Annotated in this window: 344 protein-coding genes, 19 pseudogenes and 2 riboswitches (2 of these 365 cut by a window edge); of the genes and pseudogenes, 174 read left to right on the top strand and 189 right to left on the bottom strand. The window is 71.8% G+C overall.

The window, feature by feature from the left end; genetic code table 11:
• The 10 genes and pseudogenes from ACWZEH_RS04150 to ACWZEH_RS04105 all read right to left on the bottom strand — a co-directional run.
• A protein-coding gene (locus ACWZEH_RS04150) for a HelD family protein (protein WP_450679568.1) crosses the window boundary here: on the bottom strand, window positions 1-2,060 show its 5' portion. 34 nt of this gene lie to the left of the window's left edge; 2,060 of the gene's 2,094 nt are visible here — the first part of the coding sequence; the start codon lies at window positions 2,058-2,060; its stop codon lies off the left edge, out of view.
• A 560-nt stretch (window positions 2,061-2,620) separates the two neighbouring features.
• Window positions 2,621-4,135, bottom strand: coding sequence for a hypothetical protein (locus ACWZEH_RS04145; protein ID WP_456195710.1), 1,515 nt, complete (start codon window positions 4,133-4,135; stop codon window positions 2,621-2,623).
• Window positions 4,132-4,956 carry a glycoside hydrolase family 16 protein gene (locus tag ACWZEH_RS04140; protein WP_456195708.1) on the bottom strand — a complete coding sequence of 275 codons (825 nt, stop codon included), beginning with the start codon at window positions 4,954-4,956 and terminating at the stop codon, window positions 4,132-4,134. Before ACWZEH_RS04140 ends, ACWZEH_RS04145 begins: the two co-directional genes overlap by 4 nt.
• Window positions 4,957-4,972: 16 nt before the next feature.
• A complete protein-coding gene (locus ACWZEH_RS04135; RefSeq protein ID WP_456195706.1) occupies window positions 4,973-8,062 on the bottom strand; it encodes a non-ribosomal peptide synthetase in 3,090 nt (1,029 codons plus the stop codon).
• 94 nt (window positions 8,063-8,156) lie between these two features.
• Entirely contained in the window at window positions 8,157-8,984 is an 828-nt protein-coding gene (locus tag ACWZEH_RS04130; RefSeq protein ID WP_456195705.1) for a hypothetical protein, read from the bottom strand.
• Between the two features lie 174 nt (window positions 8,985-9,158).
• Window positions 9,159-9,920 carry a thioesterase II family protein gene (locus ACWZEH_RS04125; protein ID WP_456195703.1) on the bottom strand — a complete coding sequence of 254 codons (762 nt, stop codon included), beginning with the start codon at window positions 9,918-9,920 and terminating at the stop codon, window positions 9,159-9,161.
• Between the two features lie 38 nt (window positions 9,921-9,958).
• Window positions 9,959-18,286: pseudogene (locus ACWZEH_RS04120) on the bottom strand (type I polyketide synthase); the annotation flags it as partial.
• Window positions 18,287-18,329: 43 nt separating this feature from the next.
• Window positions 18,330-28,448, bottom strand: a complete 10,119-nt coding sequence (locus ACWZEH_RS04115; RefSeq protein WP_456195701.1) for a type I polyketide synthase — start codon at window positions 28,446-28,448, stop codon at window positions 18,330-18,332.
• A gap of 105 nt (window positions 28,449-28,553) precedes the next feature.
• Window positions 28,554-46,124, bottom strand: a complete 17,571-nt coding sequence (locus ACWZEH_RS04110) for a type I polyketide synthase (RefSeq protein WP_456195700.1) — start codon at window positions 46,122-46,124, stop codon at window positions 28,554-28,556.
• A gap of 205 nt (window positions 46,125-46,329) precedes the next feature.
• A complete protein-coding gene (locus ACWZEH_RS04105) occupies window positions 46,330-47,832 on the bottom strand; it encodes an FAD-binding oxidoreductase (protein ID WP_360396666.1) in 1,503 nt (500 codons plus the stop codon).
• Window positions 47,833-47,947: 115 nt separating this feature from the next.
• Between ACWZEH_RS04105 and ACWZEH_RS04100 the strand changes: the two genes are divergently transcribed.
• Window positions 47,948-48,091, top strand: coding sequence for a hypothetical protein (locus ACWZEH_RS04100; protein WP_456195698.1), 144 nt, complete (start codon window positions 47,948-47,950; stop codon window positions 48,089-48,091).
• 92 nt (window positions 48,092-48,183) lie between these two features.
• Window positions 48,184-48,980, top strand: a protein-coding gene (locus ACWZEH_RS04095; RefSeq protein WP_456199417.1) for an IS5 family transposase whose coding sequence is annotated in 2 segments (ribosomal slippage) — window positions 48,184-48,519 and window positions 48,522-48,980 — 795 coding nt in all. Because the reading frame shifts where the segments join, the coding sequence is not laid out codon by codon here.
• A gap of 9 nt (window positions 48,981-48,989) precedes the next feature.
• Here ACWZEH_RS04095 and ACWZEH_RS04090 read toward each other — a convergent pair.
• The 4 genes and pseudogenes from ACWZEH_RS04090 to ACWZEH_RS04075 form a co-directional block, all read right to left on the bottom strand.
• Window positions 48,990-49,181, bottom strand: a pseudogene (locus ACWZEH_RS04090) (ISL3 family transposase); the annotation flags it as partial.
• Between the two features lie 30 nt (window positions 49,182-49,211).
• A protein-coding gene (locus ACWZEH_RS04085; protein ID WP_456199428.1) for an IS3 family transposase occupies window positions 49,212-50,419 on the bottom strand; the annotation gives its coding sequence in 2 pieces (ribosomal slippage) (window positions 49,212-50,128 and window positions 50,128-50,419; 1,209 coding nt in all).
• Between the two features lie 288 nt (window positions 50,420-50,707).
• The gene (locus ACWZEH_RS04080) at window positions 50,708-51,583 is read right to left on the bottom strand and encodes an undecaprenyl-diphosphate phosphatase (RefSeq protein ID WP_456195696.1); all 876 of its coding nucleotides are present in this window, start codon (window positions 51,581-51,583) and stop codon (window positions 50,708-50,710) included.
• A 168-nt stretch (window positions 51,584-51,751) separates the two neighbouring features.
• Complete coding sequence (locus ACWZEH_RS04075) at window positions 51,752-52,528, bottom strand: TVP38/TMEM64 family protein (protein WP_456195694.1); 777 nt, start codon at window positions 52,526-52,528, stop codon at window positions 51,752-51,754.
• 449 nt (window positions 52,529-52,977) lie between these two features.
• Here ACWZEH_RS04075 and tuf point away from each other — a divergent pair, with 449 nt between their 5' ends.
• A complete protein-coding gene (gene tuf / locus ACWZEH_RS04070; RefSeq protein ID WP_456195692.1) occupies window positions 52,978-54,147 on the top strand; it encodes an elongation factor Tu in 1,170 nt (389 codons plus the stop codon).
• A gap of 98 nt (window positions 54,148-54,245) precedes the next feature.
• Complete coding sequence (locus tag ACWZEH_RS04065; protein ID WP_456195690.1) at window positions 54,246-55,091, top strand: spermidine synthase; 846 nt, start codon at window positions 54,246-54,248, stop codon at window positions 55,089-55,091.
• Here the strand turns inward: ACWZEH_RS04065 and ACWZEH_RS04060 are convergent.
• Together ACWZEH_RS04060 and ACWZEH_RS04055 are read right to left on the bottom strand one after the other, a co-directional pair.
• Window positions 55,053-56,354 (bottom strand): MFS transporter, encoded by a 1,302-nt coding sequence (locus ACWZEH_RS04060; RefSeq protein ID WP_456195688.1) that lies wholly within the window; start codon window positions 56,352-56,354, stop codon window positions 55,053-55,055. The two genes, ACWZEH_RS04065 and ACWZEH_RS04060, sit on opposite strands and share 39 nt — an antisense overlap.
• A 129-nt stretch (window positions 56,355-56,483) precedes the next feature.
• Window positions 56,484-57,518 carry a DUF8017 domain-containing protein gene (locus tag ACWZEH_RS04055; RefSeq protein WP_456195686.1) on the bottom strand — a complete coding sequence of 345 codons (1,035 nt, stop codon included), beginning with the start codon at window positions 57,516-57,518 and terminating at the stop codon, window positions 56,484-56,486.
• Between the two features lie 187 nt (window positions 57,519-57,705).
• Here ACWZEH_RS04055 and ACWZEH_RS04050 point away from each other — a divergent pair, with 187 nt between their 5' ends.
• Window positions 57,706-58,158 carry a DUF4442 domain-containing protein gene (locus ACWZEH_RS04050; protein ID WP_456195685.1) on the top strand — a complete coding sequence of 151 codons (453 nt, stop codon included), beginning with the start codon at window positions 57,706-57,708 and terminating at the stop codon, window positions 58,156-58,158.
• A 50-nt stretch (window positions 58,159-58,208) separates the two neighbouring features.
• Here ACWZEH_RS04050 and ACWZEH_RS04045 read toward each other — a convergent pair whose 3' ends face one another.
• Window positions 58,209-58,673, bottom strand: coding sequence for a cyclic nucleotide-binding domain-containing protein (locus ACWZEH_RS04045; RefSeq protein WP_456195683.1), 465 nt, complete (start codon window positions 58,671-58,673; stop codon window positions 58,209-58,211).
• Between the two features lie 323 nt (window positions 58,674-58,996).
• On the opposite strand from ACWZEH_RS04045, the gene ACWZEH_RS04040 reads away from it, so the two are divergent.
• Both ACWZEH_RS04040 and ACWZEH_RS04035 read left to right on the top strand, forming a co-directional pair.
• Window positions 58,997-59,941, top strand: a complete 945-nt coding sequence (locus tag ACWZEH_RS04040) for a universal stress protein (RefSeq protein WP_456195681.1) — start codon at window positions 58,997-58,999, stop codon at window positions 59,939-59,941.
• Between the two features lie 204 nt (window positions 59,942-60,145).
• On the top strand, window positions 60,146-62,524 hold the full coding sequence (locus ACWZEH_RS04035) for a phosphoketolase family protein (RefSeq protein WP_456195679.1): 2,379 nt from the start codon (window positions 60,146-60,148) through the stop codon (window positions 62,522-62,524).
• 32 nt (window positions 62,525-62,556) lie between these two features.
• Here ACWZEH_RS04035 and ACWZEH_RS04030 read toward each other — a convergent pair whose 3' ends face one another.
• Window positions 62,557-63,090 (bottom strand): gamma carbonic anhydrase family protein, encoded by a 534-nt coding sequence (locus tag ACWZEH_RS04030; protein WP_456195677.1) that lies wholly within the window; start codon window positions 63,088-63,090, stop codon window positions 62,557-62,559.
• A gap of 113 nt (window positions 63,091-63,203) precedes the next feature.
• Here ACWZEH_RS04030 and ACWZEH_RS04025 point away from each other — a divergent pair, with 113 nt between their 5' ends.
• Entirely contained in the window at window positions 63,204-63,968 is a 765-nt protein-coding gene (locus ACWZEH_RS04025) for an acyltransferase (RefSeq protein ID WP_456199426.1), read from the top strand.
• 239 nt (window positions 63,969-64,207) lie between these two features.
• Entirely contained in the window at window positions 64,208-64,765 is a 558-nt protein-coding gene (locus ACWZEH_RS04020; RefSeq protein WP_456195675.1) for a YbaK/EbsC family protein, read from the top strand.
• A gap of 75 nt (window positions 64,766-64,840) precedes the next feature.
• On the opposite strand, the gene ACWZEH_RS04015 is transcribed toward ACWZEH_RS04020, so the two are convergent.
• The gene (locus ACWZEH_RS04015; RefSeq protein WP_456195673.1) at window positions 64,841-65,983 is read right to left on the bottom strand and encodes a cation diffusion facilitator family transporter; all 1,143 of its coding nucleotides are present in this window, start codon (window positions 65,981-65,983) and stop codon (window positions 64,841-64,843) included.
• A gap of 61 nt (window positions 65,984-66,044) precedes the next feature.
• Here ACWZEH_RS04015 and ACWZEH_RS04010 point away from each other — a divergent pair, with 61 nt between their 5' ends.
• Window positions 66,045-66,404, top strand: a complete 360-nt coding sequence (locus tag ACWZEH_RS04010; RefSeq protein ID WP_456195671.1) for an ArsR/SmtB family transcription factor — start codon at window positions 66,045-66,047, stop codon at window positions 66,402-66,404.
• A 32-nt stretch (window positions 66,405-66,436) separates the two neighbouring features.
• On the opposite strand, the gene ACWZEH_RS04005 is transcribed toward ACWZEH_RS04010, so the two are convergent.
• Both ACWZEH_RS04005 and ACWZEH_RS04000 read right to left on the bottom strand, forming a co-directional pair.
• Window positions 66,437-67,669: a 4-hydroxybenzoate 3-monooxygenase gene (locus ACWZEH_RS04005; protein WP_456195669.1), complete on the bottom strand. Its 1,233-nt coding sequence runs from the start codon at window positions 67,667-67,669 to the stop codon at window positions 66,437-66,439.
• Window positions 67,670-67,747: 78 nt separating this feature from the next.
• Entirely contained in the window at window positions 67,748-68,161 is a 414-nt protein-coding gene (locus ACWZEH_RS04000; protein ID WP_456195667.1) for a CoA-binding protein, read from the bottom strand.
• A 143-nt stretch (window positions 68,162-68,304) separates the two neighbouring features.
• Here ACWZEH_RS04000 and ACWZEH_RS03995 point away from each other — a divergent pair, with 143 nt between their 5' ends.
• The 4 genes and pseudogenes from ACWZEH_RS03995 to ACWZEH_RS03980 all read left to right on the top strand — a co-directional run.
• Complete coding sequence (locus tag ACWZEH_RS03995; protein WP_456195665.1) at window positions 68,305-69,135, top strand: hypothetical protein; 831 nt, start codon at window positions 68,305-68,307, stop codon at window positions 69,133-69,135.
• Window positions 69,132-69,692, top strand: coding sequence for a SixA phosphatase family protein (locus ACWZEH_RS03990; protein ID WP_456195663.1), 561 nt, complete (start codon window positions 69,132-69,134; stop codon window positions 69,690-69,692). Before ACWZEH_RS03995 ends, ACWZEH_RS03990 begins: the two co-directional genes overlap by 4 nt.
• 113 nt (window positions 69,693-69,805) lie before the next feature.
• The gene (locus tag ACWZEH_RS03985) at window positions 69,806-70,432 is read left to right on the top strand and encodes a YigZ family protein (RefSeq protein WP_456195662.1); all 627 of its coding nucleotides are present in this window, start codon (window positions 69,806-69,808) and stop codon (window positions 70,430-70,432) included.
• Between the two features lie 234 nt (window positions 70,433-70,666).
• A pseudogene (locus tag ACWZEH_RS03980) lies at window positions 70,667-70,756 on the top strand (IS21-like element helper ATPase IstB); the annotation flags it as partial.
• Between the two features lie 303 nt (window positions 70,757-71,059).
• Here the strand turns inward: ACWZEH_RS03980 and ACWZEH_RS03975 are convergent.
• Window positions 71,060-71,434: a winged helix-turn-helix transcriptional regulator gene (locus ACWZEH_RS03975; RefSeq protein ID WP_456195660.1), complete on the bottom strand. Its 375-nt coding sequence runs from the start codon at window positions 71,432-71,434 to the stop codon at window positions 71,060-71,062.
• Between the two features lie 77 nt (window positions 71,435-71,511).
• On the opposite strand from ACWZEH_RS03975, the gene ACWZEH_RS03970 reads away from it, so the two are divergent.
• On the top strand, window positions 71,512-71,922 hold the full coding sequence (locus tag ACWZEH_RS03970) for a RidA family protein (protein WP_456195658.1): 411 nt from the start codon (window positions 71,512-71,514) through the stop codon (window positions 71,920-71,922).
• Window positions 71,923-72,439: 517 nt separating this feature from the next.
• Window positions 72,440-73,456, top strand: coding sequence for an aldo/keto reductase family protein (locus ACWZEH_RS03965; RefSeq protein WP_456195656.1), 1,017 nt, complete (start codon window positions 72,440-72,442; stop codon window positions 73,454-73,456).
• A gap of 81 nt (window positions 73,457-73,537) precedes the next feature.
• Here the strand turns inward: ACWZEH_RS03965 and ACWZEH_RS03960 are convergent, their stop codons facing one another.
• The 3 genes from ACWZEH_RS03960 to ACWZEH_RS03950 form a co-directional block, all read right to left on the bottom strand.
• On the bottom strand, window positions 73,538-74,734 hold the full coding sequence (locus ACWZEH_RS03960; RefSeq protein ID WP_456195654.1) for a cytochrome P450: 1,197 nt from the start codon (window positions 74,732-74,734) through the stop codon (window positions 73,538-73,540).
• Window positions 74,731-74,961, bottom strand: coding sequence for an MbtH family protein (locus tag ACWZEH_RS03955; RefSeq protein WP_456195652.1), 231 nt, complete (start codon window positions 74,959-74,961; stop codon window positions 74,731-74,733). Before ACWZEH_RS03955 ends, ACWZEH_RS03960 begins: the two co-directional genes overlap by 4 nt.
• Window positions 74,962-75,040: 79 nt before the next feature.
• Complete coding sequence (locus ACWZEH_RS03950) at window positions 75,041-82,450, bottom strand: amino acid adenylation domain-containing protein (RefSeq protein ID WP_456199424.1); 7,410 nt, start codon at window positions 82,448-82,450, stop codon at window positions 75,041-75,043.
• 625 nt (window positions 82,451-83,075) lie between these two features.
• On the opposite strand from ACWZEH_RS03950, the gene ACWZEH_RS03945 reads away from it, so the two are divergent.
• The 3 genes from ACWZEH_RS03945 (at window position 83,076) to ACWZEH_RS03935 (ending at window position 85,713) form a co-directional block, all read left to right on the top strand.
• Window positions 83,076-83,597: an SAM-dependent methyltransferase gene (locus ACWZEH_RS03945; protein WP_456195650.1), complete on the top strand. Its 522-nt coding sequence runs from the start codon at window positions 83,076-83,078 to the stop codon at window positions 83,595-83,597.
• 48 nt (window positions 83,598-83,645) lie between these two features.
• The gene (locus ACWZEH_RS03940; RefSeq protein WP_456195648.1) at window positions 83,646-84,068 is read left to right on the top strand and encodes a hypothetical protein; all 423 of its coding nucleotides are present in this window, start codon (window positions 83,646-83,648) and stop codon (window positions 84,066-84,068) included.
• Between the two features lie 508 nt (window positions 84,069-84,576).
• Window positions 84,577-85,713, top strand: a complete 1,137-nt coding sequence (locus tag ACWZEH_RS03935) for a tryptophan dimethylallyltransferase family protein (RefSeq protein WP_456195646.1) — start codon at window positions 84,577-84,579, stop codon at window positions 85,711-85,713.
• Between the two features lie 83 nt (window positions 85,714-85,796).
• Here the strand turns inward: ACWZEH_RS03935 and ACWZEH_RS03930 are convergent, their stop codons facing one another.
• Window positions 85,797-86,132: an IS30 family transposase gene (locus tag ACWZEH_RS03930; RefSeq protein WP_456195645.1), complete on the bottom strand. Its 336-nt coding sequence runs from the start codon at window positions 86,130-86,132 to the stop codon at window positions 85,797-85,799.
• Between ACWZEH_RS03930 and ACWZEH_RS03925 the strand changes: the two are divergent.
• A pseudogene (locus ACWZEH_RS03925) lies at window positions 86,124-86,281 on the top strand (IS701 family transposase); the annotation flags it as partial. The gene ACWZEH_RS03930 and the pseudogene ACWZEH_RS03925 overlap by 9 nt on opposite strands.
• Window positions 86,282-86,397: 116 nt before the next feature.
• On the opposite strand, the gene ACWZEH_RS03920 reads toward ACWZEH_RS03925, so the two are convergent.
• Window positions 86,398-87,081 carry a TetR/AcrR family transcriptional regulator gene (locus tag ACWZEH_RS03920; RefSeq protein ID WP_456195643.1) on the bottom strand — a complete coding sequence of 228 codons (684 nt, stop codon included), beginning with the start codon at window positions 87,079-87,081 and terminating at the stop codon, window positions 86,398-86,400.
• A 94-nt stretch (window positions 87,082-87,175) separates the two neighbouring features.
• On the opposite strand from ACWZEH_RS03920, the gene ACWZEH_RS03915 reads away from it, so the two are divergent.
• The 5 genes and pseudogenes from ACWZEH_RS03915 (at window position 87,176) to ACWZEH_RS03895 (ending at window position 93,730) form a co-directional block, all read left to right on the top strand.
• Entirely contained in the window at window positions 87,176-87,892 is a 717-nt protein-coding gene (locus tag ACWZEH_RS03915; protein ID WP_456195642.1) for an NAD(P)-dependent oxidoreductase, read from the top strand.
• 269 nt (window positions 87,893-88,161) lie between these two features.
• Window positions 88,162-88,374: pseudogene (locus ACWZEH_RS03910) on the top strand (permease); the annotation flags it as partial.
• Between the two features lie 223 nt (window positions 88,375-88,597).
• Window positions 88,598-89,761 (top strand): exonuclease SbcCD subunit D, encoded by a 1,164-nt coding sequence (locus ACWZEH_RS03905; protein ID WP_456195640.1) that lies wholly within the window; start codon window positions 88,598-88,600, stop codon window positions 89,759-89,761.
• Window positions 89,758-92,751: an AAA family ATPase gene (locus ACWZEH_RS03900; protein ID WP_456195638.1), complete on the top strand. Its 2,994-nt coding sequence runs from the start codon at window positions 89,758-89,760 to the stop codon at window positions 92,749-92,751. Before ACWZEH_RS03905 ends, ACWZEH_RS03900 begins: the two co-directional genes overlap by 4 nt.
• Window positions 92,752-92,888: 137 nt before the next feature.
• Window positions 92,889-93,730 (top strand): annotated as a pseudogene (locus ACWZEH_RS03895) (SDR family oxidoreductase).
• A gap of 48 nt (window positions 93,731-93,778) precedes the next feature.
• On the opposite strand, the gene ACWZEH_RS03890 reads toward ACWZEH_RS03895, so the two are convergent.
• Together ACWZEH_RS03890 and ACWZEH_RS03885 are read right to left on the bottom strand one after the other, a co-directional pair.
• Window positions 93,779-95,467: a DUF885 domain-containing protein gene (locus ACWZEH_RS03890; protein WP_456195636.1), complete on the bottom strand. Its 1,689-nt coding sequence runs from the start codon at window positions 95,465-95,467 to the stop codon at window positions 93,779-93,781.
• A 32-nt stretch (window positions 95,468-95,499) separates the two neighbouring features.
• Window positions 95,500-95,991 (bottom strand): Lrp/AsnC family transcriptional regulator, encoded by a 492-nt coding sequence (locus tag ACWZEH_RS03885; RefSeq protein ID WP_456195635.1) that lies wholly within the window; start codon window positions 95,989-95,991, stop codon window positions 95,500-95,502.
• 60 nt (window positions 95,992-96,051) lie between these two features.
• Here ACWZEH_RS03885 and ACWZEH_RS03880 point away from each other — a divergent pair, with 60 nt between their 5' ends.
• The gene (locus ACWZEH_RS03880) at window positions 96,052-97,215 is read left to right on the top strand and encodes a trans-sulfuration enzyme family protein (protein WP_456195633.1); all 1,164 of its coding nucleotides are present in this window, start codon (window positions 96,052-96,054) and stop codon (window positions 97,213-97,215) included.
• A gap of 175 nt (window positions 97,216-97,390) precedes the next feature.
• On the opposite strand, the gene ACWZEH_RS03875 is transcribed toward ACWZEH_RS03880, so the two are convergent.
• From ACWZEH_RS03875 to ACWZEH_RS03865, 3 genes are all read right to left on the bottom strand, one after another.
• Complete coding sequence (locus ACWZEH_RS03875) at window positions 97,391-98,746, bottom strand: GNAT family N-acetyltransferase (RefSeq protein ID WP_456195631.1); 1,356 nt, start codon at window positions 98,744-98,746, stop codon at window positions 97,391-97,393.
• Between the two features lie 124 nt (window positions 98,747-98,870).
• The gene (locus tag ACWZEH_RS03870) at window positions 98,871-100,457 is read right to left on the bottom strand and encodes an alkaline phosphatase D family protein (protein WP_456195629.1); all 1,587 of its coding nucleotides are present in this window, start codon (window positions 100,455-100,457) and stop codon (window positions 98,871-98,873) included.
• A gap of 145 nt (window positions 100,458-100,602) precedes the next feature.
• On the bottom strand, window positions 100,603-101,433 hold the full coding sequence (locus tag ACWZEH_RS03865; protein WP_456195627.1) for an alpha/beta fold hydrolase: 831 nt from the start codon (window positions 101,431-101,433) through the stop codon (window positions 100,603-100,605).
• A 174-nt stretch (window positions 101,434-101,607) separates the two neighbouring features.
• On the opposite strand from ACWZEH_RS03865, the gene ACWZEH_RS03860 reads away from it, so the two are divergent.
• Together ACWZEH_RS03860 and ACWZEH_RS03855 are read left to right on the top strand one after the other, a co-directional pair.
• Window positions 101,608-102,504, top strand: coding sequence for an RNA polymerase sigma-70 factor (locus ACWZEH_RS03860; RefSeq protein WP_456195626.1), 897 nt, complete (start codon window positions 101,608-101,610; stop codon window positions 102,502-102,504).
• 171 nt (window positions 102,505-102,675) lie between these two features.
• Window positions 102,676-103,437, top strand: a complete 762-nt coding sequence (locus tag ACWZEH_RS03855; RefSeq protein ID WP_456195624.1) for a GntR family transcriptional regulator — start codon at window positions 102,676-102,678, stop codon at window positions 103,435-103,437.
• Window positions 103,438-103,608: 171 nt separating this feature from the next.
• Here the strand turns inward: ACWZEH_RS03855 and ACWZEH_RS03850 are convergent, their stop codons facing one another.
• The 3 genes from ACWZEH_RS03850 to ACWZEH_RS03840 form a co-directional block, all read right to left on the bottom strand.
• Window positions 103,609-104,766: an ROK family transcriptional regulator gene (locus ACWZEH_RS03850; protein ID WP_456195622.1), complete on the bottom strand. Its 1,158-nt coding sequence runs from the start codon at window positions 104,764-104,766 to the stop codon at window positions 103,609-103,611.
• A 166-nt stretch (window positions 104,767-104,932) separates the two neighbouring features.
• On the bottom strand, window positions 104,933-105,595 hold the full coding sequence (locus ACWZEH_RS03845) for a response regulator transcription factor (RefSeq protein ID WP_384007282.1): 663 nt from the start codon (window positions 105,593-105,595) through the stop codon (window positions 104,933-104,935).
• A 36-nt stretch (window positions 105,596-105,631) separates the two neighbouring features.
• Window positions 105,632-106,840, bottom strand: a complete 1,209-nt coding sequence (locus ACWZEH_RS03840) for a sensor histidine kinase (RefSeq protein WP_456195620.1) — start codon at window positions 106,838-106,840, stop codon at window positions 105,632-105,634.
• A 108-nt stretch (window positions 106,841-106,948) separates the two neighbouring features.
• Here ACWZEH_RS03840 and ACWZEH_RS03835 point away from each other — a divergent pair, with 108 nt between their 5' ends.
• Both ACWZEH_RS03835 and ACWZEH_RS03830 read left to right on the top strand, forming a co-directional pair.
• Window positions 106,949-107,869: an ABC transporter ATP-binding protein gene (locus ACWZEH_RS03835; protein WP_456195618.1), complete on the top strand. Its 921-nt coding sequence runs from the start codon at window positions 106,949-106,951 to the stop codon at window positions 107,867-107,869.
• A 2-nt stretch (window positions 107,870-107,871) separates the two neighbouring features.
• A complete protein-coding gene (locus ACWZEH_RS03830; protein ID WP_456195616.1) occupies window positions 107,872-108,597 on the top strand; it encodes an ABC transporter permease in 726 nt (241 codons plus the stop codon).
• A gap of 41 nt (window positions 108,598-108,638) precedes the next feature.
• Here ACWZEH_RS03830 and mug read toward each other — a convergent pair whose 3' ends face one another.
• The 8 genes from mug to ACWZEH_RS03790 all read right to left on the bottom strand — a co-directional run bounded on the left by mug (window position 108,639) and on the right by ACWZEH_RS03790 (window position 118,178).
• The gene (mug, locus tag ACWZEH_RS03825; protein WP_456199422.1) at window positions 108,639-109,136 is read right to left on the bottom strand and encodes a G/U mismatch-specific DNA glycosylase; all 498 of its coding nucleotides are present in this window, start codon (window positions 109,134-109,136) and stop codon (window positions 108,639-108,641) included.
• A gap of 44 nt (window positions 109,137-109,180) precedes the next feature.
• On the bottom strand, window positions 109,181-110,623 hold the full coding sequence (gene purB / locus ACWZEH_RS03820) for an adenylosuccinate lyase (RefSeq protein ID WP_456195614.1): 1,443 nt from the start codon (window positions 110,621-110,623) through the stop codon (window positions 109,181-109,183).
• An 85-nt stretch (window positions 110,624-110,708) separates the two neighbouring features.
• On the bottom strand, window positions 110,709-111,485 hold the full coding sequence (locus ACWZEH_RS03815; protein WP_456195613.1) for an SGNH/GDSL hydrolase family protein: 777 nt from the start codon (window positions 111,483-111,485) through the stop codon (window positions 110,709-110,711).
• 80 nt (window positions 111,486-111,565) lie between these two features.
• Window positions 111,566-112,579, bottom strand: coding sequence for a hemolysin family protein (locus ACWZEH_RS03810; RefSeq protein WP_456195611.1), 1,014 nt, complete (start codon window positions 112,577-112,579; stop codon window positions 111,566-111,568).
• Window positions 112,576-113,997 (bottom strand): hemolysin family protein, encoded by a 1,422-nt coding sequence (locus ACWZEH_RS03805; protein WP_456195610.1) that lies wholly within the window; start codon window positions 113,995-113,997, stop codon window positions 112,576-112,578. The genes ACWZEH_RS03810 and ACWZEH_RS03805 overlap by 4 nt, the downstream gene beginning before the upstream one ends.
• Window positions 113,998-114,205: 208 nt before the next feature.
• Window positions 114,206-114,652, bottom strand: a complete 447-nt coding sequence (locus tag ACWZEH_RS03800) for a GNAT family N-acetyltransferase (protein ID WP_456195608.1) — start codon at window positions 114,650-114,652, stop codon at window positions 114,206-114,208.
• 114 nt (window positions 114,653-114,766) lie between these two features.
• Window positions 114,767-117,334: an ABC transporter permease gene (locus ACWZEH_RS03795; protein WP_456195606.1), complete on the bottom strand. Its 2,568-nt coding sequence runs from the start codon at window positions 117,332-117,334 to the stop codon at window positions 114,767-114,769.
• Window positions 117,335-117,338: 4 nt separating this feature from the next.
• Window positions 117,339-118,178 carry an ABC transporter ATP-binding protein gene (locus ACWZEH_RS03790; protein WP_456195604.1) on the bottom strand — a complete coding sequence of 280 codons (840 nt, stop codon included), beginning with the start codon at window positions 118,176-118,178 and terminating at the stop codon, window positions 117,339-117,341.
• Window positions 118,179-118,363: 185 nt separating this feature from the next.
• Here ACWZEH_RS03790 and ACWZEH_RS03785 point away from each other — a divergent pair, with 185 nt between their 5' ends.
• Window positions 118,364-118,639 (top strand): toxin-antitoxin system HicB family antitoxin, encoded by a 276-nt coding sequence (locus ACWZEH_RS03785; protein ID WP_456195603.1) that lies wholly within the window; start codon window positions 118,364-118,366, stop codon window positions 118,637-118,639.
• 4 nt (window positions 118,640-118,643) lie between these two features.
• Window positions 118,644-119,018, top strand: coding sequence for a fic family toxin-antitoxin system, toxin component (locus ACWZEH_RS03780; protein ID WP_384007261.1), 375 nt, complete (start codon window positions 118,644-118,646; stop codon window positions 119,016-119,018).
• A 42-nt stretch (window positions 119,019-119,060) separates the two neighbouring features.
• On the opposite strand, the gene ACWZEH_RS03775 is transcribed toward ACWZEH_RS03780, so the two are convergent.
• From ACWZEH_RS03775 to bioB, 4 genes are all read right to left on the bottom strand, one after another.
• The gene (locus ACWZEH_RS03775; RefSeq protein WP_456195601.1) at window positions 119,061-119,753 is read right to left on the bottom strand and encodes a class I SAM-dependent methyltransferase; all 693 of its coding nucleotides are present in this window, start codon (window positions 119,751-119,753) and stop codon (window positions 119,061-119,063) included.
• Between the two features lie 166 nt (window positions 119,754-119,919).
• A complete protein-coding gene (bioD, locus tag ACWZEH_RS03770; protein ID WP_456195599.1) occupies window positions 119,920-120,636 on the bottom strand; it encodes a dethiobiotin synthase in 717 nt (238 codons plus the stop codon).
• A 1-nt stretch (window position 120,637) separates the two neighbouring features.
• Window positions 120,638-121,918, bottom strand: a complete 1,281-nt coding sequence (locus ACWZEH_RS03765; RefSeq protein ID WP_456195597.1) for an adenosylmethionine--8-amino-7-oxononanoate transaminase — start codon at window positions 121,916-121,918, stop codon at window positions 120,638-120,640.
• Window positions 121,911-123,149, bottom strand: a complete 1,239-nt coding sequence (gene bioB / locus ACWZEH_RS03760) for a biotin synthase BioB (protein ID WP_456195595.1) — start codon at window positions 123,147-123,149, stop codon at window positions 121,911-121,913. Before bioB ends, ACWZEH_RS03765 begins: the two co-directional genes overlap by 8 nt.
• A gap of 146 nt (window positions 123,150-123,295) precedes the next feature.
• Between bioB and ACWZEH_RS03755 the strand changes: the two genes are divergently transcribed.
• Window positions 123,296-124,423, top strand: coding sequence for an 8-amino-7-oxononanoate synthase (locus ACWZEH_RS03755; RefSeq protein WP_456195593.1), 1,128 nt, complete (start codon window positions 123,296-123,298; stop codon window positions 124,421-124,423).
• Between the two features lie 87 nt (window positions 124,424-124,510).
• On the opposite strand, the gene ACWZEH_RS03750 is transcribed toward ACWZEH_RS03755, so the two are convergent.
• Both ACWZEH_RS03750 and ACWZEH_RS03745 read right to left on the bottom strand, forming a co-directional pair.
• Window positions 124,511-124,735 (bottom strand): DUF397 domain-containing protein, encoded by a 225-nt coding sequence (locus ACWZEH_RS03750; RefSeq protein ID WP_456195592.1) that lies wholly within the window; start codon window positions 124,733-124,735, stop codon window positions 124,511-124,513.
• A gap of 9 nt (window positions 124,736-124,744) precedes the next feature.
• Window positions 124,745-125,605, bottom strand: a complete 861-nt coding sequence (locus tag ACWZEH_RS03745) for a helix-turn-helix domain-containing protein (protein ID WP_456195590.1) — start codon at window positions 125,603-125,605, stop codon at window positions 124,745-124,747.
• 211 nt (window positions 125,606-125,816) lie between these two features.
• Between ACWZEH_RS03745 and ACWZEH_RS03740 the strand changes: the two genes are divergently transcribed.
• Complete coding sequence (locus ACWZEH_RS03740; RefSeq protein ID WP_456195588.1) at window positions 125,817-126,284, top strand: ATP-binding protein; 468 nt, start codon at window positions 125,817-125,819, stop codon at window positions 126,282-126,284.
• Window positions 126,285-126,373: 89 nt separating this feature from the next.
• Here ACWZEH_RS03740 and ACWZEH_RS03735 read toward each other — a convergent pair whose 3' ends face one another.
• The 3 genes from ACWZEH_RS03735 to ACWZEH_RS03725 form a co-directional block, all read right to left on the bottom strand.
• Window positions 126,374-126,847, bottom strand: a complete 474-nt coding sequence (locus ACWZEH_RS03735) for a C40 family peptidase (RefSeq protein ID WP_456195587.1) — start codon at window positions 126,845-126,847, stop codon at window positions 126,374-126,376.
• 3 nt (window positions 126,848-126,850) lie between these two features.
• Window positions 126,851-126,986, bottom strand: a riboswitch (cyclic di-AMP (ydaO/yuaA leader).
• Window positions 126,987-127,397: 411 nt separating this feature from the next.
• Window positions 127,398-127,706, bottom strand: coding sequence for a hypothetical protein (locus tag ACWZEH_RS03730; RefSeq protein ID WP_456195585.1), 309 nt, complete (start codon window positions 127,704-127,706; stop codon window positions 127,398-127,400).
• Between the two features lie 7 nt (window positions 127,707-127,713).
• Window positions 127,714-128,349, bottom strand: coding sequence for an ATP-dependent Clp protease proteolytic subunit (locus ACWZEH_RS03725; protein WP_456195583.1), 636 nt, complete (start codon window positions 128,347-128,349; stop codon window positions 127,714-127,716).
• Window positions 128,350-128,415: 66 nt separating this feature from the next.
• Here ACWZEH_RS03725 and ACWZEH_RS03720 point away from each other — a divergent pair, with 66 nt between their 5' ends.
• Window positions 128,416-128,715: a type II toxin-antitoxin system Phd/YefM family antitoxin gene (locus tag ACWZEH_RS03720; protein WP_456195582.1), complete on the top strand. Its 300-nt coding sequence runs from the start codon at window positions 128,416-128,418 to the stop codon at window positions 128,713-128,715.
• Window positions 128,716-128,804: 89 nt separating this feature from the next.
• Here the strand turns inward: ACWZEH_RS03720 and ACWZEH_RS03715 are convergent, their stop codons facing one another.
• Entirely contained in the window at window positions 128,805-129,530 is a 726-nt protein-coding gene (locus ACWZEH_RS03715) for a lysophospholipid acyltransferase family protein (RefSeq protein WP_456195580.1), read from the bottom strand.
• 273 nt (window positions 129,531-129,803) lie between these two features.
• Between ACWZEH_RS03715 and ACWZEH_RS03710 the strand changes: the two genes are divergently transcribed.
• Window positions 129,804-130,262 carry an RpiB/LacA/LacB family sugar-phosphate isomerase gene (locus ACWZEH_RS03710; RefSeq protein WP_456195578.1) on the top strand — a complete coding sequence of 153 codons (459 nt, stop codon included), beginning with the start codon at window positions 129,804-129,806 and terminating at the stop codon, window positions 130,260-130,262.
• Window positions 130,263-130,266: 4 nt separating this feature from the next.
• On the opposite strand, the pseudogene ACWZEH_RS03705 reads toward ACWZEH_RS03710, so the two are convergent.
• Window positions 130,267-130,404: pseudogene (locus ACWZEH_RS03705) on the bottom strand (protein phosphatase); the annotation flags it as partial.
• 18 nt (window positions 130,405-130,422) lie between these two features.
• Between ACWZEH_RS03705 and ACWZEH_RS03700 the strand changes: the two are divergent.
• Window positions 130,423-130,714: pseudogene (locus ACWZEH_RS03700) on the top strand (transposase); the annotation flags it as partial.
• Window positions 130,715-130,762: 48 nt separating this feature from the next.
• Here ACWZEH_RS03700 and ACWZEH_RS03695 read toward each other — a convergent pair.
• The 5 genes from ACWZEH_RS03695 to ACWZEH_RS03675 form a co-directional block, all read right to left on the bottom strand.
• Window positions 130,763-132,043 carry an MFS transporter gene (locus tag ACWZEH_RS03695; protein WP_456195576.1) on the bottom strand — a complete coding sequence of 427 codons (1,281 nt, stop codon included), beginning with the start codon at window positions 132,041-132,043 and terminating at the stop codon, window positions 130,763-130,765.
• A 919-nt stretch (window positions 132,044-132,962) separates the two neighbouring features.
• Window positions 132,963-135,446, bottom strand: coding sequence for a SpoIIE family protein phosphatase (locus tag ACWZEH_RS03690; protein ID WP_456195574.1), 2,484 nt, complete (start codon window positions 135,444-135,446; stop codon window positions 132,963-132,965).
• A gap of 130 nt (window positions 135,447-135,576) precedes the next feature.
• A complete protein-coding gene (rocD, locus tag ACWZEH_RS03685; protein WP_456195572.1) occupies window positions 135,577-136,803 on the bottom strand; it encodes an ornithine--oxo-acid transaminase in 1,227 nt (408 codons plus the stop codon).
• Window positions 136,800-137,612 carry a dimethylargininase gene (gene ddaH / locus ACWZEH_RS03680; protein ID WP_456195570.1) on the bottom strand — a complete coding sequence of 271 codons (813 nt, stop codon included), beginning with the start codon at window positions 137,610-137,612 and terminating at the stop codon, window positions 136,800-136,802. The genes rocD and ddaH overlap by 4 nt, the downstream gene beginning before the upstream one ends.
• A gap of 164 nt (window positions 137,613-137,776) precedes the next feature.
• Window positions 137,777-138,259 carry an Lrp/AsnC family transcriptional regulator gene (locus tag ACWZEH_RS03675; RefSeq protein WP_055592719.1) on the bottom strand — a complete coding sequence of 161 codons (483 nt, stop codon included), beginning with the start codon at window positions 138,257-138,259 and terminating at the stop codon, window positions 137,777-137,779.
• 101 nt (window positions 138,260-138,360) lie between these two features.
• Here ACWZEH_RS03675 and ACWZEH_RS03670 point away from each other — a divergent pair, with 101 nt between their 5' ends.
• The 4 genes from ACWZEH_RS03670 to ACWZEH_RS03655 are packed head-to-tail and all read left to right on the top strand — an operon-like array spanning window position 138,361 to window position 142,431.
• Window positions 138,361-139,131, top strand: coding sequence for a LytR/AlgR family response regulator transcription factor (locus ACWZEH_RS03670; protein WP_456195568.1), 771 nt, complete (start codon window positions 138,361-138,363; stop codon window positions 139,129-139,131).
• A gap of 11 nt (window positions 139,132-139,142) precedes the next feature.
• Window positions 139,143-139,502, top strand: a complete 360-nt coding sequence (locus tag ACWZEH_RS03665) for a hypothetical protein (protein WP_456195566.1) — start codon at window positions 139,143-139,145, stop codon at window positions 139,500-139,502.
• A gap of 14 nt (window positions 139,503-139,516) precedes the next feature.
• A complete protein-coding gene (locus ACWZEH_RS03660; protein WP_456195564.1) occupies window positions 139,517-141,229 on the top strand; it encodes a sodium/solute symporter in 1,713 nt (570 codons plus the stop codon).
• Window positions 141,226-142,431, top strand: a complete 1,206-nt coding sequence (locus ACWZEH_RS03655; RefSeq protein ID WP_456195562.1) for a sensor histidine kinase — start codon at window positions 141,226-141,228, stop codon at window positions 142,429-142,431. Before ACWZEH_RS03660 ends, ACWZEH_RS03655 begins: the two co-directional genes overlap by 4 nt.
• Before the next feature lie 118 nt (window positions 142,432-142,549).
• Here the strand turns inward: ACWZEH_RS03655 and ACWZEH_RS03650 are convergent, their stop codons facing one another.
• The 6 genes from ACWZEH_RS03650 to ACWZEH_RS03625 all read right to left on the bottom strand — a co-directional run bounded on the left by ACWZEH_RS03650 (window position 142,550) and on the right by ACWZEH_RS03625 (window position 149,064).
• A complete protein-coding gene (locus ACWZEH_RS03650; protein WP_456195560.1) occupies window positions 142,550-142,726 on the bottom strand; it encodes a hypothetical protein in 177 nt (58 codons plus the stop codon).
• 13 nt (window positions 142,727-142,739) lie between these two features.
• Window positions 142,740-144,626, bottom strand: coding sequence for a serine/threonine-protein kinase (locus tag ACWZEH_RS03645; protein WP_456195558.1), 1,887 nt, complete (start codon window positions 144,624-144,626; stop codon window positions 142,740-142,742).
• 126 nt (window positions 144,627-144,752) lie between these two features.
• Entirely contained in the window at window positions 144,753-145,703 is a 951-nt protein-coding gene (locus ACWZEH_RS03640; protein ID WP_456195556.1) for a cytochrome c oxidase assembly protein, read from the bottom strand.
• Between the two features lie 127 nt (window positions 145,704-145,830).
• Complete coding sequence (locus ACWZEH_RS03635) at window positions 145,831-146,856, bottom strand: 6-phosphofructokinase (protein ID WP_456195554.1); 1,026 nt, start codon at window positions 146,854-146,856, stop codon at window positions 145,831-145,833.
• A 197-nt stretch (window positions 146,857-147,053) separates the two neighbouring features.
• Complete coding sequence (locus tag ACWZEH_RS03630; protein ID WP_456195552.1) at window positions 147,054-147,782, bottom strand: type 1 glutamine amidotransferase; 729 nt, start codon at window positions 147,780-147,782, stop codon at window positions 147,054-147,056.
• A gap of 43 nt (window positions 147,783-147,825) precedes the next feature.
• Window positions 147,826-149,064, bottom strand: a complete 1,239-nt coding sequence (locus ACWZEH_RS03625) for a Mur ligase family protein (RefSeq protein ID WP_383809457.1) — start codon at window positions 149,062-149,064, stop codon at window positions 147,826-147,828.
• Between the two features lie 148 nt (window positions 149,065-149,212).
• Between ACWZEH_RS03625 and def the strand changes: the two genes are divergently transcribed.
• The gene (gene def, locus ACWZEH_RS03620) at window positions 149,213-149,794 is read left to right on the top strand and encodes a peptide deformylase (RefSeq protein WP_456195550.1); all 582 of its coding nucleotides are present in this window, start codon (window positions 149,213-149,215) and stop codon (window positions 149,792-149,794) included.
• 39 nt (window positions 149,795-149,833) lie between these two features.
• On the opposite strand, the gene ACWZEH_RS03615 is transcribed toward def, so the two are convergent.
• On the bottom strand, window positions 149,834-150,475 hold the full coding sequence (locus ACWZEH_RS03615) for a TetR/AcrR family transcriptional regulator (protein ID WP_456195549.1): 642 nt from the start codon (window positions 150,473-150,475) through the stop codon (window positions 149,834-149,836).
• 172 nt (window positions 150,476-150,647) lie between these two features.
• Here ACWZEH_RS03615 and ACWZEH_RS03610 point away from each other — a divergent pair, with 172 nt between their 5' ends.
• Window positions 150,648-151,874 carry an acyl-CoA dehydrogenase family protein gene (locus tag ACWZEH_RS03610; protein ID WP_456195547.1) on the top strand — a complete coding sequence of 409 codons (1,227 nt, stop codon included), beginning with the start codon at window positions 150,648-150,650 and terminating at the stop codon, window positions 151,872-151,874.
• A 202-nt stretch (window positions 151,875-152,076) separates the two neighbouring features.
• Window positions 152,077-152,739, top strand: a complete 663-nt coding sequence (locus ACWZEH_RS03605) for a transcriptional regulator (RefSeq protein WP_456195545.1) — start codon at window positions 152,077-152,079, stop codon at window positions 152,737-152,739.
• A 227-nt stretch (window positions 152,740-152,966) separates the two neighbouring features.
• Here ACWZEH_RS03605 and ACWZEH_RS03600 read toward each other — a convergent pair whose 3' ends face one another.
• From ACWZEH_RS03600 to ACWZEH_RS03580, 5 genes are all read right to left on the bottom strand, one after another.
• Window positions 152,967-153,203: a DUF6213 family protein gene (locus tag ACWZEH_RS03600; RefSeq protein ID WP_384007204.1), complete on the bottom strand. Its 237-nt coding sequence runs from the start codon at window positions 153,201-153,203 to the stop codon at window positions 152,967-152,969.
• Window positions 153,204-153,228: 25 nt separating this feature from the next.
• Window positions 153,229-154,614, bottom strand: coding sequence for an NADP-dependent succinic semialdehyde dehydrogenase (locus ACWZEH_RS03595; RefSeq protein ID WP_456195543.1), 1,386 nt, complete (start codon window positions 154,612-154,614; stop codon window positions 153,229-153,231).
• Window positions 154,615-154,691: 77 nt separating this feature from the next.
• A complete protein-coding gene (locus ACWZEH_RS03590) occupies window positions 154,692-155,156 on the bottom strand; it encodes an NUDIX hydrolase (protein WP_456195541.1) in 465 nt (154 codons plus the stop codon).
• The gene (locus ACWZEH_RS03585) at window positions 155,153-156,706 is read right to left on the bottom strand and encodes an ATP-dependent DNA ligase (RefSeq protein WP_456195539.1); all 1,554 of its coding nucleotides are present in this window, start codon (window positions 156,704-156,706) and stop codon (window positions 155,153-155,155) included. Before ACWZEH_RS03585 ends, ACWZEH_RS03590 begins: the two co-directional genes overlap by 4 nt.
• 59 nt (window positions 156,707-156,765) lie before the next feature.
• Window positions 156,766-157,827: an NAD(P)/FAD-dependent oxidoreductase gene (locus tag ACWZEH_RS03580; RefSeq protein ID WP_456195537.1), complete on the bottom strand. Its 1,062-nt coding sequence runs from the start codon at window positions 157,825-157,827 to the stop codon at window positions 156,766-156,768.
• A 77-nt stretch (window positions 157,828-157,904) separates the two neighbouring features.
• Here ACWZEH_RS03580 and ACWZEH_RS03575 point away from each other — a divergent pair, with 77 nt between their 5' ends.
• The 6 genes from ACWZEH_RS03575 (at window position 157,905) to ACWZEH_RS03550 (ending at window position 163,382) form a co-directional block, all read left to right on the top strand.
• Complete coding sequence (locus ACWZEH_RS03575; RefSeq protein WP_456195536.1) at window positions 157,905-158,477, top strand: helix-turn-helix domain-containing protein; 573 nt, start codon at window positions 157,905-157,907, stop codon at window positions 158,475-158,477.
• A 136-nt stretch (window positions 158,478-158,613) separates the two neighbouring features.
• Window positions 158,614-159,591 (top strand): NADPH:quinone oxidoreductase family protein, encoded by a 978-nt coding sequence (locus ACWZEH_RS03570; RefSeq protein ID WP_456195534.1) that lies wholly within the window; start codon window positions 158,614-158,616, stop codon window positions 159,589-159,591.
• Window positions 159,588-160,772 carry an acyl-CoA dehydrogenase family protein gene (locus ACWZEH_RS03565; RefSeq protein WP_456195532.1) on the top strand — a complete coding sequence of 395 codons (1,185 nt, stop codon included), beginning with the start codon at window positions 159,588-159,590 and terminating at the stop codon, window positions 160,770-160,772. Before ACWZEH_RS03570 ends, ACWZEH_RS03565 begins: the two co-directional genes overlap by 4 nt.
• Entirely contained in the window at window positions 160,769-161,932 is a 1,164-nt protein-coding gene (locus tag ACWZEH_RS03560) for an acyl-CoA dehydrogenase family protein (RefSeq protein WP_456195530.1), read from the top strand. Before ACWZEH_RS03565 ends, ACWZEH_RS03560 begins: the two co-directional genes overlap by 4 nt.
• Window positions 161,933-162,171: 239 nt before the next feature.
• Window positions 162,172-163,035: a phosphatidylinositol-specific phospholipase C/glycerophosphodiester phosphodiesterase family protein gene (locus ACWZEH_RS03555; protein ID WP_456195528.1), complete on the top strand. Its 864-nt coding sequence runs from the start codon at window positions 162,172-162,174 to the stop codon at window positions 163,033-163,035.
• A gap of 152 nt (window positions 163,036-163,187) precedes the next feature.
• Complete coding sequence (locus tag ACWZEH_RS03550) at window positions 163,188-163,382, top strand: hypothetical protein (protein ID WP_456195526.1); 195 nt, start codon at window positions 163,188-163,190, stop codon at window positions 163,380-163,382.
• A 61-nt stretch (window positions 163,383-163,443) separates the two neighbouring features.
• Here the strand turns inward: ACWZEH_RS03550 and ACWZEH_RS03545 are convergent, their stop codons facing one another.
• On the bottom strand, window positions 163,444-163,842 hold the full coding sequence (locus ACWZEH_RS03545) for a luciferase domain-containing protein (RefSeq protein ID WP_456195524.1): 399 nt from the start codon (window positions 163,840-163,842) through the stop codon (window positions 163,444-163,446).
• Window positions 163,843-163,939: 97 nt separating this feature from the next.
• On the opposite strand from ACWZEH_RS03545, the gene ACWZEH_RS03540 reads away from it, so the two are divergent.
• The 3 genes from ACWZEH_RS03540 (at window position 163,940) to ACWZEH_RS03530 (ending at window position 166,162) form a co-directional block, all read left to right on the top strand.
• Window positions 163,940-164,305 (top strand): DUF4180 domain-containing protein, encoded by a 366-nt coding sequence (locus ACWZEH_RS03540; protein WP_456195522.1) that lies wholly within the window; start codon window positions 163,940-163,942, stop codon window positions 164,303-164,305.
• A gap of 136 nt (window positions 164,306-164,441) precedes the next feature.
• On the top strand, window positions 164,442-165,026 hold the full coding sequence (locus tag ACWZEH_RS03535; protein ID WP_456195520.1) for a TerD family protein: 585 nt from the start codon (window positions 164,442-164,444) through the stop codon (window positions 165,024-165,026).
• A gap of 80 nt (window positions 165,027-165,106) precedes the next feature.
• Window positions 165,107-166,162, top strand: coding sequence for a hypothetical protein (locus ACWZEH_RS03530; RefSeq protein WP_456195518.1), 1,056 nt, complete (start codon window positions 165,107-165,109; stop codon window positions 166,160-166,162).
• A 66-nt stretch (window positions 166,163-166,228) separates the two neighbouring features.
• On the opposite strand, the gene ACWZEH_RS03525 is transcribed toward ACWZEH_RS03530, so the two are convergent.
• Window positions 166,229-167,464 carry an ROK family protein gene (locus ACWZEH_RS03525; protein ID WP_456195516.1) on the bottom strand — a complete coding sequence of 412 codons (1,236 nt, stop codon included), beginning with the start codon at window positions 167,462-167,464 and terminating at the stop codon, window positions 166,229-166,231.
• Between the two features lie 94 nt (window positions 167,465-167,558).
• Window positions 167,559-169,004 (bottom strand): xylulokinase, encoded by a 1,446-nt coding sequence (xylB, locus tag ACWZEH_RS03520; protein WP_456195515.1) that lies wholly within the window; start codon window positions 169,002-169,004, stop codon window positions 167,559-167,561.
• 114 nt (window positions 169,005-169,118) lie between these two features.
• Between xylB and xylA the strand changes: the two genes are divergently transcribed.
• Complete coding sequence (gene xylA / locus ACWZEH_RS03515) at window positions 169,119-170,285, top strand: xylose isomerase (RefSeq protein WP_456195513.1); 1,167 nt, start codon at window positions 169,119-169,121, stop codon at window positions 170,283-170,285.
• A gap of 391 nt (window positions 170,286-170,676) precedes the next feature.
• On the top strand, window positions 170,677-171,036 hold the full coding sequence (locus ACWZEH_RS03510) for a hypothetical protein (protein WP_456195511.1): 360 nt from the start codon (window positions 170,677-170,679) through the stop codon (window positions 171,034-171,036).
• A 54-nt stretch (window positions 171,037-171,090) separates the two neighbouring features.
• Here ACWZEH_RS03510 and ACWZEH_RS03505 read toward each other — a convergent pair whose 3' ends face one another.
• Together ACWZEH_RS03505 and ACWZEH_RS03500 are read right to left on the bottom strand one after the other, a co-directional pair.
• Window positions 171,091-172,509, bottom strand: a complete 1,419-nt coding sequence (locus ACWZEH_RS03505) for an SWF or SNF family helicase (protein ID WP_456195509.1) — start codon at window positions 172,507-172,509, stop codon at window positions 171,091-171,093.
• Window positions 172,506-175,400, bottom strand: coding sequence for a DEAD/DEAH box helicase (locus tag ACWZEH_RS03500; protein WP_456199420.1), 2,895 nt, complete (start codon window positions 175,398-175,400; stop codon window positions 172,506-172,508). Before ACWZEH_RS03500 ends, ACWZEH_RS03505 begins: the two co-directional genes overlap by 4 nt.
• Window positions 175,401-175,797: 397 nt before the next feature.
• Here ACWZEH_RS03500 and ACWZEH_RS03495 point away from each other — a divergent pair, with 397 nt between their 5' ends.
• Complete coding sequence (locus ACWZEH_RS03495; RefSeq protein ID WP_109380710.1) at window positions 175,798-175,980, top strand: hypothetical protein; 183 nt, start codon at window positions 175,798-175,800, stop codon at window positions 175,978-175,980.
• A 160-nt stretch (window positions 175,981-176,140) separates the two neighbouring features.
• Here the strand turns inward: ACWZEH_RS03495 and ACWZEH_RS03490 are convergent.
• The 3 genes and pseudogenes from ACWZEH_RS03490 to ACWZEH_RS03480 form a co-directional block, all read right to left on the bottom strand.
• A pseudogene (locus ACWZEH_RS03490) lies at window positions 176,141-177,121 on the bottom strand (hypothetical protein).
• Window positions 177,122-177,333: 212 nt separating this feature from the next.
• Entirely contained in the window at window positions 177,334-177,933 is a 600-nt protein-coding gene (locus ACWZEH_RS03485) for a class I SAM-dependent methyltransferase (RefSeq protein WP_456195507.1), read from the bottom strand.
• 134 nt (window positions 177,934-178,067) lie between these two features.
• A complete protein-coding gene (locus ACWZEH_RS03480; RefSeq protein ID WP_456195505.1) occupies window positions 178,068-178,496 on the bottom strand; it encodes a PPOX class F420-dependent oxidoreductase in 429 nt (142 codons plus the stop codon).
• 88 nt (window positions 178,497-178,584) lie between these two features.
• Between ACWZEH_RS03480 and ACWZEH_RS03475 the strand changes: the two genes are divergently transcribed.
• Window positions 178,585-178,998 carry a roadblock/LC7 domain-containing protein gene (locus ACWZEH_RS03475; protein WP_456195503.1) on the top strand — a complete coding sequence of 138 codons (414 nt, stop codon included), beginning with the start codon at window positions 178,585-178,587 and terminating at the stop codon, window positions 178,996-178,998.
• 126 nt (window positions 178,999-179,124) lie between these two features.
• Window positions 179,125-180,084 carry a DUF6397 family protein gene (locus tag ACWZEH_RS03470; protein ID WP_456195501.1) on the top strand — a complete coding sequence of 320 codons (960 nt, stop codon included), beginning with the start codon at window positions 179,125-179,127 and terminating at the stop codon, window positions 180,082-180,084.
• A 1-nt stretch (window position 180,085) separates the two neighbouring features.
• On the opposite strand, the gene ACWZEH_RS03465 is transcribed toward ACWZEH_RS03470, so the two are convergent.
• Window positions 180,086-180,952 carry an acyl-CoA thioesterase gene (locus tag ACWZEH_RS03465; protein ID WP_456195499.1) on the bottom strand — a complete coding sequence of 289 codons (867 nt, stop codon included), beginning with the start codon at window positions 180,950-180,952 and terminating at the stop codon, window positions 180,086-180,088.
• A gap of 19 nt (window positions 180,953-180,971) precedes the next feature.
• Complete coding sequence (locus ACWZEH_RS03460) at window positions 180,972-183,485, bottom strand: DEAD/DEAH box helicase (RefSeq protein WP_456195498.1); 2,514 nt, start codon at window positions 183,483-183,485, stop codon at window positions 180,972-180,974.
• 145 nt (window positions 183,486-183,630) lie between these two features.
• On the opposite strand from ACWZEH_RS03460, the gene ACWZEH_RS03455 reads away from it, so the two are divergent.
• Window positions 183,631-184,425 carry a metal-dependent hydrolase gene (locus tag ACWZEH_RS03455; RefSeq protein WP_456195496.1) on the top strand — a complete coding sequence of 265 codons (795 nt, stop codon included), beginning with the start codon at window positions 183,631-183,633 and terminating at the stop codon, window positions 184,423-184,425.
• 67 nt (window positions 184,426-184,492) lie between these two features.
• On the opposite strand, the gene ACWZEH_RS03450 is transcribed toward ACWZEH_RS03455, so the two are convergent.
• Together ACWZEH_RS03450 and ACWZEH_RS03445 are read right to left on the bottom strand one after the other, a co-directional pair.
• Window positions 184,493-184,747: a type B 50S ribosomal protein L31 gene (locus ACWZEH_RS03450; RefSeq protein ID WP_456195494.1), complete on the bottom strand. Its 255-nt coding sequence runs from the start codon at window positions 184,745-184,747 to the stop codon at window positions 184,493-184,495.
• Window positions 184,748-184,927: 180 nt separating this feature from the next.
• Window positions 184,928-185,398, bottom strand: a complete 471-nt coding sequence (locus ACWZEH_RS03445) for a DUF5709 domain-containing protein (RefSeq protein ID WP_456195492.1) — start codon at window positions 185,396-185,398, stop codon at window positions 184,928-184,930.
• Between the two features lie 298 nt (window positions 185,399-185,696).
• Between ACWZEH_RS03445 and ACWZEH_RS03440 the strand changes: the two genes are divergently transcribed.
• Complete coding sequence (locus ACWZEH_RS03440) at window positions 185,697-185,936, top strand: ArsR/SmtB family transcription factor (RefSeq protein ID WP_456195491.1); 240 nt, start codon at window positions 185,697-185,699, stop codon at window positions 185,934-185,936.
• Window positions 185,937-186,009: 73 nt separating this feature from the next.
• Here the strand turns inward: ACWZEH_RS03440 and ACWZEH_RS03435 are convergent, their stop codons facing one another.
• The gene (locus ACWZEH_RS03435) at window positions 186,010-186,423 is read right to left on the bottom strand and encodes an arsenate reductase ArsC (RefSeq protein WP_456195490.1); all 414 of its coding nucleotides are present in this window, start codon (window positions 186,421-186,423) and stop codon (window positions 186,010-186,012) included.
• Window positions 186,424-186,514: 91 nt separating this feature from the next.
• Here ACWZEH_RS03435 and ACWZEH_RS03430 point away from each other — a divergent pair, with 91 nt between their 5' ends.
• The 3 genes from ACWZEH_RS03430 (at window position 186,515) to ACWZEH_RS03420 (ending at window position 189,181) form a co-directional block, all read left to right on the top strand.
• Window positions 186,515-186,823, top strand: a complete 309-nt coding sequence (locus ACWZEH_RS03430; protein WP_456195488.1) for an ArsR/SmtB family transcription factor — start codon at window positions 186,515-186,517, stop codon at window positions 186,821-186,823.
• The gene (arsB, locus tag ACWZEH_RS03425; protein WP_456195486.1) at window positions 186,820-187,929 is read left to right on the top strand and encodes an ACR3 family arsenite efflux transporter; all 1,110 of its coding nucleotides are present in this window, start codon (window positions 186,820-186,822) and stop codon (window positions 187,927-187,929) included. The genes ACWZEH_RS03430 and arsB overlap by 4 nt, the downstream gene beginning before the upstream one ends.
• Before the next feature lie 190 nt (window positions 187,930-188,119).
• Entirely contained in the window at window positions 188,120-189,181 is a 1,062-nt protein-coding gene (locus ACWZEH_RS03420; protein ID WP_456195484.1) for an ArsO family NAD(P)H-dependent flavin-containing monooxygenase, read from the top strand.
• 172 nt (window positions 189,182-189,353) lie between these two features.
• Here the strand turns inward: ACWZEH_RS03420 and ACWZEH_RS03415 are convergent, their stop codons facing one another.
• The 3 genes from ACWZEH_RS03415 to ACWZEH_RS03405 form a co-directional block, all read right to left on the bottom strand.
• A complete protein-coding gene (locus ACWZEH_RS03415) occupies window positions 189,354-191,135 on the bottom strand; it encodes an ABC transporter ATP-binding protein (protein ID WP_456195482.1) in 1,782 nt (593 codons plus the stop codon).
• A complete protein-coding gene (locus ACWZEH_RS03410) occupies window positions 191,132-192,979 on the bottom strand; it encodes an ABC transporter transmembrane domain-containing protein (RefSeq protein ID WP_456195480.1) in 1,848 nt (615 codons plus the stop codon). Before ACWZEH_RS03410 ends, ACWZEH_RS03415 begins: the two co-directional genes overlap by 4 nt.
• Before the next feature lie 255 nt (window positions 192,980-193,234).
• Window positions 193,235-193,702, bottom strand: a complete 468-nt coding sequence (locus tag ACWZEH_RS03405; RefSeq protein WP_456195478.1) for a MarR family winged helix-turn-helix transcriptional regulator — start codon at window positions 193,700-193,702, stop codon at window positions 193,235-193,237.
• 187 nt (window positions 193,703-193,889) lie between these two features.
• On the opposite strand from ACWZEH_RS03405, the gene ACWZEH_RS03400 reads away from it, so the two are divergent.
• Window positions 193,890-195,692 carry an ABC transporter ATP-binding protein gene (locus ACWZEH_RS03400; protein WP_456195476.1) on the top strand — a complete coding sequence of 601 codons (1,803 nt, stop codon included), beginning with the start codon at window positions 193,890-193,892 and terminating at the stop codon, window positions 195,690-195,692.
• Between the two features lie 43 nt (window positions 195,693-195,735).
• Window positions 195,736-196,596: an endolytic transglycosylase MltG gene (gene mltG / locus ACWZEH_RS03395; protein ID WP_456195474.1), complete on the top strand. Its 861-nt coding sequence runs from the start codon at window positions 195,736-195,738 to the stop codon at window positions 196,594-196,596.
• A gap of 56 nt (window positions 196,597-196,652) precedes the next feature.
• Here the strand turns inward: mltG and ACWZEH_RS03390 are convergent, their stop codons facing one another.
• Window positions 196,653-197,765, bottom strand: coding sequence for an NAD(P)-binding domain-containing protein (locus tag ACWZEH_RS03390; RefSeq protein WP_456195472.1), 1,113 nt, complete (start codon window positions 197,763-197,765; stop codon window positions 196,653-196,655).
• 114 nt (window positions 197,766-197,879) lie between these two features.
• On the opposite strand from ACWZEH_RS03390, the gene ACWZEH_RS03385 reads away from it, so the two are divergent.
• Entirely contained in the window at window positions 197,880-198,302 is a 423-nt protein-coding gene (locus ACWZEH_RS03385; RefSeq protein ID WP_456195471.1) for a YjbQ family protein, read from the top strand.
• A 67-nt stretch (window positions 198,303-198,369) separates the two neighbouring features.
• Window positions 198,370-198,945, top strand: a complete 576-nt coding sequence (locus ACWZEH_RS03380) for a recombinase family protein (RefSeq protein ID WP_456195470.1) — start codon at window positions 198,370-198,372, stop codon at window positions 198,943-198,945.
• Between the two features lie 134 nt (window positions 198,946-199,079).
• Here ACWZEH_RS03380 and ACWZEH_RS03375 read toward each other — a convergent pair whose 3' ends face one another.
• Window positions 199,080-199,973, bottom strand: a complete 894-nt coding sequence (locus tag ACWZEH_RS03375) for a hypothetical protein (RefSeq protein WP_456195469.1) — start codon at window positions 199,971-199,973, stop codon at window positions 199,080-199,082.
• A 417-nt stretch (window positions 199,974-200,390) separates the two neighbouring features.
• Here ACWZEH_RS03375 and ACWZEH_RS03370 point away from each other — a divergent pair, with 417 nt between their 5' ends.
• Window positions 200,391-200,573, top strand: coding sequence for a hypothetical protein (locus ACWZEH_RS03370; protein WP_456195468.1), 183 nt, complete (start codon window positions 200,391-200,393; stop codon window positions 200,571-200,573).
• Window positions 200,574-200,689: 116 nt separating this feature from the next.
• Here ACWZEH_RS03370 and ACWZEH_RS03365 read toward each other — a convergent pair.
• Both ACWZEH_RS03365 and ACWZEH_RS03360 read right to left on the bottom strand, forming a co-directional pair.
• Window positions 200,690-201,430 (bottom strand): annotated as a pseudogene (locus ACWZEH_RS03365) (SCO6880 family protein); the annotation flags it as partial.
• Window positions 201,431-201,496: 66 nt separating this feature from the next.
• Window positions 201,497-201,685 (bottom strand): division/cell wall cluster transcriptional repressor MraZ, encoded by a 189-nt coding sequence (locus ACWZEH_RS03360; RefSeq protein ID WP_456195467.1) that lies wholly within the window; start codon window positions 201,683-201,685, stop codon window positions 201,497-201,499.
• A gap of 230 nt (window positions 201,686-201,915) precedes the next feature.
• Between ACWZEH_RS03360 and ACWZEH_RS03355 the strand changes: the two genes are divergently transcribed.
• Complete coding sequence (locus tag ACWZEH_RS03355; RefSeq protein ID WP_456199419.1) at window positions 201,916-202,362, top strand: very short patch repair endonuclease; 447 nt, start codon at window positions 201,916-201,918, stop codon at window positions 202,360-202,362.
• Here ACWZEH_RS03355 and ACWZEH_RS03350 read toward each other — a convergent pair.
• From ACWZEH_RS03350 to ACWZEH_RS03325, 6 genes are all read right to left on the bottom strand, one after another.
• On the bottom strand, window positions 202,313-203,071 hold the full coding sequence (locus ACWZEH_RS03350) for a transposase family protein (protein WP_456195466.1): 759 nt from the start codon (window positions 203,069-203,071) through the stop codon (window positions 202,313-202,315). The two genes, ACWZEH_RS03355 and ACWZEH_RS03350, sit on opposite strands and share 50 nt — an antisense overlap.
• Window positions 203,072-203,241: 170 nt before the next feature.
• A protein-coding gene (locus ACWZEH_RS03345; protein ID WP_456199417.1) for an IS5 family transposase occupies window positions 203,242-204,038 on the bottom strand; the annotation gives its coding sequence in 2 pieces (ribosomal slippage) (window positions 203,242-203,700 and window positions 203,703-204,038; 795 coding nt in all).
• Between the two features lie 190 nt (window positions 204,039-204,228).
• Window positions 204,229-206,088 (bottom strand): DrmB family protein, encoded by a 1,860-nt coding sequence (gene drmB / locus ACWZEH_RS03340; protein WP_456195465.1) that lies wholly within the window; start codon window positions 206,086-206,088, stop codon window positions 204,229-204,231.
• 1 nt (window position 206,089) lies between these two features.
• Window positions 206,090-209,335, bottom strand: coding sequence for a helicase-related protein (locus ACWZEH_RS03335; RefSeq protein ID WP_456195464.1), 3,246 nt, complete (start codon window positions 209,333-209,335; stop codon window positions 206,090-206,092).
• Complete coding sequence (locus ACWZEH_RS03330) at window positions 209,332-211,260, bottom strand: UvrD-helicase domain-containing protein (RefSeq protein WP_456195463.1); 1,929 nt, start codon at window positions 211,258-211,260, stop codon at window positions 209,332-209,334. Before ACWZEH_RS03330 ends, ACWZEH_RS03335 begins: the two co-directional genes overlap by 4 nt.
• A complete protein-coding gene (locus ACWZEH_RS03325) occupies window positions 211,239-215,945 on the bottom strand; it encodes a DEAD/DEAH box helicase (RefSeq protein WP_456195462.1) in 4,707 nt (1,568 codons plus the stop codon). The genes ACWZEH_RS03330 and ACWZEH_RS03325 overlap by 22 nt, the downstream gene beginning before the upstream one ends.
• Before the next feature lie 1,161 nt (window positions 215,946-217,106).
• Here ACWZEH_RS03325 and ACWZEH_RS03320 point away from each other — a divergent pair.
• Window positions 217,107-217,915 (top strand): IS5 family transposase gene (locus ACWZEH_RS03320; RefSeq protein ID WP_456195461.1). Its coding sequence is split into 2 segments (ribosomal slippage): window positions 217,107-217,451 and window positions 217,454-217,915, totalling 807 coding nucleotides; the frame shifts between segments, so codons are not numbered across the junction.
• 67 nt (window positions 217,916-217,982) lie between these two features.
• Here the strand turns inward: ACWZEH_RS03320 and ACWZEH_RS03315 are convergent.
• Window positions 217,983-218,899, bottom strand: a pseudogene (locus ACWZEH_RS03315) (transposase).
• Window positions 218,900-219,533: 634 nt separating this feature from the next.
• Between ACWZEH_RS03315 and ACWZEH_RS03310 the strand changes: the two are divergent.
• Together ACWZEH_RS03310 and ACWZEH_RS03305 are read left to right on the top strand one after the other, a co-directional pair.
• Window positions 219,534-220,348 (top strand): IS5 family transposase gene (locus tag ACWZEH_RS03310; RefSeq protein ID WP_456195460.1). Its coding sequence is split into 2 segments (ribosomal slippage): window positions 219,534-219,891 and window positions 219,891-220,348, totalling 816 coding nucleotides; the frame shifts between segments, so codons are not numbered across the junction.
• Between the two features lie 402 nt (window positions 220,349-220,750).
• Window positions 220,751-220,948: pseudogene (locus ACWZEH_RS03305) on the top strand (IS256 family transposase); the annotation flags it as partial.
• Window positions 220,949-221,216: 268 nt separating this feature from the next.
• Here ACWZEH_RS03305 and ACWZEH_RS03300 read toward each other — a convergent pair.
• On the bottom strand, window positions 221,217-222,173 hold the full coding sequence (locus ACWZEH_RS03300) for a LacI family DNA-binding transcriptional regulator (RefSeq protein ID WP_456195459.1): 957 nt from the start codon (window positions 222,171-222,173) through the stop codon (window positions 221,217-221,219).
• Between the two features lie 153 nt (window positions 222,174-222,326).
• Here ACWZEH_RS03300 and ACWZEH_RS03295 point away from each other — a divergent pair, with 153 nt between their 5' ends.
• From ACWZEH_RS03295 to ACWZEH_RS03270, 6 genes are all read left to right on the top strand, one after another.
• Complete coding sequence (locus ACWZEH_RS03295) at window positions 222,327-224,801, top strand: glycoside hydrolase family 2 TIM barrel-domain containing protein (protein WP_456195458.1); 2,475 nt, start codon at window positions 222,327-222,329, stop codon at window positions 224,799-224,801.
• Between the two features lie 48 nt (window positions 224,802-224,849).
• Window positions 224,850-226,196, top strand: a complete 1,347-nt coding sequence (locus ACWZEH_RS03290; RefSeq protein WP_456195457.1) for an MFS transporter — start codon at window positions 224,850-224,852, stop codon at window positions 226,194-226,196.
• Between the two features lie 32 nt (window positions 226,197-226,228).
• Complete coding sequence (locus tag ACWZEH_RS03285) at window positions 226,229-228,499, top strand: beta-glucosidase (RefSeq protein ID WP_456195456.1); 2,271 nt, start codon at window positions 226,229-226,231, stop codon at window positions 228,497-228,499.
• Entirely contained in the window at window positions 228,496-230,259 is a 1,764-nt protein-coding gene (locus ACWZEH_RS03280) for a family 43 glycosylhydrolase (RefSeq protein WP_456195455.1), read from the top strand. Before ACWZEH_RS03285 ends, ACWZEH_RS03280 begins: the two co-directional genes overlap by 4 nt.
• 52 nt (window positions 230,260-230,311) lie before the next feature.
• Complete coding sequence (locus ACWZEH_RS03275) at window positions 230,312-231,079, top strand: SDR family NAD(P)-dependent oxidoreductase (protein ID WP_456195454.1); 768 nt, start codon at window positions 230,312-230,314, stop codon at window positions 231,077-231,079.
• A gap of 88 nt (window positions 231,080-231,167) precedes the next feature.
• Window positions 231,168-231,947: an SDR family NAD(P)-dependent oxidoreductase gene (locus ACWZEH_RS03270; RefSeq protein WP_456195453.1), complete on the top strand. Its 780-nt coding sequence runs from the start codon at window positions 231,168-231,170 to the stop codon at window positions 231,945-231,947.
• A gap of 410 nt (window positions 231,948-232,357) precedes the next feature.
• On the opposite strand, the gene ACWZEH_RS03265 is transcribed toward ACWZEH_RS03270, so the two are convergent.
• From ACWZEH_RS03265 to ACWZEH_RS03255, 3 genes are all read right to left on the bottom strand, one after another.
• Window positions 232,358-232,834, bottom strand: a complete 477-nt coding sequence (locus ACWZEH_RS03265; protein ID WP_456195452.1) for an SRPBCC domain-containing protein — start codon at window positions 232,832-232,834, stop codon at window positions 232,358-232,360.
• 39 nt (window positions 232,835-232,873) lie between these two features.
• Window positions 232,874-233,710 carry a universal stress protein gene (locus ACWZEH_RS03260; RefSeq protein WP_456195451.1) on the bottom strand — a complete coding sequence of 279 codons (837 nt, stop codon included), beginning with the start codon at window positions 233,708-233,710 and terminating at the stop codon, window positions 232,874-232,876.
• A gap of 149 nt (window positions 233,711-233,859) precedes the next feature.
• The gene (locus tag ACWZEH_RS03255) at window positions 233,860-234,756 is read right to left on the bottom strand and encodes a universal stress protein (RefSeq protein ID WP_456195450.1); all 897 of its coding nucleotides are present in this window, start codon (window positions 234,754-234,756) and stop codon (window positions 233,860-233,862) included.
• A 354-nt stretch (window positions 234,757-235,110) separates the two neighbouring features.
• Here ACWZEH_RS03255 and ACWZEH_RS03250 point away from each other — a divergent pair, with 354 nt between their 5' ends.
• Window positions 235,111-235,581: a cation:proton antiporter regulatory subunit gene (locus tag ACWZEH_RS03250; protein ID WP_456195449.1), complete on the top strand. Its 471-nt coding sequence runs from the start codon at window positions 235,111-235,113 to the stop codon at window positions 235,579-235,581.
• Window positions 235,582-235,585: 4 nt separating this feature from the next.
• Window positions 235,586-236,836 (top strand): cation:proton antiporter, encoded by a 1,251-nt coding sequence (locus tag ACWZEH_RS03245; protein ID WP_456195448.1) that lies wholly within the window; start codon window positions 235,586-235,588, stop codon window positions 236,834-236,836.
• Between the two features lie 102 nt (window positions 236,837-236,938).
• On the opposite strand, the gene ACWZEH_RS03240 is transcribed toward ACWZEH_RS03245, so the two are convergent.
• The 4 genes from ACWZEH_RS03240 to ACWZEH_RS03225 all read right to left on the bottom strand — a co-directional run bounded on the left by ACWZEH_RS03240 (window position 236,939) and on the right by ACWZEH_RS03225 (window position 240,108).
• Complete coding sequence (locus ACWZEH_RS03240; RefSeq protein WP_456195447.1) at window positions 236,939-238,045, bottom strand: DNA polymerase III subunit beta family protein; 1,107 nt, start codon at window positions 238,043-238,045, stop codon at window positions 236,939-236,941.
• A gap of 209 nt (window positions 238,046-238,254) precedes the next feature.
• A complete protein-coding gene (locus tag ACWZEH_RS03235) occupies window positions 238,255-238,461 on the bottom strand; it encodes a DUF397 domain-containing protein (protein WP_456195446.1) in 207 nt (68 codons plus the stop codon).
• A 495-nt stretch (window positions 238,462-238,956) separates the two neighbouring features.
• Window positions 238,957-239,445 (bottom strand): hypothetical protein, encoded by a 489-nt coding sequence (locus tag ACWZEH_RS03230; RefSeq protein ID WP_456195445.1) that lies wholly within the window; start codon window positions 239,443-239,445, stop codon window positions 238,957-238,959.
• 270 nt (window positions 239,446-239,715) lie between these two features.
• Window positions 239,716-240,108: a DUF5997 family protein gene (locus tag ACWZEH_RS03225; RefSeq protein ID WP_456195444.1), complete on the bottom strand. Its 393-nt coding sequence runs from the start codon at window positions 240,106-240,108 to the stop codon at window positions 239,716-239,718.
• 115 nt (window positions 240,109-240,223) lie between these two features.
• On the opposite strand from ACWZEH_RS03225, the gene ACWZEH_RS03220 reads away from it, so the two are divergent.
• Window positions 240,224-241,018, top strand: coding sequence for a LysR family transcriptional regulator substrate-binding protein (locus ACWZEH_RS03220; RefSeq protein WP_456195443.1), 795 nt, complete (start codon window positions 240,224-240,226; stop codon window positions 241,016-241,018).
• A gap of 28 nt (window positions 241,019-241,046) precedes the next feature.
• Here ACWZEH_RS03220 and ACWZEH_RS03215 read toward each other — a convergent pair whose 3' ends face one another.
• From ACWZEH_RS03215 to ACWZEH_RS03200, 4 genes are all read right to left on the bottom strand, one after another.
• A complete protein-coding gene (locus ACWZEH_RS03215; RefSeq protein ID WP_042169496.1) occupies window positions 241,047-241,796 on the bottom strand; it encodes a DUF4142 domain-containing protein in 750 nt (249 codons plus the stop codon).
• Between the two features lie 118 nt (window positions 241,797-241,914).
• On the bottom strand, window positions 241,915-244,770 hold the full coding sequence (locus tag ACWZEH_RS03210; protein WP_456195442.1) for a beta-L-arabinofuranosidase domain-containing protein: 2,856 nt from the start codon (window positions 244,768-244,770) through the stop codon (window positions 241,915-241,917).
• 256 nt (window positions 244,771-245,026) lie between these two features.
• Window positions 245,027-245,722 carry an HAD family hydrolase gene (locus tag ACWZEH_RS03205; RefSeq protein ID WP_456195441.1) on the bottom strand — a complete coding sequence of 232 codons (696 nt, stop codon included), beginning with the start codon at window positions 245,720-245,722 and terminating at the stop codon, window positions 245,027-245,029.
• A 51-nt stretch (window positions 245,723-245,773) separates the two neighbouring features.
• On the bottom strand, window positions 245,774-246,250 hold the full coding sequence (locus tag ACWZEH_RS03200) for an Lrp/AsnC family transcriptional regulator (RefSeq protein ID WP_456195440.1): 477 nt from the start codon (window positions 246,248-246,250) through the stop codon (window positions 245,774-245,776).
• Window positions 246,251-246,568: 318 nt separating this feature from the next.
• On the opposite strand from ACWZEH_RS03200, the gene ACWZEH_RS03195 reads away from it, so the two are divergent.
• Both ACWZEH_RS03195 and ACWZEH_RS03190 read left to right on the top strand, forming a co-directional pair.
• The gene (locus ACWZEH_RS03195) at window positions 246,569-248,059 is read left to right on the top strand and encodes an FUSC family protein (RefSeq protein ID WP_456195439.1); all 1,491 of its coding nucleotides are present in this window, start codon (window positions 246,569-246,571) and stop codon (window positions 248,057-248,059) included.
• A 126-nt stretch (window positions 248,060-248,185) separates the two neighbouring features.
• Window positions 248,186-249,295, top strand: a complete 1,110-nt coding sequence (locus tag ACWZEH_RS03190; RefSeq protein WP_456199416.1) for a lactonase family protein — start codon at window positions 248,186-248,188, stop codon at window positions 249,293-249,295.
• A 121-nt stretch (window positions 249,296-249,416) separates the two neighbouring features.
• Here ACWZEH_RS03190 and ACWZEH_RS03185 read toward each other — a convergent pair whose 3' ends face one another.
• Together ACWZEH_RS03185 and ACWZEH_RS03180 are read right to left on the bottom strand one after the other, a co-directional pair.
• The gene (locus ACWZEH_RS03185; protein ID WP_456195438.1) at window positions 249,417-250,340 is read right to left on the bottom strand and encodes a sirohydrochlorin chelatase; all 924 of its coding nucleotides are present in this window, start codon (window positions 250,338-250,340) and stop codon (window positions 249,417-249,419) included.
• 84 nt (window positions 250,341-250,424) lie between these two features.
• Window positions 250,425-251,429, bottom strand: a complete 1,005-nt coding sequence (locus ACWZEH_RS03180) for an N-acetylglucosamine kinase (protein WP_456199415.1) — start codon at window positions 251,427-251,429, stop codon at window positions 250,425-250,427.
• A gap of 245 nt (window positions 251,430-251,674) precedes the next feature.
• Between ACWZEH_RS03180 and ACWZEH_RS03175 the strand changes: the two genes are divergently transcribed.
• Window positions 251,675-252,382 (top strand): uracil-DNA glycosylase, encoded by a 708-nt coding sequence (locus ACWZEH_RS03175; RefSeq protein WP_456195437.1) that lies wholly within the window; start codon window positions 251,675-251,677, stop codon window positions 252,380-252,382.
• 473 nt (window positions 252,383-252,855) lie between these two features.
• Here the strand turns inward: ACWZEH_RS03175 and ACWZEH_RS03170 are convergent, their stop codons facing one another.
• From ACWZEH_RS03170 to ACWZEH_RS03160, 3 genes are all read right to left on the bottom strand, one after another.
• Entirely contained in the window at window positions 252,856-254,010 is a 1,155-nt protein-coding gene (locus ACWZEH_RS03170) for a WD40/YVTN/BNR-like repeat-containing protein (protein ID WP_456195436.1), read from the bottom strand.
• A gap of 176 nt (window positions 254,011-254,186) precedes the next feature.
• A complete protein-coding gene (locus tag ACWZEH_RS03165) occupies window positions 254,187-254,990 on the bottom strand; it encodes a pectate lyase (RefSeq protein ID WP_456195435.1) in 804 nt (267 codons plus the stop codon).
• Between the two features lie 548 nt (window positions 254,991-255,538).
• Window positions 255,539-256,402 carry a LysR family transcriptional regulator gene (locus tag ACWZEH_RS03160; protein ID WP_456195434.1) on the bottom strand — a complete coding sequence of 288 codons (864 nt, stop codon included), beginning with the start codon at window positions 256,400-256,402 and terminating at the stop codon, window positions 255,539-255,541.
• 214 nt (window positions 256,403-256,616) lie between these two features.
• Here ACWZEH_RS03160 and ACWZEH_RS03155 point away from each other — a divergent pair, with 214 nt between their 5' ends.
• A complete protein-coding gene (locus ACWZEH_RS03155; RefSeq protein ID WP_456195433.1) occupies window positions 256,617-257,489 on the top strand; it encodes an aldo/keto reductase family oxidoreductase in 873 nt (290 codons plus the stop codon).
• Between the two features lie 531 nt (window positions 257,490-258,020).
• Here ACWZEH_RS03155 and ACWZEH_RS03150 read toward each other — a convergent pair.
• The 3 genes from ACWZEH_RS03150 to ACWZEH_RS03140 form a co-directional block, all read right to left on the bottom strand.
• A complete protein-coding gene (locus ACWZEH_RS03150) occupies window positions 258,021-258,605 on the bottom strand; it encodes a hypothetical protein (RefSeq protein ID WP_456195432.1) in 585 nt (194 codons plus the stop codon).
• A 134-nt stretch (window positions 258,606-258,739) separates the two neighbouring features.
• Entirely contained in the window at window positions 258,740-259,036 is a 297-nt protein-coding gene (locus ACWZEH_RS03145) for a hypothetical protein (protein ID WP_456195431.1), read from the bottom strand.
• A 42-nt stretch (window positions 259,037-259,078) separates the two neighbouring features.
• The gene (locus ACWZEH_RS03140) at window positions 259,079-259,975 is read right to left on the bottom strand and encodes an aminoglycoside phosphotransferase family protein (protein ID WP_456195430.1); all 897 of its coding nucleotides are present in this window, start codon (window positions 259,973-259,975) and stop codon (window positions 259,079-259,081) included.
• Window positions 259,976-260,136: 161 nt separating this feature from the next.
• On the opposite strand from ACWZEH_RS03140, the gene ACWZEH_RS03135 reads away from it, so the two are divergent.
• Both ACWZEH_RS03135 and ACWZEH_RS03130 read left to right on the top strand, forming a co-directional pair.
• Complete coding sequence (locus ACWZEH_RS03135; protein WP_456195429.1) at window positions 260,137-260,355, top strand: recombinase; 219 nt, start codon at window positions 260,137-260,139, stop codon at window positions 260,353-260,355.
• A gap of 344 nt (window positions 260,356-260,699) precedes the next feature.
• A pseudogene (locus tag ACWZEH_RS03130) lies at window positions 260,700-261,572 on the top strand (IS5 family transposase).
• A 21-nt stretch (window positions 261,573-261,593) separates the two neighbouring features.
• Here ACWZEH_RS03130 and ACWZEH_RS03125 read toward each other — a convergent pair.
• The gene (locus ACWZEH_RS03125; protein WP_456195428.1) at window positions 261,594-262,559 is read right to left on the bottom strand and encodes an NAD(P)-dependent alcohol dehydrogenase; all 966 of its coding nucleotides are present in this window, start codon (window positions 262,557-262,559) and stop codon (window positions 261,594-261,596) included.
• Window positions 262,560-262,667: 108 nt separating this feature from the next.
• Between ACWZEH_RS03125 and ACWZEH_RS03120 the strand changes: the two genes are divergently transcribed.
• On the top strand, window positions 262,668-263,348 hold the full coding sequence (locus tag ACWZEH_RS03120) for a TetR/AcrR family transcriptional regulator (RefSeq protein WP_456195427.1): 681 nt from the start codon (window positions 262,668-262,670) through the stop codon (window positions 263,346-263,348).
• 203 nt (window positions 263,349-263,551) lie between these two features.
• Here ACWZEH_RS03120 and ACWZEH_RS03115 read toward each other — a convergent pair whose 3' ends face one another.
• The gene (locus tag ACWZEH_RS03115; RefSeq protein ID WP_456195426.1) at window positions 263,552-264,673 is read right to left on the bottom strand and encodes a helix-turn-helix transcriptional regulator; all 1,122 of its coding nucleotides are present in this window, start codon (window positions 264,671-264,673) and stop codon (window positions 263,552-263,554) included.
• Between ACWZEH_RS03115 and ACWZEH_RS03110 the strand changes: the two genes are divergently transcribed.
• The 10 genes and pseudogenes from ACWZEH_RS03110 (at window position 264,672) to ACWZEH_RS03065 (ending at window position 273,498) form a co-directional block, all read left to right on the top strand.
• Window positions 264,672-265,688: a zinc-dependent alcohol dehydrogenase family protein gene (locus ACWZEH_RS03110; RefSeq protein WP_456195425.1), complete on the top strand. Its 1,017-nt coding sequence runs from the start codon at window positions 264,672-264,674 to the stop codon at window positions 265,686-265,688. The genes ACWZEH_RS03115 and ACWZEH_RS03110 overlap by 2 nt on opposite strands.
• A 30-nt stretch (window positions 265,689-265,718) precedes the next feature.
• Window positions 265,719-266,129 (top strand): (R)-mandelonitrile lyase, encoded by a 411-nt coding sequence (locus ACWZEH_RS03105; RefSeq protein ID WP_456195424.1) that lies wholly within the window; start codon window positions 265,719-265,721, stop codon window positions 266,127-266,129.
• Window positions 266,130-266,276: 147 nt separating this feature from the next.
• Window positions 266,277-266,952, top strand: a pseudogene (locus ACWZEH_RS03100) (SDR family oxidoreductase).
• Entirely contained in the window at window positions 266,949-267,497 is a 549-nt protein-coding gene (locus ACWZEH_RS03095) for a cyclophilin-like fold protein (protein ID WP_456195423.1), read from the top strand. Before ACWZEH_RS03100 ends, ACWZEH_RS03095 begins: the two are co-directional and overlap by 4 nt.
• A 34-nt stretch (window positions 267,498-267,531) precedes the next feature.
• Window positions 267,532-268,791 (top strand): MFS transporter, encoded by a 1,260-nt coding sequence (locus tag ACWZEH_RS03090; protein WP_456195422.1) that lies wholly within the window; start codon window positions 267,532-267,534, stop codon window positions 268,789-268,791.
• 37 nt (window positions 268,792-268,828) lie between these two features.
• Complete coding sequence (locus ACWZEH_RS03085; protein ID WP_456195421.1) at window positions 268,829-269,596, top strand: SDR family NAD(P)-dependent oxidoreductase; 768 nt, start codon at window positions 268,829-268,831, stop codon at window positions 269,594-269,596.
• 491 nt (window positions 269,597-270,087) lie between these two features.
• Window positions 270,088-270,828 carry an SDR family NAD(P)-dependent oxidoreductase gene (locus ACWZEH_RS03080; protein WP_456195420.1) on the top strand — a complete coding sequence of 247 codons (741 nt, stop codon included), beginning with the start codon at window positions 270,088-270,090 and terminating at the stop codon, window positions 270,826-270,828.
• A gap of 157 nt (window positions 270,829-270,985) precedes the next feature.
• Window positions 270,986-271,246, top strand: a complete 261-nt coding sequence (locus ACWZEH_RS03075; RefSeq protein WP_456195419.1) for a pyridoxamine 5'-phosphate oxidase family protein — start codon at window positions 270,986-270,988, stop codon at window positions 271,244-271,246.
• Window positions 271,247-271,266: 20 nt separating this feature from the next.
• Window positions 271,267-272,217, top strand: coding sequence for an aldo/keto reductase (locus tag ACWZEH_RS03070; protein ID WP_456195418.1), 951 nt, complete (start codon window positions 271,267-271,269; stop codon window positions 272,215-272,217).
• A 510-nt stretch (window positions 272,218-272,727) separates the two neighbouring features.
• Window positions 272,728-273,498 carry a glucose 1-dehydrogenase gene (locus ACWZEH_RS03065; RefSeq protein ID WP_456195417.1) on the top strand — a complete coding sequence of 257 codons (771 nt, stop codon included), beginning with the start codon at window positions 272,728-272,730 and terminating at the stop codon, window positions 273,496-273,498.
• Between the two features lie 106 nt (window positions 273,499-273,604).
• Here the strand turns inward: ACWZEH_RS03065 and ACWZEH_RS03060 are convergent, their stop codons facing one another.
• A complete protein-coding gene (locus ACWZEH_RS03060; RefSeq protein ID WP_456195416.1) occupies window positions 273,605-274,489 on the bottom strand; it encodes a tyrosine-type recombinase/integrase in 885 nt (294 codons plus the stop codon).
• A 389-nt stretch (window positions 274,490-274,878) separates the two neighbouring features.
• Here ACWZEH_RS03060 and ACWZEH_RS03055 point away from each other — a divergent pair, with 389 nt between their 5' ends.
• Window positions 274,879-275,478: a DUF6214 family protein gene (locus ACWZEH_RS03055; protein WP_456195415.1), complete on the top strand. Its 600-nt coding sequence runs from the start codon at window positions 274,879-274,881 to the stop codon at window positions 275,476-275,478.
• On the opposite strand, the gene ACWZEH_RS03050 is transcribed toward ACWZEH_RS03055, so the two are convergent.
• Window positions 275,470-276,138 (bottom strand): DUF305 domain-containing protein, encoded by a 669-nt coding sequence (locus ACWZEH_RS03050; protein WP_456195414.1) that lies wholly within the window; start codon window positions 276,136-276,138, stop codon window positions 275,470-275,472. The genes ACWZEH_RS03055 and ACWZEH_RS03050 overlap by 9 nt on opposite strands.
• A 190-nt stretch (window positions 276,139-276,328) precedes the next feature.
• On the opposite strand from ACWZEH_RS03050, the gene ACWZEH_RS03045 reads away from it, so the two are divergent.
• Window positions 276,329-277,831 carry an LVIVD repeat-containing protein gene (locus tag ACWZEH_RS03045; protein ID WP_456195413.1) on the top strand — a complete coding sequence of 501 codons (1,503 nt, stop codon included), beginning with the start codon at window positions 276,329-276,331 and terminating at the stop codon, window positions 277,829-277,831.
• Here ACWZEH_RS03045 and ACWZEH_RS03040 read toward each other — a convergent pair.
• The 4 genes from ACWZEH_RS03040 to ACWZEH_RS03025 all read right to left on the bottom strand — a co-directional run bounded on the left by ACWZEH_RS03040 (window position 277,819) and on the right by ACWZEH_RS03025 (window position 281,297).
• On the bottom strand, window positions 277,819-278,634 hold the full coding sequence (locus ACWZEH_RS03040; RefSeq protein ID WP_456195412.1) for a TetR/AcrR family transcriptional regulator: 816 nt from the start codon (window positions 278,632-278,634) through the stop codon (window positions 277,819-277,821). The two genes, ACWZEH_RS03045 and ACWZEH_RS03040, sit on opposite strands and share 13 nt — an antisense overlap.
• 212 nt (window positions 278,635-278,846) lie before the next feature.
• A complete protein-coding gene (locus ACWZEH_RS03035) occupies window positions 278,847-279,533 on the bottom strand; it encodes a phosphatase PAP2 family protein (protein WP_456195411.1) in 687 nt (228 codons plus the stop codon).
• A gap of 158 nt (window positions 279,534-279,691) precedes the next feature.
• A complete protein-coding gene (locus ACWZEH_RS03030) occupies window positions 279,692-280,627 on the bottom strand; it encodes a M56 family metallopeptidase (RefSeq protein WP_456195410.1) in 936 nt (311 codons plus the stop codon).
• A 100-nt stretch (window positions 280,628-280,727) separates the two neighbouring features.
• The gene (locus tag ACWZEH_RS03025; RefSeq protein WP_456195409.1) at window positions 280,728-281,297 is read right to left on the bottom strand and encodes a DUF5134 domain-containing protein; all 570 of its coding nucleotides are present in this window, start codon (window positions 281,295-281,297) and stop codon (window positions 280,728-280,730) included.
• A 178-nt stretch (window positions 281,298-281,475) separates the two neighbouring features.
• Between ACWZEH_RS03025 and ACWZEH_RS03020 the strand changes: the two genes are divergently transcribed.
• Together ACWZEH_RS03020 and ACWZEH_RS03015 are read left to right on the top strand one after the other, a co-directional pair.
• Window positions 281,476-283,245 carry an FUSC family protein gene (locus ACWZEH_RS03020; protein ID WP_456195408.1) on the top strand — a complete coding sequence of 590 codons (1,770 nt, stop codon included), beginning with the start codon at window positions 281,476-281,478 and terminating at the stop codon, window positions 283,243-283,245.
• Window positions 283,242-283,883, top strand: coding sequence for a MarR family winged helix-turn-helix transcriptional regulator (locus ACWZEH_RS03015; RefSeq protein WP_456195407.1), 642 nt, complete (start codon window positions 283,242-283,244; stop codon window positions 283,881-283,883). Before ACWZEH_RS03020 ends, ACWZEH_RS03015 begins: the two co-directional genes overlap by 4 nt.
• 38 nt (window positions 283,884-283,921) lie before the next feature.
• On the opposite strand, the gene ACWZEH_RS03010 is transcribed toward ACWZEH_RS03015, so the two are convergent.
• A complete protein-coding gene (locus ACWZEH_RS03010; protein ID WP_456195406.1) occupies window positions 283,922-284,323 on the bottom strand; it encodes a VOC family protein in 402 nt (133 codons plus the stop codon).
• A gap of 71 nt (window positions 284,324-284,394) precedes the next feature.
• On the opposite strand from ACWZEH_RS03010, the gene ACWZEH_RS03005 reads away from it, so the two are divergent.
• Window positions 284,395-284,937, top strand: coding sequence for a GNAT family N-acetyltransferase (locus tag ACWZEH_RS03005; RefSeq protein WP_456195405.1), 543 nt, complete (start codon window positions 284,395-284,397; stop codon window positions 284,935-284,937).
• A gap of 24 nt (window positions 284,938-284,961) precedes the next feature.
• On the opposite strand, the gene ACWZEH_RS03000 is transcribed toward ACWZEH_RS03005, so the two are convergent.
• A complete protein-coding gene (locus ACWZEH_RS03000; RefSeq protein WP_456195404.1) occupies window positions 284,962-285,645 on the bottom strand; it encodes a glycerophosphodiester phosphodiesterase in 684 nt (227 codons plus the stop codon).
• A 252-nt stretch (window positions 285,646-285,897) separates the two neighbouring features.
• On the opposite strand from ACWZEH_RS03000, the gene ACWZEH_RS02995 reads away from it, so the two are divergent.
• From ACWZEH_RS02995 to ACWZEH_RS02980, 4 genes are all read left to right on the top strand, one after another.
• On the top strand, window positions 285,898-287,295 hold the full coding sequence (locus ACWZEH_RS02995; protein ID WP_456195403.1) for a DUF6421 family protein: 1,398 nt from the start codon (window positions 285,898-285,900) through the stop codon (window positions 287,293-287,295).
• Between the two features lie 38 nt (window positions 287,296-287,333).
• Window positions 287,334-288,080 (top strand): SDR family NAD(P)-dependent oxidoreductase, encoded by a 747-nt coding sequence (locus ACWZEH_RS02990; RefSeq protein WP_456199413.1) that lies wholly within the window; start codon window positions 287,334-287,336, stop codon window positions 288,078-288,080.
• The gene (locus ACWZEH_RS02985) at window positions 288,077-289,147 is read left to right on the top strand and encodes a threonine aldolase family protein (RefSeq protein ID WP_456195402.1); all 1,071 of its coding nucleotides are present in this window, start codon (window positions 288,077-288,079) and stop codon (window positions 289,145-289,147) included. The genes ACWZEH_RS02990 and ACWZEH_RS02985 overlap by 4 nt, the downstream gene beginning before the upstream one ends.
• 83 nt (window positions 289,148-289,230) lie before the next feature.
• Window positions 289,231-289,821, top strand: coding sequence for a transglutaminase-like domain-containing protein (locus ACWZEH_RS02980; protein WP_456195401.1), 591 nt, complete (start codon window positions 289,231-289,233; stop codon window positions 289,819-289,821).
• A gap of 20 nt (window positions 289,822-289,841) precedes the next feature.
• Here the strand turns inward: ACWZEH_RS02980 and ACWZEH_RS02975 are convergent, their stop codons facing one another.
• Window positions 289,842-290,570, bottom strand: coding sequence for a lysophospholipid acyltransferase family protein (locus ACWZEH_RS02975; protein WP_456195400.1), 729 nt, complete (start codon window positions 290,568-290,570; stop codon window positions 289,842-289,844).
• Between the two features lie 419 nt (window positions 290,571-290,989).
• Here ACWZEH_RS02975 and ACWZEH_RS02970 point away from each other — a divergent pair, with 419 nt between their 5' ends.
• The 3 genes from ACWZEH_RS02970 to ACWZEH_RS02960 all read left to right on the top strand — a co-directional run bounded on the left by ACWZEH_RS02970 (window position 290,990) and on the right by ACWZEH_RS02960 (window position 293,458).
• Entirely contained in the window at window positions 290,990-291,376 is a 387-nt protein-coding gene (locus ACWZEH_RS02970) for a thioredoxin family protein (RefSeq protein ID WP_456199411.1), read from the top strand.
• A gap of 270 nt (window positions 291,377-291,646) precedes the next feature.
• Window positions 291,647-292,435 carry an electron transfer flavoprotein subunit beta/FixA family protein gene (locus ACWZEH_RS02965; RefSeq protein ID WP_456195399.1) on the top strand — a complete coding sequence of 263 codons (789 nt, stop codon included), beginning with the start codon at window positions 291,647-291,649 and terminating at the stop codon, window positions 292,433-292,435.
• A gap of 60 nt (window positions 292,436-292,495) precedes the next feature.
• Complete coding sequence (locus tag ACWZEH_RS02960) at window positions 292,496-293,458, top strand: electron transfer flavoprotein subunit alpha/FixB family protein (RefSeq protein ID WP_456195398.1); 963 nt, start codon at window positions 292,496-292,498, stop codon at window positions 293,456-293,458.
• Between the two features lie 90 nt (window positions 293,459-293,548).
• Here ACWZEH_RS02960 and ACWZEH_RS02955 read toward each other — a convergent pair whose 3' ends face one another.
• Entirely contained in the window at window positions 293,549-294,463 is a 915-nt protein-coding gene (locus ACWZEH_RS02955; protein WP_456195397.1) for an endonuclease/exonuclease/phosphatase family protein, read from the bottom strand.
• A gap of 281 nt (window positions 294,464-294,744) precedes the next feature.
• Here ACWZEH_RS02955 and ACWZEH_RS02950 point away from each other — a divergent pair, with 281 nt between their 5' ends.
• The gene (locus ACWZEH_RS02950) at window positions 294,745-296,049 is read left to right on the top strand and encodes a DUF6986 family protein (RefSeq protein ID WP_456195396.1); all 1,305 of its coding nucleotides are present in this window, start codon (window positions 294,745-294,747) and stop codon (window positions 296,047-296,049) included.
• A gap of 139 nt (window positions 296,050-296,188) precedes the next feature.
• Here the strand turns inward: ACWZEH_RS02950 and ACWZEH_RS02945 are convergent, their stop codons facing one another.
• Window positions 296,189-297,238 (bottom strand): LacI family DNA-binding transcriptional regulator, encoded by a 1,050-nt coding sequence (locus ACWZEH_RS02945; protein ID WP_456195395.1) that lies wholly within the window; start codon window positions 297,236-297,238, stop codon window positions 296,189-296,191.
• Window positions 297,239-297,477: 239 nt separating this feature from the next.
• On the opposite strand from ACWZEH_RS02945, the gene ACWZEH_RS02940 reads away from it, so the two are divergent.
• From ACWZEH_RS02940 to ACWZEH_RS02930, 3 genes are all read left to right on the top strand, one after another.
• The gene (locus tag ACWZEH_RS02940) at window positions 297,478-298,431 is read left to right on the top strand and encodes an ROK family protein (protein ID WP_456195394.1); all 954 of its coding nucleotides are present in this window, start codon (window positions 297,478-297,480) and stop codon (window positions 298,429-298,431) included.
• A 130-nt stretch (window positions 298,432-298,561) separates the two neighbouring features.
• Window positions 298,562-298,756 (top strand): hypothetical protein, encoded by a 195-nt coding sequence (locus ACWZEH_RS02935; protein ID WP_456195393.1) that lies wholly within the window; start codon window positions 298,562-298,564, stop codon window positions 298,754-298,756.
• Between the two features lie 153 nt (window positions 298,757-298,909).
• Window positions 298,910-299,950 (top strand): NUDIX hydrolase, encoded by a 1,041-nt coding sequence (locus ACWZEH_RS02930; RefSeq protein WP_456195392.1) that lies wholly within the window; start codon window positions 298,910-298,912, stop codon window positions 299,948-299,950.
• Between the two features lie 58 nt (window positions 299,951-300,008).
• Here the strand turns inward: ACWZEH_RS02930 and ACWZEH_RS02925 are convergent, their stop codons facing one another.
• Complete coding sequence (locus ACWZEH_RS02925) at window positions 300,009-301,379, bottom strand: dipeptidase (RefSeq protein WP_456195391.1); 1,371 nt, start codon at window positions 301,377-301,379, stop codon at window positions 300,009-300,011.
• A gap of 232 nt (window positions 301,380-301,611) precedes the next feature.
• On the opposite strand from ACWZEH_RS02925, the gene ACWZEH_RS02920 reads away from it, so the two are divergent.
• Window positions 301,612-302,955, top strand: a complete 1,344-nt coding sequence (locus ACWZEH_RS02920) for a geranylgeranyl reductase family protein (RefSeq protein WP_456195390.1) — start codon at window positions 301,612-301,614, stop codon at window positions 302,953-302,955.
• A 425-nt stretch (window positions 302,956-303,380) separates the two neighbouring features.
• Here ACWZEH_RS02920 and ACWZEH_RS02915 read toward each other — a convergent pair whose 3' ends face one another.
• Window positions 303,381-303,650 carry a DUF6332 family protein gene (locus ACWZEH_RS02915; protein WP_456195389.1) on the bottom strand — a complete coding sequence of 90 codons (270 nt, stop codon included), beginning with the start codon at window positions 303,648-303,650 and terminating at the stop codon, window positions 303,381-303,383.
• A 122-nt stretch (window positions 303,651-303,772) separates the two neighbouring features.
• Between ACWZEH_RS02915 and ACWZEH_RS02910 the strand changes: the two genes are divergently transcribed.
• The gene (locus ACWZEH_RS02910; RefSeq protein WP_456195388.1) at window positions 303,773-304,159 is read left to right on the top strand and encodes a MarR family winged helix-turn-helix transcriptional regulator; all 387 of its coding nucleotides are present in this window, start codon (window positions 303,773-303,775) and stop codon (window positions 304,157-304,159) included.
• Here ACWZEH_RS02910 and ACWZEH_RS02905 read toward each other — a convergent pair.
• From ACWZEH_RS02905 to ACWZEH_RS02895, 3 genes are all read right to left on the bottom strand, one after another.
• Window positions 304,146-304,919, bottom strand: coding sequence for a maleylpyruvate isomerase family mycothiol-dependent enzyme (locus tag ACWZEH_RS02905; protein ID WP_456195387.1), 774 nt, complete (start codon window positions 304,917-304,919; stop codon window positions 304,146-304,148). The two genes, ACWZEH_RS02910 and ACWZEH_RS02905, sit on opposite strands and share 14 nt — an antisense overlap.
• A 70-nt stretch (window positions 304,920-304,989) precedes the next feature.
• Window positions 304,990-306,213: an MFS transporter gene (locus ACWZEH_RS02900; protein WP_456195386.1), complete on the bottom strand. Its 1,224-nt coding sequence runs from the start codon at window positions 306,211-306,213 to the stop codon at window positions 304,990-304,992.
• Between the two features lie 170 nt (window positions 306,214-306,383).
• Window positions 306,384-306,893 carry a hypothetical protein gene (locus tag ACWZEH_RS02895; protein ID WP_456195385.1) on the bottom strand — a complete coding sequence of 170 codons (510 nt, stop codon included), beginning with the start codon at window positions 306,891-306,893 and terminating at the stop codon, window positions 306,384-306,386.
• 309 nt (window positions 306,894-307,202) lie between these two features.
• Between ACWZEH_RS02895 and ACWZEH_RS02890 the strand changes: the two genes are divergently transcribed.
• Both ACWZEH_RS02890 and ACWZEH_RS02885 read left to right on the top strand, forming a co-directional pair.
• On the top strand, window positions 307,203-308,036 hold the full coding sequence (locus ACWZEH_RS02890; RefSeq protein ID WP_456195384.1) for a hypothetical protein: 834 nt from the start codon (window positions 307,203-307,205) through the stop codon (window positions 308,034-308,036).
• 117 nt (window positions 308,037-308,153) lie between these two features.
• Complete coding sequence (locus tag ACWZEH_RS02885) at window positions 308,154-308,891, top strand: class F sortase (protein WP_456195383.1); 738 nt, start codon at window positions 308,154-308,156, stop codon at window positions 308,889-308,891.
• A gap of 80 nt (window positions 308,892-308,971) precedes the next feature.
• Here the strand turns inward: ACWZEH_RS02885 and ACWZEH_RS02880 are convergent, their stop codons facing one another.
• From ACWZEH_RS02880 to ACWZEH_RS02870, 3 genes and pseudogenes are all read right to left on the bottom strand, one after another.
• Window positions 308,972-310,654, bottom strand: coding sequence for a cellulase family glycosylhydrolase (locus ACWZEH_RS02880; RefSeq protein WP_456195382.1), 1,683 nt, complete (start codon window positions 310,652-310,654; stop codon window positions 308,972-308,974).
• A 151-nt stretch (window positions 310,655-310,805) separates the two neighbouring features.
• Window positions 310,806-311,891 carry a GDSL-type esterase/lipase family protein gene (locus tag ACWZEH_RS02875; RefSeq protein ID WP_456195381.1) on the bottom strand — a complete coding sequence of 362 codons (1,086 nt, stop codon included), beginning with the start codon at window positions 311,889-311,891 and terminating at the stop codon, window positions 310,806-310,808.
• 178 nt (window positions 311,892-312,069) lie between these two features.
• Window positions 312,070-312,495, bottom strand: a pseudogene (locus tag ACWZEH_RS02870) (tripartite tricarboxylate transporter permease); the annotation flags it as partial.
• On the opposite strand from ACWZEH_RS02870, the pseudogene ACWZEH_RS02865 reads away from it, so the two are divergent.
• The 5 genes and pseudogenes from ACWZEH_RS02865 to ACWZEH_RS02845 all read left to right on the top strand — a co-directional run.
• A pseudogene (locus ACWZEH_RS02865) lies at window positions 312,492-313,022 on the top strand (RNA-guided endonuclease InsQ/TnpB family protein); the annotation flags it as partial. The pseudogenes ACWZEH_RS02870 and ACWZEH_RS02865 sit on opposite strands and share 4 nt — an antisense overlap.
• 14 nt (window positions 313,023-313,036) lie before the next feature.
• Window positions 313,037-313,132, top strand: a pseudogene (locus ACWZEH_RS02860) (two-component system response regulator); the annotation flags it as partial.
• 308 nt (window positions 313,133-313,440) lie between these two features.
• Window positions 313,441-314,556 carry a Gfo/Idh/MocA family protein gene (locus tag ACWZEH_RS02855; RefSeq protein ID WP_456195380.1) on the top strand — a complete coding sequence of 372 codons (1,116 nt, stop codon included), beginning with the start codon at window positions 313,441-313,443 and terminating at the stop codon, window positions 314,554-314,556.
• The gene (locus ACWZEH_RS02850) at window positions 314,553-315,548 is read left to right on the top strand and encodes a DUF6807 domain-containing protein (RefSeq protein ID WP_456195379.1); all 996 of its coding nucleotides are present in this window, start codon (window positions 314,553-314,555) and stop codon (window positions 315,546-315,548) included. The genes ACWZEH_RS02855 and ACWZEH_RS02850 overlap by 4 nt, the downstream gene beginning before the upstream one ends.
• Complete coding sequence (locus ACWZEH_RS02845; protein WP_456195378.1) at window positions 315,542-316,375, top strand: cupin domain-containing protein; 834 nt, start codon at window positions 315,542-315,544, stop codon at window positions 316,373-316,375. Before ACWZEH_RS02850 ends, ACWZEH_RS02845 begins: the two co-directional genes overlap by 7 nt.
• A gap of 60 nt (window positions 316,376-316,435) precedes the next feature.
• Here the strand turns inward: ACWZEH_RS02845 and ACWZEH_RS02840 are convergent, their stop codons facing one another.
• Window positions 316,436-317,107: a phosphatase PAP2 family protein gene (locus tag ACWZEH_RS02840; RefSeq protein ID WP_456195377.1), complete on the bottom strand. Its 672-nt coding sequence runs from the start codon at window positions 317,105-317,107 to the stop codon at window positions 316,436-316,438.
• A 226-nt stretch (window positions 317,108-317,333) separates the two neighbouring features.
• Window positions 317,334-319,640 carry a heavy metal translocating P-type ATPase gene (locus tag ACWZEH_RS02835; protein WP_456195376.1) on the bottom strand — a complete coding sequence of 769 codons (2,307 nt, stop codon included), beginning with the start codon at window positions 319,638-319,640 and terminating at the stop codon, window positions 317,334-317,336.
• A 217-nt stretch (window positions 319,641-319,857) separates the two neighbouring features.
• On the opposite strand from ACWZEH_RS02835, the gene ACWZEH_RS02830 reads away from it, so the two are divergent.
• Entirely contained in the window at window positions 319,858-320,838 is a 981-nt protein-coding gene (locus ACWZEH_RS02830; RefSeq protein WP_456195375.1) for a hypothetical protein, read from the top strand.
• Window positions 320,839-320,893: 55 nt separating this feature from the next.
• On the opposite strand, the gene ACWZEH_RS02825 is transcribed toward ACWZEH_RS02830, so the two are convergent.
• Complete coding sequence (locus tag ACWZEH_RS02825) at window positions 320,894-321,673, bottom strand: DeoR/GlpR family DNA-binding transcription regulator (protein ID WP_456195374.1); 780 nt, start codon at window positions 321,671-321,673, stop codon at window positions 320,894-320,896.
• Window positions 321,674-321,828: 155 nt separating this feature from the next.
• Here ACWZEH_RS02825 and ACWZEH_RS02820 point away from each other — a divergent pair, with 155 nt between their 5' ends.
• Both ACWZEH_RS02820 and ACWZEH_RS02815 read left to right on the top strand, forming a co-directional pair.
• Window positions 321,829-322,710 (top strand): SIS domain-containing protein, encoded by an 882-nt coding sequence (locus ACWZEH_RS02820; RefSeq protein ID WP_456195373.1) that lies wholly within the window; start codon window positions 321,829-321,831, stop codon window positions 322,708-322,710.
• 24 nt (window positions 322,711-322,734) lie between these two features.
• Window positions 322,735-323,589, top strand: a complete 855-nt coding sequence (locus ACWZEH_RS02815; RefSeq protein WP_456195372.1) for a class II fructose-bisphosphate aldolase — start codon at window positions 322,735-322,737, stop codon at window positions 323,587-323,589.
• 36 nt (window positions 323,590-323,625) lie between these two features.
• Here ACWZEH_RS02815 and ACWZEH_RS02810 read toward each other — a convergent pair whose 3' ends face one another.
• Window positions 323,626-324,765, bottom strand: coding sequence for a methyltransferase (locus ACWZEH_RS02810; protein ID WP_456195371.1), 1,140 nt, complete (start codon window positions 324,763-324,765; stop codon window positions 323,626-323,628).
• A 107-nt stretch (window positions 324,766-324,872) separates the two neighbouring features.
• On the opposite strand from ACWZEH_RS02810, the gene ACWZEH_RS02805 reads away from it, so the two are divergent.
• The 4 genes from ACWZEH_RS02805 (at window position 324,873) to ACWZEH_RS02790 (ending at window position 328,422) form a co-directional block, all read left to right on the top strand.
• Window positions 324,873-325,523 carry an alpha-ketoglutarate-dependent dioxygenase AlkB family protein gene (locus ACWZEH_RS02805; protein ID WP_456195370.1) on the top strand — a complete coding sequence of 217 codons (651 nt, stop codon included), beginning with the start codon at window positions 324,873-324,875 and terminating at the stop codon, window positions 325,521-325,523.
• A 35-nt stretch (window positions 325,524-325,558) separates the two neighbouring features.
• A complete protein-coding gene (locus ACWZEH_RS02800; RefSeq protein ID WP_456195369.1) occupies window positions 325,559-326,797 on the top strand; it encodes an ROK family protein in 1,239 nt (412 codons plus the stop codon).
• Between the two features lie 176 nt (window positions 326,798-326,973).
• The gene (locus ACWZEH_RS02795; RefSeq protein WP_456195368.1) at window positions 326,974-327,861 is read left to right on the top strand and encodes an NAD(P)-dependent oxidoreductase; all 888 of its coding nucleotides are present in this window, start codon (window positions 326,974-326,976) and stop codon (window positions 327,859-327,861) included.
• A 138-nt stretch (window positions 327,862-327,999) separates the two neighbouring features.
• Window positions 328,000-328,422, top strand: coding sequence for a PPOX class F420-dependent oxidoreductase (locus ACWZEH_RS02790; protein WP_456195367.1), 423 nt, complete (start codon window positions 328,000-328,002; stop codon window positions 328,420-328,422).
• 519 nt (window positions 328,423-328,941) lie between these two features.
• On the opposite strand, the gene ACWZEH_RS02785 is transcribed toward ACWZEH_RS02790, so the two are convergent.
• Together ACWZEH_RS02785 and ACWZEH_RS02780 are read right to left on the bottom strand one after the other, a co-directional pair.
• Window positions 328,942-329,496: an ATP-binding protein gene (locus ACWZEH_RS02785; protein WP_456195366.1), complete on the bottom strand. Its 555-nt coding sequence runs from the start codon at window positions 329,494-329,496 to the stop codon at window positions 328,942-328,944.
• Between the two features lie 195 nt (window positions 329,497-329,691).
• On the bottom strand, window positions 329,692-330,015 hold the full coding sequence (locus tag ACWZEH_RS02780) for a hypothetical protein (RefSeq protein ID WP_456195365.1): 324 nt from the start codon (window positions 330,013-330,015) through the stop codon (window positions 329,692-329,694).
• Window positions 330,016-330,365: 350 nt separating this feature from the next.
• On the opposite strand from ACWZEH_RS02780, the gene ACWZEH_RS02775 reads away from it, so the two are divergent.
• Window positions 330,366-331,517: a PLP-dependent cysteine synthase family protein gene (locus ACWZEH_RS02775; RefSeq protein WP_456195364.1), complete on the top strand. Its 1,152-nt coding sequence runs from the start codon at window positions 330,366-330,368 to the stop codon at window positions 331,515-331,517.
• 81 nt (window positions 331,518-331,598) lie between these two features.
• Here the strand turns inward: ACWZEH_RS02775 and ACWZEH_RS02770 are convergent, their stop codons facing one another.
• Complete coding sequence (locus ACWZEH_RS02770; RefSeq protein WP_456195363.1) at window positions 331,599-332,438, bottom strand: DeoR/GlpR family DNA-binding transcription regulator; 840 nt, start codon at window positions 332,436-332,438, stop codon at window positions 331,599-331,601.
• 422 nt (window positions 332,439-332,860) lie between these two features.
• Between ACWZEH_RS02770 and ACWZEH_RS02765 the strand changes: the two genes are divergently transcribed.
• The gene (locus tag ACWZEH_RS02765; RefSeq protein ID WP_456199410.1) at window positions 332,861-335,107 is read left to right on the top strand and encodes a hypothetical protein; all 2,247 of its coding nucleotides are present in this window, start codon (window positions 332,861-332,863) and stop codon (window positions 335,105-335,107) included.
• A gap of 83 nt (window positions 335,108-335,190) precedes the next feature.
• Here the strand turns inward: ACWZEH_RS02765 and ACWZEH_RS02760 are convergent, their stop codons facing one another.
• The 3 genes from ACWZEH_RS02760 to ACWZEH_RS02750 form a co-directional block, all read right to left on the bottom strand.
• Window positions 335,191-337,626, bottom strand: a complete 2,436-nt coding sequence (locus ACWZEH_RS02760) for a right-handed parallel beta-helix repeat-containing protein (protein WP_456195362.1) — start codon at window positions 337,624-337,626, stop codon at window positions 335,191-335,193.
• 928 nt (window positions 337,627-338,554) lie between these two features.
• Window positions 338,555-339,385, bottom strand: coding sequence for an MOSC domain-containing protein (locus tag ACWZEH_RS02755; RefSeq protein WP_456195361.1), 831 nt, complete (start codon window positions 339,383-339,385; stop codon window positions 338,555-338,557).
• 120 nt (window positions 339,386-339,505) lie between these two features.
• Window positions 339,506-339,937 (bottom strand): DUF6643 family protein, encoded by a 432-nt coding sequence (locus ACWZEH_RS02750; protein WP_456195360.1) that lies wholly within the window; start codon window positions 339,935-339,937, stop codon window positions 339,506-339,508.
• A gap of 291 nt (window positions 339,938-340,228) precedes the next feature.
• Between ACWZEH_RS02750 and ACWZEH_RS02745 the strand changes: the two genes are divergently transcribed.
• Window positions 340,229-341,512 (top strand): TerD family protein, encoded by a 1,284-nt coding sequence (locus ACWZEH_RS02745; RefSeq protein WP_456199408.1) that lies wholly within the window; start codon window positions 340,229-340,231, stop codon window positions 341,510-341,512.
• Window positions 341,513-341,601: 89 nt separating this feature from the next.
• Here ACWZEH_RS02745 and ACWZEH_RS02740 read toward each other — a convergent pair whose 3' ends face one another.
• Window positions 341,602-342,783 carry a glycosyltransferase gene (locus ACWZEH_RS02740; protein ID WP_456195359.1) on the bottom strand — a complete coding sequence of 394 codons (1,182 nt, stop codon included), beginning with the start codon at window positions 342,781-342,783 and terminating at the stop codon, window positions 341,602-341,604.
• A 57-nt stretch (window positions 342,784-342,840) separates the two neighbouring features.
• Here ACWZEH_RS02740 and ACWZEH_RS02735 point away from each other — a divergent pair, with 57 nt between their 5' ends.
• From ACWZEH_RS02735 to ACWZEH_RS02720, 4 genes are all read left to right on the top strand, one after another.
• Window positions 342,841-343,626 (top strand): glutamate racemase, encoded by a 786-nt coding sequence (locus ACWZEH_RS02735; protein ID WP_456195358.1) that lies wholly within the window; start codon window positions 342,841-342,843, stop codon window positions 343,624-343,626.
• A 100-nt stretch (window positions 343,627-343,726) separates the two neighbouring features.
• Complete coding sequence (locus tag ACWZEH_RS02730) at window positions 343,727-344,272, top strand: hypothetical protein (RefSeq protein ID WP_456195357.1); 546 nt, start codon at window positions 343,727-343,729, stop codon at window positions 344,270-344,272.
• 575 nt (window positions 344,273-344,847) lie between these two features.
• On the top strand, window positions 344,848-346,452 hold the full coding sequence (gene lnt, locus ACWZEH_RS02725) for an apolipoprotein N-acyltransferase (protein ID WP_456195356.1): 1,605 nt from the start codon (window positions 344,848-344,850) through the stop codon (window positions 346,450-346,452).
• A gap of 75 nt (window positions 346,453-346,527) precedes the next feature.
• Window positions 346,528-347,007, top strand: a complete 480-nt coding sequence (locus tag ACWZEH_RS02720; protein WP_456195355.1) for an NUDIX hydrolase — start codon at window positions 346,528-346,530, stop codon at window positions 347,005-347,007.
• Between the two features lie 651 nt (window positions 347,008-347,658).
• Here ACWZEH_RS02720 and ACWZEH_RS02715 read toward each other — a convergent pair.
• Complete coding sequence (locus tag ACWZEH_RS02715) at window positions 347,659-348,918, bottom strand: hypothetical protein (protein WP_456195354.1); 1,260 nt, start codon at window positions 348,916-348,918, stop codon at window positions 347,659-347,661.
• Between the two features lies 1 nt (window position 348,919).
• Window positions 348,920-349,762, bottom strand: coding sequence for an alpha/beta fold hydrolase (locus ACWZEH_RS02710; protein ID WP_456195353.1), 843 nt, complete (start codon window positions 349,760-349,762; stop codon window positions 348,920-348,922).
• A gap of 257 nt (window positions 349,763-350,019) precedes the next feature.
• Here ACWZEH_RS02710 and ACWZEH_RS02705 point away from each other — a divergent pair, with 257 nt between their 5' ends.
• On the top strand, window positions 350,020-351,813 hold the full coding sequence (locus tag ACWZEH_RS02705) for an AMP-binding protein (protein ID WP_456195352.1): 1,794 nt from the start codon (window positions 350,020-350,022) through the stop codon (window positions 351,811-351,813).
• An 891-nt stretch (window positions 351,814-352,704) separates the two neighbouring features.
• Here the strand turns inward: ACWZEH_RS02705 and ACWZEH_RS02700 are convergent.
• Window positions 352,705-354,342, bottom strand: a complete 1,638-nt coding sequence (locus ACWZEH_RS02700) for an MFS transporter (RefSeq protein WP_456195351.1) — start codon at window positions 354,340-354,342, stop codon at window positions 352,705-352,707.
• A 543-nt stretch (window positions 354,343-354,885) separates the two neighbouring features.
• Between ACWZEH_RS02700 and ACWZEH_RS02695 the strand changes: the two genes are divergently transcribed.
• From ACWZEH_RS02695 to ACWZEH_RS02665, 7 genes are all read left to right on the top strand, one after another.
• Window positions 354,886-383,931, top strand: a complete 29,046-nt coding sequence (locus ACWZEH_RS02695) for a non-ribosomal peptide synthase/polyketide synthase (protein WP_456195350.1) — start codon at window positions 354,886-354,888, stop codon at window positions 383,929-383,931.
• 44 nt (window positions 383,932-383,975) lie between these two features.
• The gene (locus ACWZEH_RS02690) at window positions 383,976-384,188 is read left to right on the top strand and encodes an MbtH family protein (RefSeq protein WP_384010758.1); all 213 of its coding nucleotides are present in this window, start codon (window positions 383,976-383,978) and stop codon (window positions 384,186-384,188) included.
• 61 nt (window positions 384,189-384,249) lie between these two features.
• Window positions 384,250-385,371, top strand: coding sequence for a 4-hydroxyphenylpyruvate dioxygenase (gene hppD, locus ACWZEH_RS02685; protein WP_456195349.1), 1,122 nt, complete (start codon window positions 384,250-384,252; stop codon window positions 385,369-385,371).
• Window positions 385,368-386,480 (top strand): alpha-hydroxy acid oxidase, encoded by a 1,113-nt coding sequence (locus ACWZEH_RS02680; protein WP_456195348.1) that lies wholly within the window; start codon window positions 385,368-385,370, stop codon window positions 386,478-386,480. Before hppD ends, ACWZEH_RS02680 begins: the two co-directional genes overlap by 4 nt.
• A complete protein-coding gene (locus ACWZEH_RS02675) occupies window positions 386,477-387,796 on the top strand; it encodes an aminotransferase-like domain-containing protein (RefSeq protein ID WP_456195347.1) in 1,320 nt (439 codons plus the stop codon). The genes ACWZEH_RS02680 and ACWZEH_RS02675 overlap by 4 nt, the downstream gene beginning before the upstream one ends.
• A 918-nt stretch (window positions 387,797-388,714) precedes the next feature.
• Window positions 388,715-389,227: an SRPBCC family protein gene (locus tag ACWZEH_RS02670; protein ID WP_456195346.1), complete on the top strand. Its 513-nt coding sequence runs from the start codon at window positions 388,715-388,717 to the stop codon at window positions 389,225-389,227.
• Window positions 389,228-389,340: 113 nt separating this feature from the next.
• Window positions 389,341-391,674: an FdhF/YdeP family oxidoreductase gene (locus tag ACWZEH_RS02665; RefSeq protein WP_456195345.1), complete on the top strand. Its 2,334-nt coding sequence runs from the start codon at window positions 389,341-389,343 to the stop codon at window positions 391,672-391,674.
• A 474-nt stretch (window positions 391,675-392,148) separates the two neighbouring features.
• Here the strand turns inward: ACWZEH_RS02665 and ACWZEH_RS02660 are convergent, their stop codons facing one another.
• The 3 genes from ACWZEH_RS02660 to ACWZEH_RS02650 all read right to left on the bottom strand — a co-directional run bounded on the left by ACWZEH_RS02660 (window position 392,149) and on the right by ACWZEH_RS02650 (window position 394,464).
• A complete protein-coding gene (locus ACWZEH_RS02660) occupies window positions 392,149-393,153 on the bottom strand; it encodes a HEAT repeat domain-containing protein (RefSeq protein WP_456195344.1) in 1,005 nt (334 codons plus the stop codon).
• 6 nt (window positions 393,154-393,159) lie between these two features.
• On the bottom strand, window positions 393,160-393,828 hold the full coding sequence (locus tag ACWZEH_RS02655; protein WP_456195343.1) for a HEAT repeat domain-containing protein: 669 nt from the start codon (window positions 393,826-393,828) through the stop codon (window positions 393,160-393,162).
• A gap of 441 nt (window positions 393,829-394,269) precedes the next feature.
• Window positions 394,270-394,464: a hypothetical protein gene (locus tag ACWZEH_RS02650; protein ID WP_456200039.1), complete on the bottom strand. Its 195-nt coding sequence runs from the start codon at window positions 394,462-394,464 to the stop codon at window positions 394,270-394,272.
• Here ACWZEH_RS02650 and ACWZEH_RS02645 point away from each other — a divergent pair.
• Window positions 394,403-395,486: pseudogene (locus ACWZEH_RS02645) on the top strand (MFS transporter). The gene ACWZEH_RS02650 and the pseudogene ACWZEH_RS02645 overlap by 62 nt on opposite strands.
• A gap of 81 nt (window positions 395,487-395,567) precedes the next feature.
• Here the strand turns inward: ACWZEH_RS02645 and ACWZEH_RS02640 are convergent.
• The gene (locus ACWZEH_RS02640; protein ID WP_456195342.1) at window positions 395,568-396,803 is read right to left on the bottom strand and encodes an epoxide hydrolase family protein; all 1,236 of its coding nucleotides are present in this window, start codon (window positions 396,801-396,803) and stop codon (window positions 395,568-395,570) included.
• 62 nt (window positions 396,804-396,865) lie between these two features.
• Between ACWZEH_RS02640 and ACWZEH_RS02635 the strand changes: the two genes are divergently transcribed.
• The 3 genes from ACWZEH_RS02635 to ACWZEH_RS02625 all read left to right on the top strand — a co-directional run bounded on the left by ACWZEH_RS02635 (window position 396,866) and on the right by ACWZEH_RS02625 (window position 400,876).
• Complete coding sequence (locus tag ACWZEH_RS02635; RefSeq protein ID WP_456195341.1) at window positions 396,866-397,828, top strand: helix-turn-helix transcriptional regulator; 963 nt, start codon at window positions 396,866-396,868, stop codon at window positions 397,826-397,828.
• Window positions 397,829-398,149: 321 nt separating this feature from the next.
• Entirely contained in the window at window positions 398,150-399,352 is a 1,203-nt protein-coding gene (locus tag ACWZEH_RS02630) for a baeRF2 domain-containing protein (RefSeq protein ID WP_456195340.1), read from the top strand.
• Between the two features lie 315 nt (window positions 399,353-399,667).
• Window positions 399,668-400,876 (top strand): MFS transporter, encoded by a 1,209-nt coding sequence (locus ACWZEH_RS02625; protein ID WP_456195339.1) that lies wholly within the window; start codon window positions 399,668-399,670, stop codon window positions 400,874-400,876.
• A gap of 239 nt (window positions 400,877-401,115) precedes the next feature.
• Here ACWZEH_RS02625 and ACWZEH_RS02620 read toward each other — a convergent pair whose 3' ends face one another.
• Window positions 401,116-401,994, bottom strand: a complete 879-nt coding sequence (locus ACWZEH_RS02620) for an alpha/beta fold hydrolase (protein WP_456195338.1) — start codon at window positions 401,992-401,994, stop codon at window positions 401,116-401,118.
• A gap of 169 nt (window positions 401,995-402,163) precedes the next feature.
• Between ACWZEH_RS02620 and ACWZEH_RS02615 the strand changes: the two genes are divergently transcribed.
• From ACWZEH_RS02615 to ACWZEH_RS02580, 8 genes are all read left to right on the top strand, one after another.
• Window positions 402,164-404,188: an AfsR/SARP family transcriptional regulator gene (locus tag ACWZEH_RS02615; RefSeq protein WP_456199406.1), complete on the top strand. Its 2,025-nt coding sequence runs from the start codon at window positions 402,164-402,166 to the stop codon at window positions 404,186-404,188.
• A gap of 126 nt (window positions 404,189-404,314) precedes the next feature.
• Complete coding sequence (locus ACWZEH_RS02610; RefSeq protein ID WP_456195337.1) at window positions 404,315-404,554, top strand: hypothetical protein; 240 nt, start codon at window positions 404,315-404,317, stop codon at window positions 404,552-404,554.
• 424 nt (window positions 404,555-404,978) lie between these two features.
• A riboswitch (cobalamin riboswitch) is annotated at window positions 404,979-405,190 on the top strand.
• A 61-nt stretch (window positions 405,191-405,251) separates the two neighbouring features.
• Window positions 405,252-406,313, top strand: coding sequence for an ABC transporter substrate-binding protein (locus ACWZEH_RS02605; protein ID WP_456195336.1), 1,062 nt, complete (start codon window positions 405,252-405,254; stop codon window positions 406,311-406,313).
• Window positions 406,310-407,323: a FecCD family ABC transporter permease gene (locus ACWZEH_RS02600; RefSeq protein ID WP_456195335.1), complete on the top strand. Its 1,014-nt coding sequence runs from the start codon at window positions 406,310-406,312 to the stop codon at window positions 407,321-407,323. Before ACWZEH_RS02605 ends, ACWZEH_RS02600 begins: the two co-directional genes overlap by 4 nt.
• Complete coding sequence (locus tag ACWZEH_RS02595) at window positions 407,320-408,198, top strand: ABC transporter ATP-binding protein (protein ID WP_456195334.1); 879 nt, start codon at window positions 407,320-407,322, stop codon at window positions 408,196-408,198. Before ACWZEH_RS02600 ends, ACWZEH_RS02595 begins: the two co-directional genes overlap by 4 nt.
• 277 nt (window positions 408,199-408,475) lie before the next feature.
• Entirely contained in the window at window positions 408,476-408,682 is a 207-nt protein-coding gene (locus ACWZEH_RS02590; RefSeq protein ID WP_456195333.1) for a hypothetical protein, read from the top strand.
• Window positions 408,683-408,724: 42 nt separating this feature from the next.
• The gene (locus tag ACWZEH_RS02585; RefSeq protein WP_456195332.1) at window positions 408,725-409,786 is read left to right on the top strand and encodes a right-handed parallel beta-helix repeat-containing protein; all 1,062 of its coding nucleotides are present in this window, start codon (window positions 408,725-408,727) and stop codon (window positions 409,784-409,786) included.
• Between the two features lie 122 nt (window positions 409,787-409,908).
• Window positions 409,909-410,937, top strand: a complete 1,029-nt coding sequence (locus tag ACWZEH_RS02580) for a methyltransferase (RefSeq protein ID WP_456195331.1) — start codon at window positions 409,909-409,911, stop codon at window positions 410,935-410,937.
• 92 nt (window positions 410,938-411,029) lie between these two features.
• Here the strand turns inward: ACWZEH_RS02580 and ACWZEH_RS02575 are convergent, their stop codons facing one another.
• The 7 genes from ACWZEH_RS02575 to ACWZEH_RS02545 all read right to left on the bottom strand — a co-directional run bounded on the left by ACWZEH_RS02575 (window position 411,030) and on the right by ACWZEH_RS02545 (window position 416,367).
• On the bottom strand, window positions 411,030-411,365 hold the full coding sequence (locus ACWZEH_RS02575; RefSeq protein ID WP_456195330.1) for a TcmI family type II polyketide cyclase: 336 nt from the start codon (window positions 411,363-411,365) through the stop codon (window positions 411,030-411,032).
• A 28-nt stretch (window positions 411,366-411,393) separates the two neighbouring features.
• Entirely contained in the window at window positions 411,394-411,876 is a 483-nt protein-coding gene (locus ACWZEH_RS02570) for an SRPBCC family protein (RefSeq protein WP_456195329.1), read from the bottom strand.
• A gap of 2 nt (window positions 411,877-411,878) precedes the next feature.
• Window positions 411,879-412,139 carry an acyl carrier protein gene (locus ACWZEH_RS02565; protein WP_456195328.1) on the bottom strand — a complete coding sequence of 87 codons (261 nt, stop codon included), beginning with the start codon at window positions 412,137-412,139 and terminating at the stop codon, window positions 411,879-411,881.
• Window positions 412,140-412,166: 27 nt separating this feature from the next.
• A complete protein-coding gene (locus ACWZEH_RS02560; protein ID WP_456195327.1) occupies window positions 412,167-413,414 on the bottom strand; it encodes a ketosynthase chain-length factor in 1,248 nt (415 codons plus the stop codon).
• Complete coding sequence (locus ACWZEH_RS02555) at window positions 413,411-414,679, bottom strand: beta-ketoacyl-[acyl-carrier-protein] synthase family protein (protein ID WP_456195326.1); 1,269 nt, start codon at window positions 414,677-414,679, stop codon at window positions 413,411-413,413. The genes ACWZEH_RS02560 and ACWZEH_RS02555 overlap by 4 nt, the downstream gene beginning before the upstream one ends.
• Window positions 414,676-415,158 carry a cupin domain-containing protein gene (locus tag ACWZEH_RS02550; RefSeq protein ID WP_456195325.1) on the bottom strand — a complete coding sequence of 161 codons (483 nt, stop codon included), beginning with the start codon at window positions 415,156-415,158 and terminating at the stop codon, window positions 414,676-414,678. Before ACWZEH_RS02550 ends, ACWZEH_RS02555 begins: the two co-directional genes overlap by 4 nt.
• Window positions 415,159-415,227: 69 nt before the next feature.
• Window positions 415,228-416,367, bottom strand: coding sequence for a SchA/CurD-like domain-containing protein (locus ACWZEH_RS02545; RefSeq protein WP_456195324.1), 1,140 nt, complete (start codon window positions 416,365-416,367; stop codon window positions 415,228-415,230).
• Window positions 416,368-416,612: 245 nt separating this feature from the next.
• On the opposite strand from ACWZEH_RS02545, the gene ACWZEH_RS02540 reads away from it, so the two are divergent.
• Entirely contained in the window at window positions 416,613-418,274 is a 1,662-nt protein-coding gene (locus ACWZEH_RS02540; protein ID WP_456195323.1) for an FAD-dependent oxidoreductase, read from the top strand.
• 22 nt (window positions 418,275-418,296) lie between these two features.
• On the opposite strand, the gene ACWZEH_RS02535 is transcribed toward ACWZEH_RS02540, so the two are convergent.
• Window positions 418,297-419,271, bottom strand: coding sequence for a hypothetical protein (locus ACWZEH_RS02535; RefSeq protein WP_456195322.1), 975 nt, complete (start codon window positions 419,269-419,271; stop codon window positions 418,297-418,299).
• 263 nt (window positions 419,272-419,534) lie between these two features.
• Complete coding sequence (locus ACWZEH_RS02530; RefSeq protein ID WP_456195321.1) at window positions 419,535-420,986, bottom strand: glyceraldehyde-3-phosphate dehydrogenase; 1,452 nt, start codon at window positions 420,984-420,986, stop codon at window positions 419,535-419,537.
• A gap of 232 nt (window positions 420,987-421,218) precedes the next feature.
• On the opposite strand from ACWZEH_RS02530, the gene ACWZEH_RS02525 reads away from it, so the two are divergent.
• On the top strand, window positions 421,219-421,620 hold the full coding sequence (locus tag ACWZEH_RS02525; protein ID WP_456195320.1) for an SseB family protein: 402 nt from the start codon (window positions 421,219-421,221) through the stop codon (window positions 421,618-421,620).
• Here ACWZEH_RS02525 and ACWZEH_RS02520 read toward each other — a convergent pair.
• The 5 genes from ACWZEH_RS02520 to ACWZEH_RS02500 all read right to left on the bottom strand — a co-directional run bounded on the left by ACWZEH_RS02520 (window position 421,574) and on the right by ACWZEH_RS02500 (window position 426,365).
• Entirely contained in the window at window positions 421,574-422,050 is a 477-nt protein-coding gene (locus ACWZEH_RS02520; RefSeq protein WP_456195319.1) for a MarR family winged helix-turn-helix transcriptional regulator, read from the bottom strand. The two genes, ACWZEH_RS02525 and ACWZEH_RS02520, sit on opposite strands and share 47 nt — an antisense overlap.
• A gap of 76 nt (window positions 422,051-422,126) precedes the next feature.
• Entirely contained in the window at window positions 422,127-423,158 is a 1,032-nt protein-coding gene (locus tag ACWZEH_RS02515; RefSeq protein ID WP_456195318.1) for a LacI family DNA-binding transcriptional regulator, read from the bottom strand.
• On the bottom strand, window positions 423,155-424,060 hold the full coding sequence (locus tag ACWZEH_RS02510; protein ID WP_456195317.1) for a carbohydrate ABC transporter permease: 906 nt from the start codon (window positions 424,058-424,060) through the stop codon (window positions 423,155-423,157). The genes ACWZEH_RS02515 and ACWZEH_RS02510 overlap by 4 nt, the downstream gene beginning before the upstream one ends.
• Window positions 424,057-425,046 carry a carbohydrate ABC transporter permease gene (locus ACWZEH_RS02505; protein WP_456195316.1) on the bottom strand — a complete coding sequence of 330 codons (990 nt, stop codon included), beginning with the start codon at window positions 425,044-425,046 and terminating at the stop codon, window positions 424,057-424,059. Before ACWZEH_RS02505 ends, ACWZEH_RS02510 begins: the two co-directional genes overlap by 4 nt.
• The gene (locus ACWZEH_RS02500; protein ID WP_456195315.1) at window positions 425,043-426,365 is read right to left on the bottom strand and encodes an ABC transporter substrate-binding protein; all 1,323 of its coding nucleotides are present in this window, start codon (window positions 426,363-426,365) and stop codon (window positions 425,043-425,045) included. Before ACWZEH_RS02500 ends, ACWZEH_RS02505 begins: the two co-directional genes overlap by 4 nt.
• A 217-nt stretch (window positions 426,366-426,582) precedes the next feature.
• Here ACWZEH_RS02500 and ACWZEH_RS02495 point away from each other — a divergent pair, with 217 nt between their 5' ends.
• From ACWZEH_RS02495 to crcB, 6 genes are all read left to right on the top strand, one after another.
• The gene (locus ACWZEH_RS02495) at window positions 426,583-428,604 is read left to right on the top strand and encodes a beta-galactosidase (protein ID WP_456195314.1); all 2,022 of its coding nucleotides are present in this window, start codon (window positions 426,583-426,585) and stop codon (window positions 428,602-428,604) included.
• Window positions 428,605-428,718: 114 nt separating this feature from the next.
• The gene (locus tag ACWZEH_RS02490) at window positions 428,719-430,302 is read left to right on the top strand and encodes a glycoside hydrolase family 53 protein (protein ID WP_456195313.1); all 1,584 of its coding nucleotides are present in this window, start codon (window positions 428,719-428,721) and stop codon (window positions 430,300-430,302) included.
• Between the two features lie 224 nt (window positions 430,303-430,526).
• Window positions 430,527-430,784 (top strand): ArsR family transcriptional regulator, encoded by a 258-nt coding sequence (locus tag ACWZEH_RS02485; RefSeq protein ID WP_456195312.1) that lies wholly within the window; start codon window positions 430,527-430,529, stop codon window positions 430,782-430,784.
• A gap of 401 nt (window positions 430,785-431,185) precedes the next feature.
• Window positions 431,186-431,626, top strand: coding sequence for a fluoride efflux transporter FluC (locus tag ACWZEH_RS02480; RefSeq protein WP_456195311.1), 441 nt, complete (start codon window positions 431,186-431,188; stop codon window positions 431,624-431,626).
• Window positions 431,623-432,000 (top strand): DUF190 domain-containing protein, encoded by a 378-nt coding sequence (locus ACWZEH_RS02475; protein WP_456195310.1) that lies wholly within the window; start codon window positions 431,623-431,625, stop codon window positions 431,998-432,000. The genes ACWZEH_RS02480 and ACWZEH_RS02475 overlap by 4 nt, the downstream gene beginning before the upstream one ends.
• Entirely contained in the window at window positions 431,997-432,371 is a 375-nt protein-coding gene (gene crcB / locus ACWZEH_RS02470) for a fluoride efflux transporter CrcB (RefSeq protein ID WP_456195309.1), read from the top strand. Before ACWZEH_RS02475 ends, crcB begins: the two co-directional genes overlap by 4 nt.
• 50 nt (window positions 432,372-432,421) lie before the next feature.
• Here crcB and ACWZEH_RS02465 read toward each other — a convergent pair whose 3' ends face one another.
• Window positions 432,422-433,495 (bottom strand): fatty acid desaturase family protein, encoded by a 1,074-nt coding sequence (locus tag ACWZEH_RS02465; RefSeq protein WP_456195308.1) that lies wholly within the window; start codon window positions 433,493-433,495, stop codon window positions 432,422-432,424.
• A gap of 134 nt (window positions 433,496-433,629) precedes the next feature.
• On the opposite strand from ACWZEH_RS02465, the gene ACWZEH_RS02460 reads away from it, so the two are divergent.
• Entirely contained in the window at window positions 433,630-434,406 is a 777-nt protein-coding gene (locus ACWZEH_RS02460) for a FadR/GntR family transcriptional regulator (protein ID WP_456195307.1), read from the top strand.
• Window positions 434,403-435,422: an asparaginase gene (locus tag ACWZEH_RS02455; protein ID WP_456195306.1), complete on the top strand. Its 1,020-nt coding sequence runs from the start codon at window positions 434,403-434,405 to the stop codon at window positions 435,420-435,422. The genes ACWZEH_RS02460 and ACWZEH_RS02455 overlap by 4 nt, the downstream gene beginning before the upstream one ends.
• 79 nt (window positions 435,423-435,501) lie before the next feature.
• On the opposite strand, the gene ACWZEH_RS02450 is transcribed toward ACWZEH_RS02455, so the two are convergent.
• The 3 genes from ACWZEH_RS02450 to ACWZEH_RS02440 form a co-directional block, all read right to left on the bottom strand.
• Entirely contained in the window at window positions 435,502-436,722 is a 1,221-nt protein-coding gene (locus tag ACWZEH_RS02450) for a D-alanyl-D-alanine carboxypeptidase family protein (RefSeq protein ID WP_456195305.1), read from the bottom strand.
• 166 nt (window positions 436,723-436,888) lie between these two features.
• The gene (gene rho, locus ACWZEH_RS02445) at window positions 436,889-438,028 is read right to left on the bottom strand and encodes a transcription termination factor Rho (protein WP_456195304.1); all 1,140 of its coding nucleotides are present in this window, start codon (window positions 438,026-438,028) and stop codon (window positions 436,889-436,891) included.
• Between the two features lie 392 nt (window positions 438,029-438,420).
• Window positions 438,421-438,819 (bottom strand): nuclear transport factor 2 family protein, encoded by a 399-nt coding sequence (locus tag ACWZEH_RS02440; protein ID WP_456195303.1) that lies wholly within the window; start codon window positions 438,817-438,819, stop codon window positions 438,421-438,423.
• A gap of 86 nt (window positions 438,820-438,905) precedes the next feature.
• On the opposite strand from ACWZEH_RS02440, the gene ACWZEH_RS02435 reads away from it, so the two are divergent.
• Window positions 438,906-439,649, top strand: a complete 744-nt coding sequence (locus ACWZEH_RS02435; protein ID WP_456195302.1) for a class I SAM-dependent methyltransferase — start codon at window positions 438,906-438,908, stop codon at window positions 439,647-439,649.
• A gap of 220 nt (window positions 439,650-439,869) precedes the next feature.
• Here ACWZEH_RS02435 and ACWZEH_RS02430 read toward each other — a convergent pair whose 3' ends face one another.
• The 4 genes from ACWZEH_RS02430 to ACWZEH_RS02415 form a co-directional block, all read right to left on the bottom strand.
• Window positions 439,870-440,661, bottom strand: coding sequence for a GntR family transcriptional regulator (locus ACWZEH_RS02430; protein WP_456195301.1), 792 nt, complete (start codon window positions 440,659-440,661; stop codon window positions 439,870-439,872).
• A gap of 252 nt (window positions 440,662-440,913) precedes the next feature.
• Complete coding sequence (locus ACWZEH_RS02425; protein WP_456195300.1) at window positions 440,914-441,882, bottom strand: acetylxylan esterase; 969 nt, start codon at window positions 441,880-441,882, stop codon at window positions 440,914-440,916.
• 208 nt (window positions 441,883-442,090) lie between these two features.
• Window positions 442,091-442,810, bottom strand: coding sequence for a ferredoxin reductase (locus ACWZEH_RS02420; protein ID WP_456195299.1), 720 nt, complete (start codon window positions 442,808-442,810; stop codon window positions 442,091-442,093).
• A gap of 145 nt (window positions 442,811-442,955) precedes the next feature.
• The gene (locus ACWZEH_RS02415) at window positions 442,956-443,561 is read right to left on the bottom strand and encodes a sulfite oxidase-like oxidoreductase (protein WP_456195298.1); all 606 of its coding nucleotides are present in this window, start codon (window positions 443,559-443,561) and stop codon (window positions 442,956-442,958) included.
• Window positions 443,562-443,997: 436 nt separating this feature from the next.
• Between ACWZEH_RS02415 and ACWZEH_RS02410 the strand changes: the two genes are divergently transcribed.
• Window positions 443,998-444,747, top strand: coding sequence for a putative protein N(5)-glutamine methyltransferase (locus ACWZEH_RS02410; RefSeq protein WP_456195297.1), 750 nt, complete (start codon window positions 443,998-444,000; stop codon window positions 444,745-444,747).
• Here the strand turns inward: ACWZEH_RS02410 and ACWZEH_RS02405 are convergent.
• Entirely contained in the window at window positions 444,737-446,878 is a 2,142-nt protein-coding gene (locus tag ACWZEH_RS02405) for a SpoIIE family protein phosphatase (RefSeq protein ID WP_456195296.1), read from the bottom strand. The two genes, ACWZEH_RS02410 and ACWZEH_RS02405, sit on opposite strands and share 11 nt — an antisense overlap.
• Before the next feature lie 285 nt (window positions 446,879-447,163).
• On the opposite strand from ACWZEH_RS02405, the gene ACWZEH_RS02400 reads away from it, so the two are divergent.
• The 3 genes and pseudogenes from ACWZEH_RS02400 to ACWZEH_RS02390 all read left to right on the top strand — a co-directional run.
• Window positions 447,164-447,544, top strand: a complete 381-nt coding sequence (locus tag ACWZEH_RS02400; RefSeq protein WP_456195295.1) for a hypothetical protein — start codon at window positions 447,164-447,166, stop codon at window positions 447,542-447,544.
• Between the two features lie 104 nt (window positions 447,545-447,648).
• Entirely contained in the window at window positions 447,649-449,664 is a 2,016-nt protein-coding gene (locus ACWZEH_RS02395) for an oxidoreductase (protein ID WP_456195294.1), read from the top strand.
• A gap of 31 nt (window positions 449,665-449,695) precedes the next feature.
• Window positions 449,696-450,229 (top strand): annotated as a pseudogene (locus ACWZEH_RS02390) (PadR family transcriptional regulator); the annotation flags it as partial.
• 237 nt (window positions 450,230-450,466) lie between these two features.
• On the opposite strand, the gene ACWZEH_RS02385 reads toward ACWZEH_RS02390, so the two are convergent.
• Together ACWZEH_RS02385 and ACWZEH_RS02380 are read right to left on the bottom strand one after the other, a co-directional pair.
• A complete protein-coding gene (locus tag ACWZEH_RS02385) occupies window positions 450,467-451,012 on the bottom strand; it encodes a hypothetical protein (RefSeq protein WP_456195293.1) in 546 nt (181 codons plus the stop codon).
• Window positions 451,013-451,196: 184 nt separating this feature from the next.
• Entirely contained in the window at window positions 451,197-452,201 is a 1,005-nt protein-coding gene (locus ACWZEH_RS02380) for a fibronectin type III domain-containing protein (protein ID WP_456200029.1), read from the bottom strand.
• A gap of 326 nt (window positions 452,202-452,527) precedes the next feature.
• Between ACWZEH_RS02380 and ACWZEH_RS02375 the strand changes: the two genes are divergently transcribed.
• Window positions 452,528-453,250, top strand: a complete 723-nt coding sequence (locus ACWZEH_RS02375; RefSeq protein ID WP_456200028.1) for a glycoside hydrolase family 75 protein — start codon at window positions 452,528-452,530, stop codon at window positions 453,248-453,250.
• 46 nt (window positions 453,251-453,296) lie between these two features.
• Here ACWZEH_RS02375 and dhaM read toward each other — a convergent pair whose 3' ends face one another.
• The 5 genes from dhaM to ACWZEH_RS02350 form a co-directional block, all read right to left on the bottom strand.
• Window positions 453,297-453,710 carry a dihydroxyacetone kinase phosphoryl donor subunit DhaM gene (dhaM, locus tag ACWZEH_RS02370; protein ID WP_456195292.1) on the bottom strand — a complete coding sequence of 138 codons (414 nt, stop codon included), beginning with the start codon at window positions 453,708-453,710 and terminating at the stop codon, window positions 453,297-453,299.
• Window positions 453,703-454,320, bottom strand: a complete 618-nt coding sequence (gene dhaL, locus ACWZEH_RS02365) for a dihydroxyacetone kinase subunit DhaL (RefSeq protein WP_456195291.1) — start codon at window positions 454,318-454,320, stop codon at window positions 453,703-453,705. The genes dhaM and dhaL overlap by 8 nt, the downstream gene beginning before the upstream one ends.
• A 48-nt stretch (window positions 454,321-454,368) precedes the next feature.
• The gene (gene dhaK / locus ACWZEH_RS02360; protein WP_456195290.1) at window positions 454,369-455,361 is read right to left on the bottom strand and encodes a dihydroxyacetone kinase subunit DhaK; all 993 of its coding nucleotides are present in this window, start codon (window positions 455,359-455,361) and stop codon (window positions 454,369-454,371) included.
• A 294-nt stretch (window positions 455,362-455,655) separates the two neighbouring features.
• On the bottom strand, window positions 455,656-455,907 hold the full coding sequence (locus ACWZEH_RS02355) for a hypothetical protein (RefSeq protein ID WP_456195289.1): 252 nt from the start codon (window positions 455,905-455,907) through the stop codon (window positions 455,656-455,658).
• A gap of 243 nt (window positions 455,908-456,150) precedes the next feature.
• Window positions 456,151-457,836 carry a ribonuclease J gene (locus tag ACWZEH_RS02350; RefSeq protein ID WP_456194016.1) on the bottom strand — a complete coding sequence of 562 codons (1,686 nt, stop codon included), beginning with the start codon at window positions 457,834-457,836 and terminating at the stop codon, window positions 456,151-456,153.
• Window positions 457,837-458,517: 681 nt separating this feature from the next.
• Here ACWZEH_RS02350 and ACWZEH_RS02345 point away from each other — a divergent pair.
• On the top strand, window positions 458,518-460,119 hold the full coding sequence (locus ACWZEH_RS02345; RefSeq protein WP_456195288.1) for a peptide chain release factor 3: 1,602 nt from the start codon (window positions 458,518-458,520) through the stop codon (window positions 460,117-460,119).
• A 212-nt stretch (window positions 460,120-460,331) separates the two neighbouring features.
• Here ACWZEH_RS02345 and ACWZEH_RS02340 read toward each other — a convergent pair whose 3' ends face one another.
• A protein-coding gene (locus ACWZEH_RS02340; RefSeq protein ID WP_456195287.1) for an ABC transporter ATP-binding protein crosses the window boundary here: on the bottom strand, window positions 460,332-461,373 show its 3' portion. Its footprint extends 767 nt past the window's final position; 1,042 of the gene's 1,809 nt are visible here — the last part of the coding sequence; its start codon lies off the right edge, out of view — the gene reads right to left on this strand; its stop codon occupies window positions 460,332-460,334.

The following is a 461,373-nucleotide window of genomic DNA, read 5'->3' as shown; positions in this document are numbered from 1 at the left end:
TGCAGGACGTCCAGCCGGGACACCGCACGCGTCACCACGACGTAGAGCCGGTGCAGTCCGCGCGCCTCGGACTCGACGATCGCGGCCGGCTCCACCACCACGACATGGTCGTACTCCAGGCCCTTGACGACCGTCGCGGGCAGCACGGTCACCCGGGCGGCCGTGCCGACCTCATCGGCGGTCGCCGTCTCGATGCCCGCCTTGCGCAGCGCCGCCGAGGTCGCGGCCACCGCGTCGTCGGCTGCGATCACGGCGACCGACCCCTCGCGGTCGAGCGCCGCACGCACCGCGGACACCGTGGCGGCCGCCATGTCGTCGACCTCGCTGACCGTCAACTCGCCGTCATGGCGCAGCGAACGGGCCGGCGGCAGATCCACACCGAGGGCCCCCACCAGCCGGTTGGCCAGCTCCATCACCGCCGCCGGAACACGGAAGCCGGTGGTCAGCGGGACGACCGTGGCCTGCGCCTTACCCAGATACGTCAACTGCTCCTGCCAGGACCGCGCCGACCAGGGCGCCGTCGCCTGGGCCAGGTCGCCCAGCACCGTGATGGACCCGAACGCGCTGCGGCGGGCGATCGCCCGGCACTGCATGGGCGACAGGTCCTGGGCCTCGTCCACGACCACATGGCCGAAGCCCTCGGGGCGCTCGATGAGCCCCGCGACCTCGTCGAGCAACAGCATGTCCTCGACCGACCAGGTCGCGCTCTTCTCCGACCGCGGCGGCTTGGCCCACAGCAGCGCCCGCTGCTCGGCCGCGTCGAACACGCCGTCCGCCGCCTCCTCCATCACCGCCGGGTCGCTCAGCAGCGCGGCCACGACCTCCTCCGGCCGCGTCACCGGCCACGCGGCCTCCAGCAGCGCGGCGACCGGCTTCGAACGGCCGATCTTCCGCGCCCAGGTGACACTCTTCGGCCCGGCCCGCCGCTCGGCCTGCTGCTGGATCAGCGTCACCACCCGCGAACGCACATGCTCGCGCCCGACGCCGTACGGCACCCCCATGCCCCGCACCTCGTCGATGACGCGGGCCAGGTCGTACGAGTCGACCCGCCAGCGGTACGACCCGTCGGTGACGGCGATCGACTCCTCCGGGTGCCTCACCCGGGCGTACAGGGCCCGCTCCAGGACGGTCGCCATCCGGTCGCTGTGTTTCAGCACGCCCACGTCCTCCCCGTCCACCCGCTTGACCGGGTGCCGGGCCACCACGTCCTCCACCGTGAGCTGGGCGATGTCGATCTCGCCCAGCGACGGCAGCACCTCGGAGATGTAGCGCAGGAAGGTGCGGTTCGGGCCGATGATCAGCAGACCGCTGCGCTGCAGCCGCTCCGGGAACGTGTAGAGGAGAAACGCCGCGCGGTGCAGACCCACGGCGGTCTTGCCGCTACCCGGCGCGCCCTGCACGCACACCGACTCGTTCAGTTCGCTGCGGACCAGGTTGTCCTGTTCCGGCTGGATGGTGGCGACGATGTCACGCATCGGGCCGAGCCTGGGCCGCTCGATCTCGGCCGCGACGATCGCGCTCGCCGCGTCACCGTCGCCCTCGCCACGGGCGTGGTCGAGGTGCTCGTCCTCCAGTCCGGTGAGGTCCTCCGGAGCGCCATGGCTCCAGGGCGCCCAGCCGAAGCGCCGCCGCACCGCGACTCCGCGCGGCTCCAGGGCGCTCGCCTGGTAGTAGGTGCGCGAGACCGGCGCACGCCAGTCGATCACCAGCGGCGGTGCGGCCGGGTGCTCCGAGACCCGCCTGCGGCCGATGTAGTACCGCTGCCGCCGGTGGTCCCCCGCGTCCTCCGTGTCCTCGAAGTCGAGCCGGCCGAAGAACAGCGGGCTGTCGGGCTCCTCCGCCATCTGCCGTGCCCGGGTGCGCAGATAGCGGCCCAGCGCCTCGGCGCTCGCGCCGTCGCCCGACACGTCCTCGCCCGCGACGACCTGGCACTGGGCATCGTCCACCTGGCGGGTCATCGCCTCGCGGCACATCGCGACGTACGCACGCTCCAGGGCCAGCTCGTCGTCGAGTCCGACGGCCTCCTGGGTGCCGTACGTGTCCTGGACGTGTGACGTCATCGATCGACCTTTCCGAAGTGACGGTCTTGCGCGCCGCCCGGCAGGACCGGTCGGCGAATTCCGGGTCACAGCATAACTGAACCGGGTTAATAGACTGGCTGAGTTGTGTTATTGGCGGGGTGGGGGAGGGCTGGGTGCTGATCGGTTCCCCGCCGGGCCCGGACCTGGGTCAGCGCCGGCCGGGCCTGAGGCAACGCCGAGCTGCGGCCTGGGTCGTCGCCGGGCGGCGAGGTGGGGCACCGAGGGGTCGTGACCTGGGGCAGCCCTGGTGGCGCATGATCCCGTTGGGTCGTGCCCCTGGGTCAGCGCCGGGACGGCGCCTGTGGCACCGAGGGGCGAGACCGGGGAACGGCCGGGCGGTCTCCGCCGGGCCGCGGCCTCGGTCCGCGCGGGTGCCGGCCGAGATGGCGGCATCGGTGCCGCGCCGGGCGGCGGCCTGGGTGCCGCGTCGGTGGGGGCGGCCTGGGCGCACCGAGGGGCCGCCACTTGGGTAAGGGGCGGCCGGCGCCTGGTCTCCGCCGGGCCGTGCGGCCCAGGGCCGGGCCCGGCGGAGGCCGCGGTCATCGTCGGGCCGCGAGCAGGGCTCCCAGTACTGCCGCGCGCACCAGGTGGGCGGGTGCGTAGAGTTCCTTGCCGATCCACAGCGGGGGGTGGCGTTCCACGTTCAGGCCGTGTTCCAGGAGGAAGGCGCAGCCCCGTTGCACGGCCTCGGCCGCCTCCTCCGAGGGGGTGTCGGCGGTCAGTTCCAGCAGGGTGCGTACCGCGTAGGCGGTTTCCTCGGCTGTGCCCTCCCAGCGGCCCCAGGAGCCGTCCTCGCGCTGTTGCTCCAGGAGCCAGGCCACGGACCCGCGCAGCGTGTCGGCCGTGTCCGGGCCGACATACCGGTGCAGGGCCAGGGCGCAGCGCATCGTCGCGAAGTAGGGCGAGGCGTGCCATTTGTCGGACCAGCTGCCGTCCGGGTGCCGGTGGTTGCGCAGCCATGTCGCGATCCGGGCCACGGCGTCCCGGTAGCGGTCGGCGTCGACAGGATCGCCGGCCAGATGGCAGCCCAGGGCCTCCAGGATGTGGGCGTTGGTGGTCGTGGAGGGCTCGTGCTCCGGGATCGTGGACATGAAGTGGCTGCCCGCGTCGTACTGCCACAGGTACGCGGGCTCCTGGGGTGCCCCCAGGTGGGCCAGGGCCGCGAGGACGATCGCGCTGGTCTCCGCCTCGTACGCGAATCCCGGCGCGGTGGGGGCACCCGACCGGCCGACGTCGCCCGGCAGTTCCTTCAGCAGCGGGGCGAGCACCTCGCGCGGCACCCCCGCGGTCGCCAGGTTGCCGGCGATCCACGCGCGTTCGTAGAAGACGAGCGAGGTCATCGCGGCGACCCGGCCGCCGCCCTGCTCCTGGGCCCGCCGCAGGAAACGTAGCGAGGGATGCGTGGGATCGGCCGGCTCGCGCGGGCCGAGCCAGGCCGCCGTGGCGGCCGCGGAACAGCCGACGACCCCGTCGACCGGCTCCATCACCGCGGCACCGACGGCCGCCGGGCCGACGATCTCCAGATAGTGACCGGCGAGCGGATTGCGCCAGGCGCCGCCGCGCAACGCGCGCAGGGCGTCGTCGGTCAACCCGTGCGGCAGCGCCAGCGGTTGAGCCGCCGCGTCCCCGAGGACGGCGAGACGGGCGTTGACGCCCTCCACCAGGGCCGGGATCAGCATGAAGAACACGACCGTCGACGGCACCGGCCGGGCCACCAGAGCGGCCGCCGCCGCGAGCCCCCGACGCGCGGCCTCGGCGAGACCGGCACGCGGCAGCGGCGGCGTCTCGCCCTCCCGGCCCAGCACGGCGAGCAGCGCCTCCGTCGCACTCAGCGTCGGCACGAGGGCGTACCCGCCGGGCCCGGCCCAGCTGCCGTCGGGCCGCTGCTCGTCCAGGAGATGACGGACCCGGGCGGTGTCGCCGTCCAGCCAGGGGGCCAGCGGCACCAGCCGGGCCGTCTCGTACACCGAGGGACCCAGCGCGCCGGTCGGATCGTCCAGCACCCGGTCGACCAGCTCCGCGACGAGCGCGTCGAGATCGGGGCCCGCGGTCACGCCGGGATCTCCTCGGAGACGGTGATGCTGTCGACGAGCAGCGACGACGGCAGCGTGGAAGGGTCGGGGTCGCCCGGCAGGACCGGGCCGCCCGGGCTGCCGATGATGATCGCCAGACAGAAGTACACCGGCTGGTCGAACAGCCAGCCCTTCGGGGTGGTGTCCTGCGGGGTCAGCCGCAGATACTCGCGGCCGTCCAGGTACCAGGTGATCGAGTCGGGGCCGCGCCGCCAGACCGCCGAGTAGGTGTGGAAGTCCTCGCTGAGCGCACTGCCGTCCTCGGTGGTGGTGCGCGCGCCCATGCCGAGGGACGGGATCTGGTGGCACTCGGGGGAGTGCACGGCACCCCACACCGAGTCGGGCTCCGAGCCCAGCGCCTCCAGGACGTCGATCTCCCCGGCCCGGTACCAGGCCTGCACCGGGTCCTCGTCACCCCGGTGGCGCAGCTGAGTGCCCCACGCCCACAGAGCACAGTCCAGGCCGGGGCCCGCCGCGGTCTTCACCCGGGCGTCCAGGCGCAGCGCACCGCCGGGACGCGGCACGAAGTCCTCGCGCAGGGTCTCCAGCCACGCCGCCCGGTACTCCCCTTCCTCATGCGTGGCGGTGATCCTCAGATGCCCGGCCCCGTCGAGGCCGACGTTCGCGGGGTCGTCCGTGTGGAACTCGATGCCGGCGCCGAACGGCTGCCCGGTGACGACCTGCCACAGGGCGGGGTCGGGCGGCGAACCGGCCGGCCCGTCGAAGGTGTCCTGCCACAGGACCCGCCACGACGACGGCGGTACGGTCCCGGCGGACGGGGCGGTGGCGTGCTTCTGGTTCACGGTCTCCATTGCGTTCTCAGGCTCCGGCTTCGAGACGCTCGGCCATGGCGAGCGGGGTGGGATGGGCGAACAGGTCGGTCAGCCGCACCGGCACGCCCAGCGTCTTCTCGATGCGCTGCACGAGCTGCGCGCCGAGCAGCGAATGCCCGCCGCTGTCGAAGAAGTTGGCGTCCGGGCCGATGTCGGTCCGGCCGAGCGTGGTCTGCCACAGCGCGAACAACTGCCCGGCCGTACCCGACTGCGCTTCGGGCACGGCCTCGGCCGCCGGACTGCGCTCGGCACGGCGCTGCTCAGCGAGACGGGTCAGCGCGAGATGGTCCCGCTTCTCGTTGGCGGTGGTCGGCAGCGACTCGAGCACCACGATCTCCTGGGGTACGGCGGCGGAGGGCAGCAGGGACCGGGCATGAGCCGTGAGCCCGGCGGCGTCCAGGCCGTCGGGGGACTCCACGAAAGCGACCAGGGCCGCGTCCGCCCCGCCCCGGCCGACCACGACCACGGCGACATCCCGCACGCCCGGATGGCCGAGCAGTACCGCCTCCACCTCGCCCAGCTCGATGCGATGGCCGCGCAGCTTGATCTGACGGTCGGTCCGGCCCAGCAGCTCGACAGTGCCGTCGGGCCGCAGCCGGGCCAGATCGCCGGTGCGGTAGTGGCGCCCGTACACGGGATGGTCCGCGAAGCGCTCCGCCGTCAGCTCAGGGCGATTGTGGTAGCCGAGCGCGACACCTGCCCCGGCGATGCACAGATCGCCCTGCACCCCGACCGGCAGCTCCCGGCCGTCCGGGTCGACGATGAACACCTGGGTGTTGGCGATCGGGCGGCCCACGTCCACGCGGTCCACGTCGGCCGGCACCGGGCCCGAGGTGGACCAGATGGTCGTCTCGGACGGGCCGTACACATTGAGCAGCGAGCCGCCCGAGGCGGCGAGGGTGCGGGCCAGCGCGGGCGGCAGCGGTTCCCCGCCGCAGACCAGGCGCCTGCCCGCGAGCCGGCCGTCGGCCGCGTCGGCGACGACACGCCAGGTCGTCGGGGTGGCCTGCACGATGCCGACGGCGTGCGCGACGACCTCGCCGAGCAGGGCACGGCCGTCGGTGCGGGCCTCGTCGGAGGCCACGACCAGCCGCCCGCCGCAGACCAGCGGCAGGAACAGCTCCAGCGCGGAGATGTCGAAGGCGAACGTGGTCAGCCACAGCACGGAGTCCTCCGCGGTGACCTTCAGCTTCTCGGCGAAGTGCTGCACCACATTGCCGAGGCTGCGGTGGCTGATCAGGGTGCCCTTCGGCTTCCCCGTCGAACCGGAGGTATAGATCAGATACGCGCAGGAGTCCGGATCGGGCCCGCTCGCCGAGGTGTCCGGGAGCGGCCCGTCCTGCCCGACCCGCTCCAGCGGCAGCACACGCGCCCGGACCCCCTCGGGCAGCTCCACGCCCGGCGCCGTGAGCACGGCCCGCGCCCCGGAGTCCTCCAGGACGTACGCCAGCCGCTGCACGGGGTGCTCCGGGTCGACGGGCAGATACACCGCGCCGGTCAGCCACACCCCCAGGGCCGCGGCCGCGAGTTCGGGCCCGCGGGGCGCCGCGAGCGCGACGATGTCACCGGCCCCGACACCGGCGTCCGCGAGGACGGCCCGGGTGTGTTCGGCGGCCCCCCACAACTCGGCGTACGTCGTGCTGCGGCCGCCGCTCACAACGGCAGACGCGGATGGCGCCAGCGCCACCCGCTCCCGCACCGCCGTGAGCACATCGGCCGGCTCCACCGGGCGCGCGGTGTCGTTGGAGGCGACGAGGACCGCCCGGTCGGAGGGACCGGCCAGCGGGAGTTCGCCCATCGGCAGGTCCGGCCCGGCCGCGGCCGCGAGCAGCAGCGACTCGAAGCGTTCGAGCAGGCCCTGTACGTCCGCCCGGTCCAGGACCTGTGTGTAGTACGCGGCCCGGATGGTCACCCGGTCCGCGGAGGACAGGAAGAAGAACTCGAGGTCGAACTTACTGAACCCGTTCTCCACCGGCAGCCTGCGGGCCGTGGTGTCCGCGAGCGGGAAGGTCGTACGGCCCTCGTCGGGAACGTAGTTGAACAGATGCCGGAAGACGGTGTTGCGCCAGGAGGCGCCTCCGTCCCTGCGCAGTTCCGGCGTCAGGACGTCGACCGGGACATCGGCGTGGGCGACCGCCCCGAGGAACGCGTCGCGGGCCGTGCGCACCAGGCCCCGGAAGCCGCCGCCGAGGTCGACGGGGATGCGCAGCGGCAGGGTGTTGACGTGGTAGCCCACCGCCCTGGACGCCTCCCGCGCACGGACGTTGACCGGAGTGCCCACCACCAGGTCGGGCCCCGCGCCGTGCCGGGCCAGCAGCAGCCCGTACGCGGCCAGCAGCACCACGGCCTCCGGCGCGCGCAGCTCCTTCTGCAGCCGGCGCAACACCTCGGTCGCCCGCGGGGACAGATCTGCGGTGACCTGGTCGCCGGTGAGGGTCGGCTCGGGCAGGTCCTCGCTGCCGCACCACAGGGCGAGCCCGGCGGCATCGGCCCCGGCCAACTGCCCGCGCCAGTACTCCACGGCGGCGGGCCGGGGAGCGGGCTCCCGGTACGGCGGCTGAGCGGCCAGCAGTTCGGCGGGCGGTTCGCCGTCGGCGGCCAGCGCCGTGTACCCGGCGGTGAACTCGTCCAGCAGGACCGCGCCGGAGACCGTGTCGAAGACGAGGTGATGGACGGCGAGACAGAACGCGTCACCGTCCGCGCACCGCACCAGCGCGGCCCGCACCAGCGGCCGCCCGTCGATGTCGAAGGGCCGCGCGATGAACTCGCCCACGACAGCGGCGACTTCACCCGGCTCCGCCGCCAGCTCCTCGACCTCGATCCGCAGGGCGTCGGCGTCGAGCACCTCCTTGGTGAGGCCCGCCTCCTCCTGCCGGAACACCGTGCGCAGGGCCTCGTGCCGGCGCAGCAGCAGCTCGACCGTGCCCTGGACCGCGGGGCCGAGCAGGACCGCGTCGGCCTGGAGGGCGACGGAGAGGTTGTTGACGCCCTTGACGGGCACCAGCTCGTCCAGGAGCCAGAGGGCGTGCTCCTTGCTGTCGGCCGGGAGGGACCGGGGTTGCGTTGCTTCTGGCATTCCAACCGTTCCGTAGGTTCGCGTCCGTGGATTCGCGTTCGTAGATGCGCGAAATTCGCCTGTGGGGTATGCGAGTGCGGAGGCGCCTGGCCCCTCAGCCGCGCGTCTCGGTGCCGAGCAGCTCGGCCACCGTGCGGGTGACACCTGGGTCGCGCAGCAGATCGACATGCGGGACGTCGACGCGCAGCTCCCGGCCCACGGCGATGTCCTGCCCGGCTCCGCGGGAGCCGTTCAGGCCGCTCGTGGGCGACGAGGAGGTAACGACGACGGCCTCCCGCCACGCCGGCAGGGGGTCGATCTCCGCGGCCGCGATCAGATAGCCCACGAACGACGCGAAGACCGCGGTGAACTCCTCCTGCCGCTTCTCGTCCAGCTCCAGCCGGTCGAAGACGGGCTTGGCGGTACGCCGGTACACATCGAGGAGTTCGGCGCCCAGCGGCGCCATCTCGGTGTGCTGCTCATGGGCCCGCCGCGCCTCGGCCGCCGCCTGCGCGGTCTCCTCGTCGCTCAGCAGGGTGGACATGGAGTCGAGGACCTTGTGGAACTGCGAGTAGAGCGTCAGCGGGCCGGACTGCTCGGGGTCGAACAGCACGAGCGCGGGCGCCCGGCCCTGCCGTTCGGCGATGCGCTGCGCGATCGCGCCCGCGTAGACGCCGCCGACGCAGAAGCCGAACACCGCGCGGACCGGGCGGCCGTCGGCGGCCACCTCCTCCAGCCACCGCTCGACGGGACCGGCACCACCGGCGCCGGTGCCCGCCTCCTGGGGAACGGTCTCCCAGATCGAGAAGGGCAGGCCGGCCAGACCCGCCGCGAGATCGGTGAAACGGCCCTCGGCGCGGCCGGTGGCGTCGAAGTCCACGGCGAGCACCAGCTCGTGCACGTCCGCGTTGCCGAGAACCCGCCACGTCTGCGGTTCGGTCATGGTTCGGGCTCCCCCAGGTGCAGTGGAAAACAGCGCGTTTGTGGTCGTGGACGCCGCTTCGGGCGAGGGTGTTGAATTAGCGGTCACGCTATGTGCGCCTCCCGGCCCGGATAACCCCTAGCCGACCCCTTGCGACCCCAGGCCGGTGCGGGTGGGCGGACAGCGCGGCCGTGCTCACCGGAACCGGTCCAGCTGCCCGGACAGGACCCGGGCGACCACGTCGGTCCGTTCCGAGACGAAGAAGTGACCGCCGTCGAAGACCCGCAGGTCGAAGGGGCCGGTGGTGTGCTCCTGCCAGGCCCCGGCCTCCTCGACGGTGGTCTTCGGGTCGGTGTCGCCGGTCAGCGCGACGACGGGGCAGCTGACCGTCGCGCCCGGCGCGCTGCGGTACCGCTCGATCGCCTTGTAGTCGGCCCGCAGCGACGGCAGGAACATCCGCACGATGTCCTCGTCGTCCAGCGCCGCCTGCGCGGTGCCGTCCAGGGCTCGGATCTCCCGCAGCAGAGCGTCGTCGCCCTTGCGGTGCAGATCCTCGCTGCGATGCCGGGACGGCGCCCGCCGCCCCGACACGAACAGGGAGACGGGCTTCACACCGGCCCGCTGCTCCAGCCGCAAGGCCACCTCGAAGGCGACCGACGCGCCCATGCTGTGTCCGAACAGGGCGAGCGGCCGGTCGGTGCCCACGGCCTCGACGACCGCCTCGTAGGCGGCGTCGGCCAGCTCGTGCAGATCCTCGAAGGCGGGCTCCCGATGCCGGTCCTGACGGCCCGGATACTGCACGGCCACCACGTCCAGCCGCCCGGCCAGCGCCCGGGACAGCGGATGGAAGGACGTGGCCGAGCCGCCGGCGTGCGGGAAGCACGCCAGGGTGACGGCGTCGGCGGGCGCCTGCTGATAGCGGCGGACCCAGGGGCTCTCTGTACGTGTGGGGGTCATGACGCGGTCCTCTTCATCTCCTCGTGCAGGTGCGCGGCGAGTTCCGCCGGCGTGGGGTGGTCGTAGACCAGCGTGGGCGGCAGGTCGATGCCGGTGACCTTGGTGAGCCGTACGCTCAGCTCCACCGCGGTCAGCGAGGCGAAGCCGGCGTCGAGGAAGTCCTGGTCGGCAGGGAGCGCATCCGGATCGGAATGCCCGAGCACCGCGGACGCGGCCGACAGCACCGCGTCCAGCAGCAGAGCGGGCCGCTCCTGCTCGGACGCCCCGGCCAGTGCCCGCGCCAGGTCGTCGCCGTCCTCGGGCAGCGGGGCGTCCTGAGACGTGTCGGCCGCAGCCCTGCCGTGGTCCCACGCCGACAGCAGCGACAGCACGGCGTTGAGGGAGTCGGCCTCCTGGGCGGAGTCGACGTCGAGCAGTGTGGCCAGCCCACCGAGATCCCGGCTTTCGACGGCCTGCCAGAAGCGCCGCTCCAAGTCACCGTCACGGGGCATGGTCGTCGAGGCCTGCGGCGCGGCCGGCCCGGACGGCAGCCAGTACGCGCTGCGCTGGAAGGCGTACGTCGGCAGCTCGACCGTACGGGCGCCGGTGGGGGCGAACACCGCCTTCCAGTCCGGGGACACCCCGTGGACGTGCAGCTCGGCGACGGCCGTGCCCAGCGCGACGGCGTCGGCACGGTCGCGCCGCTGGACGGGCACCACCAGCGCATGGCCGCCGAGGCTCTCGCGGGCCATCGGGGCCAGCACGGCGTCCGGGCCGACCTCGACGTACGCGGTCACGCCCTCCTTCTCCAGATGCGTGAGCTGATCGGCGAAACGCACCGCCTCACGCGCGTGGCGCACCCAGTAGCCGGGGTCCTCCAGCAGCCCGTCCGCAGCCGTCTCCCCGGTGACGTCCGAGACCACGGGGATGCGTGGCGCCCGGTACGACACCTCACGCGCGACCGCCGCGAACTCCTCCAGCATCGGGTCCAGCAGCGGCGAGTGGAACGCGTGACCGACCCGCAGCCGCCGGGTCCTGCGGCCCAGACCCGCGAAGTGCGCGACGATCTCCTCTACGGCACTCACGCGGCCCGAAACGACCACAGCCGAAGGCCCGTTGACCGCGGCGACCCCCAACTCGTGCGTCCAGCCGGCCAGCAGCGGCAGCACCTCGTCCTCCGCCGCCTGCAGCGAGGCCATCGCCCCGTCGTCGGGCAGCGACTGCATCAGCCGGCCGCGTGCCGCCACCAGCCGCGCCGCGTCGGGCAGATCGAAGACCCCGGCGACATGAGCCGCGGCCAGCTCACCGATCGAGTGCCCCGCGAGCAGCTCCGGCCGCAGTCCCCATGCCTCCAACTGCCGGAACAGCGCCACCTCTACGGCGAACAGCGCGGGCTGCGCGTACTCGGTACGGTCCAACAGCTCCGCCTCCGGCGTGCCGGAGTCGGCGAACACCACATCGGACAGGGGTCGTTCGAGCGACGGACCGAACTGCGCGCAGACCTCGTCGAAGGCCGCGGTGAACACCTTCGACGAGGCGTACAGCTCCCGGCACATCCCGGGCCGCTGAGTGCCCTGCCCGGAGAACAGGAAGGCGACCTTGTGTCCGGTCGTGCCCGCACCCCGCACGAGGAACGGCGAGTCCTCGCCACGGGCCAGCGCGTCGAGAGCCGCGAGCCGGTCCGCCGGATCATCGGCCAGCACGACACCCCGGTGCCCGAACGCCGACCGGGTCGTGGCCAGCGACAGCCCGACCTGCGCGGCGGTCAGCTCCGGCCGCTCCCGTACGAAGTCCCGCAGCAGCGCCGCCTGCGCGCGCAGGGCCGCCGCACTCTTGCCGGACAGCACCCACGGCTGCACGACACCACCCGGCTCGCCCTCCGTGGCCGGGCTGTGGTCCGGCTCGGCGTGCTCCAGCACGACATGGGCGTTGGTCCCGCTGATGCCGAAGGAGGAGACGGCCGCGCGGCGGGCCCGGCCCGTGTCCGGCCACTCGGTGGTCTCGCTCAGCAGTGATACGGCGCCGGAGTTCCAGTCGACGTGGGTGGAGGGGGTGTCGACGTGGAGGGTGCGGGGGAGGAGGCCGTGGCGCATGGCCATGACCATCTTGATGACTCCTCCGACACCGGCTGCGGCCTGGGTGTGGCCGATGTTGGACTTGAGCGAGCCGAGCCAGAGGGGCTGTTCGGGGGTGTGGTCCTGGCCGTAGGTGGCCAGCAGGGCCTGTGCCTCGATGGGGTCGCCGAGGCTGGTGCCCGTGCCATGGCCCTCGACCACGTCGACGTCCGCGCCGGTCAGCCCGGCACTGGAGAGGGCCTGGCGGATCACCCGCTGCTGCGCGGGCCCGTTGGGTGCGGTGAGGCCGTTGCTCGCGCCGTCCTGGTTCACCGCGCTGCCGCGCACCACCGCCAGCACCGGGTGGCCGTTGCGTCGGGCGTCCGACAGCCACTCCAGCAGCAGGACGCCCGCGCCCTCGCCCCAGCCGGTGCCGTCCGCGGAGTCCGCGAACGCCTTGCACCGCCCGTCGCGGGCCAGACCCCGCTGCCGGCTGAACCCGATGAAGGTGCCGGGCGTGGTCATGACGGTCACGCCCCCGGCGAGCGCCAGCGAGCACTCGCCGTTGCGCAGCGACTGCACGGCCAGATGCAGGGCGACCAGCGAGGAGGAACAGGCGGTGTCGACGGTGATGGCCGGGCCTTCCAGGCCGAGGTGGTACGCCACCCGCCCGGAGGCGATGCTGCCCGAACTGCCGTTGCCGAGAAAGGCCTCCAGTCCCTCCGGCACATCGGTGACCTGTGTGCCGTAGTCGTGGTACATGACTCCGGCGAAGACGCCCGTACGGCTGCCGCGCAGGGCCCGCGGGTCGATGCCGGCCCTCTCTACGGCCTCCCAGGAGGTCTCCAGGAGCAGTCGCTGCTGCGGGTCCATGGCCAGGGCCTCGCGCGGCGAGATCCCGAAGAAGGCCGGGTCGAACTCGGCCGCGTCGTAAAGGAATCCGCCTTCCACGGCGTACGTCGTGCCGGGGTGGTCCGGGTCCGGGTGGTACAGCGCCTCCGTGTCCCAGCCGCGGTCGTCGGGGAACCCGGAGATCGCGTCGGCGCCGGAGTGCACAAGCCGCCACAGGTCCTCCGGGGTGCGCACCCCGCCCGGATAGCGGCAGGCCATGGCCACGACGGCCACCGCGTCCTCGTCCTGGGCACCTTGCCGTGCCGGGCCGGCCACGGGGCCGGGCTCGTCGCCGACGGCCTCGGTGACGATGTGTCGGGCCAGTTCGACCGGGCTCGGGTGGTCGAACACCAGCGTGGCGGGCAGCCGCAGCCCGGTGGCCGAGGCCAGCCGGTTGCGCAGCTCGATACCCGTCAGCGAGTCGAACCCCAGGTCCTTGAAGCTGAGTTCGGCCTCGACACCGCCCGCGCCCGCATACCCGAGGATCGCGGCGGTGTGCTCCCGCACCAGGCCGAGCACGACCTCCACGCGCTCGGCAGGCTCCAACTCGCCCAGCCGGGCGGCCAGGGACCGGTCCTGTTGCTGCGCCCCCTCCCGCGCGGCGGCACGGCGCGCCGGGCGGCGGACCAGCCCGCGCAGCAACGCCGGTACGGGCTCCCCGTCGAGGGACCGCCCCAGGGCCGCGACATCCAGCCGGATCGGCAGCAGATGCGCCTCACCCGACTCGCACGCCGCGTCGAACAACGCCAGCCCCTCGGCCGCGGACAGCCCGGACACCCCGTGGCGGGTCATGCGGTGGAGGTCGGTGTCGGTGAGGTTGCCGGTCATGCTGCTGCGGTCTTCCCACAGGCCCCAGCCGAGGGAGAGTGCAGGTTGGCCGTTGGTGTGGCGGTGGTGGGCGAGAGTGTCGAGGAAGGTGTTGGCGGCGGCGTAGGCGGCTTGTCCGGGTCCGCCGAAGGCGGCGGCTGCGGAGGAGAAGAAGACGAAGGCGTCGAGGTCGGGGGTGAGTTGGGTGGTGAGCTGGTGGAGGAGGAGGGCGCCGTCGAGCTTCGGGTTCAGGACGGTGTCGAGTTGGTCGGCGGTGAGGTTGTCGATGGTGGCGTCGTCGAGGGTGGCCGCGGTGTGGATGACGGCGGTGACGGGGTGTTCGGTGAGGGCGCGCGTGACGGTGTCGGGGTCGGTGACGTCGCCGGTGACGACGGTGGTGTTCGCGCCGAGGTCGGTGAGGGTTGTGGCGAGGTTGTCGGCGGGTCGGCGGGAGAGGAGGACCAGGTTGTGGACCTGGTGGTGGGTGACGAGGTGGTGGGCGATGTGGGTGGCGAGGGTGCCGGTGGCGCCGGTGATCAGGACCGTACTGTCGGGACGGAAGACGGAGGCTGTGGCCCCTGTGGGGACCGCCCGGGCGAGCCGAGGTGCGAGGAACCGTCCCCCGCGGACGGCCAGTTGCGGCTCTCCGGTGCTCAGAGCGCCGTGAATCGAGGATGTGTCCTGGCCGTCGGTGTCGATGAGCACGAACCGGTCGGGGTGCTCGGCCTGCGCGGAGCGGATCAGGCCCCAGATGGAGGCGTGTTCCAGGTCCGGGGTGTCCTCGAGTGAGGTGACGACGGCGTCATGGGTGAGCAGCACGAGCCGGGAGTCGGCGAACCTCTCGTCCGCCAGCCAACCCCGTACCAGCTCCAACGCCCAGTGCAGAGACGCCCGTTCGCCGGGCGGGCAAGGAGCGACCACGACGTCGGGTGCGCCGGGAAGGTCGGCAAGCCCCTCCCCGACGGACAGCCGGACCGCCTCCGCCACCTCTGCCTCTGCGGTGGAGACCGGCACCCACTCCACGCGGAACAGCGCGTCCCGCACACCGGCCGCGACAGCGGCGCCCGCCGTCCCGCCGGACAGCGGCCGCAGTGCCAGCGAGTCGACCGTCAGGACCGGACTGCCCAGAGCGTCTGCGGCGTCGAGCCGTACCTCGTCCTGACCGGTCACGGCCAGCCGCACCCGCAGCACCGTCGCGCCCGTGGCGTGCAGGCGTACGCCCCGCCACGAGAAGGGCATCAGCGCCGTCGCGCCGTCCTCGGCCAGGCCGCTGAGGCCGACCGTCTGCAGCGCGGCGTCGAACAGGGCGGGGTGCAGCTCGAAGTCGGTTGCGTCCCCGGCCAGTTCCTCCGGCAGAGCGACCTCCGCGAAGACCTCGTCACCGAGCCGCCAGGCCGCCCGCAGCCCCTGGAACTGGGGCCCGTACTCGAAGCCGTTCTCCCGGAACCGCTCGTAGCGGCCGTCGAGGTCGAGCGGCTGCGCCCCGGCCGGCGGCCACACGCCGCTCAGGTCCGGTCCGGGGCCGGAGTCGAGGCGGTCCGGCCTCAGGGTGCCGCCGGCGTGCCGCGTCCAGGGCAGGCCGTCCTGAGCCGCGTCCCCGTCGGGCCGTGCGTGCACGGTCAGGGAGCGCCGGCCGGACTCGTCGGGGGCGCCGACCCGCACCCGGAGCCGTAGCCCGCCGTCCTCGGGCAGCACCAGCGGTGCTTCGAGGGTCAGCTCCTCCAGCAGCGGGCAACCCGCCCGGTCCCCGGCCCGTACGGCGAGTTCCGCCAGCGCGGTGCCGGGCAGCAGGGCGGCACCCTCGACACGGTGGCCGCGGATCCACGGCTGGCCTGCGAGCGAGACCCGGCTGGTGAACAGCAGCTCGTCGCCGTCCGCGCTCTCCAGCACGGCCCCCAGCAGCGGATGGTCCACCGCCTCCAGGCCCAGCGAGCGTACGTCCCCGGCCGCGCCGGACGTGGCCTTCGGCCAGTAGCGCTGCCGCTGGAAGGGGTAGGTCGGCAGATCCACCCGCCGGGCGCCGCTGCCGGCGAACAGCGCCGCCCAGTCGACGCGGGCACCGCGGGCGAACACCCTCGCCACCGCCTCCACCACCGACACCGGCTCAGGGCGGTCCCGGCGCAGCGCGGCGGCGAAGGCCACCGCATCGCCCGGCAGGCAGTCCTCGCCCATCCCGGACAGCACGCCGCCGGGGCCGAGTTCCAGGCAGCTGCCGATGCCCAGCTCGCCCAGCGTCCTCATGCCGTCGGCGAAACGCACCGCCTGCCGGACATGGCGCACCCAGTAGTCCGGGTCGGTCAGCTCCTCGGCGGTCGCCGTACGACCGGTCACATCGGAGACGACCGGGATCAGCGGATCGCTGTACCGCAGCGACCCCGCGACCGCCCGGAACTCCTCCAGCATGGCGTCCATACGGGGCGAGTGGAAGGCATGGCTGACATTGAGCCGCTTGGTACGACGTCCCCGCTCGGCGAGTTCGGCGGCCACGGCGAGCACCGCGTCCTCGTCGCCGGACACGACGACGGACCGCGGTCCGTTGACGGCCGCGACGGACACCCGGTCCGTACGACCGGCCAGCACCTCCGCGACCTCGTCCTCGGTGGCCCGCACCGACACCATCGCCCCGCCGGCCGGCAGCTCCTCCATCAGCCGGCCACGAGCGGCCACCAGCGCGCACGCGTCCGGCAGGGTCAGCACCCCCGACACATGCGCCGCCGCCAGCTCACCGACGGAGTGGCCCAGCAGCGCGGCAGGCCGCAGCCCCCACGCCTCGACCAGCCGGAACAGCGCCACCTCCACGGCGAACAGACCCGCCTGGGTGTACTGCGTCCGGTCGAGCAGCGCCGCCTCGGGTGTGCCCGGCTCGGCGAACACGACCTCGCGCAGCGGGCGTTCGAGGTGCGGGTCCAGGCAGGCGCAGATCTCGTCGAAGGCCTCGGCGAACACCGGGTGGGCGGCGTGGAGTTCACGGCCCATCCCCGGGTACTGGCTGCCCTGTCCCGTGAAGAGGAAGGCTGTGTGAGCGGCTCGGTGACCCGCGCCCGTCACCAGCCCCGGAGCGCCGTCCGAGTCCCCGGCGAGCGCCGCGAGGGCCGCGTCCAGCCCATCGCCGGAGTGCAGCAGCACCGCCCGGTGCTCGAACGCCGAACGCCCCGTGGCGAGCGAGAAGCCCACATCGACCGGGTCGGCGCTTCCTGCGAACTCCCTCAGCTGTGCCGCCTGTTCGCGCAGTGCCTCCGCCGACCTCGCGGACAGCACCCACGGCACGACCGGCATCCCGGCCCCGCGCTCCGGCGCGTCCTCGGAGGACTCCTCCACCGGAGGCTCCTCCAGTACCGCGTGCGTGTTCGTGCCGCTCACACCGAAGGACGACACCGCCGCACGGCGCGGCCGGTCGGCGACCGGCCAGGGCCGCTCCTCGCTCAGCAGTGATACGGCGCCGGAGTTCCAGTCGACGTGGGTGGAGGGGGTGTCGACGTGGAGGGTGCGGGGGAGGAGGCCGTGGCGCATGGCCATGACCATCTTGATGACTCCTCCGACACCGGCTGCGGCCTGGGTGTGGCCGATGTTGGACTTGAGCGAGCCGAGCCAGAGGGGCTGTTCGGGGGTGTGGTCCTGGCCGTAGGTGGCCAGCAGGGCCTGTGCCTCGATGGGGTCGCCGAGGCTGGTGCCCGTGCCATGGCCCTCGACCACGTCGACGTCCGCGCCGGTCAGTCCGGCGGCGGCCAGCGCGTCCCGGATCACTCGCTCCTGGGCGGGCCCGTTGGGTGCGGTGAGGCCGTTGCTCGCCCCGTCCTGGTTGGCCGCCGTGGAACGGACCACCGCCAGTACGGGGTGGCCGTTGCGCCGGGCGTCCGACAGCCGCTCCAGCAACAGCAGGCCTACGCCCTCCGACAGGCTGGTCCCGTCGGCGCTGTCCGCGAACGCCTTGCACCGGCCGTCCGGCGCCAGCCCGTGCCCCTGCCCCCGGCTGAACTCGTCGAACAGCGTCGGCGTCGACATCACCGCCACGCCCCCGGCGAGCGCCAGCGAGCACTCGCCGTTGCGCAGCGACTGCACGGCCAGATGCAGGGCGATCAACGAGGAGGAACAGGCCGTGTCGACCGTCACCGCCGGCCCCTCAAGACCGAGTGTGTAGGACACCCGGCCGGAGGCGACGCTGCCCGCGCTGCCGTTGTAGACATAGCCCTCGACAGCGTCCGGCGACTCACCGACCAGCGTGCCGTAGTCGTGGTACATGACTCCGGCGAAGACGCCCGTACGGCTGCCGCGCAGGGCCCGCGGGTCGATGCCGGCCCTCTCTACGGCCTCCCAGGAGGTCTCCAGGAGCAGTCGCTGCTGCGGGTCCATGGCCAGGGCCTCGCGCGGCGAGATCCCGAAGAAGGCCGGGTCGAAGTCGGCCGCGTCGTACAGGAATCCGCCGTGGTCGTACAGCCCGTCCAGATCCCAGCCGCGGTCCGTCGGGAACTCCGACACCGCGTCCTCGCCCGCGGCCACCAGCCGCCACAGGTCCTCCGGGGTGCGCACCCCGCTCGGGTACCGGCAGCTCATCGCGACGATCGCGATCGGCTCCCGGCCGCGCTCGGTGAGTTCACGGTTGTGCTGCCGCAGCCGCTCGGTCTCCTTGAGGGACGCCCGCAGGGCGGCGACGACCTTGTCGTTGGGGTTGCTCATGGGGTCACTCACGCTCCGCGTCGGTTCCGGCGCTGTCGCCGTCGAAAGCAAGGTTGATGAGGAGGTCGACGTCCATCTCGTCGATCGCGTCCAGGTCGATGGCGTCGATGTCGCGGACGGAGTCCTGCGCGGCCGGGGCGGGAGCCTGGGTGCTCTCCTGCGGGAACAGCTTCCGCTCCACGAACCGGGCGATCGCCTGCGGAGTCGGCTGGTCGAAGACCAGCGTGGCGGGCAGCCGCAGCCCGGTCGCCGTGTTGAGCCGGTTGCGCAGTTCGACCGCGGTCAACGAGTCGAACCCGATGTCCTTGAAGGCACGGTCCGGCTCGATCGCGGCCGTCGACGCGTGCCCCAGCACGGCAGCCACCTGCGCGACCACCAGATCCTCCAGCGCCTGCGCCCGCTGCTCACTCGACACCCGGCCGAGCCGCTCGGCGAGCGACAGTTCCGAGGGCCGCCGAGTGCCGGCGTCCGCGGTGCTGCGACGCACCCGGCGCTGGGCGAGCCCCCGCAGCAGCGCCGGGAGACTGCCGTCGTCGGCCCGCCGCCGCAGCGCCCCGACGTCCAGCCGGATCGGCAGCAGATGCGCCTCGCCCGTCGCACAGGCCGCGTCCAGCAGCCGCAGCCCGTCCTCGGTGCTCATGGCGCCGACTCCGTGGCGGGTCATGCGGTGGAGGTCGGTGTCGGTGAGGTTGCCGGTCATGCTGCTGCGGTCTTCCCACAGGCCCCAGCCGAGGGAGAGTGCAGGTTGGCCGTTGGTGTGGCGGTGGTGGGCGAGAGTGTCGAGGAAGGTGTTGGCGGCGGCGTAGGCGGCTTGTCCGGGTCCGCCGAAGGCGGCGGCTGCGGAGGAGAAGAAGACGAAGGCGTCGAGGTCGGGGGTGAGTTGGGTGGTGAGCTGGTGGAGGAGGAGGGCGCCGTCGAGCTTCGGGTTCAGGACGGTGTCGAGTTGGTCGGCGGTGAGGTTGTCGATGGTGGCGTCGTCGAGGGTGGCCGCGGTGTGGATGACGGCGGTGACGGGGTGTTCGGTGAGGGCGCGCGTGACGGTGTCGGGGTCGGTGACGTCGCCGGTGACGACGGTGGTGTTCGCGCCGAGGTCGGTGAGGGTTGTGGCGAGGTTGTCGGCGGGTCGGCGGGAGAGGAGGACCAGGTTGTGGACCTGGTGGTGGGTGACGAGGTGGTGGGCGATGTGGGTGGCGAGGGTGCCGGTGGCGCCGGTGATCAGGACCGTACTGTCGGGACGGAAGACGGAGGCTGTGGCCGTTGCCGGGGTGGCCCGGGTCAGGCGCGGCGCCAGGAAATCGCCTTCACGGATGGCGATCTGGGACTCACCGGTCGTCAGGGCGCCGGGTATCGCGTGAGTGGACTTGTCGTGGTCGTCGGTGTCGATGAGCACGATCCGGTCGGGGTGTTCGGACTGCGCGGAGCGCATCAGGCCCCAGATGGAGGCGTGTTCCAGGTCCGGGGTGTCCTCGGGTGAGGTGACCACCGCGTCACGGGTGAGCAGCACGAGCCGGGAGTAGGTGAACCGCTCGTCCGCCAGCCACTCCTGAACCAGCTCCAGCACTCCGTACAGCACCTCATGCACCCGCGCAGCGAGCTTGTCGGCGCCAGCCGGCTGAGGCGCGTACGGCACGACCACCACATCCGGAACGGTGTCCAGCATGGCCACGGAGTCCAGGTCGTCGGCCGCGAACACTGTCGCACCGGTCTCCTCCAGCGACTGCCCCACCTTCAGCGGGTCTGGACCGAGGACCGCCCAGCGCCGGGCCTCGACGGAGGAGAACCCCGTCGGGGGTGTCACCCAGTCGACGCGGAACAGGCTGTCGTGCACGCACGAACCGGCCGCCTCCAACTGCGCGGTGACCACCGGCCGTACGACCAGCGACTCGGCCGTGGCGACCGGCGCGCCGGCCGGGTCGGCCACGGTGATGGACACCGTGTCCTCGGCGTCCCCGAGCGGTGCCACGCGCACCCGCAGCGCGGCGGCGCCCGCCGCGTGCAGGGTCACACCGCTCCAGGAGAACGGCAGCCGCGCCCGTCTCTCGCCCGCCGCAGGCAGCACGCCCAGACCCAGCGCGTGCAGCGCCGCGTCCATCAGCGCCGGGTGGATTCCGTAGTCCGCGGCTTCGGCGGACTCCTCCCCCGGCAGGGCGACCTCGGCGAACACCTCGTCACCGCGCCGCCACGCCGCCCGCAGTCCGTGGAAGGCGGGGCCGTAGCCGTAGCCCTGCTCGGCAAGTCGGTCGTAGTAACCCTCGACCTCCACCGGCTCGGCCCCGGCCGGCGGCCACGCGCTCAGACCGGCGTCCGGCCCCAGGGGCTGCTGTGCCGAGGCCAGGGCGCCGGTGGCGTGCCGGGTCCACGGCTCGTCGCTGTCCGCGTCCTGCGCCCGCGAGTGCAGGTTCAGCTCACGACGTCCCGAATCGTCGGGCGCGCCCACGTTCAACTGCACGTCGACCCCGCCCCGCTCAGGAAGGATCAGCGGGGCTTCCAGCGTCAGTTCCTCCACGGTGCCGCAGCCGACGTGGTGACCGGCCTGGAGGGCGAGTTCGAGGAAGCCGGTGCCGGGCAGCAGCACGGTTCCGGCCACGGCGTGGTCCGCCAGCCAGGGGTGGCTCTGGAGGGACAACCGGCCCGTGAACAGGTGCGTGTCCGTGCCCGCCAGCTCCACGGCAGCGCCCAGCAGCGGGTGCCCGGCGGCCGAGAGGCCCGCGCCGGAGAGGTTCGTCCGGCTGTCGCTGGTGGGGTTGATCCAGTAGCGCTGGTGCTGGAAGGGGTAGGTGGGCAGGTCGATGGGCCGGCTGGGGCGGATGGGCCAGTTGATGGCATGCCCGTGGGTGTGGAGGTGTGCTGCGGAGACGAGGAGCCGGGTGAGAGTGCCCTCGTTGCGGCGGAGCGTGCCGGTGATGGCCTCCGCGCCTTCGGTTTCTTCGATGCTGTAGGTGAGGACGGGGTGGGCGCTGGACTCGATGTAGGTGGTGTGGCCGCTCTCGGTGAGCTGTTCGATGGCGGTGTGGAAGTGGACGGTCTGGCGGAGGTTGCGGTACCAGTAACCGGCGTCGAGTGCGGATGTGTTGATGAATCCGGGCTCGACGGTGGAGAAGAAGGGCACTTCAGAGGTCTGGGGCGTGATGCCCGCGAGGGCCGTCGCCAGCTGCTCCTCGATCGTTTCGACGTGCGCGGAGTGTGAGGCGTAGTCGACGGGGACCAGCCGGGCCCGGACGTCCTGGTTCTGAAGGTCCTTGACCAGGGCCTCGACGGCGTCCTTGTCACCGGAGACCACGGTCGTGTTCGGCCCGTTGATCGCGGCGATGCTGACCCCGCTGGGGAGCTGTGCTTCGACGGTACTGGCAGCCTGAGGAACGGAGGCCATGGCACCCCGACCCGCGAGGTGTTCGCCGATGATCTGTGCGCGTACGGCGACGACCTTGGCGGCGTCCTCCAGCGAGAGCGCGCCTGCGACGGCGGCGGCGGCGATCTCGCCCTGGGAGTGGCCCACGACCGCGTCGGGGCGGATGCCCAGGTGCTGCCATGTGGCGGCGAGCGAGACCATGACGGCCCAGGTGACGGGCTGGATGACGTCGACACGGTCCAACTCCGTGCCGGAGCGCAGGACATCGGTCAGCGACCAGTCGACGTAAGGCGCGAGAGCTTCCTCGCAGCGGGCGATCGACTCCGCGAACACGGGGACGGTGTCGAGGAGTTCGGCACCCATACCGGCCCACTGAGTCCCCTGCCCCGGGAACACGAACACGGTCTTCCCGGCGCTCTTGGCCTGCCCCTGGACCAGATGCGTGTGAGGCTGCCCAGCAGCGAGCGCGTCGAGCGCCGCGGTCAGGGCATCAGAGGTCTCGCCCACCACAACGGCCCGGTGCTCGAACAGGGCGCGCCCACGGACGAGCGTGTCGGCGACGTCCGCGACATCCAACTCCGGCCGCTGATCGACGTATTCGCGAAGCTGCCGTGCCTGATCGCGCAGGGCGTCCGCCGTCCGGGCCGAGATCACCCAGGGCACCACCGCACCCGCAGGCTCCGATTCCAGGGCCGGCTCGTCCTCCGGTGCCTGCTCCAGCACGGCATGCGTATTGGTGCCGCTGATGCCGAACGACGAGACACCGGCGCGGCGCGGCTGTCCCGTGTCGGGCCAGGCCGTCTCCTCGGTCAGCAGGGCGACGGCTCCGGCCGACCAGTCCACCTTCGGGGTCGGCTCGCCCACGTGCAGCGTCCTCGGCAGGACGCCGTGCTGGAGGGCCATGACCGTCTTGATGAGGCCCGCGACACCCGAAGCGGCCTGCGTGTGGCCGATGTTGGACTTCACCGAGCCCAGCCACAGGGGCCGGTCGGCCGGGCGGTCCTGGCCGTACGTGGCGATCAGGGCCTGTGCCTCGATCGGGTCGCCCAGCTTGGTGCCGGTGCCGTGCGCCTCGACGGCGTCGACCTGGTCGGGGGCGAGGTCGGCGTTGGCGAGGGCCTGGCGGATGACTCGCTGCTGGGAGGGGCCGTTGGGGGCGGTGAGGCCGTTGCTGGCGCCGTCCTGGTTCATCGCCGTCCCCCGGACCACGGCCAGGACCTGGTGTCCGTTGCGCCGCGCGTCCGACAGCCGCTCCAGCAGCAGCATGCCGACACCCTCGGACATGCCCATGCCGTCGGCGTCCGCCGAGAACGCCCGGCACCGGCCGTCCACGGACAGACCGCGCTGCCGGCTGAACTCGGTGAAGGAGGTGGGCACCGCCATCACGGACACACCGCCGGCCAGCGCCAGCGTGGACTCGCCCTGCCGCAGCGACTGCGCTGCCAGATGGAGAGCCACCAGCGACGAGGAGCAGCCCGTGTCCAGCGTGACCGCGGCGCCTTCGAGGCCGAGGACGTACGAGACACGGCCCGAGGCGATGCTCGCGGTGTTGCCCGTGCCCAGGTAGCCCTCGATCTCCTCCGGGGTCTCACCGAGACGCGAGCCGTAGTCGTGGTAGCTGACGCCCGCGAACACGGACGTACGACTGCCCCGCAGGGACTGGGGGTTGATGCCCGCCCGCTCGAACGCCTCCCAGGACGTCTCAAGCAGCAGCCGCTGCTGCGGGTCCATCGCCAGGGCCTCGCGCGGGGCGATACCGAAGAACGCTGGGTCGAAGTCGGCGGCGTCGTAAAGGAAGCCGCCGTGCCGGGTGTACGACTTGCCGCGCTGCTCCGGGTCCGGGTCGTACAGCGCGTCGAGGTCCCAGCCGCGGTCGGTCGGCAGTCCGGAGATCACGTCACCGCCGCGCAGCAGCAGCTCCCACAGCGCCTCGGGTGAGCGCACGCCGCCCGGGAAGCGGCAGCCCATGCCGATGATGACGATCGGGTCGTCGTCGGCGGCCGGAAGGGCCGACGGCGCGGCGACGGCCCCGGCCGACGCCGTGTCGGGCAGCGCGCCGAAGAACTCGTCCCGCAGATGACCGGCGAGCACACCGGGGGAGGGGTAGTCGAAGACCAGGGTCGCCGGCAGCCGCAGCCCGGTGGCCGTGTTGAGCCGGTTGCGCAGCTCGACCGCGGTGAGTGAGTCGAAGCCCAGATCGCGGAACGCCCGCCCCGGCTCGACCGCCTCACCGGAGGCATGACCGAGGACCGAGGCCGCCTGGGCGCGGACCAGGTCGAGGAGCACCCGGTTCCGCTCGTCGGCGCCGAGGCCCTCCAGCCGGTCGCGCAGCGGCGACGACGCAACCCTCGCCGCGTCCGGCCCGACCGGGGCCGGCGTGGCCGCCGCCTCGATCTCCCGCTGTGCCTCGGGAACACCGGCGAGCAGCGGACGGGGCCCAGCCGAGGTGAAGACCGGGACGAAGCGCTCCCAGTCCACATCGGCCACGGCCATGAAGGTCTCGTCGTGCGTGAGGATCTGACGCATGGCGGAGAAGGCCGTGTCCGGGTCGAGGAACGGCAGCCCCCGCGCCTGGAGTTGCTCGGGCTTGACGCCCTCTGGAAGCCGCTCCGGGTCCCAGACGTTCCACACGCCCCAGGCGATCGAGCTGGCCTTCAGACCGCGGGCCCGGCGCTGCTCGGCGAGCGCGTCCAGATAGGCGTTGGCGGCGGCGTAGGCGCCGTGGTCGCCGCTGCCCCAGACACCGGCGATGGAGGAGAACAGCACGAACCCGTCGAGGTCGTCGGAGCCCAGCAGCTCGTCCAGGTGCGCGGCGCCGCCCACCTTCGCGGCCAGCACGTCCGCGAACTCGTCGAGCCCCGACTCGGCGAGCGACGCCAACTCGATGAACGCCGCGGCGTGTACGACCGTACGCAGGGACTCACCGTCGGCCTTCAGCCGCTCCAGCACACCGGCGAGAGACTCGCGGTCGGCGGCGTCGCACGCGGCCACCGTGAGACGGACCCCCTCGGCGTCCAGCTCCGTCGCCAGCGCGGCCATGCCCGGGGCGAACGGGCCGCGCCTGCTGGTCAGCACCACATGCTCGGCCCCGTTCGAGGCGAGCCACCGCGCGATGTGCGGACCGAGCGCTCCCGTGCCGCCGGTCACCAGCGCCGTACCACTGGTCCGCCAGCCGGACGCCGCCGGCTCGGGCGTCGCCACGTCCAGCGGCGACCGCACCAGACGACGGGCGAAGACGCCCGAGGAGCGGATTGCCACCTGGTCCTCGCCCGCCAGCCCGGCCAGCACCGCACACAGGCGCGCCCGCGCCCGGTCATCCAACTGCCCCGGCAGGTCGACGAGTCCGCCCCACCGCTCGGGCTGCTCCAGCGCCACGACCCGGCCAAGCCCCCAGACCTGCGCCTGCACCGGGCTGCCCAGGGTGTCCGAGGCCCCGACCGCGACCGCGCCGCAGGTCCCGAACCACACCGGGACCTCAAGCCGCGCGTCACCGAGCGCCTGGACGAGAGCGAGCGTCCCGGCGACACCCGCCGGCATCGCGGGATACGCGGGGCAGGGCTGCTCGTCGAGCGCGAGGAACGACAGCACACCGGCCGGCGGAGCCTCCTGCGCGGCCAGTGCCTCACCGATGAGGTCGAGGTACGCCCCACGCGCGACCTCGGAGGTGTTCAGCTCCAGCGGCACGACCTGCGCGCCGTGCGCCGCCAGCCCCTCGGCCGCCGTACGGACGACGTCATCGGTGGCCCGCCCCTCCGGGAACACCACCAGCCACGTCCCGCCGAGCCCGGTCGCAGCGCCCCCGTCGGCCACCGGCTTCCAGCTGATCCCATAGCGCCAGTCGTTCACCGTCGCCTCACGCCTGCGCTCCTGCCGCCAGGACGCGAGCGCCGGAAGCACCGTGCTCAGCGACGCGTCACCGGGGACGTCGAGCGTGTCCGCGAGCGACTCCCAGTCCTCGTTCTCCACGGCCTCCCAGAAACGCGTGTCGACGATGTCCGTCGCCGGGACGAAGGCGTGTGCCGCCGTGGTCTCCGGTACGTCGATCCAGTAGCGCTGGTGCTGGAAGGGGTAGGTGGGGAGGTCGATGGGCCGGGTGTGGGGGATGGGCCAGTTGATGGCATGCCCGTGGGTGTGGAGGTGTGCTGCTGAGGTGAGGAGTCGGGTGAGGGTGCCTTCGTTGCGGCGGAGGGTGCCGGTGATGGTGTCGGTGCCTTCGGTTTCTTCGATGCTGTAGGTGAGGACGGGGTGGGCGCTGGACTCGATGTAGGTGGTGTGGCCGCTCTCGGTGAGCTGTTCGATGGCGGTGTGGAAGTGGACGGTCTGGCGGAGGTTGCGGTACCAGTAACCGGCGTCGAGTGCGGATGTGTTGATGAATCCGGGCTCGACGGTGGAGAAGAAGGGCACTTCAGAGGTCTGGGGCGTGATGCCCGCGAGGGCCGTCGCCAGCTGCTCCTCGATCGTTTCGACGTGCGCGGAGTGTGAGGCGTAGTCGACGGGGACCAGCCGGGCCCGGACGTCCTGGTTCTGGAGCTGAGCGACGAGCGTTTCGACGGCGTCCTTGTCGCCGGAGACCACGGTCGTGTTGGGGCCGTTGACGGCGGCTATGCCGACACCACTGGGCAGCTGCTCCTCGACCCCGTGGGCAGCCTGCGGGATGGAGGCCATGGCACCCAGGCCGGTGAGGTGTTCGCCGATGATCCGGGCGCGTACGGCGACGACCTTGGCGGCGTCCTCCAGCGAGAGCGCGCCCGCGACGGCGGCGGCGGCGATCTCGCCCTGGGAGTGGCCCACGACCGCGTCGGGGCGGATGCCCAGGTGCTGCCATGTGGCGGCGAGCGAGACCATGACGGCCCAGGTGACGGGCTGGATGACGTCGACACGGTCCAACTCCGTGCCGGAGCGCAGGACATCGGTCAGCGACCAGTCGACGTAAGGCGCGAGAGCTTCCTCGCAGCGGGCGATCGACTCGGTGAATACGGGGACGGTGTCGAGGAGTTCGGCGCCCATACCGGCCCACTGAGTCCCCTGCCCGGGGAAGACGAACACGGTCTTGCCGGTCTCGTCGGGCGCGATGCCCTGCACGAGCTGAGGCGAAGGCTCTCCGTGCGCCAAGGCGTCGAGGGCCTTGAGGAGTTCGCTGTGGTTGCCGCCCACCGCGACCGCGCGGTGCTCGAACGCCGACCGGGTCGTGGCCAGCGCATGGGCGACCTCGGCGATGGCCGGCTCGGGCCGCTGATCGACGTACTCGCGGAGCTGTCGTGCCTGTGCACGCAGGGCGTCCGCGGTCCGGGCGGAGATCACCCACGGCACGACATCGCCCGGAGGGGCCGGCTGTTCCTCGTCCGCCTCGAAGGGCGGGGCCTCTTCCAGCACGGCGTGGGCGTTGGTGCCGCTGATACCGAAGGAGGAGATGCCGACGCGTCGCGGCCGGTCGGCCGCGGGCCAGCGCACCTCCTCCGTGAGTAGGGAGACCGCGCCGGCCTCCCAGTCGATACGGGAGGACGGATCGTCCACGTGCAAAGTGCGCGGCAGCAGGCCCTGGTTGAGGGCCATGACCATCTTGATGATCGAGGCGGCACCGGCGGCGGCCTGGGTGTGGCCGATGTTGGACTTCACCGAGCCCAGCCACAGCGGCCGGTCGGCCGGGCGGTCCTGGCCGTAGGTGGCGAGCAGGGCCTGGGCCTCGATGGGGTCGCCCAGCTTGGTGCCGGTGCCGTGCGCCTCGACCACGTCGACCTGGTCGGGGGTGAGCCGGGCGGAGGCCAGCGCCTGGCGGATGACCCGTTCCTGGGAGGGGCCGTTGGGCGCGGTGAGGCCGTTGCTCGCCCCGTCCTGGTTGATCGCGCTGCCACGGATCACGGCGAGGACCTTGTGCCCGTTGCGGCGCGCGTCCGACAGCCGCTCCACCAGCAGCATGCCGATGCCCTCGGACAGCGCCGTACCGTCCGCGCCCGAGGCGAAGGCCTTGACGCGGGCGTCCGTCGCAAGACCCCGCTGCCGGCTGAACTCCACGAACGAGGCAGGCGACGACATGACCGAGATACCGCCGGCCAGGGCCATCGAGCAGTCGCCCTGCCGCAGCGCGTGGCAGGCCAGATGCAGGGCGACCAGCGAGGAGGAGCAGGCCGTGTCGACGGTGACGGCCGGGCCCTCGAGGCCCAGGGTGTACGCCACGCGGCCGGACACCACGCTCGGCGTGTTGCCGATACCGAGATGCCCCTCCAGCTCGGCCGGCACCTCGGGCAACCGGGTCGCGTAGTCCTGGTAGTTGCTGCCGACGAACACACCGGCCTTGCTGCCCCGCAGCGACTGGGGGTCGATGCCGGCCCGCTCGAAGGCCTCCCAGGACGTTTCCAGGAGCAGTCGCTGCTGCGGGTCCATGGCCAGGGCCTCGCGTGGCGAGATACCGAAGAACGCCGGGTCGAAGTCGGCGGCGTCGTAAAGGAATCCGCCCTCCCGCACATAGGACGTGCCGGAGCTGTCCGGGTCCGGGTTGTACAGCTTCTCCAGGTCCCAGCCGCGGTTGTCGGGGAACGCGGAGATCGCGTCACGGCCCTCGGCGACGACCTGCCACAGGTCCTCAGGCGAACGGACGTCGCCCGGGAAACGGCAGCTCATCCCCACGATGGCGATCGGCTCATGGTCCTTCGCCTCCGCCTCGTTGAGCCGGCGGCGGGTCTGGCGCAGGTCGTTGACGACCCGCTTCAGGTAGTCGCGGAGCTTGTCCTCGGTCATGTTCTGGGCGGCGTCGGAGGAACGAGCGGGCTTTGACATCAAGTCACGTCCTAGAAAGGCCAGTGGTCAGTTGGCACGGTGGGGAGCAGGGACGGCAGCGCGAGGCGCGGAAACCGGAAACCGGCAAGCGGTACGGCGACGGGATCAGAGCTGGCCCAGCTCCTTGTCGATGAGGTCGAACATCTCGTCGTCGCTGACGGGGTCGAAGTCCAACTCCCCGTCCTCCGCGAGCCCGTCGGCGTCGCTCGTCTTCGCTGCGCCGCGGGTGTCGTCCAATTTCCACAGCAGGGCCTGCAGCCGTGCCGCGATCTTGTCTCGTGCGTCGTCTTCGAGAGCGGCGGAGTCGAGGAAGGGGGACTCGAGGAAGGCGGCCTCCAGCCGCTCCAGCTCCGCCGTGAGAGGCAGTCCGTTCTCCTGGTCCTGCGGTACGAGTTCGTCCAGCAGCCGCTGAGCGAGCGCGGCCGGGTTGGGGTGGTCGAAGACCAGGGTCGGCGTCAGCCGCAGCCCGGTCGCCGACCGCAGCCGGTTGCGCAGCTCGACGGAGGTCAGCGAGTCGAACCCGAGATCCTTGAAGGCCCGGTTCGCCCGCACCTCCTCGGGCGTGGCATGCCCGAGCACGGCCGTGACCTGCTCCCGTACGAGATCCAGCAGCATCCGCTCCTGATCGGCGCGGGCCAGCCCGGCGAGCCGGCCGGCGATCCCGGAGGCGGCTTCCTCGGTACGGACACCGGCCGCGGACGCCGTACGCCGGACGGCCGAAGTGCGGACGACACTGCGGAACAGCGGCGCCATCACACCGGCCGCCGCCTGCGCGCGCAGCTCCGCCAGATCCAGCCGGGCCGGCACGATCACGGCCTCGTCCAGCGCGGTGGCGGTATCGAACAGGGCCAGGCCCTCGTCCGCCGACATCGGCGCCGCCCCGACCCGGGACATCCGGGCCAGGTCCACATCGCTCAGCCGCCCGGCCATACCGCTGCGCTGCTCCCACAGACCCCAGGCCAGCGACACCGCGGGCAGCCCGCGCTCGTGCCGATGGCGGGCGAGGGCGTCGAGGAAGGCATTGGCCGCCGAGTAGTTGGCTAGCCCCGCGCCGCCGAGGGTGCCCGACAGCGAGGAGAACAGCACGAACGCGGACAGGTCCAGATGCTCGGTCAGCGCATGTAGGTTCAGCGCCCCGTCGACCTTCGGCCGCAGCACCCGGTCGATCCGCTCCGGCGTCAGCGCCTCGACCACACCGTCGTCCAGAACCGCCGCCGTGTGCACCACGGCGCTCAGCGGACGCTCCGCCGGTACGGCGGCCAGCAGCCCGGCCAGCGCCTCCCGGTCGGCCACGTCACAGGCCGCGACCTCGACCGCGGCACCGAGCCCGGTCAGCTCGGCCACCAGCTCCGGCATACCCTCTGCGGTGGCCCCGCTGCGAGACGCGAGCAGCAGATTCCGGACCCCTCGCTCGGCCACCAGATGCCGCGCGAGCAACCGGGCGAGCCCACCCGAGGCACCGGTCAGCAGGACAGTGCCCTCGGCCCCGAATCCGGGGCTCGCCGCGTCGGGCCGGGGGACACGCACCAGACGCGGTGCGCCGAACTCGCCGCCGTCCAGCCGCAGCTGAGGCTCGTCACCGACGGCAGCGGCCGCCAGCAGCTCCCAATCGGGCTCGGCGTCGCCGGACCCACCCGTCTCGATCAGCACGAAACGGCCGGGATTCTCCACCTGCGCCGACCTGACCAGACCCCAGACCGGCCCACCGGTCAGGCCCTGCCCGGCCAGAATCACCAGCCGCGACGCGGCGAACCGCTCGTCGGCCAGCCACGCCTGTACGAGGTCAAGCGCACGGTGCGTGACCCGGCGTACGGCATCCGAAGCGGTGGTACTGTCGGCGGCGTCGGGGAAGGGTGCGAAGACCAGCTCAGGAACGGGGCCGGCCGCGGCGGCCAGGCTGCCGAGATCCTCGTACACGTCGACATTGCCGTGACCGCTGCCGTGACCGCTGCCGTGACCGCTGCCGCTCCCGCTGCCGTGACCGCTGCCGCTGCCGCTGCCGCTGCCGCTGCCGCTGCCGCTGCCGCTGCCGCTCCCGATGAGTGCCCACCGTCCGGCCGGCGCACCCGATCGTGACACGGCGACCGGTACCCATTCCACCCGGAACAGCGAGTCGCTGTGCGCCTCCGCGACCTGCTTCGCACCGACCTGCCGCAGCGTCAGTACGTCGACCGAGGCCACCGGTCGGCCCGCCGGGTCGGCCACCGTGACGGACACGGCGTCCTCACCGGCCAGGGCGATCCGCACCCGGCCCGCGACCGCGCCCTGGGCATGCAGCGTCACACCGCTCCACGCGAACGGACGCCGGGTCATCCCCTCACCGGGCTCGGCCAACAGCACGCCCAGGCCAAGCGGTTGAAGCGCCGCGTCGAGCAGCGCCGGGTGGATGCCGTAGTCCTTGGCCTCAGCGGAGTGCTCCTCAGGCAGGGCGACCTCGGCGAGCACCTCGTCACCGCGCCGCCATGCCGCCCGGAGCCCCTGGAAGGCAGGGCCGTACTCGACCCCCAGCGCGGCCAGGCGGTCGTAGGCATCCGTGACTGTGATCGCCTCCGCACCGGAGGGCGGCCACGCGGCCAGGTCGGAGTCCGGACTCGGGGACTGCTCTATCGGGGCCAGCGTGCCGGTGGCATGCAGGGTCCAGGGCTCGTCGTCCCCGGCGTCCTGCGCCCGCGAGTGCAGGTTCAGCTCCCGCCGACCGGAGTCGTCGGCCTCCCCGAGTCCGAGCTGGATACGGACCCCGCCCTTCTCGGGCAGCACCAGGGGCGCTTCCAGAGTGAGTTCCTCCACGGTGCCGCAGCCGACGTGGTGACCGGCCTGGAGGGCGAGTTCGAGGAAGCCGGTGCCGGGCAGCAGCACGGTTCCGGCCACGGCGTGGTCCGCCAGCCAGGGGTGGCTCTGCAGCGACAGCAGCCCGGTGAACAGGTGCGTGTCCGTGCCCGCCAGCTCCACGGCCGCTCCGAGAAGCGGATGACCTGCGACGCCCAGCCCGATGGACACGGCGTCGACGGGTCGTACGGCGGCCGGTGCGGGCCAGTAGCGCTGGTGCTGGAAGGGGTAGGTGGGGAGGTCGATGGGCCGGGTGTGGGGGATGGGCCAGTTGATGGCATGCCCGTGGGTGTGGAGGTGTGCTGCTGAGGTGAGGAGTCGGGTGAGGGTGCCTTCGTTGCGGCGGAGGGTGCCGGTGATGGTGTCGGTGCCTTCGGTTTCTTCGATGCTGTAGGTGAGGACGGGGTGGGCGCTGGACTCGATGTAGGTGGTGTGGCCGCTCTCGGTGAGCTGTTCGATGGCGGTGTGGAAGTGGACGGTCTGGCGGAGGTTGCGGTACCAGTAACCGGCGTCGAGTGCGGATGTGTTGATGAATCCGGGCTCGACGGTGGAGAAGAAGGGCACTTCAGAGGTCTGGGGCGTGATGCCCGCGAGGGCCGTCGCCAGCTGCTCCTCGATCGTTTCGACGTGCGCGGAGTGTGAGGCGTAGTCGACGGGGACCAGCCGGGCCCGGACGTCCTGGTTCTGAAGGTCCTTGACCAGGGCTTCGACGGCGTCCTTGTCGCCCGAAACGACCGTGGCGTTGGGGCCGTTGATCGCGGCGATGCTGACACCGTTCCGGAGCTGTGCTTCGACGGTGTGGGCGGGCTGCGGGATGGAGGCCATGGCACCCAGGCCGGCGAGGTGTTCGCCGATGATCTGTGCGCGTACGGCGACGACCTTCGCCGCGTCCTCCAGCGACAGCGCACCCGCCACAGCCGCAGCCGCGATCTCGCCCTGGGAGTGGCCGACCACGGCGTCCGGACGGACACCGAGGTGCTGCCATGTCGCGGCGAGCGAGACCATGACAGCCCAGGTCACCGGCTGGATGACGTCCACGCGGTCCAACTCCGCACGCGACCGCAGAACATCGGTCAGCGACCAGTCCACGTAAGGCGCAAGGGCCTCCTCGCAGCGGGCGATCGACTCGGTGAATACGGGGACGGCGTCGAGGAGTTCGGCGCCCATACCGGCCCACTGAGTCCCCTGCCCCGGGAACACAAACACGGTCCTGCCGGTCTCGTCCGACGCGACGCCCTGCACGAGGTGGGGCGAGGGCTCGCCCTGGGCGAGGGCATCGAGGGCCTGGAGGAGTTCGCCGGTGTTGCCACCCACTGCGACAGCGCGGTGTTCGAACAGGGCGCGTCCGTGGGCGAGTGTGTCGGCGACGGCCGAGGTGTCCAGCTCAGGCCGCTGATCGACGTATGCGCGGAGCTGTCGTGCCTGGTCGCGCAGCGCGTCGGCGGTCCGGGCCGAGAGCACCCACGGCACCACGCCTGGCTCGGCGGGCTGATCCTGCGGATCGGTGATGGCCGGGCGCTCCTCGATGATGGCGTGGGCGTTGGTGCCACTGACCCCGAAGGACGAGACACCGGCACGGCGGGGCTGGTCGCTCCCCGGCCAGGCCTGTTCCTCGGTGAGCAGGGTGACGGCGCCGGCGTCCCAGTCGACATGGCTGGTGGGCTCATCGACATGCAGCGTCCTCGGCAAAACCTCATGTCGCATGGCCATGACCATCTTGATGACGCCCGCGACACCGGCGGCGGCCTGCGTGTGGCCGATGTTGGACTTCACCGAGCCCAGCCACAGGGGCCGTTCGGCGGGCCGGTCCCGTCCATAGGTCGCCAACAGCGCCTGAGCCTCGATCGGGTCGCCGAGGGTGGTCCCGGTGCCATGCGCCTCGACGGCGTCGACCTGACCGGGGGTGAGACCGGCGTTGGCGAGGGCCTGCCGGATCACCCGCTGCTGCGAGGGGCCGTTGGGGGCGGTCAGACCATTGCTGGCGCCGTCCTGGTTGACGGCCGTGCCGCGCACGATGCCCAGGACAGGGTGTCCATGTCGCTCGGCGTCGGAGAGCCGCTCCAGCAGCAGCATGCCGATGCCCTCTCCCCACCCGGTGCCGTCGGCGGCCTCGGCGAAGGCCTTGACGCGGGCGTCCGGCGCAAGACCCCGCTGCCTGCTGAACTCCACGAAGACCTCGGGAGTCGACATGACCGTCACACCACCCGCGAGGGCGAGCGTGCACTCGCCGGAGCGCACTGACTGGGCGGCCATGTGCAGGGCGACGAGCGAGGAGGAGCAGGCCGTGTCGACCGTGACGGCCGGGCCCTCCAGGCCGAGGGTGTAGGCCACCCGGCCCGACGCCACACTGCCCGCGATACCGGTGCCGAGGTAGCCCTTGACCGTCTCCGGCACCTGGCGGAGTAAGGTGGCGTAGTCCTGACCGTTGCTGCCGACGAACACGCCCGCCTTGCTGCCGCGCAGCGACTTGGGGTCGATGCCGGCCCGCTCGAAGGCCTCCCAGGACGTCTCCAGGAGCAGCCGCTGCTGCGGGTCCATCGCCAGGGCCTCGCGCGGGTTGATGCCGAAGAAGGCTGCGTCGAACTCGCCCACACCCTGGAGGAAGGCGCCCTCCCGCACGTAGGACGTGCCGGAACGGTCCGGGTCGGCGTCGTAGAGCGCCTCCAGGTCCCAACCGCGGTCGGCCGGGAACGGCGAGACCGCGTCACCACCGGCCGCCAGCAGCGCCCACAGTTCCTCGGGGGTCCGAATCCCGCCCGGGAAGCGGCAGCTCATGGCCACGATCGCGATCGGATCGTCGTCGAGGGCCGCCGCACCCCGGACGGTGGCGGTGTGGCCGGTCTGCTCGCCGTCGCCTCCCAGGCCCGGGAACTCGCCCAGCACATGACGGGCCAGCTCGCACGCCGTCGGGTAGTCGAAGATCACGCTGGTGGTGAGCCGCAGCCCGGTGGCCGCGTTCAGCCGGTTACGCAGCTGGACCGCGCCGAGCGAGTCGAAGCCGAGGTCCTTGAACGCACGGTTCGGCGCCACCGACTGGGGCCCGGCGTGACCGAGGACCAACGCCGCCTGCGTACGCACCAGTTCCAGCAGCAGCTCCTCACGCTTCGGCGCCGACAGCCCGGCAAGCCGCCCGGCCAGCGACTCCTCGTCGAGCTGTGCGTCACCGGACCCGGCCGTGGCCAGGAGATCCCGTACGTCCGCCAGGTCGGAGATCAGCGGGCTGGGACGGGCGGCGGTGTACGCCGGTACGAAGCGGGCCCAGTCGATGTCGGCGACGGTCAGCGCCGCGGTGCCCTGCCCGACGGCCTCCGCCAGCGCGGTGAGCGCCGGCTCCGGGGACATCGCGGGGAACCCACTGCGATGCAACTGCTCGGCCGCGGCCTGCCCCATGGCCATACCCGAATCCGCCCAGGCACCCCACGCCACCGAGGTCGCGGGCAGCCCGAGCGCGTGCCGCCGCTGTGCCAGCGCGTCCAAGTGGGCGTTCGCCGCAGCGTAGTTGGCCTGGCCCTCGTTGCCGAAGGTGGCTGCCGCGGAGGAGAACAGTACGAAGGCGTCGAGGTCGAGGTGACGCGTGTACTGGTCGAGGAGTTCGGCGGCGGTCGCCTTCGGACGCAGTACGTGGTCCAGACGGTCCGCGGTGAGGTGGTCGAGTACGCCGTCGTCGAGGCTGCCGGCCGTGTGGACGACCGCGGTGAGGTCCGGGTGGTCGGCGATGAGCGAACGCACCTGCTCGGGGTCGCTCACATCGCAGGCCGCGAAGGTCACGGTGGCGCCGAGCGCGGTGATTTCACCGCCCAGGTCGGTGGCACCAGGGGCCTCGCCGCCGCGCCGGCTGGCGAGGACCAGGTGCTGGGCCCCGTTCTCGGCGGCCCAGCGCGCGACGCGGGCACCGAGCGCTCCGCTGCCACCGGTGATCAGAGCCGTGCCACGCGGCTGCCAGGCCGTACCGCTGCCGCTGCTCGCCCGGGCCAGTCGGCGCGCGAGGACACCGGCCGCGCGGATGGCCACCTGGTCCTCACTGCCGGACGCCGTGGAGGCGAGTACGGCCCGCAGGTGTGCGGCACCGCGTTCGTCGAGCTGCTCGGGCAGATCGACGAGTCCGCCCCAGCGGTCGGGGTGCTCGAGCGCGGCGACCTGCCCCAGGCCCCAGACCTGCGCCTGGGCGGGCTGGATCAGCGGGTCGGAGCCTCCGGTGGTGACCGCGCCCTGGGTGAGGCACCAGAGCGGGGCCTGGATGCCTGCGTCGCCGAGCGCCTGGAAGAGAGCGAGCGTCGGTGCTGCGGCGTCGTCGTCCGTCAGCGCGAGCAGCGACAGCACGCCCGTCGCCTCGAACTCCCCGAGCACACCACGGAGTTCCTCGGCGAATCGCACCCGATCGGCGTCGACGGGGTCGAGCACGACCTGTCGTACGGCACCGTGCCCGGCCTCCAGGGCCCGCACGACGTCTCGTACGAGAGGCCGGCCCTCGTGACCGGCGGGGACCAGGAGCAGCCAATCACCCTTGAGTTTGGCAGCGTTGGACGGCATGGGCCGCCACACCACCCGGTAACGCCAGCCGTCCACCGGCGAACCAGCGGTCCGCTCCCTGCGCCCCGACGTCGCGTCGAGCCAGTACCGGCGGCGCTGGAACGCGTACGTGGGCAGCTCCACGCGGCGCGGGGCGCTCCCCTCGCTGCTGAAGAAGGCCTGCCAGTCGACGAGCGTTCCGTTGGCGTGGAGTTCGGCTGCGGCGCGGGTGACGGCGTGGGTCTCGTCGAGGTTCTTGTGCAGGGTGGGCAGGAGCAGTGCTTCGGCGCGGGTGATGGTGTCCTGGGCCATCGCGGTGAGGACTCCGCCGGGGCCGATCTCCAGATAGAGGGTGGTGTCGTGCTGCTCGAGCCAGGAGATCTGGTCGGCGAAGCGGACGGCGTCTCGGATGTGCCGGACCCAGTACTCGGGGTCCAGGGCCGCGTCACTGGCGGGCAGCGGCAGCCCAGGCGTGCGGAACTCCACGCCCGCCAGGACCTGCCGGAACTCTTCCAGCATGGGGTCCATGAGCGGCGAGTGGAAGGCGTGGCTGACCTTCAGCCGTCGGGTGCGGTGACCGCGCGTGGCAAGCTGCGCGGCGATGTCCTCGACTACCTCGGCGGTGCCGCTGATGACCGTGGCGCGAGGCCCGTTGACGGCCGCGACGGAAGCGTGTTCCCCGTGCCCGGCCAACAGCGGCAGGACTTCGGATTCCGGTGCCTCGACGGCGACCATGGCCCCACCGGAGGGCAGTTGTTGCATGAGGCGTCCCCGTGCGGCCACGACAGCACACGCGTCGGCCAGAGTCCACAGCCCTGCCGCGTGCGCGGCGGCCAGCTCGCCGATGGAGTGCCCGGTGACGACATCGGGCCGGATGCCCCACGACTCCAGCAGCCGGAACAGGGCGACCTCAAGCGCGAACAGCGCGGGCTGGGTGTAGGCGGTTTGGTCCAAGACCCCCTGCTCATCAGCTTCGGCGAACATCACCTCGCGCAGCGGCTGTTCCAGCAGAGGATCGAAGTGCGAGCAGATCTCATCAAGCGCGGCCGCGAACACAGGGAAGGCGGCGTACAGTTCGCGCCCCATCCCGGCCCGCTGGCTGCCCTGCCCGGAGAACAGAAACGCCAACCGCCCCTGCGCCCGGTCCGCCGAGCCGGCCAGGACCCGGCTGTCCGCCTCGCCCCGCGCGAGCGCGCCCAGTGCGTCGAGGAAGTCCGACCGGTCCTCGGCGACCACCGCGGCCCGGTCATCGAGCGCCGCCCGCGTAGTGGCCAGCGAGAACGCCACGTCGGATACCGGGAGTTCGGGTCGCCCCGCGACGAACGACCGCAGCCGCTCGGCCTGCGCCCGCAGGGTGTCTAGGCCCTGACCGGCGAGGACCCACGGCATCGGTCCGGTGGCCCCAGCCTCAGGTGCGTCGGCGACGGTCGGCTCCTCCTCCGCCTGCTCGATGATCGCGTGGGCGTTGGTGCCGCTCACGCCGAAGGACGACACACCGGCCCGGCGGGGCCGTCCGTTCTCCGGCCACTCCACCGCTTCCCGCAGCAGCGACACCGCACCGGCGGACCAGTCGACGTGCGGGGTCGGCTCGTCCACGTGCAGCGTCCTCGGCAGCACACCGTGACGCATCGCCATCACCATCTTGATGACGCCGCCCACGCCCGCCGCGGCCTGCGTATGTCCGATGTTCGACTTCAAGGAGCCGAGCAGCAGAGGCCGTTCGGCGGGCCGGTCCTGCCCGTACGTGGCCAGCAGTGCCTGCGCCTCGATCGGGTCGCCCAGCCTGGTGCCGGTACCGTGCGCCTCGACGGCGTCGACATCGGCGGCGGTCAGCCGGGCCCGGCCGAGCGCCTGGCGGATGACCCGCTCCTGGGAGGGGCCGTTGGGGGCGGTGAGCCCGTTGCTCGCGCCGTCCTGGTTGACCGCCGTACCGCGTACGACACCCAGGACCGGGTGTCCGTTGCGGCGGGCGTCCGACAGCCGTTCCAGGAGCAGGACGCCCGCGCCCTCGCCCCAGCTGGTGCCGTCGGCCGACGCGGAGAACGACTTGCTGCGGCCGTCGGGAGCGAGCCCCCGCTGCCGGCTGAACTCCACGAACGTCCCCGGCGAGGCCATGACGGTCACACCGCCGGCCAGCGCGAGAGCGCACTCGCCGTCCCGCAGTGCCTGGACGGCCATGTGCAGGGCGACCAGCGAGGACGAGCAGGCCGTGTCGACTGTGACAGCCGGGCCCTCCAGGCCGAGGGTGTACGCCACCCGGCCGGAGATCACACTGGCCGCCGTACCGGTGAGCAGATACCCCTCGAACCCCTCGGGCGCCTCACTCATGCGCGGCCCGTACTCGTCCTGGGACGCCACACCGACGTAGACGCCCGCCTGGCTTCCGGCCACCGACCGCGGGTCGATCCCGGCCCGCTCGAACACCTCCCACGAAGTCTCCAGCAGCAGCCGCTGCTGCGGGTCCATCGCCTGCGCCTCACGCGGTGAGATCCCGAAGAACTCGGCGTCGAACTCCGCGGCGTCGTAGAGGAATCCGCCCTCGCGGACGTACGACGTACCCGCGCGCTCCGGGTCGGGGTGGTAGAGCGCGTCGATGTCCCAGCCCCGGTCCGTCGGGAACACGGACACGGCGTCGCGGCCTTCGGTGACCAACTGCCAGAGGTCCTCGGGCGAACGCACCCCGCCCGGATAGCGGCAGGCCATCGACACGATGACGACCGGGTCGTCATCGGCCGCGGCACCCGCCGGGAGCGGCAGCGCGGAGGCGGACTCCGCCGTGCCGGCCGCCTGCGTGTGCAGGAAGCGGGCCAGCGTCTGGGGCGTCGGATGGTTGAAGACCAGCGTGGGCGGCAGCTTCAGACCGGTGACGGCGACGAGCCGGTTCCGCAGTTCGACCCCGGTCAGCGAGTCGACACCGATGTCCTTGAACGCCTGCGACGCGTGCACCGCGTCCGCGGAAGCGTGCCCGAGCACGGCCGCGGCCTGCGTCCGCACAAGGTCCAGCAGCACCCGCTGGGCCTCGGCATCGGACAGGCCGGACAGGTTCTGTGCCGTCCACGTCGTGTCGTCACCCCCCGGACGGCCGTCGCCGGACATGGACCCGGACCGCAGGTCCCGTACGTCCGTCAGGTCCGAGATCAGCGCGCTGGGCCGCGCGGCGGTGTACGCCGGCACGAAACGGGCCCAGTCGATGTCGGCGACGGTCACCGTCGGCTCGCCGCGTCCGACGGCCTCTCCCAGCGCGGTCAGCGCGAGGTCGGGCTCCAGGGCCGGGAGCCCCCGCCGACGCAACTGGTCGGCCACGTCCCCGGCCGCCATGCCGTCCGCGTCCCACGGGCCCCACGCCACGGAGGTGGCGGGCAGCCCGAGCGCGTGCCGCTGCTCGGCGATCGCGTCCAAGTGGGCGTTCGCCGCACCGAAGTTGGCCTGCCCGGCCCGACCGAGCGTGCCGACCACCGACGAGAAGAGCACGAAGGCGTCGAGATCCAGGTCACGCGTGTACTGGTCGAGGAGTTCAGCGCCCGAGGCCTTCGGACGCAGTACGTGGTCCAGGCGGTCGACGGTGAGCCGGTCGAGCATCGCGTCGTCGAGGACACCGGCTGTGTGGACGACGGAGGTGAGGTGGGGGTGGTCGGCGATGAGTGCTTTTACGGTATCCGGGTCGCTCACATCGCACGCGGCGAAGGTCACGGTGGCGCCGAGCGCGGTGAGTTCACCGTGGAGGTCGGTGGCCCCGGGGGCGCTGTCGCCGCTGCGGCCGGCGAGGACTAGGTGCTGCGCGCCGTTGGTGGCGGCCCAGCGGGCGACGTGCGCGCCGAGCGCGCCGGTGCCGCCGGTGATCAGGACGGTGCCGCGGGGCTCCCACGCGGTTCCGTCGGTGGTGCCGGTGCGGGCTATTCGGCGGGCGAGAAGACCGGAGGCGCGGATGGCCACCTGGTCCTCGCCGCCGGCCGGGGCGGCCAGTACGGCACGCAGACGTGCGGCGCCGCGTTCGTCGAGCTGCTCGGGCAGGTCGACGAGTCCGCCCCAGCGGTCGGGGTGCTCCAGCGCGGCGATCCGGCCCAGGCCCCAGATCTGGGCCTGGGCGGGGTGGGTGAGCGGGTCGGAGCCTCCGGTGGTGACCGCGCCCTGGGTGGCGCACCAGAGCGGGGCCTGGACGCCCGCGTCGCCGAGGGCCTGGATGAGGGCGAGCGTCGGCGCCGCTGTGGTGGCGTCGTTGCCGGTCAGCGCGAGGAGGGACAGTACGCCGGTGATGTCATCGCCCTCGCCGAGCGTGCTGGAGAGCTGCTCGGCGTAGCGCGTGCGCTCCGGCTGGGCCGGGTCCAGCACGACCTGTCGTACGAGGGTCCGATTGCCGCGCAGGGCCTCCGCGACGGCGCCCACCAGGGTGTCGTCCTCCTGACCTTCGGGGACCACGACCAGCCAGGTGCCGTACAGCCCCGCCTGCGGGTCCGCCAACGGCCTCCAAGTCGTCCGGTAGCGCAGGTTGTCCACCGCCGACGCGCGATCCAGGCTCTTCCGCCAGGACGCCAGCGCCGCGAGCACCGTGCCCAGCGGCGCATCGCCCTCGACCGAGAGGGTGTGGCCGAGGGACTCCCAGTCCTCGTTCTCGACCGCCTCCCAGAAGCGGGTGTCCGCGGTGTCCGTGGCAGTGCTCGGGCGGGGGCTGATCCAGTAGCGCTGGTGCTGGAAGGGGTAGGTGGGAAGGTCGGTCGCCTGATTGCCCTGGGGGATGGGCCAGTTGATGGCATGCCCGTGGGTGTGGAGGTGTGCTGCTGAGGTGAGGAGTCGGGTGAGGGTGCCTTCGTTGCGGCGGAGGGTGCCGGTGATGGTGTCGGTGCCTTCGGTTTCTTCGATGCTGTAGGTGAGGACGGGGTGGGCGCTGGACTCGATGTAGGTGGTGTGGCCGCTCTCGGTGAGCTGTTCGATGGCGGTGTGGAAGTGGACGGTCTGGCGGAGGTTGCGGTACCAGTAACCGGCGTCGAGTGCGGATGTGTTGATGAATCCGGGCTCGACGGTGGAGAAGAAGGGCACTTCAGAGGTCTGGGGCGTGATGCCCGCGAGGGCCGTCGCCAGCTGCTCCTCGATCGTTTCGACGTGCGCGGAGTGTGAGGCGTAGTCGACGGGGACCAGCCGGGCCCGGACGTCCTGGTTCTGGAGCTGAGCGACGAGCGTTTCGACGGCGTCCTTGTCGCCGGAGACCACGGTCGTGTTGGGGCCGTTGACGGCGGCTATGCCGACACCACTGGGCAGCTGCTCCTCGACCCCGTGGGCAGCCTGCGGGATGGAGGCCATGGCACCCAGGCCGGTGAGGTGTTCGCCGATGATCCGGGCGCGTACGGCGACGACCTTGGCGGCGTCCTCCAGCGAGAGCGCGCCCGCGACGGCGGCGGCGGCGATCTCGCCCTGGGAGTGGCCCACGACCGCGTCGGGGCGGATGCCCAGGTGCTGCCATGTGGCGGCGAGCGAGACCATGACGGCCCAGGTGACGGGCTGGATGACGTCGACACGGTCCAACTCCGTGCCGGAGCGCAGGACATCGGTCAGCGACCAGTCGACGTAAGGCGCGAGAGCTTCCTCGCAGCGGGCGATCGACTCGGTGAATACGGGGACGGTGTCGAGGAGTTCGGCGCCCATACCGGCCCACTGAGTCCCCTGCCCGGGGAAGACGAACACGGTCTTCCCGGCGCTCTTGGCCTGCCCCTGGACCAGATGCGTGTGAGGCTGCCCAGCAGCGAGCGCGTCGAGCGCCGCGGTCAGGGCATCAGAGGTCTCGCCCACCACAACGGCCCGGTGCTCGAACAGGGCGCGCCCACGGACGAGCGTGTCGGCGACGTCCGCGACATCCAGCTCAGGCCGCTGATCGACGTACTCGCGGAGCTGTCGTGCCTGGTCGCGCAGCGCGTCGGCGGTCCGGGCCGAGATCACCCAGGGCACCACGCCCGCCTCGTCCGGCCGACGCTGCGGATCGGCGATGGCCGGGGGCTCCTCGATGATGGCGTGGGCGTTGGTGCCGCTGACTCCGAAGGACGAGACGCCGGCACGGCGGGGCTGGTCGCTTAAGGGCCAGGCCTGTTCCTCGGTGAGGAGGCTGACCGCGCCGGCCGACCAGTCGACATGGGTGGTGGGCCGGTCCACGTGCAGCGTCCTCGGGAGGACACCGTGATGTATGGCCATGACCATCTTGATGACACCGGCCACACCGGCGGCGGCCTGCGTGTGGCCGATGTTGGACTTCACCGAGCCCAGCCACAGGGGCCGTTCGGCGGGCCGGTCCCGTCCATAGGTCGCCAACAGCGCCTGAGCCTCGATCGGGTCGCCGAGGGTGGTCCCGGTGCCATGCGCCTCGACGGCGTCGACCTGACCGGGGGTGAGACCGGCGTTGGCGAGGGCCTGCCGGATCACCCGCTGCTGCGAGGGGCCGTTGGGGGCGGTCAGACCATTGCTGGCGCCGTCCTGGTTGACGGCCGTACCCCGGACCACGGCCAGCACCGGATGCCCGTTCCGCCGCGCATCCGACAGCCGCTCCAGCAGGAGCATTCCCACGCCCTCGCCCCACCCGGTGCCGTCGGCGGCGTCGGCGAAGGCCTTGACGCGGGCGTCGGGAGCGAGCCCGCGCTGCCTGCTGAACTCCACGAACATGCCGGGGTTGGACATGACGGTCGCCCCGCCCGCGAGGGCGAGCGTGCACTCGCCGGAGCGCAGTGACTGGGCGGCCATGTGCAGGGCGACCAGCGAGGAGGAGCAGGCCGTGTCGACCGTGACGGCCGGGCCCTCCAGGCCGAGGGTGTAGGCCACCCGGCCCGACGCCACACTGGGCGTCGTGCCCGTCAGCACATAGCCCTCGATCTCCTCGGGCGCCTCGTGCAGCCGGGGCCCGTAGTCCTGTGCCGTCGCGCCGACGAACACCCCGGCCTTGGTGCCGCGCAGCGACTTCGAGTTGATGCCGGCGCGTTCGAGAGCCTCCCAGGAGGTCTCCAGCAGCAGCCGCTGCTGCGGGTCCATGGCCAGGGCCTCGCGAGGCGAGATGCCGAAGAACGCGGGGTCGAAGTCGGCTGCGTCGTGAAGGAAGCCGCCCTCACGCGCGTACGACGTGCCGGAGCGGACCGGGTCCGCGTCGTACAGCGCGTCCAGGTCCCAGCCCCGGTCGGCCGGGAACGGCGAGACGGTGTCACCACCGTCCGCCAACAGCGCCCACAGCTGCCCGGGCGTCCGAATCCCACCCGGCAGACGGCAGCTCATGCCGACGATGACGATCGGGTCGTCGGAGTTCGAGGCAGCGGACGCCTCGGGCGCCGCCACCTCTCCTCGCAGGCCCGCGAGTTCGCCGTGCAGGTGCTGTGCCAGCTGCTCCGGCGTGGGGTGGTCGTATAGCGCGGACGACGGCAATCGCACACCGACCGCCCGCCCGAGCGCGGCACAGAACTCCACCGACATGAGCGAGTCGAAACCGAGCTGCTTGAACGGCGCGTCCACCGCGACCTGTTCGGGGCTATCGTGCTCCAGCACGGCGGCGATGTGCCGTCGTACGAGATCCAGCAGCTCCCGGTTCACCTCCTCCTGGGACATCCCGGCGAAGGCAAAGGCCCCGGCGGAACGGGCTGCCTGCGGAGCGGACTCCGCGACTTCCTCGTCCGCCGTAGCGTCGGCCGTCTCGTTGAGGCGACCGGCCGACACCCCGACCGTCTCCTTGAGCCAGTACCGACGGCGCTGGAACGCATACGTCGGCAGCTCGGCCCGATGCGAAGGCGTGACGCCCAGATCGGCGAGTACCTCCAGCCACGCGATCTCCATGCCCGAGACATGGAGTTCGGCTGCGGCGCGGGTGACGGCGTGGGTCTCGTCGAGGTTCTTGTGCAGGGTGGGCAGGAGCAGTGCTTCGGCGCGGGTGATGGTGTCCTGGGCCATCGCGGTGAGGACTCCGCCGGGGCCGATCTCCAGATAGAGGGTGGTGTCGTGCTGCTCGAGCCAGGAGATCTGGTCGGCGAAGCGGACGGCGTCTCGGATGTGCCGGACCCAGTACTCGGGGTCCAGGGCCGCGTCACTGGCGGGCAGCGGCAGCCCAGGCGTGCGGAACTCCACGCCCGCCAGGACCTGCCGGAACTCTTCCAGCATGGGGTCCATGAGCGGCGAGTGGAAGGCGTGGCTGACCTTCAGCCGTCGGGTGCGGTGACCGCGCGTGGCAAGCTGCGCGGCGATGTCCTCGACTACCTCGGCGGTGCCGCTGATGACCGTGGCGCGAGGCCCGTTGACGGCCGCGACGGAAGCGTGTTCCCCGTGCCCGGCCAGCAGCGGCAGGACTTCGGATTCCGGTGCCTCGACGGCGACCATGGCCCCACCGGAGGGCAGTTGTTGCATGAGGCGTCCCCGTGCGGCCACGACAGCACACGCGTCGGCCAGAGTCCACAGCCCTGCCGCGTGCGCGGCGGCCAGCTCGCCGATGGAGTGCCCGGTGACGACATCGGGCCGGATGCCCCACGACTCCAGCAGCCGGAACAGGGCGACCTCAAGCGCGAACAGCGCGGGCTGGGTGTAGGCGGTTTGGTCCAAGACCCCCTGCTCATCAGCTTCGGCGAACATCACCTCGCGCAGCGGCTGTTCCAGCAGAGGATCGAAGTGCGAGCAGATCTCATCAAGCGCGGCCGCGAACACAGGGAAGGCGGCGTACAGTTCGCGCCCCATCCCGGCCCGCTGGCTGCCCTGCCCGGAGAACAGAAACGCCAACCGCCCCGCCGGCACAGCCCCCCGGCTCCGTACGATCCGAGACGCAGGCTCTCCCGAGGCCAGAGCCGTGAGCCCGGTCAGCAGGCTCTCCCGGTCTCCGCCGAGGACGACCGCCCGGTTCTCGTGAGAGTCGCGTGACGTCACCAGCGACAGCGCCACGGCGTCCGCGTCCAGCTCGGGCCGGTCCGCCACGAACGTCCGCAGCCGCTCGGCCTGCGCCCGCAGGGCGTCCTCACCACGGCCGGAGACCATCCACGGCACCACCGCACCGGCACGGTCCTGCGCACCCCTGCCACCGGACGCAGAGCCGGGCTCGGTCACCGGCATCCCCTGAAGGACCATGTGGCAGTTGGTGCCGCCCATCCCGAACGAGCTGACACCCGCAAGGGCCGGCCCGGACTCCGGCCAGTCCGACAGCGACTGCTGGACACGCAGGTTGAGTTCGTCCAGCGGGATGCGCGGGTTCGGCGTCTCGAAGTGGAGACTGGCCGGGATCTTGCGCATATGGAGGGACAGAGCGGTCTTGAGGAGGCCGACCATTCCGGCGGCGCCCTCCAGATGGCCCACGTTCGTCTTGGCCGAGCCGACCGTCAGCGGCATTCGGCGGCCGGTGGCCGTACCCAGGACATCGCCCAGGGCCGACGCCTCGATGGGGTCGCCGAGGGCGGTGCCCGTGCCGTGCAGTTCGACGTACTGGACGTCCGCCGGGTCGATGCCCGCCCGCTCGTACGCCAGCCGCAGCACATCGCTCTGCGCGGCCGCGCTCGGGACCGTGAGGCCGTCGGTCGTGCCGTCGTTGTTGAGCGCGCCGCCGCGGATCACGCAGTAGACGCAGTCGCCGTCGGCCAGGGCCCGCGCGAGAGGCTTGAGGAGTACGACCCCGCCGCCCTCGCCGCGGACATAGCCGTTGGCCCGGGCGTCAAAGGTGTAGCAGCGGCCGTCCGGTGACAGCCCGCCGAACCGGTCGGCGGCGAGGGCGCTCTCGGGCACGATGTTGAGGTTCACGCCTCCTGCGACGGCGAGTTCGCAGCTGCCGGAGCGCAGGCTCTCGCAGGCCTGGTGGACGGCGACCAGACCGGAGGACTGCGCGGTGTCCACGGTGAGACTGGGACCGCGCAGCCCGAGGGTGTACGACACCCGGTTGGCGATGATGGCGCGCTGTGTCCCGGTCAGCGAGTGCTGGGTGACGGCGGACAGCCCCTGCCGGTTCAGCAGCACCGAGTAGTCGTTGGTGACCGCCCCGACGAAGACCCCCGTGCGGCTGCCCCGGACCTGCCGCAGAGGGACGCCGGCGTCCTCGAAGGCCTCCCAGGACAGTTCCAGCATCAGCCGCTGCTGGGGGTCCATCATCGAGGCTTCGCGCGGGGATACGCCGAAGAATGCGGGGTCGAACTCGTCCACCCGGTCGAGAAATGCTCCGTGCCGTGCGGCTGGCGGAAGTTCCTCGGCATTCCAGCGGTCTTCGGGTACTTCGCCGATCGCATGCCGTGCGTCTCTCAGCAGTTCCCAGAACGCGCTCTTGTCGAGGGCCTTCGGGAGCCGGCAGGACAGCCCCACAATAGCGATTGCGTCGTCCGGTATCCCGACCTCGGTGAAGCCGTCGCGGAATTGAGACATGCGACCGTGATCCCCCATTAAGTGAAATGCATGAGACAGCACCCTGCGGCACACGCAAAGGCAGTTGCCGACTGTAATCAAATGATGGTTGGCCCTTACACCCCTATCGATCCCCTAGTGACCGCTGAAAGACGCCGGGAGCAGGGGCGGAAGCACCGAGGGGTACGGGTCTCCGCGCGGGAGACCCGTACCCCTCGACGTCACTTCAGGCGGACGGAGCCTGCACGGAGAGTGAGTGCCGGAACACGTTCCGCGGGTCCCAGCGCGCCTTGACCGCCTGCAGCCGCGGGTAGGCGCCCTTGTAGTACAGCTCGGACCACGGCACCCCGGAGGTGTTCCACTCCGCGTCCGCGAGGTCGGCGTCCGGGTAGTTGACGTACGCCCCGTCGGCCGACCCGCCGGGCACCGGTACGCCGCCGGTGTCCGCGTACACGTCCCGGTACAGCTCGCGGAGCCACCGCTCATGGACCGGGTCCTGCGCGGGGTCCTCCCAGGTCGTCACGTACACGACCTTGAGGACGGAGTCCCGCTGCGCCACCGCCGTCCGGTCCGCGGGGACGGTGTTGACCTTGCCGCCGTAGGCGATCAGCGCGACGACCCCCGCCGGATTGTCGTAGTCGGTGCCGGTCAGGTGGGCGTACAGGGTGCCGATCTGCCGGTCGTCGAAGCTCCGGCGCGCGTACGCCGCCTTGATCTTGGCCCGGCCGGTCATGTCGCCGTCCCCGGCGATCCCGGGCCAGCGCGTCGAGTGCAGCCACGGCAGCCGCCGGGTGTCGCTGAACGACTGCACGCCCACACCCTCGGACACGGCTGCCAGGTACGCCTCCAGCCGCTTCTCCGCGTCCGGGCCGGTCGCGTCGAGCTGTGTGGTCATCGCGAGGGCGCCGGACTGGCTGCGGGTCAGCGCCAGCACGCTGTAGAGGTCGCACCAGGGGGAGTCGGGGCCGCTGTTCTGCTCGAACCACCTGCCGTGATTGCGGACCAGCCGCGCGAAGGCCGCCTCGTCCAGCCCCTCCCAGGGCCACGCCGTGGTGTTGAGGAGCACCTCGGACGGTGGCCGCGGCAGCAGGCGGCCGGGCTCCGGCGGTACGTCCGTGTCGGCGGTGCGCAGCCAGTACCTGACGACCACGCCGAAGTTGCCGCCGCCGCCCCCGGTGTGGGCCCACCACAGATCATGGTGGGGATCGTCTGGCTCGCGCGTCGCGATCACGGTCCGCGCGTCGCCCGACTCGTCGACCACGACGACCTCGACCGCGTGCAGATAGTCGACGATCGAGCCGTGCATCCGCGACAGCGGGCCGTAGCCCCCGCCGAGGATGTGCCCGCCCGCACCCACATCGGGGCACGCCCCGCCCGGCAGCGTCACGCCCCACACCCGGAACAGCGTCTTGTAAACCGCGCCCAGCGTGGCGCCGGCCTCGACGACGAACGCGCCGTGCTCTTCGTCGAATCCGACCGCCGACAGCCGCGACATGTCGATCACCACACGCACATCGGGATGCGCCACGAAGTCCTCGTAGCAGTGCCCTCCACTGCGCACCGCGACTCGCTTCCCCGCCCGTACGGCCCGGGAAAGGACCCGCTCTATTTCAGCGGCCGAACCCACCAGGTGTATCTCGTCCGGCTCGCCGACGAAGCGCAGGTTCTCACCCCGTCGTAAGTCCTCGTACCTGATGTCGCCGGGGGCCACGGGATTGATGTGCTTCACCCTGCTGCTCCTGCCTTCCGAAACGAACGTCAAACCGTCCTGTTGCGGTCGGATACTAATCCACCGGTCCTGCAGGGTAATTGGTGAGATCCGGGGAGAGGGGAAGCAGCGCGATGTGCGCGACGGCGGTGTGGTCAGTGCCGGGCGAAACCGACCCGCGGCCCGGTTCGACGGCGTCCTCGCCACCGCCGACATCCTGGACGACCTGCCCCTGCTCGGCGCCCAACATCGCCGGGAGCGTGATCCAGAGGGACTGTAAAACGTTCGGCTCTGTTCCGTAGTCGGTGGTGACGGTGCGTTCTCCTTAGACGTCGTCTCATTTGGTCTGTTCGATAGTCTGGCGTCGTGGGGATCGTTGAGCGTCTGGTGCCAGATGAGTTGTGGGAACTGTTCGAGCGGGTGGTGCCGCCCGCTCCCTCGCGGCCGCAGGGCGGTGGCCGCCGGCGGTACGGAGACCGTGAAGTTCTGGCGGCGATCATCTTCGTGGCCACGTCGGGCTGTACTTGGCGGCAGTTGCCTCCGTCGTTCGGGCCCTCGGGGCCGACGGCCCACCGGCGGTTCAGCGAGTGGAGCAAGGCCCGGGTCTGGGCCAAACTGCACCGCCTGGTCCTGGACGAACTGGGTGCACGCGGCAAGCTGGACTGGTCTCGCTGTGCGATCGACTCGGTGAACATGCGGGCCCTGAAAGGGGGGAGTTGACGGGTCCGAATCCTGTAGACCGGGGCAAGAAAGGGTCGAAGATCCACTTGATCACCGAGCGGACCGGTCTGCCCCTGTCCATCGGCATCTCAGGCGCGAACCTGCACGACAGTCAAGCCCTCGAACCCCTCGTGCGAGGTATCCCGCCGATCCGCTCCCGTCGCGGACCGCGCCGACGCCGGCCCGCCAAGCTCCACGCCGACAAGGGCTACGACTACAACCACCTGCGACGTTGGCTCCGCACGCGCGGAATCCGCCACCGCATCGCCCGCAAAGGCATCGAGTCTTCCCAACGACTCGGCCGGCACCGCTGGACGATCGAACGCACCATGGCCTGGCTTGCCGGCTGCCGTCGACTGCACCGCCGCTACGAACGCAAAGCCGAGCACTTCCTAGCCTTCACCAGCATCGCCTGCACCCTCATCTGCTACCGCCGACTCACCAAATGAGACGACCTCTTACTGCAGGAGGATGCGGTGACGGAGGAGGTCGAATCCTGCTCGGCCGTGCATCTGCCGCATGATCTTCTTGGTTCGGGTATTGACGCCCTCGGTCCGGCCGTTGTGGTGGGGCAGGGTGAGGCCGGCGTTCACGGCGGCGCGGTCGAGTTCGAGGCCGTTGCAGAAGCTGTGCAGGTGGGGCAGGCCAGCGGGGGTCTTGACCCCGGTTTCTGAACACATCTATGCGGCTGGAGCCAGGGTAGTTGTTGTTGCTTGGAGGTCGTTCTCGTAGGTGATCGAGGACCGTTGACCGAGACGGGAGTGCCGACGTTGGGTGTTGTATCGCGTCAGCCAGCGGAAGGCATCGAGTCGCGCTTCGCGCTCGCTCGACCAGCTTTTGCGGCCTTTGAGCGTCTCCCTCTTGAAGGCGGCGTTGAAGCTCTCCGCTGCGGCATTGTCCGCGCTGGACCCGATCGCGCCCATGCTCTGCCATACCCCTGCTGACCTGCAGATTTCAGCGAATGCTCGACTCGTGTATTGCGATCCGTGGTCGGTGTGCATGATCGCTCCGGCCAGGCTCCCGCGGGTATTCTGGGCTGTCGCAAGGGCATCGATGACGAGCTCGGTCCGCATGTGATCGGCGATCGCCCACCCGGCCAGTCGGCGAGAGGCGAGATCGATGACGGTCGCGAGGTAGAGCGGCTTCGATCCTCTGACCGGCAGATACGTGATGTCGCCGACGTGCTTCGTGTTCACCTCAGTCGCGCTGAAGTCACGACCGAGCAGATCTGGTGCCTTCGCCGTTGCGGGATCCGCGACGGTGGTGCGGTGCCGGCGGCGCAGACGGACTCCCGCAATCCCGAAGGCCCGCATGATCCTGGCGACACGCTTGTGGTTGATCTGCTCGCCCTGGTCGCGGAGTTCGGCAGTGATCCTGGGCGCTCCGTAGGTGCCGTCGGAGTCTTGGTGCACCTTGCGTATCCGGGCCACGAGCCCGTCCTCGACGGTCTGCCGGGCCGCCCTCGCAGCCGCGGTGCGGCGCCAGTAGTAGAAGCTCGACCGGGAGAGGCCGAGGATGCCGCAGAGCCGCTTCACGCCGTGACGACGCTGGTGGTCGGCGACGAACCGGAAGCGGTTCACCAGCGCGTCTCCGTCGCGAAATACCGGGCTGCCTTGCGGAGGATGTCGCGCTCTTCCTCCAGCTCACGGATCCGCTTGCGTGCGGCGGCCAACTCCGCCTGAACGTCGTCGGTACCGGCTCGGGCGGCTGCCGACGGCGCGGAGTGGACGCCGGGGCGGCGCCCGTCGGCGGCCCGGATCCAGTTCCGCAGTGTCTCGGTGTTCACTCCGAGATCACCGGCGACCGACTTGATCGTCGCTCCCGGCCTCGAGCGGTACAACGCGACCGCGTCCGCCTTGAACTCGGCGGGGTAGTGCTTCATCCCCATGGGGACTCCGTTCTCCTGGATCAGCAAGATCCAAGTCTCTCCGGTGTCCAAAAACCAGGGTCAAGGTCCGAACCTCAGATGACCCGTTCCACCCTCTATACGGAAGGGCCCGCACGGAGTGCGGGCCCTTCCGCGTCATCCCCTACGTTGCGGACGCACACGCCCTAAGAGGGCGTATCCCGCCTCCCCGGTGGGAGATGAGTGGGAGACAAGTGGGAGATGATCATGGCGTGGCGCTGCAATCAGGCGCTAGGAAATGCTAGATAGCGCTACCTGCGCGGCCCTGGTTCAGCCGCCGGATTCGCCCGCGTGCGGGCTCAGCGCACCCATGCTGACCAGCACAATCACCACCACACCGAGGGCGATGCGGTAGTACACGAACGGCATGAACGACTTGGTGCTGATGAACTTCATGAACCACGCGATCACCGCGTAGCCGACCGCGAAGGCGACGGCCGTCGCGAAGATCGTCGGGCCCCAGGTGACATGACCGCCCTCGGTGGCGTCCTTCAGTTCGTAGAGACCGGAGGCGAGCACGGCGGGAATCGCGAGCAGGAAGGAGTAGCGGGCCGCTGCTTCGCGCGTGTAGCCCATGAACAGACCGCCGCTGATGGTCGCGCCGGAGCGGGAGACACCCGGGATGAGCGCCATGGCCTGGCAGAACCCGTAGACCAGGCCGTCCTTGACGGTCAGGTTGTCGAGCGACTTGAGCTGCTTTGGTGTGCGGTGCCGGCCGCCCTGCTCGTCCCGCGCCGCAAGCCGGTCGGCGACACCGAGGACGATGCCCATGCCGATCAGCATCGCCGCGGTGAGCCGCAGGTCGCGGAACGGCCCCTCGATCTGGTCCTTCAGCGTCAGGCCGAGGATTCCGATCGGGAGCGAGCCGACGATGACGAGCCAGCCCATCCGCGCGTCGGGGTCCCGGCGCAGCTCCTTGTCGGTGAGCGAGCGGGTCCAGGCCGACAGGATCCGCGCGATGTCCTTGCGGAAGTAGATCAGCACGGCGGCTTCGGTACCGATCTGGGTGATCGCGGTGAACGCCGCGCCCGGGTCCTCCCAGCCGGAGAAGGCCGCGGTCAGCCGCAGATGCGCGCTGGAGGAGACGGGGAGGAACTCGGTCAGCCCTTGGACGAGTCCGAGGATGAGGGATTCAAACCAAGACATGAGGCAGTGGTGTCCAAATGCCGATCGCGGAAGAGGGGGACGGGCACGCCGAAGTGCCGTGTGCAGTGAGCGACGATCACGCGTGCCGAGTGCGAACAGTAGCGCCCCAAGATGACGGCTTTGACTCCAGGGGCCGGGCAGAAGGCCGGGCCGGCGCCCGGCGGCGTCTCACTGCGCCCGCAGTTGGTGCCGTTTGCGCCACGCCACCACCGAGCCCAGCAGACCCGGCACGGCGATGCAGGCCAGCGCGATCAGGAAGGCCGGGGACGTCGGCGTCGAGGCGCGGGCACCGGCGACGACGTAGGCGGCGGTGTTCGGGACCGAGCCGAGCCCCGTCGCCAGCAGGAACGGCAGCAGACCCATCCGCGAGACGGCGGCGCAGTAGTTCGACGCGGCGAACGGCACCCCCGGGAACAGCCGCGCCGCCAGTATCGAGCGGAAGCCGTGCCGGCTCAGCTGGCTGTCCGCCGCCTTCAGCCAGCGCCCTCGCAGCAGTGGACGCAGCGCGTCCTGGCCCAGCGCCCGCCCGAGGCAGAACGCCAGCCCGGCACCGAGCACCGTGCCGCCCAGCGCGGCGCCGAGCCCCAACTGGCTGCCGAACAACGCGCCCGCCGCGAGGTTCAGGACCGGGCGCGGTACGAACGCCACCGTGCACACCCCGTAGGCCACGGCGTACGCCACGACCGCCGCGGCGCCGCCGAGCTGCGGCGGCAGGCCGTCGGTCAGCAGTCTCTGCGGCTCCAGGAGCAGCATGGCCGAGGCCGCGGAGGCGAGCAGCGTGACCAGCAGGGACAGGCGCGCCCAGGGGGACAGCAGGACTCTGGCGCAGCGGGCGCTGAGGCCCGCCGAGGGGACCGCCGCGGGGACGACGGTGGTGAGCTGTGCGGCGGAGGCCCGGGGAGAGGCCGTGGCGGTGCCCCCAGAGCGGTTGGTGGCATCGAGCATCCGGCGACACTAACCGACGAATGTGACCGAACGCCGTAGCGTGCGTCTCATACGTGACACAGCGGCCGGAACACCCGGCGCGCGACGACCGCGTATGACGGCCCGCGCGCATACTGCGGAAAACCATTCGACGCCCGGCGCCGCGGTCGCCAGAATCGACGACATGTTCCGGCACGCCTTCCTCCTCGCAGCATCCGCCACCGCGGATGCCCCGAAGGCTGCCGTCCGTGTTCCCGCGGGAACCGCGGTTCCCGAAGCTCCCGCAGCGCTCACAGTCGCTGGTGCTGTCGCTGTCGACGGCGCCCGAAGCTGACCCTCCCCGGAACGTCCGGCGGACCCCCCAGGGGGAGGGTCGGCAGGTTCCTCGGGGTCCCCGTCCCGGCCGCGTGCCCATCCCGCCGCGCCGGGGCCGATCACGCGTCATCACCGAGAGACTCCGAGGTACCGCCATGTCCAAAACGGCGTACGTCCGCACCAAGCCGCATCTGAACATCGGCACGATGGGCCATGTCGACCACGGCAAGACCACGCTGACCGCCGCCATCACCAAGGTCCTGTCCGGGCGCGGCTCCGCCGGCTTCGTGCCGTTCGACCGCATCGACCGGGCTCCCGAGGAGGCGGCGCGCGGCATCACCATCAACATCGCGCACGTCGAGTACGAGACCGACACCCGGCACTACGCGCACGTCGACATGCCCGGCCACGCCGACTACGTCAAGAACATGGTCACCGGCGCCGCGCAGCTCGACGGGGCGATCCTCGTGGTCTCCGCGCTCGACGGGATCATGCCGCAGACCGCCGAACACGTACTGCTCGCCCGGCAGGTGGGCGTCGACCACATCGTCGTCGCCCTCAACAAGGCCGACGCGGGTGACGAGGAGCTGACCGACCTGGTCGAGCTGGAGATCCGCGAACTGCTCTCCGCGCACGGCTACGGCGGTGACTCCGCGCCCGTCGTGCGGGTCTCGGGACTGAAGGCGCTCGAGGGCGACCCGCGCTGGACGGCGTCGATCGACGCCCTGCTCGACGCGGTGGACACCTATGTGCCCATGCCCGAGCGGTACGTGGACGCGCCGTTCCTGCTGCCGGTGGAGAACGTGCTCACCATCACGGGCCGGGGCACCGTGGTCACCGGCGCGGTGGAGCGCGGCACGGTCCGTCCCGGCGACCGCGTCGAGGTGCCCGGTGCCGGGGTGGAGTCCGTGGTGACCGGCCTGGAGACGTTCGGCAAGCCGATGGAGGAGGCGCAGGCCGGGGACAACGTGGCGCTCCTGCTGCGCGGGGTGCCGCGGGACGCGGTGCGACGCGGACATGTGGTGGCCGCGCCGGGCAGCGTGGTGCCGAGCCGGAGGTTCACGGCACAGGTGTACGTGCTGTCGGCCCGTGAGGGCGGCCGTGCGACTCCGGTGTCGACCGGCTACCGGCCGCAGTTCTACATCCGCACCGCGGACGTCGTCGGCGACGTCGACCTCGGGGAGGCGGCGGTCGCGCGGCCCGGCGACACGGTCACGATGACCGTGGAGCTGGGGCGCGGGACACCCCTGGAGCCCGGGCTCGGTTTCGCCATCCGTGAGGGCGGGCGGACCGTCGGGGCCGGTACGGTGACGGCGGTCGCCTGAACCCCCGGCCCCGAGTCCCGGGCCGGTCCCGGGTGGCACGCCGGGCGCCCGCACCCGTGTGGGGCGGGCACCCGGTCGTGCGACGGCACAATGGGACGATGAACGAGCCGATGCCCGTCACCCGCGCCGTCGGTCACGGCACCGCGAAGCTGATGCCCGACGTCGACCGGGAACGGGCCTGGCTGCTGACGGTCGACGGGGCACCGCAGTCCTACGTCGACCTGGACGAGCCGGCCCATCTGGAGTTCGAGTACACCCGGCGGCTCGGGCACGTGCTGGACATCCTCGCCGAGCCGGGGCGCCCACTGGACACGCTGCACCTCGGCGGTGGCGCGCTCACCCTGCCCCGCTACCTGGCCGCGACCCGCCCCGGCTCCCGGCAGGACGTCGTCGAGTTCGACCGGGAGCTGCTGGACCTGGTCGCCGAGCAGTTGCCGCTGCCCGGGGGCGCGGACATCACGCTGCACGCCGCGGACGCCCGTGCCTGGCTGGAGGCCGCTCCCGACGCCTCCGCGGACGTCCTCGTCGCCGACGTCTTCGGCGGCCCACGTGTCCCGGCGCATCTGACCTCCGTCGCGTACGCCCGTGAGGCCGCCCGCGTCCTGCGGGCCGACGGCGTCTACCTCGGCAACCTCGCCGACGCGGCCCCCTTCGCCTTCCTGCGTTCCCAACTGGCCACGCTGGGAACGGTGTTCGAGGAGCTGGCGCTGATCGCCGAGCCGGGGGTGCTGCGCGGGCGCCGTTTCGGCAACGCCGTCCTCGCCGCAGCGCACCGGCCCCTCGACCTCGCCGCCCTGGCCCGGCGTACCGCGGCCGACGCCTTCCCGGCCCGCGTCGAGCACGGTGCGGCCCTGCGGGACTTCACCGGCGGGGCGCGGCCGGTGCGGGACGAGGACGCCGTACCGTCACCCGAGCCCCCCGACGGGGCGTTCGGCATCGGCTGACCTCTCCCCGGTGACCGGGGCCGCCCCGGCGACAGGCACCGTCCGGCGCCGCAGACGGCGTACGTCCGGCACGCACAGCACCGCCGCCGTGACCACGACGACCAGCGCGGCGCAGCCCCACAGCGCCTCCGTACGGCCGAACGCGGTCTCGGCGGGGCCCGCCAGAGCCATCGTGGCCGGCACCAGGGCGACGGACCCGAACCAGTCGTAGGCCGACACCCGGGACAGTTTCTCCTCCGGGATCTCCTGATGGAGCGCCGTCATCCAGGAAACCCCGAACACCTCGACGGTCACCCCGGTCACGCACATCACCGCGCACAGCACCGCCACCGGTACCGGCACGGCCAGCGCGGCGGACGGCAGGGCCAGCGGGAACACGCACAGGGTGCCGACGAACAGCAGGCGGCGCGGTTTCCAGCGGGTCATCAGCAGCGCGCCCAGCACCGTGCCCGCCCCGAAGAAGGCCAGGGCCAGACCCCATGGGGCCGCGCCGCCCAGATGATCCCGGGCGACGAGCGGACCGTAGACCGCGTCGGCGGCGCCGACCACGGCGTTGGCGACGGAGAACTGGATGACGATGCCCCACAGCCATGGCCGGCCGGAGAACTCCCGCCAGCCGTCCCGGAGGTCGGCGAGCAGACCGCCGCCCGGGGCACGCGGGGGGATGTGTTTCACGTCGAGGAAGGCCCGCAGGGCCGCCGCGGCCGCGAAGGCCGCCGCGTCCGCCGCGAGCACCCAGCCCGGCCCCATCGCCGCGATCATGAGGCCGCCGAGGGCGGCACCGCCGAGTGTCGCGCCCTGCATCGCCATCCGGAACACCGCGAACGCCCGGCCGGCCTGCTCGCCCTCGACCGAGGAGAGCAGCATGCCCTCGGCGGCCGGCCCGAAGAACGCCTGGCCGACTCCGCCGAGTGCGCTGAGCAGCATCATCTGCCACAGGCGGGCCTCGCCTGCCAGGACCAGCGCCGCGAACGCGGCCTGTGAGACACAGTTGAGGACATTGGCCGCGACCATCACGTGGTGGCGCGGCAGCCGGTCCGCGACGGCGCCGCCGATCAACAGGAACAGCACCAGCGGCAGGGTGCGGGCGGCGGCCACCAGGCCCACGTCGCCCCCGTCCCCGCCCGCGCCCAGCACCGCGAACGCGGAGGCGATCAGCGCGCCGTGACTGCCCAGGCTCGTCACCACGGCGGAGGCGGTCAGCAGTGTGTAGTTGCGGCCCGCCCAGGCGGGACGGCGGGGGGAGGAGGCGGTGGTCGGCACCTCGTGACTATCGCCGGGGCGGGGCCGACTTGCCAAATGTGCCGCCACCCGCGCCGAGGGCTCCTCCCGCCGTTCCCCGTCGCCCCGCGGGCGGGAGGCGGCCGGAGGAGTGCTCGGCCACCCTGTCCGCTACGACTCGGTCGGAGCTTCCTCGGTGAGGCGGACCGTGCTGAGGATCTTCTGCACGGTCTTTTCCGGGATCTCGTCGTCGACGTCCTTGGCGCCGTACAGGTTCCAGGTGACGAAGTCCCCGGCACCGTTCTTGAACCCGAAGGTGATCGCCTTGCCCTCGCTGTCGCACTTGCCGTTCTGGGGCGTGTCCTTTGAGTACGCCGTGGTGACACTGCCCTTGAGGCCCGAGGCGGTCGTGTACGCCTTCGGCTTCTCGGACTTCACGCTCTTCTTGTCGGGCTGCGTGTAGCCGCCGTAGATCCACCAGGGCACACGGGTCTCCGCGGCCTGGTCCGAGGTCTTGGCGCCGTTCTCGCCGCGGGTGCCGGCGGTGACGAGGGCGGTGTCGTCCTCGCGGCCGTCCTTGTCGTCGTCGCTCGTGCACCACTTGGACTTCAGGTAGGCCGGGGCGGTGACGGTGGTGCGGTCCAGCTCACCGTCCTTCTCCTCCCATTCGAAGCCCACGCTGGTGCCGGGGTCCTCGATCTCCCAGTCGGCGGGGACGTCGAACTTGGTGCCGAAGCGCGTGTTCGTGACCACCTGCCAGCCCGGAACCGTCGCCTTCTCGTCGTCACCGCCCCGTGGGTTGTCGTCCGAGGAGCCGGAGGCGGAGTCGCCCGGCTCCGTGGAGGGCTCCTCGGAGGCACTCACGGACGGCTTCGCGTCCTTCTTGCCGGCGGTGTCGTCCTTGTCGCCGCCCAGCACCAGGAAGCCGGTGACACCGGCGGCCACGACCACGGCCGCCGCGGCCACGGCGGCCACGATCTTCGTCTGTTTCCCGCCGCCCCCGCCCTGCGGCGGCGTGGGCATGCCCACGGTGTCCGGCGTCCCCCACTGCTGCGGCTGCTGCGCGTAAGGGCTCGGCTGCTGGGCGCCGGGCTGCTGGTACGGATTCGACTGTTGGTACCCCGGCTGCTGGTACCCCGGCTGCTGGTACGGATTGCTCGACTGCGGGTTCTGCTCGCCCCCGGGCGGCTGGTTTCCTGGCCACATGGTGAGCCACCCTAGCCCGGCCAGTGACACGATTCGGTCACTGCCCGTTGACAGGGACGTAGCAACCAAGAGCCGGAAGCGATCCGGAGGCGACCCGGAGCGAGCGCACGTCGTCGGGGCCGGTGCGGTCGCGCATCTCCGGTCCAGGGCCTGGCCAGCCGCTCCTACTCGTGAGTAACATGTGGTCATGAGTGACGACCGGATGACCATCGGCGAGATGCTCGCCGCCACGGTGCCCATGGCCCGCACCCTCAACCTCGAGTTCCTGGAGACCACTTCGGAACGGGCCGTGGTGTCCCTGCCGGACCAGGACGACTACCACAACCACGTGGGCGGCCCGCACGCCGGCGCCATGTTCACCCTGGGGGAGTCGGCGAGCGGTGCCATCGTGCTCGCCGCGTTCGGGGAGCAGCTGGCACGGGCGGTGCCGCTCGCGGTCCGCGCGGAAATCGCCTACCGGAAGCTGGCGACGGGCACCGTCACCGCCACCGCGACCCTGGGCCGGCCGGCCGCCGAGGTGGTGGCCGAACTGGACGAGGGCCGGCGCCCCGAGTTCCCGGTGTCGATCGAGATCCGGCGCGAGGACGGTGCGGTGACCGGTGAGATGACGGTCGTCTGGACCCTGCGTCCGGGCGGCTGACACCTGCCGGCGGTGGCCTGCCGCCCCGGGCCGCGGGCCCGGTGTCCGGTTCAGACGCCGCTGCCCGCCCCGTAGGGGCCGTACAGGTCCAGTAGCCGGACCCGGGCGGAGTGCAGCCGGTGGGCGACCACATGACCCACCCACAGGGCGAGCTCCCGCCCGAGGGCCGGCTCGTCCTCGACCAACGCGCGGACGGCCGCGGCGTCGAACTCGTAGGCCCGCACCGGGGTGGCCGCCTCTGCGCCCAGATGCCAGACGTGCGGGCTGTACAGCCAGGACCAGCCGACGAGTTCGTTGTGCCCGAGACGTTCGATGACGGCGGCCCGGCGGCCGGGCACATGCATGTCGAGCTCGACGGTACCGGTACGGATGACCCAGAACCGGTCCGCGCGGCCACCCTCCTCGAACAGCCGGGTCCCTTGCGGGAAGGACACCTCGCGAGCGGTCTCCAGGAGCTTCGCCCGGTGCTCGGCGGGCAGGGCGCGCGGCATGCCGGGGGACGGGGAAACGAACATCGCGGCCTCCCTTACGGGATACGGGATACGAGGTGGGACGGGCTGCCGGTGCGGTGTGCGGGGTGGTTCCGGTGCGGTTCCAGCCTCCTGCGGAACCGCCGCCGGGGCCATGGGCCGTACGGCCCTGATCGAAGGCATCCGGCCTCACCGCACCGGCGCCCCCGCACCGGGGCGGGACCTTCGGCCCTCGCGGGGACCTGTGGCCCCTGCCGGCCGCCATCCGGCCCACCGATACTGAAGGTGGTCCCAGCGACAGCGGCACCGGTTTGACCAGCAGCCCGACCCGTTCCGACCGGCGGTTTTGACAGCAGGAGGTACACGCCATGCCCCGCACCATCACCATCGGCTTCGACAATTCCACGGAGAGCAGGGCCGCCGCCGAGTGGGCGGCCCGCGAGGCGAAGCTGCGCGGTCTGCAGCTCCGGCTGGTCGAGGTCCGAGAGCCCCTTCCGGAGCCCGTCGCCCAGGCGCCGTTCCCCGGCGCGGAGACCGGCCGGCCGGGGAAGTGGGGAGGCGAGGCGGAGGCGCTCCCGCCCGACGGCTGGGGGACCACGCCGGGTGAGGCCGCGGCCGGGCTGCGACTGCGCCACCCCGGGGTCGAGGTCACCACGGAACGGGTCACCGGCCGGCCCCACGAGGTGCTGGCCAAGGCCGCGGAGGACGCCGAACTGCTCGTGCTGGGCTCCCGCGGGATGAGCGGCTTCGCCGGATTCCTGGTCGGCTCCGTCGGTCTCGCCGTCGTGGCCCGTACCGAGCGGCCCGTCGTCCTGGTCCGTGCCGGGGAACAGGCAGCCGACGAGCACGAGCCGGATCCCACGGGCATCCCGTCCGCCGCGACCCGCTACCGGCCGGTCCTGCTCGGCATGGACGCCGACCGGGCCGACGACGCGGTGGTCCGCTTCGCGTTCGCCGAGGCAGCCCGGCGGGGCACCGGACTGCGCGTCCTGCACGGCTGGAACCTGCCGCCGTACTACGTCCACGGACTGCCGGCCGATCCGGACGTGTACCAGGTGATCGCCGAGGAACGGACCGCGGCGCTCGCGAAGGTGCTCCGCCCCTGGAGAGCGGAGTTCGAGGACGTCGACGTCGTGGAGGAGTCCTTCGGCGGCAGCCCGTCCATCCGGCTCATCGACGCATCACGGGAGGCCTCGCTCGTCGTGGTCGGGCGGCGCGTGAGCCACAACCCGTTCGGCATCCGCATCGGGCCGATCACCCACGCCGTGCTGCACCACTCCGCGGCACCGGTCGCGGTCGTCGCGCACGACTGAACCGGTCGTCCGGAGGAGGAGCACGGGACGGAGCGGGGAGCAGGGAGCCGGGGGCGGGGAAGGAGCGGAACACCCCCTGCTCGGATTGAGCCACATGCCCGCGTCCGGCCACCCGGGGAATGAGACGGGCGGAAACTGGTACCCCCCACCCCGAGCCCCACCCTGATTCCGCGATCACCCCGTCGATCACCCACGGAGCCAGCCATGCCCGAGGACCAGGACATCCGGACCGCACCGACCGACGAGGAGCTGCGCACGCTGGACGCCCACTGGCGCGCCGCCAACTACCTGGCGGCGGGACAGATCTACCTGCTGGCGAACCCGCTGCTCACCGAGCCCCTCAGGGCCGAGCACATCAAACCGAGGCTGCTCGGGCACTGGGGCACCTCGCCCGGGCTGAACCTGGTGTACACCCACCTGAACCGGGTGATCGGCGCACGCGGGCTGGACGCGCTGTGCGTCTGGGGGCCGGGCCACGGCGGCCCCTCGGTGCTGGCCAACTCCTGGCTGGAGGGCAGTTACAGCGAGAAGTACCCGGACGTCGGCCGCGACGCCCCGGGCATGGCACGGCTCTTCCGGCAGTTCTCCTTCCCCGGCGGCGTCCCCAGCCACGTCGCCCCGGAGGTCCCCGGCTCGATCCACGAGGGCGGCGAACTCGGCTACTCCCTCGCCCACGCCTACGGCGCCGCATTCGACAACCCGGACCTGCTGGTCGCCTGCGTGATCGGCGACGGAGAGGCGGAGACCGGGCCGCTGGCCGCGTCCTGGCACTCCAACAAGTTCCTCGACCCGGTCCACGACGGCGCCGTCCTGCCGATCCTGCACCTCAACGGCTACAAGATCGCCAATCCGACGGTGCTGTCCCGCCTCCCCGAGACCGAACTCGACGCGTTGCTGCGCGGCTACGGGCACGAGCCGATCCACGTGACCGGCGACGACCCCGCCCTCGTCCACCGGGCGATGGCCCAGGCCCTGGACACCGCCCTGGACCGCATCGCGGCGGCGCAGCGCGCCGCCCGCGAGGACGGCGCGACCGAGCGGATGTCCTGGCCGGTGATCGTGCTGCGCACTCCCAAGGGCTGGACCGGCCCGGCCGAGGTGGACGGCGTACCCGTGGAGAACACCTGGCGCTCCCACCAGGTGCCGCTGCCGGCGGTCCGCGAGAATCCGGAGCATCTGCACCAGTTGGAGGCCTGGCTGCGGTCGTACCGGCCCGAGGAGCTGTTCGACGCCGAGGGCCGGCCCGTCGCGGACGTCCTCGCCTGCGTCCCCGAGGGGGCCCGAAGGCTCGGAGCCACCCCGCACGCCAACGGCGGGCTGCTCGTCCGCGACCTGCCGATGCCGGACCTCGACGACTTCGCAGTCCCCGTCGACAAGCCCGGCACCACCCTCCACGAACCCACCCGCGTCCTCGGCGACCTCCTGAGGCAGGTCATGAAGGACACCGCCGGCCGGCGGGACTTCCGTCTCGTCGGCCCCGACGAGACGGCGTCCAACCGACTGCAGGCCGTCTACGACGTCAGCGGCAAGGCCTGGCAGGCCGGCACCCTCGACGTCGACGAGCACCTCGACCCGCACGGCCGCGTGATGGAGATCCTCTCCGAACACCTCTGCCAGGGCTGGCTCGAGGGCTATCTGCTCACCGGACGGCACGGCCTCTTCTCCAGCTACGAGGCGTTCGTGCACATCGTCGACTCGATGGTCAACCAGCACATCAAGTGGCTGAGGACCTCCCGCGAACTGCCCTGGCGCGCCCCCATCGCCTCCCTCAACTACCTGCTCACCTCGCACGTGTGGCGCCAGGACCACAACGGTTTCTCCCACCAGGACCCCGGCTTCGTCGACCACGTGCTCAACAAGAGCCCCGAGGTCGTCCGGGTCTACCTGCCGCCGGACGCCAACACCCTGCTGTCGGTCGCGGACCACGCGCTGCGCAGTCGTGACTACGTCAACGTCGTCGTGGCCGGCAAGCAGCCGTGCTTCGACTGGCTGTCCATGGACGCGGCCCGCGTCCACTGCGCACGCGGCGCCGGAGTCTGGGAATGGGCCGGTACCGAGAACGGCGGCACACCCGACGTGGTGCTGGGCTGTGCCGGGGACGTCCCCACCCAGGAGGTTCTGGCCGCGGCACAACTGCTGCGCCGCCACCTGCCGGACCTGGCGGTCCGCGTCGTCAACGTCGTCGACCTCACCCGGCTGCTGCCCCACGGGGAACACCCGCACGGCATGACCGACTTCGAGTACGACGGCCTGTTCACCACCGACAAGCCGGTGATCTTCGCCTACCACGGCTACCCGTGGCTGATCCATCGCCTCGCCTACCGGCGCACCGGGCACGAGCACCTGCACGTCCGCGGCTACAAGGAGTCCGGGACGACCACCACGCCGTTCGACATGGTGGTCCGCAACGACCTCGACCGCTACCGGCTGGTCATGGACGTCATCGACCGCGTCCCGGGCCTCGCGGTCCGCGCCGCCGCCGTACGCCAGCGGATGGCCGACGCCCGCACCCGGCACCACGACTGGATCCGCGCACACGGCACCGACCTGCCCGAGGTCGCCGAGTGGAGCTGGAACGCCTGAGCGCCGTCACCCACGGCCGGTCCGGACAGGCCCTACTGCGCACCGTGCACGTCGCGGTGCGCCTTCGCCAGTTCCGCGTACATCGTCCCGTTGAGCGTCAGCCCCGCGCGCTCCTCCTCCGTCAGCTCCCGCCGGACCTTCGCCGGGACCCCCGCGACCAGCGAGCCCGGCGGCACCTCCATGCCCTGCGGCACCAGCGCCTGCGCGGCCACCAGGGAACCGGCGCCGATCACCGCGCCGTTGAGCACCGTGGCCCCCATGCCGATCAGGCAGTCGTCCCCGACCGTCGCCCCGTGCACCACGGCGTTGTGCCCGACGGAGACGCGTTCGCCGACCGTGACGGGGAAGTCGGGGTCGGCGTGCAGCGTGCAGTTGTCCTGGACGTTGCTGCTCGCGCCGACCGCGATCGCCTCCACGTCGCCGCGCAGGACCGCGCCGTACCAGACGCTCGCGCCCGCCCCCAGCGTCACGCCCCCGATCACCGTGGCCGTGGGTGCCACGAAGGCGGTCGGGTCCACCTGGGGTTCTCTGCCGCCGATGCCGGTGATCAGCGCCTTGTGCGTCATCGTCGCCTCGCCTCCTGGTCGGGTGATGACAGGCACCGTACGCCAGAGGCGTGGGGTGAAGATCACAGGGCGCACGGCGCATGGGCGTCACGCCCGGCGACTACGGTGAGCGGGTGCCGAAAAGCAGGAACACGTTCTCGTCCTGGTCGCGCCGCCTCGCGCAGCGCGCGGTCCACGCGGGCTGGGCCTGGGCGCAGCGCACGGGCTCGGTGACCGCCGAACACCCCGGCCGTCTCCGCTTCGGCGCGATGGGAACAGGCACCAGGCTCGCCTTCCCGCTCGGCACCGTCTTCGGCGAACCCTGGATCCAGCTCGGCGCGCACTGCGTCATCGGCGAACAGGTCACACTGACCGCCGGACTGATGCCCGGCCTGGAGCTGGGCCCCGACCCGATCCTGCGTCTGGGCGACGGGGTCGTCCTCGGCCGCGGCAGCCATGTCATCGCCGACACCACCGTCACCATCGGCAGCGACTGCTACTTCGGGCCGTACGTCTACATCACGTCCACCAACCACTCCTACGACGATCCGTACGAGCCCATCGGCAAGCAGTGGCCGCGGATGGACCCGGTGGAGATCGGCCCCGGCTGCTGGGTCGGCACCGGGGCGGTGATCCTCCCCGGCGCGCGGATCGGGCAGAACGTGGTGGTGGCCGCGGGCGCGGTGGTGCGGGGCACGGTTCCCGACCACGCCGTGGTCGCGGGCGCCCCGGCCCGGGTCGTACGCCGCTGGACTCCCGAGGAGGGCTGGCAGCCGCCGCTGCGCACGCCGGCGCCGGTGCCGATCCCAAAGGGCGTCACGCCCGAGCAGTTGAGGGCGTTGTCGGAGCTGGACGAGGAGGGTGTGGCCCGGCTCGCCGAGCTGGAGCCCGGGAGCTGAGGTCCGGAGCGAGGCGGGCCGCACGCTACCGTGCGGTGGGCGAACGGGTGCGTCACGCCGTGGTGGAGACGAGCCGTACTGCCCACCGGCTGCTCGTGGGCACCGAGGCCCCGGGACCGCTGGGGACAGGACCGGCGGCTCCTGCCGGGCGAGAGCGGCGGCCTCGCCCGCATCAGCGCCTCCCGGCGGCCGCCGGGACACCCCGCCGACGGCCGCCGCACGGCTGTTACGGTGCCGCCATGCGCGCACCCATCGGCACCTTCGACCACGCCACCCCCGCCCCCGACTGCCTCGACCGGCTCACCGCGCCGGTCGCCGCGGCCGTCCGCGCCTGGAGCGGCAGCGTCCCCGCCGAGCAGATCCTCTACGTCGACACGGACCCGCGCTGGGCCGACACCGCCGTCTTCGTCGAGCACTACGGCCAGGACCTGCTCGAGCGCTCGGCGAACTGCGTGGTCGTGGCGGGCAAGCGGGGCGGCGGGAGCACCCTCGCCGCCTGCGTGGTCCCGTCCACCACCCGGGCCGACGTCAACGGCATCGTGCGCCGCCGGCTCGGCGCCCGCAAGGCCTCGTTCGCCCCGATGGACACGGCGACGGGGGAGAGCGGCATGGAGTACGGCGGCATCACCCCGATCGGACTGCCCGCCGACTGGCCGGTACTCGTGGACGCGGCCGTCGTCGACCTGCCGTACGTGCTCGTCGGCAGCGGGCGCCGGCAGGGCAAACTCCTGGTGCCGGGCAAGGCCTTCGCCGAGCTGCCGGGCGCGGTCGTGCTGGAGGGGCTGGGCGTGGCCTGAACCTCGGCCGCTCACGGGGACCGGCGCCGGGCCGGCCCGGCGCCCGCACCGGTCGGGTCACGCCGGTCGTACCGCTCATGCCGCCGCGTGGTGGGCCAGGGGCAGGTGCGGGTCCTGCTCACCCGGGACAGGCTCCGGGTCGGCGTGAACCAGGGCCGCGGTCAGCCGGGGCACCGCGTGCAGCAGGGCGTGCTCGGCGTCGACCGCGACACGGTGGGCCTCCCGCACGGTCGCCCCGCCGTCCACCACGACCGCCACCTCGGCCCGCAGCCGGTGCCCGATCCAGCGCAGCCGCAGCTCACCCACCCCGCGCACACCGGGGACCTCGCTCAGCGCCTGCTCGGCCCGGTCCACGAGCGCCGGGTCGACGGCGTCCATCATCCGCCCGAACACCTCCCGCGCCGCGTCCCACAGCACCAGGACGATCGCCGCCGTGATCGCCAGCCCCACGACCGGGTCCGCGAGCTGCCACCCCAGGGCCGCCCCGCCGGCGCCCAGCAGGACGGCGAGTGAGGTGAACCCGTCCGTCCGGGCGTGCAGCCCGTCGGCGACCAGCGCGGCCGAGCCGATGGCCCGGCCGACCCGGATGCGGTAGCGGGCCACCCACTCGTTGCCCGCGAACCCGACGAGTGCGGCGACGGCGACCGCCGGGACGTGGTTCATCGGCCGCGGGTCGAGGAGCCGGTCCACCGCTGTCCAGCCCGCGAAGGCCGCGGAGGCGGCGATCGTCAGCACGATCACGATGCCGGCCAGGTCCTCGGCCCGGCCGTATCCGTAGGTGAAGCGGCGGGTGGCGGCCCGTCGGCCCAGCACGAAGGCGATCCCGAGCGGTACGGCGGTCAGCGCGTCCGCGGTGTTGTGCACCGTGTCGCCGAGCAGCGCGACCGAGCCCGAGAGGGCCACCACGACCGCCTGCGCCAGTGCTGTCGCACCGAGCACCGCCAGTGAGACCCACAGCGCCCGCAGACCGCGGGCCGAGGACTCGAGGACGGAGTCGATCTTGTCCGCGGTCTCGTGGGAGTGCGGGGTGAGCAGATGGCGGAGGCGGTGGCTGAGCCGGAGGCGGCCGTGGTGGCGCGAAAACGCGCCGGGGCGCCCGGGGCCGTGACGGTCGCGCTCGTGGGGGTGCCCGCGCGGTCGCCCGTGGCTGTGGCTGGGGCTGGGGCCGTGCCGGTGTCCGGGCTCGTGATCTCGGCCGCGCTCGTGCCGGTCGTTCACGTGGATCCCCTTCCGGTGTGCGAGGTGGACGGGCTGTCGCCCACGGGGTCATTATGTGCGTATGAGCGCACGCATGCACCTCTCATCTGCGCACGATGCGCACCACCGCACGCCCGGCGACGAGCAGTTCGCGCTCGCCGCGGAACTCCTGGACATGCTCGGAGACCGCACCCGGCTGACCCTGCTGCACGCGCTGACCGGCGGCGAGGCCGACGTCGGCACGCTCACGGAGGTGTGCGGGGCGGCGCGGCCCGCGGTCAGTCAGCATCTGGCGCGGCTGCGCCTCGCGGGGCTCGTGGACACGCGCAAGGAGGGCCGCAGGGTGATCTACTCACTGCGCGACGGGCATCTGCGGCGGCTGGTGGACGAGGCGCTGAACGTCGCCGACCACCGGCTGGGCGACCGGCCCCCGCACGACTGAGGCAGTCGGAGAGGCGCTCGGCGCTCCCCCGGTCAGTACGTGGCGGCCGCGCCCAGATACTGCTCGGCGAAGGCGGCGGCCGCGGCGCGGGACGTGAACAGACGCCGCAGCCGTGCCAGAGTGGTGCCCGCGCGGAACGGTTCGCCCGCCGCGGTGCCGTGGTAGAGCTCGGAGAGCCACTGCGAGAACTCCTGGCAGTCCCACACGCGCCGCAGGCACGCCTGCGAGTAGCCGGCCAGTCCGCTGTCGGCGCCGGTCGTGAGGTGAGCGGCCAGCGCGTCACCGAGCAGGAAGGCGTCGTGCAGGGCGAGGTTCATGCCCTTGGCGGCGATCGGCGCGACCAGATGCGCCGCGTCCCCGGCGAGGAAGAGGCGCCCGAACGCCATCGGCTCGGTGACGTAGTCGTGCATGTCCAGCACACGCTTCTCGATCAGCCTCCCCTCGACCGGAGGAGGCGCGCCGGCCGCACCGAGCCGTCGCCGGAGCTCCGTCCAGACCCGCTCGTGCGGCCAGTCGGCGGGGTCGGCGCCCGGCGGGCACTGGAGGTAGTAGCGGGTCACCTCGGAACTGCGCGGCATCTGGCCGGCGAACCCGTCCGGGTGGCAGCCGAAGACCACGCTGTCACCGGCCGGCGGCGCCTCGGCGAGCAGTGCCAGCCAGCCGATGCCGTAGTCGTGCCGCGCCACACGCGCCCGCTCCGGCGGCAGCGCGGCCCGCGTCGCCCCGCGGGCCCCGTCACAGCCCGCCACGAAGGAGCACTCCACGACCTGCCGCCCGCCGGTCTCCGGGCAGGTGTACGACACCGACGGCCGGTCGCCGTCCACGTCGTGCAGCCGCACGTCCCGCACGCCGAACCGGATCTGCCCGCCCCGCACGTCCGCGTACGCGTGCACCAGGTCCGTGACCAGCAACGGCTGCGGATAGATCCAGTGATGGCCGCCGGTCAGCTCCTGGTAGGGGAAGCGGTACCGCTCCCCGCCGAAGCGGAACTCGCACGCGGAGTGCAACTCGGCCCGCTCCAGCAGGTTCTGTGCGAGACCCCGCCGCTCCAGCCCGCGCACCGCCCCTTCCTCGATCACCCCGGCCCGGGGCCGCCGCTCGATGGACTCCCGCGACTCGGCCTCCAGGACCAGGCACTCCACACCGGCCGCCCGCAGGATGTTGCCGACTGTGAGCCCGGCCGGGCCGGCACCCACGACGACAACCGAAAACCGTTGGGAGATAAGGGAGTTGGGGTGAGGGTGAGAGGGCAAGGGCTGCGTCATCCGGTCATTATGACGGTGCGCCGGTCGGCTGCGGCCGAGTCGTCGCGCCCTTCCTCACGGCCTGGGGCGGCGAGGGCTTCAGGCCTGGCTCAGCCGCGGTATCTCGATCGCGGGGCAGCGGTCCATCACCATCTCCAGGCCCGCCGCGCGGACCCGCTCGTAGGCAGCCTCGTCGATGACGTCCAACTGGAACCAGATCGCCTTGGCGCCCTCGGCAACCGCCTCGTCCGCGACCGCCCCGGCCAGTTCGCTGTTCACGAACACGTCCACGACGTCCACCTCGAAGGGGATCTCCGCCAGCGAGGCGTACCCCTGCTCGCCGTGCACCGTCTCGGCCTTCGGATGCACCGGCACCACACGTTTGCCGAAGCGCTGCAGCACCTGGGCGACGCCGTACGCCGCGCGCTGCCGGTTCGACGACAGGCCCACCACGGCCCAGGTGTCGCCGAGCCCGGTGAGAATCCTGCGGACCGTTGCCTCGTCGCCGTACACCGTGGGCCTCCTGAGGGGTGGTAGCCGTAGTGGTCGTCAGGGAGCTGTGAGCTGCCCTACGGGCAACGAACCGGAGTCCGGAGTGATTCCCGGGGACACGGGGAACGTCCCGGAGCCACGGCGTCCCCCGAAAAGCGTGCGAGATGACTGCGCGGACCCGCTTGTGCGCCTACGCTCGCCTCGTGCTGCGCATCACCGACGCCCGGACCGGCGAACTCGTGGACGCCACCCCCGCCCGGCGGGGCCTCACCCGCGTCGAGGCCCACACGCGCGGGTTCGATCCGACGAACCTGCGCGTGCTGCTCGTCGCCGACCTGCTCGTGCGCGCCCTGGAACTCGGCGGCACCCCGGTGTGGGCGCTGCTCGACGGCGAACGGGACCTGCCCGAACTGCGTGCCGCAGGCGCCGCCCTCGGCGTACGGCCCTTCGAGGACGGCCGGGACGCCGGTACGGGACTGGGGGAGGCCCAGGTCCTGCACGTGGTGAGCGAGGGCGGCGCGGCACCCGACGGAGTGCGTGTCGCCGTCGCCCCCGTCCACCAGGAAGGGCTGGGTGACGCGCCGGACGGAGCCGATCGCGCCGATTCCACCGATGTACCCGGCCCCGCCCGCCTCACCGCCCCGGACAACCCCACCGAGCCGGCCGTCCTGCGGCTCGCCCTGCTCACACCTCCCCGGAGCAGTCCGCTGCGGCTCGACCCCGCCGCCCTGGACGAGGCCGCGGGCACCCTCGGGCGCTGGCGCGGCGCGGTCGCCGCCTGGGCGCACCGGCCCTCGAGGCCCATCCCCGACACGGTGCGCGTGGCCCTGCGCACCGCCTGGGAGGACGACCTGGACGCGGTCGGTGTGCTCCGCGTGCTCCGCGCGGTGGAGCAGGACGCGGAGGTGCCGGACGGCGCCCGCTTCGAGACGTACGCCTACGCCGACCGGCTGCTCGGCCTCGACCTCACCCGGGACCTGGGGTCCCCGGCATGACCGGGGCCCCCGGCGGGACCGGGACGCCCGGGACGGGGCCGTCGCGTCGGCTGGTCGTGCTGCGGCACGCCAAGTCCGCCTGGCCCGAGGGCGTGCCCGACCACGACCGTCCGCTCGCCGCACGTGGCGAGCGTGACGCGCCCGCCGCCGGGCGCGCGATCGCCGGGGCCGTCGGCACGCCCGGCCTCACCCTGTGCTCCACCGCCGTACGCGCGCGCCGGACCTGGGAGCCGGTGGCGGCCCAGTGGGACACACCCCCGCCGGTCCGGCACGAGGCGCGGCTCTACGCCGCCGGTGTTCCCGACCTGCTGGCCGTGGTGCGCGAGGTGCCCGCCGAGGTCGGCACCCTGCTGCTGGTCGGCCACAACCCGGGCCTGGCCGACCTCGTCCTGACGCTGGCCGGCGACGGTGTGGGCGACACGCTCGACCGGGTCCGCGCCAAGTTCCCGACCTCCGCGGTCGCGGTGCTGTCCTGGCGCGGCGCCGCCTGGACGGACCTCGCCCCCGGCACCGCCCTGCTGACCGCGATGACCGTACCCCGGGGCGCCGCGCGGTAGGCCGTTTCAGCCCCCGCCCGCCCGGCCGTCAGCCCTGCCTGTACCGGTCCGGCCCGCCCTCCCGTCCGCCGCCCGCGACGTCCCGCCCGGAGGGCTGCGCATAGGGTGGCCGGATGCAGGACGAGTACCGCACCGTCACCCGCGCGGGTGTGCACGAGACCGAGATCAACCGCTCCCGTTTCCTGTGCGCGCTCGCCCCGGCGGCCACCGAACGTGAGGCGCAGGAGTTCGTCGCCGCCGTCCGCAAGGAGCACGCCGACGCCACCCACAACTGCTGGGCCTACGTCATCGGCGCGGACGCCTCCGTCCAGAAAGCGAGCGACGACGGCGAACCCGGCGGCACCGCGGGCGTCCCCATGCTCCAGATGCTGCTGCGCCGCGACATGCGGTACGTCGTCGCCGTCGTCACCCGCTACTACGGCGGGGTCAAACTCGGCGCGGGCGGACTCATCCGCGCGTACGGCGGGGCCGTCGGCGAGGCGCTGGACAGTGTCGGAACGCTCACCCGGCGCCGGTTCCGGCTGGCCGCGGTGACCGTCGACCACCAGCGGGCCGGCAAGGTCCAGAACGACCTGCGCTCCACGGGGCGCGAGGTGCGGGACGTGCACTACGGCGAGGAGGTCACGATCGGGATCGCCCTCCCGGATGCCGACGTGGACGCCTTCCGGTCCTGGCTCGCGGACGCGACCGCCGGGACCGCCCGCTTCGAACCGGGGGGTGAGACGTACGGCGACGTGTGACGACCGCAACCGTGCGCCCCGTCGGCTTGGCAAAGGTGCAGTTCAGGCGGGTGTCGCTTCCTCAATGAAGGGCTCGTCGGTGGTGCCGGTGCTGGTTCGGCGCTGACCTGTGGGCACCCCTCGTCGTCCCTGGTGACCTGTTCCGTGCTGGTTCCGTGCTGGGGGAAGGCACTGAGTCGCAGGCGGCGGGGCGAGGTCTGGCAGGCGCCGGCGAACCGGTCGGCGGCCTTCTGGTGGACGAAGACGTTCACCGATCCCAGGCTCTGCGCGGCCATCGTCGAGACCGGCACCGACTCCTGCCGCCTCGCCCAGACCAAAGCAAAGCCCGGGCCGAACGATCCATCGGATGACCACGGCCGCTCGAGCCGTGCAATATCCCCTGGGTTCGTCGGGATGGCTGTCCCTCGAATTGCCTCCGTTTCCCCAGGTCGGCATGGCGTCACGGCGCAGATGGCCCACATGGATCATGGCGGTTCTTCGGGAATCCCGAAGAACCGCCATGATCCATGTGATGTGGCGCGCACCGGTGGCAGCGAGGAACCCGGTCGGATCCCCCATGCGGTAGTCGCTGCCTGACGGGAACCCACGGGATACTGCACAAACGCGTGCCCGGCCGAAGGGGGGAGATCAGTTGCCTGTTTCCTCTCTCTGTGTGTCATAGGTGTCGCGTGCTCGTGCGATGGCGGGCATGTTCTCCGAGGCCCACGCCAGCAGTACGTCGATGGGAGGCCGAAGCGTCTTGCCGAGTGGTGTGATCCGATACCTGACCGCCACCGGGCGGGTGGAAACGACCTCGCGCTCGACCACGCCGTTTCGTTCGAGTCGTCGAAGTGTCGCGGTCAGTGACTTCTGTGTGACCTGGGGGACGGCTCGGCGTAGTTCGTTGAAGCGGCACGGGCGTTCGCAGAGCTCGCTGAGGACGCTGAGCGACCACTTGTCGAGGATCTGGTCGAGCAGTTCGCGGTGCGGGGGATCGATGCGAAGTTCGTGATCGGTATCCATGGCGAAACCTGGTCTCGTTGAAGTGTCCTTCTTCCACTAGGTAGCTTACGAATACCTAGTTCAAAGGAGAAACACCCATGACTGTTCAGCACTTCACGCCCGAAGGCATGCTGCAGCCGGTCCCCTACCACCACGTCGCCGTGGGCACCGGAACGAAGCACGTCCACGTCAGCGGCCAGATCGCGCGCCAGGCCGACGGCACTCCGGTCGCGCCCGACGACCTGGCCGGACAGGTCGCCCAGGCGCTGCGCAACACCTCCACCGGGCTGGCGAGCGCGGGCGCGTCGTTCGCGGACGTGCTGCGCCTGACGTTCTACGTGACCCGGTGGAGCCCGGAGAAGATCGGCGACTTCATGGCCGGCGTGGAAGCCGTCGCCGAAGAGATCGGGCTCCCGCTTCCCATGCCGCCGGCCTCCCTCATCGGTGTCGACTACCTCTTCGAGCCGGATGTGCTCGTCGAGGTCGAAGCAACCGCGCTGCTCGGCTGAATTCCTGAGACGGATGCCTTCCAGCCTCGTTTTGACGCGGTCACCTTCAAGGACGGCGGAGGTCGGCCCACCGTCGCCCACGGACCGGACCGGGCCAGCCGCCGTCGACGGCTCGGTCCGGTATCGCAGTCGCAGTACGAACGGACCAGAGAACCGGTGTCACTGTCAGAAAATTCGACTGACCAATCCGGACCGTGTCGCGTTGGGGTGCCATCGGTCAGATCTCATAAACGCTCGACGGTGGGAATCACGCGCCGTGGTCGGGAACATGTCGCCCGTTGTGTCCGGGCTCGGACGAGCCGAAGCCTGAGTACGACACGGTCACGACCACTCTGACCGAGCGCCGGCTCGTCAAGGTGGCTGAGGCGCCGACCGTTCGGCGTCGGCCCCGCGAGGGCAGAATCGGACGCCGTTCTGTGCTGCTACAGACGGCTCCTCAGACCGACCATGCAGGAGACGGGCGTAGCCAGTTGCGCGTTCGCCGGAGGGATACCAAATCCGTTGATAATTTGGTGCCATGGACTTTCGCCATCTGGGACGCAGCGGTTTAATCGTCAGTCGGATTGCGTACGGCAACTGGCTGACCCGGAGTTCATCGAGAAGCGAAGGGACGGAACTGGCCTGCGTGCGCGCGGCACTTGACGCCGGAATCACCACCTTCGACACCGCGGACGTCTATGCGGATGCCCACGCCGAGGAATCCCTCGGCCGGGCGCTGAAGGGGGAGCGCCGGGAGGGCCTGGAGATTCTCACCAAAGTCTTCGCCCCGGTCGGGCCGGGCCGCAACGACATGGGGCTCTCGCGCAAGCACATCCAGGAGTCGATCGGCAATTCCCTGCGCCGCCTCGGTACAGACCACGTGGATGTCTACCAGGCTCACCGGTTCGACCTCTCCACTCCGCTGGAGGAGACCATGGAGGCCCTCGCCGACGTGGTGCACTCCGGCAAGGCGCACTACATCGGCGTATCCGAGTGGACCGCGGACCAGATCAGGCACGGGTACGCCCTCGCCCGTGAGCTCAAGATCCCCCTGATCTCCAACCAGCCGCAGTATTCAGCCCTGTGGAGGGTGCCCGAGGCCGAGGTCATTCCGGTCTGCGAGGAGCTCGGCCTCGGGCAAATCGTCTGGTCGCCCCTGGCCCAAGGCGTGTTGACCGGCAAGTATCCGCCGGGCGGCAAGTGGCCGGAGGGCTCCCGGGCCACGGACTCGAACGACGGCTCAACGGTCCTGGCCGCCTGGCTGACGGACGACGTCCTCGGCCGGGTGCAGCAGCTGCGGCCGATCGCCGCCGACGGCGGCCTGACGGTCGCGCAACTCTCGCTCGCGTGGGTACTCCAGAACCCCAGTGTCTCCGCGGCCGTGCTTGGTGCATCCCGGCCCGAGCAGATCACCGAAAACGTCAAGGCGGCCGGCACCAGACTGGACGACGACGTCATGGCCCGGATCGAAACCGTCCTCGGCCCGGTGGCCAACCGTGACCCGGCGGCCACGGTCGAGAGCAGCCCGTCGTCCCCCGACTGGCGGCTCGCCTGACGGTGCGAGCGTGGGCCTCCTCGCGGACGTATGACACGTCCGCGGGTCCCCTCAGTCAAGTGCCGCGACTTCACCGGTGGTTCACCAGGCGATGGGCAACCGCAGCAAGCTCCGTACCTGCATGCCGTCCTTCCATTCCAGTGAATTCATGGGAACGGCACACCGCATGCCGGGCAGCCGCGCGAACAACGCCTCGAATGCCACCTGCATTTCGAGGCGGGCGAGCGGCGCACCCAGGCAACGGTGGATTCCGTACCCGAATCCCAGATGGGGATTGTGCTCCCGGGTCAGGTCGAAAAGGTCCGCGTTCTCGAACACCGATTCATCACGGTTGGCCGAGGGAATGGCAGGAAGTACGGATTCGCCCGCACGGACAAGCGTTCCGCTCAGCTCGACGTCCTCGGTGGCGTAGCGCGCGAAGGTGACATGGGAGATGAGGGGTACATAGCGCAGCAGTTCCTCGATCGCCCTCGGCGTCGACTCGCGCTCGCCCTGAAGCAGTTCCAGCTGCTCGGGGTGGGTGAACAGGACGTACAGAGAGTCGATGAGCTGCGACGAGACCGTCTCGTGCCCCGCGATCAGCAGGACACTCGCCAGCTCCACCAGCTCCTTCTCGGAGAGCTTCTCCTCCTCGTCGCTGGCCTTGACCATGGCGCTGATCAGGTCGTCCTGCGGCTGCTGACGGCGGGCGGCCATCAGCCGCGCGATGTATCCGTGCAACCGCTCGGTGTCCGCCTCGATCTCCTCCTCCGTCATCACGGTCGTGGCGGAAAAGGCGTCGAGCCAGCCGCGGAACTGCTCGCGGTCCTCGAACGGGACACCGAGCAGATCGCAGACGACCGTACCGGCGAAGGGAACCGCGAACCCCTCCATGAGATCGCCTGGTGGCCCCTGAGTGACGAGGCCGTCGATCAGCCGGTGCGCCTCGCCTTCGACCCGGGGACGCAGCAGCTCGACGCGGCGCGTGGTGAAGACCTTTGCCAGGAGCCTGCGCAGCCGGGTGTGGTCGGGCGGGTCCATGCCCAGGATGCTGGTGTGGATGGGCAGCGGGGTCAGACGGGACTCGTCGTGCTCCGCTGCCATCGCACGGCTGAACCGGGGATCCCCCAGGATCCTCTTCATGTCCGCGTGCCTGGTGACCAGCCAGGCGTCCTCGCCGAAAGGGCAGCGAACCCGGAGGACGGGTTCCTCCTGGCGCAGCTCTCTGTACAGCGGATCGAGGTCCAGAGCGATCGCTTCGCTGAAGGGGTAGCTGCGGGGTGACTGCTGGTCGCTCATGCGGACTGCACCTTTGAGAACCGGTCGTAGTGCTCGACGAGGCTCTTGGGCCGCATGTCGGTCCAGTTCTCCTCGACGTACGCGAGGCATTCCTGGTGGGAGGCAGGGCCGTGGACCGTGGTCCACCCCGCGGGCACGGCGGTGAAGGACGGCCACAAGGAGTGCTGTCCCTCGTCGTTGACCAGCACCGAGAAAGTGCCCTCGGTGTCATCCCAGGGGTTGCTCATGATGCGTGACCTTTCCGTGGACGAATGGATGAGGTGATGGCGTGGCTCTCCCGGGCCGGCCACGGTGATGGTGTGGTGCTCAGCGGACGGGCGGTGGGAAGAAGCCTGATGCTACGAAGTGATCGGCGTAGGTCCGGATGAGCGCGCCGTCCAGGGCCGGGAACGCCGGTCCCGAGTCTGCAAGGCCGGTCAGGGTGTTGGTCCGGTCGAGACGGATCTGCCCCAGGCGGGACAGTGCGGGCAGGGTGTCGGCGAGCAGCACGGCCGCGTCAAGGAGCCCCGCGCCTTTCTCCCGCTCCGCCTCGGCGTCCGCCTGCCGGCGCAGGGCTCGTATCCAGTCGTCGAGGCTCATGGTGGCCAAGTGATAGCCGTACGACCGCAGGTGGTCGAGGAACGTGTCGAAGGGGACGGGTTCGGGGCACGTGAGATGGTGCGCCAGACCGATGCCGCCGGGGCGGCGGGAGAGGTGGACGAGGGCGGCCGCGGCGTGGTCCACGGGGATCAGGTCGACCACGGGGGGCGGGGCGTCCCGACCGGCAGGGTGCGGGGCGGCCCCGATGACGAGCATCGCCCGCACGAGCTGCCAGAGCACGTCCTTGCTGGAACCGGCCCCGCTGACGGTGTGCCCGCTCACCCGGCCGAACCGGTACACACTCACCGGGAGCCCACGCTCGGCCGCCTCCCACACGAGCTGCTCCGCCGCCCACTTGCTGGCCGTGTAGCCGCCTGGCATGAGGGAGTCAGGGCGTACCCGGTGGGACTCGGGCACGGGGCCGAGGTTCCCGTGGTCCTCGTCGGTGTTCACGGAGACCGCAGCCGTCGAGACGTAGTGGACCAGCACCGGGACCGAGCGGGCCGCCAGGCGAAGCACCTCCTGGGTGCCGGACACGTTGGACGCCCTCAGCCGGGCGTACGGTTCGACCGCGTTGACCCGCGCGCCATTGTGATAAACGACGTCAGTCAGGGCCGCCAGGGCGTCGAACCGCTCCGGGGAGAGGCCGAGCAGGGGCTTTTCCAGATCACCGGGCACGGGCACGATCCGGCTGCGGATGGACTCGTTCCACAGCCCGTACTCCGCCAGGCTCTGCCGGACGCGCCTGGACGCCTGCTCGGTGTCGTCCGCGCGAACCAGACAGTGGATGTCGGCACTCGTACGGTCGAGGAGTTCGCGCAGGAGGAAGGCGCCGAGGAAGCCCGTCGCGCCCGTCAACAGGATGTTCTCGTGATCCGTCGCGTCGCCGGAGGGCCCCTCTCGCTGGGGCCCGACGGTGATCCGCGGGTCGAGCACGGCCTCTGCCACGAGGTCGGCCGGGGCCGGACCGGATGCGGAAGCGTCCGCCGGCGGGTTCACCTTGTCGACTGCCTCAAGGAGCGCGGCAACCGACTGCCGTTCGAAGAGGGTACGGACGGGCAGGTCCACCCCGAGGCGGCGGCGGATCCCGCTGATCACCCGGGTTACGAGCAGAGAGTGCCCGCCCAGGGCGAAGAAACAGTCGTCGATGGTCACCTGCGGGACGTCCAGAACCTCGGCGTACAGTTCGCACAGGATGCGTTCGCGCGGATTGCGCGGCGCCCGGCCTGCCGACAGCGTCGCGAGGTCCGGCGCCGGGAGCGCGGCGCGGTCCACCTTGCCCGTTGCCGCGACCGGCAGCGCGTCGAGGACCGTCACCGAGGCCGGGACCATGTAGTCGGGCAGCAGACCGGCCAGATGAGAGCGCAGCTCAAGGCCGTTCAGGCCCGCCGAGTGGCCGGCGGGCACGACGTATCCGGCGAGGCAGGTGGCGCCGCGGCTGTCCTTGCGGGGGACGACCACGGCTTGCGCGACGTCCGGATGGGCGCTCAGGGCGGCCTCGACCTCGCCCGACTCGATCCGGAACCCCCGAATCTTGACCTGCCCGTCGGCACGGCCTATGTACTCCAGTTCCCCGTCACTGTTCCAGCGAACGATGTCGCCGGTGCGATACATCCGGGAGCCGGGGGCGCCGAACGGGTCGGCCACGAACCGGTCGGCCGTGAGTCCCGGCCGGCGCAGGTAGCCGCGGGCAAGTCCGGCCCCGGAGACGTGCAGCTCTCCGGGCATCCCGGGCGGCACGAGACACAGGTCGCGGTCGAGGACGTAGGTGCTCGCGCCCACGGTGGGTGTGCCGATCGGAGGCGTACCGCTGCCGGAGAGCGGGGAGCTGAGCGTGGCGCACACGGTGGTCTCGGTCGGGCCGTAGCCGTTAATGAAGCGGCGTCCGGCCGACCAGCGCCGAACCGTCTTCCCCGACAACGCCTCACCCGAGACGATCAGCGAGGACACGGAAGCCAGCTGAGCGGGCTCCAGCACGGTCAGCGCGGTCGGCGGCAGCGTCGCGTGGGTGACGCCGAGCCGCTCGACCAGGGCGGCCAAGCCGGGCCCGGGTGCGGTGAGTTCTGCCGGTGCCATCACCAGCGTGGCCCCGGTCAGCAGCCCTCCGCACAGTTCCCACACAGCCCCGTCGAAGCTGTGCGACGCGAACTGAAGGATCCGGCTCGACGCCGTCACCCCGAACCGCCGCAGCTGCACCTCGACGACACCGGAGAAGCCGGAGTGGGTCACCACCACGCCCTTGGGGCGGCCGGTGGACCCGGAGGTGTAGATGGCGTATGCCGGACTCGTGTCCGCCAGCGGGCGCACCCGCTCACCGTCGGCGACGTCCGTCTCCTGACACAGGCCGACGGCGTGCCGGGTCTCGGCCTGGTCCAGGACGACCCGGCGCATACCAGGGGCGCCGGGAACGTCCGGAAGGGAAAACGACGTGTCGAAGTCGGTGAGGAGCAGCGCCGGACGGACGTCCTCAAGCATGAACCGGAGCCGGACGGCAGGGTAGTTGGCGTCCAGCGGCAGATACGCGCCTCCCGCCTTCAGCACGGCGAGGGCGGCGATGACCGAGTCGACCGTGCGGGGCAGTGCGATGGCCACGTACTGCTCGGGACCGATGCCGCAGCCGACGAGGTACCTGGCGAGCTGGTTCGCCCGTGCGTTGAGCTGACGGTAAGTCATTTTCCGTGCTGGCCCCACACCGTTGTCGAAGAGCAGCGCTGTCGCCTCGGGCGTCCGCTTGACCTGCGTCTCGAACAGATCGGGCAGGGGAAGTCGCGGTACACCCCGCAGCGTGTTGCGGCTCTGCTTCAGCAGCGTTTCCCGCTCGCCGGGGAGGACCGCATCCAGCGTGCCGATCCGCTGCCCGGGGTCGGTGGTGACCGCGTTGAGGAAGCGAAGGAACCGGTGGATGAGACGCTCGACGCTGCCCCGGTCGAACAGGTCGGTGCTGTACTCCGCCACGCCGTCCATCCCCTGCGGGCGCTGGTCGGCGCCCTGGCGCTCCCGCAGGCTCAGTGAAAGGTCGAACCTGCAGGCACCAGTGCTCACCGCACGCTCCCTGACGATCAGGCCCGGCAGCTCCGGCGCGCTCTGCGGAGCGTTCTGCAGGGCCAGCATCACCTGGAACAGGGGGTGGTGGGGCGTCCCGCGCGCCGGGGCGAGGGCGTCCACAAGCCGCTCGAACGGCAGGTCCTGATGGGCGTACGCGGCCAGATCGGTCTCCCGCACCCGGGCGAGCAGATCCCGGAAGGCGGGGTTCCCCGAGGTGTCGGTACGCAGCACCAGGGTGTTGACGAAGAACCCCACCAGATCATCCAGGGCTTGGTCCGTGCGGCCCGCCACCGGGGTGCCGATCGCGATGTCGTGGCCCGCGCCCAGCTTGCTCAGCAAGGTGGCGAGCGTGGCGTGCACCACCATGAACGGGCTCGCCCCGCACTGCCCCGCCAGGTCCACGATCCGCCGGTGCAGCTCGGCGTCCACCGCGAAGTGCAGAGTATCGCCGTGGTGGGACGCGGACTGCGGCCGGGGCCGGTCGAGGGGGAGTTCGGCGCACTCGGGCAGCCCCTTCAGAGCGCCGGTCCAGTACGCGAGCTGGCGGGCGGCCGGACTGTCGGGGTCGTCCTCCTCGCCCAGGAGCCGCCGCTGCCACAGGGTGTAGTCCGTGTACTGGACCGGCAGCGGTTCCGCGCCGGGAACCTCACCGCGGCGGCGCGCCGCGTAGGCTGTGGCGAGGTCCCGCCACAGCGGTGCGAGGGACCATCCGTCGCAGGCGATGTGATGGACGGTCAGTGCCAGGACGTGGCGGTCCGGGGCGGTGCTGAACAGGTGCGCCCTGACCGGAATGTGGCCCGCCAGGTTGAACGGGTGGCGTACCGTCGCGGCCACCGCCGTGTCGAGTTCCGCGGGCGCCACCGTACTGACATCGAGCGGCGGCCGTGCGGCCGCGCCGTCAAAGACCAACTGCCTGGGCACACCTGCCGTTTCAGGAAAGACCGTCCGCAGGCTCTCGTGGCGCTCGACGACATCGGCGAGCGCGGCTTCGAGCGCCGTCCGGTCCAACTCCCCTTCCAGCTCAAGGACGAGCGGGACGTTGTACGTCGCGGCCGGACCCTGGAGCCGGTCGAGGAACCACAGGCGGCGCTGCGCGAAGGACAGCGGTACCTCATCGGGGCGCTCCATGGGCTGGAGCGGGGGACGGCCCCCGGCCGACGCCTGCCGCACGGCTTCGGCCAGACCGGCGACGGTCGGTGCTTCGAAGACGCTGCGCACCGGCAGCTCCAGGCCGAGCACTGACCGCAGCCGGGAGCTGAGGCGGGTGGCGGAAAGGGAGTGGCCGCCGAGGGCGAAGAAGCTGTCGTCGATGGTGACTCTCGACACGCCCAGGATATCGGCGAACAGCCCGCACAGCAGCTCTTCGAGAGGGGTGCGCGGTGACCGTCCGTCCTCGGCGGAGCCGATGTCGGGCTCCGGCAGCCGTCGGCGGTCCACCTTGCCGTGTGGCGTCAGTGGCATGGTCTCGAGCACCACCGTGGCGGCCGGGACCAGGTACTCGGGTAGCCGCCTCTTCAGGAAGTCGCGGACCGAGGAGACCAGGGCGCCGGTGTCCCGCGCAGTGGAGGGGGCGTTGACGAGCGAGGCCAGCGCCGTACCGGCCGGTGCCGGGGCTCCACCGCCGGGTGTGCCGGGCGGGCGGCGGGTCAGCACGATGTCCAAGGCGTCATCAGCGGTGGCGGACCAGGTGACGGAGGCCCGAAGACCAAACCGCGCGGCAAGCTCGTGCACTTGCTCGATCAAGAGGGTCTCGGCGTCGTCCTGCACGCCCAACGAGTGGATCCGGCCCGTGTCTCCCTTACCGTCCAGCGCCCGCAGTGCCGCGGCGACGGGTGCGATCCGGCTGTCGGGCATCCCAGTCACCCGGATGTCGACGGGCCGTCCGGCACCGAGGCGGCCGGCCAGCGATTCCAGGTCCGAGACGTCCTGGCCCCACCGCAGGTCTTCCACGGGGAGAACGAGCCCGGCTCCGCGTACGGCCTTGCGCAGCACGGCGTCGTAGCGGTAGCGGGTCAGCTCATTGACGTACCGCCCCCGCTTCACCCGCACCTCGCTGCCGCCGATGCCCGGGACGGTGTCCGTCAGTTCGGTGAAGAACGCCGGGTCCACCAGCAGCTCCTTCTCCCGGACCATGCCGTGCTCGACGGCCGCGCGCAGGGCGGCGGGGCTCGACGGCAACTCGGGGCGGCGCAGCTGGACATCGGTGTGGAAGGTGCGAAGGAGGCACAGGTTGCGTACGTCCCCGACGAAGACCGACCCGCCGGGGACGAGCAGCTCGACTGCCTTGGCCAGGACGTCCGTGAGGTAGTGCGCGTCCGGGAAGTACTGGGTGACGGAGTTGATGACGACGGTGTCGAAGAAGTCGACGGGCAGGCCGCTGACGTCGTCGGCCGCGCGGGCGCCCAGTTCGACCCGGTCCGCGAGCAAGGCATCCTGACGCACCAGTCCGGTCAGTGCCTCGATGGCCCGGCCTGACAGGTCCGTTCCCCAGTAGGCGTCGCACCGCGGAGCCAGCCGTGACATCAGCAGCCCGGTGCCCACGCCTATCTCCAGGACGCGACGTGGGTTCAGTTCACGGATTCGTTCCACGGTTGCGTCGCGCCACTCCCGCATCTGCTCCGGCAGGATGGGCCGGCCGTCGTAGCTGCTGTGCCAGCCGGAGAAGTCCTCGCCGAAGGGCACTTGAGCGATCTCGCTGTAGAGCGAGTTATAGATCCCCTGCCACTCGCTCACCGCGTCCGCGCTGCCCTGCTCGGTCCCGGCCCCGTCGGTGGGGACGACATAGCCGATGAGCCGTTTGTGTCCGGGCCGGTCCTCCCTGGTCACGACCACGGCCTGGGCGACACCCGGGTGCTCCGAGAGGACGGCCTCCACCTCGCCGGGCTCGACGCGGAAACCACGGATCTTCACCTGGTCATCGCCGCGGCCCACGAACTCCAGGAGACCGTCCAACCTGCCGCGCACCAGGTCACCGGTTCGGAAGAGCCGGGCGCCGGGCTCTCCCAGAGGGTCGGCGACAAACCGTTCGGCGGTCAGGGCCGGGCGATTCCAGTAACCACGGGCCAGGCCCGAGCCGCCGACGTACAGTTCCCCGACCGCACCTGGTGGGACCGGGCGCAACCGCCGGTCGAGGACCTCGATGCGCATGCCCGACATGGCGGCGCCGATGGGAACCACGGTGCCCGGGCCACCGGTGTCGGCGACCCGGTGGTAGGTGGCGAACGTCGTCGTCTCCGTCGGCCCGTAGCCGTTGACGACCGCCGTGCCGGGACAGGCCCGCAGGACCCGCCGGACGGCCGCGGGCGAGACTGCGTCCCCGCCGGTCCACACTTCGCGCGCGCCGCGGAAGCACCGCGGATCCTCCTCCGCGAGGACGGAGAACAGCCCGGCGGTCACCCACAATCCGGTGATCCCCGCGTCCGAGACCGCCGAGGCGATGCCTCGGGCGTCCAGTTCGCCCGGGGGCGCGACCACGACCGTCCCGCCGCACAGCAGCGGCACCCACAATTCGTAGGTGGACGCGTCGAAAGCGTGCGGCGAGTGCAGCAGGACCCGCTCGTGGGCACCGCTGCGCCAGGTGTGGTCCCGGGCAAGACCCACGACGTTCTCGTGAGTCACCGCTACGCCCTTGGGCGTACCGGTGGAGCCGGAGGTGAACATCACGTAGGCGAGCTGCCGCGGTTCGGCAGGGATATTGGGGGAGGCCGGGCCCTCGTGCCCGTCCGAGGCGCCGGAGTGCACCGACAGGACCCGTGGCCCGGCGCCGAACTCATCCTGGGGACGTGGCCCGTCCGTCAGGATCAACCGGGATCGGGTCTGCTCGACCATCCACTGCAGTCGCGATGCGGGTTGCCGTGCGTCCAACGGCACATAACAGGCACCGGACTTGACGATGGCGAGCAGGGACACCACGAGATCGGTCGAGCGTTCCATCAGGACCGCCACGGTGGAACCCGGGCCCGCCCCCTCCGCGGCAAGACGCCGGGCCAGGTGGTCGGAACGAGCGTCGACCTCCCGGTACGTCATGGCCGTGTCTTCCTCGGCGCCACAGATCAGTGCGGTCGCATCGGGAGTCAGCCGAGCCTGTCGCACGAAGGCTTCCGGGAGCGTCGCGGCGGCGGCGTCGGACGGGCCGGAACGTCCGAGGGGGACTGCGGAGCGCGGAGCATCGGCCGGGAGCCGGGGTGGGAGGGAGTGGTGCTGTGCGGACACGCGTCAACTCCTCTGCGCGGGCTCCTCGGAGCACGGTGCTGCCGGCCTGCCGGTCGGCCGACTGGGGAAGGCGCACTCAGTCGTCTGGTGAATGCGCAAGCGGACGATGCGTAGCGATCATGTCGCAGTGCGTTGCGATGCGGAAACGGGGCAGTGGCCGATTCGGCCGTTCTTGTAACCGATCGGTCGTGTGGGGTTCTGCGGCCAACCCGCAGGCGCGGTCACTCCCGGAGGTGGTTCCGCTGGGGCGCGAGCCCCGGCTGCACCACCGGGCGGCAGGGCGCAGTCGTGAGGTCATCCGTCAGGTACGCGGCCCGGAGATTGGCCGGAATGAAGTGCCGAAGGGCGGTTCGTGGTAAATGTCGGGCAAAGCTCCGGTGCGCTCCGCGCTGCGCTGGGAAGATCGCGCTTGCTTTAGCGATACGGCACAGGAGGAGCCACCTCCTGTGCCCGTGATGACCATGGAGATGCGTACCGGTGATCCACTGAAGGGGAGACTCGGGCCATGACTGCCGACAGGCGCGCAGTCGCAGCCGAAGTGGTCGAAGAACTCTACGACCGGGGAACCGAGTTGCTGAGCGCCCTTATGGGCGGCAGCATGCACTACGGATACTGGGCCAGCCCTGCCGACGCCGGTTCCATGGCCGAGACGTCCCGGCGAATGACCGAGCTCATGATCGACAGGCTCACGGTGCGCAAGGGGGGACGGGCCCTTGACGCCGGCTGCGGTACCGGCCGCCCGGCCCTCGGACTCGCCCGGTCCACGGGTGCGGAAGTCGTCGGCGTCACCATCAGCCGTGAACAGGTCCGGCTGGCGAACCTGGCGGCCGAGGCAGAAGGTCTTGACGGGCAGGTGAGGTTCCAGCACGGCGACGCGGCCGACCTCTGCTCCGCACCCGAGTCCCTCGACGCGGTGTGGCTGTCCGAGTCGCTGTTGCACATGCCCGATCCGCGGCGCGTAGTGAGGCAACTCGCTGCAGTCCTGCGACCCGGTGGCCGCCTCGTCATCGCCAACCTGGTGCAGTGAGCCCCGCTCGCCGAGGCCGAGGAGGCCGGCCTCGCGGCGTACCTCGAGATGACCGGCATCGCCTCGATCACCCCGCTGGACGTCTATCCCGGCCTGATCACCCACAGCGGGCTCGTACTGGACCAGCTCCTCGACGTCTCCGGCCACAGCGTCCGCAAGACCCTCGAGTGCGTCCTCGCCGGGCTCTCCGGGACAGTGGTCCCCGAGGTCGCGGAGACCGACGCGGCGAGCGAGGCGCTCAGGCAGGCAAAGGCCAGCGTGGAGCAGTTCGCCGGGACACCGGGCATCGGGTACACGCCGGCCGTTGTTGGCCCGACAGTTCTCTTTGCGGACCTCCGGCCGCGGTTGCCCGCTCGAGCTCACCCGGCCTGTCGCCGCCTGCCAATGGCCGTCCGGCTTCCCGGCCTCTCACTCCGCTCGTCCGCCGGCTTCGCCGTGTACCGGCCGCTGTGCACCGGGTGGCGCAGGTGAGGCACGAGAGCGAGAGCCGCACCAAGGGCGTCGACGGTAAGTCGGCTGTGGCGAGCGTTCATGTCCCGGGTTCACCAGAGCGGGTGCTGCGGCGCGGTCACGCTTCAACAGTCCCCCGTAGGCGTTCCTGCTCGCTGGGGGAGATGCGCGGACATGCACGGCTCCGGCCGACGTGTTGCGGTCGTGTAGCAGAACACCGCCACGCAAATTTCTCAGGTGGGATCTTCAGGCCGTTCTCGGCCCGACCTCGCAGAGACCGGTACGACCATGGGTAAGCGCAGGCACGACCCTGTGTGCACAGCTAGCGACGTAGTGCGTTCGCTCGCCATCCACGTCGCTCGTACTGCACAGGAGCGTGTCGGGTTAAACCTAAACTTGGCTGAAATATATGTACTTTATATCTCATAGCGCAATGAATCTCGCCGGGCATCAGATGCAGGCGGTCACCGGGTGAGACGATCCGATCGTTTGCGCCCGCTACTTGTGCCCAGTTATGCAGGGAGAGTCAATGGAAGATGCTGCTCTCACACCGGACACGGGAGTCGCCGCCGAGATGGTGGGACGGCCCGTGCGCTTCGAGTCTCAGAGGTACAAACCGACCGACAGCTACGCCGACATCGCCTGCGACAAGATCCGGCGCGGGAGCGAGGTGCTCGGTGCGAGCGAAAGCGAACGGCGGTCGCGGCTCGCCCTGGTCCGCGAGCTGTTCGGGGCCTGGGGTGAACTCCCCGCAGGGAAGCCGCCCGAGCGCGTGTGTTGGGTCGCCATCGACGGCATGCCTTTCGAAGTGTCGTTCGCCTGGGCCGACGGCCAGAGCGAGCTGCGCCTTTCGCTCGAAACCCCGAGTCACCCGGGGACGTCTCTTGCCCGTCAGGAAGACGGCAGGGCTTTCACCCGCAGCCTGGCCGACCGTCCGGGAGTCTCGATCGAGCGCTACCTCGCCGTCGAGGCCCTCTTCACGGACGGGGACCCGCGCGGATACTTCTCGCTCTCCCACGGGGTTGCCTGGCGGCGGGGCGGACACCCGCTCTACAAGATCTATCTCAACCCCGCCGTCGCTGGCCGCGAGCACGCTGTCGCTCGCACGGAGGAGGCCATGATCCGGCTGGGCATGGAACGCCCCTGGCGCGCCCTCGCCGATCACCTGGGCGGCGTCCACGGCATCGCGCACGAACCTGTCGGACTGGCCCTGGACCTGTCCGACACCCGAGAAGCCCGCTGCAAGGTCTACCTCGCGCACACAGGTGTGACCGTCGACGACATAGATGCCCAGTCGGCCGTCGCCCGCGATTACGTACCCGGCTCCTTCGCCCGTGCTCTCGAACGTGTCACCGGATGCCGCGAGTCCGGATGGCAGAAGCCCCCCGTCACCTGCTGGAGCTTCAGCTCTGCTCAGGACGCGCCGGGCGCCACGCTCTATGTGCCGCTCATCCCCGGTCACAGCGACGACGCGACCGCGCACGACCGCGTGGCGGCCTTCATGCGCGAGGAGAACGTGCACCCGGCGCCCTACACGGCCGCTCTCCACGCTCTGTCGGACGGTCCGCTGACGGAGTCGGCGACCCAGAACTTCCTCTCCTACCGCGGTGGGCCGGCCCCGCGCTTCGCCGTTTACCTCGCCCCGGGCACCTACCGCCCGGCCTGACGGCAGTGACCGGCAGGGCACCACCCCGGTCGGCCCCCGGGTGTGAGCGTCGCGGTGACGGTGTGGAGCGACAGCCCTTGGATTCAACCGGTCAAGGCAACACTCTCGGCTGGTGTTCGGAATCCCAGGCACTCGCGCGGACGGCTGTTGAGCTTCGTCGCGATGGCGTCAAGGTCGCCCTGGCTGAACGTCGACAGGTTCGTTCCTTTGGGCAGGTACTGCCGGAGCGGCTTGTTGGTGTTCTCGATGGTGCCACGTTGCCAGGGGCTACGCGGTGCTGCGAAGAACACGTCGACACCGGTGCCAGCGCTGAGACGCTTGTGGGCTGCCAGTTCCGTGCCTCGATCCCCGGTCGGCGTGCTGCTGCGTAGTCGGGGGTTCATGCGCTCGTGGGTCTCGGCCAGAGCGGGAACGAGCACCGCGAGATGAAACAGACCCTGGTCTGGCCCACTTCGAAGGCCGAACCTGGCCAGGCCGGCATCATCACGTCACCCCGGTCTCGGTCGCCCACGCCTTCTGCACCCTGCAGCGACCGAGTCGAACCCCAAAAGAGACGGCGTCGGCCTGAGTCTCTACCGAGCCGTACGCGAGCTGCAGCTGCTTCCTCGTGATCTGGACCGGCGCCTGCCCCACCTGTCACCGCGACATGCCAGACCCCGCACCAACATGACCAAGCACTACCAGCTAGGCGTTCGCGGTCTCGTCCGGGTGGAGGGCATCCAGGATGAGAGTGAGGCCGAAGGTGAACTCGTCGGCGTAGTCGTAGCCGGGCTTGAGGACATGCTCGGTGGCCAGCTCGGTGAGGTGGGGGTAGGCGTCGGCGGGCATTTCGCGCAGGATGGCGCCCGCGACCTCGTCCAACTCCGCCGCGCCTGTGAACGGCAGGCTCAGCTCCTGGAGCACGAAGCCGTACAGGTAGCTATCGATCAGTGAGATGGCGTGCGCGGTCATGGGGACGGAGAATCCTCCGGCGCGCAACGCCCCGATGACGGCGTCGTGGTGGCGCAGGGTCGCGGGGCCGGGCTGGGAGCGGGAGTCCATGAGGCCGATGGCCCACGGGTGGCGCCGGAGGACGGCACGGGTGGAGGCCGCGCGATGACGCATGGCACTTTTCCAGTCCGTGTCGCGCGGCGGCAGGTCGATCTCGCCGAACACCGCGTCCACCATGCCGTCGAGGATGTCCTCCCGGCCCGCCACGTGGTGGTAGAGCGACATCGCCTCGACTCCCAGCGGTTCGGCGATGGCCCGCATGGTGAGCGCGGCCGCCCCCTTCTCGTCCGCCACCGCCACCGCCGTACGGATCACGCGCTCGCGACTGAGCGGGGTGCGCGCTGACGCCCCGCGCCGGCGCGTGCCTTTCTCACGCATCCGCCCCTCCTGTTCTTCGCCCTTGACTGCCTTACAGTGTAAGACTAGTGTGCCTTACAGCATAAGGTAAGCGTTCCGGTGAAAGGGCTGTGCCATGGGTACGGATCGCGTGAAGAAGGTCTGCATCGTCGGGGCTTCGGGGAAGCTCGGGCAGTACATGGTCGGGCACGCACTGGAACGCGGTTACGAGGTGGTCGGCGTGTGCCGGGAGCGCAGCGTGCCGAAACTGGCCGGGTTCGAAGACCGGATGACCGTCGTCCCCGGACCCACGAACGACCCGGAGGTGATCCGGCGGGCGGTCGCCGGATGCGACGGGGTGCTGACGGTCCTGGTGCCCTGGGGTGTACAGCAGTACGCGTCGGGCACGGCGCAGGCGGTGCTTGACCATGCCCGGCCGGGCGCGCGCCTGGTCTTCTCCTGCGGCTGGCACATCACGCGTGACGGCAAGGACAAGTACTCGCGGATGTTCACCATGGGCGTCCGGATCGCCGCCGTACTGGGCAAGCTCGTCCGCGCCGTCGAGATCGACGACCAGGTGGAGGCGTGCCGACGGGTGTTCGACAGCGGCACCCGGTGGACTGTGGTGCGCGGCAGCAACCTGGAGGAAGGCGAAAGTCAGGGCCTGCCAGTGTGGGGCCGGCACGTGGGCGATCCGGTACTGGCCAGCAACCTGACGCGCCGGGTGGACTTCGCGCTGTTCATGGTGGAAGCGCTCACCAATGACACGCTCGTCCAGGAGGCCCCCGCGATCGTCGGCTGCCGAACTCCCAGCGCCTTCGCCCATACCGACGGCCCCCACAACCACGCCTAGTACTGCAACGGTGCTTGCTGTGACTGCTGGCCAGGTCGGTCATTGGTGTGGTTATGGGTGGGGACCTTGCTGATGTCAGGTTGTGGGCGGGTGCACTGGCACACAGCGCCAGCCCATGGCGGACTGTTCGGCTTTCGTGCCGGTCGCCCATCGCGGAACCGCTATCTTCGTTCCGAACATCAGACATTCGGAGCGGTATGCCCAGGACATAAGAACAGACCGAGGAGCTCCCCGGAGTCGCAACTGCCGCCGCGGCCACCAATGACGCTCCGGTCCCAGGCTGGCTGCGGTGGTGGCCGTTACTACTCCTGGGAGCGGCGGTGCTTCCCGGGACGGCGCTCTTCGCCGTCGGCCGGTGGGGGAATGAGCCAGCCGTGCAGGCATGGCGGACCGTCTTTCTCTCTATCGCGGTGCAGGCATTGCCCTTTCTCATACTCGGTACGGTCCTGTCCGGTGTGATCAACGCATTGAGCCTTTCCCGAGCTCGCGGTCACACCGCCAGCTCGGAAAGGGCTCACCCCACCATCCAGATCACGGCCGACATCTATGGCCGTCTGACCCCGGATGCTGGTGGCAGACTGAGGTCCGTAATGGATCAGGTGCCGACGGGCGCTAGCGTGGTCGGTGCTGACCACGAGGACCATGCTGGTTCGGTGCTGACTACAGGGGCGGAGTAAGGGGAAACATGCAGGTCGGAGTGGCGTCTTGAAAGTTCTGCACACTTCCGACTGGCACCTCGGCCGGTCGTTCCACCGGGTCGGCATGCTCGGTGCCCAGGCCGAGTTCATCGGTCACCTGGTGACGACCGTGCGCGAGCACGCCGTCGACGCGGTGGTCGTGTCGGGAGACGTGTACGACCGGGCCGTGCCGCCGCTCTCCGCGGTGGAGCTGTTCGACGACGCCCTGCACCGTCTCGCGGACCTGGGTGTGCCCACGGTGATGATCTCCGGCAACCACGACTCCGCCCGCCGCCTGGGCGTCGGTGCCGGACTCATCGGGCGCGCGGGCATCCATCTGCGGACCGACCCCTCGGCGAGCGGCACCCCCGTGATGCTGTCCGACGCCCACGGGGAGGTCGCTTTCTACGGAGTGCCCTATCTGGAACCGGCGCTCGTCAAGGACCGGTTCGGGCTGGAGAAGGCGGGCCACGAGACGGTGCTCGCCGCCGCCATGGACCGGGTCCGCGCCGACCTTGCCGCCCGCCCGCCCGGCACCCGTTCGGTCGTCCTCGCGCACGCCTTCGTCACCGGCGGGGCGCCGAGCGACAGCGAGCGGGACATCACCGTGGGCGGGGTCGCCGCCGTACCCGCCGGAGTGTTCGACGGCGTCGACTACGTGGCGCTCGGGCACCTGCACGGCTGCCAGACCCTCACCGAGCGCGTGCGCTACTCAGGCTCCCCGCTCCCGTACTCCTTCTCCGAAGCGGACCACCGCAAGAGCATGTGGCTCGTCGACCTGGCCGCCGACGGCGGCGTCACCGCCGAGCGGGTCGACTGCCCGGTGCCGCGCGCCCTCGCCCGGATCCGCGGCACCCTGGAGGAACTGCTCGCCGACCCCGGGCTCGAACCGCACCGCGAGGCGTGGGTGGAGGCCACCCTCACCGACCCGGTCCGTCCGGCCGACCCGATGGTCCGGCTCGGCGAACGCTTCCCGCACATCCTCAGCCTCGTCTTCGACCCCGACCGCGCGCCCGACGACCCGGCGGTGTCCTACGCCCGCCGCCTCGCAGGCCGTGACGACCAGCAGATCGCGGAGGACTTCGTCGCCCATGTGCGCGGCACCGGCCCCGACGAGCGGGAGCGGGCCGTCCTGCGGGGCGCCGTCGACGCCGTCCGCGCCGACCAGGCCGTACGGGAGGTGGCGCGGTGAGGCTGCACCGGCTCGACATCACCGCCTTCGGGCCCTTCGGCGGCTCGCTCACCGTCGATTTCGACGAACTGTCCGCCGCGGGCCTCTTCCTGCTGCACGGCCCCACCGGCGCCGGTAAGACCTCGATACTCGACGCCGTCTGCTACGCGCTGTACGGCTCCGTCCCCGGAGCCCGGCAGAGCGGACAGGGCATGACCCTGCGCAGCGACCACGCCGCCCCCGCCACCCGCACCGAGGTCACACTCGACCTCACCGTCGTCGGACGCCGGCTCGAAGTCACCCGGCAACCGCCCTGGCAGCGCCCGAAGAAGCGCGGCACCGGCACCACCCTCGACAAGGCACAGACCTGGCTGCGCGAGTACGACCCGGTGGCCCGGTCCTGGAAGGACCTCAGCCGCTCCCACCAGGAGATCGGCGAGGAGGTCGCCCAGCTCCTCGGCATGAGCCGGGAGCAGTTCTGCCAGGTCGTCCTCCTGCCCCAGGGCGACTTCGCGCGGTTCCTGCGAGCCGACGCCGAGGCCCGCGGCAAGCTCCTCGGCCGGCTCTTCGACACCCGTCGCTTCGCCGATGTGGAAAAGCACCTCGCCGAGCGCCGCCGCGCCACCGAGTCCCAGGTACGGGACGGCGACGCGGAACTGCTCGCCGAAGCGCACCGGATGCAGCAGGCAGCGGGCGAGGCCATGCCCCTCGACGACCTCGCGCCGGGCGAACCTGGACTGGCCCAGAGCGTGCTGACCGCGGCCGCCGTCGCGCGCAGCACCGCTCGCGAACAGCTCGCCGTCGCCCGCTGCCGTCTCACCGCGGCCGAATCCGCCCAGGCCGCCGCCGACCGGTCACTGGACGACGTACGCGAGCGGGACCGTCTGCAACGGCGGTTCGCCGAGGCACGGGAGAACGCGGCGCGGCTGGCGGAGGGGGACGGCGCCCGGCGGGAGGCGCAGACCCGCCTGGACCGCTCCCGCAAGGCCGAGGCGGTCGCCCCCGCCCTGGAACTGCGGGAGTCCGCCGACGCCGAACACCGGGACGCGGCCGCCGTCGAGGCGCGCACGCGTGCCCTGCTCCCCGTGGCCCACCAGGAGGCGGGCGCGGGAGGGCTCGCCGCCGCCGCACGCCGGGCCGCCGAAGAACTGGGCGGCCTCGAGTCGGCCCGCCGTGCCGAGCGACGGCTCGCCGAACTCCTCGACGAGCGGGCCGTCCTGGACCGCCAGGAGCGCGCCGACGACGACGTGCTGGACGAGTCGGACGCCTGGCTCACCGGCTGGGACGAGACACGCACCGCGCTCCGCGCCCGCGTCGAGTCCGCGCAGGAGGCCGCGACCAGGGCCGGTGAACTCGCGGTGCAGCGCGACCCCGCGCACAAGCGGCTCAACGCCGCACGGCTGCGGGACCAGTTGGCCGGGGACACCGACCGCGCCGCCGAGCAGGCCCGAAAGGCCCGGGAGCAGGCACTCGCGGCCAAGCAGCACTGGCTCGACCTCAAGGAACAGCGGCTGGCCGGCATCGCCGCCGAACTCGCCGCGGGTCTCACCGACGGCGCGCCCTGCGCGGTCTGCGGGGCCACCGAACATCCCGCCCCCGCCCACAAGGACGCCGGTCATGTCGGCCGCGAGGCGGAGGAGCGCGCCCTCGCCGCCCACCAGGGCGCGGAGGAACGCCGCGCCGACGCCGAACGGCGCCTCGGTGTCGTCCGCGAGGCGCTGGCCGCCGCCGGAGCGGAGGCGGGGGACACGCCGACCGGCCGACTCGTCCGTGAGGTGGAGGAGCTGGAAACGCAGTACGCGCGTGCGCGGGACGCGGCCTCCGTACTGCACTCCGCGCAGGAACAGCTGCGGCAGGCGGAGCACGAGCACGAGCGGCGGGTCACCACACAGCGTGAGGTGGCGGTCCGAACGGCCGCTCGGACGGGCGTCCGTGAGCGTCTGGACCGGGAACAGACAGCGCTGGAAGAGGAGTTGACCACGGCGCGGGGCGCCGCGGACAGCGTGACCGTGCGCGCCGCCCAACTGGAGCGCACCGCGGCGCGGTTCACCGAGGCCGCCGAGGCCGCCCGGCTCGCCGACGGCGCCGCGCAGCGGCTCAAGCACGCCGACGCCAGGCTCGCGGACGCCGCCTTCCGGGCCGGGTTCGACACCCCGCGGGCGGCGGCCGAGGCACTCCTGGACCCCGCCGACCACCGCGCGCTGCAGCACCGCCTGGAGGCCCGGCAGCAGCAGGAGGCCGCCGTCCGCGCGGTGCTCGCCGAACCCGAAACCGCGGCCGCCGCCCAGCAGCCCCCCGCGGACCTCGCCGCCGCGCAGCGCGCCGCCGAGGACGCGGACCGCGGGGTGCGCGAGGCTGCCTCCGCCCGCGACGCCGCCGCCCGTCGCTGCGCCGAACTCGACCGGCTCTCCGCGCGGGCCACCGCCTCGGTGCGGCGGCTGGCACCGCTGCGCGAGGAGTACGACCGGGTGGCCCGCATGGCGGGCCTCACCGCGGGCACCTCCGCCGACAACGAACGCAGGATGCGCCTGGAGTCCTACGTCCTGGCCGCCCGCCTGGAACAGGTCGCCGCAGCGGCGACCGCACGGCTGCACCGCATGTCGTCCGGCCGCTACACCCTGGTGCACTCCGACGACCGCACGGGCCGTGGCCGCAGCGGTCTCGGCCTGCACGTCGTGGACGCGTGGACCGGCCGGGAGCGGGACACCGCGACCCTCTCGGGCGGCGAGACCTTCTTCGCTTCGCTCGCCCTCGCGCTCGGTCTCGCCGACGTCGTCACCGACGAGGCCGGCGGGGTCCGGCTGGACACCCTCTTCATCGACGAGGGCTTCGGCAGCCTCGACGACCAGACCCTCGACGAGGTGCTGGACGTCCTGGACTCCCTGCGGGAACGCGACCGCAGCGTGGGCATCGTCAGCCACGTCGCCGACCTGCGCCGGCGCATCCACGCCCAACTCGCGGTGGTGAAGAGCCGCTCGGGTTCGACGGTACGGACGCACGGCGTGGGCTGAGCCGAGCGCAGCCGGGCCGAGTGGGGGCAGCCGGGGCGGCAGTGGAAACGTGGGCGACGGCCGGGCGCGGGCAGCCGGGGGCGGGGGTCGCGGTACCGGCGTGCGCCGGGAGCTCCGCCCCGCCGTCATGGCTGACCATGCTCCCACTTTTGCACCCCGCACCCGAAGCACGCCGCCGTGACCCCCTGCCCCTGCGCGGCCGGACCGCGCTGGTCACCGGGGCCGGCAGACGCGGCGGCATCGGACACGCGGTCGCCCGGCGTCTGGGCACCCACGGAGCGAGCGTCTACCTGCACCACCACGTGCCGCACGACGCCGCGATGCCCTGGGGCGCCGACCGCACCGAGGAGGTGGCCGCCTCCGTGCGGGAAGCTCTCGGCGATCCCTCGGCCCGGGTGGTGTCAGGACCGGGCGACCTCTCCGCCCCGGCCGTGTCCGCCGGACTCCACGACCGGGCCGCCGCCGCACTCGGCGGACGGCTCGACATCCTCGTCGCCGGCCACGCCCTCAACGGCTGTGACGGCACCCTCGACACGATCGACACCGCGATGCTCGACGCCCACTGGGCCGTCGACACCCGCTCGGTGCTGCTGCTGCTCGTCCAGGCCCATGCCCGGCACCGGGCCGCTCTGCCCCCGCGCACCCCGGGCGGGCGCGTGATGATGACGACCTCCGGGCAGGACATCGCGGGCGGGATGCCGGGCGAGATCGCCTACGCCCTCCAGAAGGGCGCGCTCGCCTCGATCACCCGCTCCCCGGCGACCACGCCGGCCGAGCACGCCGTCACGGTGAACACCGTCAACCCCGGCCCGGTGGACACCGGACACCTCACCGGCGACGCCGTCGCCGCACGCTTCCCCGGCGGGCGGTGGGGGGCGCCCGACGACCCGGTCCGCCTCATCGCGTGGCCTGGCCACGCGATGAGGCGGACCGGGGCATCGGTCAGGTCATCGACTCCGAGGGCGGCTTCCGGCGCTGACGCCGGGGGAGCCGTCCCGGCGCCGGCCGCCCGCCCCGGCGGCCCGGCTCACAGGGCCGACAGTTCGTCCACCAGGTCGTCCAGGCCCAGCGAACCCTGGGACAGTGCCGCCATGTGCCACGCCTTGGGGTCGAAGGCGTCGCCGTGCCGCTTACGTGCGTTCTCCCTGCCCAGCAGCCAGGCCCGCTCGCCGAGCTTGTAGCCGATGGCCTGGCCGGGGATCGTCAGATAGCGGGTCAGCTCGCTCTCCACGAAGTCCGCCGGACGGCTGCTGTGCGCCCCGAAGAACTCCTCGGCCAGTTCCGGCGTCCAGCGCTCGCCCGGGTGGAACGGCGAGTCCGCCGGAATCTCCAGCTCCAGGTGCATGCCGATGTCGACGACGACCCGGGCGGCCCGCATCATCTGCGCGTCCAGGTAACCGAGCCGCTCCTCCGCGTCCGTGAGGAACCCGAGCTCGTCCATCAGCCGCTCCGCGTACAGCGCCCAGCCCTCCGCGTTGGCGCTGACCATCCCGACGGAGGCCTGGTAGCGGGACAGGTCCTCGGCGACGTGCGCCCACTGCGCCAGTTGGAGGTGGTGGCCGGGCACGCCCTCGTGGTACCAGGTCGACACCAGGTCGTAGACGGGGAAGCGGGTCAGCCCCATGGTCGGCAGCCAGGTACGGCCCGGCCGGGAGAAGTCCTCCGACGGGGGCGTGTAGTACGGTGCCGCCGCGCTGCCCGGCGGGGCGATCCGCGACTCCACCTTCCGTACCCGCTCGGCGAGCTCGAAGTGGGTGCCGTCGAGCGAGTCGATCGCCTTGTCCATCAGGCCCTGCAGCCACTCACGGACCTCGTCGACCCCCTCGATGTGCCGGCCGTGCTCGTCGAGGTGCGCCAGCGCCACCCACGGCGTCCCGGCACCCGGCAGGATCTTCTCGGCCTCCTTCTTCATCTCGCCGAGCAGCCGGTGGTACTCGGCCCAGCCGTAGGCGTACGCCTCGTCCAGGTCGAGGTCGGTGCCGTTGTAGTAGCGGGACCAGCGGGCGTAGCGCTCCCGGCCGACGGTGTTCGGCGCGCCCTCGATCGCCGGCGCGTACACGTCGCGCATCCAGTCCCGCAGCTCCACCACGGCCGCGGTGGCCGCCCCGGCCGCCCCGTCCAGCTCCGCGCGCAGGGCGTTCGGACCGTCCGCGGCGAAGTCCTCGAACCAGCCGCGGCCCCCGCCGGTGTCCGCCCACTCGGTGAGCTGCCCGACGAACGCGGCGGTCGGCCGCGGAGCCGCGTACAGTTTGCGTTCCAGTCCGAGCGCGAGGGACTCCCGGTAGCCCGCCAGCGCGGCCGGCACGGCGCGCAGCCGCTCGGCGACCGCGGCCCAGTCCTCCTCGGTCCCCGTCGGCGTCACGGTGAACACCTCACGCACCGAGTGGGCGACCGTGCCCAGGTTGCCGACCGAACGCAGGCCCTCGTCGGCCTCGTGCACGGCGATCTCCGCGGTGAGCCGCTCCCGCAGCAGCCGGGCGCAGCGGCGCTCGATGTCGCTGTCCGCGCCGGGCCTGGTCTCGGCCTCGGCGAGCCGGGTGAGCGTGGCCCGCTGGAGCTCCGCGAGCGCCGCCTGGCCCGCGGGGGAGAGGTCGGGCAGGCGGCTGGAACTCTCCTGCACGCCGAGGTACGTACCGGTGACCGGGTCGAGGGCGATGAGATCGTCGACGTAGGCGTCGGCGACCTCGCGGGGCAGCGGGTTGCTGGTCTCAGACATGACGACCATCCTGGTACGCGGCCCGCCGGACGTCACCCGGATTGAGCCGAGGGCGAAGAGGGCAGCAGGGGACCGCAGTCCCACTGCTGGAAGATCAGCCGCGTCTCCACGCGTGCCACCTCCCGCCGCGACGTGAACCCGTCCAGCACCAGCCGCTGCAGATCCGCCATGTCCGCGACCGCGACATGGATCAGATAGTCGTCCGGTCCGGTCAGGTGAAAGACGGTCAGTGACTCCGGCAGCGCCCGGATTCGCTCCACGAACGGCCCCACCAGCTCCCGCCGGTGCGGCCTGACCTGCACCGACAGCAGCGCCTGGAGTCCTCGCCCCAACTTGGCCGGGTCCAGCTTCAGCCGGTGCCCGAGGATCACGCCCGAGCGCCGCAGCCGGGTCACCCGGTCCAGACAGGTCGACGGCGCGACCCCCACCTGTGCGGCGAGGTCCCGGTACGTCGTCCGGGCGTCGTTCTGCAACAGCCGCAGCAGATGAAGATCCACCGGATCCAGTACGACAGACTCGGTCATCGGCCGAACGTAACACGGAGATCGGTTCCCACGGTCCGGCCGGTGTTCACCCTTCGGGGCATGGACGTACGCATGGGCACGCGCAGCACCACGAGAGCACTCGCCACCGAGGCCGTGCACGCCGGCCGGGACGACCTGGCCCGGCAGGGGCTGCACGCCCCGCCGATCGACCTGTCCACCACCTACCCCGCCCACGACAGCCGTGGTGAGGCCGCCCGGATCGACGCCTTCGCCGCCACCGGCGCGGAACCGGACGGCCCGCCCGTCTACGGGCGGCTCGGCAACCCGACCGTCGCCCGCTTCGAGACCGCCCTCGCCCGTCTGGAGGGCACCGAGGCCGCCGTCGCGTTCGCCAGCGGCATGGCCGCGCTCAGCGCCGTCCTGCTGGTGCGCGGCTCCATGGGCCTGCGCCACGTCGTCGCCGTACGCCCCCTGTACGGATGCAGCGACCACCTGCTGACCGCCGGGCTGCTCGGCTCCGAGGTGACCTGGACCGACCCGGCCGGGGTCGCCGACGCGCTGCGACCCGACACCGGTCTGGTGCTGGTGGAGTCACCGGCCAACCCGACCCTGACCGAGGTCGATCTGCGGGCACTCGCCCGCGACTGCGGCTCCGTGCCGCTGCTCGTCGACAACACCTTCGCCACTCCCGTCCTCCAGCGTCCGGTCGAGCACGGGGCGCGGCTGGTGCTGCACAGCGCCACCAAGTACCTCGGCGGGCACGGAGACGTCCTGGCCGGTGTGGTGGCCTGCGACGAGGAGTTCGCGGGGCGGCTGCGGCAGATACGGTTCGCCACCGGTGGGGTGCTGCATCCACTGGCCGGCTACCTGCTGCTGCGGGGCCTGTCGACGCTGCCGGTACGGGTCCGGGCCGCCTCCGCCAACGCCGCCGAACTCGCCCGCCGGCTCACCGCGGACCCGCGCGTGGTCCGCGTGCACTACCCGCGCATCGGCGGTGCGATGGTCTCCTTCGAGGTGCACGGGGACCCGCACGCGGTGATCGGCGGCGTACGGCTGATCACCCCGGCGGTCAGCCTCGGCAGCGTGGACTCCCTCATCCAGCACCCGGCGTCCATCAGCCACCGCATCGTCGACGCCGACGACCGCAGGGCCGCGGGAGTCGGAGACCGGCTGCTGCGGCTCTCCGTCGGCCTGGAGGACGTCGACGACCTGTGGGCCGACCTGGACGGGGCGCTGGGCCGACCGGACGGGACGCCCGGCTGAGGCAGCGCGCACGCGCGCGGTACGACGACGGAGCGGCCCGGCGGAATCCGCCGGGCCGCTCCGTCCGCGTGTTCGGTGCGCTCGGGGGGCGCCTGCGGACCGTGCGCCAGGCCCGGGCCCCGGGCCCGACTCCCCGGTCCGTGCGTCCGGCCGGCGGGCCCCCCGGCGCGGTGGCCTACGACCGGCGGCCGATCCTGGAGCCGCCGTGCTCCTGCCCGTCGCGCTCCTCCTGCGCGCGGCGGGCAGGCCGCTGCTCCAGGCGGGCGGTGATGACCAGGGTGCCTTCCTCGATCTGGTAGTCGAGGGGGAGCTCCAGGCCGCGCATCGCGGCGACCATGCCGGTGTTGGACGCCTGCGTCACCGCGTAGACACGGGCGCAGCCCGCCTCGCCGGCCATCGCCACCAGCCGGGCGAGCAGCTTGCCGCCGATGCCCCGGCGCTGCCAGGCGTCCTCGACGAGCAGGGCCACCTCGGTCTCGTCGCCGTCCCACAGCAGATGGCCGAGGCCGACGATCCGCCCCGAGGCGGTCCGTACCGCGAGCGTGCGGCCGAAGCGCGGGCTCAGCAGGTGGTTCAGGTAGCGGTCCACGTCGCCGACCGGCCCGTGGTAGCGCAGACGCAGCGTCTCGGGCGAGCACCGCTCGTGCATCGCCCGGGCCGCCTCCAGGTCGCCGGTGTCCGCCCGGCGCACGGTGATGTCGCTGCCCTCGGGCAGGGTGAGGACGTCCTGGCCGCGCGGGACCCGGGGGCCGAGCCGGGCGTCCAGCTCCACCAGGGCCCTGGCCCGCGCGAACTCGGTGGGCGTGAACGGCAGATACGGCCGCTCCACGGTGATCACGCCGCCCTCGGGAGCGCGCAGCCGCATCACGGTGTCCTCCAGGGTCCCCTCGACCGGCACACCCTCCGGCGCCCGCCGGCCGGAACCCGGCGTGGCGGGCAGCGAACGGATCGTGCACCGTCCCAGCAACTGCCGCAGCGCCAGCGGGAGTTCCGCGGCGTCCAGTGCCGTACGCGCGGCGAGACCCAGCATCCGGGTCGGAGCGTCCACCAGGTCGTGGGCGTCGGCCCGCTCGATCCAGGTGTCGGTGCCCCCGGCGCCCGCCACCGCCGCCGTGAGGCCGGCGCCGGACAGGTCGGCGGGGGCCCGCAGCAGGAACTCGTCGACCGTGGCCCGACCCAGCGGGTGCGTCTGCAGGCTCAGGATGTCGACACTCTCCCCGGCCAGCGCCGTGCACAGCGCGGCCAGCGCGCCCGGCTCCTCCCGCACCGTCGTCCGCATCCGCCACAGCGCCTTCTGGGCCGGGGCGCCGCGCACGGCCCCGTCGGCGGACGACAGGGCCGGTTGCCCGCCCCTCCGCCCGGCGGCCGGGGGCCGGGGGCCGGTATCGGATGCGGGGGGCGCGTGACCGTGGCGGCGTGCCCACCAACTGTGGAACGCCGCCGTGAACCGTGAGGCCGGTTCGCCTCTCGTCCGCCCCTGCGTGGGACGGCCGTGCGGGTCTCGCGCCACATCTGACATGTCTCGGCTCATGCGACCACTGTGAAGGAAATGTGTTTCGTGATCACTAACGCGTCATGGCTGGCGAGTAAAGAGTTCTTATGGTATCTATGATCCTTTTGTCGGTTTGCTGGCCGGCTGGTTGCCCGCTGTCCGGCTACTGGCCGACCAGGCCCGGCTGCAACCGCTTCGTGTACAGCACGGTGCCGTCCTGCTCCCGCATCCGTACGGTCAGTTCTCCGCTGCCGCCGTCGATGTCGACCTCGCCGAAGAACTGGTAGCCGCCGGCGGGCGAGACGTTCGCCGCGGTCGGCGCCTTCACGAACACCCGCTCCGGGCCGAAGGTGTTGTCGAGCGCGCTCGCCGGGAAGGCGCCCGCGTTCAACGGCCCGGAGACGAACTCCCAGAACGGTTCGAAATCCCCGAACGCGGCCCGCGCGGGCTGGTAGTGCTGGGCCGAGGTGTGGTGCACGTCGGCCGTCAGCCACACCGTGCCGGTGATCCGCCGGTGCTTGATGAACCGCAGCAGCTCGGCGATCTGCAGCTCGCGCCCCAGCGGTGCTCCCGGGTCGCCCTGGGCCACCGCCTCGACATGCTGGGCACCCTCGCTCGTGTCGGAGACGATCAGGCCGATCGGCATGTCCGCGGCGATCACCTTCCACACCGCCCGCGACCGCGTCAGCTCCCGCTTGAGCCATTCCAGTTGCTCCCGCCCGAGGATCCCCTGCGGGTCCACGGTCTGGTCACCGGGGGAGTTGGCATTGCGGTACGTCCGCATGTCCAGTACGAACACGTCCAGCAGCGGCCCCTGCCGCAGCACCCGGTGGACCCGGCCCTCGTGCGCGCCCGGCCGCAGCGTGGACATCGGGAAGTACTCGCTGAAGGCACGCCGCGCCCGTGCCGCCAGTACGTCGACGCTCTTCTCCGTGTACCGGCCGTCCGTGTCCGTGATCAGCTGGCCCGGGTACCAGTTGTTGCGCACCTCGTGGTCGTCCCACTGCACGATGGACGGCACCTGGGCGTTGAACCGGCGGAAGTGCTCGTCCAGCAGGTTGTAACGGAAGTTGCCGCGGAACTCGGCCAGGGTCTCGGCGACCTTGGACTTCTCCTGTGTGGTGATGTTCCGCCAGACACCGCCGTCCGGCAGTGCGGCGGTCGCCGGGATCGGCCCGTCGGCGTAGATGGTGTCGCCACTGAACAGGAAGAAGTCGGGGTCGGTCCGGGCCATCGCCTCGAAGATCCGGTAGCCGCCGAACTCGGGGTTGATGCCCCAGCCCTGCCCCGCCAGGTCGCCCGACCACACGAACCGCACGCCCTCACGCCGTCGCGCGGACACCGTCCGGAACGTACCGGTGACCGGCTCGCCGCAGCGGCGCGGGTCGTCCGGGTCGGCGAGCCGCACCCGGTAGTGGATCTGCTCACCCGCCGGCAGCCCGTGCAGCCGGGTCGTCCCGGTGAAGTCCGTGCCGGGGCCGAGCAGCGGGCCGTGACGGCGGCGCGGATGGCGGAACGACTCGGTCGCCGACGTCTCGACGATCATCCGGGCCGGGCGGTCGGAGCGCACCCACACCAGCCCGGAGTCGCGCGTCACGTCGCCCGTCTGCACACCCCACTTCGCCTCGGGGCGCCCGGACCGGGCGAAAGCGGGCGCCGACCCGACGGCGGCGGGCAGGGCCAGGGCCGCCGAGGCCGCGAGCGAGCCGCGCAGGACGGCGCGACGACCGGGGAGCGAACGGGGTGACATGAATGCGCCTCCAGAGGACGGGGGATCCGGCCGGTGTGCGCTGCCACAAGTACTCGGGCGGCACGGCCCGCACGCAAACCCCAAGTGAACAAATCGCCGCCGATCCGCAGGACCGACGCGCCGCCGGCGCCGTGTACCGCCCCGTTCAGCGGCTGCCGTCGAGCAGGACGCGGGCGACCAGGGCCGGGTCGTCGTTCATCGGGACATGGCCGCAGCCGGGCAGCCGGATCAGCCGCGCTCCAGGGATCGTCTGCTTGGCGCGGACCCCCTGACGCGGGATGAGCAGCCGGTCGCGGGCGCCCCAGGCGACGGTGACCGGGATGCCGGGCACGTCGTCGGCGAACCGTACGGCGGTGCCCGCCCGGAGCGTCTCGGTGAAGCCGGCGGCCCCGGCGAGCGCGCGGGTCTCGGCGACCACCGCCTCGGGGGAGCGGCGGCCCGGACGGGCGTAGATGGTGCTGGTCAGCGCCGCACGCCCGGCCGCCGAGCGGGCGAGCCGCTCGACCAGGGGCAGCGGCATGCGCTCCGCGATCCGCCGCATTCCGATCAGTACGCCGAAGGCGTACCGTCGCTCCGCCCGGGTCCAGAACCCGGCCGGGGACAGTGCGGTGACCGACCGTACGCGCTTGTCACGGCCGAGCTCCAGGGCCAGCAGACCGCCGAGCGAGTTGCCCGCGACATGGGGCCGGTCGAGTTCCAGCTTCTCGCACAGGGCGACGAGGGCGGCGTTCATGGTGGGCAGGTCGTGGGTGAGGCCGCCCGGCAGTGCCGGGGAGGCGCCGAAACCGGGCAGGTCCACGGCGATCACCTCGCGCTCGGTGGCGAGGATGTCCACGACCGGGTCCCAGGCCTGGCGGTGATGACCGATGCCGTGCAGCAGGAGCAGCGGTTCGCCGCGGCCCACGCGCGCGTAGGAGAGGGTCACGGTCTGTGGGCCGTGCGGAGAGGTGACCTCGAAGGAGACGGTCGCGGACATGAAGGTGCTCCTCGTCTGGGACTCGCGGTGGGACGCCGCCCGATGCCGTGGACAGCTTGTCAGCAATCGCTACTGGCGGGTAGCCCTCCCTCGGGTGCCCGCTTCCGGGCCCCGGCTCCGCGAGGTGCCCGAATCCGCCTGGACACCGCCGCGCGGGTCGGCTGGGATGCGGGGGTGAGCACCGACAGCACCGACACCGTGACCAAAGCCTTCGAAGAGCACCGCCCCGTCCTCCTGGGGGTCGCCTATCGCATGCTCGGCCGGGTGGCCGACGCCGAGGACGTCGTCCAGGAGGCGTGGCTGCGCTGGGCGGGCGGTGACCGGTCCGAGGTGCGCGAGCCGCGCGCCTACCTGGTGCGCGTCGCCACCCGCCTCGCCCTTGACCGGCTGCGTCAGATCAAGGCACGGGGTGAGACGTACGTCGGCCCGTGGCTGCCCGAGCCGTACGTCACCGATTTCGGCGACACCGCTCCCGACACCGCCGAGCAGGCGGTGCTTGCCGACTCTGTCTCCCTCGCCGTCCTCGTCGTCATGGAGTCGCTGTCCCCGCTGGAACGCGCGGTGTTCGTCCTGCGGGAGGCGTTCGGCTACCCCTACTCCGACATCGCCGTCCTGCTCGACCGCGGCGAACCGGCGGTGCGTCAACTCGCCGCGCGGGCCCGCAAACACGTCGAGGAGCGCCGCCCGCGCTACGACGTGGACCCTGCCCGGCGACGCGAGCTGACCGAACGGTTCCTGGCGGCGGCGGCCGGCGGCGACCTGGAGGGGCTCATGAAGCTGCTCGCCCCCGACGTACGGCTGGTCGGCGACAGCGGAGGCAGGACGCGCGCCCCGCTGCGCGTCCTGGAGAGCGCCGACAAGGTGGGCCGTTTCCTCGTCGGTGTCACCCGCAAGGGCTTCCTCGACCCCTCGGTCCGTCTCCTGGAACTCAACGGGGGCCCCGCGGCACTGGTCCTCACCGGGGGCAGGCCCGATTCCGTCTTCCAGTTGGACATCGCCGAGGGGCGGGTCCAGACGGTCTACGTCATCCGCAACCCCGACAAGCTGCGCGCGCTGGCGGCCGCCGAGTAGGGGCCGGCCACCCGCACACGGGGCCCGCGTCGTCCGGCGTGGGCCCCGTCGTCATGTCCGATTGGTATTGACCAAGGATGAGGGTCGCCATATGGTCGCAGAGAAGTGAAACAACCTTTAATAAACAAGGGCGCTAAAACGCCACCGGACCCAACGATCGCGGAGGACAGGGTGGGGACCACGCAGTTGGAAACGGTGCCGGAACCGAAGTACTGGCATCTCAGGACCGTGCTCAGCGAGGCCCTCGACTCGGAGTTCGCGGTGGGCGAGATCCTGCCCAACGAGCGCGATCTGGCCGCCCGCTTCGGCGTCGCCCGTGCCACGCTCCGTCAGGCACTGGAGCAGCTGGAGCTGGAAGGCAGACTGCAGCGCCGCCGGGGCGTGGGCACCACCGTCGCCCCGCCGCGCATGGGAGTGTCCCTCGGCACGGCGCAGCACGCCTGGCCGGGCGGATCCGACGACGCGTGGCAGGCCGCGGACTGCACGCTGGAAGCGCCGCCCGCGGCCGTCGCCGACACCCTGGTGACAGGACGGGACGAGCCCGTGCACACCGTGCGGCGGTCCCGGGTCTCGCAGGGGCAGCCCGTCGCCGCCGAGCTCCTGTACATCCCCGCTTCCTCGGTGCCCGACCTCTCCGCCATCGACGCCCCGTCGGGGGCGGCCCGCGCGCGTGCGGTGCTGCGCGAACTGCAGCACCTGGAACTGGAGCGGCACGAGAACGCGGTGGAGCTCGGCTCCGCCCGCGCGGACGACGCGAAGGAGCTGGACCGCCTGCCGGGCGCGCCCGTCCTCGTCGTCACCACCCGCTTCATCGCACGGGGCCGCGTCGCCGCGCTCTCCGTGGCCACCTACCGCGCGGACACCTGCCGGCTGACCTTCGGCGATTTCGGAGGCGTGGAGATCCACCACGGCCCCGAGCGCCGCGCCTCCTGAGCTTCGGCGTCTTCGGGCGCCGACCGCGGGCGACGGGACGTGCGCTGCCTGCGGGGCGAGGACCGGGGGAGCGGACCGGCGACGGGGCACACCGGCCGCCGTCGGGCCGCTCCGAGCCCGTCGGGGCAAGGCACGCCTGGGACGCGTGGTGCCACGTGGGCGGTCCGCCGCCTACCGGCGGGCCGTCACCGTGCCCTCCACCGCGAAGAGTTGCTCCTCCACATGGTCCAGGGCGAGACGTACCGCACCCGTCGCCACCGCCGCCTCCCCGAGGCGGGACAGGGCGACCTTCGGCGGACGCAGGCAGTAGCGGGCCAGCTCGCGCCGCAACGGCTCCAGTACGCCGTCCAGCCCGGCCGCCCAGCCGCCGATCACGACGAGTTCCGGATCCAGGGCCAGCACCAGTGCGGCCACGTCGTGGACCAGCCGCTGGATGAAGCGGTCCATGGCCGCGAGAGCCCGTTTGTCGCCCTCACGGGCCTGGGCGAAGACCTCGGCCACCGCTTGTTCGTCGAGCGGATGCAGCGGCTCGTCCGTGGTCGACAGCAGCTTCTCGGGGGTCGCCTCACGGCCCAGCAGATGCAGCGCGCCGATCTCACCGGCCGCCCCGCCGTACCCCCGGTGCAGCCGCCCCCCGATCAGTGAACCGGCGCCCGGACTCAGTCCGGCCAGCACGAACACCACGTCGTCGGTCCCGGTGGCGACGCCCTTCCAATGCTCGGCCACGACCGCCGCGTTGGCGTCGTTCTCGACCAGCACCGGACACCTGAAGGACCGGCTCAGCCGCTCGCCCAGATCCAGCCCCGTCCACCCGGGCAGCGCCGTGCCCAGCCGTACGGTGCCGTCCGCCTCGACGATCCCGGGCGTCCCCACACCCACGGCCCGCAGCGAGCCGCGGGGCACGCCGGCCCGGCGCAGCAGCTCGGCGACGGCGGCGCGCAGCCGTTCCAGCCGCTCGTCGGCACCGGCACTCTCCCCGACGTCCTTGGCCTGAGCGCCGATCACCCGGCCGTCCAGGTCGGCCAGCAGGGCCGCCACCCGGTGCGGCCCGATCTCCAGGCCCAGCAGATGCCCGGCCTCCGCCCGGAACCGGAACCTCCGGGCCGGCCGCCCCTGGCGCCGCGCCGCACCCTCCTCCGCCGCCTTCTCCACGACGAGGCCCGCCTCGATCAGCCCCTCGACAACGCCCTCGACGGTGGGCCGCGACAGCCCCGTCACCCTGGTGACCTCGGTCAGCGTCGCGCAGTCCGTGGCCCGCAGCGCGTGCAGCACCACCGCGGAGTTGATCCTCCGCAGCAGCGAGGGATCCCCGCCGGTCAGCCGACTCACCGTCCGTCCTCCCAGCTCGTGCGCGTGTGGGGCGGATCGTACTCGGCGCGGCGGGCCCCGGCGACCATCGGGCACGACCACCTCCGGCCCACGACCGGAGCCCGCCGCGGCCCGCCCGGCCGTTCACACGCCCCGTCCCACCCAGGTCGGCTCCGACGCGCCCGCCTCACCCGGGCGCCACGAACCCCGACTCGTACGCCGTGATCACCGCCTGCGTGCGGTCACGCGCCCCGAGCTTCGCCAGCACGGCGCTCACATGCGACTTCACCGTCTCCACCCCCACCACCAGCCGGCCGGCGATCTCCGCGTTCGACAGGCCCCGCGCCATCAGCCGCAGCACCTCCGCCTCCCGCTCCGTCAACCGCGCCCGCTCCAGCACGGCCCGCGCCGCGTGATTGCCACCGCTCTCACCGTACTGGGCGGCCAACTGCCGGACCGACGCCGGAAACAGCAGCGACTCGCCCTCGGCGACCAGCCGCACCGCGTGTACGATCTCGGCGGGCCGCGCACGCTTCAGCAGGAACCCGTCGGCGCCCGCGCGCAGTGCCTCGTACACGTACTCGTCCTGCTCGAACGTCGTCACCACAATGATCTTCGGCGGGTCCTCGACCGTCCGCAGCACGGCACGCGTGGCCTCGATGCCGTCCATCAGCGGCATGCGGACATCCATGGCGACCACGTCCGGCCGCAGCTGCCGCACCAGCGGAATCACCGCCGCTCCGTCGGCCGCCTCCCCGACGACCTCGATGTCGGGCTGCGCCTCCAACACGGCCCGCAGGCCCGTGCGTACGAGGGGTTCGTCGTCGACGAGGAGAACGGTGACCGGCATCCGGTCAGCCTACGGCCTGGTGCGCCACACCCCGCCTCAGCCCAGCGGCAGTTCGACCCGGACCCGCCAGTCGCCCTCGTCCGGACCGGTCCGCGCCCGGCCACCCAGCAGCGCGGCGCGCTCGCGGATGCCGCGCAGGCCGCTGCCGCGCCCGGGACCCGGTACCTTCCCGGCGAGTGGATTGCGGATGTCCAGCAGCAGTGTGCCGTCGGCGACCTGCACCCCCACCCGCACCGGAACCGGCCCCGCGTGCCGCAGCACGTTGGTCAGCGACTCCTGCAGGATGCGGTACCCCTCGCGCGAGACCGGGCCCGGCACGGTCTCCAGAGGGCCGGCCACCTCGGCGTCGATCTTCACACCGGAGGAACGGGCGGACTCCAGCAGACGGTCGGCGTCCACCAGCGTCGGCCGGCTGCTCACGGGCCTCTCCGGCTCGCGCAGGATGCCGAGGACCCGGTCCAGGTCCTCCAGGGCGGTCCGGCCGGTCTCCTCGATGGCTTCCAGGGCCCGGTCGGTGAAGGCGGGATCGCCCGCAGCCCGCGCGGCACCGGCCTGCACCACGGCGACGGTCAGGGCATGGCCGATGGTGTCGTGCAGTTCGCGCGCGATACGGGTGCGCTCGAGGAGCTGCTCGGTACGGGTCTCCAGCGCGGCCAGACGCTCGGCGGGGGAGGGGCCGAGGAGCCTCAGGGCGAGCACGGTGATGAGCCTGCCCGCCCCGACCACCAGCCCGGCGAGCAGGAGCACCGGCAGGGGGACCAGCAGCGCGTGCCACCAGTGCTGTCCGGGAACCTGGACGAACGTCGCGGGGTCCGGTGCGCCGCCACGGGCCGTTGCCACCAGGTCCGTGGCGAGCATGGGGAGATGAATGGTGAGGAAGGAGACCACGCAGCCGATGGCCAGGCGGCACTGGAGCCATACGACGGTCCGCCCGCGGTCCGCCCACCCGGTGGCCGGAGTCGTGACGATCTCCCTGGGACCCGCCCCCTCCGCCTTCCCCGGATCTCCCGTGTGCCGGGGGTCGTCCGCGCCGTGACGGCGGCCGAGGAGCAGCACGGAGGCCTGGATCCCCTCCGCCGTCCGCATCGCGGGGACCAGTCCGGCGAGTGCGAGGAGCACCACGGCGACGTACATGCGGGAGCTGTCGATGAGGGACCACATGGTGGGCCACACGACGGTGATGAACAGATGCAGCCACCGCGTGTACGTCACCGCCCGGGTGAACGGGCGCAGCATGCGGGCCATGGGGACATCGTGGCACCGCCACCGGCGACGGACCTCCCCCGTACGGGGGAGACGATCTCCCCGCCCGGGGGAGGCGCCGGACCCCGGGCCGCGGCCACGCTGGTGCACATGACCAGCATCGACGTCCACGACCTGACCAAGGAGTACGGCACCCGGCGAGCCGTCGACCACCTCACCTTCCGGGTCCTGCCCGGCCGCGTCACCGGCTTCCTCGGCCCCAACGGCGCCGGAAAGTCCACCACCATGCGGTTGGTGCTCGGCCTCGACCGCCCGACGACCGGCACCGCCACCCTCGGCGGCCGTGCCTATGCCACGCTGCGCGAACCGCTGCGCCACGTCGGCGCCCTGCTGGACGCGCAGGCCGCGCACGACTCCCGCACCGGCCGTGACCACCTGCGGGTCCTGGCCGTGAGCAACCGCATCCCGGACCGCCGGGTCGACGAGGTGCTGGAGGAGACCGGTCTGGCCCCGGCGGCCACGCGCAGGATACGGACGTACTCCCTGGGCATGCGCCAGCGGCTGGGCATCGCCGCCGCCCTGCTCGGCGATCCGGAGGTGGTGATGCTCGACGAGCCCTCCAACGGCCTCGACCCGGAAGGAATCGTGTGGGTGCGGCAGTTGCTGCGCCGGCTCGCGGACGAGGGGCGCACCGTGCTGGTCTCCAGCCATCTGATGAACGAGACCGCGTCCTTCGCCGACCATCTCGTCGTCCTCGGCCGGGGCCGGCTGCTGGCGGACACCCCGATGCGCGCGTTCATCGAGGCGCGCGTGCGACCGGCCGTCCGTATCCGCACCTCGGACCCCGTCGCGCTCAAGAGCGCGCTCGCCCCGCACGGTCACGAGGCGGTCGAGCAGCAGGACGGGCACTGGACCGTGCCGCACGCGCGCGTGGACGACATCGGGCGCCTCGCCTCCGCCGCGGGCGTACCGATCCTCGAACTCACCGCGGACGAGGGCACGCTGGAACAGGCCTATCTGGACCTCACAGCAGCCGAGACCGAGTTCGCCGCACCGTCCCAGGAGGCCTGACCATGCAGTTCGCACCCGTACTCCACGCCGAGTGGCTGAAGATCCGCACGCTCCGCCCGCTGCCGGGCGCGCTGGCGGTGCTGTTCGTGACGGGCACCGCGTTCTCCGCGCTCGGCGGTGCGTCGAGCACGTCGGAACCGGAGTTCGACCCGCTGTTCACGACCCAGTTCGGGGTCTACCTGGGGCAGATCGCCGCGATCTCCTTCGGCGCCATGGCGGTGTCGGCGGAGTTCCGCGGCGGCGCGCTGCGGCTGTCGCTGTCGGCGGTCCCGCAGCGCGGACCCTGGTTCGCGGCCAAGACGACCGCCATCGCCCTGCCGGCGCTCGCCGTCGGTCTGCTGACCGCCCTGGTATCCCTCTTCGCCGCGAGAGCGACGATGGGTTCCGTGGCGGACGGGCTCACCGCGGGCGAGCAGACGCGTGCGGTCGTCGGCTGCGGCATCTACCTCATGCTGATGGCCCTGTTCGCGGCCGGACTGGCCACCCTGCTGCGCAGCGGCGTGGCGACGTTGTCCGTGCTGATCCCGTTCATCCTGATCGTGTCGTTCGTGATCGGGGACGCGGCCGGCACCGCCATCGGCTTCATGCCCGACCGGGCCGGACAGGTGATCCTCCAGCAGACGCACGACGGGCCGCTCGGACCCTGGTCGGGGCTGGGGGTGACCGCGCTGTGGGCCGCAGCAGCGCTGCTGGCGGGCGCCTGGAGCCTGCGTCGCAGGGACGCCTGACCGGAGGCCGGCCGACGCCCCGCCGGTGGGCGGTCCGGTGCCTACCGACGCGCGGCCTCCCGCAGCCGCGCGAACTCCTCGGCCAGGGCCGCCGGCGTCCAGTGCGCGTTCAGCCCGCTCGGGTTGGGCAGGACCCACACACGCGTGTCGCCGATCGTCCGCGCCTGCGGCCCCACCTTCGCCCCGCGGTCGTCGAAGGCGACCCGGTACGCGGTGACCCCCAGGACGGCCAGCCACCGCGGACGGAGCCGGGCCACCTTCAGGGCGAGCAGCCGCCCGCCCTCCCGGTACTCCTCGGCGCTCAGCTCGTCGGCCCGCGCGGTCGCCCGCGCCACGACATTGGTGATGCCGAGCCCGTACGACAGCAGCTCCTCCTGCTCGGACGGCACCAGCAGCCTCGGCGTGAAGCCGGAGCGGTGCAGGGCCGGCCAGAAGCGGTTGCCGGGGCGGGCGAAGTGGTGGCCCGTCGCGGCCGTCATCAGGCCCGGGTTGATGCCGCAGAACAGCACGTGCAGGCCGTCCGCGGCCACGTCCGGCACCAGCCGGTCGCGGGCGGCCCGCAACTCCTCCGGGGTGAAGCGCCTCAGAGGATCGCCCCGGGGGTGTACCCGGCGGCCTCCGGGTGCTGCTTGACGATCTCCTCGATACGGCCCACGACCGCGGAGACCTGGGCGCTCGCGGCACCCGTGAAGGACAGCTTGTCCGCCATCAGCGCGTCCAGCGCGGGCCGGTCGAGCGGGATCCGCTCGTCGGCCGCGAGCTTGTCGAGCAGGTCGTTGCGCTCGGCGCCCTGCTCCCGCATCGCGAGGGCCGTGGCGACGGCGTTCTCCTTGATCGCCTCGTGCGCGACCTCACGGCCGACACCCGCGCGCACCGCGCCCATCAGCACCTTGGTGGTGGCCAGGAACGGCAGGTAGCGGTCCAGTTCCCGGGCGACGACCGCCGGGAACGCACCGAACTCGTCGAGCACCGTCAGGAACGTCTCCAGCAGCCCGTCGAGCGCGAAGAACGCGTCGGGAAGCGCCACCCGGCGCACCACCGAGCAGGACACGTCACCCTCGTTCCACTGGTCGCCCGCCAGTTCCCCGGTCATCGAGGCGTAACCGCGCAGGATCACCATCAGGCCGTTGACGCGTTCGCAGGAACGGGTGTTCATCTTGTGCGGCATCGCCGACGAGCCGACCTGGCCCGGCTTGAAGCCCTCGGTGACCAGCTCGTGCCCGGCCATCAGCCGGACCGTCTTCGCCAGCGACGAGGGTGCCGCCGCCAGCTGCACCAGCGCGGTCACCACCTCGTAGTCCAGCGACCGCGGGTAGACCTGGCCGACCGAGGTGAACGCCTCGGCGAAGCCCAGGTGCCCGGCGACCCGCCGCTCCAGCTCCGCGAGCCTGTCCGCGTCGCCGCCCAGCAGGTCCAGCATGTCCTGCGCCGTACCGACCGGGCCCTTGATGCCCCGCAGCGGATAGCGGCCCAGCAGCTCCTCCAGCCGGCCGTACGCGACGAGCAGTTCGTCGGCGGCGGTGGCGAAGCGCTTGCCGAGAGTGGTGGCCTGGGCCGCCACGTTGTGCGAGCGGCCGGCCATGACCAGCTCGCCGTACTCACCGGCCAGCTTGCCGAGCCGGGCCAGCACCGCCACCGTACGGCCGCGCATCAGCTCCAGCGACAGCCGGACCTGCAACTGCTCCACGTTCTCGGTGAGGTCGCGGGAGGTCATTCCCTTGTGCACGTGCTCGTGCCCGGCGAGGTCGTTGAACTCCTCGATCCGCGCCTTCACATCGTGCCGGGTGACCTTCTCGCGCTCCGCGACAGAGGCCAGGTCGACCTGGTCGAGGACCCGCTCGTAGTCGGCGATCGCCGACTCCGGCACCTCGACGCCGAGGTCCTTCTGCGCCCGCAGCACGGCGAGCCAGAGTTGCCGCTCGAGCCTCACCTTCTGCTCGGGGGACCAGAGCGTGGCGAGCTCGGCGGAGGCGTAACGTCCGGCGAGGACGTTCGGGATACGGGGCTTGGCGGGCTCAGCAGTCACGTGCACGGAGTTTACTGGTGATTCGTGCAGGTCGGTGCCACGGGGTGATCTGGAGGAAGCTACGAGGCGAGGCGGCGGCCCGCCGTCACCGCAGGTCGTACGGCAGCAGCTCGGGGCGCTTCGGCGGGAGGCCGTCGCCCGAGGAACGGCCGGTGAGACGGCGGCCGATCCACGGCAGCAGGTGCTGCCGCGCGAACCGGGCGTCCGCGACCCGCCGGGCCGTCCAGCCGGGCGGCAGCGAGGCCGGCGGGGGCAGCTGCCACTCGGGATCCTCGGGCGGGTAGCCCAGCTTCTGCCACACGGCTTCCGCGACCCTGCGGTGCCCGTCGGCGGTCAGATGCAGCCGGTCCACGTCCCACAGCCGCTGATCGCCGAGCGAGGGCGCCCCGTACAGGTCGACGACCAGCGCGCCGTGCCGTTCGGCCAGCTCGTCGATACAGGTGAACAGTGCCTCCATACGCGGCCGGAACCGCTCCTGTACGGGGCCCTGGCGGGCCGGGCTGCGCATCAGCACCAGCTGCTTGCAGTGCGGGGCCAGCCGCTCCACCGCCTCGGTCAGCAGATCCCGCACCATGACCATGTCGCACTTGGGCCGCAGTGTGTCGTTCAGCCCGCCGACCAGGGTGACCACGTCGGGCCGCATGGCCGCCGCCGCGTCCACCTGCTCACCGACGATCTGCCGGATCAGCTTGCCGCGCACCGCGAGGTTGGCGTACCGGAAGCCGGGCGCGACGGCCGCCATCCGCGCGGCGAGGATGTCGGCCCACCCCCGGTACGTGCCGTCGGGCAGCAGGTCCGACATGCCCTCGGTGAAGGAGTCGCCGACCGCGACCAGGCTGGTGTGAGTGGGGTTCGTCTGCATGGCGCCAGAGATGGTATCCCGTGCACATACCCGCCGGTCGGTCGGCTCCCTCCCCGAGCGGGGCCCGTCGGGGCCACCGCTCAGGCCCGCTGGCCGAACAGCTCCTGCAGCACGTCCTCCATCGTCACCAGGCCCGCCAGCCGTCCGTCCGCCCCGAGCACGGCCGCCAGGTGCGTACGGCTGCCGCGCATCGCGGTGAGGACGTCGTCCATCGGCGTGCTCTCCCGCACCCGCGCGATGGAGCGCATGTCCCGCAGCAGGAACGGCATGTCGCGCGGTGAGGCGTCGAGGGCGTCCTTCACGTGCAGGTAGCCGACGATCCGCCGGCCCTCGTCCACCACCGGGAAGCGGGAGTACCCGGACTCGGCCGAGAGCGCCTCCAGCCCCTCGGGGGTGACGCCCACGCGTGCGTAGACCACGCTCTCCAGCGGCAGCACCACATCCCGCACCGGCCGGCGGCCGAGCTCCAGCACGTCGTTCAGGCGCTCCTGCGCGCGGTCGTCGATCAGACCCGCCTCGCCGGAGTCCTTCACCATCTGCGCCAGTTCCGCGTCGGAGAAGGTCGCCACGACCTCGTCGCGCACCTCGACCCGCAGCAGCCGCAGCAGCGCGTTGGCGAAGGCGTTGATCGTGAAGATCACCGGGCGCAGCGCCCGGGACAGCGTCACCAGCGGCGGGCCGAGCATCAGCGCGCTGCGCACGGGCTCCGCCAGCGCGATGTTCTTCGGCACCATCTCGCCCAGCAGCATGTGCAGGTACGTCGCGAGCGACAGGGCGATCACGAAGGACACCGCGTGCCCCGCGCCGTCCGGCACGCCCATCGAGTGGAACGCCGGTTCCAGCAGGTGCGCGATGGCCGGCTCCGCGACCACACCGAGGACCAGGGTGCACAGCGTGATGCCCAGCTGCGCGGCCGCCATCAGGGCGGACACGTGCTCGAGACCCCACAGGACGTTCTTGGCGCGCCGGTCGCCCCGGTCGGCGTACGGCTCGATCTGGCTGCGGCGCACCGAGATCAGCGCGAACTCGGCACCCACGAAGAAGGCGTTGACGACCAGCGTCGCCAGACCGATCAGCAGCTGTACGACGATCATCGCCGGACCCCCTTCTCACGCGTCGTGCCGGGCCGGACGGCCGTCCGGCCGTCCGGCCCGGCGAACGGCCCGGCACCGGGCCGTTCGTCCCCCGCCTCCTGCGGGTGCGGGTCGGGGAGCGGGGCGTGCAGCAGTACGCGTGCCGCGCGACGGCCGGTCGCGTCCAGCACCTCCATCCGCCAGCCGACGACCTCCAGGGTGTCGCCGACGGCGGGGATCCGGCCCAGCTCGGTGGCCACGAGCCCGGCCAGGGTCTCGTACGGCCCGTCCGGCGCACGCAGGCCGACCCGCGCGAGCTGGTCCACGCGCGCGGAGCCGTCGGCCGAGAACAGGTCGTGCCCGCCCTCGTCGGAACCCGTCCGGGCCAGGTCGGGGGTCTCGTGCGGGTCGTGTTCGTCGCGGACCTCGCCGACGACCTCCTCGACGATGTCCTCCAGCGTGGCCACGCCCGCCGTACCGCCGTACTCGTCGATCACCACGGCCATGGTGCGCCGGCCGGAGAGCCGGTCCAGCAGCCGGTCCACGGTGAGCGATTCCGGGACCAGAAGCGGCTCGCGCATCATCTCCGACACGGGGACCCGGGCCCGGCGTTCGGCGGGCACCGCCAGTACGTCCTTGACGTGCGCGGTGCCGACCACCGAGTCGAAGGTGCCGCGGTACACCGGGAACCGGGACAGCCCCGTCGCCCGGGTCGCGTTCGCCACGTCCTCGCAGGTCGCCTGGACCTCCAGCGCGACGACCTGGACACGCGGGGTCATCACGTTCTCCGCGGTGAGATCGGCGAGGTTCAGGGTGCGGACGAACAGCTCCGCGGTGTCGGCCTCCAGGGCGCCCTCCTTGGCGGAGTGCCGGGCCAGGGCCGCCAGTTCCTGGGGGCCGCGCGCGGAGGCCAGTTCCTCGGCGGGCTCCACACCGAAGCGGCGCACGATGCGGTTCGCCGTGTTGTTCAGGTGCGTGATGAAGGGGCGGAAAGCGGCACTGAACCAGCGCTGCGTGTTGCCCACGTTCTTCGCGACGGTCAGCGGCGACGAGATCGCCCAGTTCTTGGGCACGAGTTCGCCGACCACCATCAGGAAGACGGTCGACAGGGCCGTGCCGAGCACCAGCGCCAGGGAACTCGCCACCGACGCGGAGATGCCGACGGCCTCCAGGGGGCCGGAGATCAGCGCGGCGATCGACGGCTCGGCGAGCATGCCGACCACCAGATTGGTGACCGTGATGCCGAGCTGCGCCCCGGAGAGCTGGAAGGTCAGGTTCCGTACGGCCTTGAGGGCACCGGCGGCACCCCGGTCACCGCGCTCCACGGCCCGCTCGAGGTCGGACCGCTCGACCGTGGTGAGGGAGAACTCGGCCGCGACGAACGCGCCGCACGCCAGGGAGAGCAGGATCGCCACCAGAAGAAGGAGCAGCTCGGTCATCGGGTCACCTCCGTCCCGCGGCCGGACGGGAAGCGAACGAGTGCACGATGCGAGGTGCGGCGACGTCGGGTACTTCGATGCCGCGTTCTACTGGGAGGCTCGCCCATGGGCGGACGCACACAACCTTTCATGGAGGACCGAGTGACCCACCCAGAGTAAGGGACCGCCAAAGGTCACCGGCGAGGTCGTCCACCGTCCGCAGGCACGCTCAGAACCTGCCGTCCGGGGAGTTGCCCGGGAGCGGCTTGACCCAGCGACGCCAGTGTTCCTCGGGCGCGTACCCGGCGGCGCCCCACGCGCGGTGCACGGTCTCGTTGCGTCGCAGCACCATGGCGTCCGCGCGGCGGCCCCCGAGGCCCGCGAACCGCTCCTCGGCGGCGGCCAGCAGCGCGGAGGCGATGCCCTGCCCGCGGTGGTCCGGGTGCACCGCGAGCCGGTACAGATGGCAGCGCCGGCCGTCGAAGCCGGCGATCACGGTGCCGACCGGTTCCGCACCCTTCTCGGCGAGGATCAGGGACTCGGGGTCGCGGGCGACCAGCCCTTCCACGCCCTCCCGGTCGTCGCTGATGCTCGTGCCCTCGGCGGCTGCCCTCCAGAAGGCCGGCACGGTGTCGAGATCCTCGGGTGTCGCGGTCCGTATGCGCAGCTCGGTCATGCGCCGATCCCAGCACGCGGCCCGGCCCGCGACACGGAATTCCACGATCCGGACGCGCACGCCGGCCCCGCACGCCGGCCCCGCACGCCGGCCTCGTGCGCCCGCCCGCGAGGGTCACTCGTGCGCGATCGCCTCCAGGACGTTCATCCGCGACGCGCGCAGGGCCGGCAGCAGTGCCGCCGCGATGCCGACCACCGCCGCACCGATGACGACGGCCACGACGGTGCCCCAGGGGATCGCGAGCGCGGTCATGCCCTGCAGCGCCAGCACCTGCTGTGCGCAGACGCCCCACACCAGCCCCAGTGCGAGACCCAGCACCGCGCCGAACACGGCGATCACCACCGACTCCAGCCGGATCATCCGCCGCAGTTGCCGGCGGCCCAGTCCGATGGCCCGCAGCAGCCCGATCTCCCGGGTGCGCTCCACCACCGACAGCGCCAGGGTGTTGACCACGCCGAGCACCGCGATGATGATCGCCAGCCCCAGGAGGGCGTAGACGAGGTAGAGCAGGACCGCGATCTGGTCGTGCACGAGGTCCTTGTAGTCGGCCTGGTCACGTGCCTGGACCTGCGGATACGGGTCGAGCGTCGTCTCCAGCCGGTCGCGGAGCTCATCCGTGCTCGTGCCGTCGGCGGCGTTCACGTACAGCGCGGAGTCCTGCCCGCCGGGCACGTACTTCTCCACCGTCGCGATACCGAAGAACAGCCCGCCCCGCATACCGAGGCCCTCGCCGCTCTCCATGTCGGTGAGGGCGCCCACGGTCAGCTCGGCGCGCTGTCCGCCCGGGAACTCGACCGGGACCACACTGCCCGCCCGGACGCCGTGGTCCGCGGCGAAGCCGGCGTCCATGGCGACGCGGCCGTCGGCCAGGGCAGCCGCCGTGTCGCCGTTCGTGTACGTGACCCGGGCGACGTCGTCGACCCGCTCGTCGTACCCGGCGGCGGTCGTCTCGATCCGCTCCCCGTCCGGCAGCCGCACCGCCACCGGCGCGAACCGCTGCCGCACGACGACGCCCACGCCGTCCGTCTCCCGCACCCGGTCGGTGACCTCCTGGGGAAAGGGCAGGAAGTTGGCGTTCTGGATGACGAAGTCGGCGCCCAGCGTCCTGTCGATCTGCTCGTCGAAGGAGCGCGACATGGAGGCGCTGGCCACCGACATGCCGCCGACCAGGGCGAGCCCCACCATCAGCGCGGCGGCGGTGGCACCCGTACGGCGGGGATTGCGCAGGGCGTTGCGCTGGCTCATCAGGCCCACCGGCCCGTACAGGGCGGGGAAGGCCCCGCCCAGCACCCGGATCACCGGCCGCACCAGCAGCGGACCGGCGACGACCGTCGCGATCAGGGTGAGGACGACCCCGAGCCCCAGCAGGGACGCCGCCGGCCCCGTCCCGGTGGAGACGGCGCAGCCCACGAGGGCGGCCGCGCCGAGCGCCCCGACCACGGAACCCGCCACCGCGCGGGTCCGCAGCGGCCGGCCCAACCCGGCGATCTCGGCATCGGCCAGGGCGGCCATGGGAGACACGGCCGCCGCGCGGCGGGCCGGCGGATACGCGGCCACGAAGGTGACCCCGACCCCGACCACGTACGCCGTGACGGGTGTGACCCATCCGATGACCATCTCCGTGGTCCTCAGGTTCATGCCGAAGACGCTCATCAGCCGGATCAGTCCGTAGGCGAGCCCGACGCCGGCCACGAGGCCCAGCGTCGAGCCGATCAGGCCGAGCAGCACCGCCTCGGTGAGCACCGAGCGGCGCACCTGACGCCGGTCGGCGCCGAGCGCCCGCAGCAGCCCGAGCTCGCGGGTGCGCTGCGCGATCAGCATCGAGAAGGTGTTGACGATCAGGAATATGCCGACGAGCACCGCGATCCCGGCGAAGCCGAGCATCACGTACTTGATCACGTCGAGGAACCCGCCCAGCTCCTCGGCAGCCGTCACGGCCTGTTCGTCGGCCGTCTCCACCTGGTAGGTGCCGGCGCCGAGCGCCTCGGTGACCCGGTGCCCGAGCTCCTCGTCGCTCACGCCCGGCGCGGCCTCGACCGCGATGCTCGTGGCCCGGTCCGCGGAGCCCAGCAGTGCGGTGGCGGCGATCTCGGGCTCGAGGAAGACGAGGGCCGTGCCGGGGTTCGTGGTGGTGAAGGTGGCGATCCCGACGATCTCGACGCGGAAGGTGCCCGGCTGCGCCTGCACCGAGAGGGTGTCGCCGATCGTCACGTCCTTGGCGTCGGCGGTGTCCGCGTCCAGCACGGCCTCCCCGGCACCGCGCGGGGTGCGGCCCGAGGTCAGTTCCACGACGCTGCGTTCGTGGGCGTACCAGTCCACCGCGAGGGTGGGCGCGCCGGTCGTCGGGCCCACCGGCTCGTTGTCGCTGTCGACGACCGTGATGTTCCCGGCCTCGACGTCCGGGCGGGCGGACTCGACCCCGTCGATCCCGGCCAGCCGTTCGGCGAGGGAGGCGGGCACGGTCCGGACCTCGCCGGTGGGCACGGCCGAGTCCAGGTCGTCCGGGGGCGAGACCGTCACGTCGGCGGAGGCGGAGGCGAAGAGCCGGTCGAAGGTACGGGAGACGGTGTCCGAGAAGATCAGGCTGCCCGCGACGAACGCCACGGAGAGGACGACAGCCAGTGCGGACAGCAGCAGCCGACCCTTGTGCGCGAGGAAGCTCCTGAGTGTCGCCTTCAGCACGGTCTCAGTCCTTGCCGTCCTTGCCGGGGGCCGGCTCGTCGGGCACGGCACCCTCGCCGCCGGCCTGGGCGCGGATCACGTCGAACCGCTTCATCCGGTCGAGCACCGCCTGTGCCGTGGGCCGCTCCATCTCGTCGACGATCCGCCCGTCGGCCAGGAACAGCACCAGGTCGGAGTGGGTGGCGGCGCCCGGGTCGTGGGTGACCATCACGACGGTCTGGTTCAGCCGGTCCACGGCCCCGCGCAGGAACCCGAGCACCTCCAGTCCGGCACGCGAATCGAGATTGCCGGTCGGCTCGTCCGCGAAGATCAGCTCGGGCCGGGAGGCCAGCGCCCGCGCGCAGGCCACGCGCTGCTGCTGGCCGCCGGACAGCTGCGCCGGCCGGTGCCGCAGCCGGTCCCGCAGGCCCAGCGTGTCGATGACCTGGTCCAGCCACTTCTCGTCGGGCTTCTGGCCCGCGATGTCCATGGGGAGCGTGATGTTCTCCAGCGCGTTGAGCGTCGGGATGAGGTTGAACGACTGGAACATGAACCCGATCCGGTCCCGGCGCAGACGCGTCAGCTCACGGTCCTTCAGTCCCGTGATCTCGGTGTCGCCGAGCCACACCTGTCCGGCCGAGACGGTGTCGAGCCCGGCCAGGCAGTGCATCAGCGTCGACTTCCCCGACCCCGACGGACCCATCACCGCCGTGAACCGGCCGCGCACGACGTCCACGTCCACCGCGTCCAGGGCGAGCACGGTCGTCTCGCCGGATCCGTACGCCTTGGTCAGGCCGCGGGCGCGGGCCGCGACCGAGTCGGCCGACGCGAGGCCGGGGGCATGTTCCGCAGCGGATGTGGACAAGACCGCCTCCTCCGTGTGGACACCGGGCCGTGCCGGTCATGGTGGTCGCGCCCGAGGGTAGTGTGATGGCGCCCACACCGGATATCCCCCGTAGGTGCAGAACCGTGTCATTCCAATGTAAGGGGCATCTTTACTGCCTCCGTAGACTCTTGCCGGTGCTAGCGTCGGCGCGCTAGCTTCAGGGTATGGCGAAGACCCAGCTGAACGTACGCGTGGACGAGGGCACCGCCCGAGCGGCGCGGGAACGCGCCCTGGCCCGCGGGATGAGCGTCAACCGCTACATCGAGGAACTGGTCCGGCAGGACGCCGGTGAGGCCGGCCGCACCTTCGTGGAGGCCGCCGCCGACTTCATGAAGCAGTACGAGACCGTCTTCGCCGAGGAGTTCGACAAAGGTGCGTCCGCCCGCGTCACCCCGCGAGCGGGGGAGGACCGCGAAGGCCCGCGCGAAGGTCGCCCCTGATCCCTTGGACAACCTGCGCATCGACCTCGCCTGGCTGCTGATGCTCGCCGAGCGGCAGACTCCGGGGGACCCCCAGGTCACCGACTGGGGAGCTCTCGTCGCCGCCGTCGCGCGTCACGAGGCCGAGATATTCGACGTCCCCGTCTACGGCAGCCCGCACGCCCGCGCCGCCGCCCTGCTCCAACTGCTGCTCCACGTGCCCGCGCTGGAACGCTCCAACGCCCTGTTCGCCTCCGCCGTCGCGTACGCCTACCTCGTCGCCAGCGGGCTGAAGGTCGTCACCTCGCCGGAACAGGTCCGCGATCTGGCCCGGCTGGTCAAGAACGGCGAGGCCTCCGTGGACGACATCGCCGCCGAGCTGCGCCGCTGGAGCGAGTGAGCGGCCGAAGTCCCGGAGCCGGCGAGCAGCCGGAGCCGGTGATCAGCGCCTGTCCGTCGCCGTGTCGCCCGCCGGCCGCCAGGCGGTGCCCAGCACGCAGTACGACGTCGGCAGCACGGGCCCGTTCTCCGGCATAAGCGTCCGCCGGTACGGGCCGAGTTCGAAGCCCGCCTCCCGCAGCGCGCCGACCGGCTCCCGCGCCACGTGGCAGCCACCTGTCAGCGGCGGCCACACCGTCCGGTCCAGGGCGTGCTGGGTGAAGCGCATGACCCGGCCGCCACCCCGTCCGTGCTCGAAGAACCGCACCTCGCCACCCGGCCGCAGTACCCTCCGGAGCTCCGCGAGCGCCCGCGGCACGTCCCGCACACTGCACAGCACCAGGGAGACCACCGCCGCGTCGAACGCCTCGCTCTTGACCGGCAGCGCCTCCGCCGCACCCGGCGCGACATCCACCGGGACGGCGGCACGCAGGGCGGCCTCCACGGCGAGCCTGCGCAGCACCCGCTCCGGTTCGATGGCGACGACCTCCGAAACGGTGTCCGGATAGTGCGCGAAGTTGAGGCCGTTACCCGCGCCGACCTCGATCACCCGCCCGGACAGTCCGCCGAGCAGCCGCCGACGGACCGAGGCCATGCCCGCACGGGTCTCGGCGGCCTCACTGAACCGGGCGTAGCAACGGGCGAACAGCGGGTGGTGCACGGGATCCCGCGCCACTTTCGCGGAGCCGGCGGACATGGGTGCCTCCCTGTCTGGACGAACCCGGGAACCGAGGCGGATCACGAGGGTCCCGCCCCCGGCGGGACGAGCCCCGGGCCGACCGGGGCCCTACCGTGATTGTCCCCCGTGAGTGCCCCGCGCATCCCTCACAGCGGCGCCCGGAGCACAGGGCCCGCGCGGGGGATCAACCGGTCTCCCGCCCCCGGAACACCGCCGCGTCCCACGTGCCGTCCAGCCGCGCCGCCAGCCACTCGGGCGCCGACGTCCGGAAGCCGGCCGGGGCGAGGGCCGCCGCGCCGGCCGGTACCGCGCCCAGCAACGGCACCCCCGTCACCTCCGGCAGGTCCCGCAGGTTGCAGCGCTCGGCCAGACCGGGCTCCGCGGGCCAACTGCCGATCACCACGCCCGCAGGAGTGAGCCCGCGCGAGCGCAGTTCACGGGTCGTCAGCTCCGTGACGTTCAGGGTGCCGAGACCCGCCGCCGCCACCACCAGCACCGGCGCCGACAGCAGCGCCGCCGCGTCCGCCAGCGTTCCGCCGTCCTCGTCGAACCGCACGAGCAGCCCGCCCGCGCCCTCCACCAGCACCAGATCGTGCTCGGCGGCCAGCTTGGCGGCGGTCTCGGCCACGTCGTGCGGACACACCGGCGCCCGGCCCGCCCGGCGGGCGGCGGTGGCGGGCGCCAGGGGGTCGGGATACCGGGCGAGTTCGGCGGCCGTGACGGCCCCGGCGAGCCGCGCGACCTCCTCGACGTCCCCGGGTTCGTCCGGCCGCACCCCGGTCTGGGCCGCCTTCAGTACGGCCACCGACCGGCCGGCCCCGAGCGCCGTCGCGGCGACCGCGGCCGTCACCACCGTCTTCCCGACCTCGGTGCCCGTGCCCGTGATCACCAGTACCGGCATGTCATCCCTCCTCGGCCGCCGCGCACACCGCGTCCGCGATCAGGGCCACGTCCGTGTCGCCGGTGACGTACGGCGGCATGGTGTAGATCAGATCCCGGAACGGCCGCAGCCACACGCCCCGGCGCACCGCCGCGCGCGTGGCCGCCTCCATGTCCACGGCGCGATCGAGCTGGACGACACCGATGGCGCCGAGGACCCGCACGTCACGGACGCCCGGCAGACGGGCCGCCGGCGCCAGCCCGTCCCGCAGGCCCGACTCGATGCGCTTGACCTCCGCGAGCCAGTCCTGCCCGAGCAGGAGTTCGATCGAGGCGCAGGCCACGGCCGCCGCCAGCGGATTGCCCATGAACGTCGGACCGTGCGCCAGCACCGGCACGTCGCCGCGCGAGATGCCCTCGGCCACACGCGCGGTGCACAGCGTCGCAGCCATGGTCAGATAGCCGCCGGTCAGCGCCTTGCCCACGCACATCACGTCCGGCGTCACCGCCGCGTGCCCCGCCGCGAACAGCGCGCCCGTACGCCCGAACCCGGTCGCGATCTCGTCGAACACCAGCAGCACGTCGTGCGCGTCGCACGCCTCGCGCAGCACCCGCAGGTACGCGGGGGAGTGGAAGCGCATGCCGCCCGCGCCCTGCACCACCGGCTCGACGATCACGGCCGCCAGTTCACCGGCGTGCCGCCCGATCAGCTCCCGCAGGTGCTCGGCGTACGACTCCTCGTACTCGGCAGGCGGGGCCTTCGCGAACACCTGTTCCGGGAGCACCCCGGTCCACAGTTCGTGCATCCCGCCCTCGGGATCGCAGACCGACATCGGCTGCCAGGTGTCCCCGTGGTAGCCACCCCGCCAGGTCAGCAGCCGCCGCTTCCCGGGCAGCCCGAGCGAACGCCAGTACTGCAGGCACATCTTGACGGCCACCTCGACCGACACCGAGCCCGAGTCGGCGAGGAAGACATGCTCGAGGCCGTCGGGTGACATGTCTACGAGGAGCTTCGCCAGCCGGACGGCGGGCTCGTGCGTGAGCCCGCCGAACATCACATGACTCATCCGCCCGAGCTGGTCGCGCACGGCCTCGTTCAGCACCGGGTGGCTGTAGCCGTGGATCGCCGACCACCAGGACGACATCCCGTCGACCAGCTCGCCCGAGCCGTCGGCGAGCCGCAGCCTTACCCCGCTCGCCGACTCCACGACGAGGGGTTCCCCGCGGCCGGGCATGGGCCCGTACGGATGCCAGACATGTCGCCGGTCCAGCTCGAGAAGCTCGGGTACGGACCGCTCAGGCATTGGGCGCGAGATCCGTTCCGGCACCCCGCCGGCGGACGGCGACGAGATCGGTACGCGGTCCGTCGGCCCGGCCCGCCCCCTCGCTCACCGTCCCCGGACCCGCGTCCGTCCCCGTATCCACACGCGCCCCGGCGCCGGAGGATGCCGACCCGCATCCGCCACCGCCCTCGTGCGACCCGCATCCGCCACCCCCGTCGGGCGACCCGCACACGCTCGCACCCGCACCCGCCCGGTGTCCGGGCAGTGTCACGCGGTCGGTGCCCTCCACCTCGAACCCGGCGTCCGCGATCATCTCCAGGTCGGCCCGGCCCGCCTGGCCCTCGCTGGTGAGGTAGTCACCGAGGAAGATCGAGTTGGCCAGGTGCAGCGCGAGCGGCTGCATCGTGCGCAGATGCACCTCCCGGCCGCCCGCGATCCGCACCTCGGCGTCCGGGCACACGAACCGCACCATCGCCAGGATCCTGAGGCACCGCTGCGGGGTGAGGTTCCACTCCTTCGCGAGCGGTGTCCCCTCGAACGGGATCAGGAAGTTCACCGGCACCGAGTCCGGGTCCAGTTCGCGCAGCGCGAAGACCACGTCGACCAGGTCCGCGTCGCTCTCACCCATGCCGGCGATCAGCCCGGAGCAGGCGGACAGACCGGCCGCGTGCGCCTTCTGCACGGTGTCCACGCGGTCGGCGTACGTGTGCGTGGTGGTGATGTCCCCGTAGGTGGCCTCGGAGGTGTTGAGGTTGTGGTTGTAGGCGTCCGCGCCCGCCTCGCGCAGCCGCTCCGCCTGGCCCTCGGAGAGCAGTCCGAGGCAGGCGCACACCTCGACGCCCTCGTTGCCCTCCTTGATCGCCTTGATGGTGTCGGAGACACGGTCCACGTCCCGGTCGGTCGGGCCGCGGCCGCTGGCCACCAGGCACACCCGCTTGGCGCCGCCCGCCAGCCCGGCCGCGGCCGCGTCCGAGGCCTGCTCGGGCTTGAGCCAGGTGTACTTCAGGATGCCGGCCTTCGAGCCGAGCCGCTGGGAACAGTAGGAGCAGTCCTCCGGGCACAGGCCGGACTTGAGGTTGACCAGATAGTTGAGTTTCACCCGCCGCCCGAACCAGTGCCGCCGCACCTTCCCGGCCGCGGCCACCACGTCGAGCAGATCGTCGTCGGACGTCCCGAGGACGGCCAGCGCTTCGCCACGGGTCGGCGTCTCGCGCCGAAGCCCCTTGTCCACCAGCGTGTTCAGCAGGTTCATGGGAGCCGATCCTGTCCTATTCGGCCGCCCCGGCCAAGGAGGGTTCGTACAACAGAGGCGCTGACGGCTGTGGGCATGGCCACACAGTGGCCGGCCGGCCGTCCCGCTACTGTCTGTCCACTGCCTACAAAACCACCGGAGGACCCATGGCGTTCGGCTGGATCGACGAGCAGGCGGCGCTGCGCCGCCGGGCCGGGCTCGTACGGACCCTGCGCCCGCGCACCGCCGACGCACCGCTCCTCGATCTGGCGAGCAACGACTACCTGGGTCTGGCCCGGCATCCGGAAGTGGCCGAGGGTGCGGCGCGGGCGGCGCGGACCTGGGGCGGTGGGGCCACCGGGTCCCGGCTCGTCACCGGCACCACCGAGCTGCACACCGAGCTGGAAGGCGAACTGGCCGACTTCTGCGGCTTCGAGGCGGCCCTCGTCCTCTCCTCCGGCTACGCGGCCAACCTCGCCGCCGTCACCGCGCTGGCCCCGCACGGCTCGCTGATCGTGTCCGACGCGGGCAACCACGCCTCGCTGATCGACGGCTGCCGGCTGGCCCGGGGCAGGACGCAGGTCGTGGCGCACGCCGACCCCGACGCCGCGCGCAAGGCGCTGAGCGGGCACGCCGGGGCCGCCGTCGCCGTGTCCGACACGGTCTTCTCGGTCGACGGGGACGCCGCCCCGCTCGCCGCGCTGGCCGGGGCGTGCCGTGAGCGCGGCGCGGGACTGGTGCTCGACGACGCCCACGGCCTCGGGGTACTCGGCGACGGCGGACGCGGCGCCCCGTACGCGGCGGGGCTCGCCGGCGCCGAGGACGTCGTGGTGACGCTCACACTCTCCAAGTCGCTCGGCAGCCAGGGCGGAGCCGTGCTCGGCCCGGCACGGGTGGTCGAGCATCTGGTCAACACGGCCCGCACCTTCATCTTCGACACGGGTCTCGCACCGGCGGCCGCGGGCGCCGCGCTCTCGGCCCTGCGGCTGTTGCGCCGTGAACCAGGGCGCGCGGCGCGGGCGGGCGCGGTGGCGCGCGACCTGCACCACCGGCTGACGGCCGCGGGCCTCGAAGCCGTACGCCCCGACGCCGCGGTCGTCTCCGTGCGTGCCCCGTCCCCGGAGCAGGCCGTGCGATGGGCGGCCGACTGCCGGGCGGCCGGCCTGTCCGTGGGCTGCTTCCGTCCTCCTTCCGTGCCCGACGGCATCTCACGGCTCAGACTGACCGCCCGCGCGGACCTGTCCGGGGCCGAGATCGAACGCGCTGTACAGGTGATCGGCGAGACGCGGCCATGAGTCGGCGAGGCACGGCCGTGAGCCGCCCGATGACGGGCGGTCGAGTACGGGTGGGCGAGTACGGGTGGGCGCCGGAGGACCGGCAGGTCAGTGAACCGCGGCCACGAACTTCGCCCAGCTCCCGGGGGAGATGAGCAGCGCGGGCCCGTCCGGGTCCTTGGAGTCGCGCACGGCGAGCAGTCCGGCACCGGGACCGGTGGCGGGCCGGGCCGTCTCGACGCAGTTGTTCGCGCCCGTGCTGTAGCTGCTGCGCAGCCACCGCACACCGTGCAGGTCGGTGCTGGAGGGAAGGGTCCGAGACGGTGCGGGCATCGTGCCTCCTTACACGCCGGCGGCTGTCCCGGCGATGAAATCCAACGAGTCCTCGGGCGAAAGGGCGTGGATCGAAAGGGCGTCGAAAGCCTCCGAGTACACCCGGAGGTCTTCTTTCCGCTCCAGATAGAGGCTACTCGTCAAGTGGTCGAGAACTACAACATCCAGATCAGAAGTGCGCGAAAATGAGAAGATTACGAAAGGGCCGGTGACGCCGATGTGCGCCCCGGCAGTGAACGGCAGTACTTGAAGCCGCACCTGGGGAAGGCGCGCCGCCTCCACGAGCCGTTCCAGCTGGCGGGTCATGACGCCGGGGCCGCCGACCTGCCGGCGCAGCACCGCCTCGTCCAGGACCGCGCTGAACCCCAGCGGCGGGTCCGCCCGCAGGACGTCCTGCCGGGCCAGCCGCACCTCCACCAGTGTGTCCAGCCGCTCCTCCGAAGTGCCCTCCAGCGCCGCCGCCGTCACGGCCCGCGCGTACTCGGGCGTCTGCAGCAGCCCGGGAACCACGGTGGTCTCCAGCGTGCGCATCGCGCTGGCCTGGGACTCCAGGCTGATGAAGTCCCGGTAGGTGGGCGGCAGTACACCCCGGTACGCGTGCCACCAGTGGTGTCGTCCGCTGCTGTCGCCCGGCCCCGCCAGCACCAGTAGCAACTCCCGCAACTGAAGGTCGGTCAGGCCATAGGCGTCGAGCAGTAACCGCACATCGGCCGGTTTCACCCCGCTCGTGCCCGTCTCGATCCGGCTCACCTTCGACTGGTGCCAGCCCACCAGCCGGGCTGCCTCACCACTGGTGAACCCCGCCGATGTGCGCAGCGAACGCAGTTCGGCGCCCAGTTTCCGGCGGCGTACCGCGGGACCGTGCTGCATGGCTTCCCCCTTACTCCCTCCGGGTCACCCACATACGGTCTCCCGTCGCAGAGTTCACCGCTTTGAGCGACAGATATATGCATATCTTGGCCGTATCGCCGCCGACAGTCTGTGGTGATGGCAGTCTGACGACGAAGCACCAGTGCGGGACCGTACTCGAATCAGCCGCTCCGTGTCGGACTGCGGTCCCGTGGAAAGGGACGACATCGCCATGGCAGACCATCTGGAAGCATCCATCACTCTGCCGAGCGATCCTGCCTCGGTCTCCGCGGCTCGCGCCCATGTGGTGGGCACGCTGGCGGAGTGGGGCATGCCGGAGGACACGGAAGTGTCCGACACGATCCGGCTGATCGTGTCCGAACTCGCGACCAACGCCGTGCAGCACACCCTGGGGCAGTCACCCACGTTCACCGTGGACATCGCCCTCGACCGCGACGACCAGCTGTGCATCGGTGTCACCGACAGCCACCCGAGGTTCCCCAAACGACTCCCCGCCGCGGTCCAGCAGGACAACGGCCGGGGGCTGGTCATCATCCGCTGGCTGACCGTGGAGTGCGGCGGCAGGATGAGGGTCCGCCCCACCGGAGAGGGTGGAAAGACCGTCTCCGTCGTCCTTCCGTGGACCGTCCCCGCCGAGCCGGTCACGGCGGTGGAGACGGCAGGACGGCAGGAGCCGTAGGGGCCCACGGCCGCATCGGTGTGCTCTCCGGGTGTCGTTCGGCGTGTCCGGCGGGGCGGCGGCAGGGGGGGTGCCGCCGCCCTCGCGGATCACTTCACCCGGCCGTACCAGACGCTGTGGGTCCAGATCTTCTGCAGGCGCACCACATCCCCGGTCTTCGGAGCGTGCCAGAGCTTGCCCTGGCCCGCGTAGATGCCCACGTGGTAGACGTTCTGGCCCGAATGGAAGAAGACCAGGTCCCCCGCCTTGCGGCTCGAGGCGGAGACGTGGCGGGTCTTGTTGTACTGCTGGGACGCAGTACGGGGCAGTGTCTTGCCCGCCTTCTTGAACGAGTAGAGGGTCAGTCCGGAGCAGTCGAAGCGGCTCGGTCCGGTGGCGCCCCAGTGGTAGGGCGCGCCCTTCTTGGACGCCGCGACCTGGAGGGCCTTGGTGGCCGTGGTCGCGGCCACTGCCTCCGGGGCGGTACCCGGGAGGACGATCGAGCCGCCCACGGCGGCGAGGGTGAGGGCCGAGGCCGTGCCGGCCCTGGCCATGAGAGACGGGACACGATTGAGCGCGGTCATGCGCAACCCTTCGTCAGCCGCCTGTGAAGGATGACCTGTCGGATTCGGGCTGGCGAAGTTGCCCGGCCGCACGAGTGCGGCTTCACCCCAAGGGCTGCTCGGCACGGGAGTCGAACTCCCGTTCCGGCGACCCGTCGTGCTCGGGTCCTCCACTCCTGCCGATCCACTCCTGTCGACCGGTCATCCGGGCGGCGGCAGGACTCGGCGTCCGCCCGGATCGCCCCGCCGCGGCGGCGGGGTCTTGTCGTCAGTGAGCGATCTTGGCAACTGCCGGTCCGAAATCCCAACTGAACCGGGGGTTTGTGTTGTTACTCACCACTCATCCGTTCGGGTGGACAGCCCCGCGTCCGGGCTGCCGTCCGGGGTGCCGAGGAGTCCCGGACCAGCACCGGAGTGGCCCGTTCCGGTGCGCGGCCACGCGTGGTGCGCAACCGTGACGGCCCGAAAAGAAGTGGTTCGTCTACGCCGGTTGGTGGTATCCCTTTTGGTCCGTTTCGGCTCAGGTGTGGACGTGTTGCCGACGCCGGCCGCGGTTGAACCGGTACGGGCGTCAACTGCCGGAGCCCGGCGGCAGTGTGACCCGGGCCGTGCGCCGGTCGCCGTCCAGTACCCGAAGGGCCCGGGCCAGCGTGGCGACGTGCAGCTCGGTCTCGCCGCGCCGGTGCATGACGGTCAGCGCGTCGCGCAGTGCGACGGCCTTGCCGACCAGTGCCTGTGCGGCGCGCAGCCCGCGGTAGGTGTCGCCGTCGCGGGCAGGGTTGATCCGGCCCAGCAGGTCGACGGCCTCGAGGTAGCGGTCGATCAACTCGGCCTCGGCGCGGGTCAGCGCGGGCAGCGGTGGCAGTTCGGGTGGCAGCATCGGCGGCTCACCTCGCGCCGGAGGTGGGGAGGTGGTCCTCGCGGTCGGTCAGGACCCGGTCCGCGAGGCCGTACTCCACCGCCGCCCGCGCGTCGAGGACGGTCTCCCGCTCGATGTCCGACCGTGCCTGCTCCGGGGTGCGGCGGGTGTGCCGGACCAGGATCTCCTCGATCCGGCCGCGGACCCGCGACAGTTCCTCCGCCTGGACGGCGAGATCGCTCGCGTCCCCCTCCACCGGCGCCGGCGGTACCGGCTGACGGAGCACCAGTCGCGCCCCCGGCAGGACATACCGCTTCCCCGGTGTCCCCGCGGCCAGCAGCAGCGCGGCCGTCCCGTCCGCCCGGCCCAGGCAGACCGTCTCCACCTCGCAGGTGACGAAGTTCAGGGTGTCGTAGACCGCCGACATGGCCTGGAAGGAGCCGCCGGGGGAGTTGACGTAGAGGGAGATGTCCCGGTCGGGGGCCCGGTGCTCCAGGTGCACGAACTGGGCGATCAGGTCGTTCGCGGAGGCCTCGTCGATCGGCGTCCCCAGGAGGACGATCCGCTCCTCCATCAGCTTCGCGTACGGATCCGTGGGCCGGTGCCCGGACACCGTGCGGTCGGTGAACCCGGGCAGGACATGGCGGGCGAGCGGTCGGGTCATGGGCCCCTCCTCATGGCGGCTATCTGTAAAAAATGTACAGGACGTACGTGACGTTATGATGGGGGCATGGCCTACGAGATTCCGGTGACGCAAGCGAGGGCTGAGCTCGCCGACCTGATCAACCGCGTGGTGTACGGCGGTGAGCGCGTCGTCGTGACCCGGCACGGAAAGCCCCTCGTCGCCCTCGTGTCCGCCGATGACCTGCGACGACTCGACCGGATCCAGGAGCTCGACGAGGGCCGGGAGTCCGCCGACGAGCAGGTGGTCAGCACGGTGGCCGGTGTCCACGGGGCGGCCGCGTCCGCTCCCCGCGGACAGCAGCGCTTCGGCATCGCCGCGGAACACCGCGGCACAGCCACGTCGTAGGAGACCCTGAGACCTGGGACCCGGCGGACGAACGGGGAGGGGCGGCCGGATGGCTCCGGCCGCCCCTCCCCGTTCGTCCGCCGGGCGGTTCAGCTCCGCGGCAGCCGCGGGAGCCGGCGCTTCTCCTGCGCCTTGCGCTCGGTCTCCTGCGCCTTGGCGACGGCCGCGTACTGGTCGACGTACTCCTGCCCGGACAGTGTAAGAATGGCGTACATGATCTCATCGGTGATGGCACGCAGGACCGCCCGCTCGTCCTCCATGCCTTCGTAGCGGGAGAAGTCGAGGGGCTTGCCGAAGCGGATCACCACGGGATGGATACGGGGGACGACCTTGCCGGGCGGCTGGGCCTCGAAGGTGCCGATCATCGCGCAGGGAACCACCGGGACACCGGCCGTGAGGGCCATCTTCGCGACCCCGACCTTGCCCTTGTACAGGCGTCCGTCGTGCGACCGCGTGCCCTCCGGGTAGATGCCGAGCAACTCCCCCTTGCCGAGCACTCCGAGGCCCTCCCGGATCGCGGCCTGGCCTGCGTCCTTGCCGGAGCGGTCGACCGGGATCTGGCCCGCACTGTGGAAGAAGAACGCCGTCAGCCGGCCCTTGATGCCCGGACCGGTGAAGTACTCGGCCTTGGCGAGGAACGTGATGCGCCGTTTGAGGATCGCGGGCATCAGGAAATGGTCCGAGAACGACAGATGGTTGCCGGCGACGATGCCGGCACCGGACGACGGCACATGTTCCAGGCCCTCTATTCGAGGCCGGAAGACCAGTCTCAGCAGCGGGCCCAGCAGTACATATTTCAGCAGGTAGTAGAACAAGGGGCGCGCTCCTCGACTCCGTCGGACGGGCCCAGCGGCGTGTTGCAGCAGGTCAACCGGCACGTCGTGGGGGTTGTCAGTGTAGGTCGGGGCGGGCCCGTCCGGCACCATGTGCGACAGGCCCGGGAGCAGGCCGGGAGCGGGCCGGAGGGGGCCCGCAGGCGGCTGAACGCCCTTCGGGACACGAGCCGGTGAGGACGCGTGCCGCCGCGGTTCCTGCCCGGCCCGCTTCACGGGCGGACTCCCCCGAGTGGCTCCGTTAAACTCCGTACCATGCGGATCTCCGTCTCCTCCGACATGGACGAACCCGTGGCCCGCGCCCTGCTCGCCGAACTGCGCGAGCGCGGCCACGAGGTGCGCGTGCACGGTGCCCTGAGCCCCGGGAGCGATGCGCGGTGGGCGTTCTGCTCCGAGGCCGCCGCCCGCGACGTCGCCGACGGGACCGCGGACCAGGCGGTGGTGTGCTGCTGGACCGGCACGGGCGCCTCGATCGCGGCCAACAAGGTTCCGGGTGTACGGGCGGCCCTGTGCACGGACGCCTACACGGCGGACGGCGCGCGCCGCTGGAACGACGCCAACGTGCTGGCGCTCGGGCTGCGGCTCACGTCCGAGCCGCAGCTGAGGGAGATCCTCGACGCCTGGTTCGCCCCGGTGTCCGGCCGGGACGAGGAGGACCGGCGCAACGTGGACCGGCTGACCCGGCTCGACGGCGCACGGCCCGCCACCGGCTGAACCGTCACAGCCGGACGACGATCAGCGCGGTGTCGTCGGTGGCGCCGGGCGGCAGCAGCTCCAGCGGCACGGTGTCCGCCGACGACTCCGGATCCCGCGTCCGGTGGCGGCGCAGCGACCCGGAGAGGCGGAACAGTCCGGTGATCGACGCCACCCCGCCGGCCGGACCGGGCATCCACGACGCAAGCCGGATCCGCTCTTCGCCGACCGCGGGTACGACCACGGCATCTACCACGACCAGGTCCGACAACGCCGCCGCCGTGCCGGCCGTCGCCCGCCGCGGCACCCTCCACGGCACAGGACCGGGCACCTACCGCTGGGGCGTCGAGCGCAGCTTCGCCCGGCTCCACGGTTTCGAACGCCTCCGCATCCGCTGGGAACGACGAGCAGACATCCGCGAAACCTTCCTCGGACTCGCCCGCTGCCTCATCACCCACCGACAGATCAACTCGTCGTGTCAGCCGTTGTCGAAGGTGGCGGTCGTAGGGCGGCGGCGCGTCCTACGGGGCCGGAAGCGCCCGCCCCAGGCGGGCGAGCGGGGACGAGGCCATCAGCACCGGGGAGAGCATCATGCCCGCGGCCGTCACCAGGAGGCTGGTGCGCGCCCCCCACTCCTCCGCGAGGAATCCGCCGAGCAGCGAGCCGAGTGGGGTCAGCCCCATGCCGACAAACGCGATCGTCGCGGCCGCGCGGCCTTGCATCCCGTCCGGAGTGACGGCCTGCCGGACAGTCATGACCGTGACATTCACCAACTGGCCGCCGGCCCCGAACACGAAGTTGACCGCAAGCAGCGCGGGAACCGTCGCCGCCAAGGAGCCGTGCAGCGCGGGTACACACAGGAACGCGCCGTCGCCGAGTGCCGCCGCGGCCACGAGTACCGGGCCGTACCCGAACCGGCTCGGCAGGCGGGCGGCCAGCACGGAGCCCAGGAGCGCGCCCGGCCCCGTCGCCGCGAGTGCCAGCCCGACAGCGGTACCCGACAGGTGCAGTTCCCGTGGCAGGAAGAGCAGATAGACGGTCATCACGGCCGCGAAGAAGAACTGGAAGGCGGCCGAGGCCAGGCACACAGCCCGCAGCGAGGTATCGCCGACGACGAAACGGAGGCCCTCATGGATACGCCGCCAGACCCGAGGGGGACGTTCCGGGCTCTTCGGGAGCGATTCGGTCCGGCGGATCCCCCGGATCGACAGGAACGACAACGCGAAGAACAGCGCGCTGGAGGCGGCAGCGATCGGCGCCGACAGCAGGGACACCAACGCACCGCCGAGGGCGGGACCGCCGATCTGGGCCGCGGACCGGCTGCCCTCGAGCGCGCTGTTGCCCCGCACCAACTGATCGCGTTGCACCAGCCGTACAACAGACGCCTGGTATGCCACGTCGAAGAACACGGACAGAGCCCCGACGGCGAAGGCGACCACGAACAGCGTCGGCAGGCCGAGCCAGCCGAGGAGGCCGGCCACGGCGGCGGTACCCAGTGCCAGGGTCCGCCCGACGTCCGTCAGCACCATCACCGTGCGGGCCCGCCACCTGTCCACCCACGCGCCGGCGAAGAGCGAGAGCAACAGGATCGGTGCCTGCCCCACCGCGCGCAGGACGCCCAACTGGCCGGCGCCGGCCTCGAGCGTCAGGACGGCGAAGAGCGGAAGAACAACCAGACTTGCGTGTTCGCCGAGCTGGGAGGCCGTCTGGCCCACCCAGAGTCTGCGGAAGTCGCCGTCCCGCCACAGACGTGACGGGACAGGCCGACCGGAATCGGACACAGCGGAGGAAGTGGAGGGCACGAGGATCCCTTGGACTGCCGACGACGAGGCCCGTCACCCGGCGCGCAACAGGTGCGCCGGCGATTCGGGTGGGAGAAGGCTCGCTGTGCCGCAACATCAAGGGCAGCACGCGATGACAGGCGGATCGGCCTACAACGTCAACGCGCGCTCGGACGACCGACCATGTCTGTAACTCCTCGTGGGTCGACTCGCTGCACCCGAACACTAGCCCTCGGCGGCCCGGCGCGAAAGGCGATTGAGGTCCGCGGCGGACAGCCAGGCCCCGGTTTTGGCCTCCCGCCGCACCTTTGGCCCGGCGGGACCACGAGGCTCCAGCGGGATACACACACCTCGCCGTCCCACCGCACGCGCTCAGCCGGAGTCAACACCGATCGACATCGCAGAACTCCGCCAGAAGGAGACCGCCCCACTCATCGCGAAGCGACTCCCTCGCCCGGTGGCAAGACCGCTGCCCGACACACCCACCCGTCTGACCCGTCCACGTACGCGGCCCGGCCCGCCACTCCCCACCCCGCGCAGGAACAGCCGGCGAACTTCCGCACCTGTCCCTCCAGGCCCCACCACCGTCCGAAGCCCACTGTGGGAAGACTTCGGTTCCGCTGAACTTCGGGCCCTGTCACCACCGGGGCTGAAACCCGGTGCACTGCGACTGGTCCAGGTAGCGCCACGGGGCCGTGGCGTCGCGCTCGCCGGTGGCCGCGACGCGCGGCAGCGAGGCGCGCAGGGTGCGCGCGCCGGGGGAGCCGGGGTGTCCGGGAAGACGTCGAACATGTAGCGGCCCGGCAGCGCCTCACTGCGCCTCCCGGTCCCTTCGGCGAGGGCCTCCTCGACGTCCGCGTACACGAGATCCGGGGTGAGGGCCGCCACCATCATGGGCAGGGTGAGGCGACCGTTCGGGAGACGTGCGATGCCGGCGGCGTCATTCGACGGGGAGGTCGTCCGGGTCGGTCAGCGGCATCTCGGCCCAGATGACCTTCCCGTCGGGAACGAATCGGGTACCCCACCGCTGGGCGAGCTGCGAGACCAGCAACAGCCCGCGCCCGCCCTCGTCCATGGCGCGGGGGTGCCGCAGATGGGGCGTGGTCGCCCCGCCGTCGAACACCTCGCAGACCAGCGCACGCTCCCGGATCAACCGCAGCCGGACGGGGCCGGCGGCGTGCCGGATGGCGTTGGTGACCAGTTCGCTGACCACCAGCTCCGCGGTGAAGACCAGCTCGTCCAGGCCCCAGCGGCCCAGCTGCCGGGTGGCCGTTTTGCGGGCCTCGGCCACCACGGCCGGATCCGCCGGCAGGTCCCAGACCGCCACCTGGCCGGCGTCCAGGAGCCGGGTACGGGCCAGCAGCATGGCCACGTCGTCGTACGGGCGGGCGGGTACCAAAGCGTCCACCACCGCCCGGCACCGTTGGTCCAGGGAATCCGGAGCCTCTTGCAGCGCCTGCCGCAGCCGCTCCCGGCCGGGGTCGGCGTCCCCGGTTCCGTTCCCGTCGGGGAAACCGGCCAGCAGACCGTCGGTGTGCAGGACGACCGTGCTGCCCTCGGTCAGGCTCAGCTCCACCGCCTCGAACGGCGGACCGCCCACGCCGAGCGCAGGCCCCGCCGGCAGTTCCACGAAGCCCACCGAGCCGTCGGGCGCCACCAGGACGGGCGCGGGATGGCCCGCGGCGGCCATCGCGCACCGCCCGTCGACCGGGTCGTAGACGATGTACAGGCAACCGGATCCCACGGACTGGCCGTAGGACGCCGCAGGCTCGGTCTCCCCCTCGCACGCCGACTGCGACACCAGGTCGTCCAGATGCCCCAGCACCTCCTCGGGGGGCAGATCCAGCGCGGCCAGGGTTCGTACGGCGGTCCGCAGCCGGCCCATCGCGGCGGCGGCGTCGATACCGTGTCCGGGGACCTCGCCGACGACGAGGGCGACGCGGGCACCCGACAGCGGGATCAGGTCGTACCAGTCGCCGCCCAGACCGGTCAGTTCGTCGGCCGGGCGGTAGCACGCGGCCACCTCGACGGCGTCCTGCTCCGGGAGCCGGTGGGGCAGCAGGCTGCGCTGCAGCACGAGTGCCGCGTTCCGCTCCCTGGTGTAGCGCCGGGCGTTGTCCACACAGACGGCGGCGCGCGAGACGAGGTCCTCGGCGAGGTTCGTGTCGTCCTTGCTGAAGGGGTCCCGGCGGCGCCGGAAGAACACGGTGACGCCCAGGGTGACACCCCGGGCGCGGATCGGCACGATCATCACACTCTGCAGCCCCAGCTCCAGGAACGTGGGCGCCCGGCTGCCGGGCCTGCTCTCGATCCACCCCGGGGCGAGCGGGTCGAGCTGCTCCTGACGCCAGGCCCTGCCCGTGGTCAGGCAGCGGAGCGGCGGTGTACCGGGCAGATAGGAGACCGGCGCGCCGATGTCCCGGACCGTGCGCGGCAGATCCTCGTACACGGACCGGTGGCCCGCGCGGAGCAGCGGCACCCCGTCCGTCTCCGCGAGCGGTCCCGGCGGGAGCTCGGCGCCCCGCAGCACCGTCTCCAGAAGGTCCACGGTCACGAAGTCCGCGAGATCCGGGACGGCGACGTCGGCCAGCTCCTGCGCGGTGTGCATGACGTCCAGAGTGCGGCCGATGTGCCGGCCGGCCCGGTCGAGCAGCGCGAGGCGCCGGCGCGCGCGGTGCCGGTCGGTGATGTCGACGACGCTGTAGCAGACGCCCATCGGGTGGCCCCGGTCGTCGTCGAGCCGGGTGAACGACAGCATGTGCGCGGTCTCCCGCAGCGGCGCCGAACGGGCCTGGCCGACGTGTTCGAAGCCGACCACCGGCTCGCCGGTCTCCAGGACGTGACGCATCCGCGCCTCGACGGCCTCGGCGTCCAGTCCGGGCTGGACATCGGCGAACCGCAGCCCCAGCCGCCGTTGCGCGGGGCCGCCGCCGAACTGCTCGAGCGCGGTGTTCGACCACACGAACCGCAGGTCCGTGTCCACGATCGCGAGCCCGATCGCCGATCCGGCGACCATCTGCTCCAGCATCGCGCGGCTCATGTCCCAGCCGGAGGAGCCGGCCAGCTCCGACAGCAGTACCAGCAGGGACGAGCGGCCCCGCGGCTCCACGGTCCGCAGCACCCTGACCATGACGGGGACCGCGTGTCCGTCCCGGTGCCGGGCCGTCATCAGGCCGGCCCAGCCGTCGTCGGTCAGGCAGCGCCCGACCAGGTCCGGCACCCGCTCGGCATCCTCGGCGGTCAGCAGATCGGACAGCTTCCCGCCCACCGCCTCGGCCGCCGTGTACCCCAGCAGCCGCTCGGCCGGTCCGGTCCAGTTCGTCACCACGCCCTGCGGATCGAGCACCAGGGGAGCGGCGTCGGCCACGTCGAACCCCTGCCTGGCAACGTCCTGCTCCCCGTGTCCACTCGCGTGTCCGCCCACGGCCGACCTCTCTGTCGCTGACAGTGGTCTACCACCTCTTGTCCCCATCTTCACCCGGGAACCGGGCAGCGGGCTTCCCGGGCGAGGCGGGGACCGGCGAGAACGGCCGGACGGCAACGGGCCGGCCGGGTCAGCCGCCCTGACCCAGCACCTTCCCCAGTGTCCCCAGGGCGTCCTGGAGTTCCTCGCGCCGGACGGTGAGCGGCGGGGCCAGCCGGATGGTGGACCCGTGGGTGTCCTTGACCAGGATTCCCTCCCGCATCAGCCGCTCACTGATCTCACGGCCGGTGCCGAGCGCCGGGTCGACGTCGACACCCGCCCACAGCCCGCGCGAGCGGAAACCGACGACGCCCCGGCCGACCAGCGACTCCAGCCCGCCGCGCAGTACCACGCCCAGTTCCGCCGCCCGGCGCTGGAACTCGCCCGTCTCCAGCAGTTCCACCACCGCCGTACCGACGGCCGCGGCCAGCGGATTGCCGCCGAACGTCGAGCCGTGCTCCCCGGGGTGCAGCACCCCGAGCACCTCGCGCCGGGCCACCACCGCCGACACCGGGACGATGCCGCCGCCCAGCGCCTTGCCGAGCAGCACCATGTCCGGGACGACCGACTCGTGGTCCACGGCCAGCGTGTGCCCCGTACGGCCGAGCCCCGACTGGATCTCGTCCGCGACGAACAGGCACCCCGCGCGGCGCGTCAGCTCCCGCACGCCCGCCAGATAGCCGTCGTCGGGGATGTTCACCCCCGCCTCGCCCTGGATCGGCTCGATCAGCACCGCGGCAGTCGTCCCGTCGACCGCCTCCTCCATCGCCGCCAGGTCGTTGTAGGGGACGGCCCGGAAGCCCGGGGTGAAGGGCCCGAAGCCGGCGCGGGCGGTCTCGTCCGTCGAGAAGCCGACGATGGTCGTCGTCCGGCCGTGGAAGTTGTCGGCGGCGACCACGATCGTCGCCTCGCCGGCCGGGACGCCCTTCACGTCGTAGGCCCACTTGCGGGCCACCTTCACCGCGCTCTCCACCGCCTCCGCACCGGTGTTCATGGGCAGCACCATGTCCAGCCCGGTCAGCGCGGCCAGCCGTTCGGCGAACTCGGCGAGCCGGTCGTTGTGAAAGGCGCGCGAGGTCAGCGTGAGCCGGTCCAGCTGGCAGTGCGCCGCCTCGGTCAGCGCGGGGTGCCGGTGGCCGAAGTTGAGTGCCGAGTAGCCGGCCAGCATGTCGAGGTAGCGGCGGCCCTCCACGTCCTCCACCCACGCGCCCCGAGCGCGGGCGACGACCACGGGCAACGGGTGGTAGTTGTGCGCGAGCACCGGCTCCTCCGCACCGATCAGCGCGGCGGACGAACGGGTACGGGCGGCAGAGGTCATGAGCGGATCTCCTGAGTGCAGCACTTGATCCCGCCGCCTGCCTTGTGGAACTCGGACAGGTCGACGGGAACGGGAACGTAGCCGCGGTCGGCGAGCCGCGCGGCGAGGGACGCCGCCCCCGGTGAGACGAACACATGACGTCCGTCGGAGACGGAGTTCAGGCCGAAGGCCATCGCGTCCTCACGGGTCGCCGTCACCGCGTCGGGATACAGCCGGGCCAGCACCTCGCGGCTCCCCGGCGAGAAGGCCTCCGGGTAGTACGCGATGTTCTCCTCGTCCAGTGCGAACAGCGCCGTGTCCAGGTGGTAGAAGTACGGATCGACCAGCGTCAGGCCGATCACGGGCATCCCGAAGAACTCCTGCGCCTCGTGATGCGCCTCGCGGGTGGTGCGGAAACCGGTGCCGGCGAGGATCCAGCGCCCGGCGGGCACCAGGTCGCCCTCGCCCTCGCACACCGACTCGGGACGGTGGACGTCGAAGCCCTCCGCCTTGAACCAGGTCTCGTACGGTTCGGATTCGGGGCGCCGCTCGGGCGACACGAACAGGGAGCCGAGGACACGGCCCCCGACGACGACCGCCGCGTTCGCGGCGAACACCATGTCGGGCAGGCCGGGTACCGGTTGCACGCTCTCCACGGTATGACCGTGGGCGCGGTAGACGTCGACCAGCGCGCGCCACTGCCGCTGGGCCAGGGCGAGGTCGACGGGACGGTCGGGACGCATCCAGGGGTTGATCGCGTACCGTACGGCGAAGTGTCCGGGGTCGCAGACGAGGTAGCGCCGTCGGGACGGCACACGGGTATCGGTCACAGAGGGGTGCCTCCGCTTCCACGCGGTGTCATCAGGGGTGTGTCCACGGTAGAAAGCGACCGGACCGGGCGACAAGGAACATGAGATGCGCGCTCACGCAGTAATGCTGCGTGTTCCCCCCGTTCTGCGCACGCCTGCTGCGCCTCGCGCGGAACCCGTGGGCGCTACGGAGCCGGCTGGCTCGCACCCGCCTCCGGACTCTCCGGGATCAGATGGGAGAGCACCATCACGCTGATCGTCTTGCGGATGAACGGCTCCGCACGGATCCGCTCCAGCACCTCCTCGAAGTGCTCCACGTCCCGCGCCCGCAGATGCAGCAGCGCGTCGGCACCGCCGGTCACCGTCATCGCCGCGGCGATCTCCGGATGGTTGCGCACCACCTCCGCCAGCCGCCGGGGCGGCGCCGCCCCCTCGCAGTACACCTCGACGTAGGCCTCCGTGCGCCAGCCCAGCGCCGACGGCCGTACCGTCGCCGTGAACCCGGTGATCACCCCCGTCTCGCGCAGACGGTCCACCCGGCGCTTGACCGCCGTCGACGACAGGCCGACCGCCGCGCCGATCTCGGCGAAGGACGTCCGGGCATTCGCCATCAGAGCGGTGACGATCTGTCGGTCCAGCTCGTCGAACGGTGCCGGCCTGCTGCTCATACCCGCACTGTAACCAGCACCGGCAGGCCCCCGCCGTCCAACGGGAAAGCCCACGTCCGGGCCATGTCCAGACGTGAAAATCCCCCCTAGACTCCACCTTCATGCTGCGCGCCCTCGCCGTCGACGACGAACGCCCCTCGCTGGAGGAACTGCTCTACCTGCTGCACGCCGATCCCCGCATCGGCAGTGCCGAGGGCGCCGGCGACGCGACCGGGGCGCTGCGCCGCATCAACCGCGCGCTGGAGTCGGGGCCCGACGGACCCGAGGCCATCGACGTCGTCTTCCTCGACATCCAGATGCCCGGCCTCGACGGACTCGACCTCGCCCGGCTGCTCGGCGGCTTCGCCCGGCCGCCGCTGGTCGTGTTCGTCACCGCGCACGAGGACTTCGCCGTGCAGGCGTTCGACCTCAAGGCCGTCGACTACGTCCTCAAGCCCGTCCGCACGGAGCGGCTGGCCGAAGCGGTCCGCCGCGTCGTCGAACTGCGCGCCGCCGAACAGCGCGACAGCACCCCGCGCATCCCCGTGCACGAACCCGACCCGGACCACATAGCCGTCGAACTCGGCGGCGTGACCCGCTTCGTCGTGGTCGACGACATCACGCACGTGGAGGCCCAGGGCGACTACGCCCGCCTGCACACCGACCGCGGCAGTCACCTCGTCCGCATACCGCTGTCCACCCTGGAGGAACGCTGGCGTTCACGCGGCTTCGTCCGCATCCACCGCCGCCATCTCGTCGCCCTGCGCCACATCGGGGAACTCCGCCTCGGTACGGGCACCGTGAGCGTCCTGATCGGCTCCGAGGAGCTCCAGGTCAGCCGGCGGCACTCCCGTGAACTGCGGGACCTGCTGATGCGCCGGACCACGGGCTGAGGGGAGAAGGCATGCCCCAGGACCCGACCGAACGCCGGGTGGTCGTCACCGGCCCGCCCCGCCGCACCCGCCGCTCCTCCGGTTACTACCGCCCGCGCACCGAGATCGACGAGCAGACCACCCTCGGCCACACCTACGTCCGTTCCCTGATGCGCATCCAGCTGCGCACCGGACTCACCGTGTTCGCGGTCCTCGTCCTGCTCGTCGGCCCGCTCCCGCTGGTCTTCGCGGCCGCTCCGGACGCCCGCAGGCTGGAGTGGGCGGTACTCGGCTTCGGGCTCTACCCGCCACTGGTCCTGCTCGCCCGCTGGTACGTACGCCGCGCCGAACGCAACGAACGCGACTTCGTACGGCTCGTCGAGGACCGCTGAGGAAACCCAGGCACGTGAACTCCAGTTACGCCGTACCCGCCGTGGCCCTCGTCGTCCTGGCGACCATCCTCGTCGGCGCCTTCGGCCTGCGCATCTCCCGCACCACCTCCGACTTCTACGTCGCCTCCCGCACGGTCGGCCCCCGCCTGAACGCGGCCGCCATCAGCGGCGAGTACCTCTCCGCCGCGTCCTTCCTCGGCATCGCGGGCCTGGTCCTGGTCCAGGGCCCCGACATGCTCTGGTACCCGGTCGGCTACACCGCCGGCTATCTGGTCCTGCTGTTGTTCGTCGCCGCACCGCTGCGCCGCTCCGGCGCCTACACACTGCCCGACTTCGCCGAGGCCCGCCTCGCCTCGCACGCCGTGCGGCGGCTCGCGGGCGCCTTCGTCGTCGGCGTCGGCTGGCTGTACCTGCTGCCCCAGCTCCAGGGCGCGGGGCTCACCCTGACCGTGCTGACCGGCGCCCCCGACTGGCTCGGCGGAGTGATCGTCGCCGTAGTGGTCACCGTCATCGTCGCCGCCGGAGGCATGCGCAGCATCACCTTCGTGCAGGCCTTCCAGTACTGGCTCAAGCTCACCGCCCTGCTCGTGCCCGTCCTGTTCCTGGTCCTCGCCTGGCAGAGCGACGGGGCGCCCAGCCACGCCTTCGACGAGCCCGCCACCTTCCGCGAACGGCGTGTCGTCCGCGTCGACGACACCGTGGACCTGAGGATCGTCGACCCGCTGGCCGTCACCGTGGACGGCACCGTCGACGGCCGCGAACACGACGGCACCGAGGTCGACCTGAGCGCCGGCACCCATCGCATCGACGGCGGTACCCGGCTGACCTTCGCCGAGGGGGCCGAGGTCCCGGCCGCGGGACGCGGCGCCGACGACGCCCTGACGCCCTCCCGCGCCGAGTCCCGCGAGGAACGCCCGCTGTACGCCACGTACGGGCTGATCCTCGCCACCTTCTTCGGCACGATGGGCCTGCCGCACGTGGTGGTCCGCTACTACACCAGCCCGCACGGTGTCGCCGCCCGTCGTACCACCGTCGCCGTTCTCGGCCTGATCGGCGCCTTCTACCTGCTGCCTCCGGTCTACGGAGCCCTCGGCCGCCTGTACGCCCCCGAGCTGACCCTCACCGGTGACGCGGACGCCGCCGTGCTCCTGCTGCCCGGCCGCATGTTCGGGGGAGTGGGCGGCGACCTGCTCGGCGCGCTGGTCGCCGGGGGAGCCTTCGCCGCGTTCCTGTCCACGGCCTCCGGGCTGACCATGGCCGTGGCCGGCGTGATCACCCAGGACGTCCTGCCCTCGCGCGGCGTACGGCACTTCAGGCTCGGCACGGTCCTCGCCATGGCCGTCCCGCTCCTGGCCAGCTTCCTGGTGGGCGGGCTGCCGGTGGCCGACGCCGTGGGGCTCGCCTTCGCCGTGTCGGCCTCCTCGTTCTGCCCGCTGCTCGTCCTCGGTATCTGGTGGCGCCGGCTCACCCCGCCGGGTGCGGCGGCCGGCATGCTGGTCGGCGGCGGCTCCGCCTTCCTCGCCGTCGCCGCGACCATGGCCGGCTATCCGGGCCGGGGCGCATGGCACGCACTGCTCGCCTGGCCCGCCCTGTGGTCGGTGCCGGTGGGCTTCCTCACCATGATCCTGGTCTCCCTGGCCACCTCCGGCCGGGTGCCGCCCGGCACGGCGGCGGTGCTCGCCCGGTTCCACCTGCCGGAGGAGCTACGGACGGAGGTGTCCAAGTGAGCGGATTCCTGGCGGGCCTGTGCGTCGCCGTTTTGCCCCTGCTGGCCGCCGGCTTCTGGCTCGGCCGGCGTACCGCACGGTCGCCCGGCCTCGCCGGCCTCGGAACCCCCGTCGAGCACGCCACCTTCGAGACCCTGCACACCGCTTCCCTGGCCACGCCCCCGCTCCGCGCCGGACTGACCGAGGAGACCGCAGGCCGGTCCGCCCGCAAACTGCGCTCCCTGCTCGGCACCGACGCCCTGTGCCTCACCGACCGCGAACAGGTCCTCGTCTGGGACGGCGCCGGCGCCCATCACCGCACCGAGATCATGGAGCGCCTGGCCGGCCCCCTCGAGTCCGGACGCGGCGAGGCCTTTCCGCTCACCTGCGACACCCCCGACTGCGCGGTGCGCTGGGCCGTCGTCGCCCCGCTCACCGTCGACGACCGGGTCCACGGCGCGCTCGTCGCCTGCGCGCCCCGCGAGTCCGCGGTCCTGGTCCGGGCCGCCGCGGAGGTCGCCCGCTGGGTCTCCGTCCAGCTCGAACTCGCCGATCTCGACCAGTCCCGCACCCGCCTCATCGAGGCCGAGATCAGAGCGCTGCGGGCGCAGATATCCCCGCACTTCATTTTCAACTCACTCGCCGTGATCGCCTCGTTCGTGCGTACGGACCCCGAGCGGGCCCGTGAGCTGCTGCTGGAGTTCGCCGACTTCACCCGCTACTCGTTCCGCCGGCACGGTGACTTCACCACCCTCGCCGACGAGCTCCACGCCATCGACCACTACCTGGCGCTGGTGCGGGCCCGCTTCGGCGACCGCCTCTCCGTCACGCTGCAGATCGCCCCCGAGGTGCTCCCGGTCGCCCTGCCCTTCCTCTGCCTGCAGCCCCTGGTCGAGAACGCCGTCAAGCACGGCCTCGAGGGCAAGGCCGACAAGTGCCACATCCACATCACCGCGCAGGACACCGGCGCCGAAGCCCTCGTCGTGATCGAGGACGACGGCGCCGGAATGGACCCCGGCCTGCTGCGTCGCATCCTCGCCCGCGAGGTCGACCACACGGGCGGCATCGGCCTGTCCAACGTCGACGACCGGCTCCGCCAGGTGTACGGCGACGACTACGGCCTCGTCATCGAGACCGCGGTCGGCGCGGGCATGAGAGTCACCGTCCGGCTGCCGAAGTACCAGCCGGGCGTGCACCTGGCGGGCCGGCTCACACCGAAGTGAGCCGGCCCGCCGGGCAGGGGCTTTCGTCCGGATCAGGCCGGACCCCGCGGGGTCCGGCCTGATCCGGACGAAAGCCCCTGGGTACCGAGGGAGGCTTGGCCAGGGCCTGTCCGGCGGCTCAGGCGCTGGGTGTGGTGACCATGGCGAGGGTGATCAGCCCCAGGACGACCCAGCCGAACCACAGCCATCCGTTGCTGCCGAGCGCCACCGTGTAGGCCGTCACGGCGACGAGCCCGCCGACGGTGAGTACTCCCATGGTCTTCGTCGAGGTGGAACCGTTGCTGGAACCGGGCATCGCGACACCCTCCTCATGGTTCGGTTCCCTCCATGGTGCCCCCGTTCCGCCGCTTTACCGTGCACACGACGACATGCAGGCCCGTGTCCCAGGACAGCTCACCGGTCCACGACCCGGTTTCGTGGACGGACGGGTCGAAGCCGTAGTCACGCGGTGGCACGTCACGGGCGCAGGCCGTGTCCGACAGGGTGCGTGCCTCGGTGAGCGTGACGTCCTCGCCCAGTCGGGTGAACCCGAGGACCTGTTCCTCGTACCGGCCACCGCACGGCACCAGCAGGGCCCGACGCCCCGGGCGCGTGTCCAGGCAGTCCCTGCGCTGCATCGGCACGGTGTCCGCGAACGCCGTGCCGAACGGGCGACGGTCGCCGAGCGGCCCGTACACGGGTCCCCGCGCCCCCAGGACCAGACAGGCGGTGCGCCGCCCGGTCTCCTCGAAACCGTCCGGGACGGGTACGACAGCGAGAGGGCGTACCGAGGCCATACGCCCGCGGAACTCCCGCGTCGCCTCCTCGCACCGGGCCGGACCCAGCTCCCGCGCCTCCTCGGCGGAGGGGGCCCCGACGAACCCCACGACCTGTCCGTCGACCTCCCGGCCCGCCGCGCCCGCACAGGCCGGTTCGACGCTGAGCCGGGGCACGCCGGTGAACCGGCGGTCGCCGGGCCAGACGGCGCGCACGCAGTCACCCCGCTCGAGCGGCTCGGCGAGCCCCACGGCATCCCCGTACGGCGCCGTCGCCCTCCCGCCGTCAGTCCGGTCGGCCAGCGCGTACCAGGCACCGCCCAGGGCCAGCACCACGCCGAGCCCGACGGCGCCGGCCGTTCGCAGGACGGGGTGACGCGGACGCTGGTGTGCGGGTGCGGGTGCGGGTGCGGGTGCCGTGCGTCCCGTTGGTCCCGCAGGCGCTGTACGTCCCGCAGCATCCGCATCCTCAGCGGCTTCCGTGGGCGCTGTGGTGCCCGCGAGCAGGGCCGGTGTGGCCCAGGGCGGCTGGGAGCCAAGGTCGGTGGGCGGCCGGGCGCACGACTCCGACCCGGGCGTGACGAGCCGCGACAGCTCCGCCTCCAGCATCCGTGCGGACGTCCGCCGCCGGGGGTCCTTCTCGAGCAGGCCCCGCAGCACCGGCTCCAGGGCACCCGCCCGCACCGGCCGGCGCGGCTCCTCCGCGACGACCGCCGCGATCGACGCGAGCGGTGACTCCCGCTCGAAGGGGCCGCGCCCCTCGACGCCGTGGTACAGCGTGCAGCCCAGGGAGAACAGGTCGGCGGCCGGCGTCGCCGGACTCCCGGTGGCGCGCTCGGGCGCCAGCCAGCCCGAGGTGCCGACCACCCCGGACGCCATGGTGTACCGCGTCTCACCGGTGTCCGGCTGCCCGGAGATGCCGTAGTCGGTGAGCAGGACCCGCCCGTACGGCGCGCCGGTGCGGTCCGGGGCGAGCAGGATGTTCGCCGGTCTCACGTCCCGGTGCAGCACGCCCCGCTCGTGACCGGTGGCCAGCGCGTCCAGGACGGCCAGCCCGATCCGGGCGCACTCGGCGGGAGCGAGCGCGCCGCGCCGGGCGACCAGCTCCCGCAGGTCGACGGCGCCCGCCACGTACTCCATGACGATCCACGGCAGGCCCTCGTGCTCCATGACGTCGTGCACGGTCACCACATGCGGGTGATCACGCAGACCGGCCGCGTGCCGGGCCTTCGCGCGGGCGCGGGCGGCCCTGGTCTCCCGCTCCTGGCCGGACTCGGCCGGATCGTGGAAGACGATCTCCTTGAGGGCGACCTCACAGGTGAGTCTCCGGTCATGGGCCAGCCAGACATGCCCCATACCGCCCCGGCCCAGCCGGTGCAGCAGCACATAACGGCCGGCGACGACCCGGCCCGCTCCCGACGACGACGCGCGCAGTGCCATGACCGCTTTCCCCCCCGTCGGCCCGTTCCTGGCGGCTCATGCTACTGAACGGTGGCACCTCTCAGGTGAATCGGGGAGAAAGTGAGCGACAGGGAGAGAAGAGGAGGAAAAGTGACCGAAAGGGGTTCATTTCCCGGTGGTGTGCAAGGAGGCCAGATAGGCGTTGTACGCCTCGAGTTCCTTGTCCCCGTCGCGGTCCGCGGCCCGGTCGGTGCGCTTGGCCTGCCGCTGGTCCGAGGCGTACCACTGGAACAGCAGCGCGATCAGCACCAGCACGGACGGGACCTCGCTGAACGCCCAGGCGATACCGCCGGCCGCGTTCTGGTCGGACAGCGCGTCGACGCCCAGGGAGCCCGGAGGGTTCTGGAAGCTCGTCACCATTGGCGTGGACGCCATCATCAGCGCGATGCCGAAGAACGCGTGGAACGGCATGCCCGCGAACAGTTCCAGCATCCGCATCAGATGGCCCGGCCGGTGCGGGCCCGGATCCACACCCATGATCGGCCAGAAGAACACCAGACCGACCGCGAGGAAGTGCACCATCATCGCGATGTGCCCCACCTGGGAGCCCATCAGGAAGTCGAACAGAGGGGTGAAGTACAGCCCGTACAGGCTCGCGATGAACATCGGGATGGTGAACACCGGGTGGGTGACGACCCGCATGTAGCGGCTGTGCAGCAGCATCAGCAGCAGTTCGCGCGGCCCCTTGCTGCCGCGGGCGGCCGGCGGCAGGGCGCGCAGTGCCAGTGTGATCGGGGCGCCGAGCAGGAGCAGGATGGGCGACACCATGCTGATGACCATGTGCTGCACCATGTGCACGCTGAACATGACCATGCCGTAGTCGTTCAGCCCGGTGCACATCATGAGGCCGATGCTCAGCACGCCGAGGACGAACGACACGGTCCGTCCCACCGGCCACTTGTCGCCGCGCCGTGTCAGGCGCACGACCGCCCAGCCGTACAGCGCCAGTCCCAGCAGACAGGCGACGAGGAAGAAGGGGTCCGCCGACCAGGCGAGCCCTCGCCCCAGCGTGAACGGCGGCAGATCCATGGTCATGCCGTGCCCGCCGTGATCCATCCGCCGGCTCCGTTTCGTGGGGATTGTGCGCCGTCTGTCCGCACCAGACTAGAACCGCCCCCGGCCGCGGCTGCGGCCGGGGGCGGCTTCGCCCGACGGCTGCCGGAACGCCGACGGGCGGCAGGTGCTACAGGACACACTCCGACTCGGCGTAGCGGTCCTCGGGCACCGTCTTCAGCGTCTCGACGGCCTCGGCCAGCGACACCGTCACGATGTCCGTCCCGCGCAGCGCGGTCATCCGTCCGAACTCCCCGCGGTGCACGGCCTGAACGGCGTGCCAGCCGAACCGGGTGGCCAGCACCCTGTCGTACGCGGTCGGGGTCCCGCCGCGCTGGGTGTGTCCGAGGATCACCGGGCGTGCCTCCTTGCCGAGCCGCGCCTCCAGTTCGACGGAGAGCTGCCGCGCGATCCCGGCGAACCGCTCATGGCCGTAGACGTCCTTGTCGCCCTCGTCGAAGTCCATGCCTCCGGCCCGCGGCTTGGCGCCCTCCGCGGCGACCACGATGGCGAACCGCTTGCCCGCCGAGAACCGCGCGCCGACCTTCGCGGTCAGCTCCTCGATGTCGAAGGGCCGCTCCGGCACGACGATCGCGTGCGCGCCGGCCGCCATGCCGGAGTGCAGGGCGATCCAGCCGGTGTGACGGCCCATGACCTCCACGATGAGCACCCGCTGGTGGGACTCGGCGGTCGTCTTCAGCCGGTCCAGTGCCTCGGTCGCCACACCGACGGCCGTGTCGAAACCGAAGGTGACGTCGGTGACGGCGATGTCGTTGTCGATGGTCTTCGGCACGCCCACTATCGGCAGGCCGTTGTCCGACAGCAGCCGGGCCGCCTTCAGGGTGCCCTCACCGCCGATCGGGATGATCGCGTCGAGGCCGAGCTCCTGGACGTGTCCCTTGGCCCGTGCCACCCCGTCCCGCAGGTGCTCGGGACGTACCCGGGAGGAGCCGAGGATGGTGCCGCCGAGGGAGAGGATGCCGCCCACCGCGTCGAGGTCGAGCTTGAGGTAGTCGCCCTCCAGGAGGCCCTTCCAGCCGTCCCGGAAGCCGATGACCTCGTCGCCGTGGTCGACGACGGCACGGTGCACGACGGAGCGGATGACGGCGTTCAGGCCGGGGCAGTCGCCGCCGGACGTGAGGACACCAATACGCATAGCCCGAAACAACCTTCTAGCCGTGGGCCTGGACCGGACCGCGTCGTCCGGCTCGATCCCCGCCACCCTAGCGGCACCGGGGCGTGGGACCGAAGGACGCGTCCGCCTGCTGGACGACCGCGCTCACCTGTGCGGACCAGCCGTCAGACGGGCCGGGAGCGCCGGCCCGTCCGAAGGGGCCCAGGGGGCCGCAGGGCCTACGCGGGCTGCTGCGAGGCCGCGATGCGCTCGCCCCGCAGCGCCTCGTACCAGTGGTCGTCGGTCGGCGGCAGCGCGTTGACGTCGAGCGCCAGCTTCAGCATCAGGTCCGCGATCTGCGGGTTGCGGGCCAGCACCGGGCCGTGCATGTACGTGCCGAACACGGTGTCGTTGTAGGCGCCCTCGGTGCCGTCCCCCGTGCCGTTGCCGTTGCCGAAACGCACACGGGCGAGCGGGCGGGCCGTCGGACCGAGGTGGGTGACGCCCTGGTGGTTCTCGAAACCGGTCAGCGGCGGCAGCCCCAGCGGCGGGTCGATGTCGCCCAGCACGTCGCCGACGCACCGCGCGCCCTCGCCGCGCACCGAGACGACGTCGAGCAGGCCGAGGCCGGGCTCCCGCTGGCCGAGGTCGTTGATGAACTCGTGGCCGAGGATCTGGTAGCCGGCGCACACGGAGAACACGATCGCGCCGTTGCCCACCGCCCGGTGCAGGCCGCCGTCCCGGCGCAGCCGCTCGGCCGCGAGCCGCTGCGGACGGTCCTCGCCGCCGCCGATCAGGTAGATGTCGCCGGACGTCGGGATCGGCTGGTCGCTGCGCACGTCGAGCCGGGACACGTCGAGGCCGCGCTGCCGGGCCCGGCGCTCCACGACGAGCACATTGCCCTGGTCGCCGTAGGTGCTCAGCAGGTCGGGGTAGATCCATACGATCCGCAGACCGTTGTCGCTCATGAAGTCACTGTCCTTGAGAGTACGGCGCGATGCGTCGCCGGCGTCAGTTGCCGACGCGGCGGCGCAGGTCCTGGAACGCGGTGTAGTTGGCGATGACCTCGATCCGGCCGGGCGGGCACTGCTGGAGCGCCTGGTCGAGGTCCTCGCAGACCTGGAACTGCTGGTTCGCCACCTCGAGCCGCACCGCGAGGTCCAGCTTCCGGTCGCCGAGGACGACGATCGGGTGGCCGGTCAGCCGGGTGTAGTCGACGTCCCACAGCCAGGAGGTGTCGGTGCCGTCGGCGGAGCGGGCGTTCACCGACAGGATCACCGGGGTGGGCGGCGGGTCGATGAGGGAGAACGTCTCCAGCCAGCCCGCGGGGTTCTTGGCGAGCAGCAGCCGCAGGTCGCGGCCTTGGTGCTGGACGACGTCGTACCGGCCGGCGACGGCCTGCACCTGGTACATGCGCTCCAGGGCGACCTGCGGGGGTACTCCGAACACCGCGGCGACGGCCGCGGAACTCGCGGCGTTGGCCTTGTTGGCGCGGCCCGGCAGCTGGAGGTGGATCGGCCAGGCGGAGCCGTGCGGGTCGAGGACGTGGTCGCCGGAGAGCGCCCAGCTCGGGGTGGGCCGGCGGAAGCCGCACTCGCCGCAGAACCAGTCGTCGCCGGGGCGCTGCATCACGCCGCCACAGGACGGGCAGGACCAGGCGTCGTCCTTCCACATCTGGCCCGCGGCGACCCAGATCACGTTGGGGGAGGAGGACGCGGCCCACACGACCAGCGGGTCGTCGCAGTTGGCGACGACGACCGCCTTGGAGCCGGCCAGGCCCTCGCGCCAGTTCTCCGCGAGCATCCGGGTCTCGCCGGCCCGGTCGAGCTGGTCGCGGGAGAGATTGAGCAGGGCGATGCACTTGGGGTCGGTGTCGCGGGCGACGCCGGCGAGGTACTTCTCGTCGACCTCGATGACGCCGAACTTCGACTCCGAGCCCCCCGCGAGCGCCGAGGTGATGCCCGCGGGCATGTTGGCGCCGAGGGCGTTGGACACGACCGGTCCGGCGGCCCGCAGGGCCTCCGCGATGAGCCGGGTGGTGGTGGTCTTGCCGTTGGTCGCCGACACCAGGATGCAGTCCAGGTTCTGGGCGAGCCGGGCGAGGAGATCGGGGTCGAGTTTGAGCGCGACCCGGCCACCGATCACCGAACCGCTGCCGCGTCCCGCGGCGCGTGATGCCGCTGCGACCGCCTTGCCGGCGGTCACGGCCAGCTTGGCCCGCGGCGTGAGCGGGTCCGAGTTGCCTGCCATCAAGTCTCGATCCTCCTTGCGTACGCGCCGCGCCTGTGGCTGACGGCCACGTGGTGTGAACCTCAGCCTATCGAGATCCATTCGCACTCCAGAACCACGTCGCCACCCAGGGGACGGGAGTTGCTGCCAGGACCGTACTCTGACCGCCATGCGAGACGGTTCCATTCCCGGTGTCCACGGTCGTGTCCGGCCCCTCACGCTGCTCGGCGACCCGGTGCTGCACGCGCCCTGCGAGGAGGTGACCGACTTCGGCCCGGAACTGGCCCGCCTCGTGGAGGACTTGTTCGCGACGATGTACGCCGCACGGGGTGTGGGCCTGGCCGCCAACCAGGTGGGTGTGCCGCTGCGGGTGTTCGTGTACGACTGCCCGGACGACGAGGACGTCCGCCATCTGGGACATGTGGTCAACCCGCGGCTGGTCGAGACGGACGGCGTGGTGGTGCGCGGCCCGGAGGGCTGTCTGTCGCTGCCGGGCCTGGAAGCCGGGACGGAACGCCACGACCACGCGGTCGTCGAGGGCCGCACGGTGACCGGGGAGCCGGTCACCGTGCACGGCACGGGTTTCTTCGCCCGGTGCCTGCAGCACGAGTGCGACCACCTGGAGGGCCGCGTCTACGCCGACCGCCTGACCGGCTGGCGCCGGCGCAGACTCACCCGTCAGGTGCGGCGGGCCTCCTGGAGCGGGCGGGGCCGAGGGAAACGAGCGGAGCAGGCGGAAAGAGAAGGGTGAAGGGGGAGTGCCCTTCGGGGCGGGCGGCAGGGCCGGGGCTCAGAATCCGGGCCCGCCGGCCCGGTCGCCCGCCGCCGCCAGCCGGCCCCACAGCAGGTCGGCCAGGCTGCGCACCAGCTCGGCCCGGGAGCACGGCCGTTCGCCGAGCCACCAGTCGCCGGCCGCGTGCATCATGCCGACGATCCCGTGCCCCCACACGCGGGCCAGTTGCCGGCTGCCGGGGCCGAGGTCCAGTCGCTCCTCGATGACCTGGGCCAGTTCCTCACCCATGCGTCGCAGCAGCGGCGCCGAGTGCCTGCCGACGTCGAAGCCCTGGTCGCCGGGTGAACCCTCCGCCGGGTGCATCAGGAACCGGTACACCTGGGGGCGCAGCTCGATCGCCGCGAGATAGGTGTCCAGGGTGTTCTCGACCCGCTCCCGCCGGTCCGCCGGGGCGTCCAGTGCTGCCCGCAGCGAGGCCAGCAGGGCGTCGGTGTGCCGCTGGGCGAGGGCGGCGTACAGTCCTCCCTTGTCGCCGAAGTGCCGGTAGAGGATCGGTTTGGTGATGCCCGCCTCGGCGGCGATCGCGTTCATCGAGGCGTGCGGGCCGTCGCGCAGCACCACCCGGTCGGCTGCCTCCAGCAGCTCGCGCCGGCGGCGGTCGGCGGACCTCTGCTGATCGGTCCGCTGTGTGGTGTCCATGATCTCTCCCCACCCCTGCTGATTCGGTGACGCCTTCGCAAACTAACACTGACGGTGTGACCTGCGGCGGACGGGATGTCGGGAGGTCCGGGGGAGTTGACTTTTCCTACTTGCCGGTAACAGACTCTGGTTACCGCAAGTAACACGCACGTGCGTCGCCGCTGGAGGGGACATGGCCGAGTTCACCATGGAGCTCAACGACGAACAGAAGGAAGTCCGGGACTGGCTCCACGGCTTCGCCGCCGATGTGATCCGCCCCGCGGCCGCGGAGTGGGACGAGCGCGAGGAGACCCCCTGGCCGGTCATCCAGGAGGCGGCCAAGGTCGGCATCTACTCGCTCGACTTCTACGCCCAGCAGTACTTCGACGCCACCGGCCTCGGCATCCCCATGACGATGGAGGAACTGTTCTGGGGTGACGCGGGCATCGCCCTGTCCATCGTCGGCACCGGCCTCGCGGCCGTCGGCGTCCTCGCCAACGGCACCGAGGAACAGATCGGCACCTGGATCCCCCAGATGTACGGCGACGCCAATGACGTCAAGGTCGCCGCCTTCTGCTCCTCCGAGCCCGACGCCGGCTCCGACGTCGCCTCCCTGCGCACGCGTGCCGTGTACGACGAGGCCAAGGACGAGTGGGTGATCAACGGCACCAAGACCTGGGCGACCAACGGCGGCATCGCCAACGTCCACGTCGTCGTCGCGGTCGTCGACCCGGAGCTCGGCTCCAAGGGCCACGCCTCGTTCATCATCCCGCCGGACACCCCCGGCTGCTCCCAGGGCCAGAAGTTCAAGAAGCACGGCATCCGCGCCTCGCACACCGCCGAGGTGGTCCTGGACGACGTCCGCGTGCCCGGCTCCTGCCTGCTCGGCGGCAAGGAGAAGCTCGACGAGCGCCTCGCCCGCGCCCGGGAGCGTGCCAGGCAGGGGGGTGAGCGGGTGAAGAACGCCGCGATGGCCACCTTCGAGGCGTCCCGCCCCGCGGTCGGAGCCATGGCGGTCGGCACCGCCCGCGCCGCCTACGAGGTCGCCCTGGAGTACGCGCAGACCCGTGAGCAGTTCGGTCGTCCGATCATCGACAACCAGGGCGTCGCCTTCCAGCTGGCCGACATGCGCACCCAGATCGACGCCGCACGCCTCCTGGTGTGGCGTGCCTCCTGGATGGCCGTGAACGGCAAGCCGTTCACGGCGGCCGAGGGCTCGATGTCCAAGCTGTACGCCAGCGAGACCGCCAAGACGGTCACCGCCCAGGCGATACAGATCCTCGGCGGCAACGGCTATACGCGCGAGTACCCGGTGGAGCGCATGCACCGCGACGCCGCGATCTACACGATCTTCGAGGGCACGAGCGAGATCCAGCGCCTGGTCATCGCCCGCACCCTGTCGGGCATGCCCATTCGTTAGGTACGGACGCGAGAGGCCGAGGGCGGGAGCGAGGGCGGCCCGGCGGCGTGGCTCACGTCCCGGGCTGCCGTGTCGTCGGGCTGCCGGGCCCGGACCGTCGGGCGCCGTGTCGTTTCGGGTGACGTCCGCCCGGCTCCTGGGGGACCATGGTGGGGGAGCCGGGCGCCCCACGGACCGGCCGACCGACGCGACGGAGGCCGCGATGACGCGCACGGCCCGGGAACTGCTGGAGACGATCACGCGGGAACTGGCCCCGGACCCCCGGTCCAACCCGCTCGTACCGCTGATCGCCCGCGGTGAGGCCGGCCGGGACACCCTGGCCGGCCTCGCCCTGGAACAGAGCCGGGTGATCCCCGCCGACCGCCGTGCCTTCCAGCACCTGGCGGACCGGTCCGCGGACCAGCCGAGGGCCGCCGCGTACTTCACCGCCCTCGCCGAGGGCGAGGATCTGGCGGCGGCCCGGCTGGACGCCTTCGCCGCGGCCTGTGGTGTGGACCGGGTGCGTGCGGTGGCGTACGACCCCCTGCCCGGCTGCCAGGCCTATCCCGCCTACGTCGCCTGGCTCGCCCTCAACGCGGCACCGGCCGACGCCGTCCTCTCCGTGACCGCCAACTTCTCGGCCTGGGGCGGTTACTGCGCCACCATCGCCCAGGCGCTGCGCACGCACTACGGCTTCACCGACGAGGCCTGCGCGTTCTTCGACCTCTTCGCCGAACCGGCCCCCGGCCTGGGCCGGGTGGCGGCGGAAGCGGTCCAGGACGGCCTGGACACGGGCCGCCTCGACGAGAGTCTGGCGCGGCGGTACGGCCACCTGCTGCAGAGCTACGAGTCGCTGTTCTGGAGGACGCTGCTCCGGCCGGTCTGAACGCATGACCGGCGACCGCCGGCCGCACCCCAAGGGGTCCTTGCACTGTGAGCGCCCGGTGAGGTCGTGTGGTCCGGTGCCGGGGGTACCGCCCACGCCTTTCAGGCAGTGGGGGAGCATCGCGAGGCGCCACAGAGCCCTCGTGGCGGAGCCACCAGGGCTTTTGGGTAACGCGGCGAGGTGCGGTGCCGGGCCGCGCGACCCGGGCGGGCACAGTGCAAGGACCCCTAAGCCCTGCTCCCGCTGCTGTGCGCGATGCACGCCACGTCGATCCGGTCGGCCAGTTTCGCCAGCTCGATGGTGAGCGCGGCGACCGTGTCCTCGTCGAGCCGGTCGTCGCCGGACTCCACGAGATGCAGCCACCGGCCGCCCACCGTGCGCAGCAATTTGCTCACGTCCGCCGCGGAGACCTGCAAGGTACCGCGGTCGTCGACGATCAGAGGCAGAGTCACTTCGCGGTTCACAGACCGGATCGTAGCCGCGGGAGCGTCACGCACCGTGCCAAACCGTGGTGATGTTGCAGAACTCGCGGATTCCGTGCCCGGACAGCTCACGCCCGTACCCGGACCGCTTGACCCCGCCGAACGGGAACGCCGGATGGGACGCCGTCATCCCGTTCACGAAGACGCCGCCCGCCTCCAGATCGCGGACGAAGCGGTCGACCTCGGTCTCGTCACGCGTCCAGACGTTGGAACTCAGGCCGTACGGGGAGTCGTTGGCGATCAGCACCGCCTCGTCCAGGTCCGCCGCCCGGTACAGCGTGGCGACCGGGCCGAAGGCCTCCTCCCGGTGGACGCGCATGTCGCGGGTGATCCCGGCCAGGACGGTCGGCGGGTAGTACCAGCCTGGCCCGTCCGGGAGTTCGCCGCCGCACAGCACGCGGGCCCCGGACCGTACGGCGTCCTCGACCAGCTCCGCCAGATCCCTTCGGCCCTGTTCGCTGGAGAGCGGGCCGACGTCCGTCGCCTCGTCCATGGGATCGCCGGTCTTCAGCGCCCGCATGTCCCGGGCGAAGCGCTCGGCGAAGGCGTCGTAGACGTCGGTGTGCACGATGAAGCGTTTGGCGGCGATGCAGGACTGCCCGTTGTTCTGCACCCGCGCGGTGACCGCGACCTCGGCGGCCCGGTCCAGGTCGGCGGACGGCATCACGACGAACGGGTCGCTGCCGCCCAGTTCCAGCACCGTCTTCTTGATCATCTCCCCGGCGGTGGCGGCCACCGCGCGTCCGGCGGGCTCACTGCCGGTGAGGGTGGCCGCCCTGACGCGTTCGTCCCGCAGGATGTCGTCGACGGCGGCGGAGCCGATGAGCAGGGTCTGGAAGCAGCCCTCGGGGAAGCCCGCCCGGTGGAACAGGTCCTCCAGGTACAGGGCGGTCTGCGGCACGTTCGAGGCGTGCTTGAGCAGGCCCACGTTGCCGGCCATCAGCGCGGGCGCGGCGAACCGTACGACCTGCCACAGCGGGAAGTTCCACGGCATCACCGCGAGCACCGGGCCGAGCGGCCGGTAACGCACCAGGGCCCGGGAGCCGCCGGAGTCCTTCACGTCGGACGCGTCGGGCTCCTCGTCGGCGAGAAGGCCCGCGGCGCGGTCGGCGTACCAGCGCATCGCCTTGGCGCACTTGGCGGCCTCCGCGCGGGACTGCCCGACCGGCTTGCCCATCTCGGTGGTCATCACCTCGGCGATGCTGTGCCGGTCCTCGTCGAGGAGCTCGGCGGCCCGGCGCAGCAGGCGGGCGCGCTCCTCGAACGTCGTCGTCCGGTACGTGCGGAACGTGGCCTCCGCGAGTTGGAGCCGGCGCTCGGTCTCCTCCTCGCCCATGGCCTCGTACGTCCTGAGCGTCTCGCCGTTCGCCGGATTCACCGTTGCGATGGGCATGGCTGGCCTCCCTGGGGACGGGGTGTGCATGTCGACCCTCCCGCGCGGCGATGGGCGTCGCAACGCGGGAGCGTTCCTCAGGGCGAGTGCTCCGCCAAGCGGTCGAGAAACGCAGCCTGGGCGGAGACGACCCGTTCCCGTGCCCGGTCCAGGGAGAGCCACTCCACCCGGTCCAGCTCCGGGAACTCCCGCATCCGCCCCGACTTCGGCGGCCACTCCATCCAAAAGGTGCCGGGCACGACGGCCGCCGGGTCGAGGTCGCCCTCGACCCCCCAGGCCGTGACGGTTTTGCCGCCGGACTGCCGGACCTCGCCGAGCGGAACGGCCTCACCGTCGGGCGGCGGCAGCCCCAGCTCCTCCCTGAACTCCCGGCGCGCCGCGTCCCAGGCCGTCTCGCCGGCGTCGTACTCGCCCTTCGGCACGGTCCACGCGCCGGCGTCCCGGCGGGCGAAGAACGGGCCGCCCATGTGACCGAGCAACACCTCGAGCCCGTGACGGGTGTGCCGGAACACCAGCAGGCCGGCGCTCCGGGCGCCGGTCACGGACGTAGCCCGGGGTGCGCGGCGAGCAGGGACTCCACGGTGTCCGCCTCGTCCGGCCGTTTGTCCTCGCGGTAGCGGACCACCCGGGCGAAGCGGAGGGTGACGCCGGCCGGGTAGCGGGTGGAGCGCTGGAGGCCGTCGTAGGCGATCTCCACGACGAGCTCCGGGCGCACGGTGACGACGTACGCGCTCGTGTCGCTTTCGCCGGTGCCGACGGCGAGTTCGCGCAGCCGGTCGGTCTGCCAGGTCAGCATGGCGTCGGTCATGCCCTTGAAGGTCTTGCCGAGCATCACGAAGCCGCCGTCGGCGGTGCGGGCGCCCAGGTGCAGGTTGGACAGCTTGCCGGTACGGCGGCCATGACCCCACTCGGCCGCCAGCACCACCAGGTCGAGCGTGTGCACGGGCTTGACCTTCAGCCAGGACGCGCCGCGCCGCCCGGCGCTGTAGGGGGCGCCGAGTCCCTTGAGCACGACGCCCTCGTGACCGCGCGCCAGCGTGTCGGCGAGGAAGTCCTCCGCCGCCCTCACGTCCTCGGGTCCGGACACTCTGGTGCCCCGTACCCGCATGGCCTGCGGCACCAGCCGGGCCAGCTCCGCGTGCCGCTCGGCGAAGGGAAGATCCAGCAGCTCACGGCCGCCGACGGACAGCGCGTCGAAGAAGACGGCGGCGACGGGCAGGTCCCGGGCGGCCGTGGCCACGTCCGCCCGGGAACCGACCCGCCCGGCGGTCTCCTGGAACGTACGGGGCCGCAGCCGCTCGTCGAACGAGACGACCTCGCCGTCCAGGACGAACCGCTCGCCCGGCAACGCCCGTGCCGCCGCCGTCACTTCGGGCAGCCGGTCGGTGATGTCGTCCAGGGTGCGGGTGTGCACGCGCACCGTGTCGCCGTCACGGTGCACCTGGACGCGGATGCCGTCCAGCTTCTCCTCGACCGCCGCCGCCCCCAGCTTCCCCACCGCCTCGGCGACCGAGGAGGCGCTGTGCGCCAGCATCGGCAGCACGGGGCGCCCCACGGTGAGACGGAACCGCTCCAGCGCCTCGGGGCCGTCCGCCAGCAGCGCCCCGGCCACCGTCTGCAGTGTGCCCGCCAGCATCACCGCCCGCCGAACATCCGCCGACGGTGCCCCGGTCGCCCGCGCCAGCCCTTCCACGGCGACCGCGTCCAGAGCCCCCTGCCGGACCTCGCCGGTGAGCAGCCCCAGCAGGAACCGCTGTTCCTCCTCGGTCGCCGCGCCCAGCAGCTCCCCGACCAGCAGGGCCCGCTCGGCCTGCGAACCGGGCCCGGACACCTTGGCGAGCCGGCCGAGCCGGGCGTCGACCGCGCGCACCGTCAGGGTCGGCCGGTCCGCCGGGGCGACCGGCCGGCTCAGTGTCTTCCATCCCACGCCGATCCGCCCCTGCGGCAGCCGGCCCGCCAGATACGGGATGACGACGGGCACGTCGTCCGCCTCCGCCTCCCGGAACAGCTCGGCGAGCAGCGCGACCTTCCGGGACCGCGCCGAGGTGGCGGCGACCTCCTGCGACACATGGGCCAGCCGGGACAACAGCATGCAGCCATGGTGCTACGGAGCCCGGCGTTCCACACCCGGGCCGTCGCGGCCGCCGCGGATCACCCGGTCACCGCGGCGTCCAGGTCCGTCATCAGCAGGTCCCCGACGATCGCGACCGCCGCGCGGTATCCGCCGCTCGCCGCGTGGACGACCTGTTCGGCGAAGCCGACCGCGTTGCCCGCAGCCCAGACGCCGGACACGGAGGTCAGCCCCGTCGGGTCCACCACCGGGTACGCGCCGAACGGGGTTTCGGACAGCTCGGCGCCGAGCCGCTCCAGCAGGCTCGTCTGCGGCAGGGGACGCGGCCCGACGTACAGCACGGAGCGGGCGTGGACGGAGCCGTCGGCGAGGCGGACGCCGGTCAGCCGGTCGCCCTCGACCACCAGCCCCGCGACCTCGCCGGGCACGACGTCGACGCCGGCCGCGGCCAGCCGGCGCAGGTCCTGGTCGGACAGCTCCTCCTCGGCGACCGTGTGCAGGAAGAGGGTGACGTCCTTGGACCACCGGGACACCATCAGCGCCTGGTGCACACTCATGGCGCTCGATGCGAGCACCCCGAACGGCTGGTCGCGGACCTCCCAGCCGTGGCAGAACGGGCAGTGCAGCACGTCCCGCCCGAACCGGCCGGCGACACCGGGGACCGCGGGCAGCTCGTCCTTCAGCCCGGTGGCGACGATCAGCCGCCGCGCACGCACGCTCCGGCCGCCGTCCAGCAACACGGTGAAGTCCCCGCCGCCACTGGTGCCGGGCCGGGTGCCCTCGCCGGTGCGGGTCACGTCCGTTACCCGGCCCGTGAGCAGTTCGACGCCGTAGCCCGCGATCTCCTCCCGGCCGGCGGCCAGGAACGCGGCCGGTGACATCCCGTCCCGCGACAGGTAACCCTGCATGTGGGGCGAGGGCGCGTTGCGCGGCTCGCCCGCGTCGACGACCAGGGCCCGCAGCCGGGCCCGGCCGAGTACCAGCGCGGCGGACAGTCCGGCCGCACCGCCTCCGACGACCACCACGTCGTAGTCGGTGTCGGTGCCGGTGCCGGTGCCTGTGCCTGTGCCGGTGCCTGTGCCGTCCGTCCCTCCGGTCCCGTGGGCGAATCCGTCGCGGGGCTTCCCGCTCTTCTCGGTCATGCTGACCACCTCCACGTCGACCGTCGCCCGAGTACTGCCGGATTGACAAATGTCTTTGCCGATCCTGCAATACCCGTATGACTACCGACGACGTTCTCGCGGATGTGGGACCCCGGCTGCGGCGGATCAGGAAGGAGCGGGAGGTGACGCTCGCCGCGCTGTCCGAGGCGACCGGCATCTCCGTGAGCACCCTCTCGCGGCTCGAGTCCGGACTGCGCAAGCCCAGCCTCGAACTGCTGCTGCCGATCGCGCAGGCCCATCAGGTGCCGCTGGACGAACTGGTCGGCGCGCCGCCGGTCGGCGATCCGCGCATCCGCGCCAAGCCGTTCCAGCAGGGCGGTCGCACCCACTGGCCGCTCACCCGCCAGCCCGGTGGACTCCAGGCGTACAAGGTGCTCGAACCGCAGCGCACGTTCGAGCCCGAACCCCGTACGCACGAGGGCTACGAGTGGCTGTACGTACTGTCCGGCAAGCTGCGCCTCGTGCTGGGGGAGCACGACGTGGTGCTGACGGCGGGGGAGGCCGCGGAGTTCGACACACGGGTGCCGCACGCCTTCGGGTCGACGGGGGAGGGGCCGGTGGAGTTCCTCAGCCTGTTCGGCCCGCAGGGGGAGCGGATGCACGTACGGGCACGTCCCAAGCGGTCCTGACGGACGAGGCCCCCCGGCGGACGTGGGCGGGGGAGGCCGTGACGTGCGAGATGGTTCCCTGAAGGCAAGCGACCGCTTAGTATGCAGTGGACCCGGTCAGGCGAACACGACGTTCACAGTCCCGTGGAGGCTCCGCATGCAGGCATGGCAGGTGCACGAGATCGGCGAGCCGGGCGAGGTGATGCGCCTCGCGGACGTGGAGCGGCCGACACCCGGCGAGGGCCAGGTCCTGCTGAAGGTGCGCGCCGCGAACATCAACTTCCCGGACGCGCTGATGTGCCGTGGCCAGTACCAGGTCAGGCCGCCGCTGCCGTTCACCCCGGGCGTGGAGATCTGCGGCGAGACCGAGGACGGACGGCGGGTGCTCGCCAACCCCGCGCTGCCGTACGGCGGCTTCGCCGAGTACGCCGTCGCGGACGCCGCCGTACTGCGCTCCGCGCCGGACGCGCTGGACGACGCCGAGGCCGCAGCCCTCCACATCGGCTACCAGACCGGCTGGTTCGGGCTGCACCGCCGGGCCGGTCTCGAGGCCGGCGAGACCCTGCTCGTGCACGCCGCCGCGGGAGGCGTCGGCAGCGCGGCCGTGCAGCTCGGAAAGGCCGCCGGCGCCACCGTCATCGGCGTGGTCGGCGGAGCCGCCAAGGTGTCCGTCGCCCGCGAACTGGGCTGCGACGTGGTGATCGACCGGCGCGAGCAGGACGTCATCGCCACGGTGAAGGAGGCCACCGGCGGCCGTGGCGCCGATGTGGTCTACGACCCGGTCGGCGGGGACGCCTACACCCAGTCCACCAAGGTCGTCGCGTTCGAGGGGCGGATCGTGGTCGTCGGCTTCGCGAGCGGCACGATTCCCGGCGCGGCGCTGAACCACGCCCTGGTGAAGAACTACTCGATCCTCGGCCTGCACTGGGGCCTCTACAACACCAGGAACCCTAAGCTCGTCCAGCACTGCCACGAACAGCTCCTGGAACTGGCCGCCCGGGGCGTTGTCAAGCCGCTGGTGAGCGAGCGCGTGCCGCTGTCCGGCGCCGCCGACGCCGTGCAGCGGGTCGCGGACGGCGTCACCACCGGACGCGTCACCGTGCTGCCCGCAGCGAAGAACGGAGCCACCGCATGACCGACGCAGCTGAACTGAGGCGGCGCACCCAGGAGCTGCTGACCGCGCAGCCGCCCGCCACCACCAGCCGCCTCGACTTCCTGCGGGCCCGCTTCGACGCGGGACTCGCCTGGGTGCACTACCCCGAAGGACTCGGCGGGCTCGGTGCCCCACGGTCCCTCCAGGCCGTCGTGGACGCCGAGCTGGAGGCCGCAGGGGCGCCCGACAACGATCCGCGGCGCATCGGCATCGGCCTCGGCATGGCCGCACCGACGATTCTGCGGTTCGGTACGGAGGAGCAGCAGCGCCGCTTCCTGCGGCCGCTGTGGACCGGTGAGGAGGTCTGGTGCCAGCTGTTCAGCGAGCCGGGCGCCGGGTCGGACCTGGCCGCCCTCGGCACCCGCGCGGTCCGCGTGGACGGGGACGGCTGGGTGGTCGACGGGCAGAAGGTGTGGACCTCCAGCGCCCATGCCGCCCGCTGGGCCATCCTCATCGCCCGTACCGACCCGGACGTGCCCAAGCACCGGGGTATCACCTACTTCGTCTGCGACATGACCGACCCCGGCGTCGAGGTGCGGCCGCTGCGCCAGATCACCGGTGAGGCCGAGTTCAACGAGGTCTTCCTCACCGGTGTCCGCGTCCCCGACTCCTGCCGGCTCGGCGAGGTCGGCGACGGCTGGCGGGTCGCGCAGACCACCCTCAACAACGAGCGCGTGGCCATCGGCGGCATGCGGCTGCCCCGTGAGGGCGGCATGATCGGCCCGGTCGCGAAGACCTGGCGCGAACGTCCAGAACTGCGCACCCACGACCTGCACCAGCGTCTGCTGGGGCTCTGGGTGGAGGCCGAGGTCGCCCGGCTCACCGGCGAACGCCTGCGCCAGCAGCTCGTCGCCGGCCAGCCCGGTCCGGAGGGCGCCGGCATGAAGCTGGGCTTCGCCCGCCTCAACCAGCAGATCAGCGGCCTGGAAGTTGAACTCCTCGGAGCAGAGGGGCTGTTGTACGACGACTGGACCATGCGCCGCCCCGAACTGGTCGACTTCACCGGCCGTGAGGCCGGCTACCGCTACCTGCGCTCCAAGGGCAACAGCATCGAGGGCGGGACCAGCGAGGTCCTGCTGAACATCGTCGCCGAGCGCGTCCTGGGCCTCCCGGCCGAGCCGCGTACCGACAAGGACGTCGCCTGGAAGGAGCTGGCCCGATGAGCACGACGAGCCCGACGGGGACCGACCCGGTGAGTCCGGCGAATCCGGAGAGCGCACAGCCCGCTCTCCTGTACTCGGAGGAGGAAGAGGCGCTGCGCGCCGCCGTCCGGGGCCTGCTCACCGACCACTGCGACGCGGCCCGGGTGATCTCCCGTACCGAGTCGGACACCGCGCACGACCCGTCCCTGTGGAAGGCGCTCGCCGACGGCATGGGTCTCGCCGGACTGCTGGTGCCCGAGGACCGCGGCGGCCAGGGCGCCACACACCGGGAGGCCGCGGTCGTCCTGGAGGAGCTGGGCCGGGCCGTCGCCCCCGTGCCCTATCTGACCAGCGCCGTCGTGGCCACCGAGGCGCTGCTGGCCTGTGCCGGCGGAGGCGAGGTGCTCGCCTCACTGGCGTCCGCGCGCAGGATCGGCGCCCTCGCCGTCCCTCTGCACACCGCCCCCGGCGCGCCCTTTCCCACCGTCCGTGCGGCGGACGGCGTCCTGCGCGGCGAGCTGGCCGGCATCGCGGACGCGGCCGCGGCCGATGTGCTGCTCGTCCCGGCGGACGACGGCGGGCTGTACGCCGTCGAGGCGGAGGCCGCCGGCGTCACCGTCACCGGGCAGACGTCCCTGGACCTGACCCGTCCCCTCGCCCGCGTCGTCCTGGACGGGGCCCCGGGGCAGCGGGTCGGTGATGCCGGACCCGCTGTGCGGCGGGCTCTGGGGGCGGGTGCCGGACTGCTGGCATCGGAACAACTCGGGCTCGCCGAATGGTCGTTGACGGAGACGGTCCGCTACCTGAAGGAGCGCAGGCAGTTCAACCGGCCGGTGGGCGGTTTCCAGGCGCTCAAGCACCGGCTCGCCCAGCTGTGGCTCGAGGTCGTCAACCTCCGTGCCGCGGCCCGCAACGCGGCGGACACACTGGCCGCCGACGCGGCGGCTGCGGGTGGCGGCGCCGGTGCGGCCGTCGCCGTCGCCGTCGCGCAGGCCTACGCGGGCCGGGTCGCCGTCCATGCCGCCGAGGAGGCGCTGCAACTGCACGGCGGCATCGGGATGACCTGGGAGCATCCGGTCCACCTGTACCTGAAGCGGGCCAAGGCCGACTCGATCGCCTACGGCACGGCGGGCGCCCACCGCGAGGCACTGGCCGAACTCGTCGACCTGCGGGCGCCCTGACGTAGCGTCACGCGCCCGGTGGTACCACCGAATCCCACGGGAGAGCCCGCCCTCGGGCGGGCTCTCCCGTGCGTCTGTGCGTCCGTGCGTCCGTGCGTCCGTGTGTCTGTGCGTCCGGCGGTTCCCGGAGGTGAACGTGCGACGACGGATCGGCCAACTCGCTTCACAGCGCTGCTCCTCGGGCCCGTGCGGACCTCATACTCCAGAGGTCCCCGTACGCCGTTCCAGGGAGGCGGAGCATGGCCCTCACCACCCGTCGCAGAGCCCTCACCACCCTCGGCACCGCCCTCGCGGCCTCGATCGCCCTGCCGGCCGCCCAGGCGCTGGCCGGTGAACGCGGTCACCGGCCACGACCGTTGTGGCGGGCCCACGCCCACAACGACTACGAGCACCCGCGTCCCCTCCTCGACGCCCTCGAGCACCGCTTCGGCAGCGTCGAGGCCGACATCCACCTCGTGGGCGACCAGCTCCTCGTCGCACACGACCCCGAGGACCTCGATCCGTCCCGCACCCTCGAGTCCCTCTACCTCGACCCCCTCGCCGCCCGCGTGCGGACCCACCACGGGTCGGTGTACCGAGGGCAGCGCAGGCCGCTTCAACTGCTCATCGACATCAAGACCGAAGGCGCGTCCACCTACCTCGAGCTCCACCGTCATCTCCGGCGGTACCGGCACCTGTTCACCACCTGTGCGGGCGGCCGGGTGCTGCCCGGGCCGGTCACCGCCGTCATCTCGGGCCACCGTGCCGCCCGCGCGCCCATGGAGGTCCAGCGGGTGCGGCACGCCTTCTACGACGGCCGGCTGACCGACCTCGGCGGCCCGGCCCGTTCCTCCCTGATTCCGCTGATCAGCGACAACTGGACGCTCAACTTCACCTGGCGGGGCGTCGGCGCCTTCCCCGACGCCGAGCGCCGCAAACTGCACGACATCGTGGGCACCGCGCACGGGCGCGGCCAGGCGGTACGGTTCTGGGCCACCCCCGACCTGCCGGGCCCCGCCCGGGACGCCCTGTGGGGCGAACTGGTCTCCGCGGACGTCGACCACCTCAACACCGACGACCTCGCAGGGCTGGAAGCCTTTCTCGACACGTACCGCCCACGGTAGGACGCCCACCTTCCGCGGCAGGACGAGTACCGACCGCGGTACGTCGCGGACACCACACGTTCGGAGGACAGGCCGGCCGCCCGGACGAACCCTCCGCTACGCCACACTTGCGGCCGAACGCCGCGAAGCGGACGTGGCGGAGGAGGTTGACGATGGCCATTTCCATCTCTGTGGTGCTGCTGCTCGCGATCCTGGCGGTGATCTTCCTGCGCAACGGCGGGCTGAAGCTCTCCCACGGGATCGTCTGCCTGCTGCTCGGGTTCTGTCTGGCCGGCTCGGACATCGCCCCCGCCATCCACAGCGGCCTGACCGCGACGGCGGGCATCGTCAGCGGTCTGCGCCCGTGAGGCCCGACGTCCTGGGCGGGTGAGGGCCCTTGCTCCGTTCCGTCAAGGAGCGGGCGTCTTCTCAGCGTTCGGTCACCGGGTCGCGCGGCAGCACCGTGACCCGGTGGAAGTTGCACCCGGTGGCCGTCGGCACGGGGGAGGGGGGCGGGGTGGCCTGGTGGGCCTTGAGGGCGACGCTCACCAGCGTCAGCAGCAGGTCGATGTCGGTCTCGCAGTCCAGATGCACCGTCACCCAGTTCGACCCCGGTACCAGCTGGATCGCGGTCGAGGCGCTGAGGTCGTAGCGGAAGCGCTGGATGGCGCGGCGGGTGAGGTGGAGGTCGACATCCCGTCCCGAGTGGAAGTGGACGACCTCGTCCCGGGAGGAACGGAGAGCCTGCCCGGTACCACACCCTGCCTTGCAGACGGTGAGGTCGGGCCAGGCCCGAAGTCGCTCCATGGCTCGCTGCGCCGGTGTCATGGCCTCATAGTGACTCGCTACACCGTGCGGTAACCAGTAGTTGGGCGTTTTGTAATCGATCAGTGAGGCGACGCACTTCCTCACGTATGATCACATCATGACAGACAGTCACCTCGTGACCGTGCGCGGAGTCTCCGTTCTCCTGTGTGACAAGGACGGAACGAAACTGGGCGGCGGTGAGACCGCTCTCGATCTGATCGGTGATGCCCTGGGGTGCCGGGCGGACATGGTGGCTGTCCCGGTCGAGCGAGTGGCGGACGACTTCTTCTCCCTGCGTTCGGGCGTCGCCGGCGAGGTGGTGCAGAAGTTCGTCAACTACCGTCTCCGCCTGGCGGTCATCGGCGACATCGCTTCCCACGTGGCCGGCAGCGGCGCCCTCCGCGACTTCGTACGAGAGGCGAACCGCGGCAACCAGCTCTGGTTCGTCTCCGGCCGTACGGAACTCGAGGAGCGGCTGGGGTGAGGACAGGACCGAGGGCCGGGTGAGGACACCGACCGCAGGCCCTCCAGGCTCTCCTCGGGGCCGGTCACGGGGGGCGTGCAGGGCATCAGGCACACTTTGCGTGTCGTAGTCCGCCCTGACGAAGGATGACTCACCCATGATCACGCTCACGAAGGAAGACGGCCCGGCAGACCTGGACGGAGTGACCCGTCTGTCCATCGGGGTCTCCTGGGACCCGACCGCCGGCAGCAGCGGTGGGGTGCTGGGCAAGCTGCGCCGCAAGACCGGCACGGACCTCGACCTGATCGCCGTCGCCCTGCAGGGCGGGGACCCGGTGCGCCTCGCGGGTCTCGACTCGCTCGACCCCCTGGGCAACGGCGCGCTGGTCCACAGCGGCGACAACCAGACCGGACACGGCGACGGGGACGACGAGACGGTGACCGTCGAGTTCGCCCGGGTCCCGCCCAACATCACGTCGATCGTGTTCGTCGCGGCCGCGTACAAGAAGGGCTCCTCCTTCCAGAAGGCGCGCAACATCAGCTTCAAGGTCTACGACGCGAGCGGCGGCAGCACGCAGCAGGTCGCCGACATCTGGCCGAGCCTGCTCACCCAGGACAACGGCTGCGCCGTGGCCAGGGCGATCCGGGTCGGTGGCACGTGGAAGCTCGAGGTGATCAACACCACCGGGAAGGTCAAGCAGGGCGACGAGCACGCCCTGATGCGCTTCGCCGTCAGCAACTAGCTGCCGGCAACCGGCGGGGGCGGTCCGGGCTCCGCCGGGCCCACCGCACGGGGCACGGGACACGGGGGGCGGGGGACGTGATGAGTCGGGTGCTCTATGGGGAGCAGTCGTGGAATCCGCTGGCGCGGACCGTGGAGCTTTCCGAGGACCGGCTGCGCAGGGGCGGCAGGATCACGCCGCTGAGCGAGCTGAACCTGCACGCCATGGCCGAGGCGTTCCAGCGAGGGAACTGGCTCGGGGGTGGCGGGGCGGAACGCCCGCTGACGTGGCTCCCGGACGGGGCCGGGGCGGTCCCGGTGACCCGCGTCACCGGCACGAGCACGCCGGTGAAGGTACGGCAGACCGCGGAGTTCGCCCGTACGCTGGGGGAACTGGCGGTCCGGCGGTGCGGCGGGCCCGGCCGGGTGGCCGCTCTCGCGGCGCGGGCCCGTGCCGAAGGCGTGCCGCTGTGGATCGCGCGGCGGACCGCGGTGGGGCCCGCCGGACCGGTCACCGTCGCCGTGGACCGCAGGCTGGTGCGCGTGGACGTGTGGGGACCGGGCGCCCCCGTCGTACGGATCCGGGCGCCGCGCGGCTTCGACCGGGACAGCTCCGAACCGTCCAAGGGCCTGCGCCTGACCGTCGGTGACGTTGCCGCGGAACTCGTTCTCACGAAGAAGCGGCGCAGGTCCAAGCGGTCCGTGGAGGTGGGACTGCCCGACCGGCGCTGGGTGCTGCGACGGGAGAACGCGGAGAGCTCGTGGCTGCTGCGCGACGAACGGCCCATCGCGCTCCTCATGCGTCCCCCGAGTTGGCCGGTGCCGGAGCAGGGCACGGTGCTGCTGCCGCTGGCCCCTGTGCGATACGAGAGCCCCGACCCGCTGGACGCCGTCATGGCGCAGGTCTTCGCCGTCGCCTTCGGGATCGGGGACACGACGGGGTCGGCACGGTTCCGGTCGGGCCGGCGCCCGGTCGACAGGGACGAGCCGCTCGTCGCCGACGACGAGTGGTGGGGCCGTCCCTGGTTCGGCAACCTCGGGAGAGGGAGGGACGACAACGAGCCCGGGGGCGGCGACGGCTGGGGCCCGGACGGCGGCGACGGCGGCGACAGCGGTGGGAGCGACGGCGGGAGCGACGGCGGGGGCGGCGGGGACTAGGCGTACCGATCCGCGGCAACCGCTTTCACGGTGGCCTCAACGGCGCCGTGCCGCCCAGGAGCGGACTCAGGCCCGCTCGGCGACGGACGCGGGGTCGTCCAGGACGCCCCGGATCACCGAGTGCGCCGCGCCCAGGAGGGGGCCCTCCGGGCCCAGGGCGGACACCGAGACGGGGCAGGCCGGGCCCGCCGTGCGCCGGGCCAGCTCGGAGCGGAGCGAGGGCAGCAGCCAGGGGGCGAGCCCGGACAGCGCGCCGCCCAGGACCACACTCTCGGGGTCCAGGAGATTGACCGCCCCGGTCAGCGCGATGCCCAGCGCCGTTCCCGCTTCGTGCAGGGCACGTCGTACGGCGGGGTCGCCCTGCTCGGCGCGGCCCGCGAGCAGGCCCACGCGGTCCTCGCCGGGCGACAGGCCGGCGGCGCGCAGCACGGCCTCCTCGCCGGCGTACTGCTCCAGGCAGCCACGGCCGCCGCACGCGCACCGAGGGCCGTCGGGCCAGACCGGCACATGACCCAGCTCACCCGCGAAGCCCCGCTTCCCGAGCAGCAGTTGCCCGTCCACGACCACCGCGGCGCCGATGCCGATCTCGGCCGACACATGGAGGAAGTCGCGCGGGGTCTCCTCGCCGAGCCAGAGCTCGGCCAGCGCGCCGCAGTCGGCCTCGTTGGCCACGGTCAGCGGGAACCGTGCCGGGAGCAGGGCGCCGAGGTCGGTGTCGTGCCAGCCGAGGTTCGGCGCGCGGACGACGGTCCGCGCGTCGCGTGCCACCAGGCCCGGTACGGCCACGGTCAGCCCGGCCGGCCACAGACCCTCGTCCTCGATCACGGTGAGGACACGGAGCAGCAGTGCGGTCAGCTCCCCGGTCACCGCCCGGGGGGAACGACCGCGGTTCGGGACGTTCCGCACGGCCCGCGCCCGGACCTCCCCGCGCAGGTCGACCGCGCAGACCGCGAGGTGGTCGACGCCGACCTCCGCGCCGATCCCGGACGGACCGCGCCCGCTGACGGCGAGGGCCGAGCCCGGCCGGCCCACGCGTCCGGGCCGTTCGGGGCCCAGTTCCTCCAGCAGGCCCGAGCGGATCAGCTCGTCGACCAGGGTGGACACCGCCGCCCTGGTCAGGCCGATGCGCGAGGCGACGGCAGCCCGGGACAGGGGGCCCTCGGCGCTGACGGTGTGCATCACCCGTGAGAGGTTGCGGCGGCGCATGCCCTGCTGGGTGTCGGGCAGTGCGCGCTCCGGACCGGCCGAGGGCAGCACCCGCCCCAGAGCGGCCGGTCGGGCCTCGTGCAGCGGTGCGCTCATGCCTCCGTCAGTCCTCGGTCGGTCAGGGGAGCGCTCGGTCGTTCCCGGTCGGTCGTGAGTGGGTCCTGGCCCGGTCCTGAGGCGGCCCCGGCTGTCAGGCGGTGTCCGTGCCACGCTCCAGGAGCGGGGCCGCGTCGGAGAGTACCCCGGCGATCCCGGCCAGCGTCTCCTCGTCCCGCTCCACCGCCTCCAGTACCGGCCCCGCGGCCGTGCCCCAGCGGCGGGCGACCGCGGCCGGGTCCTCGCCGGTGAGCAGACCGGCCGCCTGCGCCGCCGCCCCCAGCGCGACCAGCTCCCGCGCCTCAGGCACCTGCACGGGCCTCCCCGACAGCCGCCGTACGGTCTGTTGCCAGGCCGCCCCCCGCGCGCCGCCGCCGATCAGCAGCAGGGGCGCCGACGGGTCGGCGTCCTCGTCGACCACGCGGTCCAGCGCGCCCAGCAGCGAGTGCACGGCACCGTCGTAGGCGGCCTGGAGCAGCTGGCCGCCGGTCGTGTCGTGGCGCAGCCCGTGCAGCAGGCCGGACGCGTTCGGCAGGTTCGGGGTGCGCTCGCCGTCGAGGAAGGGCAGGAGCGTGACGCCGCGGCCCGGCTCGACGGCCTCGCGGTCCAGACCCAGCAGCGTCGCGACCCGGTCCACGGCGAGCGTGCAGTTGAGCGTGCAGGCGAGCGGCAGCCAGTCGCCGCGCGCGTCGGCGAAGCCCGCCACCGTGCCGGTCGGGTCGGCGGGCCGCCGCCGCGACACCGCGTACACCGTGCCCGAGGTGCCGAGGCTCATCACCGGGGTGCCGGGCCGTATGCCGAGGCCCAGCGCGGCGGCCGCGTTGTCCCCGGTGCCGCACGCCACCAGGGTGCCCTTGGAGAACGGCAGGTCATGGCCCTCGCGCACGGTCCCGGCCACCTCGCCGGGGCGTACGACACGGGGCAGCAGTGCCGGGTCCAGCCCCACGTGCGCGAGGATCTCCTCGTCGTACGCCTCGCTCCCGGAGGCCCACCAGCCGGTGCCGGAGACGTCGCCGCGGTCGGTCGTGCCCTGTCCGGTGAGCCGCTCGGTCAGATAGTCGTGGGGGAGCCGGACGGCCCTGGTGGCACGGACCGCCTCCGGCTCGTGCTCCGCCAGCCAGGCCCACTTGGTGACCGTGAAGGAGGCGGCCGGCACGCTTCCGGTGCGCTCGGCCCAGAACTTCGCGCCGCCCAGCTCCTCGGTCAGCCGGTGGCTCTGGGGCGCGGAACGCACGTCGTTCCACAGCAGCGCCGGGCGCACCGGTTCACCCCGCGCGTCCAGGGTGACCAGCCCGTGCTGCTGGCCGCCGATCGACACCGCGGCGGCCTCGTGCGCCGCCCGGCCGCACTGGCGCAGGGCCTGGGTCAGGGCGTCCCACCACTGGCGCGGATCGCTCTCCCGGCCCGCCCCCGAGGTCACCGTGTGCGGTGCCTGGCCGCTCGCGACGACCCGTCCGGTGGCCACGTCGACGACCAGCGCCTTGGTGGACTGGGTGGACGTGTCCACGCCGACGACGAGCGGACCCTCGGCTGCTGACATCGGTTTCTCCCTCTTGCGCGACTCGGTGGGCTGACCATCTTCCCAGAGATGGTGCTGCATACTAATTTGTAAATCGCCATGACGAAATAGTCTCAGCGAGCAAGGAGCCGCAGCATGAACTACCAGCCCACCCCCGAGGACAGGTTCACCTTCGGCCTGTGGACCGTCGGCTGGCAGGGACGGGACCCGTTCGGTGACGCCACCCGACGCGCCCTCGACCCGGTCGAGTCGGTGCAGCGTCTGTCCGAGCTGGGCGCCCACGGCGTCACCTTCCACGACGACGACCTGATCCCGTTCGGCTCGAGCGACAGCGAGCGCGAGGGACACATCAAGCGCTTCAGGCAGGCGCTGGACTCCACCGGCATGAAGGTGCCGATGGCGACGACCAACCTGTTCACCCACCCGGTGTTCAAGGACGGCGCGTTCACCGCCAACGACCGGGACGTGCGCCGCTACGCGCTGCGCAAGACCATCCGCAACATCGACCTCGCGGCCGAGCTCGGCGCCGAGGTGTACGTGGCCTGGGGCGGCCGGGAGGGCGCCGAGTCCGGTGCCGCCAAGGACGTACGGGTCGCCCTGGACCGGATGAAGGAGGCCTTCGACCTGCTCGGCGAGTACGTCACCGCCCAGGGCTACGACCTCCGCTTCGCCATCGAACCCAAGCCGAACGAGCCGCGCGGCGACATCCTGCTGCCCACCGTCGGTCACGCCCTGGCGTTCATCGAGCGCCTGGAGCGGCCCGAGCTGTACGGAGTCAACCCCGAGGTCGGCCACGAGCAGATGGCCGGGCTGAACTTCCCGCACGGCATCGCGCAGGCCCTGTGGGCCGGCAAGCTGTTCCACATCGACCTCAACGGCCAGTCCGGCATCAAGTACGACCAGGACCTGCGTTTCGGTGCCGGTGACCTGCGCGCCGCGTTCTGGCTGGTGGACCTGCTGGAGTCGGCCGGCTACAGCGGACCGAAGCACTTCGACTTCAAGCCGCCGCGGACCGAGGACCTCGACGGCGTGTGGGCCTCGGCGGCCGGCTGCATGCGCAACTACCTGATCCTCAAGGACCGCGCGGCCGCCTTCCGTTCCGACCCCGAGGTGCAGGAGGCGCTGCGCGCGGCCCGCCTGGACCAGCTGGCCGAGCCCACGGCGGCCGACGGCCTCCAGGCTCTGCTCGGCGACCGTTTTGCCTTCGAGGACTTCGACGCCGACACGGCCGCCGCGCGCGGCATGGGCTTCGAGCGTCTCGACCAGCTGGCGATGGATCACCTGCTGGGTGCCCGGGGCTGAGTTCCCGGGGCGGTGCCTCACCGCGCGGTGACCGGACGGAGATCGCCCGGCACCGCGCGGAGACCGGCCGACGCCGCTGTCCGACGCCCGTGTCCGACGCCGGTCTCCGGCGCCGAAGCCGCAGTCCGACGTCCGGCTCCGTGGCGAATTCCGTGCGGGGTGCTCGCACGGGAGGGTGTCCGAGGCGACCATGGTCGGTATGGCCACGCCACCGGTACCGCCCCAGCCTCCCGGCCCGCCGGGTGACACGCCGCCTCCGGGCGGCGGCTTCGGACCTCCCCCGTACGGCGGCGCACCGCCGCCACAGGGCCCCCCTCCGCCGACGGGCCCGCCCGACGACGGGGGCGGCTCGGGGCGCGGTCCCGGCGGGCGCCGGAATCTTCTGCTCATCGTGCTCGCGACGGTCGTGGCCGTGGTGGCCGTGGTGGCCGTCACCGTGATCGTGCTGATGGCGTCGGGAGACGACGGCTCGCCGGACGACCGGCCCACCGAGAGCAGCACCGACGGGTCGCCGGAGCCGTCCCCGGGCATCCCGTCCGAACTCCCCAGTGACCTGGAGAGCCTGCTGCCGTCCGGCTTCCCCACCGAACTGCCCTCGGACTTCCCGAGCGAGCTGCCCAGCGGTCTGGAGAGCCTGCTGCCGACCGAGCTGCCGGATTTGCCCACCGAACTTCCGAGCAACGTACCCAGCAACCTGCCGAGCGGCCTCGAATCGCTCCCGCCGTCCCCGGGGGAGGCCGCGCTGCGCTGAACCGGGCGCAAGCGCGAGGGCGCACGAGGCCGGCGGGGCGCCTCTTCGGGAGGACTACGTCCTGAAGGGCCGCCCCGCATCCGTCCCCGGCTCCGTCGGAGCCTCCGCGTCCGCTGCGGCCAGGGCCGTCGCCGGGTCCTGGGCGGCGGCTCCGGCCGGGACCCAGCGTCCGCGCTCCTTGCGGTACGGCCACCAGCTGCCGTCGCGCCCGAGACGCAGCTGGAGCCGACCGCCGTCGAGGGTCCAGCGGTTGGCGCGGAACCGGAACACCGGCCGCTGTGCCTCGTCGCTCTCGGCCCAGGCCGACTGCAGGGCGGCACGCGCGCGTGCGAAGGTTTTGGCGTCCACCGACCACTCCTCGTCGAGCACGGCCAGCGCCGCCGCCCCGCCCTGGCGCCAGGCCCGTACCGCCACCGCCAGCCCTTCCCGGCCACGGCCCGAACCGTCGGCGAGCCGGTCCGTCACGGCGCGCGGGGGCTCACCGGCGGCCAGCCGCACCGCGTCGCGCGCCACCGTCGGCTCCGGCGTCACCGGCTGCCGCTCATGCCCGTCCCGGAGCGCCTCCGCCAGCAGACGGCGGGCCTGCGCGGCCGTCCGCGAGGCGAGGAATTCCAGGGCGGACGGGTCGATCCCGGCGGCGGGAGGCGCGTCCGTGTCCAGCGACGGCGGCACCCCCGGCTCCGCGGGGAGCGGGGCAACGCCGGGCAGCGCAGGCCGGATGCCCCCGGCCGCGAACGCCTCGGCCGCGTCCACGCCCTCCGGCCGGGACCGCTCCCCGGAGGCGGACGACGGCCCGCCACGCGACTGGAGCGCGTCCAGCAGGGCGCGTTCACCGCGTCCCCGGGCCAGGAGCAGGACGAACGGGTCCTGGTCCAGCAGCCGGGCCACCTGGTAGCAGAGCGCCGCCGTATGCCCGCAGTGGTCCCACGCCCCGCAGTCGCACGCCGGCTCCAGACCACCCAGGTCCGGCAGCAGTTCGACCCCGGCCGACTCCGCGTCCTCCACCAGATGCGGCGGCATCTCCCGGTCGAGCAGCGCCGCCACATGCCCGGCCCGCTCGACGGCCATGTCCAGGAAGCGATCCCACTGTTCGTCGGACAGTTCCCGCAGCAGCACGTCCGCGCGGTGCGCCGTGCGGTCACGGTCCTGCACGACGGCCGTGATCCGCCCCGGCCGTACGGACACGGCACCGACAGCTCCCGCGCGGGCGAGCCGGCGGCCCGCCGTGAGCTGCTGGGTGTCCAGCGCCGTGCCCTCCAGTGCCGTCAGCCAGGCCCGGCCCCACCAGGTCTGCGCGAAACCACGCCCCCGTGCGGGGGGCAGCGCGGCGAACGTCCGCTCCGTGCCGGACCCGCCGGTCCCCTCCGGGTCGGTTCGGCCCGGGTCGGTCCCGTCCACCCGGGCTCCCTCCGGCTCGTACCAGTCGTCGGTGTCCTCCACGCCGGCTCCGTCACCGTCGTCGTACCGGGTCATCGCGGTCCCCCTCGCAGTGCCACCAGATCCGCCAGTTCCGAGTCCGTCAGCTCCGTGAGCGCCGCCTCACCGGAGCCGAGCACCGCGTCCGCCAGCTCGCGTTTGCGGACCAGCAGTTCGGCGATGCGGTCCTCGATCGTGCCCTCGGCGATCAGCCAGTGCACCTGCACCGGGCGGGTCTGCCCGATCCGGTACGCGCGGTCCGTGGCCTGCGCCTCCACCGCGGGGTTCCACCAGCGGTCGTAGTGCACGACATGCTCGGCGCGGGTGAGGTTCAGCCCCGTGCCCGCCGCCTTGAGCGACAGCAGGAAGACCGGGACCTCGCCGTCCTGGAAGCGCCGCACCATCGCCTCGCGCTCGGCCACCGGAGTGCCGCCGTGCAGGAACTGCGAGGGCACACCCCGCCCGGCGAGGTGCTGCTCCAACAGCCGAGCCATCTGCACGTATTGCGTGAAGACCAGCACACAGGCCTGTTCGGCGAGCGCGGTGTCGAGGAGTTCGTCGAGCAGGTCGAGCTTTCCGGACCGTCCCGCGATCACCGGACGCTCCTCCTTGAGGAACTGCGCCGGGTGGTTGCAGATCTGCTTCAGCCCGGTCAGCAGCCTCACGATCATTCCCCGCCGCGCCATGCCGTCGGGCCCAAGGACGTCGGAGGTGCCGGAGATCTCGGCCAGGGCCTCACGCACCACGGCCTCGTACAGCGCAGTCTGCTCCCGCGTGAGCAGCACCGCGTGATCGGTCTCCGTCTTCGGCGGCAGTTCGGGCGCGATCCCGGGGTCCGCCTTGCGGCGGCGCAGCAGGAACGGCCGTATTAGCCGGGCCAGCCGCTCCGCCGCGGCAGGGTCCTGGCCGCCCTCCACGGCGTCCGCGTACCGCCGGCGGAAGGTGCCGAGCCGGCCCAGCAGGCCGGGCGTCGTCCAGTCGAGGACGGCCCACAGCTCCGACAGGTTGTTCTCCACCGGAGTGCCGGTGAGCGCCACGCGCGCGCGTGCGCCGATGGACCGCAGCTGCCGGGCCGTCGCCGCGTACGGGTTCTTCACGTGCTGCGCCTCGTCGGCGACGGCCATCCCCCAGGACACCTCGGCGAGCCGGGGAGCGTCCAGACGCATGGTGCCGTACGTGGTGAGCACGAACTCGCCGTCGGCCAGATCCTCCAGGGAGCGGCGCGCCCCGTGGAACCGGCGCACCGGGGTGCCGGGCGCGAACCGTTCGATCTCCCGCTGCCAGTTGCCCATCAGGGAGGTCGGGCAGACCACGAGGGTGGGCCCGGCGGAGGCGGGAGCGGACTGCCGGTGCAGATGCAGGGCGATCAGGGTGATCGTCTTGCCGAGACCCATGTCGTCGGCGAGACAGCAGCCCAGACCCACGGACGTCATGTGGGCCAGCCAGTTCAGCCCGCGCCGCTGGTAGTCCCGCAGGGTGGCGGCGAGGGCTGCGGGCTGCGGGACGGGCTCCTGGGACTCGGGGTCCGCGAGCCGGTCCCGCAAGGTCGCCAGCCAGCCGGTGGGCCTTGCCTCGAACCGGCGGCCGTCCACCTCCACCGAGCCGGTCAGGGCCGCCCCGAGCGCGTCGACAGGCGTGACCTCGTGATCCCGGCGCCCGCGGGCGCGGACCACCTCCTGAGGATCGATCAGCACCCACTGGTCACGCAGCCGCACGACGGGACGCTTGCTCTCCGCGAGCCGATCCAGCTCCGCGCGGGTGAGCGTCTGCTCGCCCAGGGCGAACGACCAGTCGAAGGCGAGCAGCGCGTCGGCCGACAGGAAGGACGGTTGCCGGGAGGCACCCTTGAAGGCTGCCCGGCCGGGCGACCGCTCCCCGCCGGCGGGACCGATCTCCACGCGGGTGGTCAGTTCGCGGGCCAGCTCCTTGGGCCAGTGCACGTCGACGCCCGCGGCCGCGAGCGCCCTCGCGCCCTCGCCGAGGAGTTCGGTGACCTCTTCGTCGGCGAGTTCGACCGCGTCGGGCACCGTCGCCGACAGCAGGGGCGCGAGCGGGGCCCAGGCCCGGGCCGCCCGGCGCAGCGCGAGCAGTGTGTCCATCCGGGCCCGCGGCCCGAAGCCCTCGTCCGGGCCGGCTGAACCGACCGGGCCGTGCCGGTCTTCCGCGGCCCCGGCCCACACGTCGGCGGCGTCCGCGACGAGCGCGGGATCACTTACGGCGTGCACCTGGAGCACGGCTCGGAACGTGGCGCCGACGCTGTCGTCGGTGGGGTGGGCGGAGGGGACGGCGTGGTCCGTGGCACCCGGCGCCTGTGGTGCGTCCCAGGCCTCCGGCACGTCGGTGAGGCCGTGCACCTCGATGCGCAGCGACAGGCGCACGCCCGCGTCGTGGCCCGCGGCGACGTCGGCGGCCCAGTCGCGCAGTTCGGGCAGGTGCTGGGGCTCGGGCACGGCGTAGGCGGGGGAACCGGTCACCAGGGGCGCGGCGGGGGAGCGGGGCAGGGTGTCGGCGACCGCGTCGAGGAAGGCGCGCAACAGCCGTTCGGGGTCGGGCAACCGCAGGGGCCCGGTGCCGTCCAGCGGCCGGGCGTGCGCCTCGGGCGGCATCGAGGCGGCGAGCCGGCGCACCGCCTCGACGTCCTCCACGTCCAGCGGACCCGCGCGCCAGGCGTCGTGGCCTGCCGGGGACAGCCCCGGCAGCAGCAGACCGCGCGCCACCAGACGTAGCGCGTGCAGGGCGGCGGCGCCCCAGAACACGGAGGCGGGACGCCCGTCACCGCCTGCCCGTACGCGCGTGAGAACGGGCAGGGCGGCATGCAACGGCAGCACGACCGCACGGACGTCCACCGCCGCCACACCCTCGCCACCGGGCACGACGACGGTCAGGTCCTCGACCTGTCCGGTGTCCACGGCAGGGGGAGCCGACCCGTCGGGCCGCCAGAAGGCCATGCGGCCGGTGCGGGCGGGGTCACCGGGTACGAATACGGCGGAGCAGCGGGCCAGGCCGGCGTACTGAGCGGGGGAGGGAGGCACGGGAGTCGTCTGCGCGGCGATCACGGAATCCTTGATTCATCAAACTTGACTAGTGGAGGCGGAGTCGCCGAGAGTACAGCACGGCCGAAGTCGGCCGGGTATGCCTGGGATGTGAACTGGGACACCATGGACACGCGGTAGTGCTCCGCTCCGACCGGCCGGCGAGCCGAGAATCCGACGAGCCGACGACGGCCCTCAGGGGAAACCCTAGGGGCGAACCTCAGGGACGCCTCAGGGTCGCGGTCGGAACCGCCAGGAGCGCGGGGCCGTTTTCACGACAGAGAGCGGCAGTGGCCGCGAAGGAGGCGACACCATGTCGAAGAATGCCAAGATCGCCGCGGGAGGTGTGGCGGCCGGGCTCATCCTGCTCATCTGGCTGCCCTGGTGGGCCGCGCTCCTGATCGTCCTGGGAGTCCCGGCCGCCGCGTACCTTGCCCTGGACCCCTCACAGCGGAGCAGGCTGCGCCGCGTTTCACGCAAGGAGTTGGGCCGCTGAGACGCAGGGGCCCGTCCCAAGGGCGGGCCCCTGCCGGGGCGCTGCCACCGCGCCACCGCCCCGGCGCCGTCCGGGGCCAGGAATTGACCACGCCACCGTTCGCGGGCCTGCCGGCCGTCCGGCCCGCCGGCAGCCCGACACCGCGCTCCACCCGCGCGGTTCACAGCGGCCGTACGGCGATCCCGTCCAGGCCTTCCAGGAGACCTGGCAGTTCCGGTCCCCGGCCCACCGGGAGGACCTCGCCGGGTTCGTCGTCGAGCAGGACGAACGCCATGCCGTCGGTCCTGGCCACCAGGGACCAGCCGGGTCCGTCGGCACGCAGCGTGCGGGCGTCACCCGGTGCGAAGGAGGAGCGGACCCGGCCGAGCGGCGGCGGTGAGGCGAGGTAGGCGTGTGCCCTCCGCCAGGGTCCGCCGAATGCCGCTGTGGCCCATCCGCCGCCCGTGCGGCCGTCGGCCGGGGCGCCGTCGTCGGACGAGTCGTCCGAGGTCGGCCGTTCCGCGGCAGGTCCCTCCGCGGTCGCGGTCGGGGCAGCGTTCTCGTCCGCCGGTTTCTCCCCGGCCGGGCTGCCGTCGGCCGCGACGTCGCCGGCAGGTCCCCCGTCGCTGTCGGAGGCCTCCGCGGAGCCGCTCGGAACCGGGAACGCCGACTCGTCGACCTGTTCCCGCCGGACCGCTCACTGGAGCGCGATCCCGTCGGCGCCCAGACGACGCTGCGCCGGCCCCCAGGAGCCGGGGACGGGCGGTGCCGGCACGGGCCCGTCGACGACCTCAGGTCCGGGATCGTGCGGCGCGGGCACGTTCGGCGCCGCCACGGCGACGGCGAGGGGCCAGCCGGGCAGCGCGGCGACGACCTTGCGCTCCTCCGGCGACAGATCGTGCTCCATGCCGCAGTCCCAGGAGGCGATCGCGACGGCGGCCAGTGACACGTCGTCGATGGCGACGGTCCACCGGGCGCCCTCGCCGTCCTGACCGAGCACCAACCCGTACCCGTCGGCGAGCGGGGGGAGGCCGAGCGCGGCGCACGCCTGCGGGTAGTCGTCGCCCAGCACGCTCGGGAACCTCGCCGGCGTCAGCAGCGCCGCCGTCAGCACGTGGAGCGCGTCGTCCGCGGCGGCGGCTTCCTCGTCCGTCCCGGCCATTGCAGCCTCCCCGTCGGTTTCGTCCACCGGCGCGCACACCAATCCGACCCCGAGCCCTTTGTCACGACCCCGAACCCGCACCTGGACCTGGGCCTGGACCTGGGCCTGGACTTGGGCCTGGACCTGCAATTTTCCATCCCGTCCGGGGCGAATCACCCCCGATCGCACACCCGCCGCCGCGTGGATCGCACAGCGGCACCCGGCCGACGAGGTCAGCCCTCCCGGACGGCCAGTGCCAGGAACCGTGTGTCCTCGTCGGTGTAGGACGTCATGCGCCAGCCCGAACCGGCCAGCAGCGGACGGAGGTGGGGTTCCGCGCGGAGGTCGTCCGGCGTGATCGTGCGACCCCGGCGGGCAGCGAGCGCCGCCCTGCCGACCGGATGGAACAACGCGAGGACCCCACCGGGCCGCACCACCCGAGCCAGCTCCCTGAGATTCACGGCCGGGTCGGGCAGGTGCGCGATCAGACCCGCCGCGAACACGGCGTCTAGCGACCCCGGACGCAGCGGCAGCGCGGCGACATCCGTGAGCAGCAGCGTGCCGTCACGATCCCGTCCCGCCCGCGCGGCCTCCCGCAGCATGGCCGGAGTCAGATCCGCCCCGAGGACCGTCCCGGAGGGCCCCACGGCCGCCCGCAGCGGGGGCAGGGCCCGCCCGGTGCCACAGCCGGCATCAAGGACCCGGTCGCCCTCGCGCAGCCCGAGCCCGGCGACCGCGGCCGCGTAGACGGGACCGTCGTCGGGGAACCGGTGTTCCCAGTCGGCGGCGCGCGCGGTGAAGAACTCCTGGACGTGTGTGTGGTCGTCGCTCATGTCCGGCATGATCCCCCACCTGTCGGCCCGCACCCCGGCACCCCGCGGCGGCTCGCCCCCGCCCCTCGCCCTCCCCGTGATCCGGACGCGATCGCGCGCGGCCGAGCCACCGGATCCGGCCACCGGCCCGGCGGTCAGTCCGCGACGTTCTTCTCCGCCAGGACCTTCTCGACGGCGACGCGGACGAGGAGTTCGCCCGGCACGCCGTTGCGCTCCCCGAACTCCTCGGCGCGGTCCTCGCCCATGTACCGTGCGGCGATCCGTGTGGCCCAGCGCACCAGGTCCCCGGCGTCCCCGGAGATCCGTGCCCGGCCCCGCAGCACCACGAAGGCGAACGGCGGCCGGTCGTCGTCCACGCACAGGGCGACCCGCCCGTCACGGGCGAGGTTGTGTCCCTTCACCGTCGCCTCGCCGGTGTTGAACACGATGTCGTCCCCGTCGAGCACGAACCAGATCGGGGCCACGTGCGGACTGCCGTCGGCGCACACGGTGGAAAGCTTGGCGGTCCGGGTTCCGTACGAGACGAACTCCCGCCATTCCTCGTCGGTCATCCTCTGCCCCATGGCTTCTATCCTCCTTGTCCGGTGCCCGCTCGTGGGGAAGGCTGGCGGAGGAATCTGCACGGGGCAGAGCAAGGGGGAGATTCACGGCATGACACAAAACCGGGGACTCGGCTGGCTGCTGGACGACCTGACCCAGCGAGTCGAGGAGGTGCGGCACGCACTGGTCCTGTCCAACGACGGACTGGTGACCGGGAGGAGCACGGGGCTGCGAAGCGAGGACGCGGAGTACTTGGCCGCCGTGTCGTCCGGACTGCACAGTCTGGCCAAGGGCTCCGGACAGCACTTCGGCGCGGGCGGGATGCGCCAGACGATGATCGAGTTCGACGACGCGGTGCTCTTCGTCACCGCGGCCGGCGCCGGCAGCTGCCTGTGCGTGCTCAGCGGGGCCGAGGCCGACATCGGCCGGATCGCGTACGAGATGACCCTGCTGGTCAACAGGGTCGGCGAACATCTGGACGTGGACGCCCGCCGACCGGAACCCGAGGACCCCGCAGGCGGCTGACCTGCACGTTCGTCGACCTCCGCGGAGTTGTCCACAGGCTCGCCACGAAGAGTGACGAACCGGATACGTTTTCTCCGGGCGACGCACCCGGCGTCGGCCGCACGCACTCCACGGGGGGAGACGACCATGTCCGAAAACACCGCCACACACGACGTCGCGACTGTTGGTTCCCGGGTCACGGCAGGCCGCGTGGCACGGGAACCCGGCCTCGGGGCAAGCGAGTTCGACCTCGCCGTGGACCTCGGCCGGATCCGCGTCACCTCCGGTGAGCGGGGCGCCGGCCGCCGCGTCGGCCGTGACGAGCTCCAACGGCTGCAGACCCGTCCAGGTCCCCCAAAGGCCCTGCGGGAGAGCGTCAGGACGGTGGGCACCACGGAGGGCGCGCTGCTCATGGGGGTGACCAAGGGCCGGTTCACGCGCCTGGCCCGGCTGGGACTGCTGGTCCCCGCGAGGTTCTGCCTCAACCGCCACCGTGCCGTGGTCTGGTTCTATCCCGCCGAGGAACTACGGCAGTTCACGGCGGACGAGAAGAACACCGTGCTGCTGAGGGGCCGCACGCCCGACAACCTCGGGGGACAGCTCGACACCGGCCTCGACCTGCGGGCCCGTAACTGGCGCACCCGCCGTCTCGCCGTTCTGCTCCGAAGGGCCACCGACCCGTGGTCGCGCGCCGGAGCCCTCGCCTCCCTGCTCGATCCACCGCACGTCGCCGAGGTGGTCAGGGACCCCTACGAACGTTCCCACCTCAGCCGGTTCTGTCCCGGGCGGCCTTCCCACGGAGCCCCGGGCTCACCAGCCGCCGTCCTCGCGGAGACCCTCGTGACCGCTCAGGACCCCGACGAGATCGCCCGGCTCCAGGCGGACCTGGCACGGCTGCTGGCGCAGGCCCGCGAACACCTGGCCGGCGTCCCGCCCGGCTTCCGCCCCCCACCGCCCCGCACCGGCGGGGCCGACGCCCCGGGAGCCGGAGCGCCCACGCGGGATGTTCCGTGCGCTGCTCGTCCGGTGGCGCGGCAGAAGGCGAGGGCCGGGCGCCCGGCGACGGCTGCCCGGCGGGGCGGCCGTCCCGGGTGGTCCGCCCTGTGATCTACAGGGCCCGGAACAGGCCCTCCTGAACGACGGACACCAGCATCCGCCCCTCACGGTCGTAGATCCGCCCCCGGGCCAGACCGCGCCCGCCCACGGCGATCGGTGACTCCTGGTCGTACAGGAACCACTCGTCCGCGCGGAACGGGCGGTGGAACCACATCGCGTGGTCGAGTGATGCCATGTCGAAGCCGCGCGGACCCCACAAGGGTTCCACCGGGAGCCGGACGGCGTCCAACAGTGTCATGTCACTGGCGTAGGTCAGGGCGCAGGTGTGCACCAGCGGATCGTCGCCGAGCGGGCCCACCGCGCGCATCCACACGGCGCTGCGCGGTTCGGCGTCCTTGACGTCGTCCGGGTCCCAGCGCAGCCGGTCCGCGTAGCGGATGTCGAAGGGCTGACGGCGGGCCATCCGCTCCAACTGCTCCGGCAGCTCGCCCAGATGCTCGCGGATCTCCTCCGTGACCGTCGGCAGCGACTCCGGATCCGCGACCTCGCGGGCCGGCGGCAGCTGGTGCTCGAAACTCCCCTGTTCAGGCTTGTGGAAGGAGGCGGTGAGAGTGAAGATCGTGCGGCCCTGCTGCACGGCGGTGACCCGGCGGGTCGTGAACGACCGGCCGTCCCGCACCCGTTCGACCTGGTACACGATCGGAACCCCGGGCCGGCCGGGGCGCAGGAAGTACGCGTGCAGCGAGTGCACGGGGCGGTCGCCCTCCGTGGTACGGCCCGCGGCGACGAGCGCCTGGCCTGCCACCTGGCCGCCGAAGACCCGCTGCAGCGACTCCTGCGGACTGCGGCCACGGAAAATGTTGACCTCGATCTGCTCCAGGTCGAGCAGGGCGACGAGGCTCTCGGTCGGGTTCGTCATGGGCACATCGCTCCTGCGTTCACAGCTGGCCGACATCGGTGACCCGGAGGACCGCACGGCCCTCCGCGTCGGAGGCGGTGAGGTCGACCTGGGCGCTGACGCCCCAGTCGTGGTCGCCGTTCGGGTCGTCGAAGATCTGCCGGACCCGCCACAGGCCGTTGTCCGGCTCCTCTTCGATCAGCAGCAGCTTGGGACCGCGGGCGTCGGGGCCGGTGCCGAGTTCCTCGTACTCGTCCCAATACCTGTCCATGGCCTCGCCCCAGGCGCCGGCGTCCCAGCCGGCCTCGGCGTCCAGCTCGCCCAGCGCGTCCACCTGGTCCAGAGCGGCCAGTTCGACACGGCGGAACATGGCGTTGCGGACCAGGACACGGAAGGCGCGCGCGTTGGCGGTGACCGGCTTGACCTGGTCGGCCTTCTCCTGGGCCTCCTCGGCGGTCATCTCCGCGGGGTTGGCCAGCTGCTCCCACTCGTCCAGCAGACTCGAGTCGACCTGACGCACCATCTCGCCCAGCCAGGCGATCAGATCCTGGAGATCCTCGGACTTCAGGTCGTCCGGGACGGTGTGCTCCAGGGCCTTGTAGGCGCTGGCCAGGTACCGCAGCACGATGCCCTCGGTCCGGGCCAGTTCGTAGTGGGACACCAACTCGGTGAAGGACATGGCCCGTTCGTACATGTCCCGCACCACGGACTTCGGCGACAGCGGATGGTCACCGACCCACGGGTGACTCTTGCGGTAGGTGTCGTACGCGTGGAAGAGCAGCTCCTCCAACGGCTTCGGGTACGTGATGTCCTGGAGGCGCTCCATGCGCTCCTCGTACTCGACGCCGTCCGCCTTCATCAGGGCGACCGCCTCGCCGCGCGCCTTGTTCTGCTGTGCGGCGAGGATCTGGCGAGGGTCGTCCAGCGTGGACTCCACCACGGACACCATGTCGAGCGCGTAGGACGGCGACTCGGGGTCCAGCAGCTCGAACGCGGCCAGCGCGAAGGTGGACAGCGGCTGGTTCAGCGCGAAGTCCTGCTGCAGGTCCACGGTGAGCCGGACGATCCGCCCCTCGGCGTCCGGGCTGTCCAGCTTCTCGACGATGCCGCCGTCCAGCAGCGAGCGGTAGATGGCGATCGCCCGCCGGATGTGCCGGAGCTGCTGTTTGCGCGGCTCGTGGTTGTCCTCGAGGAGGTGTCGCATCGCATCGAAGGCGTTGCCGGGTCGGGCGATCACCGACAGCAGCATGGTGTGCGTCACCCGGAAACGGGAGGTCAGCGGCTCTGGATCGGAACCGATGAGCTTCTCGAAGGTCTGCTCCGACCAGGCGACGAATCCCTCCGGCGCCTTCTTGCGGACCACCTTGCGGCGCTTCTTCGGGTCGTCGCCCGCCTTGGCCAGCGCCTTCTCGTTCTCGACGACGTGCTCGGGGGCCTGCGCGACGACGAACCCCTCGGTGTCGAAGCCGGCCCGGCCGGCCCGGCCCGCGATCTGGTGGAACTCGCGGGCCCGCAGCGTGCGCACCCGGTTCCCGTCGTACTTGGTCAGGGCGGTGAACAGCACCGTGCGGATCGGGACGTTGACCCCCACGCCCAGCGTGTCCGTACCGCAGATGACCTTCAGCAGGCCGGCCTGGGCGAGCTTCTCCACCAGCCGCCGGTACTTGGGCAGCATGCCGGCGTGGTGCACACCGATGCCGTGCCGCACGTAACGGGACAGGTTGCGGCCGAACTTGGTGGTGAAGCGGAAGCTGCCGATCAGGTCGGCGATCTTTTCCTTCTCCTCGCGCGTGCACATGTTGATGCTCATCAGCGCCTGCGCCCGCTCCACCGCCTGGGCCTGCGTGAAGTGCACGATGTAGACCGGTGCCTGCCGGGCCGCCAGCAGGTCCGTGAGCGTCTCGGTGAGCGGCGTGTAGCGGTACTCGTAGGACAGTGGGACCGGCCGGGTCGCCGAACGGACCACCGACGTGGGACGGCCGGTGCGGCGGGCGAGGTCCTTCTCGAAGAAGGAGACGTCGCCGAGCGTCGCCGACATCAGCACGAACTGCGCCTGCGGCAGTTCCAGCAGCGGAATCTGCCAGGCCCAGCCCCGGTCCTGCTCCGCGTAGAAGTGGAACTCGTCCATGACGACCTGGCCGACGTCGGCGTTCCTGCCGTCGCGCAGCGCGATCGACGCCAGCACCTCGGCGGTGCAGCAGATGACCGGGGCATCGGCGTTCACGGACGCGTCGCCGGTCAGCATGCCGACGTTCTCCGTGCCGAAGATCTTGCACAGTTCGAAGAACTTCTCCGACACCAGCGCCTTGATCGGCGCGGTGTAGAAAGTGACCTCGTCCCGCGCCAGCGCGGCGAAGTGCGCGGCGGCCGCGATCATGCTCTTGCCCGAGCCGGTGGGTGTCGAGACGATCACGTTCGCCCCGGAGACCACCTCGATCAGCGCCTCCTCCTGGTGGGGATAGAGCGTGAGACCGCGTTCCCCGGACCACGACTCGAAGGCTTGGTACAGGGCGTCGGGGTCTGCGGTCGGCGGCAGCTGATCGATGAGGGTCACGCACCCATCTTGCCTGCCGCCGGGCCCCGCGCGGGAATCGGATTCGGTCAGGAAGATCGCGAACGCTACGCTGTGTCGCCGAAGGGGCGGCAGCGCACCTGGTCAACCGGACAGCGGCACAGGAAGAACAGGGTGGGCAACGGGGATGATGGGACCAGCACACTCACTGTCGGGTGCCGCGGCGTGGCTCGGAGTGGGCGCGGCGATGGCAGCCGCAGGGAAACCGATGCCCTGGCCGGTGCTTCTGGTCGGCGCGCTGATATGCGCCGGCGCCGCCCTCGCTCCGGACCTGGACCACAAGGCCGCGACGATATCGCGGTCCTTCGGGCCGGTGTCCCGGAGGCTGTGCGAGATCGTCGACAAGCTCTCGTACTCCGTCTACAAGGCCACCCGCAAACCGGGCGACCCGCGCCGCTCCGGCGGCCACCGCACCCTCACCCACACATGGCTGTGGGCGGTCCTGATCGGAGGGGGCGCGTCCGTCCTGGCGATCACGGGCGGCCGGTGGGCGGTGCTGGCGCTCCTCTTCGTCCACATGGTGCTGGCCATCGAGGGCCTGCTGTGGCGGGCGACCCGGGGCACCAGCAGCGAGGTCCTGGTGTGGCTGCTCGCCGCGACCAGTGCCTGGATCCTCGCGGACATCCTGGACCAGCCGGGCAACGGCGCCGACTGGCTGTTCACGGAACCGGGCCAGGAGTACCTGTGGCTGGGACTGCCGATCGTCCTGGGCGCGCTGGTGCACGACATCGGCGATGCCCTGACCATCTCCGGCTGCCCGATCCTGTGGCCCATACCGGTGGGCCGCAGGCGCTGGTACCCCCTCGGGCCGCCGAAGGCGATGCGGTTCCGGGCGGGCAGCTGGGTGGAGATCAAGGTGCTGATGCCAGGGTTCATGCTGCTCGGCGGCGTGGGCTGTGCGGCCGCGCTCAACGTGATCTGAGGCACGGACGAAGGAGCCGTGCCCCTCGCCAGGTGGCCGGCGGCCCGGTGGTCACCTGGCCGCCGGCTCAGCCGGAGCTTTCACCGCCGTAGCGGCGCTCGAAGCGGGCGACGCGTCCTTCCGTGTCCACGGTCCGTGCCTTTCCCGTGTAGAAGGGGTGGCTCTCCGAGGAGATCTCCACCTCCACGACCGGATAGGTCTCGCCGTCGTCCCACTCGATCGTCTGTTCGCTGGTCGCGGTGGACCGGGTCAGGAACGCGTATCCGGCCGCCCGGTCGCGGAAGACGACGGGGTGGTAGTCGGGGTGCTTGTCCTGCTGCATGGGGATGCTCCTCGTGCGAGGTGGGCGATGCGTGCGGCGCGCGGTGCGACCGATCCCGTCGGCCCGGACGACCGGAACGGCCCGGGCGAACCGGACCACCGGGACCGTTCGGGTGACGGACCAGCCGTCCGGACGGCCGGCTCCGGCCCTGCCGAGGGCCGTGGCCGGGAAACAGTGGCGTCAGCCGGGCAGGTTGTCCTCGTCGACGACATGCATGGCGGCCTCCTCGGCCGAGGCCGCCGCCCCGTCGATGCCGACGTCCGTGGCGACCAGGGCGGTCTCCTCGTCCTCGTGGGCCCCTTCGTCGGGAGCCACGAGCCGGCCGGAGCGCGCGGTGCCGACCTCGTTGTCCAGGAGTTCGCCGTCGGTGCCCTCGCTGTCGCCGAGCCCGTCACCGTCAAAGGCGGCGGGCTCGGGCAGCTCCTCGGCGAGCCGCTGGTCCAGGGTCTCGCCCGTCCTGCGCTCCGACGCCGTCACCCCGCGGTGCTCCACGGCCCATGGCCGTTCGGGAGGGGACCAGCCCCGGTCGAGGGGATCGTCGACGCCGTCGTTCTCGAGAGTGTCCTCGGCGTCGAGCAGTCCGGCGTCGTCCTGGACCTCGGACCCGTCGGGCTGGTAGACGTCGTCTCCCCAACCGCCGGCTCTGTTCACGGGGACCTCCAGGGGGTGGGGACGGGCCCGTTCCCGCCGTGGCCCGCTGCGGGCCGCGCCTGCACGGGGCACCGGCATCATCCGCACCCCGGTTCTCCGGGCGTCCCCCGAGCCGGTGCCTGACTCCACCCTTCCACCCTGATTCGGCTCCGCGCAACGGCACGGTCCGTACCCGGCGGCGCCCGGTGACGGACCGTGCACACGGCGAATCCGCGCCCGGACCCGCCCCACACCGCACCTGGGACCGGCCGATCGCGCACGGCCCACCACGCCGTTCCCCGGCCTCGCAGGCCTGCTCATGGAGCGGGACGAGGCCGAGCGGCCGGCCCTCATGCGCAAGGCCATCGCCGACCCCACCAGGCTGCGGATCCTCCGCGTCATCGAGCGTGCGCCGACCGGCGAAGCCCGTGTGGGAGACCTCGCCGACCGCCCGGGCTTCCGGCAGCCGACCGTGCGCCGTCACTTGAAGATCATGACCGAGGCGGGCCTGCTGAACCACGAACGCCGCGGCACCTGGTCGTGGTACTCGGTGAACTAGGTGTAGAGCGCCGCGGTGCAGCCCGCGGGGCCGGAGCCGATGACGACGACGTCGCGGACGTCCGTGGTGGTGCTCATGCCGTCTTCTCCGGCGCGATCTCCTCGATCAGGTCCTCGACCAGCGCCTTGATCTCGTCGCGGATCGGGCGGACGGCCTCGACGCCCTGGCCGGCCGGGTCCTCCAGCGTCCAGTCCAGGTAGCGCTTGCCGGGGAAGACCGGGCAGGTGTCGCCGCAGCCCATGGTGATGCAGACGTCCGACTCCTTGACCGCGTCGACGGTCAGGATCTTCGGGGTCTCGGCGGAGATGTCGATGCCGACCTCGCGCATGGCCTCGACGGCGGCCGGGTTGACCCGGTCGGCGGGTGTGGAGCCGGCGGAGCGGACCTCGACGCGGTCCCCGGCCAGGTGGCTCAGCCACGCGGCGGCCATCTGGGAGCGGCCGGCGTTGTGGACGCAGACGAAGAGCACGGAGGGCTTGTCGGACATCAGAGGTCTCTCTTGTCTCACGACGGAATCAGGTGCACGTGAGGTCGGCACCCGGTGGTGTCAGCCACCACTGATGTGAGAGTATCAGCCCATGATGACGTCAGTCGACACTGACCTGATCCGGGTGCTGGCCGACCCGCTCAGGCTGCGAATCGTGACCCTGCTCGCCCAAGAGACGCTGTGCACCACCCACCTGGTGGAGGAGACCGGCGCCCGGCAGACCAACCTCTCCAACCATCTGCGGGTGCTGCGCGAGGCCGGGGTGGTCGAGACGGAGCCGTGCGGCCGCTACACGTACTACAAGCTGCGCCCCGACGTCCTCGCCACGCTCGCCGGCCGGTTCGCCGACCTGGCCGAGTCCGCCCGCAACGCCGCCGAGAACAAGAGGGCCTGTCCGTGACCCGCACCGAAGCACCCGCGACCACCGGCGGGGAAACGTCGATCGCCGCGAAGATGTCGACGCTCGACCGCTTCCTCGCCGTATGGATCCTCCTCGCGATGGTCCTCGGCCTGGGCCTGGGCCGCGCCATCCCGGGACTGAACGACGTCCTGGCGAAGGTGGAGATCGGCGGCATCTCGCTGCCCATCGCCGTCGGCCTGCTGATCATGATGTACCCGGTCCTGGCCAAGGTCCGCTACGACAGGCTCGACGCCGTCACGGGCGACCGGAAGCTGATGATCTCCTCACTGGCCGTCAACTGGGTGGCCGGCCCGGCGGTCATGTTCGCCCTGGCCTGGATCTTCCTGCCGGACCTGCCCGAGTACCGCACCGGCCTGATCATCGTCGGTCTCGCCCGCTGCATCGCCATGGTCATCATCTGGAACGACCTGGCCTGCGGCGACCGCGAGGCGGCGGCCGTCCTGGTCGCCCTCAACTCGGTCTTCCAGGTCCTGGCCTTCGGTCTGCTCGGCTGGTTCTACCTCGACCTGCTGCCCGGCTGGCTGGGCCTCGGCGACGGCGAGAACCTCGACATCTCGATGTGGAAGATCGCCCTGAACGTCGTCGTCTTCCTCGGTGTCCCGCTGCTGGCCGGGTTCCTCACCCGCCGCGTCGGCGAGAAGAAGCTCGGCCGCGAGAGGTACGAGAACGGCTTCCTGCCGAAGATCGGCCCCTGGGGGCTGTACGGCCTGCTCTTCACGATCGTCGTCCTCTTCGCCCTGCAGGGCAAGACCATCACCTCGCAGCCGCTGGACGTCGCCCGCATCGCGCTGCCCCTGCTGGTCTACTTCGCCGTGATGTGGTTCGGCACCTTCGCCCTCGGCAAGGCGATCGGCCTCGCCTACGACCGGACCACCACCCTCGCCTTCACCGCGGCGGGCAACAACTTCGAACTGGCCATCGCCGTGGCCATCGCCACCTTCGGCGTCACCTCCGGCCAGGCCCTCTCCGGCGTCGTCGGCCCGCTCATCGAGGTGCCGGTCCTGATCGGCCTGGTCTACGTGTCCCTGGCCTGGCGCAGGAAGTTCACCCCGTCCACACTGACCACCGACGGAAGGGACCACTGATGCACCGCCCGGGCCGCCGCGCACGGGGGACGGCCGACACGGCCGCCGGTGTCCGCCACGAGCACGCGCTCGTCGTGAACCGTGGCGCGCGCGGGGGAGCCGTACGCGGGGCGCCCCGCCCCGGACGACCCGGCGAGGTCATGCTCCGCACCGTACGGTGCACCACGCGCGGGGCGGCGGCGCGGGCGGTATGACACAGCACACTGACGTGGTGGTGATCGGCGGCGGTCAGGCAGGGCTCGCCGCCGGCTACCACCTGCGCCGCCAGGGCCTGGACTTCGTCGTCCTCGACGCCCAGGCCACTCCTGGCGGGGCCTGGCAGCACACCTGGAACTCGCTGCACCTGTTCTCGCCGGCCGCCTTCTCCTCCCTCCCCGGCCGCCTCATGCCGACGCAGCCGGGCGAGGAGTACCCCGACGCCGGACACGTGGTGGCGTACTTGAGCGACTACGAGAAGCGGTACGAGCTTCCCGTGCAGCGGCCGGTCCGGGTGCTCGGCGTGCACGACGACGGACGGCTGCTGAGAGTGGAGAGCGACTCCGGCACCTGGCACGCGCGCGCGGTGATCAGCGCGACCGGTACCTGGTGGCGCCCCTTCCTCCCCGCCGTCCCGGGCCGTGATGACTTCGAGGGCCGGCAACTGCACACCGTCTCCTACCGGAGGCCGCAGGACTTCGCGGGCCGCCGTGTGATCGTCGTCGGGGGCGGCAACTCGGGTGCGCAGATCGCCGCCGACCTCGCGTACGACACCGAGCTGACCTGGGTGACCCGGCGTCCGCCCCGCTTCCTCGCCGACGACATCGACGGCCGCGCCCTGTTCGACGCGGCCACCGCCCGCCGCCGCGCCCTCGACGAAGGCCGCACCGACACCGGAGGCGTCGCCTCGCTCGGTGACATCGTCGCCGTACCACCGGTGCGCGAGGCCCGGGACGCCGGACTGCTCATGACGGCGCCCATGTTCGTCCGCCTCGAGCGCGGCGGAGTCGTCCGGGCCGACGGTACGCGGGCGCCCGCCGACGCGGTGATCTGGTGCACCGGCTTCCGGCCGGCCCTCTCGCACCTGTCACCCCTGGGCCTGCGCGGCCCTCGCGGCCACATCGCCACCCAGGGCACCCGCTCCGTGGAGGAACCCCGCCTGCACCTCCTCGGTTACGGCGACTGGACGGGCCCTGCCTCCGCCACGCTCATCGGCGTCGGACGGCCGGCTCGCGACGCGGCCCGCGAGATCGCCGGACTCCTCGGTGCCCGGTGATGACCCACCCGGTGTCGGCCCAACGTGCTGATCACCATGCCGACCGAGCAGGAAAGCCGGCGTCCGCGCCGGGCGAGCCGGGTCGCGAACTCACGGGTGGCGCCGCCGAAGTCGCAGCGGATCGGCGTCCGCAGTCCCCGCCGGCGCTGTTTCGGCAGTCGGGCGAGGGAGATCACCCGTGCCAGGAGCGCCACAGTGCCGCGTAGGCGCCGTCCGCCGCGACCAGCTCGTCGTGGCTGCCCAGCTCGCTGATGCGGCCCTCCTCGACGACGGCGATGACGTCCGCGTCATGTGCGGTGTGCAGGCGGTGGGCGATGGCGACGACGGTGCGGCCGTCCAGAACGCGGGCCAGTGAGCGTTCCAGGTGCCGGGCCGCGCGGGGGTCGAGCAGCGAGGTCGCCTCGTCCAGCACCAGCGTGTGCGGATCGGCCAGGACCAGGCGGGCCAGCGCGATCTGCTGTGCCTGGGCCGGGGTGAGCGCCAGCCCGCCCGAGCCGACCTCGCTGTCGAGGCCCTCGTCGAGCGCACGCGCCCAGCCGTCCGCGTCGACCGCGCCGAGCGCCGCCCACAACTCGGCGTCCTCGGCACCCGTCCGGGCGAGCCGCAGGTTGTCGCGCAGGGAACCCACGAAGACGTGGTGCTCCTGGTTGACCAGGGCCACATGGGTACGGACGTGTTCCGCGGTCATCCGGGACAGCTCGGCGCTGCCCAGGGTCACCGCGCCGTCCCGGGGCGCGTAGACCCCGGCGAGCAGCCGTCCCAGGGTGGACTTGCCCGCGCCCGACGGGCCGACCAGAGCCAGCCTGGTGCCGGGCGCGACCTCGAGCGACACCTTGCGCAGCACGTCGACGCCCTCGTGGTAGCCGAAGTGCACCCGCTCGGCCCGCACATGGCGCCCGTCGGGGACCAAGGAGGCGTCACCGGCGTCGGGCTCGATGTCCCGTACCCCGACCAGCCGGGCCAGCGACACCTGGGCCACCTGCAACTCGTCGTACCAGCGCAGGATCAGCCCCACCGGGTCGACGAGCATCTGCGCCAGCAGCGCTCCGGTCGTCAACTGGCCGACACCGATCCAGCCCTGCAGGACGAAGACACCGCCGATCATCAGCACCGAGCCGAGCACGGTCACATGGGTGATGTTGACGACGGGGAAGAGCACCGACCGCAGCCACAGCGTGTAGCGCTCCCAGGCCGTCCACTCCTTGACCCGCTGGTCCGACAGCCTCACCCGGCGCTCGCTGAGGCGGTGCGCCTCGATGGTCCGTCCCGCGTCCACGGTCTCGGCGAGCGCCGCGGCCACGGCGGCGTACCCGGCGGCCTCGGAGCGGTACGCGGCTGGCGCCCGCCGGAAGTACCAGCGGCAGCCGGCCACCAGCAGCGGAACGGCGACCAGCACGGCCGGCGCCAGTTCGGGGGCCGTGACGACCAGACCGCCCAGCAGTAGCACCACCCACACCACACCGATGGCCAGCTGGGGCACCGCCTCGCGCATCGCGTTGCCGAGCCGGTCGATGTCGGTCGTGATCCGGGACAGCAGGTCCCCCGTCCCGGCCCGCTCCAGTACACCGGGCGGCAGCCCGACCGACCTCACCAGGAAGTCCTCACGCAGATCGGCCAGCATCCGCTCGCCGAGCATCGCCCCGCGCAGCCGCACCTGCCGCACGAACACCGCCTGGACGACCAGCGCCAGCACGAACAGTGCGGCGGTGAGCCCCAGGTGGAGCTCCCGCGTGCGGTCCGAGACGCGTTCCACCAGGTCGCCCAGCAGATACGGGCCGACCATCGAGGAGATCACCGCGACGGTGTTCACCGTGATCAGGAGCACGAAGGCCCTGCGATGCCTGCGGAGCAGCTCACCCACATAGGCACGGACGGTGGTGGGCGCGCCCACGGGCAGGGTGCCGGCCGTGGTCGGGGCCGCCGGGTCGTAGGACGGTGGCGCCACGCCGATCATGCTGTCTCCTCGATCTCCATGAGCTGGTCCAGGCCGGCCAGGCCGGCCGTTTCGGCCCGTGCCCCGTTCTTCGCCCGGGGCTGTGCCTCGGTCCGCGGCCCGGTCTCCGCCTCCGTCTCGCGGGTCACCACGGCCCGGTACCGGGGCTCGGCACGCACCAGTTCGCGGTGGCCGCCGACGGCCACGGCCGTCCCGTCGTGCAGGAAGACCACCTGGTCCGCCCGGTCCAGCAGCAGGGGCGACGAGGTGAAGACCACGGTCGTACGGCCCGACCGCAGTTCCCGCAGGCCCTCGGCGATCCGGGCCTCGGTGTGCGAGTCGACGGCGGAGGTCGGCTCGTCCAGAACGAGGACCTCCGGGTCGGTGACCAGCGACCGGGCCAGCGACAGCCGCTGCCGCTGGCCGCCGGAGAGGGACCGTCCGCGCTCGGTGAGCTGCGCGTCCATCGGGTCCGCGGCGTCGGGTGAACCCTGCACCAGCGCCGCCAGTACGTCCCCGCACTGCGCGGCGGCCAGTGCCTCGCGCGCCTCGACGGCCCCGGACGCGGGGACGTCGAGCAGTTCGCGCAGCGTGCCGGACAGCAGCACCGGATCCTTGTCCTGGACGAGGACGGAGCTGCGCGCGGAGTCCAGCGGCAGTTCGTCGAGCGGCACGCCGCCGAGCAGCACCGAGCCGTCCCGCGCGGCGTGCGCCGCGTGTCCGCCGAGCCGTTCGGCGAGGTGTCCCGCCGCGTCCGGGTCCCCGCACACCACCGCGGTGAGCCGTCCCGCCGTGGCGAGCAGGCCGGTCGCCGGATCGTACAGGTCGCCGGAGGGCCGCTCGGGGCCGCGCGTGCCGGCGGTGTCCATGGCCCGCTCCAGCGACAGCACCCGCGCCGCGCGCTTGGCCGACGGCCGGGAGAAGGAGTAGGCCATCGCGATCTCCTCGAAGTGGCGCAGAGGATACGCGAGCAGCATCACCGAGCTGTAGACGGTGACCAGTTCACCCACGGCGATCCGCCCCTGACGGGCCAGATGAACTCCGTAGCAGACCACCGTGATCAGCAGGAGTCCCGGCAGCAGCACCTGGATCGCGGCGATCAGGGACCACATCCGGGCGCTGCGGACGGCGGCGTGGCGGACTTCCTGGGACGCACGGCGGTAGCGGTCCAGGAACAGCTCCTCGCCTCCGATGCCGCGCAGCACGCGCAGTCCGGCGACCGTGTCCGAGGCGAGTTCCGTGGCCCGGCCGGCCTTCTCCCGCTGGACGTCGGCCCGCCGGGTGGCGGGGGGCAGCAGCGGCAGGACCGCGAGCGCCAGCAGGGGCAGGCCCACGACGACGACCACACCGAGCGCGGGCTGGTAGAGAACCAGGCCGACGCAGACCAGCACGATGGTGACCAGGGCCGCGGTGAACCGGGACAGGGCCTCGACGAACCAGCCGATCTTCTCGACGTCACCGGTGGAGACGGCCACGACCTCGCCGGCCGCGACGCGCCGGGTCAGCGCGGAACCCAGGGTCGCGGTCCTGCGGGCCAGCAACTGCTGGACACGGGCGGCCGCGGTGATCCAGTTGGTGACGGCGGCCCGGTGCAGGAAGGTGTCGCCGATCGCGTTGCCCGCGCAGGCCAGGGCCATGAGTCCGCCCGCCAGGGCGAGCCGGGTGCCGGAACGGTCGACGGCGGCCTGGACGCCGATGCCCACGCAGAACGGGAGCGAGGCGACGGAGGCGAAGTGGAGCAGTCCCCAAGCCAGGGACTTGAGCTGGCCCGGCAGCTGATTCCGAAAGAGCCACCGCAGGAATCGGGGGCCCGAGCGGGCGTCGGGCACGCCCGGGTCGGGATACGGAAGGTCTTGGATCTGCATGACGTCCCAGTGGCTCGCGGAGGCGGGGCCGCGCGCCGTCCTTTGACGGCGGCGACAGCAAACCGTGACAGGTTGACGCCGCCGCGTGCCGCAAAGCAAACGATTTTCCACGCCGTCGCACAGAACCGGCTCGATCCGCCGGACGGGAACCCCGTGGCACACCGGACCGGCACGACAGGGACCGCCGGGCGCCCATGGCGCGGCGCACCGGCCGACGGCGCCACGAGGCCTCGGAACAGTTCCCCGCGCGGCGGCTCAGCAGGACGCGTCGCGGTGCTGCGGGGTGGCGGACGTCCCGTCGACCAGTGTGTCCAGCAGCGCGCCGAGAACCTCGCGCTGCTCGTCCGCCAGCGGAGCCAGGATCTCCTCCGCGGCGGCCCTGCGCGCGGCGTGCAGCTCCCGCAGGGCCGCGTGTCCCTCGTCGGTGAGCTCGATCCGGATCACCCGTCGATTGGCCGGATCGGGCACCCGCCGCACCTTGCCGCCGGCCTCCAGCCCGTCGACCAGCGTGGTCACGGCGCGCGGCACGACCTCCAGCCGTTCGGCCAGGTCGGCCATGCGGGGCGGCGAGGCGTAGTGGGCGAGGCTGCGCAGCAGCCGGGACTGGGCCGGGGTGACGCCCAGCTCGCGCCGCACCAGATGGCGCTTCTGGATGCGGTGCACCCGGCGGGTCAGCCGAAGCAGCTGCTCGGCCAGCAGGCCGTCGGGGTCGGGGGTGGTCATGTGCGGAACAATATCAGCATGCCGCTCATTGTGAGTATAGGTAACAATGAGCTAGGCTCCGCTGTCCCGGCATCCCCGTGGCCGGCCCCTGACCGCCCCTGACCGCCCGTGGCCGACCCGGGGCGGCCACGGGGCGGCCACGGGCTCCCGCGCCCGGTTTCCCGCTCCCGAGCCCTCGAAGGAGACCATGCACCCCGACCATGAACCCGCCCGGAGCGCACCCGCGGGCGCCGAGGAGCAGCCCCGGCAGGTGCGTCGCATCCTGCGGCTGTTCCGCCCCTACCGGGGTCGCCTCGCGGTCGTCGGTCTGCTCGTCGGGGCGGCGTCGCTCGTCTCGGTCGCCACCCCGTTCCTGCTCAAGGCGATCCTCGACGTCGCGATCCCCGAGGGCCGCACCGGACTCCTCAGCCTGCTGGCCCTCGGCATGATCCTCAGCGCCGTCCTCACCAGTGTCTTCGGTGTGCTCCAGACGCTGATCTCCACGACCGTGGGCCAGCGCGTGATGCACGATCTGCGCACCGCCGTCTACGACCGGCTCCAGCGCATGTCGCTCGCCTTCTTCACCCGCACCCGCACCGGCGAGGTCCAGTCCCGCATCGCCAACGACATCGGCGGCATGCAGGCCACCGTGACCTCCACGGCGACCTCCCTGGTCTCCAACCTCACCAGCGTCGTCGCCACCGTCGTCGCGATGCTCGTCCTCGACTGGCGGCTGACCGTCGTCTCGCTGGTCCTGCTGCCGGCCTTCGTGTGGATCAGCCGCCGTGTCGGCAACGAACGCAAGAAGATCACCACCCAGCGTCAGAAGCAGATGGCCTCGATGGCCGCCACGATCACCGAGTCGCTGTCGGTCAGCGGCATCCTGCTGGGCCGCACCATGGGCCGGTCCGACTCGCTGACCAGTGCCTTCGCCGAAGAGTCCGACCGTCTGGTGGACCTGGAGGTCCGGTCGAACATGGCCGGCCGCTGGCGCATGGCCGTCATCACGATCGTCATGGCCGCCATGCCCGCCGTCATCTACTGGACCGCGGGCATCGCCCTGAGCACGAACGGCCCCGGGGTCTCCATCGGGACGATCGTCGCCTTCGTCTCGCTCCAGCAGGGCCTGTTCCGGCCGGCCGTGAGCCTGCTGTCGACCGGGGTCCAGATCCAGGCCTCGCTCGCGCTGTTCCAGCGCATCTTCGAGTATCTCGACCTCCCCGTGGACATCGCCGAGCGTACGGATCCGGTCCACCTGGACCGGGTGGGCGGCGAAGTCCGGTTCGAGAACGTCAGCTTCGGCTACGACGGCAAGGGCGGCCCCGTGCTCGACGGCATCGACATCACCGTCCCCGCCGGCACCAGCCTCGCGGTGGTCGGCTCGACCGGCGCCGGCAAGTCCACGCTGGGCCACCTCGTGCCACGGCTGTACGACGTCACCGGAGGCAGGGTCACGCTCGACGGCGTCGACGTGCGCGACCTCGACTTCGACACCCTGGCGCGCGCGGTCGGCGTCGTCTCCCAGGAGACGTATCTCTTCCACGCCTCCGTCGCCGACAACCTGCGGTTCGCGAAGCCCGACGCCACGGAGGAGGAACTCCGCGCGGCGGCCCGGGCGGCGCAGATCCACGACCACATCGCCGCCCTGCCCGACGGGTACGACACCGTCGTGGGGGAGCGCGGCCACCGCTTCTCCGGCGGTGAGAAGCAGCGCCTGGCGATCGCCCGGACCATTCTGCGCGACCCGCCCGTCCTCGTCCTCGACGAGGCCACCAGCGCGCTCGACACCCGTACCGAGGCCGCCGTCCAGCAGGCCATCGACGCGCTGTCGGCCGACCGGACCACGCTCACCATCGCCCACCGGCTCTCCACCGTCCGCGGCGCAGACCAGATCGTGGTGCTCGACGCGGGACGCGCGGTCGAACGCGGCACGCACGAGGAGCTCCTGGGGCGGGGCGGGCGGTACGCGGCCCTCGTCCGCAGGGACGCCCAACTGGAGCCGACAAGATGAAAATATGCCAGGTTTGTGACGATATGCGGGTTACCGTGCCCGCATGCAGACGAACACTCCGTCACGAAGCACGATCCGACTGACGCGCCGGGGGCGGCTCGCCCTCATCGCGACCGGGGCCGTCGTGGCCGGTACCGCCGTGGCGGTGCCCCTGCTCGTCCTGGGCGACGACGGCGACTCCCGCCCCACGAGCCTGGTGATCCCGGAGGGCCGACGGGCGAGTCAGGTGTACGCGGCCGTCGACACGGCCCTCGAACTGCCCGCGGGGAGCACGAGGAAGTCCCTCGCGAAGGCCGGCCTCAAACTGCCGGCCGACGCCGGGGGGAACCCGGAGGGCTACCTCTTCCCGGGGACGTATCCGCTGAAGGAGAAGGCGACGCCGGAGCAGTTGCTGGCGCTGATGGTCGAGACGGCCAACAAGAAGTTCAACGGAGCCCCCGTCGCCGCCGGTGCGCAGCGCAACGCGATGAACGTCTACCAGGCCGTCACCATCGCGAGCATCGTCCAGGCCGAGGCGCCCACCAAGGCCGACATGGGCAAGGTGGCCCGGGTGATCTTCAACCGCCTGGAGCGCGGGATGCCGCTGCAGATGGACTCGACGGTCGACTACGCCCTGGGCCGTACGACGCCCGGCGTCAAGGAGACGGACATCGAGGCCGGCAACGCCTACAACTCCTATACGCGCATGGGGCTGCCGCCCACCCCGATCGACAACCCCGGCGAGGAGGCGATGCGCGCGGCGATCAACCCGGTGCCGGGCGACTGGCTGTACTTCGTCACGGTCAAGCCGGGCGAGACCCGCTTCACCGCCGACTACAAGGAACACCAGAGCGACGTCGCCGAGTTCACCGCGCGGCAGCAGAAGGAGCGGCGGGAGAAGCAGGAACAGCCGGCGGAGAAGTGAGGTGACCCGTACCGGTCGCCCGCGCCGGACCGTGGTATGCTCCCCGGCCGTCCGCTTCAGACCGTGACGCGCTCCTTCGCCAGCAGGCGCCCGATGTCCCGTACGGCCGCACGTCCGGCGCGGTTGGCGCCGACAGTGCTGGCCGAGGGGCCGTAGCCGACGAGGTGCACGCGCGGATCGGCGACCGCCCGGGTGCCCTCGACCCGGATGCCGCCGCCGGGCTCCCGCAGTCGCAGCGGGGTGAGATGGCCGACGGCCGGACGGAACCCGGTCGCCCACAGGATGACGTCGGCCGCCACCCGTCGCCCGTCCTTCCACTCCACACCCTCCGGCGTGATCCGGTCGAACACCGGCTGCCGGTCCAGCACCCCGTCGGCGATGTTCCGGCGGATCGCGTCGGTCAGCGGCAGTCCCGTCACCGAGACGACACTGCGCGGCGGCAGCCCCTGCCGCACCCGCTCCTCGACCAGAGCCACGGCCGCCCGTCCCGCGTCCTCGTCGAAGGGGCCCTCACGGTAGACCGGGGGCCGCCGGGTCACCCAGGTGGTGTCCGCCGCGTACGGGGCGATCTCCATCAGATGCTGGGTGGCCGAGGCGCCTCCTCCCACCACGACGACCCGCCGGCCGGCGAACGCCTCGGGGCCCGGGTACCGGGCTGTGTGCAACTGCCACCCCCGGAACGTCTCCTGGCCCTCGTAGCGCGGCCAGAACGGCCGGTCCCAGGTGCCGGTGGCGTTGATCAGCGTCCGCGTCGACCAGGTGGCCGCCGAGGTCTCCACGAGCAGCCGCCCGCCGGTGCCCTCCCGGACCGCCCGCACCTTCACCGGTCGCCGTACCCGCAGGTCGAACACCCGCTCGTAGCGGTCGAAGTACTCGGTGACGACCTCGGAGGACGGCCGGGCCGGATCGGCGTCCGTGAGTTCCATGCCGGGCAGCGAGTGCATCCCGTGCACCTTGTCGTACGTGAGCGAGGGCCAGCGGTGCCGCCAGGCCCCGCCGGGGCCCGGGTTGTGATCGAGCACCACGAAGTCGCGCTCCGGCTCGAACCCGGTGCGCCGCAGGTGATAGGCGCTGGACAGCCCTGCCTGTCCGGCGCCCACCACGACCGACTCGACCTCGACCGACTCGACCTCGGAGGTCTGGTCCTCGGGCGCCACAGCCTCGCTCATGTAGTTCACGTTTCTACTAACGCTGTCGAGGGGGCACGTCTTCCCAGGGGCCGTTCCGGCCGCCCGGGGCTGCGGATCCCGGAGATCCCCGGCTCATGGGCCAGGATGGGACGTATGCCAGATGCCTTCAACACCCGGGTCCTGAACGTCGCCACCGGCTCCGTGGAGCGGATCGCCGACATCACCCGTGACTGCGAGTCCTTCCTGCGCGAGGTGGCGGCCGGCCGTGACGGACTGCTCAACGTCTTCGTCCCGCACGCCACCGCCGGCATCGCCGTCATCGAGACCGGCGCCGGCAGCGACGACGACCTCCTCGCGGCCCTGCACAGCCTGCTGCCGGCCGACGACCGCTGGCAGCACCGCCACGGCAGCCCCGGCCACGGCCGCGATCACGTCCTGCCCGCCATCGTCCCGCCGCACGCCACCCTGCCCGTACTGGGCGGACAACTGGAGCTGGGCACCTGGCAGTCCGTGTGCCTGGTCGACACGAACATTGCTAAAGACAACCGTCAGGTTCGTCTGAGCTTCCTCGGCTGACCAAGATCGTTCAGCTGGGGCGTGCCGCCGATTCTCCGTACCATGCGCGCTCGAACGGAGAGAAGAAATGCGCGGTACGGACCTCAATGCAGTTGAACGTCCTTACGACGGGTGCGGCAAGTGCCTGCTCGGAGTACGGCGGCTGTCGCGCGTGAAGCTGGCGACGTCTTCGCCCGAGCGCCAGCGAGAAAACGTGCTCACTGCCGCCGCATCCGTCGGGGCGCACATCATCGGTTGGGCGGACGACTGGGAAGTCTCCGGCGCCACGGATCCCGTGACCCGCCCCAGCCTGGGCCCGTGGCTCCGTGACGAGAGGGGCCCGTACGACGGCTTGGTCGCGGCAGCGGTGGACCGGCTCGGCCGCAATGTCGTCGACTGCCTGAACACCGGCTACAAGATGCGGGACGAGAAGAAGATGCTCGTCACGTACGGGCACGACGGAGCCTGGAACCTCGACGACCCCGCCGACGAGAACCGCTTCACCATGGAAGCCTGGGGCGCGCAGATGGAACTGCGTGCGATCCAGCGCAGGAACCGCGACGCCACCGTCAAGACCCGTGCCGCCGGCCGTCCGAAGGGCAAGCCATCGTACGGCTTTCAGGGGCCTTGGGACAAGGCCCCATGTTCCAAGGCCGACTCGTAGGGTGAAGACTTGGCAGAGGGCGTGCAGGCGCATGGGCGGCCGGCCTCGGCAACATGGCAGTCGAAGGGGTCCGGGATCTTGCCGAACCCGAGGCGCCGCCAGCACCGGGTAGCAGAGCTTCCGTATGTCAGGTTTCAACCGGAGGGCGTCAGGCCGGACTGGAGGAACGCCAGCAGTGGAGGCGGCATGATCACGCCGGGGGAGTCGAGTAGCTCCCACTGGCAGCCGGGCACCTTCTCTTCGAGATCTCGGAATACCTGCCGCATCAGTAACAGGCCCACGGACGTCGACGCCCGATCCGCCGGGGACCAGTAGCGATCACTAATCTCAGACATCAGTACGATTCCCGACGTAAGAGTTCTGCTCATCAGCCATTCGAAGGCCGCGCCATCCAGCTCGTCGGCCTGCAGCTCCGCTTCGACCCGTGCGCACAGGTCCAGAGCCCATTCCCGAGTCGCCTCGCTCGCCGCCCAAGCAGCCCGCAGGTCATCCAGGGCGGCTGTCTCCACCAGACGCAGCAGGGTGTCGTGAACAGGGCCGTCGGGGAGGGTGCTCATCCCACCGTCGGGCAGAAACACCTCCTGGGCAAGGTCCGGGACGTCCTCGACCGTGTACTCGGCCAGGGATGCCCACGGGTTGCCCCACCCCGCCGGCTGTATGGCCCGCAGCAGGTCACCGATTCCCTGCGGCGTGATGTCGGCGCCCCCGCGCAGCATCGTGGTCACCGCCGCAGCGGTGGCCTCCCCGTCGGACGGCCTCGAAGGTTCCGGGTTGCGGTCCAGTGCAACCAGCTCCGGCGGAGGCCACACCACCCCCCGGTCACGCATGCACCGGGCGATACCCTCGTCGATCCGACGCGCCCGAGCGGGAACAAGTCGGAGCCGCTGCCCGGAGGCGACCAACTCGTCGGCGACGCGCTCCGCCCACTCCTCCTCGTCCTCCCCTGCTTCTGGACCCTCCTCGCCAAGGCCGGCGCCCAGACCCCGGACAGCCTTTTCGAAGACTTCCCGTACGGTCTTCTCCGGCACCGGGTACCCCTCGCTGAACAGGGCCAGCGCCAGATGAGAGGGTCGAGCGCCCCTCCGTGCCAGCCGGGCGAGCGCCACGACCAGGACGAACGCCTCGTCGGTCGGAGCCGACGTACTCCCGCGCCCCCGGCCCAGCCACCGCACAGTGTTCCTCGGTAACAGCCCCGTCCGCCGCCACGACGCAAGCTGCTTCGCCGAAACCACAAAGCCGTGCCGGCGCGCGTGGCCGATGAGCTGCTGATCAGCGGACCCCAGATCACCCGTAGAAGACATGCCGCGAAGTTACCCAACTCCGCTGGAAGGGGACGTGCCTTTTGAATAGAACCCCCCCACCTTCACCAAGATCGGGCACACCACGCCTGGTCCTCTTGGGGAACCGCCGGAGTACACGGCCCCGGCAACGAACCAGGAGAGACCATGCTGACAAGCCTGCTCCCGACGACCTGCCCCCTGCCCTGCGCGCTGATCACGGCCCTGTACATCTGGATCACCGTGTACGTCGTCATCGTCGGCGTCGCCCTGGTCCATCCCTGCCGTTCCCGCCGGGCGGAGGCCCGCAAGATCCTGGACTGCCACACCCTCGCTCTTCGGATCCTGTAACCGAGGTGACTGTGGGATAACGACAGTGACCGCTCCGACACCACGGAGCGGTCACTGTCCGGACAGCGTCGATGACCGGCAGCTGCCGCGCCAGCTGCGATAGCACCGGAAGGCATGATGTCCTGGCACTCGATGGAGTCGCTTCGGAGTCGACCTGGCCGTGCCGACCCCGTTCGGCGGCGTCCGCGATCACACTGGCCTTCCTGCGCTGGACATCGCGCAGGTGGTGTCCAGCCCCTTCGGCTCGTACGACAGCGACAAGGTTTGCCGCCCCCCGGCGGTGAACAGCAGCTGGTGCAGGAAGCCCGCCGACGTCTCGGTGCGGGGCCAGTTCTCCACCAGTACGTGGAGTGGACGGCAGAGTCGGTCGCGATGTGGTCCGACTTCTCGACGACCACGACCACGACCCGGCTGACGGGGTCGGTCTCGGGACGCCCGGAGGAGGACCAACGGCCGAGCATGGAAAGGGCCTTGGGGTCTATGTTGTTCGCACGACTGCCGCGACCTCGTGGGCGGTGAGCCGGCCGGTGGGGTTGAGCCCGGCGGTGCACGCGGCCTGGTCGAAGGTCGAGGTCAACTGCGCCCGGACGCTGAAGGATTCGGTCAGACCGCCTCCGGCCTGGCTGATCAGGCGCCTGGCGGCCTTGGCGTCCAGCGAGAGCGCGACGTATGCCTCGCGCGGAGCCGCAGCCGGGCCCGCGCTCTGGATCAGCTCACTGTAGATCGCGCCGGCCGCCGGGGCAGTGGGTCGGCCATGTTCCTCCAAGTACCGGCGAAGGGCGTCGCCGGAGTCCGGCACGGGGCGCTCGATCACCTGGATCCGGGCGACCTGACCGGGTGCGGGCCAGTGCGGCGAGTTGCGATGTTGCTGCTCTGCTGGTGCAACGCTCAGAGCGCCCGGCTGTCGAGGCACCAAGCAGGGCCTACAGGGTGCCTCGCTCCAACAGGTCGCGCACCGCGTCCTCCTTGCGGCGGAGCACCAAGCGTCCGTCGCCCTCACTGTAGGCGAGGATGCGGTTCCCAGGGTCGAGTCCGGCCTCGGCGAGAAGTCCGAGAGGGAGTGAGACTCGCCCGTCGGCGTCGATGGTCAGCTCTACGGGGGTTCGGGACACGCGTGCAGTCTCCCACAGCGCCACTGCTGCATGCCGCTGCTGTCCCGGGGGGCGGTAGGTCATTCCCCTCTGGTCACTGCCTGTCGCTCACCGGGCAACGGGTGGTTGCTGGCTCCCCGAAGACCGCGGCAAGCTCGGCGATCCGATCGATGACGCAGTCGGATCACCCGCGAGTACGGGAGACTGGTCATATGTCGCCAATCGCATCGTCGGCCTCCGTTGCCGCGCGCATGAGTCGTCAGGCATCCCGCGACACCGCGCAGGAGCTGGCCGTACGTCGCCTGCTGCACAGCAGCGGGTTGAGGTACCGCGTGCACGTCCCTGTGCCCGGCATGCCCCGCCGGACGGTGGACATTCTGTTCGGCAGATTGAGGATCGCCGTGTTCCTCGACGGCTGTTTCTGGCACGGCTGCCCCGACCACGCGACGAGCCCTCGAGCGAACGCGGAGTGGTGGCGCACCAAGCTCGACCGCAACATCGCCCGTGACCGTGAGACGACGGAACACCTGACTTCGGCAGGCTGGACGGTGCTGAGGTTCTGGGAGCACGAGGCGCCCGAGAGCGTCGCGCAGCGGATCGCCGCTGAGGTGCAGGCGAGGCGGTCCGAACAGCGAGCCTTTTCCAACCTCATGCCGAGGCGTGATGAAGGACGAGGACGGCCTGGACGATCGCGGTGATGCGGTTGGTGGTGCTGCAGCGGAGCTTTCGTAGGAGGCGCCAGCCCTTCAGCGTGGCCATGGCCTGCTCGCCGAGGCAGCGGATCTTGGCGTGTGTGCTGTTGTGCCGGCGCTGCCACTGCTTGAGGCGGCGGCCGCGGAAGGGTACTCGGATGGAACCACCGGCACCTTGATACGCCTTGTCGGCCCAGCACTTGAGGTCGGCGTCGGTGAGCGCGTCGACGATGCCGTGGGTGCGGGCGGCGGTCAGGTCGTGGGTCGATCCGGGCAGGGCCGGTGAGGCCCACAGCAACCGCCCGAAGGGATCGGTGAGGACCTGGACGTTCATGCCGTGACGTTTGTGTTTGCCCGAGTAGTACGGGGTGTCGGCGGCGATCCGGTCGATTGGCAGCAGGGTGCCGTCCAGGATCACGAACGCCTTGGTCCGGGCGATGTCCATCGCCTCGGCCAGGGTGGGTGCGAGGGCGGCCAGCACATCGACGGCCTCGCGTATGTAGCGGTACACGGTTGCGACGCCGATACCGAACCCGGCGGCGAGCTGGGCGTAGGTGTCACCGCATCGCAGATGGGCCAGGGCGAGGAGAGCCTGACGGCTGGCGGTCAGCCGACGCCATCGGGTCCCGATCTCCCCTCGCCGGGCAGCGAGTCGTCCCGTCAGGCACCGCAGGGTGCGACTGGACAGGTCGATCGACGACGGGTAGACAAGCACGCGAAGCTCCTGGTGGCTACGGGCAATCTTGGTCGAGAACCCGTCTACCAGGAGCTTCGTCGTTCCACCGATCTGTCCGACACGCGGTCAGCACCGTCAGGCTGGAAAAGGCTCAGTGCGCTGGAGAGGCCTCTGACCTGGCGTCGGTCAGAGGCGGATTAGAGGTCGTCTCATTTGGTGAGTCGGCGGTAGCAGATGAGGGTGCAGGCGATGCTGGTGAAGGCTAGGAAGTGCTCGGCTTTGCGTTCGTAGCGGCGGTGCAGTCGACGGCAGCCGGCAAGCCAGGCCATGGTGCGTTCGATCGTCCAGCGGTGCCGGCCGAGTCGTTGGGAAGACTCGATGCCTTTGCGGGCGATGCGGTGGCGGATTCCGCGCGTGCGGAGCCAACGTCGCAGGTGGTTGTAGTCGTAGCCCTTGTCGGCGTGGAGCTTGGCGGGCCGGCGTCGGCGCGGTCCGCGACGGGAGCGGATCGGCGGGATGCCTCGCACGAGGGGTTCGAGGGCTTGACTGTCGTGCAGGTTCGCGCCTGAGATGCCGATGGACAGGGGCAGACCGGTCCGCTCGGTGATCAAGTGGATCTTCGACCCTTTCTTGCCCCGGTCTACAGGATTCGGACCCGTCAGCTCCCCCCTTTCAGGGCCCGCATGTTCACCGAGTCGATCGCACAGCGAGACCAGTCCAGCTTGCCGCGTGCACCCAGTTCGTCCAGGACCAGGCGGTGCAGTTTGGCCCAGACCCGGGCCTTGCTCCACTCGCTGAACCGCCGGTGGGCCGTCGGCCCCGAGGGCCCGAACGACGGAGGCAACTGCCGCCAAGTACAGCCCGACGTGGCCACGAAGATGATCGCCGCCAGAACTTCACGGTCTCCGTACCGCCGGCGGCCACCGCCCTGCGGCCGCGAGGGAGCGGGCGGCACCACCCGCTCGAACAGTTCCCACAACTCATCTGGCACCAGACGCTCAACGATCCCCACGACGCCAGACTATCGAACAGACCAAATGAGACGACGTCTTAGTTCTCCATCGGGAGGGAGGCCTGCCTTGCTTCTCCGTCTGCGTGGCTCCACCCGCGTAGGCAGCGTCACGACGTCATGCGTTCGAATGCAGGACCCGAGCCGTCGGCGTTGCGCAGGACGCGGATGAGCGCGAGGGCGGGGTTCATCCGCCCAAAGTGGACCACGGGGCGAAGTAGCCGGGGAAGCCCTCGTCGTGTGCCCCGACAAGGTGCGCACGATCGAGGAACGTGTTGTTCATCTCGCAGCTGGTCTCGGGCAGCAGGACACATGCGTGACAGGCTGCAAGATTGAGCCCGTTGACACCATTCGCGTCGGCCTCCATGCACAGTGGGTCGGACGAACACCAGGAAGCACGTTCCAGGGCGGACAAGAGGCTCTTGGACAGCTGTGCGATCTCCCCTCGCGCGACGATGCCGCCCAGGCTGCCTGCCGAGTCGCTCGTCGCGGTGTAGAGGAGGACACCGCACATCTCGTCGTTGACGTACAGCCGTTCCCGTAGGGACGCCGCGGGATAGCCGCAGTCGAGGCTCCATTCATTGATCAGCACGTGAGCGAGCGTGTGAAGAAGGACGAAGCGTGACGTCAGCGGCGAGTGGGGCTTCTCCCACGCCTGCTCCCGGAGCATGGCCTCGTGAGCGGCCCGTATGCACCGGATCCGGTCGGATTCGGTGGGGTGCGCCGCCGACTCCCATTGCCGGAGTCGCGTCTGGTCCAGAGTGAGGAAGACGCCCTCGCCGACGACATCGATCGCCGGGAGCCAGCCGAGGTCCGGATTCTTGCTCAGACTGCCAACACGAGCCCGGTCGGCCTTCGAGCCCTGCGAAGGACGGATGCGGGTGAAGCCGATCAGGGCCCGAACCTCGCGGAGGCGTTTGACCTGCATCACATGGTCAACGCCTGGAATGTCGGACAGGTCACGGTCTTTGGGGGGCTCACAGACGAAGTGCTTGTTCTCGGGCGTGTCCTCGGTGACCTTGCAGAGCTGTTCGTACTCCTCCTGCCGGAGCAACTCGCCGGCGGCGAACCGGATCTCGTCCTCGCCGTCGGGCGTGGGCTCGGGCCGGTTTGCGTTCTCAAGCGTTCGGACTGTGCGCAGCACCTGTGAAAGGGAGTATCCACCGGGCCTCAGCCAGTCTTCGTCCTCTGCGAACTCCGCGATGCGCTCGTCGCTCTTGCCGACGAGGTGTTTGCGATCTGCCTCGACGAGCTCCATCAGCTCCGTGTGCCACGGGGGGATCGACAGAGCCGAGCGCAGTTCGGCGAACCAGGCTGCCGAGGATCCTCGCTGGAGGGTTTGCGGAGGCCGATTGCAATCGCGCTCCGCTGCGTCGCGCCCCAGCCATGGGCGGGTACCGTGGCAGCGAAGGCCCCGGCGGACAAGGGCCTTCTCACCGAAGGCACCGTCCATCGATGCCTTCTTCCCACAGCTGCAGATGATCACGATGCTGCGGAGACTGGACGTGCGGCCGTTGGTCTCCAGAGTCAGTTCAGCGGTGGTCCGCGAGCACGAGGTGGGGGCACTGCTCTTGCGCTCCGGGTCGGCGTGGACCCAAGCCCAGTAGGGAAATTCGTCGAGGTGTCCGTCCTCGCAGGCCATCATGAAGCGCGAGGGCACCAGCAGGGTCGAGCACCGGGCACAACGATTGCTGTCCGGCCCTGCGCTGAGGTGCCGGAATGCCTTGAGGGCCTTGCATTCAGGGCACGAGTACGTGGCGGGAAAACGACGCACGCGGACGCCGCGCCCCGTGGGGATGCGGGCTGCGGGCGGGCGGCGGAACCCGCTGACCTGCAGCATCGGTTCCAGGCGCTGATCCCGGAGATCCGGCTCGCCCGTGACGTCCCAGGTGTCCAGCCCGCTGACGATGTACGACTGGTCGGCGACAGCGAGCAGGCCGCCCACGCCGTACGTGGTGATCTGCTGAGCACGCCGGACGGAGCCGACGGACGGGCGTTTGCGGGCGTCGTCGGTCCCGGTGGTGCCGGAGTTGGTTCTGCGAGGCATGTCAGCTCTCCAGGTACAGGTGGGACTCGACGTCGACATCGCGCAGGCTCCACAAGGTGGGGCGGGCCTCGGTGAGGTCGTGGTCTACGTGGGTGCGGAGCAGGGCCAGGTCCGGCCTGCGGTGAGGGTCGGCCTTGAACTCGAAATCGGCCTCGTACTTCAGCTCCTTGTTGGTCTCCACGAGTTGATGCCAGTGGTCGACGAAAGCACGGATCTCCGCGTCTGCGTGCTCGGCCTCGATAGGTGAGACCTGTCGGATGCGCTTCACCAACTTCTCGCGGACCGAGACCAGTTGCTGACCGAAGCTGTTCACATCCTTGGCGTCGGCGTTCGCGCGGATCTCGGGGTGGAGGAGGCGGGCAAGTCCGAGGAATGCGGCATGGAGAGCCTTGTCACGGGCGCGTGCCGCGAAGGGGGTAACGCTGGTCGATTCGACCTGCCGGTAGAGAGCCGAGTGGTAGCCGACGAAGTTCTCGTAATGGGAGAGGTCCCTGGATCGGGCCGCGTTGAACAGGGTCACGACGAGACCGGGGTGGGCGCGGCCGACACGGCTGGTGGCCTGGATGTACTCGGCAGTTGTCTGTGGCTGCCCGGTCATGGCCATCAGGCCGAGGCGGTCGAAGTCGACACCGACGGAGATGATGTTGGTTGCCAGCGGCACGTCCAGAGCAGACCCGGTCCCAAGGGATTGTCCGAGGGCGCCGAGGAGCCCTGGAAGGTCACTGGACGGGACACGGCTGGTGATCTCGGTCGGGACGACCTGCCGAGGTTCCACATCGTCACGCGCCGCCAGCGCCCTGAGGCGTTCGTTGACGTCCGCGTTCACCTGCAGTTCGGCAGCACCGAGCAGTCGCAGGCTGTTGAAGTACCCCAGCAGCGTCCAGTAGGTGTCCCGTACCGCATGGTCCGGACATCGAAGGTGCTCTGCGTTGTGCAGGAGGCACGCATAGGCGCGGATGAGGAGGGTCGCCTGGGAGAGCCCGGGCGCGAGAAGACCCACGTAGAGCCGTGACGGCTTCCGCTCCCTGAGGGCCTCGACAGCGAACCATGAGTCGCGGGCGTCCAGGCCGGACGGTGGGAACTGCGCCACGTCCCTCCCGAACAGCGCTCGTCCTTGCTCCTGGGCGCGCCGGATCGTCGCCGTGGAGGCGATGATCTTCGGGTGGGCGCATGCGATGTCCACAGCCGTTTCGTAGAGGCCGGCGAGGGTTCCGAGTGGTCCGGAGATCAGGTGAAGTTCGTCCTGAATCACCAGCTCCGGTGGTGGGGTGCTTTGCCAGAGCCGGCCCTTGTCCCGGTTGAAGAGCGCCGCGACGTCCTCACGCCAGGCAACACGGGCGAACTTGTCAGCGGTGGCGATGACGAGCGTGGGCCGGACTCGGTAGAGCTCCGTGTCGACGACGTGCACAGGGAGGCCGGGGGAGAAGTCGCACGCGCGGTTGTCGCAGCGGATGACCATGCGGTTCCCGGGCACGTCGACCTCATGGTTCCGGACCAACAAGGAGGTGCCGCACCAGGGGCAGGCCTTGAGCTGGACGGGGTTCTCCTCTTGGAGCTTTTCACCGCGCTTGAGCTTCTTCAGTGCTTTCTCGGCATCCTTGAGATTGTTGGGTGTGGCAGCCCTCCCCACCCACATGCCGATGGAGATCTGTTCCTGCCCCAGGCGTTTCGGTTGCTCGGCCCGTACGCTCTCCATCGCACAGATCAACAGGGCTGCACGCTCGAACTGTTGAAGGGTGAGCAATCGCAAGGTGTACCGCATGAGCACACTCACCCCGCCCCCCGACGCGCCGTGGCGCAGGCGTCGGTGGAAAACTGCGAAGGCGATCAGCCCGAGGTAAGCCTCCGTCTTGCCGCCACCCGTCGGGAACCAGAGGAGGTCGGCGACGGATCGGTCGGAGTGCGCCGGATCCACCATGCCGTTGAGACACAGCAGGATGAACCCGAGCTGGAACGGCCGCCACGAGCCCTCGGGCGAGGACTCACCCACACGCTCCCGCTTGATCCACTGGCCTCTGCCGCGCTGGAGCGCCATGACGCGGTTGGCGAGACGGAATGCCTTCAATGCATCGGGATCGCGTTCCAAGAGGTCCACACCGGCGCTCATGCGCCGCTGGGCGACACGGCAGCGCTCCAACTGCTCCTCGGCAAGGTGCACGTAGGAGGGATCGCCGTAGATTCCGTCGCGCAGCAGCTCCGCGTCCGCGACACGGTCGTCGATCCAGTTCCCGTACAGTGAGACGAACTTGCGTAGGGAGTCGATCAGTTCCTGCTTCGGTGCAGCGGCGAGGTACTGCATGCTCAGGAGGGCGCCGGGTACGGAGGAGTTCGAGTCGGCGAGCAAGACCTCGTTCACGGGGACGTGTTCCGTCCACACGGAGTTGACTCCCGCGGGTGTCTCATGTCGCGCGGGCCCTCCGACCGCCGAGGGGGTCCAGGACCAGTCCACCGCACAGCCGTGGCCGACGGCGAATGTGGGGGCGTGACGGTGGAGGAGCAGGGTGAGCCGGCTCTCGTCGTCGAGTTCGCGGACCGTCGGGCGTTCCACGAGCGCCGCGCTTCGGTCGGGAACCGTGATCCGCAGTCCCACTTGGAAGAAACACTTCGAATCCTTGATCTCCTGCTGCTCCACGGGGTGGGTGTTCACGAGGGTGGCGGTCACGGAGATCGTGTTTCGGGGCCCGCGAGGAGGACGAACGCGCAGGCGCAGGCGCAGGCCGTTGTCGAGTTCCACCTCTTCTGCGCGTGGTCCCTGAACGTCAACGGGTGTAGGGGGGAGCTGGAGGGGACGGCGGCGCCAGCGCACCTGGGGTATTTCGGTGCTGCCCTGTTCGGTACGCTCGGGTACCACAGGCTCACCCGAGAGCCCCACCGGCTCGTACACGGCCGCGGACACGTGCACGAGTATGTGGCGGCTGCGCGCCGGGTCGACGGCAAAGGTGAGACCGGTCGCCGAGGGACGCTTGACCTTGGTAAGCACGATGTCCGCATCGGGGAACTCGTTCACCGCCACAGTGGAGTCGGCATCGTCGAGGTCCTGCTCCGCGGTTTCCGGATCGGACCATTCCGATTCTGTCGGGCCTGCGACGCGGGGGGACAGTACCCCGGTGGAGTAGGTGGTGACCGGCCAGTCGTCAAGGATCTCGAGGTCCTGGTCGTGTTCTCCGTGCGGGCCGAGCAGGTCCGACTTCAATCGCTCGACCAACTGTTCGCGGAAGCCGTAGTGCTGCTCGTGGTCGTCCGTCATGCGTCCTCGATCCTGCCGTCGTAGTGGAACCGGCCGATACCGATCGGCCGCGGTGCAAGCCAGAGTCCGTGCGCGCCGAGACCGGCGCGCACGGCTGCGGCGTCCTCGCCGGCGACGGTCTCGACGAGATCGATCCGGGTTCCGGTGATGCTGCGAGGCCAGTGTGCCGGCTGGTGTGACTTCCCTTGTTGCATGAAGCGGTAGAGGTCGCGACGGAAGGCTTCGGAGGCGACGCCGACGACTTGTTCGTCGTGGAGCAGGGCGTAACCGGGAGCCGTTCGGCTCTCGTGTGCCTCGGCCACCTCGTCCAGTCGTGTCCAGACCACCTCGTCACCCGGGAAGACTTTGCAGGCCAGGTACTTCTGCACCTGCCCGGGGTCGCGAATGACGTGTTCGAGCCCTGCCGGGTGGTCACGATGGACGTCCCCGGCCAGGACGGAAAGACCCAACCGATGGCTCCGCTTGTAGCCGTACCGCCCCCATCGATCCGTGCCCTTGACCCTCCGTACCAGTCGGACTCCGCGGGAACGGGTGAGATATGCGTCGGGCGGCTGCAGGCGGTACAACTCGTGACGGGCCCGGGTCATCGCCACGTAGAGGGCCCGGGCTGTGTCGCAGCGATCGGCAGCCACCTGCTCGCGACCGTCGTCCGGTGGGCCCGGGTCGACGACGAGCACCCGGTCGAACTCGAGTCCTTTGACGCGGTGGAACGTCGAGACCAGCAGGCCGTCGTCCTCCTGCGCCACGAGGCTGTCCGGCAGGTTCCCACGGGCGACGGCTTCGTGGAGGCGCCCCACCTCGATGACACGTCCGCTCCGGTCGCCCGCGGCCCGCAGAAGCAACCGCCACGCGTTCCGGCTTCGGTCAGGGTTGGGCGTGTGCTGCAGAGCCTCCCATGCTTCGAGGAACCGGTCCTCCGAGACCGAGACGGCGTCCGATAGTTGGGACACGATCCCTGCGACCCATGAGGGAACGGCATGTTCACCGGCGCCTTTGCGGACCCGGTGGCCGATGCCCAGATCGGCCAACCAGCGCGAGATCAGCAGTGCATCGCCGTTGGTGGGGCACAGGACGGCGGTCGTCACGCTGGAGTTGCAGAGGTGGGCCCGCACGTAAGGGACCTCCAGGTCGCCGAACTCCAGCCTGGTGGCCAACTCCGTGCGCAGATGCTCGTGCACTGTGTCGGCTTCCGAGGAGGTGACGCAGGAGCGAACCGCGGCCTCGTAGGGGAGCGCGCAGCCCGCTTCGTCGGAAGCGACCCGGAAGTTCTCGGCGAGGGTGAACTCGATGAGTTCACCCTCGAACCGCGTGCGGAGCCAGGAGAAGAACCTACCTGTTTCGTGGGCCCGCTCTTCCGGATCCCTGACCTGAAAGCCGTAGATGGCCTGGGCCGGGTCGCCGACAATGGTGAAGCCGCACTCGTAGGCTTCCAGAAAGGTCGTCACGAGTCGCCGACGATCGCCGACAAGGTCCTGGACCTCGTCAACGATGACGTGTCGAATCTCGTCGAGCGACTCGGGAGCCGTCGTCTCGCCCTCGATGAGCCGAACGGCCGCACGGATCCGTTCGTCGAAGGAAGAGGCGTGCCAGGCCTCGTCGTTCGCGGTCTCCCTGAGCAACGCAAGGGCCCAGGCGTCGAATGTCGAGACACGCACGTGTTGTGACCTGCCGCCGAGTGACCGCAATCGCTCGCGCAACTCGGCCGAGGCGGCGCGCGAAAAGGTCAGAACCAGAAGGTCTCCGCCGGCCAGACCTTCCGAGGAGAGGTGCTCGATCCTCCTGACCAATGTGAATGTCTTACCGGTTCCGGCGCCCGCGGTAACCAGCACCTTGCGTCCGGCAGACTCCTCGATGATGCGGCGCTGGCCGTCCGTCGGCTCATCTGCCGCCGCTGCGGATGCCGTCACGGGGTCCTCCGGTGCCACAGATGCTCCATACGTGTGTAGGCGAGCCCGCGACCGAAGTTCTCGATGTTGTCGGCCACGTTGAGGATCAGGCAGGACTCCTTGCCACCGTTGAGTTTGCCGCGCAAGCCCCGGCCGATCATCTGGATGTAGGTGTTCGGGCTGAACGTGGGGCGAGCCACCACGACGGCGCGGACAGCAGGAGCGTCGAATCCCTGAGTCAGTACCTTGTAGTTGGTCAGGACCCTGATCCTGTTCTCCTTGAACGCGGCAATGCGGCGTCGCCTGGTGCTCGGCGGTGTCCTTCCGTCGATCGAGGCCGCTGTGATGCCACGGTCCTGCAACAGTGCGGCAAGGACCTGAGCATGCTCCACAGAGGTGGCGAAGACCAGGACAGGCCAGTCGGGGGGCAATTCCTCGATCCTGTCCACGATGCGCCGGGTGCGTGGGACGTCCTGGGCGAGGCGCCTGACGGCGTCCGCAGGCAGGGCCATCGCATGGGTGCTCTGCATCTCGGCCACCTGCTTAGGGTCCAGCGCGTAGGAGCCGCCGAGCAACTCCTCGTGCTCGACCTCGGCCAGGACCTTCATGGACTGCAGATGCTTGTAGGCGTCGTCGTCCTGGAAGACGCCGAAGTCGAGGCGCTTGTGCCCGAAACGGGAGGCCAGAGTCCGCGTCTCGTCGTCGCTGTCACCGCGGAAGGCTGTTGCTGTCAGACCGACCAGATGACGCGAGGTGCGGTACTGGTCGATACCGAGAGCGTCGAGGATGCGCGTGTAGGTCTTCGGTACGGCGAAGTGGGCCTCATCGACAATGACGAGGGCGCAGTCACGCAGCCAGGCGTAGTCCTCCTTCGGGAGCCTCAGCACCGCGGTGTCGTCGAGGGCAACGACCACCTGCGGCCCGTCGGAGACGGGAACGGCATCCGGCATTCCACCCCACAATCGGGTGATCCGTAGCGGTTTCCCCGACCCCTGCGTCTGCCAGACGTAGGCCCAGGTCTCGATGGCCTGCTCCGCCAGTTCCTGGCTCTGGGAGATCCAGAGGATCGGGCGGTCGAGGAGGTCGTCGCGTATCGCCCGGACTCCTGCCTCGACAGCGATCCGCGTCTTGCCCGATCCCGTGGGGATCTGCAGCATCGCCCGCTTCTCCTCGCCCTGGGCGAGGTGGTCGTACATGCGCTGCACCAGTGTTTTCTGGTAGTCATGCAGCTCCAAAGACTTGCGTGGGCCAGGGACGGTTTCGTAAGGAGAGGGGGAGCCGGAAGTCTGCGGGTCGCCGGCCCAGGACTCCGGAAAACCGAATGCACGGACGAAGCTCCGCGCAGCCGACCCACCCGTCCAGGTCTGCGGCACCTCGAAGCCCGCTTCGGTGAGCGCTGATGCGAGCACACGTAGGATGTCCTCCCCGTGAGCGGCGAGCAGTAGTTGCGCCGCGCGCATGCCGTCGATGCCGGTTCCGCGCAACTCCGCGTCGGCGAGCGCCAGCCCTGGAGGGAGCTCGGAGATCAGTCGACTCTCGCCGAGGGCGAGCAAGAGCTTGGTGGCCGGGTCGGTCTCCTGGCGGACCTTCAGCAACCTTCTGTCGTTCTGGTCCTGTTCCTGCTGGCGGAGGAGCGCTTCGCGTCCATCGACGCCGAGGCGCAACCCCAGGAGCCGATCCACCGCTTCCAGGCTCGACTTCTCGTCGTGCTCCCCACAGAGCAGAACGGTGAGCCCCTGGACAGCTTCGGTCAGTGCCTGCTCCCGTCGACCCTCCGGGCCACGGATGATCCTGACCAGGTCGGAGCAGTGCGCCAGCTTCCAGGCAGACCCTCGAGGCAGAACCTGACGCAACCGTGGGAAGACATCGGTCAGGGACACCGGCTCCGCCAGCGGGACGGAGTGGATCTCCTCGACCAGAAGGTCGGAGGGGATCCGGAAACGGAATCGGTCGACCAGGAAATGTGCGTCGGTGTCGGTGGGGACGAGGAGCGCGGGCACACGCTCACGGAGCAGGACGTCGTACTGGGCCTCGTCGAATGTGACGGCGATGCTCTCGCTCCGCTGCACCTCCCAGTCGTCACCCACCCGGCAACGGAAGACGTGCTCCTTGTGCTCCAGAGTGCCTGAGGGGGCTGATCGGGCCAGAAATGCGTAGGCCCTTCCGACGAACTCGGTATCTGTCGCCGAGTCCGCTCGTTGGACCAGTTCGGCCCACAAAGCAGCCGGTACGTCCTGGAAGTTGGAAGGCAGCTCGAGTGCACGTGCATACGTGACGGAAAGATCGGCAACGGGGAGCAGGATGCTGTCCACGTCCAGCTCGGGGCTCACCGCGGCAGTCGGCCGCCTCACTCCGAGCGAGGTACCGAGCATGCCCTGCTGACGGAGCAGCCAGACCAGGGGTGACACGACACGGAGGTCCCCACCCTGTCCGGAAGTCCGGATGCATCGCCAGTCGGGCACGATCCCGAGATCAGGGAGCTCCCGCGCGAACGCGGCCCTACCTTCCGGGGAGAGCTCCCGCAGAAGGTGCAGGGGGCCAGGAGGATCTTGGCCGATGAGACTCACGGAGGACGCTCGTGGGCGGGAGCTGTTAGGCCCGAGGGTCGCGCAGAACTCGTTGTACATGACATTGCTGTAGTCGCTGAACCAGGAGTCTGGGCGAGGATTCACCCGGATCACCGGTCGATCAACGGCACCAAGGGCTTTGAGTACCTCCGCGTCGCCTGCATGGAAAACCGGGTCCACGAGAATCGAGGCATCGCGCTGTCCGTCCACGGGCACAACGGGGCCTCCTAGGATGCAGTCACGGATGACCCGGTACTGGCCAGTGGCGGTGTGCACCTTGAGAACTTTTTCGGGCTCGGGGTAACGCTCCTTGATGATGCTGACCAACTCGTCACGCTCGACTGTGCGTGCGAGAGACCAGAAGTCGTCCCAGTCGTTGTTCTTGTACCTGGCGAAGCCCGACGACACGGCGGCCCGCAGCCGTCCGGAGGCATTGGCCTCCTCGACACCCAGGACCTTCAGCGCGTGGAGCATCTCGACGTCGCTTGCGATCGATTCATGCAGGTACACCGTCGTCTCGTACGGGAGACGAACGCCGTCGTGTCGGCGGAAAACCGTGCCTTCGGAGGACGAACGGAAATCACCCCGCTCGGTCAGCAGGAGCCGCGCAGCCCGGGCCTCGGCCACTTGGTGCTGGTTGCCGGCCTCCACGACGGAGGCTGCAAGGGCCAGTGCGTACTTCGCCCCTTCGACACTGCGGTCGGAGACGAGTGCTTCCAACCAGTCGCGCAGCGAGGATGGAGCGACGCCGGCCTGGTCAAGGATGTCCCTTGCCCGGGACCGCCTTTCACGACTCTCCACACTGTGGTGGCACCAGTTCTTGGGACGGCCCGGGTGGGTTGCCCACTGTTCCAGCCAGGTCGGTGCGAGGTTCTCCGGATGCAAGCGCAGTTCCTTGGGGAGGCGGAGGGTTCCGTCCTGGTCCGGCAACGAGGGCCTGTGGGCAGCCGCCTGCAACACCTTCTGACTTAGCATCTCATCGCCCCATTGAGAGGCCTCCCGGCCACGGGCCGTGAGCAAGGTGAGATAGGACGCCGGATCCTTCTCCTCGTACAGCTGAGGGATCGAGTCGACCACGAGCTCCGCGGCCCTGGTCACCAACTCCTCGTTGAAGTCGCTCTTGGTCAGGTTCTGGCGGTCCTCCGGGGTCTTCCAGGGCGCGTTGAGGATGCCGGTCAGGGTCGTGTCGTAGTTGGTCGGGAAGTAGGCCCAGAAGTTTCCTCGTTTCAGGCGCAGCGGGACGCCCTTGTCGGGAACCGCCCAGGAAATGGTGACGACAGGTCGATCATGCAGCTCTCCCGCTGTCTGCGCCGCAGTTGGGCTCGGCTCGTGGTCGACGCTGAAGACGAACCAGCGCTCACTGCTGTGGCGGGCACCATCGTGCTGCTCCACGACTCGGCGTCGGATGCCCTCTCTCTCCTGCGTGATCTCCCGGCGCAGCCCGTGGCCGGCACGAGTGTCCTCAAGAACGAGGCGGTCCATGTGGGGGGAGAAGAGCATGAAGTGTGCCGGGAAGTTGATGATGTCCCGCCCCAGCCGGTCATCGGCACCGTCGTGCAGTGGGAGCACCACCGTCGTCGACGCCCACGTCATGAGTTCGTCGAGATGCTCGTCGAGCCGACGGTCCGCGTCCAGGTCCAGCGGTTGCGCCATCCGTAGCACCGGGGTGGGGTCCAGCGCCGAGAGGTCGGGGACCGTGTCCCGGATGACCTGGGCCGACCACTTCTTGTCGAAGCCGAAGGAGCCGGTCGTGCTGTAGAAGCGAGGAGTGTCCGACACGCTCAGCACCGACTTGACGCCCACCCCGAAGCGTCCAATTTTCCCGGTTCGTTTCCGGGACACGGCCATGCGCAGGATCGTGTCGGCGCCGGCAGGGGTTATGGGCGTGCCGGTGTTGGCGCAGTAGAGGTGTCTGGCCGTGAGGATCACGTGGATCGTGCCCGCGACTCCGGGGCTCCGTTCCATGTTCTCGTCCGCGCCGTTCTGGACGAGCTCGTAGATCTGTCGCTCACCGTAACCCCCTTGGGTGATGCGTCGCTCATTGTTCGCGTGCTCCAGGACGTGGCCCGGGTCGGCTCTGTAGACATTCAGGACCCGCTGTGACAGGTCCTCGACCGCCTTGACGACGCTGTTCGTTTCCGGCGCAGAAAAGGACACGAAAGAACATCCCCCAGATTACTTCGAAAGAAAGCAGTCTTCAGCACGGGCAATGAAATCTCCGGCCGAAGATCTGATCGAAAAAATTGTCTTCAGTCGTTGATGTGACGACTTGAAGGCATGGTGTGGCTCAACATGCTTGACGACTCCCCCGGTTCATGAGGTCGGCGGCGAATGCACCGGGCCCAGGGTTGCATCCTAACGAAGTCCATCAATTCGGTGCAAGAACTTTCGGCAACATATTACATGTATCTGGGAATGAGCTAGCAACGGCTTGAGCCGCCGCGAAGTTGCGTAGTTTGTGGCAACTATTCCCAATAGTCGCGTTTGGGTTCGCCTGCACCCCTTCTGTCCAGGTGGAAGGTATGTGTGTCACGTGGAGGTCGTGGTAAATGGTGGAATTCTCCCGCTTTCTACTTGAATGTTCGCGGCTATATCGCAGATCTCTCGCTGGTTGGTAGTCGACTTGCGTCGACGGATTTTCGGCTCCAGGCTGGTGCGGTCAATCAGGGGGGGTAGCCCTCTGGTTGTCGTGGGGCGGGATGAGGAGGTGATCTTGAGAAGGCTCCATTGCATGTCGCACTTCGGAGATTCGTCACTTTTACTCGTGGTGCGACAGTCTTTTGTGCTTTCCCGGCTCCCTTAGATCCCGGATTTTGGCCCCGCCGAACATGCCGTGCTGTGCGCCAGGTTTTGTATTTTTTTCACGGATGTTACGGCGGATGCTTTATTTGTCGATTTTTAACTGCATCAACTCAACCCGTATGAAGGATGGATGTCATGATCCACGGCAGCAGTGTCGTAACGGCCCTGGCTTTTGCCCTGTTTGTCTTGGTGGCGGCACTGGTCGCGGTCGCAGCTGGCTATCTGGCTCGCCGGGACAGCGCCTCCTACCCCGCTGTACTGAGTCGGTCGGCGAAGGCGTTCGCGGCCACACTTACGTTGATGGCTGTCGTGACTGGGGCTCTGGTTGCGCTGAGAGGTCACACGGGCTGAGGTGCGCATCGTCCGGAGTTCTTGATCGAGCGGTACTCACGGCGTCCGTGTCCGCTAGCCCGAGGCGGGGAGCTCCCAGGGATTTTCCAGGGGACATTCTACTGAGTGAGCAGGAAAGGGACCGACAGCTTCGAAAGGTTCAAATGGTTCGGTAGGCTGCCGACCATGGTGGGGATCGTCGAGCGGTTGGTACCGGATGAGTTGTGGGAGTTGTTCCAGCGAGTGGTGCCGGAGGCGCCCTCGCGGCCCCAGGGCGGCGGACGGCGTCGGCACGGTGACCGTGAAGTGCTGGCCGCGATTGTCTTCGTGGCGACGTCGGGCTGCACGTGGCAGCAGGTGCCCGCGGCGTCGTTCGGGCCGTCCGGCGCGACGGCTCATCGCAGGTTCACCGAGTGGTCCAAGGCCCGGGTGTGGGCCAAGCTGCACCGCCTGGTCCTCGACGAACTCGGCTCCCGCAGCGAGCTGGACTGGTCCCGTTGCGCGATCGACTCGGTGAACATGCGGGCCCTGAAAAGGGGGACCTGACGGGTCCGAATCCTGTCGACCGGGGCAAGTACGGGTCGAAGATCCACCTGATCACCGAGCGGACCGGTCTGCCCATCTCCGTCGGGATCTCCGGCGCCAACCTGCACGACAGCCAGGCCCTGATCCCGCTAGTGAAGGGCATACCCCCGATCCGCTCCCGCCGCGGCCGACGCCGCCGCAAGCCCGGCAAGCTCCACGCCGACAAGGGCTACGACTACCGCCACCTGCGGCAATGGCTGTCGAAGCGGGGCATCCGGCACCGCATCGCCCGCAAGGGCATCGAGACCTCGCAGCGGCTCGGGCGCCACCGGTGGACCATCGAACGGACCATGTCCTGGCTGGCCGGCTGCCGCCGTCTCCACCGCCGCTACGAACGCAAGGCCGAGCACTTCCTGGCCTTCACCAGCATCGCCTGCACCCTGATCTGTTACCGCAGACTCACCAAATGAGATGGCTTCTAACGAGTTGGCGCGTGATAGCGGATGAGGTCGTGGTGGCCCGCGTGGGGACTGCGGTTTAGATGATCGCGGTGCGGTCGGAGACGAGGCCGGCGATGGCGCGGTAGGTGTCCGGGAGCCGGTCGCGGCGGTGGGTCCAGCGGATGAGTTGTTTCCAGCGCTTGTGGTCGGCGAGGGCCTGTTCGACGGTGATGCGGTCGGATGAGTGCCAGTGGCGGTCGCGTTCCCAGCGTGCGTGGACGTCAGGGAGTGCGCTCTTGTTCGGCTTCCTGGGTGGTGTGATCGCCTGGCCTGGGTGATCGCGTCGCAGGCCGAGGTAGCCGTCGTCCAGGAGGACCTCCACGTCGGGAAGTGCTGGAAGCAGAGGTCGATGCCTTCGTTGCGTGTGGCGGTCGCGTCGTGCATGATGCGGCCCGGTCGCAGGGCGTCGGTCCACAGCGTGCGGCCCCGGTGGTCGGCGACGACGGTGGCCTTCATAGTGTTCTGCTTCTTCTTGCCGGAGACGAACGCCCGGCGTCCCCCGCGGCCGGCCACGGGCCGGCGGACCTGGATCTCGGTGGCGTCCAGGCGCAGCTCGACGCCCTCGGCCTGGGCGTAGGCGAACACGTCCGCCAGTGTCTTCAGGCGCAGACCGGGCCGGTCGGGGACCGCGCAGCCCCGCCGGGCCAGGAGGGTGCGTATCTCCCCGATCGCCCGGGTGATGGTGGAGCGGTCGACACCGAACAGCAGCCCCAGTACCGAGTGCGGCAGGTCGTGTCGCAGATGGATGAGCGTGGCCACCAGCCGGTCGGTGAAGACGAGCCGGTGGCGGGCACCGGCTCCGGCGGCTCGCTTTCGCGCCCCGCCTCGCGCTGTGTGGCGACGGCCTTCGACCCCGGCCTGCCACGGCTGAGCCAACTCCTCGATCAGGCAGCCCAGATGGTGCCGGGAGATCCCGGTGAACAGTCGGTGCGCGAGTACCGCCCGATTGACCATGATCGCCACAAGCGGATCATGCCATCCACCAGCGAGGACGCCTCATCCGCTATCACGCACCAACTCGTAAGTCGGAGGCGGTTTGGTGTCAGTCGAACCCCCTCGATGGGCCTCGTCCACTTGTCGTCCGCCACGAGGGCGCGCGGACGAGGACCTGACGGTCATCGGAGGTGCTGGCCGCAGTACCTGCGCGGCCGCTGTTCGAGGGCGAAATCGCCCTGGAACAGAGCCACTTGGTGGCGACCCCGCACTCGTCAGTACGTGCAGAACCCTGAGCCCGTCTTCGTCTGATCCTGCGGCGTCACGGCCTTGGCCTGTTCGCGGACGAGAGCTGACCATCCCTGTCGGGCCAGCAGGACTTCCGTCCCAATGGGTCTGCAGGAACGGCAGCGGTCGGGGGGCCGTGTGGCCTCTTACGCGTTCCGGCCCCACGGGGGTGTACGCGGAGCAGATGAGCCGGATGCGAAGGCCGTGTGAGCTGCTCAGCAGCGGTGGGCCCCGGAGGGCCGACAGTGGTGATCAGCCCTTCTTCCGGCAGCTATCCTCGGGGTTGCCTTAGAAACTCTAACAAAATAAGATATTTGCACTATCCTGGGTGTATTGGAGCGGATCTACTCCGGCCGGGAGGTGCGTGATGTCCCGTCCCAAGCCCTGGGAGGTCGACGATGACCTGTGGGCGCTGATCGAGCCGCTTCTGCCGAAGATCGAGCGCCGTCCCGATCATCCAGGCCGCAAGCGGCTGGACGACCGCAAAGCTCTGCAGGGCATCCTGTTCGTGCTGTCCACCAACATCCAGTGGGAGTGGCTGCCGCAGGAACTGGGCTTCGGCTCGGGCATGACCTGCTGGCGCCGACTGCGGGACTGGAACGAGGCCGGCGTCTGGCAGCAGCTCCAGGCCATCCTGCTGGCCCGCCTGCGCGGCGCGGACCAACTGGACTTCTCCCGGGCCGCCATCGACTCCTCCCATGTCAGGGCCCTGCGGGGCGGCCCAAAACCGGACCGAGCCCGGTCGACCGCGCCCGGCCGGGCTCGAAACACCACCTGATCACCGACGCGCGCGGGACCCCGCTCGCGGTGGCCTGCACCGGCGGCAACCGCAACGATGTCACCCAACTGCTCCCACTGCTCAAGGCGATTCCCGCGGTCCGTGGCCGCCGAGGGCGTCCCCGGTTCCGGCCGCGGCGGCTGTACGCGGACCGCGGCTACGACCACGACCGTTACCGCCGCATGGTCCGCACCCTGGGCATCACACCGGTCATCGCCCACCGGAGACAGGCCCATGGATCGGGCCTGGGAGCCCATCGCTGGGTGGTCGAGCGCGGACTGTCGTGGCTGCACGGCTTCCGGCACTTGAGGATCCGTTGGGAACGCCGGGACGACATCCACGACGTGTTCCTGCAGTTGGCGGTCTGCCTCATCTTGTACCGACGCGTCCGAACACTCTGTTAGGACCTCTTAACGGAGTTTGGTGGACACGAACCGCGACAACCCGGACCGCCGGGTCAGGCTGAGCTTCCTCGGCGGCCGGTGAGCCGAAACGGGGCTCATCCCCGGCGCTTCACCGCATAGGTGTGTCCGACGCCCCTGTCCCCGACGGCCCCGTCGTGCCCGTGGGAAACCCCTCCGTGTTGAGCACCCGCAGCAGGTCCAACCGCTCGCGCGCCTCGGCGTCCACAGGGCCGTGGCCAGGGTTTGCGGTTGACCGTTGACCACTTCTTCAGCTGGTTGCTGACAGCCTGGAGGGGGACTGCGAAACGTTCGGTGTAACTCCTGGTCAAGGAAGACGTACCGATGAACAGCGAGAACGTGACCGAGCCCGAGACCACCGAGGCGGCTGTGCCGCAGCTGTCGAAGTCCGTGGACGCCAGGATCCGGCGGGCGGTCAAGGCCCGTGGACACCTCCCGAACGAGACCGCCGCCTTGAAGTGCGTCTACACGGCCATCACGAGCCTGGACCCCACCGGCAAGGGCCGGGCCCGCTGGACCATGGGCTGGAAGACCGCGCTCAACGCCTTCGACGTCACCTTCGACGGCCGACTCCCCGCAGCCCGTCAGCAATCCCGACCACTCTGGTTACACCGCTCGTTTGACGGGCCCCGCGGCGAGGGCGGGATGGCCTCGCAGGCTGCTGCTGCTCACGCTCGCCGGGTTCGTCTTCGCCAACACCGTCACCGCCGCCTGCGGCGTGTTCGCCGTGACCCCGGTGGCGCGGTTCAGGCCTGGCCGGGCGTGATCGCGGACACCGGCGGCACTGTGCCCGGGTGCCGCGGCTGAGCTGACACGCCTCATTGGCCGGCCGGTGACGTGACCGGTGTGTTCAGGTGGTCTTGCCCTCGATCAGCCGGAAACGCACCTCGGCGTGGTTCTCCCCGGCTTCCGCTGCGTCCAGATGGCGGAGGATCGCTTGGATGGTCTCCTCGGTGACCGAGGAAGTGTCGTACTCCATCGTCGTGAGTGGCGGGGTGGTGAGGCGGGACAGGGGGGTGTGGTCCATGCCGATCAGTGCCAGGTCGTGCGGCGTCCGCCAGCCGCGAAGGGATGCCGCGTGCAGGAGTGCGGTGGCGATGTCGTCGTTGTAACAGCCGACGGCGAAGCCTGGTTCACCGAGCTGGTCCAGTGCGGCTATGGCGTCTTTGGCGTTGACCCCGAGCGCGAGAATCCGTGGTTCGTCGACACCGCGAGCCCGGCATTCGGCCACGAACGCGCGCTCGCGCGTGTCTCCGAAGGGGTCGCTGCGCGCGTCGTGCAAGTGGGCGTAGGCGAGACGCCGGTAACCGCGGTCGATCAGGTGGCGGGCCTGCAGCGTGCCGATCTCGGCATTGGCGTCCCGGCTTGACGAGCTCACCGGGTCGATGGCTTCGACGCCTCGACGCTCAAGCAGCCCTCTGTCCTCGTCGGAGAACGGTGTGAGGGACAGCACCACCCGGGGTTTCAACCCGATGATGACACGCTCCAGGGATGTCGGGGTGTGCGTCGCGAGGCGCAGGACCAGGGTGAGTCCCCGCCTGGACAGCTCGTCGGTCAGCGCGCTGTAGATGTCCTGGAGGTTCCCTCCGAAGGTCGTGTCCGGGATGAGTGCGATGACGATGTCACTCGATCCTTTGGCCAGGGCACGGCCCGCGGCGGACGGCTCGTAGCCGAGTTCGGCGATCGCCTGATGCACGCGCGCCCGTGTCTCGGCCGTGAAGTGATCTGCGCGGCCGTTCAGGATCTGGCTGACGGTGGACCGCGAAACGCCGGCCCGGTCGGCGACATCCTGACTCTTTACGACCACCGTTGCCCCGTTCCCTCGTCTCCGACGTCACTGTAGCGCGAATTGACGCGCGACACCTCGCATCGAACAAACCATTGACGCGCGTCACCGACCGGTGCTTAGTTATTGACGCGCGTTAACTCCGCAACAACACGACGTAACCAGGAGTCCTCCATGGCGATCTCCGCCTTCAATGACGAGTGGGCCTTCCGCACGAAGGTGAGTGCCTTCGCGGAGCTCGGCGGCGCGAGTGGTGACTGGACGGCTGTGACGCTTCCGCATGACGCGCTGATCGCCATGCCGAGACGAGCGGACGCACCTGCCGGTGCCGCGGCCGGGTACTTTCCCGGCGGCGCGTTCGAGTACCGCAGGGACCTCCTCGTCGAGGAGTCCGATCGCGGCCGGTGCTTCTTCCTCGAGTTCGACGGGGTCTACCGGGGTGCGATGGTGTACGTCAACGGAGCGCTGGCGGGCCAGCACGCCTTTGGGTACTCCCGTTTCACGGTGCGGATCGACCCCTACCTCTCCTTCGGGGAGGTCAATGAGATCCGGGTCGACTGCCGTGCGCACCAGGACAGCCGCTGGTACACGGGTGCGGGCATCTACCGCGACGTACGCCTGATCGTGAAGGAACCGGTGCACATCGCCGTCGACGGGGTGCGGATCAGCACGCCCGACATCGAGCCCGGTCAGGCGGTCGTGGAGATCGCGGCCGATGTGCTGAACACCGCAGCCGTGACGACGACCGTCGAGCTGGCCTCCGCCGTGGATGAGGAAGGCTCGGCGGAGGTGGCGCGCGAGCGGTGCCCGGTCACGCTGCTGCCCGGTGAACGGGCGACCGTCCGGCACAGGCTGTACGTCGCGGACCCGGCGCTGTGGAGCGTGGACAGCCCGTCTTTGTATACGGCCCGGCTTCAGCTCCGGGACGGCGACCGCCTGCTCGACGAGCACGCGAGCGAGTTCGGCATCCGGCGTCTGCAGCTCGATCCCTCCGAAGGCCTGCGGATCAACGGCCGCACGGTCAAGCTCCGCGGTGCGTGCCTGCACCACGACAACGGTCCCCTCGGCGCGGCGGCCGTCAAGCGAGCCGAGGAGCGCCGGGTCGAGTTGTTGAAGGCGGCGGGCTTCAACGCGATCAGGAGCTCCCACAACCCCGCCAGTTCCGCGCTGCTCGAGGCGTGCGACCGGCTCGGCATGCTGGTCATGGACGAAGCCTTCGACGTCTGGACCGTTGGCAAGACCGACTTCGACTACGCCGGCGATTTTCGCGAGTGGTGGGAACGCGACGTGGCGGCCCTCGTCGCGAAGGACTTCAACCACCCGAGCGTGATCTTCTACTCGATCGGGAACGAGATCCCGGAGACCGGCAGCCGGTTCGGCGGGGTGTGGAGCCGTCGGCTCGCCGAGAAGGTCCGCTCCCTCGATGACACCCGCTTCATCACCAACGGCATCAACGGATTCGTGTCGGTGCTCGACACGGTCGTCGCCGCGGCACGGCAGATGGCACCGGCACAGCCGCCGAGCGGCGGGGTCAACGGCATGATGGCGCAGGTCGGAGCGATGATGAACCAGATCGCGTCCTCCGAGGAAGTGACCAGGCGGACCGAGGAGTCCTTCTCCGTCCTCGATGTCGCGGGCCTGAACTACGGCGACGGCCGCTACGAGCTCGACCGCCACCGGTTCCCCAACCGGGTGATCGTCGGAACGGAGACCTTCCCGTCCCGCATCGCGCAGAACTGGTCACTCGTCATGTCGAACCCTCACGTCATCGGTGACTTCACCTGGACGGGCTGGGACTACCTCGGCGAGGCCGGTCTCGGCTCCGTCGGACACGGCGACTCGGACTCGCGGGCAGCGTCGGCCGCTCAGCCCTATCCGTGGCTCGCGGCGTGGTGCGGCGACTTCGACATCACCGGTCAGCGGCGCCCCGCGTCGTATTACCGGGAGATCGTGTTCGGGCTCCGGTCGACGCCGTACATCGCCGTGCGACGTCCCCAGCACCACGGGAAAACCGTTCTGGAAACCCCCTGGTCCTGGAGTGATGCGATCGGTAGCTGGACGTGGGAGGGCTTCGAGGGAAAGCCGGTCGGCGTCGAGGTGTACAGCGACGCCGACGAGATCGAACTGCTGTTGAACGGGGCCAGTGTGGGCCGGACGCCTGCCGGACGTGATCACGAATTCCGCGCCGACTTCGAACTTCTCTACAGGCCCGGTGAATTGGTCGCGATCGCGTACTCGGACGGCCGGGAGCAAGGACGCACCACGCTGGTCACCGCGAAGGACGCCCTCGTGCTCGACGTCCGGGCGGACCGTGCCCACCTTCGTGCCGACAGCGACGACCTCGCCTTCGTGGACATCGCTCTCACCGACGGCGCGGGCAACGTGCACCCGGGACGGGACCGGCTCGTGACCGTCACCGTGGAGGGCGCCGGCGCCCTGCAGGCACTCGGCAGCGCCGATCCCGCCTCGGAGGAGAACTTCTCCGGGCCGAGCAGGCGGACCTTCGACGGTCGTGCACTGTCAGTGATCCGCCCCGCCGGGACCGGGGACATCACGGTCACCGTCCACGCCGAAGGGTGCGAACCGGCCCGGCTCGCGCTGCGGGCGGGCGCCCTCGAAGCCGTCAGCCCCCAAGCGCTCGTTCGCTGACCCTGGCCGACCGCACGACCTCACAGATTCCTGGACGAAGGAGTCCTCATGAACGAAAACCCACCGATTCCAGAGGTCGGTCCCGCCGTGCATGCCGCAGTGCCGACGCGAACCCAACGCGAGCAGGCCCCTGCCGCCGTTGCAACACCCGGTGACGACCTCCCGAAGGTGAGTTCCCGCTACATCTGGTTGCTCCTGCTCGCGTTGTTCGGCACGTACATCGCGTTCGTCACACCCATCGCCATCTCACTGGCCATCCGGGTCAAGGCACTCGCACCGGACAACGAGGAGTACCTCGGCTACGTGATCGGCGCCGCGGCGGCGGTCTCCCTCATTTCCGGACCGGTCGCCGGTATCCTCAGCGACCGCACCCGTACCCGCCTCGGCCGGCGGCGACCGTGGCTCATCGCCGGCTCCGTCCTCGGCTCGGTGGGGCTGTTCGGCATCGCCGTCGCACCCAACATCCCTGCTGTCGTTGCCGGGTGGGTCGTCGCGGCCCTGGGCTGGAACACGGTCATCGGCAACATCACGAACTCGCAGGCGGACCGCCTGCCGGAGTCGCAGCGCGGGAAGGTCGGCGGTCTCGTCGGTGTCGTCACGATGGCGGCCCCGGTATGCGGTTCGGTCCTCGGCGGAATCCTGGCCACGAACTCGATGCTGCTCTTCATGGTTCCGGCGTTCATCGGTGTGCTTCTGGTGCTGCTGTTCTGCGTCTTCGTACCCGAGGAGGACAGCCGGGAGCGCGTCTTCGAAGAGGAACTCAACGTCAGGCTCCTGCTGTCGAAGTTCGTGCTCGACCCCCGGCGCTACCCGGACTTGTCGTGGAACTGGCTCGCGCGCTTCCTGTTCTACTTCGGGCTGACCCTCACCTCCACCTTCACCGCCTACCTCTTCGCGCAGCGGCTGCGCCTCGACGTCACCGAGATAGGGACGGTCGTCGCGATCGCCGGTTCGGTGGGTGTCGTCGCTGTCATGGTCGGTGCCGTCGGCAGCGGGTTCGTTTCCGACCGGCTGCGTCGGCGCAAGCCGTTCGTCCTCGGCGCCGGTCTGATGTTCGCTGTCGGCGCGCTGGTCATGGCCTTCTCCACGAGCCTCCCGGTCCTGCTCGTCGGGATGGGCATCACCAACCTCGGTCTCGGTGTGTTCTCGGCCGTCGATCAGGCGCTGCTCCTGGACGTGTTGCCCGAGAAGGACACCGACGCAGGCCGGTTCGTCGGCATCACCGGACTCGCGAACTCCGGCGCGCAGTCGCTCGCGCCTCTCGTCGCGCCCGTCTTCCTCGGCGTCGGCATCGTCGCGGGCGGCGACAAGAACTACTCGCTCCTCTATGTGGTCGCTGCCGGTTTCACCGTGCTGGGCGGTCTCGCCGTCCTGCGGGTCAGATCCGTCCGCTGACCACGGAACTCGCCTCACACGGAAGGAAACCGATGGCGAACATCCCCTTGGACGCCCTGTCCCTCGAGCAGAAGGCGTCATTGCTGACCGGTGGCGGCTTCTGGTCCACCACGGCCGTTCCCGAGGCAGGTATCGACGCGGTCGTGCTCTCCGACGGCCCCCACGGGGTCCGGCGTCAGAAGCACGGCACAGACCACCTCGGTCTGCATCACAGCGAACCGGCGACCTGCTTCCCGCCCGCCGTCGCGGTGGGCTCCAGCTGGAGCGAGGACGTGGCGGCGAAGATCGGCACCGCTCTCGCCAGGGAAGCCCGGGCGCTGGGAGTCGACATCCTGCTCGGCCCCGGCGTGAACATCAAGCGCTCACCTCTCGCAGGACGCAACTTCGAGTACTTCTCGGAGGACCCGCTCCTGTCCGGCGTGCTGGCCACGGCATATGTGCGGGCCCTGCAATCCGGTGGTGTCGGGGCCTCGGTGAAGCACTTCGCGGCCAACGACCAGGAGACCGACCGCATGGTGGTCAGCGCCGACATCGACGAACGCACACTGCGGGAGATCCATCTCTCGGCCTTCGAGCGGGTCGTCACCGACGCCGAACCGGCCACGGTCATGTGCTCCTACAACAAGATCAACGGCGTTCCCGCATCGGAACACCACCGCCTGCTCACCGATGTCCTGCGCACCGAATGGGGATACACCGGCGCGGTGATCTCCGACTGGGGTGCCGTGCGCAGCCGTCCCGCGGCACTGAACGCCGGCCTGGACCTGTCCATGCCCGGCCCGGGCCACCACGCGACGCAGGCCCTCGTCGACGCCGTACGGGCCGGCCATGTCGCGGAGGAGACGGTGGATCAGGCCGTGGCGCGCGTACTCGCCCTCGTCGACGCGGCCGGACACGATGCCGCTGCACCGGACCTGGACGCGCACCACGAGCTGGCCCGCGAGCTGGCGACCGAATGCGCGGTCCTGCTCAAGAACACGTGCGGCACCCTCCCGTTGGAGCGGCCGTCGTCCCTGCTCGTGATCGGGGAGTTCGCGACCGTACCTCGCTACCAAGGCGGTGGCAGCTCCCATGTGAACGCCACCAGCGTCGACATCCCGCTGGAGTGCATCCGAGCCCACGCCGCGGCGCGCGGAGCGGCCCTCACGTACGCGCGGGGATTCGCCACCGACGACGAGGAGGAAGAGACGGCGCTCCGCGAGGCCGCGGTGCGTGCCGCTGCCGAGGCAGAGGTCGTCGTCGTGTTCGCAGGCAACCCGGAGGCCGAGGAATCCGAGGGCTTCGATCGGCAGCGCCTCGAGCTCCCGGCGTCGCAGGTACGGCTGATCAGGGAAGTCGCGGCGGTGGCCGCGCGGACCGTGGTGGTGCTCGCGAACGGAGGAGTGGTCTCGCTGGAGGAGTGGCACGACGATGTCGACGCGATCCTGGAAGGTTTCCTCCTCGGACAAGGCGGTGGCGCGGCGATCGCCGATCTCCTCTTCGGCGCGGCCAATCCCTCCGGCCGGCTCGCGGAGACCATCCCCCTGCGCCTCAAGGACACCCCCACCTATCTGTCGTTCCCCGGAGAGCAGGGCCACGTCCGCTACTCCGAGGGCGTCATGGTCGGCTATCGCCACTACGAGACGGTCGACGCCCCGGTCCGCTATCCGTTCGGACACGGCCTGAGCTACACCGACTACGACATCGCCGGGCTGCGGGTGCGGGTCGAGGGACCTGCCGAGGCGTCACTGACCGTCACGGTGAGGAACACCGGAAGCCGCGCCGGCAAGTACGTGGTGCAGGTGTACGTCGCCACGCAGGCCGGTCCCGTGCGACGCCCGGAGCGCACGCTCGCGGCGTTCACCAAGACCTATCTCGAGCCCGGACAGGAGAAGGAGGTCCGGCTCAGGCTGGACCGAAGGGCGTTCGCGTACTGGGACGTTCCTCTTTCCCGGTGGGTCGTTGCGGACGGGACCTACGTCGTCCAGGTCGGCGAGAACGCCTCGGCCGTACTCCTCGAGCGGTCCGTCCACCTCGAGGGTGACGGCATCGCACCGCCACTGTCGCTGCAGTCGAACGTCGGCGACTGGCTCGCGCACCCCGTGGCGGGTCCCCGACTTCGGGCTCGCATGGCTCCGCTCATGGCGCAGGGCGGGCCGGAACCCGACGACGACAGTGACGAGATGCGCATGGTCGCGTCGATGCCGATGAACCAGATCCTCAACCTGTCCGGCGGCGCCCTCGACGGCGACTGGCTCGTGTCACTGATGAACACGCGCCACTGCGCTGACACCACCGAAGAAGAAGGAAGCGTGCACTCATGACGTCCGACCCCCGCGGCCGCACGACAGCGGTCATCTGCAACCCGCTGAACCTCCCCTACCGCTACCAGGACCTACGCCCCATGGCCGGGGGGCGGTCCGTGCACCGGGAAGCGGCCGACCCGTCGGTGATCCGGTACCGCGGCCGGTTCTACCTCTTCGCATCGATGTCAGCCGGCTTCTGGCACTCGACGGACCTGCTGAACTGGGAGTACCGAGTCAGCCGGAAACTTCCGCCGCTCGACTACGCTCCCGACGTCCGGGAGATCAACGGCGCCCTCTACGTCTCGGCGTCCCGGCAGACCGACAGCCCGTTCTTCCGCAGCGAGGACCCCCTCGCCGACGACTTCACTCTGGTGAACCCGGGCTTCACCTTCTGGGATCCCAACCTCTTCCAGGACGACGACGGCGCCGTCTACTTCTACTGGGGCTGTTCGAACAAGGAGCCCATCATGGGCGTTCGGGTCGACCCGGCGACCATGGACAGGATCGGCGAACCGGTCCCGCTGATCGGCGGCGATCCCGAGCACCATGGCTGGGAGCAGGTCGGGGAGAACCACGTCAAGACCGAACCCACGACGGAACTGGCCAAGGCGATCGCCGAGTACCTCGGTGACGCCCCGTTCATCGAAGGTGCCTGGATGACCCGGCACGGGGACACCTACTACCTGCAGTACTCCGCACCGGGCACGGAATGGAACACCTACGCGGACGGCTACTACACCGCGTCGTCGCCGCTCGGGCCGTTCGAGTACGCGCCCAGCAGTCCGTTCTCCTCGAAGCCCGGCGGCTTCATCACCGGCGCGGGGCACGGCAGCACCTTCCAGGACGAGCACGGCAACTGGTGGCACGCCTCGACCATGCGCGTTTCGGTGCACCACGAGTTCGAACGGCGCGTCGGGCTGTTCCCCGCCGGTTTCGACGCCGACGGCGTCCTGTTCTGCAACCAGAACTTCGCCGACTACCCGATGACCGTGCCGGACCGCCGGACCGATCCGTGGACCGGAACCTTCGCCGGGTGGATGCTGCAGTCGTTCCGCGCGAAGACGACCGCGTCGTCCTTCGCGGAAGGCCACGAACCCGACCTCGCGGTCAATGAGAACATCCGCACCTGGTGGACCGCCGCAACGGCCGAGCCCGGCCAGTGGCTCCAGATCGACCTCGGCCAGGAGCGCACCGTCGCGGCGATCCAGCTCAACCTCGCCGACGAGGGTCTGGCCGCGCATGCGCCGGAGAGGACCGACGGCGGCGAAGCCACCGGGGCATGGCGGGCGATCTACCCCGACCTCCACCCGACCGAGGTGCTCATCGAGGTCTCACAGGACGGCGAGCGGTGGTACACGGCCTCGGACAACCGAGGGTCGGGCGAAGACGCTCCGCACGCGTTCATGGTGCTCGAGCCTGCACGGCGGGCTCGGTTCGTCAGGGTCACGGCCGGCCGGATGCCCTTCGACGGGCCCATCTCCATCAGCGGCCTGCGGGTCTTCGGCACCGGTGACGGGGCGGCCCCCGCAGCCGTCACCGCGCGGGCGAGGCGGGTCGACGAGCTCACGGCACGGATCGAGTGGGAGCCCTGCGAGACGGCCCATGGGTACAACGTCCGTTACGGCATCGCGCCCGACAAGCTCTACCACAGCTGGCTGCTCTACGAGCAGAACGACCTTGACCTGCGGAGCCTGAACGCGGGGGCCGACTACTGGGTCGCCGTCGACTCGTTCAACGAGAACGGCATCACCCCCGGCCCGGTCTTGAGGATCACCTGAGATCCGCCCGGCCCCGTGGCCGGTCCATCCCCCAGCGCGTAGGAGCTCACCCATGCAAGGCTTGCACGACAAGGTCATCGTCTTCGCCGGCGCCGGCGGAATCGCCGACGCCGCCGCGAAGTTCCTCGGTGCGGGGGGCGCCCGGATCGTGGTCGGCGACGTCGTCGAGGCCTCGGCCCAAGCCGCCGTCCAGGCCGCCCGGGACGCCGGCGGCGAGGGCATCGCCACCGTCGCCGACATCGCGGACGACAACCAGGTCAAGCAGCAGATCGAATTGGCCATCACCACATACGGCCGCATCGACGGTCTGTTCAACGTGGCCGCCAACATCCATCCCGACGAGGTCGCCAAGGACACCGACGCGATCGGCATCGATCTGGCCGCGTGGCAACGCACCATCGACGTCAACCTCACCGGCTACCTGCTCACACTCAAGCACGCACTGCCGCACATGATCGCCGGCGGCGGCGGATCCGTGGTCAACACCCTGTCCGGCGCGGTCTACGCCGGCATGCCCGACAAGGTCGCCTACTCCGTGACCAAGGCCGGCGTCGGTGCACTCACCCGCCACGTCGCGCGCCGCTACGGCAAGGACGGCATCCGCTGCAACGGCGTCGCCCCCGGCCTGGTCATGACCCAGCAGACCGAACTCAACCTGCCCGGCGAGTTCCGCGACACGATCCTCGCGGGCACCCCGGCGCCCCGCCATGGCCGGCCCGACGACATCGGCGCCACCGTGGCCTTCCTCCTGTCCGACCTCACCCAATGGACAACCGGCCAAATTCTCTGCGCCGACGGCGGCACCACGATGCGCCCCTGAACCACGCACGGCTGCTCGGCACCACGGCCCGGCCGGCCGCCGTCAGCCTCTTGACACAAAACCCTCTCGATACCAGGAAAGAAGACCCATGGGAAAGCTGGACGGAAAAGTCGTACTGCTCACCGGAGCCTCCTCGGGCCTGGGAAAGCAGCAGGCAATCCGGATCGCCGAAGAGGGCGCCGCCCTCGCGATCTGTGCAAGGACCGAGAGCAAGCTCTCCGACACCAGGAAGCTCTGCGAGGACCGGGGCGCCGAGGTCCTGGCGATGCCGGTCGACATCATGGACCACGACGCGCTGTCCGCGTTCGTGGCCGCCACCGTCGATAAATTCGACACCATCGACGTCCTCGTCAACAACGCCCACACCATCACCGTCCCGGCTCCGTTCCTCGAGAAGACCGTCGACGATCTCGATGTCGAGATGCGCAGCTCCGTATACGCCTACTGGCACCTCATGAAGCTCTGCTTCCCTTACATGCGCGACCGGCCCGGAGCCGGCGCGTCCATCATCAACTTCGCCTCGGAAGCCGGCGTGATGGGTGACGCGTTGTACGCCCCGTACGCGGCGTCGAAGGAGGCGGTCCGAGGGCTGTCACGCGTCGTGGCGAGGGAATGGGGACAGTACAACATTCGCGTCAACACGCTGTGCCCCAACGGCATGACGGACAACATCTCCGGCGGGCTCGACTGGATGGAACCCCAGACGCGCGAACACATCGAGAAGAATTTCGTGAACAATCCGTTCGGCCGCGTCGGAAACCCCTACGAGGATGTCGCCCCGGTGACCGTGTTCCTCGCATCGGACGACAGCCGGTGGATCACGGGGCAGAACATCCATGCGGACGGAGGCGGCCTGATCAACGCCTGAGTGTCTGTCGGGCAGTCGGGATCCCGACTGCCCGACAGGACCCGGTCTCCCGGATCCTGTGGTCCCACGGCACCGTGGGCGTCACTGCCGACCTGCCCACCGAGAAACAGGTCCCCCGGCTGCTGGCCCGCTCCGAGTTTGCGGCCACCGGCTGGCGGGCCGCCTTCGCCGCCGTCGTCGCCGGCCCCTCGGCGTGCGTCCAGGCCCGACCGTGCAGGAACATCAGGTGGACCTCGCGGAGATCGGGAAGGCGGTGCCCCCGGGCTCGGCACGCGGCGACCGCTACCCGGCCGCGTTCATGGCGGGCCTCGGCGTGGGGAACCGAGCGCGGCCCTCCCCGCGGGACCCGCCCCGAAGCGGGTCCCGCGGGGAGGGTGCGGAAGAGGCCGGCGAGGCGGGTGCGGGCGGCTTCAGGAGGAAGCGGCGCCGCCCGACTCCACGAATCGGGCCAGATGCGTCAGCGCCCAGCGGGCCCCCGCCTCGTTGTCCGCGGCGGGCACGGCGTCGGGGACGCCCTCGTGGACCACCAAGACGTCGGTGCCGCCGCCGTCGGCGTCCGCGAGCGTGGTCGTCATGGTCATCGTGCCGCGCAGCGCCGGGTCCTCGGTCTCGAACTCGAGCACCTCCACCACCATCTCGTCCCGCACGAGCCGCGCGAAGCTGCCGTGGTACGTGTCGGTGTGCGCGGCAGACTTGCCGACCGCGTCCGGTGCGTCGTACGTGAGCGACATCCGGAACCTGCCGCCCTCGCGCGCCTCGAACTCGTGCACCTCGCCCCGCATGCCCGGCGGAACCCGCCACCGTGCGATCGCGTCCGCGCTCACCAGTGCCCGGTAGACGGCCGGACGGGGAGCGTCCACCCGCCCGGAGACCCGCGTCGTGTACATGGTCCCATCGTGCCGTCGTCCCATCGTGCCGTCGAGGGATCACCGCCCGCCGCGGACGACGGCGACCGGGCAGTCGGCGTGGTACAGCAGCGCCTGGCTCACCGAACCCAGCAGCATCCCGGTGAACCCGCCGTGTCCCCGGGCCCCGACCACCACCAACTGGGCTTCCCCGGCGGCGTCGAGCAGCGTGTGCCGTACCCGGGACCGCTCGAGCCGCAGCTCCACGGGCACCTCCAAACACGCGGCCCGCCAAGGGGCCACCGCCTCCTCCAGCCGGTGTTGGTGCTTCTCGCGGAGCCGGTCCAGGTCGACTGCCACGTTCAGCGGGTCGGCCGGGCCCTCGTACGGTGTCGGCTCGCTCCAGGTGTTCCACACGTGCAGCGCGATCAGCGGGGCTTTGCGCAGCGCAGCCTCGGCGAAGGCGAACTCCCCTGCCGCGGCCCCGGCGGGCGAACCGTCCACGGCGAGCAGGACGGGCCCCTGTGGACCGGGCCGGCCCCGGACCGCCATGACCGGACAGTGCGCGTGGGCGGCCAGCTGCACGACCGTCGAGCCCAGCAGCAGATCCCCGAACCGGGTGTGGCCCCGCCCGCCGACCACCGCCAGCACCGCGTGACGCGACTCGCTCCGCAGCACCGTCAGGGTCTCCCCGGACGCCACGGTCCTGGTCACCTCCAGGCCCGGCGCCTGGTCATGGGCCCGCTGCTCGGCCCGAGCCAGGACGCCGTGGACCATCGGGTCCAGGTCGGGGGAGCGGCTGAAGGCGTGCACGATCCGCAGCTCCGCGCCGCGCGGGCGCGCCTCATGGACCGCGACGTCCACCGCGGCGAGGCTGGACGGCGACCCGTCCACACCGACGATCACCGTGTCGTTCACCGCTCACTCCCGTCCGTGCCCGGTATGTCCTGGGTACCCGCGGGCGGAGACGGAACACCCCGTGCGAACTCCTGCTCGTCCACCCACCCATGGCGCGTGAACGAGAAGGAAAGGAGGGGAACAAGGGGAAAGCAGGGCGCGCGCGAGGCCTACGCCTTCCCGTCCTTCTTCCCGCCGCCGCGGACGACCGCCACCGGGCAGTGGGCGTGGTGCAGCATCGCCTGGCTGACCGAGCCGAGCAGCAGCCCGGAGAACCCGCCCCGCCCCCGGGCCCCGACCACCAGCAGCTGAGCCGTACGGCTCGCCTCGATGAGTGCTTCGCGCGTGCCGCCGTGCACCACCTCGTGCCGCACCTTCACCGCGGGGTACCGCTCCCGCTGCCCGGCCAGCGCCTCGGACAGCAGACGCTCCTCGGCCGCCCCCAGCTCGCCGGGCCGGCTCGCGTAGGGAGCCTTCTCGTCCTGTGGCGTGGGCGCGGGCGCGTTCCAACTGGTCCAGGAGTGCAGCGCGACCAGTCCGGCCCCGCGCAGCGACGCCTCGGCGAAGGCGAAGCCGATCGCCTTCGCGCCCGCCGGGGAACCGTCGACCCCGACCACCACCGGCCCGTCCGCGGCTCCCGTCTCCCGTACGACCAGTACCGGGCACTGCCCGTGACTCGCCAGATGTACCGCTGTCGATCCCACCAGAAGCCCGATGAAACCGCCCATGCCGCGCGATCCGACGACCACGAGTTCCGCGTCGGCGGACTGGGCCTCCAGCACGGTCAGCGGTTCGCCCGTCACCACGGCGTGTGAGACCTCGACGTCCGGTGCCACTGACCTGGCGTGCGCCACCGCCTCGGCCACCAGCTTCTCGACCATGGTCCGCAGACCGCCCTCGGGCGGTCCCAGCGGGGAGGCGCCCAGCGGCACGTGCATGGCGGGCCACAGGAACGCATGCACCACCCGCAGCCCGGCCCCGCGCCGCCGGGCCTCCGCCGCCGCGGCCCCCACCGCGGCCAGGCTCGACGCAGACCCGTCGACTCCCACAACGATCAGACCGCTCATCACGCCTCCAGGATCGGTACGTCACGGAAATGGTCCCACGCGGGCGTCCCCCCGGCATGGGCCCTGTGGGCCCCACCTCGTCGCCGGACGGACCCGAAGGTTCCCGCGCCGCGGGTCCGGGCCCCGGTATTGGTCCCACGCAGGGCGCGGCACGCACCGGCCCGGGCACCCCGGTGGATGATCCGTGGCCGTTGCGACTGTTGTCCGTCCGTGGCGACACCCGACATCCCGGCGAGATCGCGGGATGACACCATGTCCTCCCTGGGGCCGCCCATCAGTGTGATGAGGGCCCTCACCCATGTACGGACGACCAGAAGAAGACCGGGAAGGGGACGGGCTGTGCCTGCTCCACGGATGAGCACCACGCCACTGCCGGGCATCGGCGTGAAGTACGACCTCACCACACGTGAGCACCAGCACCTGTCCGTGATCGCGCACCGGGACGGCGCCCGCACGGTCAACGTCTACCGTTTTGACGACCCGGACGCCTGCGCCCAGTCGCTGCGGCTGAACGTCGCCGAGTCGGCCGCCCTGGTCGACGCACTGATGCCCGCTCACCACAGCCCGAACGTGCTGCACACGACCGACCTGGGACTGGTCGCCGAGCGCATCGAACTGTCCGCCGCCTCGCACTGGAACGGCAGGGTGCTGGGCGAGACGAGGATGCGCACCGAGACCGGCTCCTCGATCGTGGCCGTGCTGCGCCGGGCCGAGGCGATCCCGTCGCCGGCACCCGACTTCAGACTCGCCGGCGGTGACACGCTCATCGTCATCGGCACGCGTGAGGGCATCGAGACCGCCGCCGAGATCCTCGGGCGGGAATGAGCACATGCACTCTTCCGCGATCTTCCTGATCGAGTTCGGCGCGATCATTCTCGGACTCGGTCTCCTGGGGCGCCTCGCCGGGCGCCTGCGGTTCTCCCCGATCCCGCTCTACCTGCTGGCCGGCCTGGCCTTCGGTGAGGGCGGGCTGCTGCCGCTCGGCGCGAGCGAGGAATTCGTCGCGATCGGCGCCGAGATCGGCGTGATCCTGCTGCTGCTCATGCTCGGCCTCGAGTACACGGCCAGTGACCTGGTCTCCAACCTCAAGACCCAGTACCCGGCCGGCCTGGTCGACATGCTGCTGAACGCCGTGCCGGGCGCGATCCTCGCCCTGCTGCTCGGCTGGGGCCCGGTCGCCGCCGTGGTCCTCGCCGGCGTCACCTGGATCTCCTCCTCCGGCGTCATCGCCAAGGTCCTCAACGACCTCGGACGGCTCGGCAACCGGGAGACCCCGGTCATCCTCAGCATCGTCGTGCTGGAGGACCTGGCGATGGCGGTCTACCTGCCGATCATCACCGCCCTGCTGGCCGGCGTCAGCCTGGCCGCGGGAAGCGTCACGCTGGCCATCGCGCTCGGTGTCGCCGGACTCGTCCTCTTCGTCGCCGTCCGCTACGGGCGGGTCATCTCACGCTTCGTCTCCAGCGACGACCCGGAGAAACTGCTGCTGGTGGTCCTCGGTCTGACCCTGCTCATCGCCGGTCTCGCCCAGCAGCTGCAGGTGTCGGCCGCCGTCGGGGCGTTCCTCGTGGGCATCGCCCTGTCCGGCGAGGCGGCCGAGGGCGCGCACAACCTGCTGGCCCCGCTGCGCGACCTGTTCGCCGCGGTGTTCTTCGTCTTCTTCGGACTGCACACCGATCCGCAGTCCATCCCGCCGGTGATCCTGCCCGCCTTCGTGCTCGCCGTCGTCACCGCGCTGACGAAGATAGCCACCGGCTGGTGGGCCGCCCGACGGGCCGGAATCTCCGGGAAGGGCCGCTGGCGCGCGGGCGGCACGCTGGTCGCTCGCGGCGAGTTCTCCATCGTCATCGCCGGACTCGCGGTCACCGCGGGCATCGAGCCCCAGCTCGGCCCGCTGGCCACCTCCTACGTCCTGATCCTGGTCATCCTGGGCCCGCTCACCGCCCGCTACACCGAGCCCATCGCCCTCCGCCTGACCAGGAGGAAGACCCCTGTGAACGCCACGGCCACCCCTGCCGAGGCCGGACCCGCCCTGGAGACGCTGGAGCCGGTCGAGGACGGCAAGACCGAACGGCCGTAGCACGGGGGCCGTCCCCCTCCGCGGCACGGGTCCCGTGTTCCCACCCCGACCGGGGACGTGGAGCACGGGACCTTTCGGTGTTCGGTGAGGTGGTCCCGGGCCCTAGCCGTCCAGCCGGACCGGCATCAGCAGGGAGAACGTGTCCTCGTCGTCCGGCCGGCGGATCGCGAGGGGCGCCGTGGGGGCGCCGAACTCCAGGACCAGCCGCTCCCGGGCCCCGGCGTCGAGGGCGTCCAGCAGGAACGCACGGTTGACCGCGAGACGGCAGCCGTCTCCGTCCACACCGCCGTCCCCGTCCGTCCCGTCGTCGCAGACGCGCACCGCGCCGTCGGCGCCGGCCTCGATCACACTGAGGTCGAAGACCGCCCCGTCCTCCTCGCGCACCTCGCCCGTACGGACGGGACCCTCCTGCACCGCTTCCCGGAAGGCGGCCACCTCGACCGGGGCGCGGCGCCCGGCGGGAAGACCGACCAGACGGCGGTAGTCCGGGAACTCGTGCTCGAGGACCTGACCGGCCACCTGGCGGCCCCCCTCGGTCTCCAGCGCCACCCGGTCGCCGTCGACGGCGAGCCGTACGGACTCGGGGCCGCCGGCCAGCGCCCGCATGGCGTCGGCGAGCGGCAGCGGCACGAGTACCTGCACGCGGGACCCGTCGTGCCCGGTGACCGGGACCCGCGCGACAGCCAGCCGGTACCGGTCGGTGGCCACGAGGCGCAGCGCGTCGCCCTCGAGGTCGAAGAGGATCCCGCCGAGCATCGGCAACCCGGGGTCGGTACCGGCCGCGAAGCGGACCGCGTCCAACGCGGCGGCCAGCTCGGGCGAGGCAACGGCCGGCCGGGCCGAGGAGGTACGGAGTGGGGTCATGGGTTTCTCCCTGTCGTCGAGTAGGGCTCGGAGCGTGGAGAACTCACCGCGGGCACGGGACAACCCCTGTTCCAGCCGGCGCAGGTGCGCCTGAAGAAGCTGCCGTACCAGATCGGTGTCCGTACCGGCCCAGCCGGCCAGCACCAGCCGGATGTCGGCCAGCGGCATGCCGGCCCGCCGCAGCCGCGCCAGCAGCCGGGCCTCGTCCAACTGCCCGGGGGCGTACCAGCGGTAGCCGCTCACCGGATCGACCCGGGCGGGGACCAGCACACCCGCACGGTCGTAGAACCGCAGGGCACTCACGCTCAGTCCGCAGTCCCGGGCCGTCTCACCAATGCTGTGCATCTCGCTCTCCACGCCCACGACCCTCGTGCCTCGACAAGGTCGAGGGTCAACCCGGACCCGGAAAGGCCCGGCGACGGCCGGTCCGCTCGCTCACCGTGCCCGGTTGCGGCACCCTCGGCCGTCGCGAGGGACCACAGCAAGCGACGGGCTCGTCCACGTCACTTCAAGGACACGGACGAGCCCGTCGTACGCTCGGGAACACGGTGACGCTACACGACCGCGAGCGCCACGAACGCGGCCCACTCGTCCCGGCGGATCCGCAGCACCGGGCCATCGCCCACGGTCTTGGAGTCCCGTACGTACACGGCGCCCGCTCCGGCGGCCACCTCGACGCAGTCGCCGCCGTTGGTTCCGCTGCAGCTGCTCTTGAACCACGCGAGGTTACCGGGCCGCTCAATGTGCTGGTCGATGCTCATAGCTCCCCTGCCAAGCGCTCGATGAACCTGACAGACTCCTCGGTGCTGAGGGACTGTGAGCGCAGCATTCCGTACTGGAGACAGAACTCGCTGACCTCGTCCCGGCCGAGCCGGCGTCCACGCCATCGCGCACGGCCGTCTCCCCGGGCGGGACTTCCGGCTGACTCTGCTCCTCCTGCCCGAACACGACGTCGTCCGTGTGGAGGTGACCGACACCCGTCCGGAGCTTCTGCCGCACCTCGTCGCCACCCCGACGACGCCCGACGCGGAGTCCGGGCGCGGCCTGCGCCTCGTTGAGGCGTATGCGGACCGCCGGGGCTGCAGTGTCCGCGACGCGTATACCAAGACCGTCTGGGCGGAGGTGCCTCTCCGTGCGGGGCATGCCCCGGTGGGGGCCCGGGAGAAGCGAGTGATGTCCCTCCCCGAGGGCGGGGTGGCCGTCCGCCGTAGGCGGGTCGAGGATCTGCTGTCGAGATCATTTCCTCGACGAGGCACTCACCAACTCCCCGGCTCACCCGGATCCGACCCCGCCGGGGTCAGGACGGCGAGGGTTCCGGTGGCTCTGCGGAGGGCCTGTTCGAGGGGGACGGGGGAGTGGAGGGTACCGGTGCCGTCCGGGGGGACGAGCCATTCCAGGCGGCCGGTGGGCCGGTACGGCGGGGGCACCGCGACCCAGGAGCCCCGGCCGACGTGCCGTACGCCGAAGCCGATCCACTCACTGGCCGGGTCGGGCGGCAGGAAGAAGCCGACCCGGCGGGCCGTGACGTCCACCAGGGTGGGGCCGGGCACCTTCAGCGGATCGTTCCACAGGAGGTCCAGGGCGAGCAGTCCGAGCCGGTCGGGCACGCTGAGCACGTCCCAGTAGCGCCCTGCCGCCAGGAGAGCCGTTCCGGTGCCGTGATCCCACTGCCGCTTGCACTCACGGGGGTCCCGGGCCGCGGCGGCCAGCCATTCGACGGCCTGTTTCCATCCGGCGCTCTGCATGTCCCACCCCGGGCACGGTCGGCCGCGCCGCTTCGGGCGCGTGCTGGATCCGGGCCGACGGCCTCACGGGCGTGCGCGCCGGCCCGGCGTGCAGCCATGGTGATAGATATTTCTATGCGCCGGAAGGGGTGGCGCAGGCTTGCGTCCCCCGGTTCCGTACCCTGTGGCCTTCCACTCGAACGAGAACACCCCCGAAGGGAAAGTCCGTTCGGGGATGTTCGGCGTCAGGGGGCGTGACATGAGGAGAGGGGGGCGGAGGGCACGCCGGGGTCAGCCGGTGTGCTTCGCGCGCTCCGCGTCCCGCTGCCTGATGCGCTCCGCCTCCTTGCGCACCTCCGCCTGAGTGGCCTGCTCACGCTCCAGCCACTCGGGGCGCTCCTCCCTGAGGGCGTCGATCTGCTCCGTGGTGAGCGGCTCGGTGATTCCGCCGCGGGCGAGACCGGCGATGGAGACGCCCAGCCTCGACGCGACCACGGGGCGGGGGTGCGGACCGTTGCGCCGCAGGTCCTGCAGCCACTGGGGCGGGTCTGCCTGGAGCGCGTTCAGCTCGGCGCGAGAGACGACACCCTCCCGGAACTCGGCGGGGGTGGCCTCGAGGTACACACCCAGTTTCCTCGCCGCGGTCGCGGGCTTCATCGTCTGGGTGTTTTGGTGCGACGTCATGGTGTCCAGGGTATCGACCGTACGCGCGACCGCCGACCACCATCGGCGGGCGCGGCCGGCCCTCGGGCCGTCGCCGGCGGTCCGGGCCCGTGGCCACGGACGGTAGCCTGGCAGGGTGACAGCCTCGGATGTGTCCCCGTCGTTCCGGCTCGTGTACGCACCCGGGGTGATGCCCGGCAAGTGGGTGCGCGTCTGGAACGAGCGGCTGCCCGGCGTCCCGCTGGCCCTCACCCAGGCGCCCGCCGCTCGGACCGCAGGCCTGTTGCTGGCCGGCGACGCCGACGCGGGTCTCGTCCGGCTGCCCGTCGACCGGACGGTGCTCAGCGCGATCCCCCTCTACACCGAGCAGACGGTCGTCGTGGTCCCCAGGGACCACATCGTGACGGCGGTCGACGAGGTGTCCCCGGAGGACCTGGCCGACGAGATCCTGTTGCACCCCCTCGACGACGTCCTCACCTGGGAGACCCTGCCCGGGAGGCCCGCCCTCGAACGCCCCGCCACCACCGCCGACGCCGTCGAGCTCGTCGCGGCCGGGATCGGCGTGCTCGTCGTACCGCTCTCCCTGGCGCGGCTGCACCACCGCAAGGACCTCACCCACCGGCCGCTCAAGGACGCCCCCGAGTCGAGTGTGGCGCTGGCCTGGCCCGAGGACGCGACCACCGACCTGGTGGAGGAGTTCATCGGGATCGTCCGCGGCCGGACCGTCAACAGCACCCGGGGCCGCATCCGGACCCAGCCTTCCGCGGCGCAGGGGAAGTCCAGGGAGAAGACCGGGCGAGCCGCCGAGAAGGGCGGAGCCGGGGCCCGGCGCCGGCAGGGGGCGGGCGGGCCGGACGGCCGCGGGCGGCGGAAGGGCACCGGCGGTACACCGAAGAACCCGCGCCGGGGCAAACCCCGCCGCGGGTCCTGAGCCCGGGCCCCCGGATCCCGCGGGGCGTCTACTTCACCGTCGAGGCAGGCGTCGGCGCCGGGGAAACGGTGTTGAGGTCCTTCAGCTCCTCGGGGATCTCGAGCACCAGCACCGGGGCGCCCGCCGGCGGTGCCGGCGGCGTCACCTGCTCCCGGGGCATCTTGGGCGGGCTCGTCTGCTGGAAGTTGACCTGTTCGTGGTTGACCAGCCCGGTCTTCTCCAGCACCGTGATGTGATCGAGCACGGTGTCGTTGGCCTGGTCGGCCAGCTGTCGCACGAGCGTGTTCCTGGTGTTGGCCCGGACCTTGGCGATCGCCGGGAAGATCTGGCCGTGGGTCACCCGCATGATGTTCACCGCCAAGGTGTCGAACTCCTTGTCGTTGGTGGTCTTGATGCTCTCCACGAACTGTTCCTGCTGGGGCGAGGCCTGGTTGGGCAGGGTGATGCCCAGTTCGAGGGAGATCTTGCGGCAGCTCTCGTCGAGCCGTCCGTGCCCGACGACCAGGTGCTCGCCCGCCTCCTTCATCTCCGGCGTCGTACCCCGTTCCATCGCCAGCAGGCCCAGGGGGTGTTCCCACAGCCCGGCCGCGCGCACCTTGACCACGAAGTCGCGGTCGGCCTCGGTCAGCTGGCCGTACTGGGTGTTGGCGACGACGCGGTCCGGGGTGCTCGATGTGGTCTGCACGCCCAGCATGGTGGGGTAGGCCAGCGCGGAGAGGGTGAGAACCATGGCTCCGCCCACGAACGCGGTTCCTGCCGTGCTGCGCGAGATGCGCATCGTTCCTCCTGGTGTATCAACAGCCCAACACCAGGGAGTACGGATGGAAGTGGCGAGACAATCACCGTTCCGGAAGAAATCTTCTGCCGGGACGCGCACGGTCTCCCGCCGTACGGCCTCATGCCGCGTAGGAGGCGTTCTGTGCGGTACGCACCACCCTGTCGCCGTCCGTGCCGCTCAGCAGGCCGGCGAGGACCCAGTCGGCGACCGTCGTCCGTACCCGCGTGACCAGCGCGTCCTTGTCGCCGAAGGGGGCTCCCGCCCAGATCTCGTCCAGCAGGGTGACGCCGTCGCCCCGGGCGGGGTTGGCGACGCCGGCGTCGAAGGTGCCGAAGACCACACGGGGTTCCGAGCGCCGGAAGTAGGCGTGGGCCGGGGCCTCGGTGCCCTCGGCGAAGGGGGCGAACCCGACGCCGTTGAGGGTGTGGTGCAACGGCTTCCCGGCGACCGGGGTGAGCGAGGGCAGCAGATCGCCGGAGAGAGCGGCGTTGCCGTACAGCGCGCACCGCAGGTGCTCGGTCGACGGGTCCAGGGCGACCAGGTTGACCGGGCCCAGGAACAGGGTCTGCAGCGTGGGGTCGTCGAGCGTGCGCTCGGCCCTCAGCCGGAACGGCACCAGGACCCGCACGGTGTCACCGGCCCGCCAGGTCCGCCGGACGCCGAAGTAGCCGCCCGGAACCGGAGTCCCGGGCGCCGCCCGCCCGTTGACGGTCACCCGGAACCCGCCGGTCGCCCAGGACGGCACGCGCAGCAGCAGGGCGAACGAGGCGGGGCCGCCCCCGATGGTGAGTGTGCTGCCCTGCTCATCGGGGAAGCGGGTGGTCTGCGTGACCGTGACGCCCTGTTCGGACCAGGTGAGTTCGGAGGGGCTGTAGAGGTTGACGTACAGGGCGCTCGCGTCGGCCTTCGCGAAGTACACCGAGTCCTGGTACTTCGTGGCGCTCTCCAGGCCGGTTCCCTCGCAGCACGTCGTGCCCTGCTTGGGCGTGTAGTCGCGCACGTGACCGGGCGTCAGGCCGATGAAGTAGGTGACGAGCGGCTTCTCTGCGTCCGGCCGGTCCTGCTTGGAGCCGAGGACCTGGTTGTGCAGGGCCCGTTCGTAGTAGTCCATGTACGCCGGGTCCTGCTCGTGGAAGAACAGCGTCCTGCTCAGCTTGAGCATGTTGTACGTGCAGCAGGTCTCGGCCGTGGTGGCACCGATCGTGCCCGCGATGACATCCCGCGCCCGCCAGAACTCGCCGCTGCTGGTGCCGCCGATCCCGTACGTGCGATGCGGTACGACCATGTGCCAGAAGTTCTTCGCGGCCGTGAGGTAGCGCTCCTCGCCCGTCTCGTCGTGCAGCCGTACCAGGCCGGTGAAGACCGGGATGTGCTGGTTGGCGTGCAGCCCGTCGAGCACGTCGGTGTTCGCCGCGCAGGCGTCGATGAGCCGTTCCAGGTCGAACAGGCGGGCCAGGGCGAGGTGTTCGGCACGGCCGGTGAGCGTGTGCAGGTCGCAGACCGCCTCCACGATGCCGCCGAACTCTCCGCTGGAGAACAGCCCCCACATCCGCTGAAGGGTGGCGGCCGGCAGCACGGACAACCGTGTGTGCATCCAGTCGCACAGGCCGGAGGCGAGATCGAGCGCGCGGTCGTCCCCGGTGGCGAGATACGCGTCCAGGAGTCCCCGGAGAATCTTGTGCGCGGTGTAGTAGGGCGCCCACACCCGTGTGTAGTCGCTGCCGGTCATCGACTCGAGCTCGATGAACTGCGTCTCCGGGTACGCGGCGAGGAACCCCGGATGGCTCGGTCCGCCCCAGGTGCGGCGCAGCGTCGCGTCGAGTGCGCGGCCGGAGGCGTCGGCGAAGGTCCCGCCGGACGTCTCGTCGAAGGCGTACGAGGCCAGGTCGCCCCGGCCGGTCGACGCGTCGGCGGCGCGGTGGCCGGCCAGCTCGGTGATCTCGGCCCCGGTCAGCGCGCGCGAGAAGACGTTGACCTCCTCGAACGCGCCCGCGAACACCGGGTCGCCGGAGAAGTGGGAGCGGCCCAGCCAGTGGTGGGCGAGAGGGCCGAGGGCCGCCGGGGTCAGCGTCAGGGACGTGTTGCGGGCCACGGCGGTGCCGTCGACGTAGAGGGTGCCGGTGGCGCCGTCCAGGGTGACGGCCAGGTGGCTCCACTCGCCGAGCGGCAGCGGCGCGGTGCCGTCGAGCCCCTGTTCGCCGCCGGGCCCGGAGGCGGTCACGGCGAACCGGGGCACACCGTTCGCGTTGCGGGCCGCCAGGTACAGGTAGCGGGTCGTGTCGTCGCCGAAGTCGAGGACCCGGGCCCAGGCGGCGTCGTGGGCGGGCCTCACCCAGGCGGACAGCGTGAGCGCCGGGGCGGTGCCCGCAACGGCGGCGGGGAGGTCCACGTACTGGTAGGAGCCCCGTACCTGTTCCGCCGCCCGGCCGAACCGGCCGTCGACGCTCAGCACCGCCGGAGCGTGGCGCAGCGCCTCGCGCACCTCGGCCAGAGCCCCGACCATGGTCCCGATCCGGTCCGCGAACACCTGCTCCCCGGTGCCGCGGTACGCCTGCGTCAGCATGGTCAGGAAGTGGCCGGTGTAGTGGCCGCGCAGATTGCCGTTGGCCTCCCCGTCCAGTCCTTCCCAGCCGCCCGGGGCGACCGCGCCGCCGGTGGGCAGGCCGGCGTTGGCGCGGAACACCTGGAGCAGCCGGTGGACGTCGTAGCCCCGGGCGTGGTCGAGCATCAGGCGCCGCTTGTCGGCGAAGACGCCCGGACCGAGCGTCACGTCCTCCAGCCCGAACGGACGCGCCGTCCACGCGGACGGCACGACGGTGGTGAAGGCGGCGGAAGCGCTGGTGGCGGCTGCCGCGGCGCCCGGTGGGCCCGGAGCGGCGGCGGCTCGTCCGGCTGCCGCGGCGGAGACCGCGGTCGCCGTCGCCGCGAGGGCCGCGGTCCGCAGGAGGGTTCGTCTGGAGAGGGGCCGTGCCATCAACGCTCCTCTGATCGGGACCTGGGTACCGGCGTCGGGAGAGGGCGCCGAACCCAGGCGTTCGATATTGCGAACGTCGTGCGAGTGATCGGCCAGACGATAGGGAGGGCACGGGAGGGCGTCAACGGGTCGGGAGGGTGTCAACAGGCAGGGAGGGCCGGATCCGGCCGTTCGCCGACGACACCCGCCCGACGGGTCCCGGGCCCGCCGCCCGGCCGCGTCCCCCGTGTTGCGCGACCCCGTCGGGCGGACCCCGTCAGGCCGGCCGGGCGGCTCGCGTCAGCCACTCGTGCGCGGCCCGTGCCGTGAACTCCCGTTGCCCGCCGCGCAGCAGCAGCGCGGCGGTGGCGAACTCCGGGGCGTCGGCCTGCGCCGCGATGTACGGAATCGCGATGCAGCGCATGCCCGCGGCGTGCGCGGCGGCGGCACCCGGGGTGGCGTCCTCCAGCACCACGCAGTCGGCGGGGTCCGCCCCGAGCCGACGGGCCGCCTCCAGGAAGACGTCGGGAGCGGGCTTGCCGCGTGGCACCTCCTCCGCCGAGACGACCGTACGCAGGTGGGCGTCCAGGCCCGTGCCGGCCAGGATCGCCCCGATCGCCTCGGGCGAGGAGCCGGAGGCCACGGCCATCGGTACGTCATCGGCGGCCGGCAGTTCGACGAACCGGCGCATCTCGGGGTACACGTGTGCCGAGGCGCCGGCCAGCCGGAGGTAGTGCCCGTTCTTGACCTCCAGCAGTTCCTCCACTGAGGCGTGCAGCCCGTAGCGCCCCCGCCGGTCGGTGATCGTCTCCCGGGTGCTGATCCCCACGTAGCGCTCGTGCTCCGCCCAGGAGAAGCCCGGCACGCCGTGCTCGGCGAGGGTCAGCCGTCCCGCCTCGTAGTAGTTCGGCTCGCTGTCCACGAGCGTTCCGTCGAGATCGAAGACGACCGCGAGTGTGTCGAAAGTGCTCATGGGGTCCAAGGATGCCGAGGTCCGGACGGTGGAAGGACTCCCGGGCGGACTCTAGGAGCGAGCCGTCCGGCCGATCGACTTCACCAGCGGAAGCAGCCGGTGCGGGACGCGCTCGCGCAGCGCCACCTCGGTGCGGGTGCGGACCACACCGGGCAGGTTGATCAGCTTCTGGACCACGTCCTCGAGATGCGCGTTGTCACGCGCCACGACCCGGGTCAGCAGATCCCCGCCACCGGTGATCGAGAACGCCTCGACGATCTCCGGCACGGCGGCCAGTTCGTCGCCGACCTCGTCCAGGCGCCCCTGCGTGACCTCGATGTGCACGAACGCGAGCACCGGATGGCCCAGCGCGGCGGGGGAGAGGGCCGGGCCCGTCCCGGTGATCACACCGTCGCGCTCCATCCGGTCGAGACGGGCCTGGAGCGTGCCGCGCGCGACCCCGAGGACACGGGCGTACTCCCGCACGCTGGTGCGCGGCTGCTCCAGCAGCAGTCGCAGGATGCGGGTGTCCAGCTCGTCCACGGCCATGGCCCCCGGCCTCCTGTCCTGCGGGCTCGTCACCGGTGATCGTTTCCGACTGTACCAACGGCCGACCGCCCGTCCGGATCGTTGAGCCGCACGCCGTCGGCCGTTGGTACCTCATCGGCCACTCCCCAAGGACTCGTATTGTGCCATTGGCTCACCGGAGAAGGGCAGAGTTGAGCCAGTGAGGGCCGGGATGTTGAGATATACGCATCGATGGCGCTGCGGACTCCGCGGCGCCTTTCTCGTGCCGACGCGCAACGGCGTCACGGCGCGCATCCGCGCATCCGCGCACACCATGGTTCCTCGAGGGGGCGGTCGGCAGTGTTGAAGAGGGTGTTCACGGCTCCGGACCCGGGCCGGACGCGGCTGCGCTTCGCCGCGCGGGCCGTGCTCGGCGTCGGTCTGGCGGTCGCCGTCTGCGGCCTGGCCGGCCACTCGCTCACGGGCGTCGTCACCGGCGGGCTCGCCGCCCTCCTGGCACTCTTCACCGTCACCGACGTCACCGTTCGCGGACAGGCGGTCACCACCGCCCTGCTGCCCGCCGTCGGGCTGCCCGTACTCGCCGTCGCGGCCGGGCTGTACGACCACCCGGTGGCCCGGGACCTCACCTTTCTCGCCGTGGTCGGGCTGGGCGTGTACGCGCGGCGCTGGGGCCCGCGCGGACACAGCCTCGGCGTGTTCGCGTTCATGACCTACTTCGTGGCGCAGTTCCTGCACGCGACCACGGGCCAACTGCCCGAGCTGTACGCCTCCGTCCTGCTGTCCGTGTCCACCGCCGCCGCGGTGCGCTTCGGGCTGTGGTGCTACGAGCGCCGCCTGCCCCCGGCGGCGGCCCCCGCCGCGCCCGGCGGCACCGGGCTGGCCCGCGTGACCACGCGGCAGGCCGTCCAGGCGACGGCCGGCGCGGGCTTCGCGCTCGTGGTGGGCCAGCTGGTGTCCGGTGAGCGCTGGTACTGGGCCGTCGGTGCCACCTGGTGGGTCTTCGTCAACACCACCTCGCGCGGCGAGACCCTGGTCAGGGGCTTCCGGCGGGTGCTGGGCACCGTCATCGGCATCGGCCTCGGTCTGCTCGTCGCGGTCCCCGCGCACGGCGACGGGCTCGCCACGGCGCTGGTCGTCGCGGTCTGCGTCTTCGGCATCTTCTACACGGCCGCCGTGTCCTACACCTGGATGATGCTCTGGGTGACGCTGCTCGCCGCCATGCTCTACGGCCTCCTGGGCGTGCTCGACCCCGGACTGCTGGCCCTGCGGGTGGTGGAGACCGGCGTCGGAGCACTCGGCGCCGGGCTGGCCGTGGCCCTCGTCCTGCCCGTGACCACCCACGGCGTCACCGACGCCTGGATCCAGCGGGCCCTGCGGTGCGTCCACGCGTGCACCGCGGAGGCGGCCGCGCGGCTGGCGGGGGCCGAGGGCGCCGACCCGGCGCCGAAGGTGGCCGAGCTGGAACAGCTGCTCGCCCGGGTGCGGCTCTCGGTCGCCCCCCTCGTACACCCGCTGAACCCCATGCTCGGCCGCAAGCGGCGCGCCCGCGCGGTCCTCGCACTGCTCGACGACTGCGCCCGGGAGATCCGCGGCCTCGTCCTCGTCGCCGCCGACCCAAAGGCATCCCACGACGCCCGCCTGGCCGACGCGTGCCGGCGGGTGGAGAGGGCGGTCGAGGCGCTCACCGACGGCCGGGACGACATCGCCGTACGGACGCCCCCGGCGGCGACGGAACCGGCCCTGGCCCATCTCCACGGCCTGGAGCGGGCCCTCGCCGAACTCGCCGCACCCCTGCGGGCCCCCTCAGGGTCTCCGCTGGTCGGGGCCTGAGGGCGACGGCCCGAGCGGACGGGGGCGGGCTCCCTCCTGGTCCAGACCTTCAGGGGCCGGCTGCTAGCGTCACCCCGGTCGGCGGGAAGCGAGAGGGGACCAGGAGTGAGCGTGGGGGACACGGGCGTGACGGACGGCGGACGACGGCGGCGGGCTTTCATCGGATCGTTCACGACGGCGGGCGGTCCGGGCATCGTCACCGCGGAACTCGGCCCCGACGACGGCGCCCTGACCGTCCTGGGCACCGTGAACGGCCTGCCCGACCCCTCCTGCCTGGCGCTCTCGCCCGACGGGCGGACGCTCTACGCGGTCAGCGAGACGGCCGAAGGCGCCGTGGCCGCGTTCCGGCTGCCCGGGACCGGGGACAGGGCGGGTGACGGCACCGGGGACGCGGGGGGCATGCCGGAGCAGGCCGGGCCCGCGGTGCCGGTCCACGGGAACGGGCCGACCCACCTCTGCCTCTTCGCCGGACACGTCCTCACCGCCAACTACGGCTCGGGCAGCGTCACCGCCGTCCCCGTCCGCGCCGACGGGAGCCTGGCACGCTCCGCGTCCGGAGTGTTCCCGCACACCGGCCCGGGCGACCGCCGGCAGCGGTCGCACGCCCACCAGGTGCTGCCCGACCCGAGCGGCCGCTGGGCGGTCGCCGTCGACCTCGGCACGGACTCGGTACGGGTGTACACGCCGGCCGACGGGACTCCCGCGCCGCACGGCGAGGTGGCGCTGCGCGCCGGCTCGGGGCCGCGCCACCTGGCCTTCCATCCGGACGGCACACGCGCGTACCTCCTCCACGAACTCAGTCCCGCCCTGACCGTCTGCCGCTGGGACGCCACCGAGGGCACGCTGCGCCCCCTTGCCGAGATCCCCGTGCTGCCCGGTGTCCCGTCCGGCGACGCCTACCCGTCGGGCGTCGCCGTCTCGCCCGACGGCCGCTTCGTGTGGACCGCGACCCGCGGAGAGGACGTCCTGTCGGTGTTCGAGGTCGTCGGCCACCCGGACCCGGACGCGGGCGACGGGGTGGCAGGGACGGACGGGACGCCCGGTCTGCGGCTGATCACCACCGTGCCCTGCGGCGGCCACTGGCCCCGCGCGCTCGTCGAGTCCCACGGCTTCCTGTACGTGGCGAACGAGCGCTCCGGGGACGTGACCTGGTTCGCGGTCGACCCGGACACCGGGGTGCCCCGGCGCCGCGGCTCGATCCCTGTGACGGCGGCGTCCTGCGTGGTCGTCGGCTGAGCACTCCGGCCGTACGTATCCGTCGGTACGTACCCGGCCGCGCACGCCGAAAGGCCCGCCCCGGTGACCGGAGCGGGCCTGTTCGGCGTCTGCGTCGTGGAGCGGATGAGCCCGCCCGGGGTCAGTGCGCCGAAGTGCTCTGCACCTGCTGCGGACTGATGCCCAGCGCGGAGGTGTACTTGGCCAGGGCGAGTTTGCCGATCGCCGGGTAGGGGCCCAGCGCCTCGGCGGCGGAGCAGCCCAGCTCCTTCGCGGCCTCCTCGACCAGGCTCGCGTCGATCTCGGGACCGATCAGGTACGGCGCGAGCGCCAGCTGCTGCGAACCGGACTCGCGCAGTTGCTCGGCCACCGACGCGATCGAGCCCTCCTCGTCCAGGGCCGCCGCCATCACCGGCACGGCGAGGCGCGCGGCGAGCAGCATGCCGGTGATCCCGGCCGCCTGCACGGCCTCGTCACCGCCCACGGAGGCGAGGATGATGCCGTCCGCCGCGGTCGCCACGGTGAACAGGCGGGCGCGGTCGGCACGGGCCAGCCCTGCCTCGGACAGCCGTACGTGCAGCGCTTCCGCGAGCAGCGGGTGCGGACCGAGGACGTCGGTCAGCTCGGCGGCCACACGGCTGTCCATCACGGCCTGACGGACCTGGCGCAGCAGCGCGCTGTCCGGACCTGCGAGCAGCGGCACGACGACGGCGACGGGGCCGTCCGGCTCCTTGACGTCCATACCTGCCGCGCGCGCCTGCTCGAAGCGGGCGGCGCGCTCCTCGGCGGCGTGCGCCAGCACCGACTGCAGCGTGGGGAACTCCGCGTCGTTTCCGTCGAGGTAACCGATCCGGGCGTCCAGACCGGGCAGCTCGGAACGGGCGATGCTGATGACCTCGTCGGCGAGGGAGCGGGTGGCACTGCTGGGAGTACCCGGCACGGCGAGGACGAGCGCGGGCGCGCCCTCGGGAGCCACCAGGGGCTCGGGACGGCGGTGCCGTCCGGGCTGGCGGGGGCGCGGCATTCGTACTGGCAGGCCGGACGCAGGCCCAGTGGGGGTGCTCATGGAGCGGAATGTTAGTGGTTTCCCGGGCTCCCCTGTTCGGGGAGGGTGCGCCTGCGTGGACTACGTCCTTATTTGTCTGATGTGTTATGTACGGACATCGGGCGCACCGGTGCCGCCCTCACCTGCCGGGCTCGTCACGCACAGCATCCTCTCGTCACCCGGAAGGGTGAACGAATCGGTCGCGAGGTCGGTGGCGATACGGACCGCCCCGTGCAGCGGATCTCCTTCCGCGGCCAGCCGTCGTGCTCGCGGCAACCGTTTCGCCAGCTCCTCGCCCAGGGGTACGAGGAGGGGATCGCCCAGGTTGAGCAGCCCCCCGGTGAATGCCACCAGCGGCTCGCCCGAGCCTGCGCCCGAACCCGCGCCCGGCTCCGGGCAGACGGCCGCAGCCGAGTCCGCCATGTGCCGGGCGGCCACCCGCAGGATGCCCGCGGCGACGGCGTCACTGTCGGCGCACCCGGCCACCCGGGGCGCGAAGGAGGCGAGAACGGCCGCCCGGTCGGTACGCGGATACAGACGGCCGGGAAGGGACGCCGCCGGGCCGAACATCTCCTCGGCGCACTCCAGCAGCCGCCCGGAACCGCCGTCCCGTCCGTCATGCGCGCGCAGCGCCGCCTCCAGGCCGGCCCGTCCGATCCACGCGCCGCCGCCGCAGTCGCCGAGCAGATGCCCCCAGCCGTCCGCCCGGCGCCAGCCGGCCAGGTCGGTGCCGACGGCGATCAGGCCCGTACCGGCGGCGACCACGGCACCCGGCCGCGGCCCCAGGGCGCCGACGTACGCGGTGACGGCGTCCGCTGCCAGCGCGACGCGGCGCACTCCCAGTTCCCGGCTCAGTGCTCCCGGCAGCTCGGCGCGCAGCACCTCCCCGAGACTGGCCAGCCCGGCCGCACCGACGACCGCCGTGTCCAGCCGGCCGATGCCGGCCCCGGCGGCCAGTTCCCGTGCCATGGGCACCAGTTGTTCCATCAAATGGCCGGGGTCGATCCCCCGGGAGCCGGTCCGCACCGGCTCCCCGGAGGCGCTCCGGGCAAGCGGACCCTGCCCGGCGGCACCGACGACGACCCGCAGCCCCGAGCCCCCGGAGTCCACGGCGACGAATCCGGGCCCGGCGTCCCGCGCGCCTGCCGTCGCCGCGCCCTGCCGGACCGGCCGACCGCTCGTCGGCAGACCGTTGCCGGACGGACTCAACGGGCTCCCCTCTCTTCCCTCTTCCCGGGCCTCTGTCTCGACCTCGACCTCGACGGGGAGGAAGAGTAGCGCCCCAGGACGCCCCCGAGGCCGGAAGCGGGCTGCCGGGCAAGGCATGTCGGTGCCAGCCAGTAGAGTGATCGACCGTGGCACCACGACCCTTGCACGAACTTGTTGAGCCCGGCTGGGCAAAGGCTCTGGAACCGGTGGCCGGACGCGTCGCGGCCATGGGGGACTTCCTGCGCGCGGAGGTCGCGGCCGGCCGCACCTACCTTCCGGCGGGAGCGAATGTCCTACGGGCGTTCCAGCAGCCCTTCGACGACGTCAGGGTCCTGATCGTCGGTCAGGACCCCTATCCGACACCGGGAATGGCGATCGGACTGAGCTTCGCGGTCTCACCGGACGTACGGTCGTTGCCGGGCAGCCTGGAGAACATCTACCGGGAGCTGAACGCGGACCTGGGCCTGCCCCGGCCCGTCAACGGTGATCTGACCCCGTGGACGGAACAGGGCGTCCTGCTGCTCAACCGGGCGCTCACCACCGCCCCGCGCAAGCCCGCCGCACACCGGGGCAAGGGCTGGGAGGAAGTCACCGAGCAGGCCATCCGCGCCCTCGCCGCGCGGGGCGCTCCCCTGGTGTCGATCCTGTGGGGGAGGGACGCGCGCAACCTGCGTCCGCTGCTCGGGGACCACCCCGCGATCGAGTCGGCCCATCCCTCGCCCATGTCGGCGGACCGGGGCTTCTTCGGCTCGCGCCCGTTCAGCCGGGCCAACGACTATCTGGTCCGGCAGGGCGCCGCCCCCGTGGACTGGCGGCTGCCGTCCGTCCAGGAGGCGGACGCGCCGACCGGTTAGAGCCGTCGGTGCGGGGGGCCCGGCAGGACTCGGGCTCCCCAGGGAGCCGGCGTCACCCGACCAGGCCGACGTCCGCCCGGGCGCTCGCCCCGACGAGACGTCAACCTGTGTCGCCCCTCGTGTGTCGGAGGACACCGACGCGTGCCGGTCCAGGGGCACCGAGAACCTTCCGGAACGCTCCGGCCTTCGGTCGGGAGGAACCGGACTCCTGCGAAGCAGGGCAGAGGTGGGGATCGCTGTCAGGGTGATGCGCCGTCCACCACGACGGTGGTGTGCCCGGCCGGGCGGTGGACGATCTCGGGGCTGAAAGACCCGCGGGCGGACTTGGCCTCAGTGACCGGCCCCTGCCATCCGTGGTTCACGGCAGCCCGCGACCGGCGACGACCGGCCGACACATCACCCGACCCGCTACCGACCCACCCCGGCACCGCCGGGCCTTGAGCCCGGCGGTGCCGCACGCTTGCCGTACCCCCTCAGGTAAGCACCGCGGCCCGGACGCACAGCACGTCCGGCAGGTGCGCGGCGAGCTGCTGCCAGCTGTCGCCGTCGTCCGCCGACGCGTACACCTCGCCGTTGCGGTTGCCGAAGTACACGCCCGCCGGGTCGGCGCCGTCGTGGCACATCGCGTCGCGCAGCACCGTGCCGTAATGGTCGCCCTGCGGCAGGCCCGCGCCGAGCGGCTCCCAGCTCCGGCCCGCGTCCGTCGTGCGGTAGACGCGGCAGCGCCGGCCGGCCGGTACGCGGTCGGAGTCGGCGTTGATCGGGAACACGTACGCCGTGTCACCCCGACGCGGATGGGCCACGACCGCGAAACCGAACGTCGACGGCAGCCCGGCACCGATGTCCGTCCACTGCGCGCCCGCGTCGTCGCTGCGGTACACACCCCAGTGGTTCTGCAGATACAGCCGGTCCGGTGTCACCGCGTCCCGGGCCACCTTGTGCACACACTGGCCGAACTCCGGGTTCGGATCCGGCAGGAACACCGCGGAGACACCCGAGTTGGACGGGGCCCAGCTCGAACCGCCGTCCAGCGTGCGGAACACACCCGCCGTGGACACGGCGACCGTCACCGCCCGCGGATCCCGCTCGTCGGTCAGCACGGTGTGCAGGCCCTCGCCGCCGCCGCCCGGGACCCACTTGGAGCGGGTCGAGTGCTCCCACAGCGGCCGGACCAGGTCGAAGGTCTCCCCGCGGTCCTCCGAGCGGTAGAGCGCCGCCGGTTCGGTGCCCGCGTACACCACGTCCGGCTCCGCGGCCGCCGGATGGAGCTGCCAGACCCGCTCCAGTGACGCCCCCGTGTCCTTGGGGAACTTGACGGCGGGCCGCGCCGGTTCGGTCCACGTCCGGCCCAGGTCGTCGGAGTGGAACACGGACGGGCCCCAGTGCGCGCTGTCACCGCCGACCAGCAGCCTCGGGACCGCGCCGCGGGTGTCGACGGCGACCGAGTACACCGCCTGGGCGTTGAAGTAGGGACTTTCGTCGAACTCCCAGTGGTTCCCCCGCCGACGCCCGATGAACAGGCCTTTACGGGTGCCCACGGCGAGCAGTACCTCGGACATGCCGATCACCTCCGCGACGTCTTTGTCGACGCCCTCGTTCAGGACATCCGTAAGTCTGCACCCCACCACTGACAGTCACCTCGGGATCAGGCGCCGACGCAGGTCGAAGCGGTGCGGCGGAGCCGCCGGGGAAAGGCGTGGGACGGGCGAGGAACGACCGTCGGGCAGAGGACGGCGGCCGTGCGCAGCGCCACGCGGGCGCCGTGCACGGCCGCCTCCCTCACCGTGGGGGGCTGTCGGAAGGGCTACTGGTAGGTGATGTCGGACGACGCGTACTTGCAGTACGTACCGTCGGCGCCGGAACCGTTGCTGCCCGGCTCGGCGCCGGTGTTGTTGCCGATGTACTTCTGGCAGGGGACGATCTTCTTGCTGCTGTCCCCGACGATCCTGATGTTGCGCAGGGTCGCGCTGTCGCCGTAGTTGGTGTTGATACCGGCGATCCTGCCGCCCTTCCAGCTCACCTCGACGGTGTTGAGGTTGATCGTGCGCTTGTACTGCGTCGAGCAGTTGCCGCAGGAGCGCACGAAGGTGCCGAAGTTCTTGACCGCGAAGTTCGACACGTTCAGCGTGCCGGCGCCGTTGAACTGGAACACCTTGTCACTGGCTTCCTTGGCCCCGCCGCCGCTGACGGTGTAGACCGAGGACGACGACTTGCCCTTGAACGTGGCCGCGTCCTCGCCGACGTCCTCCCACCACACGTTCTGCAGCGTGCAGGAGCCCGTGCAGTGGATGCCGTCGGCCGCGGGGGCGCCGAGGATGACGTTCTTCAGGACCGCGCCGTCCGCCAGCTGCAGGATCGGTCCCTGGTCCTCGTCCTGACCGCCCGAGCCCAGGTCGCCGGTGCCGTAGAGGCGCTTCATCCCGTAGTCCTTGGTGCCGGACACCGAGATGGTGGAGGAGACGCCCTCACTGCCGTTCGGGGTCGGCCAGGTGGCGGCGCTCGCCGAGGACGCCCCGGTAGTCATGATCATGCCAACCGAGAGGCCGAGGGTGGCCAGCGCTCCGGTCAGCGCGCGCCCGCGGGCGCGTGGTCGTGTCGCGGAAGTCATGTTCCGGTTCCTTCTGTCGTGATGTGGGGGATGCGGCGACGTGGAGGACGCCCGGGCGGCACCGTGCCGCCCGGGCCGGTTCGCATCGCTGAACGGAACGTAGGGGGTAAGCGCTTTCTGGTCAACGCCTCGGACAGCCCCATATTCGGCCGTCTGTCAGGGCGGTCGTGAGGAGCAGCGGTACAGCGGTTGGCGATGTCCGCGACGAGGACGTCGCCCGCCTCCCACCTTTCGTACGGCACCACACCGGCATGCTCGGCCGGTGTCCCGTCCGGCCCCTGGGCTGCCGGACGGCCTGCGCGCGCTGCGCGACAAGGACGCCACCGGCGACGAGTGATGCGGCAATGGCGTACGGCGTCATCGGCTCGTCATGGTCGTGACCATCTTGACCAAGGCATACCTACTGGTCAGCGACCCGGAAGGGGTTCCGGGAGCCGTCTCGCCGGTCAGAGCTGTGACAGCTTCGCGGGCCGGTCCGTCCCGTGCGCGGACCGGCTGTCGGGCGGCGCGTCATCAAAATGGCGGCGGTGAGGGAAGGCAGGAGAGGGTCATAGCCGTGTGGCCGTGCGGATCAGCCCGGCGAGGGCGAGGGAGCGGCTGTGCGCGGGCCAGGCGATGTGGGTGACGACGGAGGGCGCGTCGGTCAGGGGGACAGCGGTGTGCTCGGCCCACAGCCAGGCGCGGGCCGAGTCGGGGAAGACGGCCGCGGTGCGTCCGAGGGCGATCAGCTGGGCCAGTTGCGTCTGGTCGTGGATCTCGGGGCCCGGACCGGGGGGGTAGGTGCCGTTGTGGGACCAGCGGGCGAGCGGAAGATCGGGGATGCCGGCGATGTCGGCCAGGGACAGAGTCCTGTGCGCTGCGAGAGGGTGTCCGGCGGGCAGGATGGCGATCTGCCCCTCGGCCATCAGTTCCTCGCTGTCGAACCCGGCGAGGGAGTTGAACGGCGCGTGCATGAGCGCCACATCGGCGCGGCCGTCGCGCAGCATCTCTCCCTGCTCGCACGTACCGCTCGGCAGCACCTCGATCTCGGCGGCATCGGGCTCGGCCGCGTAGGCGTCCAGGAGCTTGTGCAGCAGTTCGTGGGACGCGCCGGCCTTCACCGCCAGCACCAGGCGGTTGCGGGGACCGCCGGGGCTGTCGGCGCCACCGGCACGGCGGGTGCGGCGGGCGGCGGCGGCGATCGCGTCGAGGGCCGCGCGGCCCTCGTGCAGCAGCATCTCTCCGGCGCCGGTCAGGGCGACGCCGCGGCGGCCGCGGTCCAGCAGGCGAACACCAAGACGCCGCTCGAGCTGCTGGATCGCCCGGGACAGCGGTGGCTGGGCCATGCCGAGGCGCTCGGCGGCGCGGCCGAAGTGCAGTTCCTCGGCAACGGCGACGAAGTACCTCAACTCGCGGGTCTCCAAGGTGTCCACGGCCACAGCGTACTCCCGTGATACCTGACGGGTATCACAAGGCGCCGGGTCGGTATTGGATGCGCCGCTCGTCTGCGAGCGAACATCTACGGCATGGGCAAAGCGAAGTCCGCGCCGGTGACCGACGCAGACAGCCGCCCACGAAAAGCGGCGCATCGCGTGACACGCAGCCCTCTGCAACATCCCGCCCAGCAGAAAGACCGAAGACACAGCCATGCACACACCCTCCGCGTCATTGCCCGGCGGCACCTGGACACTGGGCGATCTGACCGTCACCCGTTTCGGCTACGGCGCCATGCAGCTCGCCGGCCCCGGGGTCATGGGCCCGCCCGCCGACCACGACGGTGCGCTCGCCGTCCTGCGCGAGGCCGCCAACCTCGGGATCACCCACATCGACACCGCCGGCGCCTACGGACCACGCGTCACCAACCAGCTGATCCGTGAAGCGCTGCACCCCTGTCCCGCATCGCTGCACATCGTGACCAAGGTCGGCGCGGTCCGCGATCGGCAGGGCGGCTGGCCCCCCGCCCGGCAGCCCGAAGACCTGCGCCGCGCCGTCCACGAGAACCTTGAGGATCTCGGCCTCGATGCGCTCGACGTGGTCAACCTCCGGCTCGGCGACGCCCAGGGCCCCCGGCCCGGCTCGCTCGCCGAGCCCTTCGAGACCCTCGTCGAACTCCAGCAGCAGGGCCTGATCCGACACCTCGGAGTGAGCAACGCGACCGCGGAACAGGTCATCGAGGCGCAGGCGATCGCACCGATCGTGTGCGTGCAGAACATGTACAACCTCGCCCACCGCCAGGACGACGAACTGATCGACGACCTCGCCGCCAAGAACATCGCCTACGTTCCGTTCTTCCCGCTCGGCGGCTTCACCCCGCTGCAGTCCGCGGCGCTCTCTGCCGTGGCCACCCGGCTGGATACGACGCCGATGTCGGTCGCCCTGGCATGGCTGCTGCGGCGGTCGCCGAACATCCTGCTCATCCCCGGCACCTCGTCTGTGACGCACCTGCGCGAGAACGTCGCCGGCGCGGGACTCCCGCTCTCCGACGAGGAACTCGCCGAGTTGGACAAGATCGGCCACTAGCAGGACCAAGGGCCGGCGGACGATGTGATGCAGGCAGCATGTTGCCGCCCGGTGGCGCCACCGGGCGGCTCCACTGCGCCAGGGTCGAAGTTCAGCTCGAGGACGGGAAGGCGGCGGTCCTGCCGCAGATGACGGGGCCGCTTCGCGCACGGCCTCCGAGCCGTTCCCGCAGGTCGCGATCGGCCGTCCCGCAGGTAACAGGGCGTTGTCTGCGGAAGGCTTCGGACCGGTCCCGCGACCGGCGCCTCGTCGGCCGCCCACCAGGGCCGACAGATCCTCGGCGCCGGTTTTCGTTCCGGTGCTCCTCAACCCCCAGGTCAGCGACAGGTCTGACGAGCGGGAGGCCGCCGAGGGGCTGGGGGACTTTGCCGCGTACATCACTGAAGAGCTCGGCGCGGACCTCCGGAAGTACCTTTCCGGCTTGAAGAGGGCTGCTACCCGAAGAGCTCAGGACCGCTGCCTGAGCTCCGGTGAGCAGTGACGACCACCGGGGGCCCGACTGTTTCGCACCTGGACACCCACGGAGTGGGCTCAGGAGCGAGGTGGCACGACCTCGATGACCGTGGCCGTGCCAGCGACAGGTCGGGCCTCGTGCATGGTGATCACGTCACCACACTTCAGATGCTTCCACTGCTCGGGCTGCAGGGGAGCCAGCCGAACATCCGCAGTCCCTCCCGGGCCGAGCTCCTCTGCGAACTCCACCCATAGCCTCGCGATGTTCAGATCTTGCTCTCCGTCTGCGGTGCGGTTGCCGATGTCCCACATCGGCCTGAGCCGACCGTCCCCGGTAAAGGCAGTCCGGCGTTGGCCCTCCTCCGCGCCCACCAGGCTCAGAGTCGCCCGGACAGCGCCGTGCTGGGCCTCCCAGGCCCGCCACTCGCACCAACGGCGGCTGCGGTCGAGCATCATCTGCCGAGCGGCCTCAGCAAGAAGTTCCCAGAAACCCAGGGCCGCGCGCTGGACGTCCCCGATCTCGATGAGAACAGCGAGCACCATCTCCCACTCCTGGCGTCCGATGTCCTCGCGGACATCCCTTACCGTCCGGCCGTTCTCTGCCGCGGCGTCCTCAGGCAGTAGGTCGACGGCCTGCCGAAGGAGTGTGAACGCGTCATCCATGTCTCGCATCGTCTCCTGTCCCCGGACGGCTGCTCATAGGCGATCAAGCAGGAGCCAGCGGCGCGACACGCTCGGATGTTCCCAGGCGCCAGGATTTCTGCCCACTACCTTCAGCAACTCGACTGCGATCCGCCCTACCGGTCGGCCAGCTGGGGTAGTTCGGACAAGCTTGTGTCAGATGCTCGCTCCTCCGGCCTGACCCGGCCCAACGGGCACGGCTTGCCGAGATCCGCGACAACTTGGTCGCCCGAATCACCGAAGCTGAGAGGGAAGGCTGGCTCGGCGAGGTCGAAGGTCTCCAGATCAGCCTGGCTGGCGCCGAGGAGAAGCTCCGCCAGCTCGATCAGGTCCACGGGCAGCATGCGCCCGTGGACCTTGGCATTCCCACCACGCGTGGTGATCGATGAACCCACGAAGGTGGGCTGCCGCATGGCCCTCAATCAAGATCGAGAACAGGTTTAAAGAAGCGTGCGTCAAACGCCCTTCAGAACACGATCAAGTGCCGCCCGGCCTGCAGGTCCCCAGTTCGGCTTGCCGCCGGGAAGGCCCCGATCTCCGTTCTGCCCCATGAGCATCAGGAAGAGGCTCTTCATAGCGGCCAGCCCGCGGGCGCGCCGGATCACCGCCTCGTCCGCAGGCGCGTACATGTCGAAGAACCGTGAGGCCGTGCCTGCGGGCAGCAGCACCCATGCGGCGGCGAGGTCCCACGCTGGATCGCCGGCGAACATGTCGCCGAAGTCGACGATGCCAAAGAGCGTTCCGTCCGAGACAACGACGTTCGCGGGATGGAGGTCGCCGTGCACCCACACCCGCGGGCCTTCCCACGCGTGGGCCGCAACGGCGTCGTCCCAGACGGCCCGGACGTCGGCAGCGATGTCGTCGGGGACAACGGCCTGGAAGAAGTTCTCGAAGCCCTCCGTGCAGTCCTTGGGATGGCCACCGCGGTCCGTAGCGCTCGGCGCCTCGGCGGGCGCCTCCACATGGAGCGCCCGGAGGAAGCCCGCCAGCGTGTCGGCCGCGTGGGCGCCGCGGCTGATCGAGCCGTGGTCCAGCGGCTCGCCGGGAACCCACGTCATCACGGTCCAGTGCTTGGGGAAGCGCTCGGACGGTTCGCCGAGCCGCACCGGGGTCGGCACCGGGAGCGGCAGGCGCGGGGCCAGCACGGGGAGCCACCGCCGTTCCTTGAGCTGGGGCTCCGAGGTGGGGTCCATGCGCTGCATGCGCACGGCCAACTCGTCGCCGAGGCGCCACATTTGGTTGCCCCAGCCGCCCGCCACCTCGCGGATGTCCAGCCCTGCAAGGTCTGGATGTTGCTCCTGCAGCAGGTCGCGGACCAGGTCCGCAGTGATCTCGATCTCGGTGTCGGTCATGCGAAGTCACAGTACTGACGCGACAGACGGAGCGGGCTCTCGCTCTCCGGAACATCTCGCTGTGATCCCTCGGGCATCACCAATTCGGTTTCAGAGAGCTACAGATCAGAGACATGGGACAGACCGGCCCCAAGTTCGGAGAAGCCTGCGTTCGCTGCCCGATGCTGCACGTCAACCCCAAGATGCTGCCCCGCCTTGCAGAGCTGGAGACCGACCTCCTCGCCCGTCGAGCACGCGCCGAAATCGAGGGCTGGGTCGGCGAAGTCGAAGGCATCGACCTCACCCTCACGTTCCTTCGCACGAAGCGGGACGAAACGCAGCGCCGAGCCCAGCGGCCGCCCGTCCACCTGGGCACCTCCAAGCCCCGCCCCATCCCCTAACGACCGGAGCCGTCTCCATGATGGACGTATCCATATGCCCGTGCGGTTCCTGCCGGGTCCGTCACCAGATGAGGACTCCGCCTCCCATCGCACCCGCGCGCCTGGCGGCATCTTCGATGGTCGCCAGCCGCTCCGAGATCGCGCCCCTGTGCTCCTGGACTGTCCGCACGGGCTCCGTTTCCGCGACGATCCTCTCCAGGTCCTCGCGGAGCAGGAGGCATTCGCGCGGGAACTCAGGGACCTGCTCGGGTTCGACCCGCAGGTCCGCTTCAGTGAGGACCGGAAAAAGCTGGTTCCCAGGGTCTGTTGCGAAAATGGATCTTGGTCGTGGATGATCACGCCCTGTGGGGCGTGGTGATCTGACGAATGGACAGTGGGCCCGGCTTGAGCCGTTGTTGCCGCAGGGCACCAAGCCGGGCCGTCCGCCGGTGTGGATGCGACGGCAGCTGATAGACGGCATCCGGTGGCGGACCCGTACCGGTGCTCCCTGGCGTGATGTGCCGGAACGCTACGGGCCCTGGGATCGGGTCTACGACCTGTTCCGGCGCTGGCAGCGCGATGGCACCTGGGCCAGGATCGTCACTCAGCTCCAAGCTCAGGCGGACGCGAAGGGCTTGATCGCCTGGGACGTGAATGTCGACTCCACCGTCTGCCGGGCCCACCAGCACGCCGCCAGGGCCTCGAAAAAGGGGATCTGCAAAAGGAACCGCCCGGCGGCATTGCCGTCGAGCCGGCCGACCACGGTCTCGGACGTTCCCGAGGCGGCCTGACCACCAAGATCCACCTTGCCGTCGAGCAGGGGCAGAAGCCGCTGAGCGTCGTGATCACAGCCGGCCAGCGGGATGACTCGCCGCAATTCGAGCCGGTCCTGGAAGCCATCCGGGTACCTCGCCTTGGTCCGGGCAGGCCCCGCAGGCGGCCGGACCGGGTGCGGGGCGACAAAGCGTACGACTCCCGCCGCAACCGGGCCTACCTGCGCAGACGCGGGATCAAGGCGACCATCCCGGTCCCCGCCGACCGTCCGCAACCGCCAGAAGCTCGGCTCCCGAGGCGGTCGGCCGCCGAAGTTCGACAAAACCGACTACCGCGAGCGGCATGCCGTCGAGTGCGGGATCAACCGTCTCAAGCGCCACCGGGCCGTGGCCACGAGATACGACAAGCTCGCCGTCCGCTACGAGGCGACCGTGCTGGTCGCAGTCCTCAACGAGTGGCTGTGACCAGCACCTTCCCAACAAACCCTAGTCGACCCTGACCACGTACTTGCCCCGCACCCCGCCCGCCTCCAGCGCCCGGTGTGCCGCCGCTGTCTCTTCCAGCGGGAAGACCGTGTCCACCGCCGGCCGCAGCTTCCCCTCTGTCACCTGGCGGGCGAGGTCGTCGAAGAGCGCACGTTCGGGGTTGCCGCTGAAGAAGCGCACCCGGCCGCGTCCGTGGACGGCGCTGGCCGCGATGTAGCCCAGCGAGGCGGCGGGCCGCGTCAGGTCGAAGGCGATGGTGACCATGCGTCCGCCGGGCTTCAGCATCCGCCGTACGGCACGCAGGTCGGTGCCCGCCGTGTCGAGGACCACGTCGAACAGTCCCAGTTCCGCAGGGGACACGGTGCGGTGGTCGACGGCGTGGTGGGCACCGAGCGTACGGACGAAGTCGAGGTTGGCAGCGCGGGCCAGGGCCGTGACCTCGGCACCGTACGCCTGTCCGAGCTGGACGGCGGCGTTGCCGACGCCGCCCGCCGCGCCCCGTACGAGCAGCCGTTCGCCGGGGCGCAGTGCGGCCTTGTCGCGGAGGGCCGTGACGGCCGTGGTGGCCACCGGCAGCGCGGCGGCGGCCACGAGGTCCAGTCCGTCCGGGACCCGGCCGAGCCGCTCGGGCCGCACCGTCACGTACTCGGCAGCGCTGCCGAATCCGGAGCTGCGGCCCAGGACGCCCCACACCTGGTCGCCGACCGCTACGCCGGTCGCGCCGGTGCCGAGTGCGGCGATTTCGCCAGTGAAGTCCAGCCCGATGCGCTGCGGGAACTTCCGGCCGGTGATGAGGCGGGCCCGACCGGAACGGGCAGCCAGTTCGCCGCCGTTCACGCTGAACGCGCGCACACGCACGAGAACCTCGCCGGGTGCCGGTCCGGGACGTGGCACCCGACCCACATACATTACCTCGGGGCCGCCGAAGCGGTCGAACAGTACGGCTTTCATCGTGCGGTCGTCCATCGTCGCGTTCTCGCCTTCGCCACCAGTGGCCGTTCGGGGGATCGTGGTGCCGAGCGTAGGCTGGCAAGCGGACGAGATCGTCCATTTGACCGGAGGTGAGAGACAGCGGTGGGGGAATCCTCTCGGATCGCGGGGCAGGACAGTCTGCGGGCGGACGCCCGGCGCAACCGGCGGCGCATCCTTTCGGCTGCCCGCGTGGTCTTCGCCGAGCACGGCATCGACGCGCCCATGGCGACCGTGGCCCGGCGGGCGGGGGTCGGCGTGGCGACGCTGTACCGGCGTTTCCCGACGCGGGACGCCCTGGTGCGGGCCGCGTTCGCGCAGCAGATGGACACCTGTGCTCGGGCGCTCACCGAGGCGCTGGCCGACCCCGATCCGTGGCAGGGCTTCCAACGGCTGGTCGAGACGGTCTGCGAACTGCAACGGGAGGAACAGGGCTTCCCGGCCGCGTTCCTCGCGGCCTTTCCGGACAGCACGCGAGAACACGCGCGGGTACGGGAACAGGCCGAGCGGGACTTCATGACCCTGGTCCGCAGGGCTCAGGCGGCGGGCGCGCTGCGGGCCGACTTCCACCCCTCCGACTTTGCCGTAGCCCTGCTGTCCCACTGCGGTCTGGTCACCGCACTGCCGGGTGACCGTGCGGCGTCCCGGCGTCTGGTGGCGTACTTGCTCCAGTCGTTCCGCGCCGAGGCGGCCCACGGAGCGCTGCCGGCGCCGAGCGCACTGTCGCTGCGCAGTCTTCCGCTCGCGGCCCACGGCTCCCGGGGACAGCGGTCCTCCGGAGCCTGATACGAAGCGGCGCCTGCCGCGTGGCCCGCCCTTCGGGCGACCGCGCCGCTTTCGCAACAGTCCCACTGAGTTCCACCGTTCGCTACACAGACCCAAATTCTGAGATCCGCAGATCAAGACGCCCACTGTTTCGAGTGATGGCGGTCGGTTCTGTCCGGCTCTCCCGTCTTGGGTGCGCACAGAGTGTGCCGTAGTCGGAGGTGCTACCAGCTGGTTGCCGATCGTTCTGTGGCCGGGTCGGCTTCTTGGGTGGCGGCCCAGGTGGCGAGGAGGCGCAGTCCTTCTTCGGAGGGGGAGCCGGGTTCGGCGGTGTAGATGGTGAGAGTGAGGCCGGGGGCGGCGGCCATTTCCAGGCCCTCGAAGGCGAGGGAGAGGTCGCCGACGGCATGGTGGTGGAAGTGCTTGGTGCCGGTGCCGTGGTGGCGGACATTGTGCGCCCCCCACCGGGTACGGAATGCGTCACTGCGGGTGCACAGCTCCCCGACCAGGTCGTGCAGGTCCTTGTCGTGGGGGTTGCGGCCGGCTTCGGCACGCACGATTGCGACGGTGATGTCGGCGAAGGCGTCCCAGCCCGGGTAGAAGCGGCGGGAGGCGGGGTCAAGGAAGGTGAAGCGGGCCAGGTTCTGCTGGTTGCTGGGCGTGGTGTAGACGTCGGTGTAGAAGGCGCGGAAGAGCTGGTTGGCGGCGAGGATGTCCATCCGTCCGTTGCGGACGAACGCCGGTCCGGCGGTGATCGCGTCCAAGGTCCATTGCAGGCTGCGGTGCGGTGTCCACTGCCGGGTGGCGGCACGGTGGCGGGGGCGGGTGAGGGCGTCGGAGCCGTCGGCTGCCTGGGCCAGGTGCAGCAGGTGGGCGCGTTCGGCGTCATCGAGCCGCAGGGCGCGGGCCAGGGCTTCCAGGACGGCCGGGGAGACTCCGGCGAGGTTGCCGCGCTCCAGTTTGGAGTAGTACTCGACGCTCATGTCGGCGAGGGCCGCGACCTCGCTGCGGCGCAGGCCCGGCACACGGCGCCGGGATCCGGAGGGCAGTCCGGCCTGGTCGGGGGTGATCTTGGCGCGCCGCGAGGTGAGGAACTCGCGGACCTCCTCACGGTTGTCCATGCCTTCGACGGTACGTCTCCCGCGCCGCCACAGGGATGTACTGCCGGTACACCCCTTGTCAGTAACTCGCTGCGCGCGTGAAGAGGGGGTTACCTGGAAGGCGTGGTGCTTCTCCTTCCGGCCGCGAAGGCGGCGAAGGCGCAGCTCCGCGCCCGGCTCGGGCGGTCCGCCGCCCGAGGCTCCGGGGTCCGCACCCTGTACCCGGTACGCAAAGGAACCTCTCATGCGCGGCGCAGTGATCCACGCCCCCGGCGACATCCGCTTCGAGACTCTGGAAGACCCGAAGATCGAGCACCCGACCGACGCGATCATCCGCACGGCCGTGACCTGTGTGTGCGGCTCCGACCTGTGGCCCTACCGCGGTGCGGAGCCCACCGACTCGGCCCATCCCATGGGCCACGAGTACGTCGGCTTCGTAGAGGAAGTCGGGAGCGAGGTGACCGCGGTCAAGCCCGGCCAGTTTGTCGTCGGATCGTTCGCGACCTCGGACAACACCTGTGCGAACTGCCGCAACGGGTTCCAGTCGAGCTGCTTGAACCGCGAGTTCATGTCCACCTGCCAGGCCGACTACGTCCGCATTCCCAACGCCCAAGGCACCCTGGTGGCCACCGACGGCGTGCCTGACGAGCGGTCCTGGCCGGGATTGCTGGCCGTCTCGGACGTGATGGGCACCGGCTGGTGGGCAGCGGAGGCCGCCGAGGTCAAGCCCGGCTCGACCGCCGTGGTCGTCGGTGATGGCGCGGTTGGCCTGTGCGCGGTGATCGCGGCGAAGGAGATGGGCGCGGAGCGGATCATCGCCATGTCCCGCCACGAGAGCCGGCAGAAGCTCGCCCGGGAGTTCGGCGCGACCGACATCGTCGCCGAGCGTGGAGACGAGGGCGTGGCCCGGATCAAGGAGCTGACCGGGGGGATCGGCGCGGACAGCGTCCTGGAGTGCGTCGGCACCGCCCAGTCCATGAGCCAGGCCCTGCACTCGACCCGCCCGGGTGGCAACGTCGGCTTCGTCGGCGTTCCCCACGAGGTCGCGCTCGACGGGCAGGAGCTGTTCTTCTCCCACGTCGGCCTGCGTGGCGGCCCGGCCCCCGTCCGCCGCTACCTTCCCGACCTCATCGACCGCGTCCTGTCGGGCCGGATCAACCCGGGCAAGGTCTTCGACCTCACCCTCCCCCTCGACCAGGTCGCCGAAGGCTACAAGGCCATGGACGAACGCCGCGCCATCAAGACCCTCCTCACTCCCTGACCCTCCCTGTCAACCGCACGAGGAGCAACCGTGCAGATCACCCGCAGTTCGATCGACACCGTCAAGGGGCCGGCCGACTGGTTCACCGGCGACGTCTACATCGACGCCGTCGCCGCAGCCCCCGCCCCGTCCCGGGTCACCGCCAATCTGGTGCACTTCATGCCCGGTGCCCGCACCCACTGGCACCGTCACCCGCTGGGCCAGACCGTCTTCGTCACCGAAGGGATCGGCCTGTGTCAGCGCCGGGGCGGTCCGGTGGAGGTCATCCGGCCCGGCGATCGCGTCCTGTTCGAGGCCGATGAAGAGCACTGGCATGGTGCCGCGCCGAATCGGCTGATGGTCCACCTGGCCATCAACGAGGGCGACGACGACCACGACGTCGTGCACTGGCTGAACCCCGTCACCGACGAGGAGTACGCCACAGCCCCGGCCACCAGCTGAACCCGACGGGTCTGGTTCGGGTAGCCAAGGAGCTGCACGGCCACGAACGGACGCCGCGCCGTCAGGCCCTCCCCGTGACCAGGCCGCTCTTTCCTCGGGCGGCCCTGATGCAGCCTGCCCGCACTCACGTTGTTGAGGAGAACGACAGTGACCACCTTCGCCCTCGTCGGCGCCGGCCCCGGCCTGGGGCTGGCGGCTGCCCGTCGCTTCGGTAAAGCGGGCCACCGCGTCGCCCTCCTGTCGCGCAGCGCCCAGCAGCAGGACAACCTGGCATCGGAACTGGCGAGGGAGAACGTCCACGCCCGTGGCTTCACCGCTGACGTCCTCGACCCTGCCTCCCTCACCGCGGCCCTGCGCGAGGCCGCGGACACGCTGGGAGCCGTCGAGATTCTGCAGTTCAGTCCGGTGCCCCGCGGCGACTTCATGAAGCCGGTCCTGGACACCACCGCGGCCGACCTGGACGATCCGCTGGACTTCTCCGTCAAGGGGCCGCTCACCTGCGTGAACGCGGTCCTGCCCGGCATGCGGGAGCTGGGCCGGGGCACGCTGCTGTTCGTCAACGGCGCCAGCGCGGTACGCCCGCACCTCGACCGGGCCGGCACCTCGATCGCGTTCGCAGCCGAGAGCGCCTACGCGGCGATGCTCCATACCGCGCTCGCCCGGGAGAACAATCCACGCCGCGCAGCTCATCGTCCCCGGGGCGATCAGCGCCGACTCCAGCCCGGAGGCGCTGGCTGAGCGGCTGTACGGCCTGCACACCGACCGCAAGGGCTTCCGCCACTACGCCGAGCCCATGCCCGACCCGCAGGACGGCACCCCATGACCTTCCTCCTTCGCCGGGCCCTGACCGCCACCGCTACCACCGGCGTGCTGCTGTTGACCGCGACCGTCTGCTCCGACGACTCGCCCGCCGAGCAGGCCCTCGCCACAACAACCTCCGTGTCATCGTCCGCCCCGGCGTCCGAGCAGCCGCAGACCTCGGCGTCAGCAAGCGCGTCCGGATCAGACAGGAGCACTTCGATGGACATCCGCGTCACCATCGACGGCCAGCTCGTCGACGCGACCTTGAACGACAGCCCGGCCGCCCGCGACCTCGCCTCCCTGCTCCCGCTCACCCTGGACCTGGAGGACTTCCACGGAACTGAGCGGATCGCCGACCCGCCGAGGAAGCCGACCACCGAGGACGCCCCCGAACCGGCCGCGGCCAAGGTCGGGGACATCGCCTACTTCGCACCGTGGGGCAACCTCGCCATCTTCTACAAGGACGGCCCCGCCGCCTCCTCCGACCTGCTGATCCTCGGCCACATCGACGCCGACGCCGACCAGCTGTCCGGAGCCGACCGCGTCACCATCGAAGCCGCCTCCTAACCCGCCTACCCCTCATACGGGAAGAAGTTTTCGCATGCCCTCCGCCACCGGGTCCACCCCCGGCAAACTCCCCTTCGTCGTCTGGGTGCTCGCCGCCGGCACGTTCCTGATGGGCACCACCGAGTTCGTCATCGCCGGACTGCTGCCCGAGATGGCCGCCGACCTGAACGTGAGCGTGTCCCACGCCGGTCTGCTGATCACCGCGTTCGCCGTCGGCATGATCATCGGCGGGCCCACGATGGCCATGGCCACCCTGCGCCTGCCTCAGCGCCACACCCTCATCGGCGCACTCACCGTCTTCGCCCTCGGGCACGCCGTCGCCGCGCTCAGCACCTCCTTCACCATCGTGCTCACCGCCCGCGTGGTGACCGCCCTGGCCACCGGAGCGTTCTGGGCCGTCGGCTTCGTCATCGCCACCACCACTGCCGGGCCCGCAAGCGCCGCGCGGGCGGTCGGCGTCATGATGGGCGGCCTCACGCTGGCCAACGTGATCGGTGTGCCGATCGGCTCGTTCGTCGGCCACTACACCGGCTGGCGCGGCCCGTTCTGGGCACTCGCCGTCCTCGCCGCGCTGGCCGCCGCGTTCGTCGGCCGGTTCATCCCCCGTACCGGACAGCGGGCCGAGGTGACGGTGCGGGCCGAGGTCCAGGCCCTCAAGCAGGGACGGCTGTGGCTGGCGCTCGGCGCGGCCGTGCTGATCATGGGCGGGGTCCTTGCGACGTACACCTACATCACGCCGCTGCTGACCGACCGGGCGGGCATCCCGGCCGGTGCCGTACCGCTGGTGCTGATCGCCTTCGGTATCGGTGCGCTGGGCGGTACCGCCATCGGCGGGCGTCTCGGAGACCGTCGCCCGATGGTCACGACGATCACCGCGGCGGCGGCCACCTCCCTCATCCTGCTGGCCCTGATCCCGGCCTCGAACAGTCCGGTGGCCGCCGTGGTCCTGGTCTTCGGCATGGCCCTGGCCGGGTTCACCGTCAACCCGGTCGTCACCTCCCTCGCCGTCCGCTTCGCGGGCGATGCCCCCACCCTCACCTCGGCGCTGACCACATCCGGCTACAACACCGGCATCGCCGCCGGTTCCCTCGTCGCGGGCCGGGCCCTGGACTCCTCGCTCGGCCTGACAGGACCGGCCCTGGTCGGCGCCGTCTTCGCCGCGCTCACCCTGCTGCCTCTGATCGCCCTCGCCCTGCGCGGCACCGCCGGCCCCTCACGGATCGTCGCCCGCCACACCACCGACGCTGACGAACCGCGGCAGACAGCTGACGCCACCACGACGACCGCACGCTGAACACCGCCTCCGTACGCCTTCGTTGGGAGCAACCGCCATGAACCCCACCTACGACTTCCACGGCCAGGTCGCCATCGTCACCGGCGCCTCCTCCGGCATGGGCCTGGCCAGCGCCCGCGCCTTCGCCGCCTCGGGAGCCGCCGTCGCCCTCGCCGACATCAACGAGGACGCCGTCAACGCCGCTGCCAAGCAGCTCGCCGAAGACGGCCACCGAGTCCTCGCGCTGGTCTGCGACGTCACCGACGAGGGCCAGGTCGCCGCCGCCGTCGACCGCACGGTCGAAGCCTTCGGCCGGCTCGACATGGCCTACAACAATGCCGGCATCATGCCCCCGCCCACCGACGCCGCCGACGAGACTGCCGACCAGTTCGACCGTGTCCAGGGCATCAACCTGCGGGGCATCTGGGCGAGCGTGAAGCACGAACTGCGCCACATGCGGGAGCAGGGAAGCGGCGCGATCGTCAACTGCTCCTCCCTCGGCGGTCTGGTCGGCAACCCCGGCCGCGCCGCATACCACGCCACCAAGCACGGCGTGATCGGCCTGACCAGGAGTGTCGCCCTCGAATACGGCTCCCGCGGAGTCCGGATCAACGCCGTCTGTCCTGGCACGATCAGCACCCCGATGGTCGACGCCATGGTCGAAGGCGGAGAACTCGACCGCGGCCAGGCCGAAGCGGGCCAGGCCATCGACCGGCTCGGCACCGCCGACGAGATCGCCCAGGCCGTCCTGTGGCTGTGCAGTGACGGCGCGAGCTACGTCACCGGCATCGCCCTGCCCGTCGACGGCGGCTACACCGCCCAGTGACCCACTCCCGGGCCGGGTACGACATGACGCCCGGACCCTGTTCCCGTACGAATCGAACACTCGTAGGTCTCCTGGCCGCCAGGAGACCACCGGGCCATGCCCTCCCGCACGGGCGCCACCGCTGTGCTGCTGACCCTGTCCACGACGCGAAGGTCTCCCCACATGCCCACCGAACCCGTCCCGCAAGAACCCGGCGCAGTACCCGCCGAGCCGCAGTCGCGCATAGCGCCGACCCGGCGCACCTGTCCTCAGACGCGCCAGGCGGTCGTGCGGCCCTCCTGCTCGTGCAGCCGGTCGCGCTGGCGCTGCTGACCGGCTGTATGAGCAGCAGTACTGGTGACGGAGCCGCCCAGCAGACGTCATCGCCGGCCGCTGCCTCGCAGGCGGTGGCCGCCGTCGACACCCTCGCCGAAGCCTTGAACCGCCTCGCCGGAGCTGCATTGCGCACGGCAGGTGAACGCGCAGGCCGCGCACGGAAGGAACCACGCTCCATGTCACTCATCCTGGTCACCGGCGCGTCGAGCGGACTGGGCCTGGCGACAGCGTCCGAGCTCGTGGACCGGGGCCACGACGTCGTCCTGCACGCCCGCAGCCCGGCTCGTCTGGAGGACCTGGGCGTCAGCGACCGGATGCGCGGCGTCGTGCTCGGCGACCTCGCCCACCCGAAAGAGACGGCGAGCGTGGCCGAGCAGGCGAACGCGCTCGGACGCTTCGACGCGGTCGTCCACAACGCCGGCACGATGGACGGCCCCGACGTGATCGCGGTCAACGTCCTGGCCCCCTACCTGCTGACCGCCTCGATGCCGCAGCCGGGCCGGGCCGTCTTCCTGTCCAGCTCGATGCACCACTCCGGCCGCTCCGACGTCAATCCCGTGCTCGCCGGCCACGGCGGCTCCTACTCCGACAGCAAGCTGCTCGTCACCGCGCTCGCACTGGCCCTCTCCGCCCGGCACCCGCAGCTGCTCTCGCACGCGGTCGACCCCGGCTGGGTGCCGACCCGGATGGGCGGTCCATCCGCGACCGATGACCTCGCCGAGGGGCATCGAACCCAGGCGTGGCTCGCCACCGCCGCAGAAAGCGAGATCGATCCGCGCACTGGCGGCTACTGGCACCACCGCTCCGTACGCCGACCGCACCCGGCTGCGGTGGACCCGGTGTTCCAGCGGCAGCTCCTCGACGCCCTCCACGCGCGCACCGGCCTCGCCCTGCCCGATGCCGACGGGGCCGCATGAACGCCCCTCGCGCTGACGCCCATGCGAGCGTGCACGTGCCCGATACCGTCGCGACCTGGCTCGCAGGCGAGCGGGGGGGCTGGCGACCACCCGCCGTAGTGGAGCACCGCACCCTGGTGCCGGTCTGGTTCGTGTTCGACCGCTCCGAGGCGACCTGGTGGATCTCCACCGGCGCGGCATCGGCCAAGGTCCGCACATCGCCGAACGGCCGCAGGTGTCCCTCGCGCTGGAGGACGGCGGATCCCCGCTCGTCGCCGAAGGCACCGCTCGCCTCCACCAGGCCCCGTTCCCCACTCCGATCATCGAGGCGTTCGCAACCAAGTACGAGGGCTGGGACATCACCGACCCCTACGCACCCGGCGACGTCCGCGTCCTCGTCGAGGTGACCACCACCCGGTGGCTCCTCGGCGGAACCTGAACCACCCACGAGAGGCATCCATGAAGACCGTTCCCTTCGGAACCACCGACACCGAGGTCCCCAACGTCGTCGCGGGCATGATGCGCATCGCCGGCGACAGCGACGAACAGATCCGCGCCCTGTACACGGCCGCCCGCGAGTCTGGCATCGACTTCTTCGATCACGCGGACCTGTACGGGTTCAACCACCCCGGCGGCGGACCGCACCTGTGCGAGCGCCGGTTCGCCGCGGCACTGCGGCTGACCTCGTCGGAGCGCGAGCAGATCACCCTGCAGACCAAGACGAGCATCGTCGCCGACCCCTGGAGCTACGACCAGTCCTACGAGCACATCGTGACCTCGGCCGAGGAATCGCTGAAGGCGCTGGGCACCGACCACCTCGACGTCCTGCTCCTGCACCGTCCCGACGCACTCGTCGAGCCCGAAGAGGTCGCGCGCGCGTTCGACCACCTCGAGACCAGCGGTAAGGCCCGCGCATTCGGGGTGTCCAACCACACCCCGCGCCAGATCGACCTGCTGAAGACCGCTGTCACCCAGCCGATCGTCGCGAACCAGGTGCAGCTGTCGATCACGCACTCCACGCTCATCGCGCAGGGCCTGTCGTCCAACATGGCCGGTTTCGACGACTCGATCACCCGCGACGGCGGTGGACTCGTCGACTACGCCCGGATCAACAGGATCACGCTGCAGGCGTGGAGCCCGTTCCAAAAGGGCTTCCAGGACGGCGTCTTCCTCGGCTCCGAGGACCACCCGGAACTGAACGCCGAGCTGGATCGCCTCGCCGCCAAGTACGACGTGACGCCGACCGCGATCGCGGTCGCCTGGATCACCCGCCACCCCGCCGGCATCCAGGTCGTGCTCGGCACCACCCGGCCCCAGCGCGTCGTCGACGCCGCCGCAGGCTCGGACATCCCGCTGTCCCGCAGCGAGTGGTACCGGCTCATCCAGGCCGCCGGCCACAACGTCCCCTGATCCCGCGTCCCGTGCGCTCTCGCCCGTGCGCGACCTCAACCACGAACAGAAGGCCGGGGATCCGCCCCGCAAACTGTCGACCAAGGGCGCCCCGACGGGGCCGACCCCGGCCGGGTGAGCGCTCCTATTACTCGACCTGGGGCGCTCTCCCTAGCTACTGCGGCAATGCCCCGCACGCGGACGGCCTCGCCCCCATCGGCCACATGGCCGACAACGACATCACCCAGCTCGCCACCGCCGACCGGATCACTATCGAAGCCACCTGCTGACCGACCACCTCGGCAATGCGCACACCGCATACCCATACCGCCAGAACCTGGACCGACCCCCGCCGGTTTCGACAGAGCAACCGCGTGGCACCTATTCCCCCTGGCAGCAGGGCCGCGAGGCCCGCATTCCAGGGGAGCCGGATGTAGCCGGTGCTGCCCGGTTCCCTACCGGCAACCACTGGCCGGTCCACTCCGGCCTCTCACGATCCCGCCCCGTACCACCTTCAAGGAAGGACAGAAAATGACCGCGCCTACCGAGGGATACAACGGCAAAGTGGCCTTCGTGACCGGCGCCGCTTCCGGCATCGGCCGGGCCACCGCCCTCGCCTTTGCCCGCGCCGGCGCCCAGGTGGCACTGGCCGACCTCTCCCCCGACGGCCTGAAGGAAACCGCCCGTCTCATCGCCGCCGACGAAGGCCGCCAGACCCTCACCCTGACCTGTGACGTCACCAGCGAACACGACGTACAGGCAGCGGTGGACAAGGCCGTCGAGGACTTCGGCCGCATCGACGCCGTCTTCAACAACGCCGGCATCGAGCAACCCGTCAAGCCCGCCACCGACATCTCCAAGGACGAATGGGACCGCATCATCGGCGTCAGCCTCACCGGCGTCTTCCTGTGCCTGAAGGCCCAAATCCCCCACATAGTCCGCCAGGGCGGCGGCGCCATCGTCAACGTCTCCTCCGGAGCCGGCGTCAAGGGCTTCCAAGGCCAGGCCGCCTACGCCGCCGCCAAACACGGCGTCATCGGCCTGACCAAATCCGCCGCCCTGGACTACGCAGCCGCAGGCGTCCGCATCAACGCCGTCTGCCCCGGCATCATCGACACCGAGATGATCCGCCGCTTCGGCGACACCCGCCCCGGCGGACGCGAAGGACTCATCGCCGACGAACCCGTCGGCCGCCTAGGCAAGCCCGAAGAGATCGCATCCGCCGTCCTGTGGCTGTGCTCCGAGGGCGGTGCCTTCACCACCGGCACCGCCCTCGTCGTCGACGGCGGCCAAACCGTCTAGGCGGCAGCGGCGCACACCCGCGACGGCTTCTTCACCCCGTCGGCGGGCGATCGGAGTCGCCGAGGCCCGCAGCTCCCAGATGCACTGCCACCCGTTGACATCCAACCTAGTCGGACCAGGTCAGCGGACTACACACGACTGACTTGGCTGTCAAAGGACACCAGCCGAGGCAGTGGTCGCGCAACGTAGGCGCTGACCGTGGCCAGGGTCTCCGCCTCGTGCAGGTCGACGACCCGCTCGAACCGGACTTCGACCGGGCGCCCTTGGGATGACCGTCACGGTGCCGGACCACGACACGCCGCCGCCCGTAGGCCAGGTCGTCCAGGTGCAGAGCGAGGACCTCGCCGGGCCGCAGGCCGCCGTGGAGCATCAGCAGCATGATCGCCTTGTCGCGCAGCCCGCGAAGCTGCGAGAGCAGCAACTCGACCTGGTCGTCGCCCAGAGGGCGCGGCACCCGCTGCACGGTCTTGGCACGCACGGCTCGCCGGACGGGGCGCTGCCGGCTGGCCCGGCCCATGAACGGACGATGCCGATCGGAACCGCGCTGCGGCGCGGGGTCCGGCCGCTTCTCGATCGGGTTGGCCCGCTCCAGCAGCCCGGCCAGGATCACGTACTCGTAGAACGAGGACACCGCAGCCAGAATCCGGTCCACCGTGCTCGCCGCGAGCTTGGTCGCCGGGCCGTCGGCGTCCATCGTCACCACCGACAGCGTCATCCGCCGACGCGGCCGACGGGACGGCACCGACGGCAGGTACTCCAGCAGCGCGATCGCGTCCGGCGGTCCGAATCGCTCCCAGCTCAGGTCCTCGCTCGCGAAGAAGCGCCACAGGTGCCGAAGGTCGTAGGCGTACGGGACGAGCGTGTTCGGTGAGCAGTCCCGGGCGCCAAGGAAGCGCAGGAACCCGGCAACGACCTCGACCGGCACACCGTCTCCGTCGACCAGTTCGACCAAGGTCGAGCCGTCCTCTTGCTGCCGCTGCTGTACGCGCACGGACACCCCCGGAGCCATCGCACCTGACGGCACGGACTGCCGCCCGGAGTCGCGCGGGTGCCGGGCACGGCCATCCGACCGGTCCCCGACGCCTGGTCGCGGACCAAGAACAGTCTCACCGTCAACGGTTCTACCGCTGCTCGTGCCTGCCCCGCCCTGCCGTCCGGGGCAGCCGGTACCGCCTACCGTCTCCGTGCGGCCTTTCCTGTCCACGCGGGCAGTCGTTCCTCACGGCGTGTACCGCATCCGCTGCGCTGACAGGGTGCCGTCCGGCAGTCGGGGTGCGTGTTCGTTCGTATGGAAAGTGATCGCGTGCTTACGTAGCGCGCGTGCTTGAGGAATCTTTTCTCCATCTTTCCGATCGTTCTCCGGCGGACGGGGCGGTCTTCGTGTGGCCCGCCTGGGAGGTGCGGGAGGGCGAGCACGCGACGCGCTGGTTCCATGTGCGGCTCACCTTCGCCGACGGGGCCGGTGTGGAAGCGCTCGCCCTGGTGTCCGGGCTCTGCGTCTGCGTCGAGGACGTACGGGCCCGGCCCGCGTTGTCACTGGAGGACCTGGCGCTGTTCGCCGACTGGATCGAGGGGCCGCTCGCACGGGCGTGCGGTGCCGGCGACGGGCCGGACCCCGGCGACGGACCTGGCCCCGGCGACGGGACGGCCGGTGTCGTAGCTGCCGGGATCTCGTCGGCCGCCGTCATCCGGTCGGCCGCAGACGACGAAGCGGCATCCGGGGGCGGCTCCGCCGTCCGGGCCCGGCCGCCCGGTGCGAAGGAGCCGAAGACGCGCAGCCGCGCGGTCCGGCCGCGGGAGCCCGTGGGGAGACGCCTCGTGGCGCGGGAGTACCGCGCGGCCCAGGAGGAGGGCGTCGACCCGGTCCTCGCCGTGATGTGCGCGACCGGATACAGCCGGCGCGGAGCGCTCAGGGTCATCGGACGTGCGCGTGACGCAGGCCTGTTGACCCCGCGTCACACCCGGCGGTCGTCAGAGTAGGGAGCGCATCCGTGTGATCTCGCTCGTCTGCTGGGCGACCACGTCGTCGGCCATCTCCTCGATCTGAATGTTGTTGCCCTCCGACTTCACCTCCGTGGCCATGGTGATCGCCCCTTCGTGATGGGTGATCATCAGCGTGAGGAAGAGCTGGTCGAAGGCCTTCCCCTCGGCCGCGCGGAGGTTCTCGAGCTGGCCCGGGGTCGCCATTCCGGGCATCGTCGCGTGGTCGTGTCCGTGGGAGTGCCCGTCGGACTCCTCGGACTTGCCGTGTCTCGTCAGCCAGCCCTCCATCGCCTTGATCTCCGGCTGCTGCGAGGCGGCGATCCGCTCGGCCAGTTTGACGATCTTCGTCGACTCGGCACGGTCCGGGACGAGTTCTGTCATCTCCAGTGCCTGCGAGTGGTGCTCGATCATCATGCGGGAGTAGGAGACGTCCGCCGAATTGGGGGAGTCGTCCTCGACGCGCTGCTCCGCCGCCTCCTCGGCCGACAGGGTCCGGTTCTGCCCCCCGGGCTCGCCCGGCGCGATCACCGAAGGGCCGCCCGCCGAGGCCGGCCCGGCGTCGTCCGTGTCGGAGTCGCAGCCCGTGATGCCGAGTACGGCCAGGGCGATCAGCCCGGTCGCGGCGACGGACACGCGTGACGCACGGCGGTGGAACACAGGACCTCCTGGGGCAGGCGGGTGGCACGACACCTCGTGAGCGCTGACGACTGTCCTAGCACGCTTCCGCGCGGCAGTGATCAAAAAACTTCGTTGCGAGTGTGTTGCCCACTGTTGATATGTGCATGCTCAGGACCATACTGCCGGAGCAGAACCCGTTCCGAGCTGAACGGAACAAGGGAGGAAAACAGTGATCCTGTTGAATGTTCCCCGAACCCGGCGCAGACGGCTGGGAGTTGCCGCGGCGGCCGGTGGGCTGCTGGCGGCGCTGCTGACCGCAGCCCCGGCCGCGGCGACCCCCGACCCCGGGGACGCGCCGCCCGCCTCGAAGGAGATGTCGAAGAGCGCGCAGGCAAAAGCGCGCGAGGCCATCGCGGAGGGCGAGATACCCGCCCAGGACGAGATCGTCCACTCCGACAACATCCGTCATGTCGCGCACGTCCCCAAGGACGCGCTGACCGGCACCAATTCGGACCTGGCCTTCCAGGGCCGGTACGCCTTCGCCGGGAACTACGACGGTTTCACCATCTACGACATCAGCAACCCGAAGTCGCCGAAGACGGTGTCCCAGGTGCTGTGCCCCGGTTCCCAGAACGACATCTCCGTCTCCGGCGACCTGCTGTTCCTCTCCACCGACTCGTCGCGCAGCGACAGCAGTTGCAACAGCACCACGCAGCCGGTGACCGAGAAGTCCTCGTGGGAGGGCATGAAGGTCTTCGACATCAGCAACAAGCGCAACCCGCGCTACGTCGCCGCCGTCGAGACCGCCTGCGGCTCGCACACCCACTCGCTGGTGCCCGAGGGCAAGAACGTCTACGTGTACGTCTCCTCGTACTCGCCGAACGCCGCCTACCCCGACTGCCAGCCGCCGCACGACGGCATCTCCGTCATCAAGGTGCCGCGCAAGGCCCCGCACAAGGCGGCCGTGGTCGGGTTCCCGGTGCTGTTCCCCGGTGAGGGGCCCGACGGCGGCGGCAACCCGGGCGGGCCCACGAACCCGGGTGTCTCCAAGACCACGGGCTGCCACGACATCACCGTGCTGCCCTCCAAGGACCTGGCGGCCGGCGCCTGCATGGGTGACGGCATCCTGCTCTCCATCAAGGACCCCGAGCGCCCCAAGGTGATCGACCGGGTGCAGGACAACGTCAACTTCGCCTTCTGGCACTCGGCGACGTTCAACCAGCGGGCCGACAAGATCGTGTTCACCGACGAGCTGGGCGGTGGCGGTGCCGCCACCTGCAACGCCGAGGTCGGACCGGACCGCGGCGCGGACGGCATCTACGACGTCGTCGGCAAGGGCGACAAGCGCAAGCTCGTCTTCCGCAGCTACTTCAAGATTCCGCGTCACCAGGCCGACACCGAGAACTGCGTCGCCCACAACGGCTCGCTGATCCCGGTCAAGGGCAAGGACCTCATGGTCCAGGCCTGGTACCAGGGCGGCGTCTCCGTCTGGGACTTCACCAACTCCTCGAAGCCGAAGGAGATCGCCTACTTCGAGCGGGGGCCGCTGAGCACCGACCGGCTCGTCACCGGCGGTTCGTGGTCGGCGTACTACTACAACGGCTACATCTACTCGAACGACATCGCCAAGGGCTTCGACGTCCTGAAGATCGACGACCGGCGCACGGATCCGGCCCGCTGGGTCAAGATGCGTGAGCTCAACGTGCAGACGCAGCCGGACTACTTCGACTGACCGTCCGGCTCGGGGCGACGGGCGGGCGCCGAGGGCTCCGGCGCCGCCCCGGTCGCGAAGAACCGCGACACATCCGTCCGGTCGGGTACGTCCGTGCCGCCCGCCCCCTTTGGGCCGGGCGTTCCGCCCGAGTGGTCCCGTCCGCCCGCCCGGCCCCCGTCCTCGGGCCGGGCGGGCGGACTCGTCGCACCCGTCCCGCCGGGCACCCCGGTGTCCGGCGGGACACCCAGTTCCCAGTCCAGCCGGTATCGCTGGAACAACTCCTCGCGCAGCGCCGTGACGGGCATCGGCACACCTGGCACCAGCGCCGAGTACACGGCGCCCATCAGCAGGGCGCGCAGCATCGGATAGTCGCTGCCGACCTGCGTCGAGCCGTACCGGGCGACGGTGTCGCTCAGCAGTTCCGCCAGCCGCCGCTGCTCGGGGCAGGGCAGGAAACCCTCGGCCTGCAGCAGCCCGGCCATGTGCTGGCGCATCAGTACGGGACGGTCCCGGGCCAGGCCCAGGACCGCGTCGATGGCCCGCGCCATCCGCTCCCGCCCGTCGTCGGTGCGCGGTTCCTGTTCCAGCGCCTCCTCGAGTGTCCGGTGCATCAAGCGGTGCACGGCGGACTGAACCAACTGGCGCTTCCCCGGGAAGTAGTACGACACCAGACCTCGCGCGGAACCCGCCCGGTCGGCGATGTCGCCGAGCGTCGTCGCGTCGTAGCCGCGCTCGCTCACCAGCTCCACGGCGGCCTGCAGAAGCCGCTCCTTCGAACGCCTTCGCAACTCTTCATTGACCGAGGCGCTGCGCGGGGACATGCTGGACTCCTGCGTTGACTGGCTGGCAGCCAACTATACTCAGCGCATCCGGTCGGGCCCCTCGTGGGTCCACGCCGGGCTGCCGTCCTCCTCGGGCGGCGCGGGGGATCGCCCGAGGAGAACGGCGGCAGCACGGCACGGCACGGGTCCTTTCGCTCAGGGCACAGGGCCGCCGGGCCATCGGGACGCCGGGGCACCGGCACCTCGCACGGTCACGGGTGCCGTTGACCGTGGATCCGTACCCCCACCACCACGACCACGATGCCGAGGAGCCAGCCGCCGAGCACATCCGTGGGCCAGTGGACGCCGAGCCAGACGCGGGTGAGGCCGACGCCGCCGACCGAGAGCACCGCCAGGGCCACGGCCCAGCCCCACAGGGCCCGGCCCACGCCGCGGCGGTGCAGCAGCCACAGCAGGAGACCGAAGGTGACGACGGCGGTCATGGCGTGCCCCGAAGGGAACGCCGCGTAGTGGGCCGAGTCCACCGGGTCCGGCCACACGGGGCGGGCGCGGTCCACCACCGCTTTCAGGACCTGCTGCACCGTGGCCCCCACGGCGCACGTCACCACCAGCCACACCGCGGTCCACCGGGCCGCGTACCGGTACCACAGCAGCAGCGCGACCGCCCCGCACAGCGCGCGCATGGTCCATGGGTCCCAGACCCAGTCCGTCAGGACGCGGGCCGTCCGCGTCAGCCCCGGTTCGTCGACCGCCCAGCGGTGGAAGGCCGAGGCGATGTCGCGGTCCAGGCCGGTCAGCGGGCGCCACTTTGCGGCGACCAGGATCAGCAGAAGGACCGAGCACACGGCCGGGACGCCGAGGAGAGCGGCGGACGGGCGGTGCTCCGGTGGACGGGGCGGTGGCCCGAGGCCGACGGGAGAGATGTGGGGGGAGGGCATACAGCGATCCTCGCCGACCCAGGGGGGCCGGAGCCAGTCCCCCGCCCGCCGGCGGTCTCACGGGCCCGGTCGTCCTCCGCCACCGCCTCACCCCGGCGCCCCGTGCCCCCGGAGCTCCGCCGGACCCCGCGTCTTCGGCAGGACCCGCCGGGCAGGCCCTACCCCAGTGCCCGCAGCCCCGGTACGAACGCCACCAGTACCGGGATCACCGGTACCAGCGACGCCACGGCCGTCAGCCGCAGCCGGTGCCACGCCGGGAGCCGCTCCGGGGGAGTCAGCAGCCGGTGCACCCGGGCCGGGACCTGGCCCTGAGGGGACGGGCAGGGGCCGAAAACCCCCCGGTGCTCGTTGAGTTCGACCAGGGCCAGGGCGGTCGTCAGCCGGCCGAAGCGGCGGGAGGCCGTGTCGTCGGCGGCGAGTTCGACCAGCCGGTGCATCTCGTCGCGGAACGCGGCGAACACCGGCACCTGCGGGAAGCCGCCGGCGAGCGCGGAGGAGCAGTGCAGCAGCCAGTCGTGCCGGGCCTGCGCGTGCCCCCGCTCGTGCGCGAGGACGGCGTCCAGCCGACGGCCCTTCAGCCGGCGCAGCGCGGCCGTGGTGACGACCAGCCGGGGCGGGGAGCCGGGCAGCCACCACGCTTCGGGGTGTTCGCCCTCCAGGACCACCAGCCGCTCGGCGCCGGGCTCCTCGCCGGGCAGCAGCGGCGCCCGCACCAGAAGCTCGGCCCGGCGGGCCCGCCGCCGAGCACGGGCCCGTACGACCTCGCGGACCAGCATCACCGCGGTCCACAGCCCGCCGCACGCCAGCGCCACCGCGGTGGTCGCCGCCAAGGGCCCGGCCGTGCCGAGGGCGTAGGCATCCACGACCCCGCGCGGTGCCGTCGCGAACACCGGACGGCCGATCACGTGCGAGGCGGCCGCCGCGCTGAACGTCATCGACAGGGCGCAGCACAGCAGTACCGCCGCGACCACGCACTGCCACACCCACAGCGCCACCACCGGCTCGCGGTCCGCCCAGTGGGCCCGCGCCAGTAACCGGGGGCCGACGACGGCGATCAGGACGCCGAGCAGCAACAGTGCCGCGGGGAGCATCATGCGTTCAGCCTATGAGCGTGCCCCACTCCCGGGTACGGCCCACCGGGGCAAAGTGACGCAGGCAACGGTCCCGCCCGGCGCAGGCCGGCCGTCACCCGCCTCACATCGTCACCAGCATCGCCACCGTCGCGATGCCCATGGACAGTCGGCACGCCCGCGCCAGCTCAGGCCGGTCACCCCAGCCCGAGGACCCGACCGCCCCTGGTGGCGGACTTCCCGACACGGCGGTCACCGGCACCAGCCGTACACCCGTGACCAGCACGTATCCGGTGAAGTAGAGCAGTAGGAGGCCGGTCAGCACAGGCAGGCCCGCGCTCCCGTGCGCGTGCCCCTGCCCCGGCCCGGGGGAGAGGGCCATCGCCACCGCCATGTAGACCATGGCCGCGGCGCCCATCGGATGGTGCAGATGGCGGGCGTCCCCGCGCGCCGCCCACAGGGAGTGCAGCCCCGCCGCGCCGAACACCGCCGCATAGGCGGGCCACGCCCACGGGGGCGGGGTGAAGACCGCCGCGGGTACGGCCATCGCCGCCATGCCGAAGCCCATCAGTGCCTCGCCGCCCGCGCTACGGCGCTGCTCCTCGACGCTGCTGCGCATCCGCAGCAGGCAGTAGGCGCCGGTCGCCGCGCAGAGCGCGACCAGCAGCCAGCCGGATGCCGCCGGTCCGTGCACGCGAACCTCCCCCTGGGGCCGTCCCCGCCGCATGGGTGAACCCCTCCACGGTCGGACAAGGCATGCCCGCGCTCGAAGGCGTGCACGCGAGCGCACAGGGGTGCATGAGGAGCGTTCAGGGAGCGCCGCAGGTCACGCAGGTGTTTTACGAGTAAAATACCTGTTAGCGTTGTACGCCATGAGCAGCGCGACCCCCTGTCCCGGCCCCACCCCCGAGGCGGGGCCGCCCCCCGGGCCCTCACGATTCCCGCTCGTCGGCGTGCTGCGTATCGGGCGGCCCTCCGCTATCTGGTTCAAGCCCGCCTTCAGCGTGGTGGCCGCGGTCGCACCGCCCAGCCTGATCCTCGTCGCCCTCGGCCGGCTCGACCTCGCGGTCTACACCATGGCCGGATCCCTGTGCGCGCTCTACGCCCACGACCGCCCGTACGCCGCCCGTGCCAAGGCGCTCGCGGGAGTGGTGCTCGGCATGGTCGGCGGCCTCGCCGTGGCCCTGGTCGCCGCCTCGCTGACCAGGGACGCCGTGATCCTGGTCACCCTCGGTGCCCTGCTGGCCGCCGTGCAGAAGGTGCTGTGCGACGTCACACGCATCGGCCCGCCCGGCAACGTGATCCTCACCTTCGTCAGCTCCGCCTCGCTGTTCGTCCCCCAGACGCTCGGACAGGTTCCCGCTCATGTCGCCATGGCAGCGGTGGCCGGGGTCTGGGCCTGGCTGGTCGGCATGGCTCCCGCACTGGTCCGGCCGCACGGCCCCGAGCGCCGCGCCACCGCCGACGCCCTGGACGCCGCCGCCGCGTACGCCGAGACCGGCGGCACCGGCGAGGGCCATGCGCGGACCCGGGCCTTCGCCCATGCCGCCGTGCAGGCCGCCTGGCGGTGTCTGCTCCTCACCGGCCCCCGCCCGGTCGCCACCCGGCGCGCCCTCGAACGGCTGGCCGTCCGCGCCGAGACCGCGCTCGCCGCGCCGGCCGACGCCGACCCCGCGCAACTGCGAGCCCGGGCCCGCGCGCTGCGCGGCACGGGCCGCGTACCGGGCGCCGACGACCCCCGCTCGGAGACCGGCGAACTCCTCGGCGTGGCCGCCGAGCGCGCCATCGCCCACCGCTCTCCGCGGTCCCGGACGGGCCCGCTCGCCCCCCTCGCCGTACGCACCGCCCTCGGCTGCGGCCTCGCCGGATACGCCTCCCTCGCCCTCGGCGTCGGGCGGCCCCACTGGGCCCTGACCACCGCCGCCGCGCTCTACCAGGCCAACATCGCCCTCACCTGGAGCCGGACCGTGCAGCGGGTCGTCGGCAACCTCGTCGGCGTGCTGGTCTTCGCGGCCGTCGCCCCGATCGCCGGCCTCGGACCGCTCGCCCTCGTCCTGTGCTGTCTTGTCCTCAACTTCGGCGCCGAGGCGCTGATCGGCCGCAACTACTGGCTCGGCAGTGTCTGTGTCACCCCGCTGGCCCTGCTCGTCACAGAGTTCCCCGGCTACCAGGCGACCGGCTCCCTGGTCACCGACCGTGTGGTGGACACCCTGGTCGGCGCGCTGCTCGGCTTCGGCGCCGCCCTGGCCGTCACCAACCGGCGGGCGGGCGACCACGTAGTGAACGCGCTCACCACGGTGGGCCTGAGGCGCGCACACGCGACCCGGCTCCTGGCCGACCCGCAGGCCGGCCCCGCCGCCCTGGAGACCGCGCGACGCGGCCTGGCCGCCGCCCTCGCCGACCTGCGGGCCACCGCCGACGCGGCCGCGGGCGAATGGCGGCTTCGCACGCTCCCGCAGGAGCATGTGGTGCTCGCCGAGCAGGCGGGACACCGTACGCTCGCGGCGACGGTACGACGACAGGGCCTCGCGGTCGGCTCCGGCACGGACGCAGGTGCGGGCAGGAGGCCGGGTGCCGCCACGAAGGCGGGCACCGGCACCGGCCACGACCCGGGCGACGACACGGAGGATGTACGGCCATGACGGCTACCGAACGACTCCCGGCCGACGGACGCCCCGCCGAAGAGGTCCACGGGGCCGACGGGGGGCCTCCGGCGGACGAGGTGCTCCCGGCGGCCGGTGCGGGAGCCCCCGACGACGGAGGTACACCGGCGGCCGGCCAGGACACCGTGGCCGAGGTGGTCCGGCAGTGGCGGGCCGTGCACCCCGGCCTGGACACCGGGCCCATGGAGGTCATCGGACGCATCAACCGCTGCGCCGCCCTGCTCCAGCAGACCGAGGACGCCCCGCTCGGCCGGGCCGGACTGACCCGCCCGGAATTCGACCTGCTCGGCGCACTGCGCCGCACGGGGCGCGAACTCACCCCGGGCGAACTGGCGCGCGAGACCTTCTCATCGGGCGCCGCCGTCACCAAGCGCCTCAAGCAGCTCAACGCGCACGGCCTGGTGGAGCGCCGTGGCGACCCCCGTGACCGCAGAGTGGCCCGAGTCCGCCTGACCGACGCCGGGCGGGAGGCGATCGACGGGGTCGTGCCCGCGCAGCTCGCCCACGAGAGCGCCGTGCTGTCCGGCCTGGACGGACCGGCGCTCGACGAGCTGGCCTCGCTGCTCGGGGAACTGCTGAGCCGGCTGGAAGGACGCCCGGGCACCCCGCGGGCGTGAGAAACCCCGGCAAGGCGTCGGGAGTGACGCAGACCGTCTCAAATTTCCGGCCGGTACCGCAGCGGATGATCGGCCGGGATCTCCACGAGGACGATCGGTGTGCCGTCCGGGTCGGCGATCCACATCTCGATCAGGCCCCATGGTTCCTTCACCGGTGGCCGGACGATCCCGACGCCCCTGTCCCTCAGTTCCTCGTGGGCCGCCGTCACGTCCGCGACCTGGAGCCACAGCCTCGTCGCCGGGTCCACCGTGTCCGCGGGGGCGTCGGACCGGCCGGACAGCTCCAGGAAGCCGCCGCCGAGGAAGTAGACCGTGCCGCGTTCCGGACCGGTGGCGAACTCGCGGTACACCGCGAGGCCCAGCTGTTCGCCGTAGAAGACGCGGGAGCGCTCGGGGTCGGTGGGACGGATGAGGATCCGGCTGCCCAGTACATGCACCATGCGGCCGAGCGTAGCCGCCGGGATAACCTCGTCCGCGGAGAAACCCGAGCGACGAAGCGGAGAAGTGCCCCATGGAATCCGTCACCGAGAGCGCGCTCACCTTCCGTGACGCCACCGACGCCGACGTGGACGACCTCGTCGCGCTGATCGAGTCGGCGTACCGGGGCGACTCCAGCCGGGCCGGGTGGACCACCGAGGCCGACATCCTCCAGGGGCAGCGGACCGACGCGGAGGGCGTGCGGGAGGTCGTCAAGTCGCCGGACAGCCGACTGCTGACGGTGGAGCGCGAGGGCCGGATCGTCGCCTGCTGTCAGCTCGAGCACCGCGGTGAGCACGCCTACTTCGGGATGTTCGCGGTCAGCCCCGGGCTCCAGGGCGCCGGGCTCGGCAAGACGGTCCTCGCTCACGCCGAGCGGCAGGTCCGGGGCACCTGGGGCGCGCGCGAGATGCACATGACCGTGATCACGGCGCGGGAGGACCTGATCGCCTGGTACGAACGGCGTGGTTACCGCCGTACGGGCCGGACGAGTCCCTTCCCGTACGGCGACGAGCGGTTCGGCATTCCGCTCCGGGCCGACCTGCGGTTCGAGCTGCTGGTCAAGGAACTGCCCTGACCGTCGGAGGAGCCGCCCCGGCCGTCACGCGGTGAAGCGGCCGGTGCGCTTGATCTCCGGGTAGTCGGTGGTCGCGCCGTCGAGCCCGAGGGCCCGGACCAGTCTGAGGTGGTCCTGTGTGTTCACCACCCAGCCGATGATCCTCAGGTCGGCCTTGCGGGCCTGCTCGACGACCTCCAGGGTGAGGCGGCGGATGTTCAGGCAGACGGCCGACGCGCCGGCACCGACGGCCCGCTCCACGATGTCCGTGTCGTAGCGGCTCGCGACGAGCGCGGTGCGTACCCCGGGCACCAGGCGGGCGATCTCGGCGATCGCGTCGTCGTGGAACGAGGACACCTCGATCCGGCCCGCCAGATTCCTCCGGTTCATCACCTCGGCCAGTGCCCTGGCCGCCTGCACGTCCTTGATCTCGGCCTGCAGCGGCGCGTGGACGGCGTCCAGCACCTCTTCGAAGACGGGGACGTGCTCGCCGCGCCCGGCGTCCAGGGCGCGGAGCTCGGCGACGGTCCGGTCGGCGATGGGCCCCGTGCCGTCCGTCGTGCGGTCCAGGTCCGTGTCGTGCATGACGACGAGCGCGCCGTCCTTGCTCAGGTGCAGATCGAGTTCGATGACGTCGAGACCGGCCTCCTGGGCGGCGACGAAGGACCGGAGGGTGTTCTCGGGCTCGACACCCATGACTCCGCGGTGACCGATGGTGAGGAAGTTCAAGATGCGACTCGCTTCCGTCGACGGCGACGCGGGACCGCGTCCCTGCGGCCCTCCTGGACCGTATCGCCTGTGCCCGCCCCGTCCAGATGCCGAACATCGAAGCCGAGAAGTGTCACCCAACCGCGTGATGGGCAGGAAAAAGTGCGGTGGCGGCCGGGGTGGCGCAGGATAATTTACTGAGGTGTCCCTTGCTGGGAGAAACCCCGTATGTATACGGTCGCCACACGCAGTTTCTTCGCTGGAGGATGGGATATGACGGAAATTCTTGCGCAGGTGGGTACGGAGGGGCACGTTCCTTCGGCAGCCAGGGTGGTCGAGCACCCGGCGTGGCCCGTGCTCAAGGATGCCGTGGAGCGGATCAGGCCCTGGCAGGCGAAGGACGGGTCGATCGACCTCGACGCCGAGGGCGCTCCGGCCCGTGCCGAGGCCGAGGCGGAGGTGCGCCGGGTGATCGACGCCCTGGGCGAGCTGTCCCCGCTGCTCCCGCACGACCGCGCCTACCACGAGGCCCTGGCGGGGGACCTGGCCCGCTGGGCCGAAGGCGGCTTCGAGGTGCCCGACTTCCTGGACTCGCTGCTGGCCTTCCACCCGGCCGCGCACCGTGAGGACGGCCTCCAGCACCTGGTCGTCTTCCCGATGTACACGCAGAACGGCAATCCGGACCGCAACCTCGAGGCGGTCGTGCTGCGCATGGTGTGGCCGGACTGGCTGGCCGAGCTGGAGCGCACCCGCTACGACAACCCGCTGTTCTGCGGCATCTCGTTCGAGGACTTCACCGCGGGCTACGACACCAACTCCGCGGTGCTCTTCCCCGAGACCATCGCCGTGCGCGAGGCCCCCGAGCGGTTCACCTGGGGCGGCATCTTCTGCGACCGCGAGGCCGCCCGCTTCCGCCGGGTGTCCGCCGCCGCCGTCGACCTCCTGGGCCTCGAGCTGCCCGAGGACGTCGCCGCGCTGGTGCACGACCAGAAGCGCTGTGAAGAGGCGTTCGTCCTGTGGGACATGGTGCACGACCGCACCCACAGTCACGGCGACCTGCCCTTCGACCCGTTCATGATCAAACAGCGCCAGCCGTTCTGGATGTACGGCCTGGAGGAGCTGCGCTGTGACCTCACCGCCTTCAGGGAGGCCGTCAAACTCACCGGCGACGGCGTCCCGCAGGCGCGTGACGTACAGGTCGCGGTGCTGTTCGACCGCATGTTCCGCTTCCCTGTCACCGGCGAGCGGGTCCGCAACTACGACGGCCTCGGCGGCCAGCTGCTCTTCGCCTACCTGCACAAGCACGACGTCGTCCGCTGGACCGACAACAAGCTCACCATCGACTGGGACCGGGCCCCGCAGGTCACCAACCAGCTGTGCGCCGAGATCGAGACGCTGTACCGCGACGGCATCGACCGTCCCAAGCTCGTCCACTGGTTCGCCGGGTACGAGCTGGTCTCCCGCTACCTCTCCCCGCACCCGGGATCCAAGTGGGCCAAGGGCCCCGACGCCCTGGACCTGACGCAGCCGCCGCGCAAACTCGTCGATGACGTGCTTCCGGACGAGTTTCCGCTGAGCATGTTCTATGAGGCACTGTCCAAGAAGCTGAAGAATGTGATCGCCTCGACCCGGGGTATCACGGCGGACGGCGCCGAGCGGATCGCCGCGTGAGCGATCTCGTTCACACCACTGTGCAGGAGGCGATGACCATGGGGAACGGGGCGCTCGACGGTGCGGTGATCGCGGTGGCAGGCGCGGGGGGACCCGCGGGGCGGGCGGCACTGCTCAGGCTGGCCGAGGCGGGGGCGGTCGTCGTCGGCTCCGACAACGACCCGGAGCGGCTGGCCGAGGCCGTGGACGCGGCGCGCTACGCGCATGGAGGTGCCACTGTCACCGGTGACACGGTCGACCTGCTCGACCTGGATTCCACCCGCGAGTGGGCCGCGCGTACCGAGAAGGAGTTCGGCCGCGTCGACGGCCTGGTCCATCTCGTCGGCGGCTGGCGCGGCAGCGAGACCTTCACCAAGACCAGGGTGGACGACTGGGACCTGCTGGAGCTGCTCCTGGTCCGCACCGTGCTGCACACCTCCCTCGCCTTCCACGAGGGACTGCAGCGCAGCGACCGCGGCCGGTACGTCCTGATCAGCGCGGCCGGTGCCAGCAAGCCCACCGCGGGCAACGCCGCCTACGCCGCGGCCAAGGCCGCCGCCGAGGCGTGGACGCTGGCCATGGGCGACTACTTCCGCAAGGCGGGGGGCGAGCAGGGGCCGACATCGGCGGCTGTGATCCTGGTGGTGAAGGCGTTGGTGCACGACGCGATGCGCGCCGACCGCCCCAACGCGAAGTTCGCGGGCTTCACGGACGTCGAGGACCTCGCCGAGGCGATCGCCGGCGTCTGGGACAAGCCCGCCGCGGAGTTGAACGGAAACCGTCTGTGGCTGACCGAGAAGCCGTGAACCCACCCCGGACCGACGCGCGCCGCCATCACGACCCGGACGTCCGCGGTTTCGCCAGCGACAACTACGCCGGGGTCCACCCGGAGGTGCTCGCCGCCCTGGCACTGGCCAACGGCGGGCACCAGGTCGCGTACGGCGAGGACGCGTACACGGAGAACCTCCAGCAGGTGATCCGCAGCCACTTCGGCCCTACCGCCGAGGCGTTCCCGGTCTTCAACGGCACCGGCGCCAACGTCGTCGCGCTCCAGGCGGTCACCGACCGCTGGGGCGCCGTGATCTGCGCCGAGAGCGCTCACATCAACGTCGACGAGGGAGGGGCGCCGGAGCGCGTCGGCGGGATCAAACTCCTCACCGTGCCCACCCCCGACGGCAAGCTCACCCCCGAGCTGATCGACCGGCAGGCGTACGGCTGGGAGGACGAACACCGCGCGATGCCGCAGGTGGTGTCCATCGCCCAGGCCACCGAACTGGGCACGGTGTACACGCCGGACGAGATGCGCGCCCTCTGCGAGCACGCGCACGCCCACGGCATGAAGGTGCACGTGGACGGCTCCCGGCTGGCCAACGCCGCCGCCACCCTGGACGTGCCGATGCGCACCCTCACCAACGCGGCCGGCGTCGACCTCCTCTCTCTGGGCGGCACCAAGAACGGTGCCCTGTTCGGCGAGGCGGTCGTGGTGCTGAACCAGGACGCCGTCAGCCACATGAGGCACCTGCGCAAGCTGTCCATGCAGCTCGCGTCCAAGATGCGCTTCGTCTCGGTGCAGCTGGAGGCCCTGCTCGCGCGGGACCTGTGGCTGCGCAACGCCCGGCACGCCAACGAGATGGCCCAGCGTCTCGCCGAGGGCGTGCGCGCCGTGCACGGGGTGGAGATCCTCCACCCGGTCCAGGCCAACGCCGTCTTCGCCCGCCTGCCGCACGCCGTGACCGAGCGCCTGCAGAAGCGCTTCCGCTTCTACTTCTGGGACGAGGCCGCGGGCGATGTCCGCTGGATGTGCGCCTTCGACACCACCGAGGACGACGTGGACACGTTCCTGGCGGCCCTCAAGGAGGAGATGGCCCGCTAGCCGCCCTCACATGTTCGCATAGGTATGCACTCGATCGAAAATGCATTGACTCTCGATCGGGTGCGTACCTACGCTCCGGCGGCATGAAGATCATCCAGGAGACCCCGGACCTATCCGCTTACCTCGCCGCCGATGAGGCGATAGACCACCACCATGAGCTGGTCCGCGAGACCGCCCGACGACTCGCGGCCGGGGTGGCCGACTCGTATGAATATGCGCGGGCGGCCTTCGAGTTCGTGCGCGACACCATCCCGCACTCCCAGGACTTTGGCGATCCCCGCGTCACCTGGCGGGCGTCCGACGTCCTGAAAAAACGCACCGGGATCTGCTACGCCAAGGCGCACGCGCTGACCGCGCTGCTGCGGGCCGCGGACATCCCGACCGCGCTGTGCTACCAGAACCTCGGAGTGCTGCACGGCCTGGTCGCCGTACGGTTCCACGGTGCCTGGCACCGGCAGGACCCACGGGGCAACAAACCGGGAGTCGACGCCCGGTTCTCCCTGGCCGGTGAGCGGCTCGCCTTCACGCCCGACCCCGCGGCCGGTGAGACGGACCACCCGCTCCTGTACGCCGCACCGCATCCCGTCGTGCTGAAGGCGCTCCAGGCCGCCGTGGACCGCACGCACCTGTGGCGGACGCTCCCCACCGCACTGCCGGACCACGGCGGATCATGAGGCCCCTGCCGCGGTGGGGCTCAGCGTGCCTCGGCCGCGCGGACCTGCTCCGGGGTCGGTGCCGTGCCGCCGAGGTGGGCCGGCATCCACCAGGTGTCGTCCGGGCCCTTGGGGTGCACCGGGTAGGCGCGCTGCGCGGCCTCCAGCAGCTCCTGGACCCGCTCCCGCAACTGCCGGGTGATCGCGCCCGCGTACTTGTCCTTGGACGCCTCGACCGCCTCGCCGACGCGCATGGTGATCGGGGTGTGGCTGCGCTTGAAGTTGCGGGGGTGCCCCTTGGTCCACAGCCGCTGAGTGCCCCACACCGCCATCGGGATCAGGGGCACGCCCGCCTCCTGTGCCATGCGCGCGGCACCCGACTTGAAGCTCTTCAGCGTGAAGGACTGGGAGATGGTCGCCTCGGGGAAGACGCCCACGATCTCGCCGGACCGCAGTGAGTCGAGCGCGTGCGCGTACGCCGCGTCCCCCTGCTTGCGGTCCACGGGGATGTGCTTCATCCCGCGCATCAGCGGACCCGAGACCCTGTGCCGGAAGACGGCGTCCTTCGCCATGAAGCGCACGAGCCGCTTCTGCGGCAGTGCCGCGAGGCCGTTGAAGACGAAGTCCAGGTAGCTGATGTGGTTGCTCACCAGTACGGCGCCGCCCGTGCGCGGGATGTTCTCCGAACCCCGGCAGTCGATCTTGAGGTCCCACGCCTTGAACAGAGTCTGGGCGAAACCGATCACGGGACGGTAGACGAGCTCTGCCATGGGTGCGCTGGAACCCTTCCTGCTCTGCCTGGGAAGGAGGACTCCCAGTCGAAGTTACGCAGCCGTAGGTTTACGGCTTGTCGCTGATGGTGCCCCAAGAACGACCGGTGAACCAGCCCCGGCGCCTGCCTGTGGCGAGATTCTTGTCACGTCCACCCCTATGATCCACCTCGGGCTTTTGCGTCGCCATTACCCGCGCGCCGTCATCCGCCGCAGGAGCAGGGGGCATCCGGCACCCCGGGCGGTAGCCGGACAGGGTGTCGGGGAAGGCCGCCGCGAGGCGGGGTCCTCTCGTGCCGACGGCCACGGATCAGGCACTCGTGAGGGGAACCCGCACGGGGAACGCGTGCGGCAGTGGGAATCTTCGCGGTCCCGTGCGTGCTTGAGACGGATGACGACCGGACCGATGGTGTGTGCTGGTGCTCGCGGCGGCGAGTGCCCTCGGAGTGCCGCAGCGGCGGCGGAGCGGGAGAGTGCGGGTGCGCGGGCAGGGCGACGGCAAGTGGCTGCGGGCGGCGGAGATCGGCGCGGACCTCGGTGAACGCGCCACCCTCGTCCAGTTCTCCAGTGCGTTCTGCGCGCCCTGCCGGGCGACCCGGAGGGTGCTCGGTGAGGTGGCCGGCCTGGTTCCCGGCGTGGCCCATGTGGAGATCGACGCCGAGGCGCACCTGGACCTCGTGCGTCGGCTGGACATCCTCAAGACCCCCACCGTGCTCGTCCTCGACGCCGCCGGCACCGTCGTCCGGCGTGCCACCGGACAGCCGCGCAAGGCCGATGTGATCGCCGCGCTCGGCGAGGCCGTGTGACGGCCGGCAGGCTCCGCCACCTGGGACGTTCCGGGGTTCCTCGAGGCTGGGTCCGGGACGCCGCTTGCTGCGGGCAGGTCGGGTTCCGGTTACGCTGCGTTGCGAAGGTCACAGTTCAAAGCGCTTGCTCAGTGGGAATGAACTGGATGTACTGGCGAGTAATATTTCGTTCGGAAACGTGGATCGCCCCGATCGGGAACGGCCGTTTGAGGCGCCTATGCTGCCTGAAGGCAGGCAGCCAGAAATGACGATTGCAGTAGGAGAGCCGGCGTGAGCTTGAGGATCGTTGTCACAGTGAAGTACGTGCCCGACGCCACCGGCGACCGGCACTTCGCCGATGACCTGACCGTCGACCGCGACGATGTGGACGGTCTGCTCTCCGAGCTGGACGAGTACGCGGTCGAGCAGGCGCTGCAGATCTCGGAGAACTCCGACGACGACGTGGAGGTCACCGTCCTGACGGTGGGCCCGGAAGACGCCAAGGACGCGCTGCGCAAGGCGCTGTCCATGGGCGCGGACAAGGCGATCCACGTCGAGGACGACGATCTGCACGGCACCGACGCCATCGGCACCTCCCTGGTCCTGGCCAAGGCGATCGAGAAGGCCGGCTACGACCTGGTCGTCTCCGGCATGGCCTCCACCGACGGCGTCATGGGTGTCGTGCCGGCGCTGCTCGCGGAGCGCCTGGGCGTGCCGCAGGTGACGCTGCTGTCGGAGGTCTCGGTCGAGGACGGCAAGGTCTCGGGCCGCCGTGACGGCGACGCCGCGTCCGAGCAGCTCGAGGCGTCGCTGCCGGCGGTCGTGTCGGTCACCGACCAGTCGGGCGAGGCGCGGTACCCGTCCTTCAAGGGCATCATGGCGGCGAAGAAGAAGCCGGTTCAGTCCTGGGACCTGTCCGACCTCGACCTCGACGAGGACGAGGTGGGCCTGGCGAACGCCTACACCGTGGTCGACTCCGCGACCGAGCGCCCGGCCCGCACCGCGGGCACGATCGTCAAGGACGAGGGCGAGGGCGGCAAGCAGCTCGCCGAGTTCCTCGCGAGCCAGAAGTTCATCTGAGCCAAGAGGCTCGACTCGCTTCCCGCCCCTCACACTTCGCAAGCAGGAGAGAAGAAGTCCATGGCTGAAGTTCTCGTCTACGTCGACCACGTGGACGGCGCCGTCCGCAAGCCGACCCTGGAGCTGCTGACGCTGGCACGCCGCATCGGCGAGCCGGTCGCCGTCGCGCTGGGCAACGGCGCCGCCGACACCGCCACCACGCTGGCCGAGCACGGCGCGGCGAAGGTCCTCACGCACGAGGCCGCCGAGTACGCCGACTACCTCGTCGTACCGAAGGTGGACGCCCTCCAGGCCGCTCACGAGGCCGTCTCCCCGGCCGCCGTGCTGGTCCCCTCCTCCGCCGAGGGCAAGGAGATCGCGGCCCGCCTGGCGCTGCGTCTGGGCTCCGGCATCATCACCGACGCCGTCGACCTGGAGGCCGGCGACGAGGGCCCGGTGGCCACGCAGTCGGTGTTCGCCGCCGCCTACACCACCAAGTCCCGTGTCTCCAAGGGCACTCCGGTCATCACGGTCAAGCCGAACTCGGCCGCCGTGGAGGCCGCTCCGGCCGCGGGCAGCGTCGAGGCGCTGTCCGTGTCGTTCTCCGAGCAGGCGACCGGCACCAAGGTCACCGGCCGCACCCCGCGCGAGTCGACCGGCCGCCCCGAGCTGACCGAGGCCGCGATCGTGGTCTCCGGTGGCCGCGGTGTCAACGGCGCGGAGAACTTCGCGGTCATCGAGGCGCTCGCCGACTCCCTCGGCGCGGCCGTCGGTGCCTCGCGTGCCGCGGTCGACGCCGGCTGGTACCCGCACACCAACCAGGTCGGCCAGACCGGCAAGAGCGTCTCGCCGCAGCTGTACGTCGCCTCCGGCATCTCCGGCGCGATCCAGCACCGCGCGGGCATGCAGACCTCGAAGACGATCGTGGCGGTCAACAAGGACGCCGAGGCCCCGATCTTCGACCTCGTCGACTACGGCGTCGTCGGCGACCTCTTCGACGTGGTCCCGCAGCTCACCGAGGAGATCAAGACCCGCAAGGGCTGATCCTCTCCAGGCCGTACGAGGCCCCTGTGACCGCCTCCGGCGCGGTCGCGGGGGCCTCGCCCTGTTCTGTTCCCGGCGCGGCGCCCCGGCTCAGTTCGCCCGTCCCGGGGTGAGCGACGCCCGTACCGGCAGATGGTCGCTCGGGAACTGCCCGGCCGGCGCGAAGGTGTCGACCGACGCCCGGTGCACCGTGACGCCGGGCGTGGTCAGGATCCAGTCGATACGGGCGCCGCCCGGCACCAGCGGCTTGTACCCGTGGAACGTCCCGTACGCCTCGCCCCGCTCGGCCGCCGTGTCCCAGGTGTCGACGAGGCCGGCGCCCAGCATCGTGTCGTACATCGGGTTCCCGTGGGCTGCGACGTTGAAATCCCCCGTCACGATCACGGGCAGGGAGCGGGCCGGCCCGGTGACGCGCTCGGCGAGCAGGGCGGCGGCCCGCTCGCGTGCGTACTGGCTCGCGTTGTCCAGGTGGGTGTTGAACACGTAGAACTCCCGGTCACCGGCGCGCAGGTCGCAAAAGCGGACCCAGGTGACCATGCGGACATGGGCGTTGCCCCAGGTGTTCGAGGCGATCAGGTACGGCGTGTCGGAAAGCCAGAAGTGGTCGTACTCCAGCGGGGCGAGCCGGCGGGTGTCGTAGAGGATCCCCATGAACTCGTCGCGGCTGCCGCCCGCCCGGCCGGTGCCGATCCAGTCGTAGGACGGGCCCAGGTCGGCCTCGATGTCGCGCAGCTGCTGGTGGAGGCCCTCCTGGGTACCGATGACGTGCGGCTGTTCGCGGCGCAGCAGTTGGCGTGTCACGGGTCTCCGGGCGGCCCAGCTGTGGGGCTCCGCCGTACTGGCGAAGCGCAGGTTGAACGACATGACGTCCAGCGGCCCGCCCCGGCTTTCCTGGGCCGAAACGGGCTCGGCGGGCAGTGCTGTACTGGAGAGCGGAAGGGCGACGGAGGCGGCGAGCGCGGTCTTCAGTCCCAGGCGGCGCGTGACTCGGCTGTGGTTCGGCACAGGAACTCCTTCGCTGGTGCTGCGCGGCGGCGGCCGGGTGGGTCGGGCGTGCGTCGGTGCGCGGGGTGGTGCCGGGCGATGCGTGGTTCCGTGTCAGACGGTGCCAGATAGACGTGAACATGCCGAGATGGCGGAGTGGATCGAGGTGCAAGAGGGAGGCGAGGCGATGTTGACCGGCGCGAAGGCCGCCCGATAACTTCATTCAACGGATTGTTGATTCCGTATTGCGGAAAACGTGGGGCGGGTGTGCCGCGAGGCGTCAGGGAGCTGGAGGGCGTGGAATGAGCCAGGACCGACAGGAGCGGGTGGCGACGAGTGTCGCGGGCGCCGTCGGCGCGGAGATCAGCGCCTCCCTGGCGCCGGTCGACGCCGAGCTGGAGCGCCGCTACCCCGGAGACCCCGGCACCCGTCAGCCCGTTCACACCGTCTACGTCCCCGGTGACGCCTTCACCGCCGGTACTCTCCGCTCCTGGGGAGACCAGGCCCTGGCCGCTCTCGACGAGCACGCTCCGGACGCCGTCTCGTTCGCCGCCGCCGTCGGGATGGCTCCCGCGCTGGCCGAGGACGTGTACGGGCGCGTTCGCGCCAAGCTGGAGCGCGAACCCGTGGAGGACCTGCGCGTCGACTTCGAGGACGGTTACGGCAACCGCCCCGACGTCGAGGAGGACGAGACCGCTGCCCGCGTCGCGCGGCTGATCGCCGAGGCGTACCGGGGCGGCACGGCGGCCCCGTACACGGGCATCCGGATGAAGTGCATGGAGGCCGCGGTGCGCGAGCGGGGCATCCGCACCCTCGACATCTTCCTCACCGGTCTGGCCGAGGCCGGCCCGTTGCCCGACGGGCTGGTGCTGACGCTGCCCAAGGTCACGTACGCCGAGCAGGTCACCGCCATGGTGCGGCTCCTCGACGCCTTCGAGGAGGCGCGCGGGCTGGAACCGGGCCGGCTCGGCTTCGAGATCCAGATCGAGACCAGCCAGGCCGTCCTCGCCGCCGACGGCACCGCCACCGTCGCCCGGATGATCCAGGCCGCCGAGGGCCGGGCCACCGGACTGCACTACGGCACCTTCGACTACAGTGCCTGTCTCGGGATCTCCGCCGCCCACCAGGCCGGTGACCACCCGGCGGCCGATCACGCCAAGGCCGTCATGCAGGTCGCCGCCGCGGGCACCGGCGTACGCGTGTCGGACGGTTCCACCAACGTCCTGCCCGTCGGCCCGACCGCACAGGTCCACGCCGCATGGCGACTGCACCACGGACTCACCCGCCGTGCCCTGGCCCGCGCCTACTACCAGGGCTGGGACATGCATCCCGGGCATCTGCCCACCCGTTACGCGGCCGTCTTCGCCTTCTACCGCGAGGGCTTCGACCAGGCCGCCGCCCGGCTCGCCCGGTACGCCGCCCGGACCTCGGGCGACGTCATGGACGAACCGGCCACCGCCAAGGCGCTGGCCGGCCACCTGCTGCGCGGCTTGGACTGCGGCGCCCTGGACCACGCCGAGGTGGCACGGGCGACGGGCCTGACCCGCACCGACCTGGAGGGTTTCGCGTCCCCGCGCCGGGGCGACCCGACGGGAGGGCCCGGATGAGGGGCGTCGGCGACGCCGTGCCGGTGCCGGGGGTTCCCGGCCGCCCGGCCGTGCGTACCGCCCCCGAACCGACGCCCTCAGCGGTGGCTCCTCCTCGAACGCCCGGCCGCCCCGCGCGGGTCCCGGCGGACGAGGGTGCTCAGTCCGCCGGGGGCAGCTCGCCCGAGCCGCGCGTGATCAGCTTGGTCGGCAGCTCGATCCGCTCGGGGGCGAGCAGGGTGCCGTCCAGCTGACGGAAGAGGCGCTCGGCCGCGGTCCGGCCGAGGGCGGCGGAGTCCTGGGCGACGACCGTGAGGCCCGGCCGGAGCAGATCGGCGAGCTCGATGTCGTCGAAGCCGACGAGCGCGACCGGGCGTGACTGCTCGCTCAGGACCCGGATCACGGTGACCGTCACCCGGTTGTTGCCCGTGAAGATCGCCGTGACCGGATCCGGGCGGGAGAGCATCTCCTCGGTGGCCCGGCGCACCCTCTCCGGGTCGGTGACCCCCAGGGACATCCAGGCGTCCTCCACCGGTATGCCCGCGCCCTCCATGGCCGCGCGGTAGCCGCGCAGCCGCTCGGACGCGGTGTGGATGCCGGGCATGTCACCGATGAAACCGATCCTGCGGTGCCCGTGGGCGATCAGGTGGGCCACGCCGTCACGGGCGCCGCCGTAGTTGTCCGACACGACGACGTCGGCGTCTATCCGGCCGGCCGGCCGGTCCACGAAGACCGTGGCGACGCCCGCCTTGAGCTCGGGCTCGAGATACCGGTGGTCGTCACCGGCCGGAATCACCACCAGTCCGTCCACCCGGCGGGCGCACAGTGCCAGCACCAGCTCCTGCTCGCGATCGGCGTCCTCCGCGCTGGAACCGTTGATCAGCAGTGCGCCGTGCGCGCGGGCGACCTCCTCGACCGCCCTGCTCAGCGGACCGTAGAACGGGTCCGCGAGATCCTCCAGGACCAGGCCCACACTGGCGGTACGGCCCTTGCGCAGCACCCGCGCGCTGTCGTTCCGGCGGAAACCGAGCGCCTCGATGGACTCCTGCACCCGGCGCTCCGTCTCCGGCGTGACCCCGGGTTCGCCGTTGACCACCCGTGAGACGGTCTTCAGGCCGACGCCGGCCCGGGCCGCCACGTCCTTCATGGTCGGGCGGCTGCCGTAACGGGACCCTGGGAGGCGGTGGGTGCGGCGGGGCGTCTCCGGCACGGTACGGTTTCCTGTCCTGTAGACCACGGGCTGCGTGGGGCCATGGGGTTGTATGAGGATGTGGCGTCGAGCATAGAGCCTGGACAACGTTGTCAGACTCAGGGACACTGTCCACCGCACACCCCGGCCCGCGGGTGGTCGCGACATTCGGGGTGCGGCTCGCCCCCGTGCGTCGGTTCATGGCCGCGCATGGGCTGTTTCAGCGCCTTTCTCATGGTTGACGGGGAGAACCGACACTGATGCACACCGACCTCGTGGCAGCGCTCGACATCGGCGGCACCAAGATCGCCGGTGCGCTGGTGGACGGGCAGGGCCGGATACTGGTCCGCGCCCAGCGGCCGACGCCCGCCAAGGAGGACGGCGACACCGTGATGCGGGCGGTCGAGGTGGTGCTGGGCGAGCTCGCCACGTCCCCGCTGTGGGAGTACGCGAGCGCCGTCGGCATCGGCAGCGCGGGCCCCGTGGACGCCTCCACGGGCACGGTGAGCCCGGTGAACGTGCCCGGCTGGCGTGACTACCCGCTGGTCGCCGGGGTCCGGGCCGCCACCGGTGGACTGCCCGTGGAACTGATCGGCGACGGAGTGGCGATCACGGCCGCCGAACACTGGCAGGGTGCCGCCCGCGGTCATGCCAACGCGCTGTGCATGGTCGTCTCGACCGGGGTCGGCGGCGGACTCGTGCTGGGCGGCAGGCTGCACCCCGGGCCCACCGGCAACGCGGGGCACATCGGCCACATCAGCGTGGATCTCGACGGCGACCCGTGCCCGTGCGGCTCGCGCGGCTGCGTGGAGCGCATCGCGAGCGGGCCCAACATCGCCCGCCGGGCCCTGGCGGACGGCTGGCTCCCCGGACCCGAGGGTGACACCTCCGCCGCCGCGGTGGCCGCCGCGGCCCGCGCCGGGGACCCGGTGGCCGTGGCGTCGTTCGCGCTGGCCGCGCGGGCGCTGGCCGCCGGAATCGCGGCCACCGCGACGCTCGTCGAGATCGACATCGCCGTGGTCGGAGGGGGAGTGGGCAAGGCGGGCGAGGTCCTCTTCGCCCCCCTGCGCCAGGCCCTGACCGAGTACGCGACGCTGTCGTTCGTCCGGCGTCTCGTGGTGACGCCGGCGCGGATGGGCACCGACGCCGGGCTGGTGGGCGCCGCGGCGGCGGCCCTGACCCGGCGGACGGACCCGGCGGCGGCAGGTGTCTGACCGGGGCCGTGACACGGATGCCCGCAGGAACGTTCACCCCGTGCCGTACGGGTCCGTACCGTCGTGGGTGTCCGTACGTTCCCGTGCGTCCGTGCGTGACCCCGGGGCGGCTTTTGCCGTTGAACCCGGCATGAAGAAGCGCAGCATGCTCGCCATCGCCTCCCTCGCCACCGGATTCGTCGTCGCGGCCCTCACCCCGTCGCACGCGCTCGGTGAGGGCCTCGACAGCCTCCCCGCCGGTGACGCACTCAGCACCCTCGACCACGCCGTCACCGACGAGGCCCTGGCCGCCACGGCCGACGGCGACCGGGAGACCGAGATCTGACGGGCCGCATCGCGAAACCGCCCACGGCGCCGGCGCCTCCTCCCCCCAAAAAAAGGGGCACCGGCGCCGTCGGTGTGCGTACTCAACTGGGGCTGGTTTCCGTGGCAGGGTGGAGCGGGCAAGCCACAGGGGGCCAACAGAAGAGGGGGAACCGTGATCGTCTGGATCAACGGTGCGTTCGGTGCGGGGAAGACCACGACCGCACGGGAACTGATCGAACTGATCCCGAACAGCGCGCTCTTCGACCCCGAGGTCATCGGCGGGGCGCTCAGTCAACTGCTTCCGCCCAAACGCCTCGCCGAGGTCGGTGACTTCCAGGACCTTCCCATCTGGCGCCGGCTCGTGATCGACACGGCGGCGGCGATGCTCGCCGAACTCGGCGGGACCCTGGTCGTTCCCATGACCCTGCTGAGACAGGAGTACCGTGACGAGATCTTCGGTGGCCTCGCGGCCCGCCGGATTCCGGTCCGGCACGTCCTCCTCGCTCCGACGGAAACGATCCTGCGTGAGCGAATAGCGGGCCGGGAGGTTCCGCCGGACCTCCCGGACGGCGAGATACGGATCCGGCAGTGGTCCTACGACCACATCGAGCCGTACAAAGCCGCTCTGGCCTCCTGGCTCACCGCCGACGCCTACCCCGTCGGCACCGGCTCGCTGAGCCCGTACGACACCGCCGTCCGGATCGCCGAGGCGGTCGGCAGCGGTGAGGTGCCCGCCTGCGACATCGTGCAGACGCCCGAGCCGACCGCCGAGACCGTCGCCGCCGGTGTCCTCCTCTTCGACGAGCGCGACAGAGTGCTGCTCGTCGACCCGACGTACAAGCCGGGCTGGGAGTTCCCCGGCGGAGTCGTCGAACCCGGTGAGGCACCCGCGCGCGCGGGTGTCCGCGAAGTCGCCGAGGAGACAGGCATCCGCCTCGACGACGTGCCGGCCCTGCTCGTCGTCGACTGGGAACCGCCCGCACCACCCGCCTACGGCGGCCTGCGCCTGCTCTTCGACGGCGGCCGCCTCGCCGCCGCCGATGCCGCACGTCTGCTGCTGCCAGGCCCCGAACTGCGCGACTGGCGCTTCGTCTCCGAGACGGAGGCCGCCGACATGCTGCCCCCGGTCCGCTACGAACGGCTCCGCCGCGCCCTGCGGGCGCGGGAACGCGGGAAGGCGATGTATCTGGAAGCCGGGGTACCGGTCGGCTGACGCCCGGAGCCCGACCGGGCCTCGTACGCTGTCCCGCAGCCGGGCCGCGCGGGTGGGATCATCCCGTGGGCTCGGCCGCGGACGCGTAGTTGCGCAGGAACAGCGCCTCCGTGACCGACAGCCGCTCCAGCTCGTCGGGCGAGACGCTCTCGTTCACCGCGTGGATCCGGGCCTCCGGCTCGCTCAGGCCGATGAGCAGGATCTCCGCCTGCGGGTAGAGGGCCGCGAGGGTGTTGCACAGCGGGATGGAGCCGCCCTGCCCCGCGTAACTCATCTCCTGGCCCGGGTACGCGACCGCCATCGCGTCGGCCATGGCCCGGTAGGCCGGGCTGGTGGTGTCGGCGCGGAACGCCTGCCCCTGTCCGATGTGCTCGGTGCTCACCCGCGCGCCCCACGGCGTGTGCGCCTCCAGGTGCGCCCGGAGCAACTCGGTCGCCTCGCCCGCGTCGACGCCCGGCGGCACGCGCAGGCTGATCAGCGCGCGGGCACTCGCCTGCACGGACGGGGTCGCGCCGACGACCGGCGGGCAGTCGATGCCGAGGACGGTGACGGCCGGGCGGGCCCAGATGCGGTCGGCGACCGTGCCGGAGCCGATCAGCTCCACGCCGTCGAGGACTTTGGCGTCCTTGCGGAACCGCTCGTCGTCGTACTGCAGCCCCTCCCAGGTGCTGTCGCCGGTCAGCCCGTCGACGGTGGTGCTGCCGTCCTCCGCGCGCAACGAGTCCAGGACGCGGACCAGGGCGGCCAGGGCGTCGGGTGCGGCGCCTCCGAACTGGCCCGAGTGCAGGTTGCCTTCGAGGGTGTCGACGCGCAGCCGTACGAGCGTCATGCCGCGCAGGGTGGCGGTCACCGTCGGCAGACCTGCGCGGAAGTTGCCGCTGTCGCCGATGACAATGGTGTCGGCCGCCAGCAGTTCGGGGTGCTGCTCGGCGTACCGTTCCAGACCGCCGGTGCCCTGCTCCTCCGAACCCTCGGCGATCACCTTGACGTTGACGGGGACGCCACCGTCGGCCCTGAGCGCGCGCAGCGCCAGCAGGTGCATGATCACACCGCCCTTGCAGTCGGCGGCCCCGCGCCCGTACCAGCGGCCGTTCCGCTCGGTCAGCTCGAACGGCGGCGTGTCCCAGCCGGCCTCGTCCAGCGGCGGCTGCACGTCGTAGTGGGCGTACAGGAGCACCGTCCTGGCGCCCGCGGGGCCGGGGAGGTAGCCGTACACCGACTGCGTGCCGTCCGGGGTGTCGAGGAGGGCCACGTCCTGGAACCCCTCGGCCGTGAGCGCGTCGGCGACCCAGCGTGCGGCGCCCTCGCTCTCGCCGCGCGGGAACTGGTCGAAGTCCGCCACCGACCGGAAGGCCACCAGTTCGGCGAGCTCCTCCTTCGCCCTGGGCATCAGTGAGGCGACGGTCACGGCGACCGGATTCGACGACATGGGCACGCTCCTTGTGGGTGCGACGTTGTACGGGTGCGTACTTCGTGGGCGAGGCGATCGTGGAGCACGGGTGAGGTCCGGTGTATGGGGCACCCATGCCGCACGATCCTCCCACAGCGGCCTTTGGTGATCGTCGCCGTAGTATGCGGTGGACAGATGGGGGCACCCCCTGCTCGATTGAAGCCGGGAGCTGGGGGGAGGCAGGCGGCTGGATCGGGAGCAGTAGACCATCGTGAGCAGCGAGAACTCTTCGGCGGACGACGCGCGGCAGGTATGGGACGTCGTGGTGGTGGGCGCGGGACCCGCGGGGGCCTCGGCCGCCTACGCGGCAGCGGTCGCGGGACGGCGCGTGCTGCTGCTGGAGAAGGCGGAACTGCCGCGTTACAAAACGTGCGGCGGCGGCATCATCGGCCCCTCGCGCGACTGCCTGCCGCCCGGCTTCGAGCTTCCGCTGAAGGACCGGGTGTATGCGGTGACGTTCTCGAACAACGGCCGCTTCACCCGTACCCGCCGGTCCCGGCAGATGCTGTTCGGGCTGATCAACCGGCCCGAGTTCGACCACCAGCTGGTGGAACACGCGCAGAAGGCCGGCGCCGAGGTGCGCACCGGCGCCGCCGTGCAGCGGGTCGAGCAGCACGGTTCGGCCGTACCGGACCGCCGCACGGTCGCACTTGTCCTGCAGGGCGGTGAGACCGTGCTCGCACGGGCCGTGGTCGGCGCGGACGGCAGCGCCGGCCGCATAGGAGCACACGTCGGGGTCAAAGTGGACCAGGTAGACCTGGGCCTGGAGGCGGAGATCCCGGTGCCGGACACCGTCGCCGAGGACTGGAAGGGGCGGGTGCTCATCGACTGGGGCCCGATGCCCGGCAGTTACGGCTGGGTTTTCCCCAAGGGCGACACACTCACCGTCGGCGTGATCTCCCGGCGCGGTGAAGGCGCCGCGACCAAGAGGTACTTGGAGGACTTCATCGGACGACTCGGTCTCGCCGGCTTCGAACCGAGCATCTCCTCAGGTCACTTGACCCGGTGCCGGGCGGACGACTCGCCGCTGTCGCGCGGACGGGTGCTCGTGTGCGGGGACGCGGCCGGGCTGCTGGAACCGTGGACCCGTGAGGGCATCTCGTTCGCGCTGCGCTCGGGCCGGCTGGCGGGGGAGTGGGCGGTGCGCATCGCCGAGGCGCACGACGCCGTGGACACCCGTCGGCAGGCGCTGAACTACACCTTCGCGGTCAAGGCGGGACTCGGTACCGAAATGAGCGTGGGCAAGCGGATGCTGACCGCGTTCGAGCGGCGCCCGGGGGTGTTCCACGCCGTCCTCACCGGCTTCCGGCCCGCCTGGAACGCCTTCCGGGACATCACCCGCGGGGCGACGACTCTCGGCGAGCTGGTCCGCACCCATCCGCTGGCCCACCGCGCCATGACCGCGCTGGACCGGCGTCCCGCGGGCGGCGGCTCCGGTGCCGCGGACAGGCCCGGTGCCGACGCCGGGCCCGGGACCGGTGGCGGGTCCGAGGCCGGGAGCGAAACAGCGGCCGGTGGAACGTCCGGGGCCGGGGGCACGTCCACCAGTTCGTGACCGTGATCCGGAAGACCGGATGGGCGGGGGCGGTGCCGCGCAGTTCCTCGTCGGAGGAGCCGGGGCCCACTTCGTCGAATCCGTCCGGGTGCCGGCTGCGTGGGGGAGGGTGTCCTGACGGTGGCGGTGGCCTGCTTCAGCGCGGTCGTCACCGGCCACCGCTCTGCGGCGCGGGCGGCGACGGGAACACTCCGGGCAGGGCATCCGCCGCTCGCCCGGCTGCTGTACAGGCGGCCGTCGTGGCGGTGGCGGAACCGGCCGGGACCCGCGGAACCGGCCGCCGCCGGTGGCGCCGGCAGGCATCGGCCCGACCGATGAGAAGAGCGCTTGCCGCAGGCCGGCAGCCCGCTCACCGCCAAGACCCAGGTCAGCCGCTCCATGGTCGAACCCGGCGCCCGCGTCCGCCCCCGACTGGTCGTCGCGGCCTATGAGTCGGGCTTGGCCCGACCGGGCCGGCCCGGTCGGGCCGGCGCCCGGAACCGCGTCAGCACACTGATCACCCGAACGAGGAAGAGGACCGGCGCAAGCACCATCCCGGCACCGAGCAGCAGCCCTTCGGAGGCATCGGGGAGAGTGAAGAGCAGCGCCGGACCCGCCGCGGCGCCGAAGACGACCGCAGCGGCGAACACCGCGCTGCACAGCGCGTAGCCGATCTCGACGGTGATCGCATCCCGCTCGGCCTGAGTCCGCCGCACCCGTAACTCCCCCCTCGCGTAGCCTGCTTGACCATCCTGAAGTCAAGCAGCCCTGGGTCCCGGCGGGCAAGGAGCCCAAAGCGCGTACGTGACGTGGGTGTCGTGCCTGCTACGGTGCGGCCATGGCGGCGAAGCAGGTCGAACAGGCGCTCGTGCAGCAGTGGCGGGACATCCTGGCCCTGCATGCGCGCACGCAGTGCGAACTCGACCGTGCACTGCACGAACACGGTCTGTGCGGAAGCGACTTCGAAGTCCTCGACATCCTCGCGGGCGCGCTGCGCGGCTGTTCCTACCGCGTCCAGGAGATCGCCGAGCGCGTCCACCTGAGCCAGAGCGCGCTGTCCCGGCTGATCGCCCGCCTTGAGCGGGAAGGGCTCGCCGAACGGGGCTTGTGCGCGGAGGACCGGCGGGGCGTGCGGGTCTCGCTGACGGAGAAGGGGCGCGCGCTGCACGACGAGGTACTGCCCGTGCAGCGCGCGGTGCTGACCCGGATGCTCACGCGCGACTGACCCGGGGCTCCCGGGGAGGGGAAGCCAGGACCACGGCGGAGGTGTCCTGCCAGAGCGTGGCGAGGGCGGGGTCGCCCGACACGGCCGGCATCGGCAGGCGGTTCCACAACGCGAGGTACAACTGCTCGGCCGGACCGAACAGTTCGCATTCGGCGTCTCCTGCCGTGTCCCGTGTGGTCACGGGCGGCTCCGGGGAGAGCCGTACGGTCCACACCGCGTCGGCGTTCGTCACCCGCACCCGCAGGACGCGCGGCACTTCGGTGCGGACCCGGCTCTTGGGACGGGCGTGGAAGCCGCGCAGCAGTTCGTCGATGCCGTCCACCGCGAAGTCCGTGGAGACCGGCGCCGGAGTGCCGCCGCGCGCCGCCTCCGCGTCGAACCGGTGCACCGCCGTCTCGTGTGCCTGGCGGCGGGCCCAGAAGGCCAGGGCCGAGGCCGGTCCGGGCAGAAAGGTGAAGCACTCCACGTCGGGAGCCGCACCCGACAGGGTGTCGACCAACCCGTGATGGCCTTCGCGGTACCAGGCAATGAGCTCGGCGCCGTCCAGCTCGGGAGGGTCGCCCACCGGACGGGGCCGCACCTGCCCGTCGGCGACATGGGCGGCGGCCCACCGGTGCACCACGCCGGTGTGCCGGACCAGGTCGCGTACCCGCCATCCGGGGCAGGTCGGCACCTCGGCGTCCAAACCGGTCCTCTCGGCGGCGTCGGCCAGCAGGCGGCCCTCTTCGTCCAGAACCCCTACGAACCAGGAGACGTCCATGGGGAGAAGTGTGCCGTACGCGTACGCGGCCGGTGGAGTGAACGTGCGGCGGGCCGCCCCCGGCCAGAGGTCAGGCCGGGTCCGCCTTGCGAGTCGCGAATCCGATCACCGTGGCCACCGCCGCGAGTACCGCCACGCTGGTCAGAGCGGCGGGAAGGCTGAACCGGTCCGTCATGAACCCGATCGCCGGCGGACCGAGGAGCATGCCGCCGTACCCCAGGGTGGACGCCGTGGCGACACCGCTCGGGCCGGCGAGCGCGCCCGCGCGTTCGATGGCCACCGGGAAGAGGTTGGCGAGGCCGATGCCGGTGACCGCGTAGCCGAGCAAGGCCCCCTCCAACGAGGGCGCGAGCGCGCCGAGCAGCATCCCGGCGGTCGCGGTGGTACCGCCCGTGACCAGGGTCCGGGTCCTGCCCAACCGCTCGAGCAGTGTCGTACCGGTGAGCCGCCCGGCCGTCATGGCGAGCGCGAAGCAGGAGTACCCGAGGGCCGCGACGCCCGGCGAGGCGCCGAGGTCCTCCTCCAGGTGCAGCGCACCCCAGTCGGCCAGGGCCCCCTCGCCGTACGCGGTGCAGAGCGCGATCAGGCCGAAGACGATCACCAGCGTGCGTGTACGGCCGTCCAGCGGGCGCGGGCCGCCCTGCTCGGTCCGCCCGGCGTCCTTGCCCTGGCCCGGTCCGTGGCCCGCGGGGGCCGGCGGCTCGATCCGCATGAGCATCCGTCCCGCGACGGCGGTCACCACCAGGCCGATCGCCGCGAGCCCCCACAGATGCCGGGTGGGCGAGAGGGAACCGGCGACCAGGGCGCCCAGCCCCGCGCCGGCCATGCCGCCCAGGCTGAACGCGGCGTGGAAGCTCGGCATGACGGGGCGCCGCAGCACGGCCACCAGATCGACGGCCGCACTGTTGAAGGCGACATTGATGCCGCCGTAGGCCGCGCCGAACACCAGGAGCACGGTGCCGAGCGTGAGCGCGGAGTGGGTGAGCGGCGGCAGGCCGACACTGAGGCAGAGCAGGACCGCGCAGACCACGGTGACGGGATGGCTGCCGTAGCGGCGGCACAGGCTGCCGGTGAAGATCATCGTGACGACGGCCCCGGCGGAGACTCCGAGCAGGGCGAGCCCCAGCCCGCTCGCGGAGGCGCCGGTCTGCTCCTTGATGGCGGGAATGCGCACGACCCAGCCGGCGAAGACGAAGCCGTCGAGGGCGAAGAAGAGGGTGAGGGCGAGGCGGAGGCGGGCGAGGTCGGAGCGCGGCACGACACTGTGCGAGCGGAGTTTGTTTACTAGCGGCACAAAATGAGGCTAAGCGGGTCTCCGGGGCAGGGGCAAGCAAGAGAGCCGGCTCATGCGGTGTGCACCGCGTGAGTCGCCCTCTTGGCGCGGTCATGGAGTCGTCGGTTGTGGAGCCGCCGGTCCCAGCCCGCCGCCCGCGCCCCTCATCGGTCCATCGGCCATGGCCCGCGTCAGCATCGGTCCTGATCGCCGGCCCACTTCAGGAGCAGCAGTTCGCGCTCCTCGCGGCCCGGGGTGGTGGCGTGGTCGCGGCGCCAGGCGAGGAGGCCGTCGAGACCGGCGCCTTCGCCGTCCACGAGCCGTCGCAGGAGGGTGAGCGAGAGCTCGTACTCCGTCGGCCCGTAGGTCCCGCCCGTGACGGCCGCGAAAGGGCTCGCCTCGACCGTTCCGTCGTCGGTCGTCACGCGGAGGGTGAAGAAGGGCGGGTGCTCGGGACCCTGGTTCAGTATGGCGCTCACCACGTCGAACGCGAGGGAGGCGTACCGCCGCACCGCCCGCCGGACGGTGACGTCGGCGACCTCGATGCCGTGCACCTCGTCCCAGGCCCAGCATCCCGTCCGCTCGCGGCCCAGCAGCTCGACACCGTCCTTGGTGAGCCGCACCCCCGAGGCGTTCCCCTCCGGCTCGGCCCCCAGATACACGGAGTCCTCGGTGATCCAGAACAGGCCGACCATGGCCATGCGCGCCTCCAACGGCATCGTGCGTGCGGCGCCAGTCGGTCCGCCGCTCCGCAGGCGAGTACTGGCCCCGCCCTTCCGCTTCCCCAGACGCGGAGCCTCGGCAGAGGGTTCCGCTTCCGGGTGGAGGCGGGCGCGGCCCGTGCGACACCGGAGAAGGTGTCGATACCGCCGTGAGAGTGGCTCTGTAACCCGTGTGAACGCCTCGAATGGTGGGAGTCGGATCCATGACTGACGGTAGATCACGTCGGGGCTCGGTCCATGTGCTGACGTGGGGTCAGCAGCCGGGGCCACCGACGGAAGGACACTCGGATGCGCTCTGCCCGCATGCTGCTCGCCACCGCGACGGCCACCGCGGCCCTCGTGGTCTCGGCGCCCACAGCCTTCTCCGCCCCGATGGGCGACTGGGAGCACGACAAGTCTTCCTACAGCAAGGAGCACGACAAGGACAGCAGCCACGACAAGCCGCACGGCGGAGTCCACACGGGCGGCGGTGCCCTGGCCGCCGTGGGCGAGGACGGCTGGAGCGGCGAGTACGACAAGGAGGAGTCGAAGGACGAGTCGAAGTACGAGGACAAGGACAAGCACGAGGACAAGGACGAGGAGAAGGGCCGGGAGCACGGCAAGCCCAGCGGTGGTGTGCACACCGGCGGCGGTGCCCTGGCTGCCGTGGGTGAGGACGGCTGGAGCGGCGAGTACGACAAGGAGGAGTCGAAGGACGAGTCGAAGTACGAGGACAAGGACAAGGGCAAGCACGAGGACGAGGACAAGGACAAGGGCAAGCACGAGGACGAGTACGAGGACAAGGGCAAGCACGAGGACAAGGACGAGGAGAAGGGCCGGGAGCACGGCAAGCCCAGCGGTGGTGTGCACACCGGCGGTGGCGCCCTGGCCGCTGTCGACGAGGACGGCTGGAGCGGCAAGCACGACAAGGAGGAGTCGAAGGACGAGTCGAAGTACGAGGACAAGGACGGGTACGGGGGCAAGAAGGACTGGGAGCACGAGAAGCCGAGCGGTGGCATGCACACCGGCGGTGGCGGGCTCTCCGACCCGAGTGTCTCCGGCGGCGGCCTGGCCGCGCTGGCGGTTCTCGGCGCCGGTGCCTACGCGCTGCGGCGCAAGAAGGCGTCCGGAAGCGTGGCCTGAGCCATGCCCGGCGCCATAGCAGCCGGGGCCGCCGTACACGCGTCGCGTGTCACGGCGGCCCCGCTCACCCTTTCGCCTTCCGTTTCCGCTGCCGTGTCCGAATGAGGTGGTTTTCCGATGGCAGCCCGCCCCCCTTCCTCCGTCCACACCGATCCGGCCCCGGCGCGACGGAAGCTGCGCGCCGTCATGACGGCGATCTTCTGGGGCACGGCAACCCTGGTGCTGGCGGTGAGCCTGCTCGGCGGCAGGGAGGGTCCTCCTGCCGACGCCCTCGGCACGCACGCCCCTCCCGCGGCCTCCACCACTGCCACTGCTTCCGCCACCGCTTCTCCTTCTGCCTCCGCCACCGCCACGCGTCCTGAGCCGAGCCGTTCCGCCGCGCCCCAACCGGCCGGCACGCATCTGCCGCGGTCCGCCCCGACCCGGTTGCACATCCCCGACATCAACGTCGACGCGCCCTTCACCGATCTGGCCATCGGCGCTTCGGGCCAGCTCGACGCGCCGCCCCCGGACGACACCAACCTGGTCGGCTGGTTCGCCGACGGAGCGTCCCCGGGGGAGCGCGGAACATCGATCATCGCCGGACACGTGGACACGAAGACCTCGGCCGCGGTGTTCGCCCGGCTCTCCGAACTCGAGAAGGGCGACCGCTTCGAGGTGGAGCGGACCGACGGGCGTGAGGCGGAGTTCGTGGTCGACCACGTGGAGTCGTTCGCCAAGGACGACTTCCCCGACGAGCGCGTCTACGCCGACACGGACGATGCCCAGGTGCGGCTCATCACCTGCTCCGGGGACTACGACCGCAAGGCCAAGGACTACACCGAGAATCTGGTGGTCTTCGCCCACCTGGTCTGACGTGCACGGCCCGGTCGGCCCGGCCCGAACGGACCGCTGCCCGGAAGGGGAGGAGGACACCCTTCCGGGCAGCGCGTTCGTCAGGCCACGGCGCACGCGGACCCGTTGAGGGTGAACGCCGACGGACTGGGGCTGCTGCCCGTCGTGGTGGCGGTGAAGCCGAGGGTGACGGAGCCCGCCGCGGGGATCGACGCGGTGTAGGGAGCCGAGGCGACGCCGACCTCGGAACCGGTCTGGACGGGGGTGCCGCCCCACATGTTGGTGATGCGCTGGGAACCGGGGAAGGTCCAGTTCAGCGTCCAGCCGGCGACCGCCGAACTGCCGGTGTTGCGGATGACCACCTCGGCCTGGAATCCGCCGGGCCACTCGTTCGCCACCCGGTAGGCGACCGCGCAGGAGCCCTGGCTCCCGCCGGAGGACGTGGTGACCGTCACCGTGCCGGAGCGCGGCGAGCGGTTGCCTGCCGCGTCCCGGGCGTACACGGCGAACGTGTAGGAGGACTCGGGGGAGAGGCCGGTGAGGGTGGCTGAGGTGCTTGCGGTCGTGGTGGCGACCGTTTCCCCGCCGTCGCTGATCCGGACGACGTCGTAGCCCGTCACTCCGTTCTCGTCGGTGGCCGCCGTCCAGGAGAGCGTGGCCGACGACGAGGTCACCGCGGAGGCGGCCGGCGTGCCGGGGGCGGTCGGGGCCGTGGTGTCACCGCCCGATCCGGAGGAGTAGATCTCGGCCTCCTCGGACGTGGCGGCGATGCCGTTGGCGCCGTCGAAGAGGCGCTGCCCCCAACTGGTCGGCTGGTCCGGGTCGAAGTTCGTGACCATGTCCAGGTACTCGACCCCGCCACCGTTGCCGCTCCAGGACCAGCCGAGGTAGCCGAGGCCGAGCTGCCGGGTGACGGCCAGGATGGTCTCCTCGTCGGGGTTCCCGTCCGAGTGGTCGTGGCCGAACTCGCCGACCACGATGGGGAGCCGAGCGGAGACGAAGCGGCCCAGGTAGTCGCTGATCTCGGCGGCGGTGTCGAAGACGCCGTACATGTGGATGGAGAACACCGTGTTGGCGTCCGGGTCGGCGGCGAAGACCGAGGCGGCGTTGTCACGCATGGTGAACGCCCAGTCCTGGCCCCAGTTGGGGGCGTCGACCATCAGCGTGTGGTCGAAGCCCGCGTTGCGCAGTTTCTGGATGGCGGCCTTGGTGTCGGCCGTCCAGTTCGCGTAACCGGTGTTGCCGTGGGGCTCGTTGCCGATGTTGACGACGACGTGGTCCTCCTGGCCGGTCAGCGCGCTCTGGACACCGATCCAGTAGTCGGCGGCGCGGGAGAGGGTGACCGCCCCGCTCTGCTCGCCGTAACCGGTGGTGTCGTGCACCTCGAGGACGCAGATCAGCCGGTTCTGCTTGCACTGCGCGACGACGTTCGCCACGTCGGCGGTGTCGTTGGCGGTCCACCGGTCGCCGCTGGAGAGGACCACGCGCACGGTGTTGGCACCCTTGGCCTTGATGTGCGCGAGGGAGCTGATCCGGTCCGTGTACCAGGTGTGGGCGTGGTTGACCCCGCGCATCACGAAGTCGTTCCCGGAGGCCTCCAGCAGTCGGCCGTTCTCGACGCGGAAGCCGGTGGGTGCCGCGTGCGCCGGGGTACCCAGGACGAGGAGGGGGAGCAGGAGACCCAGGAGGGTGGCGATCAGGCCGGCTGTACGAGGGAGTGCGGTGACACGGGGGGTGGAGGTCGGGGCGGGTGCGTGGGTGGGTGTGGGCGGACGGCATCTCATGGCGGCTCCAGAAGACGATTCGGGTGGGAGGAGTGATGCGGGGGCCGGGGCGGCCCCGGGTCCGGTGCTGGCGCGTGTCCGTGCCGTGGGTGGTGCGGTGCGTGCGTCGGTGAGAGGGCTGTACGGGGGAGTGCTGTACGTGCGCCGTGGGTCAGGAGGTTGCCGTGGCCGTGCAGCCGACGGTTGCCGCCGGAGCCCCGGACGTTGCCGGGGTACTGGCGATGAGGCCGAAGGAGGTGCTCGCGCCGGGACCGAGGGTGCCGTTCCAGCCCGCGTCGGTGACGGTCGCCGTGCCGCCGTCGACGGTGGTGAGCGTGCCGCCCCACACCTGGGTCAGCCGCGCGCCGGCGGCCGGTGCGACCGTCACGGTCCAGCCGGTGAGTGCGGCGGCGGAAGTGTTCCGTACCGTCACCTCGGCCTGGTAGCCGCCAGGCCAGGTCGAACCGGCCAGGAACGACGCGGTGCAGGTGGCGTCGTCGCCGGGGTCGCCGGGGTCACCCGGGACACCTTGGTCGAGGACCTCCGCCAGGGCCGGATGCCAGCGGGCGGCGATCTTCTCGTTGCCGGCGTCACCCGGGTGTACGCCGTCGTAGGTGTCGGTGGCCGTGTCGAAGCCCGTCCACTGGTCGACCACGGTCACCGGCGAACGGGTGGTGCTCGTCTCCGTGGCCCAACCCGGAATCCGCGCGTTGAAGTCGACGACGCGCTGGGCGCAGCCCGTGCAGCCGGCAGGGTTCATCGGGATGATTTGGGCGACCAGGAGCCGAGTGTCCGGGTTGGCCGTCCGCATCTGCGTCACCAGCTTGGTGTAGGCGGCGAGGATGCGGTCGGGAGGGACGCTGCTCCAGACGTCGTTCGTGCCGAAGTGCATGACAACGATGTCCGGCCGAGTCGCCGCCAGTCGTGCGGGCAGCAGGTCCTGGTCGGCGACGTTGGTCACCAGCTCACCGCCGTGACCCTCGTTGTCGCCGTCGTACGCCATGCCGCAGCCCTGGCCGGGCAGGGTGCCGACGAAGTCGATGTCCGTGTGGCCGGCGTCCTGCAACCGGTTCCACAGCAGGGCCCGCCAGCAGCCCGGCGAGCCGGTGATCGAGTCGCCCAGCGGCATGATGCGGACGGGGGCCGCGTCCGGTGCCGCGGCCGCGCGCGGGGCGAGGGTGAGGGTGAGGCCGAGCGGGAGGAGCAGGGCGGTCAGCACGAGCAGGGCCCGTAGCGGTAAGTGGTCGATGACGCGCATGGTGTTCCCTTCCCTGGATGAGGTGGGAGCGCTCCCATGAAGACATCAAGCCACCTTTGTCAGTGTCCCGTCAAGGGTTGGGGCGGGGAACGCACGCCCACATGACGTGCCCTGGAGGGAAGAACCCCGCGACCGGGATCAGCTTCCGGTGCGCCGGCGGGTCACCGCCTTCTCCAGCGGCGGCCGGGCCGAGGATGACGGCGATGACGGCGGGCAGCACCGGCAGCCCGTACCGCCGCATACCGAAGCCGATCAGACCGATGATCAGCAGGATCACCAGGTCGATCACCTCGCCGCCGACCGCGTACGCGCCGATCGCCGCGAAGAACAGGATCCCGGCGCAGAGGTACGGCCGCGGGATCCGCAGCGGCTTCGCCCGCACCGGTGCCAGCGGCAGGTTGAGAGCCGGCAGCAGCACCATGCCGACGAACGGCGAGGCGATCAGGCCCCACACCAGGTCGGGCTCACGCTCGAAGAGCAGCGGGCCCGGCTGGATGCCGTACTGCTGGAAGGCGGCCGGCATCACGGCCGCGACCGCCGTGGTCGGCAGGCCCGGCGTCAGCATGGAAACCCGCCTCCCCGCCGCCGAGGCGGACGCCGCGGACCCGCATCGAGGTCGCGCGCCAGTACGCGCGTGTCGCGGACCGGCGCCGGGACTTCCACCACAAGGCATCCGCACAGATCATTCGCGACAGCCAAGCGGTGTACGTGGAAGACCTCGCGGTGTCCGGCCTCGGCCGCACCCGGCTCGCCAAGTCCGTGCACGACGCGGGATGGTCCGCCTTCGTCGGCATGCTGGAGCACAAGGCGCTCAAGCACGGCCGCACCTTCGCCAGGGCGGCCCGGGCCTGCCCCTCCTCCCAGGTCTGCTCGGCCTGCGGATTCCGGGACGGCTCCAAGCCTCTCCACGTCCGTCAGTGGGCATGCGGCGAGTGCGGCACGGTGCACGACCGCGACCACAACGCAGATCGCGATGTCCTCTTCGAAGGACGCCGTAGCGTCGCCGCCGGACGGGCGGAGACGCCAAACGCCTGTGGAGCGCCGGTAAGACGGGCACACGTGCCCGCACAGCGCGGTGAAGCAGGAAGCCCCCGGAAGGGTCGGACGACCCAGGCCGGAATCCCTGGACTTCAGGCCAGGGAGCACGTCAACCGGAGCACTTCCACGCCGTGGGCAGGGCCGAGGTCTCCCTGCGGTACGGGGCGGCAGGGCGGCCGGAATGCCGCTACCGGCTCCTGGGACCGCCGGGGGACCGGCCCGACCGGGTGCCCCGGCACCGGCCCGGACCGCAGAGCGGCGGACGGGCCGCCGGGCGGACCGGTGGGCTCCGGTCGGGTGGCGGGGCGCGGGCGTAGAGGTACGGGGCGGCGGCCCGGCGGACCGCGTGCGGGGCGAACCCGCTCATGGCACGGGGTTGTACCCGTTCGCGCCCGGATCTAGGGTCGACCAGCGGGTGCAAGCGCTTTCTGTCCGCTGCGTGCCGACGAGGGCTCCCGGAACCGGGAGTCCGTCGGCACCCTGGGCCCGCCGACCGTCCAAAGGAGTGCCGATGTCCCTGCCCCCTGTCCGCCGCCGCGTCGCCGTCGTCGGCACCGGCGCCATCGTCGCCGGGGGCCACCTGCCGGCGCTGCGGGCCCACTTTGACCGCACCGAACTCGTGGCCGCCGTCGATGTGGACCCGGGCAGGCTCGGCGCCTTTTGTGAACTGGCCGGCGGACAGGTGGCCGGGTACGCCTCGGTGGACGCGATGCTGGACGCCGTACGCCCGGACCTTGTGCTGATCGGAACGCCGCCGTCGCTGCACCGGGAGCAGACGGTGGCCTCGCTCCGGGCCGGCGCCTGGGTGCTGTGCGAGAAGCCGTTGTGCCTGTCGCTCGCCGAGTACGACGAGATCGCGGCGGCGGAGGACGCGTCGGGCGCGTACGCCTCCGTGGTCTTCCAGCACCGCTACGGCTCGGGATCCGTCCACGCCCGGGAACTGATCGCGAGCGGTGCCCTGGGCGCCCCGTTGGTCGCGCACTGCCAGACCACCTGGCACCGGGACGCCGCGTACTACGCCGTCCCCTGGCGCGGGCGGTGGGCCACCGAGGGAGGCGGCCCGACGATGGGGCACGGCATCCACCAGTACGACCTGCTGCTCCACCTCCTCGGCCCGTGGGAGGAGATACGGGCCATGGCGGGCCGGCTCGTCCACGACACCGAGAGCGAGGATGTCTCCACCGCCCTGGTCCGCTTCCGGGGCGGCGCCCTCGCCACCGTCGTCAACAGTGTGCTCTCGCCGGACGAGGTGAGCCGCGTCCGCGTGGACTGCGCCGACGCCACGGTCGAGCTGACCCACCTGTACGGGCACCGCAACGACGACTGGTCGTACACCCCGGCGCGGCACGTCCCCGCCGAACGCGCCGTCGCCTGGCGCACCCCGCCGCACGACGTGCCCAGTTCGCACACGGCCCAGCTCGGCGCCCTCCTCGACGCCCATGACGCCGGTGTCCGACCGCCGGGCAGCGGTCAAGAGGCCCGGGGAACCCTCGAGTTCGCCGCCGCCCTGTACAAGTCCGCGTTCACCGGCAACCCGGTGCGGGCCGGCGAGATCGTGGCCGGCGATCCCTTCCACGCGGCCATGCACGGTGACCACCCCGACTGGTCCCCGAAGGAGCAGGCTTGAGCACCCGTGCCGCGCAGGCCGCCCGTGCCGCCCACGGCCTCCGCGTCGGCCACACCCACGGTGAGGCCGTCACCGTCACCACCGCGGACGGCACGGAGATCCTGCGCTACGTCTACCGCCCCGACCCCGACGCCTTCGAGTCCCGCAAGCCGTACGCCCACCCGGTGCGCACACTCGCCGGCCGCACGGTGACCGGGTACCGCCCGAACGACCACCGCTGGCACAAAGGCCTGCAGATGACGGCCAGTCACCTGTCCGGACAGAACTTCTGGGGCGGCGACTCCTATGTCCACGGGCGCGGTTACCTTCCGTTGCCCGAACGCATCGGCTCCATGCGGCACGACGGCTTCTCCACGTTCACGGTCGGGGCCGGCCGCTTCGACTGCGCCGAGGACCTCACCTGGGTGGAGAACGGAGGAGCGGAGTGGGCGCGCGAGGAACGCGGCCTGAGCGTCCACTCGGTGGACGAGGAGACCGGTGCCTGGGTCTTGGACTGGTCGATCCGGCTCACCAACGTCCGTGACGAACCACTGGTGTTCGGCTCCCCGACCACCGCCGGACGTGAGATGGCCGGCTACACCGGACTCCAGTGGCGCGGCCCGCGCGACTTCACCGGTGGCACGGTCCTCGCACCCGGTGCCGGTATCGGCGGTGGCGGTCCGGTCGCGGGCACGGAGGCGGGTACGGAGAGGTTCATGGGCACACGGGGCCCGTGGCTCGCCTTCACCGGTGAGCACGACGAGGTCGACGCCCATTCCACGCTCGTCTTCGCCCACGCCCCGGAGAATCTCGACGCGCGCGCCGCGATCCACCTCTCGCACTGGTTCGTCCGCTCCGAGCCGATTCCGTCGGTGGCGTTCTCCTGGGCGTTCTTCGAGGAGTTCGCGCTGCCGCCGGGTGAGTCCTTCGCCTACCGCTACCGGATCGTCGTGGCGGACGGCGCCTGGGACCGGGAGCGAGTGAGCGCGTATCTGGAGAGTCTGCCGTGGTGAGCGGCCCCGGACCGGCGTATCCGAATCCGCTGCCCGGTGCGGTGGGACTCTCCCACCTGGACGCGTACGACCGGGAGGCCGCCGACGGCGTGTGCGGCGGCAGCCCGCACCTGCACCTGGTGTGCACGGAGGCGTACGTCGTCACCGCGGGCCGGGGCGCGGTGCAGACACTCGGCCCTGACGGCTACCGGGACATCCCGCTGCGGCCCGGTTCGGTCGCCTGGTTCACCCCGGGCACCGTGCACCGGATGGTCCGGGACAGGGACAGGGACAGGGACAGGGGCAGGGACAAGGACAAGGACAAGGACAAGGACGGGACCGGCGGCGGGGAGGACGGTCTGCGGATCACCGTGCTGATGCAGAACAGCGGCCTGCCCGAGGCCGGCGACGCGGTCTTCACCTTCCCGCCCGAGGTCCTCGCCGACCCGGGCCGGTACGCCGCCGCCGCGGCTCTGCCGCCCGGCACGGGTTCGGAGACGAAGGCCGCGGCCCGGCGGCGCCGGGACCTCGCCGTCGAAGGCTTCCTCGTCCTGCGTGAGGCGTGCGTGGCCGGTGACCCGGGCCCGTACCGGGACTTCCAACGCGCCGCCGCCCGGCTGGTGCGCGACCGCGTGCCGGCCTGGCGGCGGCTGTGGCGGTCCGGCGCCCTGGCCGCCGCCGAGCGGACCGGCGCCCAGCTCGACGCGCTCGCCGACGGTGTCCCCGCCCACCTCGCCGAGGCCACGGCCTACGCGGCCGAACCCACTCGGCGCGGCGGGTTCGGCATGTGCGGACGGCGGGACGAGTACGCGCTGCCCGGTGTCACGGTGCCGTACGGCGACGGGTGAACCACCGGGACGACCGCACGACCTGCCGGATGCGGCGGCGGTCCCCGGGACGGACGCCGGTCACCGTCCGCGCGCCGGCTGAGGCCTCGAGCCCCCGTACGAGTGGGGGAGGCGGGCCGATGCCACGGCGAGGGCGGTGGCCGCGCTGGCGATGCCGAGAACCGCGCCGGCGGCGACATCCCCCGGATAGTGCACGCCCGTGTGGATGCGTGAGTAGCCGACCGCGCCGGCCAGCGCGCCGAGCGGGACGGAGGCGGCGGGCAGGACCGTACCGACGGCGGTGGCGAACGCGACCGCCGAGGCGGTGTGCCCGGACGGGAAGGAGGCCGACGTCGGCATCGGGATGTGCCGGTCCACGGTCACCCGGGCCGCCTCCCGGTCCGGCCGGTCCCTGCGGACGAGACGCTTGCCGAGGATGTTGGCCGATGCCGACGCCACAGCTATCGCCCCGACCCCGACCAGCGCGGCCCGCCGCGACCGCGACCCGCCCAGGGCGAGGGCGCCGGCCAGGGCGAACGAGATCTTCGAGTGGTCGGCGGCGTGCGAGAGGCGGCGCAGCGCCCGGTCGAGGGCGGGCGTGGGAGTGGCGGCCACCGCCGCGTACAGGGCACCGTCGACGGACCGGAGATCACTGAAGACGGCGGCCACCACCCGGCGGAGTCCGTCGGCAGGCGGTACCGGTGTCGTGAGCGGGCGGGTCCCGCCCTGGTCGGTAGTGGTCGGCTCGCTCATTCGTCTCTCCCGCGGTGGTGTCGTGGAGCAGGGTCCGCGCGTCCGGGGCCCGCCGGGCACACCCGCACCGAGGACCGGGAATCACCAGGTGTCCACGGTACGCGTGGTCCGCCCGGTGTGTTCGCGCACCCCCGTCACCCCTCCCGCCGCCCCGCCGGGCAAAGGCGCCGCACCGGCCCGGGCCGAGGAGGCCCGCCCTCCGCCCGCCCGCACCGGGCGCTCCCCGTCAGCCCGCCCGGAAGGTGCGCAGACGGAGGGAGTTGCCCACAACGAAGACCGACGAGAAGGCCATGGCCGCCCCCGCGATCATCGGGTTGAGCAGGCCGGCCGCGGCCAGCGGCAACGCGGCCACGTTGTAGGCGAAGGCCCAGAAGAGATTGGTCCGGATCGTGCCGAGGGTGCGGCGGGCGAGCCGGATCGCGTCCGCGGCGGCCCGCAGGTCGCCCCGTACGAGGGTCAGGTCACCGGCCTCGATCGCCGCGTCCGTGCCGGTCCCCATGGCCAGCCCGAGGTCGGCCTGGGCCAGCGCGGCGGCGTCGTTGACCCCGTCACCGACCATCGCGACCGAACGGCCCTGTCCCTGAAGGCGCTTGACCACATCCACCTTGTCCTGCGGCAGCACCTCCGCGAAGACGTCCTCGGGCGTGATCCCGATCTCATGGGCGACGGAGCGGGCCACCGCCTCGTTGTCACCGGTCAGCAGGACGGGCCGCAGGCCGAGCGCGCGCAGCCGGCGTATCGCCTCGGGGCTGGTCTCCTTCACGGCGTCGGCGATCTCCAGCACCGCACGCGCCTCACCGTCCCAGGCCACCAGGACGGCGGTGCGCCCGGCCGCCTCGGCGGCCTCCCGGGCCCGCGCCAGGTCCGCCGACGGCTCCGCTCCCCACTGGGCCAGCAACCGCTCCCGGCCGACGAGCACCGCGTGACCGTCCACGACCCCCTGGACACCGAGTCCGGGCACGTTGGTGAAGTCCTCCGGAGCCGGCAGGGTGCCCAGCTTCTCCAGTGCCCCGTCGGCGACGGCGCGGGCGACGGGGTGTTCGGAGGAGTGCTCCAGCGCGCCCGCCAGCCGAAGCACTTCGGCCTCGTCGGTGCCCGCGGCCGGGTGCACGGCCAGCAGGGTCATCCGGCCGGTGGTGACCGTGCCGGTCTTGTCGAGGACGACGGTGTCGACGCGGCGGGTGGACTCCAGGACCTCGGGGCCCTTGATGAGGATGCCGAGCTGTGCGCCGCGTCCGGTGCCGACCATGAGCGCGGTCGGGGTGGCGAGGCCGAGGGCGCAGGGGCAGGCGATGATCAGTACCGCGACGGCGGCGGTGAAGGCGGCGGTGAGTCCGGCGCCGTTGCCCAGCCAGAAGCCCAGGGTGCCCAGCGCCAGCGCGATCACCACCGGCACGAAGACCGCGGAGATCCGGTCAGCGAGCCGCTGCGCCGAAGCCTTCCCGTTCTGCGCGTCCTCCACCAGCCTTGCCATCCTGGCCAGTTGGGTGTCGGCGCCGACCCGGGTGGCCTCCACGACGAGACGTCCGCCCGCGTTCAGCGTGGCCCCGGTGACGGTGTCCCCGGCGCCCACCTCCACCGGGACGGACTCGCCGGTGAGCATGGAGGCGTCCACCGCCGAGGTGCCCTCGACGACGGTGCCGTCGGTCGCGATCTTCTCGCCGGGACGTACCAGGAAACGGTCTTTGACCGTCAGCTCCCCCACGGGGAGGGTCTCTTCACGCCCGTCCGGGCGCAGCACGGTGACGTCCTTCGCGCCCAGTTCCAGCAGCGCCCGCAGCGCCGTGCCCGCCTTCCGCTTGGCGCGCGCCTCGAAGTAACGCCCGGCCAGGAGGAACGCGGTGACACCCGCGGCGGCCTCCAGGTAGATGTTCCCGGCGCCGTCCGAACGGGTGATGGTCAGCTCGAAGGGGTGGGTCATGCCCGGTGTGCCCGCGGTGCCGAAGAAGAGTGCCCACAGTGACCACAGGAACGCCGCCGAGGTGCCGACCGAGATCAGCGTGTCCATGGTGGCCGCACCGTGCCGCGCGTTGGTGAACGCGGCCCGGTGGAAGGGCCACCCCGCGTACGTCACGACCGGGGCCGCGAGCGTCAGGGACAGCCACTGCCAGTACTCGAACTGCAGGGCCGGGATCATCGCCATCGCCACCACGGGCACCGACAGCACCACGGCCGTGACCAGACGCTCCCGCAGCGACCGCAGTTCGTCGGGCGCGGCCGGAGCCGGAGTGTCCTGGCCCGCCGCGGGCGGCGCGGGCTCCTGCGCCGTGTACCCGGTGGCCTCGACGGTGGCGATCAGGTCCCGCACGGTGACGCCTTCTCCGTGCGACACCCGGGCCTTCTCGGTGGCGTAGTTGACGGTGGCGGTGACCCCGTCCATCCGGTTGAGCTTCTTCTCGATCCGCGCGGCGCACGAGGCGCAGGTCATCCCGCCGATGGCCAGCTCCACCCGTACCTCGGCCCGGCTCCCGGCCGGTCCTCCGGCGGACGTGGCCCCGGGTTCGTTCCCGGGGCCGGCTGTACGGACGGTCATGAGCGCTCCTGGTGACGAGGGCCGGCCGGACAAACCCGACGGCCGATCGCAGTATACGGGCCGGGGGTATCCTCTCCTGTAGTTCAGGTATACCCCCTACCCGTATATGATTCAAGGGTCGCCCGACCTTGACTCAGTACCCCCCAGGGGTATGGTGAGGTGTGCGGACACCGACCCGGAGCCGGGCCGGACACGCTGTTTTCAAGGAGAGACGGCCATGCAGACCGGACTGAAGACCACCGCATTCGCCGCAGCCCTGGCCGCGACCTTCGGTGCGGCGTACGGCGTCGGCCAAGGGCTTGAGCCGGTCGTCGAGGACGGAGCACCCGTCTCCGCACACGACGAGCAGCACGCCCCCGCCACGCCCGCACCGCACGAGGGCGACGGTCACGGCGGGCACGAGGCCGCCCCCGCAGGAGGCCTGCAGATCTCCGAGAACGGCTACACCCTCGACCTGAGGACCCCGACGGTCGAGGCCGGTCAACGCGCCGACCTGCGGTTCACCGTCCGGGACGACAGCGGGCGGGCGGTCACCGAGTACCAACGCGAGCACGGCAAGGAACTCCATCTCATCGTGGCCTCGCGCGACCTGCTCACCTACCGCCACCTGCACCCCACGCGCGCCGCCGACGGTACCTGGAGTACCCCGGTCGACCTGCCGAGGGCCGGCGGTTACCGGGTCTTCGCCGACTTCACCCCGGGGAGTAAGGGCGCCGAGAACCTCACCCTCGGCGCGGACCTCGCCGCTTCTGGCCCCTACCGGCCGCAGCGCCTGCCCGAACCCCGTGACACGGCCCGGGCCGGCGGCTACGAGGTCCGGCTGGACGGGGCGCTGCGGCCGGGCCGGGGGGCCGGGCTGAACCTGACCGTCTCCCGTGACGGCAAACCGGTCACCGACCTCCAGCCCTACCTCGGCGCCTACGGCCACCTGGTCGCCCTGCGCTCCGGAGACCTCGCCTACCTGCACGTCCACCCGAACGGCGAACCCGGTGACGGCAGCACCGAGCCCGGCCCGGCGGTCTCGTTCACGGCCACGGCGCCCAGCGCCGGCAGCTACCGGCTGTTCCTGGACTTCAAGCACGACGGAGTCGTCCGTACCGCGGCGTTCACGGTCCGGGCGGGCGCTCCCGCACCGGACGCACCGGACTCCGGTACCGGCGACCACGGCGGCCGGGGCGGGGACGGTCACGGTCACTGAGCCGCGCACGCCGCCCACCGGGCAGGGCCACCGCGGCCGGTCGGTGGCGCACGGCTCACGCCACGACGACGCGCAGCCCCGCCTCCTCGAACCGGCGTACCGTCTCCGGAGCCACCGCCGAGTCCGTCACCAGGGTGTCCACCGACCCGGCCGGGCAGATCCGGGCGAACGCCCGCCGGTCCAGCTTGCTGGAGTCGGCGGCCACGACCACCCGCTCGGCCCGCTCGCACAGCAGCCGGTTGATCGCCGCCTCCGCCTCGTCGTGGGCCGCCGCCCCGTGCGCGACGTCGAAGGCGACGACACCGAGCACCGCCACGTCGAGCGTGATCTGCCCCAGCACGCCGTCCGCGAGCGGCCCGACCAGCTCGTACGACTGGGCCCGTGCGACACCGCCCGTCACCACGATCTTGAACTGCGGCCGCACGGCGAGCTCTCCCGCGATGTTGAGCGCGTTCGTCACCACGGTCAGCGCGGGCGACCCGGACGCGAGATCACCGCGCACCGTCAGTGCGCGCGCCACCTCCGTGGTGGTCGTCCCGCCGGTCAGCCCGACCGCCTCGCCCGGCGCGAGCAGATCCGCCACGGCCCGGGCGATGCGCTGCTTCTCGGAGGCGCGGCGCGCCGTCTTGTAGCGCAGCGGCAGCTCGTACGAGACCCCGTGCGCCACCGCCCCGCCCCGGGTGCGCACCAGCATCTGCTGCCCGGCGAGCTGGTCGAAGTCCCGGCGGATCGTCGCGGGCGACACCCGCAGCTCGGCGGCGGTCTCGTCGACGTCCAGCCGGCCCCGCTCCACGAGCAGTTCCAGCAACGCCTGCCAGCGGGTGTCCCGCGACATCCGCCCTCCCGTCGTGCGGTTCCCGTCGTCTTCGGATCTACGGCGACCCTAGCGCACCCCGCTTCTGCTCGAATGCTTGATTCTGCTCGGAAACAAGCTCTATCTTGCAAGAGCGAGCATCAAGTCAATCGCTGAGAACCAGGGGTGGGGCGGTCATGACGTATGCCGAGGACGAGCTGACGAGTCAGCCCGAGTGCTGGACACGTGCCGCGGCGCAGGCGGCCGCGCACACCCGGGCACTCCCCGCCCCGGGGGAGCGGGTCGCGGTCGTCGGCTGCGGCACCTCGTACTTCATGGCGCAGGCGGTGGCGGCCCTGCGCGAGGGCTCGGGCCAGGGCGAGACGGACGCCTTCGCCGCCTCGGAGTTCCCCTACGGACGGGTCTACGACCATGTCGTCGCCCTCACCCGTTCCGGCACCACCACCGAAGTCCTCGGGCTGCTCGACCGGTTGAAGGGTGACATCCGCACCACCGCGCTCACCGCCGACCCGGACACTCCCGTGATGACGTCGGCGGACGAGGCCGTCGTGCTCGACTACGCGGACGAACGCTCTGTCGTGCAGACCCGGTTCGCCACCACGGCTCTCACCCTGCTCCGCGCCCATCTCCGCCTGCACGGCGACACGGTTGTCGAGGACGCGCGCACCGCCCTCGCACAACCACTGCCCGAAGGGCTCGCGGAGTGCACCCAGTTCACCTTCCTGGGGCGCGGCTGGACCGTGGGTCTCGCGAGCGAGGCCGCGCTGAAGATGCGGGAGGCCGCACTGTCGTGGACCGAGGCCTACCCGGCGATGGAGTACCGGCACGGCCCCATCAGCGTCACCACCCGCTCCACCGCGACCTGGATGCTGGGCGACGCACCGGAGGGCCTCGCCCAACAGGTCTGGGACACCGGCGGGTTGTGGATCCAGGGCACGCTCGACCCGCTGGCCGAACTCGTCCGCGTCCAGCGCCTCGCCGTCGCCGTGGCGGCGGCCCGCGGTCTCGACCCCGACCGGCCCCGCCACCTCACCCGCTCCGTCGTCCTCGACTCCTGACACCGACCGCCAAAAGGACAGGCCGTGCCCCTCACCACCACCGGCGAACTCGTCGGCCGCGCCGTCACGGCCGGATCGGCCGTCGCCTCGTTCAACGTCATCACGCTGGAACACGTCGAAGCCGTGATCGCCGGCGCCGAGTCGGCCAACGCACCCGTCGTCCTCCAAGTCAGTGAGAACGCGGCGAAGTTCCACTGCGGCCACCTGCTGCCGCTCGCCCGTGCCACTGTCGCCGCCGCCGAACGTGCCGCCGTGCCCGTCGCGTTGCACCTCGACCACGTCCAGAGCGATGCCCTGTTGCGCCAGGCCCCGGACGCAGGCTTCGGCTCCGTCATGTACGACGCGGCCCGGCTGCCGTACGCCGAGAACCTCGCGGCGACCCGGGCGGCCGTCGACTGGGCACACGCCCGGGGTCTGTGGATCGAGGCCGAACTGGGGGAGATCGGCGGCAAGGGCGGCAGGCCCCCGCTGGACGCCCACGCACCCGGCGCCCGCACCGACCCCGACCAGGCCCGCGCCTTCGTCGCCGGCTCGGGCGTGGACGCGCTCGCCGTCGCCGTCGGCACCACGCACGCGATGACCACCCGCACCGCCGCCCTCGACCACGCCCTCCTCGGACGCCTGTCCGCCGCCCTGGACGTCCCCCTCGTCCTGCACGGCTCCTCCGGCCTCCCGGACGCCGAACTCACCGCCGCCGTCGGATCGGGCATCGCCAAGGTGAACATCGGCACGGCGCTGAACATCGCCATGACCGGCGCCATCCGCGACTTCCTCGCCGCCCGCCCCGAAGCGGTCGACCCCCGCGGCTACCTGACCGCGGGCCGCGAAGCGATGACCCGCGCGGTGGGGGTTGTCCTCGAAACGCTCACCGCCCACTGAACCGTCCCGGGCCGACGGCCCAGGACGGAGGGCGGCTTACCGCTTCACGGCCTTCAGCACGACGAACTTCCGGTCGCTCGCCACCACTTCGCTGTTCCCGAACAACCGTCGCAGCTTCACGTGGTACCCCAGATGCCGGTTGCCGACCACCCACAGCTCACCACCCGCCCGCAGGGCGCGCCGGGCGCCGGTGAACATGCGCCAGGCGGTGGCGTCGCTTGTCGCCTGGTGGGAGTGGAACGGCGGATTGTTGAGCACCAGGTCGACACTGGAGTCCGGCACGCCCGTCAGACCGTCGCCGACCCGGAACTCGGAATGCCCTGGTACGCCGTTGGCCCGGCAGGTCGCCTCCGCGGACGCCACCGCCTGGAACGACTCGTCCACGAACAGCACTTCGGCCCGCGGGTCGGCCAGCGCCACCGCCGTACCGACGACGCCGTTGCCGCACCCGAGGTCCACCACCCGAAGCCCCGGCCGATCCGACGGCTGTGGCAGATGCCGGAGGAGGAACCGGGTACCGATGTCGAGCCGGTCCGCGCAGAAGACCCCCGCGTGGTTGACGACGGTCCGGCCGGACATCGAGCCGATACCGTCGGGCAGCCGGTAACTGTACGGCCAGGTACCGGCGGGACGGACCAGCGCCGGGTCCGGGGTGCAGAAGATCAGCCGCGCCTTCTTCTCGGCGAGGGAGGTCCGGGTGGGGCCGATGATCCGTTCGAAGAGGTTCAGCGTCGAGGTGTGGATCTCCTTCACCATGCCGGCCCCGACGACGACCGTGCCCTCGTGCACCGCGGGCGCCAGCCGCAGCAACTGGTCCTCCAGCAGCGCCAGGCTCTTGGGCACCCGCACCAGCAGCACGTCGATCCGGCCCGGCGGCGGGTCCTGCGTGGTGAGAAGCGGCACCGTACCGGGCCCGACCCCGGCGCGTGCCAGGTTCGCGCGGGTCGCCTCCTGCCCCAGCCAGGAGTCGGTGATCTGCGTCGGCCGGTGGGCGGCGAGCGCGGTGACGAGCGCCCCCCACCGGTCCCCGACGACCACGACAGTGCCGTCCAGCGACACCTCTTCCCGGTCGAGATGCCCGAGCAGGTACTCGTCGGAGGCGTCCCAGGCGCGCAGCCTGCCGCGGGGATCCTCGGGGAAGCGGGCCAGGACCGGCGCACCCCACGCAGTCGTCATACGGTCGTTCATCGTGTGGACCAGGCTAGCCGAGCCGCAGCTCAAAGAGTGTCGGGCGGGAGACGAGCCGTGGGGCGGGAGGGGAACCGTCGGGCACGATGGGAACCATGGACGGCGAACTGTTCCCCCGGACCCGGGCCGAGATCGCGCCCGGAGCGGTGCACGTGCCGCACTGGCTGGACGCCCGGACACAGCGCACCCTGCTCGACGCGTGCCGTGCGTGGGCCCGCCCGCCCGCCGGGCTGCGCACGGTCCGCACCCCCGGCGGCGGCACGATGACCGCCCGGCAGGTGTGCCTGGGCCGGCACTGGTACCCGTACGGCTACGCGAGCACCGTCGTCGACGGCGACGGCGCCCCGGTCAAGCCGTTCCCCGCCCGCCTCGGCGAACTCGGACGCCGCGCGGCGAGGGACGCGCTGGGAACCGGGGCGGCGTCGGGGGCCGCGTACGACATCGCGCTCATCAACTTCTACGACGGTGACGCGCGCATGGGCATGCACCGCGACAGCGACGAAAAGAGCGACGCGCCCGTGGTGTCGCTGAGCCTCGGCGACACCTGCGTCTTCCGCTTCGGCAACCCCGGCACCCGGACCCGCCCCTACACGGACGTCGAGCTGCGCAGCGGTGACCTGTTCGTCTTCGGCGGGCAGTCGCGGCTCGCCTACCACGGGGTCCCACGCGTGCACGCGGGCACGGCACCAACGGAGTTGGGGCTCACCGGGAGGCTGAACATCACACTCCGGGTCAGCGGCTGGTAACCGGACGCGGTCGCGATCATGGGAGACTCGCCCTCATGAGCGGGAAGGCGGACCCCCGGCCGGCGGGGGAAGGAACCACCTCGAGGACGCGGCTGGACCGGGGACGCGGTGCGCTCGGCCCCGCGTTGGAGCTCGTGCACACCGGACGCGCGCCGACCCGCGCGGTGCTCACCGCGGAGCTGGGCGTGACACGGGCGACGGCAGGCGCGGTCGCCGCCGAACTGGAGGCGCTCGGCCTGATCCGGGTCGACGCCAGGCCCGGCGCGGCGGCCGGCTCCCAGGGCCGCCCCTCGCACCGGCTCTCGGTCGCCGAGAACGGCCCGGTGACGCTGGCCGCGCAGGTGCACGCCGACGGCTTCCGGGCCGCCCTGGTCGGCCTCGGCGGCCGGATCGTGGCCACCGCCCCCGGCTGCGAGGTCATCGACGCCGACCCGGCGAAGGTGCTCGGGTCCGTCGTCGCGGCCGGCGTCGGCCTGCTCCGGGAGACCGGGCGCCGGTGCGTCGGAGCAGGGCTCGCCGTGCCGTCCGCGATGGCCGAACCCGAAGGGCTGGCCCTCAACCCGATGCACCTGGCCTGGTCCGAGGGCGCCCCGGTGCGGGAGATCTTCGCCGAGCAGGTGCGCGCCGCCGGCCTCGAAGGCCCCGCCTTCGCGGGGAACGACGTCAACCTCGCCGCTCTCGCCGAGCACCGGCACGGCGCCGGGCGCGGCGCGCGCGACCTGCTGTGCGTGGCCACCGGTCACCGGGGCGTCGGCGGCGCGCTGGTACTCGACGGCCGCCTGCACACCGGCAGTTCCGGCCTCGCCCTCGAGGTCGGCCATGTCGCCGTCAACCCCGGCGGCCGTCCCTGCCACTGCGGCAGCCGGGGCTGCCTGGACGTCGAGGCGGACCCGCTGGCCTTCCTCACCGCGGCCGGCCGCGAACCCGGCCCCGAGATGTCCCTCCTGAAACAGGCCGACACACTGATCCGCGAGCACTACGACGACCCGGCCGTCCGCTCCGCCGTCGCCACCCTCGTCGACCGTCTGGGGCTGGGACTGGCCGGCCTGGTGAACATCCTCAACCCGGACAGGATCATCCTCGGTGGCCTGCACGGCACCCTTCTGGACGCAGCCCCGGACCGGTTGCGTGCCGTCGTCGCCGACCGCAGCCTGTGGGGCCGCAGCGGTGGCGTCCCGATCCTGGCCTGCGCCCTGGACCACAACAGCCTGGTCGGTGCCGCCGAACTGGCCTGGCAGCCTGTCCTGGACGACCCTCTGGGGACCCTGGCGTAACCGGCCGGCGCAAGGGCAGGTGGTACGGCGGACGCCCGGCCGACAGGCGCACCCTCCGCAGGTCGTCGCACAATGATCCACGAGGCACGAACGGGCCGTGCGAACGGGCCGCGGACACGGGTCCGCGGGCGGCCCCGTGTCGTACGGACCGGACCGACCGACAGAAGGCCGAGGTCATGACCGACAAGCTCACCGTGAGCGTCCTGGGGACCGGCATCATGGGGGCGGCGATGGCGCGCAGCCTCGCCCGTGCCGGCCACACCGTCCGCGCCTGGAACCGGACCCGTGCCAAGGCCGATCCGCTCGCGGCCGACGGCGTGCACATCGCCGGCACCCCGGCCGAGGCGGTCGAGCCCGCCGACGTCGTCCTGACCATGCTGTACGACGGTCCCGCCACCCTGGAGACCATGCGGCAGGCCGCACCCGCGCTGCGGCACGGCACCGTCTGGGTGCAGTCCACCACCGCCGGCCCCGAAGGCGTCGCCGGGTTGGCCGGCTTCGCGCGCGAGCACGGCCTGCTCTTCTACGACGCCCCGGTGCTGGGCACCCGTCAGCCAGCCGAGGCCGGACAGCTGACCGTGCTCGCCGCCGGACCCGCCGAGGGCCGGGACACGGTGACGCCGGTGTTCGAGGCCGTCGGTGCCCGCACCGTGTGGACCGGGGAGGACGGTGCGGCCGGCAGCGCCACCCGGCTCAAGCTGGTGGCCAACAGCTGGGTCCTCGCGGTCACCTCGGCCGTGGGGGAGACCCTCGCCCTGGCCGAGGCACTGGACGTCGAGCCCGGCGGCTTCTTCGACCTCATCGACGGTGGGCCGCTCGACATGGGCTACCTGCGCGCCAAGGCGGGGCTGATCCTCGACGGACCGCTGTCCCCGGCCCAGTTCGCCGTGAACACCGCCGCCAAGGACGCCCGGCTGATCGTCCGGGCCGGCGAACAGAACGGCGTACGCCTGGACGTGGCCGCCGCCGGAGCCGAGCGCATGGAACGCGCCGCCGCCCAGGGCCACGGCGACGAGGACATGGCCGCCGCCTACTACGCCAGTTTCGACCGGCCGCCGGCCTGAGCGCCCCACCGGGACCGGCCCGCGCTCCCGGCCCGCAGACCCTCCCCCCCCCGAGCACCCGTACACCACATCGGGGAACCCGCCCGCAGCACCTTTGAAGCACCTCCGACCGAAGACCAGACCATCGAGGAGTCCGTGATGTCCAAGCCCCCGCTGCCGCCCCAGGCCGACGTCCTGCTGGGCCGTCCCAATCCCTGTGTCATGGCCACGCTCCGCTCCGACGGAACACCCGTCTCCACCCCGACCTGGTATGTCTGGGAGAACGGCCGTGTGCTGATCAGCCTCGACGAAGGCCGGGTCCGCCTGAAGCACCTGCGCCGCGACCCGCGGGTCACACTCACCGTGCTGGCCGAGGACGACTGGTACACCCACGTCACCCTCATCGGCCGCGTCGTCGAACTGAAGGACGACGAGGGCCTGGCCGACATCGACCGCCTCTCACGGCACTACACCGGCAATCCGTACCCGGACCGGGTGCGGCCGCGGGTCAGCGCCTGGATCGAGGTCGAACGCTGGCACGGCTGGGGCGCGATGAAGGACAGCGACCAGCCGTCCACCTGAGTGCCGGGTGCCCGGAGCGGAACGGGCCCACCTCCCGGGCCCGTCACCGGCCCCGGGGGAAAGCCGCTTCCGCCCCGGCGCCGGCCATGGCCCCGGGCCGGAAGCAGTCGCCGCTGTCCCGCGTACTTCCACGGGGATACGCACAGTGCCGCCGGCCGTACGACGACAACAAGTCGGCGCGCGCATCCGAGGAGTCGGACGATCACACAGACCTCGGCGTGCTCGGCGACGGCGGGCCGACGGTGACGGACGACTCACCCCTCGCGGCGCCCGGTCGTCCCTTCGCCCCCGGCGAGATCGACGAGGACGAGTGCGGGCGTCGGCCGTCCGCCCCGGACGAGGAGTGCGGCCGGCACGGCAAGGGCGGGGCGGCATGCTCCCAGGGCCGGACCGCCACGTGGTGGTCCGGGCGGGTCTCATGGCCCGAGCCCCGGCAGGGCTGCGCCCGGCCCGCACGGACGTACTGCGGGCGGTCGCCGCCGAGTGGGGCCTCCCGTACGGGAGGAGGGCACCGCCCGGTCAGCCGGCAACGGCGGACCGGGCGGGAGCAGGTTCGGGCCGGTGGCCCTCGACGGCGTGCTCGGCGTGCTCGACGAAAGTGACGTCCGCGAACCGGTGCGCGGCGCGCTCGGGGGTGGTGATCCTCGGATACCGGTCCCAGTCCACGACGGGAGCCCCGGACGGCGCCGGCAGCGTGAACCACACGACCTTGCCGGACTCGCCGTCCGGCAGCGCGCCCCAGCTCTCGCTCATCGCAGCCACCATCGCGAGCCCGCGCCCACAGGTGGCGAGCGGAGCGGCGTCCCCGATGACCGGCAACCGCGGGTCGTGGTCGTGCACCGAGACCTTGAGCCGGTCGAGCAGCACCTCCAGCTCGACCGTGCAGGTCTTGTCGGGCTGGGCGTGCCGGTGGACGTTGGACAACAGCTCCGTCACACCGAGTGAGGCCCGGTCTATCAAGGCGTCCATATGCCAGTAACGCAATTGTGCAGATACGATTCTGCGGACCTGGCCGATCCTTGACGGCAGAGCCTGGAGCTCCACCGTGCAGTGTCTGCTTGGGTGAGTGATCACAGCTGCGACTCCCCGGTGTCAGGTCCGGACGGACGTCCGGAAGAACACGGAGTACGGATCCAGCAGGGTGCCTGCGTGACGTGGCCGCCTGCTGTCGTGGCCGGCGGGCTGGTTCGCAGCGTTATCGCCGGTAAACCCAGAGTGACGTGAGAACAGCGTGACGCAGGGGTTGGGGCGGCGCAACTCGCGGGCATCTCAGGCGCCGTGCCCCGATGCCCGGCGTACGGCTTCGACGAAGCGGCGCGCCGCGGGCGGCCCCGGCTCGCCCGGCGCCGGGTCGTGGTCACCCAGGGTCAACAGGTACCGGTGGCCGTTGAGATCGGCCAGGGCGCGGCCTGCCGGGGCGAACCAGGGCCGGGAGGCGCGCACGGCCTGCACCGGCGCGCTGTCGATCTCGCTTCCGTAGCTGGTGAGCAGCTCGAGCCTGCCGTCGCTGATCCGGACCTGCCCGGCCCGGGTGAGCGACCGCAGCCGTCTGCCGATCCGCACGCCCCTGGCCGTGAACTCCGGCTCGGCCATGCCCTGCCCCCTCGTGCGCGTCGGTGTACCGGACCGTGCTCCGCGGGCCGGCTCATGTCCTGATCCAGTGTGCCCCCGTCCGGAACCTTGCTCCGCGGGCAGTCTGCCCGGCCCCGCCGTCGAGCACCAGTACGCGCGGGTCCCTTCCCGGGGGTGTCCGAAGCACTCGCGTGAATGCGCCCCCCGTCCCCTCGTCGGATGCGGGGAAAGGGCGTCCGGGCGGGGCCCCAGGGCTTCCTTTGAGCCGCCCAAAGGGGTGTTTATGCAGGTGAGGGGCGGTTCACAGGGTCCTATGATCGGTGTGTCGGCCGCGCTGGACGCCGTCGGCGTCCAGCGTGAGGAGCCTTGTCGTGAGCACTTTCCAACAGTCCCAGCAGCCCCAGCAGTCCCAGCGGTCCCCGGTCGGCATCACTCTCGACGCCGACCACAGCGACCCCGGCTACCGCGACTGGCTGAAAGAAGCCGTGCGCAGGGTCCAGGCCGACGCCAACCGGTCGGCCGACACCCACCTGCTGCGCTTTCCGCTGCCCGAGCGGTGGGGCGTGCACCTCTACCTCAAGGACGAGTCGACGCACCCGACCGGCAGCCTCAAGCACCGGCTCGCCCGCTCGCTCTTCCTCTACGGACTGTGCAATGGCTGGATCCGTCCGGGCCGTCCGGTGATCGAGGCGTCCAGCGGTTCGACGGCCGTGTCCGAGGCGTACTTCGCGAAGCTGATCGGGGTGCCCTTCATCGCGGTCATGCCGCGCACGACGAGCGCCGAGAAGTGCCGCCTGATCGAGTTCCACGGCGGACGGTGCCACTTCGTGGACGACCCGCGCAGCATGTACGAGGCGTCGGCCGCCCTCGCGGCGGAGACCGGCGGCCACTACATGGACCAGTTCACCTACGCCGAACGCGCCACGGACTGGCGGGGAAACAACAACATCGCCGAATCCACCTTCCGCCAGCTGAGGCTGGAGCCTCATCCGGAGCCCGCCTGGATCGTCGCCACGGCCGGCACCGGCGGCACCTCGGCTACCCTTGCCCGCTACGTCCACTACATGCAGTACGACACCCGCATCTGCGTCGCGGACCCCGAGGACTCCTGCTTCTTCGAGGGCTGGACCACCGGCGATCCGGACGTCACCTGCGACCGCGGCTCCCGCATCGAGGGCATCGGCCGGCCCCGGATGGAACCGAGCTTCGTGCCCGGCGCGATCGACCGGATGATGAAGGTCCCCGACGCGGCCGCCGTCGCCGCCGTACGGGCTCTCGAACAGGTGATCGGCCGCAAGGCGGGCGGATCCACCGGCACCGGGCTGTGGAGCGCGTTGAAGATCGTCGCGGAGATGGTGGCGGAGGGGCGGCAGGGGAGCGTGGTGACGCTGCTGTGCGACCCGGGGGACCGCTACCTCGACAAGTACTACTCGGACGCCTGGCTGACAGGTCAGGGCCTGGACGTCGCTCCGTACACGGCGACGATCGAGACGCTGCTGCGCACGGGAGCCTGGCCGGACTGACGGCGGGAGTCCGGCCGGACCGGCGGCGGCCGCCCCTCTTTGCCCACGGTCGCGTGATCCCGGCCGAGTGCCGGAGGCCGGTCAGGCCTCCGAGGGTTCCGCCGGCTCCTCGGGCTCGCCCGCCACGACCAGCCGCGGCAGGTGCTCGGAGATCTCGCCGCGGGCCTCGGCAGGCAGTCCGGAGTCCGTCACCAGCGTGTCCACCTGGTCCAGGGAGGCGAACGAACTCAAGCCCACCGTTCCCCACTTGGTGTGGTCGGCGACCACGACCACCCGCCGCGCCGACTGCACCAGACGCCGGTTCGTCTCGGCCTCGGCGAGATTCGGCGTCGACAGCCCGGCCTCGACCGATATCCCGTGCACACCGAGGAACAGCAGATCGAAGTGGAGCATCGAGATGGCCTGGTCGGCCACCGGCCCCACCAGCGAGTCGGACGGCGTGCGCACGCCACCGGTCAGAACGACCGTGGCCGCGCCCTGCCGGGGGCCCGAAGTGCGCTGCGCCGCGTGGAAGACGTCCGCCACCCGTACCGAGTTGGTGACCACGGTGAGGTCGGGCACGTCCAGCAGCTGATTCGCCAGCGCGTACGTCGTCGTGCCGCCCGAGAGGGCGATCGCCGCGCCCGGGGAGACCAGTTCGGCCGCCGCCCGTGCGATGTCGTCCTTCGCACTCAGCTCCAGACCGGACTTGGCCTCGAAGCCGGGCTCATGGGTGCTGGCCTCGACCAGCGGGACCGCGCCGCCGTGCACCTTCTCCAGCACGCCCTGGCGGGCGAGGGCGTCGAGGTCGCGGCGGACCGTCATGTCCGACACGCCCAGCTTGCGGGTCAGTTCGTTGACCCGGACTCCGCCGCGGCGCCGGACCTCGTCGAGGATCAGGGTGCGCCGCTGCTCCGCGAGGAGGTTCTGATTCTCGCTCACGTACGCTCCGGTCCTTTCGCCGCCAAGCCGTCCGACACGCCCCGCGCACCCGGCCCGACTGGCACGTTCCGCCCGTCGCCGGTGCGTCGGCGTCCCATCCTCGCATGCCGGGGCAAGCGCGGTGCACCCGGTGATTTATCGCGTACATGCCATTATTGTCCCGTGGGCCGCCCGTTCGTCACCCGGCTCGGAGGAATTCCGTGAGGAGGGGTGTCACCCGCTCCGGACAGGGGGATCCTGTTGCCCGCACGGACGGATCCGACGGCGTGTCACGGGGGAAGTGCGAAGCAGTGGAACCTGAGCGGGAAGGCGGATCCGCCGAGCGGGGCGAGATCGTGGACGGCCCCGCCGAGCGGCCGAAGGACGCGGGAACCGCCCTGGAACTCCTGGTCCACGGGGTGGGCGGCGCCACCCCGAAGGACATGCTGAACGATCCGCGCACCGTGCGGATCACCGGCGACGACGTCGCCGCCGTGTTCCGGCGCGCCGACGACGTCCGGGCGGAGCACAAACCCGCCGGCCACCGGGACGGGCCGGTCCCCGAGGCCTACGTCTGGTGCAACCTCACCTCCGGGAACGGCACCCGCGCCCTGTGGCTGTTACTGCTGCCCTTCATGGTGGTCAACCTCGCCCACTGGATGCGCCCGACGGGCCGGGACCGCAGACGCCTCGCCCGGCTGTACGGACTGCTGGTGCGGCTCGCCGGACTGAGCCTGACGGTGCTGCTCGTCGCGGCGGCATGCGAGGTAGCCCTCGACCTGGCGGCCTGGCAGTGCGCGGGCACACAGGCGTGCGCGGACCGGCACTCCTGGCTCGGCTTCCTCTCGCCCGAGGCCTCGGACGGCGGCTGGTGGAGCGAGCCGGGACGCCGGCTCGCCCTCGCCGCCCTGGTGCCCGCCGCCCTGACCGGGCTGCTGTGGTACCTGTCCCTGCGCACCTGGAGCGCGTACGAGTCCCAGCAGCCGATGCCCCACGAGAGCGCGCCCGAGGACGACGGCCCCGTCGCCCTGAACCGGCCCGGTTTCTGGTACGGCCGTCGCCTGGTCGCCCGACTGCGAGCCGCGCACACCGCCGCCGGACTGCTCACCGTCGCACTCGCACTCGCCCCCGCGGCCGCCCGGCACGACCGCGCACCGGGCGGATCCGAGGCACTGGCCGTCCTCGGCCCGCTCCTGCGAGCGTCCCTGCTCGCCGCCGCGGCCGTCGTGGTGTGGGTGGTCTGCCGCCGCGGCCGCACCGACCGCCGTCTGGACGACACCCTCGACGCACGCCTGCTGCGTCTGCTGCCCCTCACCGCGCTGCTCCTGCTCGCCGTCACCCTCCTGTACGCCGGATGGCGCCGCCCCGGCTGGGAATCGGCCGGCCGGCTGCCCGGCGACATGACCTTCGGCGCGATCACCCTCGCCCAGGGCCTGCTCGTGATCGTCCTCGCCGGTGTCGCCCACGCCCTGCACCGCAGCGCCCCCGACCGGCGCGCCGCCATGCGGGGCCTGGCCGGACCGGCCGTCGCGATGCTGGCCTGTGCGCTGGGCGGCGTGATGTCCGGCGGCGTGGCCCAACGCGTCGCCGATTGGCTGGACGGCACCGGGGCGTCGATCCCGGGGCCGCCAGTGGTCCTGACCTGGCAGGCGTCCGTGATCCCGCCGCTGCTCGTCCTGATCCTCGGGCTCTGCTGCTGGCTGGCCCGGCGTGCCTGGCACATCGCCCGCGAGGAGTGTGCCGTCGTGGCACGCGAGTTCCCGGGCGAGACCGGCGACCCCGCCCGCACCCGGCGGATCGCCAACGCCCGGGCCATGGCCTCCCTCACCGACCGGGGCCCCCGCATCGTCGCCGTCACCTCCGCCGCGACCCTGCTGCTGGGCGCGGGCGCCCTCGTCGGCGCCCTGACCACCGGCCGTACGCCCGGCGAGGCAGCCCAGGGCACCCACGCCGCCGTCCACGGTGCGGCCGAGACGGCGCAGGCGCTGGGCTCCTGGCTGATCGGACTCGGCTTCATACTGTTCGTCACCTGGGGCCGGCGCGCCTACAAGGACTCCTCCGCACGGCGCACGATCGGCATCCTGTGGGACGTCGGCACCTTCTGGCCGCGCGCCGCCCACCCCTTCGCCCCGCCCTGCTACGCCGAACGCGCGGTGCCCGACCTGACCTGGCGGATCGAGACCTGGACGCGGGCCACCGGCGGACGCCTGGTGCTCTCCGGCCACTCCCAGGGCAGCGTCCTCGCCGCCGCCGCGGCCTGGCAGCTCACCCCGCCCACCCGGGGACGCATCGCCCTGCTCACCTACGGATCCCCGCTGGAGCGGCTGTACGGCCGCTGGTTCCCCGCCCACTTCGGAGCGGACGCGCTCGGCACCCTGCACCAGGAGGTCGACTGCTGGCGCAACCTCCACCGCCGCACCGATCCCATCGGCGGCCCGGTGCGGCTGCCCGGCGACCGTGGCCCCGAGGTGGACCGCCCTCCGCTCAAGGACCCGCTGGCGTACGGCCGCACCGAGAGTCATCCGCTGCCCGCACCGATTCTCGGCCACTCCGACTACCAGGCGGACCCGGCCTTCGCGGAGGAACGCCGACGGCTGCTCGCCCGGCTGCGGCCGGACGTCCCGGCACCGCGGCACACGCAGGAACCCGGCGACGGCGCCCGCACCGGCTCACGGGCTCCCGCCGGGTGAGGGGCCAGGGGGCCGTGACGCGTCCGCGCGTCGGCCAGGGCCTGGTGCGAAGGCCCTGAACGCAGGGTGCGACAGGCCCTGGGTCAGGGCAGCTCGGGCAGGTCGTCGGCGTAGAGCAGGGTCAGGTCGTCCGTGCTCGGCTCCGGCAGCTGGGCGACCCGGCCGGCGTGCCGCTCCACCATCGCCTCGAACGTCTGCCGCGCGGTACGGCCGTTACCGAAGGCGGGGCCCTTGGGGAGCTCCGTGAAGTACTCCAGCAGGCCCTCCGAGGCACCCGGTGCCAGCCGGTACTCGTGCTCCTCGGCCTGCTGCTCCACGATCCGCAGCAGCTCTTCGGCCCCGTAGTCACCGAAGGTGATGGTCCGTGAGAAACGGGACGCCACACCCGGGTTGACGGACAGGAACCGCTCCATCTCGGCGGTGTACCCCGCGACGATCACCACGACCGCGTCCCGGTGGTCCTCCATCAGCTTCACGAGCGTGTCGATGGCCTCCTTGCCGAAGTCACGCCCGGAGTCCTCGGGGGAGAGCGCGTACGCCTCGTCGATGAACAGCACGCCGCCGCGCGCCCTCTCGAACGCCTCCTGGGTACGGATCGCCGTGGACCCGATGTGCTCACCGACCAGATCGACGCGCGAGACCTCGACCAGATGCCCCTTCTCCAGCACGTCGAGGGAGGCGAGGATCTCGCCGTAGAGCCTCGCGACCGTGGTCTTGCCGGTGCCCGGGGAACCTGTGAAGACCAGGTGACGCTTGACGGACGCGGCCTTCAGCCCCGCCTGCTGCCGGCGCCGGCCCACCTCGATCATGTCGGTGAGGGCCCGCACCTCCCGCTTGACGCTCTCCAGGCCCACCAGCGCGTCGAGTTCGCCGAGCACGCTCTTCGACGGGCGCGGCTCCTTGTCCTTCGGCCCGGTCGCCGACCCGGGCGGCGTCCGCTCGGCCGGCTGCCCGGGCAGGGCTCCGAGCAGGCCGGGGGAGTGACCTGTGGTCTGCACGACCGGCTCCGGCGCCGCCGGCGACGTGAGGCTGCCGCTCTCGTCGGTGGTGCAGTCCTCCATCAGCGGGCCCCCCGCGCCGGGGGCCGCGCCGCTCTCGGCGAACTCGTACCCGCCGCGCGCGCAGCGTTCCGTGCGGCACTTGCGCAGCGTCGTCCGGCTGCCGTCTATCACGTGGAAGCCGTAGCCGCCGCTGCCCGTGACCCGGCAGTCGAGGAAGCTTCCCCGGCCGCCGGCCGAGACGTAGACACCGGCCTCCGCCGGGGAGTCGATGGTGCAGCGCTCGACGGTCGGGTCCGCGCCCTTGGTGACGATCACGCCGGTCTGCATCCCGTCCAGGGTGCAGTTGCTGAGAGTGCCACCGCTGCCGTGGTCCCGGAACCAGGCTCCCGTGGCGGCCTCCCGGATCCGGCAGTCGTCGAGCTGGGCGGTGGCGCCGTCGCTGACCGACACGGCGGTGTTGCGCACCTGCGTCAGGTCGCTGTCGACCACGTCCGCGCGCGAACCGCGGTCGAGGACGAACAGGGCGTCCGGCACGTCGTGCACCCGGCACGAGTCCAGGACGACGGTGGCGCCGTCGCTCACCCACACCGCCGGATAGTCGCCGGTGCTGTCGAAGATCTCGCACTGGTTGGCGTCCACGCGGGTGCCCGGGTCCCACACCGACAGGCCGTTGCGGCCGAACTGCCGCACGGTGGTGCGGGTCATGGTGAGCACGGAGCGGGACCGCAGGTCGACCGCGTTCTCCGGGATGTCGTGAATGCGGCAGTCGGCCAGCGTCAGCACCGCGTCGGTGTCGAGTGTGACCCCGTCGCCGGTGGTGCGGTGCACATCGCAGTCGGTGAGGTGCGCGGTCGCCCGGCCGGTGATCTGGACACCGCTGCCCCGCACCTCGTAGACCTCGCAGCCCACCGCCTCGAGCGCCGAGTCGTCCCCGGTCGCGGTCAGGCCCGAGCCCGCGGCATGGTGCACGCGGCAGCGTTCCAGGCGGGGGCGGGCGCCCCCGCGCACCGCGATGCCCGCCTGCCCCGCGGCGACCACCTCGCACTCCTCGAACACTCCGCCCCCGCCGTCGAGCACGGCTATGCCGATTCCCGCCGGATTGTCGACCGTGCAGCGGCGGACCGTCGGCCGGGCGCTGCCGCGCACCTCGATGCCGGCCGCGGACCGGGTGACCACCCGTATGTCCCGCAGCTCCGGGGTGCCGTCCTCGACCAGCAGGGCGGGCGCCGCCGCGTCCTGCCCCTCCACATGGAGGTCCTGGACCACCGCCGAAGCGCGCACGGTCAGCGGAACCCCGTCCAGGGGCGCGATACGCACCGATCCGGACGAGCCCTCGGGACCACGAAGGGTCACCGCCCGTTCCACGACGAGGTTCTCCCGGTAGGTGCCGGGAGCGACGGTGAGGACGTCGCCTTCGGCCGCGGCCTCCAGGGCGGCGGCGAGCGACGCGTACTCACCTGTGCGGCGCCGCCACCGCGATGTGCCGGTGTGCGTCACCTGGACCGTGCCCTGTGCCATGGCGTAGCTGTGCCCCCACCTTGTTGTACGCGGGTTTGTCGTCGATTCCTTCGGCCGGACCACCGTAGCGTGCGCACGGCCGCCGGATTGACCAGAGGCGGAAGGCCGTCGGCTTCAGGCGCCGGCCCTGCCCGGGCCGGGGCCCGCTTTGTCCCATGCGTGGTCCGGGACCGGGTGCCGGCGCCGGAGCATGGGCCGGAGGACCGGCCGTCTCGCGCCATCGGCCAGGGCCGCCGTGATCGGGGTCGCGCCGAAGCCGGTGGGCGCGGCGTGCGTCGTCGCGATCGCGGTGGCCGGCGGGCAGGCCGTTGCGCGGCCCCGGCGTCGGTCCGCAGGGGGAAGCGCGCGCCCGGCCGCGGGCCGTTCGGGCGCGCCAGGACCGGGCCGTGGTGCCCGGTGCCGTCCGGGGTGCTCCAGCGGGCCATGACCCGGGTGCGCAGGGCCTGGCCGGAGGTGTTGTCCTCCGGGGCGATGTCCGCACGGGCGGGCGCGAGAACCCGTGGCACTGTGGCCCGCACCCGGTGGTGTGCCGTGTGCTGTTCGCGCACGGAACGCTGAAGAGCGTCCTCGGCGGCATCCCCGGCGGGGAACCGGGGAGCGGAGCGGCGACGAGAGCGGGCGGCGGCGCCACGAGCGCCGGCCGGCCCTCGAACAGGTCCCAGGCCCTCGGGCGGCACGACGGACGGTTCCGTCGGCGCCGGAGCCCGCCGGTCACCCGCACCGGCGCACCCCCTTTGCCCGTCCGCGACCATCCCGGGGCAACCCCCGGCGGGGATTGCCCGGTGCTCCGCCGAAGAGAGTGGGGGCGTCACCCCGACGTCGCCCCGGGCTCTCCCGGTGACTTTCCGGAAAGGCCGACGGGCGGACCCGGGGAGCGGTCCCCGCACACGCGCAGGGCCTGCACGGCATCACGGCGTCCGGCCGTCCGTCAGGCGAGGACCGTGACCGGATCGCCGACCCGGACCGTACCGGGTGCGAGCGGCACCAGGTTCTGCCCGAACACCAGCTTGTCCCCGAACCGGCGGTGCCTTCCGAGCGAACGCAGGGGTTCCCGGCCGCGCTCGGCGGTGCGCTGGTCGGTGGTCGTCACCACACACCGCCCGCTGGGCTTGGCGACACGGAAGGCGACCTCGCCGACCGTGATGCGCGACCAGGTGTCCTCGGCCCAGGCGGTGGTGCCCCCGACGACCAGGTTCGGCCGGAAGCGGTTCATGGGCAGGGGCCCTTCGCCGGCGTGATCACCCCCGGCGACCAGGGCGTTGAGGGCGTCGAGGGACGCGGTCGTGGTGAGCAGCAGGGGATAGCCGTCGGCGAGGCTGACCGTTTCGCCCGGCAGCGCGAACCTCGCGTCCACCGGCCGGCGCGTGGCGGGGTCGTCCAGGTGCACCAGACGTACCTCGGCGCCGAGGAAGGCGCTGCACCAGGCGTGCACGGCGTCGTCCTCGGCCGGCACCACGTCGATCTTGTCGCGGAAGATCTCCACCCGCTCGGTGGGGCCTGCCGGCGGGGGCACGGCCACTGTCACCGGGTCCCTGCCGGGCGCGGACAGCCGCAGACCGCCGCCGGGCAGCGGCTCGGCAGCGGCCAGCGCGAGGCGCGGATGCCTGCGTTGTGTGACGACCCTTCCCCCGTCGTCGATCAGCATCCAGCGCCGGTCTCCGGCCGGCCCCCAGGGCTCCACGACGACCTCCCGGAGAGGCAGGCTCCGGAAGGCCTTGACCGGATGGATGTGAATCGAGCGCAGCACCGTGTTCCCCATGGAGTCATCGTGCCAGCCGGCGACGACTTCGAGGGCTGCGGCCCGCGGGACGGCTCAGGGCCCGGGGCTCACCGTCCGGAACGGCTCGGTGTCCGGTACCCGGCGAGCACCGGACACCGTTCAGTACCCGCGGTACTGCTGGTTGTTGTACGGGTCCTGGTACGGCGCCGGCGCCGGCCGCGGGGCCGCGGGGCGCATCGCCTCGTAGCCCGCACCGGGAGCGACGGGACGCGGCTGCTGCGGCTGGGGGCCGGGGTATCCGCGCGGCGCGGTGGCCTGCTGCGGGATGTACGGAGAGTGCGCCTGCTGGAGCGGCGCCGGCTGCTGTGCCTGCGGGTACCCGTAGGCGGGCTGGGAAGGAGCCGCCGGGAGCGCGGGCAACGCCGAAGGAAGCGCGGGCAGATGACTGCCCGGCGCGTCATAGGCGGAGGGGACCCGGATCGGAGCGATCTGGGGGGTGCCCCGCTCGGCCACGAGCGAGTCGTAGATCGGGGTGTCCGGGAAGGAGGCGGAGTAGTAGCCGCCGCCATAAGTGGAGCGGGGGGAGGTCATGGCCATAAGTTAAGCCCACGATGTGCTGGTTGGGGAGACCGATAAGAGGGTTGTTTTCCGTGCCCGACGTACCCTGGGATAGCTAATTCGGGCGAACTTGGATGAAACGGCTGTATGTTCGGATGACTGTCTGGTAAAGGCCGAGTTCCGACGGGGTTGCCTGCGGTGATCGGCCTCTCTGCGCATGCCCCGTGGGAGTTGCCGCGCGCGGGTATTAGGTTGTGCGGACGGAACACGACGCATGCCGGGTATCGCCTGGCGAGGTGACACGTGATGGGGGCGGACATGTCAATGCCGAAGGGATCGAACACGCCGGTGCCGACCACGGCGCTCCGTGTGGAACTGGGGTGGCGCACCGGCCCCGGAGTGCCCGACGCGGACGCCTCCGCGCTCCTCTTGGCCGGCGGCAAGGTCCGCTCCGACAGCGACTTCGTCTTCTACAACCAGCCCGCCCATTCCTCCGGAGCCGTCCGGCACGAGGGCAAGCGGAACGCCGGCGGGCAGGTCACCGACACCGTCCTCGTCGACCTCGCGCGCGTGGAGCCCGGCATCGAGACGGTGATCCTCGCGGCCTCCTGCGACGGCGGCGCCTTCGGCCGGATCCCGGGCCTGTACATCGAGGTCAAGGACGCCGCGCAGGGCACCGTCGCCGCCCGCTTCGACAGCACGGGCGCCACCAGCGAGAGCGCCTTCGTGCTCGGCGAGTTCTACCGCCGCCAGGGTGCCTGGAAGTTCCGTGCCGTCGGACAGGGCTACAGCAGCGGACTCGAGGGCCTGGCCACCGACTACGGCATCACCGTCGACGAGCCGCAGCACACCGCCCCTGCCTCCCCGGCGGTCGCTCCACCGCCTCCGCCCCCGGCGCTCCCGGTCACCGCCCCGCCGCCTCGGCCGGCCACCCCTCCTCCGTCGGCCGCGCCTCCCGCCGCGTCGCCGGTCCGGCTCACCAAGGTGACGCTCACCAAGGCCGCCCCCTCCGTCTCGCTGGCCAAACAGGGAGGAACCTCGGGCGCCCTGCGGGTGAACCTCAACTGGCAGGTGCGTAAGCAGTTCTCCGGCTGGGCGGGCAAGCTGGGCCGTCCGGTCGCCATGCACTCCGACCTCGACCTCGACCTGTGCGCCCTGTTCGAACTCAGCGACGGCAGCAAGGGAGTCGTCCAGGCCCTCGGCAACGCGTACGGGGCACTGCAGCGGCCCCCCTTCATCCACCTCGACGGCGACGACCGCACCGGCGTCGTGGACTCCGGCGAGAACCTCACCGTCAGTCTCGACCACCAGCGGCACTTCCGCCGCATCCTCGTCTTCGTCACCATCTACGAGGGCGCCCGCTCCTTCGCCGACCTGCACGCCACGGTCACCCTCCAGCCGCAGCACGGCGCCCCGATCGACTTCTCGCTCGACGAGTGCACCGTTCCCTCGACGGTGTGTGCCCTCGCCCTCATCACCAACACCGGTGGCGACCTCGTCGTCCAGCGCGAGGCCCGCTACCTGGTGCCCGAGCGGGGCGTCAGTCCGCAGCGCACCGTCGACCGCGTCTACGGCTGGGGCATGAACTGGACCCCCGGCCGCAAGTGATCCCCGGCCGGCAGCGGCTTCGGCGGCACAAGATGCCAGGCCGGGCATGAGACGTCCTGACGCCTCATGACGCCTGACGGGCCGCCGGTTCAGCCCTCGTCGGGGTCGGGCACGGCGCCCGGACGCGGGTAGGTGCGGCCCTTCCAGGCCGCACCCCGCCCGCGGTGGTGCCGCACCGCCGAGTCGACCGTCATCAGCAGGTACAGGAACGCGGTGAACGGCAGCAGGGGAGCGAGCCACAGCGGCTGCCGGTAGTAGCGCAGCATCGGAACGTACGTCCCCGCCATCACCAGCCAGGCAGCCGCACCGGCGGCCACGGCCGGCGTACTCCCCGCCACCAGCCCCGCGACCACCGCCACCGGCGGCACCAGGTACACCAGCGCGAGACCCGCGACCGTACCCGCCAGCAGCACCGCGCTGTGCCGCAGCTGCGCGTACGCGCTCCGCGACACCATGCGCCACAGGTCGTCCAGCCGCGGGTACGGACGCACACTGTCCACCCCGTCCGCCAACCCCAGCCAGATCCGTCCGCCGCCGGCCTTGACCGCCCGCGCGAGCGCCACGTCGTCGATGACGGCCTGCCGGACGGCGTCCGGGATCCGCGCCCGCCCGGCCGTCTTTGCACGCAGCAGTACACAGCCCCCGGCCGCCGCGGCCGTCCGCGACCCGTCCCGCCCGATCCGGCGGAACGGATACAACTGCGCGAAGAAGTACACGAACGCCGGCACGATCATCCGCTCCCAGGTGCTCTCCACGCGCAGCCGCGCCATCTGCGAGACGACGTCGAACCCGCCGGTGCGGGCCGCCGCGACCAGCCGGCGCAGACTGTCGGGCGCGTGCGCGATGTCGGCGTCCGTGAGCAGGAAATACTCGGGCGCACGCGCGCGTGCCAGGCCGATCCCGTGCCGTACCGCCCAGAGCTTGCCGGTCCAGCCGTCCGGCGGCTCGCCGGGCGAACCCACGGTCAGCGGCAGTCCGCCGTGCCGGTCCGCCAGTTCACGCGCGAGCCGCCCGGTGCCGTCCGTACTGCCGTCGTCGACGAGGAAGACCTCCGCCCGCCCGGGATAGTCCTGGGCGAGCAGCGACGGCAGGCTCAAGGGCAGTACCGCCGTCTCGTCCCGCGCGGGAACGACCACGCACACCGACGGCCACGACTCCGGCTCCCGCCGGGGCGGAAGCCGGACGTCCGTACGCCAGAAGAAGCCCTGCCCGAGCAGCAGCCACAGCCAGGCGGCGAGGGAGACGACGGCGGTCCAGACAAGGGCGCTCACGTGCGCAGTCTGCCCCGGACGGGCGGCCGGACACGGCCCATCGTCTATCGTGACCGGGTGAAGATCGCGCTCATGGACTCCGGAATCGGCCTGCTGGCGGCCACCGCAGCGGTACGGCGCCTCCGCCCCGACGCCGATCTCGTCCTCTCCCTCGATCCCGACGGCATGCCCTGGGGGCCCAGGACCCCTCAGGACCTCACCGCCCGCGCCCTCGCCGTCGCCGAGGCGGCCGCCGCGCGCCGGCCCGACGCCCTGATCGTCGGCTGCAACACCGCGACCGTGCACGCGCTCACCGCCCTGCGCGCCCGCCTCGAACCGGTCCTGCCCGTCATCGGCACCGTCCCGGCGATCAAGCCGGCCGCGGCCGGCGGCGGACCGCTGGCGATCTGGGCGACCCCCGCCACGACCGGCAGCCCGTACCAGCGGAACCTGATCCAGGACTTCGCCGGCGGCGTCGACGTCGCCGAGGTGCCGTGCTGGGGGCTCGCGGAGGCCGTGGAACGCGCGGACGAGAACGCGATCGACGCCGCCGTCGCCGCCGCCGCCGAACTCACCCCGGACGAGGTGACGACCGTCGTCCTGGGCTGCACCCATTACGAACTGGTCGCCGAACGCATCCGGGCCGCGGTGCAGCGCCCCGGCCTGCCGCCGCTCGTCCTGCACGGCTCCGCCGGAGCGGTCGCCGCCCAGGCCATGCGCCGCCTCGGTGAGCGGCCCACCCCCGAGGCCCCGGCGACCGGCACTCTCACCGTGCTGCTGAGCGGACGCGAGGGCGCGCTGCCCCGGTCCGCCCTCACCTACGCGGAAGGCAGGCTGCTCCAGCAGGTCACCCCCGCGGGGTGACCCCGGCCACCCGACACCTCGGCTCCGCCCCCGCCCGGTGGGCGCAGTGACGCCGGGCGACGCGGGACCCGGGGAGCGAAACGTGAGTAACCTCGAGAGTATGAGGGAGCGTCCCCGCGGTGCCCACACCCCGTACCCCTACGTCTGGACCGGTCGCGCGACCAACCGGATGCAGTGGCTGCTGGCGCTGATCGGTGCCGCCTGCATGGCGCTCGGCATCGTGCTCGCCGTCGACTCGGCCTGGTCGAACGGCGCCGCGCCGCTGGCCATGGCCGTCGTCGGGTGCATCGGGGCCGGACTCCTGGTCCTGTTCGGCACCCTCGCCTTCGTGCACGTCGCGCTGCGCGTCGACGAGGACAACGTGGAGGTGCGCTGCGGCCACATCGGGGTGCCGCGCCGCCGCATCCCGCTGTCGCACGTCGCCGGGGCCGAGTTCGTCCCGCACGTCACCCCACGGCACTGGGGCGGCTGGGGCTACCGTTGGCGGCCCGAGAAGGGCACCGCGGTCGTCGTGCGCCGTGGCGAGGGCATCACCCTGAGCCTGTGGGACGGACACACCTTCACGATCACCGTGGACGACGCGGAGGCGGCGGTGACCGTCATCCGCGACCGTCTCCACCCGCGCCGGCCGGACCCGGAGGACTAGGACTGAGCCGCCGCGCCGGGGACGGTCACGGTGCGGGCCGGGCCCCGCGTACCGGAGCGTCCGTCGGCCGCTCCGGTGCACCGGAGGCGAGCGGACGGGCCGGCGAGATTCCCGCGAGCAGGCCCTCGCGCCCACCGGGACCGCGGCGCAAACCGGCACGTTGCCCACCGCGGCGACCGCCGCGACGGTCGTCAGCACCGCCCCCGCCGAGAGCACCACGGTCGTGGCACGCGGACTGCGCCACAGCGCGCACAACACCCGGCCGAAGGCCGACGCCGGCAGTGCCGCCCCGACGACGCCCTGTCCGGCCGCCGGCCGGAACGAGGCCGAGCGGGGCCTGCCGTCGGACAGCACGGTCCGGCCGGCCGGGGTGCTCAGCCCTCCTCCGAAGTACCCCGGCCCCCACCTCCCGGGCCCGCGTCGTGACGCACCCTCCCGAGCGCGTACCCGGTGCGGGACCAGCCGGTCCTCCAGTGCGTCGGCCGGCCCGGCGTTCCCGGCGACCGCCCAGGTCAGTCCCGTCACCCCGGCGGCGGCACGGCCGGTGCCCAGGCCGGTCGCCGTAGACTCGCGGAGTGACCGTCACCGCAATCTCCGTCGGCGAGTCGGACCCGATGCCCCCGCAGGCCGCGCCCGGTGCGTGGCGCCGGCGGCTCGTGCGCCTCGTTCCGTTCGCAGCGGCAGCACTCTCCGGGCTGCTCCTCTACGTCAGCTTCCCGCCGCGCACCCTGTGGTGGCTGGCGCTGCCCGCCTTCGCCGTCTTCGGCGGGCTGCTGCGCGGGCGGAGCTGGAGGGCGGGGCTCGGCCTCGGTTATCTCTTCGGCCTGGGCTTCCTGCTGCCGCTGCTGGTGTGGACCGGTGTCGAGGTCGGGCCGGGCCCGTGGATCGCCCTCGCCGTGATCGAGGCGGCCTTCGTCGCCCTGGTCGGCGCCGGTGTCGCCGCGGTTTCGAAGCTGCCCGGGTCGCCGGTGTGGGCCGCCGCGCTCTGGACCGCCGGGGAGGCGGCACGCGCGCGTGTGCCGTTCAGCGGGTTTCCCTGGGGCAAGATCGCGTTCGGGCAGGCGGACGGCGTGTTCCTGCCGCTCGCCGCGCTGGGCGGCACCCCCGTGCTCGGCTTCGCGGTCGCCCTGTGCGGCTTCGGCCTGTACGAGATCGTGCGCGTGGTCCTGGACGCCCGCCGCACCACAACCGTGCGCCGCGTCGCGGCGGCCGTCGGCGCGCTGAGCGTGGCGGCGCCCCTCGTGGCCGCGGCCGCCGCCCGGCCACTGGTGAGCGACACTGCCGAGGACGGCACGGCGACCGTCGCGGTCGTCCAGGGCAACGTGCCGCGTCTGGGGCTCGACTTCAACTCCCAGCGGCGTGCCGTCCTCGACTACCACGCCCGCGAGACGGAGCGCCTGGCCGCCGCCGTCGACGCGGGTGGGGCAGAGCGGCCCGACATCGTGCTGTGGCCGGAGAACTCCTCCGACATCGACCCCTTCGCCAACGCCGACGCGCGTGCCGTCATCGACCGCGCGGCGCAGGCGATCGGCGCCCCGATCTCGGTCGGCGCCGTGGTGGGCAAGGACGGCAAGCTGCTCAACGAGCAGGTTCTCTGGGACCCGGACAAGGGCCCCGTGGACATCTACGACAAGCGGCAGATCCAGCCCTTCGGCGAGTACCTCCCGCTGCGCTCCCTGGTCGGGGCGATCAACGACGAGTGGACGTCGATGGTCCGCCAGGACTTCAGCAGGGGCACCGAACCGGGCGTGTTCACCATGGCCGGCACCGGCGTGGGACTCGTCACCTGCTACGAGGCGGCATTCGACTGGGCGGTGCGCGACACGGTCACCGACGGCGCCCAGCTGATCTCCGTTCCCAGCAACAACGCGACCTTCGGCCGCAGCGAGATGACCTACCAGCAGCTCGCCATGTCCAGGGTCCGCGCCGTCGAGCACAGCCGTACCGTCACCGTTCCGGTGACCAGCGGCGTCAGCGCGATCATCATGCCGGACGGGAAGGTCGGCCGGAGGACCGACATGTTCGTCGCCGACTCCCTGGTGCAGGAGGTGCCGCTGCGCTCCTCGCTGACGCCGGCCACCCGCCTCGGCATCCTCCCCGAGATCGCCCTCGTCCTGGTCGCCGCGGGTGGTCTGGGGTGGGCCGTCGGCGCCGGTGTGCGCGGGCGGGTGCGCCGGTGAAGCGCAGTCGTACGCCCGGCGTACGCCTCCTGAAGCGTCGTGAAGCGGCCCGGCCTGCCCGTTAGGGTCGGAGGCATGGCTACCCCTGACTTCATCAGCACCCTGCGCGTCTCGGCCGGTCACCAACTGCTCTGGCTTCCCGGGGTCACCGCCCTCGTCTTCGACGACGAGGGCAGAGTGCTGCTGAACCGCCGGTCCGACACCCGTAAGTGGTCGGTGATCGGCGGCATCCCCGACCCGGGGGAGCAGCCCGCGGCCTGCGCGGTGCGCGAGGTCGAGGAGGAGACCGCGGTGCGCTGCGTCGTCGAGCGGGTCGTGATGGTCCAGGCACTGGACCCGGTGACGTACGACAACGGCGACATCTGCCAGTACATGGACATCACCTTCCGCTGCCGTGCCGTCGGCGGTGAGGCCCGGGTCAACGACGACGAATCGCTGGACGTCGCCTGGTTCGCCGTGGACGCGTTGCCGGAGCTGGACGAGTTCGGGCGCTTCCGGATCAAGCAAGCCATGACTGACGCACCCACATGGTTCGACCCCACTGCTTCCGGTTGAACCGTGGGGTGCAACCACATGGGGCGGGGCGGGGGCGCTACTAGGGTCGGACATGACCGCGCCCCACGCCCTCACCACCCCCCTGGCTCCCCTGCTCGACCTCGGTGGCCGTACCCCTCGTCACCGGCGCCGCCTGCGGCATCGGCCGCGCCTGCGCCCATCGACACCGCGAACCTGCTCGCCGAGACCCGCTCGGCCCTCGCCGGCCTGGAGCGCGCCAACGAGATCATCCAGGACCACAGCGGGGTCGTCTCGTTGAGCGGTACGGGAACGTGGTGGGATCATCCTGTCGCGCTTCGAGGTCCCCCCTTCACCAGTCTCGGACGAAGCCGCACCATCGAGTGACAGCACAGGCTGACGACCTCCCTGACCGCGGCATCCGAGGTCTCCGCCGCCCGCCGGGGTCGGCGCGCTCACGGCGCTGCACGTCGGAGGCGTAGCGCGTGCGACCCGTGCCGGGTTGCGGCGGGGGTCGCGTCTTCGGTTGCGTGACCCGGCGAACCGTTTCCGTGTCTGTGCAGGTCACTACGCTGTTGTGGTGCGGCCGGACCGCCGGCGTCCCTGTTGTAGCCGCTTTCGCCCAGGTCGCGGAAGTGTCCGCGGAGGGACCGGGAAGGGTGCCGGGAGATCTGGTGCTGGATCTTCCTCGCCTTACGCAGCGTGCGGCGTGCCCAGGACCTCGGTCATCACCGAGTGGACCGGGGCGCCGCTCAGCAGTTTCCCGAGTTCCCCGACGCCGTGTCGGCGTTGCGGCGGGGTGAGCGAGAGGTACTGCTCGATGCGTTCGTTGAAGGTCCGCCGGTACTTCATGTAGAGCTCGCGGTCCTCCCGGACGCGGCCGGCCAGCTCGACCAGGGCGGCGGTCCCGGCGAAGTCGTCCTCCGGCAGCGGATGACACGGAACCACGTCTGTGAACCGGCCCCCGGTGCGGCCGAACAACGTGCCGTCCAGTGCGCGCATGGTGAAGACGTGGGCGTAGTGCTGCTCGTGGATCGCCAGGGGCAGCCGCCCCAGGGCGACCGATTCGTGGAGTGCCGTGAGCCCGGGGGTCATCAGGTAGTCCGCAGTGTTCGCCGCCACCTGGAGCAATTCACGCTGGCGCAGGAGGCGGCAGTCGGCCCGGCCGCCCGCGGCCCGGATGGTCCGTTCCCGGCCCTCGCCGAACGGGCCGCCACAGACGAGGACGCGACGGAACCGGGGCCAGTCGCGCAGCAGATCCGGAAGCCACTGGTGCAGCAGGCGCACGTAGTCGTTGTTGACGTCGAAGTCCAGGAGGAAGTTCTTGAATCCGCCGATGTTGATCAACAGGTCGTATGCGGGCTCTGTGGCGCGCGCGACGTTCCGCAGGCCTTCGACGTCGATGATCGAGCCGGTCAGATGTATCTCGGGCCCCTCGCCCAGGGCGGCGAGTCCGGCTGCGCGCTCGGTGACGCCGGGGAAGTTCTGGACGACGCTGTGTGTGGCGAGCAGGTGAGCCGCGACAACCCGCTCGTGCGGTGAAAGACCCGACAGGTGCCGGTCGGCGGCCGCGAAGCGGGAACGTGGCATGGTCGTGCACAAGTCGCGGATTCTGGCAGGTGGTTGTGTGAGCTGCCAGAAACTGAACAGGCTGTCCACCATGGTCACGGGTCGCCGCGCCACGACGGACCGGAACACCAACTCGGCGTCCATGACGGAGACCACGTGGTCACTGCCCCGCAGCAGGTCGTCGATCATTGCTGACCCGGCGTTCTCCGACAGCCCGCTGATGTCGTGGATGGTGTCGAAGGCGTCGGGGTTGCGCCGGGCGAAGACAGCGGCGACGCCGGCTCCGACGAACACCCGCTCGTGCTCGTGGAGCGGCCGGGAAACCGCGACGAGTTCGGCGACCGGACCGAAGCCGCAGTTCTGCGCCCCCATCACGATCCGCACGTCACTGCCCTCCGCCGGCGGTCCCCCGCAGAGCGTCCGCCGCATCGGCCGCGAAGGTGAGCACCTCGACGAGCCGCTCGGCGAAGTCGGCGGGGTACCTCGCGTAGCCGACGTGCCCGCCGGGGAACAGTTCCACGTCGCGGCCGAGCCGGCCGGCAAGGACGAGCGTCGGGCGGTGCACGAGGTCCTCGCGTGAGGCATGGCCACCGGCCCACACCACTTTGCCGGCCACTTCCTCCAGCGCGGCGGGGTCGGGTACGAAGCGTGTGAACGGCCGGACGAAGTGGCTCAGGAAGAAGTCGGTATTGTTGTGCACTTCGGGGAGGGCCGGCGCGGGCCGGCCGCCGTGGAGGGCCTGCAGTTTGGTGAGGGCCGGCGCCATTCCCTCACGGAGGTACGTCTCGCAGATGTCGTCGAGAAGTGCCAAGTGCCGCTCGGCGTCCGCGAGGACGCTCAGAACAGGTGGCTCGTGGGCGACGGCCAGCCGGACTCTGCCCGGGTGGCGGATGGTGAGTTCCAGGGCGATGAGGCCGCCCGAGCAGCTCCCGAAGACGTACACGGGCTCGTCCGGGCCGGCGAGGTGTTCGATCAGGCGGTAGGCGTCGTCGGCGTGCTCCTCGACCCTCTGGTCCACCGGTGGGCCGTCGAGCACGCTGCGTGAGTTCCCGCGTGGATCGTAGGTGACGACGCGGTGGCTCCCGGCCAGGACGGCAGCCAAGCGTTTGTACACCGCCGCATCGGAGTTCCCTCCCCCGATGAGCAGCAGGAAAGGCCCCTCACCCCGTACTTCGAAATAGATTGTCGCGCCCGGTACCGCGAGCGTCCCGCTGTTCACTGGGTTCATCACACTCCAGGGGGCGAAACCGGTGTGGTGGCACAGCGTCGCACGGCCGGAACGGGCCGTGCAGGGCGCACGGGAGTGGGGCTGCCGGCTTGGTGAGCCCTTCGTCATCGCATGCGCTTCCCACTGCTCCCGTGCGCCGGTCTCATGGTGAGACGCACTGGGCATACCGGCCACGTCGGTCCCTGTTCTCGCCACAGCCCTCAGGCAAGGAGGCCCGGTTGACGGGCATCGAAGAAGTGCGAAAGATCCTCCGTGACTTGGGAATCGAGGAAGAGCTGCTACGTGAGGACGCGCAGTTGCGTGCGCATCTCGGACTCGATTCCGTCGACCTCACGCAAATCCAGCTGGACCTGGCCGAGCGCTTCGACACCCGCGTCGATCTCTGGGCAGAGCACGACTTCACCGTGCGGCAGCTCGGCGACATCGTCGGCGACCGCCGGCCTGGCGCGGGGGCTTGCGGGGAGTACCGGGACCGCGGCTGGTGGCGCCCGGAATTCCTGGACGACACCGTGCTGAGCACCCGCGTGCACGCGGGTCACCGCGCGGCAGTGGTCGACGCCGAGCGCACCTTCACCAGGGCCGAGCTCGATGCGGCGGTGTCCGGCTGCGCCGCCCGGCTGGCGCACACCGGCATCCGGCCCGGCGACACCGTACTCGTGCAACTGCCGAACCAGGCCCGCATCATCGTCCTCACGCTCGCGCTGATCAGGCTCGGTGCGCGTCCGGCGCTCGCCCTTCCAGCCCTGCGCGAGCACGAACTCGAGCCGGTGATCACCGCGTTGGCGCCGACCGCGCTGGCCGTACCGGCCCGGCATCAGCGCTTCGACCACCTGCGGCTCGCCGAGAAGCTCCGCGAGCGGCACCCGTCGGTACGCACCCTGCTCGTCTCGGTTGCCGGCGACCGGGCAGTCGGCCACGTGCACATCGACCGTCTCATCGAGGCCGGTGTCCCGGCTCCCGCCCATCCGGACCGGCATCCCTCGGACACCGCCCTCTTCCTGTTGTCGAGCGGAACCACGGGCGCCCCCAAACCCATCGCCCGAACCCATGAGGCGCTGGGTCACGTGATCCGTTGCGCGGCAGCAGCCTCGGGGCTGACACCCGAATCCGTGTTCCTCGCCGTCCTGCCGGTGACGCACGCCTTCGCCTTCTCCGCTCCAGGGGTACTCGGCACGCTCGCCAGCGGCGGAAAGGTCGTACTCGCCGCCCCGGATGATGCGACCGCCGCCATGGCGCTGATCGAGCGAGAACGCGTCACACACTGCGCGCTCACCCCCGCGCTCGCCCGGCAGTGGCTCGTCGCTCGCGCCGCCTCCAGCGGTCCTGACCTGTCGAGCCTGCAAGTCCTGCAGGTCGGCGGGGCGCGCCTGGACGAATCCACGGCTGTCCGACTGGCCAGTGCCTTCGACTGCCGAATCCAGCAGGTGTACGGCATGAGTGAGGGCCGGCTGCACTTCACCCGGCTCGATGATCCGCCCGAGGTGGCGTTCACCACGCAGGGACGCCCCTCCTCGCCCGGTGACGAGACCCTGGTAGTGGACGGCGAGGGCCGGCCCGTCGCCGACGGTGAGATCGGCGAACTCCTGGTCAGGGGGCCGGGTGTCATCACGGAGTACCACGGAGGCGCGGCAGCCTCATCGTTCACCTCCGAAGGTTTCTACCGCACCGGCGACCTCGTCCGCCGCCACGAGTCCGGGAACCTCGTGGTCGCCGGACGCGTCAAAGACGTGATCAACCGCGGGGGAGAGAAGATCCCGGCGGACGAACTGGAGGCGTTGGTGCTGGCACACCCCGGTGTGCGGGCCGCCGCGGCCGTCGCGATGCCCCATCGTGTGCTGGGTGAGGCCGTCTGCCTGTACGTCGTGGGCGGTGACGAGGGAGCACCGTCCCTGCGTGAGCTCCGCGGGCATTTGGAGGACAGCGGACTGGCCCGGTTCAAGCTGCCCGAACGGCTCGTCGAGGTTTTGGCACTCCCCTTGACCGCGGTCGGCAAGACGGACAAGGTACGGCTGCGCCAGGACATCGTGGCCCGGCTGGAGGCCGGGGGCTGACGTGGCGGGGCTCCTCCCGCCCCCTCCTCCCGCCGTTCCCGTCCGTTCTCCGACGTGCCACGGATCGTCGTAGCACTCCCCGTCCGGCCGTAGCGGGTGCCCAGACTCTCTCGGGGGCTGTCGCTTCCCGCGTCCCGCGCTCAGGACCTGCCGGGAGTCAACCTGTGGTTTTGCAACTGAACTCGCAGTTCAGCGCGCCCTCTGCCCACATGCTGTTCTCCGGCAAGGCCCCTACGACCTCGTGCATGGTTGGCGTGAGGACGCATCTGACTCGCGGTTGGTCCTTCGGTCATGTCCGCGCGAGGGGCAGTGCCAGTCGCCCGGCGTGGTTGGTGGTGGCTGTTGGCCGGTCAGAAGGCCAACGACGGCTCGGATGGTGTCGGGCAGGTTGTTCCGTCTGGTGTGGTGGGCGGGCGAGTGCTCACCGGTTCTCGAGGTGGTCGATGCCGTGCTCGACGAGGATGCTGGCTGAGGAATGTGCGAAGCGGGTTGCTTCGTCGTGTGCCATGACCCATCGCAGGTGTTCCGCAACAGCAGGTCGATGGCCTCGGACGCGGCCTTCAGGCCACCTTCGCCGTCGCCCGGCGAGTACGAGGGAAGAGGGGCGCCCTCCTCGTCCTCGTAACCTCGTCGGCCGAGCGGCAACATGTGGAAACTGTCCGCAGAAGCAGTGAGCCCGGCGGCGACGGACATCGCGGGCACCGGCCAGGAGAACCCGCCCGCGACCAGGTGGCGGACCGCGTCCAGCAACTGGTGGTGGCAGCACCCCTCGGGCCGCCCGTCCCCGCCCTGAAGCCAGGCCGGCACCGGCAGCAGCGGCCGGATGGCCGCCCACCCCAGCGGGAAACCTGTTCGACCCGCACGCTCCACGACCGGTTGGGGCAGGGCTTCTCAGGGCAGGTGCAGGTCAGAATCCAGGCCCTTGCGCGGGTTCGCATCCTGATCCCGGGCGGGGCCCGGTTCCTGTTCCTGTTCCTGTTCCGGGTCGGGGTCCGGCTCCTGAGCGGGTTCCCCGTGCGCGGTGCGCAGGGGCGTCTCCCGCATCAGCAGGACGGCGGTCAGCGCGAGCAGGGCGAAGGGCACGGCGCTGGCGAACACGTCGCCGAAAGCCCGCCCGTACACCGCCCGGACGCTCTCCACGGCCGAGGGCGGCAGCACGCCCAGGTCCGGCAGGCCGCCGTCGAGCCCGGTCCCGGCCGCGGCGTGTGCGCAGGACAGGGCGTCCACGCGGGCGGTCAGCAGGGAGCCGAGGACGGCGAGCCCGAGTACACCGCCGAGGCTGCGGGAAAGGACCACCAAGGTGGTGGTGGCGCCCAGGCCGTCCGGCGGCGCCGCGTTCTGGGCGATCAGCACGAGATTCTGCGAGACGATGCCGACGCCCGCGCCTCCCGCGAACAGGGCGGCGCTCACCAGCGGCAGTGGGGTGTCCGCCCCCACGGTGCCCATGAGTGAGAAACCGAGGACCAGCAGCAGGCCTCCGACGGCCAGGAGGTGTTTCCAGCGGCCTCGCGCGGCGATCAGACGGCCGGCGACGCCGGAGGCCACCAGCAGACCCGCGATCATCGGCAGGGTCAGCAGGCCCGACACGGCCGGCGACTGCGCCCGGGCGGTCTGGAAGTACTGACCCAGCAGGGCGGGAGCGGCGAACAGCGCCGGTCCGACCGCGAAACCGGCGAGCGCCGACAGGGCGACGGTGCGGTCGCGCAACAGGCGCAGCGGCACCAGCGGATCGGCGGCCCGTGACTCGCGACGGACGAACAGCACGGCCAGGACGAGCACGGCGCAGGCCGCTCCCGCGGTCGGCCAGGACACCCACGGGACGCCGTCACCGGCCCGGGTGACGGCGAGGAGGAGCGTACCGACCGCCGCGGTGAGCAGGACCGCGCCCCAGAGGTCGGGGCGGGATCCGCGCGTCGCGCGCCCAGAACCGGCTCCGAGCGCGGGCAGCCGCAGTGTCCGGTGGAGGGTGAGTCCGGCGCCGGCCGCGAGGAACACGCCCAGATGGAAGCAGCCGCGCCAGCCCACCCCGGGGGTGTCGGCGAGGAGGCCGCCGAGCGGGGGGCCGGCGACCGTTCCGGCCGTGATGACCAGTGTGATGCGGCCGTTGTACCGGCCACGCTCTCGTGGCGGGACCAGCGCGGCCATGATGACCTGGGCCAGCGCGTTCACCCCGCCGACTCCCAGCCCCTGCACAGTCCGGCCCGCGATGAGCTGCCCGACATCACCGGCCAGCGCGCACCACGCCGACCCGAGGGCGAACAGGCCGAGCGAGCACTGGATCAGCGTCTTGCGGTCCGTGAGGTCGGCGAGCTTCCCCCAGAGCGGCAGACTCAGCGTGGAGGAGACCATCGTGGCCGCGACGACCCAGGTGAAGGCGGCCTGGCTGCCGTCCAGGTCGGCGACGACGCGGGGCAGCGCGGTGACGACCACGGTGCTGGACAGCAGGCCGGCGAAGAGGCCGAGCAGCAGGGCGCGGAACGCGCGGCGGGTTTCGGCGGGGCTCATCAGAGGGGTGCCGAGCTGCGCCATGAGGGTCCTCGGGGGTCGCTGCCGCACGGCGCGGCGGGAAGGGTCGGGAAAGCATCGGGAAGAGACGGGGAAGGGGTCGGGAGGGGTGGGGCGCGGTGAGTGCCGGCGGAGGGCCCGGGGACGCGGAACCGAAGAGGCGCCGCGACGGCTCGATGATGGCATCCGGCCGCGGACGGCGGATGCCGCCCCGGACCGTACATATCACCGCAGTTGGGGGGAAGTTCAACCAGGTGAACATGAGGTCCCCGCATGTGATGCCGGGGTGAATGCCGGGCGTGCGCCACAGGCGGAATGCGCGGTTTCCGACCCGGTGCCGACCGCCGCGGAGGCCCGCGCGGTGCGGGACGGTTCACCTGAAGATCATTTTCTGTGAGCGGGCACCCCGGCCTGTCAACTCGCCGTGCTAGACACCGAGGTGACATTCGATCACCACGGACCGAGGTCGGTCGACGCGGTGAGTGCCGCGGTCACCAGGGCTTTCCCGGTCCGGTACCGAGGTCGGGCCACGCTCACCGCTCATCCGTATGCCTGGGAGTTACGTACGTGCTAGACGACCACCCTTGTGGCCTGCCGCTGACCCCGGGACAGTCGGGCATCTGGTTCGGCCAGCAGCTGGCACCGGAGAGCCGCGCCTACAACCTCGGCATCTACGTCGACATCGCCGGTCCGCTCGACCTCGCGCTGCTGGCCGAGGCGACGCGCCGCTTCCTCGACGAGGCCGACGGGTTCCGCGTCCGGATCGGGGAGCACGAGGGTGAACTGCGCCAGTGGGTCGAGCCGACCGGTGCGTGGGAGCAGCTCTTCGTCGACGTGTCGACCGAGGCCGACCCCGAGGCCGCGGCACACGCCTGGATGAAGGCCGACATGGCGCGCCCGCGCCTCCCGGGCCACCTGCCGAACCTCACGAGCGCGGTGATCCGCGTCGCCGAGCAGCGCCACTGGTGGTACTCGGGCATCCACCATCTGATCAGCGACGGGTTCGGCGCCGGGATCGCCGTACGGCGCGCGGCAGCCGTCTACACCGCGCTCTCCGAGGGGCGCGACCCCGCGGAGGGCGCCCTGCGGCCGGTCCGGGAACTGCTGGACGAGCAGGCGGCCTACCGGGCCTCGGAGGACTTCCGCGCCGACCGGGCGTACTGGCTGGAACGGATGGCCGGCCGGCCCGCACCGGCCGGGCTGGTGGAGCAGGCCGCGCCGCCTTCCGCCCCGGTGCACCGGCGGACCTCATGGCTGAGCCCCGAGACCGAGTCGGGGATGCGGAAGGTCGCGCGAAGCGGCCGGTCGAGCTGGCCGGCCGCCTTCGTCGCGGGCGTCACCGCCTATCTGCACCGGATGACCGGGGCGGACGACCTGGTGCTGGGCTTCCCGGTCACCGCGCGGGTCGGTTCCGTCGCGGAGGCCGCCCCCGGCATGGTGTCCAACGTCGTCCCACTGCGGCTGAGGGTGGACCCCGGCCTGACGTACGGCGAGCTGGCCGCCCGGGTCGCGGCCGAGATGAAGAACGCGGTGCGGCACCAGCGCTATCCGGAGGCGGACCTCGCCCGCGACCTCGGTCTCTCCGCGGGGGGCCGGCTCTATGGGCCGGTCGTCAACGTCATGCCGTTCGGCCAGAACTTCACCTTCGGCGGCCTCCACGGCTCCCTGCACAGTCTGGCCGTGGGGCCGGTGGCCGACCTGTCGGTCGCCTGCTACGGCGGGCGCCCGGGACAGCGCGGCGCGATCAAGGTCGTCGTCGACGGGAACCCCGAGCTGTACTCGGCCGGTGAACTGGCCGGACACCACGAGCGGTTCCTGCGGATGATGGAAAGGCTCACCGCGGGGGACGACGCCGCCGCGCGGCCGATCGGCCACGGTGACCTGCTCGACGAGGACGAGCGCCGACGCGTGCTGGGCGGTTGGTCCGGTGGTGCCGGAGCCGTCGGCATCGTCGCCCCCGCCGGGGAGAGCGACGCGGAAGACGCCCCGGAGAGCGACCCGTGGCGGCTGGTCGCGGCGCAGGCGGCCCGAACTCCGGACGCCGTCGCGGTGACCGCCGGGGGAACGTCCCTGACGTACGGCGAACTGGTCGGCCGGGTGGCCCGGCTGGCCGGCGTCCTGACCGGTCACGGAGTGGGGCCGGAGGACCGCGTGGCGCTGGCGCTGCCACGCTCGGTGGACCTGGTGGCCGGCGTGCTGGCCTGCCTGCGTTCCGGCGCCGCCTATCTGCCGCTGGACCTCTCGCACCCGGCGGAGCGGCTGGAACTCATGGTGGCCGAGGCACGGCCGGCCGTGGTCCTGACGACGGCCGAACTGGCCGAGCGGGTGCCGCGGGGCCCGCGACGCGTGCTGACCGACGGGCCGTGCGACGTCACCCCCGCCGACGCCCATACCCATGCTCAGGCCCCTGCGGAGGCCGACGTCGCAGCGCCGCCCGCCACGGTGCACGGTTCGGCCGCGGCGTACGTCATCTTCACCTCGGGGTCGACAGGACGGCCCAAGGGCGTGGTCGTCCCCCGGGCGAGCCTCGCCAATCTGCTGCTGGACATGGCCGGGCGGGCCGGCCTCGGCGGCGGCGACCGCCTGCTCGCCGTGACCACGCTGGGCTTCGACATCGCCAACCTGGAGCTGCTCGCGCCCCTGGTGGCCGGTGCCGCGGTGGTGGTGGCCGGACCTGACGAGACACGCGACCCGGCACGGCTGCGGCGACTGCTGCTGACCGAGGGTGTCTCGGTGATGCAGGCGACGCCGAGTCTGTGGCAGGCGGTGTCCGCGGAGGTCGCCCCCGCCCTCGGCGGCGTCCGGGTCCTCGTCGGCGGTGAGGCGCTGCCGGCCGCACTGGCGCGTGAACTCGTCGCGTCCGCCGCGTCGGTGACCAACGTCTACGGACCCACGGAGACGACGGTCTGGTCGACCGCGGCGGACCTGTCGGCCGAGGACGCCGAAGCGGCGACGGTCACCATCGGACGGCCGATCGCCGGTACCGCGGTGTACGTGCTGGACGGGGCGGCGCGACCCGTGCCGCCCGGTGTGGTGGGCGAGCTGTACATCGCCGGCGCCGGACTGGCGCGCGGGTACGCGGGACGGCCCGGCCTGACGGCCGAGCGCTTCGTGGCCAACCCCTTCGGCGCCCCCGGAACACGCATGTACCGGACCGGCGACCTCGTACGGTGGACGCGGGACGGCCGGCTCGCCCACGTGGGCCGGGCGGACCAGCAGGTCAAGGTGCGCGGATACCGTATCGAGCCGGGCGAGATCGAGGCCGCGCTCGCGCAGCAGCCGGGCGTGGACCGCGCCGCGGTCGTGCTCCGCGAGGACACGCCGGGCCGGCGGCAGTTGACGGCGTACCTCGTCCCGGGCACGGAGCCGGTGGCAGGCGAACACGAGCTGGCCGCGGCGCTGGCGCGGCGCCTGCCCCCGTACATGGTGCCCGCCGTCTTCATGACCCTCCCGGAACTGCCCCTGACGGCGAACGGCAAGCTCGACCGGGCCGCGCTGCCCGCACCGACGGCGGCCGTCCCCGGTGGCGGACGGACGCCACGGAACCCGGTCGAGGAGACCCTCTGCCGGCTCTGCGCCGACCTGCTCGACACACCGGGCGTGAGCATCGACGACGACTTCTTCGCCCTCGGCGGCGACAGCGTCTCGGCGATGAGCCTGGTCGCCGCCGCACGCCGCGAGGGACTGACCATCGCCCTGCGCGACGTGTTCGAACACCCGGCCGTGGTGAACCTCGCCGCCCGCGCGGTCCCGCAGGAGGACGCCACGGGCGACGCCTCTTCGGTACCGGAGCCCTCGGACGCCACCCTGTTCGCCGAGGCGGAACTCCGGCGCCTGCGCGCCCGCTACCCGCGACTCTCGGACGCCCTGCCCCTGACTCCCGTACAACAGGGCCTGCTGTTCCAGTCCCTGCACGACGCGCGGGCCGCCGGGGACGACGACTACACCGTGCAGCTCGGCTTCACGGTCGAGGGCCCGCTGGACGGGCACCGGCTGCGTGCGGCCTGGCACGCCCTGCTGGTCCGGCACCCCGTCCTGCGCTCCGCGTTCGTCGCCGACGCCGCCGACGTACCGGCGCAGGTGGTGCTCGACGGCGTCGAGCTGCCCTGGCGCGACGTGGACCTCACGGAGCCGCCCACGGACGCCGACGCCCAGGAGCGGGACCGGCGACTGCGGCAGGTCGCCGCCGAGGAGCGGGCCGGACGCTTCGACCTGGCACGCCCCCCGCTGCTGCGGATCGCCATGGTGCGGCTCGCCCCCGAGCGGCACACCGTGCTCTTCACCCACCACCACATGCTGCTCGACGGCTGGTCGCTGCCCCTGCTGGGCCGTGAGCTGTTCGCGTTGTACCACGACGAGCCCCTGCCGCCGGCGACCCCGCCACGCGCGTACCTGTCCTGGCTCGGACGGCAGGACCGTGACGCGGCCCGCGCCGAGTGGAGTGCCGCGCTCGACGGGCTCGACGCACCGACGCTCCTCGTGCCGGACGCCGCCGAAGCGGCGGAGCCGGCGCAGGGCCGGTACACCGTCGACCTGCCGGCCCGTACCACCGACGCCCTGCGGGACCTGGCCGCCGCGCACGGCCTCACCCTCAACACCGTCGTCCAGGGCGCCTGGGCCCTCCTGCTGGCCGGGCTGACCGGGCGCGACGACGTCGTGTTCGGCACCACGGTCGCCGGCCGTCCCGCCGAGATCGACGGGGCCGAGTCCATGGTCGGGCTGTTCGTCGACACCGTTCCCGTGCGCGTCCGGCTGCGTCCGGCGGACGACCTGCTCGGTGTCCTGCGCGGGATGCAGCGCCGGCAGTCGCGCCTCACGGCCGTCGCGCACCTGGGCCTGCCGGACATCACCCGCCCGACCGGGCTCGCCCGGCTCTTCGACACCGTCCTGACCTTCGAGAACTTTCCCGTCGACCCGGCCACCTTCCGGCCGGGCCCCGGCCTCGGCATCACCGATCCGCACGTCCACGCGGGCACCCACTACGCGCTGACCCTGCTGGTGGTGCCGGAAACCGCCGGGCTCAGCCTGCGGTTCGGCTACCGGACCGGTGTCTTCTCGCCGGAGGACATCGCCCTCGTCGGTGAACGGCTGGTGCGGTTGCTTCAGGGGCCGGTCGCCGACCCCACCCGGACCGTCGGCGCCGTCGACGTGCTCCTCCCGAAGGAGCGGCGGCAGGTGCTGGCGGAGTGGAACGACACCGCCGTGCCGGTGCCGCCGGTCACCGTGCCCGAACTGGTCGCGGCACAGACGGCGGCCACGCCCGACGCGACCGCCGTGGTGTACGGGGACGGCGGGGACGGTACCGAGGAGCTGACGTACGCCGAGTTCGACGCCCGGGTGGCGGCGCTCGCGGCGCTGCTGCGCGAGCGTGGGGCCGTGCCCGAGACCCGCGTGGCCGTCGCCGTGCCGCGTTCGGCGGACCTGCTCGTCGCCGTCCACGCCGTGCTGCGCGCGGGCGCGGTGTACGTGCCGGTGGACCCGGACCTGCCGGCGGAGCGGATCGGGCTGCTGCTGGACGACGCGGCCCCGGCCTGCGTCCTCACCACGCGCGGCCTCGTCGAGCGGTTCCCCCGCCTGAGCGGCCCGGACACGATCCTCCTCGGGGACGGCGCGCCCGCCGGTGACGGTGGAACCCTGTCCTCGCCGGTCCCCGTGGCGCCCGGCTCGGCCGCGTACATGATCTTCACCTCGGGCTCGACCGGCCGTCCGAAGGGCGTCGTCGTCTCCCACGAGGCCATCGTCAACCGGGTGCTGGGCATGCAGCGGGAGTTCGCCCTGACCGCCGACGACCGGGTGCTGCACAAGACGCCCGTCGGGTTCGACGTGTCCGTGTGGGAGCTGCTGTGGCCGCTGACCACGGGCGCCACGGTGGTCGTGGCACGCCCCGGCGGACACCGCGACCCGGAGTACCTGGCGGCGGCCATCGAGACCCACCGGGTGACGACGGTGCACTTCGTCCCGTCGATGCTCCGGATGTTCCTCGACTTCCTCGACGAGCCCGCCGCAGCCGCGGCGGGGGCCGGGCTGCGGCGCGTGATCTGCAGCGGCGAGGCGCTTTTGGCCGAACTCGCCGACACCTGCCTCGGCCTTCTCGGCGTTCCGTTGTTCAATCTGTACGGGCCGACCGAGGCGGCCATCGACGTCACCCGGTGGAGTTGCGTCCCCGCCGGGACGGGCACCACGGTGCTTGCCGGGACGGGCACGGTCCCCATCGGTGGTCCGGTGGACAACACCCGGGTGTACGTGCTCGACGCGGCGCTCCGGCCGGTCGCCCCGGGCGTCGCGGGTGAGTTGTACCTGGCGGGACGCCAGCTCGCCCGCGGTTACCCGGCCCTGCCCGGGACGACCGCGCTCCGCTTTGTGGCCGACCCCTTCGGCCCCGCGGGCAGCCGTATGTACCGCACCGGCGACCTGGCGCGGTGGCGCGGCGACGGCACGCTGGAGTACCTGGGCCGGACCGACCACCAGGTCAAGATCCGAGGGGTGCGCACCGAGCCCGCCGAGATCGAGGCCGCGCTCGCCGGGCACCCGGCGGTGAGCCGGGCCGCGGTGACCGTCCGGGAGGACGAGCCGGGCCGACGGCAGCTCACCGCCTACGTGGTGCCGGCCCTCCACGGACGTGACACGGACGTGTCCGGGCCCGAGCAGGAACAGGTACAGGTACAGGAGTGGAACGCCGTCTGGGAGTCGGTCTACGCGCCCGCCGCCCAGACACCGTCCGCACCGAGCGCCGCCGGGGAGCTTCCGGCCCGCGAACCCGCCGCCTTCGGCGACGACTTCACCGGCTGGGACAGCAGTTACGACGGCCGGCCCCTCCCGTACCGGGAGATGAGCCGCTGGCGCGACGCGACCGTGGAGCGGATCCGCGCCCTGCGTCCCGTACGCCTGCTGGAGATCGGCGTCGGTGCGGGCCTGCTGCTGTCGCGGCTCGCCGGGGACACCGAGACCTACTGGGCGACCGATTTCTCCGCCGCGGTGATCGGCACGCTGCGCGACCGGCTGCCCGGCCACCTCGCCGGCCGCGTCACCCTGCGGCACCAGGCGGCGGACGACACCGAGGGCCTGCCCACCGGGTTCTTCGACACCGTCGTACTGAACTCGGTGATCCAGTACTTTCCGGACGCCGGCTACCTGGACCGGGTGATCCGCGCCGTCGCGCCGCTGCTGGCACCCGGCGGGCGGATCTTCGTCGGTGACGTACGGGACCTGCGGGCCGCCCGCGTCTTCGAGACGGAGAAGCACCTCGTCCGCCTCCCTCCGGGCCGGCACACCGGCCTCGCGGCGCTGCGCCGGTCCATAGGCCGGGCCCTGCTGAACGAGAACGAACTCCTCGTCGACCCGGCCTGGTTCACCGGACGGACCGGTCCCGCCGGTCCCTTCACCGCCGCGGACGTCCAGGTGAAACGGGGCAGGTACCGCAACGAACTGAGCCGCTACCGCTACGACGTCGTCCTGCACACGGCCCCGGCAGCCGTGGCGGCGTCGCCGGCCGACAGCCACGACGCCGACGACGGAACACACCTGGACGGGCTGCGGCACACCCTGTCCACGGCCCGCCCGGCCCAACTGCGCGTGTCGGGGCTCCCCGACGAGCGCACCGCCCGGCAGGTCCTGGCGGCCGGGCGGCTGGACGAGGGGGCCGAACCCGCCCGTGCCGCGAGCGTCCTCGCGGACGACGTCCCGGTGCCCGGCGCGGTGGACCCCGAGGACCTGTACGCCCTCGCCGGGGAACTGGGCTACCGCGTAGTCGTGGCGCCGTCGGTGACCGGCCCCGGCGCGGTGGACGCCGTCTTCCGGCGCACGGACGCCTCGGACTCCCCGACCGGTGGGGGCACCCCGGACGCCGTGACCGGTGAGGTGCTGTGCGCCCACCGGCCCGCGACGGCACCCGTCCCGGCCCCGGCGCGGCACACCAACGAGCCGGGCCTCGCCCGCAGGCTCGCCGTGCTCCCGGCCGAACTGCGGACCCTCGCCGAACGCACCCTGCCGGAGGCCCTCGTGCCCGCCGCCTTCGTGGTACTGGCGGAGCTGCCGCTCACCGCGAACGGCAAGCTGGACCGCGCCGCCCTTCCGGCGCCGGACTTCGCGGCCGCACCGGACAGCCGGGCGCCGCGCGACGCGACCGAGCAGGCCCTGTGCACCGCCTTCGCCCGGCTGCTGGGCATCCCGCACGTGGGGATCGACGACAGTTTCTTCGCGCTGGGCGGCGACAGCGTGCTGGCCATGCGGCTGGTGGGCGCCGCGCGCCGAGTGGGGATCGGCCTGGCCGTCCGTGACGTCTTCGCGCACCCCACCGTCGCGGCTCTCGCCTCCGTGGCGCGGGAGGCCGAGGACACCGACGTCACGGCATCGCCGGAAGCGACGCGCGAGGAGCCCCTGCTGCCGGTACCGGCGCCGGTGCGGGAGCGGCTGACCGCCCCGTACCCGGGCCCGACGGACATGCCGATCCTCCCGCTGACACCGTTGCAGGAGGGGCTGCTCTTCGAGTCCCTGGCCGCCGCGCAGGCCGGGGAGGACGGCCGGGCCCGGGTGGACGACTACACCGTCCAGCTGTCGCTCACGCTGGACGGCCCCCTCGACCCGGCCCGGCTGCGCACCGCCTGGACCCGGCTGCTGGCCCGGCACGGCAGCCTGCGGGCCGCCTTCGTGCACGACGCGGACGCGGGCCCGGTGCAGATCGTCTCCGGCGAGGTGGAACCGCCCTGGCGGGAGACGGACCTGTCCACGACCGCCGAACCGGAGCGGGAGTCGCGGCTCACCGAGCTGCGGACCGCGGAGCGGGAGACCCCGTTCGACCCGGCTCGGCCGCCCCTGCTGCGCGTGGCGCTGGCACGGCTGGCCCCGCACCGGCACACGATGATCGTGACCTACCACCACATCCTGCTCGACGGCTGGTCGCAGCCGCTGCTGCTGAACGAACTGCTGACCGCCTACGCCGAGCCGGACTCCCTCTCCCCGGCGCCCCAGTTCGAGCGGTACCTGTCCTGGCTCGCCCGGCAGGACAGGGACGCGGCACGGCAGGCGTGGCGGCAGGCGCTCGACGGTGCCGAACCGACCCTCGTGGTGCCGGTGACCGGCAACCGGACGGACCACGCCACCGGCGGTACGGCGTACGAACCCGGGCACGGGGTCGTGGAGCGCCTGCTGCCCCCGGACCTGACGTCCCGCCTGACCGCGCACTGCCGCCGCCACGACCTGACACCGGCCACCCTGGTGCAGGGCGCGTGGGCCACCCTGATCGGTGCGCTGACGGGTCGCGACGACGTCGTCCTCGACGCTCCGAACGCGGGCCGTCCGGCCGACGTCGAGGACGTGGAGTCCGTCATCGGTCTGTTCATCAGCACCGTTCCGGTGCGAGTGCGTCTCGACCCGGTGCGGCCGATGGCCGCCGTTCTGCGCCGGCTGCAGGACGAGCAGTCCCGTCTCGCCGCCCACCAGCACCTTGGACTGCCGGAGATCCAGCGGCAGAGCAGTGCCGGAGCGCTCGCCGACACGATGGTGGTGTTCCTCAACTTCCCGCTGGACCCGGCCGTGTTCCGGCCGGCGGACGGCATCCGTGTCTCCGCCGTCGACGGTGGAGTGGCCACGAGCTACCCGCTGCGGCTGCTCGCCACCCCCGGCGAGCGGATGCACCTCGCCCTCGGCCACCACACCTCCGCCTACGACCGGGCCGCCGCCGAAGCGCTCATGGACCGGCTGGTGCGCCTCTTCGAGGAGCTCGGCGACGGCCTGGACCGGCCCGCCGGCCGCGCCGGAGTCCTCACCCCGCGCGAACGCGGCCACCTGCTGACCGCCTGGCAGGGAACTCAGGACGGGACCGCGGCAGCCGGCATCGTCACCGGCGTTCTCGAGGACCGGACGGCCACCGCCCCCGACACCCCAGCGGTTCTCCTCGGGGACGAGCGGCTCACCCACCGCGAACTGCACGCCCGCGCCAACCGCCTCGCCCGCCTGCTCATCGCCCGGGGCGCCGGGCCCGAACGGACCGTCGCCGTCGCGGTGCCCCGCTCCCCGGAACTGGTGGTGGCCCTGCTGGCGGTCCTCAAGGCCGGTGCGGCGTATCTCCCGGTGGACCCCGGTTACCCGGCGGACCGCATCGCGTACATGCTCGGCGACGCCGGGCCGGTGACGGTGCTGACCACCACCGAGGCGGCCGCGTCGCTTCCCGAGGACGTCCGCTCCGGCGCCGTACGGCTCGACGATCCGGACACCGGACGCGCGCTGCGCGCCCTGCCGGACAGCGACCCCACCGACGACGAGCGCACCGCGCCGCTGACGCCCGGCCACCCGGCCTACGTCATCCACACCTCGGGTTCCACCGGGCGGCCCAAGGCGGTCGTGGTGCCGCACCGGGGAGTCGCCGCCTACTTCTCGTACCTGACTTCCGGGATCGCCCGGCTCGGCCCCGACGACGTCGTGCTCAACCTGGCGTCCGTCTCCTTCGACCCATCGGTGCGCGACATCCTCGGCACCCTGGCCGCCGGCGGGCGTGTCGTCATGGTGCCGTCCGACGAGGCCAACGACGCACGCGCCCTCGTCCGCGCCATGCGCCACCACCGGGTCACCGTGCTGCTCTCCGTCGTACCGTCCCTGCTGGCCGCCCTGAACGAAGAGGCCGCACAACTGCCCGTCGGCGAACGTCCCTCCCCGCGGTTGGTGATGACCTGCGGCGAAGCGCTCACCGAAGGCCATCTCCAGCAGACGGCCGCCCTCGGGAACCCGCTGGTCGTCAACCAGTACGGGCCCACCGAGGCGACCATGAGCAGCACCTTCCAGGCGGTGGACGAGCCCGGGGCACGGCGGTCCGACGGGCGCTTCCTGATCGGCCGTCCCCGCCCGGGCGTCCGTGCCTACGTCCTGGACCACCGGCTGCGCATGGTCCCCGCCGGAACGCCCGGCGAGCTCTACCTGGCCGGTCCCGGCGTCACCCGGGGGTACGCGGGCCGCCCCGGTCCGTCCGCCGAGCGCTTCCTCGCCGACCCGTACGGCCCGCCCGGCACCCGCATGTACCGCACCGGCGACCTGGCCCGCTGGACCGCGGACGGCCGCCTGGACCACCTCGGCCGCGCCGACCACCAGGTCAAGGTGCGCGGCCACCGCGTCGAACTCGGCGAGATCGAGGCGGTCCTGGAGGGCCACGAGGCGGTCGCCCGCGCCGTCGCGGACGTACGCCGGGACACGCCCGAGGGCGACCTCCGACTGGTCGCCTACGTCGTCTTGGAGACCGGAACCGGGGCCGGGCTCGGGAACATCCCGGCTCCGGCCGAGTTGCGCCGCCACGCCGCGGCAGGCCTGCCCGGCTACATGGTGCCTTCCGCGTTCGTCGTCCTGGACCGGCTGCCGCTCACCCCCAACGGCAAGGTCGACCGCCGCGCCCTGCCCGACCCCGGCGCCGCGGACGGCTCCGCGGCGGACGGCGGCCGCGAGGCGCGCACGCCGCTCGAGGAAGTGCTGTGCGGCCTGTACGCGCGCCTCCTCGGCGTCGGCCGGATCGGCATCGACGACAGCTTCTTCGACCTGGGCGGACACTCGCTGCTCGCCACCCGCCTCGTCGCCCACATACGCAACGCGCTCGGCGCCGACCTGCCGGTCCGCGCCGTCTTCGAGGCCCCCACGATCGCGGAACTCGCCGAACGCGTCGCCGCCGCTGCCGGCGCCCCGCCCCGTCCCCGTCCTGCCGCCGGCCCCAGGCCCGACGACATCCCGCTGTCCTTTGCCCAGCGCCGCCTGTGGTTCCTGCACCAGTTCGCCGAGGGCGCCACGGACGGCTACCACATGCGGGTGGTGCTGCGGCTGCGCGGTCCCCTCGACCTCCACGCCCTGCGCGTCGCGCTTGCCGACCTGACCACCCGTCACGAGGCGCTGCGCACCGTCTTCCCCGACGTCGACGGCCGCCCCCGCCAGGACATCCTGGACGCCGATGCCGAGCGGGCCGTCCCGGAACTGGAGGCGGTCCGCGTCGCGGAGGCGGACCTGACCACCGAGCTGGAGCGGACCGTCCGCCGGCCCTTCGACCTGGCTGCCGAGATCCCGCTGCGGGCGGCCCTGTTCGAGCTGGGGGAGGACGACCACGTTCTGGCACTGGTGCTGCACCACATCGCCGCCGACGGCTGGTCGTTCGGACCGCTGGCGGCCGACCTGTCCACCGCCTACCGCAGCCGTACGCGGGGGCAGGCGCCCGACTGGGCCCCGCTGCCCGTCCAGTACGCCGACTACAGCCTGTGGCAGCACGACCTGCTCGCCGACGACGGTGCGGACGGGGTGACGGGCCGTCAGTTCGCGCACTGGCGGCAGCGGCTCGCGGACCTGCCGGACCGCATCGACCTGCCCGTGGACCCCACCGCCGCCGCGTCCGGTGACACCACCGTCCCATCGGATGACTCCACCGGCAGCGCACCCGGCGGCTCGTACCTCTTCCGCATCCCGGCACCGCTCCACGCCCGCCTGGCGGAGCTGGCTCGCGAGCACTCCGCCACCGTCTTCATGACGCTCCAGGCGGCCCTCGCCACGCTGCTGACCCGCCTCGGCTCCGGTACGGACATCCCGCTCGGCACGGCCGTGGCCGGGCGCGGTGACGAGGTGCTGGAGGACCTCGTGGGATGTTTCGTCAACACGCTCGTCCTGCGCACCGACACCAGCGGCGACCCGGACTTCCGCGAGTTGCTGCGACGGGTGCGGGAGACCGACCTCACCGCCTATGCCCACCAGGACGTTCCCTTCGAGCGTCTCGTCGACCACCTGGGCGTGACCCGCTCCCTGGACCGCAACCCGCTGTTCCAGGTGATGCTGGCCGCCCAGCCCGAGCTCACCCGCGACGCCGTCGAACTCCCCGGCCTCACCGCCGAGCTGATCCGCATCGGCACCGCCACCGCCCGCTTCGACCTCTCCTTCAACATGGCCGAACACCGCACCCCCGAGGGCGTTCCGGACGGGATCGACGGCCGTGTCGAATACCGCGCGGACCGCTTCACCTCCGCGACGGTACGGCTTCTCACCCGGCGCTGGACCCGGCTCCTGGAGTCCTTCGCCGACGACCCGGACCTCACCGTGTCCCGGGCCGCCACCACCGCCGACGACGAACGCCGGCGGGTACTCACCGACTGGAACGACACCGCCATGGACGTCCCGTCCGCCACCGTGCCCGAACTCCTCGCCGACCGCGTCGCGCGCACCCCGCACGCCGAGGCCGTCGTCTGCGGTGCCGACCGGCTCACCTACGCACAGCTGGACACCCGCGTCGAGGCCCTCGCCCGCCGCCTGCGCGCGCTCGGGGCCCGACCGGAGCGCCGCGTCGCGGTGCTCGTCCCGCGCTCGACCGGCCTGCCCGTGGCCCTGCACGCGGTCCTGCGGACCGGTGCCGCGTACGTGCCCGTGGACCCCGACCTCCCGGCCGAGCGCATCGCCCTGCTGCTCGCCGACACCGACCCGGTGTGCGTGGTGACCACGGAGGAGGCACGCGGTCTGCTGCCCTCCGCCGTGCGGGCCCCGGTCCTGCCGCTCGACGGGGCGCCCGGGCCGCAGGACGCCTCAGGGCCCGCCGCCGGGTTCGCGGCGCCGCACTGCGACAGCACCGCCTACGTCATCCACACCTCCGGCTCGACGGGGCGCCCCAAGGGCGTCGCCATCCCGCACCGGGCCGTCGTCAACCGTCTGTGGGGCATGCAGGAGCAGTACGGTCTCCAGTCCGACGACCGGGTGCTGCACAAGGCCTCCGCCGGCTTCGACGTCTCCGTGTGGGAGCTGTTCTGGCCGGTGCTCGCCGGCGCCGCCGTGGTCGTCGCCGAGCCCGAGGCGCACCGCGACCCCGCCCGGCTCGCCGAGCTGATACGGGACCGGTCCGTCACCACCGCGCACTTCGTGCCGACCGTCCTGCGCGCCTTCCTGGAGCAGTCGGCCGCAGCCGGCTGCACGGGGCTGCGCCGGGTGTTCTCGGGCGGCGAGGCCCTGCCCGCCGACCTCGTACGGCGCTTCCACGACGTGCTCGGCGCCTCAGGTGTGGCTCTGTTCAACCAGTACGGTCCCACCGAGGCCGCCATCGACGTCACCTGGTGGCGCTGCCCCGCCGACCCCGAGGGTCCGCCGCCGCTCGGCCACCCGGTCGCCAACACCCGCCTGTACGTCCTCGACGCGGCCCTGGAGCCGGTACCGCCGGGCGCCTCCGGCGAGCTGTGGATCGCCGGTGCCCAGCTGGCCCGCGGCTATCTGGGCCGCCCCGGCGCCACGGCGGAGAGCTTCGTCGCCGACCCCTTCGGGCCGCCCGGCGCCCGGATGTACCGCAGCGGCGACCTCGCCCGCTGGACGGAGAACGGCGAACTGGAGTACCTGGGCCGCGTCGACGACCAAGTCAAGATCGGCGGCGTACGCGTGGAGCCGGGCGAGGCCGCGGCCGCGCTCGGCGAGCAGGAGGGCGTGAGCGCCGCCGTGGTCGTGGCCCACGAGGCTCCCTCCGGCGGCCGGCGCCTGGTCGGCTACGTCGTGCCCGAGCGGGGCCGCACCCTGGACGGTGGACGGGTGCGCCGCCGGGCCGCCGACACCCTGCCCGAGTACCTGGTCCCCGCCGAGATCATGGTGCTCGACGCCCTCCCCGTCACCCTCAACGGCAAGCTGGACCGCGCGGCCCTGCCCGTGCCCGACCCCACCGGCACGGCGGACGGAGGACGCGCCCCGCGCACCCCGGCCGAGGAGACCCTCTGCCGCATCTTCGCCGAACTGCTCGGCGCCGACGCCGGAAGCGTGGGCGTGGACGACGGGTTCTTCGCGCTGGGCGGGGACAGCATCATGTCGATCCAGCTGGTCAGCCGGGCGCGGCGGGCCGGTCTGGTCCTCACCCCGCGCGACGTCTTCACCCACCAGACGGTGGCCGAACTCGCGCGGGTCAGCAGACGCGCGGACGACCGGCCGGCCGTCCGCGCCGAGGACGACGGGACCGGACCCGTCGAACTCACCCCGATCGTCCACCGGTTGCGCGAGCGTCGCGGACCCGTCGACGCCTTCCACCAGTCGGTGCTGCTCCAGGTCCCGGGCGGGCTGGGGGAGGAGCGGCTGGCATCGGCGGTGCAGGCGCTGCTGGACCACCACGACGCCCTGCGACTGCGGCTGACCCGGACGGCGGGCGGACTGGTCTGGGCGTTGGAGGTGGGTGAGCGGGGTTCGGTGGACGCTGCCCGGTGTGTGCGCCGGGTGTCGTCGGCCGGTGTGGATGTCGATGTGGTGGGGGAGGCGCGTGCGGCGGTGGCGCGGCTGGCGCCGGAGTCGGGTGTGGTGGTGCAGGTGGTGTGGTTCGACGCGGGCCCGGAGGTGTCGGGCCGGTTGTTGGTCGTGGTGCACCATCTGGCGGTGGACGGGGTGTCGTGGCGGATCCTGTTGCCGGACCTGCGGGAGGCGTGGGAGTCGGTGGCGGCCGGGGAGCCGGTGCGGCTGGACCCGGTGGGTACGTCGTTCCGGCGTTGGGCGGGACTGCTCGGCGAGCAGGCGCAGGACCCGGCGCTGCTGGAGGAACTCCCCTACTGGACCGACACGTTCGCGGCTCCGGAGCCGCCGCTCGGTTCCCGCCTGCTGAACCCCGTGCAGGACACGGTGGGCACGGCGCGGCAGCTCACGGTGACGCTGCCGGGGGTGCACACGGCACCGCTGCTGTCGTCCGTCCCGGCCGCCTTCCACGGCGGCGTCGACGACGTGCTGCTGGGCGCGCTGGCCCTCGCCGTGCGTCAGTGGCGCGAGGCGCGGGGCGTGGACACCGACGGCGGTGTGCTCGTCGACCTGGAGGGCCACGGCCGTGACGGCGACCGGGCGGACGTGGACCTCTCCCGCACGGTGGGCTGGTTCACCCGCGTCCACCCCGTACGGCTCGACGTCGCCGCCTTTGGGGACGACCCCGCGGACGCCGTCAAGCAGGCCAAGGAGCAGCTCGGCCGGGTGCCCGGCCAGGGCTTCGGCCACGGCCTGCTGCGCTATCTCAACCCGCAGACGGCCCCGCTCCTGATGCACTGTGCCCGGCCGCAGATCGGCTTCAACTACCTCGGCCGTACGACCATGTCCCTGGACGCCCAGGCCTCGTCCGCGTCCGGAAGCACCGACGGAAGCGCCGACTGGACGGTGGCCGACGACGCGCACGGACTGGGCGCCGGCACCGATCCGGCCACCCCGCTGCTGCACGCGCTCGACGTCAACGCGGTCGCGGTCGACGGCGCAAAGGGCCCGGTGCTGTCGGCGACGTTCTCCTGGGCGGGGGAACTGCTCGACGAGGCCGAGGTGCGGGACCTGGCCGAGCGGTGGCTGCGGGCGCTGGAGACCCTCGCGGGCACGGATGCCGATACCGGCGGCCACACGCCGTCCGACTTCCCCCTCGTACCCCTCACCCAGGAGCAGGTGGAGGCCCTCGAGGCCGCGTACCCCGGCCTGGAGGACGTCCTCCCGCTCTCCCCGCTCCAGGAGGGCCTGCTCTTCCACGCCGTCTACGACGGCGGCGAGAGCGACGTCTACACCCCGCAGCTCTGCCTGGACCTCGAAGGGCCGCTCGACGCGGACGCGCTCAGGACCGCCTGTACGGCGCTGCTGGACCGGCACGCCAACCTGCGGGCCGCGTTCGTCCACGACATCACGGACACCCCCGTCCAGGTGATCGCCCGTGATCCCGGACTCCCGTGGCTGACGGCGGACCTGAGCGCTCTGCCCGATACCGCGCAGGCCGCGGAGAGCGACCGGATCGCGGACGCGGAGCTCGCCGAGCGCTTCGACCCGGCGCGCCCGCCCCTGCTGCGGGCCGCGCTGCTCCGCCTCGGCGACAAACGCCACCGACTCATCCTGACGCACCATCACATCCTGTTGGACGGCTGGTCGGTGCCCGTCCTGGCCCGTGATCTGTTCGCCCTGTACGCGGCCGGGAGCCCGACGGTCACGCTGCCTCGGGCCGCCCCCTACGGCGACTACCTGCGCTGGCTGGCCGCGCAGGACCGCGACGGCGCGCATGCCGCCTGGGCCCGGGCTCTGGACGGGGTGGACGAGCCCACGCTCGTCGCCCCCACCGCCTCCGACCGGATGGCGCCGGCCGCGCGCCCCGGACGGGTGAGCCCCGAGCTCCCTCCGGGCCTTGCCACTCGCCTCGTCACGTGGGCCAGGTCCCGCGGGCTCACCGTCAACACGGTCCTCCAGGGCGCCTGGGCGCTGCTGCTGTCCCGGCTGACCGGCCGTGACGACGTGGTCTTCGGCACGACGGTGTCCGGCCGGCCGCCGGAGGTGCCCGGCATCGAGACCATGGCGGGCCTGTTCATCAACACCCTGCCCGTCAGGGCGCGGCTGGACCAGGACCGGACCCTCGAGGAATTGCTGCGCGGCCTCCAGGACGAGCAGGCCGGGCTGATTGCCCACCAGTACCTCGGGCTGAGCGCCATCCAGAGTCTCGCAGGCCTGCCCCGTCTGTTCGACTCGGCCATGGTCTACGAGAACTACCCGGTCGACGAGAAGGCCACGGCCCTCACCGGCACCTCCCTCACCCTCACCCGCGTGGAGACCCGTGAGGCCGCCCACTACCGGCTCATGCTGATCGCCGCACCGCGGGAGCAGGGATTGTCCCTGCGCATCGAGTACGCGCCCGCCGCGTTCGGCGACGAGGAAGCACGCGTGCTGGCCGACCGGTTCGTGCGGGTGCTGCGGGCGTTCGTGGACGACCCCCACCGGCCCGCCGGCACGGTGGACGTGTTGTCGCCGGAGGAGCGGCACCGCGTCCTGGCCGACTGGAACGACGCCGACGCGGATACGACGAAGGCCGCGACGAGCGTCGTCGAGGCGTTCGCGGCGCAGGTGGCGCGTACGCCGGGGGCCGTGGCCGTCCGCTGGGACGGCGGGGTGCGGACCTACCGGGAGCTCGACGAGCGGGCGGACCGCCTCGCGGCCCGGCTGGTGTCCCTGGGGGTGAGGCCGGAGGAGCGTGTCGCCCTGCTGATGGAGCGTTCGCCGGAGGTCGTGACGGCGATCCTCGGCGTGCTGAAGGCCGGAGCGGCCTACGTGCCCCTCGCCCCCGACCTGCCCCGGGCCAGGCTGGACGAGATGCTGCGGCAGACCGGGGCGTCGGTGGTCGTCACCGACGAGACCCACCGGGGCACGGCGCCCGGCCTGCTGCCCCGAGCCGCCCACTTCCTCGCGGTGACCGACGACGACCCGCGACAGGACCCGGCCGTCGTACCTCCCGTGGTGCGCCCCCACCCGGACAACGCCGCCTACGTGATGTTCACGTCGGGCAGTACCGGCGAACCGAAGGGCGTGACGGCCACCCAGCGCGGTGTGGTCGGCCTGGCCGCGGACCGTCACTGGACGAGGACGGCGGCCGATCGCCCCATCCGGACGCTGCTGCACTCGCCGTACGGCTTCGACCCGTCCACCTGTGAGCTGTGGACGCCCCTGCTGAACGGCGGGGAGGTCGTGGTGGCCCCGCCCGGCGAGCCCGACGTGGCGGCCATCGCCCGGGCGGTCCGCGAGCACGAGGTCACCCTGCTCCTGCTGACGGCCGGGCTCTTCCGCGTGGTGGCCGAGGAGGACCCGGGCTGCCTCGCCGGCGTCCGCGAGGTGATGGTCGGCGGCGATGTCGTCACGGCCGCCACCGTCCGCCGGGTGCTGGAGCACTGTCCCGACACCGTGATCACCGACGCGTACGGCCCGACCGAGATCACCGTCTACGCCACCGCCCACACCATGGCCGACCGGCGTTCGGTACCGTCGACCGTGCCGATCGGCCGTGCCCGTGACGGCATGCGGGCCTATGTGCTCGACGGCCGGCTGCGGCCGGTGCCGCCCGGCGCGGTGGGTGAGCTGTACATCGCCGGTGACGCCCTGGCGCGCGGCTACCTGAACTGGTTCGCGCAGACGGCGGAGCGGTTCGTCGCCGATCCGTTCGGTCGGGCCGGTACCCGTATGTACCGCACGGGCGACCTGGTGCGCTGGACCCCGGACGGAGTGCTGGAGTTCCTCGGGCGGGCCGACCACCAGGTCAAGATCCGCGGCTTCCGCATCGAACTCGGCGAGATCGAGGCGGCCCTCGGCGAACAGGACGACGTGGCCGACTCCGTCGTCCTGGTGCACCGGGCGCCCTCCGGTGCCAAGCACCTGGCCGGCTATGTCGTGCCCGAACCGGGCCGCACCCTCGACACCGGCCGGCTGCGCGCCCTGGTCGCCGAGCGGCTGCCGGAGTACGCGCTCCCGAGCACCCTGCAGGTCCTGGACGCACTGCCCCTGACCCGGCACGGGAAGCTGGACCGCACCGCCCTCCCGGTGCCGCACCCGGAGGGCGCGGGCAGCGGCAGGGAACCCCGCACGGAACGGGAGAGGCTGCTCTGCGCCCTGTTCGCGGACGTGCTGGGTGTGGAGCGGGTCGGCGTGGACGACGGGTTCTTCGCGCTGGGCGGGGACAGCATCATGTCGATCCAGCTGGTCAGCCGGGCGCGGCGGGCCGGTCTGGTGCTCACCCCGCGCGAGATCTTCGAGCGGCAGAACCCCGCCGCACTGGCACACGTGTGCCGCGACGCCGACGGCACCGCCACCACGGCGGAGGACGACGGTACGGGTCCGGTCGAAGCGACTCCGGTGATGCGCTGGCTGCGGGAGTGGCGGGGCACGGCGGAGGGTTTCCAGCAGTCGGTGCTGCTCCAGGTCCCGGGCGGGCTGGGGGAGGAGCGGCTGGCATCGGCGGTGCAGGCGCTGCTGGACCACCACGACGTGCTGCGGTTGCGGGTGACGGAGGACTGGGCGTTGGAGGTGGGTGAGCGGGGTTCGGTGGACGCTGCCCGGTGTGTGCGCCGGGTGTCGTCGGCCGGTGTGGATGTCGATGTGGTGGGGGAGGCGCGTGCGGCGGTGGCGCGGCTGGCGCCGGAGTCGGGTGTGATGGTGCAGGTGGTGTGGTTCGACGCGGGCCCGGAGGTGTCGGGCCGGTTGTTGGTCGTGGTGCACCATCTGGCGGTGGACGGGGTGTCGTGGCGGATCCTGTTGCCGGACCTGCGGGAGGCGTGGGAGTCGGTGGCGGCCGGGGAGCCGGTGCGGCTGGACCCGGTGGGTACGTCGTTCCGGCGTTGGGCGGGACTGCTCGGCGAGCAGGCGCAGGACCCGGCGCTGCTGGAGGAACTCCCCTACTGGACGCACATGCTGGGCACGGACGAGCTCCCGCTCGGCCGTCGCGCGCTGGACCGGTCGCGGGACACCACCGCCACCGCCCGGCACCTGACGGTGACGCTGCCGGGGGCGCACACGGCACCGCTGCTGTCGTCCGTCCCGGCCGCCTTCCACGGCGGCGTCGACGACGTGCTGCTGGGCGCGCTGGCCCTCGCCGTGCGTCAGTGGCGCGAGGCGCGGGGCGTGGACACCGACGGCGGTGTGCTCGTCGACCTGGAGGGCCACGGCCGTGACGGCGACCGGGCGGACGTGGACCTCTCCCGCACGGTGGGCTGGTTCACCCGCGTCCACCCCGTACGGCTCGACGTCGCCGCCTTTGGGGACGACCCCGCGGACGCCGTCAAGCGGGCCAAGGAACAGCTGCGGGCGGTACCCGGCGACGGCTTCGGGTACGGCCTCCTCCGCCACCTCAACGCCGACACCGCGACCGCCCTCGCGGCCCTCGCCGAGCCGCAGATCGGCTTCAACTACCTGGGCCGCACGATCTCCGTGTCCTCGGCCGACTGGACTCCGCTCGACCGGCCGGGCGGACTCGAGGGCCCGGCGACGGCGCTGCCGCACGCTCTCGAGATCAACGCCATCGCGAAGGACGGCCCCGAGGGTCCGGTGCTGTCGGCGACGTTCGCGTGGGCGGGCGGTCTGCTCGACGAGGCCGAGGTGCGGGACCTGGCCGAGCGGTGGCTGCGGTCGCTGGAGGCGCTGGCGCGCACCGGCACCGAGGCCGGCGGCCACACGCCGTCCGACTTCCCCCTCGTACCCGCCCTCACGCAGGAGCAGGTGGAGACCCTCGAGGCCGCGTACCCCGGCCTGGAGGACGTCCTCCCGCTCTCCCCGCTCCAGGAGGGCCTGCTCTTCCACGCCCACTACGACCACGAGGGCACCGACGTCTACACCGCTCAGGTCGAACTGGACCTGGACGGGCGGCTGGACGAGGCGACCCTGCGGGAGGCATGGACGGCGCTGCTGCGCCGCCACGCCAACCTGCGGGCCGCGTTCGTGCCCGACGTCGCCGGCGTCCCCGTCCAGGTGGTCGTCCGCGACCCCGGACTCCCCTGGCGAACCGTCGATCTGCGCGCCCTGCCCGAGGCGGACGCGGAGGCGGAAGCCGGCCGGATCGCCGCCGAGGAGCATGCGAAGCGCCTCGATCCGGCGCGGGCACCGCTCATGCGCCTCACCGTCGTGGGCCTGAGCGACACCCGGCACCGTCTCGTCCTGACGAACCACCACATCCTGTTCGACGGCTGGTCGGTCCCCGTCCTCGCGAAGGAACTGTTCACCCTGTACGCTGCCGCCGCCGACGGCACCGGCGCGGACCTGCCGCCGTCCACCCCCTACAGCGACTACCTCGTCTGGCTCGCCGCACAGGACGGACAGGCGGCCGAGAGGGCCTGGGCGGACGAGCTCGACGGGGTGGAGGAGCCGACCCTCCTGGCCCCGGACACCTCGGCCGCCATCGCCGGGGCGCCGGGCGTCCCCGCCAGGATTGACACGGAGCTCCCCGCGCCGACCGTGACGGCACTGCGCCGGCTGGCGCGGGACCGGGGCCTGACGGTCAACACCCTGGTGCAGGGCGCCTGGGCGCTGCTGCTGTCCCGGCTGACCGGCCGTGACGACGTGGTCTTCGGCACGACGGTCTCCGGCCGGCCGCCGGAGGTGCCCGGCATCGAGTCCATGGCGGGCCTGTTCATCAACACCCTTCCGGTCCGGGTCGTCCTCGATCCGGCCGAGCGGCTGGCCGACCTTTTGCTGCGCGTCCAGACCGCCCAGTCGAAGCTGATGGCCCACCAGCACATCGGTCTGAGCCGGATCAACAGGCTGTCCGGTCTGCCGCGGTTGTTCGACAGCCTCGTCGTCTTCGAGAACTACCCGGTCGCCGAAGGGTCCGTCCCGTCCTCGGGTCTCGCCGTCAGCGGCTCGAAGGTCCACGACGCGACCCACTACCCGGTGACCCTCGCCGCCGGACTCCGTGACGACGAACTGTGGCTGCGGCTCCACTACATGCCGCACCTGTTCACCGAGGAGGCCGCACGCACGCTCACCGACCGGTTCCGCACGCTGCTGCGGACGCTCGCCGACGACCCCACCCGCCCGTCCGGTTCCGTCGAAGTCCTCACCGTCGAGGAGCGGCACCGCATCCTGGCCGACTGGAACGACGCCGACGCGGATACGACGAAGGCCGCGACGAGCGTCGTCGAGGCGTTCGCGGCGCAGGTGGCGCGTACGCCGGGGGCCGTGGCCGTCCGCTGGGACGGCGGGGTGCGGACCTACCGGGAGCTCGACGAGCGGGCGGACCGCCTCGCGGCCCGGCTGGTGTCCCTGGGGGTGAGGCCGGAGGAGCGTGTCGCCCTGCTGATGGAGCGTTCGCCGGAGGTCGTGACGGCGATCCTCGGCGTGCTGAAGGCCGGAGCGGCCTACGTGCCCCTCGACGGAAGACTGCCGGAGGCCCGGCTCGCCTCGATGACACGACTGGCCGGGTGCCGCGTCGTGGTCACGGACGGCAGCACGACCACCGACGCCCTGCCCGGAATCGAGCACGAGGTCCCGGTCCCGGCCGATGGCGACGACCGTCCGGAGGAGCCCCCCGTCCCGGCCCCCGCCGTGCGCGTCCTGCCGGACAGCGCCGCCTACGTGATGTTCACGTCCGGCTCCACCGGCGAGCCGAAGGGCGTGGAGATCACCCACCGAGGAGTGGTCGGCCTGGCCACCGACCGCCGATGGAACACCGGTGCCGCCTCTCGTGCCGACACGGTCCCGCACCGGGTGCTGCTGCACTCGCCATACGGCTTCGACCCGTCCACCTACGAGCTGTGGATGCCCCTGCTCGGCGGCGGCGAGGTCGTCGTCGCACCACCCGGCGACCTCGACGTACCCACCATCGCCCGCACGGTCCGCACGCACGACGTGACCTCGCTGCTGCTCACCGCCGGACTGTTCAGGGTGGTCGCGGAGGAGGACCCCGGCTGCCTGGAGAGGGTCCGGGAGGTGCTGACCGGCGGAGACGTGGTCTCGTCGGCGTCCGTGCGACGTGTCCTGAACGCGTGCCCGAACACGGACGTCACCGACATCTACGGCCCGACCGAGATCACCCTGTTCGCCACCCAGCACACCATGCGGGACGCGGCCCGGGTGCCGGGCAGCGTCCCCATCGGCCGTGCCCGTGACGGCATGCGGGCCTATGTGCTCGACGGCCGGCTGCGGCCGGTGCCGCCCGGCGCGGTGGGTGAGCTGTACATCGCCGGTGACGCCCTGGCGCGCGGCTACGTGCACCGGTCCGCGCTGACCGCGGAGCGGTTCGTCGCCGATCCGTTCGGTCGGGCCGGTACCCGTATGTACCGCACGGGCGACCTGGTGCGCTGGACCCCGGACGGAGTGCTGGAGTTCCTCGGGCGGGCCGACCACCAGGTCAAGATCCGCGGCTTCCGCATCGAACTCGGCGAGATCGAGGGCGTACTGGGCGAACAGGACGAGGTCGCCGATGCCGTGGTCCTCGTACAGCGGGCGCCCTCCGGAGGCAAGCACCTCGTCGGCTACGTCGTGCCCGAACCGGGACGCAGGCCCGACCCCGACACGCTCCGGGCGAGCCTCGCCGAGCGGTTGCCGGAGTACATGGTCCCCTCCGACGTTCTCCTGCTCGACGCACTGCCGCTGACCGCGAACGCCAAGCTCGACCGCGCGGCCCTGCCCGTGCCCGGCTTCGCCGGCACGACGGGCGGAGGACGGGCACCGCACACTCCCGAGGAGCGGACCCTCTGCGCCCTGTTCGCGGACGTGCTGGGTGTGGAGCGGGTCGGCGTGGACGACGGGTTCTTCGCGCTGGGCGGGGACAGCATCATGTCGATCCAGCTGGTCAGCCGGGCGCGGCGGGCCGGTCTGGTGCTCACCCCGCGCGAGATCTTCGAGCACCGGACACCGGCCGCGCTGGCGGAGGTCTGCCGCACCGTCGGCGAGGAAGCGGCGGACGCTGTCGAGGACGACGGTACGGGTCCGGTCGAGGCGACTCCGGTGATGCGCTGGCTGCGGGAGTGGCGGGGCACGGCGGAGGGTTTCCAGCAGTCGGTGCTGCTCCAGGTCCCGGGCGGGCTGGGGGAGGAGCGGCTGGCATCGGCGGTGCAGGCGCTGCTGGACCACCACGACGTGCTGCGGTTGCGGGTGACGGAGGACTGGGCGTTGGAGGTGGGTGAGCGGGGTTCGGTGGACGCTGCCCGGTGTGTGCGCCGGGTGTCGTCGGCCGGTGTGGATGTCGATGTGGTGGGGGAGGCGCGTGCGGCGGTGGCGCGGCTGGCGCCGGAGTCGGGTGTGATGGTGCAGGTGGTGTGGTTCGACGCGGGCCCGGAGGTGTCGGGCCGGTTGTTGGTCGTGGTGCACCATCTGGCGGTGGACGGGGTGTCGTGGCGGATCCTGTTGCCGGACCTGCGGGAGGCGTGGGAGTCGGTGGCGGCCGGGGAGCCGGTGCGGCTGGACCCGGTGGGTACGTCGTTCCGGCGTTGGGCGGGACTGCTCGGCGAGCAGGCGCAGGACCCGCGGGTGACCGCCGAACTCGCGTACTGGCAGAAGACGTCGAGGAGCGGTGAGCCGACGCTCGGCAGCCGGGACCTGGACCCCGCGCGCGATACCGCCGGCACGGCACGACGGCTGACGGTGACGCTGCCGGGGGCGCACACGGCACCGCTGCTGTCGTCCGTCCCGGCCGCCTTCCACGGCGGCGTCGACGACGTGCTGCTGGGCGCGCTGGCCCTCGCCGTGCGTCAGTGGCGCGAGGCGCGGGGCGTGGACACCGACGGCGGTGTGCTCGTCGACCTGGAGGGCCACGGCCGTGACGGCGACCGGGCGGACGTGGATCTCTCCCGCACGGTGGGCTGGTTCACCCGCGTCCACCCCGTACGGCTCGACGTCGCCGCCTTTGGGGACGACCCCGCGGACGCCGTCAAGCGGGCCAAGGAACAGCTGCGGGCGGTACCCGGCGACGGCTTCGGGTACGGCCTCCTCCGCCACCTCAACGCCGACACCGCGACCGCCCTCGCGGCCCTCGCCGAGCCGCAGATCGGCTTCAACTACCTCGGGCGCACGCCGACGTCCGCCTCCCCGTCCGGTGCCGACTGGTCGCCGGTCGCACAGCCCGGGGGACCCGACGCCGATCCGTCCACCCCGCTCGCGCACGCCTTGGACATCAACGCCGTCACGGTCGACGGGGCGGACGGCCCGGTGCTGTCGGCGACGTTCTCCTGGGCGGGGGAGCTGCTCGACGAGGCCGAGGTGCGGGAGCTGGCCGAGCGGTGGCTGCGGGCCCTTGGGACCCTGGCGGGTGCGGGCGCGGAGAACGGCGGCCACACGCCGTCCGACTTCCCCCTCGTGTCCCTGACCCAGGAGCAGGTGGAGACCCTCGAGGCCGCACACCCGGGCCTGGAGGACGTCCTCCCGCTCTCCCCGCTCCAGGACGGCTTCCTGTTCCACGCGCTGTACGACGCCCAGGACACCGACGTCTACACCGCCCAGCTCGTACTCGACCTGGCCGGCCCCCTGGACGCGTCGGTCCTGCGCGAGGCGTGGACGGCACTGCTGCGCCGGCACGCCAACCTGCGGGCCGGGTTCGTGCACGACGCCACCGACGCCCCCGTCCAGGTCATCGTGCGCGACCCCGGACTGCCCTGGCGCACCGTGGACCTGACCGGCGTACCGGCGACGGAGCACACCGTCCGGCGTGACCGCGTCGCCGAGGAGGAGCGGTCGGCGCGGTTCGACCTGTCGCGGCCTCCGCTGCTGAGGGTCGCGCTGGTCAAGCACGACGAGGAGCACCACAGCCTCGTCCTGACGCCACACCACATCCTGCTCGACGGCTGGTCCATGCCCGTGCTGCTCCGCGAGATGTTCGCGCTGTACGCGGCGCGGGGCTCGGCGGCCGGACTGCCCGCCGTCACCCCGTACGGCGACTACCTCGCCTGGCTCGCGTCCCAGGACCGGGAGGCCGCCAGGGCCGCCTGGACCGCCGAACTGGCCGGGCTGGACGAACCGACGCTGCTCGTCCCCGGGGCGGCCGGCGCGTCCACGGCCGAACCCGGCCACGTCGCCCTGGAACTGCCCTCCGACACGGTCGCGGCCCTGCACCGGCTGGCCCGGGAAGCGGGCCTGACGGTCAACACCCTGGTGCAGGGCGCCTGGGCGGTGCTGCTGTCCCGCATGACGGGCCGTGACGACGTCGTCTTCGGCGCCACGGTCGCGGGCCGCCCGCCGGAGGTCGCCGGGGTCGAGTCCATGGTCGGACTCTTCATCAACACGCTGCCCGTCCGGGTCGCCCTCGACCCGCGGGCAACCGTCCGCCAGACGCTCACCGGACTCCAGACCGGCCAGTCGTCCCTGATGGCCCACCAGCACCTCGGTCTGAGCGAGGTCACGAGGCTGTCCGGTCACCCCGCGCTCTTCGACACCCTCGTGGTCTTCGAGAACTACCCGGTCGACCGGGAGTCGCTCGCCCCGCGGGCAGGCGCCTCCGGGCCGCGGCTCACCGGGGTGAAGGGCCGGGACGCCACCCACTACCCGCTGAGCCTGATCGTGACCCAGGGGTTCCGGGGAACCGAAGGCTCACCGGGCTCCCCGGGCGGTGCCCTCACCCTCCGCCTCGGCTACCAGCCCGCGCACTTCGACCACGCGGCCGTGACCGCGCTGGCGGAACGGCTGGGCCTGCTGCTGCGGGAGTTCACCACGGAGCCCGGCCGGAGGCTGGCGGCCGTCGACGTGCTCCGTGACGAGGAGCGCGAACTGGTCCTCACCCGGTGGAACGACACGGCGGTGCCCCTCGCGCCGACCACCCTCCCCGAGCTGTTCGCCGCCCAGGTCACCCGTACACCCGACGCGCCGGCCGTCGTCCACGGAACACAGCGGCTGACCTACAGCGAGCTGGCCGCCCGCGCCTCCGCCCTCGCCGACCGCCTGCGCCGGGCCGGAGCCGGACCGGAGACCCGTGTCGCCGTCGCCGTGCCCCGCTCCGCCGACCTGGTCATAGCCCTCCTGGCGGTACTCGGGACGGGCGCCGCGTACGTCCCCGTCGACCCGGGCCTTCCGGCGGAACGCATCGCCCTGCTCCTCGGGGACACCGAACCGGTCCGGATCCTGGTCACCGAAGCGGTGGCGGCACAGTCCCCGCTGCCCGCAGGTGACACGTCCGTCCTCGTCGTGGACGCCGACACCGGCGACGAGACGCGCACCTCCGACATGGACACCACCCCCGACCCGCGCAACCCCGCCTACGTCATCCACACCTCCGGCTCCACCGGCCGGCCCAAGGGCGTCGCCGTCTCGCACGAGGCCGTCGTCAACCGCCTGTTGTGGATGCAGGACGCGTACGGGCTCACCGCCGGGGACCGGGTGCTGCACAAGACCCCGGCCGGCTTCGACGTCTCCGTGTGGGAGCTGTTCTGGCCGCTCGTCACCGGCGCGGCCCTGGTCGTCGCCCGTCCCGAGGGGCACCGGGAACCGGCCTACCTCGCGGAGCTGATACGCGCCGAACACGTGACGACGGCGCACTTCGTGCCGTCGATGCTCGGCGCGTTCCTCGACGAGCCCACCGCGGCCGGGTGCACCGGACTGCGCCGGGTGGTGTGCAGTGGCGAGGAACTCCCCGCCGACCTGGCGGCCCGCTTCCACACCGTGCTGCCCGAGGTGTCGCTGCACAACCTGTACGGCCCCACGGAGGCGGCCGTCGACGTCACCCACTGGGACTGCGAGCCGGACGCCCGGGGTCCCGTGCCGATCGGCCGGCCGATCTGGAACACCCGGGTGTACGTCCTGGACGCGGCGCTGCGTCCGGTGCCGCCCGGGGCCACCGGCGAGCTGTACCTCGCCGGGGTACAGCTCGCGCGCGGCTACCACGGCAGGCCCGCGCCGACCGCCGAACGCTTCGTCGCCGACCCGTTCGACCCGTACGGCACGGACGGTACGGGCGGGCGCATGTACCGCACCGGCGACCTGGCCCGCCGGCGCGCCGACGGTGCACTGGAGTACCTGGGCCGCGCCGACCAACAGGTCAAGGTGCGCGGGGTACGGATCGAGCCGGGCGAGGTCGAGGCGGTCCTGCGCGCCCACCCCGGCATCGCCCGCGCCGCCGTCGTCGTACGGGCCGACGGGCAGGGCGGGACTCGGCTGATCGCCTACGCCGTGCCCGCCGTCGCCGACCCGGCCCCCGCGGCCGTCGAACCGGCCCTGCTGCGGCAGTACGTCGCGGACCGTCTGCCGGAGTACATGGTGCCCGCGGCCGTCGTCACCCTGCCGGACCTGCCCCTCACCGTGAACGGCAAGCTGGACCGGAGGGCGTTGCCCGAACCCTCGTTCACCGCGTCCGGAGGCGGGCGCCCGCCGCGCGACACCGAGGAGCGGCTGCTCTGTGAGCTGTTCGCCGAGGTACTCGGCGTGGACCGGGTCGGCCCCGAGGACAGCTTCTTCGGGTTGGGGGGACACTCGCTGCTCGCGGTCCGGCTGCTGGGCCGTATCCGCTCGGCCACCGGCTTTGGCTCCGGTACCGCCCTGGGCATCCGCTCGCTGCTGGACGCGCCCACCCCCGAGGCCCTGGCCCGTCTGCTGCGTTCCGGCAGCGGGCGCGGGACCGGAGCCGAGGAGGCCACGCGGGCCCTGGAGGTCCTGCTGCCGCTGCGCGCCACGGGCACCCGACCACCCTTGTTCTGCGTCCACCCGTGGGCCGGGCTGAGCTGGCCGTACGCCGGCCTGCTCCGCTCCCTCGGCGAGGACCGGCCGCTGTACGGGCTCCAGGCCAGGGGGCTGGCCCGGGCCGAGGAACCGCCCGCGTCCGTGGGCGAGATGGCCGAGGACTACCTGGCCCGGATCCGCGAGGTCCAGCCCGAGGGCCCGTACCACCTGCTGGGCTGGTCCTTCGGCGGCCTGGTGGCCCACGAGATGGCGGTGCGGCTGCGCGAGGCGGGGGAGGAGGTCGCGCTGCTGGCCCTGCTCGACGCCTACCCGCCCGACGCGACCGCCGCCGCCGTCAGGCGTGCCGGGACCGACGGATCGCCCTCGCAGGACTGGACGGACGGTGACGTCCTCGCCCGGCTGCTGCGGTTCCTCGGCCACGAGGCACCCGGCTTCCCGGACGGCGGCCCGGTGGACGCGGAGGCGGCCCGCGAGGTCCTGCGGCGCGAGGGCGCGCCCCTCACCGACATCCCGCCGCGGACGCTGCGGGTGTGGCCCGGCGTCACCGCCCGCCACGCCCGGCTGCAACGGGAGTTCGTCCCCCGGCACTTCGACGGTGACGTCCTGCTGTTCACCGCAGAACCGGACCCGGGGACGGACGCGCCGGCCCCCACATCCTGGACGCCGTACGTCGGCGGACGCCTCGACCCGCACCCCGTCGCCTGCGGCCACCACGACATGACTCTGCCCGGCCCCGTCACAGAGATCGGCCGTGCCCTCGCGGAACGTCTGAAGAGCACCGACCGCCCCCACACCGCCTGACCCCTGTCCGACCGACCCCACCCACCCCAGTACGGAGCACCCCCATGACCAACCCCTTCGAGAACGACGACGCCCAGTACCTGGTCCTCGTCAACGACGAACTGCAGCACTCCCTCTGGCCGGTCTTCGCCGACGTCCCCGCCGGCTGGACCGTCGCCCTCCCGGCCGCGAGCCGTCAGGAATGCCTCGATTACGTCGAGAAGAACTGGACGGACATGCGGCCCAGGAGCCTGGCCGACGCCATGGCCGAGCAGTGACCACTCCGAGCCCCCACTCCCTGCCCTCGAACACCACGGAACACCCCGTGAGGAGAACGACATGACAGACACCGCACCCGCCACCTCCCTGCGCGTCGGCCACGTCGAGCTGTACGTCACCGATGCCGAGGCCGCCGCGTCGGTTTTCGCCGACGGCTACGGCTTCCAGGTCTGCGCCACCGCCGAACGCGGCGGCCCCGAGGGCGCTTCCCGCTCCCTCGCGCTGCGCCAGGGCGACATCGTCCTCGTGGTGACCCAGGCGCTCGACGACAGCCACCCGGCCGCCGCCTACGTGGCGCGGCACGGCGACGGCATAGCCGACATCGCGCTGACCGCCTGCGACGCCCGCGAGGCCTTCGCCGACGCCCTCTCCCGCTCCGCCACGCCCCTCGCCGAGCCCACCGAGCGGGAGGGCTGGGTCACCGCCGTCATCGCCGCCGGTTTCGACGACGTACGCCACACCCTGGTCCAGCGGCCCGCCGGCCACACGGACACGACCGTCCCGCTGCCCGGCTTCGAGCCGGTGGCCGAGTCCGCCGCCTCCGGGGAGCCGAAGCCGGTGGGCCTGACGGTCCTCGACCACGTCGCGGTCAGCGTCCCCATGGGCCGGCTGGCCGAGAGCACCGGCTACTACGAACGGGTCTTCGGCTACGAGTCCGTGTATGAGGAGCTGATGGTCCAGGGCACCGAGGCCATGGACTCCAAGGCCGTCCGCAGCCCCGCCGGGGACCTCACCTTCACGGTCCTCGCGCCGAGCCCGGAGCACGACGCCGGTCACATCGGTGACTTCCTGGAGCGGCACGGCGGCGGCGGCGTGCACCACCTGGCCTTCGCCACCACCGACATCATCGGCACCGTCGACCGGATGCTCGAGCGCGGCATCGTCTTCCTCGGCACCCCCGACACGTACTACGACCGGCTGGAGCAGCGCCTCCAGCTGAACCGCCACTCGATCGCCGAGCTGCGCAAGAGCCGCATCCTCGCCGACGAGGACCACGGCGGTCAGCTCTTCCAGATCTTCACGCGGACCGTCCACCCCAAGCGCACGGTCTTCTACGAGATCATCGAGCGCGCCGGCGCGGACAGCTTCGGCGGCGGCAACGTCCGCGCGCTGTACGACGCCGTACAGGCGGAGAAGGCCGAGCACGAGGCCGCCGCGAACGCCGACGGGGAGACCGCGTGACCGACCCGGCACTCGCGGGCCTGCTCACCCCCGCCGACACGGAGGCTCTGGCGGCGGCGGTCCTGCCCGCCGCCGTGGAGCGCTTCGTCGGCGGGGCGGCGGGCGCGGAACTCACGCTCCGCGCCAACCGCGCCGCGTTCGACCGGCTCCACCTCGTTCCCCGGGTGCTCGCGGACGTCTCGTCCGTCGGCACCACCCGCACCCTGCTCGGCACGGAAAGCGCCCTCCCGGTGGCCGTGGCCCCGATGGCGTACCAGAGGGCCGTGCACCCGGACGGCGAACTGGCCGCCGCCCGCGCCGCCCGGGACGCCGGTGTCCCGTTCACCGCGTGCACCTTCAGCAGCACCGCCGTGGAGGACATCGCCGCCACCGGCGCCACCACCTGGTTCCAGCTGTACTGGCTGCGCGACCGCGGCCACACCGAGGAACTGCTGAAGCGCGCGGAGGCGTCCGGCTGCCGCGCGCTGATGCTGACCGTCGACACACCGAGGATGGGACGCCGGGCGGCCGACATGCGCGGCGCCTTCGCCCTGCCCGACGGGGTGTCGCCCGTGCACTTCGGTCCCCGCCCCGACGGTGTGCCGCGCACCGCGAGCAGCGGCGTGAGCGCGGTCGCCGCGCAGACCGCCAACGTCGTCGACCCGTCCCTCAGCTGGGCCGACCTGGACTGGCTGCGCGAACACACCCGGCTGCCGCTGATCCTCAAGGGCGTGCTGGACCCGGCCGACGCCGAACGCGCCGCGGCCTGCGGTGCGGACGCGCTGGTGGTCTCCAACCACGGCGGCCGCCAGCTCGACGGCGCCCTGCCCGCGCTCGACGCCCTGCCCGCCGTGGCCGAGGCCGTCGCGGGGCGGTGCGAGGTGCTCTTCGACAGCGGTGTCCGCAGCGGTACGGACGTCCTGAAGGCCCTCGCGCTCGGCGCGGACGGCGTGCTGCTGGGCCGCCCCGTGCTGTGGGGCCTGGCGGCCGGCGGGCACCAGGGTGTGCTCAGGGTCCTCCAACTGCTCGGCGAGGAACTGGAGTCGTCCCTCGCGCTGGCCGGCTGCCCGGACCTCGCCGCAGCGGCACGGCTGCGCACCGTCGTCAGCCCGGGAGGGGAACCGCGATGACCACAGCGAGCACGGCCTCGGACGGCCTCGACCTCACCGCGCTGCACCCCTCGGTGGGCGACCCGCTGCTCTCCTCGATGAACTTCCTCAACGAGATCGCGGGCCGCTACCCGGACGCGCTCTCCCTCGCCGCCGGCACACCGTACGAGGGGTTCTACGACGTCGAGGACATCCACCGCGCGCTGCGGGTCTTCAGCGACCACCTGCGCACCGAACAGGGGTACGGCGAGGAGCGGGTCCGGCGCACCCTGCTCCAGTACGGACGCACCAAGGGCATCATCCACGAGCTGATCGCCCGCCAGCTGTCCGTGGACGAGGGCATCGACGTCGACCCGGAGGCCGTCCTCGTCACCACGGGCTGCCAGGAGGCACTGTTCCTCACCCTGCGGCTGCTGCGCCGCGACGACCGTGACGTGCTGCTGGCCGTCACGCCCGCCTACGTCGGCGTCACCGGGGCGGCACGCCTCCTGGACCTGCCGGTGCACCCGGTCGCCGAGGGACCGGACGGCGTCGATCCGGACGACCTGCGGCGGCGTATCGGCGAGGCCCGCGCCGCCGGGCTGCGCCCGCGCGCCCTGTACGTCGTCCCCGACCACGCGAACCCCTCGGGCATCCGGATGCCGGAGCCGGTACGCCGCGACCTCCTCGACCTCGCGGAACAGGAGGACATCCTCCTCCTGGAGGACAACCCGTACGGCCTCTTCCCGCGTCGGGGGCACCGGCTCCCGACCCTGAAGGCGTTGGACACCGCACGCCGTGTCGTCCACCTCGGTTCGCTGGCGAAGACGGTGTTCCCGGGGGTACGGATCGGCTACGCGGTGGCCGACCAACAGGTCGGGGCAGGACCGTACCTGGCGGACCTGCTCGCCAAGGCCAAGAGCATGGTCACCGTCAACACCTCGCCGATCGCCCAGGCCGTGGCCGGGGGGAGGCTGCTGGAACACGGGTGCAGCCTGGTCCGCGCCAACGAACGGGAGAGCGAGGTGTACCGGGAGGGCCTCGGCCGGATCGTCGACGGGCTGGCCCGCCGTTTCCCCGACCCGTCGGCGTCCGGGATGAGCTGGAACAGCCCCGAGGGCGGCTTCTTCGTCGTCGTCGACGTGCCGTTCGACGTCACCGACGCGGTGCTGGAGCGCTCGGCCCGCGACCACCGTGTGCTGTGGACGCCGCTGCACCACTTCTACGACGCGGCGGCGTCGGAGACCGGAGCCGGCGTCGGACCGTTGCGCTGTCTGCGCCTGTCGTGCAGCGCTCTCGGACCGGAGGACATGGAGGAGGCGCTCGACCGGTTCGCCGCCTTCGTACGCTCGGCCTGAGCACGGCGCCTGTGGCAAGTGGGCCCATCACCAGCCCTGCACCTCAGCGTGGAACCCCAAGCCACAGGCACCGCCCGTCCGTCCGTAGGGCTCCGCTGCGACCACTGGACCTGGGCTCCCGTCGGCCGTCACAGTGAGTGATGGCGGGTGATCCTACAGCGCAGTCTCCCGGGCCCTTCGGAAGGCAGGTCCGCGCGACGCCGGTCGGCACGACTGTGTACCCGTGCTGGTCCGGTGCTGACCTCCCGCCCATGAAGCAGCCAAAAGCGCAGGTCCCAGCGCTGATCAAATGAGTTGTCGTATCACTCGACGGTGATGTCGATGAAGGACGCGACGACGATGCGTTCGAGGTTGCCGGGAGCTGGGGGAGCGGTTGATGCCGAGGCCGTGCGCGCCACTTCCTCGTGTGCGGTGGGGGCGGGTACGTGTCGGCACACCGTAGGAACACGCAGGTCAGAGGCGCATGTGGTGGGACAGCATGGTTCTGGGTCAGAGTGTGCGTGCGGTCCCCGTGCCGGCGTTCAGGGACACGAACCAGTGCTTCCCCGGCGAAGAGTCGCTCTCGGCGGCTTCCCAGAGCCGGGCCGATGGTGGTTGCGCGGGACACCTCGCCGACCGGACCGCCCAGCACCTCGGTCCCCTCTTCGGGATCGTCTGCCGCAGTCGGCGCCTCACCCGAGACTACGAACGGCGCAAGGACCCCTGAAGCCGGGGCGCCGGTCCGGCCGCGACGGACGAACGTCGCCACTCGCCGGCCGGAGGGCGCCGGCGCACCTGCGCACGCCGGCCACCCGTATGCCCCACCACCGATCGGCATAGGACGGTGCTTCCCGGAGACTCGATGGTGCGAGCGTGGGTGAGCGCGCCCGATGTCGTGCTGCGCGACCACCGGTGACGGCGAGGAGACGGGCGAGGTCCATGAGCACCATCGAAGAGTCGATCGACATCGACGTCCCGGTCCATGTGGCGTACAACCAGTGGACGCAGTTCAAGACGTTCCCCCGCTTCATGGACGGCGTCAAACGCGTCGACCAGATCCAGGCGGTGATGACCCACTGGGTGGCCCGGTTCGGCCCGAGGACGTACGAGTACGACGCGGAGATCGTGGAACAGGTCCCGGACCGGCTGGTCCGCTGGACCGTCCTCGACGAGCCCCGGCACACCGGCACGGCGACCTTCGAGGAACTCGACGCCGGCCACTGTCGGGTGACCCTGCGCGTCGACCTGCGGTCCCGGGGAATCCTGAAACAGGCGGCGGCCGCTCTCGGCCTCACCCGCCGTGTGGTCCACACCGCTCTGACGTCCTTCAAGGAGTTCACCGAGGGACAGGGCCGCGAGACCGGCGCCTGGCGCGGCGAGATCAGCAAGGGCCACGTCCAGCCCACCGAGGGCCGGAGCCGTCCCCACGTGCCGACCTGGCCGACCGGCTGACCGGCTGACCGGCGGGCAGGCCGGATCAAGGGGCCGGCCCGTACCCGGCGGGCCGGCCACGGGACCGCACGGGCGTCAGAGGGACGCAGGACACGGAGCGAGGAGAGATCACATTGCACAAGCCGCCGAGCGAGGAACCCACCGACGACCGCCTCGAGGTCACCCCGCCCCACACCTGGGCCGCGGGCGTACCAGCGGTGTACAACGCGATGAAGTACTCCCTGGGCCAGACGTCGGTCCGGCGTACGGGGCTCACGCTGCTGAACCTCAACCAGGTCCGCGGCTTCGACTGCCCCGGCTGCGCGTGGCCCGAGCCCGAACCGGGGCACCGCCCCATGAACGAGTACTGCGAGAACGGCGCCAAGCACACCAACGACGAGGCCACCTCACGCCGTATCACGGCTGATTTCTTCCGCCGGTACCCGATCAGCGAGCTGGCCGAGAAGTCCGACCGGTGGCTCAACCAGCAGGGCCGCCTCACCCGGCCCGTGGTCAAGCGGCCCGGCTCCGACCACTACGAGCCCATCAGCTGGAGCGCGGCCCTCGACCTGCTCGCCGACGAGCTGAAGGCGCTGGACTCCCCGAACGAGGCGGTCTTCTACACCTCCGGCCGCGCCAGCAACGAGGCCGCGTTCCTCCTGCAGCTCTTCGCCCGCGCGTTCGGCACCAACAACCTGCCGGACTGCTCCAACATGTGCCACGAATCCAGTGGTGCCGCGCTCAACGAGACCCTCGGCATCGGCAAGGGCGACGTGTCGCTGCGCGACATTCACCACGCCGACCTCATCCTGGTCGTCGGCCAGAACCCGGGCACCAACCACCCCCGGATGCTGTCCGCGCTGGAGGACTGCAAGCGCCGCGGGGGCAGGATCGTCGCCGTCAACCCGCTGCCCGAGACGGGCCTGGTCCGCTTCAAGCAGCCCCAGCGGCCCCGCGGCATCATCGGTCGCGGCACACAGATCGCCGACCGCTTCCTCCACATCAGGATCGGCGGAGACCTGGCCCTGTTCCAGGCGCTCAACCTCCTGCTCCTGGAGGCGGAGGAGGCCGCGCCCGGCACCGTCCTCGACCGGGACTTCATCAACGCCCAGACCAAGGGCTTCGAGGAGTTCTCCCGGCACCTGCGCGCCACCGTCTCCTGGCCCGAGGTCGAGAAGGCCACCGGTCTGGCCCGCGCCCGGATCGAGGAAGTGCGCGACATGGTCCTCGAGAGCAAGCGCGTGATCGTCTGCTGGGCGATGGGCCTGACCCAGCACAAGCACGGCGTGCCCACCATCCGCGAGGTGGTCAACTTCCTGCTGCTGCGCGGCAACATCGGCCGGCCCGGTGCCGGTGCCTGCCCCGTGCGAGGTCACAGCAACGTGCAGGGCGACCGGACCATGGGCATCTGGGAGCGGATGCCGGACCACTTCCTCGACGCCCTCGCCCGCGAGTTCCACTTCGAGCCGCCCCGCGAGCACGGCTGGGACTCCGTCAACTCCATCCGGGCCATGCGCGACGGCCGAGCCACGGTCTTCCTCGGCCTGGGCGGGAACTTCGTCCGTGCCGTCCCGGACAGCGAGGTCAGCGAGGCCGCCATGCGCAACTGCCGGTTGACCGCGCACATCTCCACCAAGCTCAACCGCTCCCACGTCGTGTGCGGCGAGACCGCCCTGATCCTGCCCACTCTCGGCCGCACCGAGCGGGACGCGCAGGCCGCCGGCGAGCAGTTCGTCACCGTCGAGGACTCCATGAGCCAGATCCACGCCTCCCGCGGCGTCCTCGAACCGGCCTCCAAGCACCTCCTCAGCGAGGTCGCCATCCTCAGCCGCCTGGGCCGCCGCACCCTCGGCGACAAGCCCTCCGTCCGCTGGGAACGCTTCGAGACCGACTACGACTGCATCCGCGACCACGTCTCCCGCGTCGTCCCCGGCTTCGAGGACTTCAACACGCGCGTCCGACGCCCCGGCGGCTTCGGCCTGCCCAACCCGGTCAACGAGGGCGTCTTCTCCACGCCCGTCGGCAAGGCCCTCTTCAGCCGCAACGACTTCGAGGCCCTGAGCGCCCCGCCCGGCCATCTGATCCTGCAGAGCCTGCGCTCCCACGACCAGTGGAACACCGTTCCGTACACGGACGACGACCGTTACCGCGGCATCCACGGCTCCCGCCGCGTCGTCTTCGTCAACTGGTACGACATGCGCGAACTCGGCCTGGAGGAGGGCGCGCCGGTCGACCTGGTCGGTGTCTGGAAGGACGGTGCCGAACGCCGGGCGGAGAACTTCCGGGTGGTCGGCTACCCGACCTCACGGGGCTGTGCGGCGGCCTACTACCCGGAGACCAACGTGCTGGTGCCGCTGGACAGCGTGGCGGACCTGAGCAACACGCCGACGTCGAAGGGGATCGTGGTGCGGCTGGAATCCCGGGAGGGGGCGCGTGCGACGGCGGCGGGAGAGGGGGCCTCGTCCTGATCCCGGCCGCGGCAGCGTCGCCCCAGGGGGCACTCCCGTCCCGGGAGCCGCCGGACAACGCGGCTCCCGGGACGGGCGAGGGCACACGTCACCGCCGACCGGAGCCGCTCTCGGCCCAGTGCCGGTTCCGGTGCTGGGCCCCATGCCGGCCGGGGCCCGCCTTCCAGCGGGTGCCGTAACCACCCGGGACACCTGGAACGCTGTCGGGGCCCTCGTCCGCACCGGCTCCCCGCGGAGGCCCGCAGGTGCGGCACCGGTACCCGTGCGAACAGGGGGAACGCGGAATCCAGGTCGTACCTGTTGTGTGCCGCGGCGGTGCCCCCCGGACACTCCTTTCACTTCCTGCTCATCGCGCACCGCCCGTCCCAAAAGCCCAGGGCGCCTTCTCCAGCGTCATGACGGGGTGTGGGCGGGGACGGGCGGCAACCGGCCCCACGCCCGGTTCCCACGTATCCGGCACCCCGGGGAGGTCCGTTATCGCGCGTCGCGCAGCTCGAGAATGTACGTCGCGGTAAGCGCAACGGCACGATCCCGGTCATGTGAGAGATCCGCGAGGGCACGTGACGCGGTGACACCCGGGATGTCCGCGAGCGCCTGCGTCAGTCGTCGACGTGCAGACGATTCAACGGTGCCGTGGGCGAGGCGGTCCACGAGCCCGGTGGCGATCCGATCCGCCAACGCGGGATCACTCGCCAGCGCGCTCAGCGCGTCGGCTGCGTCGACGTCGTTCGTCTCCTCGACGATCATTTCGACGAGCGTCGGGACCGCGTCGGCCGCCCCGCGTGTCCCGAGCGCCAGAGCCGCACACCTGCGCACCACGATGTCGGAGTTCGTGAGGGCGTCCTGCAGCAGTGCGGTCGCCTCACCGTCCGGAATCCCGGCGATGGACTGGACGGCACGTTTCCGGACCTCGGCCACTGGTGAGCCGAGACCCTCCGCCAGCAGTGCCAGTCCGCCACCGCCCGATCGCGCCAGAGCCCATCGAAGGGCTCCGGCGACGTTCGGGTCCGTCTCGCTCAACGCCGCTTCGACCAGAGCTTCCACCGGCGCCGGGGACCCTTCGACCGAGGACAGGGCCGCGCGCTGGCGGTTCCCGGCGTTCTCCGACCCCAAGGCCTGGAGGAGTGCGACGGTCTGGAGGACCTCCTCCCAGTCGGCGGGTTCCGCGGCACCGATCCGACGGAGCCGCGTGAGCAGCTCCGTCTCACGCGCGATGCGTTCTCGCGTCTGGCGGATGAGGTCCTCGACGAGCTCCGGGGGCGTGAAGCCGGGATCGTCCAGCGCGCGTGCGACTTCACGCAGCGACAGCCCCAGTGACCGCAGGCTCTCGATATGGAAGATTCGCCGGATGTCCTCGCTGGAGTACTCCCGATAGCCGGCCTCGGTACGACCCGTGGGCCGCACCAGGCCGAGCGAGTCGTAATGCCTGAGCATGCGGGCGCTGACCCCGGACCGTCGTGCCACCTCACCGATCAGCACTGCCCGTCACCCTTCCTGGCCGGTCGTACCGAGGGCTACGAGGCGCTTCGCCTCCTCGACCGCGAACTCGAATCCGGCATCCGGGTCGCGCGACAGCCGTTTTGTGGCGATCGCGTGCCGACGCACCCGAGGGGCGGGGTCCGCCGTCGCGGCGCGCAGGATCGGCATGATCACCTCACCGAGTGCGATCAGTGCCCGGCTGAGGCTCAGCTGCGTCTCACGCCCGCCGCGCCCGAGCTGTGTCGCCAACACTCCGGCCAACGCGGGTTCCTCACCCTCGGGCACGAGTACGACCGCTGCCCGCCAGGCGCTCCGTGCCACCTCGTCGTCGGCGTCGGTCAGAAACGCCCGTGTGATCGCCGGCCACGCTTGCCGATCCCCGATCTTGGACAAGGTGTGCAACGCCTGACTTCGTGCCTGCGCACGCTCCGAGCGGAGTTCATCGATGAGCCGTGGGACCGTCACCGACGACGAGTGGCGGGTGAGTGCCCAGGTGAGCATGTCGCGCACATGGAACTCGGGCTCGATCGCGCAACGTTCGATGAGCCTGTCGACGAACCGGGGGTCTGGGGCCGTACCGGCCGTCAGCGCTGCCCGCAGCCGCACCGACGAGCTGCTGTTCTCCAGTCCCTGGAGAACTCGCGCCGTGTCCGTGTGCTCTTTCGGCACCGTCATCGGGACCACCTCCTTGGCCGCAGTGAAGACCTTGACACCGTGTCAAGGTCAAGTGGGCCACGTCGTGGGGTGGCCAGGCACCCTCTGCCCACCGAGTCCGGTCCCGGACGGCTTCGAAGGGGAGGAGAAGCGTTCGGGTACCGCGCGCCATTCGCGAGGGCTTCCGCGCACCGCGGTGGACGCACTCCAGGAGCCGGGCTCGTCGAGCGCGCTCGTCCGCGCCCCGAGCTCCGATGCCGTCGCCACCCACGGGTCGGCCGGCTTCCAGCAACGCCCCGAGGTCCGGGACCGGTGCCGGGGCGCCTGGTCGTTTCGGGACATGACGTTGCTGACACATGCCGGCAGTGGTGAAACCGAGGTGCCTCGACGGGCATCGGCCGGGTACCGTACGGGCCATGTCGAGCCCTGAGTCGGACACGGTGGGGGCTTTCGGTCACGCCGTCAGCCCCCTGAGCCACTGAGTTCGTAGTCCTGCCGTCCCGCCGTGTTCTGCGGCCGGACGGGCGCGCCTGCGGGTGCTGACCGCGGTGACGAGACGACCTTCTCGTGCTTCTCCTCGCCTCGGAGCCACTCGATGCCCCTCCCGCTCCATCCGCCTGCCATGGCGGTCTTCGCCATGGGCACCTCGGAGTTCATGCTCGCCGGCCTCCTGCCGGACATCGCCTCGGACCTCGACGTCACCGTCGGGACAGCAGGCATGCTCACCCCGGCCTTCGCGATCGGAATGATCGTCGGTGCCCCTCTCATCGCAGGCCTGCCCGCAACCGGCCGGGGCGGTCCAGCCTGCTCGGGTTCGTCCTCGTGTTCTCGGCAGCCCATGCCCCGGGCGCTGTCGTCTCGAGCTTTTCGGTCCTGTTCGCGCCCCGGGTGGTCGCCGCGCTCGCGAACGCGGGATTCCTCGCCGTGGCGCTGACGACCGCCGCCACGCCGGTCTCTCCCGACAAGAAGGGACGCGCGCTCGCCGTGCTGCTGTCGGGTACGACGCCGGCCACGATCGCCGGGGTCCCGGGGGGAGCGGTACTGGGCACACTGCTCGGCCGGCGGGCCGGCCCTGCGATCCGAGCTCGCACAGCTGAAGAAAGAGGCCGCGGTCGCTCCTGGTCATGCTGCTCGGCGCGCTGGTGAACGCGGCGACGTTCGGAAGCTTCACCTTCCTCGCCCCGGTCGTGACCGACACCGCCGGGCTGGGAGAGCTGTGGATCTCTGTCGCCCTGGTGATCTTCGGTGCCGGCTCCCTCGCCGGGGTCACCGTCGCCGGACGGCTGTCCGACCAGAACCCCGGCCTGGTCGTCGCAGTCGGTGGTCCGCTGCTGCTCGTCGGCTGGCCGGCCCTGACTGTACTGGCCGGCGGACCGGCCGTCCTGCTCGTCCTCGTGTTCGTCCAGGGCGCGCTGTCGTTCGCGCTGGGCAGCACGTTGATCACGCGGGTCCTCTACGAGGCGGCGGAAGCCCCCACCACGGCAGGCTCCTACGCGACCGCCGCACTCAACGTCGGCGCCGCCGTCGGACCGCTCGTCGCCGCGACAACTCCCAGCGCCGCGGTCGAGGGCCTCGGGCCGTTCCGGGCAAGCGGACTCCTCGTCCTGGTCGCCCTGCTCGTCGCGTTCCCCTCACGCGGTGTGATCGCAGCCGGCCGGAGCGGTGAGGCGCTCCGGTGACGCACGTGAACGTCCCCTCGACCATTGGGAGCGACGGAAGGAGGCTGCTTCGCCCGCTGGCCGAGGGTCCGGATCTCCCCTTCAGCGTGCTTCGCCGAAGAACTCGCGGACGTCGCTGACGAGCAGGTCCGGGGCTTCCATCGCGAGGAAGTGACCACCGCGGTCGAGTTCGGTCCACCGCACGACGTTGTGGTCGCGCTCGGCCCAGCGGCGGACGGTCACGTCGTGGGTGGAGACCAGTACGGCGGTGGGCACCGTCCCGCGCCGGTCGGCTGCCACGTTGTCCTGGCCGCTGCCCCGGCTGGTGTCCTGCGTGGTGCCGACGCCGAAGTCGCTGCTCCAGTCGTCGGCTGCGGCCTCGCTCCAGGCGTTCGCGGAGATCTCCTCGTAGTAGACCTGGGCGGCTGAAGCGGCGGTGCCGGTCAGCCAGTACAGCGAGACCTCGGTCAGGATGCGGTGCCGGTCGATGCTGTCCTCGGGAAGCCCGTCCTCCGGGTCGGTGAGCTCCTTGAATTTTTCCACGATCCAGGCCAGCTGGCCGACAGGGGAGTCGGTGAGGGCGTAGGCCACCGTCTGCGGCCGTTTGGAGTTGCACTGCAGATAGCCGTCGTTGAAGTTCTGCATGGCCTGCCAGCGTCGTTGTTCGACCTCGCTGAGGCCGTCCGTCTCACCTTCCGCGCCCACTGGGAACGTGATCATCGCGTTGACATGGATGCCGATGACGCGGTCCGGGGCCTGCTTGCCCATTTCCGGGGCGACCCACGAGCCGGTGTCGTACCCCTGGACGCCGTAGCGCGCGTAGCCAAGGCGGGCCATCAGCCGGGTGAGAGCCCCGGCCATCGCGGCCGCGCCCATGCCCGGCCCGGCCAGTGGGGTGGAGAACGCGAACCCCGGCAGTGAGGGGACGACCAGGTGGAAGGCATCTGCCGGATCGCCGCCGTGCGCGCGGGGATCGGACAGGGGCCCTATGACATCGAGGAAGTCCACCACTGAGCCCGGCCAGCCGTGCAACAGCATCAGCGGCGTGGCATCGGGCTCGGGGGAGCGCACGTGCAGGAAGTGAATGTTCTGACCACCGATGGTGGTCGTGTACTGGGGGTGCTTGTTGAGCGCCGCCTCGTGCACCCGCCAGTCGTAGGCGGTACGCCAGTGCTCGGCGAGGTCCTTGAGGTAGGCCAACGGAACGCCGCGGCTCCATCCGACACCGGGCAGCTCGTCCGGCCAGCGGGTGGCGGCCAGACGGGAGCGGAGCTCGTCGAGCCGGGGCTGCGGGATGTCGATGCGAAAGGAGCGGATGCCGGGTGCCGTGTTTGCCATGGCTGTGACGCTAGGGCTCGCTTAGGTCACTTCCGGTCCTAACCCTCGGGCAGTCTGGAGGCGTGCTCGAGACCTCCGGGCGGCTGCTGAAGCTGCTCTCCCTGCTGCAGACCCACCACGACCGGTCCGGCGCCGAGCTCGCCGAACGCCTCGCAGTCAGCCGGCGCACCCTGCGCCGCGATGTGGAGCGGCTGCGCGAGCTCGGCTACCCGGTGCACGCCACTCAGGGCGCCGCCGGCTACCGGCTCGGCCCCGGCGCCCGGCTGCCCCCGCTGCTGCTCGACGACGATGAGGCCATTGCCGTCGCGATCGGGCTGCGCACCGCCCCCGGCGGCTCGGTCACCGGGATCGAGGAATCCTCCCTGCGGGCACTCACCAAGCTGGAGCAGGTGCTGCCGTCCCGGCTGCGGTACCGGGTGCACACCCTGCACACCGCCACCGTCCGGGCCGGCGCCGTCCCGGCCCCCGAGGTATCCGCGGACACCCTCATGGTCATTGCCGAGGCATGCCGTCGACGTGAGCGGCTGCGTTTCGACTACACCAGCCCCCGCCGCGGCCACAACATCCGCTCGGTCGAGCCGCACAGCCTGGTCAGCTTCGGGCGCCACTGGTATCTGGTCGCCTGGGACACCGACCGCAACGACTGGCGTACCTTCCGCGTCGACCGGCTCACCCCGCGCACTCCGGCCGGCCCGGGGTTCAGCCCCCGCGAACTCCCCGACGGAGACGTGGCCACCTATCTGGCCCACCAGCTGTCGTCGCAGACATGGCCCTTCCGGGCCACCGTCACCCTGCACGAGCCCGCCGCAGCGGTCACCGACCGCGTCTGGCCCGGCATGGGCGTCATCGAACCCGTCGACGACCACAGCTGTCTGCTGCACCTGGGCGCCGGCACACCCCGCGACCTCGCGTGGATGATCACCTCGGTCGACGCCGACTTCACCCTCACGCACGCCCCACCTGAACTTGCCGACGCCCTGCGCACCCAGGGCACCCGCTGCCTGAATGCCGTACGAGAGGGGTAGGCCTCCCTCACGTTTCACGAGGAGCCCGGTTCAAGAACACCGTCCGCCCGGGTACGGGCCAACTCGCGGGCGAGTCCGGACGAGCAACGCCCCGCTGCCGGCCAGGTGTGGCACGACGTGCCCGGCGAGAAGCCGCAGGGCCGGCTCTCCCTGGGGAGAGGACTTGCCGGCGACGGGGACCGTGGCACGGCCGGCGCGGCGGGAGCGCTCCGCCGGACGAAGCCGTCGAGCGTGGTCGGGGAAATGCGCACGGCAGTGGGTGTCCTCGGACGGCGTTCGGGCACTCGGCCCCGGAATCGCTGGGACGTATGTGGAGGAACCATGCAGCTGTCATTCCTTGAGCCGCTTTTCGACCGTCCCGGACCCTGGGCAACGGTCTACCTCGGCCCCGGCGAGAACGACGAGGCGGGCGCCAAGCGGCGCGAGCTGTCCGTACGGGAAGCCTGCCGGACGCTGGAGGAGAACGGCGCCGACCAGACGACCACGCAGGCGGTCCACGACGACCTGATGGGCATGAGCCCCGCGGAGGACCCGGCGGGCCGGGTCGTCTTCGCCACCGGCGGCGAGGTCGTGCTCGGGCACCGCCTCTCCCGGCCCCCGCAGCGGGACATCGCGGCCTGGGCCCCTCTCCCACGCCTGACCCCGCTGCTGGAACTGGCCGGCCAGGACCCCGTGTGCCTCGTGGCGTACGTCGACCGGACCGGCGCGGACTTCGAGGTGCGCGGGGTGGCCGGGGGCACGCAGGACGCCGGGCAGGTGGAGGGCCGGCAGTGGCCGATGCACCGCACGTCCACGGCGGACTGGTCCGAGCGGCACTTCCAGCTCAAGGTCGAGAACACCTGGGAGCACAACGCCGTCGAGATCGCACGGGCGCTGACCGGAGTGTACGAAGAGTCCGGCGCCGATCTGATGGTGCTGGTCGGTGACCCCCGCGAACGGCCGGCGGTGTATGACAGGCTCCCCGACGCCGTCCGCGAGGTGACGGTGGAGACCGAGCACGGAGGCCGCGCCGCCGGTTCGTCCTCCCCCGCACTCGAGCAGGCCATCGAGCAGGCCCGGAGCCAGTACACCCGCCGTCGTGTGGACGAGGCGCTGGAACGCTTCCGCGCCGGACGGGTGGGCACCGATCGGCCCACGGACGCCGTCGAGGGTGTCCCGGCCGTGGTGGAGGCGGCACGCGAGCACCGTATCGGCACCCTGCTGATCCGGCCCGACGGACCGGATCTCGACCGTGAGACGTGGGTGGGAGCGGAACCCGACCAGGTGGCGGTGCGCCGGACCGATGCGCAGACCCTCGGCGAGAGCGATCCCGTCTCCGCCCGCGCGGACGACGCGCTGCTGAGGTCGGCCGCCGTCACGAGCGCCGACGTGCTGGTTGTTCCGCCACTGGATCCCCGGAATGTTTCCGATGCTCCCGAGGTTTTCGAGGCGGCCGAAGGCACAGGAACCGATGCCGACGCCGACATCCCGGTGGGCGGTCTCGGTGCCCTGCTGCGCTGGACGTACGAGCCCACCGCGCGGTGACGGGGGACAGCGCCCGGCCTTGACCCCGTACAGTTGCCGCCGTCCGTCGGGCGGCGGCAACGTGCGCGCCACGGTGCATGACCGTGGACAACGTTGCCACCGTTGCCGCGTGTCAATATATGACCAATCAATTATTTGAATGACCATCGGTCCGAGTGAGCCCTCACGGCGCCGTCACCCAGGCGCGCAGCTCGACCTCACAACGACTGCCACGGGCCGGGAGCCTTTCTGGGCTCTGGGCTCTGGGCCCAGGGGTCGACGTCGCTCCCGCTTTCCCGCTCCCGTACCGCTGCCTTCGAAAGGTTGTTCCGCACCATGCCGCTGGCTCTGCTGGCCCTGGCCGTCGTCGCGTTCGCCATCGGCACGACCGAGTTCGCCACGATGGGGCTGCTGCCCCAGATCGCCGACGGGGTCGACGTGTCCGTGCCGCACGCCGGCAACCTCGTCTCCGCCTACGCGCTCGGTGTCGTCGTCGGCGCGCCCCTGCTGACGGGCATCGGCGCGCGCATGCCCCACAAGCGACTGCTGCTTCTCCTGGCGGGACTGTTCGTGGTCGGCAACGCGGCGTCCGCGATCGCTCCCGACTTCGGCCTGCTCTTCGCCGCACGGTTCCTGGCGGGCCTGCCGCACGGGGCGCTGTTCGGCGTGGGCGCCGTCGTCGCCTCACGACTGGTCGCCCCGGGACGCGCGGCACGTGCCGTCTCGAGGGTGTTCCTCGGTCTCACCGTCGCCAACATCGTCGGAGTCCCGGCCAGCACGGCCCTTGGGCAGCAGCTGGGCTGGCGGGCCGCCTACTGGGCGGTCACCGCCATCGGACTCGTCGCCCTCGTCATGCTGGCCTGCTTCGTCCCCCACCAGCCACGTGGCCGGCAGTCCGGCATCCGGACCGAGCTGCGGGCCATGGGCAACCGGCAGGTCGCGATCGGCATGGCCGTCGCCGTGGTCGGGTTCGGCGGATTCTTCGCCGTCTACAGCTACCTGGTGCCCATGCTGACGAATCTGACGGGAATATCGGACTCCTCGACCACTCTGGTCCTCGCGCTCTACGGCGTCGGCATGACGCTCGGCACGCTGATCGCGGGTCCGCTCACGGACCGTGCCCTGCGGCCGACGCTGTATGCGGGCCTGGCGCTGCTCGCCGCGGCCCTGGTGACGTTCTACTTCACCGTGCACAGCGTCGTGCCCGCCCTGGTGACGATCACCGTGATCGGCGCGATGGGCTCTCTCATCACCACGCCCGTCCAGATGCTGCTCATGGCCAAGGCCAAGAACGCTCCGACGATGGCGGCGGCCTCCAACCACTCCGCGTTCAACCTGGCCAACGCGGGCGGGGCCTGGATCGGCGGCCTGGTCATCTCCGCGGGCTGGGGCTGGGCCGCGCCCAGCCTGGCCGGTGCGGCTCTCGCCCTGGCAGGCCTCGGCCTGGCCTTCACAGGTGGTCTGGTGGACCGGGGCAGCCGGCCCTCCGAGGTGATCATGGAAGGCGGGGCCGTGGCCGACCAGGAGACGCGTACGGCCACGTGACGACCTGGGAAGAGGAGGAACCGTGCCGGGCCCGTCAGAAGTGCGGGCGGGCCCGGCACGGTGTCCGGCCAAGGGGGTGACACCCGGTACCTGACCCGCCCGGCCCGTCAGCACACGGCCCGATCGGCACGCGGTCCGATCAGTACGCGTCCTGGCGCGCGGCCGAAGGACGTCGTACCTCCGGCCGCGCTGAGGGTGACACCCGGCGATGTCGCCCAGAGGGCCCAGCCGGTCAGGACTCAGCGAGCGAGCAGGTCCCGCAGGGCCCCGGTGACGTCGCCGGGCGCCTCCTCCGCCATGAAGTGACCGGAGGTGACGGTGGTGTGCCGCAGGTCGGGTGCCCAGGCGCGCCAGACCGCGGCGGCGTCGTGGCCCAGGGCCGCGCCCCAGTCCTGCTGGAGCACCGCGACCGGCATACGCAGCCGGTTCCCGGCCGTCCGGTCGGCCCGGTCGTGTTCGAGGTCGACGCCGGCGGAGGCGCGGTAGTCGGCCACGATCGAAGGAACCGCGGCACGGCAGGCCGCCAGGTACGCGGCGCGGATGTCGGCCGGGACCGCCCGGTCGTCGGTCGCCCAGACGTCGAGGAAGTGTCCGAAGAAGACGTCCGGCTCCGCGGCGATCATGCGCTCCGGCAGGCCCGGCGGCTGAGCCATCAGGTACAGGTGGAAGGCGACGGACGCGGTGACCCCCTGCAGCACCTCCCACATGTCGAGGGTCGGCAGGACGTCGAGGCAGGCCAGATGGGTGACCGTACCGGGGTGGTCGAGCGCGGCGCGGAAGGCCACCAGGGCGCCGCGGTCGTGCCCGGCCAGCGCGAACCGCTCGTGCCCGAGGGCCCGGGCCAGGGCGATGACGTCGCCGGCCATGGTGCGCTTGGCGTAGACGGTGCCGTCGGTGTCCTCCGGTTTGCCGCTGGCACCGTAGCCGCGCAGGTCGGGGCAGATCACGGTGTGCTCGGCGGCGAGGTCGGTGGCCACGTGACGCCACATGAGATGGGTCTGCGGGAAACCGTGCAGCAGCACGACGGGAGGGCCCGAGCCGCCTACGGCCGCGTGCAGGAAGACCCCGTCGGCGACGGGAATGCGATGATGGCCGAAACCGGCGATGACAGGTGTCATGGCCAGGCTCCTTTCCTCGGGGAAGCGGGTCCCTCCATGCTGTGGGCGCCGGATGAGCAGGCAATGAGCAACGGTCGCGCGGCAGCCGGGAACGGCACACTGGCGGTCGCTTCGCGGCGGCATCCCGGCCCGGGGCCGCCGCGCCCGGCGGAAAGAGAGTGTGGGAAGGGTGCGTGTCGTCTTCGGTGTACTCGGACCCGTGGTGGCCTGGAACGCGGACACAGACGCAGACTCGGGTGCAGGAGCTGAGGCCGAAGCCGAGGGGAAGGGCAGGACGGCCATCGCCCTCAAGGGCCCCCGACACCGCTCGGTGCTGGCACGGCTGATCATCGCCCGGGGACGTGTCGTGCCCGTCCGGCGCCTGATCGACGACCTCTGGCCCGATCCGCCCGGCGACGCGACGGGCTCGGTGCGCACCTTCGTCGCCGCGCTGCGCCGCGCTCTGGAACCGGAACGCGCTCCGCGTACTTCGGCCCGGCTGCTGGTCACCGAAGGCCCCGGGTACGCGCTGCGCGCCGCCGCGGACGAGGTGGACGCCTGGCGTTTCGAGCAGGAGGTCACCGCCGCCGCGGCGCTGTCCCCGACGGACGTGGCCTGCCGGCTCGAGGAGGCACTCGGCTGGTGGCGCGGACCGGCCTACGCGGAGTTCGCGGACCAGCCGTGGGCTCGGACGGAGGGACGGCGCCTGGCCGAACTGCGGCTGCACGCCGTCGAACGGCACGCCGAAGCACTGCTGGCCCTGGGCCACTCCGAGCGGGCGGCCGCCGGCCTGCGGGTGCACACGACGGAGCACCCGTGGCGGGAGCACGCCTGGCGGCTGCTCGCCCTGGCGCTGTACCGCGCGGGCCGTCAGGGGGACGCGCTGGCCGTGCTGCGGCAGGCACGCAACGCGCTCGCCGAGGAACTGGGCATCGAGCCGGGCCCGGGCCTGCGCGGCCTGGAGGCCGACATCCTCCACCAGGCGGACCCCGCGCGCCCCGCCTCCGGCACCGGCGGGACGGCGGGACAGGTGTGGGAACGGGCCGCTGCCTCGTACGACCGCACCGTGGCCACCGGCGCGAGGGCCCGCCTGGAATCCACGGTGGGACTGCTGCGCGGCCTCGCGGTGGCCGGCGGCGGCGGTCTGCCGGCCGCCCTCGAACACCGGGTCTCGGCCGTCACGGCGGCGGAGGAACTCGGCGACGCCGAACTCACCGCCCGAGTGATCGGCGCCTACGACGTCCCGGCGATCTGGACCCGCTCGGACGACCCGGAGCAGGCGGCTCAGGTCGTCCGGGCCGCCGAGCGCACCCTCGCAGTCCTGCCCACCGAGGGCCACGAGGCCTCCAGGGCCCGGCTGCTGGCGACGATCGCGCTGGAATCGCGCGGTACGACAGGCATGCGCGGTCCGCAAGCCGCCCGGCAGGCCGAACAGTTGGCCCGCGCTCTCGGAGATCCGGCGCTGCTGGCGTTCACGCTCAACGCCGTCTTCATGCAGTCCTTCGACCGGACCGGGCTGGCCCCACGCCGGGAGTCGATCGGCAGAGAGCTGATCGACGTCTCCGCCCGGCACGGCCTGGCCACGTTCGAGATCCTCGGCCACCTCGTCCGGCTGCAGGCGCGCAGCGCCCTCGGCGACTTCATCTCGGCCGACCGGCACGCGGCCGCCGCCGACCGGCTGGCCGACCGTCACGAACGGCCGCTGGTAGCCGTGTTCACCCGGTGGTACGCCGCTCTGCGGCTGGACGCGACCGGCCGGGCGCCGGCCCCCGAGGCGGAGGGGGCCTACCGGGACGCGGCCGCCCTGCTGGACGGCTGCGGCATGCCCGGCCTGGCCCGGGGTCTGCTGCCACTGGCGCTGCTGTGCCTGCGTCTGCGCCATGGCCTGCCCCTGCGTCTCGACGGGACCGTCGACTGGGGACCGTACGCGGACTGGGTCCGGCCGCTGATGCTGATCGAACAGGACTGCCGCGCCGAGGCCGCCGAGGCCCTGCACGGGACTCCCGAACCGCCGCGCGACCTCCTCCAGGAGGCCCTGTGGTGCCTCACCGCCAGAGCGGCACTCGCCCTCGGTGACCGGGACGGCATGCGACGTGCCCACACCGCGCTCGTCCCGGCGGCCGACGAACTGGCCGGCGCGGGCAGCGGGCTGCTCACCCTCGGTCCGGTGTCGGCCCACTTGGCCGACCTCGCGGTCGCCCTCGAGCACGCGTGACACTTCTCGAGCGGGACGGTAGGTACAGCCTGCTGTACCACCGATCCGGCGGCCCGGGGGATCGGCCGGGCGGGGCACCGGTCCGTAGCGTCAAAGGCCTCGCACGCCTCGACGGAGGAGCCCTCCATGCCCCACACCGACCCCTCCCGCCGCACGCAGGCCGCCGACCGCGGTGCGGCACCGGACCGCAACAGCGGCGCGGTCGTGATCCGCACCCTGCTCTGGGTGGTCCTGACAACCAGCGTCGTCGGCAACACCGTGGCCTCGTCCACGGGGGCCGGTATCGGCGTGCACCTGGTCGTCGGTGGGGTCACCGCGCTGTGCGCCACCCTGTTGGTCGTGCGCCACCTGCGGAGCAACCGGTGAGAGTGCCCGTCCGGTCGGGTTCGCGCACCGCCCCGCGCCCACGACGAGAAGGGCGGGCCGGGCGCGCCGGGGTCTCGCGTGTGTCAGGCGTGCGGCGGCTTCCTGCTCCTCGTGGGCCGGGCCGGACAGGTGCGCCTGCTCGACGGCGGTCCGCAGAGGGCCGGGCCGGACGTCGAACAGCGGGTGAGCCGGGGGCGTCCCGCCCGGCACCCTCTCCACCGGCTCGGGGCCGGAGAAGGCCGGTAGCGCTCTGCCCACACCGGCGCGGCTCGGCGGGAGGCGTCCGTCCACCCGTGAGGGCGGCTGCGGCGTACTCGTCCGAACCCTCTGAGCAGCCCCACGCCCGACCGGTCCGCCACCACCGCAACCGACGGCACCGGGCACGGCGACTCCGTACGCTCCGTCCAGGTCGCCCGACCGATCTTGGTACGCTTCCGGAGCCAGTCGTGCCACATCCGAGGCCAGGGAATCCGGTGGAAATCCGGAACTGACGCGCAGCGGTGAGGGGGACGGGCGGAGCATTCGTGACGCCACTGGGGCGGCGGGCCGGCCGGAAGGACGGCGCGCACTGCCCTGGGAAGGCGCTCCGTCCGGGCGAACCCGAGTCCGAAGACCTGCTGGCACCCGGCCGCCATGGGCGGCGGGGTCCTCCGTAGGCCAGGCTCCGCGTACGAGCCCCGACAGGCAAGGCGTCCCCGTGCCCCGTGCTCTCTCCGTTCCCCGCTGCCGTGCCGCAGCCCTTCTCCTCACTCCCGCCCTGCTGCTCACCGCCTGCGGCGGTGGCTCGGGGGACGACGACGCCGACAAGGGCTCGGACAAGCCCGCCGCGTCCGGCCACCCGCTCACCCTCGACAACTGCGGACACCGGGTCACGGTGAAGTCCGTACCCCAACGGGTCGTCTCCCTCAACCAGGGCACCACCGAGATCCTGCTCTCCCTCGGCCTCGCCGACCGCATGGCCGGCACCGCCACCTGGACCGACCCGGTGGCGAAGGGCCTCGAGAAGGCCAACGCGTCGGTACCCCGCCTGGCGGACAACGGGCCGTCCTTCGAGAAGGTGCTGGACACCGAGCCCGACCTCGTCACGGCCTCCTTCGTCTCCACGCTCGGCAAAGGAGGCGTCGCCACCCGTGAGCAGTTCGAGGAGCTGGGTGTACCCACGTACGTCTCACCGGCCGACTGCGCCGCCGGAAAGGACAACGACAGCGGTGGTGACGGCTCCCGCAGCAGGCCGCTCGCCCTCGACACCGTCTACGGCGAAATACGCGACCTCGCCCGCGTGTTCGGCATCGAGGAACGCGGCGACAGGCTGGTCGCGGAACTGAAGGAGAGGGTGCGCGAGGCCACCGAGGGCCTGGACGCCTCCGGCACCTCCCTCATGTACTGGTTCGCCAACTCGCAGTCGCCCTACCTGGCGGGCTGCTGCGGCGCCCCCGGTGCCATCACCCGCGCGATCGGTGCCGAGAACGCCTTCTCCGACACCCGCGACGAGTGGCCGCAGGTCAACTGGGAGACCGTCGCCGACCGGGACCCCGACGTCATCGTCCTCGGCGACCTGACCCGCAGGTCCCAGACCGCGGAAACCGCCGAGGCGAAGATCCGTTTCCTGGAGACCAATCCGGCCACGCGCAACCTCGCCGCGGTGAAGGAGAAGCGGTACGTCCTGCTCAGCGGCCAGGCGATGAACCCCTCCATCCGCACCGTGGAAGGGATCGAGCAGGTCGCCGCCGGCCTGCGCGACTTCGGGCTCACCAAGTGAGCCTCCGCACCCTGCTGCCGGCCGGCGGCGGGCTCGCGGCGCTGGCCGCCTCCGTCGCCGTCGCCGTGACCATCGGGCCCGCCGACATCTCCACCGCCGACGTGTGGGCGTCGGTGGTGGCCCGTCTCGGCGGCGGCGAGAGCACGTTGACGCCGTTGCGCGACGGCATCGTGTGGAACCTGCGGATGCCGCGCACCCTGCTCGCCGCCCTGTGCGGTGCCGGACTCGCCCTGTGCGGCGCGGTCATGCAGTCCCTGCTGCGCAACCCGCTCGCCGACCCGTTCGTACTCGGCGTGTCCTCCGGGGCGTCCACGGGCGCGGTCGTCGTGGTGGTGCTCGGCGTCGGCGGCGGGGCGGTGTCGCTGTCGGCGGGCGCCTTCGCCGGTGCCCTGGTCTCCTTCGCGCTCGTGATGCTGCTCAGCCACAGTCTCGGCGGAAGCATGGACCGGGTGGTGCTGTCCGGCGTGGCGGCCATGCAACTCTTCTCCGCGCTGACCTCGTTCATCGTGCTGACCTCCGCCGACGCCGAGACCACCAGGGGCGTGCTGTTCTGGCTGCTAGGCTCGCTCGCCGGCGCCGACTGGGGTCAGGTGCTGCTGTGCACGGTGGTTCTCGTCGCGGTTCTCGTCGTCTGCCTCGGGCACTCCACCACCCTGGACGCCTTCGCCTTCGGTGAGGAGGCCGCCGCCGGTCTCGGCGTGCACATCGCCCGCACCCGCCTCGTACTGCTCTGTGCCACGGCACTGCTCACCGCCGTCCTGGTCAGCTGCGCCGGTGCGATCGGCTTCGTCGGCCTCGTCCTGCCGCACGCCACCCGAGCCCTCACCGGTGCCGGCCACGCCCGGCTGCTGCCCGCCACCGCGCTGGCCGGAGCGGTGTTCCTGGTGTGGGTGGACACCCTCGCCCGCACCGTCGTCGACCCTCAGGAGGTACCGGTGGGCGTGGTGACGTCCCTCATCGGCGTACCGGCCTTCATCGTCGTGCTCCACCGAGGCCGGAGGAAGACATGAACAGCCCTTGCCCGGACCGGCACAGCCCGGACAGGACCGACCCCGGACCGGGAGCGAGCGGGGCCCGTCCGGACGGAGGGCTGCGGGCCGACCGGGTCGGACGCCGGGTCGACGGCCGCCTCATCGTCGACGGTGTCACCCTCGCCCCGCGCCCCGGAGAGACCGTCGGCCTCATCGGTCCCAACGGCTCCGGCAAGTCGACGCTGCTGCGTCTGCTGGCCGGCGTCCTCGCGCCGTCCGCCGGCGTCGTCCGGCTCGACGGGCGGCCCCTGCCCGAGGTCGGCCGCCGGGCCGTCGCGCGCCGCGTCGCCACCGTCGAACAGCACGCACACACACAGACCGACCTGACCGTCCGCGACGTCGTCGCTCTCGGCCGCATCCCGCACCGCCGCGCCTGGAGCCCCGCGTCCGTCGCCGACGAACGAGCCGTCACCGCCGCCCTGGAACGCACCGGTCTGACCGGCCGGGCCGCCCAGTCGTGGCACACCCTCTCCGGCGGCGAACGCCAACGGGCCCAGATCGCCCGCGCCCTCGCCCAGGAACCGCGCGAACTGCTGCTGGACGAGCCGACCAACCACCTCGACATCCAGCACCAGTTGGACCTCCTCGGTCTGATCGCCGGACTGCCGGTCACCACGGTGATCGCCCTGCACGACCTCAACCTCGCCGCGATGTACTGCGACCGGCTCCTCGTCCTGCGCGACGGCCTCGCCTTCGCCGAGGGCCACCCCACCGACGTGCTCACCCCCGCCCTCATCGAGGAGGTCTACGGCGTCCGCGCCGAGGTGACGCGGCACCCCGGCCACCCGGTCGTCCGCTTCCTGCGCAGGCCCGGCACGGAACCCCACCGAGAGCGTCGCTCCGTCCGCTCCTGACCGGTTGGGCTTCGTCGTCCCTCCGAAGGAAGACAACTCCTCGTCCGGGTGAGGCGAACTCCGGTGGTGTGCCCGGAGACGTACGAGGGCTCGTCGCTGTTGCCCGTGCCCGGCTCCCCGGGCCCCGCCGTCCGCTTCGCGTCCTGGCTGGTGAACCACGTCGACGAGCCGTGTTCCGTCACCTTCCCGGCCGACGCCGCCGATTCGCTGCCCGAACCTCTGTCCGAGCTACCGGTGAGGAGGAGGCCGCGGACCGCCTCTGCCCGCACGGACGTGCGTGGCACCGGCCTACTCCACGTCGACGTACGCGTTCTTCGGCCACTCGGACTCCGGGCCGCCGGCCGAACCGACGGAGGGCGACGCCCTGGTCGTCCACTGGACCGGGCACGCCGGGATCAGCCGCGAGACCGCCCGGCAGGAGCTTTCCGGAGCTCCCCGCGAGGCTCGCCGCCGGGCGGTCCGAGGCCACGGCTCACCTGGGTGATCAGCGGTGGCGGGGCGTCACACCCCCTTTTAACTTCGGCACATGACCAAACCACACCTCATCTGTCTCACCTGCGCCGGGGTCGTCCTCGCGTCGGGCATCGCCGCCGCACCGTCGGCCGCACACCACATCGTGCACCGGGTACAGCCCGGCGCGTCGATCCAGAAGGCCGTGGACGCCGCGAGGCCGGGGGACACCGTCGTCCTCTCGCCCGGTATCTACAAGGAGAGCGTCGACATCACCACGCCGGACGTCACCCTGCGCGGCTCCGGCGCCGACCGCACCGTCCTGGTTCCCGGCACGGACGCCGACCGGGGCGCCTGTGCCGGGGCGGGACACGGCATCTGCGTGACCGGCACGGACAAGGCCCCCCTCGAGGACGTCACCGTACGCTCGTTGACGCTGCGCGGCTTCACCCAGAACGGTCTGTGGGCCACCGGCACCGACCGGCTCCGGGTGCAGGGCGTGACCGCCGAGAAGAACGGCAAGTGGGGCATCGCCGAGGAGCGCTCGGTACGCAGCGTACTCAGCCACAACGTGCTCGAGGCGAACGGCGACGCCGGACTGTTCGTGGCCAACACCACCGACACGGAGGAGGGCGCCCGGGACACCCGGAGGACGGTGATCAGCCACAACCGCATGGCCGGCAACGGCATCGGCCTCACCGTGCGGCGGCTGCGGAACCTGACCGTCTCCCACAACGAGGCCACCGGCAACTGCGCCGCCGTGTTCGTGGTGGGCGACGAGTCCAAGCCCGTCGCCGGCGACCTGCGGGTGACCCGCAATCACCTGCACGCCAACAACAAGCACTGCGCCGCCACACCCCGGCTCCCCTTCCTGCAGGGCACGGGCATCGTCCTCACCGGAGCCGAGGACACCCTCGTGGCCCGGAACCGGGTCGAGAACAACAAGGGCACCTCCCCGCTGTCCGGCGGTGTCGTGATCTTCAAGAACTTCATGGGCGCCGCCAACGAGCGCAACACCGTCCGCGACAACCTGGTCACCGGCAACAGCCCGGCCGACCTGGCCAACCGGGACACCGCCACGACCAACACCTTCACCGGCAACACCTGCACGCTCTCCGAGCCCGCCGGACTGTGCTGAACACCCCGACGCACCACCGACCCGCCCCTCATCCCCCCACCCCTCATCCCCCCCACCCTTCAGCTCCCACCCCTCAGCTCCCACCCTCCCTCCACGGCACAACAGAAGAAGCGAGGCGACGGATGACGACCGTTGATCCGGCTCCCCCACCCCCCATGCGGCTGCGGGAGCTCGTTTTCGGGGCGGCCTGCGCCGCCGCCGTACGCGCTGCCGTCCGCCTGGGCGTGGCGGACGCCCTCGACGGCACCCCCATGACCGTGGACGACCTCGCGGAGGCGGTGAAGACCCAGCCGCACACCCTGCGGCGGCTGCTGCGCGCCCTGTCGTGCCAGGGGGTCTTCACCGAGCACCCCGACGGTACGTTCGCGCACACCGAGATGTCCCGGTTGCTGCGGGAGGACGACCCGCACAGCCTGCGGTACATCGCCCTGTGGTGCACCGAACCATGGACCTGGAACGTCTGGCCGCTCCTCGACGAAGCGGTCCGCTCGGGCGGCAACGTCTTCGAGGACGTCCACGGCCGGGAGTTCTTCGACCACCTCGGCGAGGACGCCCCCGAGTCCGCGTACGTGTTCAACCGGGCCATGACGACGTCCAGCGAACAGTCCGCGCGGGACGTCGCCGCCCTGCTCGACCTGGGCGGCGTCTCCTCCGTCGTGGACATCGGGGGCGGCCAGGGCCACGTCCTGGCCGGGCTGCTGGAAAAGTACCCAAACCTCCACGGCACCCTGCTCGACCTGCCCGGCGTGGTGGACAACGCCGACCCCCGGCTGTGGGAGGACGGCGCGCTGGCCGGCCGGGCCCGGCTCATCGCCGGGGACTGCCGCCAGGACGTCCCCGTACGGGCGGACCTCTATCTCATCAAGAACGTCCTGGAGTGGGACGACGACAGCACCCGCCGGGTCCTGGCCAACGTCCGCGCGGCCGCGCGGCCCGGAGCGCGCGTCGTCGTCATCGAGAACCTCGTCGACGACACCCCGTCGATGCGGTTCACCACGGCCATGGACCTGCTGCTGCTCCTCAACGTGGGCGGTGCCAAGCACACCCGGGAGAGCATGACCGAACGGCTGACCGAGGCGGGCCTGGTCATCGGCGAGGTCCGGCCGGTCAACGCCTACCTGCACGCCTTCGAGTGCACCGTCCCCGGCTGATCCGTAGCGCACCGACCGGGTTCAGCCCCGAGGCCGCCGGCTCCGCGACATACGCGGGACCGGCGGCCTCGGGGTTCTGCCGGGCCGGCCGCTCAGGAGCCGGCGCCGCGCTCCCAGTGGTAGAAGCACTGCGCCATGGCGTCCTTGGGGCCGCGCCAGGTCCGGGGGTCGTATGGGCTGACGTACGCCTCCAGCCGTTCGCTGATGCCGCGGAACTCGGGGTGCCCGGCCACCTTCGCGATGGCGGGCGCCGGGTCCCGCTCGGACTCGATGAGGTGCAGATACACGTCGTCGCCGAACTGGAAGAGCCGGCGCCTGTTCACCCCGATCAGGCCAGGGAGCTCACCCCGGTCGGAGGCGGCGAACACATCGGCGATCTGCGACGCCGAGCCGGGCGCCATACGGGCCACGATGAGTGCGTGGTGCATCGACGGTCCTTTCCGGATCGGTCGGCGGTCAGCGGGAGGTGACGGACGCGGTGCTCCTGCGCTCGCCGGCGGCCTGCTCGATCCGGTCCCGGATGAGCGCCATCTGCGTACGCGAGTTGCGGTTGATGTTGTCCGTCATCCAGGCGTCGTCGACCGGTGCGTCGGGTTTCATCGCGAAGTCCTGCGTCCAGTTCATCCGGACGCCGTCCGGTAGCTGCTCGTACTCCCACAGGATGTCCATGTGGGCGAACGGGCCCGTCTCGACACGGCGGGCGCGCACGGTCCGGCGGGCCCGGTCGGGGGTGCGCTCGGAGACCCAGCTCCACACCTTCCCGCTGTCGTCCGGGTGCATGGTCAGCCGGAACGTCGTGGTGTCGCCCTCGCGGGAGAGCACCTCGACCGACGCGTACTCGCTGAACAGGTCCGGCCAGTTCTCGAGGTCGTTGGTCATCTCCCAGACGAGGTCGAAGGGAGCGTCGACGGTGATGCTGTTCTCGGTGTGTCCTGCCACTTTCAGGCTCCAGCCTTGAGGGTGCTGTTGACGAGGTCCAGAAACTCCCGGGGCGACTTGCAGCGCTCCGAGTCGGGAGGAAGCGAGAGGCCGTACCGGTTCTCCAGCTCGCCGACGATGCCGAGCAGGCCGAGCGAGTCGAGGCCGAAGCTGTCGAAGGGGGCCTCTGCGGCCCGCTTCAGCTCCTGCGGGTCGACGGTGATGCCGGCCGCCCTCTTCATCAGGACGGACAGTTCGTCGACGGTCACTTCGGTGGTGATCATGAGTGTCTGCTCCTTCCGCGCCCGGACCTACCGGGCGGATTCGCCGCCGCGGCGCACGACCAGCGCCGCGTTGGAGCCCATGAGTCCCCTGCTGAGGACGAGGGCCGTGCGCAGCTCGGCGGGCCGAGCACGCGACATCACCAGGTCGAGGTCGTGGCAGATGTCGAACACGTTGGGTGTGGGCGGCACCTGGCCGTGTTCCATGGCGAGCACCGCGGCCACCGTGTCCAGCACGGGCGCCGCACAGTGGGCCCGCCCGAAACCGGTCTTCGGCGCCGTGACGGGGACCCGCCTGCCGTGCGCGCCCAGCGCGTCGGCGATCGCCAGCGCCTCGGCGCGGTCCGCCTCCGGTACGCCCAGCGCGTCGGCGAACACCACGTCGATGTCCTCCGGCGCGGCGCCCGCCTCGTCGAGGGCGCCGCGGATCGCACGGGCCAGACCCTCCCGCGACTCCTCCCACCGGGAGGCGCCGGTGAAGGTGGCGGCATGGCCGGCGAGGGTGGCCCGCACCGGTACCCCACGCTCACGGGCCCGGTTCTCGTCCTCGACGACGAGCAGAGCACCGCCCTCGGCGGGCACGAACCCGCAGGCCTTCGCGGTGAAGGGACGGTAGGCGAGTTCCGGGTCCTCGACGGTGCTGATCTCGGGGTAGCCGAGCTGGCAGACCATCGAGTACGGGGCCAGTGGGGCCTCCGCGGCTCCGACGACCATCGTGTCGGTGCCGCGCCGGACCGCCCCGGCGGCGTGCGCGAGGGAGTCGAGACCACCGGCCTCGTCGCTCGCCACCACACCGCAGGGGCCCTTGAAACCGCTGCGGATGGAGATCTGGCCGGTGCTCGCGGCGTAGAACCAGGCGATGGACTGGTACGGGCCGACGAACCGGGGGCCCTGCCCCCAGAGCTTCTGCAGCTCACGCTGCCCGAACTCACCGCCACCGGAACCGGCCGCGGTGACCACGCCGACGGAGAACGGCTCCGCGGGATCACCGCTGCCGAGCCCGGCGTCGTCGAGGGCGAGGGCGGCAGCCGCCATCGCGAAATGGCTGAACCGGTCGGTCTGGACCAGGAACCGGTCCTCGATGAGGGCCGCCGCGTCGAAGGAGCGGACCTCGCCCGCCACCCGCAGCGGCAGGTGCCCGCAGCCCTCGCGGGTGATCCGGTCCAGCACGCCGATGCCCTCGCTGACGGACTTCCAGTAGGCGTCGGTCCGTTGTCCGTTGGGCGCGATCACACCGATGCCGGTGACGGCCGCGCGGCGGGAGTGCTGCTTGCTCATCGTGTCCTCCCACCCGGCCCGGTCAGCAGCACCGCGGACTGGAAGCCGCCGAAGCCGCTGCCGACGGAGAGCACGTTCCTCAGCTTCCGGGGGCGGGCGGTGCGCGGCACGTAGTCCAGGTCGCACTCGGGGTCGGGGGTCTCGTAGTTCGCCGTCGGCGGTACGGCCTGGTGCTGCAGGGCGAGCACGCAGGCCACCACCTCGATCGCGCCGATCGCGCCCAGCGAGTGCCCCACCATCGACTTGATGGAGCTCATGGGCGTGTCGTAGGCGTGGGCCCCGAGGGACCGTTTCACCGCGGCCGTCTCGTGCCGGTCGTTCTGCCGGGTGCCGGAGCCGTGCGCGTTGACGTAGTCGATCAGTGTGGGGTCGAGACGGGCCTGGTCGAGAGTGCTGTCGATGGCCCGCGCCATCTCCAGGCCCTCGGTGGTCAGACCGGTCATGTGGTAGGCGTTGCCGAAGGTGGCGTACCCGCTGATCTCGCAGTGGATCTGTGCCCCGCGGGCCCGTGCGTGCTCGTACTCCTCGAGGACCAGCACCGCCGCGCCCTCGCCCATCACGAAACCGTCGCGGTGCGCGTCGAAGGGACGGGAGGCGTGCTCCGGGTCGTCGTTGTTCGGAGACGTCGCCTTGATGGCGTCGAAGCACGCCATCGTGATCGGCGAGATCGGCGAGTCGGACGCCCCGGCGATGCAGACGTCGGCCCGGCCCTCGGCGATGGTGTGGAAGCCGTATCCGACCGCGTCGAGCCCGGAGGTGCAGCCCGTGGAGACGGTCTGCACCGGGCCCCGCGCGCCGAACCGCTCGGCGACGACCGAGGCGAGCGTGCTCGGCTGGAACGCCAGGTGCAGCTTCGGGTCGGCCGCCCGGTGGTCCACGTCCCAGCGCGAGCCGTGCTCGCTGACCTGGACGTAGTCGTGCTCCAGCCGGGTGGTGCCGCCGACCGCGCTGCCCAGCGACACCGCGGTGCGCCACGGGTCGTCGCCGGCCCGGTCGAGCCCGGAGTCGCGGACCGCCTCGCCGGCGGCGACCACGGCGAACTGGATGTACCGGTCGGCGTGCTGGCACAGATCCGGATCGAGTCCGTGGTCGAACGGGTCGAATTCGCACTCGGCGGCTATCCGTGAGCGCAGGCCGCTCGGGTCGAACAGGGTGATGCCGCGGGTCGCGGTGCGACCGGCGGCCAGAAGGTCCCAGAACGCCGTCGCCCCGGTGCCGCCGGGAGCGACCACCCCGATACCGGTGACAGCCACCCGCCGGGTCACTTTATGGCCTCACTGCGTCCGGCCGGCCCGCCCTGCCCGGTCCCGGACGTGACCGGCCCGCCCACGGTCAGCTGGGGGCCGGCCTCGGAGCCCGCGTTCTCCTCGGTGTCGACGTGCCCGAGGCTCGGATGCGGGGCGAGCGGGCCCAGGTGGAAGACCATGCGGGCCTCGGCGTCGGAGACGTTGCGGAAGCGGTGCCGCATGTCGATCGGGATCATCAGACCCTGCTCGGCCCGCAGCGCGAACGGCTCCCCGTCCAGATCGACTTCGAGCGCGCCGCTGACGACGTACACGAACTCCTCGGAGTAAGGGTGGTAGTGCTCGCCGATGCGCTCACCGGGCTGGATGACGGCCAGACCCATGAAGCCGCTGGTGGAACCCACCGTGGCCGGGGTGAGGAGGGTCCTGAGATCGCCTCCGCGCCTTCTGTTGGGTTCCGTCTCGCTCAGGTCCACGATGCGTGGATGCTGCTTGGACATGGTTGGTACCTCCGGGATGGGGCGGGGGACGTCCGGGCGGCCGGCCGCGGACGTCCCCACGGTTTGCCGTCAGGAATCCGCTGCGCTGCGGTCGGTGACGGGCAGCATGTCGGCGTGCGACAGCAGCCGGTTGAGATTGCGCTCCGAGTTCAGCGGGACGTCGACGCCGACCGCAGCGCCGTCCAGGAGCCGCTCCAGCTCCGCAGCCTTCCCCGCACCCTTGATGCCCAGGGCCCATTCGGGGTCGCGGTCGAGGTCACCGGCGACGTCGACCATGCGGACCACGATGTCGTCGCGCTGGAAGACGGTGCTCGTGAAGACGCGGCTGTCCGGGTCGCCGGCCGCGGCCTGGTCCTGATGGGCGAGGAACCGGGCCAGCTCCATGCCCCGGCCCTCGACGGCCGGGTAGTACAGCGCGTGCCGCCGCAGACCGGCGGGCTCGGGGCCGTCCGCGCGGACGTGGTGCACGGAGGGGAGCGCGGCCCGGGTGAAGAACACCCGCGCCGAGCCGGGGTCGGACAGATCCCGCTCCTGCTCCAGGTGGGGGTCTATGGCCGTTTCGATTGCCCGGATCTCGGGCCGGGCGGCCACATGGCGCAGCGCTGCGGCCAGGTCACCCTCGACCTCCATGCACCGCACCACGCGGTTGCCGTGCATGAACACGGAGGTGCGACGCAGCCTCGTGTCCGTTTCCACCAGGGCCTTGGGAGACGTGTACCCGGCCAGGTGCTCCGCGACCTTGGACTCGCTGCCCGGCTTGACGGTGAAAGTGAGCGCGTGGCGGGCCACCCCGTCGCCCACGCGGACCTGCGCCTGCAGACCGGACCGCGTCTTCGCCCCGGGGAGGGGCTCCGTCTCGCGCAGGACGCTGTAGCGCATGGAGCGGGTGTCGCGGACACAGCTGTGCATCGGGCGGACGATCTCGATGTGCTCCTCGCTGTTCACCCAGGCGAGGAAGGGGAGCGCGCTCTCCCACTCGCTGGTGATGAGCCACTGCGAGGGGTTCTCGATCGACTGGCAGAGCTGGTCCTGGATGTGCCCGGGAATGGACGCGACCTTGCTGCTCATGTGTTCGTAAGCCTCGAGGAACTGCTCCTGCGCCCCGTCGTACAGGTCGAGCAGCAGAATCACCCGCAGCCTGGAGCCGTCGAACGCCGACTGCGCTATGCGTCCCGCCATGGGTCCCGTCGTGCGTTCCGTCGTGGTCATCCGGCGCACCTCTCCTCTTCTTCACGAAAGGCTCTTCAGTGGAGGTCGGGAACGGCCCCGTCGCCGAAACGGCCGGGCTCGCCCTGAACCGATCGTCGACGCGCCCCGCGAGGTGCGCGAGACACACGGGGCAGGTGGGTGAACCACGCGTCAACCGGGTGCCACCGGGACGCGAGACGATCCGTACCGGGCATGAATGCGGCGTCCTTTCCCCGCCCGTCCAGGGCGACGCTGGAGGCAGTTCAATGAACCGATCGCAAGAGGCCGGCGAGACCGGCCACCGCACGCCCGTCCTCATCGTCGGCGGCTCCCTCGTGGGCCTGTCCATGTCCGTGTTCCTGGGGCGTCTGGGCGTGCCGCACACGCTCGTCGAACGTCACACGGGCACGTCGATCCACCCGCGCGGGCGCGGCAACAACGTGCGCACCATGGAGCTGTTCCGGGTGGCCGGGGTGGAGCAGCAGATCAGGGAGGTCGCGTCGGTCCTCGCGGACAACCACGGCATCATGCAGACGCCGAGCCTGGCGGACGGCGACGGCGAGTGGCTGTTCAAGGAGATCGATCCCGGAGGCGGACTGGCCCGGTTCAGCCCCGCCGGGTGGTGCCAGTGCAGCCAGAACGACCTCGAACCGGTGCTGCTGGCCCACGCCCGTGAACTCGGCGGCGATCTGCGCTTCGCGACCGAGCTGATGTCGTTCGACCAGGACGACGACGGGGTGACGGCCCAGGTCAAGAGCCGGGAGACCGGCGAGCCCACCATCATCCGCGCGGACTACCTGGTCGCCGCGGACGGCCCGCGCAGCCCCGTGCGGGAGCGGCTCGGCATCAGGCAGAGCGGTCCGGGCGACCTGTTCCACAACGTGAGCGTCACCTTCTCCTCCCGCGACCTCGCGGGCGTCGTCGGCGACCGGCGGTTCATCGTCTGCTACCTGACGAACCCGGAGGCCGACGGGGCACTGCTGCCCGTCGACAACACCGAGAACTGGGTGTTCCACGCCCCCTGGCACCCCGAAGACGGCGAGACGCTCGAGGAGTTCACCGACGAGCGGTGCGCCGCCCACATCCGGCGGGCGGTCGGCGTGCCCGACCTCGACGTCAAGATCACCGGTCGGGCCGCCTGGCACGCCGCCGAGCGGGTCGCCGACCGGTACACCGACCGCCGGGTCTTCCTCGCCGGAGACTCGGCCCACGAGATGTCGCCCACCGGGGCGTTCGGCTCCAACACCGGCATCCAGGACGCGCACAACCTCGCCTGGAAGCTGGCCGCCGTCCACGCCGGCTGGGCGGATCCCGGGCTTCTGGAATCCTACGAGGCCGAGCGACGGCCGGTCGCGGAGGCGACCAGCGCCCGGGCCTCGAACCGCTCGGTCGAGCACAGCCACCCCGGCTACACACCCGCGGCGGGCGCCGGCAGCAAGGGCCCCAAGGGCGGAATCCTCAACGTGGCGCTGGGCTACCGCTATCCGCAGGGCGCGGTCGTCGGCGGCGACCCGGCGGCGCCGGTCGTCCCGGAAGGGCTGCAGCTGACGGGGGAGCCGGGCACCCGGGCCCCCCACCTGTGGCTGAACCGCGACGGAGTCCGCATCTCCACCCTCGACCTGTACGAGCGGTCCCTGGTGCTGCTGACCGGCGAGTCGGGCGACGGCGCCTGGCACACCGCGGCGGCACGGACGGCACAGCAGTTGCGGGTGCCGCTCGACGTCCACCGGATCGGTACCGGCCCCGCCGCGGACCTGACGCCGGACGACGGAGTCGACTGGGCCCAGGCCCACGGCGTCACCGGGGACGGCGCGGTCCTGGTCCGCCCCGACGGATTCGTGGCGTGGCGCTCCGAAGGGGCGGCGGCGGACCCCGCGACGGCGTTGCGGAAGGCCGTCACGGACATCCTGGCCCGGAAACGGGACTGACGGCGCGCGCGGTGAGGCGGCGTCAGGCTCCTCTGACGCCGCCCTGCCGTCCCCGCTCCGCCTTGGCCTTGTGCTGTTCGAACCGCTGGACCGCGGGCCCGTCGTCGTTCCACGGCCACGGGGTCACCGTGCCCTGGAGCGCCTCGAAGACATGGTGCGCGTCGACGGCCCGGCCGGCCGCGCACAGCGCGTACGCCAGGACGTTCAGGTCCGCCTGGGCCGCCGCGTGCTGGAAGAATCCCGGCTTCGCCCAGAGGGATGCGGCCTGCTCCAGCGAGGCCGCGATCTGCCCGCCGTCCCACAGCTGACCGGCCGTCATGGCCCGGACGCCGCCCTGCGCCACCAGTCCCTGGTACTGCCGGACGGCCGCGGTCAGTTCGATCGCGGCGCACGGCGCGTTGGCCGGTATCCGGGTGCGCACCACATCGATGAAGTCCAGGACGGCCGCGCTCGAACCCCCTTCCTCCGGCGACAGATGGGCGAGCATCTGCAGATAGGCCTCGCGGTGCCAGCGGTCGCGTCCGGTGGCCTCCCGCCAGATGGCGTTGACCTCGCTCTGCGGATACCGCTCGATGCGGGCCATGCCGAGCAGGACCACCCAGGGCAGCGGATCCGCCGGGCTCAGCTCCGCGGCCCGATGGCACTGGGTCACCAACTGTTCCGCGTCCTCCAGGTGTCTGTCCCGCAGGCCGCGCGTCAGGCCGACCCACGAGTGGAACACCAGCGCGTCGGGATTCTTCGGCGACCTGGTCAGCCAGGCCGAGGCCAGGTCGGACCCCGATTCGGCCGTCTCCCCGGCCAGCACGGACACCCGGTGGCTGCGCCGGTCCCAGTTGTCCCCGGTCTCCTCGAGGAACCCCGCGACGAGAGTCACCTCTGTCGGCTTGACGCCCCCACCGCGCTTGCTCACCTGCCGGAGGACGCGCGCGAGGGCGTCGTCGTCGAGGGCGGGGACAATGCGGGGACGTTTACCGGTACGACTACTGAAGAGCGCCATGTCCGCAGACTAGGAACTGTGCCGGGCTGGGCAACCGATACGAGCCGATCGTTACCGATCCGGACCTCGACGTGACGCGGTTTCGCCACCACGTTGGCACCCGGGGCCTGTACGGGCGCTTCCTTATGGGTGGTTGAGAAAGCCGACGCAGAGCGGCGGGGCGGGGCCGACTGCTCGCCGGCCCCGCCCCGCCGTACCCTCCGCGTACCTTTTGGCGGTATGTCCTTCCGCCTGTCCGTCCGTTCCCCCCCGTGCCCGGCCGGTCAGGAAGCCGGAGCCGGCGCCGGGAAGGTCGGGTACTCCACCCCGGAGACGTGCTGGACGACCCGGACGACCTGGCAGGAGTAGCCGAACTCGTTGTCGTACCAGAGGTACAGGATCGCGTTGTCGCCCTCGACCTTGAGGGCGCCGGCGTCGACGATCGAGGCGTGCCGCGAGCCGATGAAGTCGCTGGAGACCGCGTCGGGGGCGCTGATGAAGTCGATCTGGCGCTTCAGCGGCGAGGTGAGCGACACCTCGCGGAGGTACTCGAGCACCTCGCCGCGGTCGGCCTCGCGGCCCAGCTGCAGGTTGAGGATCGCGATGGAGACGTCCGGCACCGGGACCCGGACCGAGCTGCCGGTGATCGTCGCGTCGAGGTCGGGCAGCGCCTTGGCGACGGCGGAGGCGGCACCCGTCTCGGTGATCACCATGTTCAGTGGCGCGGAGCGGCCGCGGCGCTCGGACTTGTGGTAGTTGTCCAGCAGGTTCTGGTCGTTGGTGAACGAGTGGACGGTCTCCACGTGGCCGCGCAGCACGCCGTACTCGTCCGCCATCGCCTTGAGCGGCGGGACGATCGCGTTGGTGGTGCAGGACGCGCAGGAGATGATCTGCTCGTCGGGCTTGAGGGTGTCGTGGTTCACGCCGTGCACGATGTTGGGCACGTCACCCTTGCCGGGCGCGGTCAGCACCACCTTGTCGACGCCGGGCCGCAGGTGCAGCGAGAGGCCCTCGCGGTCGCGCCACTTGCCGGTGTTGTCGATGAGGATGGCGTTCCTGATGCCGTACGCCGTGTAGTCCAGCTGTGACGGGTCGTCGGCGTAGATCACCTTGACGGTGTTGCCGTTGGCGACGATCGTGCTGTTCGCCTCGTCCACGGTGATCGTGCCCTGGAACTGACCGTGCACGGAGTCGCGTCGCAGCAGGGAGGCGCGCTTGACGATGTCCTGCTCGCCGCCCCGGCGGACCACGATGGCGCGCAGCCGCAGGCCGTTGCCGGAGCCGGACTTCTCGATGAGCAGGCGGGCGAGGAGCCGGCCGATACGGCCGAAGCCGTAGAGGACGACGTCGCGCGGCTCGCGCCGGTCGATCTTGTGGGTACCGGTGGCCCCCGCCACGGCCTCGGCGGTGAACTCCTCCACCGACAGTCCGCGGTCGTCGGTGCGGTAGGTCGCGGCGAGCAGACCGAGGTCGATCTGGGACGGGCCGAGGTCGAGCGCGGTGAGCGCCTGGAGGAACGGCAGCGTCTCGGTGACCGACAGTTCCTGGCCCGAGATCTGACGGGCGAAGCGGTGGGTCTTGAGGATCGAGACCACCGACTTGTTCACCAAGGAGCGGCTGTGCAGCAGGACGGTGACGTCGCGCTCGCGGTGCAGCTTCCCGATGATCGGGATCATCGACTCCGCGATCTCCTCGCGGTGTTTCCAGTTGGTGAACGAGTCTTCGTTGACAGTCACAGGATTATCTTTCGAGCTAGGCGGCGCTCATATGATAACTATGCCGGTCAGGGGGGTCCGAGGGGGTGCCTGCCCTTCGGGTGTCCAGCAGGATTGCGGCCCGCGCGATCGGGTACGCGTGCAGGACCGTGCCCGGAGCGGATCCAGGCCCGACCGCTGATCCGCCGTTCTGGCGATCCGCCGATTCCGTCCGGGGCGGGTCCGTACGACCGCCGTTACGAGGGAAACTGTCATGGAGACACCTGCGCACGAGAACAACGCCCCCACGTCCGCCCAGCGGGCCCTGAACACTCTCGCCGAGAACACCCAGGACACGGCGGCACTGGACGCCCTCGCCCACAGTGACGTACTGATCCCCGTGCCCGACGACGCGGGCGACGAGGCCGCCGAGCCCGGCGCGGTCGCGCTGCCCGTGATGGAGCAGCCGGACGGCATCCAGGTGGTGCCGGTGTTCACCTCGGAACTGGAGATGTCGGGGCTGCTGCCCTTCGTCTCCCGCTACCGGCTGGTGCCGCTCGGGGCGCTGGCCGCGCAATGGCCGGCCGACGAACTGTCCCTCACCATCGACGGCAGCTCGGAACACCGCCTCACGCTGACGTCCGAGGGGGTGCGAACCCTGCTTGCCCGTCCCTAGGCGCGCCGCCGGGCATGCCGCGGCCGTCCGGTGCGGCGGACTGCTCGCCCAGCGCGCGGGTCAGGGCCGCGCGCTGGAGCGGCAGTACCTCGGCGTGCAGGTCGTGGCCCTTGGCGGTGAGCGTGACGTAGACACCCCGCCGGTCCTCCGCGCAGATGCTGCGGGCGACCAGACCGTCCTTCTCCAGCCGGGCGATGAGGCGGGACAGTGCGCTCTGACTGAGGTGGACCCGCCCGCCCAGGTTCTGCACCCTGCACTGCTCGCCCTCCCGGGGCGACGCGGTCGCGAGCAGGTCGAGCACCTCGAAGTCGGATGCGCCGAGACCGTGCGGATGCAGCGCGCGGTCGATCTCGCCGAGGGTGCGGGCGTGCACCGCCAGGATCTCCCGCCACCGCTCCTCGAGCCGGACGCCGACCGTGTCCGCTGTCATGGTTGAACAGTAACACTTGTCCGGTATTCAACTAATGGTGGAGCGGCGCACGTCACGCCCGGACCCGGCGCGTGTTCTAGGTCGACTCGCGCTTCACCAGTTCCGTCGGGAGGATCACCGTGGCCGGGTCCTCACCGCCGACCTGGGCCAGCAGAACCCGTACCATCTCGGAGCTGATGCGGTCCCACGGCTGCCGGATCGTGGTCAGGCCGGGGCTGGTGGAGACCGCGGCCTGGGAGTCGTCGAAGCCGCCGACCGCCACGTCCTCCGGTACCCGCCGCCCCGCGCGGTGCAACGCCGTCAGCACACCCTGCGCCATCAGGTCCGAGGCGACGAACACGGCGTCCACGTCGGGCGCCCCGGCCAGCAGCCGCTCCGCGCCCGCCTCGCCGCTGGCCCTGCTGTAGTCGCCGGAGACGATGAGCCGCTCGTCGCTCTCGATACCGGCCTCGGCGAGCACCTCCTTGTACCCGGCGAGGCGTTCCACGCCGCCCGGGGTGTCGAGCGGGCCGGTCACCATGCCCACCCTGCGCCGGCCGAGCGACAGCAGATGGCGCACCATGTCACGGGCGCCGTCCCGGTCGTCCGCGGCCACGTGACTCACCTTGGAACCCAGCCCGATGGGCTTGCCGCACGCGACCAGCGGGACGCCCGCGGCCCGCAGCTCCTCGGCCACCGGATCGCCCGAGTGACTGGAGACCAGCAGCACCCCGTCGACATGTCCGGCGGTGATGTACCGCACTATGCGCCGCCGTTCGGCCTGCGTGCCGGCGATCATCAGCAGCAGCGGAATGTCGTGCGCGGCCAGTGCCTGCGTACAACCACGCAACAGCACATTGAAGTTGGGGTCCTCGAAGAACCGCTCCTGAGGCTCCGTCAGCAGGAAGCCCACCGAGTCGGAGCGGCCGGTGATCAGCGAGCGGGCGTGCCGGTTCACCACGTAACCCGTCCTGCGGATCGCGGCGTTGACCGCTTCCGCCGCGGACGGGCTGACGTAGTGGCCGCCGTTGAGCACACGCGAGACGGTGCCGCGCGAGACACCGGCCTCGCGCGCCACGTCGTGGATCGTCGGCGGCCTGCGCCTGCCCCCCGTGTTGCTCATGGTCATGACTTTACGGCTCCGGACAGCAGATCCAGGCTCCAGAACCGCTGGATGACCAGGAAGAGCGCGACCAGCGGGAACACCGCGAGGAACGCACCCGTGATCACCAGGGTGTACAACGCCGGGGTGTTGGCGCCCTGTTCGAGGAGCGTGTGCAGACCGAGCGTGATGGGGAACTTCTCGTCGTCGCTGAGCATGATGTACGGCAGCAGGAAGTTGTTCCAGATCGCGACGAACTGGAACAGGAACACCGTCACCAGTCCGGGCAGCATCATCGGCAGCGCGACCCGGGTGAAGATGCGCCACTCGCCGGCCCCGTCCATCCGCCCGGCCTCCACCACGTCGGACGGCACCGACGCCGCGGCGTAGATCCGCGCGAGATAGACGCCGTACGGGGAGAGGATCTGCGGCAGCAGCACGGACAGGTAGGAGTCCGTGAGGTCCGCCTGGGCGAGCAGCAGGTACTGCGGGACGGCGAGGATCACCGGCGGCATCAGCACACCCGCGAGCAGCACGTTGAACAGCGTCTCGCGGCCCCGGAAGCGGTAGACCGCCAGCGCGTAGCCGCTGACCGCCGACACACACGTCGACAGCAGGGCGCCGAGGCCGGCGTACAGGGCGGAGTTGCCCATCCACGTCCAGTAGACGCCGTCGCGGTAGGCGTTCAGGTCGGAGAGGTTCTCGGTGAAGCCGGTGCCGGGCCAGAACGTGAACGTGGAGAACAGCTCACTGCCGGACTTGGTGGACGCGACGACCACCCAGGCGACCGGCAGCAGGCAGTACAGCGCGCCGAGCAGCAGCGTCAGGGTGGGGATCAGGGCGGTCCGGCGGGGCCGCGCCGGAGCCCGGCCGGTGCCCGGGGCGGTGCCGGCCACGGGCTCGGCCTTGTTCAGGGCCACGGAACTCATCGGGCGGCTCCTTGACTGTCGTCCTGCTTGTTGCGTCGGTTCGCGGCCCGCAGGAAGCCGAAGGAGAGCACCAGGGTGGCGAGCGCGATGAGGGCGGCCTGCGCGGCGGCGGAGTGGATGTCGCCGTTGCCGAAGGCGTCCTGGTACACCTTCATCAGCGGACTCCAGGTGGTGGAGACGGAGTTGGTGAGCGGCTTCAGCGTGGTCGGTTCGTTGAAGACCTGGAGCGTCGCGATGATCGAGAAGAAGAAGGTGAGCACCAGCGACGGCGCGACCATCGGAATCTTGATCTTCAGTGCGATCTGCAGCGGGGTGGCGCCGTCCAGCTTCGCCGCCTCGTACACCTCGAGCGGGATGGCCCGCAGCGCGGTGTAGATGACGATCATGTTGAAGCCGGTGCCGCCCCACACCGCGATGTTCGACAGGGCGAGGAACAGCGGACCGCCGTCCAGCAGGTCCGGCTGCGGCAGGCCGAACGTGTCGAGCACGAAGTGGAACGGGCTCACGTCGGGCAGGTACAGAAAGCCCCACAACAGCGCCGCGATCACGCCCGGGATGGCGTACGGCAGGAAGATCGCGAGCCGGGTGAAGGGCGCGAGCCGCACCCGCTCGGAGTCCAGCATCAGCGCGAACACCAGGGCGAGCCCCAGCATCACCGGCACCACGATGCAGCCGTAGCCGAGCACACGCAGCGCGCCGTCCAGCAGCTCGCTGTCGGAGAGGGCGGCGGTGTAGTTCTCCAGGCCGGCCCAGACCTCCGTGCGGGCGCCCGCGCCCAGGCCGAGCCCGGACACCTGCACCTTGCGGAAGCTGAGCCAGACCGCGTACCCGATGGGCAGCGCGAAGAAGAGCAGGAAGAGAACCGTCGCGGGGATCAGGAAGAGGAAGGGGGCGCTGCGGGTGCGCCTGAGTGCAGAGGTGCGGGACGGGCGGGCGTACGGGGCCCCTTCGACCCCGTACGCCTTCCCACGTGCCGGGGGTGTCACGGAGCGACCTCGAAGCCCTGCTTCTTCAGGTCGGCGACCGTGTCCTGCTGCATGCTGTCCACGGCGGCGACGAAGTCGGACTTGTTCTTCGCGGCGGCACCGAAGGCGTCCTTGAACGTCGTGTACGCCACGTTGACGTTCGGGCCCCAGGCGGACGGCGCGGTGGTCTGCGCGATCTCGGCGGCCTTCTTGTAGAAGTCCGGCTGGTTGGAGAAGTACTCCGGCGGGGTGGTGAAGGCGCCGCTGAGCTGGGCCGAGGTGGAGGCGGGGTAGATGCCGCTCTCCTTCGCCAGCGCGTTCAGCGCCTCGCCGTCGGTGTTCAGCCAGGTGGCGAACTTCGCGGCTGCCTCCTTGTTCCCGGAGTCCGTGGTGACGCCGGTGGAGGAGCCGCCCCAGCTGCCGGTGCTGTTCTCCCCGTCGGTCCACTGGGGGAGCGGGGCCATGGCCCACTTGCCCTTGGTGTCGGGCGCGGCCGTGCTCAGCGTGCCCGGCGCCCACACGGCGCTGACCCACGCGATCTGCTTGCCGGTGTTGAGCGCCTTGTTCCAGGCCGGGGTGTACATCGGCTGGTTGTCGATGGCACCCTCCTTGACCAGGCCGCCCCAGAACTCGGCGACCTTCTTGGTCGCGTCGTCGGAGATGCCGACCTTCCACTTGGTGCCGGACGTGGTCCACCACTGCGCGCCGGCCTGCTGGGCGAGCCCCGCGAACAGCCCCGAGTCGTTGGCGGAGAACGTGGTCAGATCCGTCTCCGGTGACTCCTTCTTGAGCTTGCGCGCGGTGTCCGCGAACTCGTCCCAGGTCGTCGGCACCGTCAGGCCGTACTCCTCGAACAGGTCCTCGCGGTAGTAGAACATCATCGGCCCGATGTCCTGCGGGACCGCGTACACCGCGTCGGTGCCGAGCGTGGTCTGCTGCCAGACGCCGTCCGCGAACTTGCTCTTCGCGTCGCCCACGTCCTTCGAGATGTCGGCGAGCGCGTCATTGCTGACCAGCGTGGGCAGCGCCTGGTATTCCGCCTGCACCAGGTCCGGGGCCTTGCCCGCCTTGTGCGCGGTGAGGATCTTGGTGACCAGCGTGTCGCCGGACGCCTGCTTCTTCACCGTGACCTTGATCTGCTCCTTCTTGCCGGGCCCCTCGTTCCACAGGTCCACGACCTTGTCCATGCCCGGGGCCCAGGCCCAGTACGTCAGTGAGACCGGACCGGACCGGGCCCCGCTGTCGTCGTCGGACGACGAGCCGCACGCGGCCAGCGTGGTGGCGCCGAGCGTGACCGCTATGGCGGAACTCACGAGGCGACGGTGCTTCGTGTATCGCATGGAACTCTCCCCTGACCTTGGGCCCCCGCCTCTCGCGAAGACCTGCTGCCCAGCTGCGCGCGGCTCGTACCGTGGCTCGCGCTGCTCTGTGAGCGTTCACAGTAGAGAAACATCCCGGACACTTGTCAATGGTTGTTGCTGTGCGGTTATGTTGGCTTAGTGCCGCCCAAAGTGTGTGTGCACGTTCCCAGCAGTTCGACATATCGGGAGACAATCCATGCCGGAGACCACCCCCACGGGCCTCACCGGGCTCGCCTTCGGTGGGGACTACAACCCCGAGCAGTGGCCGGAAAGCGTCTGGGCCGAGGACGTCCGGCTGATGCGTGAGGCCGGCGTCACCATGGTGAGCGTCGGCATCTTCTCCTGGGCCCTGCTGGAACCCGAACCCGGCGTCCACGACTTCGGCTGGCTCGACCGGGTCCTGGACCTGCTGCACGAGAACGGCATCCGCGTCGACCTGGGTACGCCCACCGTGGTGCCGCCCGTCTGGTTCTACCGCGCCCATCCGGACGCGCTGCCGGTCACCGCGGACGGGGTGCGCTACGAATTCGGCTCCCGCGGCGCCATCTGCCACAGCAACGCCGCCTACCGCGCCGCCGCCGCGGACATCACCACCCGGCTCGCCGAGCGTTACGGCGACCATCCCGCGCTCGCGATGTGGCACGTCCACAACGAGTACGGCGTCCCCGTCTCCGCCTGCTACTGCGACGGCTGCGCCGCCCACTTCCGCCGCTGGCTCGCCCGTACCTACGGCACCGTCGACGCCGTCAACGAGGCCTGGGGCACCGCCTTCTGGGGCCAGCGCTACGCCGGCTTCGAGCAGATCAACCCGCCGCGGGCCACCCCGACGGTCGGCAACCCCGGCCAGGCGCTGGACTACCGGCGGTTCGCCGACGCCACCGTGCGGGAGAACTTCACCGCCGAGCGGGACATCCTGCACCGCCTCGCGCCCGGCATCCCGGTCACCACCAACTTCATGACGGCCCTCAGCCAGTGCGACTCCATGGACTACTGGGCCTGGGGCCGCGAGGTCGACTTCGTCACCAACGACCACTACCTGATCACCGACGGCCGCCGCACCCACGTGAACCTGGCGATGTCCGCCGACCTCACCCGCTCCGTCGCGGGCGGCGCCCCCTGGCTGCTGCTCGAACACTCCACCTCGGGCGTCAACTGGCAGCCCCGCAACCCGGCCAAGGCACCCGGCCAGATGGCCCGCAACTCCCTCGCCCACGTGGCACGCGGTTCCGAGGGCGCCATGTTCTTCCAGTGGCGCCAGTCCCGGCGCGGCGCCGAGAAGTTCCACTCGGCGATGCTCCCGCACGGCGGCACCGACACCCGCGTATGGCGCGAGGTCGTCGAACTCGGCGCACACGTCGACGCGCTGGCCCCCCTGCGCGGCACCCGCACCGAGGCCGACGTCGCCGTGCTGTGGGACTGGCACTCCTGGTGGGCGCAGAACCTCGACTGGCACCCCAGCGAGGACCACGACGCCCGCGAACGGGCCGACTCCTTCTACGAGGCGCTCTACGACCGCCACCTCACCGTCGACTTCGCGCACCCGGAGGCCGACCTGTCGGGGTACCCCCTGGTCGTCGTCCCCGCCCTGTACCTGATGACCGAGGCGGCCGGGGACAACCTCAAGGAGTACGTCGAGAACGGCGGTACCCTCGTCGTCTCGTACTTCTCCGGCATCGTCGACGAGCACGACGCCGTGCACGACGGCGCCTACCCCGGCCCTCTGCGGGACGTCCTCGGCCTGACCGTCGAGGAGTTCTCGCCGCTCCCGGCCGGCGGGCGGGTGCGCCTGACCGGCCCCGACGGCTCCGAGCTCGACGCCGACGTATGGTCCGAGTTCGTGGTGCCGCGCGGCGCCGAGACCGTCTGGACCTACGCCGACGGCCTCACCGCCGGCCGCCCCGCCGTCACCAGGCACCGCCTCGGTGAGGGCAGCGCCTGGTACGTCTCCACCCGCCTGGGCGCCGAAGGACTGGACACCCTGCTCGGCCGGGCCGTGGGGGAGACCGGGATCACCCCGCGCGCCGACCTGCCCCGCGACGTCGAAGTGGTGCGCCGCACCGGGGAGTCCGGCACCTTCCTGTTCGTGATCAACCACACCGCCGGCGACACCAAGGTGCCGCTGGACACCCCCGGCACCGAGCTGCTGACGGGTGAACGCGCCGCGGGCCGCCTGGCGGTCCCGTCCGGAGCCGTCCGGGTCGTCCGACTCGACGGCTGAGCCACGACTCCCCTCCGCCCGCGTGAGCAGCGCACGCCGCGGGCGGAGGGAGGCCTCCGCCCCGCCGCGGGCGGGGGCGACCCCTCTCCCACGTCGAAGGGACGACGAACACCCATGTTCCATCCCAGACGCACGCGCACACACACCCGTACAACCGTCCTCAGGGCCCTGCTGCTGCCGCTCGCCGCGGGGCTCTCCCTCACCGCACTGCCCGCCCAGACCGCGACCGCGGCGAGCACCCTCACCAACGGCGGCTTCGAAGCCGACGGTTCGGGCGCCGCCACCCCGGCCGGCTGGTCGGAGTACGGCTCCACCGCCGCCTCGTACTCCGAGTCCGGTGGACGCAGCGGCAGCCACCGCCTCTCCCACTGGTCGTCCTCGGCCTACCAGGTGGAGACGTACCAGTACCTGTCCGGTCTGACCAACGGCGACTACAAGCTGACCGCCTGGGTCCGCTCCGGCGGCGGTCAGAACGCCGCCCACCTCGCCCTCAAGAACTGCGGCGGCGCCGAACAACGCACCGACCTGCCGGTGTCCGCCAGCGACTGGATACGGATCGTCGTACCCGTCAGGGTGACGAACAACCAGTGCACGATCAGCGTCAACAGCGATGCCAACGCGGGCAACTGGATCAACGTCGACGACCTGACCTTCGCCCCGGGGACCTCCGGCCTGGCGGTCAAGGGCGCCGACATCTCGTCCCTGCCCAAGAGCGAGGCCAAGGGCGGCGTCTACCGGACCGCCTCCGGCAACGCCGGTGACGGCATCGCCATCCTGCGCTCGGCCGGCATGAACTACGCCCGCCTCAAGGTCTGGGTGGACCCGGCCGACGGGTACAACAACAAGGCGCGCGTCCTCGCCATGGCCCAGCGGGTCAAGGCCCAGGGCATGAAGCTGCTGGTCGACTTCCACTACTCGGACACCTGGGCCGATCCCGGCAAGCAGAACAAGCCCGCCGCCTGGGCGGGGCACTCCTACAGCCAGCTGAGGGCGGACGTGTACCAGCACACGTACGACGTCCTCAGCGCCCTCAAGGCACAGGGCACCACCGCCGACATGGTCCAGGTCGGCAACGAGATCAACGGCGGCATGCTCTGGAACGAGGGCTCCACCGACAACTGGACGCAGCTCGCCGGCCTGCTCAACTCCGGCTACGACGCGGTCAAGGCGGTCGCCCCGTCCACCACCGTCGCGCTGCACCTGGCCGAGGGCGGCGACCTCGACGGCACCCGCTGGTGGTTCGACAACGCGGTGTCCCGGGGCGTGAGGTTCGACGCCATCGGGCTGTCGTACTACGGCTACTGGCACGGCACGCTGCACGACTTCCAGACCACCCTGGACGACGCCGCCTCCCGCTACGGCAAGCCGGTCTTCCTCGCCGAGACGGCCTACCCGTTCCGCCTCGACAGCGAGGACGGGCTGGAGAACATCATCGACCTCACCGGGGAACTCGTCCCCGGCTACCCGGCCACCGCGGCGGGCCAGAGCCGGTGGATGAACGACGTGGCGAGCATCGTGGAGGCCGTCCCGAACGGGCGCGGCCTCGGAATCTTCTACTGGGAGGCCACCTGGACCGCCCGCACCGGCAACGGCTGGGACCCGGCCGACCCGGCCTCCGGCAACGGCTGGGAGAACCAGGCGCTGTTCGGCTACGACGACCGGGCCCTGCCCGCGATGTCGTGGTTCGGCCACCGGTGAGCGTGTGAGCTCCTGACGTACGCCGGGGCCCGGCCGCACACATGACGGTACGTGTGCGGCCGGGCCCCGCACTGGTGTGCCGCCGGGCCCGTGTGTTCTTCAACCACCTTTTCTCCGGGGCGGGTCGGCTCTCCGAGGCAACGTGCCGGAGCGCCTGGCACGGAGGCGTCGGCCGCGGGACAGTGAAAGCGCCGGGAGGGGACGCCGGGGCGGAGGCGGACGACATGATCAGGACGCCCGACGACGGGACACGGCTGCACGTCCTGGCCTGGCCGAGGGAACCCGGCCGCGCCGAACACGGCGCCACCGCGCAGGCCGTCGCCGGCCGGTTCGGCATGACCCGCCCGGTCGCCCTCACCCACCTCCGGCGGCTCACGGCCGTCGGCATGCTGCGCACCGGCGGCGTCGCCGGGCGTCCGTGCCACCGGTGCGACGAGGTGCGGATCGCCGAGGTCGCGCGGATGCTCGAAAAGGGCTGGTGACGCGTACGGCCCACGGCATACACGTCCGTGGGCCCCTGGCCGCGGGCCTTGGGTTCTATCGGTCCTTGCACTGTGCCCGCCCGGGTCGCGCGGCCCGGCACCGCACCTCGCCGCGTTGCCACAGAGCCCTGGTGGCTCCGCCACGAGGGCTCTGTGGCGCCTCGCGATGCTCCCCACTGCCTGAAAGGCGTGGACGGTACCCCCGGCACCGGACCACGCGACCTCACCGGGCGCTCACAGTGCAAGGACCCCTTAGACTGACCCCCGGCCGCGAGCACGTCCCGCGGCGCGGCGGTGGGGCCCGCCGTACCCGAACCGCGGCACCGCCGCCAACGGTCCCTACTTGTTGCAGACGCGCGCCCGCACGTCCGGGCCGCCCGACGAGTAGGAGACGTACGCCCGTGCCACCCCCGCCCCCACCCGCCCGGGCCCGCCCCGTCCTCCGCGCGCACGCTTCCGTCGTCGCCGTGGTCGCAGCCGGCGGGGGAGCGGGCGCCGCCGCCCGCCATGCCGCCTCCCTGTGGTGGCCGACACCGGCGGACGGCTTCCCGTGGACGACCCTGTGGGTCAACATCACCGGCTGCGCGGTGATCGGCGTCCTCATGGTGATCATCACCGGGGGCCGTGCCGCCCACCCCCTCGTCCGCCCGTTCTTCGGCACCGGTGTCCTCGGAGGTTTCACCACCTTCTCCACCTACGCCGTCGACGTCCGGAACCTGTTCGACGGCGGCAGCGGGGGCCCTGCCCTCGTCTACCTCGCCGTCACCCCGCTCGCGGCGCTGGCCGCCGTGTGGGCGGCCGCGTCCGCGGCCCGCCGCGTTCTCAGGAGGAGGCAGTCATGACACGGCTGACCGGCGGCGCCCTGCGCCTGACCGTGTTCATCGGGGAGAACGACACCTGGCACCACCGGCCCCTCTACTCGGAGATCGTCCACCGTGCCCACGCGGCAGGACTGGCGGGAGCCAGTGTCTTCCGCGGCATCGAGGGCTTCGGTGCCTCCTCGCTCGTCCACACCTCCCGGCTGCTGTCCCTGAGCGAGGACCTGCCGGTGGCGGTCGTGGTCGTCGACACCGAGGAGCGTGTACGCGCCTTCCTGCCAGAGCTGGACGCGCTCGTCACCGAAGGCCTGGTGACCCTCGAGGCCTGCGAGGTCGTCCGGTACCCGGACGGCGGCCGTGGTGCCCACACGCCCGGGCCGGAAGGCGAGGGCCCGTGACCTGGCTGCTGGTCGTACTGGGCGCCATGGTCGGGGCGCCGCTGCGCTATCTCACCGACCGCGCGGTGCAGTCCCGGCACGACTCGGTCTTCCCCTGGGGGACCTTCACGGTGAACGTCGCAGGCTGTCTGATACTCGGCCTGCTCACCGGCGCGGTGGCCGCGGGCGCCGCGGGCCCGCAACTCCGGCTGCTGCTGGGAACCGGTCTGTGCGGCGCCCTGACCACGTACTCCACCTTCTCCTACGAGACGCTCCGCCTCGCCGAGGCGGGGGCCGTCCGTTATGCCGCCGTGAACGTCGGGGCGAGCGTCGCGGCCGGCCTGGGCGCGGCGTTCGCGGGCGCGGCCCTGGCCGACGTGCTGTGGGCGTAGTGGGCCGTCCGTCCTTGCCCGCCCTTTGCGGGAAGGCGGGCCGCCGTCCGTCAGCGGGCCTCGCGCAGTGGTTCCCCCACGCTCCTGAGATGACGCAGCGCCGTGGCATACGAGGCGAACAGCCCCGTCCGGCAGTACGGGATGCCCAGCTCGGCGCAGTACCGCTCGGTGATGACCTGGGCCCGGCCGAGAGCGGGGGTGGGCATGCTGGGGAAGAGATGGTGCTCGATCTGGTGGTTCAGCCCGCCCATGAAGACGTCGACGAACACACCGCCCGTGACGTTGCGGGAGGTGAGGACCTGACGGCGCAGGAAGTCCAGCCGCTCCCCTTCCTCGACCATCGGCATGCCCTTGTGGTTGGGGGCGAAGACGGAGCCGAGGTAGATCCCGAACAGACCCTGGTGGACGGCGACGAAGGCAAGCGCCCTGCCGGGGGAGAGCACCGTGAACAGGCCGCCGAAGTACACGGCGAAGTGGGCGACGAGCAGGGTCCCCTCCAGCACCGGCCGCTTCACCGCAGGGCCGCGCAGGGCCCTGAAGCTGCTGAAACTCAGGTTGAGGCCCTCCAGTGTCAGCAGGGGGAGGAACAGGGCGGCCTGGTGCTTGCCGATGAACCGCGCGGGGCCCTGCGCCCGGCTCGCCTGGCGGCGCGACCAGACCAGCAGGTCGGGGGCGACATCCGGGTCCTTCCGCTCGTGGTTGGGATTCGCGTGGTGGCGGGTGTGCTTGTTCATCCACCAGCCGTAGCTCATGCCGAGGAGTACGTCGGCCACCAGCAGGCCACCGGCCTCACTGGGGCGCCGGCGCGAGAACACCTGCCGGTGCGCCAGATCGTGGGCGGCCAGTGCGAGCTGCCCGAAGACCACGGCCAGGGCCGCCGCGACGAGCAGCTGGCTCCAGCTGTCGCCCAGGAGGAGGAAGGCGGCGACACCTCCCGCGAGGGCGAGGCCCACGGCCCCCAGGCGCAGGGTGTAGTAGAGGGGGCGGCGCCTGAGCAGCCCTTCCGCGGCCATGCGCCGCGACAGTTCGGCGAAGTCGCTCCCCTTCTCGCGGGCACGTGCGGGCGGGGACGCGGGCGGGGTTTGCGTGGGTACCGTCGGATCGAGCACCGTTGGATTGGCCATGTACGTGAGTATGCGAACGCGGGCCCCGCCGCAGAATGACGTTGACCCCCGGGACGGGGGTGTGGGCAGCCCCAGCGCGGGCACCGTCCTGTCCGGCTTGACACCTTCGGCGTCCGACCCGCACCATCACCCCTGTGAACCTGTCAGGCAGCCAGACAGGTGGGGTCGGGCCGCGGCGCGTCAGCGCGACGGAAGCGGTCCTCTCCCACCTGCGCGACGCCATCGAGCGCGGCGAGTACGCCGTCGGCGACAAGCTCCCCTCCGAGGCGGAGCTGTGCCGCACCCTCGAGGTCTCCCGGCCCGTGCTGCGCGAGGCACTGCGGGCGCTGCAGACCCTGGGCCTGACCGCGTCCAGGACCGGCAGGGGCACCTTCGTCGTCGCCGACGCCGTCGGGGACCCCACCTTCGGCGACTACACGGCCGGTGATCTGCTGGAGGTGCGCCGCCACGTCGAGATCCCGGTCGCCCGGTACGCGGCCCGGCGGCGTACCCCCGAGAACCTCGACCTCCTGCACCGCCTGCTGGAACGGATGGACCGGGAGACCGACACCACCGCCTGGGCGGCCATGGACACCCACTTCCACCTCGCCGTCGCCGAGGCCGGCCAAAATCCCGTGTTCCGCAAGGTCGTCGAGGAGATCCGGGACGCGCTGGCCCGCCAGTCCGCCTTCCTCAACCAGCTCGGGGACCGGCGCGAACAGTCCAACCGCGAGCACCGGGCGATCGTCCAGGCGTTGGCCGAGGGCTCCGAGGAGGACGCTGCCGAGGCGATGTCCCACCATCTCGACCGGGTCGGGACGACCCTGACGGCCATCGTGCGCCCGGCCTCCGCGGCGGACGGCGGGACCCCGCACAGGCGCACCCCGACGGACCCCCACCGGCCCGCACCCACGGAGAAACGATCCCGATGAACAGCACGTCCCCCGCGGCCGCACCCCCGGTCCGCGAACCCTTCCACGCCCCCGTCGCCCAGCTCGTCCGCGGCGGGGTCGTGGAGGGTGTCCACTACGGTTCCGTCGTCGTCCTCGGCGCCGACGGTGAGGTCCGGCTCGGGCTCGGTGACATCGAGGCCGCCTGCTACCCGCGCTCCGCGCTCAAGCCCGTCCAGGCCGTCGCCATGGTGCGGGCGGGGCTCCCGCTCGACGGCGAGCTGCTCTCCCTCGCCGCCGCCAGCCACTCCGGCGAGGAACGCCACCTCGCCGGAGCCCGGCGTGTCCTCGCGGGCGCCGGACTCACCGAGGAGCACCTGCGCAACGTCCCGGACCTGCCGTTCGGCCGGGCCGTACGCGAGACCTGGGTACGCGAGGGCCGACCGCCCTCCCGGCTCGCCCAGAACTGCTCCGGCAAGCACGCAGCCATGCTCCTCACCGCCCGGCTCAACGGCTGGTCCCTCGGCGACTACCTCGACCCCGCCCACCCCCTCCAGCGTGCGATCGCCGGGACGGTCGAGGACCTCACCGGGCAGCGCGTCGCCCGGGTGACCGTCGACGGCTGCGGCGCACCCCTGTTCGCCGTCTCCCTGCACGGCCTCGCCCGCGCCGCCGCCCGGATCACCACCGCCCCGCCCGGCACCCCCGAGGCCCGGGTCGCCGACGCGATGCGTGAGCACCCCGCGATGGCCTCGGGCTCCGGCCGGGAGGTAGCCGCCCTGATGAGGGCCGTACCCGGGCTGCTCGCCAAGGACGGCTTCGAGGGCGTACAGGTCGCCGCCCTGCCCGACGGCAGCGCCGTCGCCGTGAAGATCTCCGACGGAGCCGACCGGGCCCGCCTCCCGGTGACCGCGGCCGCCCTCGCCCACGCCGGGGTCGACCCGGACGTGCTCACCGCGTTCGCCGGCGAACCGCTGCTCGGCGGCGGCCTGCCGGTCGGCGGCCTCGGTCCGGTAGCGGCGTTGGAGCCGCTGGCCGGGACCGCCGCACGACGCTGACGGCCTCTCGGAGTGCCGCACGGTGTGAGGGGGCGTGGCGCGGGGTGGTGGTGCGGCGGGCGACATGCGTCGCGGCCGGTCAGTCCGGTACCACCGGACCCCACCTGAGCCGCAGGAACAGGCCCGTGCCCACCGCGCCCAGCAGTGCCGTGCCCGCCACGGTCCACACCACCGTCCGCTCGGGCCCGGCCCCCCGTGCCGCCAAAACCGTGGTGGGGGCCTGGGCGGTCGGGGGCTGTGCCTGGGGCCCCGGCAGCGACGCGGCCCGCAGGGCGTCCAGCGACCCCACCGCATCGACCTCGCCCGACGCCTCGAACCCCCAGTCCAGCAGCGTGCGGGCCTCCTCGTACACGGTGTGCGCGCCGCCCCGCCGGGGGTTCAGCACCGTCACCACGAGGGTGCGTCCGTCCCGGCGGGCCGCCGCCACGAGGGTGTGGCCGGCGCCGCTGGTGTAGCCGTTCTTGATCCCGACGATCCCCGGGTACCGTTCCACCCCGTCCGAGCCGGTGAGAAGCCGGTTGGTGTTGCGGATCGGGTACGACCCGTCGTCGCGGCCCGGGAACACGGCCTCCTCGAGGGAGCAGTACCGGACGAAGTCGGGGTTTTGCAGTCCGGCCCGGCCGAACACCGCCAGGTCGAACGCCGACGACACCTGGCCCGGGGCGTCGTAGCCGTCGGGGGACTTCACCCGCGTGTCGTGGGCGCCGAGGGCGTGGGCCTTGTCCTGCATCCGTTCGGCGGTGACCTTCCAGCCGCCGTTGAGCGAGGCCAGCACGCGCACGGCGTCGTTGCCGGAGCTGAGGAAGACCCCGTTCCACAGGTCGGAGATCCGGTAGGTGAGGTTCTCGGCGACCCCGACACGGCTGCTGCCGGGGCCGATGCCCGTCAGTTCCTCCTCGCTGACGGTGTGCCGGATGCCGGCGGGCAGGGCGGGCAGCAGGGTGAGCGCGAACAGGGTCTTGATGGTGCTGGCGGGCGGCAGCCTGCGGTGCGCGTCGCGCGCGGCGAGCACCGCACCGGAGCCGGCGTCGGCCACCAGCCACGAACGGGCGGACAGCTTCGGGACCTCGGGCGCCCCGGCGCGCGGGCGGACCTGGGTGCCGGAGCGGTGCAGCAGCGCGTCCGGCGTCGCCGCGGGTGCGGCACGCGGTCCCGCGGCCGTCTGTGCTCCGGAGCCGGGCGACGGCGCGGGGTCCGCGCGCGTACCGGCACTCGCCGCGGCGGGGGCGAACGCCAGCAGGCCCGCTGTGCAGAGGGCACAGGTGGATACGGCCGCCCGCGAAGCAAAACCGATAGTCATACCGCAAACGTAGGAAGGGGACCCCGGACGGCCGCGGTGACCGGGCCGCAGGCCCTCCGCAAGCACTCGGATGCCGCACGTCGGTACGACGGCAACGACTGTCCGCGGCAGGGAGGGGCGGCGGCCGGAACGGCCGGGTGCCGGCAACGGCCGGCCGCCCGGGGCGTCAGCTGCCGGGCAGGGTGGGCTGGACGCGCCGGAGGAAGGCCGCGTTGTCGGGGGCCTCACGCATCCGCTCCAGCAGTGTCTCCAGGCCGGACTGCCCGTCCCGGGACCGCAGCACCCTGCGCAGACCGCGGGCGGCCGTCAACTCCGCCGGTGTGAGCAGCAGTTCCTCGCGACGGGTGCCGGACGGGACGATGTCGACGGCCGGGAACAGCCGGCGTGACGCCGCTTCACGGCTCAGCCGGAGCTCCATGTTGCCGGTGCCCTTGAGCTCCTCGAAGTAGAACTCGTCGGCGCGGGAACCGGTCTCCACCAGGGCCGAGGCGAGGATCGTGAGCGAACCGCCCTCCTCGGTCCGGCGCGCGGCACCGAAGAACCGCTTCGGTCCGATCAGCGCCGTGGTGTCGACCCCGCCGCTCATGGTGCGGCCACCGGAGGCGGCGGCGTTGTTGTACGCGCGGCAGAGCCGGGTCAGCGAGTCGAGCAGGATGACGACGTCCTCGCCCGCCTCGACCAGCCGCTTGGCCCGTTCGATCACCAACTCTGCCAGGGCGATGTGCTGCTTGGCGGGCCGGTCGAAGGTCGAGGCGTACACCTCGCCGTGCACCGAGCGCCGCATGTCGGTGACCTCCTCGGGGCGTTCGTCGAGCAGCACCACCATCAGGCGGCACTCGGGGTGGTTTCCCGCGACGGCCGCCGCGAGCTGCTGGATCAGTACGGTCTTGCCGGTCTTCGGCGGGGCCACGAGCAGGCCCCGCTGTCCCTTGCCGACAGGGGCGAGCAGATCGACGACGCGCCCGGCCAGACCGGACGCGGGGTGTTCCAGACGCAGCCGCTCTTTCGGGTGAAGCGGCGTCAGCTCCCCGAAGCGGGGCCGTTCGTGCTGTGCCTCGGGGGCCCGGCCGTTGATCCGGGTGACCTCGGTCAGGCCGCGCCGGTCACCGCGCAGGCCCTCGATCAGGTCGCCCTTGCGCAGGCCGTACCGACGGAGTGCGGCGGGGGAGACGGCGAGGTCGGAGGGGGAGGGCAGACAGGTGCCGGCCCGCAGGTGCCCCTTCCCGGCCGGGTCGATGTCGAGGACGCCGCTGTCGGGCCGGGGCCGCTGCCGGACGGTGGGGCGGTCGAGTGTGGTGGTGGTCATGGGGCCGGTCCTTTCGTGGACGACTGGGGGAGGGAACACATACGGGGAAGGGGAGAACCGCGCAGGAGGACGCATTCAGCGCTCGGGGCGGTGGGAACAGCACCTCGGCCGGGGCGGTGAAACCCTGCTCACGAGGTGGTGTGGGAATGCCGGACGGCCGGCCCGGAACGACGGGCGGAACGGCGCACCGATGAGAATCCGAGGAAGAACTGGCACCGGCGCCTGAATGAGGGCGCAAAACGGATACCGCCTGCACTGTACCACCGGGGTGTGTATGTGCGAAGGGGGAAGCCGGAAGAGGGCCCGCCGGAAGCGACCGGCGGGCCCTCGGGAAGGGCTGGGGGAGCGGTTCGGAGCGAGAACCCCGGGCGGAGCGGTTCGGACGCGTCCGTTCAGGCCGAGGGGGCCTGCGCGGTCCGTGCGATCTGGTCGAACTTCGCGGCCATGGCCGCCTGGAGAGCCTGCGCGCCCGACAAGGGGCGCACCATCACGGTGAGTCGGTCGATGCGGCCGTGATCGTCGACATGGATGATGTCGCAGCCCTCGACCGCGCGGTCGCCCACCCGAGCGGTGAACACGAGCACGTGGTCACGGCCGTTCGCGTCATTGACCTCCCGCACATAGCGGAAGTCCTCGAAGACCTCCGCCACAGCGTGCAGAATCGCCGCGGTGACCGGCCTGCCGGTGTACGGCTTGAAGACGACCGGACTGGAGAAGACGACATTCTCGGCCAGCAGCGCTCCGGCGGCGTCCATGTCGTGCGCCTCCACGGCCTCACGGAATGCCCGCATCACAACTCCTCACAGTCGACGGATCGCACAGTGCGGACGAGGTTGACCTCCCGGGCGGATCCCGGACCCGGGGCTAGGCTGATCCGATGTTCAGCCCAGAAGGCCCCCGCCTGCGTGAACTCGCCGTCCAGGCGCTGTCGTCCGTGCAACGCGGATACGACCTCCTCGCGCCGAAATTCGACCACACCCCCTTCCGCACACCCGACTCGGTGCTCGACGCCACCGCCGAGGCGCTGCGGAGGCTGGGGCCGTTCGACTCCGGGCTCGATCTGTGCTGCGGCACCGGGGCGGGCATGGACGTGCTGGCTCGGGTGTGCCGCCGGAGTGTCACCGGCGTCGACTTCAGCGCGGGCATGCTCGGCGTCGCGCGCGGGCGGAGCCGGCCCGAGGGGCCGACGGCCGGATGGGTACGGGCGGACGCGCGGGCGCTGCCGTTCGGGCCGGCCTTCGACCTGGTGGTGAGTTTCGGGGCGTTCGGCCACTTCCTGCCGGCCGAGCTGCCGGGGCTGTTCGCCCAGGTCCACCGTGTACTGCGGCCCGGCGGACGGTTCGCCTTCCCGGTGGCCGCCCCGCCCCGGCCGGGCTCCCTCGCGTACGGGGTGCTGCTGGGCTTCGACGTGGCGATGCGGGTGCGTAACGCGGTGTGGCGCCCGCCGTTCGTCATGTACTACCGCGCCCTCCGCTTCGGTGATCTCCAGCGCGAGCTGGACCGGGCCGGGTTCTGGGTCGAACTCCACCCGCTGCCCGAGTTCGGGCAGCGGCCGGACGGCAGCCCACGCGTCCGCCTGGTCGTCGCCGAGCGGCCCGAGGAACGGAGGGCCGGCCAATAGGGCCTGTCCGGCGGACCCCGTCGCAGACGCGGGGTCCGGCACGCACTCCTCCACGCTCTTCGGGCAGGGGGAGCCCAGGGCGTCGGCGCTCTCCTGCGCCTTGCAGCCGTACGCACCGGACCCCGCACGCACCGGACCCCGCTCACCCCGGCAGAACAGGCACCGCCGGTTGTCTCCGACTCTGATCCGCCGGGCAGGCGCCCATCGTCGGTCGTGCCGGTCAGACCGCTGCGGGCAAGGTGAACTCGTAGACGAGTGCGTCCTGTTGGGCGTCCACGATCAGCTCCGTGATCTCCAGCGGCCGGGCGTACTGGTCGTGCACCCGCCGGGTGACCCGTACGGACGGTGTGCCCGCGATCCTGGTGATCGTGTCGCGGTGGTGCAGCGTCAGCCCGGCCCTGCGCAGCCAGTCGTAGGCGCGTCGCAACTCCGCGGCCGTGGCGCCGTCGGCGCGGTCGCGGCAGCGGGCCAGCTCCTCGACCTCCGAGAGCGCCACGGCGGAGAACGAGCTCACCGCCGTACGCAGTTCGCGCCCGTCGGCCGACGCGGACCAGTAGCGGTGCACCAGCGTCGGCCGGGAGGGCGCCAGGGCCAGTGCCTCGGCGTGCCCGGGCGGCGGCGACTCCCAGGACACGGTGGCCCGTGCCATCGCGTCCCGGCCGGCGCACCGCGCGCCGACCGGGAAGGTGAGCGAGGCGGGCGTCTCCACCGGCGGCCCCTGCAGGGTGGCATGGCTGCCCCGCCGGTCGGTGGCGACCAGGCCGTCGCGGCGCAGCACCTCCAGCGCCTGCCGTACGGTCTCCCGGCTCACTCCGAAGTGCTCGGCCAGCCGCCGCTCACCCGGGAGCCGTTCGCCGGGCGGAATGGCTCCGCCGCGCAGCTCGCCGAGCAGTTCCGTCGCGATCCGCCGGTAGAGCGGTTCGTCGCCGGAGTGCGGAGGGCCGTGCGGAGCGGTGCGCGGTGTGGTGGGTGGCGAGGCTTGTAAAGGGTCGTGCGGGGTGGTGCGGGCCATGCCGCGCCTCCTGTTGGTGACGTCCCGTAGTGGTGTGGGTTCGTTGCGCCACCACATCTACCATTGGTCTAAACCACCAGGGAAGTGCGGTCCGGGAGTTCGGCCGAAACAGGACCGGGGCGATGCGTCCCCGCACGGTGTCGTGCGGGGGCGCGTGCGGTGCGGCGGCGGCCGGGTCCCGTTCTCCGGGAGCCGGATGGATCACGGGAGTCCGCCGCATCCGTCCTGTCCGAAAGTCCGCGGTTCGTTCCCTCAGAGGTGCGGGCGCATCCACCGGAGCTGGGCCGCCTCCTGGAAGGGGCCGCCGCCCTCGTGGTCGTTGAAGTCGTACACCTCGATCGACTTGTCGTCGTGCCCCCAGGCGTTGAACGCCGCGAAGACCGTCGAAGGCGGGCAGGTCTGGTCCTCGAGTCCCGTCGAGAACAGCGCGGGCGCCGAGCCGCGGGCGGCGAAGTGCACGCCGTCGAAGTAGGACAGAGTGCGCAGGGCGTCGTCGGTACGGCCCCGGTGCGTCCTCAGGTAGAGGCCTATCTCCCGGTACGGATGCCGGTCGGTGAGCGTCGTCGCCCGAGGGAAGTCGCACAGGAACGGCACGTCCGGGGCCACCGCCGCCAGGTCCGGGACCAGCCCGCCCACCGCGAGGGTGATGCCACCGCCCTGGCTCGAGCCGAGAACCGCGGTGCGTGCCGCATCGGTCAGGGGGTGGGAGCGGGCCGCCTCCACCGCGCGTACCGCGTCCGTGAACACCCGGCGGTAGTAGTAGTTCTCCGGCGCGTCGATGCCGCGTGTCATGAACCCGGGATACGCGGGCGCGCCGCCCTCCGGGTCCGCCGTGCCGCCACCGCCGCCCCAGGCGCTGCCCTGGCCGCGGGTGTCCATCACGAAGTGTGCCCGGCCCGTCGAGGCCCACAGCAGATGCTCGTGGGGCAGTCCGCGGCCACCGCCGTAACCGATGAACTGCACGACCAGCGGCAGCGGCGCCTCGGCCCCGGCCGGCAGTGTCAGCCAGCCCTTGACCGGATGGCCTCCGAACCCGGCGAAGGTCACATCGAAGACCCGCACCGTGGTCAGACCTGTGTCGACCGGCTCGAAGCGGGCGTCCAGCTCGTGCTCGCGGGCCTCCGTGAGCGTCCTGGCCCAGAACCCGTCGAAGTCGTCCGGTGCCGTGGACGCGCTCCGGTACGCGCGCAGTTCGTCGAGGGGAAGGTCGAACAGGGGCATGGGGGAACCGCCTTTGTGCCGGGACCGTACGAAGCGATCACACCGTACGTGGGCCGTCGTAGCGCCCGCCAGACCCCTCGCCGGACTCGGTCCATGTATACACAAGAACAGAGAGGCGCAGGTAAAGAGCGTGGAAAGCGTTTGCTGCCGACGGGTCCGAAACGGCAGCCCGACCCGGCCTGCCCGGCTTTGCCCCTCCCGGCGCGGGTCAGCCGAAGCGTTCGATACGGATCCGGTCCACGGGCTGTCCGGCCGCGACGAGCAGCCTGGAGGCATGCTCGGCAAAGGAGTTGGAACCGCACACGTAGGCTTCCCACCCGCCCGGAGGGGCTTCGGCCAGGAGTGGCGCCACATGTGCGGCCGCCATACGTCCCACGGCCACGCCCTTCGGCGCGCTGCGGGTGAACACCGGCAGGGTCTCCGAGCCGAACTCACCCCCGTAGATCAACTCCTCGGGGCTGCGTGCCGACACCAGCAGCCGCAGGGGCAGCGACAGGCCCCGGGCCCTGTGGTGCCGCACCATCGACATCAGCGGGACGACACCCGAGCCGGCACCCACCAGGAGTGCGGGCCGGTCGCCCGGCCAGGCGAAGAAGCCGCTCAGCGGACCGCGCACCTCGACCCGGTCGCCGGGCCGGGCCACCGAGTGGAACCAGCCCGACACCTCCCCGCCCGCCACGTGGTCCAGGGTCAGCTCGATGTGCCCGGAGTCGTCCGGCGCGGACGCGATCGAGTAGTGGCGCTGGGCCGCATAGCCGTCCTCGGCGGTCAGCCGCAGCAGCAGATGCTGACCGGGCACATGCCCCGGCCATCCCGGCACGGCGAAGCGGAAGGTCGCGGCGCGCGGTGTCTCGCGACGGATGCCGGTCAGTGTCGCGGTCCGCCACACCGAGGCCGTCTGCTCGCTCACCCCGATGCGCCCGGGCACGGCGAACCGTGTCGGAGGGGCGAACGGAGCCGGTGAGGCCTCCGGGCTTTGGCCCCGTGCCCCCTGCGGCCGCACCGCACGTTCCGTCACCGCAGTCCCTTCGGCCGCCTCAGCCACTTCAACCACTCCAGCCATTTCAGCCGTCTCAGTCACCGGAGTACCGCTGTTCCTCCCAGGGATTGCCGCGCGCGTGGTAGCCGTTGCCCTCCCAGAACCCCGGCTCGTCGTGGTCGAGGAGCCGCAGGCCCGCGATCCACTTGACGCTCTTCCAGAAGTACAGATGCGGCACGATCAGCCGGGCCGGGCCGCCGTGCTCCGGTGCGAGCGGCCGGCCGTCGTAATCCCAGGCGATCCAGGCCCGCCCGCCGGTCAGGTCCGCGAGCGGCAGGTTCGCCGTGTAGCCGGTGTGCGAGTAGGCGACCACATGTGTGGCGGACCCACGGGGCCGGGCCGCCTCCCAGAAGGCGTCCAGGGAGACGCCCCCGAACCGCACCCCGAACTTCGACCAGCTCGTCACGCAGTGGATCGCGCCCTCGTACGCCGAGGCCGGCAGGGCGTGGGCCTGCTCCCAGTTCCAGGTGCGGGGCTCCGCCACCAGCCCGTCGATCCGCAGCGCCCAGTCGGCGGGCGCCAGGTCGGGCGTGACCTCGGCGGACAGGACGGGCCATTCGTCGCCCGCGTCGTACTGGCCGGGCGGCAGGCCGGGGTCGTGCGCGCGGGGGCGGCCGGTGAAGCCGCGGGTGATGTTCACGTGATCGGCGATTCCGTTGCGAGTGGTGCTCAGGTGGTTTTGGACTCAACCGTAAGGGGTGTCCGGGAACACCCGCACACACCGGTCCCGCCCGCCCCCCGACCTCTTGCGGACCACCCGCCTCCCGGGCTCTCCGACCACAGGAAATGTGCCGGACGGCCGGTGATGTCGTCGGGTACTGTTGCGGTCCGGCTGCGGAGGGTCCCAGTCGTCGACGGCTGAGGGGGTGAGACCCATTACCGCTCTGTCAGGTCGGGTGCTCTCACCACGAAGCGACGCGGACCACCCCCAGTAGGTGACCGCGGGAGCATCCTTCGGCTCTCGAAAGGCTCCTGCCGTCATGCCGTCCCGCTCCTCCCGTTCCTCGCGGGTCTCCTCCCCTTCCGTCTCTTTCTCTCCCGCCGCTCCGTCAGCGCCCGCCGCACCGGACTCCGTCGTGGCCGCGCTGCGCGCCGCGGGCTGTGTCTTCGCCGAGGCCGAGGCCGAACTGATCCTCGCCACCGCGTCCACCCCGGCCCACGCGACCGTGATGGTCGAACGCAGGGTCCGTGGACTGCCTCTCGAACTCGTCGTCGGCTGGGCCGAGTTCAGCGGCCGGCGGATCACCGTGGCCCCCGGGGTCTTCGTCCCCCGGCGCCGCACCGAGTTCCTCGTGGCGCAGGCACTCGCGCAGGCACCCGACGCGTCCGTCGTCGTGGACCTGTGCTGCGGTTCGGGCGCCGTCGGCGTCGCCCTGGCCGACGGACTCGGCACGGTCGAGCTGCACGCCGCCGACATCGACCCGGCAGCCGTACGCTGCGCCCGCCGCAATGTCGCGGACCTCGGCGGCCTGGTGCACACCGGAGACCTGTTCGACGCGCTGCCCGGCACGGTGCGCGGCCGGGTCGACATCCTCGCGGCCAATGTGCCCTACGTACCCAGTGACGAGATCGGCCTGCTGCCCCCGGAGGCCCGCGACCACGAGCCACGCGTCGCGCTCGACGGCGGCGCGGACGGGCTCGACGTGCTGCGCCGGGTGGCCGCCGGGGCCCCCGGGTGGCTGGCACCCGGCGGCTGCCTCCTGGTGGAGACCAGCCGCCGCCAGGCCCCCGCTGCCGTGGCCGCCTTCACCGGCGCCGGACTGCGGACCCGTCTGGCCGTTCCGGAGGAGGAGTACGCCCATGTGGTGATCGGCGTCAGACCGTAGCTCCGCCCGACGCGGCGGAACGGCCGGGGGAGGCCGGGCCGCCGGGCAGGGTGGCGCGGGCGACGAGCAGGGCCACGTCGTCGAAGTTGTCGGGCTCGTGCAGGGTGCGCAGCAGCAGGTCGCACATCTCCTCGAGGGAGTGGTCGGGCCGGCCGCGCAGCAGCGTGAGCAGGCGGTCGAGGCGCTCGTCCAGCGGGTGGTGCCGGGTCTCGACCAGACCGTCGGTGTAGAGCACCAGCCGGTCGCCGGGCTCGAGCTCCACGACAGTGGTGGAGAACTTGACGCCGCCCACCCCCAGCGGCACCCCGGTCGGCAGATCGAGCAGCTCCGGGGTGCCGCCGGCCCGGACCCGCACCGGCGGCAGATGCCCGGCGTTGGCGATCAGGCACTGCCGCTCCCGGGGGTCGTGGACCACGTAGACGCAAGTGGCGATGGCGTCCTCGAGATCACCGGTGATCCGGTCGAGATGCTCCAGGAGCACCGCGGGATCGAGACCGAGTGAGGCCAGCGTGTGCGTCGCGGTGCGCAGCCGCCCCATGGTGGCCGCCGCCGGGATGCCGCTGCCCATCACGTCCCCCACGACGAGGGCCGTCCTGCCGCCGTCCAGCGGGATCACGTCGAACCAGTCACCGCCCACCTCGCTGGTGGCGCCCGCCGGCTGGTAGCGGGAGGCGACCTCGAGCCCGCCCGTCACGGGCGGATGGCTCGGCAGCAGGCTGCGCTGCAGGGTGAGCGCGGCGTCGCGGGCGCTCTGGTACCAGCGGGCGTTGTCGATCTGCACCGCCGCGCGGGCGGCCAGCTCCCGGGCCAGCAGCAGATCGTCCTCGTCGAACGGCAGCGGGTTGCCGACGCGCTTGAGGTCGAGCGCGCCCAGCACCTCGCCGTGTGCGATCAGCGGCACGGCCAGATACGAGTGCACACCCGCCCGGCCCAGCAGTTCGGCCGCCCGGGGAGAATGGGCTATACGGGGCAGGTCCTCGTCCTTGACCTGCGGCACCAGCACGGGCAGGGCGGTGCGTACGCACTGGGTGACGAACCGGTCCGGGGCGTACCGGGCCACCTCGCCCGGCCGGTCTGCCGCTTGCAGGGCGTCCGCCGAGCCGGCTCCCGTGCCCTCGACCGCCAGGGCCCGGATCACCGCCGACTCGGCCGGACCGAGAGTGCTGCGGCGGCCCAGGACCACCGTGTCCAGCAGGTCCACGGCGGCCACGTCGGCCAGCTCCGGTACGGCCACCTCGGCCAGCTCACGCGCCGTACGCTCCAGATCGAGCGTGGTACCGATCCGCGCCGAGGCGTCGGCGACGACGGCGAGCCGGCGCCGGGCCCGCTCGGCCTCGAGGCCCGCCCGGTGCTGCTCGGTGACGTCCACCACCGACAGGGCCACGCCCAGCACCGAGCCGAGCGCGTTCTCCAGCCGGAACAGGGACGCGGACCAGGCGTGGTCCTCGTCGGGATCGGCCGGGGTCCGGCCGATCATGAACTGGTCGACGACCGGCTCCCCCGTTTCCAGGACCTGCCTCGCGGTGGCCTCGACGGTGCCGATGTCCAGCTGCGGCAGTACCTCGGGGACCGTGCGGCCCAGGTGTTCCTCGACCGGGACGCCGTTGAGCCGTTCGAGTGCCGGGTTGACCGAGACGTACCGCAGGTCGGTGTCCAGGACAGCCAGCCCGATCGGGGACTGGGCGACGATCCGGGTGGACAGCGCCACGTCCTGCTCCACCCGGCGCACGGTCGCCTGGTCGACCGCGAGGCCGAGGGCGTAGACGGCGCCCTGGTCGTCGGTCAGCCGCACGTTGCGGAACTCCACGAGCCGGGTGCTGCCGTCCTTGCGCCGGACGGGGAACGCCCCGGCCCAGCTCCGCCCGGTCCGCATGACGTCGGAGAACAGCTTGACGACCAGATCCAGATACTGCTCGTGCACCATGATCCGGGCGGCGTACTGGCCCAGCGCCTCCTCGGCGCCGTACCCGAACAGTTCCTCGGCCTGAGGGCTCCACAGCACGATCCGGCCCTCGGGGTCCAGCACCACCGAGGCCACGCGCAGCACGTCGAGCAGCCCGCTGGGACGGACAGGCCCGGGAGCCGCTCCGTCTCCGTCGCCCTCGACCAGGGGTGACCCGGATGAACTCATCGCACGCCCCGCCTTCGCCGATCTCCGCGGCACGTCGTGACGGTGCCGACATCACTTGTTCTACCGCGTGTAGGGGCGATTTTCCGCCTCTTCGGCTGTCTCCTCCACCGTCTTTCCTCCCTCCGCCGGGTGCCCCGCGATCCCGCGGGCACGCCGGTCGTGCGCGGGGTGCTGCCCGGGTGGTGCTCCCGCGCACACGGTGTTTTGCCGGGGGAGGGACGGGAACGCCCCTTGTCAAGGCATGACACGGCCTGACAAGGCGTGGCGAGGAGAGGAGCGATCACCATGGGCAGCGAGCGACCGCACCCGGAATCCGTCTCGGTCGAGCTCAGCGGGTGCGACAGGCACGACGCGCAGACCGTGTTCGACGCACTGGGTGCGTACTTCACGTCCGACCGGCGCTCCGGCGACCTACCGGAGGAGTTCTCCGACACCCGTCCGACGGTGTGGCTCGGCACGTTCGACGTCGCCGACCCGCACGAGGGCGGCGACCGCCCGGGCGGTCCGGTGCGGCTGGCGTCCTCGGTCGACGCCGACGTGCACGGCGGCTACTGGGCGATCGACCGGTTCCGCGCCACCCTGGACGACCTGTTCACGGTGCACGATCTGAGCACGGTCTCCGGCGACCAGGAGGAGGAGCTGCACGTCCGCCTCGAAAGCCGGTGACCGCCGCCGGGCCGGTGTGCCCTCCAGCACGTTTTTGCAACTAGTTGCAAAAGCGGGTGCGCGTCCTCTACAACAGAGGGACCACACCGCGCACGGAGGGCCCGATGAGCCGTTACCCGCACTTGCTGACCCCCCTCGACCTGGGTTTCACCACTCTGCCCAACCGGGTCCTCATGGGCTCCATGCACGTAGGCCTGGAGGAGGCCGAGAACGGCTTCACGCGCCTGGCCGAGTTCTACGCCGCCCGGGCCCGCGGCGGCGTCGGCCTCATCGTCACCGGCGGCATCGCACCCAACGACGAGGGGCGGGTCGGCGAGGGCGGTGCGAAGCTCACCACCGACGAGGAGGCGGAGCGGCATCGCGTGGTCACCGAGGCCGTGCACCGCGAGGGCGGACGCATCGCCCTGCAGATCCTGCACGTCGGCCGGTACGCCTACCACCGGGACCTGGTCGCCCCCAGTCCTCTCCAGGCGCCGATCAGCCCCTTCACGCCCCGCGAACTCACCGACGCGGACATCGAGCGCACCATCGACGACTACGTCCGCACCGCCCGCCTCGCCCGGCAGGCCGGTTACGACGGTGTCGAGATCATGGGCTCCGAGGGTTACCTGATCAACGAGTTCATCGTCGCGCAGACCAACCGGCGCACGGACCGCTGGGGCGGCTCGTACGAGAACCGGACGCGTTTCCCCCTCGAGATCGTCCGCCGGGTGCGCGAGGCGGTCGGCGAGGACTTCATCCTGATCTACCGTCTCTCCATGCTGGACCTCGTTCCCGGCGGCTCGACCCTGGACGAGGTGATCACGCTGGCCAGGGCCGTCGAGGCGGCGGGCGCCACGATCATCAACACGGGCATCGGCTGGCACGAGGCCCGCATCCCCACCATCGCCACCTCCGTACCGCGCGGCGCCTACACCTGGGTGACCAAGCGGCTGATGGGCGAGGTCTCGGTCCCGCTCGTCACCACCAACCGGATCAACACCCCCGAACTCGCCGAGCAGTTGCTCACCGAGGGGCACGCCGACATGGTGTCGATGGCCCGTCCGATGCTCGCCGATCCCGACTTCGTGGCCAAGGCCGCGGACGGCCGGCCCGAGGCGATCAACACCTGCATCGGCTGCAACCAGGCCTGTCTGGACCACACCTTCAACCTGCAGATCACCTCCTGCCTGGTCAATCCGCGCGCCTGCCACGAGACCGAGCTGGTGCTGTCCCCGACCAGGCGCCGCAAGCGCGTCGCGGTCGTCGGCGCCGGGCCGGCCGGCCTCGCCTGTGCCGTCAGCGCCGCCGAACGCGGCCACGACGTCACCCTCTTCGACGCCGCGAGCGAGGTCGGCGGCCAGCTCAACGTCGCCCGCAAGGTCCCCGGCAAGCAGGAGTTCGACGAGACCCTGCGCTACTACCGCACCAGACTCGCCGAACTGGCCGTCGACGTACGTCTGGACACCCGGGCCACGGCCGACGACGTGGCAGGCCACGACGAGGTCGTCGTCGCCACCGGTGTCACCCCGCGCGTCCCCGACCTCCCCGGCGTCGACCACCCGAGCGTGCTCGGCTACCTCGACGTCCTGCGTGACGGCGCCCCCGTCGGCGACCGGGTCGCCGTCCTCGGCGCGGGCGGCATCGGCTTCGACATCGCCGAGTTCCTCACCGACGGCGGCGACAAGGCGCACGAGAATCCCGAGACGTACTTCCGTCGGTGGGGCGTCGACATGGACCACCGCACGCCGGGCGGCCTCGCCGCACCCGAGCGGCCCGCCCCGCCGCGCACCGTCCACCTGCTCCAGCGCAAGACCTCCAAGGTCGGCGCGGGCCTGGGCAAAACCACCGGCTGGATCCACCGCGCGGAACTGAGACACCGCGGCGTCACCATGGTCTCCGGCGTGCGCTACGACCGTATCGACGACGCGGGCCTGCACGTCACCGTCGACGGCGAGAGCACCGTCCTGGAGGTGGACACGATCGTCCTGTGCACCGGCCAGGAACCGCGCCGCGACCTGTACGAGGAACTGGTCGCCGCCGGCCGCCCCGTCCATCTGATCGGCGGCGCCGACGTGGCCGCCGAGCTGGACGCCAAGCGGGCCATCAAGCAGGGAACGGAGCTGGCGGCGGCTCTCTGAGCCGGCCCCGGGCCGTCCCTAGGATGGGATCATGTCACTCCCGCACGCGATCCTCACCGCCCTGCTCGAGAAGCCGTCGTCGGGGCTGGAGCTGACCCGTCGCTTCGACAAGTCGATCGGCTACTTCTGGTCCGCGACGCATCAGCAGATCTACCGTGAGCTGGGGAAACTGGAGGCCGAGGGCCTGATCCGGGCGCTGTCCGCCGGCCAGCCCGCCCGCGGGCAGAAGAAGGCCTACGAGGTCCTGCCCGCGGGACGCGCCGAGCTGGCCCGCTGGGCCTCCACGGCGCAGGACCCCAAGCCGATGCGCGACGCGCTGCTGCTGCGGCTGAGGGCGGCGGCGGTGGTCGGCGCCGAGGGCCTCGAGGCCGACCTCCGCCGCCATCTGGAGTTGCACGAAAGGCAGTTGGCGAAGTACCAGGAAATCGAACGACGGGACTTCCCGCCCGGCAGGGACGCCCCGGACGACCGGCTCCGGCATCTGGTGCTCCGGGCCGGCATCGACCTGGAGACCTTCTGGACCGGGTGGCTCGGGCACGCGCTCGCGGAGTTCGCGGAGATTCCGGAGTTCACGCAGAACGCGGAGGGCCGGGAGAGCCGGGAGAACCCGGTGGACGAGGACCGCACGAAGACCACGGCGAACGCGCGGCCGGCGGGCGCCGAGGGAACCGAGACGCAGGGCCCCGCGCACACAAAACCGTCCGGTTCCCGGCGTCCGGAGCCGGACGGTCCGGGCTCCGGACGGGCGTGACGCCGGCCGCCCGACCGGAGCGCGTCGGACGTGGTGGCGACCGGCGCCGTCTCAGAACCGGTTGGGTTTGTTGCGTCGGCGCAGGTACCACGCCGTGGCGACGAGACCGGTACCGACGAGCGCGCCGCCCGCCACCAGTGTCACCGTCCCGTAGTCCGTGGAGCTCCCTCCGACGCCGCCCATCACTCCGAGGGAGGGTGAGGGCGAGGCGGTGACCGAGGGGCCGGGGGTGGGAGTGGCGGCGGTGGAGACGACGATGGACTGGGTGCCCGCGGTCGTCCCGTTCGAGCACATCACGATCACCGTGTGGGTGCCCGAGCCGACGTCCGACCAGGCGGCGGACTGCCCCGCGCCGGTCCCCGACAGGGCGACCTGACGGCCCTCGGAGAAATTCGACTGATTGCTGCCGAGCAGGGACGCGGTGCCCCAACTGCCGTTGAGCTGGGCGCACGCGGTGGTCGTCACGGAGACGGTCGAACCGGCCGTGCTCACGGAGATGCCGGGACCCGAGGTGGCCGGGCCGGCCAGCGCCAGGGGCAGCGCGGCGGCGGCTGCGACGGTCAGAGCGGAACGGGCCAGAGACTTCGAGTAGCGCATGTGAACTGCCTTCCGGCGGCACGGCCGGCGGTACATCCCTTGCGCCGCCGAGGGTCGGGGAGCGCCCGTGCTGCCACGGGCCCAGCCAATGCGCACCCGGCCCGCGGCGCATTCCGGCCGCCGCCGGGCAGGTGACGGCGTCCGTCGCCCGGTCGAACCCGCCCCCCGGCCCGGCCCGTTCGGCTCAGCGCCTCGGGCCCGTCGTCACCGTGCGCTCCGTGGAGAATCCGCCCCAGGTTCCGTCCGGCAGCCTGGCCCGGATCCGTACCCGATGGCTGACTCCCGCCTCCCGTCCCGCGTAGAAGCTGTACGCCGCCCGGTCGCGCGGTGCCTGTCCGCCGTAGACGACGGAGGTGGCCGGGCGGCCGTCCAGCTGCACCTGGTACTCCGTGATCACCCCGTCCACACGCGGCGGCACCCAGCTGAGGTCGATGTGGTACGCGCCCTCGGCCCGGTGGCTCGCGGCGCGGAAGCCGGTGGGTGCCGCGGCGCGGCCGTCGTCGCTGCCCGGTGTGGTCAGGCGGAGGGGAGAACCGGCGGGAGACAGGTTGTCGGCCGCGTCCCGCGCCCGGACCGTGAAGGAGTAGCGGGTGCCCGGCCGAAGCCCCGTCACCACGGTGGCCGTCTGGCTCCCGCCGACACTGTGGATCTTCGTTTCTCCCTGGTGGACGTCGTACGACAGAACACCCCGGTCGTCCGTCGAGGCGGACCAGGACAGCTGGACCGCCCTGCTGCCGACCGCTTTGCCGCGGAGGTCCGGGGGAGGGCCGGGCGCGGACCGGTCGGCCGTCGTGGTCGCCGGCGTCGTCGCCCGTGCCTCCCGGCTGCGCGGCCCGAACCGCCCTTCCGCGTCCCGCGCCCGGACGGTGAAGGCATACGTGGTGGAGGGCCGAAGCCCGGTCACATCCACCATGTGCCTGGAACCGGGCACTTCCTCGACCTTTGTGGTGCCCCGGTACACCTCGTACCGGCTCACCCGTGCGCTCGGGGCGACGACGGTGTTCCACATGACATGCACACTGGTGGCGCTGCCGGCCTCGGCCGTGACCCCCGCCGGTGCCCCGGGTGGCTGCTCGCCGTCCCCGGTGCCGGCTCCGGACCCGCCGCCGCAGGAGACGACCAGGAGGAGGACCGGCGCGAGCGCGCCGCGGAGCGGGAGGGGCGATCGGAGTGCGTCCCCGCGCGGCAGGAGAGGGCGGCGCGGGGGCGCGGCAACGGCAGCGGGAACGCTTCGCACGACTCTGCCTCCCGACGGCACACGGGGATGGTCCGGACCAATGGCCCGGACTTATGGTGGCGTGGGTGACGCGCCCACATCAAGAGGGTGGTGCCGTGGATCCGGCGACACCCCGCCGTGTAAGGACACCGGCGCCGGCGCGAGCCCTCGGCCCACCGCCCGGCGGCCGGACATGCACCGTACGGCCCTGTTGAGGTGGCCGCGCCAGGGGTCCGGCACGAGATTGGGCCAGGGCCCAGTGCCCGTCCGTGTCCCCTACGAGAGGCCCGTCAACCGTGATACCTGTCCAGCCGCTCGCACTGGCCGTGGCCGGCGTCGCCGTGCTCACCCCCACGATGCTCCACAGCACCTCGTCGCACAGTTCCTCGCCGCAGGCCCGTCCGGAAGCACCGGCCGAGCAACAGGAGGGCTCCGCCGACACCGTCGACGCCGCCGACCTCCTGGCCGAGGTGCGTGACTGCACCCCCGTCTCCCGCGGCAAGTACCGGAGCGACCAGGGTGCCCCAGCCACCATCCCGGTGTGCGGCACCGACGAGGCCGTCTTCTGGAAGGCCGACATGGACATCGACTGCGACGGGCAGCCCAGCGCCCGCTGCAGCACGGCCACCGACCCGTACTTCTCCGCCTCCACGGCGTTCGCACAGTCCGACGGCCGTCCGCTGAACTCCGCGACCCTGCCCTTCGTGGTGGTGCCGGCGCCGAGCGCGCTCTGGGACTACCGGGCGCACGGTGTCCGGGGCGGCTCGGTGGTGGCCGTCGTGTACGGAGACCAGGTGCAGTACGCGGTGGTCGGCGACACCGGTCCCGCCGGCATCATCGGCGAGGCGTCCTACGCGACGGCCGAAGCGCTCGGCATCGACCCCGACCCGCGGAGCGGCGGGACACCCTTTGGTGTCACCTACATCGTGTTCAAGGGCAGCCGGGTGACTCCCATCGAGGACCGGAAGGCCGCGGTGGCGGCGGGGGAGGAACTGGCCCAGCGGTTCGTGAACGGCGACTGAGCCGAACCAGCCGCCCGCCCGCCCCTTTCCGCCGCGCCCGTGCCCGTCAGGTCTTCCGGTAGGTGTACGCCTCCGCCGCCGCGGCCGCCACCGCCGCGAGATCCGCTCCCGTCGAGGCCGTGACCACCGCGGCGACCGCGCCCTCCACGAAGGGCGCGTCCACCAACCGGGTGTCCTTCGGCAGTTCGTCGCCCTCGGCGAGCAGCGCCTTCACGGTGAGCACCGCGCTGCCGAGGTCGGTCAGGACGGCGACCCCGACGCCGCGGTCGACGGACGCAACCGCGGCGGTGACGAGGTCGGCGCTCGTACCGAGGCCTCCGTCCTGCGTGCCGCCCGCGGGGGCCACGGGCACCGCACTGCCGGCGCCCGCCAGGCCCTTGGCCAGCTCGGCCACCGACGCCGCCACCTGAGCGCTGTGCGACACCAGGACGATGCCCACCAGCTTCCCGCCGTCACTCACCGGAGGACTCCCCGGCCTCGGCGGCCTCGGCGAGGCCCGCGATCAGCAGGGCCGACGAGGTGGCCCCGGGATCCTGGTGTCCGACGCTCCGCTCGCCCAGGTAACTCGCCCGGCCCTTGCGGGCCCGCAACGGCGTCGTGGCCACCGCACCCTCCTCGGCGGCGGCCCGCGCCGCGGTGAAGGAGTCGCCGAGCGCTTCCACCGCGGGCACCAGCGCGTCGATCATCGTCTTGTCGCCGGGCGCCGCACCTCCGAGCTGCCGTACCGCGTCCACCCCGGTGCCCAGTGCCTCGGCCAGTTCCTCCCTGCTCACCTCGGTGGCGTCACCGAGTGCCTTGCCGGTGCGGCGCAGCAGTGTCCCGTACAGGGGCCCGGAGGCGCCGCCCACCGTCGAGATCAGCAACCGCCCGGCCCGGGTGAGCACGGCGCCGGGCGTGGCGGGCGGCTCCTTGTCGAGCGCGGCCCGCACCGCACCGAACCCGCGCTGGAGGTTGCTGCCGTGGTCGGCGTCACCGATGGGCGAGTCGAGAGCGGTGAGCCGCTCCGCCTCACGGTCGACGGATGCGGCGGTCACCGCCATCCACCGGCGGAAGAAGTCGGCATCGAGCACTGGAACTCCTCGCGTACTAGGAACTGTGAACCCTCTACCCGGTGTTCCTCACATGCCCCAGCGCAGTCCCGGGGTCTTCACCGGCGCGTCCCACAGCCGCAGTGTCTCCTCGTCGACCTGGCACAGGGTGACCGAGGCGCCCGCCATGTCGAGCGACGTCACGTAGTTGCCCACGAGTACCCGTGCGACGGGGACACCACGCTCGCCGAGCACCCGCTGCACCTCGGCGTTGAAGCCGTACAGTTCCAGCAGCGGGGTCGCGCCCATGCCGTTGACCAGGACCAGGACCGGATTGCGCGGCGTGAGGTCGTGGAGGATCGCGTCGACGGCGGCCTCGGCGATCTCGCCCGAGGTCATCATCGGCCGCCGTTCCCGGCCCGGTTCGCCGTGGATGCCGATGCCCAGCTCCAGCTCGCCCGCCGGCAGATCGAAGGTGGGGCTGCCCTTGGCGGGCGTGGTGACAGCGGTCAGGGCCACGCCGAAACTGCGGGAGTTCTCATTGACCTGCCGGGCGAGGGCCTCCACCCGCTCCAGCGACTGCCCCTCATCGGCCGCCGCGCCCGCGATCTTCTCCACGAACAGCGTCGCCCCGGTGCCGCGCCGGCCCGCGGTGTAGAGACTGTCGGTCACCGCGACATCGTCGTCGACCAGTACCTTCGCGACCTGGATGCCCTCGTCCTCGGCCAGCTCGGCGGCCATGTCGAAGTTGAGCACGTCACCGGTGTAGTTCTTCACGACGAACAGCACCCCGGCGCCGCTGTCCACGGCAGCCGCCGCCCGCACCATCTGGTCGGGCACGGGAGAGGTGAAGACCTCTCCGGGACAGGCGGCCGAGAGCATCCCGGGTCCCACGAACCCGCCGTGCAGCGGCTCGTGCCCGGAGCCCCCGCCGGAGACCAGGCCCACCTTCCCGGCCACAGGAGCGTCCCGCCGGACGATCACCCGGTTCTCCACATCCACCGCGAGCTCGGGATGCGCCGCAGCCATCCCCCGCAAGGCATCGGCGACCACGGTCTCCGGCACGTTGATGAGCATCTTCATGGGTATCTCCTGGAGGGCTTGGCAGGTGGGTTCTTGACTTGCGTTTTTGCTGGTCAGATTAGGCGTGGACAGCTTGCGATCTTGGTGGTCCGCGGCACTGGGTGCCGGTCGTGAGCGGGTTCCGACGGTGCTGGTGCCGACTTCGGTGACGCCGCATCAGTTCTTTGTGGCGGGTCGACTGTGAGTCGGTAGAAGCCCTATAAAAACAATATCGACCTTGCGGCCGCGAAGGTCACGTGCGCGGACCTCCATGGCGCAACACGTCGCCCGGTGGTAAACAGTCAGCCGGTCCCGTCACGATGTTGAGATCCGGCGCGTACCACAGTGGTCCGCGCCGACCCCGTGATGGTGCCGCTGCACGTACTTCTTCACCATGCTCTCGCCGCCGGGGTGGCCGCGCTCGCGGAGTTCTTCGAACAGGCGGCGGGCGGCGGTGCAGCCCTCGGCCCACCGCCCGTGCAGGTAGGGCTTGAAGGGATCGAGAATGCTGGTGCGGCCGGTCCACCGCCCGGCCGGCAACCCGCCCGCGTCGGCCGTGTGGGCCAAGCGGCGGACGATGTGGCGGGCCGGGCCCAGTCGACGGCGATCGGCCGTACCCCGGGCCCTTCGTCCAGCAGCGTGTGGACGGCCACGTGCTGCTCGCGCGGTCGGACAGGCGACCGGAGTTTCTTGCGGCTCGCGCGGCAGGGCCCGGTGCTGGAACACCGTCTTCTCGACGGCCTCGGGCGAGGTTCTTCCAGATGTCGGCCGCCGGCCGGCGACCCCGGAGGTGGTGGGTCCGGCTCCGGCTCAGGCGTCGATGATGACGGGGATGATCAGCGGCCTGCGGCGGTGGGTGCGGAAGGCCCAGTTGGCCACGGCGCGGGCGACGAGCTGTTCGAGCTGGTGGGCGTCGCCGACGCCTTCCTGGGCGGCGGTGGCCAGCGTCTTCTCGATGACGGGGACGACGGGTTCGAAGGTGGTCTCGTCGTGGACGAAGCCGCGGGCCAGGAAGTCGGGTGCCTCGGCCAGCGCCCCGGTGTCGGCGTCGACGATGGCCACGACGGTCACGACGCCTTCCTCGGCCAGGGTGAGGCGGTCCTTGAGGGATGCCTCGGTGGCGCCGCCGACCTCCATGCCGTCCACGTAGACGTTGCCCGCGGGTACCTTGCCGGTGATGGAGGCGCGGCCGTCGACGAGGTCGACGACGACGCCGTCCTCGGCGATGACGACCCGGTCGGGGTCGACGCCGGTGCGGATGGCGAGGTCGGCGTTGGCGCGCAGGTGGCGGAACTCGCCGTGGACGGGCATGACGTTGCGGGGTTTGACGATGTTGTAGCAGTAGACGAGTTCGCCGGCGCTGGCGTGCCCGGAGACGTGCACCTTGGCGTTGCCCTTGTGGACGACGCGGGCGCCCCAGCGGGTCAGTCCGTTGATCACCCGGTAGATGGCGTTCTCGTTGCCGGGGATCAGGGAGCTGGCGAGCAGGACGGTGTCGCCCTCGCCGACGCGGATCTGGTGGTCGCGGTTGGCCATCCGCGACAGGGCCGCCATCGGCTCGCCCTGTGATCCGGTGCACACCAGGGTGATCCGGTGGTCGGGGAGTTTTTCCAGTTCCCTGGTGCTGACGACCAGCCCGGAGGGGATCTTCAGATAGCCCAGCTCGCGGGCGATGCCCATGTTGCGGACCATGGAGCGGCCCACGAAGGCCACCTTGCGGCCGTGCTGGTGGGCGGCGTCCAGGACCTGCTGGATGCGGTGCACGTGGCTGGCGAAGCTGGAGACGATGACCCGCCGGGGGGCGGTGCGCATCACCTGCTCGATCGCCGGGTTCAGCTCGCGCTCGGAGGTGGTGAAGCCGGGGACCTCGGCGTTGGTGGAGTCGGTGAGGAAGAGGTCGACGCCCTCCTCGCCCAGGCGGGCGAAGGCGCGCAGGTCGGTGATGCGCTCGTCGAGGGGGAACTGGTCCATCTTGAAGTCGCCGGTGTGCAGCACCATGCCGGCTCCGGTACGGATCGCCACGGCGAGCCCGTCCGGGATGGAGTGGTTGACCGCGACGAACTCGCAGTCGAAGGGGCCAAAGCCCCGCCGGTCGCCCTCCTTGACCCGTACCGTCCGCGGCCGGATGCCGTGCTCCTTGAGCTTGGCCTCCAGGAACGCCAGCGTCAGCTTGGAGCCGACCACGGGAATGTCGGAGCGCTCGCGCAGCAGGTAGGGCACGCCCCCGATGTGGTCCTCGTGTCCGTGGGTCAGGACGACGGCCGCGATGTCGTCCAGGCGGTCCCTGATCGAGGTGAAGTCGGGAAGGATCACGTCCACCCCGGGCTGCGTCTCCTCGGGGAACAGGACCCCGCAGTCCACGACGAGCAGCTTGCCGGCGTGCTCGAAGACGGTCATGTTGCGGCCGATTTCGCCCAGGCCGCCCAGGGCGGTGACCCTCAGCCCTCCTTCGGGCAGGGGAGGGGCGGCTTTGAGTTCGGGGTGCGGATGGCTCATACCCTGACGTTATCGGAGGGTCGTCATGGTGATCCACCGGAGCTCGTCACGAAGACCCGTCGTACATCCGAAGGGCGGACCGGGCGGCGGTGGTCGTGTTTTCCCGTCTGCGGGTTTTGGGCGTTCACGCGTACGTACGAGGACAGGTGCCCGCATGGCGTCGCCGGGCAGGCGGGAGCTGTGTGTCCATGCCCGCACGTGTGTGTTCTTCGGCCGAGCGAACGGAAAGTGAACGGTGCAAAGGACGGGGATGCAGGAGAACGACTTGTCGCCACCCGAGGGAGCGGAGGCGCCCCGCGAAGTCGTCCCAGTACAGAGATTGCCACTCTACCGTGACGTCAGGGTAGATTTGTGGGTGGTAAGGGTGCCGGGCGGATGACCCGAGGTGGTGGAGCCGTGGGTGAGAGGCTGCTGCCGAGCGCACCATGGGTGGCTTTCGTCTCCACACCGGGGGTGAAGTGCGTCGGCCGGCGCTGGTGCGGCGGATGCGGCCGCTCGGCTCCTGCCCGGACGAAGTCCGCGCCATGCTGGAGGCAACGGAGCAACACCCCTATGGACGGGGCCGTTGCCGGAGAGCGACGAACAGACCCATGAGGAACTGGTGAAACTGTTGCGCACGTACTGGGTGAGGGCCGACGAACGATGCCAGGGACCGCGGGCCGGGTACGCGGGGGCGGTGCGATGAGTGCTTCCCGGGAGGGGGTGGCTTCGGAGGCGGCCCGGCGGCGGACGTTCGCGGTGATCAGTCATCCGGACGCGGGCAAGTCGACGCTGACCGAGGCTCTCGCCCTGCACGCGCGGGCGATCACCCAGGCGGGCGCGGTGCACGGCAAGGCCGGGCGGCGCGGGGTGGCGTCGGACTGGATGGAGATGGAGAAGGCCCGCGGGATCTCGGTGACCTCGGCGGTGCTGCAGTTCGCGTACCGCGGGTGTGTGCTGAACCTGCTGGACACTCCCGGTCACGCGGACTTCTCCGAGGACACCTACCGGGTGCTGGCGGCGGTGGACTGCGCGGTGATGCTGGTGGACGCGGCCAAGGGTTTGGAGGAGCAGACCCGCAAGCTGTTCGACGTCTGCCGGCACCGCGGCATTCCGGTGATCACGTTCATCAACAAGTGGGACCGTCCCGGGCGCGGGGCCCTGGAGCTGCTGGACGAGATCGAGCGGGAGTTCCGCCTCCGGCCCACCCCCGTGACCTGGCCGGTCGGGGAGGCCGGACACCTGCGGGGGCTGGTCGACGTGCGCGAGCCGGGGCGGATGCTGCGCTACACCCGCACGCCCGGCGGCGCGCACGAGGCGGGCGAGGAGGTCGTGTCCGCCGATCGCGCGGCGCTGGAGGAGGGCGCGGACTGGAGCGAGGCGCTCGAGGAGCTGGACCTGTTGCGGGCCGACGGCGCCGTCCACGACCGGGAGGTGTTCCTGGCGGGCCGGAGCACGCCGGTCTTCTTCGGCGCGGCGGTCTCCAACATCGGGGTGCGGCTGCTGCTGGACGCCGTGGTCGACCTCGCCCCGCCGCCGGGCCCGCGGGTGCTGGAGGGCGGGGGGAGCCGGCCGGTGGACGCCCCGTTCTCGGGGCTGGTGTTCAAGGTGCAGGCCAACATGGACCCCGCTCACCGGGACCGGATCGCGTTCATGCGGGTGTGCTCGGGCGTCTTCGAGCGGGGCATGACCGTCATCCGTGCCGCCTCCGGCAGGCCGTTCGCCACCAAGTACGCGCACAGTGTCTTCGGTCAGGACCGCTCCATGGTCGACCTGGCCTACCCCGGCGACGTGGTCGGCCTGGTCAACGCCGCCGCGCTGCGGGTCGGCGACACCCTCCACACCGGCGGGCCGGCCGTGTTCCCGCCGATGCCGACCTTCGCGCCCGAGCACTTCGCGGTGGTCCGGCCGGTGGACCTGTCCCGTTCCAAGCAGTTCCGGCGGGGCATCGCGCAGTTGGACGAGGAGGGTGTGGTCCAGGTCCTGGCCTCCGACCTGCGCGGTGAGCAGGCGCCCGTGCTCGCGGCCGTGGGGCCCATGCAGTTCGACGTCGTCACCACGCGGATGGCCGGCGAGTTCTCCGCCGCCGTGCGGCTGGAGATGCTGCCCTACCGCCTGGCCCGGGCCACCGACGCCGCGGGCGCCGAGGCACTCAACGGCTCCCGCATCGTCAAGGGCGAGGCCCTCACCCGCCTCCGGGACAAGGCCCGGCTCGCCCTCTTCCCCGACCGCTGGCAGGCGGGCTCCTTCCAGCGGGAGTTCCCCGACGCACGGCTGGAGCACCTCGTCGCAGCCCACGACTGACACCCCGGGTGGGCGGCACCGGGGCGCTTTTGCTGGTGCCGCCCGGCAGTTCGGTGTGCCGGGCTGCCGGACGACGGGCCGTACCGGTACAGCGACCCGGCTCGGTGGGGTGGAGCGGGTGCGGTGCGAGAGGCCGCAGTGGGCAGGACAAGCGCGCGACGCGCGTCACGTCGAGGCCGCGTGAGTTCAGGAGCGGCACGTCCCGGTGCCGGTCAGATGGTCGCCGGGGGCTCGGTCGCGTCGGGGAACTGGGCCTCGTACAGCCGGGCGTAGGCGCCGTCGGCAGCGATGAGCCGGTCGTGGGTGCCTTGTTGGACGATGCGTCCTGCCTCCAACACGAGGATGGTGTCGGCGTCTTGGATGGTGGAGAGGCGGTGGGCGATGACGAAACTGGTCCGGTGGGCGCGCAGCGAGGTCATGGCCCGCTGGACGAGCAGTTCCGTGCGGGTGTCGACCGAGCTGGTGGCTTCGTCGAGGACGAGGACGGCGGGTCTGGTCAGGAAGGCGCGGGCGAGGGCGATGAGCTGTTTCTCGCCGGCGCTGAGATGGGCCGCCTCGTCGTCCAGGACGGTGTCGTAGCCGGCGGGCAGAGTGCGGATGAAGTGGTCGGCGTGGGCTTCACGGGCGGCCCTGATGATGTCCTCCCGCTCCGCGCGAGCGTTTCCGTAGGCGATGTTGTCGGCGATGGTTCCGGAGAACAGCCAGGTGTCCTGGAGCACCATGCCGATGTGGCCGCGAAGTTCACCGCGGGTCATCCGGGAGATGTCGGTGCCGTCGAGGGTGATCCGGCCGTCTGTGGTGTCGTAGAACCGCATGAGGAGATTGACGAGTGTGGTCTTGCCCGCTCCGGTGGGGCCGACGATGGCGACGGTTTCGCCCGGCCGCACGGTGAGGGAAAGACCTTCGATGAGCGGCTTGTCCGGCTCGTAGCGGAACGAGACCCTGTCGAACACGACGTGTCCCTGCCTTGTGGCGGGCCGGGCCGGTGCCGTCGAGTCGGGGCGCTCCTCCTCGCCGTCGAGCAGCGCGAAGACCCGCTCGGCGGAGGCCACGCCGGACTGTATGAGGTTGGCGTAGGCGGCGATCTGGGTGATGGGGTTGTTGAACTGCAGGGTGTAGCTGATGAACGCCTGTATGTCTCCGATCGTCATGGTTCCGGAGGCGACCCTGAGCCCTCCGATCACGGCGATGAGCACGTAGTTCAGATACCCGACGAAGGCCATGGCAGGTTCGATCACACCGGAGAGGAACTGT

The sequence above is a fragment of the Streptomyces yamdrokensis genome (assembly GCF_053890455.1).
The sequence above is the reverse complement of the archived record's forward strand: the minus strand, read 5'-3'. Positions and strand labels throughout refer to the sequence as shown.

Coding starts and splice junctions, on each gene's coding strand:
- ACWZEH_RS03750 (WP_456195592.1), bottom strand. CDS start 124,735: ATGCCCGCACCGTCTCGGACCCTTCCCTCCAGCACCGACCTGCACGGT.
- ACWZEH_RS02520 (WP_456195319.1), bottom strand. CDS start 422,050: ATGACAGCGGACACGGTCGGCGTCCGGCTCGAGGAGCGGTGGCGGGAG.
- ACWZEH_RS03920 (WP_456195643.1), bottom strand. CDS start 87,081: ATGCGTGAGAAAGGCACGCGCCGGCGCGGGGCGTCAGCGCGCACCCCG.
- ACWZEH_RS02795 (WP_456195368.1), top strand. CDS start 326,974: ATGACCGACAAGCTCACCGTGAGCGTCCTGGGGACCGGCATCATGGGG.
- ACWZEH_RS02980 (WP_456195401.1), top strand. CDS start 289,231: ATGAAGATCATCCAGGAGACCCCGGACCTATCCGCTTACCTCGCCGCC.
- ACWZEH_RS03270 (WP_456195453.1), top strand. CDS start 231,168: ATGGGAAAGCTGGACGGAAAAGTCGTACTGCTCACCGGAGCCTCCTCG.
- ACWZEH_RS03755 (WP_456195593.1), top strand. CDS start 123,296: ATGGCGTTCGGCTGGATCGACGAGCAGGCGGCGCTGCGCCGCCGGGCC.
- ACWZEH_RS03775 (WP_456195601.1), bottom strand. CDS start 119,753: ATGTCCGCCGGCTCCGCGAAAGTGGCGCGGGATCCCGTGCACCACCCG.
- ACWZEH_RS02940 (WP_456195394.1), top strand. CDS start 297,478: ATGCACACCGACCTCGTGGCAGCGCTCGACATCGGCGGCACCAAGATC.
- ACWZEH_RS03940 (WP_456195648.1), top strand. CDS start 83,646: ATGACCGGCATCGCCTCGATCACCCCGCTGGACGTCTATCCCGGCCTG.
- ACWZEH_RS02950 (WP_456195396.1), top strand. CDS start 294,745: ATGAGCCAGGACCGACAGGAGCGGGTGGCGACGAGTGTCGCGGGCGCC.
- ACWZEH_RS03580 (WP_456195537.1), bottom strand. CDS start 157,827: ATGACCGAGAAGAGCGGGAAGCCCCGCGACGGATTCGCCCACGGGACC.
- ACWZEH_RS03575 (WP_456195536.1), top strand. CDS start 157,905: ATGACTACCGACGACGTTCTCGCGGATGTGGGACCCCGGCTGCGGCGG.
- ACWZEH_RS02395 (WP_456195294.1), top strand. CDS start 447,649: ATGAGCCGTTACCCGCACTTGCTGACCCCCCTCGACCTGGGTTTCACC.
- ACWZEH_RS04110 (WP_456195700.1), bottom strand. CDS start 46,124: ATGTCTCAATTCCGCGACGGCTTCACCGAGGTCGGGATACCGGACGAC.
- ACWZEH_RS03210 (WP_456195442.1), bottom strand. CDS start 244,770: ATGGCACGGCCCCTCTCCAGACGAACCCTCCTGCGGACCGCGGCCCTC.
- ACWZEH_RS02560 (WP_456195327.1), bottom strand. CDS start 413,414: ATGAGCAAGCAGCACTCCCGCCGCGCGGCCGTCACCGGCATCGGTGTG.
- ACWZEH_RS03960 (WP_456195654.1), bottom strand. CDS start 74,734: ATGAGCGACCAGCAGTCACCCCGCAGCTACCCCTTCAGCGAAGCGATC.
- ACWZEH_RS03480 (WP_456195505.1), bottom strand. CDS start 178,496: ATGGGGCAGAGGATGACCGACGAGGAATGGCGGGAGTTCGTCTCGTAC.
- ACWZEH_RS03185 (WP_456195438.1), bottom strand. CDS start 250,340: ATGAGCACCCCCACTGGGCCTGCGTCCGGCCTGCCAGTACGAATGCCG.
- xylB (WP_456195515.1), bottom strand. CDS start 169,004: ATGTCAGCAGCCGAGGGTCCGCTCGTCGTCGGCGTGGACACGTCCACC.
- ACWZEH_RS03250 (WP_456195449.1), top strand. CDS start 235,111: ATGAGCACCACGCCACTGCCGGGCATCGGCGTGAAGTACGACCTCACC.
- ACWZEH_RS02765 (WP_456199410.1), top strand. CDS start 332,861: ATGCTGAACGATCCGCGCACCGTGCGGATCACCGGCGACGACGTCGCC.
- ACWZEH_RS03830 (WP_456195616.1), top strand. CDS start 107,872: ATGCAGTTCGCACCCGTACTCCACGCCGAGTGGCTGAAGATCCGCACG.
- ACWZEH_RS03975 (WP_456195660.1), bottom strand. CDS start 71,434: ATGGATACCGATCACGAACTTCGCATCGATCCCCCGCACCGCGAACTG.
- ACWZEH_RS02430 (WP_456195301.1), bottom strand. CDS start 440,661: ATGGCCCGCACCACCCCGCACGACCCTTTACAAGCCTCGCCACCCACC.
- ACWZEH_RS04055 (WP_456195686.1), bottom strand. CDS start 57,518: ATGTGGCCAGGAAACCAGCCGCCCGGGGGCGAGCAGAACCCGCAGTCG.
- ACWZEH_RS03595 (WP_456195543.1), bottom strand. CDS start 154,614: ATGCCCATCGCAACGGTGAATCCGGCGAACGGCGAGACGCTCAGGACG.
- xylA (WP_456195513.1), top strand. CDS start 169,119: ATGAACTACCAGCCCACCCCCGAGGACAGGTTCACCTTCGGCCTGTGG.
- ACWZEH_RS03735 (WP_456195587.1), bottom strand. CDS start 126,847: ATGACCGCGCTCAATCGTGTCCCGTCTCTCATGGCCAGGGCCGGCACG.
- mltG (WP_456195474.1), top strand. CDS start 195,736: ATGCAGACGAACACTCCGTCACGAAGCACGATCCGACTGACGCGCCGG.
- ACWZEH_RS04065 (WP_456195690.1), top strand. CDS start 54,246: ATGAACGAGCCGATGCCCGTCACCCGCGCCGTCGGTCACGGCACCGCG.
- ACWZEH_RS02730 (WP_456195357.1), top strand. CDS start 343,727: ATGAGGGAGCGTCCCCGCGGTGCCCACACCCCGTACCCCTACGTCTGG.
- ACWZEH_RS04040 (WP_456195681.1), top strand. CDS start 58,997: ATGCCCCGCACCATCACCATCGGCTTCGACAATTCCACGGAGAGCAGG.
- ACWZEH_RS03065 (WP_456195417.1), top strand. CDS start 272,728: ATGACCGCGCCTACCGAGGGATACAACGGCAAAGTGGCCTTCGTGACC.
- ACWZEH_RS03935 (WP_456195646.1), top strand. CDS start 84,577: ATGGAAGATGCTGCTCTCACACCGGACACGGGAGTCGCCGCCGAGATG.
- ACWZEH_RS03550 (WP_456195526.1), top strand. CDS start 163,188: ATGGCCATTTCCATCTCTGTGGTGCTGCTGCTCGCGATCCTGGCGGTG.
- ACWZEH_RS04125 (WP_456195703.1), bottom strand. CDS start 9,920: ATGACCCCCACACGTACAGAGAGCCCCTGGGTCCGCCGCTATCAGCAG.
- ACWZEH_RS02835 (WP_456195376.1), bottom strand. CDS start 319,640: ATGACCGTCCGTACAGCCGGCCCCGGGAACGAACCCGGGGCCACGTCC.
- ACWZEH_RS02565 (WP_456195328.1), bottom strand. CDS start 412,139: ATGATCACCACCGAAGTGACCGTCGACGAACTGTCCGTCCTGATGAAG.
- ACWZEH_RS03640 (WP_456195556.1), bottom strand. CDS start 145,703: ATGGATCACGGCGGGCACGGCATGACCATGGATCTGCCGCCGTTCACG.
- ACWZEH_RS02550 (WP_456195325.1), bottom strand. CDS start 415,158: ATGTCCAAGCAGCATCCACGCATCGTGGACCTGAGCGAGACGGAACCC.
- ACWZEH_RS03985 (WP_456195662.1), top strand. CDS start 69,806: ATGCAGGACGAGTACCGCACCGTCACCCGCGCGGGTGTGCACGAGACC.
- ACWZEH_RS02760 (WP_456195362.1), bottom strand. CDS start 337,626: ATGGCACAGGGCACGGTCCAGGTGACGCACACCGGCACATCGCGGTGG.
- ACWZEH_RS03135 (WP_456195429.1), top strand. CDS start 260,137: ATGCTGCACGTCAACCCCAAGATGCTGCCCCGCCTTGCAGAGCTGGAG.
- ACWZEH_RS03560 (WP_456195530.1), top strand. CDS start 160,769: ATGAGCACGACGAGCCCGACGGGGACCGACCCGGTGAGTCCGGCGAAT.
- ACWZEH_RS02825 (WP_456195374.1), bottom strand. CDS start 321,673: ATGTCGCGGGACACCCGCTGGCAGGCGTTGCTGGAACTGCTCGTGGAG.
- ACWZEH_RS03565 (WP_456195532.1), top strand. CDS start 159,588: ATGACCGACGCAGCTGAACTGAGGCGGCGCACCCAGGAGCTGCTGACC.
- ACWZEH_RS03435 (WP_456195490.1), bottom strand. CDS start 186,423: ATGTCCGACAAGCCCTCCGTGCTCTTCGTCTGCGTCCACAACGCCGGC.
- ACWZEH_RS04010 (WP_456195671.1), top strand. CDS start 66,045: ATGAGCGCACGCATGCACCTCTCATCTGCGCACGATGCGCACCACCGC.
- ACWZEH_RS03545 (WP_456195524.1), bottom strand. CDS start 163,842: ATGACACCGGCGCAGCGAGCCATGGAGCGACTTCGGGCCTGGCCCGAC.
- ACWZEH_RS03015 (WP_456195407.1), top strand. CDS start 283,242: ATGACGGCTACCGAACGACTCCCGGCCGACGGACGCCCCGCCGAAGAG.
- ACWZEH_RS02650 (WP_456200039.1), bottom strand. CDS start 394,464: ATGAACTCCGAGGTGCCCATGGCGAAGACCGCCATGGCAGGCGGATGG.
- bioB (WP_456195595.1), bottom strand. CDS start 123,149: ATGAACCTGCTGAACACGCTGGTGGACAAGGGGCTTCGGCGCGAGACG.
- ACWZEH_RS03585 (WP_456195539.1), bottom strand. CDS start 156,706: ATGCTGTTGTCCCGGCTGGCCCATGTGTCGCAGGAGGTCGCCGCCACC.
- ACWZEH_RS03150 (WP_456195432.1), bottom strand. CDS start 258,605: ATGGATGACGCGTTCACACTCCTTCGGCAGGCCGTCGACCTACTGCCT.
- ACWZEH_RS02405 (WP_456195296.1), bottom strand. CDS start 446,878: ATGAGTTCATCCGGGTCACCCCTGGTCGAGGGCGACGGAGACGGAGCG.
- dhaK (WP_456195290.1), bottom strand. CDS start 455,361: ATGAAGATGCTCATCAACGTGCCGGAGACCGTGGTCGCCGATGCCTTG.
- ACWZEH_RS02995 (WP_456195403.1), top strand. CDS start 285,898: ATGACGGAAATTCTTGCGCAGGTGGGTACGGAGGGGCACGTTCCTTCG.
- ACWZEH_RS02485 (WP_456195312.1), top strand. CDS start 430,527: ATGATCAGGACGCCCGACGACGGGACACGGCTGCACGTCCTGGCCTGG.
- ACWZEH_RS03115 (WP_456195426.1), bottom strand. CDS start 264,673: ATGAGAGGTTCCTTTGCGTACCGGGTACAGGGTGCGGACCCCGGAGCC.
- ACWZEH_RS03085 (WP_456195421.1), top strand. CDS start 268,829: ATGAACCCCACCTACGACTTCCACGGCCAGGTCGCCATCGTCACCGGC.
- ACWZEH_RS02440 (WP_456195303.1), bottom strand. CDS start 438,819: ATGCGGGCATTCCGTGAGGCCGTGGAGGCGCACGACATGGACGCCGCC.
- ACWZEH_RS02435 (WP_456195302.1), top strand. CDS start 438,906: ATGTTCAGCCCAGAAGGCCCCCGCCTGCGTGAACTCGCCGTCCAGGCG.
- ACWZEH_RS02885 (WP_456195383.1), top strand. CDS start 308,154: ATGGCAGCCCGCCCCCCTTCCTCCGTCCACACCGATCCGGCCCCGGCG.
- ACWZEH_RS03275 (WP_456195454.1), top strand. CDS start 230,312: ATGCAAGGCTTGCACGACAAGGTCATCGTCTTCGCCGGCGCCGGCGGA.
- ACWZEH_RS02755 (WP_456195361.1), bottom strand. CDS start 339,385: ATGGGGAACACGGTGCTGCGCTCGATTCACATCCATCCGGTCAAGGCC.
- ACWZEH_RS03630 (WP_456195552.1), bottom strand. CDS start 147,782: ATGAGCGACAACGGTCTGCGGATCGTATGGATCTACCCCGACCTGCTG.
- ACWZEH_RS03800 (WP_456195608.1), bottom strand. CDS start 114,652: ATGACCGAGCTGCGCATACGGACCGCGACACCCGAGGATCTCGACACC.
- ACWZEH_RS04030 (WP_456195677.1), bottom strand. CDS start 63,090: ATGACGCACAAGGCGCTGATCACCGGCATCGGCGGCAGAGAACCCCAG.
- ACWZEH_RS03465 (WP_456195499.1), bottom strand. CDS start 180,952: ATGACGAACCCGACCGAGAGCCTCGTCGCCCTGCTCGACCTGGAGCAG.
- ACWZEH_RS02910 (WP_456195388.1), top strand. CDS start 303,773: ATGGCGGCGAAGCAGGTCGAACAGGCGCTCGTGCAGCAGTGGCGGGAC.
- ACWZEH_RS02975 (WP_456195400.1), bottom strand. CDS start 290,570: ATGGCAGAGCTCGTCTACCGTCCCGTGATCGGTTTCGCCCAGACTCTG.
- ACWZEH_RS02515 (WP_456195318.1), bottom strand. CDS start 423,158: ATGACCATGAGCAACACGGGGGGCAGGCGCAGGCCGCCGACGATCCAC.
- ACWZEH_RS02745 (WP_456199408.1), top strand. CDS start 340,229: ATGCCGAAGGGATCGAACACGCCGGTGCCGACCACGGCGCTCCGTGTG.
- ACWZEH_RS04075 (WP_456195694.1), bottom strand. CDS start 52,528: ATGCTCGATGCCACCAACCGCTCTGGGGGCACCGCCACGGCCTCTCCC.
- ACWZEH_RS02830 (WP_456195375.1), top strand. CDS start 319,858: ATGCAGACCGGACTGAAGACCACCGCATTCGCCGCAGCCCTGGCCGCG.
- ACWZEH_RS03255 (WP_456195450.1), bottom strand. CDS start 234,756: ATGAGCGGTCTGATCGTTGTGGGAGTCGACGGGTCTGCGTCGAGCCTG.
- ACWZEH_RS03070 (WP_456195418.1), top strand. CDS start 271,267: ATGAAGACCGTTCCCTTCGGAACCACCGACACCGAGGTCCCCAACGTC.
- ACWZEH_RS03865 (WP_456195627.1), bottom strand. CDS start 101,433: ATGTCCGCGACCGTCTCCTTCGAGGTCACCTCTCCGCACGGCCCACAG.
- ACWZEH_RS02855 (WP_456195380.1), top strand. CDS start 313,441: ATGTCCCTGCCCCCTGTCCGCCGCCGCGTCGCCGTCGTCGGCACCGGC.
- ACWZEH_RS03990 (WP_456195663.1), top strand. CDS start 69,132: ATGACCGGGGCCCCCGGCGGGACCGGGACGCCCGGGACGGGGCCGTCG.
- ACWZEH_RS03090 (WP_456195422.1), top strand. CDS start 267,532: ATGCCCTCCGCCACCGGGTCCACCCCCGGCAAACTCCCCTTCGTCGTC.
- ACWZEH_RS04130 (WP_456195705.1), bottom strand. CDS start 8,984: ATGACCGAACCGCAGACGTGGCGGGTTCTCGGCAACGCGGACGTGCAC.
- ACWZEH_RS02425 (WP_456195300.1), bottom strand. CDS start 441,882: ATGCCCCTGTTCGACCTTCCCCTCGACGAACTGCGCGCGTACCGGAGC.
- ACWZEH_RS02350 (WP_456194016.1), bottom strand. CDS start 457,836: ATGAGCCATCCGCACCCCGAACTCAAAGCCGCCCCTCCCCTGCCCGAA.
- ACWZEH_RS03140 (WP_456195430.1), bottom strand. CDS start 259,975: ATGACCGACACCGAGATCGAGATCACTGCGGACCTGGTCCGCGACCTG.
- ACWZEH_RS02935 (WP_456195393.1), top strand. CDS start 298,562: ATGAAGAAGCGCAGCATGCTCGCCATCGCCTCCCTCGCCACCGGATTC.
- ACWZEH_RS03020 (WP_456195408.1), top strand. CDS start 281,476: ATGAGCAGCGCGACCCCCTGTCCCGGCCCCACCCCCGAGGCGGGGCCG.
- ACWZEH_RS03125 (WP_456195428.1), bottom strand. CDS start 262,559: ATGGACGACCGCACGATGAAAGCCGTACTGTTCGACCGCTTCGGCGGC.
- ACWZEH_RS03945 (WP_456195650.1), top strand. CDS start 83,076: ATGACTGCCGACAGGCGCGCAGTCGCAGCCGAAGTGGTCGAAGAACTC.
- ACWZEH_RS03890 (WP_456195636.1), bottom strand. CDS start 95,467: ATGTCTGAGACCAGCAACCCGCTGCCCCGCGAGGTCGCCGACGCCTAC.
- ACWZEH_RS02780 (WP_456195365.1), bottom strand. CDS start 330,015: ATGGCCGAGCCGGAGTTCACGGCCAGGGGCGTGCGGATCGGCAGACGG.
- ACWZEH_RS03835 (WP_456195618.1), top strand. CDS start 106,949: ATGACCAGCATCGACGTCCACGACCTGACCAAGGAGTACGGCACCCGG.
- ACWZEH_RS03405 (WP_456195478.1), bottom strand. CDS start 193,702: ATGACCACCCCCGACCCCGACGGCCTGCTGGCCGAGCAGCTGCTTCGG.
- ACWZEH_RS03995 (WP_456195665.1), top strand. CDS start 68,305: ATGACTGCGCGGACCCGCTTGTGCGCCTACGCTCGCCTCGTGCTGCGC.
- ACWZEH_RS03530 (WP_456195518.1), top strand. CDS start 165,107: ATGAGTCGGGTGCTCTATGGGGAGCAGTCGTGGAATCCGCTGGCGCGG.
- ACWZEH_RS03155 (WP_456195433.1), top strand. CDS start 256,617: ATGCACACACCCTCCGCGTCATTGCCCGGCGGCACCTGGACACTGGGC.
- ACWZEH_RS04020 (WP_456195675.1), top strand. CDS start 64,208: ATGCGCGCACCCATCGGCACCTTCGACCACGCCACCCCCGCCCCCGAC.
- ACWZEH_RS03610 (WP_456195547.1), top strand. CDS start 150,648: ATGGCCGAGTTCACCATGGAGCTCAACGACGAACAGAAGGAAGTCCGG.
- ACWZEH_RS02960 (WP_456195398.1), top strand. CDS start 292,496: ATGGCTGAAGTTCTCGTCTACGTCGACCACGTGGACGGCGCCGTCCGC.
- ACWZEH_RS03385 (WP_456195471.1), top strand. CDS start 197,880: ATGCCAGATGCCTTCAACACCCGGGTCCTGAACGTCGCCACCGGCTCC.
- ACWZEH_RS03110 (WP_456195425.1), top strand. CDS start 264,672: ATGCGCGGCGCAGTGATCCACGCCCCCGGCGACATCCGCTTCGAGACT.
- ACWZEH_RS03280 (WP_456195455.1), top strand. CDS start 228,496: ATGACGTCCGACCCCCGCGGCCGCACGACAGCGGTCATCTGCAACCCG.
- ACWZEH_RS03355 (WP_456199419.1), top strand. CDS start 201,916: ATGAGTCGTCAGGCATCCCGCGACACCGCGCAGGAGCTGGCCGTACGT.
- ACWZEH_RS03400 (WP_456195476.1), top strand. CDS start 193,890: ATGCACCCCGACCATGAACCCGCCCGGAGCGCACCCGCGGGCGCCGAG.
- ACWZEH_RS03885 (WP_456195635.1), bottom strand. CDS start 95,991: ATGACCGAGTCTGTCGTACTGGATCCGGTGGATCTTCATCTGCTGCGG.
- ACWZEH_RS04045 (WP_456195683.1), bottom strand. CDS start 58,673: ATGTTCGTTTCCCCGTCCCCCGGCATGCCGCGCGCCCTGCCCGCCGAG.
- ACWZEH_RS03415 (WP_456195482.1), bottom strand. CDS start 191,135: ATGATCGGCGTGGCGCCACCGTCCTACGACCCGGCGGCCCCGACCACG.
- ACWZEH_RS02455 (WP_456195306.1), top strand. CDS start 434,403: ATGAACAGCACGTCCCCCGCGGCCGCACCCCCGGTCCGCGAACCCTTC.
- ACWZEH_RS02905 (WP_456195387.1), bottom strand. CDS start 304,919: ATGGACGTCTCCTGGTTCGTAGGGGTTCTGGACGAAGAGGGCCGCCTG.
- ACWZEH_RS02880 (WP_456195382.1), bottom strand. CDS start 310,654: ATGAGATGCCGTCCGCCCACACCCACCCACGCACCCGCCCCGACCTCC.
- ACWZEH_RS03010 (WP_456195406.1), bottom strand. CDS start 284,323: ATGGTGCATGTACTGGGCAGCCGGATCCTCATCCGTCCCACCGACCCC.
- ACWZEH_RS03335 (WP_456195464.1), bottom strand. CDS start 209,335: ATGACGGACGACCACGAGCAGCACTACGGCTTCCGCGAACAGTTGGTC.
- ACWZEH_RS03245 (WP_456195448.1), top strand. CDS start 235,586: ATGCACTCTTCCGCGATCTTCCTGATCGAGTTCGGCGCGATCATTCTC.
- ACWZEH_RS02630 (WP_456195340.1), top strand. CDS start 398,150: ATGCAGCTGTCATTCCTTGAGCCGCTTTTCGACCGTCCCGGACCCTGG.
- ACWZEH_RS02840 (WP_456195377.1), bottom strand. CDS start 317,107: ATGAGCGAGCCGACCACTACCGACCAGGGCGGGACCCGCCCGCTCACG.
- ACWZEH_RS03485 (WP_456195507.1), bottom strand. CDS start 177,933: ATGAGCGACGACCACACACACGTCCAGGAGTTCTTCACCGCGCGCGCC.
- ACWZEH_RS02925 (WP_456195391.1), bottom strand. CDS start 301,379: ATGTCGTCGAATCCGGTCGCCGTGACCGTCGCCTCACTGATGCCCAGG.
- ACWZEH_RS03805 (WP_456195610.1), bottom strand. CDS start 113,997: ATGACCGAGCTGCTCCTTCTTCTGGTGGCGATCCTGCTCTCCCTGGCG.
- ACWZEH_RS02710 (WP_456195353.1), bottom strand. CDS start 349,762: ATGAACCCAGTGAACAGCGGGACGCTCGCGGTACCGGGCGCGACAATC.
- ACWZEH_RS03540 (WP_456195522.1), top strand. CDS start 163,940: ATGACAGACAGTCACCTCGTGACCGTGCGCGGAGTCTCCGTTCTCCTG.
- ACWZEH_RS03145 (WP_456195431.1), bottom strand. CDS start 259,036: ATGCGGCAGCCCACCTTCGTGGGTTCATCGATCACCACGCGTGGTGGG.
- ACWZEH_RS04035 (WP_456195679.1), top strand. CDS start 60,146: ATGCCCGAGGACCAGGACATCCGGACCGCACCGACCGACGAGGAGCTG.
- ACWZEH_RS03440 (WP_456195491.1), top strand. CDS start 185,697: ATGGAGCGGGACGAGGCCGAGCGGCCGGCCCTCATGCGCAAGGCCATC.
- ACWZEH_RS03495 (WP_109380710.1), top strand. CDS start 175,798: ATGTCGAAGAATGCCAAGATCGCCGCGGGAGGTGTGGCGGCCGGGCTC.
- ACWZEH_RS02700 (WP_456195351.1), bottom strand. CDS start 354,342: ATGGCGCAGCTCGGCACCCCTCTGATGAGCCCCGCCGAAACCCGCCGC.
- ACWZEH_RS02895 (WP_456195385.1), bottom strand. CDS start 306,893: ATGGCCATGGTCGGCCTGTTCTGGATCACCGAGGACTCCGTGTATCTG.
- ACWZEH_RS03670 (WP_456195568.1), top strand. CDS start 138,361: ATGCTGCGCGCCCTCGCCGTCGACGACGAACGCCCCTCGCTGGAGGAA.
- ACWZEH_RS02475 (WP_456195310.1), top strand. CDS start 431,623: ATGACACGGCTGACCGGCGGCGCCCTGCGCCTGACCGTGTTCATCGGG.
- ACWZEH_RS03785 (WP_456195603.1), top strand. CDS start 118,364: ATGGCGAAGACCCAGCTGAACGTACGCGTGGACGAGGGCACCGCCCGA.
- ACWZEH_RS03965 (WP_456195656.1), top strand. CDS start 72,440: ATGGACTTTCGCCATCTGGGACGCAGCGGTTTAATCGTCAGTCGGATT.
- ACWZEH_RS02820 (WP_456195373.1), top strand. CDS start 321,829: ATGACGTATGCCGAGGACGAGCTGACGAGTCAGCCCGAGTGCTGGACA.
- ACWZEH_RS02750 (WP_456195360.1), bottom strand. CDS start 339,937: ATGACCTCCCCCCGCTCCACTTATGGCGGCGGCTACTACTCCGCCTCC.
- ACWZEH_RS02620 (WP_456195338.1), bottom strand. CDS start 401,994: ATGACACCTGTCATCGCCGGTTTCGGCCATCATCGCATTCCCGTCGCC.
- ACWZEH_RS03535 (WP_456195520.1), top strand. CDS start 164,442: ATGATCACGCTCACGAAGGAAGACGGCCCGGCAGACCTGGACGGAGTG.
- ACWZEH_RS03035 (WP_456195411.1), bottom strand. CDS start 279,533: ATGCCCTCCCCCCACATCTCTCCCGTCGGCCTCGGGCCACCGCCCCGT.
- ACWZEH_RS02400 (WP_456195295.1), top strand. CDS start 447,164: ATGGGCAGCGAGCGACCGCACCCGGAATCCGTCTCGGTCGAGCTCAGC.
- ACWZEH_RS03635 (WP_456195554.1), bottom strand. CDS start 146,856: ATGCGTATTGGTGTCCTCACGTCCGGCGGCGACTGCCCCGGCCTGAAC.
- ACWZEH_RS03915 (WP_456195642.1), top strand. CDS start 87,176: ATGGGTACGGATCGCGTGAAGAAGGTCTGCATCGTCGGGGCTTCGGGG.
- ACWZEH_RS03740 (WP_456195588.1), top strand. CDS start 125,817: ATGGCAGACCATCTGGAAGCATCCATCACTCTGCCGAGCGATCCTGCC.
- ACWZEH_RS02670 (WP_456195346.1), top strand. CDS start 388,715: ATGAGCACCATCGAAGAGTCGATCGACATCGACGTCCCGGTCCATGTG.
- ACWZEH_RS02500 (WP_456195315.1), bottom strand. CDS start 426,365: ATGCGATACACGAAGCACCGTCGCCTCGTGAGTTCCGCCATAGCGGTC.
- ACWZEH_RS04115 (WP_456195701.1), bottom strand. CDS start 28,448: ATGTCAAAGCCCGCTCGTTCCTCCGACGCCGCCCAGAACATGACCGAG.
- ACWZEH_RS03665 (WP_456195566.1), top strand. CDS start 139,143: ATGCCCCAGGACCCGACCGAACGCCGGGTGGTCGTCACCGGCCCGCCC.
- ACWZEH_RS03815 (WP_456195613.1), bottom strand. CDS start 111,485: ATGCAGACGAACCCCACTCACACCAGCCTGGTCGCGGTCGGCGACTCC.
- ACWZEH_RS03870 (WP_456195629.1), bottom strand. CDS start 100,457: ATGTCACCCCGTTCGCTCCCCGGTCGTCGCGCCGTCCTGCGCGGCTCG.
- ACWZEH_RS02800 (WP_456195369.1), top strand. CDS start 325,559: ATGAGCGGGAAGGCGGACCCCCGGCCGGCGGGGGAAGGAACCACCTCG.
- hppD (WP_456195349.1), top strand. CDS start 384,250: ATGACAGACACCGCACCCGCCACCTCCCTGCGCGTCGGCCACGTCGAG.
- ACWZEH_RS03955 (WP_456195652.1), bottom strand. CDS start 74,961: ATGAGCAACCCCTGGGATGACACCGAGGGCACTTTCTCGGTGCTGGTC.
- ACWZEH_RS02580 (WP_456195331.1), top strand. CDS start 409,909: ATGACGACCGTTGATCCGGCTCCCCCACCCCCCATGCGGCTGCGGGAG.
- ACWZEH_RS02890 (WP_456195384.1), top strand. CDS start 307,203: ATGCGCTCTGCCCGCATGCTGCTCGCCACCGCGACGGCCACCGCGGCC.
- ACWZEH_RS02990 (WP_456199413.1), top strand. CDS start 287,334: ATGGGGAACGGGGCGCTCGACGGTGCGGTGATCGCGGTGGCAGGCGCG.
- ACWZEH_RS02640 (WP_456195342.1), bottom strand. CDS start 396,803: ATGGCAAACACGGCACCCGGCATCCGCTCCTTTCGCATCGACATCCCG.
- ACWZEH_RS04050 (WP_456195685.1), top strand. CDS start 57,706: ATGAGTGACGACCGGATGACCATCGGCGAGATGCTCGCCGCCACGGTG.
- ACWZEH_RS03475 (WP_456195503.1), top strand. CDS start 178,585: ATGACACAAAACCGGGGACTCGGCTGGCTGCTGGACGACCTGACCCAG.
- ACWZEH_RS03410 (WP_456195480.1), bottom strand. CDS start 192,979: ATGCAGATCCAAGACCTTCCGTATCCCGACCCGGGCGTGCCCGACGCC.
- ACWZEH_RS03285 (WP_456195456.1), top strand. CDS start 226,229: ATGGCGAACATCCCCTTGGACGCCCTGTCCCTCGAGCAGAAGGCGTCA.
- ACWZEH_RS02790 (WP_456195367.1), top strand. CDS start 328,000: ATGTCCAAGCCCCCGCTGCCGCCCCAGGCCGACGTCCTGCTGGGCCGT.
- ACWZEH_RS03230 (WP_456195445.1), bottom strand. CDS start 239,445: ATGCAGAGCGCCGGATGGAAACAGGCCGTCGAATGGCTGGCCGCCGCG.
- ACWZEH_RS03745 (WP_456195590.1), bottom strand. CDS start 125,605: ATGCAGCACGGTCCCGCGGTACGCCGCCGGAAACTGGGCGCCGAACTG.
- ACWZEH_RS02545 (WP_456195324.1), bottom strand. CDS start 416,367: ATGACCACGACGGAACGCACGACGGGACCCATGGCGGGACGCATAGCG.
- ACWZEH_RS02810 (WP_456195371.1), bottom strand. CDS start 324,765: ATGACGACTGCGTGGGGTGCGCCGGTCCTGGCCCGCTTCCCCGAGGAT.
- ACWZEH_RS02875 (WP_456195381.1), bottom strand. CDS start 311,891: ATGCGCGTCATCGACCACTTACCGCTACGGGCCCTGCTCGTGCTGACC.
- ACWZEH_RS03390 (WP_456195472.1), bottom strand. CDS start 197,765: ATGAGCGAGGCTGTGGCGCCCGAGGACCAGACCTCCGAGGTCGAGTCG.
- ACWZEH_RS03505 (WP_456195509.1), bottom strand. CDS start 172,509: ATGACCCGGTACGACGACGGTGACGGAGCCGGCGTGGAGGACACCGAC.
- ACWZEH_RS02465 (WP_456195308.1), bottom strand. CDS start 433,495: ATGGCCAATCCAACGGTGCTCGATCCGACGGTACCCACGCAAACCCCG.
- ACWZEH_RS03225 (WP_456195444.1), bottom strand. CDS start 240,108: ATGACGTCGCACCAAAACACCCAGACGATGAAGCCCGCGACCGCGGCG.
- ACWZEH_RS03730 (WP_456195585.1), bottom strand. CDS start 127,706: ATGCTGCCACCCGAACTGCCACCGCTGCCCGCGCTGACCCGCGCCGAG.
- ACWZEH_RS02490 (WP_456195313.1), top strand. CDS start 428,719: ATGTTCCATCCCAGACGCACGCGCACACACACCCGTACAACCGTCCTC.
- ACWZEH_RS03970 (WP_456195658.1), top strand. CDS start 71,512: ATGACTGTTCAGCACTTCACGCCCGAAGGCATGCTGCAGCCGGTCCCC.
- ACWZEH_RS03675 (WP_055592719.1), bottom strand. CDS start 138,259: ATGAGCAGCAGGCCGGCACCGTTCGACGAGCTGGACCGACAGATCGTC.
- ACWZEH_RS02525 (WP_456195320.1), top strand. CDS start 421,219: ATGGAGACACCTGCGCACGAGAACAACGCCCCCACGTCCGCCCAGCGG.
- ACWZEH_RS02575 (WP_456195330.1), bottom strand. CDS start 411,365: ATGCACCACGCACTCATCGTGGCCCGTATGGCGCCCGGCTCGGCGTCG.
- ACWZEH_RS04135 (WP_456195706.1), bottom strand. CDS start 8,062: ATGCCAGAAGCAACGCAACCCCGGTCCCTCCCGGCCGACAGCAAGGAG.
- ACWZEH_RS03725 (WP_456195583.1), bottom strand. CDS start 128,349: ATGACCCGACCGCTCGCCCGCCATGTCCTGCCCGGGTTCACCGACCGC.
- ACWZEH_RS03290 (WP_456195457.1), top strand. CDS start 224,850: ATGAACGAAAACCCACCGATTCCAGAGGTCGGTCCCGCCGTGCATGCC.
- ACWZEH_RS02595 (WP_456195334.1), top strand. CDS start 407,320: ATGAACAGCCCTTGCCCGGACCGGCACAGCCCGGACAGGACCGACCCC.
- ACWZEH_RS03295 (WP_456195458.1), top strand. CDS start 222,327: ATGGCGATCTCCGCCTTCAATGACGAGTGGGCCTTCCGCACGAAGGTG.
- ACWZEH_RS03455 (WP_456195496.1), top strand. CDS start 183,631: ATGATGGGACCAGCACACTCACTGTCGGGTGCCGCGGCGTGGCTCGGA.
- ACWZEH_RS03420 (WP_456195484.1), top strand. CDS start 188,120: ATGACACAGCACACTGACGTGGTGGTGATCGGCGGCGGTCAGGCAGGG.
- ACWZEH_RS03645 (WP_456195558.1), bottom strand. CDS start 144,626: ATGGCACTGCGCGCGTCGTCGTCGGGAGCGGGCCGGGTCGTCGCCGGC.
- ACWZEH_RS03570 (WP_456195534.1), top strand. CDS start 158,614: ATGCAGGCATGGCAGGTGCACGAGATCGGCGAGCCGGGCGAGGTGATG.
- ACWZEH_RS02675 (WP_456195347.1), top strand. CDS start 386,477: ATGACCACAGCGAGCACGGCCTCGGACGGCCTCGACCTCACCGCGCTG.
- ACWZEH_RS02655 (WP_456195343.1), bottom strand. CDS start 393,828: ATGACGGTGCCGAAAGAGCACACGGACACGGCGCGAGTTCTCCAGGGA.
- ACWZEH_RS03840 (WP_456195620.1), bottom strand. CDS start 106,840: ATGGCCCGCATGCTGCGCCCGTTCACCCGGGCGGTGACGTACACGCGG.
- tuf (WP_456195692.1), top strand. CDS start 52,978: ATGTCCAAAACGGCGTACGTCCGCACCAAGCCGCATCTGAACATCGGC.
- ACWZEH_RS02540 (WP_456195323.1), top strand. CDS start 416,613: ATGAACCGATCGCAAGAGGCCGGCGAGACCGGCCACCGCACGCCCGTC.
- ACWZEH_RS03240 (WP_456195447.1), bottom strand. CDS start 238,045: ATGCACAGCATTGGTGAGACGGCCCGGGACTGCGGACTGAGCGTGAGT.
- ACWZEH_RS03095 (WP_456195423.1), top strand. CDS start 266,949: ATGACCTTCCTCCTTCGCCGGGCCCTGACCGCCACCGCTACCACCGGC.
- bioD (WP_456195599.1), bottom strand. CDS start 120,636: ATGCCGGTACTGGTGATCACGGGCACGGGCACCGAGGTCGGGAAGACG.
- ACWZEH_RS02805 (WP_456195370.1), top strand. CDS start 324,873: ATGGACGGCGAACTGTTCCCCCGGACCCGGGCCGAGATCGCGCCCGGA.
- ACWZEH_RS03235 (WP_456195446.1), bottom strand. CDS start 238,461: ATGAGCATCGACCAGCACATTGAGCGGCCCGGTAACCTCGCGTGGTTC.
- ACWZEH_RS03205 (WP_456195441.1), bottom strand. CDS start 245,722: ATGAGCACTTTCGACACACTCGCGGTCGTCTTCGATCTCGACGGAACG.
- ACWZEH_RS03555 (WP_456195528.1), top strand. CDS start 162,172: ATGGCCCTCACCACCCGTCGCAGAGCCCTCACCACCCTCGGCACCGCC.
- ACWZEH_RS02720 (WP_456195355.1), top strand. CDS start 346,528: ATGGCTACCCCTGACTTCATCAGCACCCTGCGCGTCTCGGCCGGTCAC.
- ACWZEH_RS03430 (WP_456195488.1), top strand. CDS start 186,515: ATGATGACGTCAGTCGACACTGACCTGATCCGGGTGCTGGCCGACCCG.
- ACWZEH_RS02450 (WP_456195305.1), bottom strand. CDS start 436,722: ATGACTATCGGTTTTGCTTCGCGGGCGGCCGTATCCACCTGTGCCCTC.
- ACWZEH_RS03500 (WP_456199420.1), bottom strand. CDS start 175,400: ATGGCCTTCTGGCGGCCCGACGGGTCGGCTCCCCCTGCCGTGGACACC.
- ACWZEH_RS02345 (WP_456195288.1), top strand. CDS start 458,518: ATGAGTGCTTCCCGGGAGGGGGTGGCTTCGGAGGCGGCCCGGCGGCGG.
- ACWZEH_RS03845 (WP_384007282.1), bottom strand. CDS start 105,595: ATGCCGGTCACCGTTCTCCTCGTCGACGACGAACCCCTCGTACGCACG.
- ACWZEH_RS03810 (WP_456195611.1), bottom strand. CDS start 112,579: ATGATCGTCGTACAGCTGCTGATCGGTCTGGCGACGCTGGTCGTCAAC.
- ACWZEH_RS03370 (WP_456195468.1), top strand. CDS start 200,391: ATGCTGACAAGCCTGCTCCCGACGACCTGCCCCCTGCCCTGCGCGCTG.
- ACWZEH_RS03605 (WP_456195545.1), top strand. CDS start 152,077: ATGACGCGCACGGCCCGGGAACTGCTGGAGACGATCACGCGGGAACTG.
- ACWZEH_RS03765 (WP_456195597.1), bottom strand. CDS start 121,918: ATGCCTGAGCGGTCCGTACCCGAGCTTCTCGAGCTGGACCGGCGACAT.
- ACWZEH_RS03030 (WP_456195410.1), bottom strand. CDS start 280,627: ATGATGCTCCCCGCGGCACTGTTGCTGCTCGGCGTCCTGATCGCCGTC.
- ACWZEH_RS03005 (WP_456195405.1), top strand. CDS start 284,395: ATGGAATCCGTCACCGAGAGCGCGCTCACCTTCCGTGACGCCACCGAC.
- ACWZEH_RS03380 (WP_456195470.1), top strand. CDS start 198,370: ATGCGCGGTACGGACCTCAATGCAGTTGAACGTCCTTACGACGGGTGC.
- ACWZEH_RS02585 (WP_456195332.1), top strand. CDS start 408,725: ATGACCAAACCACACCTCATCTGTCTCACCTGCGCCGGGGTCGTCCTC.
- ACWZEH_RS02690 (WP_384010758.1), top strand. CDS start 383,976: ATGACCAACCCCTTCGAGAACGACGACGCCCAGTACCTGGTCCTCGTC.
- ACWZEH_RS03625 (WP_383809457.1), bottom strand. CDS start 149,064: ATGGCAGGCAACTCGGACCCGCTCACGCCGCGGGCCAAGCTGGCCGTG.
- ACWZEH_RS02510 (WP_456195317.1), bottom strand. CDS start 424,060: ATGAGTTCCGTGGCCCTGAACAAGGCCGAGCCCGTGGCCGGCACCGCC.
- ACWZEH_RS03880 (WP_456195633.1), top strand. CDS start 96,052: ATGGACGTACGCATGGGCACGCGCAGCACCACGAGAGCACTCGCCACC.
- ACWZEH_RS04080 (WP_456195696.1), bottom strand. CDS start 51,583: ATGTCTTGGTTTGAATCCCTCATCCTCGGACTCGTCCAAGGGCTGACC.
- ACWZEH_RS02625 (WP_456195339.1), top strand. CDS start 399,668: ATGCCGCTGGCTCTGCTGGCCCTGGCCGTCGTCGCGTTCGCCATCGGC.
- ACWZEH_RS02535 (WP_456195322.1), bottom strand. CDS start 419,271: ATGGCGCTCTTCAGTAGTCGTACCGGTAAACGTCCCCGCATTGTCCCC.
- ACWZEH_RS02385 (WP_456195293.1), bottom strand. CDS start 451,012: ATGCGCTACTCGAAGTCTCTGGCCCGTTCCGCTCTGACCGTCGCAGCC.
- ACWZEH_RS03650 (WP_456195560.1), bottom strand. CDS start 142,726: ATGCCCGGTTCCAGCAACGGTTCCACCTCGACGAAGACCATGGGAGTA.
- ACWZEH_RS03615 (WP_456195549.1), bottom strand. CDS start 150,475: ATGGACACCACACAGCGGACCGATCAGCAGAGGTCCGCCGACCGCCGC.
- rocD (WP_456195572.1), bottom strand. CDS start 136,803: ATGACCTCTGCCGCCCGTACCCGTTCGTCCGCCGCGCTGATCGGTGCG.
- ACWZEH_RS03525 (WP_456195516.1), bottom strand. CDS start 167,464: ATGAGCGCACCGCTGCACGAGGCCCGACCGGCCGCTCTGGGGCGGGTG.
- ACWZEH_RS03215 (WP_042169496.1), bottom strand. CDS start 241,796: ATGCGCATCTCGCGCAGCACGGCAGGAACCGCGTTCGTGGGCGGAGCC.
- ACWZEH_RS03710 (WP_456195578.1), top strand. CDS start 129,804: ATGCGGATCTCCGTCTCCTCCGACATGGACGAACCCGTGGCCCGCGCC.
- def (WP_456195550.1), top strand. CDS start 149,213: ATGCGAGACGGTTCCATTCCCGGTGTCCACGGTCGTGTCCGGCCCCTC.
- ACWZEH_RS02610 (WP_456195337.1), top strand. CDS start 404,315: ATGCCCCACACCGACCCCTCCCGCCGCACGCAGGCCGCCGACCGCGGT.
- ACWZEH_RS03040 (WP_456195412.1), bottom strand. CDS start 278,634: ATGTCCCCGCGCAGCGCCTCGGTCAATGAAGAGTTGCGAAGGCGTTCG.
- drmB (WP_456195465.1), bottom strand. CDS start 206,088: ATGCCTCGCAGAACCAACTCCGGCACCACCGGGACCGACGACGCCCGC.
- ACWZEH_RS03875 (WP_456195631.1), bottom strand. CDS start 98,746: ATGAGCCGAGACATGTCAGATGTGGCGCGAGACCCGCACGGCCGTCCC.
- ACWZEH_RS04005 (WP_456195669.1), bottom strand. CDS start 67,669: ATGACGCAGCCCTTGCCCTCTCACCCTCACCCCAACTCCCTTATCTCC.
- ACWZEH_RS03470 (WP_456195501.1), top strand. CDS start 179,125: ATGTCCGAAAACACCGCCACACACGACGTCGCGACTGTTGGTTCCCGG.
- rho (WP_456195304.1), bottom strand. CDS start 438,028: ATGACCACCACCACACTCGACCGCCCCACCGTCCGGCAGCGGCCCCGG.
- ACWZEH_RS03080 (WP_456195420.1), top strand. CDS start 270,088: ATGTCACTCATCCTGGTCACCGGCGCGTCGAGCGGACTGGGCCTGGCG.
- ACWZEH_RS03720 (WP_456195582.1), top strand. CDS start 128,416: ATGGCCTACGAGATTCCGGTGACGCAAGCGAGGGCTGAGCTCGCCGAC.
- ACWZEH_RS03165 (WP_456195435.1), bottom strand. CDS start 254,990: ATGACTTCCGCGACACGACCACGCGCCCGCGGGCGCGCGCTGACCGGA.
- ACWZEH_RS02495 (WP_456195314.1), top strand. CDS start 426,583: ATGCCGGAGACCACCCCCACGGGCCTCACCGGGCTCGCCTTCGGTGGG.
- ACWZEH_RS03200 (WP_456195440.1), bottom strand. CDS start 246,250: ATGGCCGTGGACGAGCTGGACACCCGCATCCTGCGACTGCTGCTGGAG.
- ACWZEH_RS03450 (WP_456195494.1), bottom strand. CDS start 184,747: ATGCAGCAGGACAAGCACCCCGACTACCACCCCGTCGTCTTCCGCGAC.
- ACWZEH_RS03265 (WP_456195452.1), bottom strand. CDS start 232,834: ATGTACACGACGCGGGTCTCCGGGCGGGTGGACGCTCCCCGTCCGGCC.